This window comes from Aestuariibius sp. HNIBRBA575 (assembly GCF_040932005.1).
In the GTDB taxonomy this organism is placed as follows: domain Bacteria; phylum Pseudomonadota; class Alphaproteobacteria; order Rhodobacterales; family Rhodobacteraceae; genus CANLNM01.
In genome coordinates this window covers 2387530-2842227 of sequence record NZ_CP162414.1, presented here as the reverse complement: position 1 = coordinate 2842227, position 454698 = coordinate 2387530, and the positions used below count along the sequence as shown (strand labels likewise).

The 454698-nt window shown below is 55.0% G+C and carries 447 protein-coding genes, 4 tRNA genes, 1 other RNA gene, 2 pseudogenes and 2 riboswitches (2 of these 456 cut by a window edge); of the genes and pseudogenes, 237 read left to right on the top strand and 217 right to left on the bottom strand.

All coding sequences use genetic code 11. The features are described from left to right. The 9 genes from AB1F12_RS14315 to AB1F12_RS14275 form a co-directional block, all read right to left on the bottom strand. Positions 1-565, bottom strand: the 5' portion of a protein-coding gene (locus AB1F12_RS14315) for an endonuclease/exonuclease/phosphatase family protein (RefSeq protein WP_368185042.1). The gene continues 446 nt to the left of window position 1, outside the view; 565 of the gene's 1011 nt are visible here — the first part of the coding sequence; its start codon is at positions 563-565; its stop codon lies beyond the left edge, outside the window. Then, positions 562-1623 (bottom strand): sn-glycerol-3-phosphate ABC transporter ATP-binding protein UgpC, encoded by a 1062-nt coding sequence (gene ugpC / locus AB1F12_RS14310; RefSeq protein WP_368185041.1) that lies wholly within the window; start codon positions 1621-1623, stop codon positions 562-564. Before ugpC ends, AB1F12_RS14315 begins: the two co-directional genes overlap by 4 nt. 8 nt (positions 1624-1631) lie before the next feature. Then, positions 1632-2492: a sn-glycerol-3-phosphate ABC transporter permease UgpE gene (ugpE, locus tag AB1F12_RS14305; protein ID WP_368185040.1), complete on the bottom strand. Its 861-nt coding sequence runs from the start codon at positions 2490-2492 to the stop codon at positions 1632-1634. A gap of 10 nt (positions 2493-2502) precedes the next feature. Next, positions 2503-3384 (bottom strand): ABC transporter permease subunit, encoded by an 882-nt coding sequence (locus AB1F12_RS14300; RefSeq protein ID WP_368185039.1) that lies wholly within the window; start codon positions 3382-3384, stop codon positions 2503-2505. A 65-nt stretch (positions 3385-3449) separates the two neighbouring features. Next, positions 3450-4748 carry an extracellular solute-binding protein gene (locus AB1F12_RS14295; RefSeq protein WP_368185038.1) on the bottom strand — a complete coding sequence of 433 codons (1299 nt, stop codon included), beginning with the start codon at positions 4746-4748 and terminating at the stop codon, positions 3450-3452. 219 nt (positions 4749-4967) lie between these two features. After that, positions 4968-5993, bottom strand: coding sequence for a ribosome small subunit-dependent GTPase A (gene rsgA / locus AB1F12_RS14290; RefSeq protein WP_368185037.1), 1026 nt, complete (start codon positions 5991-5993; stop codon positions 4968-4970). A 143-nt stretch (positions 5994-6136) separates the two neighbouring features. Continuing rightward, positions 6137-6235: signal recognition particle sRNA small type (gene ffs / locus AB1F12_RS14285), an RNA gene on the bottom strand. Positions 6236-6288: 53 nt separating this feature from the next. After that, positions 6289-6621, bottom strand: coding sequence for a hypothetical protein (locus tag AB1F12_RS14280; RefSeq protein WP_368185036.1), 333 nt, complete (start codon positions 6619-6621; stop codon positions 6289-6291). A 40-nt stretch (positions 6622-6661) separates the two neighbouring features. Next, positions 6662-8584 carry a bifunctional 2',3'-cyclic-nucleotide 2'-phosphodiesterase/3'-nucleotidase gene (locus AB1F12_RS14275; RefSeq protein WP_368185035.1) on the bottom strand — a complete coding sequence of 641 codons (1923 nt, stop codon included), beginning with the start codon at positions 8582-8584 and terminating at the stop codon, positions 6662-6664. A gap of 103 nt (positions 8585-8687) precedes the next feature. On the opposite strand from AB1F12_RS14275, the gene nudC reads away from it, so the two are divergent. Both nudC and AB1F12_RS14265 read left to right on the top strand, forming a co-directional pair. Beyond that, complete coding sequence (gene nudC / locus AB1F12_RS14270) at positions 8688-9644, top strand: NAD(+) diphosphatase (RefSeq protein WP_368185034.1); 957 nt, start codon at positions 8688-8690, stop codon at positions 9642-9644. A gap of 37 nt (positions 9645-9681) precedes the next feature. After that, positions 9682-10140, top strand: a complete 459-nt coding sequence (locus AB1F12_RS14265) for an SRPBCC family protein (protein ID WP_368185033.1) — start codon at positions 9682-9684, stop codon at positions 10138-10140. Positions 10141-10657: 517 nt separating this feature from the next. On the opposite strand, the gene AB1F12_RS14260 is transcribed toward AB1F12_RS14265, so the two are convergent. After that, the gene (locus AB1F12_RS14260; protein WP_368185032.1) at positions 10658-11494 is read right to left on the bottom strand and encodes a prephenate dehydratase; all 837 of its coding nucleotides are present in this window, start codon (positions 11492-11494) and stop codon (positions 10658-10660) included. Positions 11495-11604: 110 nt separating this feature from the next. On the opposite strand from AB1F12_RS14260, the gene AB1F12_RS14255 reads away from it, so the two are divergent. The 5 genes from AB1F12_RS14255 to AB1F12_RS14235 all read left to right on the top strand — a co-directional run bounded on the left by AB1F12_RS14255 (position 11605) and on the right by AB1F12_RS14235 (position 18023). Next, the gene (locus AB1F12_RS14255; protein WP_368185031.1) at positions 11605-12117 is read left to right on the top strand and encodes a cytochrome c family protein; all 513 of its coding nucleotides are present in this window, start codon (positions 11605-11607) and stop codon (positions 12115-12117) included. Between the two features lie 255 nt (positions 12118-12372). Further along, positions 12373-14232, top strand: a complete 1860-nt coding sequence (locus AB1F12_RS14250; protein ID WP_368188381.1) for an extracellular solute-binding protein — start codon at positions 12373-12375, stop codon at positions 14230-14232. 13 nt (positions 14233-14245) lie between these two features. Then, complete coding sequence (locus tag AB1F12_RS14245) at positions 14246-15322, top strand: microcin C ABC transporter permease YejB (RefSeq protein WP_368185030.1); 1077 nt, start codon at positions 14246-14248, stop codon at positions 15320-15322. A 2-nt stretch (positions 15323-15324) separates the two neighbouring features. Further along, on the top strand, positions 15325-16428 hold the full coding sequence (locus AB1F12_RS14240; RefSeq protein WP_368185029.1) for an ABC transporter permease: 1104 nt from the start codon (positions 15325-15327) through the stop codon (positions 16426-16428). Continuing rightward, positions 16425-18023 (top strand): ABC transporter ATP-binding protein, encoded by a 1599-nt coding sequence (locus AB1F12_RS14235; RefSeq protein WP_368185028.1) that lies wholly within the window; start codon positions 16425-16427, stop codon positions 18021-18023. Before AB1F12_RS14240 ends, AB1F12_RS14235 begins: the two co-directional genes overlap by 4 nt. Here AB1F12_RS14235 and AB1F12_RS14230 read toward each other — a convergent pair. Next, positions 18010-18696 carry a fumarylacetoacetate hydrolase family protein gene (locus AB1F12_RS14230; protein ID WP_368185027.1) on the bottom strand — a complete coding sequence of 229 codons (687 nt, stop codon included), beginning with the start codon at positions 18694-18696 and terminating at the stop codon, positions 18010-18012. The two genes, AB1F12_RS14235 and AB1F12_RS14230, sit on opposite strands and share 14 nt — an antisense overlap. Before the next feature lie 14 nt (positions 18697-18710). Continuing rightward, positions 18711-20063: a serine hydrolase gene (locus AB1F12_RS14225; RefSeq protein ID WP_368188380.1), complete on the bottom strand. Its 1353-nt coding sequence runs from the start codon at positions 20061-20063 to the stop codon at positions 18711-18713. Between the two features lie 446 nt (positions 20064-20509). On the opposite strand from AB1F12_RS14225, the gene clpS reads away from it, so the two are divergent. From clpS to AB1F12_RS14170, 11 genes are all read left to right on the top strand, one after another. Then, positions 20510-20851: an ATP-dependent Clp protease adapter ClpS gene (gene clpS, locus AB1F12_RS14220; protein ID WP_368185026.1), complete on the top strand. Its 342-nt coding sequence runs from the start codon at positions 20510-20512 to the stop codon at positions 20849-20851. A 16-nt stretch (positions 20852-20867) separates the two neighbouring features. Continuing rightward, positions 20868-21848: a class I SAM-dependent methyltransferase gene (locus tag AB1F12_RS14215; RefSeq protein WP_368185025.1), complete on the top strand. Its 981-nt coding sequence runs from the start codon at positions 20868-20870 to the stop codon at positions 21846-21848. 38 nt (positions 21849-21886) lie between these two features. After that, positions 21887-22690, top strand: coding sequence for an SDR family NAD(P)-dependent oxidoreductase (locus AB1F12_RS14210; RefSeq protein WP_368185024.1), 804 nt, complete (start codon positions 21887-21889; stop codon positions 22688-22690). Positions 22691-22841: 151 nt separating this feature from the next. Beyond that, a complete protein-coding gene (locus tag AB1F12_RS14205) occupies positions 22842-23762 on the top strand; it encodes an ABC transporter ATP-binding protein (RefSeq protein ID WP_368185023.1) in 921 nt (306 codons plus the stop codon). Between the two features lie 2 nt (positions 23763-23764). After that, positions 23765-24526 (top strand): ABC transporter permease, encoded by a 762-nt coding sequence (locus AB1F12_RS14200; protein WP_368185022.1) that lies wholly within the window; start codon positions 23765-23767, stop codon positions 24524-24526. Between the two features lie 90 nt (positions 24527-24616). Beyond that, on the top strand, positions 24617-25408 hold the full coding sequence (locus AB1F12_RS14195; RefSeq protein WP_368185021.1) for a S49 family peptidase: 792 nt from the start codon (positions 24617-24619) through the stop codon (positions 25406-25408). Between the two features lie 179 nt (positions 25409-25587). Next, the gene (locus AB1F12_RS14190) at positions 25588-26541 is read left to right on the top strand and encodes a calcium/sodium antiporter (protein WP_368188379.1); all 954 of its coding nucleotides are present in this window, start codon (positions 25588-25590) and stop codon (positions 26539-26541) included. Between the two features lie 470 nt (positions 26542-27011). After that, positions 27012-28892: an excinuclease ABC subunit UvrC gene (uvrC, locus tag AB1F12_RS14185; protein WP_368185020.1), complete on the top strand. Its 1881-nt coding sequence runs from the start codon at positions 27012-27014 to the stop codon at positions 28890-28892. A 90-nt stretch (positions 28893-28982) separates the two neighbouring features. Continuing rightward, entirely contained in the window at positions 28983-29648 is a 666-nt protein-coding gene (gene pgsA / locus AB1F12_RS14180; RefSeq protein ID WP_368185019.1) for a CDP-diacylglycerol--glycerol-3-phosphate 3-phosphatidyltransferase, read from the top strand. Then, the gene (moaD, locus tag AB1F12_RS14175) at positions 29648-29893 is read left to right on the top strand and encodes a molybdopterin converting factor subunit 1 (RefSeq protein WP_368188378.1); all 246 of its coding nucleotides are present in this window, start codon (positions 29648-29650) and stop codon (positions 29891-29893) included. Before pgsA ends, moaD begins: the two co-directional genes overlap by 1 nt. Beyond that, on the top strand, positions 29893-30336 hold the full coding sequence (locus AB1F12_RS14170; RefSeq protein ID WP_368185018.1) for a molybdenum cofactor biosynthesis protein MoaE: 444 nt from the start codon (positions 29893-29895) through the stop codon (positions 30334-30336). The genes moaD and AB1F12_RS14170 overlap by 1 nt, the downstream gene beginning before the upstream one ends. On the opposite strand, the gene AB1F12_RS14165 is transcribed toward AB1F12_RS14170, so the two are convergent. Continuing rightward, a complete protein-coding gene (locus tag AB1F12_RS14165) occupies positions 30333-30905 on the bottom strand; it encodes a DNA-3-methyladenine glycosylase I (RefSeq protein WP_368185017.1) in 573 nt (190 codons plus the stop codon). The genes AB1F12_RS14170 and AB1F12_RS14165 overlap by 4 nt on opposite strands. Before the next feature lie 96 nt (positions 30906-31001). Here AB1F12_RS14165 and AB1F12_RS14160 point away from each other — a divergent pair, with 96 nt between their 5' ends. The 3 genes from AB1F12_RS14160 to phbB all read left to right on the top strand — a co-directional run bounded on the left by AB1F12_RS14160 (position 31002) and on the right by phbB (position 33953). Beyond that, the gene (locus AB1F12_RS14160) at positions 31002-31790 is read left to right on the top strand and encodes an EAL domain-containing protein (protein WP_368185016.1); all 789 of its coding nucleotides are present in this window, start codon (positions 31002-31004) and stop codon (positions 31788-31790) included. A gap of 171 nt (positions 31791-31961) precedes the next feature. Further along, on the top strand, positions 31962-33140 hold the full coding sequence (locus AB1F12_RS14155; RefSeq protein WP_368185015.1) for an acetyl-CoA C-acetyltransferase: 1179 nt from the start codon (positions 31962-31964) through the stop codon (positions 33138-33140). Between the two features lie 90 nt (positions 33141-33230). Then, positions 33231-33953 (top strand): acetoacetyl-CoA reductase, encoded by a 723-nt coding sequence (gene phbB, locus AB1F12_RS14150; RefSeq protein ID WP_368185014.1) that lies wholly within the window; start codon positions 33231-33233, stop codon positions 33951-33953. An 87-nt stretch (positions 33954-34040) separates the two neighbouring features. Here phbB and AB1F12_RS14145 read toward each other — a convergent pair whose 3' ends face one another. Then, positions 34041-34178, bottom strand: coding sequence for a hypothetical protein (locus AB1F12_RS14145; RefSeq protein WP_368185013.1), 138 nt, complete (start codon positions 34176-34178; stop codon positions 34041-34043). 106 nt (positions 34179-34284) lie between these two features. On the opposite strand from AB1F12_RS14145, the gene gcvA reads away from it, so the two are divergent. Next, the gene (gene gcvA / locus AB1F12_RS14140; protein WP_368185012.1) at positions 34285-35229 is read left to right on the top strand and encodes a transcriptional regulator GcvA; all 945 of its coding nucleotides are present in this window, start codon (positions 34285-34287) and stop codon (positions 35227-35229) included. Further along, positions 35226-36089, top strand: a complete 864-nt coding sequence (locus AB1F12_RS14135) for a DMT family transporter (RefSeq protein ID WP_368185011.1) — start codon at positions 35226-35228, stop codon at positions 36087-36089. The genes gcvA and AB1F12_RS14135 overlap by 4 nt, the downstream gene beginning before the upstream one ends. Before the next feature lie 3 nt (positions 36090-36092). Here the strand turns inward: AB1F12_RS14135 and AB1F12_RS14130 are convergent, their stop codons facing one another. The 3 genes from AB1F12_RS14130 to AB1F12_RS14120 form a co-directional block, all read right to left on the bottom strand. Beyond that, entirely contained in the window at positions 36093-36260 is a 168-nt protein-coding gene (locus tag AB1F12_RS14130; RefSeq protein ID WP_368185010.1) for a YdcH family protein, read from the bottom strand. A gap of 119 nt (positions 36261-36379) precedes the next feature. Beyond that, complete coding sequence (locus AB1F12_RS14125) at positions 36380-37147, bottom strand: tRNA1(Val) (adenine(37)-N6)-methyltransferase (RefSeq protein WP_368185009.1); 768 nt, start codon at positions 37145-37147, stop codon at positions 36380-36382. Further along, a complete protein-coding gene (locus AB1F12_RS14120) occupies positions 37125-37340 on the bottom strand; it encodes a DUF2007 domain-containing protein (protein ID WP_368185008.1) in 216 nt (71 codons plus the stop codon). The genes AB1F12_RS14125 and AB1F12_RS14120 overlap by 23 nt, the downstream gene beginning before the upstream one ends. Positions 37341-37394: 54 nt before the next feature. On the opposite strand from AB1F12_RS14120, the gene AB1F12_RS14115 reads away from it, so the two are divergent. Continuing rightward, on the top strand, positions 37395-38393 hold the full coding sequence (locus tag AB1F12_RS14115; RefSeq protein ID WP_368185007.1) for a polyprenyl synthetase family protein: 999 nt from the start codon (positions 37395-37397) through the stop codon (positions 38391-38393). Here the strand turns inward: AB1F12_RS14115 and AB1F12_RS14110 are convergent. Together AB1F12_RS14110 and AB1F12_RS14105 are read right to left on the bottom strand one after the other, a co-directional pair. Beyond that, a complete protein-coding gene (locus tag AB1F12_RS14110) occupies positions 38386-39261 on the bottom strand; it encodes a 4-(cytidine 5'-diphospho)-2-C-methyl-D-erythritol kinase (protein WP_368185006.1) in 876 nt (291 codons plus the stop codon). The two genes, AB1F12_RS14115 and AB1F12_RS14110, sit on opposite strands and share 8 nt — an antisense overlap. Next, a complete protein-coding gene (locus AB1F12_RS14105) occupies positions 39245-40960 on the bottom strand; it encodes a tetratricopeptide repeat protein (RefSeq protein ID WP_368185005.1) in 1716 nt (571 codons plus the stop codon). Before AB1F12_RS14105 ends, AB1F12_RS14110 begins: the two co-directional genes overlap by 17 nt. A 237-nt stretch (positions 40961-41197) precedes the next feature. Here AB1F12_RS14105 and AB1F12_RS14100 point away from each other — a divergent pair, with 237 nt between their 5' ends. After that, positions 41198-42076 carry a hypothetical protein gene (locus tag AB1F12_RS14100; protein WP_368185004.1) on the top strand — a complete coding sequence of 293 codons (879 nt, stop codon included), beginning with the start codon at positions 41198-41200 and terminating at the stop codon, positions 42074-42076. An 84-nt stretch (positions 42077-42160) separates the two neighbouring features. Here the strand turns inward: AB1F12_RS14100 and AB1F12_RS14095 are convergent, their stop codons facing one another. Beyond that, complete coding sequence (locus AB1F12_RS14095) at positions 42161-43810, bottom strand: 4Fe-4S dicluster domain-containing protein (RefSeq protein ID WP_368185003.1); 1650 nt, start codon at positions 43808-43810, stop codon at positions 42161-42163. Between the two features lie 273 nt (positions 43811-44083). On the opposite strand from AB1F12_RS14095, the gene greA reads away from it, so the two are divergent. Beyond that, positions 44084-44554, top strand: coding sequence for a transcription elongation factor GreA (gene greA, locus AB1F12_RS14090; RefSeq protein WP_368185002.1), 471 nt, complete (start codon positions 44084-44086; stop codon positions 44552-44554). Positions 44555-44582: 28 nt separating this feature from the next. After that, on the top strand, positions 44583-45617 hold the full coding sequence (locus tag AB1F12_RS14085) for a hypothetical protein (protein ID WP_368185001.1): 1035 nt from the start codon (positions 44583-44585) through the stop codon (positions 45615-45617). On the opposite strand, the gene AB1F12_RS14080 is transcribed toward AB1F12_RS14085, so the two are convergent. From AB1F12_RS14080 to AB1F12_RS14060, 5 genes are read right to left on the bottom strand one after another with little or no spacing between them, the layout of a single operon-like run. After that, the gene (locus tag AB1F12_RS14080; protein WP_368185000.1) at positions 45614-46192 is read right to left on the bottom strand and encodes a GNAT family N-acetyltransferase; all 579 of its coding nucleotides are present in this window, start codon (positions 46190-46192) and stop codon (positions 45614-45616) included. The genes AB1F12_RS14085 and AB1F12_RS14080 overlap by 4 nt on opposite strands. Then, entirely contained in the window at positions 46189-47460 is a 1272-nt protein-coding gene (gene glp, locus AB1F12_RS14075) for a gephyrin-like molybdotransferase Glp (protein ID WP_368184999.1), read from the bottom strand. The genes AB1F12_RS14080 and glp overlap by 4 nt, the downstream gene beginning before the upstream one ends. Beyond that, positions 47457-47951 carry a molybdopterin-guanine dinucleotide biosynthesis protein B gene (gene mobB, locus AB1F12_RS14070; RefSeq protein ID WP_368184998.1) on the bottom strand — a complete coding sequence of 165 codons (495 nt, stop codon included), beginning with the start codon at positions 47949-47951 and terminating at the stop codon, positions 47457-47459. Before mobB ends, glp begins: the two co-directional genes overlap by 4 nt. Then, positions 47948-48535, bottom strand: a complete 588-nt coding sequence (gene mobA, locus AB1F12_RS14065; RefSeq protein WP_368184997.1) for a molybdenum cofactor guanylyltransferase MobA — start codon at positions 48533-48535, stop codon at positions 47948-47950. The genes mobB and mobA overlap by 4 nt, the downstream gene beginning before the upstream one ends. Then, entirely contained in the window at positions 48532-49413 is an 882-nt protein-coding gene (locus AB1F12_RS14060; RefSeq protein WP_368184996.1) for a formate dehydrogenase accessory sulfurtransferase FdhD, read from the bottom strand. The genes mobA and AB1F12_RS14060 overlap by 4 nt, the downstream gene beginning before the upstream one ends. 55 nt (positions 49414-49468) lie before the next feature. Here AB1F12_RS14060 and AB1F12_RS14055 point away from each other — a divergent pair, with 55 nt between their 5' ends. Both AB1F12_RS14055 and AB1F12_RS14050 read left to right on the top strand, forming a co-directional pair. Then, positions 49469-50212 carry an AzlC family ABC transporter permease gene (locus AB1F12_RS14055; protein WP_368184995.1) on the top strand — a complete coding sequence of 248 codons (744 nt, stop codon included), beginning with the start codon at positions 49469-49471 and terminating at the stop codon, positions 50210-50212. Further along, positions 50209-50541, top strand: coding sequence for an AzlD domain-containing protein (locus AB1F12_RS14050; RefSeq protein ID WP_368184994.1), 333 nt, complete (start codon positions 50209-50211; stop codon positions 50539-50541). The genes AB1F12_RS14055 and AB1F12_RS14050 overlap by 4 nt, the downstream gene beginning before the upstream one ends. A 50-nt stretch (positions 50542-50591) precedes the next feature. Here the strand turns inward: AB1F12_RS14050 and AB1F12_RS14045 are convergent, their stop codons facing one another. The 5 genes from AB1F12_RS14045 to AB1F12_RS14025 form a co-directional block, all read right to left on the bottom strand. Further along, complete coding sequence (locus AB1F12_RS14045; protein ID WP_368184993.1) at positions 50592-51230, bottom strand: hypothetical protein; 639 nt, start codon at positions 51228-51230, stop codon at positions 50592-50594. A 15-nt stretch (positions 51231-51245) separates the two neighbouring features. Further along, positions 51246-51380, bottom strand: a complete 135-nt coding sequence (locus AB1F12_RS14040; RefSeq protein ID WP_368184992.1) for an aa3-type cytochrome c oxidase subunit IV — start codon at positions 51378-51380, stop codon at positions 51246-51248. Between the two features lie 54 nt (positions 51381-51434). Beyond that, positions 51435-51923, bottom strand: a complete 489-nt coding sequence (locus tag AB1F12_RS14035) for a DUF6173 family protein (RefSeq protein ID WP_368184991.1) — start codon at positions 51921-51923, stop codon at positions 51435-51437. A 109-nt stretch (positions 51924-52032) separates the two neighbouring features. Further along, entirely contained in the window at positions 52033-53070 is a 1038-nt protein-coding gene (locus tag AB1F12_RS14030; protein WP_368184990.1) for an MBL fold metallo-hydrolase, read from the bottom strand. Beyond that, positions 53070-54773, bottom strand: coding sequence for an acyl-CoA dehydrogenase (locus AB1F12_RS14025; protein WP_368184989.1), 1704 nt, complete (start codon positions 54771-54773; stop codon positions 53070-53072). The genes AB1F12_RS14030 and AB1F12_RS14025 overlap by 1 nt, the downstream gene beginning before the upstream one ends. Positions 54774-54884: 111 nt before the next feature. Between AB1F12_RS14025 and AB1F12_RS14020 the strand changes: the two genes are divergently transcribed. Next, entirely contained in the window at positions 54885-55847 is a 963-nt protein-coding gene (locus tag AB1F12_RS14020) for an L-threonylcarbamoyladenylate synthase (protein WP_368184988.1), read from the top strand. 15 nt (positions 55848-55862) lie between these two features. Here AB1F12_RS14020 and AB1F12_RS14015 read toward each other — a convergent pair whose 3' ends face one another. Further along, positions 55863-57554, bottom strand: coding sequence for an acyl-CoA dehydrogenase family protein (locus AB1F12_RS14015; RefSeq protein WP_368184987.1), 1692 nt, complete (start codon positions 57552-57554; stop codon positions 55863-55865). 146 nt (positions 57555-57700) lie between these two features. On the opposite strand from AB1F12_RS14015, the gene AB1F12_RS14010 reads away from it, so the two are divergent. The 3 genes from AB1F12_RS14010 (at position 57701) to AB1F12_RS14000 (ending at position 60116) form a co-directional block, all read left to right on the top strand. Further along, positions 57701-58468, top strand: a complete 768-nt coding sequence (locus tag AB1F12_RS14010) for a sulfite exporter TauE/SafE family protein (protein WP_368184986.1) — start codon at positions 57701-57703, stop codon at positions 58466-58468. A 139-nt stretch (positions 58469-58607) separates the two neighbouring features. Beyond that, entirely contained in the window at positions 58608-59081 is a 474-nt protein-coding gene (locus AB1F12_RS14005; RefSeq protein WP_368184985.1) for a GNAT family N-acetyltransferase, read from the top strand. An 810-nt stretch (positions 59082-59891) separates the two neighbouring features. Next, positions 59892-60116, top strand: coding sequence for a hypothetical protein (locus AB1F12_RS14000; protein ID WP_368184984.1), 225 nt, complete (start codon positions 59892-59894; stop codon positions 60114-60116). A gap of 34 nt (positions 60117-60150) precedes the next feature. On the opposite strand, the gene AB1F12_RS13995 is transcribed toward AB1F12_RS14000, so the two are convergent. Both AB1F12_RS13995 and AB1F12_RS13990 read right to left on the bottom strand, forming a co-directional pair. After that, on the bottom strand, positions 60151-60702 hold the full coding sequence (locus AB1F12_RS13995; RefSeq protein WP_368184983.1) for a DUF3859 domain-containing protein: 552 nt from the start codon (positions 60700-60702) through the stop codon (positions 60151-60153). Positions 60703-60816: 114 nt separating this feature from the next. After that, on the bottom strand, positions 60817-62412 hold the full coding sequence (locus AB1F12_RS13990) for a phosphoenolpyruvate carboxykinase (protein ID WP_368184982.1): 1596 nt from the start codon (positions 62410-62412) through the stop codon (positions 60817-60819). Between the two features lie 313 nt (positions 62413-62725). On the opposite strand from AB1F12_RS13990, the gene AB1F12_RS13985 reads away from it, so the two are divergent. From AB1F12_RS13985 to AB1F12_RS13955, 7 genes are read left to right on the top strand one after another with little or no spacing between them, the layout of a single operon-like run. Then, on the top strand, positions 62726-63427 hold the full coding sequence (locus AB1F12_RS13985; protein ID WP_368184981.1) for a response regulator transcription factor: 702 nt from the start codon (positions 62726-62728) through the stop codon (positions 63425-63427). 15 nt (positions 63428-63442) lie between these two features. Beyond that, entirely contained in the window at positions 63443-65179 is a 1737-nt protein-coding gene (locus AB1F12_RS13980; protein ID WP_368184980.1) for a sensor N-terminal transmembrane domain-containing protein, read from the top strand. Further along, entirely contained in the window at positions 65157-65597 is a 441-nt protein-coding gene (locus AB1F12_RS13975; protein ID WP_368184979.1) for an HPr kinase/phosphorylase, read from the top strand. Before AB1F12_RS13980 ends, AB1F12_RS13975 begins: the two co-directional genes overlap by 23 nt. Further along, positions 65597-66553 (top strand): RNase adapter RapZ, encoded by a 957-nt coding sequence (gene rapZ / locus AB1F12_RS13970; protein ID WP_368184978.1) that lies wholly within the window; start codon positions 65597-65599, stop codon positions 66551-66553. The genes AB1F12_RS13975 and rapZ overlap by 1 nt, the downstream gene beginning before the upstream one ends. Then, positions 66550-66954, top strand: a complete 405-nt coding sequence (locus tag AB1F12_RS13965; protein ID WP_368184977.1) for a PTS sugar transporter subunit IIA — start codon at positions 66550-66552, stop codon at positions 66952-66954. Before rapZ ends, AB1F12_RS13965 begins: the two co-directional genes overlap by 4 nt. Beyond that, the gene (locus AB1F12_RS13960; protein WP_368184976.1) at positions 66951-67229 is read left to right on the top strand and encodes an HPr family phosphocarrier protein; all 279 of its coding nucleotides are present in this window, start codon (positions 66951-66953) and stop codon (positions 67227-67229) included. The genes AB1F12_RS13965 and AB1F12_RS13960 overlap by 4 nt, the downstream gene beginning before the upstream one ends. Before the next feature lie 55 nt (positions 67230-67284). Then, a complete protein-coding gene (locus AB1F12_RS13955; protein ID WP_368188377.1) occupies positions 67285-68172 on the top strand; it encodes a lysophospholipid acyltransferase family protein in 888 nt (295 codons plus the stop codon). A 23-nt stretch (positions 68173-68195) separates the two neighbouring features. Here AB1F12_RS13955 and AB1F12_RS13950 read toward each other — a convergent pair whose 3' ends face one another. Then, positions 68196-69071, bottom strand: a complete 876-nt coding sequence (locus AB1F12_RS13950; protein ID WP_368184975.1) for a 3-hydroxybutyryl-CoA dehydrogenase — start codon at positions 69069-69071, stop codon at positions 68196-68198. 174 nt (positions 69072-69245) lie between these two features. On the opposite strand from AB1F12_RS13950, the gene AB1F12_RS13945 reads away from it, so the two are divergent. Continuing rightward, positions 69246-70067 carry a DUF6473 family protein gene (locus tag AB1F12_RS13945; RefSeq protein WP_368184974.1) on the top strand — a complete coding sequence of 274 codons (822 nt, stop codon included), beginning with the start codon at positions 69246-69248 and terminating at the stop codon, positions 70065-70067. Positions 70068-70123: 56 nt separating this feature from the next. Here the strand turns inward: AB1F12_RS13945 and AB1F12_RS13940 are convergent, their stop codons facing one another. From AB1F12_RS13940 to AB1F12_RS13915, 6 genes are all read right to left on the bottom strand, one after another. Further along, complete coding sequence (locus AB1F12_RS13940) at positions 70124-71053, bottom strand: electron transfer flavoprotein subunit alpha/FixB family protein (RefSeq protein WP_368184973.1); 930 nt, start codon at positions 71051-71053, stop codon at positions 70124-70126. Further along, positions 71053-71811 (bottom strand): electron transfer flavoprotein subunit beta/FixA family protein, encoded by a 759-nt coding sequence (locus AB1F12_RS13935; RefSeq protein WP_368184972.1) that lies wholly within the window; start codon positions 71809-71811, stop codon positions 71053-71055. Before AB1F12_RS13935 ends, AB1F12_RS13940 begins: the two co-directional genes overlap by 1 nt. Before the next feature lie 238 nt (positions 71812-72049). Then, positions 72050-72622: a cob(I)yrinic acid a,c-diamide adenosyltransferase gene (locus AB1F12_RS13930; RefSeq protein ID WP_368184971.1), complete on the bottom strand. Its 573-nt coding sequence runs from the start codon at positions 72620-72622 to the stop codon at positions 72050-72052. Continuing rightward, positions 72622-72831, bottom strand: a complete 210-nt coding sequence (locus AB1F12_RS13925) for a twin transmembrane helix small protein (RefSeq protein ID WP_368184970.1) — start codon at positions 72829-72831, stop codon at positions 72622-72624. The genes AB1F12_RS13930 and AB1F12_RS13925 overlap by 1 nt, the downstream gene beginning before the upstream one ends. A 55-nt stretch (positions 72832-72886) precedes the next feature. After that, the gene (locus AB1F12_RS13920) at positions 72887-73714 is read right to left on the bottom strand and encodes an SDR family NAD(P)-dependent oxidoreductase (protein ID WP_368184969.1); all 828 of its coding nucleotides are present in this window, start codon (positions 73712-73714) and stop codon (positions 72887-72889) included. Positions 73715-73769: 55 nt separating this feature from the next. Beyond that, on the bottom strand, positions 73770-74393 hold the full coding sequence (locus tag AB1F12_RS13915; RefSeq protein WP_368184968.1) for an SH3 domain-containing protein: 624 nt from the start codon (positions 74391-74393) through the stop codon (positions 73770-73772). Between the two features lie 174 nt (positions 74394-74567). Between AB1F12_RS13915 and AB1F12_RS13910 the strand changes: the two genes are divergently transcribed. From AB1F12_RS13910 to AB1F12_RS13875, 8 genes are all read left to right on the top strand, one after another. Beyond that, positions 74568-76877 carry a DNA topoisomerase IV subunit A gene (locus AB1F12_RS13910; RefSeq protein ID WP_368188376.1) on the top strand — a complete coding sequence of 770 codons (2310 nt, stop codon included), beginning with the start codon at positions 74568-74570 and terminating at the stop codon, positions 76875-76877. After that, entirely contained in the window at positions 76858-78069 is a 1212-nt protein-coding gene (locus AB1F12_RS13905) for a DUF898 family protein (RefSeq protein WP_368184967.1), read from the top strand. The genes AB1F12_RS13910 and AB1F12_RS13905 overlap by 20 nt, the downstream gene beginning before the upstream one ends. Next, a complete protein-coding gene (locus tag AB1F12_RS13900) occupies positions 78066-79196 on the top strand; it encodes a M48 family metallopeptidase (protein WP_368184966.1) in 1131 nt (376 codons plus the stop codon). The genes AB1F12_RS13905 and AB1F12_RS13900 overlap by 4 nt, the downstream gene beginning before the upstream one ends. Before the next feature lie 124 nt (positions 79197-79320). After that, positions 79321-80496: an elongation factor Tu gene (tuf, locus tag AB1F12_RS13895; RefSeq protein WP_368184965.1), complete on the top strand. Its 1176-nt coding sequence runs from the start codon at positions 79321-79323 to the stop codon at positions 80494-80496. Between the two features lie 78 nt (positions 80497-80574). Next, the gene (locus AB1F12_RS13890) at positions 80575-81375 is read left to right on the top strand and encodes a hypothetical protein (RefSeq protein WP_368184964.1); all 801 of its coding nucleotides are present in this window, start codon (positions 80575-80577) and stop codon (positions 81373-81375) included. A 114-nt stretch (positions 81376-81489) separates the two neighbouring features. Next, positions 81490-82779 (top strand): tetratricopeptide repeat protein, encoded by a 1290-nt coding sequence (locus AB1F12_RS13885; RefSeq protein WP_368184963.1) that lies wholly within the window; start codon positions 81490-81492, stop codon positions 82777-82779. Positions 82780-82809: 30 nt separating this feature from the next. Beyond that, complete coding sequence (locus tag AB1F12_RS13880) at positions 82810-83469, top strand: CatB-related O-acetyltransferase (protein ID WP_368184962.1); 660 nt, start codon at positions 82810-82812, stop codon at positions 83467-83469. 178 nt (positions 83470-83647) lie between these two features. Continuing rightward, positions 83648-84436: a hypothetical protein gene (locus AB1F12_RS13875; RefSeq protein WP_368184961.1), complete on the top strand. Its 789-nt coding sequence runs from the start codon at positions 83648-83650 to the stop codon at positions 84434-84436. A 60-nt stretch (positions 84437-84496) separates the two neighbouring features. Here AB1F12_RS13875 and AB1F12_RS13870 read toward each other — a convergent pair whose 3' ends face one another. After that, on the bottom strand, positions 84497-85291 hold the full coding sequence (locus tag AB1F12_RS13870) for a helix-turn-helix domain-containing protein (protein WP_368184960.1): 795 nt from the start codon (positions 85289-85291) through the stop codon (positions 84497-84499). 86 nt (positions 85292-85377) lie between these two features. Between AB1F12_RS13870 and AB1F12_RS13865 the strand changes: the two genes are divergently transcribed. From AB1F12_RS13865 to rplA, 7 genes are all read left to right on the top strand, one after another. Further along, a complete protein-coding gene (locus AB1F12_RS13865; protein WP_368184959.1) occupies positions 85378-85758 on the top strand; it encodes an MAPEG family protein in 381 nt (126 codons plus the stop codon). Between the two features lie 90 nt (positions 85759-85848). Further along, positions 85849-85924: transfer RNA gene (locus tag AB1F12_RS13860), tRNA-Trp, on the top strand. Positions 85925-86040: 116 nt separating this feature from the next. Next, the gene (gene secE, locus AB1F12_RS13855) at positions 86041-86235 is read left to right on the top strand and encodes a preprotein translocase subunit SecE (RefSeq protein WP_368184958.1); all 195 of its coding nucleotides are present in this window, start codon (positions 86041-86043) and stop codon (positions 86233-86235) included. Between the two features lie 198 nt (positions 86236-86433). Then, positions 86434-86967, top strand: coding sequence for a transcription termination/antitermination protein NusG (gene nusG / locus AB1F12_RS13850; protein ID WP_368184957.1), 534 nt, complete (start codon positions 86434-86436; stop codon positions 86965-86967). Between the two features lie 138 nt (positions 86968-87105). Continuing rightward, positions 87106-87543, top strand: coding sequence for a bleomycin resistance protein (locus AB1F12_RS13845; protein WP_368184956.1), 438 nt, complete (start codon positions 87106-87108; stop codon positions 87541-87543). A gap of 263 nt (positions 87544-87806) precedes the next feature. Then, the gene (gene rplK, locus AB1F12_RS13840) at positions 87807-88232 is read left to right on the top strand and encodes a 50S ribosomal protein L11 (RefSeq protein WP_368184955.1); all 426 of its coding nucleotides are present in this window, start codon (positions 87807-87809) and stop codon (positions 88230-88232) included. A 1-nt stretch (position 88233) separates the two neighbouring features. Continuing rightward, the gene (rplA, locus tag AB1F12_RS13835) at positions 88234-88932 is read left to right on the top strand and encodes a 50S ribosomal protein L1 (protein WP_368184954.1); all 699 of its coding nucleotides are present in this window, start codon (positions 88234-88236) and stop codon (positions 88930-88932) included. A 19-nt stretch (positions 88933-88951) separates the two neighbouring features. Here the strand turns inward: rplA and AB1F12_RS13830 are convergent, their stop codons facing one another. Beyond that, entirely contained in the window at positions 88952-90784 is a 1833-nt protein-coding gene (locus AB1F12_RS13830; RefSeq protein WP_368184953.1) for a putative bifunctional diguanylate cyclase/phosphodiesterase, read from the bottom strand. Positions 90785-91211: 427 nt separating this feature from the next. Here AB1F12_RS13830 and rplJ point away from each other — a divergent pair, with 427 nt between their 5' ends. From rplJ to rpoC, 4 genes are all read left to right on the top strand, one after another. Continuing rightward, positions 91212-91730, top strand: a complete 519-nt coding sequence (rplJ, locus tag AB1F12_RS13825) for a 50S ribosomal protein L10 (protein WP_368184952.1) — start codon at positions 91212-91214, stop codon at positions 91728-91730. A 68-nt stretch (positions 91731-91798) separates the two neighbouring features. Next, entirely contained in the window at positions 91799-92170 is a 372-nt protein-coding gene (gene rplL / locus AB1F12_RS13820) for a 50S ribosomal protein L7/L12 (protein WP_368184951.1), read from the top strand. A gap of 247 nt (positions 92171-92417) precedes the next feature. Continuing rightward, positions 92418-96557, top strand: coding sequence for a DNA-directed RNA polymerase subunit beta (gene rpoB / locus AB1F12_RS13815; protein WP_368184950.1), 4140 nt, complete (start codon positions 92418-92420; stop codon positions 96555-96557). A 51-nt stretch (positions 96558-96608) separates the two neighbouring features. Further along, positions 96609-100853 carry a DNA-directed RNA polymerase subunit beta' gene (rpoC, locus tag AB1F12_RS13810; protein WP_368184949.1) on the top strand — a complete coding sequence of 1415 codons (4245 nt, stop codon included), beginning with the start codon at positions 96609-96611 and terminating at the stop codon, positions 100851-100853. Positions 100854-100949: 96 nt separating this feature from the next. Here the strand turns inward: rpoC and AB1F12_RS13805 are convergent, their stop codons facing one another. After that, positions 100950-101384 carry an organic hydroperoxide resistance protein gene (locus tag AB1F12_RS13805; RefSeq protein WP_368184948.1) on the bottom strand — a complete coding sequence of 145 codons (435 nt, stop codon included), beginning with the start codon at positions 101382-101384 and terminating at the stop codon, positions 100950-100952. A 175-nt stretch (positions 101385-101559) separates the two neighbouring features. Here AB1F12_RS13805 and AB1F12_RS13800 point away from each other — a divergent pair, with 175 nt between their 5' ends. After that, positions 101560-102033, top strand: coding sequence for a MarR family winged helix-turn-helix transcriptional regulator (locus tag AB1F12_RS13800; RefSeq protein WP_368184947.1), 474 nt, complete (start codon positions 101560-101562; stop codon positions 102031-102033). Here AB1F12_RS13800 and AB1F12_RS13795 read toward each other — a convergent pair. Further along, complete coding sequence (locus AB1F12_RS13795; protein ID WP_368184946.1) at positions 102030-102908, bottom strand: LysR family transcriptional regulator; 879 nt, start codon at positions 102906-102908, stop codon at positions 102030-102032. The two genes, AB1F12_RS13800 and AB1F12_RS13795, sit on opposite strands and share 4 nt — an antisense overlap. 117 nt (positions 102909-103025) lie before the next feature. On the opposite strand from AB1F12_RS13795, the gene AB1F12_RS13790 reads away from it, so the two are divergent. The 3 genes from AB1F12_RS13790 to AB1F12_RS13780 all read left to right on the top strand — a co-directional run bounded on the left by AB1F12_RS13790 (position 103026) and on the right by AB1F12_RS13780 (position 106270). Continuing rightward, positions 103026-103655, top strand: a complete 630-nt coding sequence (locus tag AB1F12_RS13790) for a glutathione S-transferase family protein (RefSeq protein ID WP_368184945.1) — start codon at positions 103026-103028, stop codon at positions 103653-103655. Between the two features lie 63 nt (positions 103656-103718). Beyond that, the gene (locus AB1F12_RS13785) at positions 103719-105782 is read left to right on the top strand and encodes a pyridoxamine 5'-phosphate oxidase family protein (protein WP_368184944.1); all 2064 of its coding nucleotides are present in this window, start codon (positions 103719-103721) and stop codon (positions 105780-105782) included. A 20-nt stretch (positions 105783-105802) separates the two neighbouring features. Beyond that, on the top strand, positions 105803-106270 hold the full coding sequence (locus tag AB1F12_RS13780) for a DUF1348 family protein (RefSeq protein WP_368184943.1): 468 nt from the start codon (positions 105803-105805) through the stop codon (positions 106268-106270). Positions 106271-106275: 5 nt separating this feature from the next. Here the strand turns inward: AB1F12_RS13780 and AB1F12_RS13775 are convergent, their stop codons facing one another. Then, positions 106276-106893, bottom strand: coding sequence for an exonuclease domain-containing protein (locus AB1F12_RS13775; protein ID WP_368184942.1), 618 nt, complete (start codon positions 106891-106893; stop codon positions 106276-106278). 229 nt (positions 106894-107122) lie between these two features. Here AB1F12_RS13775 and AB1F12_RS13770 point away from each other — a divergent pair, with 229 nt between their 5' ends. The 3 genes from AB1F12_RS13770 to AB1F12_RS13760 are packed head-to-tail and all read left to right on the top strand — an operon-like array spanning position 107123 to position 109556. Further along, positions 107123-107803: a cupin domain-containing protein gene (locus AB1F12_RS13770; protein WP_368184941.1), complete on the top strand. Its 681-nt coding sequence runs from the start codon at positions 107123-107125 to the stop codon at positions 107801-107803. Between the two features lie 2 nt (positions 107804-107805). Further along, on the top strand, positions 107806-108483 hold the full coding sequence (locus tag AB1F12_RS13765) for an SDR family NAD(P)-dependent oxidoreductase (RefSeq protein ID WP_368184940.1): 678 nt from the start codon (positions 107806-107808) through the stop codon (positions 108481-108483). Continuing rightward, positions 108483-109556: a flavin monoamine oxidase family protein gene (locus AB1F12_RS13760; RefSeq protein ID WP_368184939.1), complete on the top strand. Its 1074-nt coding sequence runs from the start codon at positions 108483-108485 to the stop codon at positions 109554-109556. Before AB1F12_RS13765 ends, AB1F12_RS13760 begins: the two co-directional genes overlap by 1 nt. 101 nt (positions 109557-109657) lie before the next feature. Here AB1F12_RS13760 and AB1F12_RS13755 read toward each other — a convergent pair whose 3' ends face one another. Further along, positions 109658-113185 carry a hydantoinase B/oxoprolinase family protein gene (locus tag AB1F12_RS13755; protein ID WP_368188375.1) on the bottom strand — a complete coding sequence of 1176 codons (3528 nt, stop codon included), beginning with the start codon at positions 113183-113185 and terminating at the stop codon, positions 109658-109660. Positions 113186-113374: 189 nt separating this feature from the next. Here AB1F12_RS13755 and AB1F12_RS13750 point away from each other — a divergent pair, with 189 nt between their 5' ends. From AB1F12_RS13750 to AB1F12_RS13740, 3 genes are all read left to right on the top strand, one after another. Further along, a complete protein-coding gene (locus AB1F12_RS13750; protein WP_368184938.1) occupies positions 113375-114334 on the top strand; it encodes a TRAP transporter substrate-binding protein in 960 nt (319 codons plus the stop codon). A 68-nt stretch (positions 114335-114402) separates the two neighbouring features. Beyond that, the gene (locus AB1F12_RS13745; protein WP_368184937.1) at positions 114403-114927 is read left to right on the top strand and encodes a TRAP transporter small permease; all 525 of its coding nucleotides are present in this window, start codon (positions 114403-114405) and stop codon (positions 114925-114927) included. A 2-nt stretch (positions 114928-114929) separates the two neighbouring features. Further along, positions 114930-116231 (top strand): TRAP transporter large permease, encoded by a 1302-nt coding sequence (locus AB1F12_RS13740; protein ID WP_368188374.1) that lies wholly within the window; start codon positions 114930-114932, stop codon positions 116229-116231. Here the strand turns inward: AB1F12_RS13740 and AB1F12_RS13735 are convergent. The 12 genes and pseudogenes from AB1F12_RS13735 to AB1F12_RS13680 all read right to left on the bottom strand — a co-directional run bounded on the left by AB1F12_RS13735 (position 116228) and on the right by AB1F12_RS13680 (position 126976). Further along, entirely contained in the window at positions 116228-116749 is a 522-nt protein-coding gene (locus AB1F12_RS13735; RefSeq protein WP_368184936.1) for a winged helix DNA-binding protein, read from the bottom strand. The two genes, AB1F12_RS13740 and AB1F12_RS13735, sit on opposite strands and share 4 nt — an antisense overlap. A 246-nt stretch (positions 116750-116995) precedes the next feature. Next, a pseudogene (locus tag AB1F12_RS13730) lies at positions 116996-117328 on the bottom strand (IS3 family transposase); the annotation flags it as partial. Between the two features lie 124 nt (positions 117329-117452). Beyond that, positions 117453-118406, bottom strand: a complete 954-nt coding sequence (locus AB1F12_RS13725; RefSeq protein WP_368184935.1) for an aminotransferase class IV — start codon at positions 118404-118406, stop codon at positions 117453-117455. A gap of 17 nt (positions 118407-118423) precedes the next feature. Beyond that, a complete protein-coding gene (locus tag AB1F12_RS13720) occupies positions 118424-119179 on the bottom strand; it encodes an amino acid ABC transporter ATP-binding protein (protein WP_368184934.1) in 756 nt (251 codons plus the stop codon). 11 nt (positions 119180-119190) lie between these two features. Beyond that, the gene (locus AB1F12_RS13715) at positions 119191-120129 is read right to left on the bottom strand and encodes an ornithine cyclodeaminase family protein (protein WP_368184933.1); all 939 of its coding nucleotides are present in this window, start codon (positions 120127-120129) and stop codon (positions 119191-119193) included. Then, positions 120126-120863 (bottom strand): amino acid ABC transporter ATP-binding protein, encoded by a 738-nt coding sequence (locus tag AB1F12_RS13710; RefSeq protein ID WP_368184932.1) that lies wholly within the window; start codon positions 120861-120863, stop codon positions 120126-120128. The genes AB1F12_RS13715 and AB1F12_RS13710 overlap by 4 nt, the downstream gene beginning before the upstream one ends. Continuing rightward, positions 120856-121935: an amino acid ABC transporter permease gene (locus AB1F12_RS13705; protein WP_368184931.1), complete on the bottom strand. Its 1080-nt coding sequence runs from the start codon at positions 121933-121935 to the stop codon at positions 120856-120858. Before AB1F12_RS13705 ends, AB1F12_RS13710 begins: the two co-directional genes overlap by 8 nt. 1 nt (position 121936) lies before the next feature. After that, positions 121937-123061, bottom strand: coding sequence for an amino acid ABC transporter permease (locus tag AB1F12_RS13700; RefSeq protein ID WP_368184930.1), 1125 nt, complete (start codon positions 123059-123061; stop codon positions 121937-121939). A 58-nt stretch (positions 123062-123119) separates the two neighbouring features. Then, the gene (locus AB1F12_RS13695; RefSeq protein ID WP_368184929.1) at positions 123120-124154 is read right to left on the bottom strand and encodes a transporter substrate-binding domain-containing protein; all 1035 of its coding nucleotides are present in this window, start codon (positions 124152-124154) and stop codon (positions 123120-123122) included. Positions 124155-124214: 60 nt separating this feature from the next. Beyond that, positions 124215-125339, bottom strand: a complete 1125-nt coding sequence (locus AB1F12_RS13690; protein WP_368184928.1) for an enolase C-terminal domain-like protein — start codon at positions 125337-125339, stop codon at positions 124215-124217. After that, positions 125336-126064 carry a GntR family transcriptional regulator gene (locus tag AB1F12_RS13685; RefSeq protein WP_368184927.1) on the bottom strand — a complete coding sequence of 243 codons (729 nt, stop codon included), beginning with the start codon at positions 126062-126064 and terminating at the stop codon, positions 125336-125338. Before AB1F12_RS13685 ends, AB1F12_RS13690 begins: the two co-directional genes overlap by 4 nt. Before the next feature lie 453 nt (positions 126065-126517). Then, positions 126518-126976 carry an Lrp/AsnC family transcriptional regulator gene (locus tag AB1F12_RS13680; RefSeq protein WP_368184926.1) on the bottom strand — a complete coding sequence of 153 codons (459 nt, stop codon included), beginning with the start codon at positions 126974-126976 and terminating at the stop codon, positions 126518-126520. 113 nt (positions 126977-127089) lie between these two features. On the opposite strand from AB1F12_RS13680, the gene AB1F12_RS13675 reads away from it, so the two are divergent. Continuing rightward, positions 127090-128295, top strand: coding sequence for a methionine gamma-lyase (locus AB1F12_RS13675; protein ID WP_368184925.1), 1206 nt, complete (start codon positions 127090-127092; stop codon positions 128293-128295). Positions 128296-128603: 308 nt separating this feature from the next. Here AB1F12_RS13675 and AB1F12_RS13670 read toward each other — a convergent pair whose 3' ends face one another. Then, positions 128604-130892 (bottom strand): adenosylcobalamin-dependent ribonucleoside-diphosphate reductase, encoded by a 2289-nt coding sequence (locus AB1F12_RS13670; RefSeq protein WP_368184924.1) that lies wholly within the window; start codon positions 130890-130892, stop codon positions 128604-128606. A 103-nt stretch (positions 130893-130995) separates the two neighbouring features. Here AB1F12_RS13670 and AB1F12_RS13665 point away from each other — a divergent pair, with 103 nt between their 5' ends. Further along, a complete protein-coding gene (locus tag AB1F12_RS13665) occupies positions 130996-131433 on the top strand; it encodes a DUF1489 family protein (protein ID WP_368184923.1) in 438 nt (145 codons plus the stop codon). A gap of 2 nt (positions 131434-131435) precedes the next feature. Here AB1F12_RS13665 and hisG read toward each other — a convergent pair whose 3' ends face one another. From hisG to AB1F12_RS13635, 6 genes are all read right to left on the bottom strand, one after another. Continuing rightward, a complete protein-coding gene (gene hisG / locus AB1F12_RS13660; RefSeq protein ID WP_368184922.1) occupies positions 131436-132128 on the bottom strand; it encodes an ATP phosphoribosyltransferase in 693 nt (230 codons plus the stop codon). Continuing rightward, entirely contained in the window at positions 132125-133219 is a 1095-nt protein-coding gene (locus AB1F12_RS13655) for an ATP phosphoribosyltransferase regulatory subunit (RefSeq protein ID WP_368184921.1), read from the bottom strand. The genes hisG and AB1F12_RS13655 overlap by 4 nt, the downstream gene beginning before the upstream one ends. Further along, positions 133216-134697: a histidine--tRNA ligase gene (gene hisS / locus AB1F12_RS13650; RefSeq protein WP_368184920.1), complete on the bottom strand. Its 1482-nt coding sequence runs from the start codon at positions 134695-134697 to the stop codon at positions 133216-133218. Before hisS ends, AB1F12_RS13655 begins: the two co-directional genes overlap by 4 nt. Positions 134698-134859: 162 nt before the next feature. After that, the gene (locus AB1F12_RS13645; protein WP_368184919.1) at positions 134860-136338 is read right to left on the bottom strand and encodes an NAD-dependent succinate-semialdehyde dehydrogenase; all 1479 of its coding nucleotides are present in this window, start codon (positions 136336-136338) and stop codon (positions 134860-134862) included. A gap of 66 nt (positions 136339-136404) precedes the next feature. Then, complete coding sequence (locus AB1F12_RS13640; protein WP_368184918.1) at positions 136405-137391, bottom strand: P1 family peptidase; 987 nt, start codon at positions 137389-137391, stop codon at positions 136405-136407. Then, positions 137388-137846, bottom strand: a complete 459-nt coding sequence (locus AB1F12_RS13635) for a hypothetical protein (RefSeq protein ID WP_368184917.1) — start codon at positions 137844-137846, stop codon at positions 137388-137390. The genes AB1F12_RS13640 and AB1F12_RS13635 overlap by 4 nt, the downstream gene beginning before the upstream one ends. Positions 137847-137970: 124 nt before the next feature. On the opposite strand from AB1F12_RS13635, the gene AB1F12_RS13630 reads away from it, so the two are divergent. After that, positions 137971-138780 (top strand): L,D-transpeptidase, encoded by an 810-nt coding sequence (locus tag AB1F12_RS13630; RefSeq protein ID WP_368184916.1) that lies wholly within the window; start codon positions 137971-137973, stop codon positions 138778-138780. On the opposite strand, the gene AB1F12_RS13625 is transcribed toward AB1F12_RS13630, so the two are convergent. Further along, the gene (locus AB1F12_RS13625) at positions 138777-139211 is read right to left on the bottom strand and encodes a hypothetical protein (RefSeq protein ID WP_368184915.1); all 435 of its coding nucleotides are present in this window, start codon (positions 139209-139211) and stop codon (positions 138777-138779) included. The genes AB1F12_RS13630 and AB1F12_RS13625 overlap by 4 nt on opposite strands. 249 nt (positions 139212-139460) lie before the next feature. Here AB1F12_RS13625 and AB1F12_RS13620 point away from each other — a divergent pair, with 249 nt between their 5' ends. From AB1F12_RS13620 to AB1F12_RS13580, 9 genes are all read left to right on the top strand, one after another. Then, entirely contained in the window at positions 139461-140537 is a 1077-nt protein-coding gene (locus AB1F12_RS13620; protein ID WP_368184914.1) for a hypothetical protein, read from the top strand. Beyond that, the gene (locus AB1F12_RS13615; RefSeq protein ID WP_368184913.1) at positions 140527-140796 is read left to right on the top strand and encodes a hypothetical protein; all 270 of its coding nucleotides are present in this window, start codon (positions 140527-140529) and stop codon (positions 140794-140796) included. Before AB1F12_RS13620 ends, AB1F12_RS13615 begins: the two co-directional genes overlap by 11 nt. Further along, on the top strand, positions 140789-141913 hold the full coding sequence (locus AB1F12_RS13610) for a hypothetical protein (protein WP_368184912.1): 1125 nt from the start codon (positions 140789-140791) through the stop codon (positions 141911-141913). Before AB1F12_RS13615 ends, AB1F12_RS13610 begins: the two co-directional genes overlap by 8 nt. 25 nt (positions 141914-141938) lie before the next feature. Beyond that, positions 141939-143873, top strand: coding sequence for an ATP-binding protein (locus tag AB1F12_RS13605; RefSeq protein ID WP_368184911.1), 1935 nt, complete (start codon positions 141939-141941; stop codon positions 143871-143873). After that, the gene (locus tag AB1F12_RS13600) at positions 143870-144211 is read left to right on the top strand and encodes a hypothetical protein (protein WP_368184910.1); all 342 of its coding nucleotides are present in this window, start codon (positions 143870-143872) and stop codon (positions 144209-144211) included. Before AB1F12_RS13605 ends, AB1F12_RS13600 begins: the two co-directional genes overlap by 4 nt. Next, on the top strand, positions 144211-144537 hold the full coding sequence (locus tag AB1F12_RS13595) for a hypothetical protein (protein WP_368184909.1): 327 nt from the start codon (positions 144211-144213) through the stop codon (positions 144535-144537). Before AB1F12_RS13600 ends, AB1F12_RS13595 begins: the two co-directional genes overlap by 1 nt. Next, the gene (locus AB1F12_RS13590; RefSeq protein ID WP_368184908.1) at positions 144534-145898 is read left to right on the top strand and encodes a DUF6638 family protein; all 1365 of its coding nucleotides are present in this window, start codon (positions 144534-144536) and stop codon (positions 145896-145898) included. The genes AB1F12_RS13595 and AB1F12_RS13590 overlap by 4 nt, the downstream gene beginning before the upstream one ends. Next, on the top strand, positions 145898-146170 hold the full coding sequence (locus AB1F12_RS13585) for a hypothetical protein (RefSeq protein ID WP_368184907.1): 273 nt from the start codon (positions 145898-145900) through the stop codon (positions 146168-146170). Before AB1F12_RS13590 ends, AB1F12_RS13585 begins: the two co-directional genes overlap by 1 nt. 64 nt (positions 146171-146234) lie before the next feature. Continuing rightward, on the top strand, positions 146235-146861 hold the full coding sequence (locus tag AB1F12_RS13580; RefSeq protein WP_368184906.1) for a DUF1523 family protein: 627 nt from the start codon (positions 146235-146237) through the stop codon (positions 146859-146861). 67 nt (positions 146862-146928) lie between these two features. On the opposite strand, the gene AB1F12_RS13575 is transcribed toward AB1F12_RS13580, so the two are convergent. The 3 genes from AB1F12_RS13575 to AB1F12_RS13565 form a co-directional block, all read right to left on the bottom strand. Continuing rightward, positions 146929-149256 (bottom strand): aldehyde dehydrogenase family protein, encoded by a 2328-nt coding sequence (locus AB1F12_RS13575; protein ID WP_368188373.1) that lies wholly within the window; start codon positions 149254-149256, stop codon positions 146929-146931. An 81-nt stretch (positions 149257-149337) separates the two neighbouring features. Further along, positions 149338-150261 (bottom strand): deoxyribose-phosphate aldolase, encoded by a 924-nt coding sequence (deoC, locus tag AB1F12_RS13570; protein WP_368188372.1) that lies wholly within the window; start codon positions 150259-150261, stop codon positions 149338-149340. A 154-nt stretch (positions 150262-150415) separates the two neighbouring features. Beyond that, positions 150416-151261, bottom strand: a complete 846-nt coding sequence (locus AB1F12_RS13565) for a helix-turn-helix domain-containing protein (protein ID WP_368184905.1) — start codon at positions 151259-151261, stop codon at positions 150416-150418. 144 nt (positions 151262-151405) lie between these two features. Between AB1F12_RS13565 and rpe the strand changes: the two genes are divergently transcribed. Then, positions 151406-152092, top strand: a complete 687-nt coding sequence (gene rpe, locus AB1F12_RS13560; RefSeq protein WP_368184904.1) for a ribulose-phosphate 3-epimerase — start codon at positions 151406-151408, stop codon at positions 152090-152092. A 2-nt stretch (positions 152093-152094) separates the two neighbouring features. On the opposite strand, the gene AB1F12_RS13555 is transcribed toward rpe, so the two are convergent. Further along, the gene (locus tag AB1F12_RS13555; protein ID WP_368184903.1) at positions 152095-153192 is read right to left on the bottom strand and encodes a hypothetical protein; all 1098 of its coding nucleotides are present in this window, start codon (positions 153190-153192) and stop codon (positions 152095-152097) included. Between the two features lie 279 nt (positions 153193-153471). Here AB1F12_RS13555 and AB1F12_RS13550 point away from each other — a divergent pair, with 279 nt between their 5' ends. Next, on the top strand, positions 153472-154161 hold the full coding sequence (locus AB1F12_RS13550; RefSeq protein WP_368184902.1) for a response regulator transcription factor: 690 nt from the start codon (positions 153472-153474) through the stop codon (positions 154159-154161). Continuing rightward, positions 154146-155123: a sensor histidine kinase gene (locus tag AB1F12_RS13545; protein WP_368184901.1), complete on the top strand. Its 978-nt coding sequence runs from the start codon at positions 154146-154148 to the stop codon at positions 155121-155123. The genes AB1F12_RS13550 and AB1F12_RS13545 overlap by 16 nt, the downstream gene beginning before the upstream one ends. Positions 155124-155125: 2 nt before the next feature. On the opposite strand, the gene AB1F12_RS13540 is transcribed toward AB1F12_RS13545, so the two are convergent. Next, the gene (locus AB1F12_RS13540; protein WP_368184900.1) at positions 155126-155935 is read right to left on the bottom strand and encodes a division plane positioning ATPase MipZ; all 810 of its coding nucleotides are present in this window, start codon (positions 155933-155935) and stop codon (positions 155126-155128) included. A 363-nt stretch (positions 155936-156298) separates the two neighbouring features. Here AB1F12_RS13540 and AB1F12_RS13535 point away from each other — a divergent pair, with 363 nt between their 5' ends. Next, positions 156299-157615 carry a DEAD/DEAH box helicase gene (locus tag AB1F12_RS13535; RefSeq protein ID WP_368184899.1) on the top strand — a complete coding sequence of 439 codons (1317 nt, stop codon included), beginning with the start codon at positions 156299-156301 and terminating at the stop codon, positions 157613-157615. An 8-nt stretch (positions 157616-157623) separates the two neighbouring features. Here the strand turns inward: AB1F12_RS13535 and AB1F12_RS13530 are convergent, their stop codons facing one another. From AB1F12_RS13530 to rplS, 3 genes are all read right to left on the bottom strand, one after another. Then, entirely contained in the window at positions 157624-158418 is a 795-nt protein-coding gene (locus tag AB1F12_RS13530; RefSeq protein ID WP_368184898.1) for a GGDEF domain-containing protein, read from the bottom strand. Positions 158419-158522: 104 nt separating this feature from the next. After that, positions 158523-158744 carry a 50S ribosomal protein L31 gene (rpmE, locus tag AB1F12_RS13525; protein ID WP_368184897.1) on the bottom strand — a complete coding sequence of 74 codons (222 nt, stop codon included), beginning with the start codon at positions 158742-158744 and terminating at the stop codon, positions 158523-158525. 11 nt (positions 158745-158755) lie between these two features. Next, positions 158756-159145: a 50S ribosomal protein L19 gene (rplS, locus tag AB1F12_RS13520; RefSeq protein WP_368184896.1), complete on the bottom strand. Its 390-nt coding sequence runs from the start codon at positions 159143-159145 to the stop codon at positions 158756-158758. Between the two features lie 393 nt (positions 159146-159538). Between rplS and AB1F12_RS13515 the strand changes: the two genes are divergently transcribed. Both AB1F12_RS13515 and AB1F12_RS13510 read left to right on the top strand, forming a co-directional pair. Further along, on the top strand, positions 159539-159802 hold the full coding sequence (locus tag AB1F12_RS13515) for a hypothetical protein (protein WP_368184895.1): 264 nt from the start codon (positions 159539-159541) through the stop codon (positions 159800-159802). An 8-nt stretch (positions 159803-159810) separates the two neighbouring features. After that, positions 159811-160263 carry a hypothetical protein gene (locus AB1F12_RS13510; RefSeq protein WP_368184894.1) on the top strand — a complete coding sequence of 151 codons (453 nt, stop codon included), beginning with the start codon at positions 159811-159813 and terminating at the stop codon, positions 160261-160263. Positions 160264-160285: 22 nt separating this feature from the next. On the opposite strand, the gene trmD is transcribed toward AB1F12_RS13510, so the two are convergent. Genes trmD through ffh form a run of 8 tightly spaced genes read right to left on the bottom strand, consistent with a single transcriptional unit; the run spans position 160286 to position 165917 of the window. Next, entirely contained in the window at positions 160286-161116 is an 831-nt protein-coding gene (trmD, locus tag AB1F12_RS13505; protein ID WP_368184893.1) for a tRNA (guanosine(37)-N1)-methyltransferase TrmD, read from the bottom strand. Next, a complete protein-coding gene (locus AB1F12_RS13500; RefSeq protein ID WP_368184892.1) occupies positions 161106-161918 on the bottom strand; it encodes a hypothetical protein in 813 nt (270 codons plus the stop codon). Before AB1F12_RS13500 ends, trmD begins: the two co-directional genes overlap by 11 nt. A gap of 36 nt (positions 161919-161954) precedes the next feature. Further along, on the bottom strand, positions 161955-162470 hold the full coding sequence (gene rimM, locus AB1F12_RS13495; RefSeq protein WP_368184891.1) for a ribosome maturation factor RimM: 516 nt from the start codon (positions 162468-162470) through the stop codon (positions 161955-161957). Positions 162471-162479: 9 nt separating this feature from the next. Continuing rightward, on the bottom strand, positions 162480-163109 hold the full coding sequence (bluB, locus tag AB1F12_RS13490) for a 5,6-dimethylbenzimidazole synthase (RefSeq protein WP_368184890.1): 630 nt from the start codon (positions 163107-163109) through the stop codon (positions 162480-162482). Between the two features lie 29 nt (positions 163110-163138). Then, positions 163139-163528, bottom strand: coding sequence for a 30S ribosomal protein S16 (gene rpsP, locus AB1F12_RS13485; protein ID WP_368184889.1), 390 nt, complete (start codon positions 163526-163528; stop codon positions 163139-163141). 48 nt (positions 163529-163576) lie between these two features. Then, complete coding sequence (locus AB1F12_RS13480; RefSeq protein WP_368184888.1) at positions 163577-163873, bottom strand: chorismate mutase; 297 nt, start codon at positions 163871-163873, stop codon at positions 163577-163579. Further along, positions 163866-164387 (bottom strand): GNAT family N-acetyltransferase, encoded by a 522-nt coding sequence (locus tag AB1F12_RS13475; RefSeq protein WP_368184887.1) that lies wholly within the window; start codon positions 164385-164387, stop codon positions 163866-163868. The genes AB1F12_RS13480 and AB1F12_RS13475 overlap by 8 nt, the downstream gene beginning before the upstream one ends. Further along, positions 164388-165917 (bottom strand): signal recognition particle protein, encoded by a 1530-nt coding sequence (ffh, locus tag AB1F12_RS13470; protein ID WP_368184886.1) that lies wholly within the window; start codon positions 165915-165917, stop codon positions 164388-164390. It abuts the gene before it with no gap. A 372-nt stretch (positions 165918-166289) separates the two neighbouring features. On the opposite strand from ffh, the gene AB1F12_RS13465 reads away from it, so the two are divergent. The 3 genes from AB1F12_RS13465 (at position 166290) to rpsD (ending at position 169255) form a co-directional block, all read left to right on the top strand. Then, positions 166290-167222 (top strand): lipid A-modifier LpxR family protein, encoded by a 933-nt coding sequence (locus AB1F12_RS13465; protein WP_368184885.1) that lies wholly within the window; start codon positions 166290-166292, stop codon positions 167220-167222. Positions 167223-167344: 122 nt separating this feature from the next. Further along, on the top strand, positions 167345-168421 hold the full coding sequence (locus AB1F12_RS13460; protein WP_368184884.1) for a Hint domain-containing protein: 1077 nt from the start codon (positions 167345-167347) through the stop codon (positions 168419-168421). A gap of 213 nt (positions 168422-168634) precedes the next feature. Continuing rightward, positions 168635-169255, top strand: a complete 621-nt coding sequence (gene rpsD, locus AB1F12_RS13455; RefSeq protein WP_368184883.1) for a 30S ribosomal protein S4 — start codon at positions 168635-168637, stop codon at positions 169253-169255. Between the two features lie 81 nt (positions 169256-169336). Here the strand turns inward: rpsD and AB1F12_RS13450 are convergent, their stop codons facing one another. Then, positions 169337-171460: a methyl-accepting chemotaxis protein gene (locus tag AB1F12_RS13450; protein WP_368184882.1), complete on the bottom strand. Its 2124-nt coding sequence runs from the start codon at positions 171458-171460 to the stop codon at positions 169337-169339. Positions 171461-171604: 144 nt separating this feature from the next. On the opposite strand from AB1F12_RS13450, the gene hisC reads away from it, so the two are divergent. From hisC to AB1F12_RS13420, 6 genes are all read left to right on the top strand, one after another. Beyond that, entirely contained in the window at positions 171605-172690 is a 1086-nt protein-coding gene (hisC, locus tag AB1F12_RS13445) for a histidinol-phosphate transaminase (protein WP_368184881.1), read from the top strand. After that, positions 172687-173610: a prephenate/arogenate dehydrogenase family protein gene (locus AB1F12_RS13440; RefSeq protein WP_368184880.1), complete on the top strand. Its 924-nt coding sequence runs from the start codon at positions 172687-172689 to the stop codon at positions 173608-173610. The genes hisC and AB1F12_RS13440 overlap by 4 nt, the downstream gene beginning before the upstream one ends. Further along, on the top strand, positions 173607-174374 hold the full coding sequence (locus tag AB1F12_RS13435; protein WP_368184879.1) for an extensin family protein: 768 nt from the start codon (positions 173607-173609) through the stop codon (positions 174372-174374). The genes AB1F12_RS13440 and AB1F12_RS13435 overlap by 4 nt, the downstream gene beginning before the upstream one ends. A 5-nt stretch (positions 174375-174379) precedes the next feature. Continuing rightward, entirely contained in the window at positions 174380-174922 is a 543-nt protein-coding gene (locus AB1F12_RS13430; RefSeq protein ID WP_368184878.1) for a gamma-glutamylcyclotransferase, read from the top strand. A 93-nt stretch (positions 174923-175015) separates the two neighbouring features. After that, entirely contained in the window at positions 175016-176167 is a 1152-nt protein-coding gene (locus AB1F12_RS13425; RefSeq protein WP_368184877.1) for a biopolymer transporter ExbB, read from the top strand. Between the two features lies 1 nt (position 176168). After that, positions 176169-178349 carry a peptidoglycan -binding protein gene (locus AB1F12_RS13420; protein ID WP_368184876.1) on the top strand — a complete coding sequence of 727 codons (2181 nt, stop codon included), beginning with the start codon at positions 176169-176171 and terminating at the stop codon, positions 178347-178349. Position 178350: 1 nt separating this feature from the next. Here AB1F12_RS13420 and AB1F12_RS13415 read toward each other — a convergent pair whose 3' ends face one another. The 3 genes from AB1F12_RS13415 to gloB form a co-directional block, all read right to left on the bottom strand. Then, positions 178351-179217, bottom strand: a complete 867-nt coding sequence (locus AB1F12_RS13415) for a M23 family metallopeptidase (protein WP_368184875.1) — start codon at positions 179215-179217, stop codon at positions 178351-178353. Between the two features lie 123 nt (positions 179218-179340). Then, positions 179341-181662, bottom strand: a complete 2322-nt coding sequence (gene clpA / locus AB1F12_RS13410; RefSeq protein ID WP_368184874.1) for an ATP-dependent Clp protease ATP-binding subunit ClpA — start codon at positions 181660-181662, stop codon at positions 179341-179343. Positions 181663-181954: 292 nt separating this feature from the next. Further along, positions 181955-182722, bottom strand: a complete 768-nt coding sequence (gene gloB / locus AB1F12_RS13405; RefSeq protein ID WP_368184873.1) for a hydroxyacylglutathione hydrolase — start codon at positions 182720-182722, stop codon at positions 181955-181957. Positions 182723-182783: 61 nt separating this feature from the next. Here gloB and AB1F12_RS13400 point away from each other — a divergent pair, with 61 nt between their 5' ends. The 8 genes from AB1F12_RS13400 (at position 182784) to AB1F12_RS13365 (ending at position 190098) form a co-directional block, all read left to right on the top strand. Further along, entirely contained in the window at positions 182784-183542 is a 759-nt protein-coding gene (locus AB1F12_RS13400; protein WP_368184872.1) for a class I SAM-dependent methyltransferase, read from the top strand. 502 nt (positions 183543-184044) lie between these two features. Beyond that, positions 184045-184605, top strand: a complete 561-nt coding sequence (locus AB1F12_RS13395; protein WP_368184871.1) for a F0F1 ATP synthase subunit delta — start codon at positions 184045-184047, stop codon at positions 184603-184605. Further along, the gene (atpA, locus tag AB1F12_RS13390) at positions 184605-186143 is read left to right on the top strand and encodes a F0F1 ATP synthase subunit alpha (protein ID WP_368184870.1); all 1539 of its coding nucleotides are present in this window, start codon (positions 184605-184607) and stop codon (positions 186141-186143) included. The genes AB1F12_RS13395 and atpA overlap by 1 nt, the downstream gene beginning before the upstream one ends. 14 nt (positions 186144-186157) lie before the next feature. Beyond that, positions 186158-187033 (top strand): F0F1 ATP synthase subunit gamma, encoded by an 876-nt coding sequence (locus AB1F12_RS13385; protein WP_368184869.1) that lies wholly within the window; start codon positions 186158-186160, stop codon positions 187031-187033. 19 nt (positions 187034-187052) lie between these two features. Beyond that, positions 187053-188477 (top strand): F0F1 ATP synthase subunit beta, encoded by a 1425-nt coding sequence (gene atpD / locus AB1F12_RS13380; RefSeq protein WP_368184868.1) that lies wholly within the window; start codon positions 187053-187055, stop codon positions 188475-188477. A gap of 9 nt (positions 188478-188486) precedes the next feature. Then, positions 188487-188909 (top strand): F0F1 ATP synthase subunit epsilon, encoded by a 423-nt coding sequence (locus AB1F12_RS13375; protein WP_368184867.1) that lies wholly within the window; start codon positions 188487-188489, stop codon positions 188907-188909. A 139-nt stretch (positions 188910-189048) separates the two neighbouring features. Beyond that, positions 189049-189399 carry an H-type lectin domain-containing protein gene (locus tag AB1F12_RS13370; RefSeq protein ID WP_368184866.1) on the top strand — a complete coding sequence of 117 codons (351 nt, stop codon included), beginning with the start codon at positions 189049-189051 and terminating at the stop codon, positions 189397-189399. 93 nt (positions 189400-189492) lie between these two features. After that, positions 189493-190098, top strand: a complete 606-nt coding sequence (locus tag AB1F12_RS13365) for a VPLPA-CTERM sorting domain-containing protein (RefSeq protein ID WP_368184865.1) — start codon at positions 189493-189495, stop codon at positions 190096-190098. 92 nt (positions 190099-190190) lie between these two features. Here AB1F12_RS13365 and AB1F12_RS13360 read toward each other — a convergent pair whose 3' ends face one another. Next, a complete protein-coding gene (locus AB1F12_RS13360) occupies positions 190191-191207 on the bottom strand; it encodes a ribose-phosphate pyrophosphokinase (RefSeq protein WP_368188371.1) in 1017 nt (338 codons plus the stop codon). A gap of 111 nt (positions 191208-191318) precedes the next feature. On the opposite strand from AB1F12_RS13360, the gene AB1F12_RS13355 reads away from it, so the two are divergent. Beyond that, positions 191319-191918, top strand: coding sequence for a 2-hydroxychromene-2-carboxylate isomerase (locus tag AB1F12_RS13355; RefSeq protein ID WP_368184864.1), 600 nt, complete (start codon positions 191319-191321; stop codon positions 191916-191918). Beyond that, entirely contained in the window at positions 191919-192722 is an 804-nt protein-coding gene (locus AB1F12_RS13350; RefSeq protein WP_368184863.1) for an alpha/beta fold hydrolase, read from the top strand. Here AB1F12_RS13350 and AB1F12_RS13345 read toward each other — a convergent pair. From AB1F12_RS13345 to AB1F12_RS13305, 9 genes are all read right to left on the bottom strand, one after another. Continuing rightward, entirely contained in the window at positions 192690-193727 is a 1038-nt protein-coding gene (locus AB1F12_RS13345; protein WP_368184862.1) for a low specificity L-threonine aldolase, read from the bottom strand. The genes AB1F12_RS13350 and AB1F12_RS13345 overlap by 33 nt on opposite strands. Then, on the bottom strand, positions 193727-194197 hold the full coding sequence (locus tag AB1F12_RS13340) for a YcgN family cysteine cluster protein (protein ID WP_368184861.1): 471 nt from the start codon (positions 194195-194197) through the stop codon (positions 193727-193729). Before AB1F12_RS13340 ends, AB1F12_RS13345 begins: the two co-directional genes overlap by 1 nt. Next, positions 194190-195128 (bottom strand): bifunctional riboflavin kinase/FAD synthetase, encoded by a 939-nt coding sequence (locus AB1F12_RS13335; RefSeq protein WP_368184860.1) that lies wholly within the window; start codon positions 195126-195128, stop codon positions 194190-194192. Before AB1F12_RS13335 ends, AB1F12_RS13340 begins: the two co-directional genes overlap by 8 nt. A gap of 115 nt (positions 195129-195243) precedes the next feature. Then, complete coding sequence (locus tag AB1F12_RS13330) at positions 195244-195687, bottom strand: MaoC family dehydratase (protein WP_368184859.1); 444 nt, start codon at positions 195685-195687, stop codon at positions 195244-195246. Positions 195688-195780: 93 nt separating this feature from the next. After that, a complete protein-coding gene (locus AB1F12_RS13325) occupies positions 195781-196653 on the bottom strand; it encodes a TIGR01459 family HAD-type hydrolase (protein ID WP_368184858.1) in 873 nt (290 codons plus the stop codon). An 81-nt stretch (positions 196654-196734) separates the two neighbouring features. After that, the gene (locus AB1F12_RS13320; RefSeq protein ID WP_368184857.1) at positions 196735-198036 is read right to left on the bottom strand and encodes an NAD(P)/FAD-dependent oxidoreductase; all 1302 of its coding nucleotides are present in this window, start codon (positions 198034-198036) and stop codon (positions 196735-196737) included. 11 nt (positions 198037-198047) lie between these two features. Further along, entirely contained in the window at positions 198048-199442 is a 1395-nt protein-coding gene (locus AB1F12_RS13315; RefSeq protein WP_368184856.1) for an aspartate aminotransferase family protein, read from the bottom strand. A 19-nt stretch (positions 199443-199461) separates the two neighbouring features. Then, positions 199462-200850, bottom strand: coding sequence for a glutamine synthetase family protein (locus AB1F12_RS13310; protein WP_368184855.1), 1389 nt, complete (start codon positions 200848-200850; stop codon positions 199462-199464). A gap of 118 nt (positions 200851-200968) precedes the next feature. Further along, positions 200969-201604, bottom strand: coding sequence for a GntR family transcriptional regulator (locus AB1F12_RS13305; protein WP_368184854.1), 636 nt, complete (start codon positions 201602-201604; stop codon positions 200969-200971). 158 nt (positions 201605-201762) lie between these two features. Between AB1F12_RS13305 and AB1F12_RS13300 the strand changes: the two genes are divergently transcribed. The 5 genes from AB1F12_RS13300 (at position 201763) to AB1F12_RS13280 (ending at position 207125) form a co-directional block, all read left to right on the top strand. Next, on the top strand, positions 201763-202848 hold the full coding sequence (locus AB1F12_RS13300; protein ID WP_368184853.1) for a polyamine ABC transporter substrate-binding protein: 1086 nt from the start codon (positions 201763-201765) through the stop codon (positions 202846-202848). 75 nt (positions 202849-202923) lie between these two features. Beyond that, the gene (locus AB1F12_RS13295; protein ID WP_368184852.1) at positions 202924-204075 is read left to right on the top strand and encodes an ABC transporter ATP-binding protein; all 1152 of its coding nucleotides are present in this window, start codon (positions 202924-202926) and stop codon (positions 204073-204075) included. A gap of 10 nt (positions 204076-204085) precedes the next feature. Then, a complete protein-coding gene (locus AB1F12_RS13290; protein ID WP_368184851.1) occupies positions 204086-204979 on the top strand; it encodes an ABC transporter permease subunit in 894 nt (297 codons plus the stop codon). Further along, the gene (locus AB1F12_RS13285; protein WP_368184850.1) at positions 204976-205791 is read left to right on the top strand and encodes an ABC transporter permease; all 816 of its coding nucleotides are present in this window, start codon (positions 204976-204978) and stop codon (positions 205789-205791) included. Before AB1F12_RS13290 ends, AB1F12_RS13285 begins: the two co-directional genes overlap by 4 nt. Beyond that, complete coding sequence (locus AB1F12_RS13280; protein WP_368184849.1) at positions 205788-207125, top strand: glutamine synthetase family protein; 1338 nt, start codon at positions 205788-205790, stop codon at positions 207123-207125. Before AB1F12_RS13285 ends, AB1F12_RS13280 begins: the two co-directional genes overlap by 4 nt. 9 nt (positions 207126-207134) lie before the next feature. On the opposite strand, the gene AB1F12_RS13275 is transcribed toward AB1F12_RS13280, so the two are convergent. Beyond that, positions 207135-207797, bottom strand: a complete 663-nt coding sequence (locus AB1F12_RS13275) for an NnrU family protein (RefSeq protein WP_368184848.1) — start codon at positions 207795-207797, stop codon at positions 207135-207137. Positions 207798-207888: 91 nt separating this feature from the next. On the opposite strand from AB1F12_RS13275, the gene AB1F12_RS13270 reads away from it, so the two are divergent. After that, entirely contained in the window at positions 207889-208275 is a 387-nt protein-coding gene (locus AB1F12_RS13270; RefSeq protein ID WP_368184847.1) for a YbaN family protein, read from the top strand. A gap of 4 nt (positions 208276-208279) precedes the next feature. Here the strand turns inward: AB1F12_RS13270 and AB1F12_RS13265 are convergent, their stop codons facing one another. After that, positions 208280-208663 (bottom strand): hypothetical protein, encoded by a 384-nt coding sequence (locus AB1F12_RS13265; RefSeq protein WP_368184846.1) that lies wholly within the window; start codon positions 208661-208663, stop codon positions 208280-208282. Between the two features lie 83 nt (positions 208664-208746). On the opposite strand from AB1F12_RS13265, the gene hemF reads away from it, so the two are divergent. Then, positions 208747-209652, top strand: a complete 906-nt coding sequence (gene hemF, locus AB1F12_RS13260; protein ID WP_368184845.1) for an oxygen-dependent coproporphyrinogen oxidase — start codon at positions 208747-208749, stop codon at positions 209650-209652. Positions 209653-209705: 53 nt separating this feature from the next. Here the strand turns inward: hemF and hemE are convergent, their stop codons facing one another. Next, the gene (gene hemE, locus AB1F12_RS13255) at positions 209706-210761 is read right to left on the bottom strand and encodes a uroporphyrinogen decarboxylase (RefSeq protein ID WP_368184844.1); all 1056 of its coding nucleotides are present in this window, start codon (positions 210759-210761) and stop codon (positions 209706-209708) included. A 90-nt stretch (positions 210762-210851) separates the two neighbouring features. On the opposite strand from hemE, the gene hemC reads away from it, so the two are divergent. Then, a complete protein-coding gene (gene hemC, locus AB1F12_RS13250) occupies positions 210852-211805 on the top strand; it encodes a hydroxymethylbilane synthase (protein WP_368184843.1) in 954 nt (317 codons plus the stop codon). On the opposite strand, the gene AB1F12_RS13245 is transcribed toward hemC, so the two are convergent. Beyond that, positions 211802-212998 (bottom strand): MFS transporter, encoded by a 1197-nt coding sequence (locus tag AB1F12_RS13245; RefSeq protein WP_368184842.1) that lies wholly within the window; start codon positions 212996-212998, stop codon positions 211802-211804. The genes hemC and AB1F12_RS13245 overlap by 4 nt on opposite strands. Beyond that, positions 212991-214409 carry an FAD-binding oxidoreductase gene (locus AB1F12_RS13240; protein WP_368184841.1) on the bottom strand — a complete coding sequence of 473 codons (1419 nt, stop codon included), beginning with the start codon at positions 214407-214409 and terminating at the stop codon, positions 212991-212993. Before AB1F12_RS13240 ends, AB1F12_RS13245 begins: the two co-directional genes overlap by 8 nt. Positions 214410-214598: 189 nt before the next feature. On the opposite strand from AB1F12_RS13240, the gene AB1F12_RS13235 reads away from it, so the two are divergent. The 9 genes from AB1F12_RS13235 (at position 214599) to AB1F12_RS13195 (ending at position 224205) form a co-directional block, all read left to right on the top strand. Continuing rightward, positions 214599-214675 (top strand) — tRNA-Met (locus AB1F12_RS13235). A gap of 104 nt (positions 214676-214779) precedes the next feature. Next, entirely contained in the window at positions 214780-215292 is a 513-nt protein-coding gene (locus AB1F12_RS13230; RefSeq protein ID WP_368184840.1) for a hypothetical protein, read from the top strand. 115 nt (positions 215293-215407) lie between these two features. Beyond that, positions 215408-216445 carry an AbrB family transcriptional regulator gene (locus AB1F12_RS13225; RefSeq protein WP_368184839.1) on the top strand — a complete coding sequence of 346 codons (1038 nt, stop codon included), beginning with the start codon at positions 215408-215410 and terminating at the stop codon, positions 216443-216445. A gap of 354 nt (positions 216446-216799) precedes the next feature. Continuing rightward, positions 216800-218083 (top strand): urea ABC transporter substrate-binding protein, encoded by a 1284-nt coding sequence (urtA, locus tag AB1F12_RS13220; protein ID WP_368184838.1) that lies wholly within the window; start codon positions 216800-216802, stop codon positions 218081-218083. A gap of 118 nt (positions 218084-218201) precedes the next feature. Beyond that, the gene (gene urtB / locus AB1F12_RS13215) at positions 218202-220160 is read left to right on the top strand and encodes an urea ABC transporter permease subunit UrtB (protein WP_368184837.1); all 1959 of its coding nucleotides are present in this window, start codon (positions 218202-218204) and stop codon (positions 220158-220160) included. A gap of 4 nt (positions 220161-220164) precedes the next feature. Next, the gene (gene urtC / locus AB1F12_RS13210) at positions 220165-221331 is read left to right on the top strand and encodes an urea ABC transporter permease subunit UrtC (RefSeq protein WP_368184836.1); all 1167 of its coding nucleotides are present in this window, start codon (positions 220165-220167) and stop codon (positions 221329-221331) included. Next, on the top strand, positions 221328-222068 hold the full coding sequence (gene urtD, locus AB1F12_RS13205) for an urea ABC transporter ATP-binding protein UrtD (protein ID WP_368184835.1): 741 nt from the start codon (positions 221328-221330) through the stop codon (positions 222066-222068). The genes urtC and urtD overlap by 4 nt, the downstream gene beginning before the upstream one ends. Positions 222069-222071: 3 nt before the next feature. Then, positions 222072-222767, top strand: coding sequence for an urea ABC transporter ATP-binding subunit UrtE (urtE, locus tag AB1F12_RS13200; protein WP_368184834.1), 696 nt, complete (start codon positions 222072-222074; stop codon positions 222765-222767). A 169-nt stretch (positions 222768-222936) separates the two neighbouring features. Further along, complete coding sequence (locus AB1F12_RS13195; RefSeq protein WP_368184833.1) at positions 222937-224205, top strand: glycerate kinase; 1269 nt, start codon at positions 222937-222939, stop codon at positions 224203-224205. A gap of 32 nt (positions 224206-224237) precedes the next feature. Here the strand turns inward: AB1F12_RS13195 and AB1F12_RS13190 are convergent, their stop codons facing one another. From AB1F12_RS13190 to AB1F12_RS13160, 7 genes are all read right to left on the bottom strand, one after another. After that, positions 224238-225968 carry a methyl-accepting chemotaxis protein gene (locus AB1F12_RS13190; protein WP_368184832.1) on the bottom strand — a complete coding sequence of 577 codons (1731 nt, stop codon included), beginning with the start codon at positions 225966-225968 and terminating at the stop codon, positions 224238-224240. 77 nt (positions 225969-226045) lie between these two features. Beyond that, on the bottom strand, positions 226046-226819 hold the full coding sequence (locus tag AB1F12_RS13185; protein WP_368184831.1) for a substrate-binding periplasmic protein: 774 nt from the start codon (positions 226817-226819) through the stop codon (positions 226046-226048). Between the two features lie 410 nt (positions 226820-227229). Continuing rightward, positions 227230-228753, bottom strand: coding sequence for an aldehyde dehydrogenase (gene adh / locus AB1F12_RS13180; protein WP_368184830.1), 1524 nt, complete (start codon positions 228751-228753; stop codon positions 227230-227232). Between the two features lie 126 nt (positions 228754-228879). Continuing rightward, complete coding sequence (locus tag AB1F12_RS13175; RefSeq protein ID WP_368184829.1) at positions 228880-229839, bottom strand: GAF domain-containing protein; 960 nt, start codon at positions 229837-229839, stop codon at positions 228880-228882. A gap of 176 nt (positions 229840-230015) precedes the next feature. After that, on the bottom strand, positions 230016-230966 hold the full coding sequence (locus tag AB1F12_RS13170; RefSeq protein ID WP_368184828.1) for a DMT family transporter: 951 nt from the start codon (positions 230964-230966) through the stop codon (positions 230016-230018). Positions 230967-231044: 78 nt separating this feature from the next. Next, on the bottom strand, positions 231045-231392 hold the full coding sequence (locus tag AB1F12_RS13165; RefSeq protein WP_368184827.1) for an antibiotic biosynthesis monooxygenase: 348 nt from the start codon (positions 231390-231392) through the stop codon (positions 231045-231047). Continuing rightward, a complete protein-coding gene (locus AB1F12_RS13160) occupies positions 231389-231712 on the bottom strand; it encodes an NIPSNAP family protein (RefSeq protein WP_368184826.1) in 324 nt (107 codons plus the stop codon). Before AB1F12_RS13160 ends, AB1F12_RS13165 begins: the two co-directional genes overlap by 4 nt. A gap of 43 nt (positions 231713-231755) precedes the next feature. Here AB1F12_RS13160 and AB1F12_RS13155 point away from each other — a divergent pair, with 43 nt between their 5' ends. Next, positions 231756-232502, top strand: coding sequence for an ArsR/SmtB family transcription factor (locus AB1F12_RS13155; RefSeq protein WP_368184825.1), 747 nt, complete (start codon positions 231756-231758; stop codon positions 232500-232502). Here AB1F12_RS13155 and leuB read toward each other — a convergent pair. Both leuB and AB1F12_RS13145 read right to left on the bottom strand, forming a co-directional pair. After that, positions 232499-233602 carry a 3-isopropylmalate dehydrogenase gene (leuB, locus tag AB1F12_RS13150; RefSeq protein WP_368184824.1) on the bottom strand — a complete coding sequence of 368 codons (1104 nt, stop codon included), beginning with the start codon at positions 233600-233602 and terminating at the stop codon, positions 232499-232501. The two genes, AB1F12_RS13155 and leuB, sit on opposite strands and share 4 nt — an antisense overlap. Before the next feature lie 56 nt (positions 233603-233658). Beyond that, positions 233659-234555, bottom strand: coding sequence for a LysR family transcriptional regulator (locus AB1F12_RS13145; RefSeq protein ID WP_368184823.1), 897 nt, complete (start codon positions 234553-234555; stop codon positions 233659-233661). Between the two features lie 93 nt (positions 234556-234648). Between AB1F12_RS13145 and AB1F12_RS13140 the strand changes: the two genes are divergently transcribed. Continuing rightward, positions 234649-235557: an epimerase gene (locus tag AB1F12_RS13140; RefSeq protein ID WP_368184822.1), complete on the top strand. Its 909-nt coding sequence runs from the start codon at positions 234649-234651 to the stop codon at positions 235555-235557. Here the strand turns inward: AB1F12_RS13140 and AB1F12_RS13135 are convergent. The 4 genes from AB1F12_RS13135 to leuC all read right to left on the bottom strand — a co-directional run bounded on the left by AB1F12_RS13135 (position 235492) and on the right by leuC (position 239829). Continuing rightward, positions 235492-236541 (bottom strand): endonuclease/exonuclease/phosphatase family protein, encoded by a 1050-nt coding sequence (locus AB1F12_RS13135; RefSeq protein ID WP_368184821.1) that lies wholly within the window; start codon positions 236539-236541, stop codon positions 235492-235494. The two genes, AB1F12_RS13140 and AB1F12_RS13135, sit on opposite strands and share 66 nt — an antisense overlap. 41 nt (positions 236542-236582) lie before the next feature. Next, positions 236583-237431, bottom strand: coding sequence for a hypothetical protein (locus AB1F12_RS13130; RefSeq protein WP_368184820.1), 849 nt, complete (start codon positions 237429-237431; stop codon positions 236583-236585). Positions 237432-237817: 386 nt separating this feature from the next. Beyond that, the gene (gene leuD / locus AB1F12_RS13125) at positions 237818-238423 is read right to left on the bottom strand and encodes a 3-isopropylmalate dehydratase small subunit (RefSeq protein ID WP_368184819.1); all 606 of its coding nucleotides are present in this window, start codon (positions 238421-238423) and stop codon (positions 237818-237820) included. Beyond that, a complete protein-coding gene (leuC, locus tag AB1F12_RS13120) occupies positions 238423-239829 on the bottom strand; it encodes a 3-isopropylmalate dehydratase large subunit (RefSeq protein ID WP_368184818.1) in 1407 nt (468 codons plus the stop codon). Before leuC ends, leuD begins: the two co-directional genes overlap by 1 nt. Before the next feature lie 268 nt (positions 239830-240097). Between leuC and AB1F12_RS13115 the strand changes: the two genes are divergently transcribed. Next, positions 240098-241417, top strand: a complete 1320-nt coding sequence (locus AB1F12_RS13115; protein ID WP_368184817.1) for a mechanosensitive ion channel family protein — start codon at positions 240098-240100, stop codon at positions 241415-241417. A 201-nt stretch (positions 241418-241618) separates the two neighbouring features. On the opposite strand, the gene AB1F12_RS13110 is transcribed toward AB1F12_RS13115, so the two are convergent. Both AB1F12_RS13110 and AB1F12_RS13105 read right to left on the bottom strand, forming a co-directional pair. Beyond that, a complete protein-coding gene (locus AB1F12_RS13110; RefSeq protein WP_368184816.1) occupies positions 241619-241840 on the bottom strand; it encodes a helix-turn-helix domain-containing protein in 222 nt (73 codons plus the stop codon). Then, positions 241840-242373: a DUF2975 domain-containing protein gene (locus AB1F12_RS13105; RefSeq protein ID WP_368184815.1), complete on the bottom strand. Its 534-nt coding sequence runs from the start codon at positions 242371-242373 to the stop codon at positions 241840-241842. Before AB1F12_RS13105 ends, AB1F12_RS13110 begins: the two co-directional genes overlap by 1 nt. A gap of 121 nt (positions 242374-242494) precedes the next feature. Here AB1F12_RS13105 and AB1F12_RS13100 point away from each other — a divergent pair, with 121 nt between their 5' ends. The 9 genes from AB1F12_RS13100 to AB1F12_RS13060 all read left to right on the top strand — a co-directional run bounded on the left by AB1F12_RS13100 (position 242495) and on the right by AB1F12_RS13060 (position 250123). Further along, positions 242495-242965 carry a hypothetical protein gene (locus AB1F12_RS13100; RefSeq protein ID WP_368184814.1) on the top strand — a complete coding sequence of 157 codons (471 nt, stop codon included), beginning with the start codon at positions 242495-242497 and terminating at the stop codon, positions 242963-242965. A 173-nt stretch (positions 242966-243138) separates the two neighbouring features. Next, positions 243139-243552, top strand: coding sequence for a ribosome silencing factor (gene rsfS / locus AB1F12_RS13095; protein WP_368188370.1), 414 nt, complete (start codon positions 243139-243141; stop codon positions 243550-243552). Positions 243553-243555: 3 nt separating this feature from the next. Next, positions 243556-244026, top strand: a complete 471-nt coding sequence (gene rlmH / locus AB1F12_RS13090; protein WP_368184813.1) for a 23S rRNA (pseudouridine(1915)-N(3))-methyltransferase RlmH — start codon at positions 243556-243558, stop codon at positions 244024-244026. A gap of 109 nt (positions 244027-244135) precedes the next feature. Continuing rightward, positions 244136-245653, top strand: coding sequence for a 2,3-bisphosphoglycerate-independent phosphoglycerate mutase (gpmI, locus tag AB1F12_RS13085; RefSeq protein WP_368184812.1), 1518 nt, complete (start codon positions 244136-244138; stop codon positions 245651-245653). Then, on the top strand, positions 245653-246777 hold the full coding sequence (locus AB1F12_RS13080) for a murein hydrolase activator EnvC (protein ID WP_368184811.1): 1125 nt from the start codon (positions 245653-245655) through the stop codon (positions 246775-246777). The genes gpmI and AB1F12_RS13080 overlap by 1 nt, the downstream gene beginning before the upstream one ends. A 19-nt stretch (positions 246778-246796) precedes the next feature. Continuing rightward, positions 246797-248128, top strand: a complete 1332-nt coding sequence (locus AB1F12_RS13075) for a S41 family peptidase (protein WP_368188369.1) — start codon at positions 246797-246799, stop codon at positions 248126-248128. 61 nt (positions 248129-248189) lie between these two features. Continuing rightward, positions 248190-248681, top strand: a complete 492-nt coding sequence (locus AB1F12_RS13070; protein ID WP_368184810.1) for an RNA pyrophosphohydrolase — start codon at positions 248190-248192, stop codon at positions 248679-248681. A gap of 48 nt (positions 248682-248729) precedes the next feature. Beyond that, on the top strand, positions 248730-249221 hold the full coding sequence (locus tag AB1F12_RS13065; RefSeq protein WP_368184809.1) for a hypothetical protein: 492 nt from the start codon (positions 248730-248732) through the stop codon (positions 249219-249221). A 44-nt stretch (positions 249222-249265) separates the two neighbouring features. Continuing rightward, entirely contained in the window at positions 249266-250123 is an 858-nt protein-coding gene (locus tag AB1F12_RS13060; protein WP_368184808.1) for a class I SAM-dependent methyltransferase, read from the top strand. A 4-nt stretch (positions 250124-250127) separates the two neighbouring features. Here the strand turns inward: AB1F12_RS13060 and AB1F12_RS13055 are convergent, their stop codons facing one another. The 4 genes from AB1F12_RS13055 to dapE form a co-directional block, all read right to left on the bottom strand. Next, positions 250128-251417 (bottom strand): lytic murein transglycosylase, encoded by a 1290-nt coding sequence (locus AB1F12_RS13055; RefSeq protein ID WP_368184807.1) that lies wholly within the window; start codon positions 251415-251417, stop codon positions 250128-250130. A 96-nt stretch (positions 251418-251513) separates the two neighbouring features. Beyond that, positions 251514-253769, bottom strand: coding sequence for a ribonuclease R (gene rnr, locus AB1F12_RS13050; protein ID WP_368184806.1), 2256 nt, complete (start codon positions 253767-253769; stop codon positions 251514-251516). Positions 253770-253799: 30 nt separating this feature from the next. After that, positions 253800-254222, bottom strand: coding sequence for a GNAT family N-acetyltransferase (locus AB1F12_RS13045; RefSeq protein WP_368188368.1), 423 nt, complete (start codon positions 254220-254222; stop codon positions 253800-253802). 2 nt (positions 254223-254224) lie between these two features. Continuing rightward, the gene (gene dapE / locus AB1F12_RS13040; protein ID WP_368184805.1) at positions 254225-255367 is read right to left on the bottom strand and encodes a succinyl-diaminopimelate desuccinylase; all 1143 of its coding nucleotides are present in this window, start codon (positions 255365-255367) and stop codon (positions 254225-254227) included. A gap of 297 nt (positions 255368-255664) precedes the next feature. Here dapE and AB1F12_RS13035 point away from each other — a divergent pair, with 297 nt between their 5' ends. Continuing rightward, positions 255665-257257 (top strand): Hint domain-containing protein, encoded by a 1593-nt coding sequence (locus tag AB1F12_RS13035; protein ID WP_368184804.1) that lies wholly within the window; start codon positions 255665-255667, stop codon positions 257255-257257. Then, positions 257254-258336, top strand: a complete 1083-nt coding sequence (locus AB1F12_RS13030; protein ID WP_368184803.1) for a Hint domain-containing protein — start codon at positions 257254-257256, stop codon at positions 258334-258336. The genes AB1F12_RS13035 and AB1F12_RS13030 overlap by 4 nt, the downstream gene beginning before the upstream one ends. Positions 258337-258347: 11 nt before the next feature. Here AB1F12_RS13030 and AB1F12_RS13025 read toward each other — a convergent pair whose 3' ends face one another. Beyond that, on the bottom strand, positions 258348-258677 hold the full coding sequence (locus tag AB1F12_RS13025) for a hypothetical protein (RefSeq protein ID WP_368184802.1): 330 nt from the start codon (positions 258675-258677) through the stop codon (positions 258348-258350). Between the two features lie 131 nt (positions 258678-258808). Here AB1F12_RS13025 and AB1F12_RS13020 point away from each other — a divergent pair, with 131 nt between their 5' ends. Beyond that, positions 258809-259909 (top strand): transporter substrate-binding domain-containing protein, encoded by a 1101-nt coding sequence (locus AB1F12_RS13020; RefSeq protein ID WP_368184801.1) that lies wholly within the window; start codon positions 258809-258811, stop codon positions 259907-259909. Between the two features lie 69 nt (positions 259910-259978). On the opposite strand, the gene dapD is transcribed toward AB1F12_RS13020, so the two are convergent. Beyond that, the gene (dapD, locus tag AB1F12_RS13015) at positions 259979-260806 is read right to left on the bottom strand and encodes a 2,3,4,5-tetrahydropyridine-2,6-dicarboxylate N-succinyltransferase (RefSeq protein ID WP_368184800.1); all 828 of its coding nucleotides are present in this window, start codon (positions 260804-260806) and stop codon (positions 259979-259981) included. A gap of 198 nt (positions 260807-261004) precedes the next feature. On the opposite strand from dapD, the gene AB1F12_RS13010 reads away from it, so the two are divergent. Further along, a complete protein-coding gene (locus tag AB1F12_RS13010) occupies positions 261005-261853 on the top strand; it encodes a TIGR00730 family Rossman fold protein (protein ID WP_368184799.1) in 849 nt (282 codons plus the stop codon). A 144-nt stretch (positions 261854-261997) separates the two neighbouring features. Here AB1F12_RS13010 and AB1F12_RS13005 read toward each other — a convergent pair whose 3' ends face one another. From AB1F12_RS13005 to AB1F12_RS12995, 3 genes are all read right to left on the bottom strand, one after another. Continuing rightward, a complete protein-coding gene (locus AB1F12_RS13005) occupies positions 261998-262186 on the bottom strand; it encodes a hypothetical protein (RefSeq protein ID WP_368184798.1) in 189 nt (62 codons plus the stop codon). A 64-nt stretch (positions 262187-262250) separates the two neighbouring features. Next, on the bottom strand, positions 262251-263435 hold the full coding sequence (rlmN, locus tag AB1F12_RS13000) for a 23S rRNA (adenine(2503)-C(2))-methyltransferase RlmN (RefSeq protein WP_368184797.1): 1185 nt from the start codon (positions 263433-263435) through the stop codon (positions 262251-262253). 133 nt (positions 263436-263568) lie between these two features. Next, a complete protein-coding gene (locus AB1F12_RS12995) occupies positions 263569-264105 on the bottom strand; it encodes an invasion associated locus B family protein (protein WP_368184796.1) in 537 nt (178 codons plus the stop codon). Between the two features lie 182 nt (positions 264106-264287). On the opposite strand from AB1F12_RS12995, the gene AB1F12_RS12990 reads away from it, so the two are divergent. Beyond that, positions 264288-265283, top strand: coding sequence for an asparaginase (locus AB1F12_RS12990; protein WP_368184795.1), 996 nt, complete (start codon positions 264288-264290; stop codon positions 265281-265283). A 59-nt stretch (positions 265284-265342) separates the two neighbouring features. On the opposite strand, the gene AB1F12_RS12985 is transcribed toward AB1F12_RS12990, so the two are convergent. From AB1F12_RS12985 to cobN, 4 genes are all read right to left on the bottom strand, one after another. Further along, positions 265343-265873 (bottom strand): NADPH-dependent FMN reductase, encoded by a 531-nt coding sequence (locus AB1F12_RS12985; protein WP_368184794.1) that lies wholly within the window; start codon positions 265871-265873, stop codon positions 265343-265345. Between the two features lie 182 nt (positions 265874-266055). Then, on the bottom strand, positions 266056-266664 hold the full coding sequence (cobO, locus tag AB1F12_RS12980) for a cob(I)yrinic acid a,c-diamide adenosyltransferase (RefSeq protein ID WP_368184793.1): 609 nt from the start codon (positions 266662-266664) through the stop codon (positions 266056-266058). Between the two features lie 112 nt (positions 266665-266776). Further along, complete coding sequence (locus AB1F12_RS12975) at positions 266777-267988, bottom strand: hypothetical protein (protein ID WP_368184792.1); 1212 nt, start codon at positions 267986-267988, stop codon at positions 266777-266779. Positions 267989-268154: 166 nt separating this feature from the next. Then, positions 268155-271883 (bottom strand): cobaltochelatase subunit CobN, encoded by a 3729-nt coding sequence (gene cobN, locus AB1F12_RS12970; protein ID WP_368184791.1) that lies wholly within the window; start codon positions 271881-271883, stop codon positions 268155-268157. Between the two features lie 77 nt (positions 271884-271960). Between cobN and AB1F12_RS12965 the strand changes: the two genes are divergently transcribed. Next, positions 271961-272104 carry a hypothetical protein gene (locus AB1F12_RS12965; RefSeq protein ID WP_368188402.1) on the top strand — a complete coding sequence of 48 codons (144 nt, stop codon included), beginning with the start codon at positions 271961-271963 and terminating at the stop codon, positions 272102-272104. A 14-nt stretch (positions 272105-272118) separates the two neighbouring features. Here AB1F12_RS12965 and AB1F12_RS12960 read toward each other — a convergent pair whose 3' ends face one another. The 3 genes from AB1F12_RS12960 to AB1F12_RS12950 all read right to left on the bottom strand — a co-directional run bounded on the left by AB1F12_RS12960 (position 272119) and on the right by AB1F12_RS12950 (position 274419). Next, entirely contained in the window at positions 272119-272568 is a 450-nt protein-coding gene (locus AB1F12_RS12960; protein WP_368184790.1) for a GNAT family N-acetyltransferase, read from the bottom strand. Continuing rightward, entirely contained in the window at positions 272565-273668 is a 1104-nt protein-coding gene (cobW, locus tag AB1F12_RS12955) for a cobalamin biosynthesis protein CobW (RefSeq protein ID WP_368184789.1), read from the bottom strand. The genes AB1F12_RS12960 and cobW overlap by 4 nt, the downstream gene beginning before the upstream one ends. Positions 273669-273741: 73 nt before the next feature. Next, a complete protein-coding gene (locus AB1F12_RS12950; protein WP_368184788.1) occupies positions 273742-274419 on the bottom strand; it encodes an energy-coupling factor ABC transporter permease in 678 nt (225 codons plus the stop codon). A 29-nt stretch (positions 274420-274448) separates the two neighbouring features. Beyond that, positions 274449-274673, bottom strand: a riboswitch (cobalamin riboswitch). Positions 274674-274872: 199 nt separating this feature from the next. Here AB1F12_RS12950 and smc point away from each other — a divergent pair. Continuing rightward, positions 274873-278328 carry a chromosome segregation protein SMC gene (gene smc / locus AB1F12_RS12945; protein ID WP_368184787.1) on the top strand — a complete coding sequence of 1152 codons (3456 nt, stop codon included), beginning with the start codon at positions 274873-274875 and terminating at the stop codon, positions 278326-278328. A 68-nt stretch (positions 278329-278396) separates the two neighbouring features. Then, complete coding sequence (locus AB1F12_RS12940; RefSeq protein WP_368184786.1) at positions 278397-278771, top strand: hypothetical protein; 375 nt, start codon at positions 278397-278399, stop codon at positions 278769-278771. Positions 278772-278820: 49 nt separating this feature from the next. Here AB1F12_RS12940 and AB1F12_RS12935 read toward each other — a convergent pair whose 3' ends face one another. The 4 genes from AB1F12_RS12935 to AB1F12_RS12920 all read right to left on the bottom strand — a co-directional run bounded on the left by AB1F12_RS12935 (position 278821) and on the right by AB1F12_RS12920 (position 282330). After that, positions 278821-279990 (bottom strand): lytic murein transglycosylase, encoded by a 1170-nt coding sequence (locus tag AB1F12_RS12935; protein WP_368184785.1) that lies wholly within the window; start codon positions 279988-279990, stop codon positions 278821-278823. A gap of 58 nt (positions 279991-280048) precedes the next feature. Continuing rightward, positions 280049-280960 carry an adenosylcobinamide-phosphate synthase CbiB gene (gene cbiB, locus AB1F12_RS12930; protein WP_368184784.1) on the bottom strand — a complete coding sequence of 304 codons (912 nt, stop codon included), beginning with the start codon at positions 280958-280960 and terminating at the stop codon, positions 280049-280051. A 63-nt stretch (positions 280961-281023) separates the two neighbouring features. After that, positions 281024-281959 carry a threonine-phosphate decarboxylase gene (locus tag AB1F12_RS12925; protein WP_368184783.1) on the bottom strand — a complete coding sequence of 312 codons (936 nt, stop codon included), beginning with the start codon at positions 281957-281959 and terminating at the stop codon, positions 281024-281026. Then, positions 281956-282330, bottom strand: coding sequence for a DUF1636 family protein (locus AB1F12_RS12920; protein WP_368184782.1), 375 nt, complete (start codon positions 282328-282330; stop codon positions 281956-281958). The genes AB1F12_RS12925 and AB1F12_RS12920 overlap by 4 nt, the downstream gene beginning before the upstream one ends. 205 nt (positions 282331-282535) lie before the next feature. Here AB1F12_RS12920 and AB1F12_RS12915 point away from each other — a divergent pair, with 205 nt between their 5' ends. Next, complete coding sequence (locus AB1F12_RS12915) at positions 282536-282898, top strand: response regulator (RefSeq protein WP_368184781.1); 363 nt, start codon at positions 282536-282538, stop codon at positions 282896-282898. Between the two features lie 20 nt (positions 282899-282918). Here AB1F12_RS12915 and AB1F12_RS12910 read toward each other — a convergent pair whose 3' ends face one another. After that, the gene (locus tag AB1F12_RS12910) at positions 282919-283152 is read right to left on the bottom strand and encodes a hypothetical protein (protein ID WP_368184780.1); all 234 of its coding nucleotides are present in this window, start codon (positions 283150-283152) and stop codon (positions 282919-282921) included. Positions 283153-283220: 68 nt separating this feature from the next. Continuing rightward, positions 283221-284195, bottom strand: coding sequence for a glutathione S-transferase family protein (locus AB1F12_RS12905; protein WP_368184779.1), 975 nt, complete (start codon positions 284193-284195; stop codon positions 283221-283223). Positions 284196-284508: 313 nt separating this feature from the next. On the opposite strand from AB1F12_RS12905, the gene AB1F12_RS12900 reads away from it, so the two are divergent. The 9 genes from AB1F12_RS12900 (at position 284509) to AB1F12_RS12860 (ending at position 292110) form a co-directional block, all read left to right on the top strand. Next, a complete protein-coding gene (locus AB1F12_RS12900; protein ID WP_368184778.1) occupies positions 284509-284739 on the top strand; it encodes a DUF6732 family protein in 231 nt (76 codons plus the stop codon). Next, positions 284736-286022: a sirohydrochlorin chelatase gene (locus AB1F12_RS12895; protein WP_368184777.1), complete on the top strand. Its 1287-nt coding sequence runs from the start codon at positions 284736-284738 to the stop codon at positions 286020-286022. Before AB1F12_RS12900 ends, AB1F12_RS12895 begins: the two co-directional genes overlap by 4 nt. Positions 286023-286045: 23 nt before the next feature. Further along, complete coding sequence (locus AB1F12_RS12890; RefSeq protein WP_368188367.1) at positions 286046-286660, top strand: precorrin-8X methylmutase; 615 nt, start codon at positions 286046-286048, stop codon at positions 286658-286660. Then, positions 286657-287058 carry a hypothetical protein gene (locus AB1F12_RS12885; protein WP_368184776.1) on the top strand — a complete coding sequence of 134 codons (402 nt, stop codon included), beginning with the start codon at positions 286657-286659 and terminating at the stop codon, positions 287056-287058. The genes AB1F12_RS12890 and AB1F12_RS12885 overlap by 4 nt, the downstream gene beginning before the upstream one ends. Next, on the top strand, positions 287055-288275 hold the full coding sequence (gene cbiE / locus AB1F12_RS12880) for a precorrin-6y C5,15-methyltransferase (decarboxylating) subunit CbiE (protein ID WP_368184775.1): 1221 nt from the start codon (positions 287055-287057) through the stop codon (positions 288273-288275). Before AB1F12_RS12885 ends, cbiE begins: the two co-directional genes overlap by 4 nt. Beyond that, positions 288272-288973, top strand: a complete 702-nt coding sequence (gene cobI, locus AB1F12_RS12875) for a precorrin-2 C(20)-methyltransferase (RefSeq protein ID WP_368184774.1) — start codon at positions 288272-288274, stop codon at positions 288971-288973. Before cbiE ends, cobI begins: the two co-directional genes overlap by 4 nt. Next, complete coding sequence (cobJ, locus tag AB1F12_RS12870; protein ID WP_368184773.1) at positions 288964-290775, top strand: precorrin-3B C(17)-methyltransferase; 1812 nt, start codon at positions 288964-288966, stop codon at positions 290773-290775. The genes cobI and cobJ overlap by 10 nt, the downstream gene beginning before the upstream one ends. Before the next feature lie 95 nt (positions 290776-290870). After that, positions 290871-291662 (top strand): precorrin-4 C(11)-methyltransferase, encoded by a 792-nt coding sequence (gene cobM / locus AB1F12_RS12865; protein WP_368184772.1) that lies wholly within the window; start codon positions 290871-290873, stop codon positions 291660-291662. Positions 291663-291759: 97 nt separating this feature from the next. Beyond that, entirely contained in the window at positions 291760-292110 is a 351-nt protein-coding gene (locus AB1F12_RS12860) for a hypothetical protein (RefSeq protein WP_368184771.1), read from the top strand. A 61-nt stretch (positions 292111-292171) separates the two neighbouring features. On the opposite strand, the gene AB1F12_RS12855 is transcribed toward AB1F12_RS12860, so the two are convergent. Then, positions 292172-293341 carry a MalY/PatB family protein gene (locus tag AB1F12_RS12855; protein ID WP_368184770.1) on the bottom strand — a complete coding sequence of 390 codons (1170 nt, stop codon included), beginning with the start codon at positions 293339-293341 and terminating at the stop codon, positions 292172-292174. Positions 293342-293429: 88 nt separating this feature from the next. On the opposite strand from AB1F12_RS12855, the gene def (AB1F12_RS12850) reads away from it, so the two are divergent. Genes def (AB1F12_RS12850) through fmt form a run of 3 tightly spaced genes read left to right on the top strand, consistent with a single transcriptional unit; the run spans position 293430 to position 295348 of the window. Continuing rightward, complete coding sequence (gene def, locus AB1F12_RS12850) at positions 293430-293951, top strand: peptide deformylase (RefSeq protein WP_368188366.1); 522 nt, start codon at positions 293430-293432, stop codon at positions 293949-293951. Next, positions 293951-294445 (top strand): peptide deformylase, encoded by a 495-nt coding sequence (gene def / locus AB1F12_RS12845; protein ID WP_368184769.1) that lies wholly within the window; start codon positions 293951-293953, stop codon positions 294443-294445. The genes def (AB1F12_RS12850) and def (AB1F12_RS12845) overlap by 1 nt, the downstream gene beginning before the upstream one ends. A 3-nt stretch (positions 294446-294448) precedes the next feature. Next, the gene (fmt, locus tag AB1F12_RS12840) at positions 294449-295348 is read left to right on the top strand and encodes a methionyl-tRNA formyltransferase (protein ID WP_368184768.1); all 900 of its coding nucleotides are present in this window, start codon (positions 294449-294451) and stop codon (positions 295346-295348) included. A gap of 40 nt (positions 295349-295388) precedes the next feature. On the opposite strand, the gene rnhA is transcribed toward fmt, so the two are convergent. The 5 genes from rnhA to AB1F12_RS12815 form a co-directional block, all read right to left on the bottom strand. Further along, on the bottom strand, positions 295389-295844 hold the full coding sequence (gene rnhA, locus AB1F12_RS12835; protein WP_368184767.1) for a ribonuclease HI: 456 nt from the start codon (positions 295842-295844) through the stop codon (positions 295389-295391). Next, positions 295844-296437, bottom strand: coding sequence for a methyltransferase domain-containing protein (locus AB1F12_RS12830; RefSeq protein WP_368184766.1), 594 nt, complete (start codon positions 296435-296437; stop codon positions 295844-295846). The genes rnhA and AB1F12_RS12830 overlap by 1 nt, the downstream gene beginning before the upstream one ends. After that, positions 296434-297048, bottom strand: coding sequence for a LysE family translocator (locus AB1F12_RS12825; RefSeq protein ID WP_368184765.1), 615 nt, complete (start codon positions 297046-297048; stop codon positions 296434-296436). Before AB1F12_RS12825 ends, AB1F12_RS12830 begins: the two co-directional genes overlap by 4 nt. Beyond that, positions 297045-297995 (bottom strand): 4-hydroxy-3-methylbut-2-enyl diphosphate reductase, encoded by a 951-nt coding sequence (gene ispH / locus AB1F12_RS12820; protein WP_368184764.1) that lies wholly within the window; start codon positions 297993-297995, stop codon positions 297045-297047. The genes AB1F12_RS12825 and ispH overlap by 4 nt, the downstream gene beginning before the upstream one ends. Positions 297996-298184: 189 nt before the next feature. Next, positions 298185-298760, bottom strand: coding sequence for an NYN domain-containing protein (locus tag AB1F12_RS12815; RefSeq protein ID WP_368184763.1), 576 nt, complete (start codon positions 298758-298760; stop codon positions 298185-298187). Positions 298761-298890: 130 nt separating this feature from the next. On the opposite strand from AB1F12_RS12815, the gene folK reads away from it, so the two are divergent. From folK to recO, 13 genes are all read left to right on the top strand, one after another. Then, positions 298891-299445, top strand: coding sequence for a 2-amino-4-hydroxy-6-hydroxymethyldihydropteridine diphosphokinase (gene folK / locus AB1F12_RS12810; RefSeq protein WP_368184762.1), 555 nt, complete (start codon positions 298891-298893; stop codon positions 299443-299445). Between the two features lie 103 nt (positions 299446-299548). Then, complete coding sequence (gene rpoZ, locus AB1F12_RS12805; RefSeq protein WP_368184761.1) at positions 299549-299905, top strand: DNA-directed RNA polymerase subunit omega; 357 nt, start codon at positions 299549-299551, stop codon at positions 299903-299905. A gap of 44 nt (positions 299906-299949) precedes the next feature. After that, positions 299950-302091, top strand: a complete 2142-nt coding sequence (locus AB1F12_RS12800) for a bifunctional (p)ppGpp synthetase/guanosine-3',5'-bis(diphosphate) 3'-pyrophosphohydrolase (RefSeq protein ID WP_368184760.1) — start codon at positions 299950-299952, stop codon at positions 302089-302091. Positions 302092-302106: 15 nt separating this feature from the next. After that, positions 302107-302742 (top strand): DUF2062 domain-containing protein, encoded by a 636-nt coding sequence (locus tag AB1F12_RS12795; protein ID WP_368184759.1) that lies wholly within the window; start codon positions 302107-302109, stop codon positions 302740-302742. A gap of 51 nt (positions 302743-302793) precedes the next feature. Then, a complete protein-coding gene (locus tag AB1F12_RS12790; RefSeq protein ID WP_368184758.1) occupies positions 302794-303540 on the top strand; it encodes a pyridoxine 5'-phosphate synthase in 747 nt (248 codons plus the stop codon). A gap of 1 nt (position 303541) precedes the next feature. Continuing rightward, positions 303542-304159: a LysE family translocator gene (locus AB1F12_RS12785; protein WP_368184757.1), complete on the top strand. Its 618-nt coding sequence runs from the start codon at positions 303542-303544 to the stop codon at positions 304157-304159. After that, positions 304159-304602 carry a hypothetical protein gene (locus AB1F12_RS12780; protein WP_368184756.1) on the top strand — a complete coding sequence of 148 codons (444 nt, stop codon included), beginning with the start codon at positions 304159-304161 and terminating at the stop codon, positions 304600-304602. Before AB1F12_RS12785 ends, AB1F12_RS12780 begins: the two co-directional genes overlap by 1 nt. After that, complete coding sequence (gene acpS, locus AB1F12_RS12775) at positions 304599-305033, top strand: holo-ACP synthase (RefSeq protein ID WP_368184755.1); 435 nt, start codon at positions 304599-304601, stop codon at positions 305031-305033. Before AB1F12_RS12780 ends, acpS begins: the two co-directional genes overlap by 4 nt. 94 nt (positions 305034-305127) lie before the next feature. After that, positions 305128-305976: a signal peptidase I gene (gene lepB, locus AB1F12_RS12770; protein WP_368184754.1), complete on the top strand. Its 849-nt coding sequence runs from the start codon at positions 305128-305130 to the stop codon at positions 305974-305976. Beyond that, entirely contained in the window at positions 305973-306653 is a 681-nt protein-coding gene (gene rnc / locus AB1F12_RS12765) for a ribonuclease III (protein WP_368184753.1), read from the top strand. The genes lepB and rnc overlap by 4 nt, the downstream gene beginning before the upstream one ends. Beyond that, complete coding sequence (gene era, locus AB1F12_RS12760) at positions 306650-307600, top strand: GTPase Era (protein WP_368184752.1); 951 nt, start codon at positions 306650-306652, stop codon at positions 307598-307600. Before rnc ends, era begins: the two co-directional genes overlap by 4 nt. 69 nt (positions 307601-307669) lie before the next feature. Further along, a complete protein-coding gene (locus AB1F12_RS12755) occupies positions 307670-307996 on the top strand; it encodes a DUF1491 family protein (RefSeq protein ID WP_368188365.1) in 327 nt (108 codons plus the stop codon). Next, positions 307996-308724 carry a DNA repair protein RecO gene (recO, locus tag AB1F12_RS12750; RefSeq protein ID WP_368188364.1) on the top strand — a complete coding sequence of 243 codons (729 nt, stop codon included), beginning with the start codon at positions 307996-307998 and terminating at the stop codon, positions 308722-308724. Before AB1F12_RS12755 ends, recO begins: the two co-directional genes overlap by 1 nt. Here recO and AB1F12_RS12745 read toward each other — a convergent pair. Further along, positions 308721-309119 carry an META domain-containing protein gene (locus AB1F12_RS12745; RefSeq protein ID WP_368184751.1) on the bottom strand — a complete coding sequence of 133 codons (399 nt, stop codon included), beginning with the start codon at positions 309117-309119 and terminating at the stop codon, positions 308721-308723. The genes recO and AB1F12_RS12745 overlap by 4 nt on opposite strands. Positions 309120-309322: 203 nt before the next feature. On the opposite strand from AB1F12_RS12745, the gene AB1F12_RS12740 reads away from it, so the two are divergent. The 4 genes from AB1F12_RS12740 (at position 309323) to AB1F12_RS12725 (ending at position 314846) form a co-directional block, all read left to right on the top strand. Continuing rightward, entirely contained in the window at positions 309323-311839 is a 2517-nt protein-coding gene (locus tag AB1F12_RS12740) for a heavy metal translocating P-type ATPase (protein ID WP_368184750.1), read from the top strand. Positions 311840-311853: 14 nt separating this feature from the next. Then, positions 311854-312249, top strand: a complete 396-nt coding sequence (gene cueR / locus AB1F12_RS12735) for a Cu(I)-responsive transcriptional regulator (RefSeq protein WP_368184749.1) — start codon at positions 311854-311856, stop codon at positions 312247-312249. A gap of 185 nt (positions 312250-312434) precedes the next feature. Further along, the gene (locus tag AB1F12_RS12730) at positions 312435-314066 is read left to right on the top strand and encodes an alpha-D-glucose phosphate-specific phosphoglucomutase (protein ID WP_368184748.1); all 1632 of its coding nucleotides are present in this window, start codon (positions 312435-312437) and stop codon (positions 314064-314066) included. A gap of 75 nt (positions 314067-314141) precedes the next feature. Further along, the gene (locus AB1F12_RS12725) at positions 314142-314846 is read left to right on the top strand and encodes a hypothetical protein (protein ID WP_368184747.1); all 705 of its coding nucleotides are present in this window, start codon (positions 314142-314144) and stop codon (positions 314844-314846) included. A 209-nt stretch (positions 314847-315055) separates the two neighbouring features. On the opposite strand, the gene AB1F12_RS12720 is transcribed toward AB1F12_RS12725, so the two are convergent. Continuing rightward, positions 315056-315130: transfer RNA gene (locus tag AB1F12_RS12720), tRNA-Thr, on the bottom strand. A gap of 253 nt (positions 315131-315383) precedes the next feature. Between AB1F12_RS12720 and murA the strand changes: the two genes are divergently transcribed. From murA to hisD (AB1F12_RS12705), 3 genes are all read left to right on the top strand, one after another. Next, the gene (murA, locus tag AB1F12_RS12715; RefSeq protein WP_368184746.1) at positions 315384-316652 is read left to right on the top strand and encodes a UDP-N-acetylglucosamine 1-carboxyvinyltransferase; all 1269 of its coding nucleotides are present in this window, start codon (positions 315384-315386) and stop codon (positions 316650-316652) included. Then, positions 316649-317125, top strand: a complete 477-nt coding sequence (locus tag AB1F12_RS12710; protein WP_368184745.1) for a DUF2948 family protein — start codon at positions 316649-316651, stop codon at positions 317123-317125. Before murA ends, AB1F12_RS12710 begins: the two co-directional genes overlap by 4 nt. 74 nt (positions 317126-317199) lie before the next feature. Beyond that, complete coding sequence (hisD, locus tag AB1F12_RS12705) at positions 317200-318501, top strand: histidinol dehydrogenase (protein WP_368184744.1); 1302 nt, start codon at positions 317200-317202, stop codon at positions 318499-318501. On the opposite strand, the gene AB1F12_RS12700 is transcribed toward hisD (AB1F12_RS12705), so the two are convergent. Then, positions 318498-319727, bottom strand: a complete 1230-nt coding sequence (locus AB1F12_RS12700) for an MFS transporter (protein WP_368184743.1) — start codon at positions 319725-319727, stop codon at positions 318498-318500. The two genes, hisD (AB1F12_RS12705) and AB1F12_RS12700, sit on opposite strands and share 4 nt — an antisense overlap. Positions 319728-319829: 102 nt before the next feature. Here AB1F12_RS12700 and AB1F12_RS12695 point away from each other — a divergent pair, with 102 nt between their 5' ends. From AB1F12_RS12695 to AB1F12_RS12665, 7 genes are all read left to right on the top strand, one after another. Continuing rightward, on the top strand, positions 319830-320309 hold the full coding sequence (locus AB1F12_RS12695; RefSeq protein ID WP_368184742.1) for a UPF0262 family protein: 480 nt from the start codon (positions 319830-319832) through the stop codon (positions 320307-320309). 73 nt (positions 320310-320382) lie between these two features. Next, positions 320383-320769 (top strand): low molecular weight phosphatase family protein, encoded by a 387-nt coding sequence (locus tag AB1F12_RS12690; protein WP_368184741.1) that lies wholly within the window; start codon positions 320383-320385, stop codon positions 320767-320769. A 31-nt stretch (positions 320770-320800) separates the two neighbouring features. Further along, positions 320801-321682: a carbon-nitrogen hydrolase family protein gene (locus tag AB1F12_RS12685; RefSeq protein WP_368184740.1), complete on the top strand. Its 882-nt coding sequence runs from the start codon at positions 320801-320803 to the stop codon at positions 321680-321682. Between the two features lie 71 nt (positions 321683-321753). After that, positions 321754-321972 (top strand): translation initiation factor IF-1, encoded by a 219-nt coding sequence (gene infA, locus AB1F12_RS12680; RefSeq protein WP_005978431.1) that lies wholly within the window; start codon positions 321754-321756, stop codon positions 321970-321972. 3 nt (positions 321973-321975) lie between these two features. Further along, positions 321976-322581 carry a nucleoside triphosphate pyrophosphatase gene (locus AB1F12_RS12675; RefSeq protein WP_368184739.1) on the top strand — a complete coding sequence of 202 codons (606 nt, stop codon included), beginning with the start codon at positions 321976-321978 and terminating at the stop codon, positions 322579-322581. Beyond that, positions 322578-323612, top strand: a complete 1035-nt coding sequence (locus AB1F12_RS12670) for a ribonuclease E/G (protein WP_368184738.1) — start codon at positions 322578-322580, stop codon at positions 323610-323612. The genes AB1F12_RS12675 and AB1F12_RS12670 overlap by 4 nt, the downstream gene beginning before the upstream one ends. Next, the gene (locus AB1F12_RS12665) at positions 323612-323794 is read left to right on the top strand and encodes a DNA gyrase inhibitor YacG (protein ID WP_368184737.1); all 183 of its coding nucleotides are present in this window, start codon (positions 323612-323614) and stop codon (positions 323792-323794) included. The genes AB1F12_RS12670 and AB1F12_RS12665 overlap by 1 nt, the downstream gene beginning before the upstream one ends. On the opposite strand, the gene AB1F12_RS12660 is transcribed toward AB1F12_RS12665, so the two are convergent. Then, on the bottom strand, positions 323791-324150 hold the full coding sequence (locus tag AB1F12_RS12660; RefSeq protein ID WP_368184736.1) for a MerR family transcriptional regulator: 360 nt from the start codon (positions 324148-324150) through the stop codon (positions 323791-323793). The genes AB1F12_RS12665 and AB1F12_RS12660 overlap by 4 nt on opposite strands. A 133-nt stretch (positions 324151-324283) precedes the next feature. On the opposite strand from AB1F12_RS12660, the gene AB1F12_RS12655 reads away from it, so the two are divergent. Then, positions 324284-324640, top strand: a complete 357-nt coding sequence (locus AB1F12_RS12655; RefSeq protein ID WP_368184735.1) for a hypothetical protein — start codon at positions 324284-324286, stop codon at positions 324638-324640. 33 nt (positions 324641-324673) lie between these two features. Here the strand turns inward: AB1F12_RS12655 and AB1F12_RS12650 are convergent, their stop codons facing one another. The 8 genes from AB1F12_RS12650 to puuE all read right to left on the bottom strand — a co-directional run bounded on the left by AB1F12_RS12650 (position 324674) and on the right by puuE (position 335465). Next, the gene (locus AB1F12_RS12650; RefSeq protein ID WP_368184734.1) at positions 324674-328018 is read right to left on the bottom strand and encodes an error-prone DNA polymerase; all 3345 of its coding nucleotides are present in this window, start codon (positions 328016-328018) and stop codon (positions 324674-324676) included. Continuing rightward, a complete protein-coding gene (locus tag AB1F12_RS12645) occupies positions 328015-329493 on the bottom strand; it encodes a DNA polymerase Y family protein (RefSeq protein ID WP_368184733.1) in 1479 nt (492 codons plus the stop codon). Before AB1F12_RS12645 ends, AB1F12_RS12650 begins: the two co-directional genes overlap by 4 nt. Beyond that, positions 329468-330022, bottom strand: coding sequence for an ImuA family protein (locus AB1F12_RS12640; RefSeq protein ID WP_368184732.1), 555 nt, complete (start codon positions 330020-330022; stop codon positions 329468-329470). The genes AB1F12_RS12645 and AB1F12_RS12640 overlap by 26 nt, the downstream gene beginning before the upstream one ends. Positions 330023-330093: 71 nt before the next feature. Further along, entirely contained in the window at positions 330094-331248 is a 1155-nt protein-coding gene (locus AB1F12_RS12635) for an acetate/propionate family kinase (protein ID WP_368184731.1), read from the bottom strand. Next, on the bottom strand, positions 331245-332624 hold the full coding sequence (locus tag AB1F12_RS12630; protein ID WP_368184730.1) for a bifunctional enoyl-CoA hydratase/phosphate acetyltransferase: 1380 nt from the start codon (positions 332622-332624) through the stop codon (positions 331245-331247). Before AB1F12_RS12630 ends, AB1F12_RS12635 begins: the two co-directional genes overlap by 4 nt. Positions 332625-332731: 107 nt before the next feature. Further along, on the bottom strand, positions 332732-333223 hold the full coding sequence (locus AB1F12_RS12625; RefSeq protein ID WP_368184729.1) for an ureidoglycolate lyase: 492 nt from the start codon (positions 333221-333223) through the stop codon (positions 332732-332734). After that, entirely contained in the window at positions 333220-334038 is an 819-nt protein-coding gene (locus AB1F12_RS12620) for a bifunctional allantoicase/(S)-ureidoglycine aminohydrolase (RefSeq protein ID WP_368184728.1), read from the bottom strand. The genes AB1F12_RS12625 and AB1F12_RS12620 overlap by 4 nt, the downstream gene beginning before the upstream one ends. After that, positions 334035-335465 carry an allantoinase PuuE gene (puuE, locus tag AB1F12_RS12615; RefSeq protein ID WP_368184727.1) on the bottom strand — a complete coding sequence of 477 codons (1431 nt, stop codon included), beginning with the start codon at positions 335463-335465 and terminating at the stop codon, positions 334035-334037. Before puuE ends, AB1F12_RS12620 begins: the two co-directional genes overlap by 4 nt. Before the next feature lie 168 nt (positions 335466-335633). Here puuE and uraH point away from each other — a divergent pair, with 168 nt between their 5' ends. Next, positions 335634-335978 (top strand): hydroxyisourate hydrolase, encoded by a 345-nt coding sequence (uraH, locus tag AB1F12_RS12610; RefSeq protein ID WP_368184726.1) that lies wholly within the window; start codon positions 335634-335636, stop codon positions 335976-335978. After that, positions 335978-337201 carry a urate hydroxylase PuuD gene (locus tag AB1F12_RS12605; RefSeq protein ID WP_368188363.1) on the top strand — a complete coding sequence of 408 codons (1224 nt, stop codon included), beginning with the start codon at positions 335978-335980 and terminating at the stop codon, positions 337199-337201. The genes uraH and AB1F12_RS12605 overlap by 1 nt, the downstream gene beginning before the upstream one ends. A 55-nt stretch (positions 337202-337256) precedes the next feature. Here the strand turns inward: AB1F12_RS12605 and AB1F12_RS12600 are convergent, their stop codons facing one another. The 8 genes from AB1F12_RS12600 to AB1F12_RS12565 all read right to left on the bottom strand — a co-directional run bounded on the left by AB1F12_RS12600 (position 337257) and on the right by AB1F12_RS12565 (position 346747). Then, positions 337257-339158: a beta-galactosidase gene (locus AB1F12_RS12600; protein WP_368184725.1), complete on the bottom strand. Its 1902-nt coding sequence runs from the start codon at positions 339156-339158 to the stop codon at positions 337257-337259. Positions 339159-339167: 9 nt separating this feature from the next. After that, on the bottom strand, positions 339168-339998 hold the full coding sequence (locus tag AB1F12_RS12595; RefSeq protein WP_368184724.1) for an SMP-30/gluconolactonase/LRE family protein: 831 nt from the start codon (positions 339996-339998) through the stop codon (positions 339168-339170). Beyond that, the gene (locus AB1F12_RS12590; protein WP_368184723.1) at positions 339995-340600 is read right to left on the bottom strand and encodes a 2-dehydro-3-deoxy-6-phosphogalactonate aldolase; all 606 of its coding nucleotides are present in this window, start codon (positions 340598-340600) and stop codon (positions 339995-339997) included. Before AB1F12_RS12590 ends, AB1F12_RS12595 begins: the two co-directional genes overlap by 4 nt. Beyond that, positions 340597-341484 (bottom strand): 2-dehydro-3-deoxygalactonokinase, encoded by an 888-nt coding sequence (locus tag AB1F12_RS12585; RefSeq protein ID WP_368184722.1) that lies wholly within the window; start codon positions 341482-341484, stop codon positions 340597-340599. Before AB1F12_RS12585 ends, AB1F12_RS12590 begins: the two co-directional genes overlap by 4 nt. Then, entirely contained in the window at positions 341481-343565 is a 2085-nt protein-coding gene (locus tag AB1F12_RS12580; RefSeq protein ID WP_368184721.1) for an alpha-galactosidase, read from the bottom strand. Before AB1F12_RS12580 ends, AB1F12_RS12585 begins: the two co-directional genes overlap by 4 nt. After that, a complete protein-coding gene (locus tag AB1F12_RS12575) occupies positions 343565-344413 on the bottom strand; it encodes a carbohydrate ABC transporter permease (protein ID WP_368184720.1) in 849 nt (282 codons plus the stop codon). The genes AB1F12_RS12580 and AB1F12_RS12575 overlap by 1 nt, the downstream gene beginning before the upstream one ends. Positions 344414-344416: 3 nt before the next feature. Beyond that, positions 344417-345331, bottom strand: a complete 915-nt coding sequence (locus AB1F12_RS12570; protein WP_368184719.1) for a carbohydrate ABC transporter permease — start codon at positions 345329-345331, stop codon at positions 344417-344419. Between the two features lie 159 nt (positions 345332-345490). Further along, positions 345491-346747 carry an ABC transporter substrate-binding protein gene (locus AB1F12_RS12565; protein ID WP_368184718.1) on the bottom strand — a complete coding sequence of 419 codons (1257 nt, stop codon included), beginning with the start codon at positions 346745-346747 and terminating at the stop codon, positions 345491-345493. Positions 346748-346895: 148 nt separating this feature from the next. Between AB1F12_RS12565 and AB1F12_RS12560 the strand changes: the two genes are divergently transcribed. Both AB1F12_RS12560 and AB1F12_RS12555 read left to right on the top strand, forming a co-directional pair. Then, positions 346896-347684, top strand: coding sequence for an IclR family transcriptional regulator (locus AB1F12_RS12560; RefSeq protein ID WP_368184717.1), 789 nt, complete (start codon positions 346896-346898; stop codon positions 347682-347684). A gap of 11 nt (positions 347685-347695) precedes the next feature. After that, entirely contained in the window at positions 347696-348748 is a 1053-nt protein-coding gene (locus AB1F12_RS12555) for an ABC transporter ATP-binding protein (protein ID WP_368184716.1), read from the top strand. A 140-nt stretch (positions 348749-348888) separates the two neighbouring features. Here the strand turns inward: AB1F12_RS12555 and AB1F12_RS12550 are convergent, their stop codons facing one another. The 7 genes from AB1F12_RS12550 to AB1F12_RS12520 form a co-directional block, all read right to left on the bottom strand. After that, positions 348889-349767 (bottom strand): dimethyl sulfoxide reductase anchor subunit family protein, encoded by an 879-nt coding sequence (locus AB1F12_RS12550; protein ID WP_368184715.1) that lies wholly within the window; start codon positions 349765-349767, stop codon positions 348889-348891. Continuing rightward, positions 349767-350537: a 4Fe-4S dicluster domain-containing protein gene (locus tag AB1F12_RS12545; protein ID WP_368184714.1), complete on the bottom strand. Its 771-nt coding sequence runs from the start codon at positions 350535-350537 to the stop codon at positions 349767-349769. The genes AB1F12_RS12550 and AB1F12_RS12545 overlap by 1 nt, the downstream gene beginning before the upstream one ends. Then, complete coding sequence (locus tag AB1F12_RS12540) at positions 350534-353365, bottom strand: molybdopterin oxidoreductase family protein (RefSeq protein ID WP_368184713.1); 2832 nt, start codon at positions 353363-353365, stop codon at positions 350534-350536. Before AB1F12_RS12540 ends, AB1F12_RS12545 begins: the two co-directional genes overlap by 4 nt. 72 nt (positions 353366-353437) lie before the next feature. Continuing rightward, positions 353438-354451, bottom strand: a complete 1014-nt coding sequence (gene pta / locus AB1F12_RS12535; RefSeq protein ID WP_368184712.1) for a phosphate acetyltransferase — start codon at positions 354449-354451, stop codon at positions 353438-353440. A gap of 19 nt (positions 354452-354470) precedes the next feature. Further along, the gene (gene xsc, locus AB1F12_RS12530; RefSeq protein ID WP_368184711.1) at positions 354471-356243 is read right to left on the bottom strand and encodes a sulfoacetaldehyde acetyltransferase; all 1773 of its coding nucleotides are present in this window, start codon (positions 356241-356243) and stop codon (positions 354471-354473) included. A 284-nt stretch (positions 356244-356527) separates the two neighbouring features. Next, positions 356528-357982: a PLP-dependent aminotransferase family protein gene (locus AB1F12_RS12525; protein WP_368184710.1), complete on the bottom strand. Its 1455-nt coding sequence runs from the start codon at positions 357980-357982 to the stop codon at positions 356528-356530. 42 nt (positions 357983-358024) lie between these two features. Further along, positions 358025-358792 carry a DeoR/GlpR family DNA-binding transcription regulator gene (locus AB1F12_RS12520; RefSeq protein ID WP_368184709.1) on the bottom strand — a complete coding sequence of 256 codons (768 nt, stop codon included), beginning with the start codon at positions 358790-358792 and terminating at the stop codon, positions 358025-358027. Between the two features lie 149 nt (positions 358793-358941). Here AB1F12_RS12520 and glpD point away from each other — a divergent pair, with 149 nt between their 5' ends. Beyond that, positions 358942-360486: a glycerol-3-phosphate dehydrogenase gene (gene glpD / locus AB1F12_RS12515; RefSeq protein WP_368184708.1), complete on the top strand. Its 1545-nt coding sequence runs from the start codon at positions 358942-358944 to the stop codon at positions 360484-360486. Positions 360487-360545: 59 nt separating this feature from the next. On the opposite strand, the gene AB1F12_RS12510 is transcribed toward glpD, so the two are convergent. Further along, positions 360546-361937: an aspartate aminotransferase family protein gene (locus tag AB1F12_RS12510; RefSeq protein ID WP_368184707.1), complete on the bottom strand. Its 1392-nt coding sequence runs from the start codon at positions 361935-361937 to the stop codon at positions 360546-360548. Between the two features lie 404 nt (positions 361938-362341). On the opposite strand from AB1F12_RS12510, the gene AB1F12_RS12505 reads away from it, so the two are divergent. From AB1F12_RS12505 to hisD (AB1F12_RS12490), 4 genes are all read left to right on the top strand, one after another. Next, positions 362342-363346: an ABC transporter substrate-binding protein gene (locus AB1F12_RS12505; protein WP_368184706.1), complete on the top strand. Its 1005-nt coding sequence runs from the start codon at positions 362342-362344 to the stop codon at positions 363344-363346. 85 nt (positions 363347-363431) lie between these two features. Beyond that, the gene (locus tag AB1F12_RS12500; RefSeq protein WP_368184705.1) at positions 363432-364235 is read left to right on the top strand and encodes a taurine ABC transporter ATP-binding protein; all 804 of its coding nucleotides are present in this window, start codon (positions 363432-363434) and stop codon (positions 364233-364235) included. Beyond that, entirely contained in the window at positions 364235-365569 is a 1335-nt protein-coding gene (locus tag AB1F12_RS12495; RefSeq protein ID WP_368184704.1) for an ABC transporter permease, read from the top strand. The genes AB1F12_RS12500 and AB1F12_RS12495 overlap by 1 nt, the downstream gene beginning before the upstream one ends. 128 nt (positions 365570-365697) lie before the next feature. After that, on the top strand, positions 365698-367005 hold the full coding sequence (gene hisD, locus AB1F12_RS12490) for a histidinol dehydrogenase (RefSeq protein ID WP_368184703.1): 1308 nt from the start codon (positions 365698-365700) through the stop codon (positions 367003-367005). An 81-nt stretch (positions 367006-367086) separates the two neighbouring features. On the opposite strand, the gene AB1F12_RS12485 is transcribed toward hisD (AB1F12_RS12490), so the two are convergent. Both AB1F12_RS12485 and AB1F12_RS12480 read right to left on the bottom strand, forming a co-directional pair. Beyond that, a complete protein-coding gene (locus AB1F12_RS12485) occupies positions 367087-368007 on the bottom strand; it encodes a manganese-dependent inorganic pyrophosphatase (protein WP_368184702.1) in 921 nt (306 codons plus the stop codon). A gap of 120 nt (positions 368008-368127) precedes the next feature. Then, positions 368128-368496 (bottom strand): MmcQ/YjbR family DNA-binding protein, encoded by a 369-nt coding sequence (locus AB1F12_RS12480; protein WP_368184701.1) that lies wholly within the window; start codon positions 368494-368496, stop codon positions 368128-368130. Positions 368497-368550: 54 nt separating this feature from the next. Between AB1F12_RS12480 and AB1F12_RS12475 the strand changes: the two genes are divergently transcribed. Beyond that, positions 368551-369222, top strand: a complete 672-nt coding sequence (locus AB1F12_RS12475; protein WP_368184700.1) for a DUF2161 domain-containing phosphodiesterase — start codon at positions 368551-368553, stop codon at positions 369220-369222. Here AB1F12_RS12475 and AB1F12_RS12470 read toward each other — a convergent pair. Both AB1F12_RS12470 and AB1F12_RS12465 read right to left on the bottom strand, forming a co-directional pair. Continuing rightward, positions 369206-370207 (bottom strand): TraB/GumN family protein, encoded by a 1002-nt coding sequence (locus AB1F12_RS12470; RefSeq protein WP_368184699.1) that lies wholly within the window; start codon positions 370205-370207, stop codon positions 369206-369208. The genes AB1F12_RS12475 and AB1F12_RS12470 overlap by 17 nt on opposite strands. An 80-nt stretch (positions 370208-370287) precedes the next feature. Further along, positions 370288-370575: a hypothetical protein gene (locus AB1F12_RS12465; RefSeq protein ID WP_368184698.1), complete on the bottom strand. Its 288-nt coding sequence runs from the start codon at positions 370573-370575 to the stop codon at positions 370288-370290. Positions 370576-371114: 539 nt separating this feature from the next. Between AB1F12_RS12465 and AB1F12_RS12460 the strand changes: the two genes are divergently transcribed. From AB1F12_RS12460 to AB1F12_RS12435, 6 genes are all read left to right on the top strand, one after another. After that, positions 371115-371402, top strand: a complete 288-nt coding sequence (locus tag AB1F12_RS12460; RefSeq protein WP_368184697.1) for a co-chaperone GroES — start codon at positions 371115-371117, stop codon at positions 371400-371402. Between the two features lie 51 nt (positions 371403-371453). After that, positions 371454-373097 (top strand): chaperonin GroEL, encoded by a 1644-nt coding sequence (gene groL / locus AB1F12_RS12455; protein WP_368184696.1) that lies wholly within the window; start codon positions 371454-371456, stop codon positions 373095-373097. A 281-nt stretch (positions 373098-373378) separates the two neighbouring features. Then, positions 373379-373816, top strand: a complete 438-nt coding sequence (locus AB1F12_RS12450; protein WP_368184695.1) for a GFA family protein — start codon at positions 373379-373381, stop codon at positions 373814-373816. Positions 373817-373920: 104 nt separating this feature from the next. Further along, on the top strand, positions 373921-374769 hold the full coding sequence (locus AB1F12_RS12445) for a DMT family transporter (RefSeq protein WP_368184694.1): 849 nt from the start codon (positions 373921-373923) through the stop codon (positions 374767-374769). Positions 374770-374839: 70 nt separating this feature from the next. Beyond that, positions 374840-375682, top strand: coding sequence for a GGDEF domain-containing protein (locus tag AB1F12_RS12440; RefSeq protein ID WP_368184693.1), 843 nt, complete (start codon positions 374840-374842; stop codon positions 375680-375682). A 104-nt stretch (positions 375683-375786) separates the two neighbouring features. Beyond that, positions 375787-376584 (top strand): esterase/lipase family protein, encoded by a 798-nt coding sequence (locus AB1F12_RS12435; protein WP_368184692.1) that lies wholly within the window; start codon positions 375787-375789, stop codon positions 376582-376584. Here AB1F12_RS12435 and AB1F12_RS12430 read toward each other — a convergent pair. From AB1F12_RS12430 to AB1F12_RS12420, 3 genes are all read right to left on the bottom strand, one after another. Further along, complete coding sequence (locus AB1F12_RS12430; RefSeq protein ID WP_368184691.1) at positions 376581-377651, bottom strand: 5-(carboxyamino)imidazole ribonucleotide synthase; 1071 nt, start codon at positions 377649-377651, stop codon at positions 376581-376583. The two genes, AB1F12_RS12435 and AB1F12_RS12430, sit on opposite strands and share 4 nt — an antisense overlap. After that, positions 377644-378132, bottom strand: a complete 489-nt coding sequence (purE, locus tag AB1F12_RS12425) for a 5-(carboxyamino)imidazole ribonucleotide mutase (protein WP_368184690.1) — start codon at positions 378130-378132, stop codon at positions 377644-377646. Before purE ends, AB1F12_RS12430 begins: the two co-directional genes overlap by 8 nt. Positions 378133-378213: 81 nt before the next feature. Further along, on the bottom strand, positions 378214-378432 hold the full coding sequence (locus AB1F12_RS12420; protein ID WP_368184689.1) for a YdcH family protein: 219 nt from the start codon (positions 378430-378432) through the stop codon (positions 378214-378216). Between the two features lie 168 nt (positions 378433-378600). On the opposite strand from AB1F12_RS12420, the gene AB1F12_RS12415 reads away from it, so the two are divergent. Both AB1F12_RS12415 and AB1F12_RS12410 read left to right on the top strand, forming a co-directional pair. Further along, positions 378601-379014 carry an Hsp20 family protein gene (locus AB1F12_RS12415; protein ID WP_368184688.1) on the top strand — a complete coding sequence of 138 codons (414 nt, stop codon included), beginning with the start codon at positions 378601-378603 and terminating at the stop codon, positions 379012-379014. A gap of 5 nt (positions 379015-379019) precedes the next feature. Continuing rightward, on the top strand, positions 379020-379244 hold the full coding sequence (locus tag AB1F12_RS12410) for a DUF1150 family protein (protein ID WP_368184687.1): 225 nt from the start codon (positions 379020-379022) through the stop codon (positions 379242-379244). A 149-nt stretch (positions 379245-379393) separates the two neighbouring features. Here AB1F12_RS12410 and AB1F12_RS12405 read toward each other — a convergent pair whose 3' ends face one another. Together AB1F12_RS12405 and trxB are read right to left on the bottom strand one after the other, a co-directional pair. Further along, a complete protein-coding gene (locus tag AB1F12_RS12405) occupies positions 379394-381484 on the bottom strand; it encodes a bifunctional sulfate adenylyltransferase/adenylylsulfate kinase (RefSeq protein ID WP_368184686.1) in 2091 nt (696 codons plus the stop codon). 208 nt (positions 381485-381692) lie between these two features. Beyond that, positions 381693-382634: a thioredoxin-disulfide reductase gene (gene trxB / locus AB1F12_RS12400; RefSeq protein WP_368184685.1), complete on the bottom strand. Its 942-nt coding sequence runs from the start codon at positions 382632-382634 to the stop codon at positions 381693-381695. 191 nt (positions 382635-382825) lie between these two features. Between trxB and AB1F12_RS12395 the strand changes: the two genes are divergently transcribed. Continuing rightward, on the top strand, positions 382826-383326 hold the full coding sequence (locus AB1F12_RS12395) for an Lrp/AsnC family transcriptional regulator (protein WP_368184684.1): 501 nt from the start codon (positions 382826-382828) through the stop codon (positions 383324-383326). Between the two features lie 18 nt (positions 383327-383344). On the opposite strand, the gene AB1F12_RS12390 is transcribed toward AB1F12_RS12395, so the two are convergent. From AB1F12_RS12390 to lgt, 5 genes are all read right to left on the bottom strand, one after another. Continuing rightward, a complete protein-coding gene (locus AB1F12_RS12390; RefSeq protein WP_368184683.1) occupies positions 383345-384043 on the bottom strand; it encodes a Hint domain-containing protein in 699 nt (232 codons plus the stop codon). Between the two features lie 393 nt (positions 384044-384436). Beyond that, complete coding sequence (locus AB1F12_RS12385) at positions 384437-384589, bottom strand: hypothetical protein (RefSeq protein WP_368184682.1); 153 nt, start codon at positions 384587-384589, stop codon at positions 384437-384439. Positions 384590-384856: 267 nt separating this feature from the next. After that, positions 384857-385612, bottom strand: coding sequence for a peptidoglycan editing factor PgeF (pgeF, locus tag AB1F12_RS12380; protein WP_368184681.1), 756 nt, complete (start codon positions 385610-385612; stop codon positions 384857-384859). Next, positions 385609-386667 (bottom strand): class I SAM-dependent methyltransferase, encoded by a 1059-nt coding sequence (locus AB1F12_RS12375; RefSeq protein ID WP_368184680.1) that lies wholly within the window; start codon positions 386665-386667, stop codon positions 385609-385611. The genes pgeF and AB1F12_RS12375 overlap by 4 nt, the downstream gene beginning before the upstream one ends. After that, entirely contained in the window at positions 386664-387557 is an 894-nt protein-coding gene (gene lgt, locus AB1F12_RS12370; protein WP_368184679.1) for a prolipoprotein diacylglyceryl transferase, read from the bottom strand. Before lgt ends, AB1F12_RS12375 begins: the two co-directional genes overlap by 4 nt. A 141-nt stretch (positions 387558-387698) precedes the next feature. Between lgt and AB1F12_RS12365 the strand changes: the two genes are divergently transcribed. Beyond that, positions 387699-387941 (top strand): accessory factor UbiK family protein, encoded by a 243-nt coding sequence (locus tag AB1F12_RS12365; RefSeq protein ID WP_368184678.1) that lies wholly within the window; start codon positions 387699-387701, stop codon positions 387939-387941. Between the two features lie 120 nt (positions 387942-388061). On the opposite strand, the gene AB1F12_RS12360 is transcribed toward AB1F12_RS12365, so the two are convergent. From AB1F12_RS12360 to AB1F12_RS12345, 4 genes are all read right to left on the bottom strand, one after another. Continuing rightward, positions 388062-388619 (bottom strand): hypothetical protein, encoded by a 558-nt coding sequence (locus AB1F12_RS12360; RefSeq protein WP_368184677.1) that lies wholly within the window; start codon positions 388617-388619, stop codon positions 388062-388064. A 187-nt stretch (positions 388620-388806) separates the two neighbouring features. Then, complete coding sequence (locus tag AB1F12_RS12355) at positions 388807-389016, bottom strand: hypothetical protein (RefSeq protein WP_368184676.1); 210 nt, start codon at positions 389014-389016, stop codon at positions 388807-388809. A gap of 69 nt (positions 389017-389085) precedes the next feature. Continuing rightward, positions 389086-389232, bottom strand: a complete 147-nt coding sequence (locus AB1F12_RS12350; RefSeq protein WP_368184675.1) for a hypothetical protein — start codon at positions 389230-389232, stop codon at positions 389086-389088. A 334-nt stretch (positions 389233-389566) separates the two neighbouring features. Next, positions 389567-390598: a M42 family metallopeptidase gene (locus AB1F12_RS12345; RefSeq protein ID WP_368184674.1), complete on the bottom strand. Its 1032-nt coding sequence runs from the start codon at positions 390596-390598 to the stop codon at positions 389567-389569. A 304-nt stretch (positions 390599-390902) separates the two neighbouring features. Between AB1F12_RS12345 and AB1F12_RS12340 the strand changes: the two genes are divergently transcribed. The 5 genes from AB1F12_RS12340 to AB1F12_RS12320 all read left to right on the top strand — a co-directional run bounded on the left by AB1F12_RS12340 (position 390903) and on the right by AB1F12_RS12320 (position 394722). Next, the gene (locus AB1F12_RS12340; RefSeq protein ID WP_368184673.1) at positions 390903-391406 is read left to right on the top strand and encodes a YbjN domain-containing protein; all 504 of its coding nucleotides are present in this window, start codon (positions 390903-390905) and stop codon (positions 391404-391406) included. Between the two features lie 106 nt (positions 391407-391512). Then, on the top strand, positions 391513-392298 hold the full coding sequence (locus AB1F12_RS12335) for a hypothetical protein (protein WP_368184672.1): 786 nt from the start codon (positions 391513-391515) through the stop codon (positions 392296-392298). 324 nt (positions 392299-392622) lie between these two features. Next, complete coding sequence (proC, locus tag AB1F12_RS12330; protein ID WP_368184671.1) at positions 392623-393438, top strand: pyrroline-5-carboxylate reductase; 816 nt, start codon at positions 392623-392625, stop codon at positions 393436-393438. After that, on the top strand, positions 393431-393769 hold the full coding sequence (locus AB1F12_RS12325; RefSeq protein ID WP_368184670.1) for a tRNA-binding protein: 339 nt from the start codon (positions 393431-393433) through the stop codon (positions 393767-393769). Before proC ends, AB1F12_RS12325 begins: the two co-directional genes overlap by 8 nt. Beyond that, positions 393769-394722, top strand: a complete 954-nt coding sequence (locus AB1F12_RS12320) for a 2-hydroxyacid dehydrogenase (protein ID WP_368184669.1) — start codon at positions 393769-393771, stop codon at positions 394720-394722. Before AB1F12_RS12325 ends, AB1F12_RS12320 begins: the two co-directional genes overlap by 1 nt. A gap of 36 nt (positions 394723-394758) precedes the next feature. Here AB1F12_RS12320 and AB1F12_RS12315 read toward each other — a convergent pair whose 3' ends face one another. Continuing rightward, complete coding sequence (locus tag AB1F12_RS12315) at positions 394759-395340, bottom strand: thymidine kinase (RefSeq protein WP_368184668.1); 582 nt, start codon at positions 395338-395340, stop codon at positions 394759-394761. 321 nt (positions 395341-395661) lie between these two features. On the opposite strand from AB1F12_RS12315, the gene AB1F12_RS12310 reads away from it, so the two are divergent. Beyond that, positions 395662-396114 carry a hypothetical protein gene (locus AB1F12_RS12310; RefSeq protein WP_368184667.1) on the top strand — a complete coding sequence of 151 codons (453 nt, stop codon included), beginning with the start codon at positions 395662-395664 and terminating at the stop codon, positions 396112-396114. A gap of 340 nt (positions 396115-396454) precedes the next feature. Here the strand turns inward: AB1F12_RS12310 and AB1F12_RS12305 are convergent, their stop codons facing one another. Next, positions 396455-397573, bottom strand: coding sequence for a beta-ketoacyl-ACP synthase III (locus tag AB1F12_RS12305; RefSeq protein ID WP_368184666.1), 1119 nt, complete (start codon positions 397571-397573; stop codon positions 396455-396457). A 138-nt stretch (positions 397574-397711) separates the two neighbouring features. Here AB1F12_RS12305 and AB1F12_RS12300 point away from each other — a divergent pair, with 138 nt between their 5' ends. The 4 genes from AB1F12_RS12300 to AB1F12_RS12285 all read left to right on the top strand — a co-directional run bounded on the left by AB1F12_RS12300 (position 397712) and on the right by AB1F12_RS12285 (position 401074). Further along, positions 397712-398614 carry a BadF/BadG/BcrA/BcrD ATPase family protein gene (locus AB1F12_RS12300; protein ID WP_368184665.1) on the top strand — a complete coding sequence of 301 codons (903 nt, stop codon included), beginning with the start codon at positions 397712-397714 and terminating at the stop codon, positions 398612-398614. Next, positions 398604-399770, top strand: coding sequence for an N-acetylglucosamine-6-phosphate deacetylase (gene nagA / locus AB1F12_RS12295; RefSeq protein WP_368184664.1), 1167 nt, complete (start codon positions 398604-398606; stop codon positions 399768-399770). Before AB1F12_RS12300 ends, nagA begins: the two co-directional genes overlap by 11 nt. Before the next feature lie 119 nt (positions 399771-399889). Continuing rightward, positions 399890-400720, top strand: a complete 831-nt coding sequence (locus tag AB1F12_RS12290; protein WP_368184663.1) for an amidohydrolase — start codon at positions 399890-399892, stop codon at positions 400718-400720. A gap of 21 nt (positions 400721-400741) precedes the next feature. Continuing rightward, positions 400742-401074, top strand: coding sequence for an L-rhamnose mutarotase (locus AB1F12_RS12285; RefSeq protein WP_368184662.1), 333 nt, complete (start codon positions 400742-400744; stop codon positions 401072-401074). A gap of 44 nt (positions 401075-401118) precedes the next feature. Here the strand turns inward: AB1F12_RS12285 and AB1F12_RS12280 are convergent, their stop codons facing one another. The 5 genes from AB1F12_RS12280 to AB1F12_RS12260 are packed head-to-tail and all read right to left on the bottom strand — an operon-like array spanning position 401119 to position 405688. After that, positions 401119-401418: a DUF4387 family protein gene (locus AB1F12_RS12280; protein ID WP_368184661.1), complete on the bottom strand. Its 300-nt coding sequence runs from the start codon at positions 401416-401418 to the stop codon at positions 401119-401121. Beyond that, a complete protein-coding gene (locus tag AB1F12_RS12275; RefSeq protein WP_368184660.1) occupies positions 401415-402764 on the bottom strand; it encodes an acyclic terpene utilization AtuA family protein in 1350 nt (449 codons plus the stop codon). The genes AB1F12_RS12280 and AB1F12_RS12275 overlap by 4 nt, the downstream gene beginning before the upstream one ends. Beyond that, a complete protein-coding gene (locus AB1F12_RS12270; protein WP_368184659.1) occupies positions 402764-404269 on the bottom strand; it encodes a tripartite tricarboxylate transporter permease in 1506 nt (501 codons plus the stop codon). Before AB1F12_RS12270 ends, AB1F12_RS12275 begins: the two co-directional genes overlap by 1 nt. 10 nt (positions 404270-404279) lie before the next feature. After that, the gene (locus AB1F12_RS12265) at positions 404280-404720 is read right to left on the bottom strand and encodes a tripartite tricarboxylate transporter TctB family protein (RefSeq protein ID WP_368184658.1); all 441 of its coding nucleotides are present in this window, start codon (positions 404718-404720) and stop codon (positions 404280-404282) included. After that, positions 404720-405688, bottom strand: a complete 969-nt coding sequence (locus tag AB1F12_RS12260) for a Bug family tripartite tricarboxylate transporter substrate binding protein (protein ID WP_368184657.1) — start codon at positions 405686-405688, stop codon at positions 404720-404722. The genes AB1F12_RS12265 and AB1F12_RS12260 overlap by 1 nt, the downstream gene beginning before the upstream one ends. A gap of 119 nt (positions 405689-405807) precedes the next feature. Here AB1F12_RS12260 and AB1F12_RS12255 point away from each other — a divergent pair, with 119 nt between their 5' ends. The 3 genes from AB1F12_RS12255 to AB1F12_RS12245 are packed head-to-tail and all read left to right on the top strand — an operon-like array spanning position 405808 to position 408844. Next, on the top strand, positions 405808-406473 hold the full coding sequence (locus AB1F12_RS12255; protein ID WP_368188362.1) for a response regulator transcription factor: 666 nt from the start codon (positions 405808-405810) through the stop codon (positions 406471-406473). Further along, on the top strand, positions 406470-407840 hold the full coding sequence (locus tag AB1F12_RS12250; RefSeq protein ID WP_368184656.1) for a sensor histidine kinase N-terminal domain-containing protein: 1371 nt from the start codon (positions 406470-406472) through the stop codon (positions 407838-407840). The genes AB1F12_RS12255 and AB1F12_RS12250 overlap by 4 nt, the downstream gene beginning before the upstream one ends. Then, positions 407813-408844 (top strand): ABC transporter substrate-binding protein, encoded by a 1032-nt coding sequence (locus AB1F12_RS12245; protein ID WP_368184655.1) that lies wholly within the window; start codon positions 407813-407815, stop codon positions 408842-408844. Before AB1F12_RS12250 ends, AB1F12_RS12245 begins: the two co-directional genes overlap by 28 nt. Before the next feature lie 38 nt (positions 408845-408882). On the opposite strand, the gene AB1F12_RS12240 is transcribed toward AB1F12_RS12245, so the two are convergent. Further along, positions 408883-409995, bottom strand: a complete 1113-nt coding sequence (locus AB1F12_RS12240; protein ID WP_368184654.1) for an S-(hydroxymethyl)glutathione dehydrogenase/class III alcohol dehydrogenase — start codon at positions 409993-409995, stop codon at positions 408883-408885. A 209-nt stretch (positions 409996-410204) separates the two neighbouring features. Next, positions 410205-411197, bottom strand: a complete 993-nt coding sequence (locus AB1F12_RS12235; protein WP_368184653.1) for a DUF3616 domain-containing protein — start codon at positions 411195-411197, stop codon at positions 410205-410207. 246 nt (positions 411198-411443) lie between these two features. On the opposite strand from AB1F12_RS12235, the gene AB1F12_RS12230 reads away from it, so the two are divergent. The 12 genes from AB1F12_RS12230 (at position 411444) to AB1F12_RS12175 (ending at position 425550) form a co-directional block, all read left to right on the top strand. Continuing rightward, positions 411444-412220, top strand: coding sequence for a phosphate/phosphite/phosphonate ABC transporter substrate-binding protein (locus AB1F12_RS12230; RefSeq protein ID WP_368184652.1), 777 nt, complete (start codon positions 411444-411446; stop codon positions 412218-412220). Positions 412221-412234: 14 nt separating this feature from the next. Next, positions 412235-414355 carry a putative bifunctional diguanylate cyclase/phosphodiesterase gene (locus tag AB1F12_RS12225; protein ID WP_368184651.1) on the top strand — a complete coding sequence of 707 codons (2121 nt, stop codon included), beginning with the start codon at positions 412235-412237 and terminating at the stop codon, positions 414353-414355. Between the two features lie 261 nt (positions 414356-414616). Then, positions 414617-416929, top strand: a complete 2313-nt coding sequence (locus AB1F12_RS12220) for a putative bifunctional diguanylate cyclase/phosphodiesterase (RefSeq protein WP_368184650.1) — start codon at positions 414617-414619, stop codon at positions 416927-416929. Between the two features lie 170 nt (positions 416930-417099). Beyond that, positions 417100-417567 (top strand): NUDIX hydrolase, encoded by a 468-nt coding sequence (locus AB1F12_RS12215; RefSeq protein WP_368184649.1) that lies wholly within the window; start codon positions 417100-417102, stop codon positions 417565-417567. A 78-nt stretch (positions 417568-417645) separates the two neighbouring features. Beyond that, positions 417646-419139, top strand: a complete 1494-nt coding sequence (locus AB1F12_RS12210) for an inorganic phosphate transporter (protein ID WP_368184648.1) — start codon at positions 417646-417648, stop codon at positions 419137-419139. 156 nt (positions 419140-419295) lie between these two features. Then, positions 419296-419417, top strand: a riboswitch (TPP riboswitch). 105 nt (positions 419418-419522) lie between these two features. Then, positions 419523-421334 carry a phosphomethylpyrimidine synthase ThiC gene (gene thiC, locus AB1F12_RS12205; RefSeq protein ID WP_368184647.1) on the top strand — a complete coding sequence of 604 codons (1812 nt, stop codon included), beginning with the start codon at positions 419523-419525 and terminating at the stop codon, positions 421332-421334. Continuing rightward, positions 421331-422299: an FAD-dependent oxidoreductase gene (locus tag AB1F12_RS12200; protein WP_368184646.1), complete on the top strand. Its 969-nt coding sequence runs from the start codon at positions 421331-421333 to the stop codon at positions 422297-422299. Before thiC ends, AB1F12_RS12200 begins: the two co-directional genes overlap by 4 nt. Next, positions 422268-422465: a sulfur carrier protein ThiS gene (thiS, locus tag AB1F12_RS12195; RefSeq protein WP_368184645.1), complete on the top strand. Its 198-nt coding sequence runs from the start codon at positions 422268-422270 to the stop codon at positions 422463-422465. The genes AB1F12_RS12200 and thiS overlap by 32 nt, the downstream gene beginning before the upstream one ends. Before the next feature lie 2 nt (positions 422466-422467). Then, positions 422468-423235 carry a thiazole synthase gene (locus tag AB1F12_RS12190; RefSeq protein ID WP_368184644.1) on the top strand — a complete coding sequence of 256 codons (768 nt, stop codon included), beginning with the start codon at positions 422468-422470 and terminating at the stop codon, positions 423233-423235. 13 nt (positions 423236-423248) lie between these two features. Continuing rightward, entirely contained in the window at positions 423249-423842 is a 594-nt protein-coding gene (locus AB1F12_RS12185) for a thiamine phosphate synthase (protein WP_368184643.1), read from the top strand. Continuing rightward, a complete protein-coding gene (locus AB1F12_RS12180; RefSeq protein WP_368184642.1) occupies positions 423839-424807 on the top strand; it encodes a ThiF family adenylyltransferase in 969 nt (322 codons plus the stop codon). The genes AB1F12_RS12185 and AB1F12_RS12180 overlap by 4 nt, the downstream gene beginning before the upstream one ends. Continuing rightward, a complete protein-coding gene (locus AB1F12_RS12175) occupies positions 424804-425550 on the top strand; it encodes a hydroxymethylpyrimidine/phosphomethylpyrimidine kinase (RefSeq protein ID WP_368184641.1) in 747 nt (248 codons plus the stop codon). Before AB1F12_RS12180 ends, AB1F12_RS12175 begins: the two co-directional genes overlap by 4 nt. Positions 425551-425552: 2 nt before the next feature. Here AB1F12_RS12175 and AB1F12_RS12170 read toward each other — a convergent pair whose 3' ends face one another. After that, positions 425553-426461, bottom strand: coding sequence for a LysR substrate-binding domain-containing protein (locus tag AB1F12_RS12170; protein ID WP_368184640.1), 909 nt, complete (start codon positions 426459-426461; stop codon positions 425553-425555). A 134-nt stretch (positions 426462-426595) separates the two neighbouring features. Here AB1F12_RS12170 and AB1F12_RS12165 point away from each other — a divergent pair, with 134 nt between their 5' ends. After that, positions 426596-427384, top strand: a complete 789-nt coding sequence (locus AB1F12_RS12165; protein ID WP_368184639.1) for an SDR family NAD(P)-dependent oxidoreductase — start codon at positions 426596-426598, stop codon at positions 427382-427384. Between the two features lie 139 nt (positions 427385-427523). Further along, on the top strand, positions 427524-428510 hold the full coding sequence (locus tag AB1F12_RS12160) for a zinc-dependent alcohol dehydrogenase family protein (protein ID WP_368184638.1): 987 nt from the start codon (positions 427524-427526) through the stop codon (positions 428508-428510). Between the two features lie 129 nt (positions 428511-428639). On the opposite strand, the gene AB1F12_RS12155 is transcribed toward AB1F12_RS12160, so the two are convergent. Continuing rightward, the gene (locus AB1F12_RS12155) at positions 428640-428984 is read right to left on the bottom strand and encodes an ArsR/SmtB family transcription factor (RefSeq protein WP_368184637.1); all 345 of its coding nucleotides are present in this window, start codon (positions 428982-428984) and stop codon (positions 428640-428642) included. Between the two features lie 136 nt (positions 428985-429120). On the opposite strand from AB1F12_RS12155, the gene AB1F12_RS12150 reads away from it, so the two are divergent. The 3 genes from AB1F12_RS12150 to AB1F12_RS12140 all read left to right on the top strand — a co-directional run bounded on the left by AB1F12_RS12150 (position 429121) and on the right by AB1F12_RS12140 (position 431749). Further along, complete coding sequence (locus AB1F12_RS12150; protein ID WP_368184636.1) at positions 429121-429786, top strand: aquaporin; 666 nt, start codon at positions 429121-429123, stop codon at positions 429784-429786. Between the two features lie 35 nt (positions 429787-429821). After that, positions 429822-430529, top strand: coding sequence for an arsenical resistance protein ArsH (gene arsH, locus AB1F12_RS12145; RefSeq protein WP_368184635.1), 708 nt, complete (start codon positions 429822-429824; stop codon positions 430527-430529). 77 nt (positions 430530-430606) lie between these two features. Then, positions 430607-431749, top strand: a complete 1143-nt coding sequence (locus AB1F12_RS12140) for an amidohydrolase (protein ID WP_368184634.1) — start codon at positions 430607-430609, stop codon at positions 431747-431749. A 329-nt stretch (positions 431750-432078) separates the two neighbouring features. Here AB1F12_RS12140 and AB1F12_RS12135 read toward each other — a convergent pair whose 3' ends face one another. Beyond that, on the bottom strand, positions 432079-433866 hold the full coding sequence (locus tag AB1F12_RS12135) for a type I restriction endonuclease subunit R (RefSeq protein WP_368184633.1): 1788 nt from the start codon (positions 433864-433866) through the stop codon (positions 432079-432081). Continuing rightward, positions 433757-434757, bottom strand: a pseudogene (locus AB1F12_RS12130) (DEAD/DEAH box helicase family protein). Before AB1F12_RS12130 ends, AB1F12_RS12135 begins: the two are co-directional and overlap by 110 nt. 83 nt (positions 434758-434840) lie before the next feature. On the opposite strand from AB1F12_RS12130, the gene AB1F12_RS12125 reads away from it, so the two are divergent. Beyond that, complete coding sequence (locus tag AB1F12_RS12125) at positions 434841-435008, top strand: hypothetical protein (protein ID WP_368184632.1); 168 nt, start codon at positions 434841-434843, stop codon at positions 435006-435008. Positions 435009-435441: 433 nt separating this feature from the next. Here the strand turns inward: AB1F12_RS12125 and AB1F12_RS12120 are convergent, their stop codons facing one another. Then, entirely contained in the window at positions 435442-435939 is a 498-nt protein-coding gene (locus AB1F12_RS12120) for a hypothetical protein (protein ID WP_368184631.1), read from the bottom strand. A gap of 91 nt (positions 435940-436030) precedes the next feature. On the opposite strand from AB1F12_RS12120, the gene AB1F12_RS12115 reads away from it, so the two are divergent. Beyond that, a complete protein-coding gene (locus tag AB1F12_RS12115; protein ID WP_368184630.1) occupies positions 436031-436396 on the top strand; it encodes a helix-turn-helix domain-containing protein in 366 nt (121 codons plus the stop codon). A 49-nt stretch (positions 436397-436445) separates the two neighbouring features. On the opposite strand, the gene AB1F12_RS12110 is transcribed toward AB1F12_RS12115, so the two are convergent. The 13 genes from AB1F12_RS12110 to AB1F12_RS12050 form a co-directional block, all read right to left on the bottom strand. Beyond that, entirely contained in the window at positions 436446-437324 is an 879-nt protein-coding gene (locus AB1F12_RS12110) for a hypothetical protein (RefSeq protein ID WP_368184629.1), read from the bottom strand. Beyond that, on the bottom strand, positions 437321-438826 hold the full coding sequence (locus AB1F12_RS12105; protein ID WP_368184628.1) for a helix-turn-helix domain-containing protein: 1506 nt from the start codon (positions 438824-438826) through the stop codon (positions 437321-437323). Before AB1F12_RS12105 ends, AB1F12_RS12110 begins: the two co-directional genes overlap by 4 nt. A gap of 18 nt (positions 438827-438844) precedes the next feature. After that, positions 438845-442681, bottom strand: a complete 3837-nt coding sequence (locus AB1F12_RS12100) for a DNA methyltransferase (protein ID WP_368184627.1) — start codon at positions 442679-442681, stop codon at positions 438845-438847. A gap of 119 nt (positions 442682-442800) precedes the next feature. Continuing rightward, entirely contained in the window at positions 442801-443769 is a 969-nt protein-coding gene (locus AB1F12_RS12095) for a site-specific integrase (protein ID WP_368184626.1), read from the bottom strand. Further along, positions 443766-444719 (bottom strand): hypothetical protein, encoded by a 954-nt coding sequence (locus AB1F12_RS12090; RefSeq protein WP_368184625.1) that lies wholly within the window; start codon positions 444717-444719, stop codon positions 443766-443768. The genes AB1F12_RS12095 and AB1F12_RS12090 overlap by 4 nt, the downstream gene beginning before the upstream one ends. Before the next feature lie 1258 nt (positions 444720-445977). Further along, positions 445978-446802, bottom strand: a complete 825-nt coding sequence (locus AB1F12_RS12085) for a hypothetical protein (RefSeq protein ID WP_368184624.1) — start codon at positions 446800-446802, stop codon at positions 445978-445980. A 15-nt stretch (positions 446803-446817) separates the two neighbouring features. Next, positions 446818-448575 (bottom strand): DUF6538 domain-containing protein, encoded by a 1758-nt coding sequence (locus tag AB1F12_RS12080; RefSeq protein ID WP_368184623.1) that lies wholly within the window; start codon positions 448573-448575, stop codon positions 446818-446820. A gap of 96 nt (positions 448576-448671) precedes the next feature. Continuing rightward, positions 448672-448761, bottom strand: a tRNA-Ser gene (locus AB1F12_RS12075). A 132-nt stretch (positions 448762-448893) separates the two neighbouring features. Next, positions 448894-450201 carry an aminotransferase class III-fold pyridoxal phosphate-dependent enzyme gene (locus tag AB1F12_RS12070; protein ID WP_368184622.1) on the bottom strand — a complete coding sequence of 436 codons (1308 nt, stop codon included), beginning with the start codon at positions 450199-450201 and terminating at the stop codon, positions 448894-448896. An 81-nt stretch (positions 450202-450282) separates the two neighbouring features. After that, positions 450283-451347, bottom strand: coding sequence for an ABC transporter ATP-binding protein (locus AB1F12_RS12065; RefSeq protein WP_368184621.1), 1065 nt, complete (start codon positions 451345-451347; stop codon positions 450283-450285). Further along, positions 451347-452612, bottom strand: coding sequence for a hypothetical protein (locus tag AB1F12_RS12060; protein ID WP_368184620.1), 1266 nt, complete (start codon positions 452610-452612; stop codon positions 451347-451349). The genes AB1F12_RS12065 and AB1F12_RS12060 overlap by 1 nt, the downstream gene beginning before the upstream one ends. Positions 452613-452642: 30 nt before the next feature. After that, positions 452643-453851, bottom strand: a complete 1209-nt coding sequence (locus tag AB1F12_RS12055) for a carbohydrate ABC transporter permease (protein WP_368184619.1) — start codon at positions 453849-453851, stop codon at positions 452643-452645. Then, positions 453848-454698 carry the 3' portion of an ABC transporter permease subunit gene (locus AB1F12_RS12050; RefSeq protein ID WP_368184618.1) on the bottom strand. 394 nt of this gene lie beyond the right edge of the window, so 851 of the gene's 1245 nt are visible here — the last part of the coding sequence; its start codon lies off the right edge, out of view; its stop codon occupies positions 453848-453850. Before AB1F12_RS12050 ends, AB1F12_RS12055 begins: the two co-directional genes overlap by 4 nt.

Genomic DNA, 454698 nt, shown 5'->3' with positions numbered 1-454698 from the left:
GTCCGCCAATGCGCGGTTGATCCAGGTCCGCACCGGTATCTGAGCAAAACCAATGACCGTGATCGTCAAGTCGGATTAACGCCACTGCGTCCGGGGCCACGCGGGATAATATCCCGTTTCCGTGAAATCCCAGCGCGTTGAAATCGTCAGCACAATAAGGGCGCTCGGTCGGTCCGCCCAAACCCATTTCGAAAAACTCAACGCCGTAGGTGTATTGCATGCCCAATGCGTCGGCGACCTCGGCGATTGTGTTGCGTTGACCGGTGCGGGCCATGCCGTTGTCCATTTCTGACAACAAGACAACATCTGGGTTTTGAGCGCGCAACAGGTCCGCGGTTCCCAATGGGTTGAGGCACCTTTCAACATTCCATGCGGCGATGTTCAGGCTGTTTGGCAATACCACTTTGTCGGCACGCCCACCGGTTTCCAGACAGTTCAACGCCTTGACACGATTGAACAGGGATCGGTGAATTTCGGCTGTGCGGTCGGCGGCCAGAATGTCGGCCTTTTGTGTCGCAGTGACGGGGGGTAATTGGGGGCAGGTGGCCGTTTCGTAAAGCTTCATGCTGTCACCCGTTGACCTGTTTCTGCATCAAAGAAATGCAAATCGCGTTCTGACAATTGAACAAAGAGTTCACCCGAGGGCAGGGCCGCATCATGGGGCATCAACACGGTGAAATTCGCACCGGCCATCTGGCCATGGATCAGACGCATTGCGCCCAATTCTTCGACGTAGTCCAAGGTAAAGGGCACGCAAAGCGGATTGGTTTCGTTGGTCAATTGGACCGTTTCCGCACGCACGCCCAGCGTGAATTTTCCAGATAAGTCAGGGCGTTGTAGCCCGGTTATGGGGGTGTCCTGCAATGTGACGTGGCCGTTGGTGACAGCGCAATCCAGCAGGTTCATGGGGGGGGCACCCATAAAGTTGGCAACAAAGGTGGTGGCCGGGGAATGATAGATTTCCTGGGGCGTGCCGATCTGTTCGATGCGGCCTTTGGACAGAACCACAATCCGGTCGGCCATGGTCATCGCCTCGACTTGGTCATGGGTGACATACACGGATGTGGTGCCCAATTCGCGCTGCAGGCGGCGGATTTCGATCCGCATCTGGTTGCGCAATTTGGCGTCCAAATTCGACAGGGGTTCATCAAACAGAAACAGGGCGGGCGAGCGCACGATGGCGCGCCCCATGGCGACACGCTGACGCTGGCCACCGGACAATTGCGACGGCTTGCGATCCAGAAATTCGTCCAAGTTCAACAGATCAGCGGCCTTGCGCACGGCCGCGTCGATGTCAGATTTGGATGTGCCACGATTGCGCAGGCCATAGGCCATGTTTTTATAGACGCTCATATGCGGATAAAGCGCGTAATTCTGGAACACCATCGCGATGTTGCGGTCCGCCGGATCGACGCCGTTCATTTCGCGATCTGCGATGCGCAATGTGCCTTCGGTGATGTCTTCTAGGCCGGCGATCATGCGCAGCAACGTGGATTTGCCACAGCCGGACGGGCCGACCAGCACGACAAATTCGCCATCGGCGATGTCAAAACTGGACGGGGTCAGGGCTTCGGCGCCATTGGGATAGATTTTGCGGATTTCGGATAAGGATACGTTGGCCATCAGAGCCTCTATTTGTCGGAATCGACCAGGCCCTTTACGAACCAGGACTGGAAAAAGATGACGATCAACACCGGGGGCAGCATTGCCAAAATGGCCAAGGCCATGGCGACGCCAAATTCCGGGATGGTGTTGCCATCTGTGAATGAGAACATGATTTGTTTGATCCCACGGACCAGTGTGAACAGGCCTTCTTCGGTGGTGATCAGGGTCGGCCAAAGGTATTGGTTCCAGCCGTAAACAAACATGATGATGAAAATCGCCGCAATCATGGTGCGCGACAGCGGCACGATGATGTCGATGAAAAATTTCACCGGACCTGCGCCATCAATCCGGGCCGCTTCGACCAGCTCTTCTGGGATAGAACGGAAAAACTGACGAAAGAAAAACGTGCCGGTGGCCGAGGCGATCAAAGGGATGATCAGGCCGGTATAGGTGTTCACCAGACCCATTTGTTGGGTGATTTCATAGGATGGCAGGATGCGTACCTCTAGCGGTAGCAGCAGCGTGGTAAAGATCACCCAAAACGCTGGCACGGCAAACCGGAACCGGAAATACACGATGGCATAGGCGGCCATCATTGAAATCACGATTTTACCCAGCGCAAAGCCGATGCCTAAAATGAACGAATTTTTCAGCATCACCCAGCCATTGATCGTGCCGGTAAAGCCAGAGGTTTCGTTCAGGGCGTTGTTCCAGTTTTGCACGAATTTGTCGCCCCAGCCAAATTGCAGGCCGGTTTTGGCGATCTCAATGTCGTCATAGCTTGAGGTCAGAAAAACCAGCAGCACCGGTCCGACCATGAATATTGCGCCCAAAATCAGGATCGTGTGATCCATGGCGACGCTCCATTTGAAAGGTTTGCGTGTCATTTGGACGCCCTTATGTATAGTGAATTCGCCGGTCGATCAGGCGGAATTGGAAAATGGTCAGCGCCAGAACCAGCACCATCAGGATCACGGATTGCGCCGAAGAACCGCCCAGATCGCTGCCACGGAACCCGTCCACATATACCTTATAAACAAGGGTCATGGGGTTGTTTCCGGGTTCACCACGCACGATCGTGTCGACAATGCCAAATGTGTCAAACAGTGCGTAGGTGATGTTGGTGATCAGCAGGAAAAAACCGGTTGGGGCCAGCAGCGGAAAGGTCACGGTCCAGAACCGGCTGGCGCTGGAACGGTTGTCGATCATCGCGGCTTCTTGGACGGCTCTGGGCACGCTTTGCAGGCCTGACAGGAAAAAGATGAAATTCACCGGCACCTGTTTCCAAACGGCGGTTAGGATCATCGCAAAGGCCGTGTCGTTGAAATTCACACCAACCACGTAATCATAGCCAAAAAACGCAGCTAAATCCGTGAATTGGCCAAATCGCTGATGGGTGAACATCACGCCCAGAAATCCCGCAACAGGGGGGGCGATGGCATAGACCCACATCAACAGCGTTTTATAGGTGCTGGCGCCGCGAATGACTTTGTCGGCTTTGGCGGCCAGCAACAGGGCCAGACCCAGCGACAGGAACGTGACAAGCACCGTAAAGACCAAAGTGAACCGCGCCACGCGCATATATTCAGAGGATGAAAACAGCTGCCAATAGTTTTCCCAACCCACAAAGGTTGAGCCGAACCCAAACGGGTCCTCTAGGTAAAACGACGTTCTAATCGCCTCAAGTGCGGGCCAGTAGAAAAAGACGACGATGATAGAAAGTTGAGGCAGCAGCAGAAGGAACGGCATCCAAGGGCTGGCAAATCCGGCGCGCTTCATTTTGGTCTCCTAAAATAAAAACTGGCGACCGTTTGGGCGGCCGCCAGTTCCGGATGTTTCAGATCTTAGTTTTGTGTCTGAGCGAAACGGGCCAACAGGGCGTTAGCTTCGGTTTCGATGTTGGCGAATGCATCCTCAACCGAGGTTTCACCGGTCATGATGCGGCCGTATTCACGGTTCATCACGTCGCGGATTTGCACGTAGAACCCCATGCGATATCCGCGGGTCCATTCGCCTGCTTCCAAAGAAAGCTGCTGAATGCCCACTTCGGCAGCGGGGAAACGGTCATAGTGGCCGTCTGCCTTGGCTGTGTCATAGGCGGCGTTGGTGATTGGCACGTAACCTGTGGACTGGTGCCACTGATACTGAACATCCTCGGATGTCAGAAAGCTAAAGAAAGCAGCGGTTGCGGCGTTTTCTTCGGCAGATTTACCGGACATCGCAAACAGAGCCGCGCCACCGATAAATGTTTGGGTTGGTTGCGTTGTCACACCTTCCCAATAGGGCAGAAGCGTCGCTGAGAATGGGAAGTCGACCTTTTGTACCAGGCCACCAAAAGACCCAGAAGAGCCAAGCCACATAGCAACTTCACCGTTTTCAAATGGTGTCGCATTGTCGCCCCAGCCGGTGCCGTAATAGCCTGCCAGACCCGTGTCGACCCAGCCTTTGAACGCTGTGAAATGGTCGCGGATTTCTGGCTGGTTGATCAGGATTTGTGCGTCTGCACCATCATAACCGTTATTGTTGGTCGCAAATTGCAGGTTGTGACGCGAAAAGAAGTTTTCGGTGAAAATCCAAGGCATGTGCGACTGAGACAAGGGGGTATATCCCGCGTCTTTCAGGGCTGGCGCCGTGACAGTTTGGAATTCTTCCCATGTGACGGGCGCTGTGACGCCGGCCGCATCCAATGCGTCCTGGTTGTAGTACAGGATCGGCGTGGACGAGTTGAACGGCATGCCGATCATTTTGCCATCAGCGTCTGCGTAGAAATAACGCACGCCGGCAATGTAGTCATTGATGTCAAAGTCATAGCCGTTGTCAGACAGCAGGTCCTGAACCGGGACAGTTGCGCCTTGGGCTGCGATCACAGTGGCCGCGCCTGCATCAAAAACCTGCATGATGTTTGGCTGTTCACCGGCGCGGAACGCCGCGATGCCAGCTGTCAGGGTTTCTTCGTATGTGCCTTTGAACACAGGAACGATCGAATATTCGTCTTGTGATGCGTTAAAATCGGCAGCGATCTGGTTTACGGTTTCACCCAGCTGGCCGGACATTGCGTGCCACCAAGTGATTTCAGTTTCCGCAAATGCAGCGCCAGCCACAAAAGACAGGGCAGCGCCAAGGGCGAAGGTACGAGCAGTCATGCTATGTTTCCTTGTTGATTTGTCACAGGCCCTGCTTGAAGCAGCGCCAATGGCAGCCGATTAATGAAGGAAGACGACACATTTGCTACATGCGCTTGAAGTGTTTGTAACCGCGGTGAAACGGAATTGTGACGGGTGGTCGGTAAGTGGTTGTGAAATAACAAAAAACGGCCACGCATTTCTGCGCAGCCGTTCTGTTCTGCCGTTAAGGAAGGTTAATCAGTTCCCGCGTTTCTGGCGCCCTTTGGCACGTCCCTGATCGTATTTTTTCTCAGTTTGACGGGCGCGGGCGTGTTTTTGGGCGATTGTTGCGCTGTTATGGCGGTCTTCTGCCTCTAGCTTTTGCCACCGTTCTAATCGATCCGGGTCCAAGTCCCCGGATGCGATGGCCGCGCGAATGGCACAGCCCGGTTCGCTTTCATGAGCGCAATCGTTGAATTTGCATTCGGTGGCCAGTTCGGCCAGATCGGAAAACACCTGATCGATGCCCTCCGACGCGTCCGTCAGACGCAATTCGCGCATGCCGGGCGTGTCAATCAGCCACCCCCCGGTTTGGGTTTTACGCAAAAACCGCGCGGTGGTGGTGTGGCGGCCTTTGGCGTCATCCTGTCGAATGTCCGCCGTGGCATGAACCACCCCGGTCAGGCGGTTTTGCAACGTGGTTTTTCCCACACCGGATGACCCAACCAAAGCCAGCGTTTTGCCGTTTGAACACCACGGAGCCAATCGTTCGGCATCCTCAACGTCTTTGGCATTCAGCGCGATGGCGGTGATCAGCGGTGACAGGCGTTCGGCCTGACGCACAAAGGAAGTTGGATCGTCGCATTGATCGGCCTTGGTCAGGATAATCAACGGCAAACAGCCGCCGGTTTCTGCCAAAGCCAGATATCGTTCCAGCCGGGCGATGTTGAAATCCGCATTGCAGCTGGTGACGATCCCCAATGTGTCGACATTGGCGGCGATCAATTGCGTATAGGCCACTTCTCCGGCGGCCCGGCGTGACAATTCGGTCAACCGGTCCAATCTGCGTGTCGCAGCGCCCGCATCAGCCAAAACCCAATCGCCAACGGCGTAGTTTCCGGCTGATTCTGGCATGGATAGTTTGAGGGTCCCGCGCGGGGTGATGGCCTCGATGATGGATCTATGCACGGCGGATACGCGTGCAGGTTCACCAATGTCGTCATCCGTCAATTGGCGTGAAAAATGGGGCGACCATCCAAGGTCGTCTAAAGTCGTGTCAGTCAATGTTCTAAATCCCGATACACGTGGAAATGTCCTGTTTTCGCAGGAAAACAGCGTTCATCACGGTCGGGCGTCGGATGGCTCAGGCCAAACGCGCCCGGAAGGATACTACAATCTTCATGTATGACCTCCTCGGGGCAAGTGTTAGGTGAGAGGCTGGACATCGACCCAAGCGGGGCTCGTTGTGGCTGCTTCCTTCCGGACCTGACCAGGTTGGCGAGGCGCTCGCCCGCGCCAACCTCTCACCGCTCATATAGGCCCCATCGTGCTGTGGTGCAAGCCTAGTTGCGAATGATATCTAAGGGCCGCCGGGGCAAATCAGTTTGGTATAGACGCCATAACAGGTCATTTCGCGGCCAAATCCGGATGCATCAACCTGCAAAAACACATGGCGATCCTGATAGGTCACATCCATCGCAGAGCGCGCCAACCGGGCGCAGGCATTTGCATCCGATTTACAGGCAGCCAATAGCAGCAGCGCCGCGGGGTCAGACACTTGATCCAATTGACCGTCTTGGACCGCCTTTTGCAGCAGCGTACCGATTTGCGCCTCCAGGTTTTCCTCAGAAGGTTTGGTGAGATAGGCCGCGAGAAGGGCGAATATGATCAGTGACAACAATAAGCGAAACATGGCGGGTCCGGTTTGGTTAAAAATCGCGCTATGCTTGGCATTATGAGGGATCGAAATCCAGTTCAAACATCTCAAACCCATTTAGCCCAGTGCCCAGATGGCGTGAATGGGCTGGATAGGTATGGGCACAGGCGCCGGGACCCGTGCGGAAAATCGCCTTGGTGTTGGGGAGGGTGGCGAACCGCCAGATCTGCGGCGCATGAGGGGTGATCGACGGGCGGTCGCGGATATAGTCGATCAGGATGTCCCGGCTATTGGTTGGGATATTCCCGATCAACTTTGCGCTGATCGCTGACTGAAATTTGCCACCGCCACCCGCACGATAAGAATTGCTGACAACCAAGAAATGTTGGTCCGGCTCAATCAAGGTGCCGTGATACCGAATATCAGAAACGCGTTGGGCCTGCGGATTCATCAATTCGCCATCCACGTTATAACGGGGGGGCTGTGTTGGATCGATTTGATAGGTCAACCCTTGTAGCACATCAAAACAATAGCTCGGGGCGCGGAAATCCAAAAGGTTTTGGGTCACTTCACCGGGCTCAATTTTGCAAAATGCGGCGGCAGATCGTTCCAGCCAATCGATCACCTGCAGGCCCGAAATATCGAGTATGCACAATGTGTTCGGGAAAGGATAAAGCTCTGCTGCGCTGCGCAATGTCAAAGGACCGGCCGGAATATCAATGTAGTTTTCCGGCCCGGCGCGGCCCCCGGCCTTAAACGGGGCCATGGCGGACAATATCGGGCGATCGTCAAATTCGGTCCCCCGCAATTGTTTGATAGCAAATTCACGCTGAGCATCGGCCAGAATTTGCAAACAAGCATCAGGCGCAACCATGGAAAAGTAACTGTGCAGATCACCAGTGGTGACGCCAATGGGGCGGCGAATATGGGACAGCGTTGCCTGATGCGCATGGTTGATTTTGCTGAGCAACTGATCGTCCGGGGCGGTCCGCAAGGCGGTTGCTTTGCCCTCAGCTTTGACCAGAACCGGTTCTGCGCGGCTGGTATGCCCCATGATTTGCCATGTGTCATTGTCATGCAACATCGTCAGGTCGATCACGCCCAGATGCGAACCATAGAACCCGGCCATGACGGTTGGTTTGCCATGTAGGGTGCCAGCTTGGGGGTCGATCACGCTGGATGCGGCGATTTCGGGACCCGGAAAAACCATATGGGTATGACCCGCCAGAACCACGTCGATCCCTTCGATGGCAGCCAGAGGAACGGCGGCGTTTTCCATGCCAATTGTGTGACTTTCGGGGCCAATTCCGGAATGGCACAGCGCAATTACAATATCCGCGCCGGCTTCTTTTAGCTTGGGGACATATTTCAGCGCCGAAATCACGATATCGGTGGTCTCAACCCGTCCATGCAGCAGATGTCGGTCCCATTGGGTCAATTGCGGCGGGGCAAATCCGATGACGCCAATGCGCAATTTTTGCAACGACCCGTCATTCATCACCATTTCGCGTTCGATCAAGGCAAATGGCGGCACCAAAGGTTCGTCTTCTGCCTCGTTGTTGTGACCACGACGGGTGACGTTGCACGACACCAAAGGAAAATCAGCCTCACTGAGGGCGAGGTCCAAAAAATCGAGCCCATAGTTAAATTCGTGATTGCCCAATGTGCCCGCGTCGTAACGCAGCGTGTTCATGGCTGAAATGGCTGGATGCGGTTTGCCTTTGCCGAACAGTTTATGGGCAGCGATCACATCAGAGAGCGGGTTGCCCTGTAGAAAATCACCATTGTCGAGCAACACTGAATTTGCCACCTCAGCCCGCATTTCGCGCAACAGGCCTGCGGTTTGGGTCAGCCCGACCCGTTGGGATGGGCGATCTCGAAAATAATCATAGGGGATCAGATGCACATGCAGATCGGTCGTCGCGAATATCCGCAACTGGCTCTGTTGGCGTTCAACCGACGTTTTATGAGGCCCGAGTTGGAGCAATTGGCAGTTCATCCCTCCTGAAAGCGCCATTCAACCTTAGCGAGTATCGCCTTGAATTTCAATTTCTTCTGCATCACTGATGAGCCAAACGAAAGCTTTAGTTTTTGGGTGACCCATGAAAATTGCCGAAACTGTGACTTTTGGGGGCGTCGGATATGATCGCGCTGCCCATATCCGCGATGATGATGCTGCGCTTGCGCAGGTACAGAAATCCGGCGATTCGCGGGCGATTGTGCTTTGGCGGGGCAAATTGTTGATGGATGAAACCGGATTGGTGCGCGTAAAGCTGGACCATCCCGCCCTGACCGATTGCCGTCATGCCCCGTTGTTTTTGGGAAACACCCCGGTGCCAATGTTTGCAATGGACATATCCGATTGGACGCCTGACACCGTGGACGAAACCGAACTGGCTGCCTTTCTTGATCTGTCCGAACAGGTGCATCCCTTGTTTCCCGACGGGTCCGGGTTTCGGGAATTGCGCGCCAACATGACGGCGTTGTCCCCGCTTGATGGCGAACTTGCCGCGACATCAAAGGCGGTGCTGAGTTGGCACAAAAGCCACCGGTTCTGTTCAAATTGCGGTGTCGAAAGTGTGATGGCCAAAGGCGGGTGGCAACGCAATTGCCCGTCCTGTGATACCCCCCATTTCCCACGCACGGACCCGGTTGTTATCATGCTGATAACGAACGGTAATTCTGTTCTGATGGGGCGATCCCCCGGCTGGCCAGAGGGCATGTTTTCCCTGTTGGCCGGATTTGTGGAACCCGGTGAAACCATCGAGGCCGCCGTGCGCCGCGAAGTGTTTGAAGAGGTCGGCGTTCGGGTCGGCGCGGTGGAATATTTGGCCAGTCAGCCCTGGGCCTTTCCGTCATCCCTGATGATCGGCTGCGCGGGTGTCGCCACCAGCACAGAGATCACGATCGACCCCAAAGAAATCGAAACCGCATTCTGGGCCAGCCGAGAACGGGTTATGGATGCGATGGCGGGCAATGATCCGGAAATGCTTCCGGCCAGAGAAGGTGCAATTGCACATTTTCTGTTGCTGAACTGGCTTGCAGATCGGCTGGATTGAAGCGACATTGGGCTGAGGCATCAAAAAGGCAAAAAACATGAAATTCTCTTCTCGTGAAGATATTGAGGCACCGATTGAATATGTTTTTGATCAGGTGACCGATTTCCCCACATTTGAGAGAGCCGCGATGCGCCGTGGTGCAGATGTTACACAAGTCGCCGGCAAAGGCGCCGCTGCGGTTGGGTCTGTTTGGGATGTTTCGTTTGAATTTCGCGGTAAGCCGCGCAAAATTAAGGCAGAAATCACAGAAATGGATCACCCAAACGGATATAAGGCGCACAGCACTTACACCGGATTGGTTGGCACGTTTGAGCTGGAATTGGTGCCACTGTCGCCCAATCGCACACGTCTGGCCGTATCGCTAGAGCTGGAACCCCAAGGGCTGTCTGCACGTCTGATGTTGCAATCCCTGAAACTGGCCAAGGCGTCCCTGACACGTCGTTTCAAACTGCGCATTGCTGATTTCGCCGAAACGATCCAGTCCCGATATTCTTAAGTGGTGCCTGTCAGGGCTGAATGAAATTGCTGGTTTTCAGACTGGAACCAGCAGGGCAAATAAAAGTGCAACGATCCATTGACCGTTATGCGACTTTTCCCCCGTTCATGGTGCGGGAAAAAAGGTTAAAGTCGTAAACCAAACAGCGCCAAGTGCGCTCAGCGAAAATAACATGAGAGATATGATAAACGAAGCCCATCTTGCTGCTTTTGAGCGCTGTAATGTCGCCCACTCCCCCATCTCCATTGACTCAGCTATATCCCTTTGAAGCTTGAAGTACGCATCTTTTTCCGGTTCGGGCAATTTCAGCTGAGCGTGACTGAAGCCGACTAACGTTCCGAAAAACAGGGCCCCTAAAAGGCAAAGGCACAAAGCAAGGGCGGGGGGCATTACAATTCCTACTTGACCAGCTGTACTGCCTTCGGAAGCTACGTTACCAAGCCGTATCAGGTCAAGTTTGGTCCCAAATCGGACATCTGGGGAGCGTTACGTTGGGATGCCCAGGGTGGCCCGAATATTATTCGTGCCGTCGGCGTGCTGCGGGGAAAACACCCAAAAGCTTGATATGATCGGTGAAATAATCCAGCTCTTCCATCGCCAATTGCACGTTGCGATCGTCGGGGTGGCCTTCGATTTCTGCGTAAAACTGCGTTGCGGAAAAATGGCCGCCGACCATGTAGCTTTCTAGTTTGGTCATGTTGATGCCATTTGTGGCGAATCCACCCATCGCTTTGTACAGCGCGGCCGGAATGTTGCGCACGCGGAACACAAAGGCGGTCATCATGCCAGCTTTGCCGCGACGGGTCAGATCTGGATCCCGTGCCATGATCAGGAAACGGGTGGTGTTGCGATCGTGGTCTTCGATGTGACGTGCCAGAATGGACAGGCCGTAAATATCGGCCGCCAATTCAGACGCCAGCGCGGCGCGGGTTGGATCGCCACCCTGGGCCACTTCGCGGGCGGCGCGGGCATTGTCAGATGTCGACACCCCAGAAATCGCGTTTTCGCGCAAAAAATCAGCGCATTGCGGCAGGATGACCGGGTGACCATGGGCCTCTTTGATTTGGTCCAGACGCGATCCGGGGATGCCCAGCAGGTTGATATGCACGCGGATGAACACTTCGTCGATGATGTTCAGCCCACTGCCCGGCAACAGGGAATGCACATCCGCCACGCGCCCATAAGTGGAGTTTTCGACCGCGATCATCCCCAGATCAGCATCCCCGCGGCGCACAGATTCGATGGCATCATCAAAGGACGCACAGGGCAAAGGCTCAAAATTTGGACGGGCTTCGACACAGGCCTGATGTCCGTAGGCCCCCATTTCACCTTGAAAAGCTATCTTTCCAGTCATCTTTTTTCCCCTTCACGCCAAAATGGGCATTTGGTCGCGCTGCTACACCTTGCAAGAGCAGTGGGGAAGCGGATACACACCCCTCAACACTGATCTAAATGGAACGCGACATGTTCGACACAATGACCCTGACTAAGGCATCTGCCGGTATTATTGCCACGTTTCTGGTATTTCTTCTCGGCAAATGGGCCGCAGAAAGCATTTATCACACAGCTGGCCATGGTGATCACCCCGGATACGTAATTGAAGTTGCTCAAGCGGGTGGCGAAGATGTTGTCGTCGACGAAGGCCCCGCCTTTGAAGAAGTATACGCATCCGCCGATGCAGCCGCCGGCGAAGGCCAATGGCGCAGCTGCCGGTCATGCCATTCGATTGAAGAAGGCGTAAACGGTACTGGTCCTTCGCTGTACGGTGTCGTTGGCCGACAAGCAGGCGGCGTAGCAGAATTCAGCTACAAAGGCACATTTGACGGAATCGTTGATGTCTGGACCCCAGAATTGTTGAATGCATTCCTAGAAAGCCCCAAAGGTCTGATCCCAGATACAGGCATGTCCTTTAACGGTATGCGCAAAATCGAAGACCGGGCGAACCTGATCGCCTATCTCGACAGCCTTGACGACTAAGCCGTTCTAATCGAATTAAAACAGGCCGTTCCATTGGAGCGGCCTTTTTTGTTGCGCAACACCCACCGAACGGTGCGATCACGCCGTGTTCACGGATTCTCAACTTGAATGTTGCGGCCAGCGGCCTTTAGCTAGACGTTAACGAAATTCGGACAATTTGAAGTAATTCTTCGAAATCAGGAGTGCGCCATGACGACGACCATGCCCCGACGATCCCCCAAAGCCGCTATTGCCGCGACCACGGCACCTATTTCCATGCTGAAATATGGATTGTTGGGGGGCGGTTTGATTGCAGGCGCTATCTGGGCCGGGCAGGGTTTGGCAGATAGCCACGAAAACATCACCATCAGCCACGGGTTTTCGAATTTTGGGGAATTGAAATACGACCAAGGTTTCACCCATCTGGATTACGTCAATGTTGATGCACCCAAAGGGGGCGAAATCAGCATTTGGGCGCAGGGCACATTCGACAGCTTTAACCCATATGCACGCCAAGGTGTGGCCGCCGCTCAGGTGACGCTGTTATTCGAAAGCATTCTGGTCGGCACCGCGGATGATCCCTATGGCAGCTACTGCTATCTGTGCACCACCATGGAATATCCTGACAGCTTGGATTGGGTGATCTTCAATCTGCGCGATGATGTGACGTTTTCCGATGGTCGGCCTTTTTCTGCAGAAGATGTCAAATTCACCTTTGATCTGTTCATGGAACAAGGCATCGCCGAATATCGCAACGCCTATGGTGGGTTTATCGAATCCGTTGATGTGCTGGACACGCACCGGATCAAGTTTACGTTTACAGAACAGGCGTCACGCCGCGACGTGATTGGTTTCGCCGGGGGCACGCAGGCGTTTTCAAAGTCTTGGTTCGAAGAAACCGGCGCGCGGATTGATGAAAGTGCTGACACGCCATATCTGGGGACCGGGCCATATGTTCTGGAAAGCTTTGATATCAATCGGCAATTGATCTATCGCGCGAACCCGGATTTCTGGGGTGCGGACCACCCGATGAATGTGGGGCAAAACAATTTTGATGCGATCCGCGTGGAATATTACGCTGATAGCGATGCTGCATTTCAGGGGTTCACGGGGGGCGATTACACGTTCCGCAGTGAAAATTCGTCCAAGAAATGGGCAACTGCCTATGAATTTCCAGCCGTTGAAAATGAATGGGTAAATGTCGAAGAATTGCCAGATGGCACGATTGGATATGCACAGGCCTTTGTGTTTAATCTGCGCGATGAACGCTGGCAGGATCCAAATGTCCGCGAAGCGATCCGGCTTGGCTTTAACTTTGAATGGTCCAATGAAACCTTGTTTTATGGGCTTTATTCACGGGTAAATTCGTTCTGGGAAAATTCCGAACTAGAAGCGACAGGCACACCGTCTGAGAGCGAAGTGGCGCTGTTGCAGCCTTTGGTCGATGATGGCCTGTTGGATGCGTCCATCCTGACGGATGAGGCCGTGATGTCGCCCACATCCGGCACATCACTGGCGGATCGGCGTAATCTGCGCCGCGCCGCGCAATTGCTGGACGAAGCCGGTTGGATTTCAGGTGATGACGGCATTCGTCGCAAAGATGGCGAAGAACTGACCGTGGTGATCCTGCAACGCAGCCCTGCATTCGACCGGATCGTGAATCCATATGTGGAAAACCTGCAACGTCTTGGCGTTCAGGCAACGTTGGAACGGGTTGATAATTCGGAATATATCGAACGCCGCCGGTCGGCTGATTACGACTTGGTCAATCACGGGTTTTCCATGGGCTATGAACCGGGCAATGGCCTGCGCCAATGGTACGGATCAGAAACAGCCGAGGATAGCAGCCGCAATCTGATGGGTCTGCGCAGCGAAGCCGTGGATCGATTGATCAATGTGGTGATCGAGGCCGAGAATTTGGAAGATATGACCACGGCCACCCATGCTTTGGACCGGGTTTTGCGTGCCGAAGGGTTCTGGGTGCCGCAATGGTTCAAAGAGGTGCATACCGTCGCCTATTATGACCAATACCGTTATCCTGATCCGTTGCCACCCTTGTCACGGGGCGAGCTGAGCTTTTGGTGGTATGACGCAGAGGCGGGCGCTGCGCTGCAGGCCGCTGGCGCGCTGCGCTAAGGGGATCTGAACCGTGGGAGCCTATATTCTTCGCCGCCTATTGCTGGTCATTCCGACCTTGCTGGGCATCATGATTGTCAACTTTGCGTTGATCCAATTTGTGCCCGGCGGGCCGATCGAACAGATCATTGCCCGCCTAGAAGGCGGCGGCGACGTGTTTGAAAGCATTTCAGGCAGCGGGTCTGAATTGGCAGAGACCGGTGACAGCGATAATTATCTTGGATCGCGCGGCCTGCCGGATGATTTCATCGAACAGCTAGAAAAAGAGTTCGGCTTTGACAAACCACCGGTCGAACGGTTCCTGAATATGATGTGGGATTACATTCGGTTTGATTTTGGTGACAGCTATTTCCGCAATATTTCCGTTGTAGAACTGGTGGTTGAAAAAATGCCGGTATCGATCACATTGGGGCTTTGGTCGACTTTGCTGGCCTATATGATTTCGATCCCCTTGGGCATCAAAAAGGCGATCCGCGATGGGTCCCGGTTTGACACTTGGACAAGCGGTGCGATCATTGTCGGTTATGCGATCCCCGGCTTTTTGTTCGCAGTGCTGTTGATCGTGCTGTTCGCGGGCGGGTCCTATTGGCGGCTCTTTCCGCTGCGCGGCCTCACGTCTGACAATTTCGCTGATCTCAGTCTCATCGGCAAAGTGCTCGATTATTTCTGGCACATCGCATTGCCCGTGCTGGCGTCGACGATTTCGGCCTTTGCCACATTGACGCTGCTGACCAAAAATTCGTTTCTGGACGAGATCAAAAAACAATACGTTACCACCGCCAAGGCCAAAGGCCTGTCAGAACAAAAAGTGCTGTATGGCCACGTGTTTCGCAATGCGATGCTGATCGTGATTTCGGGATTTCCGGCGCTGTTTATCGGGGTGTTTTTTGGCGGGTCCTTGATCATCGAAACCTTGTTCAGCCTTGATGGATTGGGCCGATTGGGGTTTGAGGCCGCCGTCGCGCGGGACTATCCGGTGGTGTTTGGCACCTTGTTTACGTTTTCGTTGATCGGGTTGGTTGTCGGGATCATCACTGATCTGACCTATGTGATGATCGATCCGCGAATTGATTTCGAAGGGAGGGGCTGATCATGCGTTTATCCCCCCTTAACCAACGTCGTCTGAGCAATTTCAAACGCAACCGCCGCGCTGTTTGGTCACTGTGGATATTCATCGTGCTGTTCGGGCTTAGCCTGTTTGCCGAATTTATCGCCAATGACAAACCTATACTTGTGTCCTATCGCGGCGAATTGCGGATGCCGATTTTCAACTTCTATTCAGAACGTGATTTCGGCGGGGACTTCCCGTCCGAGGCCGCCTATCAAGACATCGAAGTCCAATGCCTGATCGCCACCGGTGGCTTGGTCGATTGTTTTGATGCACCAGAAGAGTTCATCGCCATGGCCGAGCAGGGCATAGATGATCCTGATTTCCACAAAGGCTGGTCCATCTGGCCCATTATTCCCTATTCATTCAACACGATTGTGGATGTCGGTGGCGTGGCACCATCGCCCCCGACCAATCAAAACTGGTTGGGCACAGATGACACCAAACGCGATGTGACCGCGCGAGTGATTTATGGCTTTCGCCTGTCGATCTTCTTTGCATTGACTGTGACGTTTTTCGCGTCATTGATTGGGATCGTCGCAGGGGCGGTGCAGGGCTATTTTGGCGGTTGGGTCGATCTGGTGTTCCAACGCGTGATCGAAGTCTGGACCGGCATTCCGTCGCTATATGTCATCATCATCGTCTTTGCCATTTTGGGGCGAAGTTACGGATTGCTGGTGTTTTTGACCGTTCTGTTCGGCTGGCCAGCATTGGTTGGGCTTGTGCGGGCTGAATTTTTGCGGGCGCGCAACTTTGAATATATCCGCGCCGCCAAGGCGCTGGGGGTCAGTGACCGCACCATCATGATCCGTCATATGCTGCCCAACGCGATGGTTGCGACGGTGACCATGTTACCGTTTCTGATCACGGGCGGGATTTCGACCCTCGCGGGACTTGATTTTCTGGGCTACGGATTGCCGTCATCGGCCCCGTCGTTGGGGGAAATGTCGTTGCAGGCCAAACAGAACCTTCAGGCCCCATGGCTGGGTTTTACGGCCTTCTTTACCTTTGCTGTCATGCTGTCGCTGCTGGTCTTTATCTTCGAAGGTGTGCGCGATGCATTTGATCCAAGAAAGACCTTCTCATGAGCCTGTTGAAGGTGAAAAACCTGAACGTTCGGTTCCGCCAAGACGGCGAAACCACCCATGCTGTGCGCGGTTTGTCCTTTGACGTGGCCAAAGGCGAAACCGTCGCGCTGGTCGGCGAAAGCGGGTCGGGCAAATCGGTCACTGCCTTGTCGACGGTAAACCTGTTGGGTGACAGCGCATATATCGACGGGTCCATCACCTATGGTGGGCGTGAAATGGTCGGCGCCCGCGAAACAGAATTGCAGGCCGTGCGCGGCAATGACATCAGCTTTATCTTTCAAGAACCGATGACGTCGCTGAACCCGCTGCACACGCTGGAAAAACAGCTGTCGGAATCGATTGAGCTGCATCAGGGCCTGCGCGGCGAAGCTGTGCGGACCCGGATCGTTGAATTGCTGACCAAAGTGGGCATTCGCGACCCCGAAAGTCGCCTGAATTCCTATCCGCACCAATTGTCGGGGGGGCAGCGTCAGCGGGTCATGATCGCGATGGCGCTGGCCAATGGTCCCGAATTGCTGGTGGCGGATGAACCGACCACAGCGCTGGATGTGACCATTCAGGCGCAAATTCTGGATCTGTTGGCGGATCTGAAAACCTCCGAAGGCATGAGCCTGCTGTTCATCACCCATGATCTGACCATTGTGCGCAAAATCGCGGATCGGGTCTGTGTGATGAAGGATGGAGAAATCGTCGAAACCGGGAAAACGTCGGAAATTTTTGACAATCCGCGCCATCCATACACGCAGATGTTGTTGGCCGCCGAAAGCACGGGAACACCTGCACCTGTGCCTGGCGGTGCCGCCGAAATCGTGTCGACTGAAAACTTGAAAATCTGGTTCCCAATCCATCGCGGATTGCTGCGGCGGACCGTTGGATATGTCAAAGCGGTGAATGACGCCACACTGTCGGTGCGGGCCGGGGAAACGCTGGGCGTGGTGGGCGAAAGCGGGTCGGGCAAAACCACATTGGCGTTGGCGATCATGCGTTTGATCCACTCAGAAGGCGGGATCGAATTTCAGGATCAACAGATCAAAGATCTGACACCCCGCCAAATGCGGCCGCTGCGTGGTGATATGCAAATCGTGTTTCAGGACCCGTTTGGATCGTTGTCGCCGCGCATGACCGTTGCCGAAATCATCGCCGAAGGTTTGGCCGTGCATGGCATTGCCGATAAGGCGGACAAACGTGTTCTGGTGTCGGAAATCATGACCGAAGTTGGGTTGGACCCCGCCGTGATGGATCGCTATCCGCATGAATTTTCAGGCGGGCAACGGCAACGGATCGCGATTGCACGGGCGATGATCTTGCGCCCGAAATTGCTGGTTCTGGATGAACCGACATCGGCGTTGGATATGACAGTGCAGGTTCAGATTGTGGAATTGCTGCGTGAATTGCAGCAGAAACACCAGCTAGCCTATCTGTTTATTTCCCATGACCTAAAGGTCGTGCGCGCCCTGAGCCACAAAGTGATGGTGATGAAACAGGGTGATGTCGTCGAAGCGGGGCCCGTGGATCAGATTTTTGATGCGCCTCAGACCGAATATACACGGCAATTGATGGCCGCAGCGTTTGAAGGGCGGTCTAGCGAAACGTAACCGATGCAGGGGCAAGCCCGTCGATGTCCACATCACAGGTTTGCCCTGACTGGATCGGTCCAACGCCAGCGGGTGTGCCGGTCATGATCAGATCACCGGGCGCCAGGTCGACCAATCCCGACAGATAGCTGATCACATCCGCAGTCGGCCAAATCATCCGTGACAGGTCGCTGTCCTGACGCAATTCATTGTCGACATGACATGTGATGCGCCCCGCATTTAAATGCCCAACCTGAGAAACAGGGGCCGCAGTTCCGATCACGGCGGAACGGTCAAACCCCTTGGCCATGTCCCATGGACGGCGCTGCTCTTTTGCTTTGGATTGAATGTCACGGCGGGTCAGATCATTGCCCGCCGCATAGCCCCAAACATGGCTTAGCGCGTTTTCCACAGCGATATCGCTGCCAGATTTCCCAATGATCACAACCAATTCCGCCTCGTGATGCAGGTTTTGCGTGGCCTTGGGAAACGGGATTTCTGATCCGGATCGCACAATGGCATCGCCCGGTTTGGTAAAGAAGAACGGCGGCTCGGCTGGGTCATTGCCCATTTCAATCGCATGTTCAGAATAGTTTCGCCCGACGCAAAAAATGCGCCGGACGGGGAGGTAAACATCAGATTGTGTGGTCGGCAAAACGGGTGCCGAAGGCGTGTGAAATGCAAGTTGTGCCATGATCTGGCCTTTGATTATGAATCAGGTCCGATCATAAAGCATGTCGTTCCACGGGCTTGCAATCGACGGCACGCTAGTTCAGCAGTTTCGCGGTTTAGCCCCATGAAATTTGCATCATGTCCACGTGCAGATGACGACACGCGGCGCAGTGATCCGTCTAGTGTGCTCATTTCATTTAGGGCAACACGCAGCAAAACCCGTTCCGCCTGATAGCGGGTGGTGTAGCGCCCGACATTGATGCCCCAATGGCGTCCACCAGAGGATGAAACGCGGGTGACAATTTCTGGCGCAACCTCTGCAGGTGGCGGCGGCGTGGCGACGGCGGCCATCACCAGATTTTCGGGCCGCGCCTGCGGTTGAATCTGGGCGGGTGCCTGTGCCTGTGTGGGGACCTGTGCGGGGGCTTCTGCCAATGGTGTTTCCATCGCTTCTTGGAGGATATCGGCCGATACCATGACCACAGGCGGCTGTGTCGGCGTTCGCATTTGTGGTCGCAATGATCGGCTAACGGCGCCGCTGACCCTGACGACACGCGGTCCGGCTCCGGGTTCATTGCCGCGATAGGCCGGTCTGGATGGAGGGCGGAACGCGACGCGGGTGGGGGCGCGGCTAAACCCCATATCCAATAGTTCCGCAACGCGGGCGTTGCGGTTGGCGGTGGAGGAGCCGCCAAAAACGGTTGCAATAATGCGTTCTGATCCACGTTCGGCAGAGGCAACCAAATTGAAACCAGCGGCGCGTGTATAGCCTGTCTTGATCCCGTCAGCGCCTTGATATGCATTCAGAAAACGGCGGTTGGTGTTGTTGACGGTGCGGATACCCGCATCGGCAGAACGACGCGAAAAGATGTTATAATATTGCGGCCAGTCATAAATCATGTGCCGCCCCAAAATGGACATATCGCGGGCCGTGGACATATGGCCAACTTCGGTCAAACCGTGGGCGTTTTTGAATTGGGTGCGTGTCATCCCCATCGCGGCCGCGGTACGATTCATGCGGCGGGCAAAGGCGGCTTCGGACCCGGAAATCGTAATGCCAATCGCGGTGGCTGCGTCATTGGCGGATTTCACGGCCGCCGCGCGGATCAAATAGCGGAACCGGATTTGTTGCCCTGCCTGAAGCCCCAGCTTGGACGGAGGTTCAGCCGCGGCGGCACGGGGAATGGTCACCATCGTGTCCAGTCCGATTTCGCCACGTTCCACCGCTTCGAATGCAATGTAGAGCGTCATCATTTTGGTCAATGACGCGGGATGCAATTGTGTGTCTGCATTGCGAGAATGCAAAACCTCGCCGCTGCGGGCATCCATGACCAATGCCGCATATGGTGCGGCACGGCTGGCCAATGGCGCAAGCGCGGCCAATAGCATTACGCATAGCAATAGCATCCCGGTTCGGGCGGGATTCCCTAAACGACTGTACACGTCGTGAGCCTCTCGATGTTCTGCCTCATGGGTGCCGGTTTTTTTGGTGGCACCTCAAATTATGAAATCACCCTAGCACGGGTATGGGCATCTTAAAAATACCTTATTTTCAATGGTATGAAGTGTGTCTTTCATGCAAGGCAATCCAGATATAGCGGCGTATTCCAAAATTGTCGCTAGATAGAGGGGCAGGGCAATCTGATTGCCCCAATTGATTAAGAAAGGTTTAAGGAAATTGTGGGACTTAGACGGTCAGAAAAGGCAGTGTCGCACGTGGCGGTGATATCAAATGTGTGACTTTTACCATGATAACGCGCGGTTGGGGTTTTCATAATCCTGAACTCTCTTATATTACAGACCCGGTGGCAGAATGACAAAAGGTCAGAATCCAGATGTTGGCTGATTTCTATATGATGGCAGATCGCGAAGATGACGGGATTGATGAACCGGGTCTGGCGCTGAAAACACGCCCCAAGACCAAACGTCCGCCAATGTACAAGGTTATGATATTAAACGACGATTTCACACCGATGGAATTCGTCGTCATGGTGTTGGAACGGTTTTTTGGCCTGACACATGCGCAATCGTTCGAACTGATGCTGACGGTTCACAAAAAAGGCGTTGCCGTTGTCGGGGTGTTCAGCCATGAGATTGCAGAAACCAAAGTCGCGCAAGTGATGGGTTTCGCACAGCGTCACCAGCACCCGCTGCAATGCACCATGGAAAAGGAATAGGCGCCAGACGCCGCTCATGTCCAAAAATTCACGTCTACAAACAGCGCTCGATCAGGGCGCTTTCGAGTTTTCAGGCCCCATTGCGGTGCTGCGTCCCCCTGCGGATTATGACCTGCCGGTCGCGCCAGATCAGGTGTTGATCGAACATACGTTCAAACCCGATTGCGATGCATGGGACCGGCGTGGATATCAGGTGATGCCCAAAGCGTCACCTGCCGAGGCGATGATTGTGGTGCTGCCACGGGCCAAAGCGTTGGCACGTGATATGGTGGCACGGGCCTGCAACCTGTCCAGTGGGATCGTGATCATTGATGGTCAAAAAACCGACGGCGCTGATGCGGTATTCAAGGAATGTCGCAAACGGCTGGGCGATTTGCCATCCATTCCCAAGGCACATGGGCGGCTGTTCTGGTTTGACGCGGATGCCGCCAAAGGCAAGTTTGACGACTGGCTGGTCCCTGACCCGGCGCGTGGCGATCATGGCTATTACACGACGGCTGGGGTATTTTCGGATGGTCAGGTTGATCGCGGGTCGGCTTTGTTGGTGGATGCGTTGCCGCCCAAATTGTTCGGCCGTGTCGCAGATCTGGGTGCGGGCTGGGGCTATCTTAGCCTTGCTGCGCTGAAGTATGAAAAGGTAAAATCCGTTGATCTGGTCGAAGCAGAAGCGCTGGCCCTGGATTGCGCGCGTTTGAACGTGACCGATGAACGGGCGCATTTTCATTGGGCGGATGCCACCACATTTGCCCCGTCTGACCCCTACGATACGATCATCTGTAACCCGCCGTTTCACACATCCCGCGCGGCTGATCCGGCGTTAGGTCGGGCGTTTATTGCGGCGGCGGCTCGGATGTTGAAACCGTCTGGGCATCTGTGGCTGGTTGCCAATCGGCATCTGCCTTACGAACGTCATCTCAAAGATACTTTCCGCAACGGAGAAGAACTTTATGGGGATAATTCCTTTAAGCTTTTCCATGCCTCTCGCCCCAAACGCTAGAATCGCATAGCGTCTGATCTGGGTCACAGGAGAAACACATGTCCTTTTCCATCGCAGGTAAAACCGCCATCGTCACTGGGGCTGCAAATGGCGTGGGGCTGGCCATCGGACGGCATTTTGTTCGGGCTGGGGCCAATGTGGTGTTTGCCGATATGGACGAACCCAACCTGCAAAAAGAAGTGGGCGAAGATGCCGCCGCAGAGGCGCGTATGCAAGTTTTCGCAGGGGATTTGCGGGAAAAGCTGACATTGGCGAACCTGTTATCCGCGACGATTGACGCGTTTGAACGGGTGGATATTCTGGTGAATGCGTCACGTCAGGTGGTTATGTCTGATCCGTTGAATGCGGATGATGACGCGGTCACAACCCTGCTGAACCAAAACCTGATCACATCCTTGCGGCTGTCGCAATTGGTGGCAAAACGCATGATCAAACAAGCCGAAGGTCAGACCGAAGGACAGGTCGGGTCGATTATCAATCTCAGCTCTATTGCGGCGCGGCGCACCCATCCTGAATTGTTGGCATATTCCGTCTCAACCGCCGCATTGGATCAAATGACCCGGTCCTTGGCGGTGGCTTTGGCTCCGCATCGGATTCGGGTCAACGCCGTTGCGTTTGGGTCCGTCATGAGCGCCAGCCTAAAAGGCGCGTTGCGCGAAACTGAAGGGCTGCGGGAATGCATCATTGAATCCACGCCTTTGTCTCGGATCGCCAAACCCACCGAAGTGTCTGATGCCGTGCAATATCTGGCCAGCGACGCGTCCAGCTTTGTGACGGGGCAGATCGTAACCGTGGATGGCGGGCGCAGCTTGATCGATCCGGTATCCCGTCCAGCCCACTAATCTGGCTCACTAATCGGGGCCCCAAATTGATCGGCAGATCGCGGTCAGTGGCGTCAATCTATACAATTTAGCATGGCTTGTGTGCATTGGTGTTGATGGACAATCCCAAGGTGAACGCTAATGTGCCCTGACCATTTTTCAGGGAATTAACATGGCACCCATTGTATCGGTCCGTAATCTGACCAAACGTTATCCGGGCGGGTTTGAGGCGCTCAAATCTGTGAACCTCGACATCGAAGAAGGTGAAATTATTGCGTTGCTCGGGCCAAATGGTGCGGGGAAAACAACCCTGATTTCAACGATTTGCGGTATTACCAAGGCCACAGATGGCACAATCAGCGTCGGCGGGCATGACACCGAAACCGATTTTCGCGCTGCACGTGACTTGATTGGGCTGGTGCCACAGGAAATCAATCTGGAGCCGTTCGAAACCGTGATCAACACCGTGCGGTTTTCGCGAGGGTTGTTCGGGAAAAAACGCGACGATGCGTTTTTGGATCAGGTTCTGGGGCAGCTGTCGTTGGGCGATAAACGCACAGCCAAAATCATGATGCTGTCGGGCGGAATGAAACGCCGTGTGCTGATCGCCAAGGCGCTGTCGCATTCGCCGCGCGTTCTGTTTTTGGACGAACCCAGTGCCGGTGTGGATGTCGAGTTGCGCAAAAGCATGTGGGAAACCGTGGCCGAGCTTAAAAAGCAGGGGGTCACGATCATCCTGACGACGCATTACATCGAAGAAGCCGAAGCCATGGCCGACCGGATTGCCGTGATCAACAACGGTGAAATCCTGTTGGTTGAGGAAAAAGACGCGTTGATGCGCCGGATGGGGCAAAAACAGCTGTCGATTGAACTGACCGAACGTTTGGACGCCCTGCCAGAGAGTTTGTCAGAGTATAATCTGGCGCTGGGGGATCAGGGAAATCAGTTGATTTACACCTATGACACCACGGCAGAACGCACCGGGATTACCGCGTTGTTGTCTGATCTGCAAAAGGCCGGATTACATCTGCGCGACCTCAGCACAGAACAAAGTTCGCTCGAAGAAATCTTTGTTGGACTTGTAGGAGAATGAGTATGAACACGCAGGCGATTGCATCTATCTACCGGTTTGAAATGGCACGGTTTTTCCGCACCCTTATGCAAAGCTTTCTGTCGCCGGTGATTTCGACCGCGCTCTATTTTGTGGTGTTTGGGGCGGCGATTGGGTCGCGCATCGACCAAGTGGACGGCATCCCCTATGGGGCGTTTATTGTGCCCGGTTTGATCATGTTGTCATCCATGACGCAGGCCACATCAAACGCCTCTTTTGGGATTTATTTCCCGAAATTCATCGGCACGTTTTCAGAATTGCTATCTGCGCCGGTGAATTTTCTGGAAATCACCATTGGATATGTGGGCGCGGCGGCCACCAAAGCATTGTTCATCGGAGTGATCATTCTGGCGACGGCGTTTTTGTTCGTGGATTTGCAAATCCAGCACCCGTTTGCGATGCTCGCCTTCTTGGTTCTGACCTGTCTCAGCTTTTCACTGCTTGGGTTTATCATCGGTATTTGGGCTGGCAATTTTGAACAATTGCAGCTGATCCCATTGCTGGTGATCACGCCGCTCGTGTTTTTGGGCGGGTCGTTTTATTCGATCTCAATGTTGCCGCCCATCTGGCAGACAATCACGCTGTTTAACCCGGTTGTGTACCTTGTTTCCGGGTTCCGCTGGTCGTTTTTTGGGCAGGCAGATGTGCCAATCGCGCTTAGCCTGGGGGCGATTGGATTGTTCACACTCATCTGTCTTGGCGTGATCTGGTGGATTTTCCGAACCGGCTGGCGCGTCCGCCAATAAGCGCGACAAACAGGCCACAGGCGCAGGACAGGGGAAAAGCGTTGGCTTCGCTCCCTTGTCCCGCGACGAACTGCCGCCTACATGAAGGGCATGAAACGTTTCATTCCTTTTATCAAATCCGACCCGCGCGTCGCTGTCATCCGTCTGAACGGCGTTATTGCGTCCGGCGGACGTGGGCTGAACGACGCGACATTGGCACCAATCGTTGAAAAAGCATTCCGATCCAAACCGGATGCCGTCGCTTTGGTGATCAATTCGCCGGGCGGTTCCCCGGTGCAATCTTCGCTGATCGGTGCGCGAATCCGGCGTTTGGCGGACGAAAAAGACATTCCCGTTTACGCCTTTGTCGAAGATGTCGCCGCGTCAGGTGGCTATTGGCTGGCGGCGGCTGCCGATGAAATCATCGTGGATGCGTCTTCTGTGATCGGATCCATCGGGGTGATTTCCTCTGGCTTTGGGCTTCAGGATTTTATTGCAAAACATGGCGTGGAACGGCGGGTTTACACGGCGGGCACGTCCAAATCGCAACTGGACCCGTTCAAGGCGGAAAACCCCGAAGATATTGAACGCCTAAAGGTCCTGCTGGAACAGATCCACGCGACGTTTAAGGAACATGTGCAATCCAGACGCGGTGACAAATTGGCGGATGCGGATTTGTTTAACGGCGAAATTTGGGTCGGCCACAAAGGCGTCGAAATGGGCTTGGCCGATCATGTGGGGCATTTGGTGCCTTTCATGAAGGAAAAATTCGGCGACAAAGTTCAATTCCGTGTTCTGTCGCCCAGTCGGCGATCCCTGTTGTCGCGTTTGTCGATGGGAATCGTTCGTGACGCTGTGTCTACGGTTGAAGAACGCGCCGCCTATGCCCAGTTTGGGTTGTAAGAAAGTTGTAAAATGGTTGTGAAAATTGTTTTTCTCTTTCTGATCTTCATGGTGGTACTTGCCATGTTCGGGAAATTGCGCTTTCCGGGGCAGCAACGATTGGCGGATGCCAAATGCGCCAGATGTGGGCGTTTTAGAATTGGGAAGGGGCCGTGCCCCTGCAGGGGGACGCGCTGAACATGGCAATGGATTGGATCTATGTGGGGCTGGGTCTCGTGATCTTGCTGCTCGCAGGGGATGCATTGGTGCGGGGCGCTGTTAATTTGTCGCTGCGTCTGGGCGTACCTGCGTTGATTGTGTCCCTGACGATTGTCGCCTTTGGGACCTCTGCGCCAGAATTGTTGATTTCGATCCAAGCGATCATGGATGGTGTCCCCGGATTGGCTTTGGGCAATGTTGTGGGATCAAACACCGCCAATATCCTGTTGGTGCTGGGCGTGCCGGCGCTGTTGGCCACCATGCATACATCCGAATGCAGCACCCGCGGCAATTTCCTGCAAATGATCGGGGCGACATTGCTGTTTATCGTGCTGTGTTTCTGCGGAACCATCACTTGGGTGGATGGTTTGATCCTGCTGACGGCTTTGTTTGCGATGCTGGCCTATGCGGCCCGGTCCGCGATGCAGCACCGGTCAGCCTGTGCTATGCTGGACCCAGACGAAGACATCGAAGGTGCGGATCCATCGATGAGCTGGCCCAAGATCCTGTTATTCCTGGGTCTGGGCATGGTCGGTCTGCCACTGGGCGCTAGCCTGTTGGTGGATGGCGCGGTCAATATTGCGCGTGATTTCGGTGTGTCTGAAACGGCGATTGGTTTGACCTTGGTTGCGTTGGGGACATCATTGCCGGAATTGGCGACGACGGTTATGGCCGCATTGCGTCGCCAAGCAGAAGTCGCATTGGGCAATGTGATCGGGTCAAATATGTTCAACCTGTTGGCCATTATCGGCATCGCAAGCTTGGTTGGTCCGATCCCTGTCGAACCTTCGGTTCTGAGCTTTGATCTGTGGATCATGCTGGGTGCATCGCTGATGTTGGTGCCGTTTGTGTTCTTTAAACAGGACATCACCCGGATTTGGGGCATTGGGCTGAGCGCACTCTATGTTGTGTATGTGGCGATTGTGTTGGGGTAACCCGATGCGTCGCGCCACAGGGCGGGAAAACCGGGCTGACTGCGATCTGTAAACCCTTTGTCGAAACCTGAATACTGCGCACAGCTTTCTCAAGTGGGACGTGGCAGATCACGCGCTTTTGATTGTCGGACAATTGCGGCGATTTGGTCTCAATAATCGTCGGTTTTATGGGGGTTTGGCCGGCATCGTGCAAAGTTGTGCACGGGGGCAGTTTGGGTGTCACATTTTGTTTACGATTTGGTAATGTTTTCAAGCGCTTACAATTGATACACTTTTTTGCGCATGAAAATCAATGACTTATGGGTTTGCCTATTTTTTAGGCAGTACGTCGAAATGGGCCGAAAACAAGGGAAATATCGATTTGACCGCAGGATGTCCCCGGACTTATCCACAGTTTCAGTGGAAACCTTACCTCTTGCCTCAATCGCTGTATCATTGCAGCAATACCGCAGAATCACGAAAGCGTGTCCATGTCAGAGCAGCCCACAAACACCCCCGCCGAACCGCCGCTAAAAGGGCATGATTGCATACATGCTTATTTGCGGACATTGGACGGATCGCCGGGCGTTTATCGGATGCTCGATGATCAGGCGCGGGTTCTATATGTAGGGAAGGCGCGCAACCTAAAGGCGCGTGTCAGCAACTACGCCCGCCCCAATGGTCATTCAGCCCGGATTGCGCGGATGATTTCAGAAACATCATCGATGATGTTCCTGACCACACGCACCGAAACCGAAGCTTTGTTGCTAGAGCAAAACCTGATCAAGCAGCTAAAACCGCGCTACAACGTGCTGTTGCGCGACGATAAAAGCTTCCCCAACATTCTAATCAGCAAGTCACATGATTATCCGCAGCTGAAAAAACATCGTGGCGCAAAGAAAGAAAAGGGCAGCTATTACGGCCCCTTTGCCAGTGCGGGCGCGGTCAATCGGACGTTGAACCAATTGCAAAAGGTGTTTTTGCTGCGCAATTGCACCGACGCCACGTTTGAGGCCCGCACGCGCCCCTGTCTGCAATATCAAATCAAACGCTGCTCTGCGCCCTGTGTGGGGTATGTCAGCACGCAGGATTACGATGTGCAGGTGCGGGATGCGCATCAGTTTCTATCTGGCAAAACCACGCAAATTCAGGAATCGCTGGCCAAGGAAATGCAAGTCGCGTCTGACGCGCTGGAATTTGAACGCGCCGCGGCCCTGCGGGATCGGATCAATTCCCTGACGCAGGTGCAGGCTTCCCAAGGGATCAATCCGCAAAACACCGCCGAAGCTGACGTGATCGCGTTGCATCAACATTCCGGTCAGGCCTGTGTGCAGGTGTTTTTCATTCGGTCGCATCAGAATTGGGGCAACCATGATTATTATCCCAAACTGAACGGCGAAGAGGACAGCGCTGAAATCATGCAAGCCTTTGTCGGGCAGTTTTACTCCAACCGCGAACCGCCACGCATGGTGCTGTTGTCACATGGGTTGGACGCCCCCGATCTGATGACCCAGGCCCTGACCGATAAGGCCGAGCGCAAGGTTGAAATCATCGTTCCCCAACGGGGCGAAAAGTCAGAGCTGGTGTCAGGCGCGTTGCGCAATGCCCGCGAAAGTCTGGCGCGCAAAATGTCAGAAACGGCCACGCAGGGTAAATTGCTGCGTGGTTTGGCAGAAGCCTTTGATTTGCCAGAGGTGCCCCAGCGGGTGGAAGTCTATGACAACTCGCATATTCAGGGCGCCCATGCGGTTGGGGCGATGATCTGTGCGGGTCCCGAAGGGTTCATGAAAAACCAGTACCGCAAGTTTAACATCAAAGGCGAAGACCTGACGCCCGGCGATGATTTCGGCATGATGAAAGAGGTGCTGACGCGCCGTTTCAAACGGTTGCTGAAAGAAGACCCAGATCGACAAGAAGGCCACTGGCCCGGTTTGCTACTGATCGATGGGGGTGCAGGTCAGGTCAGTGCCGTGCGTGAAATCATGCGCGAATTGGGCGTGAATGACGTGCCGATGGTCGGGGTTGCTAAAGGCGTTGATCGCGACCACGGCAAAGAGGAATTTCACCGCACAGGCAAACCCGTGATGGCCCTGCAACGCAATGATCCTGTGCTGTATTTCATCCAACGCATGCGCGACGAGGCGCACCGATTTGCCATCGGCACACACCGCGCCAAACGCACCAAAGCCATCGGCGCAACCCCGCTGGATGACGTGCCCGGCGTGGGTGCCACCCGCAAACGGGCATTGCTGGCGCATTTCGGATCGGCCAAGGCCGTCAGCCGCGCCAATCTGGCCGACCTAAAGGCCGTGCCGGGCGTGTCTGAAAAGCTGGCGGAAACGATCTATGGCTTCTTTCACGAAGGGACCTAGGCGTTTGTTGGTCCAAATGCTCACGTTATTGCGACATCAACGCCGCATGATCCGCTTCCCCCCAAGAACCAGACAGGTTAACAACAGACTATGACTTGGAACCTACCCAATCTTTTGACGTTGCTGCGCCTTTTGGCGGCCCCCGGCGTTGCGATCATGTTTTTGTACTTTGCCCGCCCACATGCGGATTGGTTTGCGCTGATCCTGTTTGTTGTGGCTGCGGTGACCGATTTTCTGGACGGCTATCTGGCGCGTGCATGGAAACAGGAATCAAAATTCGGGGCCATGTTGGATCCAATCGCGGACAAGGCAATGGTGGTGATTGCTCTGCTGGTGATCACCGGATTTTCAGGCATGAACCCATGGATTTTGATGCCTGCCACATTGATCATGTTCCGCGAAGTGTTCGTATCAGGTTTGCGCGAATTTCTGGGCGACACGGCTGGCACTCTCAAAGTGACCAACTTGGCCAAGTGGAAAACCACGTTTCAGATGGTCGCGATTGCGGTTTTGTTCGCCAAAGGTGCGTTTGAACATTACCTGATCGCACATACCGTCGGCATGGATTACACGCTGGTCCAAGCGATCCTTGACGGGGATGTCGTGGACGAAGTTGGCCTGCGTTGGAAACAGCTAGGCTGGGATATGTGTTTTTATGGTGGGATCGCGCTGTTATGGGTGGCGGCGGCGCTGACCGTGTTGACCGGCTGGGATTACCTGCGCAAAGCCATGCCTTATCTAAGGGAACACCCATGATTGATGTGATGTATTTTGCCTGGGTTCGTGAACGGATCGGCCTGCCCAAGGAACGTGTGGAAACCGACGCAAAAACCGTCATGGATTTGGTCAACGAACTGCGCGAGCGCGAAGATCGCTATGCCGCTGCATTCGAAGATATCACCGCGCTAAAGGTCGCCATCGATCAGGAATTGACCGATTTTGACGCCCCACTGGCCGGGGCCCGCGAGGTGGCGTTTTTCCCGCCCATGACAGGTGGCTGATGCGGCTGGTGGTCGACACAGCCCCGTTTGATGCGGGGGCGGAACTGAATGCGTTTTCCGCCGATGTGGCCGGGGCGGGCGCAATCGTCAGCTTTACGGGGATTGTGCGTGACGTGGCCGGTGGGCTTGATCTGATGCGGATCGAACATTACCCCGGCATGACCGAAAAGGCCATTTCATCGATGATGGAAGATGCTAAATCCCGGTTTTCCCTGACAAATGTTCTGGTCATCCATCGCCACGGTGATCTGCATGCGGATGACCCGATCATGATGGTCGCAACTGCGTCACGCCATCGGGTTGACGCGTTTCAAGCCGCTGAATTCCTGATGGATTACCTGAAATCACGTGCGCCATTTTGGAAAAAAGAAATGACCGCCGACGGGTCGGATTGGGTCGCCTCTAAGGAAGAAGACGAAGACGCGCTGGATCGCTGGACCTAACGCGACGCCAATTCGGCACAATCTTTGTGACGCGGGCAATCGATGACATGATCATTGACCATCCCCACGGCCTGCATAAAGGCATAGACGATCACGGGGCCGCAAAACTTAAACCCTTCGCGTTTCAGATCCTTTGATATCTGTTCGGATAACGGCGTTTTTGCAGGAATATCGGCCAGGGTTGCCCAATGGTTTTGCAACGGTTTGCCATCCATATAGTTCCACAAAAACTGATCAAACCCTTCGCGTTGCTCAATTTTCTGCCAAACGCGTGCGTTTTTAATCGTGGCTTCGATTTTTGCGCGCGACCGAACGATGCCCGCATTTTGCAGCAAACGTTCGACGTCTTCTTCGCCCCAACCTGCGATCACATTTGGGTCAAACCCTTCGAATGCGTCGCGAAAATTTTCCCGTTTCTTCAGGATCGTGATCCAGCTTAATCCAGCCTGAAACCCATCCAAAATCAGCTTTTCCCACAGGGCACGACTGTCCCATTCCGGCACACCCCAATCGGTGTCATGATAATCAAAATAAATCTGTTCCGGACCGGCCCAACCACAACGCGTCATTACATTCCCCAAATGGTTCAAATTTGAACTCTTAACCCGACATTAGCGGCGGATGAGGCAAGGTGCCAGCATTGCAATCTGTTGATGGTCCAGAAAATGAGCGAAACCGCCAGACAAAAAGAGGCGTCAAATCCGCTGGATTATGCCATGGCCAGCCGTGACAAAGATGTGATGTCTTTGGTGCGCAACGCCTTGGCGGCCGAACGGTGCAAACTGGCGTTTCAACCGGTGGTGCGGTCCGATCAACGCGATCAGGTCGCGTTTTATGAGGGGCTGATCCGTGTGCTGGACGAAGGCGGCCGGATCATTCCCGCCCATCAGTTCATGGGATCGATTGAAGAAACGGAAATTGGCCGCGAAATCGACACGGCCAGCCTAAAGGCCGGGTTTCAAATGCTGCGGGAAAATCCGCATATTCGATTGTCAGTGAATATTTCTGCGCGATCCCTAGCCGATGGAAAATGGCGCCGGACGTTGGAATCCAACCTGTTGCAGGATGAAACGGTGGGCGAACGTTTGATTGTTGAAATCAACGAAAGCTCAGCGATGAACCTGCATGAGGTGGTCGTGCGGTTCATGGATGAATTACAGCCGCGTGGCGTGGCCTTTGCGCTGGATGATTTCGGGGCGGGGGCGACTTCGTTTCGCCACCTAAAGGATTTCTTCTTTGATATGGTCAAAATTGACCGGTGTTTTGCCCGAGGCGTCGAAGATTCCCCCGACAATCAGGTTCTGGCAGAGGCGTTGATGACCGTCGCCCATCAATTCGAAATGTTTGCGGTCTCTGGCGGGATCGAATCAGAAGCCGCCGCACAATTCATGATGAAAATCGGCATGGATTGTTTGCAGGGATTCCACATTGGAATTCCAAAAATGACCCTATAGGTCAAATTTATTTACAAAAGTTTCGCGAATATGCGCATTGGTCACACCCAAATGGCGTTGCCCATAGGGCATGCACGTCCTAGAAGTAGAGTGAATGGCGGCAAACGGGGTCCGCGCTTTCGCGCGTAGCGCCGGTTCCGTCGTCGGAACTGAACGCTATAGGAGTCTCCCATGACCAACGTCGTTATCGCCTCTGCTGCCCGGACTGCTGTCGGCAGCTTTGGTGGCTCACTTGCCAGCACACCTGCACATGATCTGGGGGCCGCCGTATTGGAAGCCGTCGTCGAACGTGCCGGCATTGCCAAAGAAGAAGTCAGCGAAACCATTCTGGGTCAGGTTCTGACAGCGGCGCAGGGTCAAAACCCGGCGCGTCAGGCCCATATCAATGCCGGTCTGTCCCAAGAGGCAGCCGCTTGGGGGATCAATCAGGTATGTGGATCTGGTCTGCGCGCTGTTGCGCTGGGGGCCCAGCACATCATGCTTGGTGATGCGTCGATTGTCGCCGCCGGTGGCCAAGAAAACATGTCGCTGTCGACCCATGCGGCCCATATGCGCAATGGTCAGAAAATGGGTGATATGAAATATATCGACACCATGATCCGCGATGGTCTGTGGGATGCGTTTAACGGTTATCACATGGGGCAAACGGCTGAAAACGTTGCCAATCAGTGGCAAATTTCCCGTGAAATGCAGGACGAATTTGCGGTGTCTTCGCAAAACAAAGCTGAAGCCGCACAAAAGGCCGGTAAATTCGCCGATGAAATCGCTGCGTTCACAGTGAAAACCCGCAAAGGTGACATTGTTGTCGACAGCGACGAATATATCCGCCACGGCGCCACCATGGAAGCGATGCAAAAACTGCGCCCAGCCTTTGTGCGTGACGGTGGTACGGTCACTGCGGCCAACGCATCCGGCCTGAATGACGGTGCGGCGGCGACTTTGTTGATGTCTGCGGACGACGCCGAAAAACGCGGGATCGAGCCGTTGGCCCGTATCGCATCTTATGCCACTGCGGGTCTGGACCCATCGATCATGGGCGTCGGCCCGATCTATGCATCGCGCAAAGCACTGGACAAAGCGGGCTGGTCTGTTGGCGATCTGGATCTGGTCGAAGCCAACGAAGCCTTTGCAGCGCAGGCCTGCGCGGTGAACAAAGACATGGGTTGGGACCCTGCAATTGTGAACGTCAACGGCGGCGCAATCGCAATCGGCCACCCCATCGGTGCGTCCGGTTGTCGCGTTCTGAACACGCTGTTGTTCGAAATGAAACGCCGCGACGCGAAAAAAGGCCTTGCGACGTTGTGCATTGGCGGTGGCATGGGTGTCGCTGTTTGTGTTGAGCGCCCATAATTAAGTTGAATTTGGATGCGCAACATTCTTGCGCATCCATAGCTCCAATACTAATAAGATTACTCAAAGAAATTCTTGAAGGAGAATCATATGTCTCGCGTTGCACTCGTCACAGGCGGATCCCGCGGTATCGGCGCCGCCATTTCCAAACAGCTTCAGGCTTCTGGTTGCACAGTTGCTGCGACCTATGCGGGCAATGATGAAGCTGCCGCAAAGTTTACGGCAGAAACAGGTATCAAGACCTACAAATGGAACGTCGCTGACTATGACGAATCCAAAGAGGGTATCGCCAAGGTCGAAGCAGAAGTGGGCCCGATCGACATCGTCGTGGCCAATGCTGGCATCACCCGGGACGCGCCTTTTCACAAAATGACGCCGGATCAGTGGAAACAGGTGATCGACACCAACCTGACCGGTGTTTTCAACACAGTTCACCCGATTTGGCCCGGTATGCGGGAACGCAAATTCGGCCGTGTGATCGTGATTTCGTCGATCAATGGTCAAAAAGGTCAGTTCGCTCAGGTGAACTATGCCGCGACCAAAGCGGGCGATCTGGGGATTGTTAAATCCTTGGCCCAAGAAGGCGCGCGCGCTGGCATCACCGCCAACGCCATCTGCCCGGGCTATATCGCAACTGAAATGGTGATGGCCGTCCCTGAAAAAGTGCGCGAATCCATCATAGGTCAAATCCCCGCAGGTCGCTTGGGTGAGCCAGAAGAAATTGCACGTTGTGTGGCGTTCCTCGCTGCAGATGACAGCGGTTTCATCAATGGTTCAACGATCTCTGCAAATGGGGCACAGTTTTTCGTCTAAGACGTTTAGCTGCGACCATCATCATACTGAAAAGGGCCGATCATGTGATCGGCCCTTTGTTTTGACGCTCGGTGAAACGGGCAGAACCTAAGCCCACCGGAACGACGAAAATTTTGGACGACGGCGGCCGACCCATGCAAAAAAATCTGACAGGACCTGACCGCGCAGCGCATGGGCATTCTGATATGCGTCACGTGTGCGACGATGTGTTGTGGCTTCGTACATGAGAACCTCCAAAGCGTTGGCTGTGTGTTGTCCTGAATATTGGGAAGTTGAGGCGTTTTGACAAACGAGACTTTTCAAAGGTTCAGTTAAGTAATACTTGTGTGAGATGGATGATCGTTTGCCCCCTCTCACCGCATTGCGCGCCTTTGATGCCGCCGCGCGCCACATGTCATTTTCCAAGGCGGCTGACGAATTGAATGTCACGCCAGCCGCGCTCAGCTTTCAAATTAAATCTCTCGAAGAGCATCTGGGTCAGCCGGTTTTCCGACGATTAAACCGGGCTGTTGAACTGACCGATGCCGGCAAAGCGCTGGTGCCGGGGGTCGAAAGTGGGTTTTCGGCGCTAACCGCAGCCTGGCGCGCAGCGCGTCGGATCGGTGATACCAGCGTTTTGACCGTCACGGCCGGGCCTGCGATCACATCAAAATGGCTGGCGCCCCGCATGTTTGAATTTGCCAGCGCCCATCCTGAAATCGAGTTGCGATTTTCAGCGACGTTGCGGCGGATGGATTTTGAACGCGACGACATCGATGTTGCGATCCGATTCGGAGAAGGAAAAGACCAAGGGCTTCATTCCACGGATCTGATTGATGAATGGATCACGCCGATGATGACCCCCGATTTGGCATCTGTCATCACGACCCCAGACAAGCTGGGACAGGCGACACTTTTGCATCAGGATTTGTACCCGTTTGATGACCGTTCTCTGGATTGGGGCACTTGGTTTCGGTTCCAAGGGTTAGATGCGCCGCCCAAAGGGGGCCCGCGTTTTTCTCAAGCGGATCATGCAATTGATGCGGCGATCGCCGGAACCGGGGTGATCTGTGGGCGCTATTCCTTGGCTGAACATGCATTGCGCACGGGCAGTTTGGTGGCGCCGTTTGCGTTGTCGATCCGGTTGCCGCATCGCTATCGTTTTTTGTGCCAAAAGGGCCATGAAACACGCCCCCATGTGGCGGCTTTTGAACGTTGGGTACTGGAACAGGTGGGCCATATGAAGTCGTTTGAGGAATGCCGCACCTTTGTGGACATGGATGGGAACGCGCTATGACCCGATCACAGGCAACGTTTGTTGGCTTTGGGGCGATCCTGTTATGGTCGTTTTTGGCCCTGTTTGCGGTCGGAGCAACCGAAGTGCCAGCATTGCAGCTAAACGCGATGTGTTTTTCGATTGGTGGTGCGATCGGGCTGATTTGGGGGGCCAAAACCGGGGGGATCCGAACGCTTCGAACCATTTCGTGGAAAGTGTATGCCTTTGGGGCGACGGGGTTGTTTGGATACCATTTGCTGTACTTTTCCGCGTTGCGATTGGCCCCCGCAGCCGAGGCCGGTTTGATCGCCTATTTATGGCCGCTGTTGATCGTCTTGTTTTCGGGATTTTTGCCGGGTGAACAATTGCGACGCGGCCATATTATCGGAGGGCTGATTGCATTCACCGGAGCGGCCGTTTTGATCACAGGCGGGGATGCCGGGTATGATCCCGACAACCTGCCGGGCTATGGGCTGGCGTTGCTGTGTGCCATAACTTGGGCTGGCTATTCTGTATTGTCCCGCCGATTGGGCGCGGTGCCGACCGACAGCGTCACGGTGTTTTGTTTGTTGGCGGCTTGCATGTCAGTGGGCGCCCATTTTCTATTGGAAACAACAGTTTGGCCATCCAGTTCATTGGCATGGGCCGCGGTAATTGCGTTGGGCACTGGTCCTGTTGGGCTGGCGTTTTTTATCTGGGATATCGGGGTGAAACGCGGCGACATCCAATTACTGGGCGTGCTGTCATACGCAGCGCCCGTCCTGTCAACGATTGTACTGATTTTGGCAGGTGTTGCGCCGGCGACAATCGCATTGCTGGTCGCAGCGACGTTGATTGCGGGCGGGGCAGCGCTGGCCGCACGGGCCAGCGCAAAGAATTAGAAATCAGGTCGCCACGAGGCGTGAAATTTCTTCTTTAAGTTGGAGTTTTTGCTTTTTCATCTTGGCAATTTCAAGATCATCAGAGCCTGCGCTGCGTTGTGCGGCTTCTACGGCTGTGGATAAGTTTTGGTGCTTCTTCCTTAGTTCTTCAATATGTGAAGTTAGGGCCATGTGTGTCCTCCTCTAAGGGTTGTTGATGTAACGATTGCATCACAGATTTTTGACCATGTCACGCCGCACGGCAGCATGTCGGCGGAGATCAGCGTCGCATTAAAAGTGTTGATGAATAGTTAATCATTCAAAGGCAAAGATTTGCCGTGCCGAAAGATATCTGAAAAATCTTCTGAATAATCATCGCCATCGGTCAAATGCTGCGGGCCGCGATGCACAACCAGCGGGAAATTGAGCCTGAAATCGGCGCGCCCACCTTTGCGGGCTTGCAGCAAAAACAGATGGGCTGCGCGGTCTTGTCGCGCCGCCAAGGGCTGTAAAACGGCCGACCCTAACCGGCCATGCAAGGCGCTCATCGCTTCTGGTAGACGGTCAATTCGCTGGATCATCGTAAACACGCCTTTGGGGGCCAATCGGCGGGCGGCCATGTTGATCCAGTCGGTCAAAGGCGTGTCGCCGCCCAATGCGGTTTCCCGTCCCGGATTGTCGGCGGAAATGCCTTTGTCCCTTAGAAAATAGGGGGGATTCGCGATAACGTGGTCAAATTGGGCTTGCTTTACATCCATGGGCAGGGCGCGCAAATCCGCGTTGATGATGTTGATGTCGACGCCGTTCTCAGACGCGTTCCGACGCGCCAAATCTGCGTAATCGGGCTGAATTTCGATCCCCGTCAGGGACAGTCCAGAAACCCGCGCGCCCAAGCAAAACGAAGCGACCCCAACCCCGCATCCCAGTTCCAGGACGCTCTGACCGGCCTGTGCGGGTGTTGCGGCTGCCAGCAAAACGGGATCGACCCCGGCGCGATAGCCTTTGCGCGGCTGCCAGATCGACAACCGCCCGCCCAAAAAGGCATCACATGTCAGTTCAGCGTCCAATGTCGATCTCATTGTCGCGCATCACCGACATCGCCAGAAAATGATCGCGATCTGCGACCATAATCCGGCGCGGCATTATGCCGATGCTGCCTTCTAGGATGCTCATATTTACGTCCAGTTCAAACCAGTCTATACCTTCGCCGCTGAGGAGCGTTGTCGCGAAGGCGATCACTGTCGGGTCGTTTGTGCGCAAAAGCTCTTTCATATCCTATAGCTAAGGCGAATCTTACGCCTTTGTCCATGAGCAGACGGAGCAGTTATGAGCCTTGATGTTGCGGCGACGAAACCACACGAAAAACTGGCCGAGGTTTTGGCCGGTGAAATGGCTGAGGTAAACACGCTCATTCGGGCGCGTATGGCGTCTGAACATGCGCCTCGGATCCCAGAGGTGACGGCGCATTTGGTTGAGGCAGGCGGTAAACGTTTGCGTCCAATGCTGACCCTGGCGGCGGCGAATATGTGTGGCTATGACGGCCCCTATCATGTGCATCTGGCCGCCACGGTGGAATTCATTCACACGGCGACCTTGCTGCATGATGATGTGGTCGATGAAAGCGCCCAGCGGCGTGGGCGTCCGACGGCTAACCTGTTGTGGGATAACACATCTTCTGTTTTGGTTGGCGATTATCTGTTTGCGCGGTCGTTCCAGTTGATGGTCGAAACCGGCAATATGCGGGTGCTGGATATTCTGGCAAATGCCTCTGCCACCATCGCCGAAGGCGAAGTGTTGCAGCTGACGGCGGCGCAGGATTTGGGCACCTCCGAAGAGATCTATCTAAAGGTTGTGCGCGGCAAAACAGCGGCGCTGTTTTCTGCTGCAATGGAGGTCGGCGGAGTGATCGCCGCGGCCGATGAAACGCTGGTCAAAGCTCTGTTTGATTATGGGGATGCGTTGGGCGTGTCGTTCCAGATTGTGGACGATTTGCTGGATTATTGGGGCTCAGACGCGACTGGTAAAAATATCGGCGATGATTTTCGCGAACGCAAACTGACCTTGCCCGTGATCAAAGCGGTGGCCCGCGCGAACGAAGAAGAGCGCGCATTTTGGGTGCGCACCATTCAAAAAGGCAAACAAGAAGACGGCGATTTACAAACGGCGCTGGACCTGCTGGCCAAACACGGCGCCATGGAAGAAACCCGCGTTGAAGCCGTTGCTTGGGCTGATCAGGCCAAGGCAGCGCTGGCGCCATTGCCCGATCACGACATCAAACAGATGCTGATTGATCTGGCCGATTACGTGGTGGCCCGCGTCAGCTGATTGCGGTTGTTTTGATCCAATAGTCCGGAAATTCCTGACGCAGCGTTTTCGCTGCGTTTTCCGCATCTTGCTGGGTTTCAAACAGGCCCCAACAGGTGCTGCCTGACCCGGACATGTCGCAATCCACGTAATCGTCGATCGCCCAGAATTCAGACATGATCCGCACGATTTCCGGGGCGATTTCCGCTGCGGGGCGGGTCAGGTCGTTGCGTTGTTCCAGCTGCCAAATGGCATAAGAGTCGATATCCATAGGATCGGGCAGGGCATCCATGGGCGGATTATCAGTGCCAAAGGCCTCTGATAACAGGTCAAATATGTCACCAGTTGCGATGTGGATGTTTGGATTGACCAGCACCAACCACATGTTCGGCAATGCCGGCGCAGGTTGAAGGATCTCGCCGATGCCCGACATCAATGTAGGGGCAGGGGCGCAGAGGCAGACCGGTAAATCCGCGCCTAACGTTAGCGCCTCTGCGCTGGTTAGTGGCGCAACATTCCATAGCTGCGCCAGTGACTTAAGCGTTGTGGCCGCATCTGAGGACCCGCCGCCAATGCCCCCGCCATGTGGCAGATGTTTGTCGAGTGTGATCGCCGCGCCCCTTGTGACATCACGCAGGTTTCGCAGCAATTCTGCGGCCTTTAGGATCAGGTTTTGACCATCCGTTGGCACACCATCCCCCAAGGGACCAGTGACGGTCAGAGACAGGTCGGATGCGGGCGCAAACGTCATATGATCCCCGACATCACGGGCAAACACGACCAGCGATTCAAGCAAATGATATCCGTCGTCACGTTTTCCAGTGATGTGAACCGTCAGATTGATTTTGGCGGGGGCAAAGGCCCGGATCACCTCAGCCGCCATTGCCATTGGCCACTTGCAAAGGGTCGCTGCCTTCTTCTGCCAGAACCACGTCCAGTCCGACGTCAATTTTGCGGCGAATGCGGGCGGCGTCTTCTTCGGTTGGATCAAAGGATAGAGCGCGGTTCCACTGGAATTGCGCCTCTGTGTAGCGGCCCACGGCCCAATATGTGTCGCCCAAATGGTCATTAACCACCGCGTCGGACGGCATCAGGGATGCGGCACGTTCCATATGGCCCACGGCTTCGTCATAGCGGCCCATACGGTACAAAACCCAGCCCAAACTATCGACAATTGCACCGCTATCGGGGCGGGATGCGACGGCGCGTTCGATCATATCCAACGCTTCGTCCATTTTTTCCTGACGTTCCACCAGTGAATAGCCCAGATAGTTCAGCACGCGGGCCTCGTCCGGGTTCAGGGCCAATGATGCGCGAAAATCGGCCTCGGCGGCGGGCCAATTGTCCAGATCATGATGGGTAATCGCCCGAGAATAGAGCACAAACCAACGGACATTTGAATCCGCAGGGAACAGGTCCAGCGCCTGCGTGTAGGCGTCATTGGCATCCCGCATGCGGTCCAATTGGCGCAATGTATCACCCAATGTGGCATGAACCATGGCCTGTTCAGGATTGCGGCGGATCAATGCCTGAAGCACTTCGACCGCGGCTTCGCGGCGATCTGCGTGAATCAACGCTTTGGCGCGGCCCAACTCGGCCTCGCTATAGGCGGGGTCGGTGGGGGCAATTTGGCGATAGGTGGCATCGGCCAGTTCAAACCGTCCCATCTGTTCCAGCAACCGCGCCGTCAGCAGGGTCGCGTCGGTGTGGGTCGGGTCCAGATCAATGGCCAGTCGCGCATAGATCAAGGTGTTGAAATCGTCGGTTTCGCCATCCAGAATTTGCGCCACAGAATACAGCGTTTCAGCAAAGCCTTCGGCGGGGGAATTCACATAAGTGAACGGCACGGTTTCCCCATTGCTGAGGCGGGTGCGCATGTCGGCGACTTTGGCGTCCACACGTTCACCAAATACGGCATCGATCAATGCAACCGCGTCTGCGTTGCGTTCCAGTTGTGACAGAACCTGCGCATGGGCCAATGTGGATCGGCGGGTACGCTGCATGCCTTGCATTGGGGACATGCCCAGAATCGCATCCGCGCCTTCGTAATCCCCTACCGACGCCAGCGCCAAAGATTTGAAATACAGCGCAAAGCTGCGCGATCCGTCTTCTGCTTCGATCATTTCGTCAAAGGCTTCGATGCCGGCGGTCATCTGACCACGACCAATATGCGCCCATGCGCGCGCCATACCGTCGACCAATGGGCCGATGGATTGACCGGCCTCTTGGGCGTTTAGCAATGCGTCCCAATCGCCCTGTTTGGCCTGTTGTGACATCGACGCCATATAGGCCAATTGTGACCCCAACCCCAAATCTATCATATTATCAGCGATATAGGCCGCCCGTGACATATCGCCGGTGCCCACATAGGATGCCAGCGCGCCCTCTAGCAGGGCGGGGTTCGTGGGATCGGCCATCAAAGATCGGGCAAAGAACCCAGCGGCTGTTTCGAAATCATTGGCATTGCTGGCGGATCGTCCGGCTAGATAGGCACCCGCGTCTTCTTGGGCCGCAACAGGGGCAGACCAGAACGGAACCGATATGGCCATTCCAGTACAGAGTAAGACAGCGCGCAGGGATCGTATCATGCAGCAAATGCTCCTTGGTCGTTTCGCTCAGACCGGAGCCTAGCCAAGCAGCGCGCAAGGAACAATCAAACATTTGTGATCCGTCACGTCATGATCCGGTTTTTGCGCAACCATCGGCCAGGTCGCTGCATGTGACGCGCAACAGATTGAGCGCGGTACAACCTTAATTTCGTCACGATGCGGGAATATCCAAATCACGATTGTTACTGTTTAAAGAGGAGGCCACAGGTATTTCCGATGGCACTTATTTATAAATCATTTGTTTTGTCTTTTTCAGTGTTGGGGCGGATGATTTGGCCGCTTTTAGGGGTTTTTGTTGTCGCCACCGTCATTTGGGGCATTCTGAGCATGCTCTCGCTTGGCTATTCTGATGTCATAAGCGGGCCGATCACGGCGACGTTCATTGCCTTAATGGGGATGCGCGCGGCGTTTTCTGTGTTGGGGGACAACAGCAAAACCAGCTATGACATCTTGGCACTTTATGCGGTGCTTTATGGCTTGGTTTTGATGATCGCCAAGGCCGGGGCAGTGCTTGTTTCTAATTTCAGCGCCGTCATTTTTGCCGATTGGCAATTAGGAACCGCAGTCTCAGTGCAAAATCTGGTGAATGCCGAACGCGCATTGCAGTCGGGTTTCGCGCTTTATGCGATCAGCGCAAATATCGTGTTCACCTTTGTGCTTTATACGTTGGTTCACGTGGCGATGGCGGTCCCGCTGGCCAGTGCGGCGCGTCGCGCCGGGCATCGATCAAAGCATACGGGGTTTTTCCACGGGTTTGGCCGTAAATTTATCCCCCTATTCTGCGTCTTTACACTGACGTTTTTCCTGCAGTTTTTCTTTAACCTTATCAGCGCTTTCTTTGCCCTTTTGCTGTTGTTTGGATCCTTTGTGGCGATGATCTTTTTCCAAACGGTTCCCGATTTTGATCCGGAATTCATCATCACAGGCGTGTTGGCGGGTTTGGGGTTGATTTGGCTGCATGCATGGGGCTGGACCGCGTCGGCAATGGCCTTGATCGACAGTGATCAGGCGATGTCGGAAAAACAGACCAAGGTGCAGGCGTTCAATCCGACACCTGAATTGGATTTACGGGCCTTGCGAAAATCACGTGAATGACGTGGTTTTTTGCGCGAACAATCCGCACCTGACGAAAAAGGGCCCCAAAACGGGGCCCTAATTCGGTGATTATGTCGTGATAAATCACATGTTTGGATAGTTTGGCCCGTCGCCGCCCTGTGGCACTGTCCATGTGATGTTTTCGGACGGATCCTTGATGTCACAGGTTTTGCAATGCACGCAGTTCTGGAAATTCACCACAAAGCGCGGGTCTTTGCCTTCTTCGGTGACCACTTCGTAGACGCCCGCCGGGCAATAGCGCTGTGCGGGTTCTGCGAATTTCGGCAAGTTGACCGAAATGGGCGTGTCTTCGTTGGCCAGCTGCAGATGGCAGGGCTGGCTTTCTTCGTGGTTGGTCATCGCAAAAGACACGTTGGTCAACCGATCAAAGGACAGTTTGCCATCGGGTTTTGGATAATCGATCGGCTTGTGTTTGCTGGCTTCTTCGGTGGATTGTGCGTCGTTTTTGCCGTGTTTGACGGTGCCAAACAGCGAAAAGCCGAACGTGTTGGTCCACATGTCCAACCCGCCTGCAACCAGCGATGCCAACAGGCCGTATTTGGACCAGATCGGTTTGACGTTGCGCACACGTTTCAGGTCTTGGCCGATGGGGCCGGTGCGCACTTCTGTGTCGTAATCTTCCAGCGTATCGCCTGACCGGCCCGCCTGAATGGCCGCATAAGCGGATTCAGCCGCCGCTTTGCCTGACAGCATTGCGTTGTGGTTGCCTTTGATGCGGGGCACATTGACCATGCCCGCCGCACAGCCCAACAGCGCCCCACCTGGGAACACGGTTTTTGGCAGTGACTGATAGCCGCCTTCGGTGATTGCGCGCGCGCCGTAAGCCACGCGTTTGCCACCCTCTAGCAGGTCCGCAATCATCGGGTGATGTTTGAACCGCTGGAATTCCATGTATGGGAACAAATGTGGGTTTTTATAGTTCAGGTGAACCACAAAGCCGACATAGACTTGATTGTTTTCAAGGTGATAGACAAAAGACCCACCACCTGCGTTTGAATTCAGTGGCCAGCCCATTGTGTGGGTGACGGTGCCTTCTTTGTGTTTGGCGGGGTCGATTTCCCAAATTTCTTTCATGCCGACGCCGTATTTCTGAACGTCTGCATCTTTGGCCAGATCATATTTGCCGATCACTTCTTTGGACAGGGACCCGCGCACACCTTCGGACAGGAACACGTATTTGCCCAACAGCTCCATGCCCGGCTCATAGGAATCGCCCGGGGTCCCGTCTGGGTTTTTGCCAAACTCACCAGCGACCACACCTTTGACCGCGCCTTTGTCGTCATAGATCAGTTCGGAACAGGCCATGCCGGGGTAAATTTCGACCCCCATCGCTTCGGCTTGTTCGGCCATCCAACGACAGACATTGCCCATCGATACGATGTAATTGCCGTGGTTGTTCATCAAAGGCGGCATTGGGAAGTTAGGGATGCGCAGTTTGCCCGCTTCGCCCAGCATATAGAAATTGTCTTCTTTGACTTCCGTGTTCAGCGGTGCGCCTTTTTCTTTCCAATCCGGAATCAAAGCATCCAGACCCGAGGGGTCCAAAACCGCGCCCGACAGGATGTGCGCGCCAACTTCGGACCCTTTTTCCAGCACGACAACCATCAGGTCTTCGTCCAGTTGTTTCAGACGGATCGCGGCCGATAGACCTGCGGGGCCTGCCCCAACGATGACTACGTCAACTTCCATCGCTTCGCGTTCGATATCGGCCATGTGGCTCTCCTTGCATGTCGTAACTGGCCCGATTTGGGGCTCAGTTGTAATATTGTTGCGCGAAGGATTATCCCGACTTGGCGTCTAGGGCAATCGCGACACGACGACAATTGCGCCCCTCGCGACACTGAATCCTATTTTTTTGGCTCGAAAGGAAAGGAATTGCGCACAAACGCGTCGTTGAACGACCACGGCACTTGACTTCACCGGCCCAGACCGCGTTATGAACGTTCGATTATTAGGTAGCCCCGCTAAAGTGAGAGCGCACGACATATGGATAAAATTCCGCTGACCCAAGCCGGTTTCGACAAACTGGACGCCGAGTTGAAGCACCTCAAAAGTGTGGAACGCCCAACGATCATTCGCGCCATTGCAGAAGCACGCGAACTTGGGGATTTGTCAGAAAACGCGGAATACCATTCGGCCAAGGAAAAACAATCCTTCATCGAAGGCCGCATCAAAGAGCTGGAAGCCGTGATTTCATTGGCGGATGTGATTGATCCCAAGAAATTGTCAGGTGGGATCAAGTTCGGCGCGACCATCGAAATCGTCGACGAAGATACGGACGAAGAGAAAAAGTTTCAGATTGTTGGCGAATATGAGGCCGATATTGAAGCCGGTCTGTTGAATTTGAAATCACCGCTGGCCCGGTCCATGATCGGCAAAGAAGCGGGCGATTCCGTTGAAGTTCGCACGCCCGGCGGGCTAAAATCCTACGAGATTCTGACCGTTTCCTTTATCTGATGCGCCACATGCCAAGCGGGAGCCAAACATGGTAGACCGACCCGTTTCCAAAGCCACCGAAATCGCCCGACGTGCCAGCGGCGATCCCGGATTGGGTGCAACCGAGGTGATCGGGATCGGTCTGTCGGTCGTCTGGCTGGTCGCGGTTGGGCTGTTTTTCCTGATCCTGCCCAGCGGGCCAGAGGGAAATGGCATCGATTCACTGCGATTCCTGCTGACATTGATCGCCATTTTTATGCCGGTTGCGATGATCTGGGTTGCGGTGATGGCCGCCAAATCCAGCCGGGTCATGCGCGAAGAATCAGAGCGGCTTCAGGCGGCTGTGGATGGGATGCGCAAAACCTATCTGGAACAGAACAAATTTGCCGGATCAGCGTCGGCGCAATCCAACATGGAACGCAAGCTGAACGAAATCGCCCAAGCGACCCGGCAGACGGAATCGGCGCTGGCGACATTCACGACCATGCGCAAAGACGTGGCCGCGACGCCCACTGCCGTTGCGGCTCCGGCCCGCGACAACGAAGCGCCCATTGATGCCCAAAGTGATCAGCCGCGTTTGGCGCTGGGCACGCAGGTCGAAGAAATCACGCCGCCTTTGGACAACAAAGACATGATCCGGGCGCTGAATTTCCCGGATACCGAAAAGGATGAAGCCGGTTTTGCAGCACTGCGCCGCGCGCTAAAGGATCGGCAGGCCCGCCAATTGGTTCAGGCCAGTCAGGATGTTTTGACGCTGTTGTCCCAAGATGGGATCTATATGGACGATTTGCGCCCTGATCGTGCGCGGCCCGAAATCTGGCGCCGCTTTGCCCAAGGTGAACGGGGCGGGGTCATTGCGGGTATGGGCGGTGTGCGCGATCGATCCAGCCTTGCATTGACGGCGGGCCGCATGCGCGAAGACACGATTTTTCGCGATGCAACGCATCATTTTTTGCGTCGGTTTGATCAGATGCTGGTCGCCTTCGAAGAACGCGCCAGCGACGAAGACCTGTCCGAATTGGGCGAAACCCGCACAGCGCGCGCCTTTATGCTGTTGGGGCGGGTGACCGGGACGTTCGACTAGCTCAGGTTGCGCACCATCATGGTCGCCTGTTTGAACCGAAAAACATGTCGCAATGGGCCAGTGCCGGACGTGTGCACGGCGCGAAACCCTTTGCGTTCATATAAGGCCCGTGCGCGGGTGTTTTTATCGATCACATCCAATCGCATTTCATTGTAGCCCCGGCGCAGTGCCTCTGCCCCCAAAGCGTCCAGCAAGGTGGAACCCACCCCACGTCCGCGGGCCTCGGCGGACACAAAAATCCCGTCCATCAGGAACCGTTTATTGTCGACATCCCGTTCCAGCGCGGCCAGCAGCGCGATGCGCCACAAACATCCGATCCAGCCATAAATCGCAGCCATATCTGCAATTCCGCCATCCACAAAGGCACCATCAGCGGTTTTAAACCCGGCAACGCCCAGCAAATCGTCGCCGTCATAGGCGCAAATCGCATGATCAGGCCGCGCGACCCGCTCAATAAAGGCAATCCCTTTGGTGTCAGGCCCCATCACCCGCCCTAGTTTTTCGCCAAACGCATCCCAATACAGATGCGCCACACGCTGTCGGTCCACCTCGTTGAACCCTTGGGTTATTCTCACAGATCAAAGCTCCTGAATGGAATGAAACGCACAAGTTGACCCTGTTCTATGTGTTGTGCCTCATCACCCAATTCAACCAGCCCTTCGGCCCAAGACAGGCCAGAGACGCGCCCTGACCCTTCCGAAGGAAAGGTTTCCACGCGGCCATTGCGGATGCGCGCGCGTAGATATTCGCGGCGGCCTTGCTTTTTGGTTTTGGTAAAAGCGGCTGGAACATCAAACCCTTGCGGGGAAATCCACGCTGCACCTGACAGAACCGACAGGGCCGGGCGGGCAAAGATCAGCGCGCAGACTATCGCCGCCACCGGATTACCCGGCAAACCGAAAACCGGCACATTATCCCATAATCCCAACGCCAAGGGGCGACCGGGTTTCATGGCAATGCGCCACAATTGCATCGATCCGGTTTCACGCAACAAACGTGACATGTGGTCTTCGTCCCCTGCGGATGCGCCGCCCGATGTCAGGATCACGTCGCATTGTGCCGCCCCATCATTCAGGATCGCGCGCAGGTGTGTGTTGTCGTCCGGCGCAATCCCCAGATCGCAAACATCATAACCCCATTGCATCACCAAGGCCTGTAGCATGGGCCGATTGGCATCATACACATGCCCCAGATCCGCCATTTCACCGGGTTTTCGAAGCTCATCCCCCGTTGACAAAACCCCAACGCGCAGCCGTTTTTGCACGGTGACATCAGCGATACCAACGGCGGTCAATGTGCCCAAATCGCCGGGTGTTAACACGCGACCTGGCGCTAGAATGTGCTGCCCTTGGGTGATGTCTTCGCCCGCGTCACGACAATTCGCGCCCTTTTTCAGGGGGCCTTGGAATGCGATTTGGGTGCCGTCGGTGTTTACGTCCTCTTCTAGGATGACGGTGTCAACGCCTGCGGGCAAAATCGCACCGGTCAATATGCGCAGGGCATGCCCGGCCGGGACAGAGCCATCAAACGGCACCCCCGCTGCGGATCGCCCCGGATGTAGGGGCAGAATGGTAGCCCCGTTTTGATCAGGTGAATGGGCAAAGCCATAGCCATCCACAGCAGAATTCGCAGCGGGCGGATGGGACCGAATGGCTGTTGGCGCAACAGCCAGAACCCGGCCCAATGCGTCACTGGTCGCGATGGTTTCTGTTGCGGTCACGCCATGCAGGTTCTGACGCAGGTGGTCTAATGCGTCATCCACAGGCGTCCAATGGGTGCCGCGCGGCATGGCGAAACAATCATTTGTCAGGGGCGGGGGCGTCAGAGCTGGACCTTGCGTCATGATAAATGGGTTTCCGCCAGAATAAAGTCAGCGATCCCGACCGTGTCATTCAGATCAAACCGGGGGCAGGGCGTGGGGATGTCACAATCCGCAGCCACAGCGCGAATAGACGGATCACCGGGGGCCATCAGATCGTGACCTGCCTCTTTGCGAAAGGTTTCGATTTTCGGGTGAGGTTCGCGTTTTAACCCTTCGATCAGAACCAGGTCAACCGGGCTAAGCTGAGCGAGCAATGTATCCAGCGTCGCCTCGGGCGCGTCGCGCAATTCCGTCATCAGCGCCCAACGCTGACCAGACGATAGCAGCACCTGCTGCGCGCCCGCATCCCGGTGGCGATAGGAATCTCGGCCCTTTTGGTCGACGTCAAAACTGTGATGGGCGTGTTTGATGGTTGAAACCCGCAATCCGCGTGTCGTGATGTCGGTCACCAGCCGTTCCATCAGGCCAGTTTTGCCCGCGTTTTTATACCCCGCAACGCCGTAAATTTTCATAGCATCGCCTCTGCTTGGGCCAGATCATCCGGGGTGTTTACATTGAAAAACGCGTCTGAATCGTCGAATTCGGCCATGGCGCAATCATGGCGCTGGGTCCACAGCACCACCTTGCGCAGCCCCCCGTCCAAGGCATCCCGCAGATCATCCCGTAAATCCAGTGGCCATAGGCCAAATGTCGGCTGTCGCCCGTCCGGTGTGGCGGCCATGGCCAGCCCGGTGCGGCTGTTTTCTGCGGCCATCAGCAATCTAGGCACCAGATCACAGGGCAGAAAAGGCGTGTCAGCGGCGGCGCTGACCACATGGGTCGCCCCCTGTTTGGCCGCCCAATCCATACCCGCCAGCACCCCAGCCAAAGGCCCGGCATATCCAACGATAGAATCGATGATGATGGGCAGGTTTAGATCCTCAAATCGGGAAATGTCGCCATTTGCATTCAACGCAAGCCCCGCCACCTGAGGTTCAAACCGGTCGATCACATGGGACAGGATCGTGCCATGGCCTAGCCGCAGCCGACCTTTGTCACCGCCGCCCATCCGGGTGGCCAACCCACCGGCTAGGATGACGCCTAAGGGTTGGATCATAGCGCACCTTTTCGGGCTGATTTTTGGGGCTCATCAGGGATTTGATCCTGATCTGCATCGCGAATCAGCCGGGTTTCACCAGAGAGACAGATAAACCGTTTGCCTTTCATCCGCCCAATAAGCGTGAGGCCGATTTGCTGTGCGATTTCTACGCCCCATGCCGTAAATCCCGACCGTGACACCAGTATGGGAATGCCCATCAAGGCGGTTTTGATCACCATTTCTGACGTCAATCGCCCGGTTGTATATAGAATTTTATCCGCAGCAGCGACGTTTTCAGACAGCATCCAGCCCGCGATTTTATCGACCGCATTGTGGCGACCGACGTCTTCCATATAGACCAGCGGACGATCCTGTTGGCACAAAACCGTGCCGTGGATCGCGCCTGCATCCAGATACAGTGACGGGGTGCGGTTGATCTGATGGCTCAGCGCATAAAGCCACGACGTGCGCAGCGGCGCATCAGGTAGGGTCACGCCATCAAGTCCCTCCATCATGTCTCCAAATACGGTGCCCACCGCGCAGCCCGACGTGCGGGTTTTCTTTTTCAGTTTGTCTTCGAATGTGGTTTTGGACGCGGTGCGCACCACAACCACATCCAATTCTTCGTCAAATTGGACGGCTGTTACGTCGTCACCATCGGCCAGCATGCCCTGATTGCGCAAAAATCCAAGTGCCAGATATTCGGGATAATCCCCAATGGTCATGGCGGTCACAATTTCCTGTGAATTCAGATAGATCGTCAGGGGTCGCTCTTCGACGACATTGATGTCGATGGCGTCCCCATTATGGTCTTTGCCGGTGACTTTGCGGGTCAGACGCGGGGCATCCGGATCGGGGGCGATCAGGTAATTGCTTGTAACGTCCAACTGGGCCAAGTACCTCTCCTTATGAACCATTTTCGGGTCGTTTCACAAAACTTAGGCTATGCGTATGAGCTCCGCCACCATGAAATCATTTTTGAAGGGCGTCCGCCACGGATCGCCGTTTTTATTGGTCGCCGCCCCATTTTCGATGCTGTTTGGGGTCGTTGCCACGGATGCCGGGCTGGATATTGCGCAGGTCATGGCCTTTACCACATTGGTGATTGCAGGGGCGGCGCAATTTGCGGCTGTGCAATTGATGATCGACGATGCCGGGGTTGCGATGGTGCTGTTGGGGGCCTTGGCCGTCAATGTGCGTATGGCGATGTATTCGGCGGCGTTGGTGCCGCATTTGGGGGCCGCGCCGTTGTGGAAACGGGCCATGGTGGCCTATCTGTTATTTGATCAAACCTATACCGTGTCACAGAACGAATATGATGCGTTTCCGCAGAATTCGACTGCTCAGAAATTTGCGTATTTCATTGGTTCTGCCACCTTGATGGTGCCGACATGGATCGGCATGGCCTATGTAGGCGCAGTGATTGGCGCGTCAATTCCGCCTGAATATGCCTTGGATTTTGCCCTGCCGATCACGTTTCTGGCGATGATGGGCCCGGCATTGCGCACGATCGCGCATGTTGCAGCGGCGCTGGTTTCTATAGTTGTGGCGCTGTTATTGTCAGGTTTGCCATCTGGTGCCGGGCTTTTGATTGCGGCGGTTCTGGCGATGATGACCGGGGCATTTGTCGAAACACGCATGGAAAAACGCGCAAAACCCGATCAGGTTGAAACGGATACAGAGGTGCCATCATGACGACGCTATCTGATGGTCAGGTCTGGTTTATCGTGGCTGTCCTTGGACTTGGAACCTATCTGATCCGGTTTTCGTTTCTGGGCATTATCGGCAACCGGACCATGCCGGATTGGGTGCTGCGCATGTTGCGGTACACGCCTGTGGCGGTCATCCCGGGCATGGTGGCGCCATTGGTGATCTGGCCGGCGGCAACCGATGGTCAGCCAGACCCAGTCCGGATGAGCGCCGCCGCCGCTGCGCTGATTGTTGGCTATTTCAGCAAGAGCTTGCTTTGGGCGATTTTTGCGGGTGCAGCGGTTTTATATACCGGGCTGTGGATCACCGGATAACAGAACAATTTCGCGGGTGGCGCCCTGTGATTGCGCGGCTCAATCGCGAATTACTGCTGGGCCTGCGCGCGTGCGGCGGCTTCTTCTTGTAGTTGGATGTCATAGGCCTGGCGGGCCAGATCTTTGTTGTCGTCATCTGTTTCAAAACGCGTGGTTTCGACAACGCCAGGAATAGCCCCAAAGCTGTTGGCCAGATTTTCGGGGAACCATGTGACATTCACACGTTCAAAACCGGACAATTGGCTTAGGATTGTGGAAACGGATCGCGTGCACATGGCCTGTGAAACCGGGCCAAAATTCAGCGCCGCCTGCAACGCCTGTTCGGCCACGTCTGCGGGCACTTCGAGGTGCTGGATTTGCGTGTAATAGGTGATGCGCGAATGGTACGAGACATAGAAATCTTCGACCCGAGGATCGACGCCAAACACCACATCATTGCGTTCCGGGATCGACGCATGACTAAAGCTACCGGCGGGGTCAAAAATCACCCGCTGGCTGGCATTGATCAGCAGACTGGAATGCGCGCCATTGTCCGACGTCGTGTTGCGCATCGTATAAAGCGTCAACGACCGCGGCCCCGGATGGGAATAGCGCACCCGCGCAATATGATCGTCAGGGGCCCAAACGGATTTCGCGCCGCAGCCCGCTAAGGCCACGGGCGCACCCAACATAAACGCGCGGCGGTTCATCCGATATCTACCTGATTAACCGTTGATCAGGTATAGCAGGATCAGCGCAACAATGATCGCAATCGACGTGCGTGTCGCTGCGGTTGCAAAGCCAGCAAAGGTTTTTTCCTGAACGCTGATGTCCATTTCGCCATGCTTGTGGTCGGCCATGATTTTCTCTCCGATTTTCTCTTTGGGCTCAGATAGAGGATTTAGACGCCGCTGTCAGCCCGTTTTCCCTGCGTCATTTTTTGTCGATGCGGTTTCACCGCCTTTGGTCAAATCCGACGCCAGACGAAACCCGATACGATTGGGTTCTGGTTGATCGATGTTTTTGGGCAGGGCACGCAGCATCACGTTTAGCTGCGTAACATGCTGAATGAGCTGAGTTTTGGTGCCGCCGGGGTCAGATCCGTAAAACGTGACGATATCAGGGTCAAAATACCCCATGCCTTCGATTTTGATCACGCCCGCGTCGCCGCCGGTGAACCCCATGGCCACTTCGTGTTCGTTATCCAGCTGCTTTTCAAAGTTCTGAATATACAGAATCAGCCGTTCATAGGCCCAGCGGGCCGGGCTTTTGGGTTGGTCTTGGGTCTGTAATTCTGCCGGAACATCCACTTGGGTCTGTTCGGGGTTTGTATGCACTTCGTGTGCTTTGGGCAGAATGCTGTTTTCAACGGCTTCTGCGGATGTGGCGATCATTTTGTCCAACGGGCTCTCCCTTGCCTTTGGGATAGGGGAACATGCGATGAGGCGCTGCGCAAGGGGAGCTCACGCAGATGTTTGTCAGAAATCGACGCGGGCGGCGATTTGCAGAACGTTACGATGGGTTTGGTTTGGCGTGCCAGACCCAAGCATCCCCGTCCAACGCCCGATCAACCCGGCCCGCATGCCATAGATGCAGACAATGCGACAATGCTTCGACCAAGGCCAAACCATATTCCCCACCCGAAATTTCACGTTTAAACAGAGGCATAAAACACTGCGCGGCGGTTTTGGGTTCTGACAGGAACGTCTCTAACCGGTTGAGGGCCCCATGGTGGTTGTCGATCAATTGCCGCATTCGGGTTGGCAGGCCGGTAAAAGGCAATTTATGCCCGCCCAGCACCAGATGATCTTCGCGTGCAAAGGGGGCTAATCGTTCGCAGGCCTCTAGCCAATCTGTCACGGGATCAGCCTCTGGCTCGGTTGGGTAAACGCCGATATTGGGGCTGATCGATGGCAGGATTTGATCGCCACTGATCACCAAATTGTCGTCCCGGCTCCAGAATGTGGCGTGTTCTGGGGCGTGGCCTGCGCCCATGCGGATATCCCAGTCACGCCCGCCCATCCGGATCACGCCACCCTCAACAATGCGGGTATAGCCCAGTGGCAAAGGATAAACCGTGTCAGAAAAATTAAAGGGACGGTCCGCTTTGCGGGCATTGTAAACCTCTGGGATCATGCCTGCACGACGATAAAATAGCAGGCTTTCTTCGGGCCAGGTTTCTTGTACGTCCAAGGTCAGCATGCGCGCCATCAGATAGGCCGTGCGCGGCATGACCAATTGCGCGCCGCGTTCCATCAGCCAGCCAGCATTGCCGATGTGATCGGGGTGATGATGGGTGACCACCACCCGCCCGACAGGTTTGCCAGCCAGCACCCCGTCCAGCAATCCCTGCCAGATCGCACGAGACCGCCGTGAAGTCATGCCCGTGTCGATGATGGTCCAACTGTCGCCGTCATCCAGCGCATAAATGTTGACGTGATCCAGTTTCATCGGCAGGGGCAGACGCAGCCATAACACACCGGGCGCGACTTCGATCGCGTCGCCCTCGGCTGGGGGCGTGTCCCAAGGATAGCGGATAGGTTCAGACATCAGGCGCGCAACTCATCAGGTGTAATGGCCAGCAAATCCTCTGCGCCCTGACGGACATGGACCAACAGGCCGACATGTTCCGGCAGCAACCGTTTGATATAGAACCGGGCCAGTTTCACCCGTGCTACGTCGCCATTGATCGCGGCGGCCAGATGATAATGTGCGCCCAGAACCCGCGCAAACGCATTCAGATAGGGCACAGCCCCGGCAAAGCGATCCTGTAGATTGTCCTGCGCGACCAGCCAATCGGTGGCTTCGCGTAGGTTTTCGGCCGCCTGCCAGACCGCTTCGGCCATGACAGGGCGGGTGGGGCGCGCTGCCTCTGCCCCGGCTTCGATTTCATCCAGCAGACGGGACGCCGCGTCGCCGCCATCCATCATTTTGCGCGCCACCAGATCCATCGCCTGAATGCCATTTGTGCCCTCATAGATCGCCGTCACGCGCACATCGCGCGACCATTGCGCCGCGCCGGATTCTTCGATGAAGCCCATGCCGCCATGCACCTGAACCCCTAATTCGGCCACGCGAATACCCGTATCGGTGCCAAAGGATTTGGCAATGGGCGTCAGGAATGCAGCGCGGGCTTTCCATGCGTCATCCCCGGTGGCGGTGGACATATCTATCGCCACAGCACAGGCCATGGCGATGGCGCGGGCGGCAAATGTGTCGGCCTTCATCGTGGCCAACATGCGGCGCACATCGGCGTGTTCGATAATGGCGCCGCTGCCATCGGCACGACCCTGTTTGCGTTCGGACGCGTAATCCAGCGCCTGTTGCAGCGCGCCTTCGGCACTGCCGATGCCCTGCGTGCCAACGCCCAAACGGGCATTGTTCATCATGGTGAACATCGCCGCCATGCCGCCAAATTCAGGCCCCACCAGCCAGCCTTTGGCACCGGAATATTCCATCACGGCGGTGGGCGATCCGTGCAGCCCCATTTTATGTTCCAAACTCACAACCCGCAGATCATTGCGTTCACCGGGATTGCCATCCGCATCGGGGATAAATTTGGGCACCATAAACAGGCTGATGCCTTTGGTGCCGGGTTTGCCATCCGGGGTGCGGGCCAGTACCAAATGACAAATGTTTTCCGCAAAATCATTATCCCCCCAAGAGATAAAGATTTTCGACCCGGTGACAGACCAACTGCCATCACCGTTGGGTTCTGCTTTGGAACGCAGCGCGCCCACATCCGACCCGGCTTGGGGCTCGGTCAGGTTCATGGTGCCGCACCATTTGCCGGAAATCAGTTTAGGCAGGTAAATCGCTTTGATTTCATCGCTGGCGTGATGTTCCAGCGCTTCGATTTGGCCCTGACTCATCAAAGGGTTCAATTGCAGCGACAGACAGGCGCCCGACATCATGTCGTTTACCGCCGTCGTCAACGTCATCGGCAGCCCCATGCCGCCGTTTTCAGGATCAGCGGAAATGCCCAGCCAGCCGCCTTCGGCGATGGCATGAAAGGCGTCGCCAAATCCGGGTGACGTGCGCACGACCCCATTTTCCAGAACCGCCGGATGCAAATCGCCGTTGCGTTGCAAAGGCGCCATGATTTCATCGCTCAGCTTGCCCGCCTCACTGAGGATCGCATTGGTCAAATCTGGCGTGGCTTCTGCAAAACGGTCCGTATCAGCGACGGATTTGAAACCGACAACATGGTCCATCAGAAAACGGTAATCCGCAACGGGTGCGCGATATGGCATATGTCTCTCCCAAGGTCACAATGCTTGGCACCGGTGCAATCAATCGGTATGCAACCGGAACCCTCTAAACGTAGCCCGACAGGGGCGCTGCTGAAACCGGAACGCCACGTCATGAAAACCGCCCCAACCCAAAGCCAGACAGAAAAACTGACCAACGATCCGGTTGGCATCCGTCGTGCGGTAGAATTGTTGAAATCCGGTGCACAAGTCGCCTTTCCAACCGAAACAGTATACGGGCTGGGCGCAGATGCCTGCAACGACACTGCCATTGCCGGGATTTACGCAGCCAAAGGCCGCCCCAGTTTCAATCCGTTGATCGCCCATGTCGCAGACGAAGCCATGGCGCGCAAATTGGTGGATTTCACCCCCGGCGCTGGGCGTTTGGCAGCCGCGTTCTGGCCCGGCGCGTTGACAATGGTGTTGCCCCTCAATCCGGATGCAGGCGTGTCTAAATTGGTCACCGCAGGGATGGATACGTTGGCGGTGCGTGTGCCGGACCATCCGCTGGCGCACCCATTGCTGCGCGATTTTGGCGGGCCGGTTGCTGCGCCATCGGCCAACCCGTCCGGGCGCATCAGCCCGACCCATTCGGATCACGTCATGGCGGGGCTGGACGGAAAAATCGCCGCTGTGGTGCTGGGCGGCGCATGCGGTGTCGGCGTCGAAAGCACGATCATCGGGTTTGACCCCGATCCTGTACTGCTGCGCGCCGGTGGCCTTCCGGTTGAGGCGATCGAGGCCTGTCTTGGTCAGCCTTTGCGGCACATAGTCAATGCCGACATGCCCACCGCCCCCGGACAGCTTAGTTCGCATTACGCGCCGCGTGGGGATGTGCGGCTGAACGCGGATGCTGCACAGTCGGGCGAGGTGTTGTTGGGGTTTGGCTATGTGGACGCCACGTTGAACCTGTCCCCGACCGGGGATCTGATCGAAGCGGCGGCCAATCTGTTTGAAATGCTGCATCAATTGGATGCGATGGGTGCAGATAAAATCGCCATTTCCCCCATCCCTAATACTGGCCTTGGCCTTGCGATTAATGACCGGTTGCGCCGTGCCGCAGCACCGCGCCCCTGATCAATTCACGTCTGATTAGCCCAGCAAACGCCGCGCGATCACCTGCGCCTGAATTTCGGCCGCCCCTTCAAAGATGTTCAAAATCCGGGCGTCACACAGGATGCGGCTGACCTTGTATTCTGTGGCAAAGCCGTTGCCACCGTGGATTTGCAACGCATTATCCGCCGCAGCCCAAGCCACGCGCGCGCCCAGCAATTTCGCCATGCCCGCCTCTAGATCGCAGCGATGACCGTGATCCTTTTCCCAAGCGGAAAAATAGGTCAGCTGACGCGCAACCATGATTTCCACGGCCATCATCGCCAATTTGCTGGCCACACGTGGGAATTCGATCAGGCTTTTGCCGAATTGTTTGCGGTCGATGCCGTATTGCATGCCCACATCTAACGCCGATTGCGCCACGCCAATGGCACGCGCGGCGGTTTGAATGCGTGCGCTTTCAAAGGTTTCCATCAGCTGCTTAAAGCCTTTGCCTTCTTCACCGCCCAGCAGGTTTTCGGCCTTTACTTTGAAATTATCAAAGCCCAGCTCGTATTCCTTCATGCCACGATAACCCAGCACTTCGATTTCGCCGCCAGTCATGCCCTCGGTCGGGAATGGATTTGCATCATCGCCCGGCGTTTTTTCGGCCAGAAACATCGACAGACCTTTGTGGTTGGTCGTGTCAGGATCGGTGCGGGCCAGCAGGGTCATCACATGGGTGCGCGCCGCATGGGTGATCCAAGTTTTATTGCCGGTGACGCAGTATTCGTCGCCATCCTTGACGGCGCGGGTGCGCAGGCTGCCCAGATCGGACCCAGTGTTGGGTTCGGTGAACACAGCCGTTGGCAGGATTTCGGCACTGGCCAATTTGGGCAGCCAATGTTCCTTTTGCGCGTCGGTGCCGCCACATAGGATCAGTTCCGCTGCGATTTCGGACCGGGTGCCCAGTGATCCGACACCGATATAGCCGCGCGACAATTCCTCAGAAACGACAACCATCGACGCTTTGGACAGGCCGAAACCGCCGAATTCTTCGGGGATGGTTAGGCCGAAAACGCCCATTTCGGCCAGATCTTCGATGATTTCCATCGGGATCAATTCGTCCTTTAGGTGCCAATCATGGGCATGGGGTTCGACCTTTTCCACCGCATAGCGGCGGAACTGTTCGCGGATCATTTCCAGCTCTTCGTCCAGCCCCGATGCCCCCACCGTGATATTGGCGGATTGTTCCTGCATCAAAACCACCAACCGCAACCGCGCGGCTTGGGAATTGCCATTATCGCAGAGCTGCATCACCTCGGGGGTCATCAAAACCCGCGCGTCATCTTGGGTCAGCCCCATATCCTGTAGGCGCACCACTTCGCCTTGGTTCATGGGGATGCCGCCGTAGATCTGCCACAGATATTCACCAAAGGCGATCTGATGCAGCAATTGTTCGATTTCGCCGAATTTGCCGTCAGCTTGCAATCGCGTGGCCCAAGCCTGCATCTGACGCAGAGATTCCACATATGTGGCCAACCACGCCAGCCCATGCGCTGCACCTTGGTGTTGTTCGATCAATCCGCCGGATACACGCCCGTCCTGTTCACATAGGGCGCGCACGCTGGCTTTGGCTTTGTCCAACACGGCCTCTGCCGGGGCAATCGCCGCACCGGTCAGGGTCAACACATCCGGTAGGATCGGGGAATGGGGCGTGGTCTGGGTCATATCCTGTCCGTCATGGGGCATTGTGAACATCCTTTATTTCGCAGGTGCAGAGATACCCACTTTGCAGTCGCAGCGCAATAATAATACGCAGTTAAGTATCTTTATGTTCATTAATGTCGCGCGTAAATATTGCTGCGCTGCAATGTCAGACCGGGTAAACACATTAAATGACATGGCTTCCTGACGTTTTAACCTATGACCTATTGGCGTTTTGTTTTGCGGTTACGGTTTGCGCCGGGATCGTCAAAGGCGCTGTTGGCTTTGCCATGCCGCTGATTATGGTGGTCGGAATGGGCATGGTTCTGGACCCCAAATTGGTAGTCGCGGGAATCATCCTGCCTACGGTTTTAACCAATGTGATGCAAATCATGCGCGGGGGGATGGAAACCGCGCGGCAGGCTTTGCGCGACTTTGGTCTGTATATTGCGATTGTTTGCGTGATGATTTTCATCACTGCGCAATTTGTCACCGTGATCCCCACCCAAGTTATGTATTTGGTTTTGGGCATTCCAGTGACGTTGTTATGTGCCATGCAATTGGCCGGGTTCAGATTGCAGGTCGGCCCGGACAAACACCGGATCGCGTCGGTGATCATTGGGGTGATTTCAGGCGTGCTCGGCGGGCTGGCTGGCACGTGGGGGCCGACAACCGTGTTATATCTGGTGGCGCTGGACACGCCCAAAGCCCGACAGATCGCCGTCCAGGGCGTGGTCTATGGTATCGGCGCCATTGTGCTGCTGTTTGGGCATCTGAATTCGGGCATCTTGAGCCGTGAAACCATACCGTTCTCGGTGTTTTTGTTGCTGCCGGCCATTCTGGGCATCCGGATCGGCTTTATGCTGCATGACCGAATCGATCAGGCGACGTTCCGTAAATTGACGTTGTTTGTGTTGTTGATCGCCGGGCTGAACCTAATCCGGCGCGGGCTGATTTAAGGTATGTTTCAGGGTCGACCCGTCCATCGAATTGAGCCGTTCAAATGCCAGTGACTAAACGCGGTTTATGCCAATTGTTATTGTTTGGGATCAGGCGTTCGAGTATTGAAATATCCGATCCATATCGTTGGTAGGGCCTTTGAAACACAGCATTACATTCGCCAGATTGACCGAGGTCGATCCAGCCGAAATCATCGCTCATATGTCCGATCCCCGCGTAGGCGAGCATATGCCGCTGCTGACTTTTGAGTGGGATGAAGCGGCCGTTGCCAGTTTTGTCGCCGCCAAAGAAGAGTGCTGGCGTCGCGATGGGCTTGGCCATTGGGCTATATTTCTGAACGGAAAATACGTCGGTTGGGGTGGATTTCAAAAGGAAGGAGATGAGTGGGATTTTGGTCTGGTTCTTAAGCCCAATTCTTTTGGGTTGGGTACTCGCATCTCTAAAAAAGCGATCGAATTTGCGACCACTGATAAGCGCATCCCCTTCGTTACTTTCCTGCTTCCACCGTCGCGTAAAAATCTTGGGGCGCTCAAAAGACTTGGCGCAATATTCGTCGCGGAAATTGACTATGGCGGGGCAACCTTTCTTAAATATCGCTTGAATACTGAATGAGCACCAAGTTCGCTTGGCGGATATCGGTTTAAACTGCTGAGAAGGTCGGCTTAGAGCCTAAACTGAAGGATGCTGCGCGGAACTTAAGTGACCGCTTTGAAAAGCTGCTTAGACCCCAAGTGCCCTAAGTCTGTCACATAATTCGCGTACAGGGCCATTGGTCAGCCCGGTACAAGACAAAATTCGTGCGCTCTGCCGGTGAGGATAGTTCACCAAATTGTTAAGTACATCAAATACCAAACGCCTCGTCATGAAGTGACTTTCAACTGTAGCCTCAGAATTATTCAAGAGATGTGAGACTTCTTCGGGGGTTATACCTGCCAACGTGTGAAATAGTTCGGGTGAGAACATCGGATCGTTCAGGAGTGATATTTCCAGTAGGCTGTCCACAGCTTTCTGCTCTTGCTGGCTAAAAATCATGGCAACTTGGCCTCCACAAAGGGGGTCGTTCAAAGTGTTATAGTACGATGAAAAGGTCGCCAAAGACCATCGTTCATTGTCTAGTTTGCCAAACGCCGACGCTAGAATAGTATTCGGCAGACGGCAGCTTTGTCCCGCGCATCGGACGTTGAAAAACCCATTTGTTTGGTCGTAACTGCCACAAGTTTTGTGATCGCCGGGCTGAACCTATTGTGACGTTCCCATCTTGAAAATTGTGGTGGACCGGTGTTTATAGATTGGTATGGAAAATGATATTCAAACTGTGACGCTCTGGCGGCCGATAGGGCCAGAGGAGCTTGTGCTTATTGAGCAAACCGATATGCGAGTATTTCCGCCTCGTTTGCCCGAACAACCTATTTTTATCCCGTTTTGACCGAAGATTACGCCATCAAGATCGCTCGGGATTGGAATGTGAAGGCAAGCGGTTCAGGGTTTGTCACGCGCTTTGAAGTGCTAAAGTCTTATTTGGACGCCTATGACGTTCAGGAAGCGGGTGGTCGAGCACATTTAGAGTATTGGATTCCCGCCGAAGAAATGGATGCATTCAACAACGCCATTGTGGGTCAGATCATCATCACTCAGACGTTTCGCTGAGTTGCAACAAAGGTTGCTCAGAGGACGTCAGCACCTAAGAAAACAAATCGGAATAATTGCACGCCTCGGCCAGTTCCGGCACCAACGTTGGGTCCACCAGTTCGAACGCCACCCGGTACAGGGTAAACCCTTCAAACTCGGCCTCAAACACCCAAGTGCCGGTGACCACTTCGTAATCGAAATCCAAACCGTAATAGCTGCCGCTGGGCGGGCCAGAACCCGCAAGGGATGTCTGGTATTGCTGATGGGTCAGGCCTGTATCCTTGAACGGCGGGTGGTAGGTGTGGATGGTGATCCCGTCTAAATCCGCATCCCCCATGATGCTGGCTTTGATCCCGAAATGGATGCCGGGCACGGCGGGCACAACGCGGCTGTTGGATATAAAATCGGGCGACCCTTCGATCACGTCGATATAGCCGATGGCGGTATCCGGTGCGACGCGGGTGCCCGTGGACGGCGTTTCACAGACAATCCCTGCCTCAAGAAATGCGATCTGTGGCGCGATGTAATCCTCGGCCACTTGGGCAAATGCGAAATGGGCGAAGGTGGCGATGAAACCTGCGGCAGGGACGGCAAAACGAAACATAATAGGGCCTAGATCATTGGAATGACCTCAGGATCAGAAACTTCGGGATCGAAGTCAATGTGCCACAAAAAAGGCCGCCCAAATGGACGGCCTTTTGAGGATTTGTAAGCTGACTTAGATCGCGGCTGCGCGCACATCTTCGTCGATAAAGGGCAGGTATTGTTCGAAATTGTCCGAGAACATTTCGACGAGTTTCTGCGCCTGCGCATCATAGGCCGCCGCATCCCCCCAAGTCGCGCGAGGGTCCAGCAATTTGCTGTCTACGCCATCAACCGTGACGGGCACTTCGAAGCCAAAGTTCGGGTCCTTGCGGAACGTTGCCTCTGATAGGGACCCGTCCAGCGCGGCGGTCAATAGGGCACGTGTGGCCTTGATCGGCATGCGTGATCCTGTGCCATAGGCACCGCCGGTCCAGCCGGTGTTGACCAGCCAGCAGGTTGCGCCATGGGACGCAATTTTCTGACGCAGCAGGTTGCCGTAGGCTTCTGGGCGGCGGGGCATGAATGGCGCGCCGAAACAGGTCGAAAATGTTGGCTCTGGTTCGGTTACGCCGCGCTCTGTGCCTGCGACCTTGGAGGTAAAGCCAGACAAGAAGTGATACATCGCTTGGGCCGGTGTCAGGCGCGCGATGGGGGGCAGAACACCAAAAGCATCGCAGGTCAGCATGATGATGTTTTTGGGGTGGCCACCCAGTGCGGATTCCGACGCGTTGGAAATGTATTCCAGCGGGTAGGCGCAACGCATGTTGGCGGTCAGGCTGTCATCCTCAAAGTCCAGTTCCTTGGTCTCTGGGTCAAACACCATGTTTTCGATCACAGTGCCAAATTTGGACGTGGTCGCAAAGATTTCAGGCTCGGCTTCGGCGTTCAGATTGATGGTTTTGGCATAGCAGCCACCCTCAAAGTTGAACGTACCGCGATCGGACCAACCATGTTCGTCGTCACCGATCAACACGCGGCCAGGATCAGCGGATAATGTGGTTTTACCCGTGCCGGACAGACCAAAGAATACGGCCGTATCAACCGGGTTGCCAATGGCGTGGTTGGCCGAACAATGCATCGCCATCACGCCTTTGCCGGGCAGGATGTAGTTCAGCAATGTGAACACCGATTTCTTGTTTTCACCGGCATATTCCGTGCCACCGATCAGGATCATTTTGCGGTCAAAGTTGATCGCGATCACTGTGTCAGACCGGCAGCCATGTTTTTCCGGGTCCGCCTTAAAGGTTGGGCAGTTGATGATGGTGAAGTCGGGCGCAAAGCTCATCAGGTCTTCGCGGGCCGGACGGCGCAGCATGTGACGGATGAACAGGGAATGCCACGCCAGTTCGGTGACCATCCGCACGTCCAGTTGCAGCTGCGGGTCCGCGCCGCCCACCAGATCCTGAACGAAATATTCACGACCCTTCATGTGCTCGGTCATGTCGTCATAAAGACGATCAAATGCATCGGGCTCCATGGCGGTGTTGTTTTCCCACCAGATGGTGCTTTCGGTGCTGGCGGAACGCACGACATGTTTGTCTTTGGGGGAGCGACCGGTGAATTTCCCGGTGGTGACCAGCATGGCGCCGCCTTTGCCCAATGTACCCTCGCCCCGTTTGATCGCCTCAGCGATCAGGTCAGGTTCAAGATAGTTGTAATAGACCTGACCTAGCCCGCTGATGCCTTGATCTTCGAGTTTCATGGTCGGATTCACGCGTCCGTGGTCCATAAGTCTTGCTCCTGATTATGGGGCGTTGCTGCCCAAGTAGGTCTTTCCCTTAACATGCTGAAATTGGAACTGAATAGGCCCGTCCGGGGCAGTTAGCGCAACCAAGTTCCGGTTAGCGCAAACGGTAGCGACAACGTTTGGGGGCAGCTTGGTTAATGGGCGGAATTTAGCCGTTCGTAAGGCTTTTAAGTCACAACATAGAGTCAGATTACGACGTGATTCGCACATTTGCTTGATTCGCTCGGTGTTTGCGGGGCATTAATGTTGAAAAAGCAGGCAAAAAATAGAACTTGAGAGCAGTAAGGGTAAACCCATGTCGAAAATTGCATTGGTGGACGATGACAGGAACATCCTGACATCTGTGTCCATGACGCTCGAAGCAGAAGGCTTTGAGGTCGAAACCTATAATGATGGTCAATCTGCGCTGGACGCTTTCAACAAGCGGATGCCGGATATGGCTGTTTTGGATATTAAAATGCCACGGATGGATGGCATGGATCTGCTACAGCGTTTGCGCCAAAAAACGTCGATGCCGGTGATTTTCCTGACATCCAAAGACGACGAAATTGACGAAGTTCTGGGCCTGCGTATGGGCGCCGATGACTACGTCAAAAAGCCATTTTCCCAACGTTTGCTGGTGGAACGCATCCGCGCATTGCTGCGCCGTCAGGATGCGATTTCTGGCGAAGTGGTTGCTGATACAGAAGAAAACAAAGTGATGAACCGCGGCGATCTGGTGATGGATCCCCTGCGCCATGCCGTGAAATGGAAAGGCCGTGACGTGTCGCTGACTGTCACGGAATTTCTGTTGCTGCAGGCGCTTGCGCAGCGTCCGGGCTTTGTGAAATCCCGCGACCAGCTGATGGATGTGGCCTATGACGATCAGGTCTATGTGGATGACCGCACCATCGACAGCCACATCAAACGGCTGCGCAAAAAAATGCGGATGGCGGATGGTGAATTCTCGGCGATCGAGACGCTTTATGGTATCGGCTACCGTTACAACGAAGAATAGGCGATAATACCGGCGATGACATCTGCGCCCGAAATTGACATTCGTGACCTAAACTCTGTCCGCCGCGCGGCGGCAGAGGCTGATGTCGTTTTGGGCGACGATTGGGTTGTTCCGACCAATTCCGATGACCGCGAATATCGCCAGATCCGCCGCAAACGTGGGTGGCTGACCCTAAAACGGTCGCCTTTGGCGCGCAAAATCATCACGTTTAATCTGTTGGCGTTGATCCTTTTGGTTGCGGGGGTGCTGTATCTGAACCCGTCTCGTGGCAGTTTGGTGTCGCAGCGCGCAGCGTCATTGGTGGCCGAAACTGAACTGATTGCTGACGCGTTTGAGGCGCAATTGCCGGCCGGTGCGCCGGTCAATTTGGTGTCCGGCGACGGGGTCGATGCGGTTTTAACCCTCGAAGGTCTTGACCTGCGGGGTGGCATTGAGGTGTTCGTATTTGACCCCAGCCTGACATTGGTCGCATCGAAATCCGCTGCAGAGGACGTGCCGGTTGCCGGGCTGGAAATCGAAGAGGAACGGGTTCCGGTTGTCTCCAACTTTTTGGCGGCAATCTGGTTGGGTATCGAGAGCATTTTTCCCGGTGGGGAAGAGGTTGACCAGACCTTTCATGTCCTTGAATCTATTGATGATCTGTTAGAGCCAAGCCTGACAGGTGACACTATTGCAAAAACCATTCTGACCCCGCTAGGGGAAACAGTGTTTACGGTCGCAAGCCCGATTTTGCATGAAGGAACGCCGGTTGGCACCATCGCATTGGTAAGCCCAGCCGGCGAAATCGACGCGTTGGTACGGCAACAGCGCGAATTGGTTTTGCAGATGTTCATTCTGGGTGCGATTGTGTCCATTGGTCTGGGGCTGATGTTGGCATCGACCATTGCCAATCCTCTCTCCGATTTGGCCGATGCCGCAGAGCTGGGACGGGATCGAAATGCCCGCAAAATGGCCCCAACACGCATTCGAATTCCTGATCTGACGGGGCGTCCCGATGAAATTGGCCGCCTGTCCGGCGCGTTGCGCGGGATGGTTGCGGCGCTCTACGACCGCATTGAGGGCAACGAACAATTTGCCGCGGATGTGGCGCATGAAATCAAGAACCCGCTGGCGTCCTTGCAATCGGCCGTTGGCACGATGCGGGTGGCCAAACGGGACGATCAACGCAATCAATTGCTGGATGTGATTGATCACGATGTGCGCCGTTTGGATCGATTGGTCAGCGATATTTCCAACGCCTCGCGGTTGGATTCCGAACTGGTACGCGAAGAAGAGCAAGCCTTTGATCTGTTGGTTGTTTTGAAAAACATCAACCAGTTTTTGGGCGAACAAGCCAAGGCCAACGGGGTTGAGTTTATTTCCGACCTGCCAGACGGCCCGATAGAAGTGCATGGGCTGGAAGGCCGATTGGCACAGGTGTTTGTCAACCTGATCACCAATGCGATTTCGTTTTGTGAAGACGGGGATGCGATCCGGGTTTGGGCGCGACGCCGCGAAAATCGGGTTTTGATCGTCGTCGAAGATACTGGCCCCGGTATTCCGGACGGCGCGTTGACCAAGGTGTTCACGCGGTTCTATTCAGAACGCCCCGAACAGCAATTTGGCAACAATTCCGGGCTTGGGCTTGCGATTTCTAAACAAATTGTAGAGGCGCATGGCGGCGTGATCTGGGCCGAAAACATCCGCCCCACCGAAGCCGATATCACCTCTGACCCCCTGGGAGCACGCTTTGTCGTTGGTCTGCCCATCTGATCACACGATATGTGTGCATGCATCCGCGATCGCGTTCCAAGAGCGCGCAGTGCTGATAATGGGGGGATCTGGAACCGGGAAATCAACATTGGCGTTGCAGTTGATGGCGTTGAATTGCGCGCTGATTGCGGATGACAAAACCATTCTCAACCGTTTGGATGACCGCATCATCGCCTCGGTTCCATCGCAACTGTCCGGCAAAATAGAAGCACGACATGTCGGCATTTTGAACGCCAATCCAGCAGACCCCACCGCGCTCGCGCTTTGTGTTGATTTGGACCATGTTGAACCCGACCGCCTGCCACCTCATCGGAATGTGACATTCCTTGATGTGCAATTGCCCTTGATTTGGGGCAAGGGAAGGGATCATCTGGCCTATATGATCCTGCAATATTTGAAACGGGGACGTTCCGCCTGATGCCTGCTTTGACGCCTTCTGACCAAACAAAAGAGACATCCGAAACGGATATCGACGATGCCTCACAGCATGTTTTGTTTGTCACAGGTCCTTCGGGGGCAGGGCGGTCCACAGCGATCAAAACACTAGAGGATCTGGGTTATGAAGTGATCGACAATTTGCCGATCAGCCTTCTGCCGCATCTGCTGGACGCGCCACCAATTGGCCGTCCATTGGCGTTGGGGCTGGACGTGCGAAACCGGGATTTCCAAACGGATACAGTGATTTCGTTGATTGATCGTCTGTCAGCGGGATCGGGCGTGGATGCGCAGGTGTTATATCTGGATTGTTCGGTCGAGGTTCTGGTGCGGCGGTATTCAGAAACCCGCCGCCGCCATCCATTGGCCCCTGCCGATCCGCCATTGTCCGGGATCACCAAGGAAATCGAATTATTGGTTCCCATTCGGGCGCGTGCGGATTTCTTGATCGATACATCCAACCTGTCGCCCCATGATCTAAAGGCCGATATCGAAGCTTGGTTTGCACCTGACGGCGCGCAGGGCTTCGGTGTGTCGGTGCAGTCGTTTTCATATAAACGGGGATTGCCGCGCGGGATCGACATTGTTTTGGATTGCCGGTTTTTGCGCAATCCCTACTGGGACCCCTCATTGCGGCAAATGGACGGGCGCAGCAAAGACGTGGATGCCTATGTCGCCGCGGATGAGCGATTCGATGAATTCTACCATCGCGTGTTTGAATTGATTTCATTTCTACTGCCATCCTACAAGGCTGAGGGCAAATCACACCTGTCTATCGGTTTTGGGTGTACCGGAGGGCAACACAGATCGGTTGCAGTGACGGAAAGAATGGCCAAATCCCTTGCGCGTGCTGATTGGCGGGTGTCTATACGGCATCGGGAATTGGAACGGCGCGCCGATGTTTTGGCGCCTGCAAAATCGGGGAAAACCGGTCAATGATCGGCATTGTCATAGTGGCCCATGGGGGTCTTGCTACGGAATATCTGAATGCCGTCGAACATGTTGTCGGCAAGCAAAAAGGTGTGCGCGCAATTCCGATCCAGGCCGAAGAAGACCGAGGCGCAAAGCAAATCGAAATTTGCGAAGCGGCCGATGCGGTTGATAGCGGCCAAGGCGTGGTGATCGTCACGGATATGTTTGGTGGATCGCCGTCAAATTTGTCTTTGTTGGCCTGTAATTGCGACAATCGGCGCATTTTATATGGCGCAAATTTACCTATGTTGGTCAAATTGGCAAAAAGTCGTAAAAAGACAGTACCAGAAGCTGTGAACGCAGCACTGGAAGCCGGGCGAAAATATATCAATGCTCATATGATGACAGGGGGCGATGCGGGTTCATGACACAGGCAGTTATGCGTAAATTGGAAATCGTGAACATCAAAGGTTTGCATGCGCGCGCCTCGGCCAAATTGGTCGAAGTGGTCGAACAGCATGACGCGAACGCCACTGTTTTTAAGGACGGGATGGATGCGTCGGGCGATTCGATCATGGGGCTTTTGATGTTGGCAGCGTCAATCGGAACCTTTATTGAGGTTGAAACCAGTGGGCCTGAGGCGGAAAAGCTTGCAGGTGCAATCGAAGCGCTGGTTGCCGATAAATTCGGCGAAGGTAACTGAGGCCCAAAGGCCCAAATCCAAGAATGATGAGTCAGGGACGGGCCGTTTGACAGATATGACAAGCCGTAATGCGACCACACCGAAAGGCAAAGATGCACCCCGCATCTATGATCGGCGGGCGCTCACGTATTCTGACACCTTTGACAATCCGGCCAAACGGCTGTTGATCAAAGCAATCGAATGGGCCACCGGTAAAATTCAGGTCATTCGGCGCATCCGTGCCTTTGAGAAAAGCGGCGTTCCCGCAGGCCAAGAATTCTGGCCAGCGACGATGCGGATCATGGGGATCGACATTCAAACGCCCCAATCGCAATTGGATCGCATTCCCGCCGAAGGTCCGGTTATTTTGGTGTCAAACCACCCACATGGGATGATCGACGGCATGGTTTTGGCGGATGTCATTGGACGTCGGCGCAATGATTACCGGATTTTGACCCGCGCCATGCTGACAGGTATTGATGAAAGCGCGGCCAGTTACATGATCCCGGTGCCATTCCCCCATGAGGATGACGCGCAGCGCAAGATGATCGAAATGCGCGCTAAGGCGATGGATCATCTGGATAAAAACGGCATGATCGCCTTGTTTCCGTCTGGGGTCGTCGCACAGGCGAAATCCATGTTTGGCCCCGCAGAAGAGGCCGAGTGGAATGTTTTCACTGCGAAAATGATCCGCAGATCCGGGGCGACTGTTGTGCCTTGCTTCTTTCAGGGATCAAACTCGCGGGCCTATCAAATGGCGGCGAATATTTCGCCATCATTGCGTCAGGGCCTGCTGATCCATGAGGTTGTGCACGCCTTTGATAAACCTCAGGCACCCATTATTGGCAAACCGATCACACCGGAATTGGCCAATGAACTGGGCAAAGATCCACGTGGATTTATGACCTATCTGCGCGAACATACGCTGGCCTTGGGTAAGAACCCGGATATTGATCCAGCCTGATTGGGGCTGAAACTGGATGTGCCCTATCGGGTCGGAACCGGTGTTTCCCCGGAATAATCATAAAACCCACGATTGGTTTTACGGCCTAGCCAGCCTGCTTCGACATATTTGGTCAGCAGGGGGCATGGGCGGTATTTAGTGTCCGCTAGCCCGTCATGCAGCACGTTCATGATCGCAAGGCACGTATCCAGCCCAATAAAATCCGCCAATTCCAGCGGTCCCATGGGGTGATTTGCCCCCAATTTTAACGAAGTATCAATGCTGCGCACATTTCCGACGCCTTCATAAAGGGTGTAAATCGCTTCGTTGATCATCGGCATTAGGATGCGGTTAACGATGAAGGCAGGGAAATCTTCGGCTGTTGCGGATGTTTTGCCCAGCTTTTCGACCACGGCATGCAGCGTATCAAATGTATCTTTGTCGGTGGCAATGCCGCGGATCAATTCAACCAATTGCATGATCGGCACAGGGTTCATGAAATGAAATCCCATGAATTTCTCGGGGCGATCGGTGCGGCTTGCCAGTCGTGTGATCGAGATTGACGATGTGTTGGACGTCAGAATTGTGTTGGGTTTTAGATGAGGCACCAATTCTTCGAAAATGGCCTGTTTGACGGTTTCGCGTTCGGTTGCGGCCTCAATAATCAGGTCCGTTTGCCCCAAATCGGTCAACGTCAAAGTAGAGTTGATCCGCGCCATTGCTGCGTCTTTGGCGGCTTGGCTGATTTTTTCCCGTGCGACCTGACGATCCAGATTTTTGGAGATCAGTGCACGTCCAGCATCCAGGGAATCCTGCGAAATGTCCGTCATCAAGACGTCATACCCGGCCAAAGCAAACACGTGTGCGATGCCGTTGCCCATTTGGCCTGCGCCAACGATCCCTACGCGTTCGATATCCATGTCTCAGATCCCTTATGTGCTGTTCTGGGTGGCGTCTGCGCAAGATAGGCACGGGGATGGGGCAGGGACAAGGTGAGAAGGTCATTAAACTTTGTTTCAACGCCGCGATTTAGCAATTTGGCAAGACCTGTGCGCGAAACTTGACCGTGGTGAGTAAAAAATGTGGTGGGAACCATGAAACTAGAAACATTAGGCCAGTTTGGTCTTGATTACGCCCCGTGTCAGTACGGGCTTAGTCGCTTGTACTTTCGTGGGCCGCGCAAATCCCTGGATGGGGATTATGTGGCTTGTATCGGTGGTAATGAAACATATGGCCGTTTCCTTGCGACGACGTTTACAGATTTAATGCAGATCCAACTGGGGCGGACTTGTGTGAATTTCGGCTGTGTGAATGCTGGGATTGATGCCTATATTCGTGACAGCGCCATGATGGCGGCCTGTCATGATGCGGCTGCGGTGGTGGTTCAGGTGATGGGCGCACAAAACCAGTCAAATCGGTTCTACACGGTGCATCCGCGTCGCAATGATCGGTTTCTGCGCCCGACGGCGGCTCTTGTCACGTTATATCCGGATGTGGATTTTGCCAATTTCACGTTCACACGGCATATGCTGGCGGTTTTGCTGCTGACATCGCCTGAACGGTTTGAATTGGTCCGCGAGGAATTGCAGGCCCAATGGTTGCATTCGATGCAGAGCTTATTGGCAGAAATTCGGGGTCCGGCTTTGTTGCTGTGGATGGCAGAACATGCGCCGGATGACGAAGAAACAATTATGCGGTCTGATCCGTTATTTGTTTCGCGCAATATGCTGGATGAAATTTCTGCCCTTACCCAAGGATATGTTGAAATCGTACCCAGCCAAGCCGATTTGGCCAGCGGGGCAGAGGCACTGATTTACGGCCCGGCTGAGGCGCATTCAGCGGCGCAAATGCTGGGGCTTACGGCCCATGAAACCGCGGCGGAACAAATGTGTGCTGTGTTGAATACGATGATCTGATCCAAACAAAAAAGGCCCACACAAAGTGGGCCTTTTGGAAGTTTTGCAAGCTGAGCTTAGCCCAGTTTTTCAGTCAATTCTGGTACGGCATCAAACAGATCCGCGACCAGACCGAAGTCGGCGACTTGGAAGATCGGAGCTTCTTCGTCTTTGTTGATGGCGACGATGATCTTACTGTCTTTCATCCCGGCAAGGTGCTGAATAGCCCCGGAAATACCGACCGCAATGTACAGATCAGGTGCCACAACTTTGCCGGTTTGACCAACCTGCCAATCGTTTGGCGCATAGCCTGAATCAACCGCAGCACGGGACGCGCCAACGGCAGCGTTCAGTTTGTCTGCCAGTTTTTCGATCAGTGCAAAATCGTCTTCTGAGCCAACACCACGGCCACCGGACACAACCACACCCGCAGATGTCAGTTCTGGACGGTCAGACGCAGCAACTTTGTCTTCGACCCAAGAGGACAGGCCGGGGTTTTCAGCGGCAGCGATGGTTTCAACCGCAGCGGATCCACCTGTGGCAGCGGCGTCAAATGTGGATGTGCGGAAGGTGATGACCTTTTTCGCATCCGAGGATCTGACGGTCTGGTTGGCATTGCCCGCATAGATCGGACGTTCGAATGTGTTGCCGTCCACAACGGCTGTCACATCAGAAATCACCATCGCATCCAGCAACGCAGCCACGCGGGGCATGACGTTTTTGGCGTCTGTGGTGGCTGGGGCGACGATATGTTCGTAATCGCCAGCCAAGCCTGCGATCAATGCCGCAGTTGGTTCGGCCAAACGGTGACCCAGTGATGCGTCTTCGGCGACCAGAACTTTGGCCACGCCTGCGATTGTTGCAGCCTCATTGCCTGCAGCGGCAGCGGATGCGCCACAGCACAGAACCGTCACGTCACCCAAAGATGTCGCTGCGGAAATCGCTTTGGCGGTGGCGTCCATCGCCAAGGCGCCGTCGGTCACTTCTGCCAATAGAAGAACAGCCATTACACAGCCCCCGCTTCTTTGAGTTTCTCAACCAGTTCGTCCACGGACCCAACAACGATCCCTGCGGCACGTGCCTCTGGTTCGCTGGTTGTGACGATTTCCAGACGTGGTGTGACGTCAACGCCGTAATCAGCTGCGGTTTTTTCATCCAGCGGCTTTTTCTTGGCCTTCATGATGTTTGGCAGCGATGCATATCGTGGTTCGTTCAGACGCAGATCCACCGTGATGATCGCAGGCATGTTGACCTTGATGGTCTGCAGGCCGCCATCCACTTCGCGGGTCACAACGGCGCTGTCGCCATCAATGTCCAGCTCGGATGCAAATGTACCCTGTGACCAGCCCAGCAATGCCGACAGCATTTGACCCGTGGCGTTCATGTCGTTGTCGATGGCTTGTTTGCCGGCCAGAACGATGCCTGGCTGCTCTTCGTCAACGATGGCTTTCAGGATTTTAGCAACAGCCAATGGTTCGATGTCGGTGTGCACGTCGTCCGCAGCTACAACCAGGATCGCGCGATCTGCGCCCATCGCCAAGGCGGTGCGCAATGTTTCCTGCGCCTGCTTGACGCCGATGGAAACGGCAATCACTTCGTCCGCTTTGCCCGCTTCTTTTAGGCGAATGGCCTCTTCGACGGCAATTTCGTCGAACGGGTTCATGGACATTTTAACGTTGGCAAGATCGACACCGCTTCCGTCCGCTTTCACACGAACTTTCACGTTATAATCAATCACGCGCTTTACAGGCACGAGTACCTTCATCTGGCGTTGTCTCCCAATTTGGACAGAGGGGCCGAACGGGCGCCTCCTTTTCGTTTCCCGCTTTTGATAGCCGGACAACGCCCATCACAACAGAGCAAAATCGTCACGTTAGTTGATTGAAACGTCGCGTTTTTGCAGCGCATTGGAAATGTTTGCGATAACAATTCCTAGTTTTCATAGGGATGAAAAGATCGGCCAATTTTCGGCAGAATCAGCGCACCGCAAAAACCACGTATTTTTACGTATTCGCCCCGGGCACCCAAAGCACGTCATTTTCGCCCTGATCGTTGGCCATACGCGCCGCAACAAAGCACCAATCGGACAATCGATTGAGGTATTTCACCGCCGCCGGGTTGATCGATTCGAGGGTTGAGAGTTCGACAGCAAGCCGTTCGGCACGCCGCGACACGGTCCGGCAAATGTGCAAATGCGCGGCCAAAGCGGACCCGCCGGGAAGGATGAAACTGCGCAGTGGCGTCAGCGATTTGTTCATCACATCGATTTCAGATTCCAGCCGATCCACCAGCGATTGGGTGACGCGCAGGGGCGGGTATTCTGCCTCGGCGTCTTTGTCCATTTCGGGGCGGCACAGGTCAGCCCCCAGATCAAACAGGTCATTCTGGATCGCGGCCAATTGGGTGTCGATTTCGCCGCTGGCATGCAGACGTGCCATGCCGATGGTCGCATTGGTTTCATCCACGGTGCCATAGGCGTTGACGCGGGCGGAATGTTTGGCGACCCGGTCGCCATTGCCCAATGCAGTTTCACCGGAATCGCCTGTGCGGGTGTAAATCTTGTTTAGGACAACCATTAACTTGCTCCGTTTCCGCGCAGCCAAACCATCACGACGACCAAAACCACGGCCAGAAATTGCAGCCCCAGCCGCCAGCGCATCAGTTTGTTGGCATGTTTCTTGTTAAATTCACCACCTTTGCCAAAGCTGCCCAGCCCAAGGGACAAAACAACGACAACAGCCGCACAAGCGATCAATGCGATGGTAAAGAGAGGGTCCGAAGCCATGGCGTTTCCTTTCAGGGTCACCAGAGATGTAGCAGGCATATTGGTATTTCCAAGGCTAACCTTTGGAAATGAGCCAATCCAGCGCAGCTGTGGGCAGTAAACGGCGCGCCGCACCCATCAAATAGGTGGGGGTTGTGACGTAATAGCGTGGCTTTGGGCGCCGGGATTCCAATGCATGGGCCAGTTTTCGTGTCACGGCGGATGCGGGCAGCTCAAACTGATCAGGGCCCTTGGATTCATATAGACGTTTTAGCAGGGTCGCGCGGTATTCATCGGCGCGTGGCGAATGTTCCCAATCTACCCAGCGTTCGAAATGTGGGATCGAGTTGGCCCGGATGCGCGATGTGATGGGGCCGGGTTCGATCAGGATCACCTTGATCCCGGTTCCGGCCATTTCCAATCGCAACACATCTGTCAAACCTTCCAGCGCGTATTTCGTCGCGACATAAGCCCCGCGCCATTTCATCGGGACCAGCCCCAAAACAGAGGAACAATTGACGATCCGCCCGTGACCTTGGGCACGCATCATGGGAATCACTTGGCGGGTCAGGTCGTGATAGCCAAATACATTGGCCTCAAAGATCGCGTTCAACGCCCCACGTGGCAGATCTTCGACAGCGCCGGGAATGGCATAAGCGCCGTTGTTAAACAGGGCATCCAGCGTCCCGCCGGTCTGTTGTTTCACCAGCGCGACGCAATCTGCAATCGTATCAGGTTTTTCATAGTCCAGAATAAGCGTGGTCAGCCCCATTTCGGTCAAACGTGCCTGATCTGCTGAATTGCGCACGGTGGCAAAGACGCGCCAGCCGCGCGCCTGCAGTCCCAGCGCCGCATCATAGCCAATACCTGAGGAACAGCCGGTGATTAAAACTGATTTTGTCATGCCCCGTCTATGCGTTGGACGGGGCAATCTGGCAACATTTGTTTCGAGGGATCATTCAGCCCGCAGGTGTCAGCAACCGTTCGGCCATCCAGCCAACTGCGCCTGTTTCCAGAACCCGAACCTGCGCCCAGCCGTCAATGCCCACTTCTAGAATGTCCAGCTCTGTGCCTTGTGTCAGGGTAACAATCACGCCGTGGCCTGTGCTGGGACCTGCGCGCATATTCACGCGTCGTCCTGCCACTTCCCACAAATTGTGGGTTTCTTCGGCGCGGGTTTCGGCAATCGCATCCGCTTCGCTGGCTTGTGCTGCGCCCAACAGATCCTCGGCCGTTGGGGCACCTTCGACCAGGCTCTCAAACAAGAACACTTCTTCTTTTGGGGCGGCTTCGGGTTCGACATTCAAACTGGCCTGAACCAAGCCTTCGACAGCGTGTGTCGCAGCCTGAGGGGCCGTGCGAAAATTGGTTTCGCGCACAGTATTCGGTTCGGCAGAAACCGAAATCAGTGAAATATTGGCGTTTCGCGTCGGTATCTCAATCGCCGGAGCCTCTTGTGCGGCAGCTTGCACAATCCGGGCTTCAACCTCAGAGCGGGTCTGCGGTTTGAAATCCGCCCCACCTGAAAACTCATAAAAACCCCAACCCAAAAACCCAAAAGTAAGTACTATAAAGCGCGTCACCAGCGCATCCCCCAAATAACAACGTAGCAGGATTTTACCTTAGCGTGTTTTGTCCAATTTGGGCAGGGGAAAAATTAACAAAATGGCCTCATTTTTGAAAATAACCGCAACCTATGGTGGTTTGTTTGCAGAATGCCACTAGACCATGCCGCGGGCTGGGTTTATCCCATTCATATGTCAGATACGATTGATCCAGATAAATCCGCCGCCACGGCTGTTGAACCCCTGCGTCGCGCCATTGGCGACCGGTACCTGACCTATGCGCTGAGCACGATCATGCATCGCGCCCTGCCTGACGCGCGGGACGGGTTGAAACCGGTGCATCGGCGTATTCTGTACGCAATGCGCGAATTGCGTCTGTCCAGCACCGGTGGGTTCCGCAAATCGGCGAAAATTTCTGGCGACGTGATGGGCAATTATCACCCGCATGGGGATGCTGCGATTTACGATGCTATGGCACGTTTGGCGCAGGATTTTGCCGTGCGCTATCCGTTGGTCGACGGGCAGGGCAACTTTGGCAACATCGACGGCGATAACCCCGCCGCCAGCCGGTATACCGAGGCGCGCATGACCGCCGCCGCCGAAGCGTTGCTGGAAGGGTTGACCGAAAACGCCGTTGATTACCGGGACAATTATGACGGCACGCTGAGCGAACCTGCCGTGTTGCCCGCCGCGTTCCCAAACCTGCTGGCCAACGGGTCCAGCGGGATCGCCGTGGGCATGGCAACCAACATTCCGCCCCACAACATAGAAGAATTGTGCAACGCCTGCCTGCATCTGATCAAAACCCCGGATGCACGCGACGAAACCCTGCTGAAATACATTCCCGGTCCGGATTTCCCGACCGGCGGCGTGATTGTCGAACCCGCAGACAGCATCGCGCGCACCTATGCGACCGGACGCGGTGGGTTCCGACTGCGGTCACGCTGGGAAGTCGAAGATCTGGGTCGTGGCCAATGGCAGATCGTTGTGACGGAAATTCCGTATCAGGTGCAGAAATCTCGGCTGATCGAAAAGCTGGCTGAGGTGATCCAAACCAAAAAGGTGCCGATTCTGGGCGATGTGCGCGACGAATCCGCCGATGATATCCGCCTGATTCTGGAACCCAAGTCGCGCAATGTGGACCCGGATGTTCTGATGAACATGCTGTTCCGCCATTCCGACCTAGAGGTCCGGTTCAGCCTGAACATGAACGTGCTGATTGACGGCGTGACCCCCAGGGTCTGCAGCCTGAAAGAAGTGTTGCGCGCGTTTTTGGATCACCGTCGCGACGTTTTGATCCGTCGGTCCCAACACCGGATGGATAAAATTGACCATCGGTTAGAAGTGCTCGAAGGGTTTATCATTGCCTTTCTGAACTTGGACCGTGTGATCGACATCATCCGCTATGATGACGAACCCAAAGCCGCGTTGATGCGCGAAGATTGGGGCAAGGACCATCCACGCGCCTTTGATGAGGCCGATTATATCAGCCCTGCGGCCGCCACCGAAATGGGCCTGACAGAAGTGCAGGCCGAAGCCATTTTGAACATGCGCTTGCGGTCGTTGCGCCGGTTAGAAGAGCTGGAGCTGATCACCGAACGGGACGCGTTGATGAAAGAACGTGCCGAACTAGAAGATTTGCTGGACAGCGAAGACCTGCAATGGGCGCGGATCGCCGAACAGGTGCGCGAAGTGCGCAAAACCTTTGGCGCCACCTACGAAGGCGGCGCGCGCCGGACCACATTTGCCGAAGCCGGCGTGATCGAAGATGTGCCGATCGAAGCGATGATCGAGCGCGAACCGATCACTGTGGTCTGTTCGCAGATGGGCTGGATCCGGGCGATGACTGGCCATATCGATCTAACGCGCGAGTTGAAATTCAAAGACGGCGACGGGTCGCGATTTGTGTTCCACGCCGAAACCACGGATCGGCTGCTGGCCTTTGGCAGCAATGGGCGGTTCTACACGATCAGCGCGTCCAATCTGCCCGGTGGGCGGGGCATGGGCGAACCGTTGCGATTGATGGTCGATTTGCCCAACGAAGTGCAGATCGTCGATTTGTTCATCCACAAACCAGATGCCAAATTGCTGGTCGCGTCATCCGCCGGGGACGGGTTTGTCGTGGCGGAAAACGACGTGGTCGCCCAGACCCGCACCGGCAAACAGGTGTTGAACGTGCGCGGGGATGTGACCGCGCTGGTCTGTACATCTGTGGTTGGGGATCACGTGGCCGTGGTCGGTGAAAACCGCAAAGTTCTGGTGTTCCCGATTGATGAACTGCCTGAAATGGGGCGCGGCAAAGGGGTGCGGTTGCAGAAATACAAAGATGGTGGATTGTCAGATGCGCACACCTTTGTGCTGGAGAATGGCCTGTCATGGCTGGACCCGGCGGGACGCACACGCACTGTGATTGGCGATGAATTGTCCGAATGGATGGCCAAACGCGCCGCGGCGGGTCGTATGGCCCCTAGGGGATTCCCCCGTGACAATCGGTTCACCTGATCCCAACGTTTCCCTGATAGAAACCGGGCCTCAGCGGCTCGGGACCAGTTTTGTTGGTCAACGTAAGCCTTTGTTCTGGATGGCAATCCGCATGGGAATGTTGACCATTCTCACGTTAGGTTTGTACCGGTTCTGGATGAAAACCCGATTGCGTCGGTGGTATTGGTCCGCCATTCGCCCGGGCGGATTGCCATTGGAATATACCGGCACCCCCAGCGAAAAGCTGCTTGGGTTTTTGATGGTGGTGGTGTTGCTGTCCTTCTATGTTGGCGTGGTGAACCTGCTGCTGTTTTTTGTCAGCTTTTCACTGATCGCTAACAATAGCGCCGCCTATGCATTGTCGTTTGCTGGGGTGATCCCGTTGTGGTTTTTCGCTCGTTACCGTGCGCGCCAATATGTGCTGGGGCGCACCCGCTGGCGTGGCATTCGGTTTGGGTTGGATGCGGGGGCTTGGGCCTTTGCGTGGTTGGCGATCCGGCGCTGGGTGGCGACGCTGCTGACGCTGGGGCTTTTGTGGCCGCGGATGACGTTTGATTTAGAGAAATTCAAAACCGACCGCACGTGGTTCGGGGATCAAAAGCTGGAACAAACCGGGGATTGGCGCATGTTGTGGCCCGCCTTTGCCCATGTGGTCATCGGCGTTGTGTTCACGCTGGGATGCATTGGGTTTGCGCTGTTGGGCGTGTGGCTAATGGCGTGGTGTTTGCTGATTTCGGTGCCATGGCTGATCTATGGGATTTTTGTCTATCTGGTGGATGCCAAACGGCTGATGGCAAATGCCAAACGCGCAGGCGATTTGTGGCTCACTGCTACGCCCCGCCCAACCAGAATTCTGCGGATCACCGGATTTGGCTATGTGACGGCTTTGATCCTGATTTTGTTGCCGCTTTTGCCGGCGATGATCTATTTCAGCTTTATGGAGATGGAAGAGGTTGCACCGGGCATGACCGCGTTGTCAGGCCTGCCATCCTGGCTGATCTGGACGATTGGCACAGGGCTTTATTTCTTCTTGTTTCTCAGCTGGGCGAGTTTGCGCCACGTGATGGTGACATTGCCTGTTTGGCGGCATTATGCGGAAACATTGGTGATCCATGGCACCCAGACGCTGCCTGACATTGCACAGCGGGACCGCGCCCATCTAAGCCAAGCCGAAGGGTTCGCTGAGGCGCTTGATTTGGGGGCCGCGATATGAGTGTGATTCATGTCGGTGCCGCCGCAGAACCTGCCATCGCTGTTGGCATGTGGTTGCCGGGCGACAGCGCCGAACCGATATCGGTCCGGTTGGAAATGGATGACACAGCAGGGCAGATGTCCCTGACGCCTGACGGGCGGGATGGCACCAAATGGGCCTATGCAAACATCCGTAGATTGGCGGATCAGGCCGGTGGGGATCACACGATTTTGCATCTGGCGGATGATCCTGTTCAGCGATTGATCATCACATCCAAAGACGACATGGACTTGATCGCCGGACGCGCGCGTCAGTTGGGAAAACGCCCCCGATTGCAACGGCCGTTTGCGATGATGGGGTGGGGGCTGGCTGCGGTTGGCTCGGTTGTGTTGATCATCACGGTGCTGATTCCGCTGCTGGCAAATCAATTGGCGGACTGGCTGCCGGCTGAGGGCGAAAAAGCGTTAGGTGACGTGACCTTGGAACAAATACGCGGGGCGCTTGATGCGGATGGATTTGGCGGGTTGCGTATCTGTGACGATCCAGACGGGATCGCGGCGTTGACGCAGATACAGGACCGGTTGGCGCCCCATGCTGACCTGCCATATCCGTTGCAGGTCACAGTGTTGGATCACCCGATGGTCAACGCCTTTGCGCTGCCCGGTGGGCATGTCGTGTTCTTTGACGGGTTGCTACAGCGGACCCAATCCCCAGAAGAGGTCGCCGCAGTGTTTGCCCATGAAATGGGCCATGTGGAACATCGTGATGCGACGCGTGTTGCACTGCGATCGGCAGGGTCGGTTGGGGTGCTGGGCCTGCTGTTTGGCGACTTTGCCGGGGGGGCGCTGTTGCTGTTTGCATCCGAACGTTTGATCCAGGCCGATTACAATCGCACCGTAGAAGCAGATGCAGATTCTTATGCCTATCGGGTGTTGCTGGCCGCAGATTTGCCACCCTCGGCGATTGCCACGTTTTTTGAACGTATGCAGGGCAACGAGTTAAATCTCGGAATTGCACAACATTTTATGTCGCATCCCGAACTGGGTGATCGAATACAGGCCGCGCGGGATGCAACGCCAGAAGATGCTGTTTTCAATGAACTTTTGACACCTGACCAATGGGCATCATTGCAGCAGATTTGCCGCTAAGAAAAACAGGGTTTTTGCTGGGTTCAACTCCTGCTTGATTTTCTGTCCACAAGTCAATAAATGCCCCGCCATATAGATCCGGGTCCACGCGTGGTGCAGGGCCCCCGAATGACGAGGCGCCATCATGGCTAAGGAAAAGTTTGAACGTAGCAAACCGCACGTAAACATCGGCACAATCGGTCACGTTGACCACGGTAAGACAACGCTGACAGCTGCGATCACCAAGCAGTTTGGCGACTTCAAAGCGTATGACGAAATTGACGGCGCGCCCGAAGAGAAAGCCCGCGGCATCACCATCTCAACAGCCCACGTTGAGTATGAGACAGAAAACCGTCACTACGCCCACGTTGACTGCCCCGGCCACGCCGACTACGTCAAAAACATGATCACCGGTGCGGCGCAAATGGACGGCGCGATCCTGGTTGTGAACGCGGCTGACGGCCCAATGCCACAAACCCGTGAGCACATCCTGCTGGGTCGCCAGGTTGGCATCCCCTACATGGTTGTTTACATGAACAAAGTTGACCAGGTTGACGACGAAGAGTTGTTGGAACTGGTTGAAATGGAAATCCGTGAGCTGTTGGATTCATACGAATATCCTGGCGACGACATCCCAGTGATCCCTGGTTCGGCTCTGGCCGCTCTGGAAGACCGCGACGATGCGATCGGCAAAGATTCCATCAACAAACTGATGGCCGCTGTTGACGAATATATCCCAACACCTGCTCGTGCTGTTGACCAGCCGTTCCTGATGCCAATCGAGGACGTGTTCTCGATCTCTGGCCGTGGTACAGTTGTAACTGGCCGTGTTGAGCGTGGCGTGATCAACGTTGGCGACGAAATCGAAATCGTTGGCATCAAAGACACATCCAAAACCACATGTACGGGTGTTGAAATGTTCCGCAAGCTGCTGGATTCCGGCGAAGCTGGCGACAACATCGGCGCATTGCTGCGCGGCGTTGACCGTGAAGGCGTTGAGCGTGGTCAGATCCTGTGTAAGCCGGGTTCTGTAACACCGCACACCAAGTTCGAAGCAGAAGCCTATATCCTGACCAAGGATGAAGGCGGTCGTCACACACCTTTCTTCGCGAACTACCGTCCACAGTTCTACTTCCGGACCACAGACGTGACCGGCACAGTTGAACTGCCAGCGGGCACAGAAATGGTGATGCCCGGCGATAACCTGAAGTTCAACGTTGAACTGATCGCCCCAATCGCCATGGAAAACGGCCTGCGCTTCGCCATCCGCGAAGGCGGCCGCACCGTCGGCGCCGGCGTCGTGTCAAAAATCATCGAGTAATCGACAAACATAGATCAATTTGATCTAATCCAAAGGGACGCGTTTGATCGCGTCCCTTTTTCGTTTTGGAATTGCTTTATGTTTAGATTGATAATCCGGTTTGTCCCTTGGTGGCTTTTTATCTGCATTGGGGGTCTGATCTGTTTTCTGGCGGCGGACACGTTCGAAGATACACTGACCAAACAGACCGAATTGGCGACGGCATCCTATCAGCACCCTCCTGCATCGGTGCGTCCTGAAAATTGGCAGGCCACCCCGGTTTTTGGCACCTTGAACGAGGTGTCATTGTTGTTGAACGCTGATTTGACCTATCCGGTTATTGAAACGTCTGTTGCCAATTTATTGTCCCACTATGTGATCATTCCGGGGCAGGATGTGTTGTTTGCGGTTCAGGCGGAATCGATGACCGCGCCTGCGTTTCATCACAATTTAAACCTTACCACTGGTTCGCCGGGCGGGCCGGTTTTGAAGGCTTTTTGGCTGCGTTCCGAAACAGAAACCCGGGTTGTGGCGCGCCATCTTGCAGAGCTTGGGGCGCCCAGCGACATGGAGGTTGTGGTGCTGTCCCCCTATTGGGGCACGCGCGCGGATGCGCTTCAGGACCTCAGGTTTGAAAATTGGTTCGATTTGTTGTTCTTGCCCGTCATCGCATTGGTCTTTTCCTTGATGGGGGTGGTGAAACTGCGACGCTGGCGCACCCGTCGCCCCACCCGCAAGGCGATTGCCGCCCGACCCAGCCCAGAACAGACGCAGGTGGCCATGCCCGGATTGCAAGGGCAAAGCCTGTCAGAACTGACCAAGACCCGGCCGGGAAAATCGCAAGACCCGTTTGCCGAAGGCCCGATCAAATCCCGACGGCGCGAACGGAATGTGATTTGATGGATTACCATTTAAGTTGCGCCCCCATTTCTTTCGGCATTCCAGCATGATCAGGCTTTTCTAACCAAATTTGCAGGTCTAACGTTGCAATAGTCCAATCCTTTAGGGGTCAGAGTGTTTTCGAAAATTCCAAGTGTTTTCCTAGCGTGCTGTTTGGCGATGCCCGTTGCCGCCAAGCCCCCGATCACAAGTTCAGAGGAAACCGCCGCGCAGCTCTGCCTCGATTATATCGGGGATACATGGGAAGACATCGCAACAATCTGCGAATTAGCGTCCCAAAGCATAGGTCTAAGCGCGTCAGAGCAGGCGCGGATATACAGCAATTGGGGCACTGCGGTCGGGAATTATGATGCGGATGCAGCGCGGGGCATCTATCTGAAAGGATTAGAGTTTTCCCCCAATTCTGTCGTGCTGTTGAACGGATTGGCCTGGACGGATTGGTCTGTGGCTGAATATCAAGCGGCCGCAGCCGGTTTTGAGCGGACGCTCAATTTGCACCCCACCCAAGAAGCGCTGGCCGGATTGGCGAGCGCCCAATATCGGTTGGGCGACATCAGCGGTTCCGATGCGGTTGCTTTGTTGGAAACGGCCACGGCTTTGGACCCGAATTATGCTTGGGGATATCGCGAAGCGGGGTCCATCCAGTACGACTTGAGCGATTATTCCGCAGCGAGGGCCGCCTATCAATCGGCGCTTGATATTGATGAATTTGACGTTTCTGCACTTTATGGTGTGGCGCAGGCATTGTCTGAACTGGGCCAGTCGGCAGAGGCACTGATTTATGCCAATCAGGCCGCGGATCTGAGCCCGGATTGGTATTTGGTTTATTCCCTGCGCAGTTTCATTCTGCGGGGGCTGGGGCGAAATCGGGCCGCTTTGAATGATGCTGATCTGGCGATTTCCATGGCACCTGATTTTTCGGATGGATTTGTGCAGCGGGCCAGATCGCTAGAGGCGCTTGGGCGGCGCGGGGATGCAATTGCGCTGTTAGAGGAAAAGCTAAGCCAGTTTTCAGATGACAGTTTCTTTTTGATTTGGATGGTTGATGTGGTCGCAAATGAGGGCGATTTTGACCGCGCCTATGAAATCACAGATATGCTGGCATCCCTGACCACAGCCGCTCAGGATTACCGGACCCTTGCGTTTTATGCGATCGAGGCAGAACGATTTGAAGATGCAGATGCGGCCAATGCGATCTGTCTGAATACGTTGCCCAACGATCCGTATTGTCTGCTTTATGATGCGATCTTGACGGTGCAGGGCGGGGATGTGAGCGCCGGGGTGAACAGGTTTCACCATGCGATGGGCAACGGGCTTGCACCCGAGGATGTTGGTTATTTTGCCCGCAAATTGATCGCGCTGGGGCATTTTGTCGAAGCAGGCAAAGTGATGCGCCGCTATTGATGGCCTGTGAGGGGGCGAAACGAGGATACGATGACGACAAACTTTCCCAATCCAGGCACCCGTCACCCAATTACGTTGCCGGATGGTCAAGGCCATGTCGGGACGGTCTTTCTGAAACCCGCCATTGACCATCCACGGTTTCACGTGGGCGATTACACCTATGCCAGTGCCTTTGCCCCGCCAGAGGATTGGGCCGCCTGTTTGGCACCATATCTGTTTGCGTTTTCACCCGAAAAACTGGTGATCGGTCGCTTTTGTCAAATTGCGGATGGGGCGATGTTTATCACGTCATCTGCCAATCATCGATATGATGGGTTCAGCACCTATCCGTTTGCGATTTTTGACGGGGGGGCGATGGATGGGCGACCTTCGATGCCGGAACCGGGGCGTGACACGGTGATCGGGAATGATGTCTGGATCGGTCAGGGCGCGCGGATCATGCCCGGCGCGCAGATTGCCGATGGCTGTATTGTGGGGGCAGGGGCTGTGGTTTCAGGGAATGTTGCCCCCTATTCCAGTGTGGCGGGCAATCCGGCCCAGACAATCCGGTCCAGATTTGACCCGGAAACGATTGCGGCGCTGCTGGACATCCAATGGTGGCATTGGCCGATTGAGGTGATTTTGAAAAACGAAGCGGCCATTTGTGGTGCTGATCTGGCCGCATTGCAGCACATCGCCAACGCCGTTTGAAACACTGGCTGGCCCAATCTACAAACGCAAACGCCCTAGTGACATTTAATCGCGACGCAGAAAAACCGTCATGTTCAGTGACGCTTCTGACGTGCCAAACTATGGCCTTAAATATTCTGTACTCGAGTGGTTGTTAGCTAAAAACCATTGACCATTTCCAGAAACAGGAGTTTTCTCCTTGCTCGATTTTATCAAACCAGCGCTGTTGTTCACCCTTTTGTTCTGTGGGCAGGCATCCTTGGCGACCCCCCGAGAAGATGCCCTATTCATTGTGCAACGCAGCTCGAGCCCGGCATGGGACGATCGCGTGAATCTGATGCTAAGAGAAGCGTTTGTCGCCACATATTTCAGGCCAATTTCAGGACAAAGTGTTGAAATTGCCGATTTCGACCGGTTTATCGAATTGATCCCGGACCAAGATATTGCACCATATGTCGAGCGCATGAATTCTGAGATGGTTGAGGTCGTTCTGTCCATCTATCGACCGGATCAACTGGCGCGGTATGCAGCTGCTTTGCGGGCTGATGAAAGCGCCACGCTACAAGACATTTTTGAGGCAGAGACCCAAAGGCGATCTGCCGCTGAGCTTGAGCGTGCTCGTATAAACAGGCAACGTTCCGGGGCCGATGATCCGAACGTAATTGCGCTCGAAGAGTTGGTTGTAGAACTGGATGCAACAACAGCCCTTCTTCAAGGCGAAACCGGAGAAAACCTTGCTCAGAGTATGGCTGGGAGCATGAAAACGTTATCCATGCTCATGGGGTTTACGCGCGAAATACGCCAGATTGAACAGCCCCCCAACAATCCTGTTACGATAGCGGCTCTCAAGGCTGACGGGATACTTAGCTTTGCAAACCCCGTGCAGCGTCAAAGTCTGCTTCGACAATTTTCCACGTCTGAAAATTCAGGCGGCTCAAGTAGCATATTCTTTGTGCGACCACCGACCAGGGCGGCACATTCAAACTAAGGATGCTCATGGCGGGCAAAAATACATCGGACAAAGGCTGTGAAAACTGACCTATCAAAACTACCCGGCTGACATCTGACGCAGCAATGCCTCTGATTGGGCATCTGTGGGGATCATCAGTTCGATTTCAAACCCTTCGACCAATGCATCTTGGACCGAGGCAAGCTGCCCCAGCAGCGATGTCATTTGCAGCTCGCCTCCGCCGGGCAAGGCGATGCGGATCGGCACATAGACGGGTACATCTGCATCGGTTTTGAACAGGTTTTCCAAATTGTCGAACACGCCTTGCGACTTTGCCGTGGCAAAGATGTCGGCGACATGCGGGTCGGATGCGGCCGCCGATTGCAGACGGAAATACAGGATATGCACGGCCTCATCCCAATTGGCGATCATGTCGCGCATTGTTGGGCTGAGCATGACCGACAACAGGTTGGGGCTGGCATTCTCTGACGGGATCAGAGCGCCGAACATGTTCGAAAACGCCTGATTTTGGCGCAGAATGTTCCAGCTGGGGTCCAGCACCAACGCCGGAAACGGCCAATTGTTCAACACCCGCGCTTCGATCATATCCAAGGCTTGGGTGACCTCAACCGATTGAAAATCGCGGCGGATATAGGGGTTGCGCAGGCCAGAGGCCTCAAACAGGTTGGCGCGCTGGCCGACGCTTAGCTCTAGTTCACGGCATATACGGGACAGGAAATGAACCGATGGGTGCGATCGCCCGGTTTCTAAAAACGAAACATGCCGCTGCGTTGATCGAAGTCGCCCGGCCAAATCCGCCTGCGACAGTCCAAGCTGCGCGCGCAAATCCCTCAGCACATGCCCAAATTCAGAAACGGTTGCGATTTGCGTCATTATTCCCTCCAAGGGAATTGGGATCATTCCCCTTAATGTGCAAATTGACCCCAACAATTGCAACCACCGTCACAAAGGACGTCGCTATGTTATCTTGGATTTTTCTGGCCCTAATCCTGTATTATGTGGGGCTGTTCCTGCCATCGCTGTTTTTGATCCCACAGATCGGTGTTCCGGCCTACATGGGCAGCCGTGATTCTGTGCCAGAGCCAAGCCCAATGCACAGTCGCGCCCAGCGGGCCACGCGCAATATGTTGGAAAACTTGGTGCCGTTTCTGGCATTGGCGGTATTGGCGATGGTTTTGCCAGAGGCCGATATGGACGGGGCCATTCAGGGGGCGGCGCTGTTTGTTCTGGCCCGTGCCGCCTATTTGCCGCTGTATTTGTTGGCTGTGCCGTGGGTGCGATCCCTGGCTTGGACGGTCGCGTGGATCGGTTTGATCCTGATGGCGCTGGCTTTGATCTAAGGCCGCCCCCTAAAACCAGAAAATAATGCGGGAAGTGAGATTGGCGTCTTGATTCCCGCTCATAATCGGCTTAGTCAGTCCCCCGGCCTTAGGGGTATAGCTCAGCTGGTAGAGCGACGGTCTCCAAAACCGTAGGTCGCGGGTTCGAACCCTGCTGCCCCTGCCAAATCATTCGGCCAAATGCCGACCCAATTCTACCAGACATCGCGACCGGTATTGTAATGGCCTTGATAAAGGGTCGCTGATTCCGTATGTGGCGTGAAGCGATCAAAAGGACGGCACATGGCTATCAATCCAGCAAAGTTTATTCAGGAAACCCGCGTTGAGATTTCCAAGGTTGTGTGGCCCACACGCCGTGAGGTGATCCTGACAACGATCATGGTGTTCATCATGGCGGCATTGACGGCGGTGTTCTTCTCTTTGGTTGATCTGGGCATTCGTTCGGGCCTGGACACGATCCTAAACGGCTTTAGCTGATTGGGCTGGAACGGCCTGTTACCCCTTGAATCCTTTGGGTCTTGGCGGTATCTGCACGACACTTCCCTGTCTGGCGCGCCGCGAATCGAGTTGCGCGCCGATTTTTATTGGCAGGGCGATGCGGGGTAAGGCCCCGTAATTATTGGAATTTTTGCCTGACCCAACGCGGCAGGCAACCACGGCAAGGGTTCGGATCAAATGGCCAAAAGATGGTACACAGTCAGCGTTCTCTCTAACTTTGAGAAAAAGATTGCTGAATCGATCAGAACCTCGGTCGAGGAAAAAGGCATCGAAGACCAGATCGACGAAGTGCTGGTCCCCACCGAAGAAGTGATCGAAGTGCGTCGCGGCAAGAAAGTGACCACCGAGCGCCGGTTCATGCCGGGCTACGTTCTGGTGCATATGGAAATGTCCGACGAAGGCTATCACCTGATCAATTCCATCAACCGCGTCACCGGGTTTTTGGGGCCGCAGGGCCGCCCAATGCCGATGCGCGATGCCGAAGTGAACCAGATCCTGAACCGCGTACAAGAAGGCGAAGAATCGCCACGTACCCTGATCAACTATGAGATCGGCGAAAAGGTGAAAGTGAACGAAGGCCCCTTCGAAGATTTCGACGGCATGGTCGAAGAAGTCGACGAAGAGAACCAGCGCCTCAAGGTTATGGTGTCGATCTTTGGTCGCGCCACCCCGGTCGAGCTGGAATTCACACAGGTTTCAAAGCAGGTCTAAGCCCCCTGACATCCCAGATTTCAAACGCCGTGCAGACAACCTGCGCGGCGTTTTTGTTTAAGGAAAAGGTCTGCGATATTGGGGAACGACTGGCCGTTTGAGTCGTCCCTGACCGAGGTCGCGATGGCAGCGTAATTCTTGATCCTGGAGTTTTTTATGGCGAACGCACTTGTCCCCGAATTTGCTGTTACCAATTGGATTGCCTCTAAGGCGTTCTATTGTGACGTTCTGGGTTTTACCTGCTGTTATGAAAGACCTGATGAAGGATTTTGTTACCTAAGCCTTGGCAATGCTGAGTTGATGATCGACCAAATTGGCGCTGGAAGAACCTTTGATGATGGGCATTTGCCCGCCACTTATCCGTTTGGAAAGGGGTTAAACGTCCAAATCGCGGTTGAAGACATTACCCTTTTAACGTCGTCGTTAGAATCCGCCGGCATCCCGCTTTATCTTGATGTCGAAGATAAATGGTATGTTACGGATGATATGGAGATGGGGCATCGTCAATTCGTCGTGGCTGATCCTGACGGGTACTTGCTGCGTTTCTATCAGTCCCTCGGGTCACGGCAAATTTAAGAGCGGCCCTGACTGCGTTGCAGGCCATTGTTCTGGCGATTTCACTGGCGTGGCATGGCGCATCTTAAACACTCACCAAAACCCTTACACGTTCTCTCTACCTTTCCCTTGCCAATTCGCCCTGTTGGGCCTAAACGGCACCCTTATCGTCTTCGGGCGAGATTCTCTCGTGGGAGGGGCGGTGATCGCGATCATCAATCTGAACCACGTCAACTACGGCCCCGCGGACGCGTCCAAGGGGTGTTGATAAAAGGAAATGCCAAATGGCTAAGAAAATTGCTGGCACGATGAAACTGCAGGTTGCTGCAGGTCAAGCCAACCCATCCCCACCTGTTGGCCCCGCACTGGGTCAGCGCGGGATCAACATCATGGAATTCTGTAAAGCGTTTAACGCCAAAACAGCAGACCTGGAGCCCGGTGCGCCGTGCCCAACCGTGATCACGTATTATCAGGACAAGTCCTTTACCATGGACATCAAGACGCCACCTGCGTCCTATTTCCTGAAAAAAGCGGCCAAGCTGAAATCCGGCGCAAAACTGCCCGGCAAAGAAACCGTTGGTTCCGTGACACCGGCTCAGGTGAAAGAAATCGCCGAAGCCAAGATGAAAGATCTGAACGCGAACGACATCGACGCCGCGATGCAGATTATCCTGGGCTCTGCCCGTTCTATGGGCATCGAGGTTAAGTAATATGGCTAAACTTGGAAAACGCACCCGCGCCGCACGCGAAGCATTCGCCGGCAAAGTGGACGTCACCGTTGCAGAAGCTGTTGAGCTACTGAAAACTGGTGCGACTGCGAAATTCGACGAAACCATCGAAATCGCGTTGTGCTTGGGCGTTGACCCACGTCACGCTGACCAAATGGTTCGCGGCACTGTATCCCTGCCAAATGGCACTGGTAAATCTGTTCGCGTCGCTGTGTTCGCACGTGGCGACAAAGCAGACGAAGCCAAAGCAGCGGGCGCAGATATCGTTGGCGCAGAAGACCTGATGGAAGCCATTCAGGGCGGCAAGATCGACTTTGATCGTTGCATCGCGACACCTGACATGATGCCAATCGTTGGTCGTCTGGGTAAAATCCTGGGCCCACGCAACCTGATGCCAAACCCGAAAATCGGCACAGTGACACCTGACGTCAAAACCGCTGTAGAAGCGGCCAAAGGCGGCGAAGTTCAGTTCAAAGCTGAAAAAGCAGGTGTTGTTCACGCTGGTATCGGCAAAGCATCCTTTGACGCCAAAGCACTGGAAGAAAACATCCTTGCTTTCGTCAATGCGGTTCAAAAAGCCAAGCCAACAGGGGCCAAAGGCGCATACATGCAAAAAGTTGCTGTATCGTCCACAATGGGCCCTGGCGTTTCGATTGCAATCGATTCCGCGACAGGCAACTAATCAACGTCGCCGGGTGTTATTACCGGCGAAAGTTGTGCACAGATCCAAGTCCGGCAGCGCCTTTTGGCCTGCCGGATTTTTTTGTGTCCTGATCGGGCAGAGTCAAAAAATCTGCGGTCAGGAAATGTTCCAGATCCCGTTCGCAAAGCGGATGGGAAATGGCAAAACCTTGAAAACAATGACAGCCCAAGGCGCGGATCGTGTTGATGTCCGCCTGAGTTTCGACGCCTTCGGCGATGGTATCGATCCCCAGCGATTGCGCCATGTCCAAGATCGCTGATACCAAGGCGTGTTGGACCGGCGCCCGGGCCGCGGCCTGCACCAGCCGTCGGTCGATTTTCAGCCGGTCCGGGGAATAGCGCAGCAAGCCGGTGATCGACGCGCGCCCGCTGCCAAAATCATCGGTTTCCAGTCGAACGCCAAGATTGCGCAATTGCGTTAGATTGTCTGAAAATTGATCGCTGATGCTGGTATCGTCGAAATAAATGGTTTCGACGAGTTCCACGGACAAAGTGCAGCTGCGGTTGGTCCACAGGCGCGCAATATCAGTGGGCAAGCTTGGGTCCATCAGTCTGGCTTCGCTGATATTGACGGATAAAGATGGCAGATTGATCCCTTTTTGCGACAGTCGGTCGGCCGTTTCCAATGCCTTTACTAGAACCAGTTGGTCGATTTTGTCGATCAGCCCCATTCCGGTTGCCGCTTTCAGGAACCGGCCGGGCAATAAGGTGCCCAATTCAGGGTGGTGCCACCGGACCAAGGCTTCGGCCCCGATGATTTGATTGCTGCTACAGTCAAATTGCGGCTGAAAATAGGGGACAAATTCGCCGCGTTCGATTGCGCCGGGTATTTGGGTGGACAGGCGCAGGAAATCTTCGGTTTCGTTGCGCAAGTCGTCCGAAATTTTGCAAACGCTGCTGCGCCCGTTATGTTTGGCCTGATACAAGGCGGCATCGGCATGGGATATCAACTGATGCGCATCCAGCTGTCCTGACAGCCCAATTGAGACACCCACACTGGCGCCCACTGTTGCGCGTTGTTGCCCCAGCTGCATCGGTTCCAGCATGGCCTCAACAATGGAATCGCCGATGAAACCGGCGTGATCCAGATCGCGACAGCCCACCAGCAGTACCATGAATTCATCGCCGCCCACCCGGTATAGCGGGTTCTCAGCGCCGATCAGATTTTGCATGCGACGGGCCGCAGCGACCAACACTTCGTCCCCCACGGGATGCCCCAACGTGTCATTGACCCATTTGAATTTGTCCAAATCGATATGCAGCAACGACAGGTCCGATTTGGGGTTGGATAAAACCTGTTGCAGGTCCCGTTCAAAGGCGCGCCGGTTGGGCAGCCCGGTCAGGATATCCTCAAAGGCGGCGCGTTCCAGCGCCGTGCGCGCTTCGCCCAGCTCTTTGTTGCGTTTTTCCAGCTCTTTCAGGGACGCCATGAGATCGCGTTTGGCGACCACTTCTTTGGTGACGTCATGGCCTGTGCCGCGATACCCAACAAAGGTGCCGTCCTCATCAAAGAGAGGGTCACCAGAGACCCGAACCCACAATTCTGAGGCGTCTTCGGTGCGTAGGAATTGGTATTCGAAATTTCGAAAGGACCGGTGGGCATCCAGATCTTCGCGGTGGGCTTTCCAGCCTTCCGGGCTGACCCCCGCATAGCGGACCTCATAACGGCTCCGCCCGAGCAGGATATTGGTGTCAACCTTGGTGACTTCTTGCATGCGCCGCGAAAAATATTGGAATCGATGATTGGCATCGGTTTCCCAAAACCAATCCGATGCAATCCCTGCATAATCTTCTAAGTCCCGAATAACTTTCTTGGGCGTGTCACTGGTCATGTGTTCTGGACTACTGAATGCGTGTTAATTGTTTGCTACTGAAAGCGAAGATCACCATAATGGAAATCAGCATGAGGCGATTTTTGTAGCCTGTAAACTGTTTCCCCGATTTCGGCAGGAAACGGCACCAAATTGACCTATTCCCCCGATTGCACATAACAGACGCATTCTGGCTCTTGTGCTTATGGTTCAGAGCGATTATTTCACCTCTTGCAACCAGCGTGCGATTCGTCGTGCGCTGTTTGCGTTTCGTCCAAGACGGTGGGTGGGTCATCTGATCCCATAATTCCTGCCTGAGACGGGAAAGACAAGATTGGCCGGGGTGTTACCTCGGGCGACTTTGGCAGCCCCGTAGCGGACTTTAACGCCGGTCTGACCGGTAAATAAGAGCCGGGGGGCGTGAGCCTCCCTAATTTGGAGTAAAACTGTGGATAGAGCCCAGAAAGAGAAATTGGTCGACGAACTCGGCCAGATCTTCGAAAGCTCTGGCGTCGTAGTGGTAGCCCATTACGAAGGTCTGACAGTTGCTGAAATGCAAGATCTGCGTGCGCAAATGCGTGAAGCAGGTGGTGCAGTTCGCGTTGCAAAGAACAAGCTCGCCAAAATCGCCCTTGAAGGTAAGCCTTGCGCAAGCATTGCTGACTACCTGACGGGCATGACCGTCATCTCCTATTCTGAAGATCCTGTCGCTGCGGCGAAGGTTGTTCAGGGCTATGCCAAGACCAACGACAAGCTCGTTATTCTTGGTGGTGCCATGGGTGAGACGGCTCTGGACGTCGCTGGTGTGAAAGCCGTGTCCGAAATGCCATCACGTGAAGAGCTTATTGCTTCGATCGTTGGTTGCATCGGCGCACCCGGTTCCAACATCGCGGGGGCCATTGGCGCGCCTGCTTCAAACATCGCAAGCATCCTTTCGACGATCGAAGAGAAAGCGGAAGCTGCTTAAGCAACTTGATTACCTATGTGGGGCATCTGCCCTGACGTTGGAACACATCTAATAGAACGGAAAGCAAAATGGCTGATCTGAAAAAACTTGCAGAAGAGATCGTAGGTCTGACTCTTCTTGAAGCACAAGAACTGAAAACCATCCTCAAAGACGAGTATGGCATCGAACCCGCAGCTGGCGGCGCTGTAATGGTTGCAGCTGGTGGCGACGCCGGTGCAGCAGCAGAAGAAAAAACTGAGTTCGACGTTGTTCTGAAGAACGCCGGCGCTCAGAAAATCAACGTGATCAAAGAAGTTCGCGGCATCACCGGTCTGGGCCTGAAAGAAGCCAAGACATTGGTTGAAGCTGGCGGCAAGATCAAAGAAGGCGTTGACAAAGCTGAAGCTGAAGACATCAAAGGCAAGCTGGAAGCAGCTGGCGCAGAAGTCGAGCTGGCCTAAGTCAGGCGCTTTTGGGGCGGCTTTTAGCCCCTATATTTTAGGCTGGGTCCGTGTTTTGCGGGCCCAGCCGAACCTGTCTTAGCGAAGGGTTTTATTGCAAACCCTTTACTTGGAAAGGTTCAATGGTCGGGAGGCATCCTTTGGGACGGATGCCATGAATAGGCCGAACTGTATCCGCTCTCAGATGGACGCGCGCCGAGGCCCAACGGCATCGCGTACTGCACGAGATTGAAAGGTGACGACGCACATGGCTCAGTCCTTCCTAGGCCAAAAACGCTTGCGCAAGTATTACGGTAAAATCCGCGAAGTACTTGAAATGCCGAACCTCATTGAGGTTCAGAAATCTTCTTATGACCTGTTCTTGGCGTCTGGCGATCAGCCCGAGCCCATGGACGGCGAAGGCATCAAAGGCGTTTTCCAATCGGTATTCCCGATCAAAGATTTCAACGAAACCTCCGTTTTGGAATTCGTTCGCTATAATCTTGAAAAACCCAAATACGACGTTGAAGAATGTATGCAACGTGACATGACCTACAGCGCGCCGCTGAAGGTGACATTGCGTTTGATCGTGTTTGATGTCGACGAAGATACCGGTGCGAAATCGGTCAAAGACATCAAAGAACAAGACGTGTTCATGGGCGATATGCCTTTGATGACGCCAAACGGGACGTTTGTTGTGAACGGCACCGAACGTGTGATCGTGTCGCAAATGCACCGCTCACCCGGTGTGTTCTTTGACCATGACAAAGGCAAAACCCATTCTTCGGGCAAATTGCTGTTTGCATGCCGGATCATTCCATACCGTGGCTCTTGGCTTGATTTCGAATTCGATGCCAAAGATCTGGTATTCTGCCGGATTGACCGTCGTCGTAAATTGCCTGTCACCACGCTGCTTTATGCGCTGGGTCTGGACCAAGAAGGCATCATGGATGCCTATTACAACACGGTGAATTACACACTGGAAGGTAAGAGCAAAGGTTGGGTCACCAAGTTCTTCCCGCAGCGGGTTCGTGGCACACGTCCGATCTATGATCTGGTCGACGCGAAAACCGGCGAAGTGATCGGCAAGGCCGGCGAAAAAGTGACGCCGCGCACTGTGAAAAAACTGATCGACGAAGGTGAAGTCACCGATCTGTTGATCCCGTTCGAACAGATCCTGGGCAAATTTGTTGCCAAGGACATCATCAACGAAGAAACCGGTGCGATCTACGTCGAAGCTGGTGACGAGTTGACGTTTGAGCGCGACAAAGAAGGTGAAGTGATCGGCGGTTCCTTGAAAGAACTGATCGACGCGGGCATCACCGAAATCCCTGTGCTGGACATCGACAACGTCAATGTTGGCCCCTACATGCGCAACACAATGGCGTCGGATAAAAACCTGGGTCGCGATACTGCGCTTATGGATATTTACCGCGTTATGCGTCCGGGTGAACCACCCACCGTCGAAGCGGCGTCAAACCTGTTTGACAGCCTGTTCTTTGACAGCGAGCGTTACGATCTGTCCGCTGTGGGTCGCGTGAAAATGAACATGCGTCTGGCTTTGGATGCAGAAGACACCGAACGCACCCTGCGCAAAGAAGACATCATTTCCTGCATCAAAGCGCTGGTTGATCTGCGCGACGGCCGTGGCGATATCGACGATATTGACCACCTTGGGAACCGTCGTGTGCGTTCGGTTGGCGAATTGATGGAAAACCAGTACCGTGTTGGCCTGCTGCGCATGGAGCGTGCCATCAAGGAACGTATGTCCAGCGTCGAAATCGACACCGTCATGCCACAGGATCTGATCAACGCGAAACCGGCGGCTGCCGCTGTGCGTGAATTCTTTGGCTCTTCGCAGCTGTCGCAATTCATGGACCAAACCAACCCCTTGTCAGAAGTCACGCATAAGCGTCGTCTGTCTGCGCTTGGGCCCGGCGGTTTGACCCGTGAACGTGCTGGCTTTGAGGTGCGCGACGTGCACCCGACCCACTATGGTCGGATGTGCCCGATTGAAACACCAGAAGGGCCAAACATTGGTCTGATCAACAGCCTTGCCACATTCGCACGTGTGAACAAATACGGCTTCATCGAAACACCTTATCGCGTTGTCAAAGACGCTGAGGTCACGGATGAAGTCCACTATATGTCCGCAACCGAAGAAATGCGTCACACCGTGGCGCAGGCCAACGCGACATTGGACGATAGCGGTAAATTCATCAACGATCTGGTGTCCACTCGTCAGTCCGGTGAATACACGCTGTCCCCACGCGAAAGCATCGATTTGATCGACGTTTCGCCCAAACAGCTGGTCTCGGTCGCTGCGTCCTTGATCCCATTCCTTGAAAACGACGATGCGAACCGGGCCCTGATGGGATCGAACATGCAACGTCAGGCTGTTCCTTTGCTACAAGCAGAGGCACCGCTGGTCGGAACGGGCATCGAAGAAGTTGTTGCACGGGATTCTGGCGCGGCCATCATGGCCAAACGCGGCGGGATCATTGACCAAGTTGACGCAACACGGATCGTTGTGCGCGCAACCGAGGATCTGATCCTTGGCGATGCGGGCGTTGACATCTATCGTCTGCGCAAATTCCAGCGTTCGAACCAAAACACCTGTATCAACCAGCGTCCGCTGGTCAAAGTGGGTGACCGGGTTCGCGGTGGCGAAGTGCTGGCCGATGGTCCATCCACTGACATGGGTGAATTGGCCCTTGGTAAAAACGTCGTTGTCGCGTTTATGCCGTGGAATGGCTACAACTACGAAGATTCGATCCTGATCTCTGAGCGCATCGTAAAAGACGACGTGTTTACATCGGTTCACATCGAAGAATTCGAAGTTGCCGCACGTGACACCAAGCTTGGGCCAGAGGAAATCACCCGTGATATTCCAAACGTAGGCGAAGAAGCCCTGCGTAATCTGGACGAAGCTGGCATTGTCTACATTGGTGCCGAAGTGGGCCCAGCGGACATTCTGGTTGGTAAGATCACACCAAAAGGCGAAAGCCCGATGACACCAGAGGAAAAGCTTCTGCGCGCCATCTTTGGTGAAAAAGCATCCGATGTGCGTGACACATCCCTGCGTTTGCCACCCGGCGACTACGGTACAATCGTAGAAGTTCGCGTGTTCAATCGCCACGGCGTCGAAAAAGACGAACGTGCGCTTCAGATCGAACGCGAAGAGGTCGAAAGCCTGGCGCGTGACCGTGACGATGAACTCGTTATTCTGGATCGCAACATCTATGCCCGTCTAAAGAGCATGGTGTTGGGCAAAGTGGCTGTGAAAGGCCCCAAAGGTCTGCGTCCAAACGAAGTTGTCACCGAAGAATTGCTGGACAGCCTGACCCGTGGTCAGTGGTGGATGATCGCCCTTGAGGACGAAACAGACGCATCCCATGTCGAAGCGCTGAACGAGCAATACGAAGCTCAGAAGCGGACATTGGACGCCCGTTTTGAAGACAAGGTCGAAAAAGTCCGTCGCGGCGACGATCTGCCACCCGGCGTGATGAAAATGGTCAAAGTGTTCGTCGCGGTGAAGCGCAAGCTGCAGCCCGGTGATAAAATGGCCGGTCGTCACGGCAACAAAGGTGTTATTTCCAAGGTTGTTCCGATCGAAGACATGCCATTCCTGCAAGACGGGACACCGGTTGACTTCGTTCTGAACCCGCTCGGCGTGCCGTCGCGGATGAACGTTGGTCAGATCCTTGAAACGCATATGGGCTGGGCGTCCCGTGGTCTGGGTATCCAGATCGACGAGGCTGTTCAGGAATACCGCCGGTCCGGCGATATGACCCCTGTGCGCGATGCCATGAAAATCGCCTATGGGGCCGACGTCTATGACGAAGGTCTGGCAGATATGGATCAGGAACAGTTGCTAGAAGCAGCGGGTAACGTGACCCGTGGTGTTCCAATCGCGACGCCGGTCTTTGATGGCGCCAAAGAAGCGGATGTAAACGATGCATTGACCCGTGCCGGGTTTGATACATCGGGTCAGTCCACTTTGTATGATGGCCGCACAGGCGAACAATTCGCCCGTAAAGTCACCGTCGGCATCAAGTATCTGCTGAAACTGCACCACCTGGTGGATGACAAAATCCACGCGCGTTCGACCGGTCCATACTCGCTTGTTACTCAGCAGCCGCTGGGTGGTAAGGCGCAGTTTGGTGGCCAGCGCTTTGGGGAAATGGAAGTCTGGGCTCTGGAAGCTTATGGCGCTGCATATACCCTGCAGGAAATGCTGACTGTTAAATCCGATGACGTGGCTGGACGGACGAAAGTCTATGAAAGCATCGTTAAGGGCGAAGACAACTTTGAAGCGGGCATTCCGGAATCGTTTAACGTTCTGGTGAAAGAAGTCCGTGGTCTTGGCCTGAATATGGAACTCCTGGATGCGGAGATTGAGGAGTAAGGGCGTTTTGCCCTTCTCCTTTCCCCTTCCGCACGAATTTGAGGTATCAAAATGAACCAGGAACTGACGAACAACCCGTTTAACCCGCTGACACCAGCCAAGGTTTTCGACGAAATCAAGGTCTCTTTGGCCTCACCAGAACGGATCCTGTCGTGGTCGTTCGGTGAGATCAAGAAACCAGAAACCATCAACTACCGGACGTTCAAACCTGAACGTGACGGTCTGTTCTGCGCGCGTATCTTTGGCCCAATCAAAGATTACGAATGCCTGTGTGGTAAATATAAACGCATGAAGTATCGCGGCGTTGTCTGCGAGAAATGTGGTGTTGAAGTTACCCTGCAAAAGGTGCGCCGCGAACGTATGGGCCATATCGAACTGGCATCCCCAGTTGCGCATATCTGGTTCCTGAAATCGCTGCCGTCCCGGATCGGGCTCATGCTGGACATGACCCTGCGTGATCTGGAACGCATCCTGTATTTCGAAAACTACGTTGTGATCGAACCGGGTCTGACCGACCTGCAATTCGGGGCCCTGATGACCGAAGAGGAATTCCTCGACGCGCAGGACGCCTATGGCATGGACGCTTTTACCGCCAATATCGGCGCCGAAGCGATCCGCGAAATGCTGTCGATGATCGACCTTGAGGCCGAAGCAGAGACCCTGCGCGCGGACCTGAAGGAAGCCACCGGCGAGCTGAAGCCTAAAAAGATCATCAAACGTCTGAAGATCGTGGAAAGCTTCATTGAATCCGGCAACCGTCCGGAATGGATGATCATGACCGTGATCCCAGTGATCCCACCAGAATTGCGCCCATTGGTGCCTCTGGATGGCGGGCGTTTCGCGACATCCGATTTGAACGATCTGTATCGTCGGGTGATCAACCGGAACAACCGTCTGAAACGTCTGATCGAATTGCGCGCACCTGATATCATCGTGCGCAACGAAAAGCGGATGTTGCAGGAATCTGTGGATGCGTTGTTTGACAATGGCCGTCGTGGTCGTGTCATCACCGGTGCCAACAAACGTCCTCTGAAATCCCTCAGCGATATGCTGAAAGGGAAGCAAGGCCGGTTCCGTCAAAACCTTTTGGGTAAACGCGTCGACTTCTCTGGTCGGTCGGTCATTGTGACTGGTCCCGAACTGAAGCTGCATCAATGTGGTTTGCCCAAAAAGATGGCGTTGGAGCTGTTTAAACCGTTCATCTATTCACGTCTGGAGGCCAAAGGCCTGTCCAGCACCGTGAAACAGGCGAAAAAGCTGGTCGAAAAAGAGCGTCCCGAAGTGTGGGATATCTTGGACGAAGTGATCCGCGAACACCCTGTTATGTTGAACCGTGCGCCAACATTGCACCGTTTGGGCATCCAAGCGTTTGAACCCACGCTGATCGAAGGCAAGGCTATTCAGCTGCACCCGCTGGTCTGTTCTGCGTTTAACGCTGACTTTGATGGGGACCAAATGGCGGTTCACGTTCCTCTGAGCCTCGAAGCTCAGCTGGAAGCCCGTGTTCTGATGATGTCGACCAACAACGTTCTGTCGCCTGCCAACGGCGCGCCGATCATCGTTCCGTCGCAGGATATGATCTTGGGTCTGTATTACACGACCATCGAACGCGAAGGTCAAAAAGGCGAAGGCATGGTCTTTGGCGATGTTCAAGAAGTTGAGCACGCGCTGAATTCGGGTGAAGTTCACCTGCATTCCAAGATCGAATGCCGGATCCCGCAGATCGACGAAGAAGGCAACGAAGTCATGGTGCGGTTCGAAACCACACCGGGCCGCGTGCGTTTGGGTGCGTTGTTGCCTCGCAATAACAAAGCGCCGTTCAGCCTGGTCAACCGTCTGCTGCGTAAGAAAGAAGTGCAGCAGATCATTGATACCGTTTACCGGTATTGTGGCCAGAAAGAATCCGTCATTTTCTGTGATCAGATCATGACCATGGGTTTCCGCGAAGCGTTTAAAGCCGGGATTTCCTTCGGCAAGGACGACATGGTTATCCCTGACACCAAATGGACGTTGGTTGATGAAACCCGCGATCAGGTGAAGGATTTTGAACAGCAATACATGGACGGTCTGATCACCCAAGGTGAGAAGTACAACAAAGTTGTCGACGCCTGGTCAAAAGCCAACGACAAAGTCACCGACGCGATGATGAACACCATCTCGGCGAACAAACGTGACGATCAGGGTGCCGAAATGGAGCCGAACTCGGTTTACATGATGGCCCATTCTGGTGCGCGTGGCTCGGTCACACAGATGAAACAGCTGGGCGGGATGCGCGGCTTGATGGCCAAGCCGGATGGCTCGATCATTGAGACACCGATTATCTCGAACTTTAAAGAAGGTCTGACCGTTCTGGAGTACTTTAACTCCACCCACGGTGCCCGTAAGGGTCTGTCAGATACGGCTTTGAAAACAGCGAACTCGGGGTATCTGACTCGTCGTCTGGTGGATGTTGCGCAGGATTGTATCGTGCGTGTCATCGATTGCGGCACCGATCAGGCGATCACCGCCGAAGCGGCTGTCAATGACGGTGAAGTGGTTGCGTCGCTTGGCGAACGTGTGCTGGGCCGTGTGTCCGCAGACGACGTCATGGTCCCCGGCACAGACGAAGTGCTGGTCGCCCAAGGCGAATTGATCGACGAACGCAAGGCAGACCTGATCGAAGAATCCGATGTGGTTTCCATGCGTATTCGTTCGCCGCTAACCTGTGAAGCCGAAGACGGCGTTTGCGCAACCTGCTACGGCCGTGATTTGGCCCGTGGTACACGCGTGAACATCGGCGAAGCAGTCGGCATCATCGCAGCCCAATCCATTGGGGAACCCGGCACACAGCTAACAATGCGGACATTCCACATTGGCGGCGTTGCGCAGGGTGGTCAGCAATCCTTCCTTGAGGCATCTCAGGACGGTAAGGTTGAATTCCGCGATGCACGGACCCTGACCAATGCAGCGGGTGAAATCGTTGTCATCGGTCGGAACATGGTTCTGGCGATTGTGGGCGACGACGGCGAAGAGCGCGCCAGCCATAAGGTTGGATACGGTTCCAAAGTGTTTGTCAAAGACGGTGCAAAAATTGCCCGTGGTGACAAAATGTTCGAATGGGATCCATACACTCTGCCGATCATTGCTGAGAAATCCGGTACTGCGAAATACGTTGATCTGACCGCCGGTATTGCCGTGCGCGAAGTCACCGATGACGCAACTGGCATGACCCAGAAAATCGTGACCGACTGGCGTTCTGCGCCAAAGGGCAACGAGCTGAAGCCGGAAATCTTTGTGGTTGGCGCCGATGGCGAACCCATGCGCAACGATGCCGGTAACCCAGTGACCTACCAAATGTCTGTTGACGCAATTCTGTCGGTCGAAGATGGCCAACAGGTCGAAGCCGGGGACGTGGTTGCACGTATTCCGCGTGAAGGCGCCAAAACCAAGGACATTACCGGTGGTCTGCCACGTGTGGCCGAGTTGTTCGAAGCACGTCGTCCGAAAGACAACGCGATCATTTCCGAAATTGACGGTTATGTGCGCTTTGGCAAGGACTACAAGAACAAGCGCCGCATCGCGATTGAGCCAGCTGACGAGAGCATGGAAAAAGTCGAGTACATGGTGCCCAAAGGCAAACACATTCCTGTTCAGGAAGGTGATTTTGTCCAGAAGGGCGATTACATCATGGACGGTAACCCAGCGCCGCACGATATTCTTGCGGTTATGGGGGTCGAAGCTTTGGCTGACTACATGATCGACGAAGTTCAGGACGTTTACCGTCTGCAAGGTGTGAAGATCAACGATAAGCATATCGAAGTGATCGTGCGCCAGATGCTGCAGAAATGGGAAATTTCTGACTCGGGTGAAACCACATTGCTGAAAGGCGAAACTGTGGACAAAGCCGAGTTTGACGAAGCCAACGAAAAGGCGATTTCCAAAGGGGGCCGCCCAGCCAAAGGCGAACCAATCCTGCTTGGGATCACCAAGGCGTCGTTGCAGACACGGTCGTTCATCTCAGCCGCGTCGTTCCAGGAAACCACACGCGTTCTGACCGAAGCTTCGGTTCAGGGCAAACGCGACAAACTGGTTGGCCTGAAAGAAAACGTCATCGTGGGCCGTCTGATCCCAGCCGGGACAGGTGGCGCGACACAGCTGATGCGGTCTATCGCGGCCCAGCGTGACAAGGTTGTCCTGTCCGCCCGCCGCGAAGAAGCCGAAGCAGCCGTGGCCTTGGCCGCCCCAATGGAAGACGACGTCATCGGTGGTGACGAGTTTGACACATTGGTTGTGGACACACCCGAAAGCCGCGAATAAGCGACCCCTTTTCTAAACAACAAAGAGCCCCGATTATTCGGGGCTCTTTTTATTTGTAGGGGTGGTTGATGGCCGGATCGTGGGCCATCAATCGGATCACGCCAATGTTGGGGTGATGTTCAAACCGTTCCGGGTGGCGTTGGAATACGGGCATACCTCATGGGCAATCCCGATCAGTTTCTCGGCGTGATCCCTGTCCAAGCCGGGGATAGCGACGCTGATCTGCACATCCAGACCAAACCCACCCTCGGAACGTGGACCAATGCCAACCGTTGTGGTCACGGTCAGATCTTCGGGCAGTTTGGTTTTCACGTTGTCATCATGCGCGGCGACATGTTTGATCGCCCCTAAAAAACACGCCGCATAACCTGCCGCAAATAATTGCTCTGGGTTATTGCCTTCGCGTCCGTCACCGCCAAGTTCCTTTGGGGTGGAAAGCGCGATTTTGAACGATCCGTCCTGAGTTTCAGCAACGCCATCGCGGCCGCCTGTGGCACGTGCTTGGGTGGAATAGAGTACTTCTGTTGTCATGGTGTGGCCCCTGAGGTTTTGGTGTGCATTATTGCATAGTGCATTATTTATTTTTAGCATGGCAATCACAAAGTCAACTCACAGCCCCGTGAAAGCCCTGTCTCAGCCTAAGGCCACTTGAAAGAGGTGCAGATGAAATTTACTTTGGGCACAAACCAATAGGGGCATATGCCTGATGCAACCCACAGAAAAAACAGACAGCCGCCTGCGGATTGAGGATCAATTGTGTTTTGCGCTTTATTCAGCGTCGCGCGCAATTACCAAGGAATACAGGACGTTACTGGCACCGATGGGCATAACCTATCCACAATATCTGGCTCTGATGGCGCTGTGGCAGCAGGACGGTCTGATGGTTCAACAGATCGCTACACAGTTGCAGGTGGATCAGGCGACCGTGACGCCGCTGGTGAAACGATTGGAAAAACTCGGCATCGTTGACCGCATCAGAAGCAAAGACGACGAACGCCGGGTTGAGGTTTTCCTGACGGCCAAAGGGCGCGGGCTATATCACGACGCAGTGCAGGTGCCCGGCGCGATTGGCTGCGCAATCGGGGTTGATCCCACACAGGCGCAGGACCTGATTGCCCAAATGAACGCGATCAAATCTTTCATTGAAGGCCGCAGCGCCCCGACGGACATCGCAGATTAAAACTGGCTGGCCAGATGATCAATGAGTGCGCGAATTCTGGCGGTCAGATGTCGGCTTGGCGGATAGACCGCAAAGAGGCCGATGACCCTTGCCTCTTGGTCCTCAAAGATCAATTTCAGGCGTTGATCGTCCAGAAACGGGCGGGCGGTGTATAACGGCACGCGACCGATCCCCAAACCGTCCGCCGCCATATTGGCCACGGCAAGCGGCGAATTGGCCCTAAAATTGCCCGTCACAGGGACCGTGTAAGGGCCTGACTTGCCTTTGAATTCCCAACTGTCAGTTGTCGTGAGCGTGCTTTGCAACAGACAATTATGGGTCGTCAATGCGGCGGGGTCTTTGGGTTCACCATGGGCGGCCAAATAGCTGGGCGCGGCACATAGCACGATCCGCATGTCCATCAGCTTGCGGGCTATCAGGCTGGAATCCTTTAACACCCCAAACCGGATCGCCAGATCAAACCCTTCTTCGACAATCGAAACATGGTGATCTGACAGGCGCAATTCGATCGACACTTTGGGATGGGCGACTTGAAATGGCTTTAGCATATGAACCAATTGCCCGGACCCAAATCCTGTGGGCGCAGTGATCCTGATCCGACCGGCAAGCTCGGTTTGCCGATCCTGAACCAGACCTTCGAGTTCATCAAATTGTTCCAGCAAAGGTTGGCAGCGTTTGAAATAGGCCGCGCCGGTTTCCGTCATGGCCACGCGACGGGTGGTGCGGTGAAACAGCTGTGCGTTCAGGCGCTCTTCGAGTTGGCCAACGTATTTGCTGGCAAGTTTGGTGCTGATGCCAACCTGTTTTGCGCCTTCGGTAAAGGAGCCATGTGTTGCAACCGCCGCAAAGGTGCGCATCCCGATGATCGTGTCCATTGTCGCCGCTATGTTCATAAACATTCAACGCATAGGTATATTATCGCCCTGACCGTCGCAAGCTATTCACTGTGCATCGCCGGGACCAAGCCCGGTTCAAACAAAAGGATGACACAGATGTCTAACGCCGTTCGTATCCACAGTTTTCCACTATCTGGTCATGCGCACCGGGTTGTCCTGTTTGCCAATCTGGCTGGGATCAACCACGAAGTCGTCAATGTTGACCTGGCTGGGGGCGCGCATAAACAGGACAGTTTCCTAGCGCTCAATCCTGTGGGTCAGGTGCCCGTGATCGAAGATGGCGACGCCGTCATTTCCGACAGCAATGCCATTTTGGTTTATCTCGCCCGCAAATATGCCCCAACCTACATTCCCAGCGATCCCATCGGCGAAGCGCAAGTGCAGAAATTTCTGACATTGGCAGCGGGTGAATTGGCGTTTGGCCCAGCGGCAGCGCGATTGATCACCGTGTTCAACGCCCCATTTGACCCAGATTTTTGCAAAGCCACAGCGGCCAAAGTTTTGACCAAACTCGACGCGCATCTGGACGGTCGCGACTTCTTGGTTGGGGACACGGTGACCATCGCGGATGTGGCGATCTATAGCTACACAGCGCATGCTCCCGAAGGCGGCGTTTCGTTGGACCCATACCCAAATGTGCGCCGTTTGCTGAGCAATATCGAAGCGTTAGACGGCTTCGTTGCCATGCCGTCAACGCCCGCCGGTCTACTGGCAGAGCCTGCATAATCCAGATCCAAGGCTTGGTCCCGGACCATCTGGGCCAAGCCAACCCAATCCCTGAGGTGCGACATGAATGATCCAGTTTCCACGCCATCGTTTCATTTGGGCGAACAGCAGGCTCAGGCCCGTGCCGGTCGTCTGGAGGCGATGAAACCCATTGGCAAAATCGCAATCCGTCCCTTTATGCCGGATCAGCATCGAGCGTTTTTTGAACAATTGCCCTTTGTTGTCATGGGCAGTGTGGATGATCACGGCTGGCCTTGGGCTTCGATTTTGACCGGGGGTAAGGGGTTCATTGACTCCCCCACCAACAAACGATTGTCGATCACTGCACAGCCCTTGCCGGATGATCCGTTGGCCGCATCTTTGACGGCAGGCGCGCCAGTGGGGCTGTTGGGGATCGAATTGGCCACACGTCGCCGCAACCGGATGAACGCGCAGATCACCAGCCAAACGGCGGATAACGTGCAGTTGGATGTGGTGCAATCCTTTGGCAATTGCCCGCAATATATACAAACCCGCGCCCTTAGATTTGTCCGTGCGCCGGCTGCGCAAATCGAACGGCAAGCCACGGATAAATTCAGAGAACTTGACGCCGCCGCCCGGGATTTCATTGCGAACAGCAACACGTTTTTTGTGTCCAGCTACGTTCAACCTGATCGCAATCCGGTGGCCGAAGGCGTGGATGTTTCGCATCGCGGTGGCCGCAGCGGTTTTGTCAAAGTCGACGGCAACACGCTGACCATCCCGGATTATTCGGGCAATAATTTCTTTAACACGATCGGGAATTTTCTGGTGAATCCCAAGGCGGGACTGATGTTCCCGGATTTTGAAACCGGTGATGTTTTGATGTTGACTGGGCGTGTTGAAATGCTTTGGGACGATCACCCAGAGGTACAGGCCTTTCACGGCGCAGAACGTGGGTGGCGGTTTCATCTGGATCACGGTCTGCGCATCTATGATGCCCTGCCGTTCCGGGCGCAATTTGGGGACTATTCCCCAAATGCCTTGATGGCGGATAACTGGGACATGTCGCAGGCCCGCCAACAGGCCGAACAGCACCGAAATACATGGCGCCCTTTGCGTGTCGCCGCGATCAAAGACGAAAGCGACGTCATCCGATCCTTCACCTTGGAACCGGTGGATGACACGCCGCTTTTGCCGTTTGAACCGGGGCAGTTTCTGACGATGCGGGCCGATTTGGGGGCTGGCAAACCCGTTACGCGGACCTATTCGATGTCCTCAGCCCCCGGTGATCTGCGGTATCGTATTTCGGTGAAGCGCGAACCTAATGGCGCGATGTCAAATTATCTGCATGATGCCGTTCGGGTGGGGGATGTCATCGAAACCAAGGCCCCAAAAGGCGCGTTTTACATGGATGCCTTAGATCAGCGGCCCGTCGTCTTGATCGCAGGTGGCGTTGGGATTACGCCGATGATGTCGATGACCCGGCATGTGCTGAACGAAGGCATTCGCAAACGGCATTTGCGTCCGACAACGATCCTTCATGCGGCCCAAACCACCAAAGACCGCGCGTTTTTTGACGATTTTCGCGCGGCTGAGGCCCAATCAAACGGCAAGTTGCGCTATTTTTCCATCATTGAAAAACCCAGCCAAGATGAACAGCAAGGTGTCGATTTTCACGCCAGCGGTTTCATCGACGCGCCGTTGATACAGGCCGCTTTGCCTTATGATGATTATGACTTTTACCTCTGCGGCCCACCGCGGTTTATGCAGGCGATCTATGATGCATTGCGCGCGTTGGGCGCACAGGATGCCCGGATTTTCGCTGAGGCCTTTGGACCCGCATCACTGGTGCGCCACCCCGACGACACGGCAAATCCGCCCGCCATCCTTGCCCAAGCAGAGCTGAGCACAATCAAATTCGAACGGTCTGGCTTTGAGCATCATTGGGTCAAAGGCGATGCGACGATCCTTGAAACTGCAGAGGCACATGGGCTGGCGCCGGCGTTTTCCTGTCGCAGCGGCAGCTGTGGCAGCTGCGCGACCAAAAAACTGTCCGGCGAGGTGGCGTATCGCATACCGGTGACGGCGGATCACGCCCCGGACGAGGTTCTGATCTGCTGTGCTGTTCCGGCTGAAAACACCCAAGAACTAATTTTAGACCTGTAATCCCATCGAAAGGACATCCTATGGAAACGCGCCCGCCTTTGCCCCCGTTTAGTCGTGAAACCGCGATACAAAAGATTCGATTGGCCGAAGATGGCTGGAACAGCCGGGACGCCGCCAAAGTCGCGACGGCCTATTCGCTGGATACAAAATGGCGCAACCGCGCGCTGTTTGCCACCAATCGCAACGAAGCAGAGGCGTTTTTGACCAGCAAGTGGATCCGGGAAAATGAATACCGGCTGATCAAGGAATTATGGGCCTTTACCGAAAACAGAATTGCCGTGCGCTATGCCTATGAATGGCGGGATGATAGCGGCAATTGGTTTCGCTCTTATGGCAATGAAAACTGGGAATTTGCCGAAAACGGTCTGATGCAAAACCGCCATGCCAGCATCAATGATCTGCCCATTGACGAAAAAGACCGCCTGTTTCACTGGCCATTGGGGCGGCGTCCGGATGATCACCCCGGTTTGTCTGATCTGGGGTTGTGATCCAATCAGCCAAAGTTAAACGCCAGCTGCTGCGCGGCGTTTAACCAATGGATTTTGCGCCCCATAGCCGCCTCTGCCTTTAGCACAACTTGGGCGGCGGCGCGGGCGTCTTCTCCGGCGTCGTGGTGTTTGAATTGCAGGTTCAGAACCTGTTTGAGATTGGCCAATCCATGACCGCCATTACCTTTCAATTCGGGCCAGGCCTGACGGGCGATCGCAACGCTATCCGACCAGCGCGATTTCAAAATCGGTAAATCTGCCTGCCGACAGGCGGCATCAAACGCTTTTTCATCAAAGCGGCTGTGCTGCACCAGCGGAATGGCCTCTAGGACGGGGCGAAGATCGGGCAGTATGTCAGCAAAACTAGGGGCGTTTTGCACGGTTGTGGCGCTGATCCCATGCAACCGGGTGTTGCCCGCCGCAAAGGGCATTTGCGGGTCAATATAGGCGCTGTGGGTGGTAATTGCGCCGTCAAATCCAACAAAAGCCAGACCAATTTGGCAGATGCTTGCCACATCATAGGCTGCGGTTTCCACGTCCAAGGCGATGAACCTTAGGTTGGTGGGCAACGGGTCGGTTTGGCCAAAACAAGATGGAAGTGAGTAGAGCGCAACTTCGTTCATAAACGAGAGTGTCCCACTTTCTACCCAAGAGGCAAAGCGGAAAACCGGGTTGAGGAAATATGTTGGGGGGGCGTTGACAGGGTAGGGCGCGGTTCCTATCTTTCAGTCTACCTGTAGGTAGGTAAGTGGAGGTGATCCAAGCGTAGCCTCATCAACCCGGCCGTTCAGGAATTATGTCCGCGATTACGCAACTCGCCCGATTTCAATCCAGACCCGAAAAGGCAAAGACATGGACAAGAACGCAAATTTCGACCAGCGCGCTGCGGTGCATTCCGACCAAGAGCCATGGATCGCATCCCCGATGAAAGGTGTGGATCGCCGCCCTTTGGACCGGATCGGCGCAGAGGTCGCACGCGCCACGTCAATTGTGCGCTATGAACCTGGCAGTGCGTTTTCGGCACATACCCATACCGGCGGAGAAGAGTTTTTGGTGTTGGAGGGGGTGTTTCAGGATGAACATGGTGATTTCCCAGCGGGCACATACGTGCGCAATCCGCCGACCACGTCGCACACGCCAAGCGCGGCGGATGGGGCGATCATATTTGTGAAACTCTGGCAGTTTGATCCCGAGGATCGCAACCAGATGGTTATCGACACACATGCCCAAACGCCCCAGCCGGTTGCAGATGGGGTTTGTGAAATCCCATTGTTCAAGGATGCGCGCGAATGCGTGCGTATCGAAATCTGGGACCCGTCGGTGACGGTGCAGAATGCAGATCACAAAGGGTTTGAAGCATTGGTTCTGGAAGGGAGCATTGAGGAAAGTGGCGAAGTTTTTGAGGCCAATTCCTGGTTGCGCCTGCCTGCGGGCGCACTGCTAAGCGCAACATCAGGGCCAAAGGGCGCACGGCTTTGGATCAAATCCGACCATCTTGCCTTGCCGCAAACAGCCCCAAACGGAGGAGTTTAACCATGTCCCGTCCCCTTGCGATTGTTGCGGGTGCTGGTGCCGGTTTGGGGCAGGCATTGCTGCACAGTTTTGATCAAAGCGGCTATAACGCCTATGGGCTGAACCGGTCCCTGCCAAAGGGGGCAGGGCCGAATACGCTGAGGGTTGATTTGACCGACGCGCCCCAAACCGAACAGCAGATACTTGATCTGATCGCGGCCCATGGCGCGCCGCAGCTGGTTGTGCATAACGCGGCCAAGTTGGTGATTTCAGAGTTTGAAAACACGTCGAATGCCGAATTTGAGGAAACCTGGCGGTCCATGGTGATTTCGGCGGTGAATTTGGCGCGAACGGTGTTGCCCAGCATGGCGGCGGCAGGTGGGGGGACATTTATTGTCTCTGGCGCAACGGCCAGTCTGCGGGGGGGCAAAAACTTTGCGGCCTTTGCCACTGCCAAAGCGGGGCTGCGGGCGTTGACCCAATCGCTTGCACGGGAATATGGCCCCAAAGGCGTGCATGTGGCGCATGTCATTCTAGATGGCATTGTCGACACTCAGGCCAGCCGCGCATTGGTGGCGATGGACCCGTCCCGGATGATGGCGCCGGATGATATTGCCCAAACCTATTTGGCATTGGCCGCACAACCGGTTTCGACTTGGACGCATGAATTAGACATCAGACCCATGGGCGAGGCGTTTTGATGGAAACGGATATCCTCGTTGTTGGTGGCGGGCTGGCTGGGCTATCTTTGGCATCGCAATTGCACCAATCCGGATCAGATTATCGGTTGATTGAAATGCAGGATCGGCTGGGCGGGCGCATCCTGACGGCTGAACTGTCTGGTGGTTCCTTTGATCTGGGGCCTGCATGGTTCTGGCCGGGGCAGCCGCGGATGGCCGCATTGGTCAAACGGTTTGGGATACAGGTTTTTGAACAATATGCCGCCGGTGATCTGGTTTTTCAGGATCAGACGGGGGCGGTGCAACGCGGGCGCGGCTTTGCGTCGATGCAGGGGTCCTATCGTGTCGCCGGGGGGATGGAGATGCTGACCCGCGCACTGGCCCAATCCCTGACGGCGGATGCATTGATCGTTGGGGCGGGGCTGACAACTTTGGTACAGACCCAAGACGGCGTTTTGGCGACGCTGTCAGATGGCAGAACCCTTCGGGCTAGCAAGGTTGTGCTGGCGATACCGCCCCGCGTTGTTGCCCAAACCATTGCGTTTGACCCGCCGCTGAGCAGTGCCCAAATGCGCAGGATGCAGGATATCCCAACCTGGATGGCAGGGCAGGCCAAAATCATCGCAACCTATGACAAACCCTATTGGCGGAATGCCGGATTGTCGGGCGACGCCATGAGCCAGCACGGCCCGATGGTGGAAATCCACGATGCGTCCTTGGTGTCGGGTGGGCCTTATGCGCTGTTTGGGTTTGTGGGCGTGCCCGCTGATATTCGCGAAACGCGCAAAAGCGATGTGATGCAAATGGCAGTCGATCAACTGGTTGCGTTGTTTGGAAATGATCTGAAGTCGCCGCTTGATGTGGTGCTTCAGGATTGGGCGACGCTGCCTATGATTGCCAGACCGGCGGATCGGGCGGCATTGCGCAGCCATCCCAGCTATGGATTGCCGGCCAGTTTGAGAAACCTGTGGGAAGGGGCGTTACATTTGTCTTCGACAGAAACAGCCGCTGGTTTTGGGGGCTACCTAGAAGGCGCATTGGAAGCTGCCGAACAGACGGCCAATCTGTTGGTTCAGCCAGCAGCAGCGCCCTAAGGGGGGATGTGCCCCCCAGTCAGGGGGGCAACAAAGTGATGTGTTGCGACCAAAGGCGGGCCTGTCAGGTCGCGCACGCGCCGAGGGTCAGATATGTATGGCTATGATTTAACCGTTCCATATCCGCCGCCACCCGGGGATTTCAGCACAAACACATCACCTGCATTCATGTGGGCGACATCGTTTCCTTTCATGTGTTCAACATGTCCATCCAGCCGCACAACCGCGTTTTCACCGGTTGCGCCCGCCATTCCACCTGCGGTGCCATGGGGCGCGGTCTGACGATGCGATGTCAGGGTTGTCACCGTCATTGGTTCATTGAAACGCAACTTGCGCACAATCCCATCCCCCCCGCGATAGGCCCCAGCCCCGCCAGAGCCGCGCCGAATGGAAAATTCTTCTATGCGCACGGGAAACCGGGTTTCCAACACTTCGGGATCGGTCATGCGGGTATTGGTCATGTGGCTGTGAACGGCGCTGGCTCCGTTAAATCCATCCCCCGCGCCGGTCCCGCCACAGATGGTTTCGTAGTTTTGGTAAGTGTCGTTGCCATAAACAAAATTGTTCATCGTCCCCTGACTGCCCGCAATGACACCCAGCGCACCATACAGCGTATCTGCAATGGCCTGTGACACCTCGGTATTCCCTGAAATGACCGCAGCGGGTGCATCGGGGTTGATCATTGATCCCTGCGGAACGGTCAGGTGCAGGGGTTTCATACAGCCTTCGTTCATGGGGATGTTTGACCCTACCAATGTGCGAAACACATAAAGCACAACAGCGCGGCAAATCGAAAGGGGCGCATTATAGTTCAGGTCGTCCTGATCAGAGGTCCCGGTAAAGTCGATTTTGGCGGAACGGGTCGCCTTGTCGACGGTTATCTGCACCTTGATCTGCGCGCCGCTGTCCAACGGATAGGTAAACTGGCAATCATGGAGGACATCCAGAACCCGACGCACGCTTTCTTCGGCGTTGTCCTGAACGTGACCCATATAGGCTTGCACCGTTTCTAATCCGAATTGACGGGTGATTTTTTGCAACTCACGCGCGCCGGTTGCGTTGGCGGCGATTTGGGCCGAGAGATCCGCCATGTTTTGATCGACATTGCGGCAGGGGTATTTGGCCGACGACAACAGATCACGGGTTTGCTGTTCCTGCAGATCGCCTTCTTTGACCAATAGGAAATTGTCGATCAGCACGCCTTCTTCTTCTATGTGGCGGCTGTCGGGGGGCGCAGAGCCGGGCGTCGTTCCGCCAATATCTGCATGATGCCCGCGTGACGCGACGGTGTAGATGATGTTTTCCTGAGCATCATCAAAAACGGGCGTGATCACGGTGACATCAGGCAAATGGGTGCCACCATTAAACGGGTTGTTCATCATGAACACGTCACCGGGGCGAATGTTGCCTGCATTTGCGCTTAGGATCGACCGAACGCTGCCCGACATTGATCCAAGATGGACCGGAACGTGCGGCGCATTGGCCACCAGATCGCCGTTTTGGTCAAAAATGGCACAAGAAAAGTCGAGCCGTTCCTTGATGTTCACCGAATAGGCCGTGTTGGCCAAAGTGGCGCCCATTTGCTCGGCGATGGACATATATAGGTTGTTAAACACCTCTAGCATGACCGGATCAACGGATGTTCCGATCGCTTCGGTTCGTGCAAGAGGCACGATGCGCCGCAGCACCAGATTGCCCCCCGCCGCGCATTCGGCCTGCCAGCCATCTTCGATGATGTTGGTGCCGGTGGGTTCGGTCAAAATCGCAGGGCCCGTCACCGTTTCACCGTTTGCCAGACTGGCGCGATTGACCAATGGCACCTCTGTCCAGCCACCGTCTGAAAACATCTGCGCGGTTTGGGTGGTTTCGTCTATATGCACCGTGTCGGGCAGGGTTACCTCTTCGCCCGTTGACCCGATGGCCTCTGCGGTGAGCAAATCAATGATCAATTCCGCCGAATGGGGCACAAATCCAAACCGGGTTTTATGGGCCGCATTAAAGCTGTCGGTCATTTCTTTGGGGGTGCCAAAAGGAACGTCCAGGGTTTGATGCGCACCGTCGGTGCGAATATGTGCGGATACAATGGTGGTGATATCTGCATCTGCGATCCCTTGGGCGCGCACGTCAGATTGGGCGGCATTGATCAAACGACCGAGCGCCGTTTGAGCGCGGGTAATGTCGTCAATTGACCCAGCGAACTGGTGTTCATGAATAGACCGCACATCCGCAAGCCCCATTCCAAAGGCCGATAAAACGCCCGCAAAGGGATGAATGAAAATGCTTTCCATTCCCAGTGTATCCGCCACCAGACAGGCATGCTGACCACCTGCACCCCCAAAGCAGTTCATCGTGTATTGTGTCACGTCATAGCCACGTTGCACGCTGATCTGTTTGATGGCGTTGGCCATGTTTTCAACGGCGATGCGCAGGAACCCTTCGGCGATTTCTTCGACGGATTTGTCCGTGCCGATGTCCGCCTTTAGCGTTGCGAACTTTTCTCTGACGGCGTTTATGTCCAACGGTTGATCGGCATTGGGGCCAAACACCGATGGAAACTGATCCGGTTGCAATTTGCCCAGCAGCACGTTGCAATCTGTTACCGTCAACGGCCCGCCACGTCGATAGGCGGCGGGGCCGGGATTTGCGCCCGCGCTTTCTGGGCCGACCTGCATGCGACCATCGCGATAGGACAGAATAGACCCGCCACCCGCAGCGACCGTGTGGATCGACATCATCGGGGCACGCATCCGCACCCCGGCGACTTCGGTTTCAAAGGAACGTTCGTATTCGCCTGCGTAATGGCAAACATCTGTGGATGTGCCGCCCATATCAAAGCCGATTAAGCGATCAAATCCCAGATCCGCCGCGGTGCGCACCATGCCAACAACGCCGCCCGCAGGTCCCGATAGAATCGCGTCTTTGCCCTGAAAACGTCCCGCATCCGTTAGCCCGCCATTTGACTGCATGAACATCAGACTGTCGCAGCCGCCGTTTCCGGCGTTCAGCGCAGATGCGACCTGGTCAATATATCGGCGCAAAATCGGAGAAAGATAGGCGTCGACAACCGCCGTGTCTCCGCGCGACACCAGTTTGATCAGGGGGCTGGCTTCGTGGCTCAAGGATATTTGCTGAAAGCCGGTTTGGCGCGCCATGTCGCCCAATCGTTTTTCATGATCGGTGTATTTGTAGCCGTGCATCAATGCGATGGCGACCGAACGGAACCCTTTGCCATAGGCCTGTGACAATGCGGTTCGGGCCTTTGTTGTGTCCAGCGCTTGGATGATTGTGCCGTCCGCTGCAACACGTTCATCGATCTCGATCACCTCTTCGTATAACAGTTCGGGCAGTTGAATATTCAGCGCAAACAGGTCCGGCCGATTCTGATAACCGATACGTAGCAGGTCCCGCAGACCTTTGGTTATCAGCAAAATTGTGCGTTCACCTTTGCGTTCCAGCAGAGCATTGGTCGCAACCGTTGTGCCCATTTTGACCGCTGCGATTTGGCCGGGTGTGATTTCGGTGTTAGCATCTTGGCCAAGCAATGACTTGATTCCATGGACCGCCGCATCGGGGTAAACTTCTGGATTTTCAGACAAAAGTTTATGCGTCTTTAGCGCCCCGTTGGGCATACGTGCGACGATATCTGTAAACGTACCGCCACGATCGACCCAAAACTGCCATTTTCCTGTTTGCACGTTGTCCACATCCGCCTCCTAGAATCAATTTGTTGTTGCTTTATGGATATAACGCTGACAAATTGTCAACGTAATGGATTCGAGTTAAATCAGTCCACATTGAATTTGATAGGGAGAAACCTCATGAAACACTTCATCTTTGGTGCCGCTGCTCTTTTGTGTGCACAGGTCGCCACGGCGCAAAACTGGGACATGCCAACACCCTATGGTGACAGCACATTCCACACTCAGAACATTGCGCAATTCGCCGATGATGTCCGCGCAGCCACGGATGGGGGGCTGGATATTACGCTTCACTCTGCTGGATCGCTGTTCCCACATGCGGAAATCAAAGGCGCCATTCGCAACCGTTCGGTTCCGCTAGGCGAATTTTTCCTGTCCCGTTTGTCAAACGAAGATCTCGCCTTTGGTGTGGACAGCCAACCGTTTGTCGCCACCAGCTATGACGATGCTGCACGTCTGTGGGCCGCACAAAAACCTGTCATCACTGACCTGTTGGCTGAACAAGGTCTGATGCCGCTGTTTTCCGTGCCATGGCCGGCACAGGGGCTTTATACGAATGGTGAAATCGCAACGGTGGACGATCTGAACGGCCTGCGTTTCCGGGCCTATAACGCCGCATTGGAAGAATTCGCAACCCTTGCAGGGGCCGCGCCCGTGCAGATCGAAGCCTCAAACATCCCACAGGCCTTTGCCACGGGTCAGGTCGAAGCGATGATTACATCCCCGTCAACCGGGGTGAATTCAACTGCATGGGATTTTGTGACGCATTATACGCCGATCAATGCCTGGGTTCCCAAAAACATCGTGGTCGTCAACAAACGTATGTTTGACGGTCTGGATGCCGACACCCAAGCCGCCGTTTTGGCCGCCGCAGAGGCCGCTGAAACCCGCGGTTGGGACATGTCCGCCGCCGAAGCTGAGAGCATGACAGCCGCGCTCGCTGAAAATGGCATCATTGTTTACGAACCCAGCGCGGGTCTGATCGAAGGCCTGCAAGGCATCGGTGAAACAATGTTGGGCACTTGGGACGCTGCGGCATCAGATGGCGCCCGGACCGTTTTGAACGCATACCAAAACTAAAACTCCCTGAACTGGCCGCTATCATTTACGGTAGCGGCCAGTTTTTTGACCAAAAGGACGCCGGTGCGATGTCTCGCTTACTTCAAAAATTATACGACATTTGTGGCATGATCGCGGGTGGGTTGATCTTGTGTATTTGCTTGCTGATCTCTGCACAAATCTGCCTGAACGCCTTTGGCCGCTTCGCCCCCGGCGTTCTTCCTTCGACGATCCCCTCTTATGCTGACTTCTCTGGCTTTATGCTCGCGGGTGCTACGTTCCTTGCGATGGCGCATACGCTGCGTGCTGGCGGCCACATCCGGGTCAATCTGGTGGTGTCACGACTGTCCCAACGGGCCCAGTTTGTTGCAGAATTGTTTGTGTTGCTCATCACAACTGCCATCATTGGTTACGCGGCTTTTTTCATGGCGTCACTGGTCGCAGAGAGCATTCACTATGGGGATGTTTCGAATGGCATCATACCCGTACCGCTTTGGCTACCTCAGAGCGTGGCTGCGTTTGGTATCGCACTTTTGCTGATTGCCATACTCCATACATTGGTTGAACTGCTGGCCGCACGCGCGCCCATTTTGTCGACACCGGGCGAGGTATAATGATGTCTGATCCAATAATCGGCGCGGTTCTGCTTGGGCTTCTGATTGCATTGCTGGCCAGTGGCGTCTGGGTGGCCATATCACTGTCGCTTGTCGGCCTGACGGGGCTGGTGTTTTTCTCAAATGCGCCGTCGGGTTTGGTGTTGGCATCCACTTTTTGGGGCCATTCCCATAGCTGGGCGCTGACCGCGTTGCCATTGTTTATCCTGATGGGGGAAATATTGCTGCGATCGCGTATGAGCGATGACATGTTCACGGGGCTTGTCCCGTGGCTAAGTCGCGCGCCGGGGCGGTTGTTGCATGTGAATGTGTTTGGCTGCGCCATTTTCGCGGCGGTTTCGGGGTCTTCGGCGGCAACAGCGGCGACGATTGGCCGGATGTCTGTGCCAGAGCTGACAAAGCGCGGCTATCCTGAAAGCTTGATTTTGGGCACGTTGGCCGGGTCAGCGACGCTGGGATTGTTAATCCCGCCATCAATCATCCTGATCGTTTACGGCGTGGCAACAGAGCAATCCATTGCCCGGTTGTTTATTGCGGCGATCCTGCCGGGGATCATGCTGATGACGCTGTTTGCCAGCTATGTTGCGGTGCGTGCGTGGATGAATCCCGGCCTGATCCCAACGATCGACGAAACATTTACGCTGCGCGAAAAATTCAAAGCCTCGCGGCGCCTGATCCCTGTTGCGCTTCTTATTGGGGGGGTCATTGGGTCCATTTACGGCGGGTTGGCATCGCCAACGGATGCGGCTGCGCTGGGCGTTGTGTTGGCGACGATCCTTGCCTGGACGTCGGGCGCGTTTAGTTGGAAACTGTTTGGCGACGCCGTTATGTCGGCAACGCGGACATCCTGTATGATCGCCCTGATCCTGCTTGGCGCGGCGTTTTTATCCGTTTCGATGGGGTTCACCGGTCTGCCGCGTAATCTAGCGGCATGGATCGCTGACATGAACCTATCCGTGTCCGCGCTGCTTGTGGCTTTGACGATTTTCTTTATCATTCTGGGCTGTTTTCTGGATGGAATTTCCGTCATCGTCCTAACAACATCGATCATCATGCCCATGGTACAAGCCGTCGGAATTGATCCCATTTGGTTCGGGATTTACCTCGTGATTGTGGTTGAGATGAGCCAGATCACCCCACCCGTTGGGTTCAACCTATTCGTGATCCAAGGCCTGACGGGCATCGACATCTTACGCATCGCAAAAGCCGCATTTCCGTTCTTTTTGCTGCTTTTGCTCGGTGTTTTTCTGATCTGCTTCTTCCCGCAGATCGTCACCTTTTTGCCGACATTTATGTCGAGCTAAAGCGACGCTGCCGCCCTGCTGGCCTGATCATATTGGCCGGACAGGGCGCGCAGGCTTGCTGCGATTTCGCGCATTTCGTCGCCATTCATACCCAACCGGGACAGCCCATCAATGAAACAGCGATCCCGCATTTCGCGGTAAGCTTCGCATAATGTTTCGCCGCTGGGTGAGGTGCTGTAAAAGACTTCTTTGCCCCGTTTTTGTGAAACAAGAAGCTCCATCTTTAGCAATTTGCGCAGGGCATAATTCACGGTGTGCGTATCCTCAATGTTGAGGAGAAAACAAATGTCGGTCAGCCGTTTGTCGCGCCCGCGGTGATTGGTGTTATGCAGCACCAGAATTTCCAACGGTGTCAGATCCGTATTGCCGGCGGCCGACATGCAACGGGTCATCCAACGCGAAAACGCATTATAGGCAATGATCATGCCATATTCGATTTCAGACGCTTCCCAGTTTTCCCCATCTGCCAAATGACGGGAAGACACGATTCGTCTTTGGGGGAAGTTTTGATCGCTCATACCTGTAATTCCTCAGCGTTTTATTCACATTTAATGTACATATCGCCACTGGGAAGTTCAATTTTTGTTTGCACCGTCTCTTTTTTAGGCAGAGAAAATACAAAGCCCGACAGATTAAGGGCGGTTATGTGATCGAACAAAACGGTCTGTACATGGTCTCAGCTATGAGTGTTTTGCTAGTGGTCATTGTGCCGAGACAGCGCAAATGTTTGGTCGGCAACCCGTTGCGTCCTGCGCTGTCAGAGTTAGGTTCAGGATCACAGCCAAGTATATCCAATCTTCGGGCGACCAGACATGATTGATGTCTCCTGCCAGATTCTGGTTTTGTTGATCAGTGCTGCAGTCACGATCCAGTTGGTTGGAAACTGTGTTGAACTTGTGATCGGGTGCAGTGGTTACATTGTGTTTGTGGGTGCTAACCACAGATATGTCGTTCTGTAGTATCAGACCACCAACACTAAGATGGCCAACATTCAGGCCGGTCTCGTTCAACTTAACAGTCATTTTTGGCCGACCATAGCTGCCTAGACCTAGGCGTGACTGTGCTTTGCTATGTGTCAGCATAACCAGATCAATTCTGCTTAAAGGAGCGAGGAAAGATGACAGTGCGTTTAGCGCGGCACGAACCCGTTTCAATCCGCCCGCGCAACAACATCCTGTCTATTTTGCATTGCCCTATCGCCTACCACCATTCCCGCTCAGATCATGCTTGAGCAGTCTTTTGAGATGCAACATTTGCTGCGACCAATTCTTTGTATAGGTCGCGAATTTTCAATGTTATCGGCCCGGCGCCAACTTTGGTGCCAATTGGTTTGCCGTCAATTTCTGCGACAGGTGTCTGCGCGCCGAACGTTCCGGTCAAAAACGCTTCGTCCGCGCCATAGGCTTCGTACAAAGAATAATTCTTTTCTTTGAGTGGGATACCGTTTGCGTGGCACAAATCGATGACTTTTTGGCGGGTCACACCGTTCATGCAATAATCCCCGGTAGAGGTCCAAACCTCGCCACGGCGCACGATAAAGAAATTGCAGGCATTTGTCGTGTTTACGAACCCATGCGGATCCAGCATCAGAGCTTCGTCCGCGCCGGCCTGTTCGGCCTGCAAACTGCCGATGACGCAGTTTAGCTTGGAATGGCTGTTGTATTTGGCGTCCTGACTCATGGGCAGACCGCGCACCTGTGAGACGGTTGCCAAACGAATGCCGCTCTTTAGCAGCGTTTCTGCGGGTTTTGAATGTTCGATGATTGCCACAACGGTAGGGCCGAACTTACTAAGCCCCGGATGCTGAAACGGTTTGGATTTACGGCCACGGGTGATCATCAGGCGGCAATGTGCGTCCGACGTCATTTCATTGGCCGCCGCGGTGCGATTGAGCACATCCTTAATGTCGTCGGGGGTCATATCCAGCTGGATCGACACTGATTTCAGCGAATTAAACAGCCGGTCCATGTGTTCATCAAAAAACGCCCATTGCCCATCATAAAGTCGCATGCCTTCCCACATGCCATCACCCAGCATAAAGCCGCTATCATACACAGAAACAACGGCGTCGGCCTTGGGCACAATTTGCCCGTTCACATAGATTTTTATGGTGTCATTTCGCGTGTCACGTTCGGCGTCATGGGTTGAATGGCTCGGGGCTTGATCAGTTATCATGGCTCTCTCTGGATTGATTAATGCCCAATGACCTGCTCAAGAAACGCCTTAGCGCGGTCATGTTGGGGGCTGTCAAAAAACGTATCTGGTTTGGCTTCTTCTAGGATTTGCCCATCCGCCATAAAGATGACGCGATCGGCGACCTCTCGGGCAAAGCCCATTTCATGGGTCACACAAAGCATGGTGATCCCTTCTTTTGCGAGGCTGACCATCACGTCCAGAACCTCTGCGATCATTTCGGGGTCAAGGGCGGATGTGGGTTCGTCAAACAATAGGATTTCCGGGTCCATGCACAGTGCACGCGCGATGGCAACGCGCTGTTGCTGCCCCCCCGACAATTCCCCCGGATATTTCTGCGCTTGGTCCAGAATTCGTACTTTTTCCAAATGCTTAAGCGCGGTTTTCTCTGCTTGTGGGCGCGGGATACTGCGCACGATCATCGGCGCTAGAACGCAATTTTCAAGGATCGTCATATGGGGGAACAGATTGAAATGTTGGAACACCATCCCAGCCTCGCGGCGGATCGCTTCGATATGGTCCAGATCATCATCAAGTTCTGTCCCCAGAACATTGACGGACCCAATTTGAAAGTCTTCAAGCGCATTGATGCATCGGATCAACGTGGATTTGCCCGAACCTGACGGCCCGCAAATCACCAAGCGTTCCCCTTTGGCGACATTCAGGTTGATGTCTTTGAGCGCGTGAAATGTGCCATAGAATTTGTGCATTCTTACGATTTTTACGGCTGGTTCCTGTTGTGAATGTTCAGGCATATTTCCCCCCATTATATGGCGTCCAGAATGGCGTCGGCCGTCATGACATCCAGATGCGCCCCACCGCCGTTCTTAAAGATGGTAATGTCCTGCGCAGAGGTTCGACCGGCGTAACCATCAGCAAAGTCGTAAAAGTCGGCCAGAACATCGGCGCGGGAAATAACCCCTGCGGCAATCGGGATTTTGAGTTCCCCGATATGGTGGATGGTGGTGTCGCGGCTATCCACAAAGATGCGCCCCTTTTGCAGCAATGCATCATCTGCTTCGCGCATTTCCGCGCGGAATGCGCCGATCAGGTCGACATGTGTGCCCGGCTGCACCCAATCGCCCAATAAAATTGGGGTGATCGACATGGTCGCGGTGACGATGATGTCAGAATGCGATGCCGCCTGTGGCAGATCCTGGATCGCAGTCACGCGCAGCTGATCGCTGGTCACAGATTGGGCCAACGCCTCGGCTTTGGCATGGGTGCGGTTCCAAATCGAAATGTGCCGCAGGGATGGGAACAATTGCGCATAGGCCGAAATCACATTGCCTGCCACAGCACCCGCCCCGATCACCAACATCGTTTCGCTGTCTGGTCGCGCCAGATAACGCGCCCCAAGCGCACTGTCAGCGGCGGTTTTCAGATCCGTGACCAGACCGCTATCAATCACGGCGCGCAGACCGCCATGGGCCGGGTCAAATAGCAACATGGCCCCTTGGACGGATGGCAAACCTTGCGCCGGGTTTTGTGCAAAAACCGTCACGCTTTTGACACCAAATCCAAGCCCGTCGATCCATGCGGACCGGCTCAGCAAAGAGCTGCCTTGTTCGCCCAAAAACACATCCTCGACCCGCGCTTTTGGCAAGCGATGCCCAGCCTTTAAGGCTTCGGTCAAGCTTAGCCAGTCGATTGGCCTGTCGAAATCCGCGCGCGAAATATAGCGGGGCTGGTCAGGGGCGGTCATTTCTTGACCACATCCATGAACTGACGGGTGATCGCGTGCTGGGGGCTGTTAAACATCTGATCCGGCGTGCCCTGTTCGACGATTTCGCCATCCGCCATCAACAAAACAGAATCCGCCACGGCTTGGGCAAAACCCATTTCGTGGGTCACACAGACGATGGTCATGTTTTCTTTGGCCAGATCCTGCATCACATCCAACACCTCTGAAATCATTTCAGGGTCCAGTGCAGATGTGGGTTCGTCAAACAGCATCACCTCTGGTTTCAGACAAAGCGCACGCGCGAGGGCCACGCGTTGCTTTTGGCCACCGGACAATTGATCGGGATATTTGTCCGCATGGATGTCGACATGCATCTTTTTCAGCTGATCCATTGCCTCATCCATTGCGGCCGCGCGGTCACGGCCCACAGACCGGATTTGCGGCAGGGTGCAGTTTTCCAGAATTGTCAGATGCGGAAATAGGTTGAAGTTCTGAAACACCATGCCAACCTTTTTGCGCACGGCATCCAGATTTCTGGCGTCATCGGCGATATCCATGCCCAACACCCTAAGCTGACCCGACGCGATGGTTTCAAGCCCGTTCATGGTGCGGATCAACGTGGATTTTCCGGACCCAGAAGGCCCGCAAATCACCAGCGTTTGCCCCTGTGGCACATCCAGATCGATCCCTTTTAGGGCATGATGTGTGCCATAATATTTGTTTACGGATTTAACCGAAATTGCAGCCTCAAGCATGCCCAACCCTCATTCTGTTTTCCAGCCATGCGCCATAGCGCGACAGGCCAAAGACAAAGACGAAATAGACCAAGGCCAAGAAGACGTAGACTTCGACAAATTGTTCGGTCCATTCGCCACCGCCAATGGCCGCATTGCCCGATGCCATGACCTCAAAAAAACCGATGATGGTGACGATCGACGTTTCCTTAAAGGTGATGACCGCTTGGTTGATGGTAGAGGGCAGGGTGTTGCGAAACGCTTGGGGCAATAGGATATCCACCACCAGTGACCAATAGGGCATGCCCAGGGCGACGGCGGCTTCTTCTTGACCTTGGGATGTGGATTGCAAACCTGCGCGGATAATTTCGGCTTGGTAAACGGCAAAGAACACCGCAAAGGCAATCACCACACGACCCAGTTTGTTGCCCTCAAGCCAATCGGGCACAAGCAACGGCACAACAACTGCTGCTGCAAAAAGGATGGTCAACAGCGGCAGAGACCGGACCAGATCGATGAACAGCCCCGTGCCTTTTGCGATCACAGGCAGGCTAGACCGCCGCGCCAAAGCAAAGATCACAGCGAGGGGCATGCCAATCACAAAAACCGCAGAGAAGATAAAGATCGTGAGCGACAATCCCCCCCATTGTTCCGAAGTCACCAGCGGCAAACCCGCAAAACCGCCGCGCATCAACAAAACAAAAGCGCCAAAACCAATCACCCAGAGGGCCGGCAGTTTTTTGATCGACCAAAAAGAGGGCAAACAAGACAGGCCAATCGTCAGGATCACAACCAAGCAAGCGAGGGTGGATCGCCACTGTTCTTCGTAAGGGTAAAGGCCAAACATGATCAACCGACCGCGGTCTTGGATCACGGCCCAACAGGCCCCTGCGCCGTGGCCGCAATGCTCTTTGTTATCGACGGTCCAGATGGCGTCTAGGACCGCCCAGTTTGTGAGCTTTGCGAAAATCCAAATGATCAGAGCGCCAAAAAGGATGGTGAACCCTGTGTTCAGCCAAGTGGAAAAGAAGTTTTTCTTTAACCAGCTGCTCAAACCCTGTTTGGGCAATGGCGGGGTGACAGACGTAGCCATGCTAGCTTCTCCCTTTGAGTTTCAGGCGTGAATTCAACAGGTTCATCGCAAAACCGATGGAATAATTCACGACGATGAATCCCCCCATCAGCAGCGCCAACAGTTCCATCGTCTGGCCAGATTGGTTGATGGATGTGGACACAATGGCAAAATAGTCGGGATATCCGATGGCGATCCCAACGGTTGTCCCCTTCATCAGCCAGATATATTGGTTGGACAGCGACGGCAGCATCGCGCGAAACGCCAAAGGAATGCGGATATAGCGGTTGATCTGGAACGATGACATTCCCAATGCAGACCCGGCTTCCAGCTTGCCTTTGTCGACCGAAATCAGCCCGCCGCGGATGATTTCACCAATGTAGGAAGCGCCAAACAGGGTCAGGCCGATCAACAGCGCCGAAAATTCGGGTTTCAGGGTGACGCCGCCAACAAATCGCAGCCCTTTTAGTTCTGGAACAGACCAGAGCGGCACATCTGGGGCGCGCCCAGTTAACAGCAGGGCCGCAAACAGAACCACCATCGCAAACACTGCAAAGGGAACCCGCAGTTTGGTTTTTGTTGCCTTCACCCCGATGATGATGGCAACGCAGCCCCCCAAGAAAAGCACGATATCCAGTCCCGACAGACTTGGCGCCGGTAGCATCAAGCCCCGGTTTGAAAAGAACGCGATATCGGCAAGAGAATAGGCCTGTCGTGGTCCGGGCATATGCGTCAGGATCGCATACCAGAAAAACACTTGTAGGATGACGGGCACGTTGCGGAAAATTTCGACATAGGTTGTGCCGGCGAGCTTCATCAAACCGTTGTTTGAAATACGCATCAACGCCAAAAACAACCCCAACAGCGTTGCGAAAAACAGGGTCATGAACCCCACAAGCATCGTGTTCAGCAGGCCGGCAAACAAGACCTGTAAATAGGTCGACCGTGGCCCGACTTCGATGATAGAAAAACTAACGGGCCAGCCTGTGGTCTGGCTCAGAAAACCAAATCCGGTTGCGATCCCCTGATCTGCGATATTCGTGCGCCCGACAAGGATGACCGCCAGAATAGTCGCAACGACCACGGCAATGAATAATACTTGCGTGGCGGTTCTTCGGAATTTTTGTGAGGTAAAGAGCGTGGTCATTTTGACCCCCCTTTTGTTTTAAAAAAGGGCGCGCACAAAGGCGCGCCCAGTCAGGGAATTAATCCAGAACCAGCGGATAAAGCAGACCGCCATTGTTCCACAGATTGTTCAGGCCACGGGGCAGCTGGTAACGCGACCCTTCGCCGACAGTCCGGTCGTAAATTTGACCATAATTGCCGACGGTTTTGATCACGTTGTAGGCCCAGTCATCCTGCAGCCCCAGACGCGCGCCAACACCCGGCGTCACACCCAGCAGGCGTTCGACCGTGGCCGATGGGGGATTTGCACGCATTTCATCAACGTTTTCTGAGGTGATGCCGTTTTCTTCGGCCAGCAACAGCGCGGACACCATCCAGTTGATGACATCTAGGAAGTCATCTTCGCCTTGGCGCACAACGATGCCTTCTGGTTCCAGTTTGATCACGTCCCCAATGATGGTGAAATCATCTGGGTTGGGCGCGTTCACCCGTGTTGAGGACAAAAAGGGACCAAAGCCTGCAATCGCATCACACCGTCCCGCGTATAGAGCGGCGCGCAGCTCTTCGCCTTTTTCGAACGACAGGGGCTCATATTCGATTGCGTTGGTTTCCATGTAATCGGCCAGAACCCGTTCAACGGTTGTGCCTGCATTCACGCAAAACACGCCGCCTTCTAGATCAGAGATGTTTTCTGCGCCCAAATCTGTCCGCGACATCACATAAAAGGGGCCGATGAAATAGGGGCGTGAATATTGCAGACCCAGTTCCGTATCGCGGGTCATGGTCCAGCCGGTCACTTTGATGATGACATCAATGTCACCGGATTGAATGGCCGGGAAACGCTGTGCCCAACTGATTGGAATGATCTGAACTTTGTCCGGGCTGCCCAGAATGGCCGTGGCCAATGCGCGGCACATTTCGATGTCGAACCCCTGCCATTCGCCCTGTGCGTCAACTTCGGCAAAGCCAAGATAGCTGCCGTTATGTCCGGTACATAGCAGGCTGTCGCGCGCGATGATTTCGCCCAACAGGCCCTCTTCTTGGGCCTGAGCAGAGGTTGCACCGGCAAATGCCAGCGATGCAACCGTTGCAAATTTCATAAGTTTAGTAAGCATGTCGCTCTCCGTTGGAAGGGATGAAGTTTTGGTGGCCTTGTTGGCTCTTGGACAAATTTGTCAGTGGGTGTTTGTGGAATGCACCGTCACCTGATCCTTAGGCAGGAAGCACCCAAGACCGGGTTTTTCCGGGAGAAAAAACTGACCGGGACTGTCAGGTGACGATGCAAGGTTAAGCTGCTCGAAGAACACTTGATGAACGTAATGACGTTCAACATGTGCAATGTCCTTGCTCGCGGCGGCCAAATGGCAAGCGGCGATCAAAGCAACCGAAGTGGACGAAACCTCAAGTGTGATACGGGTTTCGCTATGAGAAATGAGGCGCTGCAATTGTTGCAGACGGGAAATGCCGCCAACCGCAACCGGGGCCGTCTGAAGGAACGGCACCCTGACCTCTTGGACCAATTTTTGATGAAGCTCGTCGCGGTATTCTGCCTCGGTTGCCATAACCGGAACGCCATTTTTGACCAGTTCGGCCATCCCGGCATAATCATGCGCAGCAATAGGGGACTGGAACGCCTCGATGCGATCACGCGGCAATGCCTCAAAGAGCTGCATGGCGGTGGTTGCGGTATATTTATAGACCCCATCCACAATCAGTTTGTGTGGGGCGGGCAGCATGTCCAACGCCGCCTTGACCCGCGCAACATCCTGTTCAACGGACAGCGCCCCGACCTTCATTTTCAGGATGTGAAAACCGTCATCGCGCATTGACGCCATTTCAGTTTGCAAATCTTGCAGCGTCTTGTTCTGGCCATATAAGCCGCCACTGCCATAGAGCTGAAAATCACCAGCTGCGTTTGGATTGATCACCCGCCACAGCGGCAGATCCGCGCGCTGCGCCTTAAGATCCCAAATCGCGATATCAATGCCTGACAATGCAGACATCAACATGCCATGCCGTGCCGTCAACGTGGCACGTTCGATCTGGCGCTGCGCAACCTCAAAGGCATCGTCGATTTGGACGCCAATGAAATGCGGAATAACTTCGGTGCGCAAAAAGGCCAAAAGCGGGTCAGGTGCGGTATCAAAACACCAGCATTCGCCCAAGCCAACCTGGCCGTTGCTATCAATGACCTCAACAAATACGGCGTATTTCTGGGTCCAGCGGATCGCCGGGTTCCAGATTTTTCCGCCCAGATCATTGCAATGAGAGGACAATCTTATGTGGCTGATGGTGGTCACGCGCGGGCCCCCGCACCGGTCAGGTCGATCAATTCAAGCTCAAACCCATCGTCTGATTTATATTGTAGCGCTTTCAGGAACCGGTCGTGGAATTGAAGGGTGTGTTCATGCGCAATGCGATCCGCCAAGGCCACGTCTTGGGCTTCGATCGCATCCACAAAATCGTCGTGCTGATCATCCAGAACATCCCAGCGCCCCTGCGCATCCAAAAACTTAATATGGATGTGCAGCAACCGGCGTGCTTCTGATAATAATTCGCCATATTGGCGCACCACATAGGGGTTTTTGCCGGCAACAGCGACGGCATGGTGGAACTCAAAATTCGCCTGCAGTGTTTCAAACGCTTTGGCGGAATGCACAGCATCACGATATTGGTCCGACAGTTTTCGCAAATTGGCCACGTCATCAGCACTGCGATTGCGTGCCGCGAGCCGCGTTGCATATCGCTGCTGCAAATCAAGCGCCTCGATGAAATTGGAAAAGTTCATCAGGTCAACAGGCGCGACAATCGTGGTACGGTTTGGCAAGGCTTCGACCAAACGTTCGGCCAGCAACCGATTGAGCACTTCGCGAATGGGGGATCGAGATACGTTGAAACGTTTAGAAAGCCCCGTTTCATCCAAAGGTGTGCCGGGTTCCAATGTCAGTGTTAGAATTTCACGACGCAGCACATTGCAAATCTCAGTCGCGGCAGACCCTCGTTGATAGGACTTTGTTTCCGTCATGCGATTTCCACTTCAAGGGGGTCAATAAACAAACACTCGAATCATTGCATACAACTTGCATGCAATATGACAAGGCCGCGTGATTGTGTCCACAAATTTCCAAATGTGGAAATTTAATTAATGTTAACAGTATATTATAGATTTCAGGTTTAACGTGCCAAATAGATGTTCTGCGTTTTGTCAGGCGGTCAATTTGATGGATTTGGCGATTCTGTAAGAGAACGTTGCCACTTTAACGTGGACTGCATGCCCCTTAAGCATGCGAGTTACGACAACAGGTTGATCAGCGGCGGCGGGTTCAGGATCCCGATTATCGCCCCATTGATGTTTCTGCTTTCAATGGAGCTTCAATCGCAACACATGTCTCACACCACGGATGAACCGACGTTGCCAAGCGCCCTTTGAAAAGGTGTTTTTTGCAATCTTCAACCGTGCAACCGGTCGCACCTTACGTCAATCGAGCATTGGGAAAACGCCTGTTTTCTTCACCACTCCGTACACAAAGCTGCTGTCGATTGACCCTATGCCACCAATCGGATGCAGGCGCCTGCGTACAAAATCCTCATAATCTGACAGGTCCGCAACAACCACGCGCAACAGATAATCAGATGTGCCGGTCATCACAAAACATTCCAGAACCTGATCCACGCGACTGATTTGTTTCTCAAACTGCTGGACAACTTTTGCGGTATGACCGGTCAGGCTGACACGGACAAAAACCGTCACCGGGAGACCATAAGCCTTTGCGTCAACCTCAGCAGTGTAGCCTTTGAGCGCGCCGCTCTGTTCTAGCAGCTTCACGCGACGCAGACATGGCGATGGAGACAAGTTCACCTCGGCAGCGAGGTCTTGATTCGTCATTCGACTATTGCGTTGCAGGGCGCGAATGATCTGGCGATCTTTGTGGTCCACTTACATCCCCATTGGCATAATATGCTAACAGAGTACCAAAATGGGGCATAATTGGCAATCTATTGACCGTATAACTGCTCTATTGTGCTGAAAACCAGTCACGGAGCCACCCAATGCGTAATCGCCCCGACAGCTTTGCCACACGTGCCATTCACCACGGTTATGATCCGATGGAAAATGAAGGCGCATTGACACCTCCGTTGCATCTGACATCAACGTTTGCCTTTGAATCGGCCGAAGCTGGTGGCGAAATGTTTGCCGGCGACCGCGCAGGGCATATTTATTCGCGCATCTCGAACCCGACATGTGATTTGCTTGAAAGACGTATCGCGGTGCTTGAAGGTGCCGAGGCAGGGCTGGCGCTCGCGTCTGGCATGGGCGCGATCACCGCAACGATGTGGACGTTGCTGGCACCGGGCGATGAGGTCATTCTCGATAAAACGCTTTACGGCTGTACGTTTTCGTTCATGCAACACGGGCTGGCCAAATTCGGAGTAACCGTCACCCATGTTGACCTGACGACCCCTGAAAACCTGTCTGCGGCGATCAGTCAAAAAACCAAAGTGGTGTATTTTGAAACGCCAGCAAACCCGAACATGCGGCTTGTTGATATTCAGGCTGTGTCCGACATCGCACATGCAAATCAAGCACTTGTTGTGGTTGATAACACATATTCGACCCCTTACCTGACTCAACCCATAAAACACGGGGCGGATATCGTCCTGCATTCAGCAACCAAATACCTTGGTGGTCACGGCGATGTTGTTGCAGGCTTGCTGGTCGGATCAGAAGAGCTTGTGACCCAAATCCGGCTTTATGGGATGAAGGATATGACAGGTGCCGTTATGGCCCCCTTTAATGCCATGTTGATCTTGCGCGGACTAAAGACGCTTGAATTGCGCATGGATCGCCATTGTGGAAGCGCGACGACTATTGCTGAGATGTTAGAATATGCCGAAGGCGTCCAAAAGGTCTGGTATCCCGGATTAGAGAGTTTTGAGCAGCACGACATTGCCAAACGTCAGATGTCGCAATTTGGTGGCATGATTGCATTTGAGCTGAAAGGTGGTTTGGATGCAGGCCGGGCGATGATGAACAAGCTACAGCTCATAACCCGTGCTGTGTCACTGGGGGATGCCGAAACATTGGTTCAACACCCGGCCAGCATGACCCATTCAACCTATTCCCCCGAAGAACGTGCATTGCACGGTATCAGCGAAGGATTGGTGCGCCTTTCCATCGGGCTCGAAGGGATTGATGACGTGATCTATGACCTCGAACAAGCTTTGCCAAAACCACCAATTCGCTCTGCAGCGTGAACAAGATCGAAATACCATTTGGGTCATTAAGCGATCAATGGATATCAGGCTATTCGATATGAAAAATCCCTGAATCTGCGGGACTTTAGGGAACAAACAAGCGAGCAAAGTTTGCCCGCGACAGCGCAGCGCATGTGGCACTGACGTGATGGGCTGAAGAAAGCTACCAATCCAGTAAGTTGCTGGAAAAATAAAACCACCGCCCTTTGAAAGGTCGGTGGTCATTTATCTGTGCGGAGTGGACAAAAACACCCCTAAGTGGCCAAGTTATGCGGGCCCCAACACATCCACAAATTGCCCACACCGGCCTAGCCGCATTTAGAATGGCCGCAATCGGCGCAGGTCATGCAGCCTTCGACCATTCTTAGGGAATAGGATCCACAAGATGGGCAGGATTTGCCGCGTGGGGCGCTTAGGTTGACCACTTCGGCCTGTGGGTCGGATTTCAGGGCCTGACCTTCGCCAGCCAAGAACCCAATTGCGATCAGGTGTTGTTCGATCACGCCGCCAATGGCCGCCAAAATGGATGGCACATATTTGCCTTTGACCCAAGCACCGCCGCGCGGATCAAACACCGCCTTCAGCTCTTCGACCACAAAGGACACATCCCCGCCGCGACGGAACACAGCGCTGATCATCCGGGTCAGGGCGACGGTCCAGGCGAAATGCTCCATGTTTTTGGAATTGATAAAGATTTCAAACGGACGGCGCTGACCGGCAATCGTGAAGTCGTTCACGGTGATATAAAGCGCATGTTCGCTGTCAGGCCATTTGACTTTGTAGGTCGCGCCTTCCAATTCGGTGGGGCGGTCAAACGGTTCGGACATATAGACAACTTCGGCCCCGGTTTCATCGGATTGAAGCGCCTCTGGATGTTCCGCAGGGTTGGCCGTTTCGGATGTTTCAGAGACGGACAAAACCGATCCTGTGACATCGTTCGGGCGATAGGTTGTGCAGCCTTTGCAGCCCGTGTCCCAGGCTTCCATGTAGACTTCTTTGAAGCTTTCAAAGCTGATGTCTTCTGGGCAGTTGATGGTTTTGGAAATCGAGCTATCAACCCATTTCTGTGCGGCGGCCTGCATTTTCACATGGTCCAGCGGCGGCAATGTCTGGGCGTTGACGAAATAGTCGGGCAGGGGGGTATCCCCATGTTTTTCGCGCCACATTTGCACGGCGTAATCGACCACTTCTTCTTCGGTGCGCGATCCGTCCTTTTGCAGGACTTTGCGGGTATAGGCATAGGCAAACACGGGCTCGATTCCCGAGGAAACGTTGCCCGCGTAAAGGCTGATTGTGCCGGTTGGCGCGACGGATGTCAGCAATGCGTTGCGGATGCCGTGGGTGCGGATGGCGTCGCGCACATCGTCGTCCATCTGCATCATAGCACCAGATGCCAGATATTGTTCAGCGTCAAAGAGTGGGAACGCGCCTTTGTCTTTGGCCAGCTCAACCGAGGCCAGATAGGCGGCGCGGGCGATCTGTTTCATCCAGGCTTCGCATTGGGCGGCGGCTTCGTCTGATCCATAGCGCAGGCCAACCATCAGCAATGCGTCGGCCAGACCCGTCACACCCAAGCCAATGCGGCGCTTGGCTTCGGCTTCGCGCGCTTGTGCTTCGAGGGGGAATTTCGACACGTCCACAACATTGTCCATCATGCGCACGGCAGTTGCGACCAGATCGTCCAGCGCGTCCGCATCCATAGCCGCATCGGGGCCAAACGGGTCGCTGATCATCCGGGCCAAGTTGACCGAGCCCAGCAAACACGCGCCATAGGGCGGCAGTGGCTGTTCGCCGCAAGGGTTGGTTGCGGCGATGGATTCGCAATAGGCCAGATTGTTCATGTTGTTGATGCGATCGATGAAAATCACGCCGGGTTCGGCGAATTCATAGGTCGATTGCATGATCTGATCCCACAGGGCCCGGGCATCGACGGTTTTATAAACCTTGCCGTCAAACACCAATTCCCATGGGCCGTCGGCTTTGACAGCCTCCATGAAAGCGTCGGTGATCAGCACGGACATGTTGAACATGCGCAAACGTGCTGGGTCGGATTTGGCGGTGATAAAGTCCTGCACATCAGGGTGGTCACAGCGCATGGTGGCCATCATCGCGCCACGGCGGGACCCGGCGGACATGATCGTGCGGCACATGGCGTCCCAGACATCCATAAAGGACAGCGGACCGGACGCATCGGCGGCCACACCTTTGACAATCGCGCCTTTGGGACGGATGGGGCTGAAATCATAGCCAATGCCACCGCCCTGCTGCATGGTCAGCGCGGCCTCTTTGAGCATGTCAAAAATGCCGCCCATGCTGTCAGGAACGGTGCCCATCACAAAACAGTTGAACAAAGTCACAGACCGGTCTGTGCCCGCACCAGCGGTGATGCGGCCGGCGGGCAGATATTTGAAATCTTCCAGTGCGTGGTAAAACTTGTCTTCCCACTGATCGGGGTTGGCTTCGCTTGCGGCCAATGACCGGGCGATCCGGCGCCAGCTGTCTTCGACGGTGCCATCAATGGCGGTGCCATCGGCCTCTTTGAGGCGGTATTTCATATCCCAAATTTGTTCGGCAATTGGCGCAGCAAAGCGGGTCATGGCAGCGGTCCCGTATCTAGTGTTATTGTTTTGTTAGCATCCGGCCATGGTGGCTGGAAGAATCGGTTTCAGATCGATACCCTACCATATCTAGGGGGTCCATATGGATAAAAGCATACATCTGGTAAAACTTTCAGTTGGCACCGAAAGCGTCGAGAATTTAGCAGCATGGCAAGCGACCGGTGTGTCGGCAGGCCCGGACGGATTGCCGAGACATGTAACCCGGATGTGGCCCAAAAGAGAACAGGAAATATTGAATAATAAAGAGGGCTCTATCTACTGGGTGATTCAAGGAAAAATTCAATGCCGTCAACGGGTGGTGCGGCTGGACGAAGTCATAGGCGAAGACGGGATACGGCGCTGCGCAATTGTCCTGGACCCAGACCTGATCCGTGTGGCGCCAACCCTGAAACGCCCGTTCCAAGGCTGGCGGTATTTGCAGATCGCAGACGCGCCGGTGGACCTGACGGAAACCCGCCCCAACGAAGACGTTTTGCCCCCCGAATTATCCGCCATGCTGGCCGAAATCGGGGTGCGTTAGTTTTAGATATCCAAACGTTTTTCCAGCTCACGCAGGATGTCTTTGTTGCCATTGCCCCAGACGGCGTTTGCCGATTTGAACAATGTGGCCTGACTGGCATGGACCAATGAATCGCTCAGGATTTTTAGGCCATTGGCGCGCAGGGTTTCCCCCGTCGACGTGATGTCTGCGATCGCTTCTGCGGTTTCGTTTTTCACTGTGCCTTCTGTGGCGCCCTGACTGTCGACCAATTGGTAATCGGCCACGCCGTTTTCGCGCAAAAAGTCCCGCACCAGTCGGTGGTATTTCGTCGCGATGCGCAAACGGAACCCATGTTTGCTGCGAAACGCAGCCGCAACCGCGTCCAGATCATCCAGGGTTTCCACATCAATCCACGTATTTGGCACGGCGATGATCAAATCTGCCCCACCAAAGCCCATTTTGGCCAGCTCGCGCACCTGTTGTTCCCAATTGGCCAGCTTTTCGCGGACCAGATCGGACCCGGTGACACCTAGATGGATGCGGCCCGCGGACAATTCACGTGGAATTTCGCCGGCTGACAGCAGCACCAATTCGATGCCATCGATCCCATCAACCGCGCCGGTATATTCCCGTTCTGACCCGGTTTTGCGCAGGGTGATGCCCCGCGCTGCAAACCAATCAAAGGTCTTTTCCATCAGCCGACCTTTGGACGGCACACCTAGTTTGATGCTCATGATGTGCTCTCCAACTCGACCAGCAATTCAGGGCGAATGACGCCGCCAACAGCCGGAATTTCGCGGCCTTTGCCCAGGAATCTGGTCAAAGCATCATAGCGCCCGCCTGTGGCGACCGGGGGTAAATCCGGGCGGCCGGGGGCGTAGAACCCAAACACAAACCCATCGTAATATTCCATGGATGTGCGGCCATAGGACCCTTCGAAGATTAGGTTTTCGACATCCACACCTTGGGCGGCCATGGCATCACTGCGCGCCGAAATACGATCAACCGCCGCGCTGATGCTGGGCAGATCGACCGAAATATCGCGCAATGCGATCAGAATGTTGGGCACCGTTTCCCTCAGGTCCAGCAGGGCATCCAGCAGGTCAATCTGTTCGCCAGAAATCGGTTTAGCGGCGGCGTCTTCGCGCAACGCTTGGATACGGGTTGCGATTTCATCCTCGCGGCGTAGCCCCGCGACAGGGCCAATATTGGCCAGCGGATCAGGGTTTTCCAGCAGCGCCGCCCGGCCTGTGGGGGCGGGTGTGCGACCGCCGAACCGATCCAACAAGGCGCGAAACCGACGTGGACGCCATAAATGACGCAGCAGCGCGGATTTGCGGGCATCGGTGGTGTCCAACCCCTGAACGGCGGCGGTCAGAATGCCGATATCACCGGTCGAAACCCGCAGGTTCAACGGTGACAATTCCTTGGAAAACAGGGCGAATACCTCTGCATCGGCAGTGGCAGGGTTTGATCCGTCAAACACCTCATAGCCCACTTGCAGATATTCAATCGGGCGGCTTTCCAGCATTTCCTGTTTGCGGAACACTTCGCCGGAATAGGTGTAGCGCGCCGGTTCTGCCTGATCGCGCATATGCATCTGAACGACGGGCACGGTGAAATCGGGCCGCATCATCATTTCGCCGCGCAGCGGGTCTGATGTCACATAGGCGCGCGCGCGGATGTCTTCGCCGTATAGGTCCAGCAACGTGTCCGCAGGCAGCAACATATCCGCATCAACAGGGACCGCGCCCTGCGATTGAAACGTTTCCATCAAACGCGCGGCGCGCCCGCGTGCCATGGATCGAGAGGAGGAACCGATCATTTATCCGCGTCCTGACTGGCCAGAATTTCCCGCACTTTCGCCACCAATTCCCCACGTGGGATTTCGTATTGGCTGGGGCGTTCTTTCCACTCTTCCAATGTGGCGTTTTGTGCGATTTTCGCGCCCAAGATCAAATCCTTGATCTGAACCACGCCGTTGGATTTTTCGTCGCCACCTTCGATTACAGCGATGGGCGAATGGCGTTTGTCGGCGTATTTCAACTGGTTGCCAAAGTTCTTGGGATTGCCAAGGTAGACCTCGGCGCGGATGCCGGCATTGCGCAATTCGGCCACCATCGTTTGGTAATCCGCCATGCGGTCGCGATCCATGACCGTCACCACAACAGGGCCGTTTGCCACGCTGCCGATGCGACCTTTTTCGCGCAAAGCCGCCAACAGGCGATCAACGCCAATTGATACGCCGGTTGCGGGCACTTCTTGGCCGGTGAACCGTTTGACCAGATCGTCATAACGTCCGCCGCCTGATACCGATCCGAATTGACGCGGACGCCCCTTTTCATCAAGGATTTCAAAGGTGAGCTCGGCCTCAAAAACCGGCCCGGTATAATAGCCCAGACCGCGCACAATCGACGGATCGATCAGGATTTGATCCGGGCCGTAATTCTGGGCATCCAGCAGGGCGGCGATGTTTTCAAGTTCATCTACACCCTTGGCGCCCGTGTCGGACCCACCAATGGCGTCGCGCAGATTGGCCAGCGTTTTGGCGGTGTCATCGGCGCGCGACGTCAGAAACGCCAGCACAGGTTCGGCCTGATCGTCGCTTAACCCTACGCCGTCAATGAACGCACCGGACCCATCCAGACGTCCTTTGGTCAGCAATTGACGCACGCCATCAACGCCAACTTTGTCGAACTTATCGATGGTGCGCAAAACGGCGTCGCGTTTGGCGTCTTCGCCCAGACCCATGGTTTCCAAAATGCCGTTCAGCACTTTGCGGTTATTGACCCGCACCAAATAGTCACCGCGTGGGATGCCGACGGTTTCCAGGGTGTCCGACAGCATAGCGCAGATTTCTGCATCCGCAGCCACCGATGCCGTGCCAACCGTGTCCGCATCGCATTGATAAAACTGGCGATACCGCCCCGGTCCCGGCTTTTCGTTGCGCCAAACAGGACCCATCGCGTAGCGGCGATAGGGGGTGGGCAAATCATTGCGGTGTTGGGCATAGACCCGCGCCAGCGGAGCCGTCAGATCATAGCGCAGCGCGACCCAATCGGTTTCGTCCTCTTGCCAGGCGAAAACGCCTTCGTTGGGGCGATCCACATCGGGCAGAAATTTCCCCAGCGCTTCGACGGTTTCCACAGCCGAGCTTTCTAGCGCGTCAAACCCATAGCGATGATAGACCCCGGCGATCTGATGCAGCATTTCGGTGCGTTCTGTCACGTCATTGCCGAAATAGTCGCGGAATCCCTTGGGCGTCACTGCCTTAGGGCGGGGGGCTTTTTTCACTTTGGCCATGGTCAATCCAGTCTGGCTTGGTTTCGGCCAAGGCTTTAGCGTGCAGGGCCGTTGGGGGCAACCTTGCGTGACCGGATCGCGGGCGTTGAATGTGATTTGTTTGGGGATTTGGTCGAACAAAGGCGACATTGGCCGCCTTTGTCAGGTCGTCATGCGGATCGGTTAAACGGACACGCAGACATATTTCATTTCCAGGTAATCTTCGATGCCGTGATGGCTGCCTTCGCGGCCAAGGCCGGATTGTTTGACGCCGCCAAACGGGGCGACCTCGGTGGAAATGATGCCCGTGTTGACGCCAACGATGCCGTATTCCAACGCTTCGGACACTTTGATCACGCGGGCCATGTCTTTGGCGTAGAAATAGGATGCCAGACCAAAAATCGTGTCATTGGCTTGGGCGATCACGTCGTCTTCGTCCTCAAACTTGAACAGCGGCGCAAACGGGCCAAAGGTTTCATCCGTGGCCACGATCATGTCTTTGGTCGCGCCGGTGACGATGGTGGGTTCAAAGAACATCCCGCCCAGCCCATGCGCTGCACCGCCAGTTAACACGGTGGCCCCTTTGGATACGGCGTCATCCAGATGTTCCTGCACTTTGGTCACCGCAGCCGGGGCAATCAGCGGGCCCAATTCGGTTCCGTCTGACAGGCCGTCGCCTACTTTCAACGCCTCAACTGCGATCTTTAGTTTTTCGGCGAATGCATCATAAACACCGGCCTGCACATAGATGCGATTGGCGCAGACACATGTCTGGCCGTTATTGCGGAATTTACAGGCGATGGCCCCAATCACGGCGTCATCCAGATCGGCGTCATCAAACACAATAAACGGCGCGTTGCCGCCCAGTTCCATGGAACATTTTTTGACCTGATCGGCCGCTTGACGCAACAAGATGCGCCCCACACGGGTGGACCCGGTAAAGGTCAGTTTTTTAACCGTATCGTTTTCGCAGAACTCTTTGCCGATTTCGGAATCAGCAGAGGATGTCACGACAGAAAACAGCCCAGCCGGGATGCCGGCCTGTTCGCCCAACTTGGCCGCAGCCAGAGCGGATAGCGGGGTTTGCGTGGCCGGGCGCACCACAAAACCACAGCCTGCGGCCAGTGCGGGGGCCACTTTGCGGGTGATCATCGCCAGCGGGAAATTCCAAGGCGTGATGCCAGCAGCAACCCCAATCGGCTGTTTGATCACGGTGATGCGTTTGTCGGGCATGTGGCCGGGAATGGTTTCGCCGTAGACGCGTTTTGCCTCTTCTGCGAACCATTCGATGAAACTGGCGCCATAGCCCACTTCGCCGCGCGCTTCGGCCAGGGGTTTGCCCTGTTCAGAGGTCATGATGATCGCCAGGTCTTCTTGGTTGGCCATGATCAGTTCGTACCATTTGCGCAGGATATTGGCGCGGGCCTTGGCGGTCAGGGCGGCCCAATCGCGACGGGCGACATCGGAGGCGGCAATTGCGTCAGCGGCTTCGGCGCGGGACAAATCGGGCACTTTTGCGATGACATCGCCACGCGCCGGGTTGGTCACGTCGATTGTTGCGCCGCTGGCGGCATCCACCCATTTGCCTGCGATATAGGCTTTGTCACAGACCAAAGTCGGGTCAGACAAAAGGGACTTTAGGTTGGTCTGGGAATCAAGCATGGGGTTCTCCGATATTTTGATCAAATTATAGGACCTGCGTTGCGCTGGTAAAGTGGGATTTGGTGGTTAGGGCATGTGTTTCTGCCGCCAAGTTGGCATTGGATCATCTGATGCGGGGCTGGCGTGGAAAATGGCGCGTGCAATCGCGCGGGCCAGACAGGTCGCGGCCCCATGTCCCAACATCAATGTATCGGCGATTGGGTCCTGTAGCGGCCGGGCTCCGGAACTGGCGGCAAAAATCAGGTCCCCATCCAACGGCGTATGGCTGGGCACCAAGGCGCGCGCCATGCCGTCATGAGCCGCAACCGCCAACCGGGTGCATTGCGCTTGGCTTAGGTCGGCATCGGTTGCAACGATTGCGATGGTGGTGTTTTGGGGCGCGTCTAATTTGGTCGCAGGCGCCCCGGTTGGAAAATCACCGGGCCAGCCTTGATCGCCAAATTCGCCGTTCTGTTCAAACGGGGCGGCCCAAAAATGTGGACCCTCATCAATTGTTGCTGATCCCAACGCATTAACGGCCACCACGGCGCCCACCATGTATTCGCCAATCTTTGCAGATGCAGACCCAAGCCCCCCTTTGAGCACCGCAGTTGTCGCACCGCACCCCGCGCCCACGCTGCCAAGGTCAAAGTCCCGGGACACATCGTCTAACGCATTTTGTCCTAGGGTTTTGTAGGGGTTTTGGCCCCAGTTTTTGTCGCCGCCATTGATCAGATCGAACAAAATGGCCGAGGGCACAATGGGCACACGGTGATCCCCAACGGCAAAACCACACCCCCGCGCTGCTAGTGCATCCGCCACCCCAGACGCCGCATCCAATCCAAAAGCCGACCCGCCCGACAAAACCAGCGCATCCACCTGTTGCACGGTTTTATCAGGGGCCAGTAAATCAGTTTCACGGGTTCCGGGTGCGCCGCCCATCACATGAATCCCCGCGGTAAACGGCGCATCTGAGGTGAAAACGGTCACCCCGGATTTGATGCTTTCGTCACTGGCATTGCCAATCACAAACCCGTCCACATCCGTGATCAAATTGCGGGGGCCCGGGATCATTTGCGTTTCCGGATCAACCATGCGGCCGCATATGCGACGCGATCCGTATAGCCCAAACGATACGGCAATCCGCCAAAGGCGTCTTCGTAGATCAGGATCAACGTGTTGCCCATTGCGCTTGCATCCACATTTGTTTCGACTTTGCCGTCGCGATCCAGCCATTGCAGCACGGATTTGATATCAGCGTCGCGGTTTATTTCTACGAATGTGGGATCGATAAAGGCATCAGGCATGTCCCGCGTCAGTGGGGCGGGATTGTTTTCCTGTCCGGTGCCGTGACAATAGGCCAGCGCGTCATTTTCGCTGTCAAAATCCCCCCAAAACACATGGACACGCGCATATCCGTTCGGGATGGGGTGCAATTCAGGCAATGCGGGTTGGGAAAACATTGCCGAATCCGGGTCTGCCCGGGATCCGGTCAATCGAAAGGCCAGTGATTTTAAGATGCTCAACATGTGTGATCTTTAACAGAACCCATCACAGCCGGGAACGCAGAAAATGGGGGGGCCACCTCGCAAAAAATTTGCGCTTGGGATGCGCCATGGTATCAATAATGAAACCATTAAGGATGCTGTGCCCGTGCTCTTTTCATCTTCGCTTCGAGTTGTGATGTTCGCTGGTTTGTTGGCCGGACTAAACGCCTGTGCCACGTTGGACAGCGATGATGCCCCCCAAAATGGTGACAGCCCTGCGGAATATGGCTTGATCGAGGATGGCGGTTATACAATTCCCGCCGTACCTGCGCAGTTTTTACAGGGTGTGAACCGCCGCGCCTTGGTCGACTATCCCGGTGATCTGGGTCCCGGTGTGATTGAAATCGACCCTCATGCCAAGTTTTTGTATTTGATTCAGGATGATGGCATGGCGATGCGCTATCCAATTGCGGTGGGTCGTGCGGGACGGGGATTGCGGTTTCCGACGGTGATCCGGATCAAACGCGAATGGCCATCCTGGACCCCGACCGCCAATATGTTGCGCACTCAGCCCGAACAATACGGGGATTTCGCCGCCGGCATTCCGGGCGGACCTGTTAGCCCGCTGGGCGCGCGGGCGCTCTATCTGTTTAGCGGTTCGCGCGACACCCATTTCCGCATCCACGGCACCAATGATCTGCGGGTGATTGGAAATTCCGGATCGGCGGGCTGTATCCGGCTGTTTAATCAGGACGTGATTGATCTGTATGATCGGGTGGAAAACGGCACACGCGTGGTGATCCGCAGCTACGAAGACAGCGTGCGCATTGAGGGCGAAGAACTGGCCAATCGGGGCGAAGAATTACCGCCATTGGATGTGGATAGCGACGTGATCTTCGCCGCGATCGAGGCGCAATTGGCATCGTCAGAAACCACCGAAAGCGCGGCGGATTCTGACGATGAGGCCGAGGGTTAAATCCGAAACTCCTGATAGCCCCATATAATCATAATCAGGCTATAGGCGGAAAAATACATCAGGCAAAATAATCCCACGCGAATGATGTGGCGGTTTTTGGTGTGCCTGATGATCATCGCGCAAATCGGGAACCAAAACGACATCGCGATGATGTAAACGCCTGAAAACCCAAAAAACAAAGCAGGTTCGGAGACAATAAAAAAGCTAAAGCCCCCTAAAATCCAGGGGATCCAACTGAGCACTGCAATGGGTGTCACGAAGGCCATGATGAACGGGGCAATGATGCGCGCACGTGTGATCTGAAACACTTCGCGCGGAACATCCATGCGGGTCAGTTGGATCAGCCAAACCAAAGTTGCCAATCCAGCGGCCAAAGTCGCGCTGAACCCCAAGGCCACAGGCGTCCAAAGGACAGCGCGGTGTTCCAGCATGGGGCGAATCCCAAAATGATGGAAAGCCAAAATCACCAGTGTAAGGGCAGCCCAAATAAGGGCTGAGGGGCGGGTACGTTTGTGAACGCTGTTCATAACATTTCAATGCCATACTTGTGTCACGATGCGAAAGTAAGGAAACCCCTACCGATTGGCGCGGCTTTACACGATTTCCGACTACTCTGGACGTGAAATTCGCGGTAAACGTACCTATATACACGACAAGTGATTGAGACAGGGGACATCTAAATGAGTGATTTCGAAAGCCAAATTCGTGACAGCCAAGCACAAGTTCAGCAGGCGCAGTCCAAAATCCAAGACCTGACCAGCCGGATTGAAACCGCGCGCGAAAAGATGAAATCAGGCACGGACATTTCGGTCGATATCGAAAACGCCACACTTGAGGATGTGCATTCCCATACCGAAGCGATGAACGCCAATATCGCAGAGCTGATTATGGGGCTGGATGACGTCACGGCCGGGTTCCAGCAGGATTTCAACGAAATGCGTACCAAAACCGGCTGGGAAAGTCTGGTTGGGTTTTTCTCAAAAGGTAAATCCGAAAGCATGCGTCAGGAACGGATGCGCACGGCGTCTGTGGATGACAAATTGCAGGACTTGATTTCCAAGTCTGACGTGATCACCAAATTGCTCGAAGGGCAATTGGCGGTGCTGAACGAACAGAAAGAAAAGGTCGACGCGAACCTTCAGACCACATTGGCTGAACGCGAAACCGTTGTCGCCGAATTAGAAAGCCTGCAGTCTGAAATTCAGGGCATGGACCCCAAAATTATCACGCTGGAAAACAAAATTTCGGTGGAACAGGACGCGGCGATCCGCACCCAGCTGGAAACTGAACTGGCGCAATTGAACAGTGAATATAACGAACTGGTCAAAACCGAGCAGGTTAAGATCGCCAATTCGCAAACATTGGAACGCTATATCGAAAAGGGTAAAACCTGGGTCGATAGCCTTCAGAACCAAGCGGCGACGCAGATGGTGCTGATCAACAAGCTGGAAACAGACACCAAACAGCGTGTGGTTCTGTACGACGCCCTGACCAAATCGTTGAAAACCGCGCAGCAACAGGACGTTGCCCACCGGATCAACGAAATTGGCGTAAAAACCGACCAAGAGGCCCAGACCGCCATGGCCGCCATCGGGTCTGCAACCAATTCCCGGATGGCCGACATGTTAGAAGCCCACGAAGACCACATGGTGTTCGCGCGTGATGTTCTGGAACAGAAAGCCAAAGCGGATGAGCGGTTTATGCGTCGGTTTTCCAAGATCGTAGAGAAGCACGACAGCAACCAGTATGGCGGCTAAGTGGGGCGGAATTGGTGACATAAACAAATCGTTTGTGTTCTGGCCAAATAACTGGCCCAGCTTGTTTGCTAACACCCTGTTGGGTGTCGGCCTCGTCGTTGGTATCTTGAAATGGTGGCCAGAACACATGGCTATCGCGATGGTCGCGTTAGCTGGATTTCCCTACAGTTTCTTACGCAGCGTGCGAAGAATAAGGGCGAAACAAGAAGCATCGCCAACGGCAGATAACAGCACCTATCCAAAGGATGAAAATGTCTGACACCCCGAACGATCATCACAAGCTCGAAGATACCCGTGTCACGCGGCGCTATTTTTCGAAGTTTGATAAGATCACAAATCACATGAACCGCGTCGCTGCCACGATGGAGGCAGAGGGGCGGATGTCTCGGCAAGATCTAGAAATCTTGGGCCGGTACATGGTGGGGTTGTCCCTGACGTTTCGCGCATTGGCGCATAAATACCATTTCGCCGGGCGGTATACCCATGCCGGGCATCTGGAATTTGACCGCAAAGAATCCGGGTTTCCGGTGTTTTCCGAACTGATGACCATGTCCAATGATGCGCTTCAGGCGGAACGGCATCTGCGGGGCATGCCGTCGGTGGATCATCTAAAGGATGAAATGATCCGCACCATTGTTGGGGATCAGGACATTCCAACCAAGCTACAATATGCGTTGTCACAGCGGCTTTATTACGAAGAGCTGCAAAAAGGCGCGTTGTTCTGGGCGCGCAATGATCCGATCGCCATCTGGCAGGGCAACAGCGGACATTCGGGCGCGACCCGGAAATTTCTGATTCACTGGGCGGTCTATGACAGCCAGATCAACCTGCCGCAGATTTACCTGATGGAGGTCGAAGATACCGGTCGCACAGGCCTGCCCAAAGATGAACGCCGCTGGCCAGAAGCGCAGGCCCATCTGATGGCGCAATCCGTGGCCGGGCTGAAATTGCTGACCATCGCCAAAGGGTTCGACGAAGATTTTGACGATCTGCACCCCAAACGCCTGCGTCGGTTCCATGTGGGGCCGATGTATTCGCATTCGTTCACCCGGCAGGACGGGCCATTGCGCAATGTCCTGCAAAGGGCCAAAGCCCCCGTGGGCGAAGACTGGGCCATGGTCTGGACCGAAGAAGAGCTAATTTCGGATCGCGCAGAACACGTCAAATCCGGCTGGTTTGGCACTGTGCAGCGCGAAATCTATGCGCTGGACCCTTTCGCTGGCCAAGGCGGAGAAAGCGGCGCTACACGCCTGGAGCGATCGATCATTTTGCCCGAACGCCCATTTCAAGCACTGGCCGAAGAAAACCCACCCGGATTTCAGGACGTGCGAAAATTTGTCGTCAGCCCCGCAGGGCGTGTGCTGAGCTACCGCTAAGTTATTAAGAACCAGAGAGAATTTCATGACCCAATCTGCTGATCAAATGGAACTTCGCGAGGATGACATCCGCAAACATTACGATGCGGCCCTATCTATGTTGTCCGGGTTTGACCATGCGCCCCGAATTGCCAAAGGCAGCGAAGCCACTGCGCCGGAACGGTCATCGGGCATCGGAACACGGCGCGCGTTTCGATCAACCACACCGGGGCTGGTGACACGGCGCACCGCGCGGTCCGAAGGCGTTCAAATATTGACCCGCATCGAAGAAGCCGACGAAGGCGACGGGCTGATTTCACCGCTTCAGGCAGCGATGCAAAATGCGTTGCGCCGGTCACTGGCCATCGCACTGGCGCTGGGCGAACAATATGGCGAACGCACCGGACTGAGCGACCTGAAACGCAACAATTTGCAGGGCGCCATGCCCGCTGGCAAGAAATCTGAGTTCACCGAACTCTTAACTGCCGAGGCGTTGGCGGTGCTCTATACATTTGCTTCCTCGCTGGCGTTTCATCTGGCCGATCACACCCCCGAGGACACAATCGAAGTCGGCGATGTCGAAGAAATCCTGACCGAAAATGCGCAGCTGGCCTTGCATGGTGTTCTCTGGGAAATGGACCAAGATATTGAGGCCCACGGCAATACCGAAACCCGCACTTTGGCGACGTTGCTGGCCTTTGCGGAACAGGTCATGGACAAAGTCGCCGCGCGCGCCAGCACAACCGGCCGGTTAGAGCCGTTTACAAATGCAAGCTGGCGGGTCGAAGAAAAAGGGTTTGTAATTCGAGGGTTTACGCCCGCACGTGCGGCAAAATCCAGCAGTCTGACGATGACCTTTAAGAAACCCAATGAGGTCGTCGGCAACCATATCGCCAAATATCAGGCCCTGCGTTTGTCGAAAATGCTGATGGCCTATGACTTTGATCGCAAGCTGAACCCGTTTGCGGAACTGGGCGGTTTCATCTTTACGTTTATGGGGGATGGCAAACCGGGCACCGGGAAAACCACCCTCATTCAGATGATGGCCGGGCTGATCAATGATTATTGCGGCGTGGCGGGATATGCGTTTCGCTATCAGAACCTGAGCACCGACAATATCGACAGCTATCAGGGGAAATCCGGCCAAAACGCCAAGGCATTTATTAACAATATCATCGATCCCAATGCGATTGGCTTTGGCACAATTGACGACATCGACCAACTGGCCGGGAAACGGGGGGATCGCCAATCCAGCGCCGGGCAATTGGAAATCACAGCCGTCCTGATGGAAAGTTTTGCCGGGGCCAACACGGTGGTGCGCGGCAATTGCACGTTTGGGATGTTTTCGAATTATCCTGAAAATGTCGACGATGCGCTGCGCCAACGGGCCGGGGCGCGGTTTTTGGTCGATGGGCCGCAAACACGTGACGATTACATCGATATTCTGAACCTGTTGATGGGCAAAAACCACGACATTCCTCTGGGCGATCATACGCCATTTGCCGCCCAAGAAATCAAAACCGCCGTCGCGCGCAGCTTTGAGGCGCATGCAAAACCCCATGAAGAGGGGCTGATGAAAGTGTTTGATCAGGTGCAGGATCAAATCGGGGATTTGGACACAATCGCCAAAATGGGCACCTATCTGAAAGGCATCCAAGAAGCGGATGAAAGGTTCACCGGTCGCGCGATCAAAAACATCACCGACGCGGTTAAAGTGCGGGCGATGGATTTTGAATTGCCCGATGAATGGATGGAAAACCCGGAACTGTTTTTGTTCAAGGATTACAACACCAAGCTGGCAATGATTTCTGACCTACGGGTGCCGATCACCACTGATATGGTGCTGCAAGAAATCAACCGATATGCGGATAGCGAATTCCGTTATGCGGACAAATCTGACGAAGTTGCGATTGAAAATATGGTGCGCGACTTTGGCCGCCAAGAGGTTGCAAAACGCCGTTACCTGGAGCGCAATAAGTGAGCTTTTTCGCCGACAATTTGATTTTTCCGGCACTCACGCTGGCCTTTTTGGGCTGGTTGGTGCCGCGATTGTTGGCGCGATTTTTCCCCGAAGGTCTGCGCCCGTTGCTGATGCTGGCCTTTTGCGCGACGGTCATTATGTTCCTGTTAGGAATAGGTTTTTTCCTAATGCTTTATCGTGCGCAGGGCATCCCATTTGCCACGATATTTGAACCGGGCTTAGCCGTTGGGTTATACCATTTCATGCGTTTGGCCCTTATCTCGGCGTTGCTTTGGGCGCCTGTGATGATCCTGTCGGTGGCGGGCCTGCCTAAAAATTGGACCAAGGAGGTCTGGTGATGGAGTTTGCGTTAACCACTTTTTTCATCCCCGGAGCGATCCTGATTTTTCCAATCCTGATTGGCATTTTCATCGGTTACCGCCGGGGGCGTGTTGAAATGACCAATCGCGCCGATGCGCTAAAGTCTATGGGATTCACGGTGTTGATCGCATTTGGATGGATCACGGTGATGCAGATCGCGGTGTTGGGCGTTTTTGCGGATGCGGCTGATCTGGCCATGTCTGTTCCTGATCTGGGGGCGATTTTTGCCACATCCGCGTTGTTTTGGCTGCCCATCACGATCATCACATTCTTAATTCGCGCCCTAAGGAGCAGAGCCCAATGAAACGTTTGATCGAGCGCGGGTTGATGTTTGGCAACCTGATCCATGTGAATTCGCCGGTATTGGTCGAACGCTATAACCGTGCGCTGAAACATCTGACAGGCAAGGTAACAGGCCTGAGCGATTTCCACGTCGATATTTCGGGATACTCGCCTGAAATTGGGGCGGAACTTGGGGATGAATTGTACCTGAACCATGCGGGGGTGAACCGCCAGTTTATCCTGCTGACCACAGATCAAAAAACCGCCCCGTTGTTGAATGCCAAATTTTCAACCAACCGCAGTATTCTGCGCCAATTCATCGTCGAAAACGAAGCGCAGCTCTTTGCTTTGACGGCCCGTGACGCCGTGGCGGGGGAATTGGTCAATTCCATTTTCACCGCTGAAAAACCGGCCAATCTGTTCGATATCCGCCGCATTCGGGTCGAGGCAGACACAACCAATGGCGCGGTCGCCACCGCGTCGGAATTGGGTAAAATGATCACCCGATTTAAGGCCGAGGACGGCGCGTGGTATGATGATGTTTTAATCGCCAAGATGATTTCACTGGCCAAGCGCACAGGCGACGTCACCCGCAATCCGGTGGCGTTGACATCGATGAATTTCGCGCAGAGCAATTTTTGGTCGGCTCATTTCGGCGGGCTTTATCTGTTTCGTGATGTGGATCACCCCGCCGTGATTACATCGGCTGATAAATCCACGCTGGGGGCTGTGCCCATGGATCATGTCTTTGATCTATCGGACCGGGCTCAGATTGCTAAGTTCCTGAAAATCAACAACTTGGTCGAACCGATCGTCAAGGCGCGCGGCATTGATGGGGCTGCGATCCTGCACCAAAAGATGGAATTCATCGTTGCAGAAATGGCCGCTATTTTGGGCGAAGACCTGACCGGTGCCACCCGTCGCGATCTGCGCAATATCGGACGGCGGCATGCGGATCTATTGCCGCAGGAATACCAGGGTCTTGCGGCATTGGCGCGTTGGGCCGAAGAGGATGGGCCGTGGCCCCATATCGACAGCGCCCACCCGGCTTACTTCTATTCGTTGCGGGCTGCGGACGTGCCGGATGCGGATTTGGTCAATATGTTGCTAGCCGAACTTGCACCGCTGGATATCCGGCAATTGTTTATCTGCCACAAAGAAGCGTTTTATCGGTCTTATTCCAAATGGCCGGATGAAAAACGCGCCTATGTGGTCGATTTTCTAGACCGCGAATACCAAGTCGACAAGGCAGGAACCCGCGAAGCGCTGTTTGGCCATGACGCCCCGATGGAGGAACCTCAGGTCGTGAAAAAGACCCAAGCCCGAAAACCTGATATTATTGATCTGGTTGGTCCTTGGGGCGCAGTCAAAAGGAGGAAATAATGGCATTGGTTCGATTGGTTCTGGTTGGGGCAATTGTCCTGACGATCTGTTATTTCGCTATTTCCGCCTATTCCCGATCTGTGCGCCGCGAAAAGCTGGAAAACCGCTGGGATGAGGAACATCCAGATGATCTGGATATGGCGGCGCGCGACACCTATATAGCGCAAGGCATGGATCAATACGAAAATGGCCTGCGCAAACGGTTGATCCTGTTGGTCTACGTGATACCCGTCATCGCCGTTGGGTTGATCATCTGGTTTACCAATTACTGAAAGGAAACGCTCAATGCGTAACATCAGAAGAGCTTTTCGCATTACCTTGGTATTGGTGATAGGCATGTTCCTATATTACGCCCTGCCACAAAAGGACGTGGTGCGCGTGACCTCAACCGAAGTGATCCGCACTGATTTCACCAGTTTTAACCGGTTGTTTTATGCGCAGGCGGATAGCGGCGCGTCTGAATTGGCGACCCGTGATTTGCGTCTGATCAACACGGAGCGTCGCAAAACATATCTGTTTGGGCTGATCCGCGGCGGCTATGGGACGATGGTGTATCGTAACGAAGATACCGGTTGGATCTGGCCCCCCTATTTCAAGTTTGACAGCTCTGACTTGCAAGCGGAATCCGCAGCGCAAATTTCGACAACGGAACCCTATCAATGGGTGCAAATTACCCATTACGGGTGGCGTGTTCGGTTCCTGTCAATCTATCCAAACGCGATTTCCGTGACCCCCGTGGATGGTCCAGATCACCGTCCGATGCCGTGGTTTAACATCTTGTTCTTTATCGCTTTGTTTGCGGCTTTGCTGTTTTTGCGGGCAGCATGGTATCAGTTCCGCGAACGCACATTGGACCCGATGACTGACAAAGCCGGGGATCGAATGGACGAAGTTGGCGCTGATCTGGCCGAACGTCGCGGCCGGTTGAAACGCTGGCTGGATACGTGGCGCAGCAAGAAATAGCGCATGAGATAGACAACGAAAAAGGGCCCTGAGTGAGGGCCCTTTTTGTATGCGCATGTGGCGGGACTTATTCGCCGTAGGGAATCCAGATGTTTTTCACCTCGGTCGCCGCGGCCAGATATTCGCCGGTGCTTGGGGTGGTCTCTTTGCCGTTATTGACCCAGCTACGTTTCAGATTGCCTGCGGCGCGGCGTTCGATGTCCGCACTGACATCGCTGCTGGAAAAGCTCCAGATCGCGTCGATATTCAAATGATCAGCAAGGGTGGGCGCCAGGTCGCGATGCGATCCGGTCAGGATGTTGACCACGCCCGCAGGCACGTCTGATGTGTCGAGGATTTGATAGAAATCCGTGGCGGCCAGCGGGAAAGGTTCTGACGTGACCAACACCACCCGGTTGCCCATGGCGATGGCAGGGGCCATGGCCTGAACCAGTCCCAACAACGGTTTGTCATCTGCACACAGCGCGGCGATTGTGCCCACGGGTTCCTTCATCGCAAGTGCGACGCCCCGGATCGGCACGGAATGGACCTGACCATCATATTTGTCCGCCCAAGACGCGGCTGCGAACAGCGTGTCAATGGCGTCGTCCACTTCGGTGGCGCCAGTGCGTTTGCCTGTCATCGCATTGATCCGGCTGGCAAATTCATCCGCCCGTGCGGATAGGTTTTCCGCGATGTAATACAGGATTTGTGCCCGCAAATGCCCGGTGGTTTTCGACCAGTTTTTGGCACCTGCGGCGGCTTCCACGGCGTTGCGGATATCCTTGCGGTTTGCGCCGCCCACATGGCCCAGCAACCCGCCTTTGGGGCCGTAGATCGGTGTGGAATAGCCGCTATCGGGGCGGGCTTGTTTGCCGCCCACATAGAGTTTGGCCGTGCGGTCCAACGGATCGGCAGGGGCACCGTCACCGTTAAAGGGCACGATTTGGGATAGGGCCTTGGCCTTGGATTTGGGGCGGGTATAGGCGCTTAGACCTTCCCAACCGCCTTCGCGTCCAAAGCCGCTTTCGCGCACGCCGCCAAATCCGGCAGAGGCGTCAAACATGTTGGTGCCGTTCACCCAGACCACACCGGCGGCCAGTTTGGGCGCAATATCCAGCGCCAGATTGATGTTTTCGGACCAGACCGACGCGGCCAAGCCATAGCGGGTGTTATTGGCGATCTCGACTGCTTCGGTGGGGGTGCGGAACGTGGTTGCGACCAAAACCGGGCCAAAGATTTCTTCTTGCATCAGGGTCGATGCTGTGGACAGGCCCGTGATCAAAGTTGGCGGATAGAAACAGCCGTTTTCTGGGATTTCGCAAGGGGCGTGAAATGTCTGCCCTTCGGTATTTGTGTCCACCAAACGGGTGATCTGCGCCAATTGGCTGGGATCAACGATGGCGCCAATGTCGATGCATTTATCCATCGGATCACCCAAGCGCAGCGTGTCCATGCGGGCGCGCAACTTGGCGTAAAACGTATCGGCGATGCCTTCTTGGACCAACAGACGTGATCCGGCACAGCAGACCTGACCTTGATTGAACCAAATCGCATCGACCAGACCTTCGACGGCGCTGTCGATATCGGCGTCCGAAAACACGATATAGGGGGATTTCCCGCCCAGTTCCAATGTCAGTTTTTTGCCCGTGCCTGCCGTGGCTTCGCGGATGCGACGCCCTACGGATGTTGACCCGGTAAAGGCGATTTTGTCGACATCCGCATCGACCAGGGCCGCACCCGTGGACCCGTCGCCTGTGATGATGTTGACGACTCCGTTTGGCACCCCGGCTTGGCTGCACAATTCGGCAAACACCATCGCCGAAAGCGACGTAAATTCAGCCGGTTTCAACACCACCGTGTTGCCCATGGCCAAGGCAGGCGCGATTTTCCATGACAGCATCAGCAACGGGAAATTCCACGGGATGATCTGACCGCACACGCCCAAGGCTTCTTGGTCGGGCAGTTCTTCATCCATCAGTTGGGCCATGCCCGCGTGGTAATAAAAATGGCGGATGGCTTGGGGGATGTCGATGTCGCGGCTTTCGCGGATCGGTTTGCCGTTGTCCAAACTTTCCATCACGGCCAATAGGCGTGCATTTTTCTGCATCAAACGGGCCAACGCATATAGGATGCGGGCGCGTTTGTGGCCCGACAGGGCGGCCCATTTGGGCTGTGCTTTGCGTGCGGCTTTGACGGCGGTTGCGACCTCTTCGGGGGTGCCGATGGTCAATCCAGCCAGACGTTCGCCGGTGGCGGGGTTTTGGATCGCCATGTCGTCGCGCAACGGGCCCCATTTGCCATCGATGTAATGCCCGGCCAAGCCGCCGCGATCCGATAGCCAGGTTTTTGCTTCGGTCACGCTTTCGGGGGCGGGGCCGTATTCCATAGTCTCGAAAATCTCTTTGATCGTCATGATGACCTCGGTGATCGTGGTGCCGAATTTATGCAAAATTCGGACCGGAATATTTCTAACAGTCCGACGCCGCTGCGCCGGTTATCCAATCGGGTGACGCCAACCTGCGGAATAGGCCCCGGTGACGTGATGTTCCAGCTGGCGTTCGATATCACCCAACAGGCTGGATGCGCCAAAACGGAACAGGTCAGGTTGCAACCAGCGATCGCCCAATTCCTCTTTGATCATCGATAGATAGACGATCGCATCTTTGGCTTTGCTGATCCCGCCTGCGGGTTTATAGCCAATCCGAAAACCGGTCCGGGTGTGATAGTCGCGGATGGCGCGGATCATCGTCAGGGTGACGGGCAAGGTTGCGTTCACGCTCTCTTTGCCGGTGGAGGTTTTGATGAAATCAGCACCAGCCATCATGCACACCAGTGATGCCTTGGCCACGTTGCGCAATGTTTCCAATTCGCCGGTCGCTAGGATCGCTTTGACATGGGCATCGCCGCAGGCTTCGCGCATCTCTTTCATTTCATCATATAGAGCCTGCCAGTTTCCGGTCAAAACGTGGCGGCGTGAAATCACGATGTCGATTTCTTTGGCGCCTGCTTTGACGCTTTCGCGGATTTCCTGGATGCGCAGGTGATAGGGCGACAGACCGGCCGGAAACCCCGTGGACACCACCGCCACCGGAATACCTGACCCATCCAACGCGTCTAGCGCGGCGGGGATCATGTCGTGATAGACGCAGACCGCACCTGTGGTCAGACCGGTCATGCCCAATTGATCCAACATCGGGGCCGCAACCGGCTGACGCGCCTTGGCACAGAGCCGCCGCACACGTCCCGCCGTGTCATCGCCTGACAATGTGGTCAGATCGATGCAAGACACGGCTTTGCACAGCCATGCGGCTTGGTAATCTTTTTTAACGCTACGCCGACCCGGTAGGGTTTTGGCGCGGCGTTCAATCGCGGATGTATTGGCCTGAACTGAGGCAACCCAGTCCAAATCCAACGGCATTCCTTCGTTGCGGGCTTCGTGAACGGACGGCAATTGTGGTGTTGCCGTGTTCAAGGATGTCAGTGTTTCATTCTGCAAGAGAACCTCCGGGGGCTTGCGTGAAAGCGTCGCATGTCGTGTCTTCTTTGGCAAGGATTGACCGGATGGTCAAATATTACGTCGCGGGCTGAACCACATCTTTCTGATGGGCGCGCCGATACCGTTGGGGCGTTTGGCCAAAATGGGCGCGGAACAGTTTGTGAAAATGGGACATATTAGACAGCCCACATTCCGTTGCAATTTCCGCCAATGTATCGGATGTGCCGGACAGTTTTTTCGCCGCATATTCCATGCGGCAGGTGTTTATGTATTCCGATGGGCTTTGTTGTAGAAAACGGCGCATCGTGCGGCTGACATGGGGGTGGGCCCGCCCTGTTAGTCGCACCAATCCGGCGGCACCATTGCGAAACACATCCGGGTGCTGCGCGGCCAGACAGGCTTGGTTCAGCCAATCAGGCATTTGCGATGGATGATCTGTACCGGTCAGCAATTCCACCAGCAGCGGCAATAGAAAAGCCTCTAATTCCAATTGGGTAGGTTGAACCCGTTCCAACCTAAGCGCCGCATGGTTCAACGTGGCAAGTTGGCGCATTTCGCGATGTTTCGTTTCCGGTTCAGGTGCATCGGACCAAAACAGCGCATCCTGCAATTCGGGGTATCGCTGCGCCATGTCTATCATGATGTGCGGGGTCAACGTCACGGAAACGACCAGGGTTTCATCCGCTTTGGCCTGCAATCCGTGGATGTCGTTGGGGCGGATAAACACCAGCGTGCCTTCGGGAAAATCATGATGGCCAGAACGGGTATGATGGCGCATGATGCCATTTTGCACCCACAACAATTCATAGAAATCATGACCATGCAATTGCCGCGGTCGTTTGTTTTCCAATGGGGTGCGCGTTAAATGATAGGTCGCTCCGTCCCGCAAAATTTCCGAGTATGACAAACAAACTGATTCCATAATCTGATTTTATCAGGTTGTGATTGGCGTGAAATGCGCCAAAGGCCGCATGCCGTTCGATCTGGGCTTTTTCGGCTTATATCTAGGGTGACCTGATTGGATTTTTGGGCTAAAGCAGCGGCAAATCATAAAGGAAAGCGCCAGATGTCCTTCGACCGTTCAATTAAAATTGCCCCTTCGATCCTTGCTGCTGATTTTGCCAATTTTGGAGCGGAATGTGCCGCGATTGAGGCAGAAGGCGCCGATTGGGTCCATGTGGACGTTATGGACGGTCATTTTGTACCCAACATCACCTTTGGTCCGGCGACCTGCGCGGCCATTCGCCCGCATATTAAGGGCGTTATGGATGTGCATTTGATGATTTCCCCGGTTGATTCGTACATTGATGCCTTTGCAGATGCGGGGGCTGATGTAATCACCGCCCATGTCGAAGCCGGTCCCCATATTCACCGCACATTGCAGGCAATTCGGGGTGCGGGTGCCAAGGCGGGGGTTGCTTTGAACCCCGGAACGCCAGCGGAATCGGTAGAACATCTGCTGGATATGACCGATTTGATTTGTGTGATGACCGTGAACCCCGGATTTGGCGGGCAGAAATTTATCGACATGACCACCAAAATTGAAAAACTGCGCCAGATGATCGGGGATCGCCCCATTCACATCGAAATTGACGGGGGTGTTGATCCTAAAACCGCGCCAATTGTCGCCGCCGCAGGTGCAGATGTTTTGGTTGCAGGATCCGCTGTGTTCCGTGGCGGATCCGTGCAAAACCCAGCCCCTTATGGCGAAAACATCCGGGCGATCCGCGCCGCCGCTCAATCTGTTCTGTGACCCTAATCTGACCGCTGGGCCCAGTGGGTCGCAGCCAACAAAGCGGCACTTTCTGGGTCCCGTTCACGATGTTCAAACGGCGCATTCCGCCCTGCTTTCCAGCCGTTGGAAATGTTCAGGCAATGCATGTGTTTGGCTTGTTTACTGGTCCAAAGCTGGGTCAATGGCATGTTTTCCAAAGCGTGAATATCCCAGCTAAATCGCCCCAAAGGCCCGCGTGGGTTAATGCAATATTTGGGCGCAGCTTTGGGGGCGTCGGTGCGTTTGGCGATGTGATCCATATGCCGCGGGATACGATCGGACAGGGTGTCAGCGGAATACCAAACCCCGGGAAATCGCACAAAGCCCAGCCTGCTGTTGACCGTCAGATCAAAGATTGACCGACCGTCGCAGACAACCAATTCGTCCAAATCAGAATTTAGAACGGCGCGTGCCTGTTTGCAAAACCTAAGCCGAACCCCATTATAAACAGCGGTTTGCAGGAATTTACTGCGCCAGGTGAACGGTTTTATGGCGCGTTCGCCATAGGGGAAAGGACACGGGATAACCAGCCAATCCTCTAGGCCACTGCGTTCCAACGCATCGGACAATTCCTGCATGGTTTGTTCGGTGGATTGATTGTCTAGCAGGATCATCGCCTGCAGCCCATGATGCTGAATGTGATAGCGGGCAAAGTCTTCGATCCAGATCGGATCATTGTTTTGCGACATGGTGATGTGGATGTTTTTACCGGAAAATCGCGCAGAAGAATCCGGCGAAATGCCCGACGACACATCGATATGATCCCCATGACATCTAAGCGTCTGCCCCGTGCCCGTTAGGTGGATCAGATCATGACGCCCGAATTTCTGGATGCGACGAATGCGCGTTGTGTGACCATCAATATCAAGCGACGCGTTGCACAGCAGATCCTCAAAATTATGGAGCTTGGGACAGATCAATACGGTTTCGGACCCATTTTGCACCGCATCATACCACAACGTGTGAAAGTCATATTGCGTACCAAATCCGTCAGGAATGCATTCAGGTTTAATCCGAATGTCACGTTTCCATTTGGTGTCTGTCAAAATGGCGCTAGCCAGCGCGGAAATATGAGCCATGCCCCCCAGTAACATGGCCGAAGTCTTTGAAACAATGACCAATCGTTCTGTGCAAAAACTGCACATCCTGATCGGATCGGTTGCACAATCGGCGTCTAAAACCGGGGCAACAAAGCGAGGGACGATTATGCAGGTTTTAACAATTCCGGGATTGCCGAGGCGTTTGAAACAGGATGCTTGGTGGTTGGACGATGGAAAACTGGGTGCATTTGCGTCACCAAAAACGTTAGAAATCCCACATCAGGGGTGCAACAATGTCAACGAGTCAGGAAAAGCAACATGTCACAAACCATCTTGATCGTCGATGATGACCCGCAAATCCGCGATGTGTTGCGGATCGCGCTGACCACCTCTGGTTTCACAGTGTCCGAGGCCGTGGATGGTCAGGATGCGTTGCGCCAAGTGGGGAATGTGGTGCCTGATTTGATTGTTTTGGACATCGGATTGCCCGAAATGGATGGTCTGGCCGTTTGTCGCGAAATACGCAAAGAGCGCGACGTTCCGATTTTATTTCTGACGGCGCGCGCGGATGAGGTGGACCGAATTGTCGGGCTGGAATTGGGTGGGGACGACTATGTTGCAAAGCCGTTTTCACCACGGGAATTGGTGGCCCGGATCAAGGCGATCCTAAAGAGAACCACCCCAAGCCCAGTAGCCCGGAACGTGCAGCAACATGGTGTGCTGGAACTGGACGAAACCCGTCACGTATGTCGGGTGCGCGGTGCACAGGTGGCTCTGACATCGCGCGAAATGGACATCCTGTCACGTTTGATTGCACGCCCGGATCACGTGGTGCCGCGTCCTCGATTGGTCGATGCGGTTTACGGCGTGAACATCCATGTCAGTGATCGCACATTGGACAGTCATTTGCGCAATCTGCGCGCCAAATTGACCGAAGCAGGATGTGGCGACGCGATTGAAACCGTCCATGGCGTTGGCATTCGGATGGGCGCATGCAGGGGCGTATAAGCCGCAAATGGAGGCCGTCGCTGGCCTTGGTTTTGGGCATGACCTTGCTTGCGGTTCTGTGTCTGCCTCTTAGCGGGATTTTTGCGGTTCAAGCGATTTGTCTGCCTGCCAAAGGCGCCGCAATGAGCTGTGGTCAGGCGGTTTTGTGGGTGTCGATGGGGATATTGTCGATCACGGCGATCCTTGGATATGTCTTATGGCGGATCCTGCTTAGCCCCATTCGTGCATTGACCGACCGCGCGACCCGGATCAAAGCGGGCGAGGCGCAGGCGCTGGACCCTTTGGCGCATTACGGCACCCAGGAAATGCGCGAAATGGGGCAAACCATTTTGGATATGGGCCATGTTTTACAGGGACGCGAAGCGGTTCTGCGGTCTTATGCCGATCATGTCACACATGAATTAAAATCCCCGCTAACGGTGCTGCGGGGGGCGGCAGAATTGCTGGATACGCCCGATTTGCCGCCGTTAGAGCGGCGCAAATTGCTGACCCGGATCGACGAAGCCGCCGACCGGATGACCGCATTGCTGGATGCGCAGCGCGCCTTGGCACAAGCGCAGGAACCGTTTGCGGCGGGGTCCTGTCGCGTGTCAGAATTGATCGATCCATTGCGCCATGAATATGCGGATTTGGACATTGTGATTGATTTAGATGATGCCATTCCACTGGCGCCCGACGGGGTGCGGCTGGTGCTGGATCATTTGATCGGCAACGCGTCTGATCATGGGGCAACCCGGCTGCACATCAGCGCAACCCATGACCGGTTAGAGGTCAGTGACAATGGCCCCGGCATTTCAGATGGGAACAAGAAACAGATTTTCGATCCCTATTTCACCACCCGGCGTGACCATGGTGGCACGGGGATGGGGCTGCCGATTGTGCGGCGCATGTTGGCCGCACATGGCGCTGAGATCAGCCTTGCGACATCCCAAACAGGGGCGCGATTTGTGATCCTGTTCTAGGATTAAAAATCGACCGTCACACCGGGCAGGTTCAACGCTTTGATCAGGTCGCGCAATTCCTGACGGGCGGCAACGTTGGAAATGTTCAGGCTCTTGATGCCGATGTCACGCAGGTCCAAAAGGGTCAAACCACGTGGGAACAATTCTCGGAAAATCACCCGTTCATTGAAACCGGGCGCGACCCGAAATCCAATCCGCTTAGACAGGGTTTCAATCGCGCGTTCCATCTTTTGTTTGTTGATCATGTTCTGCGCACCCAACCGATTGCGCACAACAACCCAGTCGATCGGTGTCAAACCGGCTTGCGCCCGTAATTGCCGCGCGTTCCAGACCATTTCGGAATAAATCGACGGGCCAGTGATGTTTTCACCATCGCTGTCGATATGGGCCAACAGGTCAAAATCAATAAAGCTGTCATTCAATGGCGTGATCAATGTGTCGGCCAGTGAATGCGCCACCTGTGACAGACGCGTATGGGATCCAGGGCAATCGATCAGGATAAAATCGTTATCAGGTTCAAGCCCCGCCACCGCCATCGACAACCGCCGGTCATACAGGTTTTCACCCGGTTGCAGGTCAGATTGGTCAATCTCGGGCAGATCATAATAGGTGGGGGACGGCAAATTTAACCCGGCTGTTTCCATGAAGGTCGACCGATTATGGGCGTAACGGCCCATGGTTTTTTGACGTAAATCCAAATCCAACGTGCCCACTTTGTGGCCCATTCGCGCCAATGCGGTTGCAACATGCATGGACACGGTGGATTTCCCGGCCCCGCCTTTTTCGTTTCCAACAACGATAATATGCGCCATCTGTCTGCCCTTTGCCCTACGGCCTTTGCCCCTCGGCCTTTGGGGGATACTATATGTTGCGTCCGCCCAAGTGGGAAGCGTGGTCTGCAATCTGTGGTCTGTTTACCGCATAAAACTGCGAGGGCTTGACATGTAAGGCACAGACGCGCATGTGACCCTCAGTATCGCAGCCTGCCGCGTGAGCAGCGCGCCACCCAGCATCTGGGTTGGCTGCATGGCGATACGATGATTGGTTCCCCCATCACGCAGGGTCCCGTGCCTGACGGCCGTTTTGCTATGTTGGCAACGGTCAGGCAGGTACACCCTTTTGGCCCACGGATGTGGGTCTTTGTCGTGCGGGCAGGACCTGCCGAATAGGATGATATGAATTTTGAAGAAATGGGCCTCGCGCCCCGCCTCGTGGCGAAACTGTCTGAACAAGGCATCGTTGACCCAACCCCGATCCAACTAAAAGCGATCCCACAAGCCCTAGAGGGACGTGACGTGATGGGGTTGGCGCAGACTGGCACCGGCAAAACGGCCGCCTTTGGTCTGCCGATGATTGAAAAACTGAACCGGGCAGGGGTTAAACCCAGCCCAAAAACCGCGCGCGGCCTGATTTTGGCGCCGACCCGTGAATTGGCCAAACAAATTTCGGACAATCTGCGGTCTTATACGGATGGCAGCCACCTAAAGGTGATGTTGGTTGTTGGCGGCGCGGGCATTGTCGCCCAGATGAAGCGTCTGGAACGCGGCTGTGATCTGTTGGTGGCCACACCCGGCCGTTTGATGGATTTGCAGGAACGCGGCGCGGTACGTTTGAACGAAACTCAGTTCTTGGTTCTGGACGAAGCGGACCAAATGCTGGACCTCGGCTTTATTCATGCGCTGCGCAAAATTGCGACCATGCTGCCTGAGGATCGTCAGACCATGCTGTTTTCGGCCACAATGCCCAAACAGATGGAAGAGCTGTCCAAATCCTATCTGCGCGACCCAATTAAGGTGCAGGTAAACCCACCGGGCAAAGCCGCCGATAAGATCGCGCAATCCGTGCATTTTGTGGTCAAAGGCGAAAAATCTTCGCTGTTGGTCAAACTGATCGGTGAACACCGTGAAGAACGCGCAATTGTGTTTGGACGCACCAAACACGGTTGCGAAAAACTGTTTAAGTTTTTGGAATCGCGCGGCTTTGCGGCTGCGTCTATTCACGGCAACAAAAGCCAAGGCCAGCGGGACCGCGCCATTCGGGCGTTCAAATCCGGTGAAATCAAGGTGCTGGTGGCCACGGATGTTGCGGCGCGCGGGATCGATATTCCCGACGTAAAACACGTCTATAATTACGATCTGCCAAATGTTGCTGAAAACTATGTTCACCGGATTGGCCGGACAGCGCGGGCCGGTGCAGATGGCGCGGCAATCGCGTTTTGCGCCCCTGATGAAATGGGTGAATTGAAGGATATCCAAAAGGCGATGAAGGCCGATATTCCGGTTGCATCTGGCAACCCTTGGGCCTTTGAGGATCAACCAGCCAAGAAACCCCAGCGTCGCGGTGGACGTCGTCCCGGTGGCAACAAAGGTGGTGGTTTTGGCGGCGGTAAACCCCGCAGCCAAGGTGGGGGTGGCAAACCCGGCGGCGGTAAGCCCGGCGGGGGTCGCCCCGGAAATGGGCGCCGTAGCAAACCACGTCGTTCAGCCGCGTAATATTGTGATCAGGCCGCGCTTTCGGGGGTGGCCTGATCATTTTCCGCCCGTGTGGACCCCGACTGTGTCACCGGAAAATCCACATCTTCGAATTGCACCTCTAAACGTGCGCGCCCATTTTTCTTGGCCTTATAAAGCGCAATATCTGCGCGGCGCATCAAGTGATCCAAATCATCCCCAATCAGCGCTGGGGTTGCGCCGATGGACATCGTGACGGTCAGGATTTGGCCGTCATCCCCTGCAAATTCCAATGGTTTTAGAAACGGGTCACATACTTTTTGTAACCGCGTCACATCTGTATTCACCAGGAACACGCCGAATTCCTCGCCACCGATCCGGCCTACAATGTCATCTGTGCGCAAATTTCCCTTTAGCCAGAACCCGATTTGTTTCAAACAGGCATCCCCAATGTGATGGCCAAATGTGTCATTGATCAGCTTGAAATGGTCCGCATCCATAATGAGCAACACACCGGAATTTCCTCTTTCCAATGCGGCGCGGGTTTTTTTTAGAAACCATTGTCGGTTTGCAAGGCTGGTCAGTGAATCATATCGGGCCTGAATTGCCATTTCTGTCAGCAATCCCAGCTGGGTATGCAGCATAAAGAAACACAACGACACAAAAGGCAGGCCCACAAAGACACCACTGAGGAAAACGTAGTGAAACGGTAGGTCAAGTTTTGGGTAAAAAACCGATGCGAATACAGAATTGACACCGCCAATCGCAATCAAGAACAGGCCAACCTTAAGAATTGAATCCCAAAGGTTTTTCGGAGCCAGCAGCTTGAAAATTTGATGCACCATGGCAAAACAATGATCCGAATTCGTTTAGAAATCCATACCACTTTGCAAAACAAAAAAACGCCGCCCGTTTGGGCGACGTTTTAAAACATAAAACTGGAATTGGTTTAGAAGCCAAGACCTGCATATTTGTTTTTGAATTTGGAAACACGTCCACCTGTATCCATCAAGCGGGACGAACCGCCATTCCATGCAGGGTGCACGGATGGGTCGATGTCCAGCGCCATTTGGTCGCCTTCTTTGCCCCATGTGGATTTCATTTGAACAATCGTGCCATCGGTCATTTTGACGTTGATGATGTGGTAGTCGGGATGGATATCCTTTTTCATCTCGTCTCTCCTTAGGCTTGAGCGTCAGCGCTTTTGGGCGCTTTGTAATTGGTGACTTCGGCGATACGTGCGGATTTACCACGACGTGTGCGCAGATAGTACAATTTGGCGCGACGAACGCGGCCACGACGGACAACTGTGATGCTGTCGATGTTGGTGGAATGCAGCGGGAACACACGTTCTACGCCTTCACCAAACGAAATTTTGCGAACTGTGAATGAACCAGCAATGCCTTTGCCGTTTTTACGGCTGATGCAAACGCCTTCGTAGTTCTGAACCCGGCTGCGTGAGCCTTCGGTCACTTTATAGCCGACGCGAATGGTATCGCCCGCTTTGAAATCAGGAATGTCTTTCCCCAGAGCGGCGATTTGTTCCGCTTCGATTTGTGCAATCAGATCCATCTGATGCTCCTTTAATGGCTCGTGGTTGTTCCACGAAGTTTGATGCCGCCTCAGAGCTCTTGGTCTTCTTCCGGGTCCGCATTGCGCCCGCCAGAGTTTCAGGTCGTCGTTCCTTGCGTTTCTGTCCGATTTGACGCCCAGATGCCGAAGAAAGCCGGGCCATGCCAATACAAAACAGGTCCAGCCGACTCAAGTAGAGTCCCGGACAGGCGGGGTATAGGTCGGATTCCCCAACAGAGCAAGCGTTTTGGGGGGTGATATAGGTACTGAGTGCTGCTTGGGCGGGCACTTTCAAGGTTTGGTTTGGAACGTTCTGATCTTATCTAGGCATCAACGCTAACATTGATTAGGTTTCTCACTAAGGTTTAAGTCAAATCCAACTGGAGAAAGATTATGCCCACCTTGGAAGGTTTGTATAAACAACGAAAGGCGGCATACGAACATCATTTGCAGCAAATTAATGAATTTGAGTTTGTGACACAAGTTCGGATTAGCGCTGTTCAAGACAACAATACGTGCGAGTTTTGTCTCGCGAAAAGTGGTCAAGTATTTGAAAAATCCGAAGCTCCGAAATTACCTCACACTGAAGAAGGAGGATGTTCTTGTGTCATCGGCTGCAGATGTCAACTTTTGGTGTTAATAGCTGACGATTTTTAAGCGCAAAGGTGGATTTGCAATTGAAATTAACTCAGTTTGAGATGGTTCAAAGAGTCTGCGTTGTCTTGCGCGGATGTGAAACATTTGAGCATTGGCAAAACGTCGCCACGAAACTTCCAGAGCAGACCAAGGCAGACTGGGGCCGAACGAGCCCCTACTATGTTATGCGCGGATCTATATACTTTAGTTTGATTAGCCTTCGATCTCTCGATGACTTTCTCTCAAACAGACGCCCAAATTCTGACGACTTGATTGCTAAGGATTTAGCTATCGACGTTGGGAAAGTTTTATCAGGGGCTGATCGTTTGTTGTCAACATCTGAGAGAAGGAAGATTAATAAGGGGATGGCTCACTTAACCAAGAATGTGATTATTCGTGATGATGAGCTGGGAGCAGCTTTAGAAATACTATCGAAATCGAAGCCAACGCGTTTGAGATTGTCCAATGAACTTGGTGAATAGGACGAACTGGCAATTGTGCTGATCAAACATCCTTACTCTTAAACTTTTCCCACATATCCGGCCGGCGTTCTTGGGTGATCTTTTCGCTCATTTCGCGGCGCCATTCAGCGATTTTACCGTGGTGGCCGGATGTCAGGACTTCGGGGATTTTGCGGCCATTCCAGTCGGCGGGCTTGGTATATTGTGGATGTTCCAACAACCCGTTTGAATGGCTTTCATCCTCAATACTTTCGGCATTGCCCAGCACACCGGGCAGCAGGCGCACCGTGGCGTCGATCATGGCCTGTGCGGCGATTTCCCCCCCGGTCAGGACAAAATCCCCCAGCGACACCTCTTGGATGTTGTAATGTTCCAGCACCCGTTCATCGACGCCTTCAAAACGGCCGCATAACATGGTGATCCCGTCGCATTGCGCCCAGTTCTGCGCCATCGCCTGATCAAACCGGCGCCCACGTGGGGACAGGTACACAATCGGCATCACGCCGCGGGCCTGACGGCGGGTAAATTCAATCGCTTTGCCAAGCACATCCGGGCGCAGAACCATCCCCGCACCGCCCCCCGCTGGCGTGTCATCCACATTGCGATGGCGACCCTCGCCAAAAATGCGCAAATCGGTCATTTGGGTCTGCCAAATCCCGTCCTTTAATGCCTTGCCTGTCAGGCTTTCGCCCAATAACCCGGGAAAGGCCTGCGGAAACAAAGTGATGATCTGTGCGGTCCAGGCGCGGGCCAAATCAGGGCGATCAGTGACCAATTCACGCGGCTGTAGCGTGGCTTGGATCGATTTGCGGCCATGTGATTTGTTGTCATCAGGCTTGGTCGCGGCGTTTTTTTCAGGCGTATCAGTGGGCATTGTTTAGCTTTCTGCGGAATGCGACCAGCATCGCAACCTTTTGGTCGTTAATGTCTTTGTCGTCCAGCGTCGTGCGGTTCAGTTCAAGGCAACGCATCAAAATATCATCCGTCACGCTGATATTCGCACTTGGCACCGGTTGCAGCTGCGCGCCTTTTTTAGCGGGCAATGATAATAAATCAACAATCGGGCTGGCAGGGCCAAAGGGCATTTTGGCCAGATCAGCCAAATCAAAGGCATGGACATTTTGCGCACCCAGATGTTCCTTTAATCCCTCAACCAGTGGGGCCAAATCGGCATAGGGGCGCAGCGTTGCGTCAAATTCATCATAGTTTTGGGTTAGGCGACCCCGGGTGACATTGTGCTGATATAGCGATTGCAGCCACGCATCCCGGTCGCGTGTCGTGAACACATAATGGATATCCAGATCCGGGCCAAAGCTGTCCAACACAGCGTCGCGCAAACACAGGATTAAATCGGTGATTTTAGGATACCCCAACTGCCCGTCGCGTCCGGGCATCCGTCCAATCAGGTTTTCGTCGCTGATCAAAACAGACCGTTTGCCAACGCTGATGTTTGACATCATTTCGCGCAGCTCTTCACCAAAAGACGTGGCATAAACCGCCCGGCCCGTGGAGGAATAGCGCAATGCCATCGCCGCAGCGGCGGATCGCAATTTTCCCGGCAACAACATGGCAGAATGGGGGTAAATCAGTTTGCCGTTGTGACGCAAAAAATTCTGGATCGTTGTCGTCCCGGTTTTATGAAACCCAGCATGGATAATGATACGGCGCGCCGTCATGATCTGATCGCAACCCGTTTGAGCGGCGATATCATTTTAGAAAATGCCTTCTGGTGGGTCTGCGACCAACCGGCCTGCCGCCAAATCAACCGTGGGAATGGCGGCCTTGGTGAATGGCAGCAACACCGTAGATTTCAGCCCCGGCCCGTGGATTTCCAACAGGTCATCTGCCCCATTGTTTTGCACTGTTTTCACCTTGCCCAAATGCTGGCCGCCTGTGTCCACGACCTCTAGGCCGATCAGATCGGAATGGTAAAACTCATCATCAGGCAAAGACGGCAACCGGGCGCGCTGCGTGAACAGATCCGTGCCTTTCAGAGCGTCGGCCTGTTCTTTGGTTGTGATACCATCGACCCGCGCAATGAGGCCGTTTTTGGTGTGTCCTTCGACGACGATCTGGGCAAAAACCTGACCGTCTTGGGTGGTCAGTGGCGCGTATTCGGCAATGGCATGTGGAATCGCGCAATAGCTTTTCAGGCGCACTTCGCCACGCACCCCAAAGGCACCTGCAATGGTTCCGACGATGATTTGGTCTGTGTTTTCTTCTGTCATGTCAGCCTCTTACGCATTGACGATGGTCAATCCATCGGCGCGGGTTTCCCAACCGGCCTGTTGCAATTCAGGCAAATCAGTATGTCGTTCTGGCCAGCCGATACACAAATATGCGACCAAGGTCCAATTTTTGGGGGCGTTTAGGTCCTCGGACAGTTTATCCGGATCAATGATTGACACCCAGCCCATGCCCACACCTTCGGCCGCCAGCGCCAGCCACATTTGCATGATCGCACAGATCACCGAATAACGCCGCATTTCCGGCATGGTTTCGGCGCCCAAACCGTGGCCTTTGGGTGTGGTATCGTCACAATAGATCGCCAATTGAATGGGGGCATCTCGCATCCCGGACAATTTTAGCCCGGCATATAGTTCTGCTTTATCCCCTTCAAACCCGGCCAATGCCCTCTGGTTTGCAGCTTCAAAATTCGACAGCGCCTTTTGACGGGCTGCGTCACTTTGGATGCGGACCAAACGCCAGGGTTCTGACAGGCCCACAGATGGGCCAAGCGCAAATGCAGAGAGGCCGCGCGCAAGCACGGCCTCGTCCACTGGATCGGTTCGGAAACGCCGGACATCCCGGCGCCAGGTGAACAGCCGGTCAAGCTCTGAACGGAACGTGTCCGATAATGGCTCCATGACGGGCTGCTCCCTTTATGTTCCGACGATTATTCCTCAGCGGCTGCTTCTTCAGCAGGTGCCGCAGCAGCTTCTGCCGCTTCAGCAGCCTTAGCAGCTTTTTCTTCAGCACGGTCAGTTGCTTTTTTGCCGGGAACAGCTTTTTTCGGGTTGGAACGCTCTTTCTTGGTCAGAACGCCAGCCGCTTCGAGCATACGTGCGATACGGTCAGTTGGCTGTGCGCCTTGGTCCAACCAGTACTGAACACGTTCCATGTCCATTTTCACGCGCTCTTCGCTGTCTTTGGCCAGCAATGGGTTATATGTGCCCAGTTTTTCGATGAAACGGCCATCACGTGGCATGCGGCTGTCGGCAGCAACGATGCGGTAAAAAGGACGTTTTTTGGAACCGCCGCGGGCGAGCCGGATTTTCATAGCCATTGTGTTTCTCCTTATAAATGGCGGGTTCGGAAGGGCCAGAGGCCGATCCTAAGATTGGTGTTTCTTGTGGTGTTGGATGACTTCCTGAATGATGAAGTTCAGGAATTTCTTAGCGAATTCGGGGTCCAGATCGGCATCTGCCGCCAGACGTTGCAACCGTTCGATCTGTGCGGCTTCGCGCATGGGATCAGACGGGGGCAGGGTATGGGTTGCCTTTAGAACGCCCACCGATTGGGTGTGTTTGAACCGCTCGGCCAGCGTAAATACCAGCACTGCATCCAGCCGGTCGATGCTTTCGCGGTGCTCTTTGAGCAGCTCAGCGGCGCGTGTCACTTGATCACTCATGGTGGGCTCCTGCGGAAATGCGATAGATAACAACGGGGTCGTCGTCCGGGGCTTTGGCGTTGGGGTCAACCACACCGCCCAGACGTTCCGCCAGACGTTTTGATGCGTCATTGGCCGGGTCGATATAAGCCACCAGCGATGTCAGATCAGTGTTGGCAAAGGTCCAGTCGCGGATCGCGGTCATGGCTTCGGATGCGTAGCCCTGTCCGTCATATTCTTCCGCCCACAAGCACCAGCCAAACTCAGGTTCGGGCCATGGGCGCGGGAACCAGGGACCGGCATGGCCGATAGTGGTTCCGTCTGGCAAACAGATGGTAAAGGGGCCGTAGCCGTGGAACATCCACGATGCCGCCGCATGGCCCCAAGCCCGGCACGACGCCATAAAGTCAAATCCCGGACCCCCAACAAACTTGGAACGATCTAGTTTTAGGAACGCGGCAAAGGCGTCGCTATCCCCAATTTCAGGGACACGCAGGGCCAAACGATCCGTTTTTATGACAGGGCGGTTGATCACTTATTTCTTTTTCCCGAAACCAGACAGGCCGGGGGGCAAGCCGCCACCACCCAATCCGGGCAGACCGCCCATGCCGCCGGGCAGTTTGCCACCGGCACCCAGCGCTTTGGCGGCTTCTTGCATGGCTTTGGGATCCATCTGCGACGGGTCCATTCCGGCCATATCAGGCATACCGCCGCCTTTGCCGAACATGCCTTTCATGGCTTGTTTCAGCATACCGCCTTTGCCCATTTTACCCAGTTTTTTCATCATGTCAGACATCTGACGATGCTGTTTCAGCAGCTTGTTCAGTTCCGACACTTCCAGCCCGGCGCCTTTGGCGATCCGTTTTTTACGGCTGGCTTGTAGCAGGGCAGGATTGGCGCGTTCGCGTTTGGTCATGGAATTGATCAGCGCAATCTGACGTTTCAGAATGCTGTCATCCATGCCCGCCGCAGCCATTTGTTTGGCGGCTTTGCCCATGCCGGGCATCATGCCCATCATGGATTCCATACCGCCCATTTTCATCATCTGTTCCAGCTGCATGCGCAGGTCGTTCATGTTGAACTGACCTTTTTGGAACCGGCGCATCATCCGTTCGGCTTGTTCGGCCTCGATGGTTTCCTGGGCCTTTTCGACCAGCGCAACAATGTCGCCCATGCCCAGAATGCGGCCCGCCACACGTTCGGCGTGGAATTCTTCGATGGCGTCCATTTTTTCGCCAAGACCTACAAACCGGATCGGTTTGCCTGTCACAGCGCGCATCGACAGGGCCGCACCGCCGCGTCCATCGCCGTCCATCCGGGTCAGAACCACGCCGCTGACGCCGATTTTGTCGTCAAATTCCTGCGCCACATTCACGGCGTCCTGACCGGTCAGGCCATCGACCACCAGCAAGGTTTCGCGCGGATTGGCCACGTCACGCACATCCGCGGCCTGTTGGATCAGTTCGGCATCAATGTGCAAACGACCGGCCGTATCCAGCATGTAGACGTCATAACCACCAAGGCTGGCTTGGGTTTTGGCGCGTTTTGCGATCTGAACCGGGTCTTCGCCTTTGACGATGGGCAGGGTGTCTACGCCGATCTGCGTGCCCAGAATCGCCAATTGTTCCATCGCAGCGGGGCGATTCACATCCAGCGACGCCATCAAAACACGTTTGCCTTCGCGTTCGGTCAGACGTTTTGCCAGTTTGGCGGTCGTTGTGGTTTTACCGGACCCTTGCAGACCAACCATCAGGATCGGCGCAGGCGGATTGTCGATTTTCAGATCACCTGCATCGTCTTCTCCGGCCAATACATGCACCAATTCGTCATGGACGATTTTGACGACTTGTTGACCGGGGGTGATGGATTTGGTGACGGCTTGGCCGGTGGCCTTTTCGGTGACCGCTTTGACGAAATCACGCGCAACGGGCAATGAAACATCGGCTTCTAGCAGGGCAACACGCACTTCGCGCAGCGCGGTTTTCACGTCGTCTTCGGACAGCGCGCCCTGTTTTGTCAGCCGATCAAAGACGCCAGAGAGACGTTCGGATAGATTTTCAAACATGCCTCGGCCCTCCTTGGCCATTTCGGGGTCTGGTCCCTAGATAGGAACCGGCTCATTAAACTCCAAGCGCCACACGACAAAGGCCCCCGTGGGCGAAACTCGCTGACGGGGGTCGATCCTGGCAGGGCGCAGGACCGGAAGGTTTTGCACTTCCGGATTTGGGGTGGTTTTGTGGGATTACACCGTCAGAGTCAAGACCAGAGTCAGGGTCATATAGGCCCACAGATACTGACCCGTTCGGGCGTGGCATTGATGTAACCCATGCGACATACATGTTGGGTGTTTTCAATCCACAACTGGCCAATTCACAGGGTCGCAGTTTATAGAACCTAAAGGTGGGGCGCCGATTACGGTTTAGGAACGGAACAAAGCATGCGCATTATTTCAATCATTTTGGCCGGTATTATTGCGGTTTCTTCTGGTTTGGCTGCGGATACCGCCGCTGCAGAGGATCGCAAAACGCTGGGCTTTGGCCGTTTGTTCACCAATGACTTTTTCGGGGATGGTGACGATCGCTGGCGGTCTGGGTCATATTCATGGTCGCTGGTGCGTGGCTATGAATGGAATGGCCGCCCACCCGAAGCCGCGTTTGAACTGATGGAATACCGGGTGCGCACCGAAATCATCGCACCCCGGCGTCTAAACGGGGTTGGATCGGATGACCGTCCTTATGTCGGCGCGCTGACCTTTGGGGCGCACACACATTTTGCCCGCGGGGCCTATGATATAGCGGCGGGTGCAGAAATCACCGCCGTGGGGCCGCAGACGGGATTGGGCGAATTGCAGGAATGGTTCCACGTTTTGGTGGATGCGCCGACGCCACGGGTTCTGGATGACCAATTGGAAAACGCGGTTCATTTTGGGATTGGCGCCGAGGTGTCGCGCCCTGTGCGCCTGAATGATCGCACAACGATCCGTCCCTTTGCCGAGGTGAAAACCGGGCCAGAGGATTTCGCGCGGGTTGGATTTGACGTGATGTATGGACGGATTGGCCAGTCGGATCTGTTGATCCGCGATGTGCCGACCGGCCAGCTTTATCGCGGCGTTGAAGGCGTTGAAGGCGTTGATGGGGGTTTGGCCTTTACGTTTGGGGCGGATTACACCCATGTGGCGGACAGCGCTTGGTTGCCTGATGACCGAGGGGTGACCGCCCTGAACAATCGCACCCGCCTGCGCGCCGGGGCCCATTGGCAATTCGCTGAGGATGTTTCGTTTTTCTACGGGCTGACCTATCTGTCCGAAGAATTCGAAGGCCAACCCGAAGGCCAATTGCTGGGCTCACTGAAGCTCAATCTCAACTTCTGAACAAATAGTTAACGCGCCCTTGTATTAACGCTTGCCTGCCGTTGATTGCGGCTGATACCTTATCCATGTGATCGGCCCAAAGAGGCGGACGCATTGAGGAAACGAAAAGGCAGGTAACAGGCATGAAAACGGGCTTTCGTGGCACGTTTGTCGTCCCCTGGTCGCAAACCGAAATTGACGGACTTGGGTCCGCACCGCTTCAATCGTTGCGCGTTGGCGTCGCTTGGAGATGGACAGGTGAGGCGATGCGCGTTGATGGGCCCAAGGGCATTTTGCCCCTTGGCGACGCAAAAGGCGAGGCAAACCTACGCAAACGCGCCGCACTTAGTGTGCGCCGTTTGTTAAATTCAGTCGAGGCGGACACATCCAAACTTGATGAGCTCCCGGTCGAAGGGCCCTTGTTTGACGAAGCGTTTACCGTGACGGATGGGCGTGACACCTGGACGGTGACGTTGATCGACGCCGGAATGGGAAAAACCCCACTTTGTATGTTTCACGCCGAAATTCCCCCACGCGCGGCGGATTTGTGGGTGGTCAGTCACAATGTTGACCTGAACGCCCGCCAACAGGCCCGTGGGATGCCGGGCGATCCGGCCGGCGGCGTGATTTGTTTTACGCCGGGGACGCTGATCCAGACTGAACAGGGGCCTTTGCCCGTGGAACAGGTTGGCATCGGCACCCGGCTTCAGACCAAAGATAACGGCCTACAAGCAGTGATCTGGCAGGGGCAACGTCACGTCAGCGGCGCGCGCCTATATGCAATGCCCCATCTGGCGCCGGTGCGTTTGAACCGATCCTCGCTTGGGGTGGATATCCCGGATAACAGTCTGCTGGTTTCGCCCGATCATCGCATTGTGCTGCGCGGCGAACGTGCGCGGATTTTGTTTAATTGCCAAGAGGTGCTGGTGGCCGCCCGAGATCTGGTAAACGATCGCGAAATCATCGTCGATCGTCAGGTGCGCGGCGTTCAGTATATCCATCTGATGCTGCCACAACATGAAATCGTGTTCGCCAATGGGGTCGAAACCGAAAGTTTCCATCCCTTGAGCGCAGATTTGGCGTCGATGGCGTCTGATGACCTGACGCGGCTAAATGCGGTGTTGCCTGATTTCAGCAGTGACGCCCAAAGTTATGGCGGCTATGCACGTCGCGTTTTAGCGGGATCAGAAGCAGCGATTTTGCGACACCAAGCCGCCTGATTGGCAACTTGATCATCGTAGGACGTGATCGGTCGCATTCGCATTCTTTGATAGGGGTCTAATTGCTGATTTAGGGTTGTTGACTCTGATGATCAAAGGCGTATAAGCCGCGCTTCATTGGTGTTGGTGGCCCTCGCAAGAGGAACCCTGTCGACCTGGCAAAATCCAGGGAGAGGACAACGCCCTTCGAAACCTGAACGAAGGAGATCAGCCGTGACTAAACGTACGTCTGCCAAGTATAAAATTGACCGCCGGATGGGTGAAAACATCTGGGGTCGTCCAAAATCCCCCGTCAATCGTCGTGATTACGGCCCCGGCCAGCACGGTCAGCGCCGCAAAGGCAAATTGTCTGACTTTGGTCTGCAATTGCGCGCCAAGCAGAAGCTGAAAGGCTACTACGGCGATCTGACTGAAAAACAGTTCCGTCGCATCTTTACCGAAGCTGAGCGTGTAAAAGGCGACACAGGTGAAAACCTGATCGGTCTGCTGGAACGCCGTTTGGACGCAGTTGTTTACCGCGCCAAATTCGTACCAACCGTGTTTGCGGCACGTCAGTTTGTGAACCACGGCCACGTTCTGGTGAACGGCAAGCGCGTCAACATTCCTTCGTATCGCGTAAAAGAAGGTGACGTTGTTGAGGTTCGTGATCGTTCCAAGCAATTGGCTGTTCTGTTGGAAGCTGTTCAACTGCCAGAGCGCGATGTGCCTGACTATGTTGAAGCTGACCACAACAAAATGACAGCAACATTCGTACGGACCCCCGGTCTGGGCGACGTGCCTTATGCGGTTCAAATGGAACCAAATCTGGTGATCGAATACTACGCTCAGAACTAAGGTTCTAAGCATAAGAAATAGAGGGATCGCACAGAATTGTGCGGTCCCTTTTTTTGTTTGGGCAAAGCTTTACATTGACAGTTACGACGCCGCTCGGACCGGGCTTTCTTGGTCTTGGTCTTGGTCTTGGTCTTGGTCTTGGTCTTGGTCTTGGTCTTGGTCTTGAGTGATTTTAAATGTTTGTGTCAGCTCTGCCAAAATTTGGGATTCCTGACTTAACATTTCGCTCAGGCTTGAAGTTTCCTGCGCCATATTCGCATTTTCCTGCGTGACCAGATCAAGAGAGGTCATGGATGCGTTCATGCCTTGGATCGTTTCGGTTTGGTCGTCAGAGCCTGATGCGATTTGGCCCGCCATATCCGTGACCGAATTCACCTTTTCGACAATTCCATCAAACAAGCTTCCGGTTTGATCGACGAGCTCAACACCCTCTTCGATCCGTTCAACTGTCGCGTTGATCCGGGATTGAATTTCCCCGACGGAATCGGCGGCTCGTTGGGCCAGTTCACGGATTTCCCCAGCAACGACGGCAAATCCGCGCCCGGCTTCGCCCGCGCGGGCGGCTTCGACCCCTGCGTTCAGCGCGAGCAAGTTGGTTCGGAATGCAATTTCTTGGATTGTGTCAGTGATGCTGGTCATTTCTTCAGCGGCAGTGTTGATTTGGTTCATCGCATCAATGGCGTGCGCAACCGTGCTGCCCCCTTTTTCGGCTTCTACACGTGCAGCACTCGCCGATTTGTTCATGTGGTGCACTTCGGTCGCGGAATTTTCGATCGATTCCGTGATTTGGTGAACCGCGGCTGTCGATTCTTCGAGTGACGCGGCACCTGTTTCCGATCGCCGGGCTAGTTTTGTCGACGCAGAGGTAAGTTCGCGCGATTTAAACTGAATAGTTTGCACGGTTTCGGTGACCTGAATAATCATGTTGCCAAGCCCGTCAACAGCGCGGTTAAAATCATGCCTTAGGGGTTCATATTTGTCGATAAACGGATCGGGGATCTGACAATTGAGGTTGCTTTCAGCAAGCTGGCCCAAACTGTTGGCCAAAGTGGTCACGACATAATTGCTGTCATTACGGGATTTTTCGAGCTGTTGATCTGCGGCCATCAAATCCAGACGGGTTTTGTTCAACGCCTTGGCAAGGTCACCAATTTCAGAATTTTGATCCAGATTTTCAACTTCGTGTTCAAACTCTTTATGGGCAATTCGATCCATGGATTTTTGCAGGGATTTGATTTGGCGTTCAAACCCACGCATGAGTTTCAGACCAATTGCAAGGCTCGCAATTGTGGATAAAACGACCACCCCCATGAGGATCAGGCAGACGACAAGTGCACTTTGCTCAGCGGATTGGCGCAAGGATTGCACCAAGGCTCGGGTTTGGGTTTGTTGATTGCGGATAATATCAATCCAACCCGTTGAAATATCGAACCATTGTGGCGCAGTCCAAGTGCCCAATGTGCCGCCATATGCCAGCCCACGCATCCGATTAAGTTCAAGCGCCTCGGGCAGATCTGTGAGTTCGGTCATATCCAGGTGGCCATGTAGCAAGGTGGCGGCCTGCGCCATAAACGCCCTTTGAACGGCGACCTCGGCGACAAAAAATTTGAACACAAAGGGGCTAAAGCGCCGGTTGCTAAAGCCTAAAATCCCAGCGGTTCGTTCCAGATCGGCCGCGTCTTTGGCCTGTTCCAGCGCGATATAGCCCACATTGACAGAGGTCAGGCTTGGGATATTCACTTCGACGAAATGTGCGTCTTCGATCGCGATGACTGCCTGGATCAGATTGTTGAAATAGACCCGCGCCTGGGGAACCGATAGGCCCGTTTCATCGATATCCGCCCGTTTCTGAGGCAAATCCACCAGCACATCTTGAAAAGTTTGAACCAGATCGGCGTCGTATTCGGGCAAATCCAGTCCCGACAACAGCATTTGATCCATTAGCGCGTCAACACGTGGGCGCGTTTGCTGCAATTGATCGAAAAATTCTGCATTCTGGGAATTAACCGCGCCAACGGAATAGCTGCGTTCCAATTGCAATTCGTGGATCAAATCACTGATCATAAAGGCAGATTGAATGGATTCAGATGTTTTGCGCGCATTGAAATAGGTCGACGACGCGTTCCACAGCCCGATCGACGCCACAATCAACAACCCAATAAGCGGTACAAGAACAATAGAGAGAATTTGGTTCCGGAGTTTCATGTGTTCGACATTTCCTTGCAACCGCAGTTTCCACATGCCTACCCCCGAAACTCTAACAATTGCTTTCTTGCCGCCAAATCAGCGGAAATCGCTTTTGTTGTGGGGCCGACGTCATTAGAACGACGGGGCAATAAAGGATGGAACATGACCAAAATCGAGCCTCAGCCACGGATTATGGACATAAAGCTCTATCAAGGTGGCGCATCTGCGATACCGGGTTTGTCCAACGTGGTGAAATTGTCCTCAAACGAAAATCCGGCGGGTCCGTCATCTGCCGCCAAAGAGGCGATCACCCGGTCTATCCATGAAATGCATCGATATCCATCGACCGATCACGCCAGCCTGCGCAATGCCATCGCAGAGGTGCACGGGCTTGAGAGTGAGCGCATCATTTGCGGCGTCGGATCGGACGAAGTCATCACCTTTTTGTGCCAGGCCTATGCCGGTCCAGATACCGAAGTGATTTATACGGAACATGGTTTTGCCATGTACAAAATTTCAGCTCTGGCAGCAGGCGCTGACCCGGTCGAAGTGCCCGAACGTGATCGTGTGGTCGATGTGGATGCCATTTTGGCTGCGTGCACGGACAAAACCCGACTGGTGTTTATCGCCAACCCGGCCAACCCCACCGGAACGATGATTTCCGGCGCCGAAGCGAAACGGCTAGCCGAAGGGTTGCCGGAAAAGTGTTTGTTGGTGCTGGACGGGGCTTATGCCGAATATGTCGAAGATTATGATGGCGGTGCAGCCCTGATCGATAGTCATAGCAATATCGTCATGACGCGCACCTTTTCCAAGATTTATGGATTGGGTGGCTTGCGCGTCGGCTGGGGCTACGCGACCCAAGACGTGATTGATGTGTTGAACCGTGTGCGCGGCCCCTTCAACCTGTCAAACGCCGCATTGGCCGGGGCCGAAGCCGCCGTGCGTGATCAGTCTTATGTGGATAAATGCCGGGCCGACAACACCCGCATGCGCGATTGGATGGCCGGGGCGCTGGCGGCGTTGGGCGTGCCGTCGGACACGTCTACGGCCAACTTCATTTTGGCGCGCTTTGCTGATCAGGCAGAGGCAGAGGCCTGCGAGGACTATTTGCGCAGTCAGGGGCTCTTGGTGCGCAAAGTGGCGGGGTATAAATTGCCAAACGGATTGCGGATCACCATCGGCGACGAACCCAGCTGCCGTCAGGTGGTTCATGCTATCGGTCAATTCAAAGAGAAACGCGCATGAGTCAGGTTTATGATCGCGTCGCCCTAATCGGTTTGGGCCTGATTGCATCATCCATGTTTTGGGCGATCAAACGATCCGGCTTGGCCGGAGAAGTGACAGGGTACGCCCGGTCCCAGGAAACCCGCGACATCGCCCGCCAAATTGGACTATGCGACCGGGTCTGTGACAGCGCCGCAGACGCTGCCAAAGGTGCCGATCTGGTGGTGCTATGTGTGCCCGTCGGAGCCATGGGGGTGGTTGCCGCTGAAATTGCCCCAGTTCTAAAGCCGGGGGCGACAATCAGCGATGTTGGGTCCGTCAAACGCGATGTCATTGACGCTGTCGCGCCTTACGTGCCCCAAGGCGTGCATTTTGTCCCAGCGCACCCTTTGGCAGGGACCGAACATTCCGGGCCAAAATCCGGTTTTGCAGAATTGTTCGACAATCGCTGGTGCCTGTTGGTGCCCACCCAAGGCAGCGATCCAGATTCCGTGGCAACATTGCGTAAATTCTGGGAAGCCATGGGCGCAAATGTCAATGAAATGGATGCCGAGCATCATGATCTGGTGCTGGCTGTGACGTCTCATGCACCGCATTTGATCGCCTATACGATGGTGGGGGTCGCGGATGATTTGCGCCGGGTCACCGACAGCGAAGTGATCGAATATTCCGCGGCAGGGTTCCGCGATTTCACCCGGATTGCGGCATCGGATCCCACCATGTGGCGCGACGTGTTTTTGTCCAACAAAGAGGCAACACTGGAAATTCTGGGCCGATTTACCGAGGAATTATTTGCGTTGCAGCGGGCCATTCGCACCGGTGACGGTGATCACCTGTTTGATTATTTCACCCGCACACGCGCCATTCGACGCAGCATTATTGATGCAGGCCAAGATACCGAAGCGCCGAACTTTGGCCGTGATCCAGGGCACAAAGAATGATCCGATTGGGTGTCATCGCCGCGCTGGCTTGGGCAGGGATGGCGGCGGCCAATGCGCCGGATCAATCCCTGCGTCCACAGATGCGCACCCTGTTTGACGCCACATTATCCACCCGCGGCGATTACCGCGCAGAATCCGAAATGACCGTCATGAGCGCCCAAGCCGTGGCCTTTTCGGCCCGCCCGAATGAACGCCCTGACGTCATTCTGGCACTGGGGCGTCGCGCCCAAGAAGAACGCCGTCGCGGAGCCATTTGCGGCGACATGGACATTCAGGGCGACGTGATTGGCGATGTGCCGGGGAACGGGGCCTGTGGTGTTGAAAACGCGGTGCGGGTGCGTGCCGTGGCCGGATTGCGGCTGTCGACCCCGGCGACATTGGATTGCCGGACGGCTTCGGCGTTAAAAACATGGGTGGAACGGGGCGTTTTACCTGCTGTCGGAAACGAAGGCGGCGGGGCGACAAGCCTGCGGGTGATGGCCCATTATGCCTGTCGCACACGCAACAATCAGCCCGGCGCGCGTCTGTCGGAACATTCCTTTGGTCATGCGATTGATGTGGGCGGGATCGGGTTGGCGGACGGGTCCGAAATTTCGGTGCTTAACGGCTGGGGGACCCATGCGGATGGGCGGCAATTGCGGGATATGCACACCGCAGCCTGTGGGCCATTTGGCACGGTTTTGGGCCCGGATGCGGACCGTCACCACCGGGATCATTTTCACTTTGACACCGCGCGCTATCGCAGCGGGTCATATTGCAGGTAGACGCGATGTCGCTTTGGGTATTTGGATACGGATCCCTGCTATGGGATCCCGGGTTTGAGCCCGCAGAATCCCGCCGGGGTGTTTTGCACGGCTATCACCGGTCATTTTGTATGTTATCAATCCACTATCGCGGAACCGAAGCCCAGCCCGGTCTGGTTCTGGCGCTGGACAACGCCGATCATGCGACCTGTACCGGATTGGCATTGCGGGCCAAAGACGGCCAAGAGGACCAAGTGCTGGCGAATTTACGCGCGCGCGAATTGATTTCGGACGCTTATCTGGAAAAATTCGTTGATGTGGAAACCGAAGCCGGACCAATCAACGCAGTGACCTATGTGATCAATCACAACAATCATCAATATTGTGATTTTGACCTTGAGAAACAGGCGCAAATGATTGCGTCGGCCACGGGCGCGCGTGGCGCAAATTCTGAGTATCTGAAAAATACCGCGGATCATTTGGACAAAATGAACATCCGGGATGACGAAATGGCATGGCTGGTGCAGCGCGTGTCGCAATTGTTGGACCCGGACGGGCCGCCTGCATAAAACATTTGGGTTTTTCGCAGGCGCGTCTTATGGTCGACCGCACGATAAGAGCAAAGAAAACACCTAAGAAAACCAACAAAGGACCCGGCCCACATGGACATTCGGGAACCCGAGGCAGAGCCGCATTTCACGCAGCCCATCCGTCAAATCACATCAATGCTCATTGTGTTGGCATTGGTTGGAGCCGGCGGGTATTTGGCCTTTCCCAGTGTGGCGCCTGTGTTTTTGGCAAATCCCTATTTGAACGGGTTCATTGCCTTGGTTTTTGCCTATGGTGTTTTGTCGTGCTTTTTGCAGGTCGGGCAATTGGTGCGGTCTGTGGGCTGGATCGCCGGTTTCACCCGCAACACCGAAGAGCAAGGCCTGGTCGCACCGCAATTATTGGCCCCCCTGGCCACGCTGTTGCGTTCGCGCGGCGCCCGGATGCAATTGTCGTCGACATCCAGCCGGTCGATTTTGGATTCTGTGGCACAGCGGATTGACGAAGAACGCGAAATCACCCGTTATATCGTCAACACATTGATTTTTCTGGGACTATTGGGCACGTTTTACGGCTTGGCCACAACAGTTCCGGCGTTGGTGGAAACCATCCAATCCCTCACCCCAAAAGAGGGCGAAAGCAGCGGCGAAATCTTTGGCCGGTTGCAATCGGGACTAGAAAGCCAGTTGGGGGGCATGGGCGTCGCCTTTGCATCCTCATTGCTTGGATTGGCCGGGTCATTGGTTGTTGGCCTGTTGGAACTGTTCGCCGGTCATGGTCAAAACCGGTTTTACCGTGAACTAGAAGAATGGCTATCCACCATTACCCGAGTCGGGTTTGCCAGCGGCGAAGAAGGTGGGGAAACCGGGGTGATGGGCCATGTGATAGACAATCTGGCCGAACAGATGGAAGCCCTGCAAACCATGTTTACCCAGACCGACATTGGTCGATCTCAGGTGGATGAACGATTGTCCGAATTGGCGGGCAGTATCGACAAATTGGCCGGGCGGATCGAAACCGGTGCTGATATGTCCGGGCTGCTGCAACAAGTGGCCGAAGGGCAGACCGCGCTGATCAACAAAATCAGTGAAAACGGCATGGATGGCATCGATGCTGAAAGCCGGATGCGCCTGCGGTCCATCGATGTGCAAATGCTGCGGATACTAGAAGAAATGAGCGCAGGGCGCGCCGAAGTGATGGCCGATTTGCGCACGGATATTGCCGCACTAAGCCGGGCTGTGCGACAGGCGCAGGGCGGGTCCTGACATGGCCCTAAGCCGCAGAACCGGGGCGCGGTTTCAGGCGTCCATCTGGCCGGGTTTTGTGGATGCGATGACCGGTCTGTTGCTGGTCCTGATGTTTGTGCTGACCATTTTTATGGTCATTCAATTTGTTCTGCAGGAAACAATTACAGGCCAAGAAAGCCAGCTTAATGAGCTAACCCAAGAGGTCGCCGCGCTGGCCGATGCGCTGGGGCTGGAACAGGACCGGTCCGCTGGATTGGCGACGCGGGTTGGAACATTGACCACCAACCTATCCGAAGCAAATGCCACGGCGCGTGCCCAAACAGCCTTGATTACGTCGTTAACTCAGGAACGCGACACAACGGCCCGCGCGCTGGCCGATGCGCAATCCCGCATCACCGGATTTGAGGCCCAAGTCGCCGGGCTATTGGCGCAGCGGACTGAAGCTCAGGCGCAGATTGCGCAACTGGATCAGGAACGCGCCACGTTGATGTCAGAGCAAGAGGCGCTCAACCTTGCCTTAGCGCAGGCGCGGGATGAAATTGACCAAGGCGTTGAACAAGCCCGTCTGGCGGCGGCACGCCGAGAAGCGCTTGAGGCGATGGTGGCGCAACTTGAATCCGATGGCCGTGATGCACAGGCCGAAATTTCTGACCTAGAAGCGGCGCGTTTGGTTGATGCCGCCGCCGCCCAGACATTGCGGGACCGGTTGGAAAATGCCGATACCGAACTGACCGCGTTGACGCTATCGTTAGAAGAGCAGCGTCGCGAGGCCGAACAAACGCTGACATTGTTAGCCGCCGCAGATGCGGCGCGGGCGGATTTGGACCTTAGATTGGCGCAGGCTTTGTTGTTGCAGCAACAGGCGGAAACGTCATTGGCTCAATCTCTGTCTCAAAGTTCGGATCTGGATACGCGATTGGCTGCGGCGCTGTCTTTGCAGCAATCCACCCAAGGCGAATTGGCGCAAGCGCGCGCCGCACTGGAAGAGGCGCAAACCAGCTCGGCGGATCTGACGGCCCGTTTGGCGGCAGTGATTGCGGCGCGGGATCTGGCCGAGGGCGATTTGGACGCCGCCCGTCAGGCGTTAGAATTGGCCCTGTCAGACGGGGCCGCTGCGCAGGCGGACATTCAGGAACGATTGGCCAGCGCGGTTTTGGCGCGCGATGCGTTGCGCGTTGAACTCGAAGCGGCCCAAACCGCCGGGCAAGACGCCGATGCCCAACGGGCAACATTGGAACAGAAATTGACCGAAGCGCTGTTGGCGCAGCAGGTTTTACAAGCTGAAATTACGTCGCTGGCAGGGACATCCGCAGATGCGCAAGCCGCCCGTGCCACATTAGAGGCGCGGCTGGCAGAGGCATTGGCGGCCGGATCTGCAGCACAAGAATTGGCCGGGGAACGGCTGACTGAAGCGGACCGTCAGGCGGCTTTGTTGGCGCAGGCCAATGCCACATTGTCACAAGAGCAGGCTCTGTCTGCGCAGGCCCGACGCGAGGTGGCTGTGTTAAACGAACAGGTCGCCGCGTTGCGTCAACAGATCGGGACGTTGCAATCCTTGTTGAATGTCGCCTCTGAGGCCGACGAAGTGTCACAAGTGCAGATTGAAACCTTGGGGAACCAGCTGAACACGGCCCTTGCACGTGCTGCCGCCGAGGAACGTCGCCGTCGGATGCTAGAAGAAGCCGAAACCGCCCGTCTGGAAGAAGAACGCGCGCAATTGGAAGCCGAAGCTCAAAACCTTGAAAGGTTCCGGTCGGATTTCTTTGGCCAGTTGCGGGACGTCGTCGAGGGCCAAGAAGGTGTGCGTATCGAAGGCGACAGGTTTGTGTTTTCGTCCGAGGTTTTGTTCCAGCAGGGTCAGGCAGAATTGTCCGCCGAAGGACGGGATGAAATCGCCAAAATTGCCGCCATTCTACGGACAATTGCAAGCGACATACCCGAAGGAATTGATTGGGTCATCCGCGTAGATGGCCATACGGATAACGTGCCGCTCTCTGGTTTGGGGCAATATTCTGACAATTGGGAGCTGAGCCAAGCGCGGGCATTGTCGGTTGTACGTTTCATGGTCGACTTTTTGGGTATTCCCCCAAACCGGTTGGCCGCAAACGGGTTTGGGCAATATCAACCCTTGAATCCGGATGATACGGATGCAGCACGCGCCCAAAATCGGCGGATTGAGTTAAAACTGACCGAACGTTGATCTATTCAACCGACACATTTGCCGTTGTCCGATCGATCACAACGCCAGCCCGTATCAGAACGATTTCACCCAAATAGGTGCCACTGGGCCACCCAAGAGCCGGAGCCCGGCGGCCACTTGCGCGGAAATATTGGGCCTGTTGGCGATCAAGGGTCATATTCTGTTGGTGGATGATATCCCCATCCGGGTTTTGAATGGTAAACGTAATCTGATCTTCAGATTGGCCACCAAATGCGAGCCCAAACAAAACAATCGGATCGGATGCGGCCAAAATGGTGTTATGGGCGTCGCCCGCTTTGATCGCGGCATATTCAGGTACAAAACTGGAAAAGCCCACATCGATGAATGCAGTCGGCGACCAGTGCAGGGGCGTGGTCCACAAAGAATTGGTTGAGGGGGCTGCGCAGGTGATATTGCCGTCGGGATCAAAGGGATCGATGACGGCCCCGTCTTTGCGAACCGAAAGGTGCAGATGCGGAAACTCTGTTTGGCCAGACAATCCGATGCGCCCCAGAACCTGCCCAGCCGCGACGGCCTGCCCGGGTTGGACGGAAACCGACCCCTGTGCCAGATGGCAATATTGCGTTTCCCAGCCATCGCCATGTGAAATGACGACGCCATTGCCGCATTCCCGGCCTGTGACATCGGGGGCGTCCGGGCTGTCTTGTAGAATATCGGACATGTCATTGCGCACCCCAAGCACAGTGCCCGGTGCGGCGGCCAACACATCCACCCCGGCATGTTGGGCGGCCAAAGTTGGCAGGCCGAAATCGGTTCCCTTATGTCCGTCGTAGCTTAGGCTTCCGCAGGTGAAATCCGACGCGTCAGTGCTGGGATCATGATCCACGAATTGTTGAATATAGCACATATCCCCAAGGTCACAGTCCACAGGGGATGCAAGCAGGATGTCGCGCGCAAAAACGGGGGATGCAAACAGAAAAAGGGCAACAATGAGCTGCCCTTTCCTTAAAAACTTGTACAACACGGTTGGTTACTCAGCCGTGAGCAAAGGTGGCTTATCGCCGGATATCCGAGCTTTTTCAGGCTCTTCTATGCGCAGATCGATATTTCCATCTTTAACACCGACTTTGACCAACCCACCTTTTGCCAATTTGCCGAATAACAGCTCTTCGGCCAGTGGTTTTTTGATGAATTCCTGAATAACCCGTCCAAGCGGCCGTGCGCCCATCCGATCATCATATCCTTTGTTGGCCAGCCATTCGGCCGCTGGGCGTGTCAATTCGATGGCGACGTTGCGATCCATCAATTGCGCTTCCAGCTGCAGAACAAACTTCTCAACCACTTGCAGAATGACTTCTTTGGGTAGCGCACCAAAGCTGATCACAGCATCCAGTCGGTTGCGGAATTCAGGCGTAAACGTGCGTTCGATCGCGGCAGTGTCTTCGCCGGTCCGGCGATCTCGGCCAAAGCCAATGGCAGATTTGGCCTGTTCGGCTGCACCCGCATTCGACGTCATGATCAGGATCACATTGCGGAAATCAACCGAACGCCCATTGTGATCGGTAAGTGTCCCGTGATCCATCACTTGCAACAGAATGTTGAACACATCTGGATGGGCTTTTTCGATTTCATCGAGCAAGAGCACGCAATGGGGATGTTGATCGATCCCATCGGTCAGCAGACCGCCCTGATCAAACCCAACATAACCCGGAGGCGCCCCGATCAAACGCGAAACGGCGTGTTTTTCCATGTATTCCGACATGTCAAACCGCAGCAATTCCACGCCAAGGGTGGACGCCAATTGATTGGCAACCTCCGTTTTACCGACCCCTGTTGGGCCAGCAAACAGGTAGTTCCCGATCGGTTTCTCAGGTTCCCGCAACCCGGCCCGTGCAAGCTTGATCGCCGAAGACAATGCAACGATGGCATCATCCTGACCAAAGACCACGCGTTTCAGAGATTTCTCTAGATCTTTCAGGACCTCGGCGTCGTTCTTGGACACGTTTTTCGGAGGAATCCGAGCGATCTTGGCGATGACGGCCTCAATCTCTTTGGTGCCGATGGTTTTGCGGCGTTTGGATTCCGGGATCAGATGTTGGGCCGCGCCGGCTTCGTCGATCACGTCGATCGCTTTGTCGGGCAGTTTGCGGTCATTGATATAGCGCGCTGCCAGTTCTACGGCGGTTTTGATCGCATCGGCCGTGTATTTGATCTGATGATGTTCCTCAAAATAGGGCTTCAACCCTTTGAGGATTTTCACAGAATCAGTGACGGATGGCTCCGCAACGTCGATTTTCTGGAACCGGCGTGACAGGGCGCGGTCTTTTTCGAAATGCTGGCGGAATTCTTTGTAAGTGGTTGATCCCATGCAGCGCAATTTACCGCCTTGCAATGCTGGCTTCAGCAAGTTGGAGGCGTCCATGGCACCGCCGGATGTTGCGCCTGCGCCAATCACGGTGTGAATTTCGTCGATGAACAGCACCGCATCGGGATGTTCCTCAAGCTCGTTCATCACCGCTTTCAAGCGCTCTTCAAAATCACCGCGATACCGGGTGCCTGCCAGCAAGGCGCCCATATCCAAGGAATAAATCGTCGTTCCTGCAAGGACGTTTGGCACTTCGGATTTGACAATTTTATAGGCCAAACCTTCGGCAATGGCGGTTTTGCCCACACCGGGATCGCCCACCAGCAATGGGTTATTTTTGCGACGGCGACATAGAACCTGCACGCAGCGTTCAACCTCGTGATCGCGCCCAATCAGCGGATCAACATCGCCTTTGGCGGCTTTGACGTTCAAATCCACGCAATATTTGGCAAGCGCGCTTTCTTTTTCATCGCCTTCCATGGAAACGTTCACGGTTTCCTCTTCGTCAGGGGCACCAGTGACCGGGCGGCTTTCACCGAATGCCGGGTCCTTGGCAACGCCATGGGCAATGAAATTAACCGCGTCATAACGCGTCATGTCCTGGGCTTGCAGGAAATAAGCGGCGTTTGATTCGCGCTCGGCAAAGATCGCAACCAGAACGTTGGCACCGGTTACCTCAGTGCGGCCCGATGATTGCACATGGATCGCGGCGCGTTGAATAACCCGCTGAAAGGCGGCTGTGGGAACGGCTTCGGACCCTTCAACATCGGTGACCAACGTGGAGAGATCATCTTCGATGAACTCCTCCAACGCTTTGCGCAATTCGTCCAGATCCACCGAACATGCCTTCATTACACGGGCCGCGTCTGGCTCATCAATGAGGGCAAGCAGGAGGTGTTCCAGCGTTGCAAGTTCGTGTCGCCGCGCATTGGCAAGCGCCAGGGCGGAATGAATGGACTGCTCAAGTGTTGTCGAGAAAGACGGCACGTGCGTGCTCCTCTGATCGGGGTCGGGAAGGGCCGGATTGGCTACAGGCCCCGTCCTGACCGTGGCCTCTTAAGATTAAAGTTCGCTTTCGAAGCCGAACCTTCAAGGGCTTTTTTATTTATTTGTCGTCATGGGGGGGGCGAAAAAACCATCTTTTCCCTTATAATTAAGGGGTTTTGATGGGGGAATAAAAATATTCAACTAATCGTGGTTTTTCGCAAGATTTAGGGTCTGAGCCTCGAAATACCCCATTTGGTCGTGGGGTATTTCGGGAAAACGCTCTTGGACTGGCTCAAAAATTATCTTTGCGGGCCCGAATTTCGGTGAACACTTCGACGTCAGATGCTGTGTCCATGCCAATCGCTGCTTTCATGTCGTTGGCGTCAGCGCGCAGGAATGGATTGGTTGCCTGTTCCAACTGCAATGTTGATGGCACGGTAAATTCCCCTGCGGCGCGTTTGGCCGTGATGTCTGCGACCCGTTCGATCAGGGCTGTATTGTTCGGGTCAATCGACAGGGCAAATTTGGCGTTGGATGCGGTATATTCATGCCCAGAGCAAATCAACGTTTCAGCGGGCAGGGCGCGCAGTTTTTGCAGGCTTTCCCACATTTGGGCGGGCGTTCCTTCGAACAATCGCCCACATCCCAATGCCATCAGGCTGTCAGCGGTAAAGGCCAGGGATGAGTCGGGAAAATGAAACGCGATATGGCCGATTGTATGCCCAGAGACATCAAATATATGCACCGCTTCGCCACAAACGGTGATTGTGTGGCCCTCTGTGACGGCCAAATCCAGCGGCGGCAGGCGTTCTGCATCCGCAGCCGCGCCGATCACGCGGGCGCCCGTCGCGTTACGAATCGCCCCAAGCCCATCCACATGGTCCCAATGGTGGTGTGTCAGCAAAATATCCGTAAGCGTCCAATTCCGGTCCGCCAGCGCCGCTAAGATCGGTTCGGATTCAGGCGCATCCACCAGGGCTGTTTCGCCTGTGGCGTCGTTGTGAACGAGAAAAGCGTAATTATCTGACAAACATGGGATGGTTAACAGCGTTAGGGGCATGGATTTCGCGATCTTCATTGTTATGTTGTGGTTAGCCTGACGCGAAGGGACGCTGGTTGCAATGCATCTTGATGTACTGGTTCTGAGGAATTTCTACTATCGCAGTGCGCTGGGGCGTGCTGTTCAAAAGGTAATTCGAGATGAATTGACACGCATTTGGCCAGAGGCCAAAGGCCAGACCGTCGCCGGTTTTGGCTTTGCCGTGCCATTGTTACGCCCCTATCTAAATGATGCACGGCGCGTGATTGGCCTGATGCCGGGGCCCCAAGGCGTCATGCCGTGGCCGCCGGGGCGCAAAAACGTATCTGTTTTATGCGAAGACACATTATGGCCGCTGCAAACGGGGCAGGTCGACAAATTGGTTGTGATGCATGGGTTGGAAACCTCTGAACAGCCGACCGCCGTTCTAGAGGAATGCTATCGGGTTCTCGGGCCGGGGGGCCGTGCGGTGTTTGTTTTGCCCAATCGGACCGGGCTTTGGTCGCGATCTGACAAAACGCCGTTTGGGTTTGGGCGCCCATATTCACTGTCTCAGCTGGAAATACAGCTGCGCCAGCACGGATTTAAAACCGAAAAGGCCCTATCGACATTGTATCAACCTCCTTCGGCCTCTCGGGGTTGGCGGAGGTCTGCGGGAGTTGTGGAAAATCTGGGGCGGCATCTGCCGATTCTGCGCGCCGGTGGGGTGCTGATGGTTGAGGTCAGCAAACAAGTCCCAGCCCCAACGCGCCCCAGCCTGCCCGAAGCGGTGCGCCGGCCGCTGAAAATTCTGGAAGGCATGTCCGCACCTGAACCTGCGCGCCGCGAACAGCCTGATTAAGGTGTCGGATCGGGCAGGTCCTTTGTTTGATCAACAGAATCAAACCAGCGATTGGTAAATTTGCCCCAATCTGAGGGGTAAAAATCACAATTTTACGGGGTTTTGGGTAGGTAAAGTCGGCTTCAAATCCGTGCCAAACCCGTCAATCTTTAGTTTTGATACTCTTGGTCTCATTAATCGAAGCGGTCGGGGCGATTTTTTTACTGCGGCAAAGGGTGGCAATTCGGATGAATTTTTCAGGTGAAAATTGAGCGGTCGACCGAAAATCCCTTGATCTATTAGGGGGTTGTTCATGTTTTGGCGAAACGAAACGGATTTGAGTTTTGGGAAACCATTAACACTAGGTCACATTCCCAGCCCAAGCCTGTTGCCCCAGTGAAATTGCTCTGTTACATCCCCCCTGATTTTGACGCCCCAGCCAATGCTGAGGCCAATACTAGCTGCCTATCTGACATTCGGGATCCCCCGAGTGAAGGGTTGGCCAAGAATCGGAAGGGTGGACGTGTCCGAACCAGCTTCGATCTCCTCAGGCATTGCCGCGCGCTATGCCACCGCTGTCTTTGATTTATCCAAAGACGGCAATGAACTCGCTTCTCTCGCAAAAGATATCGACGCCATCGATGCCGCATTGGCAGATAGCGCCGAATTGCGGGATTTGATCGCATCGCCGATCTTTTCGCGGGACGAACAAGCAGCCGTTATCGGGGCCGTGGCCCAGAAAATGAAGCTGTCTGCAACGATGTCTAACACTCTTAGCCTTTTGGCTCAGAAACGTCGTTTGTTCGTGCTGCCACAGCTGACCGTATCTTTGCGGACCATGCTGGCCGACGAAAACGGCGAAGTAACCGCTGAGGTTGCTTCTGCTAAGGCGCTGACAAAGGCGCAATCAGAGAAGCTCTCTAAAACACTGAAGGCCCAACTTGGGTCGGATGTGGTTATCAAAGCGACCGTTGATGAAAGCCTCATTGGCGGTCTTGTCGTTAAGGTGGGTTCGAAAATGATCGATACGTCGATCCGCTCGAAGCTCTCCGCACTCCAGAACACTATGAAAGAGGTCGGATAATGGCGATCCAAGCTGCAGAAATTTCTGCGATCCTTAAGGACCAGATCAAAAACTTCGGTCAGGATGCCGAAGTTGCCGAGGTGGGCCGTGTGCTCTCCGTTGGTGACGGTATTGCGCGCGTCTTTGGTCTGGACAACATCCAGGCCGGTGAAATGGTCGAATTCCCTGGTGGTATCCAGGGGATGGCTCTGAACCTCGAAGCGGACAACGTTGGTGTTGTTATCTTTGGGTCTGACCAAGACATTAAAGAAGGTGACGTTGTAAAACGGACCAAGTCCATCGTGGACGTTCCAGCCGGTGATGAACTGCTGGGTCGCGTTGTCGACGGTCTGGGTAACCCACTGGACGGCAAAGGCCCGATCAACACAACCAAACGTTTGGTTGCTGATGTTAAGGCCCCCGGCATTATCCCACGTAAATCGGTTCACGAACCGATGGCGACAGGTCTGAAATCTGTGGATGCGATGATCCCGATTGGCCGTGGCCAGCGTGAATTGATCATTGGTGACCGTCAGACTGGTAAAACAGCTGTGGCACTGGATGCGATCCTGAACCAGAAAGCGTATAATGACGCGGCTGGCGACGACGAATCCAAAAAACTGTACTGCGTTTATGTGGCTGTTGGCCAAAAACGTTCCACAGTTGCACAGCTGGTTAAAAAGCTCGAAGAAAACGGCGCTCTGGAATATTCCATCGTTGTTGCTGCGACCGCTTCTGACCCAGCGCCAATGCAGTTCCTGGCACCTTATGCCGCGACTGCGATGGCCGAACATTTCCGTGACAATGGCCGCCACGCTCTGATCATCTATGATGATCTGTCCAAGCAGGCTGTGTCTTATCGCCAGATGTCCCTGCTGCTGCGTCGTCCACCAGGGCGCGAAGCTTATCCAGGTGACGTTTTCTATCTTCACTCCCGTCTGTTGGAACGTTCTGCGAAACTGAACGAAGACAATGGCGCTGGTTCTTTGACCGCTCTGCCGATCATTGAAACGCAGGGTGGTGACGTTTCCGCGTTTATTCCAACCAACGTGATTTCGATCACCGACGGTCAGATCTTCTTGGAAACTGAATTGTTCTATCAGGGTATTCGCCCTGCTGTGAACACCGGTCTGTCGGTGTCTCGTGTGGGCTCTGCTGCTCAGACGAACGCGATGAAATCGGTTGCTGGTCCAGTGAAACTGGAACTGGCGCAGTATCGCGAAATGGCTGCGTTTGCGCAGTTCGGGTCCGATCTGGATGCCGCCACTCAGCAATTGCTGAACCGGGGTGCCCGTTTGACCGAGCTGATGAAACAGCCACAATATTCGCCCCTGACCAACGCTGAAATCGTCTGCGTGATCTACGCGGGTACCAAAGGCTACCTCGACAAAGTTGGCGTCAAAGACGTTGGCCGTTTCGAAGCTGGTCTGTTGAACCACCTGCGCAGCAAGCACAAAGATCTGATGGACTTCATCACCAATGAGGATCCCAAGATCAAAGGCGACGCTGAAGCACGGATCAAAGCTGCGCTGGACGAATTCGCCGCTGACTTCGCTTAAGGGAGGACGAGGCGATGCCAAGTCTTAAGGACCTTAAAAACAGGATCGAGTCGGTCAAATCGACCCGCAAGATCACCAAGGCCATGCAGATGGTGGCCGCTGCAAAATTGCGGCGGGCACAGGAAGCTGCCGAACAGTCCCGTCCATATACCGAGCGTTTCAACGCGGTTATGGCCGGTCTGGCGGCATCGGTGGGCGGTAGCGATAGCGCCCCCAAGCTTCTGTCGGGCACGGGCAGCGATCAAACCCATCTTTTGGTGGTGATGACCTCTGAACGTGGCCTCTGTGGTGGCTTCAATGGCAACATCTCAAAGCTCGCCCGTGCGCGCGCCGAAGAACTGACCGCCCAAGGCAAAACAGTGAAAATCATCACTGTTGGCAAAAAAGGCCGGGATGCTCTGAAACGTGAACTTGGCGATCATTTTATTGCGCATGTTGATCTGACTGACGTGAAACGCGTTGGCTATGAAAATGCACAGGACATCGCCCGCGATATCCTGTCGCGTTTTGATGCCGCCGAATTTGACGTTGCCACGATCTTCTACGCGAAATTCCAGAACGTGGTCACACAGATCCCGACTGCCCAGCAAATCATCCCCGCTGCCTTTGAGGCATCCGAGGATGAGGGCGACGCGACCCTGTATGATTACGAACCCAGCGAAGAAGCCATTTTGGCCGACTTGCTGCCGCGGGGCGTGGCGACTGCCATCTTCTCGGCTTTGCTGGAAAATGGTGCGTCCGAACAAGGCGCCCGTATGAGCGCCATGGACAACGCCACACGCAATGCGGGTGACATGATCGACAAACTGACAATCGAGTTTAACCGCTCACGTCAGGCTGTGATCACCAACGAGCTGATTGAAATTATTTCGGGCGCGGAAGCGCTCTAAGAGAACCGGAGAAACGACAATGGCAAACGCAAAAGGCAAAATCACCCAGGTGATTGGCGCCGTTGTGGACGTGCAGTTCGAGGATCAACTGCCGGCGATTTTGAACGCGCTGACAACGGACAACAATGGTAAAAAACTGGTTCTTGAGGTTGCGCAGCACCTTGGCGAGAACACAGTTCGTGCCATCGCTATGGACGCGACCGAAGGTCTGGTCCGCGGTCAAGAAGTGACCGATAGTGCCCTTCCAATTTCCGTACCTGTTGGGGATGCAACCCTGGGTCGGATCATGAACGTCGTTGGCGACCCCGTCGACGAAAAAGGCCCAATCGGCGCGGCTGAAACGCGCTCGATCCACGCCGACGCTCCTCCTTTTGAGGCTCAGTCCACTGCGTCTGAAATCCTCGTAACAGGGATCAAAGTTATCGACCTTTTGGCGCCCTATGCCAAAGGTGGTAAAATTGGCCTGTTCGGTGGTGCGGGTGTGGGTAAGACAGTTCTTATTCAAGAGCTGATCAACAACATCGCGAAAGTGCACTCTGGCTACTCCGTATTCGCGGGTGTGGGCGAACGGACCCGTGAAGGGAACGATCTGTACTACGAATTCATCGAATCCGGTGTTATCGACGCCGAAGACCTGACCAAGTCCAAAGTGGCGTTGGTTTACGGTCAGATGAACGAGCCTCCAGGTGCGCGTATGCGGGTTGCTCTGTCCGGCCTGACAATGGCTGAACAGTTCCGTGACCAATCTGGTACCGACGTTCTGTTCTTTGTCGACAACATCTTCCGCTTTACACAAGCGGGTTCCGAGGTGTCCGCGCTGTTGGGTCGTATTCCTTCTGCGGTGGGTTACCAGCCAACTCTGGCCACCGACATGGGTGCGATGCAGGAACGGATTACATCGACCACAAACGGTTCGATTACATCGGTTCAGGCGATTTACGTACCTGCGGATGACTTGACTGACCCTGCACCTGCGACTTCGTTTGCGCACTTGGATGCGACCACGGTTCTGAACCGTGCGATTTCCGAGCTGGGCATCTATCCTGCGGTTGACCCGCTCGATTCAACGTCACGTCTGCTGGATCCAGCCGTCGTGGGCGAAGAGCACTACAGCGTTGCAACTGACGTTCAGCAGATCCTTCAGCGTTACAAATCGCTGCAAGACATCATCGCCATCCTTGGCATGGACGAACTGAGCGAAGAAGATAAGCTGACAGTGGCACGGGCGCGTAAAATTCAGCGCTTCCTGTCTCAGCCCTTCGACGTTGCGAAAGTGTTCACAGGTTCTGACGGTGTTCAGGTGCCTCTGGAAGACACAATCGCGTCGTTCAAAGCCGTTGTGGCTGGCGAATATGACCACCTGCCCGAAGGCGCGTTCTACATGGTAGGCGGCATCGGTGAAGTGATCGCAAAAGCCGAGAAAATGGCTGCGGAAGCAGCTTAAGGAGGCGATATGGCTGAGAACCTGCAATTCGACCTTGTGAGCCCCGAAGCGCGCTTGGCGCAAATCGAGGCAACCGAGGTTCAGATCCCTGGTGCGGATGGCGACATGACAGCAATGGCTGACCATGCCCCAACCATCACCACACTGCGCCCCGGCGTCCTGAAAGTCACCCATGCGGGTGGCGTGGACGAATTCGTGGTTTCCGGCGGTTTCGCCGAAATCACCGCCGGTGCGGTATCGGTTCTGGCTGAAAAAGCCCTTGCCAAGGCAGAAGTGTCCCAAGACGTGTTCGATCGTTTGATCGGCGCGGCAAAAGACGCCCTGACCAAAGCACAAGAGGGAGCCGGTGAGCCCGGCGCGGCAGATGATGCTGCGAAATTGGTGGCCGATATGGTTGCCATGGGCGAAACTATCGGCCTTTCGGCCAGCTGATCTTTGGTGACTTAGATTTGAGGAAGGCCCCGCAATCGCTGGGGCCTTTTTCGTTTTTTCAACATGATTTTGACGGATTTGGTAACTATTCATTAAGAATTAACCATTTATCCCCGAATAGAGGCAGGGGGCTAATATAATGAAACGGCTTAGAAATCACTGGATCGGGATCGATCAGGGCGAAGTTGTTCTGTTTTCCGATTTTCAGAATGATGGTGAAATGTGGTCGGGCGAAGGTCCGCGCCAAATGGTATCGCATGTGTCCTTTGGCGAAAGCTATCGTACACCTCCGACGGTACAGGCGCATCTGTCGATGTGGGATATATCCAACGGCGCCAATGGCCGTATGGATGTGCAAACCGACGACGTGACCGTCGATGGGTTCAAAATCGTGTTTCGCACATGGGGTGACACCAAAGTCGCGCGTGTGCGTGTGGGCTGGCAGGCCATCGGTGAGCTGCGCCATGCAGACGAATGGGACCTTTATTAACTCCAAAGGCCGGATATTTTGGCGCTATCACCCAAACGGGTGATGCCTGGCGCGGGGCAAATCTCTAGACAATTCATTGTGAGAGAGATTTACATGACCAGAAAATTTTCAATAACCAATTTGATTTTTGGCGCGTTGACGCTTTGCGTTTTATCCACCCAAGCTGGTGCATTTCATGTGTCCACTGGGCAGGTTTATGAAGCGACTTACAATGCGAACTTCAATGAACTTATCACCGTCCCAGACACTGAAGACCCGTTTAACTATGACGCCTACTACAGTCATTTTATTCAGGATGTTTATTTCGGCAGTGACTTACTTCATGCAGGTGAGACGCTCACGCTAACTTTTTTGGATCAACATCGAAATCTGTTGTTTAGCGAAACCCACACAAACGGATTCGATTCCGAAGTCGAGTGGTTCGCTGGTAACTTAGATTTCTTTAGCCATCAGGACTACTATGTTCAGATATCATCGGGACAAGGGGAGTTCGATGTAGAGCACGTTTGGCTCCTTGGCCAATTGATTGGGACTTTGGGGGCACAAGGAACTTATTTTGATCAAGAGTTCAGCATGACAATCACCGATTTTGCACTTGTGTCTACGCCATCGCTCCCGGCTGTGCCGCTTCCAGCGTCTGCTCTGTTGTTGCTGTCGGGGATAGCGGGATTGGCGCGAATGAAACGTCGCGCCCGATAAATCGTCAATATTTAAAGAGTGTTGCCGGGTTTGCGTGATTGCACAAACCCGGCGTTTTTTTATGGGGCTGATGGTCAGCTCAGCGCGATGGATCAGACGTTATACAGACCTTCATAGATCGGCGTCAGAGTTTCGTGATCAAACAGCGACGACACGGATGTGCCGCTCCAGATGTTCAGCGTGGCTTGGGCAAACATCGGCGCCGTAGGGACGATCCGAATGTTGGGGCAGGCTTTGGTTTCTGGCGTGGCTTCGATGCTGTCGGTGATCACCAGTGACTTCATCACCGAATTGCTGATCCGTTCAATTGCGGGCCCGGACAACACGCCGTGGGTGATATAAGAATGCACTTCGGTTGCGCCATGTTCCATCAGGATTTCGGCAGCTTTGCACAATGTGCCAGCCGTGTCGCAGATGTCATCGACGATGATACATTTCTTGCCTTCGACACTGCCGATCACGGTCATTTCAGCGATCTCGCCGGCCTTTTCGCGGCGTTTGTCCACGATCGACAGCGGCGCATTGATCCGTTTGGCCAATTCGCGCGCCCGGGCCACGCCGCCAACATCCGGTGACACGACCATCACGTCGTCCAGACCGTCTTTGAAGTGGTGTTTGATGTCCAGCGCAAAAATTGGGCTGGCATAAAGGTTGTCGACTGGAATATCAAAGAAGCCCTGAATTTGAGCCGCATGCAGATCCATGGTCAGAACCCGTTCGATCCCGGCTTCGACCAACATATTGGCCACCAGTTTTGCAGAGATCGGTGTGCGGGCCTTGGCGCGGCGATCCTGACGGGCATAGCCGAAATACGGGATCACAGCGGTGATACGGGCCGCCGATGACCGACGCAGCGCGTCTGCCATGATCAGCAGTTCCATCAGGTTGTCATTGGCCGGGTTGGATGTGGATTGAATGATAAACACATCTTCGCCGCGGACGTTTTCATACATCTCAACAAAGATTTCCTGATCGTTGAACCGTTCGACACGGGCATCAACCAATCCTACATTCATTCCGCGATGCATCGACATGCGCCGCGCGACCGCTTCGGCCAGTGGCCGGTTTGCGTTACCTGAAATCAGTTTTGGTTCGTGGATAGTCGGCATCGGCCATTCCCCTTGGCTTTCTGTCAGAGCAGGTGACAGAATCATGACGTTGACACCGCCTAGCACACCCCTACGGTGACGCAAATAATCCCAAGTGCAGGAGAGCGCAAAATGCCGCAGATTAACTACTATTTTTCCGTCTTATCGCCTTTCACGTACCTATCGGGGCTGCGGCTAGAGGAAATTGCAGCGAAACATGGCGCGGACATTCAGTACAAACCGCTGGACATTATGGCACTGTTTGCCCGCACAGGGGGCACGCCGCCCAAGGATCGTCATCCCAATCGGATCGACTATCGTATGCAGGAACTGGTGCGCGCGGCCACAAAAACCGGCCTGCCGATGAATTTCAATCCCGCCCATTGGCCGACCAATGCGGCCCCTGCATCCTATGCGATCATCGCGGCGGCCAATGCCGGTGGCGGGGATCTGGGCGCGCTGTGCCATTCGGTTTTACGCGCGGTCTGGGCCGAAGAAAAAGACATCGCGCAGGATGATGTGATCGCCCAATGTCTGGTGGCGGCCGGGTATGAGGCATCGCTGATCAACTCCGGAATGCTGACCGGGGCGGAACAATATGGGCGCAATCTAGAAGAAGCGATCGACGCTGGCGCATTTGGCGCGCCATTTTACATCACTGATGGGGATGCACGGTTCTGGGGACATGACCGGTTGGATGATCTGGATGCGCATCTGTCAGGTGATCTGTAAATGCCACTGACCCGAATATCTGGGTCAGACATATGGGTTGAACGGGGTGGGGACGGCGCGAACCCCACCTTGATGATCCATTGTTCACTGGCCAAACACGAAGCGTTGCTACCGCTGCTGGACAATTTGGTGGACGTCGATGCGACGCTGTTTGATCTGCCCGGCCATGGGCGCAGCGCGGATGCTGACCAGATTGACCCACAGGGGCAGGCGGTCAGCATCGCCGCCCAGCTGGCACAGCCGGGATCACATGTGATCGGTCATTCCTTTGGGGCGACCATCGCGTTGCGGCTTGCACTGGAACATCCGCATCTGGTGCGCCGTTTGACCTTGATCGAACCGGTGATGTTTGGAGCCGTGCAAAACAGTACAACCTACCGCGTGATGAAGCAGGATTATGTGGCCTTTGATGCCGCCTTGGCCGATCAGGATTTCGAAACGGCGGCGCGGATGTTTATGCGGTGGTGGGGCGATGGGCGTCCTTGGGCGGATCTGCCGAACCGTCAGAGGGCCGGATTGATGCGCCGCATTCCATTGATCGCTGCGGCACGTGGGGCAACAGATGACGATATCGGTGGGATGTTGGTGCCCGGCCGGCTAGAGGCGTTACAAATTCCAGTGACGCTGATCGCAGGGGCCGACACACATCCGTTGATCCCGCTGGTTCATCAGGCACTGGCGGCCCGATTGCCAAATGCCACATCCCACGTGATCCCAGAGGCCCGTCATATGGTGGCCGTGACCCATGCCGCCCAAGTCGCCCGCATTATATCAGAGCAGAGCGAGAAACTGATCGATGTCTGATTTTGCAATGGACCAGTCACAGACAAACCGCGCCTGAACCAATGTATCGGGATCCCCTGACGCAATATCTGCATCTGGGTGGTATTGGGCCCCTGCGGCGATCAGCCGTTGATGGGTGGCCCTTGGCAGGCTGGCAAACATCAGATTACCCTCAACGGGATAAGCAAGGGTTGCGCCGCCCGCGATCAGGCCTTGGGCCAGATAATCCGCGTTTTGGTTGCTCTGTTTGGCCAGAGAAAGCCACAGATCATCGGTCAGATAGGCCTGCATCTGGGCCGACAGATAGCGATGTTTCGACAACAGGTGCCCGCCACGTTTGCGGCGCAGCTCAAATTCGCGACCTTTGTCAGGGTCAAAAAACACAACGGCCTCAACCCCCATCAACCCGTTTTTCGTACCGCCAAAGCACACGGCATCTACGCCCGATTTCCACGTCATGTCAGCCGCGCTGCACCCCAGATGATCCAGCGCATTGGCAAACCGCGCCCCGTCCAGATGAACGGGCAGGTTATGGGCATGGGCGATGTCGCTGATCGCTTTGATGTCTGCGAGGGAATAACAGGTTCCGGTTTCTGTAACCTGCGTGATCGAAACAGGGCCGCGTTCTGGCCCATGGGGAAACCGGTTGCCTTCGGAGTCCAAGGCTTTGCGCAATGCCGCAGAGGTCATTTTGCCATCCACATCCGGGATCAATGTCAGCTTTGCGCCGCCAGTGTAAAACTCTGGCGCGCCGCATTCATCCATCTGGATATGGGCCAGGGAGGTGCAGAAAATCGTTTCAAACGGTTGGCACAGCGTGGCCAGTGTCAACACATTGGCCGAAGTGCCATTGATGACCAGATGAACAGAGGCATCGGGTGCCTCAAAGATCATGCGCAGCTGGTCGCGGACCTGATCCATCAACGCATCGTTGCCATAGGCCGGGGCATAACCGGTATTGGCGTCAATCATGGCCTGCATCACGTTCGGATGCACCGGACCGGCATTGTCAGATGCAAAATACATCAGGTTGGTTCCTCGATCAGGTGGTCTTCCCATTCATCTTCGTGAATGTCGAATTCAGATACGGTTAACCCTTGGGCGGACACGCCAGCCGCATGCACGCTTTGCATGTTGCCGGATATCAGCGGATGCCAGTGGAACAGATCGCGTCCCTCATGCACCAAACGATAGGCACAGGTCTGGGGCAGCCAATATAGGTGGTCCGGGATGGATTGCGGGGTCAGGCGGATGCAATCGGGCACAAATTGGTGGCGGATGTCGTATTGCGCGCAATGACACGTCGCGTCATCCAACAATCGGCAGGCGACGCGGGTCAAAACCACTTCGCCGCTCTCTTCGTCTTCCAATTTGTTCAGGCAGCATTTGCCACAGCCGTCACACAGGGCTTCCCATTCTTTGTCCGTCATTTTGGTCATCGGAACGGTGTTCCAGAACTGATCCCGCAGGCCGGTTCTGTCGATGGGATCAGACATTTTTCAGGATCTCACGCGCTTGGTCGCAATCAGCGTGCATTTTGGTGATCAGGGCATCCAACCCGTCAAACTTCAGCTCTGGACGCAGATATTCAACCAGTGCCACAGAAATGTCAGCCCCGTATAGATCGCCTTTGAAATCAAAGATGTAGGTTTCGCAATTGGGGTGATTTATCCCAAATGTCGGGCGTTCCCCAATGGATGCGGCCCCATGGTAATTGCCCGCATGTGGCCCGGTCAGCACGTCGATCAGCACGGCATAAACGCCAAAACGCGGCGGGTGCAGGTCATCGATGGACATGTTCGCGGTCGGAAACCCCAATTCGCGCCCCCGTTGATCGCCTTGAATGACGACGCCGTCAATGCGGTGCCAATGGCCCAACATATCCGCAGCATCATGTGGGCGGCCTTCGCCCAACGCTTTGCGGATCGCTGTCGAAGAGGCCTCTTCGTCGCCAATCGAAACCAGCGGCACAACCGTCACGCCAAATCCCATTTCAGCGCCGAATTCCTGCAAATCCGCCGCTTTTCCGGCGCGTTTCGCCCCAAAGAAGAAGTCTTCGCCGACAACCACATGCGCCAGGCCTAGCCGTTTGACGATGATCTCTTGGGCAAATTCCCGAGGGCTCAACGAAGAGAGCGCAGGCGTGAACGGCAGTTCATAAAGGTGATCCACTTTCAGTTTTTCCAGACGATGCGCCTTGGCTGCAGCATTCATTAACCGAAAGGCCGGACCGTTGGGTTGAAACACCTGTCGCGGATGCGGCTCAAACGTCATGATCCCCAGCGGTGCCTGCAAAGCATCAGCCGTTTTCCGGGTGGTTTCAATCACGGCGATATGGCCCAGATGCACACCATCGAAATTGCCGATGGCTGCAACAGCTCCGCGGATGTCAGCGGGCACGAATTCGGTGTCTCGGATGATGCGCATTCTCATGCCCTATCTGTCCTGCAAACCACTTGCAAGCATTCGCAGACGTCGCCGTTTTCTGTTGTTAGAAAACGTCCCGGAAACGTTCAGATTTTCCGGGACCGGTTGGCGTGGATCAATCGAATTTACGCGACGGCGCCAGAACGTTTGCCTCGCCCATCAGAACCTTTTTGCCATTCACCAGACACCGTGTGTCCAATTTGACCCGGCGTTTGGAATGGTCGATATCCATCACTTCGACTTCGGCCAGAACCATGTCGCCGGGGCGTACAGGGGCCAGAAATTTCAGGTTTTGACCTAGATAAACGGTCCCATGGCCGGGCAATTGTTCGCCAATGACCGCAGACACCAACCCGGCGGTCAGCATCCCATGGGCGATCCGCCCCTCAAAGATCGTGTCCTGCGCGTAATCATCGTCCAGATGCACAGGATTGCGGTCGGTGGACACCTCGGCGAACATTTCAATGTCTTGATCGGTGATGACCTTTGACAGGCTGCGCACCATGCCAATTTCCAGATCTTCGATACAGATCGTGCCGCGGGGCTGATTATCCAGCATTTTGCGCTCCATGAGTAACAAATGGTCCAATAATGGGTGTCATTGGCAACATAATTACTTTGCAGTTGCAGAAAAATCAAGCCCCTTCTTTGACTATCTTAACTGGCCAATCGCATAGGTTGGCGTAATTTTTTCGTTTTCAATGAATGCATTAAGCGCATTTTCATCAGGTTGGTGGGTGGTTTTGGTTTCTTTGGCTGCCAGCCCGCCGGTGATAAACAAGCTATCAATGTCATCCCCAAGCGCCCCAAGGATGTCTGTGCGAATCCCATCGCCGATGGCCAGAATCCGTGGGTTGGCGGGTGCCAAACCGGTGGCCATTAGGCGGCGCGCGGCCAGATCGTAAATGGGCGGATGCGGTTTGCCAAAATACAGGCTTTCGCCCCCCATTTCCGTGTAAAGCGCGGCCAATGCGCCGGCGCACCATTCACGTGTTTCACCGCGATCCACAACAATATCCGGATTGGCGCAGAGCAGTTTCAGCCCTTTTTGTTTGGCGTATAAAAACTGTGCACGATATTCAGCGGGGTCGGCTTCTGGATTTTCAGGGCCGCAGCACACGATGCCTTCGGCCTCTTCCAACGGAACCGTTTGCACGTTCAGTGGTTGGTCCAACAGGTTCAACGGTTCAAAAAACGCGGCCTCATGTGGTTGCCCGACAAACCAGACTTTTTGGCCAACCGCCCCCTGAAACATCGCCGACCGCGCGCTGTCGCCGGAGGTGGCGATGGTGTCCCAGCAATCTTCGGGAACCTGAAATTCACGCAATTGCGGTTCCACATTGGCGCGGGGGCGGGGTGAATTGGTCACCAGCACCACAACTTTGCCAGCCGCACGAAAGGCGCGCAGGGCCTCGACGGCGTCTTGGTGGGCGATGATGCCATTATGCACGCAGCCCCAAAGATCCACATAAGCGGCGTCATATTGGTCGGTAACTTCGGCGAGGGACGAAATAATGCGGGTCATGGGGGCTCCGATTGGCTGTCTGTGGCCCCCGTGTAGCGCAACATTGTGCCGCGTGACAGGTGTTCTAGGGGCGGGCAGGCCTCACAGCCGGTCGCGCAGAGAATACCAAAGCATGGCCAACACCAACAAAGGCGATCGCAAATGCCGTCCGCCGGGGAACCGATGGGTGGGCACATCTGCCATCAGATCAAACCGTTCGGCCTGACCGGCAATTGTTTCAGCAGCGATCTGGCCTGCAAGGGTCGCCATGGCCACGCCATGCCCGGAATAGCCGGACAGGCTTAGGATATTGCCAGCGATCCGTTCAAAATGCGGCATGCGGTTCATGGTGATGCCCAACGTGCCACCCCAAGCATGGGTGATGTCTGCATCAGCCAATTGCGGAAAAATCTCGGCCAAAGGTTTGCGGACATTTTTTGCGATGTCATGCGGGAATTTGTAGCCGTAACTTTCGGTGCCGCCAAAGATCAGACGATGATCGATAGAGAACCGGAAATAATTCACCACAAATTTGCTGTCTGCGACGGCGTAATTGTGTTTGATAATCTGTTCTTGTTGATCGGGATGCATGGGGGCTGTGGCCACGACAAAGTTGTTGATCGGCATGACCCGGGCCGCGACGCGCGGCATGAGATCCCCCAGATATCCATTGCACCCCAGAACCACATGATCGGATGTGATATCAGCGTTTTGGGTGATGATTTTGGCGGGGGTGCCTTCGACGATCTGGGTCACGCGCGTATTTTCAAACAGACGCACGCCTGCTTGTTGTGCCATCCGCGCCAATCCAAGTGCAAATTGCAACGGATCAATATGCCCTGCACCCAAATCCAATGTGCCGCCATAATAGGACGGTGAATTGACGAATTCCCGTAATTCATGGCGGTTTAGTGTGCTAATTTGATTGTATCCGTAGTCGCGGTGCAGCTTTTCTACATAAGCGTGATAATCAGGAACATAACGTTCGCGGTGGGCGGCGTGAATGATGCCGGGGTGAAAATCCGCGTGGACCAGTTCTGATTTCGATAAATCACGCACCAGATCAACGGATTGATTGGCGATGGTCCACAGCGCGCGGGCGTGATCACGCCCCAGCATGTCCTCTAATACGTCCTGTTCCTGTCGCTGGCCCTGACCGACCTGACCGCCATTGCGCCCGGATGCGCCGGACCCGATACGGGAGGCTTCGACTAGAATGACGTCATAGCCACGTTGGGCCAGATGCAGCGCCGAGGAAAGCCCGGTAAACCCCCCGCCGATGACGCAGACATCACACCGCAACGCCCCAGTCGCCGTCGGGAACGGGGGCAAAGTTGTGGCATTGGCGGCGTAGTAGGACGGGGGATATTCCCCCGGCACATCATTGGCGGTTAACAGATCCATTGGATCATCCTTTAGGCCGACACGAACAATCCGGCGTCTTTAACGGCTTTGTGGGCTTCGTCCAGTGATTGAACCGCGCGGTCCATCATCACGTCGATTTCGTCGGGCGTGATCACCAATGGCGGCGCAATCACCATCCGATCGCCGACATGGCGCATGATCAGATTATTGGCAAAGCTGCGTTCGCGACACATGAACCCAACGGTGCCTGTCTCAGAGGCGAACGCCGCGCGGTTGGCTTTGTCAGGGGTCAATGCGACGGACGCCATGAGCCCGACGATTTTGGCCTCTCCTACCATTGGGTGATCGGCCAACGCTTCCCATTTTTCTTTTAGATAAGGTGCGGCCACATCACGTGCATGTTCGACGATGTTTTCTTCTTGCATGATGCGCAGGTTTTCCATGGCCACGGCACAGGCCACGGGGTGACCCGAATAGGTGTAACCGTGGTTAAATTCGCCTTGGGCAATCACACTGGCAATGTCGTCCGACACAATCGACCCGCCGATCGGCGCATAGCCCGATGACAGGCCTTTGGCGATGGTCATGATGTCAGGACGGATGCCCATGGTCTGCGATCCAAACCAATTGCCCGTGCGCCCAAAGCCGCAGATCACTTCGTCGGCGATCAACAGGATGTCATATTTATCGCAAATCCGTTGAATTTCGGGCCAATAGGTGTCCGGTGCAACGATCACGCCGCCCGCGCCCTGAACGGGTTCAGCAATAAAGGCCGCAACCCGGTTTTCACCCAATTCCAGAATGGCTTGCTCCAATTCTTGGGCACGCGCCAACCCGAATTCCTCGGGGGACATGTCGCCGCCTTCGGACCACCAATTGGGTTGGTTGATATGGTGAATGCCACCGACCATCGGGCCGCCCTGTGCATGCATGCCAGACATCCCGCCCAGGCTGGTCCCCCCCAAAGTAGACCCATGATAGGCGTTGTGACGTGAAATGATGACGTTCTTTTCTGTATGGCCTTTCATCGCCCAATAATGGCGCACCAGCCGGATATTTGTGTCGTTGGCCTCTGATCCGGACCCGGCGTAAAACACGTTGTTCAGATCACCGGGCGTCAGTTCCGCAATCTGCGCAGATAGGGCGATGACCGGCACATGAGTGGTCTGAAAGAACGTGTTGTAATAGGGCAATTCACGCATTTGACGCGCGGCCACATCGGCCAGTTCATCGCGGCCATAGCCGATATTAACGCACCACAATCCTGACATCCCGTCCAAGATTTGATTGCCTTGGCTGTCGGTCAGATGCACGCCATTGGCACGGGTGATCACGCGCGCACCTTTGGTTGCCAATTCGCCATTGGCCGTGAAGGGATGCATGTGATGGGCTGCATCCAGCGCTTGCAATTCTTCTGTTGGCATGTGGTTTGAAATCATATTCATTGGTTTATCCTTTGCGCGATCAGGCGTTCAGCAGCAGGTGCTGACGTTCCCATGGCGAAATTTCGCGTTGGTATTCTTCGTTTTCGGCCCATTTGATGTCCGAATAGAGCTGGCAGAATTCTTCGCCCAGAATGGCGCGAATTTCGGTGGCATTGTCGAACAGGTCCAGCGCTTCGCGCAACGAACCGGGCAGGCCATCTGCGGTTTCCCAGACCTCCACCGTGACGGCGGGGCGGGGCTGGATTTTGTTGATCATGCCCAGATACCCGCAGGCCAACGACGCCGCGATGGCCAGATAAGGGTTGCAATCCATGCCGATGACGCGGTTTTCGACGCGCAGGGATTCCGCCGTAGAATGTGGAATGCGCAGGCCGGTGGTGCGATTATCACGCGCCCATTCCAGATTGGACGGCGCGGACTGACCTTCGGGGGTCAGACGGCGATAAGAATTCACATATGGGGCCAACAAGGGCACAGTCTGCATGGTGTATTTCTGCGAGCCACCAATGAAATGGTGGAATGTGTCCGTGGGGTTTCCGTCCGCATCTGAAAAGATGTTTTTGCCGGTTTCCACATCCACAATGGATTGGTGCAGATGCATGGCGCTGCCGGGTTCGTCGCGGATGGGTTTGGCCATAAAGGTCGCAAACACCCCGTTTGCCAGCGCCGCTTCGCGAATGGTGCGTTTGAAATAAAACACCTGATCCGCCAGTTTTAGCGGGTCACTGTGCAGCAAGTTGATCTCAATCTGTCCAGCACCGCCTTCTTGAATCACTGTGTCGATCTGCAGGCCTTGGGCCTCGGCGTAATCGTAAATCGTATCAATCACAGAGCCGTATTCGTCGACCGCAGCCATGGAATAAACCTGGCGAGACGCGCCTTTGCGCCCCGTGCGGCCCAATGGCGGCTCAATCGGGTCTTTGGGGTCTGTGTTGGGTTTGGTCAGGTAGAATTCCAATTCAGGCGCGACAATCGGTTTCCAGCCTTTTTCCGCATAAAGCGCCAGCACCTTGCGTAATACGTTGCGCGGCGCGATTGCCAAGGGGGCGCCATCGCGGGTTTGCATGTCACAGATGATCTGAACCGTGGCGTCATCCGCCCAAGGTACAGCCGTAGCGGTGGACATATCCGGCACCAAAACCACGTCTTTTTCCAACCATTGGTTTTCGATATCCATGTCCACATATTCACCCGACACGGTTTGATAGAACAGTGAGATCGGCAAATAGAACGTTTCGTCGGGCTGGAATTTATAGGCCGGCATTGCCTTGCCGCGTGACATGCCAACCAGATCGGGAATGATGGTTTCGACCTCTTCCAGACGCCGGCCTTCGATATGATCCAGAAACGCTTCGGGTAGGGTTTCGGCCCAATTGCCGCGGACTTTGGGTTTCTTGGCCTGTGCCATAGGATTGTTCCACATCGCGACAAACGCATCCTCCGCATCGGGGGAATCCCGGGGAAGGGTCGTCGTTGATGTCAGAATATGATCAAATATTTAAGCCAGTCAACAACCAGTATTCTTATCACCGCATTAGGGACAGGCCTTGGCGAATATCGGCTTCGATGGCGCGTGCGACGCCTGCGCCGTCTTTGGCCTTTAGCGCGGAAAGGGCGTCTTTGTGTTCATCAGGCAGGTTTTGCGTGCCGTATCGCCCTGAAACCACACGCAAAGACGGTCCCAATTGCAGCCAAAGAGAGCTGGCAATATTGCGCAAAACAGGGGCGTTTGCCGCGTCATACAAGGTAAAATGAAACCGATAATTGCCTGCGAGATAGCCATTAATATCGCCTGCAGAAATCGCTGCATCCACCTGTTCGTCCAGTTTGGCGAGGGTTTTCAGCTGGTCTTTGGTGATGTTGGCCACGGCCAATTCGCCCAGACGTGGTTCAATCGCCAAGCGTGCAAAATAAATCTGATTGAGCGTTTCCTGGGTCACGTTGGGCACGCAAATGCGGCGATTCCCCAGCGCTTCTAACGCGCCTTCTGCGGTCAGCCGGCGGATTGCTTCGCGCACAGGGGTCATGCCCGCCCCCAGCATTGTTTTTAGCCCAAGGATCGTAAGTGCCTGACCCGGAAGCACTTCTCCGAACAAGATCATGTGACGCAACCGGTCATATATGGCCTGATGCTCTGGTGTCTTTGAGCTTTGTTCATTCACTGATCGTTTCTCCTTTGGCGCTGTCTAATCTGTAGGCATTATTGGGAATAATCATAGCCCACTTTGTCCTGATATTAGAAATGTCTTGCGACGAATCAAGATTTGATCAAATATTTCGGCAATAATACAAGATAAAACCACTCAGGGAGAATACGACTATGTTGACCCGCGTTCCTGCCATCGCGCTTGCGACTTCGCTTGCTGCCGTGGCCGTATCCGCCGAAGAAGTCCGTGTTTACAATTGGTCGGATTATATCGACGAAGAGTTGTTGGAAAAGTTTGAGCAAGAAACCGGCTATGAGCTGATTTATGATGTGTTTGACAGCAATGAAGTGCTGGAAACCAAATTGCTGGCCGGGTCATCGGGCTATGATGTGGTTGTCCCGACAGGATCGTTTTTACAGCGGCAAATTCAGGCTGGCGTATTCATGCCGCTGCAAACGGATAAATTGTCCAACTCGGGCAATCTGTGGGACGTGATCCAAGCCCGCACCGAAGCCTATGACCCCGGCAACGCCTATTCTATTAACTATATGTGGGGCACGACGGGGCTTGGCATTAACGAAACTATGGTCACCGACATCCTGGGACAAGATGCGCCCGTTGACAGTCTGGCGCTGATTTTTGATCCGGCAAATGCGGAAAAATTGGCCGAATGCGGCATTTATGTTTTGGACGCGCCAACCGAACTGATCCCAGCGGCGTTGGCCTATTTGGGGGAAAACCCAGACAGCCACGACCCGGATGTGATCGCGTTAGCGGAACCGGTTCTGGCAGGGCTGGCCCCACACGTGGCGAAATTCCACAGCTCTGAATATATCACGGCTCTGGCCAATGGCGATATTTGTGTCGCGGTGGGGTGGTCCGGTGATGTGCTGCAGGCCCGTGACCGCGCATGGGAAGCAGATAATGGCGTCGAAATCGCCTATTACGCCCCGTCCGAAGGCGCGCTGATGTGGTTTGACCAAATGGCCATCCCCGCAGATTCCCCGAACCCAGAGGGCGCGCATGCCTTTCTGAACTTTATTCTGGATGCCCAGAACATGGCGGCAGCGTCAAACTATGTTTATTACGCCAACGGGAACCTCGCGAGCCAAGAGTTTCTGGTCGAAGATGTGATTGGTGACACAGCCATCTATCCAGATGAGACAACGATTGAAAACCTATACATTACAACGCCATACCCGCCTCGTGTGCAGCGTGTTGTAACCCGTATGTGGACGGCGATTAAATCTGGCATCTGATCCGACAGACCCAGCAACCGGTGGTTTTCGACCGGTTGCTGGCCCCCACATTGCCCCACATCAAAGGACAGCTTTATGACGACGTCCATTGCCCCGGCCGAACTTGTGTCGGAATTTGAACCATGGAATGATGTTCAGGCCGAACCCCTTATCCGGTTTGACAACGTCACCAAGCGGTTCGGAACGTTCACCGCCATCGACCATATCGATCTGTCGATTTATCCCAAGGAATTCTTTGCGCTGCTGGGGCCATCGGGATGCGGAAAAACCACGTTGATGCGGATTCTGGCGGGGTTTGAAACCGCGACAGAAGGCACCATTACAATTGACGGTCAGAATATGGCTGGGATTGCGCCCAACAAACGGGCGGTGAATATGATGTTTCAATCCTATGCTTTGTTCCCGCATCTGAACATCTGGGACAATATCGCCTTTGGTCTGCACCGGTCTGACATGCCCAAAGATCAGATCGGTGAGCGCGTCGAAGAAATGCTGCGTCTGGTGCAATTGGGGAAGTTTGCCAAACGCAAACCACATCAAATTTCCGGGGGGCAACGCCAGCGGGTTGCCTTGGCGCGGTCCTTGGCCAAGGCGCCGAAACTCTTGCTGTTGGACGAACCTTTGGGGGCGTTGGACAAAAAGCTGCGTCAGGAAACCCAGTTTGAACTGATGGACATCCAGGAACGTACCGGCACCACCTTTGTGATCGTGACCCATGACCAAGAAGAGGCGATGACAGTCGCGTCTCGGGTTGCGGTGATGGATCATGGGCGATTGGTACAGGTGGACACCCCGCAAAGCATCTATGAAACACCCAACTCAGTCTATGTCGCTGATTTCATCGGCGAGGTGAACCTGATCGAAGGCAATGTAGACAAAATTGGCGATGACAGCGCGACGATCGCTTGGGCCGAAGGTCAGCCCAGCATTTGCGGGACCGCCTTGGGGGGGATCGGGCAGGGCGCGCGCGCCACGTTTGCGATCCGTCCAGAAAAGGTCGCGATTTCAAAATCCCGTCCCAGTGATCGCAACAATGTTGTGCAGGGAAAAGTCCTGGACATCGCCTATTTGGGCAATCTGTCGACCTATGTGGTGCAACTGGCAAACGGCCAAACCATCAAGGCCCAAGCCGCCAACAATAGGCGGGTCAGTCGACGTGAATTCACATGGCATGACGACGTCTATCTGTCATGGACGGACACGGCTGGCATCGTGTTAACAGCATGAGGGGCAAGCCATGAAAATCGCGCGTCGCTTCTTAATTGGCATCCCCTTTTTGTGGTTGCTGGTATTATTCCTGATCCCGTTTGGAATTGTTTTCAAAATTTCGCTGTCTGATTACGCGATCTCTATTCCACCTTATACGCCGCAACTGGATGGCATGAGCTGGGACAGTTTTCGCACCTTTTTCGGGCAGATCGACTTTGAAAATTATGTCTTTTTGACCACCGATCACCTCTATTGGAAGGCCTACCTATCCAGTTTGCAGATCGCGACATTGTCGATGATTTTCACGCTTTTGGTCGGTTTTCCAATTGCTTATGGGATGGCCAATGCGCCGGATCATTGGCGCGCAACCCTGATGATGCTGATCATCCTGCCGTTCTGGACCAGCTTTCTGATCCGGGTCTATGCATGGCAGGGCATCCTCAGCACCGAAGGCGTGTTAAACCAGTTTTTGCTGTGGACGGGGATCATTTCAGAGCCGTTAAAAATGCTGAACACCAATTTCGCGGTCTATATCGGCATCGTTTACACCTATCTGCCATTCATGATCCTGCCGATTTATGCGACGCTGGAAAAACTGGATGCATCCCTGTTAGAAGCCGCCGAAGATCTGGGCTGTTCACGTGCCAAAGCGTTCTGGTTGGTGACCGTACCCCTGTCTAAATCCGGGGTGATCGCCGGGTGTTTTCTGGTCTTTATTCCGGCGCTTGGCGAATTTGTGATCCCATCATTATTGGGCGGCTCGCGCACGTTGATGATCGGCAAAGTCCTGTTCGAAGAGTTCTTTAACAACCGCGATTGGCCCGTGGCCAGCACGGTCGCCGTCATATTGTTGCTGATCCTGATCATTCCGATTGTGCTGTTTCAGCGTAATCAGGAAAAACAACAGGAGGCCGAAAAATGAGACGTTTAACGTGGTTCAACGCGGTGTCCCTGACGATCGGATTTGCGTTTTTATACGTGCCGATGCTGATCCTGATCATCTATTCGTTCAACGAAAGCCGGCTGGTCACTGTTTGGGCGGGATTTTCGACCAAATGGTACGGTGAATTGTTTCAAAACGAAGCCTTCTTAGACGCGGCTTGGGTGACCCTAAAGGTTGCCGTTATATCCTCGACCATTGCCACAATTCTGGGGACCATGGCGGCGCAAGTTCTGGTTCGGGGGGGGCGTTTTAAGGGGCGCACGCTGTTTTCGGGCATGATCTATGCACCATTGGTGATGCCCGAAGTGATCACAGGTCTGTCCTTGATGCTGTTGTTCATTTCGCTTGGTCTGGATCGCGGCACGTTCACTATTGTTCTGGCACATGCAACGTTTTCAATGTGTTACGTGTCGGTTGTGGTGTCATCACGTTTGGTGTCGTTCGACAAATCATTAGAAGAGGCGGCATTGGATCTGGGCTGTACCCCGTTTGACGCGTTCAAATCGGTGACGTTGCCGATCATCGCCCCTGCCGTGATTTCCGGCTGGTTGTTGGCCTTTACTTTGTCGCTGGATGATCTGGTGATTGCGTCCTTTACATCGGGGCCATCTGCCACAACATTGCCGATGAAAATCTGGTCCTCTGTGCGAATGGGCGTTAGTCCTCAGATCAATGCCTTGTCGACAATCCTGATCTCCATGGTCACAATTGGGGTCATCGCGGCATCAATTACAACAAAACGCAGGGTCATTCAGGCCAAACGCGACGAACAAATGGCAGAGGCGCAATGAGCTTTACCCACGAATATAACCTGTATTGCGAAACCCACGGCATTCCCGACCGGATCGAACTGATGCTGTGTGATCTAAACAGTATTTTGCGCGGCAAATGGCTGCCCGGTGACGCATGGGAAAAGCTGGAAAAAGGGCAGGTGCGTTTGCCATTGTCGACCTATGCGCCCAACATTATGGGCCAAGAGGTCGAAGAGACCGGCATGGGCATTGTGGTGGGCGACCCGGACGGTATTTTGAAACCGGTTTTGGGGTCGCTGGCACCGGTGCCATGGGCCGAGGGCAATGTAGCGCAGGTTCTGGTGGAAATGTCCGATATGGACGGGGTGCTGAGCCCTTATTCACCGCGGGGCGTTCTGCAAAACGTGCTGGATCGCTTTGCGGCACATGGCTGGACGCCTATTGTGGCCACCGAACTGGAATTCTACATTTTCCAGAAACGTGACAGCCCGGATGATGCACCCATCCCGCCGCAACGCGCACCATCGGCGCAGAATTTCGACCTAGAGGTTCTCAGTCGCAAAGATGCGATCCTGTCAGAAATCATGTCTGCTTCTGCGGCGCAAAATCTGGCGACTGACACGTTGATTGCTGAATTTGGCCCCGGCCAATTCGAAATCAACTTTCACCACACGGGCGACGTGCAGCGGGCGGCGGAAACCGCTTTGCTGTTTCGTCGATTGGTGCGCCAAGTGGTCGCCAAACATGGGATGGAGGCGACGTTTATTGCCAAACCTTATGCGGATGATCCCGGCAATGGCATGCATGCGCATATTTCCGTTGTGGATCAGGACGGTAATAACATTTTCGACGCCGGTGGCCCTGTTTCAGGCCGGTTGAAAAACGCGGTTGGTGGCACATTGGATACGATGCGGGATCTTCAGGCGATTTTTGCCCCGCATATGAATTCTTATCGACGGTTTCAGCCCAACTCCTTTGCTCCCACAGCCCCCAATTGGGGGTTGGACAACCGCCAAGCGGGGGTGCGTCTGCCCGAAATTTCTGGCCCCGCCGCCCGGTTGGAACACCGGATTTGCGGCGCGGATGTGAACCCTTATCTGGCCCTCGCGGCGATTTTGGGGGGCATGCTCTTTGGGCTTGAAAACAAATCTGATGTGCCGCTGCCATTGGACGATACAAATGCGAAACCGGCAGAGAATTTGGGGCATGATTGGTTGACCGCGGTGGAACGATTTGCCCAGTCAGACGCGGCAAAACAGATTTTTGGACCCGCCTATCAAAAGGTCTATGCGGATGTGCGGCGCGATGAAATTGCGCAACTGACCCGCATCCTGACCGCAGTGGAATACCGCGCCTATTTGTCCCGCCTATAGGGTGCAATTTCAGAAAAACCGCACATCTATCCCCCAAAAGGGGTGGATGAGTATCAACGCCAGATATAGCCCAATTGCGATGAGGATCCGCAGTAAAAAGCGCCCTGTGCCAAAGGCAGGGACCCGCGGCGTCGATGCGATTTGGTCGACCAATATCTGCCATTGATCCCCCATGTCGCGACGTTTCCGACGATCCATCAACCGCCCACCCAGTAGGGCGAATGTCGCAAACACGCCAAACAGGATCACATGGGCCAGATCGCCATTAGGCACCAAATGAGCAAGCGACCAAAGGGCCAGAGCCGCCAAAATAGGATGGCGCACCCAGCGTACGATGCCCGGATTATCAGGGTCAAACACCCCAGGGCGCCCGCCAAAGGATAGTGGGTTGGGCTGTGACATGCCCAGCGCAACAATCACACAGACCACCGCCATCGCGATCTGCGGCACCGCGCGTTGCCATGGCGCGTAGGGCCAAATTTCAACAAAGGGTGCGCGCCCTGCGGCGATGATCAACCAGACCAAAACACTGAGGGAAAGAATGGAATAAAACAGGCTGAATCCGCGCGGGCCCAGAACCTGAACCAGTTTGGGGCGCAATGGGGGGCGGATCGGCACAGTATGCGTGATGAAAAACACACCAAATGCTGCGATAAATTCAACCCAACCCATTTTGAACCTCCTGAATTCTGGTGTCTGTGCTGACGGATTTGTTGCGCCTTCGCAATCCCACCCTATATGTGACGGACACATCGGAGGCACAATGAGCGAAACCCCAAACAGCCATAGCGCAACCACCCGTGCGATTTGGTGGGTGATCGGGTGGGCTGCTCTGATCCTTGGTGGGATTGGGGTGCTGCTGCCGGTGCTGCCTACCACGCCGTTTATGATCCTCGCGGCATTTGCCTTTGCCAAAGGATCGCCGCGCATGCGCCAATGGTTGCTGGATCATCATATGTTTGGCGACCCGATCCGCGATTGGGAACAATCCGGATCGATTGCCCCGCGCTACAAAGCAATTGCTACCGGGCTGATGGCGGTCACGTTTGTGACCAGCGCCGCGCTGGGTTTGCCCGGTTTTGTGTTGATCATTCAGGCAGTCTGCATGGGATCAGCGGCATTATTTGTGCTGAGCAGACCCAATTCCTAGAACGTTATTCAGGGTGAATGGCCACACATTGCTGAACCGCTGCATTGGCGCGACGTTGTTCTTGTGCCAGCCGCGTTTCTAGATCCCGCAATTTGACACGTTCCTCGGCCAGATTGATGGTCACAGGCCGGGTACGATTGCGCACCTGCGTTTCATCGCAAAATGTCGCGCGCATTGTCCCGTCTTCTTGTAACACATTGCAGGCCACGCGCACCTCTACGAATTCTTGGTATTCTTCGATGCCATAGCCGCGTTCCACATTGCCACGGGTGACATTGGCCAATCGCGTTAGGACGCGGACTTCGGAATTGGCGCTGGAAATACATTGTTCGCGCGGCGTGGCGCAGGCGGCGACGATCAGGGGCAGCAGGAAAAGAACGCGTTTCATTAAACTTCCTTTGAACGGGGGGTGCTGGTGACAATTGATAAAGGATGCTATCGCGTTATTCGATAACAAACCGGGAAATGACGATGAATACGACGCCTGACGCCAATATTATGCAATCGGAAAAAGACCGCGCGTCCAAATGGTTTCGCGATTTGCGCGATCAGATCGTCGCGGCGTTCGAAGCAATAGAGGACAGTCAGACTTCTGGCCCAACAGCATCCCTGCCAGCGGGGCGGTTTGAGGTCACCAACACCAAACGCGCCAGCGACGACGGATCGGATGCGGGCGGCGGGCTGATGTCGGTGATGCGCGGCGGGCGTGTCTTTGAAAAGGTCGGCGTGAACGTGTCCACCGTACATGGTGTGCTGGGGGAAGCGGCGCAAAAATCCATGGCCGCACGCGGCGTTCCCGGCGTGGCCGAAGATCCGCGGTTTTGGGCGTCGGGGATTTCACTGGTGGCGCATATGCAAAACCCCCATTGTCCGGCGGTGCATATGAACACCCGCATGTTCTGGACGCCATCTGCGTGGTGGTTTGGCGGCGGGTCAGACCTGAACCCTTGTCTGGAATATGACGAAGATACTGCACATTTCCACGCGGTTCAGAAATCCCATTGTGACCCACATGGCGAAGATATCTATCCGGCGTTGAAATCATGGGCGGATGAGTATTTTTTCATTCCGCACCGGGGCCGGGCGCGTGGTGTTGGCGGGATATTCATGGATGACCGCAACACCGGCAACTGGGAGGCTGATTTTGCCCTGACCCAAGACATCGGCCGCGCTTTTTTACCAGCGTTTTTGCCGGTAACGGAACGGCGGCGTAACACGGTTTGGTCGGATGCGGACAAAGATGCCCAGCTGGTGCATCGCGGGCTCTATGCGGAATATAATCTGGTCTATGATCGGGGAACCAAATTTGGTCTGGCCACAGGACATGACGCCAATGCCGTATTGATGTCGCTGCCGCCCATGGCGAAATGGGTGTGATGTAGGTGACACGCGTGGCCGATGGCCACGACGTCCCACCCACCATCCCATAATTAGGCGCTGCGGACCGCGTCGATCATGATCTGAACATTTTCGGGATCAGCGTCGGGTGTGATCCCGTGGCCTAGGTTGAAAATATAGGGACCTTTGGCAAAGGCGCAGGTGATGGCTTGGGCTTCGTCGATCAATTCCTGACCACCCGTGACCAATAGATCAGGGCGCATATTGCCCTGAACGCACCCCCCCGGTTGAACGGATGTGGCGGCAAAGTCGGCGGTGACGCCATTGTCAATTGCCACGCAATCTGCACCGATTTTGGCATGCATATCCACGTAACGTTCGCCCGCACCACGAGGAAAAGCGATGATCGGCAGGCCGGGGTGGCGTTTTTTCAGCTCTGCTGTGATTTTGCGGGCCGGCTCAATGGCATATTTTTCAAAATCGTCCCCTTGTAGTGATCCTGCCCAGCTGTCGAAAATCTTGATGACTTCGGCGCCGGCCTGAACCTGCGCGGATAGATATTCGATGGTCGATGCGGTCAGCAGGTCGATCAGCCCCTCGAACACGGCGCGGTTTTCAGCCTTTAGGGCATGGGCCGGGCCCTGATCCGGGGTGCCACGACCTGCGATCATATAGGTGGCCACGGTCCATGGCGCGCCCGCAAACCCGATCAACGTGGTTTCGCGGGGCAATTCACGCGACAGGATGCGCACGGTTTCATAGACCGGAGCCAGATGGTCATGGATGGCATCAAACGGGTTCAGAGCGGCCAGTTGATCCGCGGTTGTGGTGGTGGACAGGCGCGGGCCTTCGCCGGTGACAAACCACAGATCCGCCCCCAACGCCTGAGGCAGCAATAGGATGTCGGCAAACAGGATTGATGCGTCAAATCCGTAGCGGCGGATCGGCTGCAAGGTGACTTCGGCGGCCAGTTCTGAATTGTAGCACAGCGACAGGAAATCCCCGGCTTGGGCGCGTGTGGCACGGTATTCCGGCAAATAGCGCCCGGCCTGACGCATCATCCAGATGGGGGGCGTCGGCAAGGTTTCCCCGGCAAGCGCGCGCAGGATCAGTTTATCGGATTTGGGGGCGATCAATTTCTCAGACATGGGAACTCCGGTTCGGCTAATGGGGTGGTCCCAAGTGTCGCAGGGGATGTCAACCATTGTCCTTGTCGCAGGGCCTGCCTAAAAGGCAGTATGACGTTGATTTTACCGACCCCCGACACTCCGCTGAAAATCGGCACACGTGGTTCGCCGCTGGCGCTGGCGCAGGCCTATGAAACCCGCAGCCTGCTGGCGGCGGCCTTTGATTTACCTCAAGAGGCGTTTGACATCGTGGTGATCAAAACCACAGGGGACAATCGCCAGATGATTGATGCGGATCGCCCGCTCAAGGAAATTGGCAACAAAGGTCTGTTTACCAAAGAAATAGAAGAGGCGATGCTGGATGGGCGCGTGGATATTTCCGTGCATTCGTCCAAAGATATGCCCGTTGAACAGCCGGATGGGTTGGTTCTGGATACGTTCCTGCCGCGCGAAGACGTGCGTGATGCCTTTGTGTCGTTGAAATATGCGGGGATCGCTGATCTGCCGCAGGGCGCAATTGTCGGCACGTCGAGTTTGCGCCGCAAATCACAATTGCTGAACAAACGCCCGGACCTGAACGTGGTGGAATTTCGCGGCAATGTGCAAACCCGGTTGCAAAAATTGCACGATGGCGTGGCAACGGCGACGTTTTTGGCGCAGGCCGGGTTGAACCGGTTGGGCATGTCGGATGTGCCCCATGCGTCGATTGACGTTGACGATATGTTGCCTGCGATTGCGCAGGGGGCGATTGGGATTGAACGGCGCGCGGATGATGATCGCGCAGCGCAGATGCTGGCGGCAATCCATCACGGTGAAACCGCACAACGCATCACATGTGAACGGGCGTTTTTGGCGGCGTTGGACGGCTCCTGTGAAACCCCCATCGGTGGGCTGGCCTTGATCACAGGTGATCAGATCACGTTGCGGGGGGAAATCCTGCGCCTTGATGGATCAGAAAAAGTGTCCGGCCAGATCAGCGGTGCCGTTGCAGATGGCGCAGATTTAGGGCGTCAATTGGCGGATGATTTGCTGGGACAGGCGGGGCCGGATTTCTTAGGTCACTAACGGGATTGTTTTGCATCCAGCCAAATCAGGCTGAGCGCGCCCAAAATTGTCGCCCCCCCGGCCAATGCGGCGGCCAAACCGTATCCAGCCAGCCAAGTTGCAGCTGCAAAAAGCGCGGCGCTGATGCCATCGGCGGCGACTTTTTGAAGGGATATTAGCGCTCCTCCCGCACCGGCGCGCGCGCCCATCAAATCCTGTAAATAGGCCAAGGGCAGGGTCAGGATGATCCCGTGGCCCAGCGCCAAAGGGATGGTCATGATCCAAACGCTGGGGCTGGCGGCGGCAAATGGGAAACTGATCATGAACCCGCCATGTATCGCTGCCCCCAACATTATCGCCTGCAACCGGGTGATATGACGCAATATCAGACCCATCGACAGCATCACCGGCACTTCTAATCCGGCGACAATACCGGCAAACAGCGCCACGTCCCCTAGATCGCGATTGGGCAATTGTTCAAAGGAAAGACCCAGCACAATCATATACATGATCGAACCTGCGTTGATTGCACCAGTGGCCGCCAGCCGGGTCAAAACCTTTGGGTTCACCACTTCGCCCAGCGAGGCACCAAAGCCCTGACCTGATTTGCCTTCGTTCCAGCCTGCGCCATCTGGCCAGAAAAACAGGAATAACAGCAGCATCGCCAGACAGCATAGAATGATCACAAAATACACATGCAGCAGATCGATTCCCTGTCGCAACGCCACAGCCCAGAGCGGCAGGATCACCACAAAAGGCACCGCAAACAGCGCCCGCACGGCCGATAAAATCCCGTCCCGGTGGGCAGGTTCAAACCGTTGCGACGCCAGACGCGCCAGCACAAACACCTGTCCAAACAACGTGCTGGCCAGAGGAATGATAAACCCATGGGCGGCGATGAACGTCCCCTTTGACGGCCAACACCATACCAAAATATTGCCAAACAACGCCAATCCGATGGTGAATTGGATGATTTTGCGGCGGGCTGCGGTTTGATCCGTGAGGATACCGATCCCGATTGATCCCAATACCGCGACCACCGACGAAACCAACAGCAACGCGCCATATCCGGCATCCGACAGGCCGAAACGTTCAATGGCCAGCACAGACATGAACGGCGCAATCGACGCCACAAGGCAGCCAAATAAAAACACCGCAGCAGATGCAATACGCAGGGCCGGGTCCCCCCACAGCAGGGTCAGAGTTTTAAACATTTTTGGGGGGTAACACCTTGCCGGGGTTCAAAATTCCCTTTGGATCAAGAGCGGCCTTAAGGGATCGCATCACGTCTAGGGCGACGGGATCTTTGTATCGGGCCATCGAAGACAGCTTTGACAGGCCGACGCCATGTTCGGCCGAAAAAGAGCCGCCCAAATCCTGAACAATGTCTTCGATTGCGATTTTGATCTGCGATTTAAGAGCGGGATCATCCCGCGACGGATAGACGTTGTAATGCACGTTGCCATCGCCCAGATGGGCCACGCAGATATCGGTAGCACGGGCATCCAATTCGGCCAACCGCGATTGGATACGGTCAAAAAACGGGGCGATCTGATCCAGTGGCAGGGCAATGTCGGTATCCACAATCACCGGATTATGAAATGTAATTTCCGCCGATGCTTCGCGACGTTCCCACATTTCGCGGCGCTGGGCTTCGGATTGGGCGACAACCGCGTCCAGCAACGTGCCATCCTCTAACATGGGGACCAGCGCATTTTCCAGCAATGTGACTATCGGCAGGCTGCCATCTGGCCCCGGCGTGGCATCCGCGGGCGACGTTGCGGCCAATTCAACCATGATGTTGATGTCGTAACTTTGATCAAAGGCGGGGCGGGCCCCGTCGATCAACCGCAAATGCCCGTCCATATGGGCGCGGGGCATGAATTCAAACGCCTCAACCGCGCCGCCTGACATATCCTGCAACCGATTTAACAGCCCCAGCGCATCGTCCAATGCGGGCAGGGCCAGCATGGCAGTGGCATAAGCTCGGGGTTTCGGCGCAAGTTTCAGCACAGCTGCCGTGATCACGCCCAATGTGCCCTCTGCTCCGATCATCAGATGCCTTAAATCATAGCCGGAATTGTTTTTATGAAGCGCGCTCATCAAATCCATGACGCGCCCATCGGCCAGAACCACCTCTAGGCCCAGACACAGATCGCGCATATTGCCGTATCGCAATACGTTTGAACCACCAGCATTGGTGGACAACATCCCGCCAATCCGCGCAGACCCTTTGGCGCCAAAGCTCATCGGGAAAATCAGGTCCTGTTCAGCGGTTGCGTCATGCAAGTTCTGCAAAATGACCCCAGCCTCAACGATTGCAACGCGACCCTCTGGGCGGATTTCGCGAACTGCGTTCATCCGATCCAATGACAGGGCCAGCTTGTTGTCACAGACCGCGCTGCCCGTGACGCTGGTATTGCCAGACACGGGAACGACCCCTGTTCCGGTGTCGTGGGCGATTTTCATGATGGCGGCGACGTCTTGGGTATTTGCGGGACGCAAAACGGCGATCGGGGTGCCAGAATAGGTTTTGGTCCAATCGTGGGTCCAGGGTGCCATATCTGACCCAGTTAAAACAAAAGACGCACCAATCGCATCAGTCAGGCGTTTAAGCAGGGGCATGAAATATCCGTACACAATAAGAGTCTATCATGGGCTGAGAATGCGGGTTGGTCCAGTTTGTTTCATGAAATCCGTTTATCATTTATAAAATATGTAGGGTCCTGCAGCACGCGAACGCGACTTGGGATACATTTGTTGTGTTTTCCCTATTGACGCCCATCGGACTTAGCCTTAATTCGGCGCTGGTCTGGCGGTATAGCTCAGTTGGTTAGAGCAGCGGAATCATAATCCGCGTGTCCGGGGTTCAAGTCCCTGTACCGCCACCACTTCCCCCCTTTTGGAAACCCAGATTGCCTCGACCTTTGGGCGCGTTTTTCCTAACATTGCCGCAGGTCTGATATTCGTCAATTCATCAGCAAACGGGGGGGCCATGATCGAAACCGCGTTGAAAACCGATTGCAGCCAATGTCAGGGCCTGTGTTGCGCGGCCTATTCGTTTGATGACCCCGATAGGTTTGCGATTGCAAAACCGGTTGATACAGCCTGTCCTCATTTGCAAAATCACGGTTGTTCGATCCACAACACACGGGTGGAACAGGGGTTTTCGGGGTGTCTGAGCTATGATTGTCATGGGGCCGGTCAGCGCGTGGTGCAGGACTTGTTTCCCGGTTTGGACTGGCGGGATGATCCGGCGTTGCTGCCGAAAATGACCGCGGCCTTGCGCGATCTGCAAAAAGCCCACGAAGCCGCGGCCATGTTATTTGCCGCAGCCGATCTGCCATTGCCGGATCACGTCCATAAACAGCGTCAGGATTTGATGGCGCAGATCATTCCGGACAAAGGGTGGACCCTGTCAGCATTGCAAACCTATACCCAAGGCCCGCTGCCCAGTCAGATCCGAAATTTTCTGCGCGCGTTGAAATCACATCTGCCGCGGCCTTGAATGTTTCTGAAATGTATGCCATGGCATGCCGTAGTATACATTTACGCATGCTGTGTTTTCTTAAACCACATTTGACCGTTCAATGCGTCGCATGCCTTTGGTTTTGGATCACCTTATGACGTCAACATATACAAAACGCGCCGCGACGATTGGGATTGGCGCCATTGGCGTATTCGCGTTCTGGGCGCTTGGCTTGCCGCTGCCGTTTTTGTTGGGGCCGATGTTTTTCTGTCTGTTGGCCGCGCTGGGCGGCGCCAAAATGCAAGATTTCGGCAAGCTTGGTTTCGCGTTTCGCACCATTCTGGGGGTGGCGGCGGGATCGTCAATCACACCTGACGTGGTGCAGGCTTTGCCGGGAATGGCGTTGTCATTATTGACGGTGCCAGTGTTCATTTTGGCCACAGCAGTCACATCCTATCCATTGTTGAGACGACTATTTCGATTTGATCCGGTCACCAGCTATTATTCAGCGATGCCCGGCGGTTTGCAGGATCTGATCGTTTTCGGAGAAGCCGCAGGGGCCAATTTGCGTGTCTTATCCTTGATCCATGCGACCCGCGTCCTGTGCATCGTCAGTATCGCGCCATTGGTGCTGAACCTGTGGTGGGACGTGGATTTGACCGCACCGCCGGGCATGCCGGGGATTGAAACGCCACCTTTGCAGATCGCTTTGATGGTTTTTGCCGGGTTAGCCGGCTGGTGGGGGGCGAACCGACTAAACATTCTGGGCGCGTCGATCATCGGCCCCATGATCCTGACTGCCGCTTTGTCGATTTCCGGGATCATCACACAGCGCCCTCCTGCGGAAATGATCTGGGCCAGCCAATTTGTGATCGGCATCGGTGTGGGGGCAAAATATGTGGGTGTCACTTGGTCCGAATTGCAGCGCGTTGTGGTTGCCGGCGTTTTAAATGCGGGTTTGTTGGCCGGGGTCAGCGCCGTGTTTATCGCCGCCGCTGTTGCGATGTCGCTGAGCCCCGTGTTGGATGCGTTTTTAGCGTTCCTGCCGGGCGGGCAGGGGGAAATGGTAGTGCTGGCCATTATCGCCGGTGCCGATTTGACCTATGTGGTGTTACATCACGTTTTGCGGATCGCATTGGTGGTGGTCGGGGCACCACTCTTTCTGCAGGTGTTTCACAAACCCCAAAAATAGCGCACCGATTCCAACATAGGCATACACCCTCTGGGTGAGTGGAAATTAGGCGGTTTCGTTAACAAGTCCCTTTTGACCTGCCCATTTAATGGGCGGATCAGCCGGAATCTGCGCGTTTTTTCAACATATGCCCCAAATTCCATCGGAAAAACCGCCTAGGAATTGATCACTTGCTGCGATGCAGCTTGGCTATGGCTGCCCACGTTTGGAACCTGATCCAATGCGGGGTGTGTGACGGCCAAACGAATTGGACCTCGATCCGGCCGCCACACGATGTGCAACCGAAGTTGCGGGGACAGTGCTATTCTCTTGTGTGTCGCAACGCAATGAGGCCGCCCCCGCGGGAGAGAAAAAATGATCCGCACTACCAAAACCCTGACCGCTGCTGCTGCCCTGACAGCGTTCGCTGGTATCGCCTCTGCTGACTGTGCTGACCCGATCAAAGTGGGTGTTCTACATTCCCTATCCGGCACCATGGCAATTTCTGAGACCACCCTAAAGGACACGATGCTGATGCTGGTTGAACAGCAAAACGCGGCTGGTGGCCTGCTGGGATGTGACATCGAAGCGGTGGTTGTTGACCCTGCATCCGATTGGCCACTTTTTGCTGAAAAAGCCCGTGAATTGCTGTCCGTCCATGATGTGGACGTGATCTTTGGCAACTGGACCTCCGTGTCGCGTAAATCCGTGCTGCCCGTCATCGAAGAGCTGAACGGCCTGCTGTTCTATCCTGTGCAATATGAGGGCGAAGAAAGTTCACGCAACGTGTTTTACACGGGTGCGGCCCCGAACCAACAGGCGATCCCTGCGGTGGATTACTATTTAGAAGAGCTGGGCGTTGAGAAGTTTGCCTTGCTGGGGACAGACTATGTTTACCCGCGCACAACCAACAATATTCTTGAGCAATATCTGCAGGATAACGGCATTGCCGCCGAAGATATCTTTGTGAACTACACCCCATTTGGTCATTCCGATTGGGCAACGATTGTCGCTGATGTGGTTGCGCTGGGCGAAGATGGCAAACAGGTTGGCGTGATTTCCACAATCAACGGCGACGCCAACATTGGGTTCTACAAAGAACTGGCCGCTGCCGGTATTTCCGCGGATGACATCCCGGTTGTCGCGTTTTCCGTGGGCGAAGAAGAGCTGTCCGGTCTGGACACATCCAACCTGGTGGGTCACCTGGCCGCGTGGAACTATTTCATGTCCGCTGAAACAGATGCCAACACAGATTTCATCGCCGCATGGCAGGAATTTGCTGGCACAGATCGCGTCACCAATGACCCAATGGAGGCCCATTATATCGGGTTCAACATGTGGGTGAACGCGGTCGAAGCCGCACAAACCACAGATGTCGATGCCGTGCGCACCGCCATGTATGGTCAGGAATTTCCGAACCTGACAGGCGGGACCGCAGTGATGTTGCCAAACCACCACTTGGCCAAACCGGTTCTGATCGGTGAAATCACCGCAGACGGTCAATTCGACATCATCAGCCAAACCGCTGAGGTTCCCGGTGATGCATGGACGGATTTCTTGCCAGAATCGGCGATTTTGAAATCCGATTGGCAGGGGCTGGAATGCGGCATGTACAATGTTGAAACTGAAACCTGTGTTCAGCTGACGTCGAATTACTAAGCCGAACCTCGTTAAACTTTGTCGGGTGCGGCTTTGGTCGCACCCACGTCTACGGCCCAATCGGGGTCGTCATTCAGGCCCGAATTTCACAAATTCAGACCGCACGGGAAATCCAACTATGATCCGCTTCGTTTTTGCCATCGCTCTGGCTTGTCTTTTTGCGGCGTCGTTTCAGCCGAACCGCGCACAGGCCCAAGACCTGCAATCGCTTTTGCAAACCCACCACGATGAAGTCGAACGCCCCGGACGGCGCAGTGTTGGCGTTGTGTTGGATGATTTGGTGGCGTCGGGTTTTCCTGAAACCGCAACTTTTCTGGAAAATTGGCAGGGCAAACAGGTCTATTTGCGCGATGCGGATGGGCTGTTTTTTTATGTCACCGATGACGGGGCTGACGGGTTCACCCTGACGGATATTTCCACGGGCCAAACGCTTGGCACCGAAGCACAAAACGCGATGTCACAGATCAAACCCAATGGTGGTGTGCGGCGCGCGATTGGTACAGCTTTGGTTCAGTTTCAACTGTCCGACCCTGATATAGCCCGCCGCACCGCTGCTGTTGATGCCATTGCCCGCACCATGTCGGCCGATCAATTGGCCCCGTTGCGTGGGGCGATTGAAAATGAACCAGATGCTGAATTAAAGAAGATTAAACAACGGCTTGCGAATATGTTGGCTGCTGGTTTTGGGGAAACACCTGAGGAACGCATCGCTGCAATTGATGGTTTGTCTGGCGATGTTTCCGTCGATATCCGCGCGGTTCTGAACCAGATCCTAACAGTCGAGCGGACCGCAGCAACCAGCCGTCCAGATGGGGCCAATGTCGCACAAACCCTAACCGTCGGTGATCAATTATCAGAGTCCGAAGCCTATCAATTGCTGGTCGATCTGGAATTAGCGCCTGCCCTTATCCCACAAGACACCCTCAAACAAACGCTGGCCCAGCATATCGAAGGCGGCTTTGTTGGTGGGCTGCCTGTTGCGCAAATGTTCACAGATGACGCCCGTGCAGCGGCCTATTCCGCGCTGGCGGCTGATGGGTTGGTCACGCCTTTGGTGACGGCACAGGATCAGAAACGGGCTTTGGAAACACACGTGTTTCTCGACGTTTACACCGAACCAAATGCCGCCATCACCAATGCGGCCCGCGCAGCCCTGACCAAAATAGAAACGCGCGTAAAGTTCAGCCAAATGGCGGATTTGACGCTGGACGGGTTGTCGCTTGCTTCGATCTATTTCTTGGCTGCGATTGGGTTGGCGATCACCTTTGGCGTGATGGGCGTGATCAATATGGCCCACGGCGAATTCATCATGATGGGCGCCTATACGGGCTATGTGGTTCAGCAGATCATCCCCAATTACACCGCTAGTTTGATTGTGGCCTTGCCGCTGGCCTTTGTTGTGACATTTGCAGCGGGGGTAGCCATGGAACGTCTGGTGATCCGGCATCTGTATCACCGCCCTCTGGAAACGCTGCTGGCCACGTTTGGTATTTCAGTCGCATTGCAGCAATTGGCAAAAAACATCTTTGGCACCCAAGCCCGTCCCCTGACATCACCCGGCTGGCTGGATGGGGCATTGGTGTTTAACGATGTGATCCAAATATCCTATATTCGGATCGCGATTTTTGTGCTGGCGCTGCTGTTTTTGGGGCTGTTGCTGTTCATCCTAAAACGCACCCGCCTGGGGCTAGAGGTCCGCGCTGTCACCCAAAACCCACGCATGGCGTCGTCGATGGGGATCAACCCGGATCGGATCAACATGTTAACCTTTGGGCTGGGATCCGGCATCGCGGGCATCGCCGGGGTGGCCATCGGTCTATACGCCAAAGTCACGTCCGAAATGGGGGCGGATTACATCGTTCAAAGCTTTATGACCGTCGTTGTTGGCGGGGTTGGCAATGTCTGGGGCACCTTGGCAGGTGCGGGTATGATCGGTGGCCTGCAAAAGGTGATCGAATGGCTCAACCCGTCTAACACCTTGGCCGCACAGACTTATATGATCCTTTTCATCATCCTGTTCATCCAATTCCGCCCCAAAGGCATCGTCGCCCTAAAGGGCCGCGCAGCAGGAGACTGAGCCCATGAGAAACACATTTATCGCCAAAAACCCCTCGGTTCTGATTTTCCTCACTTGTCTGGGTCTGTTCGCATTGGGCGTCACAATTTTCGCAGAAGCCACGGGCACAGGCCTGATTGGGACCTCGTTTGTTAAAACTTTGGGCAAAACCCTATGCCTGTGTTTGATCGCGATCGCGATGGACGTTGTCTGGGGCTATTGCGGCATCCTGTCCCTTGGCCATGTCGCGTTTTTTGGGATCGGTGGCTACGCCGTGGGCATGTGGCTGATGTATGCGCGCACCGAAACCATCGTGATGCAAAACCTTGCCTCTAACGTCATCCCCCCGACATCGACCGAAGTCACCGACGCAATCGGAAACCAGATTTTTGGTGTTGTCGGCAGTTCGGATTTCCCACTGATCTGGGCGTTTTCCGCCAGTCTGCCATTGCAATTGCTGATGGTGGTTTTGGTACCCGGATTGCTGGCGTTGGTGTTTGGTTGGTTGGCGTTTCGCTCACGTGTCACGGGCGTTTATCTGTCCATCCTGACCCAAGCGATGACCCTCGCTTTGTCGTTGTACCTGTTTCAAAACGACAGCGGGCTGCGCGGCAATAACGGCCTATCAGGATTGCAAAACATCCCCGGGTTCGAAACCACCCCCCAGGCAACGATTTCGATCGTGTTCTTTTGGATGTCGGCCGTTGCACTGGGATTGGGATATATCCTGTTTGCGTGGGTGACCTCTGGCAAAATGGGGTCGGTGATCCGGGCCATTCGTGACGACGAAGCACGTGTGCGGTTTTTGGGCTATCACGTTGAAAGTTATAAGCTCTTTGTCTTTACGTTGTCCGCAATTGTCGCCGGAATCGCCGGGGCGCTGTATTACCCTCAGGCTGGCATCATCAACCCAACCGAAATTGCCCCGATTGCGTCGATCTATCTGGCCGTTTGGGTGGCAATTGGCGGGCGCGGGCGGCTTTATGGCGCGGTGATTGGTGCGGCGTCGGTGTCGCTCTTGTCCAGCTGGTTCACAGGGGGGGGCGCCCCCGACATCAACCTTGGGTTTTACACGATCCAATGGACCGATTGGTGGCTGGTGCTGCTGGGCTTGTCCTTTGTTGCGGTGACGTTGTTTTTCCCCGGCGGAATTGGGGCGCTCTTTGACAAATTGGTAAGGAAACCAGAATGAACACCCTTCTCGAAGTGTCAGGCATTTCAGTCAGTTTTGACGGATTTCGCGCCATCAACAACCTGTCGATCCAGATCGGAGAACCGGAATTGCGGGCGGTGATTGGCCCCAATGGCGCGGGCAAAACCACGTTTATGGATATCATCACGGGCAAAACCAAACCCGATGAAGGCCGGGTAAGTTGGGGTGAAAAAGGCATATCCCTTTTGGGCATGAACGAAGCCAGCATCGCCAATCAGGGGATAGGCCGGAAATTCCAAAAACCAACGGTTTTTGAGGCGCAAACTGTGCGTGAAAACTTGGCCATGGCTCTAAAAAACAAACGTCGCCCATTTGATGTTTTGTTCTACCGAAAGTCCAAAGAAGGCGCGGACAAAATCGAAGCATTGGCCCAAGAAATCGGCCTACTCGATGAATTGCCACGCGTCGCCGGTGAATTGTCGCATGGCCAAAAACAATGGTTGGAAATCGGGATGTTGCTGGCGCAGGATCCTCGGTTGTTGTTGGTGGACGAACCCGCGGCGGGCATGACCCCGGCGGAACGTGAACACACAACCGACCTGTTAAAACGGGCCGCCCAAACCCGCGCGGTGGTCGTTGTCGAACATGATATGGAATTTGTCCGACGGTTGGATTGCCGCGTGACCGTGCTTCACGAAGGGTCGGTCCTGGCAGAAGGATCCCTGGATCATGTCACGGCCAATCCACAGGTTATCGAAGTCTATTTGGGGCGCTAAATCATGCTGAACATTGAAAATCTGACGCTCCATTACGGGCATTCGCAAATCTTAAACGGGATATCGATGCAGGCAGAGGCCGGGCAGGTCACCTGTGTTATGGGGACCAATGGCGTCGGCAAAACCAGCCTTCTCAAGGCAATTTCCGGGACGCATCCTCGATCTGGGGGGGATCTGTCATTGGATGGGCAATCGATTGGGGCTGTCGCTTCGCATCAACTTGCGCGTTTGGGCATCGGGTATGTGCCGCAGGGGCGGGATGTATTTCCATTGATGACAGTCACCGAAAATCTGGAAACCGGATTTGCCTGCTTGGATAAATCCGATCATATGATTCCGGATGAGATCTATGAATTGTTTCCTGTTCTCAAAGACATGCAGAACCGGCGCGGGGGCGATTTGTCCGGGGGACAACAGCAACAACTGGCCATCGCACGCGCCCTGATTACAAAGCCAAAGCTGCTTTTGCTTGATGAACCAACAGAAGGCATCCAGCCCAATATCATCCAACATATTGGGGATGTGATCGGATATTTACGCGACAAAGGCAGCATGGCCATTGTTCTGGTCGAGCAATTTTTTGACTTTGCATATGAACTTGGTGATCAATTTGTTGTCTTGAAACGGGGGGAAGTCGTTTATCAAAATGCCGCACAACACACAGAACGGGACGATTTGCTAAGCCAAGTGTCTGTGTGAATATACTGGTCAATTCAGATAAGCAATTGAAAAGGTTTCGTTTTTGGCGAAACTTTTTCGATAAGCCTGATTGGGATTGTTGGGCTCGTATTTTTGGAGGACATTCGGGCAAGCGTTTGCAAATGCGATGATGCATGCACAAAACGCATCTGAGAAGAGAGAAAGCCTGATGGTAGACCACACAATTCTAACTCGGATGTTTGACATCGCCGTAAAGGCGGCCGACCCGATGGAAACGATCCCAGCAGCATTGCCACCCAAACCCAATGGCAGGGTCATTGTGATAGGCGCGGGCAAAGCATCAGCGCGAATGGCGGAGGCGGTCGAGGCAGAGTGGGGCCCATGCGAGGGATTGGTCATCACGCGTTACGGCTATGCCCGCCCGACGCAAGGTATTGAAATTGTTGAAGCATCGCACCCGGTTTCTGATCTTGCCGGAGTGGAGGCTACAAAACGCATCATAACGTTGCTAGAGGGTTTGGGCAAAAACGATTTTGTATTGTCGCTCATTTCGGGGGGGGGATCGGCGTTGTTATGTGCCCCCGGCGGGATGATGACATTAGAAGACAAGCAAGCCACACATCGGGCGTTGCTCGAATCTGGAGCCCCAATCGGGCAAATGAATGTCGTTCGAAAACACCTTAGTCGTGTAAAGGGGGGGCAGCTCGCCGCAGCGGCATATCCGGCCAAAATGCTGACGCTGATGATTTCAGATGTTCCCGGCGATGATCCCGCAGATATCGCGTCTGGCCCAACCGTCGGTGAAGTTTCAACATCATCTGATGCAATGGATATCATTGCAAAGTGTCAGCTGAATTTGCCTAGATCCGCGATTGCTGCTCTTTCGGATTCTGGTGTGCTGAAACCTGACGATCCACGATTGGCCAATGTGGAAAACACGATAATCTCGGCCCCTTCTCAATCTTTGGCGGCTGCTCAAAAACTGGCACAGGGCGAAGGGTTTGACGTGAAAGTACTGGGGGATTCAATCGAAGGTGAAGCAAGGCAAGAGGCGAAGCGGCAAGTTGATCTGGCCCTCAAGGTTCAGCAGGAAATGTTTGAAACTGCACCGCCCATCATATTGCTATCAGGTGGAGAATGTACCGTATCTGGATGGGGTGGTGGAATTGGTGGACCCAATGCTGAGTTTTGTTTGGCAGCGGCCATTTCTTTGCAGAAAACCCCTGGAATACATGTCATCGCTTGCGACACAGATGGGGTGGATGGCGCTGCTGACGTTGCCGGGGCTCTGGTATTTCCGGACACTTTAGATCGCGCACAGGTCGACCCTTTGGAAGCGTTGAGACGATCAGATAGCCACACTTTCTTTGGCAAACTGAACGACCAAGTTGTGACAGGGCCAACTTTGACGAACGTGAATGATTTTCGGGCAATTCTGATTTCTAATCCCGTGGGTCATGTGCCGCCGTCTGAATGAAGCGCCTTCGTGTTGCTTGCTAATATCCAAGTTTAGCCCGTTTTTAGAACTGGAGAAGAAGGTACATCCTCGGCGATAAGGTCATCAATAGCTTTCTCGTCAAGTTGAAACTTTGAAAGCGAATTTGTCAGCTCACGAGTTTCGTTACGTAAAAACTGGGACGTTGCCAAAGTTTCTTCAGCAAGTGCTGCATTCTGTTGCGTTGCTGAATCCAAATTTGAGATGGACAAGTTGATTTCAGAGATGCCATCGGACTGATCCAACGAAGTAGATGAGACATTTGATAGGAATCCCGAAACATCTTGGATCGAGGCCTGAATGCTTTCAAGTGCGGTTTCAGCATCACTCACTGAGTGAACACCCTGTTGAACTTTTTCTGAGCTGACCTGAATGATCTCGGTTACATTTTGAGCTGCTTCCGCAGTGCGTTGAGATAGGTTTCTGACTTCCGTTGCCACAACGGCAAATCCTTGACCAGCTTCCCCAGCGCGAGATGCCTCAACGCTAGCGTTCAGGGCTAACAGATTGATTTGAAAGGAAACATCCTCAATTACACTGATCACTTCGGCGATTTGATCGGATGAACTTTTAATCTCTGCCATTGTTTTTACAGCATCCCGAACCACACTGCCTGTATGTTCAGAACGTTCCCGAATTTGATCAACAATTTGATCCGCTTTCTGTGCTCCTTTCGCGCTCTCTCCAGCGGCTGTTTTTAATTGCGACAACGCTTCGGCCGTTTCGGCAAGGGTGGCGGCTGTTTTTTCAGTCCTTGTGGCCAAGTCTTCAGCGGCAGAGCTTAGCTCAGCTGAATTAAGATCAATTTCCGCGCCGTTGTGAGATATCCCTGAAATGGTGCTTTGTAGTGTGTTGATACTGTTGTTGAAATCTGTACACAAAATCTCATAGCTGTTGGGCAGATCCGCAGCCAGCCGGCAATTTAGGGCTCCTTTAGACAGCGCTTTGAGCTCTACTGCCAAGGCATCAACGATACGTTTCTGGTCGTGCTGTTGTTCGGCATTTTCTGCCCCCAAACGCTCGGATTCAATCCTAGCATTGCGAAAATCATCAACAGCCTGGCCCAATCGACCGTATTCGTCGAACCGTTTGGCCATCGGAATGTCAAAGTTGGTTTCGCCTAAGCTGAGTCGATCCAGAAATCCAATGACAACCTCAAGTGGACGCATAAAGTACCTTATGGTTTGCCAAATGCTTAGCCCCAGAAGACAAATCGCGATTGCCCCCAAAACGCTTGCCTCTACATAGGCCGCACTAATTTCTGCGTTGATGGCATCAGTCGTAAAGCCCAGAATGAACAATCCGACAAAATTTCCATTCCCCTGAATGATTGGGGTGGCGTGTATCACCATCGAACCGAAGGTGTCGCGTTGCGCCTCAAGCAGTTGCGGATCGAACTCTTGGATTATTGCATCCCATTCGGCATTCCATTCGATGTCAGGCTGAAGTTCTGCAAAAACTTGGCCGTCTGAAATGATCTGCGCAAATTGGAAATCGCCGATTTGGGTTAAGCCGTCCAATGCGGTTTCAGCAGCTTGTTGATCGAAATCCCATACCGCACCCGCCAGTGCCGGTGCAATAAATGCCGAAGCCAACGCGATTTCAGTTTCGAACTTTTGTTGCAGCTTTTCTTCGAGTTTGTTTACCCAGACCAGAGTGTAGATTGATCCAAACAACAGCACTGCGGACAAAATCGGTAGAACAATTTTTTGCTTAACGCTCATCTTGGAATACAGTCTAAGCATTGTGGGTCCTATCTGTGGTTTTGGTCATCCACTACGTGGCTTGCAGTTCATCAATTCGATCTGGTCTGGGCGATGGGTCAGTAGCCCATGTATTCTTGGCCAAGCGTGTCGCGATATTGCTCAACCCATTTCACATTGATCGCCTGGATCGTGCCATCTGCGGTGAGTTCGGCAAAACATCGGTTAAAATCAGCTGTATGCGCAGGGTTGCGAAACGCCATTGCATAATTGCTGGGCGCGAATGTTGCGTTAAACACGGTTGCCTGAGATGGGTTAAAGCCGTGATCATCCGCGCTTTCAGCAAGGTGGCGGTTATATTCAGCAAAGATCATTCCATCACCAATCACCGCATCAATTCGACCAGAGAAGAGCAGACGACTATGCACAATTTGGTCAGTGATTTCACGATAATCGCCAAATTCAGCAATGTGATCCGCCAGACCAGGTAAAATGGATTCTGCACCACGGAATGTGACGACATTCATACCATGCAGCCCATTCAAATCCTCAATCGGGGCTGCGCGATCTGCCAAAAATGACACACCGTTTTGATAGGCAATGTAGGAATCGGATTCTGTGCCTGCTGTGGGCATCCCTACGGGCACGGTGGTGACGGCGTCGCCTTGGCCTGCATCAAACGATGACCAATGGCGGGTAAAAGGCTGAATGGTGAATGTCACATCATGCCCGCAATGTTCCAGTGTGGTGCGGATAATTTCGGCTTCTCGTCCTGACCCATCAGGCATGATCATCGGTGGTAGATCCGGCCCGATAATTTCGATTGAATCTGCGTAGGCCATTGGGGCCACAAATGTAAAAAGAGCAGCAACGGCTGTGATATGTTTCAACATTGAGTTTCCTTTGGATTCCGGTTTCGGTCACTCTAGGCAGCTTTTTCCTAAGGAATGCTGAACTCAAATGCAGGGCTTTAACCTACATTTTGCGCTTATCTTTTTTGCGTTAAATTTGATCTCTACATTCAAGCAACTACAACGATGTGCAAGGAAACAGAAATTGGAAATACATAGAAATCTTCATCAAAACAAAGCTGAAACGGATCTTTGATTTTGAGTTTCCACCGATGGCGTGTCGCTATGTGCGCTCAATTTCCTTGCGTTCTCTTAGATCAAAAGAGTGGCGACAATAGTTGAAATCATACCGATTTCTGGATTTCTGCTGAGGGGATGATGGCAAGTTTCCCCAAAGGTTACGCCCCGCAAAACAAACTGCGGGGCGACGATATTGGTGTCAAAAGGGGGCTTTAGAAAAAGCCCAACTTGTTGGGGTTATAGCTGACCAACAGGTTTTTGGTCTGCTGGTAGTGATCCAACATCATTTTGTGGTTTTCGCGGCCAATCCCGGATTGTTTGTAGCCACCAAAGGCAGCATGGGCAGGGTAAGCGTGATAATTGTTCACCCAAACACGACCCGCTTCGATTGCGCGACCAAACCGGTAGCAGGTGTTCATGTCGCGCGACCAAACGCCAGCGCCCAGCCCGTACATTGTGTCATTTGCAATCGCCAAGGCTTCGGCTTCGTCTTTGAACGTGGTCACGGACACAACCGGGCCAAAGATTTCCTCTTGGAACACGCGCATTTTATTGTGCCCCTTCAGGATGGTTGGCTGGATGTAATTCCCCCCGGCCAATTCACCGTTAAACCGCGCCTCGTCACCGCCAACCAACACTTCGGCGCCTTCTTCGCGGCCGATGGTCAGGTAGGACAGGATTTTTTCCTGCTGTTCGGTGCTGGCCTGCGCGCCCACCATGGTGTTGATATCGCGAGGATCCCCTTGTTTGATGGCTTTGACCCGTTCAATACAGCGGGCGATGAATTCATCATAGATGTCCTCTTGGATCAGGGCGCGCGACGGGCATGTGCAGACTTCGCCTTGGTTAAAGGCAAACAAAACAAAGCCTTCGACTGCTTTGTCTAGAAATTCGTCGTCTTGGCGCATCACGTCAGAGAAGAAGATGTTGGGGGATTTCCCGCCCAGTTCCAACGTCACAGGGATCAGGTTTGCGGTGGCGGCCTCCATGATTTTGCGGCCCGTTGCGGTCGATCCGGTAAAGGCGATTTTGGCAATCCGGTTTGAGCTGGCCAAAGGCGCTCCGACCTCAACACCCAAGCCGTTGATGATGTTCAGCGCACCGGCAGGCAGCAGATCATTGATCAATTCAGCGAAAACCATGATGGCCGCAGGGGTCTGTTCGGCGGGTTTCATCACGATGCAATTGCCCGCTGCCAGTGCAGGCGCCAGTTTCCATGCGGCCATCAGGATTGAAAAATTCCAAGGAATGATCTGACCAACAACGCCCAGAGGTTCGTGATAGTGATACGCAATTGTATCATTGTCGATCTCGCTCATGTTGCCTTCTTGGCCGCGCAGAACCCCGGCGAAATAACGGAAATGATCGGCAGAGAGCGGGATATCGGCCGCCATCGTTTCACGGATCGGTTTGCCGTTGTCCCATGTTTCACACTGGGCCAGCAGTTCCAGATTTTCGTCGATGCGATCTGCGATTTTTAGCAGGATGTTGGACCGTTCAGCGGCTGACGTGGTGCCCCAGGCGGATTTTGCCGCGTGGGCGGCATCCAGCGCCAGTTCCACATCCGCGGCGTCGGACCGCGCGATTTCATTGATTTTTTCACCTGTGATCGGTGTGACATTGTCAAAGTATTTGCCATTCACAGGCGGGACAAAGACGCCGCCAATATAGTTGTCGTACTTTGTTTTAAAGGGCGACACATATGTGCCTGCCTCTGTGTGCGTCATATCGTTCATGTTGTTCCTCCAGATATCCGGGTCCTCCACCCGGATTGATCTGGACGATGACGATCTGGTCGGCGCAGGTCACCCGCCGCACATCGGTTGCGCGCTGCATGTGTCTCAGGTCTGAGACAGTTCTGGTCAGGATTGATCCAATTCTAGTCGTTTGATCCGCCGATACAGCGTGGCGCGGCCAATGCCCAGCTGTCTTGCGGCTTGGGATACATTGCCATTGGCGCGGGCCAAGGCGCGGATCACGGCGGCGCGTTCTGCCTTTTGGAACCCGGTAGGGCCATTTTCGCGCCCCAAGATGTCAGCGGCCGGACGGGGGGGTAGCGTGCCTGATTTGTCCATGCCAAACACACGCCGCGCTTCGCGGGTGGCTCCAATAACCAAGTCATCGTCATTAATGGCCAGCAATGTGGCCGCATCGGTGTCATCGCTATCGGCCACGATGATCCGCGCAGTGGTAAAGGCCGCCCGAAAGTTCGCCTCTTCGATGGCGCGGGCGGTCTGGGCCACTTGGGCGCCGATCAGGCGATTGAACGCTTCGGTTTGATCCGCGCGCGCTGACGACACATCCAGCGCGGCGACGATTTGGCCATCGCTGCCATAAATCGGCGCATCCATGCAGGACATGGCGGTGTTGCGGGCATAGAAATGTTCGTCTTGGTGGATGATCACCCGGCGCTGTTCGGTCAGGCAGGTGCCGATCCCGTTGGTGCCTTCGCGTTCTTCGCTCCAATCAGCGCCAGCGCATAGGCCCCATTCGTCAAAAACCGGCGCGTCGGCGTCGGACAGGCGCTGATCCAGCACCACGCCGTCCACATCCGTTAGGAACACCGCACAGCCCGACAGACCCACCAAAGTGAACAGGTTATCCAGCCGGGGCGACGCCACTGTCATGAATTTTTCCAACGCAGCGCGGCGGTGATGCAGGGCGGATTGTGCGATGCGATCAGGGCCACGCCGTTCGTCCGGATCAAGCCCGTGTTTGACCACGGAACGATGCCAGCTGGCCGCCAATCTGGACCGCGCCGCAGCCGAAGAAGACGACGCCGTTTCCAAGACGCGATCGGCGTGCGAAAGTCTGCGTTGCATGGGCACCTCGTCGAAAATGACTTTGTACTTATTACAAATCTGAGCGTCATTTCGCAAGAAATTGCCGATACCGGTCAAGGTGTCACAGGGGGCAGGACACACCAAAGAAGTGTGAACCTGCTATTAAATCAGCAGGTTAGTTGTGCAAAGCCTGTTCCGATATTTGGGACCTGAGACTAGCTTTTGCGGCGCATCACTTGGGATATGCGAAACCCGCCGGGGGCATAAGACCGGGACCGGGTGCGCAAAACTGGCGTGTTGGAAGAGGTGCCGCTCATGGATTCGCGGATCACGATATAGATGCCGCTGCCGATAATGATCCCCGCGCCCAGCAACGTGGATTTGCCGGGACTCTCGTTGAAAATGACCGCGCCGTAAAACGTCGCCCAGATGATCTGGGAATACTGCATTGGCGCGACGATTGCGGCCTCGCCGATGGCATAGGCACCAACCAGACAGAGCGCTGCGCCAAACCCCATAATCGCAACCAGCCCCATGGCCGCCAAATCTGTCAGCGGCATGGGTTCATAGACAAACCCCATGCCCGCGCCCATGATCACAAACGTGACCGCCAACGGATAGAGCATCATCACAACGCGGCGCTCTTCGCGGCCGATTTTGCGGGCGATCACCGATTGCAACGCAGAACTGAACGCCGCCCCAAACGCGGCCAAATGGCCCAGTTCCAGCGTGGCTTGGCCCGGTTGCACAACGATGACCACACCGACCAATCCCATGATCACGGCGGCGGCGCGATGAAACCCGACCTTTTCGCCCAAAACGGGGATGGCCAGTAGGGTGACCAGCAATGGAATGGTAAAGAAAATCGCATAGGCTTGGGCGATGGGTAACACCGAAAACGCATAAAATGCACACAGCCCGCCGGTCGCCATCGACAGAGACCGCGCCGCCAACCACCACGGGTGGATTGGGCGCAAATTGCCCGCAGTGGGATCGCGCACCAACATCAAAGTAACCAATGGGAACGACATCAAAGACGTGAAAAACAACGTCTGAACAGGGGAATAATGCCCCCCCAGATAGCGAATGATCACGTCATGGGTCGAAAAAATGCCAAAGGCCAACAGCGACAGCATGACCGCCTTGAGGGTGCTTGATTGGGACATGATCATTTCCAGTGTGCAACGTGTTTGCACCTACCGTTTGCGCAAACATAACTTGCTTTAGCACAGTGAGAAATGATCTCAAGGGGTGTGGTGGGCCTGACTGTCGTCCGGGGCCTGATCGCGATCCGTCAGGGTGTAGTCGCGTAAAACTTGGGCAACACGCAGACGATACCCGGCAAAAACACCATTGCGACCCGCCGCTTGGGCCTGTCTGTGGCTGTTTAGGTTGCGCCATTCAGCCACGGCATTTTCATCCCTGAAAAACGAAAGCGACAGAATTTTGCCGGGATGTGTCAGGCTTTCGAACCGTTCAACCGAGATGAACCCATCGATGGTTTCCAGATCACCGCGCAGCGTGGCGGCGATGTCCAGATAAGGGGCCATCTGGCCCTCGGCGGGGTCTACTTCGAATATGACTGCGATCATCGATCCCTCCCATGTGGGGCAGAGGCAAGTTTCAGGAATGTGCGATCTTCGCGGCGGATAAACCCGTTGTCCATGGCAAATTCATAGTTTTTCTGCCCCAGCGGATCGGCAGCCAATCGGGCGCGATAGGTTTCATAATCCGCAAGGGATGGCAGGGAATACACCCCATAAGCCAATGTGGTGGACCCTTCGTGAGGGGCAAAATATCCAATCAAATCAGCGCCACAACGTGGAATGCATTGCCCCCAATTGCGGGCATAGGTTTCAAAGTTGGATTTTTGAGCTGGGTCGATGTGATAACGAATAATACAGGTGATCATGTGGGGCTCCTTTGGGTGTCTTGTGCCATAGGGATTGTGCGTGATGTTTTGGTCGCGACCAAAGTGTCAGGGCTTGACCTTTGTGGGGGTGGTCCGTGATCATCTGGACATGAAAGAAGGACCAGATATCACCCGGATCGGAGCCATGATTGGCGATCCGACACGTGCCAATATGTTGATGGCGTTGATGTCTGGGCGTGCGCTGACAGCAGGTGAGTTGGCCGAGGCATCCGGGGTGACGGCCCCCACGGCATCAGGGCATTTGAAACAGATGGTTGATGCCGGGCTTTTGTGGCCACGCGCCCAAGGGCGGCATCGCTATTATGTGCTTGCGGATGATGATGTGGGCCATGCGCTTGAGGCGTTGATGGGGTTGGCCGCGGCCAAGGGCCATTTGCGCACGCGCACAGGTCCCAAAGACCCGCAATTGCGGGCGGCACGTATGTGTTATGACCATTTGGCGGGGGCCGCCGGGGTGCAGATGTTTGACGCATTGGCGGCAAAAAACGTGCTGGGTGGGGCGCGTGACGATATTGCGGTGACGGCGATCGGGGACCAATGGATCACGGATTTTGGCATGGATGCCAATCGGTTACGACAGGCGAAACGCCCCTTATGTCGAACGTGTCTGGATTGGAGCGAACGTCGATCCCATTTAGCAGGTGCCTTTGGGGCCGCGTTGGTGGATCGGATGTTTGATCTGGGTTGGATCACACGAGAGGAAAATTCCCGTGTGATCCGATTTTCAAAGACCGGGCAGGCGGCGTTTAACGCGGCCTTTCCAGCTTAGACAGATGCGTCCAGCGCGGCGATGATCGCAGCGCCCATTTCTGTGGTGGACACAGGTGTGACGCCTTCGCCAGCCAGCAAATCGCCGGTGCGTACGCCGTCGGCCAGCACCTTTTCAACCGCGGCTTCTAGGCGGTCTGCTTCGACGCCTTGGTCAAAGGAATAGCGCAGCGCCATCGCAAAGCTGAGGATACAGGCGATTGGGTTGGCTTTGCCCTGACCGGTGATGTCTGGCGCAGAGCCATGTACGGGTTCGTACATCGCCTTGGGGCGGCCATTTTCCATCGGCGCACCCAGCGACGCAGAGGGCAACATGCCCAACGATCCGGTCAGCATTGCGGCGCAATCGGACAGGATGTCGCCAAACAGGTTGTCGGTCAGGATGACGTCAAATTGCTTGGGCGCGCGCACCAGTTGCATGGCGCCATTGTCGGCATACATGTGGGACAGTTCGACTTCGGGATAGTCTTTGTGCACTTCGGTCACAACGTCACGCCACAGGATACCGGATTCCATCACGTTGGCTTTTTCCATGGAACACACGCGATTGTTGCGGCGTTTGGCCAGTTCAAACGCAGAAATCGCCACGCGGCGGATTTCGCTTTCGGTGTAGCGCTGGGTGTTGATGCCCACACGTTCGCCATTCTGTTCGCTGATGCCGCGCGGTTCACCGAAATAAACGCCCGACGTCAATTCGCGCACGATCATGATGTCCAGACCAGCAACGATGTCCTTTTTCAGGGATGAAAAATCAGCCAGCGCATCAAAACACTGCGCAGGACGCAGGTTGGAAAACAAATCCATTTCTTTGCGCAGACGCAGCAGGCCGCGTTCTGGTTTGACGCTGAAATCCAGATCGTCATAGGCCGGGCCACCCACGGCACCCAACAAAACGGCGTCCACCTCTTGGGCTTTGGCCATCGTGTCGTCATGCAGCGGCACGCCATGCGCGTCATGGGCCGCGCCGCCCACCAGGTCCTCAGACACGTCAAATGTCAGGTCACGTTTATCGCCAAACCAAGTGATGATCTTTTTGACTTCGGACATCACTTCGGGGCCAATGCCGTCGCCGGGCAGGATCAGAATGGATGGGTTCGACATGGGGGATTCCTCATTTTCAAATGTTGCGTTCCGGGTATCGAAAACGCAGCAAAGGTTCAACCCATGAGGGGTTTAAGCGACTCTGCCAAAACGTCCCAGACCCGGCGGATGCGGGGCGTGTGGCGCATGGCTTCGTGGGCGGTGAGCCAAACGGGCAATCCCGGTATTGTCAGGCCAAAGTCCAACTCGGTCATCCCCGGTGTGGCATTGCCCACACAGCGCTGGGCGAATCCAATGCCGCATCCTGCCTTGATCAGTTCCCAATAGGCTGCATTGTCGTCGCAGCGCACCGGAAACATGTCGCGCGTGGCAGGAATGCCGGCCTGCGCCATGCCGTCGATTATTGCGGTGTTGTGGTCGTATCCCACGATGTCGTGACTGGCCAATTCTGACAGGGTCTGAGGGGCGCCGCGCCGTTGTAGATAAGAGTGCGACGCAAAAATCCCCAGCTCAAGTTCACCCAAATATTGCGTGATCAAATCCAGTTGCTGCGGCTTAAACATCCGCACCGCAATATCGGCCTCACGATAGAGCAGGTTGGTGCTTTCATCGCTGGGCACCAGATCGATCTGAATACGCGGCTCTTCTTGGCGCAGGCGCGATATGATGTCGGGCATATGATAAATCGACGTGGCCACAGAGGCGGTGATGCGCACGCTGCCTTCTAGGCGATCGACCTGACCGGCGGCTTTCAGGTCGATCTGATGGGCCGCGTCCCGCATGATTTGGGCGGGCGGCAACATGGATTGGCCCAGTGGCGTCAACTCGAACCCTTTGGAATGGCGATGAAAAAGGTCAGCCCCCAATTGGGCTTCTATGGCTTTGATTTGCCGTCCCAGCGTGGGTTGTGATGCCCCTAGATGCCGGGCCGCGGCAGACAGGCTGCCGTGTTCAGCGACGGCTAAAAAGGCGCGGATCAGCGACCAGTCGAGGCTAGAGAGCGGATTATTCATACAGAATTGAATATCATATATGCGTTTTTCCGCAATCCTCATACCGATCTGAATGGGTTAGGGTCAGGTTAAGTTCGCAATCAGGAGGCGACCATGACCGACAGTGTTTTGATTTTAGGGGCCAATGGCAAAATTGGCAGTCGCGCCGCCGAGGCGTTTTGGAATGCGGGTTGGACCGTGCGCCGGTATGAACGTGGCACTGATATGGTTACCGCCGCCAAAGGCTGTGATGTGATCGTCAATGGGCTGAACCCGCCCGCCTATCACAATTGGGCCACGCTGATCCCGCAGATCACCCAGCAGGTGATTGCCGCCGCCAAAGCCAATGGCGCAACCGTAATTGTGCCCGGCAATGTTTATAATCTGGACGGGCAGGGCGGGGAATGGAGCGAACACACGCCCCACGCGCCGGTGACACGCAAAGGCAAAATCCGCGAGGATATGGAACGCGCCTATCAAGCGTCTGGCGTGCAGACCATTGTATTGCGGGCCGGTGATTTTATCGATCCGGATGGCAATGGCGATATGATGCAGATGGTGCATCTTCGCAATATCAACAAAGGACGGGTTGTCAGCCCGGGCGACCCGGATGCGCTGCACTGCTATTGTTATGTGCCTGATTGGGCGCAAGCGGCGCAAATGCTGGCTGCGAAACGTCATCTGCTTGCGCAATTTGAGGATGTTCCATTTGCGGGCATCACCATGACGACCCGTGAGTTGGCCCATAAACTGGGCGACATTTCCGAGCGTGACCTAACATTGAGCGGCTTTCCGTGGGCGATCATGCGATTGCTGTCACCGTTCTGGGAATTGGCACGCGAATTGATGGAAATGCGCTATTTGTGGAACATTCCCCACCGGTTAAACGGGGGAAAACTGACCGAATTGTTGCCAGATTTCCGGCCAACCCATTTGGACGATGTCCTAAGTCACGCCCTAGCGGCGCAGGTCCACCCAGACCAGACGATGCGACCCAGCAGCAAGCCCGTCATCGCCCAATAGGCCCGGATCATCAGGCCAGAACACACCGCTATCCTCAACCACCCAATCGGCTGAGGGCAGCACATAAGACACCCGCAAATTGCCGGGGCCATCTTCTGGCCAGTCAACCGTATCAAGGCTGGGATCCCCGGAATGATCGGGGCTTTGGGACGATTGTCCGCCCTCACTACGGGGTTCTGGATCCTGCAAACGCGGATCGTTTAACAAGGACTGGATGGTTTCCGTCCGGCCTTCGGCGTCATGTGGGTCCAGATTGGCATTGCCAAGCAGCACAAAATGCGATTGCGGAACGGGCCCCAATTCACCGTCTAAAAAGTGTTGCCAAAACCGGATTTCATCGCGATTGCGCAATCCGTTTCGATCCTCGGGTCCATCAAAAACAGGCGGAGTGGCTGAAAAAGCCAATAACGTTATGGGGCCATCTTTGGTGTCGATCGGCACAACCCAATGGGCGGTGCTGGACAATCGTTGCAGGGACAGGGCCATGGCCGACGGAAAGGGGCTATCGTGCATAACGGGCATTTCGGCCCAGTCATAGCTCTGCCACAGACGATCGGTGTAATCCTGCACCTGATCCGTGAGGATTGGCGCGCGCGACAGGATCGCCAGCCCGCCATCGCCTGCAAAACGGCCATATCCTTGGGCATCGCGCGCTTCGCCCAGTCGGCCATTGCCATCCATATCCACGCCGGTTGGCGTCCCAGAATTGGGCCGGGTGGCAAAGAGATAGGGATAAGACGCACCAAGCCCGGCCAGATGATCGGCAAAGGTGCGCAAAGTTACGCCGTCATAATCATAGTCAAAATTGGTGAGCAGCAGAATGTCAGGCGACGTTTGGGCAATGATTGCGGCAATGGCATCGATCTGCGCGTCGCCCTTGGTAAGATCCCGCAGCAACAAACCCGGACCGTCGCGACTAAGCGGGGCGGCAAAGGTGGCAACGCGCAGGGTGTCTGCGTGGGCGATGGCTGTGGATAGAACCACGGCCCACAGGCCTGCGATACAGTGTTGAATAAACGGCCGAATTACGCGTGCACCGCGCCGTGCACATCTTCGCCATGGGCCGCTGCATAGGCGCGGCGGCGTTGATTGACGATCATCTGTGCCACGCGGTTCATTGCAATGCCGCGCATCAAAAGGCTGGCTGGCAAAAACGCCCATGCGGTCATCATCCAAATCAAGGTATGTTGATTTTCAAGACTCACAGGATTGATATAGTCAGACGCCAATTTCACAAAGGCCGGAATGATGAAAGGCAGCAAAAAGCCCAAAATCAGGTTGCCTGTTGCATCCCGGTTCAGGCGGTCCACGACGTCACCACCAGAGGTAGGATCAAAAGTCGGAAGGTTGGTCCAGACGTTAAATCCGCCGGTTTGGCTGGGCCAGCCTTTGAACCGCAGGATCAGTACAAACAGGCCCAGCGACAGGATCGAAACGAAATAAGACAGACCAGCAGCGATGCGCACATCAGCGATCAACGCCGCGTTTGTGTCGGTTGGCATCATCAGCACAACCAAACGAACAGGCGAATACGGGAAGTCCAGAAGTTCAGACACACGTCCGCCGATCAGTTCAAACAGCAAAGTGATCGTGGTCGGGTTGGCCTTGCCAGATGCAATTGCCGAGAGGACAAAAACGGATGCAAACAACGCCAGAAACCGGACACGGTTAAACGGCGGTGCGTCCCGGAATTCGACCAGGCTTGGATAATTGGAATTATATTCTACAAACGTGAACCCCGCCGCAAGTAGCCCCAAAAGGACCACGATCTGCGAAGTGTCCGCGTGAATTGCAGGTAACATGATCGACGGTGTTGCAATCAGCAACACAACCATCAGCGCCCGCAGGATAGCTCCTGTCAGCTTAGATATCACAGCCCTATTTCCCTCGCCCCGGTCGACCACGATACGATGCCGCGCTCTTTTCCCAGTTTGATCCTCGCCTTCATCTGCGAGGTGCCTCAGTTTTGCCATAATCTTGCCCAGTTTTACTTCGCCCTACAAGTCACTGATTGAGTTGGCAAAAAAATAGGGGCGGTTTTGCGAAGGAACTGGTGCGCGATTGCAACCATTTTGTGGCGGAACCGGGACAGGGTAAATATTGCCCCCCAGATCGGTTAGGTGAACGCTGAGTTAGCCACAAAATGTAGTGTGATTGGCAACCCGTCGGGGGTTAATTTTTGTTAACCGCTAAGGGGATGATTTTGCAGGAAAGAAAAAAGGCCGGACAAATGCCCGGCCTTTATCAGAATATCTGTGCTTTAAACCCAAGGGCGGTCTTGGCTGGCCTTGGCTTCGAATGCTTCGATGCTGGACACTTTGGCCATGGTTTGGCCGATATCGTCCAGACCTTCGAGCAAGCAATGCTTTTTGTGAGCGTCGACTTCGAACGAAATGACTTCGCCATCCGAAGAGGTGATGGTTTGCTCAACCAGATCGACTTCGATCCGGGCATTGGCGCCTTTTTCCGCGTCTTTCATCAACAGATCGACCTGTTCCTGTGGCAGAACCACAGGCAAGATGCCGTTTTTAAAGCAATTGTTGAAGAAAATGTCGGCAAACGAGGTTGAGATCACGCATTTAATGCCGAAATCCGCGATGGCCCAAGGGGCGTGTTCCCGCGACGAGCCACAGCCGAAATTATCGCCGGCGACCAGAATGGATGCTTCGCGATATTGCGGTTTGTTCAGCACAAAATCAGGGATTTCGCTGCCGTCGCGGTTATAGCGCATTTCGTCAAACAGGTTCTTGCCAAACCCGGTGCGGGCGATGGATTTCAAGAACACTTTGGGGATGATCATATCGGTGTCGATATTCACCAGCGGCATAGGTGCCGCAATTCCGGACAGTTTTTCAAACTTTTCCATTACATCAGCTCCCGGATGTCAGTCAGTTTCCCGGTCAATGCAGCCGCGGCTGCCATGGCGGGGGACACAAGGTGCGTGCGGCCTTTGTAGCCTTGGCGACCTTCGAAGTTGCGGTTGGATGTGGCCGCGCAGCGTTCGCCTTCGCTCAGCTGATCGGGGTTCATCGCCAGACACATGGAACAGCCCGCCAAACGCCATTCAAAGCCGGCCTCTTGGAAAATATCCGCCAGACCCTCTTCTTCGGCTTGGGCGCGCACCAGACCAGAGCCGGGCACGATCATGGCACGCATGCCGTCTTTGATCTTTTTGCCTTTGACCACATCAGCCACGGCACGCAGATCTTCGATACGGCCATTGGTGCAGGACCCGATAAACACGGTGTCGATTTCGATGTCGGTCAGTTTCTGGCCCGGAGTCAGCCCCATATATTCAATGGAACGTGCCGCCGCGTCGACTTTGCCACCTTCGAAGTCGGACGGGTGTGGGACGGTTGCGGTGATCGGCAGAACATCCTCAGGCGAGGTGCCCCAAGTCACAACCGGCTGAATGTCTTCGCCTTTCAGGGTCACAACTTTGTCGAAATGCGCGCCTTCGTCGGTGTAAAGCGTTTTCCACCAGTTTAGCGCGGCTTCCCATTGTGCGCCTTTGGGGGCGTGTGGGCGGCCTTTGACATAGTCAAATGTGGTTTGATCCGGCGCGATCATGCCAGCGCGTGCGCCGCCTTCGATGGCCATGTTACAGACCGTCATGCGGCCTTCCATGGACAGATCGCGAATGGCTTCACCGCAATATTCGATCACATAGCCTGTGCCGCCACCGGTGCCGGTTTCGCCGATCACAGCCAGCGTGATGTCCTTGGCGGTGACGCCCGGGTTCAGCTTGCCGGTGATTTCGACCTTCATGTTTTTGCCCTTGCGCTGGATCAGCGTCTGGGTGGCCAACACATGTTCGACCTCGGATGTGCCGATGCCGTGTGCCAAAGCACCAAAGGCCCCGTGGGTCGCGGTGTGGCTGTCGCCGCACACAACGGTCATACCGGGCAATGTCCAGCCCTGTTCGGGGCCAACGATATGCACGATGCCCTGCCGCACGTCGGACACGGGATAGTAATGGATGCCAAATTCCTTGGCGTTTTTGTCCAAGGCTTCGACCTGAATGCGGGATTCTTCGTTGTCGATGCCTTTGGCGCGGTCCAGCGTGGTCGGCACATTGTGATCCGGCACAGCAATGGTCTTGTCGGGCGCATGCACGCCGCGACCTGCCATACGCAACCCTTCAAAGGCTTGCGGGCTGGTCACTTCGTGGACCAGATGGCGGTCGATATAGAGCAAACAGGTGCCGTCTTCTGCCTCGTGGGCAACATGGGCATCCCAGATTTTATCATAAAGTGTCTTCGGGGCGGTCATGGTGTTCCTCTCCCGTGGATTTGTCTGAATTTAGGTTAGGCGACAGGGATGGTTCGCCCTAAAGGCGGGACACAATGGTCAGCGTCGCCCTAAAAAACCGCCAAGGCAGCCGGGCACGATCATCCATATCAATAATCCGAGTCATGCGTTCCAGATACACCCGCGCGGCGCGCGCTTCAAGTCACGGTCTATATAGGTTTGTCTGCAATCGTGCATTTGCTTGCCTTGGGCGAATATGCGCGACACATTGGGGGCAAGGGCAGGGCAAATGGAAAACGAAGAAACACCAAACCTAGAAGACCAAGCCGCAACGTTGCTGGAAACCGTGCGTGGGTTGTTGGACCAAGGGGTCAGCGTTTTTGAGAGCCTGTTGCGTCCGATCACGGCCTATCAATTGCTGGGTGCACTGGCGCTGTTTTTGATCGCGCATTTTGCGGCGCGGTTGTTGCAGCCCAAACTGACCGATTGGATGCGTGCCCGCGAAGGCTGGCCCAAATGGCGGCTGCGCGCTTTGATCGTTATCCGCAAACGCATGCGGATGATTGTGTTTGTGATCCTGATATGGATCACCGTTGCAATTTTACGAGAAATAACATGGCCTTCCCGGTCGTACTTGTTGGCGATCATTGCAAATCTGGCGCTGGCTTGGCTGATTGTCGCCTTTGCGACGCGGCTGATTGGTAACACTGCATTGCGTGCGATTGTGCGCTATGGCGCCTGGGCTTGGGTAACGCTGCGCATTCTGGGTCTGACCGCTGAAACCGAAGTGTTACTGGACGGTCTGGCGCTAGAGCTGGGCGATATGCGGATTTCGATCTGGATGGTGCTGCAGGCGGTGTTCATCCTTGGATTGTTCTTCTTTATTGCGCGTTTTCTGGCGCAAACGGCCACGTCTCAGATCCGATCCAACGCCGAAATCAGCCCGTCTATGCAGGTGTTGGCAGTTAAATTTCTGCAACTGATACTCTATGGCGTGGCGTTTTTTGTTGGGCTCCGCGCCGTGGGGTTGGATTTGACCGGGCTGGCGGTGTTTTCTGGCGCGATTGGCGTCGGGCTTGGCTTTGGTTTGCAAAAAGTGGTGTCCAATCTGGTATCGGGCGTCATCATTTTGCTGGATAAATCGATCAAGCCGGGGGATGTGATTTCGCTGGGCGAAACCTTTGGTTGGATCAACACGCTGGGCGCGCGGTATACATCCGTGGTGACACGCAATGGCAAAGAATACCTGATCCCGAACGAAGACTTGATCACGGGGCAGGTGGTCAACTGGTCCCATTCCAATGATTATGTGCGGCTCGATATTCATTTTGGCACCGCCTATGACAACAGCCCCCATGATGTGCGTCGCATTGCGATCGAAGCCGCCAAAAGCGTCGATCGGGTTCTGGAATTTCGCCCACCTGTTTGTCACATCGTTGGGTTTGGTGACAGTTCCGTCGACTACATTCTGCGGTTCTGGATCGAAGACCCAACCGGTGGCCTGACCAATATTCGCGGCAATGTCTATCTGGCACTCTGGGATGCGTTCACAGAAAACGACATCGCCATTCCGTTCCCACAAAGAGAGGTGCGTGTCCTCAAAGAGTGAGGTTTTGTTAACGCTTTGGCCTGCACCCTAAGCGGGAGATTCCATCGGATTTGATCAGCGAGGTAGGGCAGAATGTTCTCATTTGTTGCACGTGCGGTTTTCTATGTATTTATGATGTCGCTGTTGGCATTGCCGGGATTGGCGCTGTCCTAGGCGGGGCAGTTTTAACGTCAGGGTCGCGGGCAGCATGCGCTTTTGGGCTTACTGCTTTGGGTCTGACGTTGGCACGGCCTCTAGTAAATCCCCGGGCTGGCAATTCAGCACCTGACAGATTTTCGCCAATGTTTCGAACCGGATACCGCGCACTTTCCCGGATTTCAGCAGGCTTAGATTTTGTTCGGTGATGCCGATCTCTTGGGCCAGTGTTTTGCCTTTCATTTTATGAAGGGCCAGCATCACATCCAGCCGGACGACAATCTCCATTACACGAAACCTTTGTTTTCTTCTGCGATATGTGCCGCGTCGTGCATGGCCCAGCCGATCAACGTGATCAAGCCTCCGGCCAATAAAAACCCGATTTCTGAATCCCCCAGCGCCACTGACAATTCGCGGCTATTTTCAGGATTGGACATGGTTAACAGCACAGATGTAATCGGCAACGTGAACAGTCGCAAAATCGCGAGGGCCAATAGCCCAGACCCGATCTGTCGAATGTGGCCCGCTGCCCGCAATGTCAGCGCGTTTCCTTTGCGATATTGATCAAACAATTTGCGCATCTGCGACAAGATCCAGATCAGCACGCATATCCCGAGCAAGTTAAACGCGAACACCGCATAAAGCGCGAGCTTTGGGGGCGGGGCAAGGATGTTGATGTCGGGAAAAACCATCGCTGCCGTTTCAGGAGAGAGCGGATTTTGGATCACCATAAACAGGATCAAAACCGGAAGAGCGAACATAAAAATGCTGGTGATGTAGAACAGGACCTGCGCCAGAAACGTTGATTTAGCCGATTGCATGAAATTTCCTTTGCATTGATAAAAATTATTGTAAAACGATAATTAATACATGTCAATTATGGGAATCATTATGCGTTTAATATTTGGATTGTTTGTTTTGCAGGGGTGCAGCAGCGTGGTTATGTCCACGCTTGACCAGTTGGATCAGGTTGATCCGTTAACGGCGGATCCTGCCGGTTTTGAGGTGGCGCTGGACATGCCAGATGGGGTGGATGTCATCCCAAATTCAGCAATGGTGCAGTTTGCAGCGCAACGCGTTGATACGGGGGACAAAATTGGCGGTGACTTTGTTTTGCAGCGGCGCAATGAAGGTGCTGCAATTTTCTATATTGCGCATGAGGATTTGCCGGAAATGCGCAATATTCAACGCGTTGCGCAAATCTGGGAGGCAAACCATGCCGATCAATCAGAAGGATCGCTTTCCGTTGATATGAAACTGTGCCAGCGCCAAGATTTGCTGGATATGGACGATACGGTGTCTGCCTCAATCCGGTTGATTCCCGATGGCGCTTTTTTGCCATTGGTCCGCAATGCGCGCCTGTCTGATTTCCTAGCCGAGGCAGATGTCGAAATGCTGCCGAGGTGCGAATAACCCAATGAAACAAGCCAGATCGTTGGGTTGTGGTGTTGCGGGCACAGTTTGGCGCTATGTCGCGTTAACGTGACATTGAGGTTTTCGTGATCCGGTGTTAGCATCACCATATGCCCAGCGTCGGGGCCTCAGGCGGCGCGTATCAGGAGGACAATGAACTGTCTGCGATGCATATGGCGGGTGAACCTGCCAAGTCAGAGGGGCCTTTGATGGCCGGGTCTGACAGAACAGCAAGTGATGCACTTTTGGCTGCTATCCTTGCGTCACTTAATGAAAACAAGGCCGAAGATGTGGTGCAGATCGATCTGCGCGGGCGCTCTGAAATGGGTGACTGGATGGTGATTGCCTCTGGTCGGTCCACGCGTCAGGTGACCGCATTGGCCGAAAAGTTGACCGATCAGATCAAAACGGATCTGGGCGTCTATTCCAAGCTGGAAGGCAAGGAAACCGGCGATTGGGTGCTGATTGATACGGGCGACGTGATTGTTCACATTTTCCGTCCAGAGGTTCGCGAATTCTACCAGCTGGAAAAAATGTGGATGCCGGCCGCTGACGTCGCCGAGCAGGCGCGACCCAAGATTTCCTAACCCATGCGGGTTCGGATTTGCGCGGTGGGTCGGCTTAGATCCGGCCCCGAGCGTGACTTGATTGATGATTACCTGAAACGGTTTGATCGAACCGGGCGGGCCTTAGGGCTTGGCCCGGCCGAATTGTTTGAGGTTGAGGACAAAAAAGGCGGTGGCATGCGTGCCGAAGCCCCGTTGTTGGAAAAGGCAATTGGGCAAAACGCATTGATCTGCACCTTGGATGAACGCGGTAAATTGATGACATCGCCTGATTTCGCGCAAATGCTGGCCGGGTGGCGGGATCAAGGGCGCGGAAACGTGTCCTTTGTGATTGGCGGTGCGGACGGTATTGACCCAAACCTGCGTGCCAAGGCAGATGCGTCGTTGAGTTTCGGAAAAATGGTCTGGCCGCATATGCTAGCGCGGGTGATGCTCTGTGAACAATTGTATCGCGGCGCGTCTATTCTGGCAGGATCGCCCTATCATCGGGTGTGACAGGCGTCGAAACGGCGGATTTCAAGTATTTTTGCCGACAAAAAATCCAAAGTATTCCCCTCTGTGCGGGGCTGAGGTAGAAGGTCGGTGACCAATTTGGAGAGCTGTCATGACCATTCCTAAACCCGTTGTTCTTTGTATCCTGGATGGGTGGGGGAAACGTAGCGATCCCGTTGGAAATGCACCGGTTTTGGCGTCCACTCCGGCGTTTGATCGGATCATGAAAACCTGCCCAAATGCCGAATTGATCACCCATGGTCCCGATGTCGGTTTGCCGCGTGGGCAAATGGGCAATTCCGAAGTGGGCCATACCAATATTGGGGCCGGGCGCGTGGTTGCGATGGATCTGGGTCAGATTGACCTATCGATCGAGGATGGCAGTTTCGCCAAGACGGACGCGCTGGTTGCCTTTGTCGAGAAACTAAAGGCCAGCGGCGGCACAGCCCATCTGATGGGCGTTGTGTCGGATGGCGGCGTGCATGGGCATATCAATCACATTGTTGCGGCGGCGGATGCGATCACGGCGGCAGGGGTGCCTGTTGTGATCCATGCGATCACCGACGGGCGCGATGTTGCCCCTCGCTCTGCGGATGCGTTTTTGCCCGAATTACAGTCACGTATGCCGAAAAACGCCACAATCGGCAGTGTCATTGGCCGATACTGGGCGCTGGATCGGGACAATCGCTGGGATCGGGTGAAAACGGCCTATGATGTGATGGTGTATGGCACGGGGCCTGTGGCTGTCGCCCCTGAGCAAGTTATATCAAACGCCTATGCCGCAGATGTCAGTGACGAATTTATCCCGGCCACTGTGATTGAGGGATATGCTGGGTTTGCGCCTGCGGATGGGCTGTTTTGTTTGAATTTCCGCGCCGATCGCGCGCGTGAGATTTTGGCGGCGATTGCGGATCCGGATTTTGACGGTTTCGCCCGCGACGCGCAGCCAAAACTGGCCGCCACTTTGGGAATGGTTCAATATTCGGATGCACATAATGCGTGGTTTGATACGGTTTTTCCGAAACGCAATATCGTGAACACGTTGGGCGCTTGGGTGGCGCAAAAGGGGCTGACGCAATTCCGGTTGGCAGAAACGGAAAAATATCCGCATGTTACATTTTTCTTAAATGGTGGCAAAGAGATACCAGAACAGGGCGAAGATCGGTTTATGCCGAAATCCCCCAAAGTGGCGACCTATGATTTGCAGCCAGAAATGTCCGCAGGCGAAGTAACGGACGCGTTTGTGGGGGCCATTGAAAAGGGCTATGATCTGATTGTGACCAATTTCGCGAACCCAGATATGGTTGGACATACCGGGGATATTGACGCCGCGATCAAGGCCTGCGAAGCCGTGGATCAGGGGCTGTCAAAGGTTCTGGATGCCTTGGAAAAAGCTGGCGGTGCGATGATTGTCACGGCGGATCACGGCAATTGCGAATTGATGATTGATCCTGAAACCGGCGGTCCGCATACGGCGCACACGATTAACCCGGTTCCTGTTGCGCTGTTTGGGGGGCCGGATGGCGCGACGCTGCGGGATGGTCGCTTGGCGGATCTGGCACCAACATTGCTGGAACTAATGGGGCTGGATCAACCTGCCGAAATGACCGGGAAAAGCTTGATCAAGTAATGAAACACCTGATTGCGGCCATTTTGATCCTGTGCGCTGGGGGCGGATTTGCCCAATCCAGCGACACGGCCGCGACAGCGCAGGCCGCTGCGGATCGGTTAGAAGCCGCGTCAATTGCACTGGGACAGGCCGACGGTGCACGTGATCAGGTTGCGGCGTTGACCCTGACCGTACAAGCCTACGAAGAAGGGCTTGCGTCGTTTCGAGAAGGATTGCGGCGGGCCGCCATTCGCGAACGCACGCTGAGCGCGGAATTGAACGCCAAAAGCGATGAGGTTGCGCGTCTGTTGGGGGTGCTGCAAACCATGGAACGGGCCCCGGCACCGTTGCTATTGCTGCATCCAACCGGACCGGTGGGGACGGCGCGATCCGGCATGATGCTGTCCGAAGTGACACCCGCCCTGCAATCGCAAGTCGAAGAATTGCGTGCCCAAATGCAAGAAATCCGTGAATTGCGCGCATTGCAGGACGGGGCCGCAGAGACGCTTCAACAGGGGTTGCAAGGCGCACAATCGGCCCGCACCTTGTTGAGCAACGCCATATCTGAACGCACAGAATTACCGCGCCGGTTTACCGAAGATGCGGTGGCCACGGCGCTGTTGATCGCCAGCACTGAAACATTGTCGGCCTTTGCCAGCGGTTTGGCGACGACAATTGATCAGGATCTGAACATCACCGCCCCCAATGCCCGCGAAGCCAAAGGCCAGTTGTCGTTGCCCGCCCCGGGTCAGGTATTGCGCCGGTTCAATGAACCTGACGCGGCTGGCATCGTGCGCCCCGGCATTGTTGTCGCCACGCGCCCACGTGTTTTGGTGACCGCGCCCAGTGCGGCGACCCTGCGGTATCGTGGCCCCTTGCTGGATTATGGCAATGTTGTCATTCTGGAACCTGCCCCTGATCTGCTATTTGTGATTGCCGGTCTTCAAGAAGTGTTTGGAGAAGCGGGACAAGTGCTGGAACAGGGAGCGCCAATAGGCTTGATGGGCGGAGAGACGCCCGCAGCACAAGAGATTTTGACCGAAAGTGTGTCGGGTGCTGGCGCATCTCGCTCGGAAACGCTTTATATTGAAGTCAGAGACGGGGATGCCCCTGTTGACCCGGCCGATTGGTTTGCGCCGGGGTGATCTGCTGGATGGAGAGAACATGAAGAAATTTGCCATGGCCGCCTTGGGTGGATCGCTGCTTGGGCTGGTTGTCACAACTCAAATTGCGGGCCCTCTGATTGCCCAAGAGGCCGACCGGAATGTGAACGTCTATGAACAGCTGGATATGTTCGGCGACATCTTTGAACGCATCCGCAGCCAATATGTCGAAGAAGTGGACGAAGCTGACCTGATCGAGGCCGCGATTGACGGCATGCTCAGCTCGCTTGATCCGCATTCCAGTTATCTGTCGCCTGACGATGCGGCCGATATGCGTGTGCAGACCCGTGGTGAATTTGGCGGACTTGGGATCGAAGTCACCCAAGAAGAGGGCTTTGTCAAAGTTGTCTCCCCCATGAGCGGCACCCCAGCGGATGCGGCTGGCGTGATGTCCGGCGACTTTATCACGGCGGTGGATGGCGAAACATTGCTAGGCCTGACGCTGGATGATGCGGTTGAAATGATGCGCGGGCCGGTTGGGTCTGAAATCATCATCACCATCGTGCGCGAAGGCGAAACCGAACCGTTCGAAGTGTCCATCATCCGCGACACAATCAAATTGACCGCAGTGCGCGCGCGCACCGAAGGCGAAGTGGTCGTGCTGCGGATCAACACGTTTAACGATCAAACCTATCCCAATCTGGCCGAAGGATTGGCAGAACAGGTCGAAGCAGCCGGTGGGATCGACAATGTCACCGGGTTTGTGGTCGATCTGCGCAACAATCCGGGCGGTTTGCTGAACCAGGCCATTCTGGTGTCGGATGCCTTTTTGAACGCTGGTGAAATCGTGTCGACCCGGGGGCGTTCTGTCACAGATGGCGAACGTTACAACGCCCGAGAAGGCGATCTGGCTGAGGGTAAGCCATTGGTTGTGTTGATCAATGGCGGCTCCGCTTCGGCATCCGAAATCGTCGCCGGTGCCTTGCAGGATCATCGTCGTGCGATTGTGGTTGGCACAGAAAGCTTTGGCAAAGGGTCGGTTCAGACAGTGATGCCGCTGCGTGGAAATGGCGCGATGCGTTTGACCACTGCGCGGTATTACACACCTTCTGGGCGGTCGATCCAATCGCTGGGTATTTCGCCCGATATCTTTGTCGAACAGCCACGCCCGCGGGATGAGGATGCCGAAGCCGAGGAAGAAGGCTTTGTTTTCCGGTCCGAGGCGGATTTGCGCGGGTCCCTGAACAATGACAGCCTGACCGAAGACGAAATTCGCCAGATCGAGGTCGATCGCGCCCGCGCAGAAGAGGCAGCCGCCCTGCGTGAGCAAGATTATCAACTGGCTTATGCCATTGATATCCTGACCGGTTTGTCCGCTCTGGGCTCTCAGTAATCCAATATGGGGGCGTGGATTGCGCCCCCATATCCACACTATTTTAAATCCGGACATCCCCATGACCCCCGAACAGATTGCCGCCCTTCCTTATCGTCCTTGTGTTGGGGTGATGTTGATCAACGCCCAGGGGCATGTGTTTGTCGGGCAGCGCAATGATCGCGATCAGGACGCGTGGCAAATGCCCCAAGGCGGGATCGATCCCGGCGAAGACGCCCAAACTGCCGCATTGCGTGAATTGTGGGAAGAAACCGGTGTCGTGGCTGATCTGGTCACGGTTGAGGCTGAAACCAGCGATTGGTTTGCCTATGATCTGCCCCATGAGATTGTCCCGAAAATCTGGAAAGGCCAGTTTCGCGGGCAAAAACAGAAATGGGTGCTGATGCGGTTTCACGGGGCGGATGCGCAGGTGAACATTCAGACTGAACATCCCGAATTTACCAATTGGCGCTGGCTGCCTGCATCAGATTTGATCGACAACATCGTGCCGTTTAAACGCGAAGTGTATCAGCAGGTGCTTGCGGCCTTTGGCGATCGGATTGATATCGCATAACAGGTGCACATCTGGTAGTTTGGCGTTGTCAGTTAGATGAGGTCGCCAATGTTTCTGCGTGTTTTGCTTGCGTTTATTTTGTCGCTAAATGTGGTGCTTGCAGGGCCCGCGGTGGCACTTTCTTGTATCGTCTCTGATCCTGTGCAAACATTTCAGATTGCTGCGAATTCCAGCCAGAATTACAGTGTCCTGTTGGGGCAGTTTGATTTTAATAAACAGCTTTTGCCGGATCGGGAACATGGGCCAGAACAAGCTGCTGTCCGCATTCCGGCTCAGTTTCAGGGCTTGATCCTGTCACGTAATGGGTTCGTGACCCCTGTGACTCAGCAGGTTATTTTGCAACCGAGTTGCTTATCGATCTGGTGTGGCGCGATTATACCAGACCGCCGAGTTTTGGCCTTTGTTCACCAAGAACCTGATGGGTCATGGCAACTCAACTTAAATGAATGTGGCGGGACCTTTTACTATGATCCGTCGCGTGAAACGCTCGAAAAAATCGTGACATGTATGCAGGGTGGGCCCTGTTCTCCGGATCAATAAAAATCTTACTTTCACAAACACGTGAAAGCCGCTACCAAATCCCCATGGGAAAAAAACGTATTGATAGTCAGGCTGTTGGCCTGGATGTGGGGTTGGTTTTTGCCAAATGGCTGACCGGGGCGGAAAATCTGCATTACGGGCTGTGGGACGGGTTAGAGGTGAACGCCGCCAATGCGGGCGCGGCTCAGGTTGCCTATACCGATAAGCTGTTTGAGCTGTTGCCAGATCGCCCCTGCCGGATTCTGGATATTGGTGGCGGTGCTGGTGAAACGGCACGCAAGCTTTGCGCGTTGGGCCATCAGGTCGAAATTGTCATTCCCTCTGAATTTCTGGCGCAGCGATGTCGCGAAAACGCGCCCGAGGCCATCGTACATCACATGAAATTCGAAGATTTTCAGAGCGAAGCCAAGTTCGACATCTGTATGTTTTCGGAATCCTATCAATATATTCCATTGGATCAGGGATTATCTAAGTGCCTGAAATTGTTGGCCGAAGATGGTGAAATCATCCTTGCTGACTGCTTTCGTCCAGAGGGGTTCGTCGTCGACAAAGACAAACCCAAAGTTGGCGGTGGTCATCGGATCAACCTGTTTCGTGAAACGCTGGCCAATTTGCCAATTGATGTCATCAGCGAAGAGGACATCACCCAGTCCGCCGCGCCTTCTGTTGAGATTGAACAGGGTTTTTTCAATTTGATTGGCCATGGGCTTAGCCGTGTGGACGAAGAATTGCAGGCCAAAAAACCCGGATTGCGTTGGGTGTTTCATCGGGTCATTGCGATGCTGATGAACGAACGCAAACGCCGCCGTCTGGGGCAGCGTTTGATGGAAAGTGAACGCAATCGCGAAATGTTTTCGACCTACAATATCTATCTGATGATGAAATTGCGGCCCAAAGGTTAACGCCTTATCGCAACCGTTCCAGCAACCGAAGCGACGCGTAACCGTCAGGCGTTAGCCCGTTGGCTTGTTGATATCTGCGGATGGCGTTGATCGTGTTTGGGCCAATTTTTCCGTCCACACCCTGGGTGCTAAACCCGGCATTGGTCAGCAATTGCTGCAGCTCAATCCGTTCCGCAGATCGCAGCCCACGATCCCCACGAGGCCAGCCAGATTGAAAGTCATCCGCCCCGCCAATCCGATCGGCCAGATGGCCCACACCGATCACATAGGCATCGGCTGTGTTATACCGCTCAATGACACTGAAATTCTTAAAGATCATCATCGCGACACCATCAGAACCAGCGGGCAACAGGATTGATGCCGTCCCATGATCCGGCACGGGGCGCCCATCCATTCCGGTGATGCCGATCTGTGCCCATTGGCTGGGCATACGACGGTTGCTGCGGTTGGCCAGGGTATAGTCAAACCCGTCGGGCAGTTGCACCTCAACCCCCCAAGGTTGGTTGGGCACCCATCCAAACCGCGACAGATAGGCCGCTGTCGAGGCCAGCGCATCTGCTGGATCGTCATCCCAAATATCACGCCGCCCATCCCCGGTCCAATCCACGGCATATGCCAGATAAGACGTTGGAATAAATTGGGTATGTCCCATTGCGCCTGCCCAAGAGCCGCGCATGTTCGCCGGGGTTGTGTCTCCGTTTTGCAGAATTTTGAGCGCTGCAATCAGCTGACTTTCAAAAAAGGACCCGCGCCGACCATCATAGGCCAGTGTCGCAAGCGCTTCGATAATATGGGTATCGCCACGCACGGCTCCATAGGCGCTTTCCAACCCCCAAACCGCCACAACGATTTCTTTGTCGACGCCGTATCGCGCTTCGATTTGGTCCAGCAAACGGCGGTTTTGGCGCAATGCCTGGCGGCCATTGCGGATGCGGGAATCAGACACGGCCGTATCCAGATATTCCCAAATCGGTTTAACGAATTCGGACTGATTTCGATCGCGTTCAATGACGTCAGAATTGTAATCAATGCCACGAAACGCCTGATCAAATGTGCGCGCGCTGATCCCTTGGCCCAAAGCCCGTCGGCGAAAACTTGAAATCCAGCGATTAAACCGAACGTGGTCTGTATATTGGGCCTGCACGATTTGCGCCTCGTTGTGATTGTTGTTCTGCCCAAGATGCATCGGCAACGTCGCTAAGGGCAAGTCAATGGCCGCAGGCACAGGCGCAGGGGTGGCCTGCACAACACAAGGGGCAACAAAAACACAAAGCGCAAGAACCGATAACCGCATGAAAAGACCTGACACTGTTAAGATACGTAACCGTAGATTAACCTTGTCAGACCATCGGGCAAGACCGCAGATCAATCGCGCCCAGTACTCGGCGGATTATTTCCGGGTGCGTTTGACCTTGCGCTGCGTTTTGGTGGCCTTTTTACGGGCGCTTCCTTGTTTGCGGCGGGGTGGTTTTCCGGATCGATGTGGCGGTCCTTTGGGCAGGGTTTTGCCATCCAGATCAACCAAATCCAAAAGTAAGCCACCGGTAACCGGAGCGGCCTCAATCAGCTTGACGGTGACCTTTTGTCCGATCCCAATTTGAATACCTGAATCAGATCCCATCAGGGTCTGCGTTTCCGCATCATAATGGAAAAACTCACGCCCCAGATTGCGCATCGGCAGCATCCCGTCTGCGCCTGTTTCGTCCAGCCGGACAAACACGCCAAAATTGGCAATGCCACTGATCCGTCCCTTAAGTTCGAGCCCAACGCGGTCGGACATAAACGCCGCCAAATAGCGGTCGGTTGTGTCGCGTTCAGCCATCATCGACCGGCGTTCCGTGTCCGAAATATGCTGTGCGGTATCTTGCAGACGTTCGATTTCATGGGGATCGAGACCGTCTTTGCCAAAGCCATGCGAAGACACAAGCGCGCGATGCACGATCAGGTCAGAGTAGCGCCGAATGGGCGATGTGAAATGCGCGTAGTTGCGCAAGGCCAGCCCAAAATGCCCAAAGTTTTCAGGGCTGTAATAGGCCTGTGTCATGGATCGCAGCGTGGCCATGTTGATCAGCGTGTCGTGATCTGTATCGGCGGCCTGGCTCAATAGATGGTTCAAATGCGCGGTTTTCAACACCTGCCCTTTGGCCAGCACCATGCCGGCGGATTGGGCCGTTTCGCGCAACGCTTCTAATTTCTGCGGGTTTGGCTCTTCGTGGACGCGGAACAAAAGCGGGGATTTCTTGGCGATCAATGTTTCGGCGGCCGCGACATTGGCAAGCACCATGAACTCTTCGATCAAGCGATGCGCATCCAGCCGGTCGCGGAAATCGACACTGGTCACTTCGCCTTCGTCGTTGAGCGTGATTTTGCGTTCGGGCAGGTCCAGTTCCAACGGTTGGCGGACCGACCGCGCTTTGCGCAACGCTTCGTAGCAGGCGTAAAGGGGGCGAATCACATCGTCCAGCAGCGGCGCAACTTTGTCATTTGGCGCGCCGTCCATGGCGGCCTGCACTTCTTCGTAGTTCAGCGAGGCCGGGGATTTCATCAATCCGCGGACAAATTCGTGGCTGATTTTGTTGCCAGAGGCATCGATTTTCATCCGCACCGCCAGACAGGCACGGGGGACGCCTTCGTGCAAGGAACACAAATCCCCGGACAATCGATCCGGCAACATTGGCACCACACGATCAGGGAAGTAGCTGGAATTACCGCGTTTTTTCGCTTCTCGATCCAATTCAGAACCGGGGGTGACGTAGTGGGCGACATCCGCAATCGCGACCCAAAGGATGAACCCATCCGCGTTTTGCGGATCGTCATCGGCCTGCACAAAACAGGCATCGTCGTGATCGCGCGCATCCCATGGATCAATGGTGATCAATGGCAGTTCACGCAGGTCAGTGCGGCCTTTTAGGCCCGCGGGCTTCTTGGCGTCGGCTTCGGCAATGACCTGATCGGGGAATTGATCGGGAATGCCGTGTTGATGAATGGCGATCAGCGATACGGCGCGGGGTTGGGTCGGATCGCCCAGCCGTGCAATGATCCGCGCTTTGGGCAGGCCAAGGCGGCCTTTGGGGCCGGCCTGTTCTGCTTCGACCAGTTCACCGTCTTTGGCCCCGTGATCCGCGCCTGCAGCCACAAGCCATTGTTTATCCGCGCCTTTGTCGATGGGCAGGATGCGCCCGCCTTCGGATTGTTTGCGGAAAATTCCCAAAACTTTGAGCGGGTTACTGCCAATTTTGCGGATCAAACGCGCCGTGTATTGGTGGTCGTCTTCTTTGACTTCGGTCAGTCGCCCAAGGATGCGATCCCCTGCGCCCAGTGCAGGATCGCTGGCGCGTGGGACAAACAAAATGCGCGGTTCCACACCTTCGCCATGCCATTCCAGCGGTTTGGCGAACAGGTCACCATCCCCATCGGGCCCGATGATTTGCAGCACCGAAACCGGAGGCAGCTTTTCCGGATCGCGATAGGTCTTGTGGCGTTTTTGCAGGTGGCCCTCGGCCTCCAACTCTTTGAGAACGCGTTTCAGATCGATCCGCTGCGCACCTTTGATGCCAAAAGCTTTGGCGATGTCACGTTTTGCAGTCAGGGTGGGGTTATCGGAAATCCATTGTAGGATTTCGTCCTTAGACGGAATTCTGTTCATATCCCCAACTAGCACGCCAACGCGACGGCGTCATGACGAAAGTGGCATGACCATCAAACGGTGCGGAATATTGGCATCCATAAATTCGGGCCCCTGCGCGATAAAGCCCAGCTTTTCGTAGAATTTGAGCGCAGAGATTTGTGCGTCCAGTTTGGCATGGGTCACGCCGTCTTGGGCACGTAAAACATCCAGAACAACCTGCATGATTTTGGCACCCAATCCGGTGCCGCGCATGTCTTTGGTGACAGCCACACGCCCGATTTTTCCATAGGCGTCATGGATCAGCAGCCGGGCTGTGCCCACGGGGGTTCCATCCTTGGTGGCCAGAATATGCAGGGCCTGCGCGTCCAAATCGTCCAGCTCTTCGGCTTCTGATACGTTTTGCTCGTTGATGAACACGGCGCGGCGAACGGCGTGACATCCAGCAAGGTTATCGGTCAATTCGATCGTCAGCGTCACGCGAAATAGTCCTTTAAAATCCGAGAGTAGACTGATTTTAGCTGATTGATCTGGTCAACCTTAACCCGTTCATCCACCGCATGCATCGTTTTGCCGACCAACCCAAATTCCACGACAGGACAATGGTTTTTGACAAACCGGGCGTCAGATGTGCCGCCGGATGTGGACAATTCTGGTGTGACCCCTGTTTCGGCGGTGACCGCGCGGGCAACCAGATCGGACAATGACCCCGGAGGGGTTAAGAAGCTTTCGCCGGACACCTTAACATTCATGCTGAAATCCATGTCAAAGGCGTGGGCCACATCGTCCATTTGTGTCTGCAACCACTGGGTCAGGCTGTCGCCGGAATGCAGGTCCGTGAACCGGATATTCACCGCAGCGGTGCATTCAGCGGGGATGACATTGGTGGCGGCATTGCCCGTGTCAAACGTGACCACCGCCAATGTTGATGGATCAAAGTGGTCGGTGCCCTGATCAATCTGGTGACTGGCCAGCGTGTCGATCAAGCGCGCCATGGCCGGGACCGGGTTTTTGGCGCGATGCGGATAGGCGGCATGGCCCTGAACACCACGCGCGGTGAACCAAGCCGTCATCGAGCCGCGGCGTCCGACCTTCATCATTTCGCCCATTTCATTGGGGCAGGTGGGTTCGCCGACCAGACAATCGGTCATGGCTTCGTTGTTTTGGGCCATCCAATCCAACAGGGCCGTGGTGCCATCGGTTGCGGGGCCTTCTTCGTCGCCGGTGATGGTCATGATCACGGCGCCATCGGGCGGGGTTTGGGTGACAAAATCGATGGCAGCTGCGGCAAATGCGGCCACGCCAGATTTCATATCGGTTGCGCCGCGTCCGTATAAATAGCCGTCTTTCATGATCGCGCCAAAGGGGGGGACGCTCCAGGCGGCTTCGTCCCCGACGGGGACCACATCTGTGTGTCCATTGAATCCAAACGATTTATTGGCCCCACGATTGCCCCAACGCGCAAACAGATTTGGGGTGCCGTTGCGGTCCACGCGGGTGCATTCAAACCCTGCATCGCCCAATATATCCGCCAATAAACGCAATGCGCCGCCTTCTTTTGGGGTTACTGATGGGCAACGGATCAGGTCTGCGGTCAATTGGACGGGGTCGATTGTCATGGCGGGCTCCTTTGGGCAAATGGCTATCGTCAAAGGGGGGCGTTTGCAATCACGCTGCCGGTTTTGGGGCTGTGGCGCGTTGGTAACACATCAAGGCCAACAAAACAGAAAAGTGGCATTAATCATTCTTAACGAAGGTTTTTTCGCGTTAACCTTTTGGTAATAAATGACCCGAGGCAGGGCGTATATCAAAGAGACCCAAGATGGTCCGTGGCGAGCAGAAAAAGCCACAACATATAGATTTCCGGGACGCCGGAGCACGGTATATGCATGCCTCCCTGAGGGATAGGCACGAACATGGTTGCAGCATCAGAGCTGAACTACAATACGGGCGCTTCGGCCACGCAGATGGCCAACACGATTTTTGGGGATGGTGTCACGGTTGTGGGCGCCAGCTATACCGGATCGAGCTATTCATCGGCGATCTATACCGGCGGCGATAGCATTTCCCCCGGCGTCGTTCCCGGCGATACAGGTGTGATTTTTTCGACCGGCGCGGCGAGCTATTTCACCAACTCATCCGGGTCGTCCAACCAATCCAACAGCCGCGGCTACAACAGTTCGGGGCCAAATAATCAATCCGATTTCAACGCGATTGCCGGCACCAACACCTATGATGCGTCGTATATGGATGTGGATTTTATCCCCACCGGCGACGTGATGACGATGCAGTTTGTCTTCGCCTCAGAGGAATATCCCGAATATTCCAACTCGGTTTACAACGACGTTGTGGGGGTCTGGATTAACGGTCAGCACGTGCCATTATCGGTGACAAACAGCGCCACATCCGTGACCGGTGTGAACCAGAACAACAACGAAAACCTGTTTGTTGACAACACCCAAGACGATTTCAACACGGAAATGGACGGGTTTACGATCACGATGACCCTGACCATTCCGGTGAATGCTGGACAGGTCAATTCGATCCGGATCGGGATCGCGGACACATCCGATAACCGCTATGATTCCAACCTGTTGATCGCCGGGGATTCCGTGCAGACCACTTTGGTTGCCCATGATGACCATTTCACCATTGGCGAAGATTACACCAAAGATAACCTCGATATTCTGGGCAATGATGACAACAACACGTCGGGGTCGTTGGTCATCACTCATATCAATGGTCAGGCGATTGTGCCGGGCGGGTCGGTTACGCTGGCATCCGGCCACACAATCGAACTGAACGCAGATGGCACCATCAATGTCACCACGGATTCCGACCATGACACGGCCAGTTTCACCTACGAAGTGGCATCCCTTGATGGATCCGGAACACCCATTCAGACCGATGTGGGGTTTGTCACCGTTGAAACCATCCCTTGTTTTGTGACCGGGACGCGGGTTTTAACCCCCAAAGGCGACGTCAAAGTTGAGGACCTGCAAATCGGCGATCTGGTCATGACGCAGGATGACGGACCGCAGCCTTTGCGCTGGATTGGGCGGCGTCAGGTGCAGGCCACGGGCAAAATGGCCCCGATCCGCATTGAAAAAAACACCTTTGGCCGGCATCGCACATTAATGGTGTCGCCGCTGCACCGGGTTTTGATCGAAGATTACAAAGCTGAGCTGCTGTTTGGTGAACCCGAAATTCTGATCGCCGCTCGCGATTTGGTAAATGACCAATCCGTGCGCCGCATCGAAGGCGGCGACGTCGAATATGTGCACATCATGTTCGATAAACATCAGGTGGTGTTTTCCGAAGGATTGCCCACCGAAAGTTTCCTGCCGGGGCCGCAGACAGTCAAAGCGTTTGAGCAAGAGATCATCGAAGAAATCTGCACGATTTTCCCCGAGTTGGATCCAATGACCGGGCAGGGCTATTCGCCAGCGGTACGGCGTACGTTGCGCCGGTTTGAGGCAGAATTGCTGATGGCAAAGGCCGCTGCATGACCTGGATCGGGCTGCGCGACACACATGAGGCGGTGTTTTCCCCGCAAGGGCTGGATCAAACCCCAGTTGCCGCTTACGACCCGGATCAGGTGTTGGCCTGTGGCACCATTCAGATGGAATGCACCTATGATCGCGGTCATGGGCGCACGATTTTGGCCGGTTTTGCGACGCAGACGCCGTGGGTCAGCGAATTGGCCATCGGATTCGAAGAAAACGGACAAGTGTTTTTCGCTCAGCGTCAGGGGCATGTGCTGTGCCAAGCGGTGTTGCCCAATGATCTGATCAGCCCGGCCCATCGATTGATCCTGACCTATTCATGGAATGGGCCCGCGCGCCGCGGATCATTAAGTTTGCATGACACGGATCGCAATCTGATCTGGCAGGCGGATGTCGCCAATCCGATCCCGCTGACGCTGCGCGATGTGGATTTGCTGATCTCCCCGTCAAACGCGTTGCCTTTGGGGGCTGATGTGGCGTGGATCGGCGTGTCTGATCAGATAGAACCCATCGGGCCGATGCCCAGCATGGATGGCCGGATCCGGCTATCCACCACCGAAGGCCATATTGCACTACAGGATTTGCGTCCCGGGCAGGTTGTTCACACGGCGGATGGGGACATCGCCCAGATCCGTTGGGCGGGCTATGTGGATGTGATCGCTCGGGGGCGGTTTGCCCCCATCACCATGCGCGCGCCATATCATGGGTTGCATAAACACGTGATTGTCGGCCCAGAACAACGTGTACGATTGACCGGATCAGAGGTGGAATATCTGTTTGGCGAAGAAGAGGTGAGCGCCTGCGCGTCGCATCTGCGCGATGGGCGATCGGTCATTCCGGCCCCGCAGATGTATGTGATGCGCTATTATCAGGTGGTGTTGGATCGCCAAACCGCCATGGATGCCGAAGGCGCACCCCTAGAAAGTTTGGATGCGTCGGCTATTTTGGCGGATGGCGGTTTGTTGCCCCATTCCATATTGCGCGATGTCCCCCGCGAAGTTCTGCCAAAACACACTACATCTGAAACCGCATTGCTGGAACGGTTCGAAGCCATGACCGTCGCACATTCGAGAAACGGTTAACCGCGGCGCGGTCAGTTTTTTTCGAAAAACGGGGTCATTTGCGCGACCACAACGCTGTTTTCGGCCAAAGCTCGCGCCATCAATGCCTTTTCCTCGTCGGAAATGTCATGCCCTTCGGCTTCGCGTTCGGCCAGGGTGCCGTACCCTGACACATCCAAAGGCGCTAAATCCGCCTGTTTCAGGATCGCCACCGTTTCGCGCACGGCTTCGGCTTCGTCGATCCCAGAGGCATAACACATCAGCGCGGCCCCGGTGCTGCCTTTGGGCAGGCCGTCATCTTCGTGGCGGCCCACTTCGACCAAAAGCGTGTAAACCTGCTGTTTTGAGATTTTCTTGTTCATGGCGCACCTGCAATTTCACCTGTCTCATGGCACAAATCCTGCACTAAGGTCCAGATGTGGTCTGCCATGGCTTTGCACTCTGTGCGTGACCCGTCACATGGGTATACTAACACAATGAGTCGGGGGACGGGATGACATTCAAATTGCAAAGCGGCCTTCGGGCTATCGTGGGGGCGATTGTGTTCGCATGGGCGTCGTTGGTCTGTGCGGTTGGGGTTTTGGCGCAATCTGACCCGAATTCCACGCTGACATTCGCCACCGTGGATCGCCCGCCTTTTTCTATGGAAATCAACGGGGTGCGCACCGGGTTTAGCATCGATTTGATCCGCGAAATCGCCAAAGAGCTGAACGCAGATGTGCAGTTTGAACCTATGGACAGCTTTGCACAGATGTTTGATGCGGTTCAGCAGGGGCGTGTGGATGGGGCTGTGGCCAATATTTCGATCACCTCTGAACGCGAAACGGTGATGGATTTTAGCCAACCGATATTCGAAAGCGGCCTTCAGATTCTGGCCGCCGCCGATTCCGGTGGCTCGCCCAGTTTGTTCAAAGCGGTGTTCACCATGGACATCGCGTTTACGATCCTTGTGGCCTTTGCCATTCTGTTTTTGGGGGGCATGGTCATGTGGAGCTTTGAGCGACGCAGTCAGCCCTATTTTGATCGCCCGATGAAAGACGCGCTGTTTCCCAGTTTCTGGTGGGCGTTGAACCTGATCGTCAACGGTGGCTTTGAGGAACGGATCCCGCGATCCCGGCCGGGGCGCGTTTTGGCGGTGATCATGGTGGCCGCGTCGCTGTTTATCGTGTCGGCATTTGTGGCTCAAATCACATCAGCCATGACGGTTCAGGCCATTTCAGGGCCCATCGATTCCATCAACGACCTAGAAGATCGCCGTGTGGGCACCACCAGCGGATCAACCGCTGCATCGTTTCTGGATGTGCGCGACATCAAATATGCGGGGTTTACAACCTTTGAGACATTGATGGACGCCTATGAAAACGAGGAATTAGAAGCGGTCGTATTTGATGGCCCGATTTTGGCCTATCATTTGCGCAAACACGGGGACGGAACCGACAGATTGGTCGAACGTGTGTTTAAACGTGAATTTTACGGGATCGCATTGTCCCAAGGCAACGATCTGACCGAAGCCCTCAATCTGGCTGTTCTAACGGTCCAAGAGGATGGTCGCTATAACCAGATCTTTGAAAACTGGTTTGGCCCAGAACATTGATATTGGGCGGATATTTTCGACAAAAAAAGGGCGCCTGATTCCAATGCAATCAGACGCCCAATCGTTTAATTAATCGCGTAGCAATTCGTTGATCCCGGTTTTGGACCGGGTTTTTGCGTCAACGCGTTTGACGATCACGGCGCAATACAGGTTGATGCCGTTTTTACTGGGCATGGACCCGGACACAACCACCGAATAGGGCGGCACTTCGCCATACATCACTTCGCCGGTTTCGCGATCGACGATCTTGGTGGATTGGCCGATATAGACGCCCATGCCCAAAACTGCGCCTTCGCGCACGATGCAACCTTCGACGACTTCGGACCGCGCGCCGATGAAACAATTGTCTTCGATAATGGTTGGCCCGGCCTGCATGGGTTCCAATACGCCGCCAATGCCCACGCCACCAGACAGGTGAACGTTTTTACCGATTTGGGCACAGCTGCCGACGGTCGCCCATGTGTCAACCATGGTGCCTTCGTCCACATGCGCGCCAAGGTTCACAAAAGAAGGCATCAACACAACGCCCGGCGCAATAAAGGCCGATTTGCGCACAATTGCATTTGGAACAGCGCGGAAACCGGCAGATTTCCACTGGTTTTCACCCCAGCCGGCAAATTTGCTGTCCACTTTGTCCCACCAGCCGCCGCCTTGGGGACCGCCAGATTGTTGTTCCATATCTTTGATCCGGAACCCCAACAGGACCGCCTTTTTGGCCCATTGGTTCACGTGCCAATTGCCGTCATCCTGACGTTCTGCAACGCGCAATGTGCCAGAATCCAACGCATTCAGCGTGTCCTCGATGGCTTCGCGGGTTTCGCCTGTTGTGGCGGGCGTGATGGTGTCACGGGCCTCCCAGGCGGCTTCGATGGCGGATTCAAGCTGAGCATTTGACATTGGAAACTCCGGGTTGTGGTTGCACGGGCTATAGCGAAGCCTGACGCTCGGCTCAATCAGCAATCCGTCCTATTGATCTGTCAAACCGACGTGACCCCAACGAAAAGACGTTTATCCCCGTCGCTTTGCACGGTAGCGTGGGGTTAAATCCCGCAATGACGGGGCAGATACAGGTTTGTAACCATAAGGGTTTTACACATGAAAGACGACAATCGCCGCCATCCATTCCGCGACAGCCACGAAGATCGCGAAGCGGCCGAACATATTCCGTCGACGCCGCAAACCGAAGCGCCGACCTATCGGTTGGCCTTTGCTGACCCTGATTTCATGTGCCGCGATGAATTGCGTCCGGTGCGGTTGCAGCTGGAATTGCTAAAGCCAGAAATGGCCATGGACGAGGCTGGGATCAACTCAACCATTGTGATGTTTGGCGGCGCGCGCATCCCCGAACCATCCAAGGCAGACACGGCGCGCACCAAAACTTTGGCTGATCTTTCAAAGTTTTACGAAGAGGCCCGCCATTTTGCGGAAATCATGACCAAACGGTCGATGGAAACCAACGGCGCAGAGGATGTGATCGTCACCGGCGGCGGCCCCGGCGTGATGGAAGCCGGAAATCGCGGCGCAATTGATGCCGGCGGGGCATCGATCGGTCTGAACATCGTGCTGCCGTTCGAACAGGCCCCCAACGAATACGTGACGCCGGATTTGTGTTTCAATTTCCACTATTTTGCCATTCGCAAAATGCATTTCCTGATGCGCGCAAAAGCGATCTGTGTGTTCCCCGGTGGCTTTGGCACCTTGGATGAATTGTTCGAAGCATTGACCCTGATCCAAACCGGCCGCATGGAAAAAGTACCGTTTTTGCTGTTTGGCCGCGATTTCTGGCAAAAGATCATCAATTGGGACGCGCTGTCGGATGCCGGCACAATTTCCGCGGATGATCTGGACCTGTTCCGGTTTGTTGATTCTGCCCAAGAAGCGGTCGATGCGTTGGACAATTGGGTGGGCGCTGGCGAAAAACGCGGGACCATACCGGGGCGCTGACCGCAGCGTCACGCTGTCTGTTGGGTCATTTGGCATTCGGTTGGACCAACCCCAAAATGGCGCGCGGCCGGTGGTTTTACCCCCGGCCGCAGCAATTGACCTACTGGTCCCGAGCAACAAGGGACTTTGTCCCTCAGCCTCGTTTTAGCCCGCCAATTCAGGCAGGCGCGCAGCAATGCGATTTCGGCGCATTGCCTTTTTGCGTTCGCTTCGACGACGCAATTCCCTCTCTAATGCCACCTGCATAATGGCACTAACGGAGGTTTCATCATCCCAAGCCGCCAGGCGCAGGGCCTGTTCCATGGGCGAAGAAAGCGTGATCTCTAGGGTCATGTTTTCCATGCCCCTGTTTATCGCGCAGACCTCTAAAATTACGGTTAATACGCGTTAGCCGTGTTTATTCGGGTTTCATGCCTGCTTCGGCTTCGATCTGTTTGCGGCTTTTGCGGGCGCGTTCCGTGGCGGATTTCAACTGACCACACGCGGCCATGATGTCTTCTCCGCGGGGTTTGCGCACGGGCGATGAATAGCCCGCTTTGAACACGATATCCGCGAATGCGCGAATGCGATTGTTTGAGCTGCGTTTATACGGCGCACCGGGCCATTCGTTAAATGGGATTAAGTTGATCTTGGCCGGGATGTTGTATTGTTTGATCAATGAAACCAAACGTTTGGCGTCTTCGTCCGTATCGTTGACCCCGTCCAGCATCACATATTCAAACGTGATGCGTTCAGAATTCGACGCCTTGGGATAGGCGGCCAGCGACTGCATTAATTCTTCGATGTTCCAGCGTTTATTGATCGGTACCAATTTATCACGCACCGGGTCGGTTGTGGCGTGGAATGACACCGCCAGCAAACAGCCGATTTCGGTCGCGGTGCGCGCAATTTCAGGCACCACACCGGATGTGGATAGGGTGATGCGCCGCCGCGACAGGCAGATGCCTTCTGGGTCCATGGCGATATTCATCGCATCGCGCACGTTTTCGAAATTATAAAGCGGCTCACCCATGCCCATCAAAACGATGTTGGACAGCAGCCGGGAATCATAGGTGCGTGTGCCCGGTTCGGGCCATTCGCCCAGATCATCGCGCGCCAGCATCACCTGACCGATGATTTCCCCTGCCGTCAGATTGCGCACCAGTTTCTGTGTCCCGGTGTGGCAAAACGAACAGGTCAACGTGCATCCAACCTGAGACGAAATGCACAGCGTCCCACGGTCGGTTTCGGGGATATAAACCACCTCTACTTCGTGACCACCCGCGATGCGCACCAGATATTTGCGTGTGCCATCCGTGCTGACGTTTTTTGTCACGATTTCAGGCAGTTCAATGACAAAGTTTTCGGCCAATGTGACCCGAAACGCCTTTGACAGATTGGTCATCAGGTCAAAGTCGCGCACCCCCCAATTATACAGCCATTGCCAGATCTGATTGACCCGCATTTTGGCCTGCTTTTCCGGGGTGCCCACAGCAATCAACGCGTCGCGCAATTGCGGACGGGTGAGGCCGATAATGTTGGTCGGTCCCTCGGGCAATTTGCGGGGAATGGTGACCAGATCTTGGGTAATGGGCGCGGACATTTGGCAGGACTCCGAAAGCTAAGACGGGACCAATAGGGGGGAACAGACCAAAAAGCAACGTTTGTAGGGGGGCGGTTCTGCATCCGCCACAGACCTTTGCGCAAACAGGTCGCGCAAAGGTGAGATAGGCGATTTAGCCTGCGCAGCGGCGCGCGGCGTCTTCGGTTGCGGCCGTAAAGCCAAGCAGTGAAAAGCTGTCGATGGTTTGGTTGCCACGACCGGATCGGCCCCGCGCCACGGCATTGGCGCCGCGTTTCATCGCAGCAACGATCTGCGCATCCGCATCAGGCGTCGCAGGCCAAGCCCATTCACCATCGGTATAAAGCTCAAAGTTGCTATCCCCAATGCTGAGCGTCACTGTCGAGCCACCCGCAAATGGATACCCGCCGGTAAAAACAACCTGTTCGACGACATTGCTGCCCGGACGGTTGAACACCATCAACAGGATTTCGCCGCGCCGACCTTCGGTTGGGTTGCCGTTGCGATCCACCAGACTGGAATCCTTGGGCGCGGAAACGGCCCAGCATTCACGTGGATTGTCTTCTTCAAAGACGCTCCAATCGGTATTGGTCGCAACGCGATTTGTTGTTGTGTCCTGTGCCTGGGCGCTAAACCCAACCAACGTCATGCAGGCGGCTAAGCCCAGCCCACGCAAAAGATTCGAATTCATATTTACAGCCTCCAAGCTGTCCTTGCCTCTCAACGACTCCCCAGTCGGTACATTCTATGGCACCTTTTTGGACTGGATTGACCCGTTTCAACTCGATACCCACAGATTTAGCAGGAATCTGCCGGTCGGGGAAACCCCCCAAACAGGTGGAAATCCAAGGAATTGAAGGTGAGGAGCGGGAAATGGCTGGTGATACGACGTTGGTCGAACTGTGGCGTGGCGGCATTTTAGAAAGCGTACACCGTGGTCATGCTGTGATCTGTGACGCAAAGGGCGACGTAATTGCGTCCCTTGGCGATCCTAATGCGGTGATTTTTCCACGCTCGTCTTGCAAAATGATCCAAGCATTGCCGTTGGTAGAAAGCGGTCTCACGCTCAGTGACGAACAATTGGCCCTGTCTTGTGCGTCTCACCAAGGGGCGGCGATCCATACTGACCGAGTGACTGCATGGTTGAACGAATTGGGGCTGGCTGAGGCCGATCTGCGATGCGGTGCACAGGTCCCCGCCGACAAAGACGCCAAATTCGGCCTGATCCGCGCCCATCAGGAACCGTGCCAAATTCACAACAATTGTTCCGGGAAACATGCGGGATTTCTGACGCTGAACCAACATATCGGGGGCGGCGCTGACTATGTGGACGTGGATCACCCGCTTCAGCAAATGGTGCGGGATGCCTTTGAAGGCGTCACCGGCGAAACCAGCCCCGGTTTTGGGATCGATGGGTGTTCTGCCCCTAATTTTGCCACATCGGTCACTGGATTGGCCCGCGCGATGGCGCAATTTGCCAGTGCCGGTCAGCGATCCGATGCGCGGGCCGAGGCCCAGCAGCGATTGACGGCGGCCATGATGAAACATCCTGATTTGGTCGCCGGGGAAACCCGCGCCTGTACCGAATTGATGCGGGCGATGAATGGGCTGGCGGCGATCAAAACCGGCGCCGAGGCGGTGTTTGTCGCGATTGTGCCGGGCCGTGGATTTGGGATCGCGCTCAAGGTCACCGATGGTGGCACCCGCGGCGCCGAAGCCGCAATCGCGGCGTTGTTGTCCAAAATCGGCGTGTTGGATGAAAATCACCCAATGGCCCTAAAACGCAGCCACGGTCCGTTGCGCAATTGGCGTGGCATCGAAGTGGGTGAAATGCGGCTGGCCGCACCGTTGGCGGAACTGACGATTTAATGCCCACCCATGCGGATGACGGGTGGGGATTTGAGTATTATTGCCAACAAAAATGGCTGTTACAGTTGGGATTTTAGGGCGGTCATCAGACCCGTGACGGCCTTGATATAGCGTTCATTTGTCAGGGTGCCGGTTTCGTCAAATTGCTTGCTGGTCTCGCCCACCAGCACTTCGTTGCCGGGGATCAGGTTGGGGCGAAACGGACGCATGGCATGGCGTAGCACGTCTTGGGCACGTTCACCGCCGCTGCGGCCAGCGGTTGCCGACATCACAGCGACGGGTTTGTCGGCCCATGGATTGCCATCCACCCGGCTGACCCAATCGAGCGCGTTTTTAAGCACGCCAGATATGGATTTATTATATTCCGGGGTCGCGATGATCACCGCATCAGCGGCTGCGATCTGGTCGGCCAATCGCTGAACGCTGGCGGGGATGCCAATGTCGGATTCGATGTCCCCTGAATAAAGCGGGACATTGAGATCGGCGAAGTCAAAATGATCCGCATCAAAAATTCTGGCGGCCTCTTTGACCAACAAAGAATTGGTAGAGGCGGCGCGCAGTGATCCGGAAATGCCTAGCAATCGTGTCATTGTAACTCTCCTATTTGTTGACACAGACCTAATGGTTTCAGGCGGGGGTGCAACAAAAGTTGGGTCTGAATAGGCACAGATTACATGTGCGGATGCGCACATCAGTGGTTAAATTGTCGATATATGTGGAGAAATGTTGTAAAAATTGCCCCGCAGGATCAACCCGCAGGGCAGGGCTATGCTTAGTATTCAACGCCGATCTGCGCCTTGATGCCGGAACGGAACGGATGTTTGACCAGCTCCATTTCCGTGACCAGATCGGCGGCTTCGATCAACTCTTCTTTGGCGTTGCGGCCGGTCAGAACCACATGGGTCAGCTCTGGCTTTTCGGTTTTCAAAAATGCGACCACTTCGGCGACGTCCACGTAATCATAGCGCATTGCGATGTTGATTTCATCGAGCAAAACCATCGTGTTAGATGGATCACGGATCAGGTCCTTGGCCTTGGCCCATGCGGCCTGCGCCATTTCAATATCGCGGGTTTTATCTTGGGTTTCCCAAGTGAACCCTTCGCCCATTGTGTGGAATTCACATGTGTCGCTGAATTTATCGAGGATCAGATTGCGTTCGCCGCATTCCATGCCGCCTTTGATGAATTGCACCACGGCGCATTTCATATCATGGGCGATGCAGCGGAAAATCATTCCAAACGCAGCAGAAGATTTGCCTTTGCCTTTGCCGGTATGGACCATGATCAGACCCTTTTTGTCGGTCTTGGTGGCCATGATTTTATCGCGTGCGGCCTTCTTCTTGACCATCTTCATCGCGTGGCGGTCTGCGTCTTCAGTCATGATCTCTCTCCGATTTAGTTATCTGATCTAGGATCACCTCAGACGCATGTGCAAGCATAAAACAAAGGGCGCCGCAAAATGTGACGCCCTTTGGGGTATGTGTTGGCCCGGATTATTCTGCGGGCACGGCATAGCCTGATTTTGCACGGCCAAAATGGCGACGGTTCAGGTACAGAACCAGCAGGACCATGGCGACCTGAAACCCGACAGCGATGGCGGTCAGCGTCCAGTAGGCAATGCCAAATTTCGCGATCACAGCTGCGCCGACCAGACCTTTGTTGATCCAGAAATGGCCCAACACAGACAGGGCAACCCCCGGGCAGACCAAGGCATAGGAACCGGGCGAGTTGCCGTCGCCGGTCAGGAACGCCTGCGCATATCCTTGGCGTGCGAGCACCAGCAGACCCAATAGACCAAAGGTGATTTGGATGGACAGGAACCGGGTCAGAAACATCAGGTTATCCGCAGCGCCTGAATGGGCCTCAAACGTTGTGTGCAGCCCGTGATTTTGACGCAGAAACATGATGCCAAGGATGGTCAGGATCGGGATGATCACCATCAGGGTTGGGCCTGCCTCTTTGGCGGTGCCGTGTTGCAGCATCGAACTGAACGCGGTGATGCCTGCAACCACCGTATAAAGCAGCGCGATGGTGCCAAAGAACGTCGACAGGATCAGCGACACCCCAACAACGGTTGCGTTGCCTGACATGGCGGCCGGGGCGGACAGACCAACGGCCACCATGGACAGGGCAAAGGCGGGCAAAAGCTGGGCAAAGGAATTGTGCGCAGTGACGTCAAACACGCCACCTTGGGCCAGCACCCGCCCTAAAAAATGGCCAATCATTCGAAAGGCCAGATAGCCAATGGTCAGAAACGCGATCATGGCCGCCGGAAACAGGTATTCGACGATGGACCACAGGCCGGGCACAAAAACCAGACCGACGATAAACAGGCCATTGACCGACATGGCCAAGGCCAGCGGCATGGCCAGCAACGTGGTTTCACCATTGGTTTGACGCAGTTTGGAATAGGCATCCGTTTTTGACCATTTGGCATAGGCGCCAAGGTTCCAGAACAGCATTTTCAGGTTCAAAAAGGCCATCGCCGCAATGCCCAAACCGGCGATCGCGATCGACAATTGCATCAAGGGCGCACCGGTGGACCACGCGGCCATGATATCTTCGAAAACGGGGACGGGTTTGCCGGGATGGGGCACCCAGAACATCAGATACATGAAAAACGTGACCGACAGGCCACCTGCGCCGAGCGAGGCGAGGAAATATAGCGGCGAATATGTGTCCGCCGGGCGGGTTTGGGTTTGCATGGCTCTCTCCTTTGGCCGGGGGGCCGAAATTAAAACATTAGGAAAGTGTTATGTGTTATCGAAAGGTAGTGCTTTGACATATGTCAAAAGCGAAATGTATTAACCCAAAGTGGGGTCTGACACGGTTTGCAGCGTCTCAAACGTCGCTTTGCGCCTGTTTGGGGGCTTATCCGTCCAACAGACCCGCAATCCGGGCGCGGGCCGAATTTGACTTGGGTTGCCAGAGGTCGCGATCAATCGCTTCTTGTAATCGCTGTGCAATGTCACGCAGGGCAGGTGCGTTGTGATCCCCGATAAAGTCGCGGGTTTCGTCATCCTCAAGAAAGGCGGCTTCGACCATGTCGAAATGGTGGTTGCGCACCGTGCCGGTGGTGGCGGCAAAGGCAAACAGATAATCCACTGTGGCGGCGATTTCGAATGCGCCTTTGTAACCATGGCGTTTGACGCCATCGATCCATTTTGGATTCACCACGCGAGACCGGACAACGCGGGCGATTTCATCGTCTAGCGTGCGAATGACGGGCCGTTCTGGGCGCGAATGGTCGTTATGATAAATCGGACGATCTTGGCCTTGCAATGTGGCCACGGCGGCGGCGGCCCCGCCTTCGAATTGGTAATAATCGTCGCTGTCCAAAACGTCATGTTCGCGGTTGTCCTGGTTTTGCACAATGGCATCAACCTGGGTCAATCGCTGTTCCAGCCCGGCGCGATCCGCGGCCCCGTCCTGACCGGCGCCATAGGCATAGCTGCCCCATTCCAGATAGGCATCGCCAAAGTCGGATTTTTGCGACCAGATACGTTCATCGATCAACGCCTGAAGCCCAGCCCCATAAGCGCCCGGTTTTGAACCATAAACCCGCGATGTCGCTTCGCCGGATTTGGCGCGGGCGGCGGCGGGGTTTTGATCCGGGGTTTCGTCGAGTTGCTGAATGGCGCGGGCGGCGGAATCCACCAAGGCGATCAATTGCGGGAACGCATCGCGAAAGAAGCCAGAGACACGCAACGTGACATCGACACGCGGGCGGCCCAGCGTGTTGATCGGTAAGATGTCAAAGCCCGTGACGCGCCGATTGGCAGCGTCCCATTTGGGCTTTACCCCCATCAGGGCCAAGGCCTGTGCGATGTCATCACCACCCGTGCGCATGTTGGCCGTGCCCCATGCGGTCAGCAACAGGCTGCGCGGCCAGTCGCCATGATCCTGAAGGTGCTTTTCGATCAGCAGATTGGCGGATTTCCATCCCAGCGCCCATGCGGTTGGTGTCGGCACGGCGCGACTGTCCACAGAATAGAAGTTTTTGCCGGTGGGCAGCACGTCCAGACGGCCACGTGTCGGCGCGCCAGAGGGGCCCGCGGGTGTGGCCTGCCCTGATAGGGCATTCAGCACAGCGGCGCCTTCGTTGGGGCCGCAGGATTGCAGGATCGGCAGGATATTGGATTGGATTTCTTTCAGAACTGCGGTTGAGGCCGGACCCGGTGGTGTCGCGCGTTGGTCTGCTTGGGCGACGCCCCACCCCCCGTCCCGCAATAGGGATTGGGACAAAAGTTCAAGCCGTTCAACGCTGTCGCCATTGGTGCGCCACGTCTGTGGTGTCAGCGGGGCGAGCAGGTCTGGTTTGTGCCCGGCAGGCGCGGCCAAATCACAATCCAGCGGATCAATTTGCAGATCCAGATCCAGCGCCAAAGCCCGCAGCAAAGACGCATCAGCCCCGGTGCCATCGCCGCGCGGCACACGGGCCAGCGCAATCGCCAGATCGCGTTCCTGTTGGTCCGTTGGACTTTGACCGAACACGTGTAAACCGTCGCGAATTTGGGCTTCCTTTAGTTCACATAAATAGGCGTCAAGTTTGGCCAGATCGCCATCCTCATCGCCGTCAAACCCTACATCTGCGGCCAATCCAGTTACATCAGACAGGGATAGGATTTCGCGGCGCAGATGGGTGATGCGGCGTGGGTCCACGCCGGCGGCTTCGTAATATTCGTCTACCAATGCCTCTAGATCACGCAACGGGCCATAGCTTTCGGCGCGGGTCAGGGGCGGGGTTAGGTGGTCGATAATCACAGCGCTGGCGCGGCGTTTGGCTTGGGTGCCTTCGCCCGGATCATTGACGATAAACGGATAGATATGCGGCGTTGTGCCCTGCGTGATTTCGGGCCAGCAGGTTTGCGACAGGGCGATGGCTTTGCCCGGCAACCATTCCAGATTGCCGTGTTTGCCCATATGCACAATCGCGTCCGCACCCCAGTGGTGACGCAGCCAGAAATAAAACGCGAGGTAATTATGCGGCGGGACCAGATCGGGCGAATGATAGGTATCGGTCGGATCGATGTTATAGCCACGCGCCGGTTGCAGGCCGATAACGGCATTGCCAAATCGGTGAATGGACAGGGCAAAGCCGGGGGTGCTGGTGTCATCTGAGGGGGCAAAAAACGGGTCGGTTTCGGGCGCGCCCCAACGATCAATGATTTGCTGTTTGGACGCGTAGGGCAGCGCGTCAAAATGTGTTTTATAAACATCCATTGGCAGGATTTCCCCGCCCTGTTTATCCGCACGATCCGTCAGCCAATTGGTTGGCCCGGCCATGATTTGATCCATCAACGCCTGGGCATTTTCGGGGGGCTGGGTCGTGTAACCGGCCTGTTGCATCAGGGTCAGCACATGCACCGTGCCTGCGGGGGTATCCAGCCCAACGCCATTGGCCAAACGCCCGTCTTTGTTGGGGTAATTGGCTAGGATCAGTGCGGCTTTGCGGTCGGCCACGTTGTTGTCACGCAAACGCGCCCAGTTTTTGGCCAAGTCGGTGACAAAATCGATGCGATCACCGCGCGCTTGATAGGTGGCAATCGGGCATTCGGTGGCATCGTCAAAAAACGCCTCGCCCTTAAAACTGATGGCGCGGGTCAGAATGCGCCCGTCCACTTCGGGCAGGGCGACGTTCATGGCGATGTCGCGCGCGGATAGACCGTTTAGGCCTTCTTCCCAAACCTGTTCTGATGACGCGGCTAGCACAACCTGAAACACCGGCGCGGCGTTGGCGGCCTCAGTTGTGAGGGGGTTAACGGGGCTGTCATCGCCCGCATGGGGGGACCCAACCGCAAAGGATGTGCAGTTCAGGATCACGCTGGGCGGCGCGGCGCGAAATAGGGTGTCCAAGGTCGCTTGGCTGACCGGATCTTTGAGAGAGGCGACAAAGATCGGCAGCGGATTTAGCCCGGCGCGCAACAGGGTTTTGGTCAACCGGTTCATCGGATTGAGCCCAGCACCCTGCACCAAGGCGCGGTAGAAAATGATCGGCACGACGGGCGCGTCTTTGGTCCAATCAGCCTGCGCGGTGGCGATGTCGGCCAGACCGGGGCCGGGCCAATAGATGCCAGCGCGCAGCAGCGGCTTGGCGGGCGGGGGTGTTTCGCCGCCCTCTAGCATGGTGGTGGTGTAATCTAGGAAATGGCGGGCATTTTGTGGGCCGCCTTCGACCAGATAGGACCATAGCGCGTCATAATCCGCGCCCGAAACGGTGGAAAATTCACGCAGTTCCGGGTCGGGTTTGTCGTCGCCGGGCAGGGCGGCAAAGGGAATGCCTGCCTCATGCAGGCACGCAGCATATTGTTCAAATCCGTATTTCCAATAGCCCGCACCGCCCAGAACCCGCGCCACAACCAACCGGGATTTGGTGGCGCATTGGTCCAGATGCAAATCCACCGACATCGGATGGATCAAATGCATCATCGAAGCCAATCGCAATGTCTGATCCCCGCCGCGATTCGCATGGGCCTGTGACAGCGCCGCCAATTCCGTATCGGCGGCTGAAATCACCACCACATCCGCAGGGGTTTGGCCCAAATCGACCGGTTCTTTGCCGTCGTCAATGGATCCGGGGGTCGCAGCAAGCAGGTGCATCAGGAAACCTTGCGTGTTAGAGGGGCGCCAAGTGAGAGGACGACATTATGGATTACAAAGCCGCAGGAGCGCCGAAAATGGGTAAAAACACCCCCAGACACCAAGAACATAACGCACATGGGTCCAAGAAAAAGCCGTTTGGTCAGCAAGACAGCAAAGCCGAATTGCTGGCGCGGATGAAGGCCGCGCAATCTGCTAAGTCGGACAAAACCGACACCTAAGGCAATGGGCGGGGTCACAGTGTTTTTTCCATAAAGACGGAAAATTCGCTGGCTTCGTAATCGCCAAAGGGATCACAATAGGTGAACCCAAAACGTTCATAAAGCCGGTGCGCGGCGTCAAGCCCCGTGCCGGTTTCCAGTTTCAACATAGTGATGTTTTCAGCGCGGGCGGCGTCTTCGATTTGGCGGATCAGGGCGGCGCCGACACCTTTGCCGCGGGCGTCGGGCGTGGTGAACATGGATTTCACCTCTGCGTAGCCATCTTTCAATGCAATCGCGCAAGTGCCCAATTGCGTCTGCCCCTGACGCGCCACAAAGAACCGGATATGATCGGCACAAAGCGCATCAATGGGCAGAAACAGGCAAGCATCGGCCGGGAACAGGGATTGCATCAAGGCGTGGCTTTGTTTCAGCAGCGCCGTGGTTTGCGGATCCCGTGGATTTCCCGGCTCGATCAAAATCATGCTTGTAGGGCCTGCGTGATTTTGGCGTGATCCAGCCCAGCCTGACCGATCACAACCAGCCGCGTTTCGCGGGGCTGATCGCCAAAGGGCTGATCGAAGTAAGTGTCCACTCGTGGACCAACAGCCTGCAAGGTCAGGCGCATCGGTTTACCCGCCACAGCGGCGAACCCTTTGAGGCGCAGGATGTCATTGGCCCGGATCACGTCGGCCACTTGCTGGGCAAATGCGGCCGCATCTGTGACTTCGCCGCAGGTGACAACAAAGCTTTCAAAGGCGTCATGATCGTGGTCGTGATGATGGTGGTGGTGATGATCGCCATCGTGATCGTCATGGTGATGGTCGTCATGATGATCGTCGTGGTGGCCATCATGGTGGTGGTGATGCACCTCGCCGCGTGCATCCATGTCCGCCTCGGCACCGATGCCTTGGCCCAGCAACACGTCGACGGGCAGCGCGCCCATCGTGGCGCGCACCACCTGCACGCCATCGCGACTGTCGGTTTTCAGTTTGGACGTCAGCGCATCAGCCTGATCCGCCTCTAGCAGGTCGGATTTGTTGACCACAATCATGTCCGCACAGGCGATCTGATCTTCGAACAACTCAGACAGCGGCGTTTCATGATCCAGATTTTCATCCATAGCGCGCTGGGCGTCCACGGCGGCGATGTTATGGGCGAATTGTCCGTCATGCACGGCTTTGCCATCGACCACGGTGACCACGCCGTCCACGGTGACCTTGGTGGAAATACCCGGCCAGTTAAACGCACGCACCAACGGTTGCGGCAGGGCCAGACCGGATGTTTCAATCACGATATGATCGGGGGCGTTTTCACGCTCTAGCAGCTTTTCCATCGTTGGGATAAAATCATCGGCGACAGTGCAACAGATGCACCCATTGGACAATTCCATGATGTCGTCTTCGGTGCAGGTTTCGTCCCCGCACCCCTTTAGGATGTCCCCATCCACGCCCAGATCGCCAAATTCATTGATGATCAGCGCAATCCGTTTGCCATTGGCGTTTTGCAACATATGGCGGATCAATGTGGTTTTCCCTGCTCCGAGGAAACCGGTGACAACAGTGGCGGGTATTTTGGCTGGCATGACAGACCTCTAAAATCAGAAAAAGCCGGCGACAAAAGGGCCGCCGGCGTAAGAATGTCGTGATCAGATAGGGTTAGGCCGCGTTATATAGACGCGTAGAAACCAATCCGGATCCATTCATGTTGTTCAGTTTTTTGGCGGCTGCCAAAACCGCGAGATCGACAATTGGTTCGATCAACAAAACCGATGCATAGGCCAAGCCAAAAGAGGCAACCGATGCCAGATTGTCTGCGCCAAAACCCTGACCATAAATCGCCCAGAATGCGACCCATGCGATCACGCCACCCTGATAGGCGGCTGATAGTTTCAACGCCTGTCCATAAGACAGATCAACATAGGCCATGTCAGAGGGTACGATTTTTTTGGCGACAAAATGGATGGCAAACAACGGCATCAGCAATGTTGTGACGTTCACTGTAAACATCGGTACATCAGATGGGGCAAATAGCATGCCCTGCAGCGCCAGACCTGCGGCCAGACCAATCGCAGCCGGGGCTGTGCCCAGAACCAGCAACAATGTGGTGCCCAAAATAAAGTGCACTTCGGAAATACCGACCGCAAAATGGGGCAACACTTCGAAGAAAATGAACACACAGATTGTGGCGATGGCACTGCGCGCGATCAGGGAAATCGGCCCCTTATCCTTCAGGCTGTCCCAGATCAATTTTGCGGCGATTGTGGCCGAGCCAGCTGCGGTTGCGACGCTCAGTGCCATTTTGGCGCCGTGTACGACGCCAGGTTCGATATGCATATCTCTCTCCTTTACCGTCATCCCCGACGGTGGTTATGTCTACACATGGCAGGTCTCCTGACTTGCGGTCGTGGCCTCCGTCGCCTTCCCAAGGATGTGTTCCTCAGTGGCCTATGACGGACGCGCACCGCTTACAGTCGCGGGGGCGGTTGTGGCATTGAACCTCCTGATTGGATCGGTCCGCACCATATTCCCTTTTGATCCCTCAAGGTGCTTTGCACCCCTCATCGGGAACCATGTCGGGCCTTTGTGGGTTAACGTCCCATTTGGGTCAAGCCGGATTCCGACGCGATGGGGGGCAATAACGTCGCATTTTGAGGGCGGATATCGGCGATTATCCGCAATATCTTGTGGATAAGTGGGCAGGTTATCCCAGATACGGGGGTCTTTCATTGACACAGATGCCTGCCCTGATCAGACTTTTACGATCAACCAGAATCACACGAGGCCCCATTGCGGTTCACCAAACTCAGGCTCAACGGCTTCAAAAGCTTTGTCGATCCGACCGATCTGATCATCACCGATGGTCTGACCGGGGTGGTGGGTCCAAATGGCTGTGGCAAATCCAATCTGCTCGAAGCGTTGCGTTGGGTGATGGGCGAAAACCGCCCCACCGCCATGCGCGGGGGCGGCATGGAAGACGTGATTTTTGCGGGCGCATCATCGCGTCCCGCGCGCAATTTCGCCGAAGTGGTTTTGCAGATCGACAACACCGAACGGCTGGCCCCGGCAGGGTTCAACGACAATGACCTGTTGGAAATCACCCGCCGCATCACCCGCGATGTGGGGTCCGCCTACAAAGTCGGGGCCAAAGATGTACGCGCGCGCGATGTTCAGATGCTGTTTGCGGATGCGTCCACCGGGGCGCATTCCCCGGCTTTGGTGCGGCAGGGGCAGATTTCTGAACTGATCAACGCCAAACCCAAAGCCCGCCGTCGCATCCTAGAAGAGGCGGCCGGGATTTCAGGCCTGTATCAACGTCGCCACGAAGCAGAGCTGAAGCTAAAAGGCGCGGAGCAAAACCTGACCCGTGTCGATGACGTGATCGAACAGCTGGCCGGGCAATTGGGGCAATTGGCCCGCCAGGCACGACAGGCCGCCCGGTATCGCGAAATTGGTGGCAATCTGCGTCTGGCCGAAGGATTGCTGCTGTATCGCCGATGGAAAGAAGCCGACGAAGCCCGCGCCGCCGCCCAAGCCTATCTGAAGGAACGCACTGTTGCGGCCGCCACCGCCGAAGGGGCCGCGCGTCAAGCCAGCAAAGCCCGCACCGCCCAAGAAGACGTGCTGCCACCGTTGCGCGAAGAAGAAGCAATTGCCGCCGCAGTGCTGCAACGCTTGCAAGTGCAGCGTGACACCTTGGCGGATCAGGAAAAACGCGCCCAAGATACAATCGAAACGCTGACATCCCGCATTGCGCAATTGACCCGTGACATCGACCGCGAAGCCGGGCTGAACAAAGATGCAGGCGAAACGATTGAACGGCTGGATTGGGAGGCCGATCAATTGGCCAAAGCCAGCGAAGGCCACGACGAAAAGCTAAGTGAGGCCGACAAACAGGCCCAAGACGCCGCGCAATTGCTGCAAGAACGCGAAAGCGACATGACCCGGCGCACCGAAGATATGGCACGTCTGTCAGCGCGGCACCAATCGGCCAAACGTCTGTTGGATGACAGTCAGAAAACACTGACCCGCAACGAAAGCGACGCCGAACGCGCCCGCATTGCCAGCACCGAAGCCAAGGCCGCGCTGGCCAAATCCGCCGAGGATCTGAACGCCGCCCAAGCCAAATCCGAAGCCGCCGCCACCACCGTGGCGGCCGCCGAAGAAACACTACTGCAAACCGAAGCCGCCCGCGCCGAAGCGCAAAGCCGCGAAAGCGATGCGCGCGTGGCCCGCTCCGAGGCTGAGGGCGAGGCGAACGCTTTGATGGCAGAGGTGAACGCGCTGGCCAAACTGGTGGATCGCGACGCCCCCGAAGGCAGCCAGATCATGGATCAGCTGACCGTTGAGGGCGGCTATGAAAAGGCGCTGGGCGCGGCTTTGGCCGATGATCTGCGCGCCCCTGCAATCAATATGGACGCGGTGACCGGCTGGGTTGCGTTGCCCACCTATCTGTCGCAACAACCCCTGCCAGATGGCGTGCAGGCGATGACCAATTTCGTCAAGGTTCCAGATGTTCTGGAACGCCGCATGGGGCAGGTGGGGCTGGTCAATCGGGTTGAGGGCGCGCAATTACAGGGCACGCTGAAACCCGGCCAGCGCTTGGTCAGCCTAGAGGGCGATCTGTGGCGCTGGGACGGGTTCCGCGCCGGGGCCGAGGATGCGCCATCTGCGGCAGCGTTGCGATTGCAGCAATTGAACCGGTTGGTGGAATTGAAACGCGACCTAGAAGACGCCAAATCCCGCGCGGATGGCACTAAATTGGCCCATTCCGAACTGACCCGCCGCCTGACGGCCCTAACCGAAGCCGACCAAGCCGCGCGCCAAGCCCGACGGGATGCGGATCGGTTGATGGCCGACGCCGCGCGTGAGCTTAGCCGTGCAGATGCTGATAAAAACATGGCCGAAGGCAAGTTGGAAACCTTTGGCCTGACGTTGCGCCGCCACGAAGAAGATGCATCCGCCGCGCGGGTGCAGTTGAAAGAAGCCGAAGCGGCGGTGGCGCAGCTGGGTGATCTGGATGATGCGCGTGACGAGGTGGAACAGGTCAAAATGGCCGTAGAAGCCGCGCGGATCACCATGATGACCCGCCGTGCGGCCCATGACGAATTGCGCCGCGAAGGCGATGCGCGCACCAAACGCAGCCAACAGATCACCAAAGACGTGTCGGGTTGGCGTCACCGATTGGAAACCGCCAATAAACGCACCGCTGAACTGGCGGATCGCAAAGCCGAAAACGAAGCGGAATTAGAAGGGGCCAGTGCAGCGCCGGGCGAAATTGCGGCCAAACGCGCCGAGCTGGCCACGGGGATCGAAGAGGCAGAAACACGGCGCAAGGCCAGTGCGGATAAGTTGGCACAGGCGGAAACTGATCTGCGCGAAATGACCGTGACCGAACGCGAGGCAGAGCGTCAGGCATCTGAGGCCCGCGAAGCCCGCGCCGCCGCCGAAGCCCGCGCAGACGGGGCGCGTGAAACCGTGGATGCCGCCGCAGAACGGATCATGGAAACGCTGGAAACCACGCCCCAAGATTTGCTGGAAGGTCTGGATGCTGACCCCGAAAAAATGCCCAGCTCTGAGGCCATTGAGGCAGATGTGAATCGGTTGAAACGGCAGCGCGACGCGTTGGGGGCGGTGAATTTGCGCGCCGAAGAAGACGCCAAAGAGGTCCAGGATGAGCATGATTTGCTGGTCAAAGAAAAGCTGGATCTGGAAGAGGCGATCAAAGCGTTGCGCACTGGGATTGCGGGCCTGAACAAAGAAGGCCGTGAACGGCTTTTGACCGCATTCGAAGAAGTGAATCGCAGCTTTTCGGTGCTGTTCACCCATCTGTTTGGCGGCGGAGAGGCGAACTTGGTTCTGGTCGAAAGCGATGACCCGCTGGAAGCCGGGCTGGAAATCATGTGCCAACCACCGGGCAAAAAACTGAGCACTTTGAGCCTGTTGTCGGGGGGGGAACAGACCCTGACGGCGATGGCGCTGATCTTTGCGGTGTTTTTGGCCAATCCCGCGCCGATTTGTGTGCTGGATGAGGTCGACGCGCCGCTGGATGACGCCAATGTGGGGCGGTTCTGTGATCTGCTGGATGAAATGACGCGGCGCACCGATACGCGGTTTTTGATCATCACCCACCACGCAGTCACCATGAGCCGTATGGACCGGTTGTTTGGGGTGACGATGGGCGAACAGGGTGTCAGCCAATTGGTGTCTGTGGATCTGAAAAAAGCCGAACAATTGGTGGCCTAAATGGCGGCATCATTCTGCCTGACACAAATGTGAAAGGTCAGACCGCGCGGATGCGGTATGTCTGGGATATGAAAAATTTTATTTGGGCCAGTTTGCTGGCCGCGACCCCCGTTTTAGCATCCCCAGCTTTGGCACAGGACTGGGCCGTTCATGGGACTGATCAGCGCCTGGACAGAGCCACGCTGGAGGCGGCCATAATGCCCGGACCTTTGGTGTTTTATGATGATGGGCAAGCGCAGTTTTCCCCCGATGGCGGCTATGCCTATACATTGTCGGATATCAATGGTGGGGCAACGTCGTTTGGGACCTATCAATTGTCAGATGACGGCGTGGTGTGCGTTACCTATGAAAATGGGCTGTCGCGGTGTGATCTATACGTGAAATCAGGGGACCGATTGGTGGTGATCACCCAAGAAGGTGGGCGGTTTCCAGTGCGCCCTTAGCGGGTGGCAAGAGACGCGCGGCTTTGCCGACGCCCCTCCCGCCAGCCCGTTATAGACGGTTGAGGAGAGCAGGCGTGGGCCATGCATCTGCGGGCAGGCCAAGGCGGGCCTGTTCGGCCTGAACCGCGCTACGGGTTTTCGCACCAAGGATGCCATCAACCCCGCCCACATCGTAACCACGCGCCTGCAATTTGCGTTGTAGCTCTTTCATTTGATCGCCGTTTAGTCCGGTTTCGGCATTGCCCGCGTCATAAACCGGCGCGCCCATCAAACGGGTGGCAAAATAGGCGGCTGTGGTGACGTAAACAAAGCTTTGGTTCCATTCAAAATAGACCCGGTAATTGGGATAGGCGAGGAAGGCGGGGCCGTTGCGCCCCATGGGCAATAGGACAGATGCCTGCATGCTGGCCGGTGCCAATGATCCGGTGCGCGCATTCACGCCAAGCGCCTGCCATTGGCCGACGGACATTTCGGTATCAAGCCCGGTCATGCGCCAGTCCAGATCCGAGGGCACGGTGATTTCTTGTAGCCATGGTTCACCGGCGCGCCAACCCAGATCGTGCAACATAGCAGCGCCTGACAGTAGGGCATCGGGTGACGACCGTTTCAGGTCAACCTGACCGTCCCCATCGCCATCGCGACCATTTTTTAGGATATCGGCGGGCAGCATTTGCACTTGGCCGATTTCGCCAGCCCATGCGCCGGTTGTCGTGGCGGGATTGAAGTCACCGCGGTCGAACAATTGCAGGGCCGCAAAGACCTGAGGGCGGAACAATTCTGGACGCCGGCAATCATGGGCCAAAGTGACCAGAGCGTTTAACGTGTTAAAATCACCCTGCACCTGACCAAAGTCGGTTTCAAACGCCCAAAAGGCCAGCAAAACTCCGCGGGGAACGCCGTATTCGGTGTCGATCCGATCAAATATCGCATCATAGCGCTGCCCATAAGACGCACCGTTTTGCACCCGGTTCGAAGAAATAAGGCGGCGGGAAAAGTCGACGAAATCGCGCTGAAACACGCCTTGGGACCGGTCCGCGCGAATGACGGCGGGGTCATGGCGCACGGATGCAAAAAACGCATCCACATTGGACGCAGAATGGCCGCGACTTGTGGCCTCAGATTTCAGGTCTTGGACAAAGGCACCAAAGGTGCCGCCGCATGTCTGAGCGGAAACAGCGCCTGCCAGAAAAGTGGCGGCAAGGGATAGGGCGAGGCGCATAAAGCTTCCTTTCAGAGGGTTTTGGGCAAGGTAACAGGATCATCCAAGCCGACAAAGGTCAGAAAATCATGACCATAAGAACCACGCCAAAGGCCACGGCCCATGATCGCCACAGGGTCTGAACCGCCGCGTCTATCGCATCTGGGCCGATATCATGCTGGCCTGTTGTGTTGACATAAGGATAGTTGCGCAGGCGGCCGTGATAGGTGCGCGGGCCGGATAATGCGACATTCAGGACGCGCGCCATGGCTGATTCTGGCCAGCCCGCATTGGGGGATCGATGCAATGCCGCATCGTCGCGGATCGCAACATATCCACCGCAATGGGGGGCGGTGATCCAGATGAACAACGCGGTTAGGCGGGCCGGGATCAGGTTGAGCAAGTCGTCAAACCGGGCTGCGGCCCAGCCGAATTCCAGATGGCGACCGGTTTTGTAGCCGATCATACTGTCCGCGGTGTTGGTGATTTTGTAGATCAACAGACCGGGCAGGCCGCCCACCAAAAACCAAAATGCAGGGGCGATGACCCCGTCGGATTGATTTTCGGCGGCGGATTCAATGGCGGAACGGGCAATGGCTGGGGCGGGCATGCCGTCTGTGTCACGACCCACAATCATCGCAACCGTGCGACGACCATCCCCAACCGACAGGCGCAACGCATCGGCGACAGCGCGGACATGTGTAGTCAAGGATTTTTGAGCCAAAAGCACCGCGCAAATCACGATATCAATCCAGCGACCGGGGACATATGCCAGCAATAGCCCCCCCAAAAAGGCGGCCATAATGAGGTTGATGAACACCAATGTGCCGCGCATGCGACGCCCTGTGCCGCGATTGAAGCGTTTGTCCATGTAATCGATGACACGGCCCATCAGGATTGCGGGATGCGGAATGCGTGACCATAGCCATTCGGGTTCGCCAAATAGCGCATCAAGGATCATGGCAAGAAGGAGGGCGGTCGCGAGGCTCATGGGGAAAGCTATAAGATGGGAGGGACGTTCGCCGCAAGCGGCATCACCCCGCCCCCCATCCCTTTAGAGGGCGGCGGAGATGCGGGTGTGTTGATCTGGATGTGGCAGACCCAAACGCAGCCACGTTTTGGAATAGGGGAAAACCCGCGACCAGATTTTCTGTTCGGCCAAGCGGGTTTGAAAGGCAACGGCGTCTGGCACTTGGTACAGACGAAACAGCGATGTCCCACCAACCAGAGCACCATGCGGGGCCATGGCCTGATCCAGAAACGCGGCGTCTTTGGCCAGACGTGCGCGGGTGGCAATTGCCCAATTGTAATCCGCCAATGCGGTGGCCCCGGTTTGCAAGGCCGGGCCAGATACCTGCCAAGGGCCAATGGCCTCTCGCAGTGGAGCAAGCGTTTCCGGGCGTCCAATGGCAAATCCAAGCCGCATTCCGGCCAGCCCCCAAAATTTCCCAAAGCTTTTGAGCACAATTGTGTTGGGGGTTTGGGCACAGGCCATCAAAGAGGTGTCGGGCGCAACGTCGCCAAAGCTTTCGTCGATGATGCAGAAATCCGCCTGTGCATCGGCGGCCGTCCAAACCCGCCCATCTGGGTTGTTGGGGTTCACGATGACGCGCGCTTTGGCGGGGCCGTTAGGGTGCACCTGCCAGCCATTGGCAACAAATGCGGCGGCATGTTCATTATAGGTCGGGGCCGGGATCGTGACATCGGCGGCCTTGGCCAGTGCCGGGATCCGCGCAATCAAAGCGGATGCGCCGGGGGCGATGATCACATCCAAATCAACCGGCACATTCCATAGATTGCGCGCGGCCTGTTCCAGTTGATCAAACGCCGCGCGATCAGGCAATGCCGTCCATGCATCCGGGGCAAACGACCCTACAGGATAAGCGACGGGATTGATACCGGTGGAAAGATCGACCCAATCGGCACGTGTCCCACCCCATTTGGCAATCGCCGCGTCCAGCCCGCCGCCATGATCGCGGGGCGTGTTCATTCGGATGTCGGCAATGGGGGGTGGCGGGTGATAAAATGCCCCTTAACGCCCTGTGGCCATTCCCGATATGGAACCTGGCCGGACGTGGATTGCGCGTGTTTTTCGGCATAGTCTACGATGGCTTGGGCGCTATCTGTGTCAGGTTCAAATTTACCCAATGTATAGGCCAGTTTGGCATCCGCCTGAATGGCGATGTTACAGCCATGCCCACAGCCCATCAGGCAGGAAACACGACGGGTTTTGACGTCGGTTTTTTGCGCCGCTGCGGCTTCGATCAGGTCAGCCAATGTTTCGCCATCGGTCTGTGACGCGGTGTCGGCGTCCCAATCTTCGCGTTTGCAAGTATCGCAAATTGTAATCCATGTGCTCATGAGCGTGATTTGTCCTATCTTTCGTCATTTGTGAAGCGAAAACACGCCAATGTGACATAACCTTTTGGTCACTTTTAGGTTTTGTTAACACTTTGGGCGGAATTAAGGGGTAAATTTTTAGCGTGTAAGTTTCTGGCTTATCTAGTGGTTGATCGCGTTAAGACAACATCTTGTAGTGAGAAAGCAACATTGCATGGGAGAAAACATGAATGTTTTGATTGTCGAAAGCAAAGCCCATCTGGCCCAGATCTGGCGCGCCCATCTGCAAAGATACGGGGCTGAGGTGGACTTGGTTTATGACGGGGATCTGGCATTAGAATGCCTGGCCGAAAAGGCATATGAAGCGATCGTTCTGGACCTGTTTCTGGACAATGGCAGCGCCATGGCTGTCGCGGATTATGCCCAATACCGCCATCCGGATTCAAAAATCATCTTTGTGACCGATACAACGTTTTTTTCCGATGGGTCCATTTTTCGCCATATCCCTAACGCGGCGGGGTTTCTAAGAACGCAAACCCCGCCGGAAGATTTAGCCGCGATCGTCGATCACCACGGCCGCGCGGCGTGAAATTCGCGTTCTGTACTCTGTCATGATTTGTTGCGCGGGTGGTCCTTAGCTTTGCGTTCGTTTCCGCGTTTATAATTGCCGGTCAGGCGCGCCATATCCTGCTGTTGGTCCTGTAAATCGCTGTCTTGCATATCTTCGATGAACCAAGACGCCTTTTCGCCCCGCAGCGTTGTGGCTTTGGCACCGCGATGGAAAATTTCCACGTCGCCATTGCGTTTGCGTTTATAGGTAAACCCCAGATCCTCGTCTTTCACACTGCACCTCTTTGCACTTTTGCCAAAGGCAAGATTGGCTGGTGAAAGACAAAAATCAAGGTCTGGTGTCAGCCGCGCCCATGCGGGGCGTTGAAATCCAGATCAGGATTGATGGGTATGATACGGCTGGGGTTAATTGTTTCGTGGCTAAAATGATAATGCCGCACGATGTGGTCGAAATTCACCGTCTCGGCCACGCCCGGAATTTGGTATAACTCACGCGTATAGGCCCACAGGTTGGGATAATCGATGATCCGGCGGCGGTTGCATTTGAAATGCAAGTGATAGACCAGATCAAACCGCACCAATGTGGTGAACAGACGCCAATCGGCTTCGGTCAGGGTATCCCCCATCAGATAGCGATTGTCCGACAGGCGTTCTTCGAGCCAATCAAGCGTGTCAAACAGCGGATAAATCGCGGCATCATAGGCGGTTTGAGTGGTGGCAAAGCCCGCTTTGTAGACCCCATTGTTCAGCGTGTCATAGATGCGTTCATTGACCTTTTCGATGGCGGCATGTTGGGATGCGGGCCAGTAGTCAATGTGATTTCCCGTGATGTCATCAAAGGCAGAATTGAACATACGGATGATTTCCGAACTTTCGTTCGACACGATGGTTTTCAAACATTTGTCCCACAAAATTGGCACGGTTACGCGCCCGGAAATCTGCGGATCTGCGCGGATGTAAACATCACGCGCAAAGGCGGACCCAAACAGACGGTCGCCCGTCGCGCCGGGATAGCCCGCATCAAAGCTCCAACCGTCGCCCATCATATCTGGATGCACAACTGACACGCCAATATGGTCGTTTAACCCTTTGAGCGCACGAAAGATCAACGTCCGATGCGCCCAGGGGCAGGCCAGTGACACATAAAGATGATAACGACCGCTTTCGGCCTCAAACCCTTTTTCGCCACTGGGACCCGCATCGCCATTGGGCGTGATCCAATTGCGGAATTTTGCGGTTGTGCGTTGAAACGATCCCCCGGTGGATTTCGTATCGTACCAGACGTCATGCCAAACGCCATCAACAAGCTGACCCATCTGGGGCTCCTTCAATTTGTGTTACGGGCAACCTAAGCAGCAATCTACGCACAGAATACCGGTAAGAAGGCGCAATGAGCGTGCGTGAATGCACATCAACCGGTCAGAAGGCGGAAAACGTCGGTATTCGTATCTGTGTTGACGCTAAACCATTTGCGACTCTGAAATGGGCTGCTTATACCCACCCCCACGACGACGCCCACTTGGGCCAGAGAGGTTGTTGCGATCAAGAGGTCGACCCAAACAGGGGGCCGCTGCGCAAATCGTCCAAACCGCCGTGGCGGGTCTCTGGCCGTGCATGCAGGAGGACCCTATGCGGTACGCACTCACGGTACTATTCACCACCCTCGCCGGGGGCGCATATGCGCATCCGGGACATTTGATCGAACTGGCAGGCCATGACCATTGGGTTGCAGGCGGTGCCATTGGTGCTGCGATTTTGGCCGGGCTTTGGGGGGCGCTGAAAGGCAAAAAACCCGAAGAGTCCGAAGAAATCGACGCCGAAGCAGAAGAGATTGAAGAGCTGGAAGGGGCCGAAGCATGAGCCCTGCTAATACAGGCCCCAAAACCGGTGTCATGATTTGTGGCCATGGGTCACGATCCCAGGATGCGGTTGATGAATTTGCGGTTCTGGCGGAAAAACTGCCCGCCTATCTGCCCGAAGATTGGCTGTGCGAATACGGCTATCTGGAATTTGCCAACCCGGTGATCCGGGACGGGTTGGACAAACTGCGCGCGGCTGGATGTGACCGCATTCTGGCCGTGCCGGGCATGTTGTTTGCCGCGATGCATGCCAAAAATGACATCCCAACCGTGCTGAACACCTATGCCGCCAAACACGGGATTTCCGTATCTTATGGTCGCGAATTGGGCGTGGATCCCAAAATGATCGCCGCCGCCGGGGATCGCATTCAACAAGCCGTGGATACGGCCAATGCCGAACATGGCGACGTGGCCCTGCATGACACTTGTCTGGTTGTGATCGGGCGCGGCGCGTCTGATCCCGATGCCAATGGCAACGTCGCTAAAATCGCCCGGATGCTGCACGAAGGCATGGGCTTTGGCTGGTGCGAAGTGGGCTATTCCGGTGTGACATTCCCACTGGTCGAACCCACCCTCAGCCATGCCGCCAAACTGGGGTATAAACGGATCATTGTGTTCCCGTATTTCCTGTTTGCGGGGATTCTGATCGACAGGATTTATGGGTTCACGGATCAGGTGGCCGCCCAACATCCCGACCTGCAAGTCGTCAAGGCAGGCTATCTAAACGACCACGCTAAGGTGCTGGAAACATTCGCGGAACGCATCAAGGAACAAGTCAGCGCCACTCCGCCCCCCAATTGTGGAACCTGCCAATATCGCACCCAAGTATTGGCCCTGGATGATGTGGATGCCCCGCAGGTGTCTCACGCGGATCGTTTGGCGATTGCGCGCGCTGAGGCGGGGGATCACCCGGCCTTTGGTCTGGTGCCACCGCCCACATGTGTGCTGTGCAAATACCGCACCGAAGTGCTGGGTTTTGAGGACGAAGTTGGTTCTGTCCAAGAAAGCCACCACCACCACGTCGAAGGGCAGGGGGCATCTGCACCCGGTTCCAACGTGGCCGATTGTGCGATGTGTGACACATTCTGCACCGGCATGTGCCGGTTGGTTGGCGATGCCGGACATCATCATCACCACCATCACGACCACCACCACGGCCATGATAACCATCATGACCATCATCACCACGATCACGTACATGCAGAATACCCCCATGCAGATCACCCGCATGGCCCTGAATCCGCACGCAAATCACCCAATCCATCCGGGGAAACAACCGAGTGAGCCTGCGCTACGAACGTGACCCGATGGCGATCTATGCGGCCAGCTTTGCCACGGTGCGCGCCGAGGCCAAGCTCGACCGGTTCGCCCCGGCCATGCAGCCGGTGGTCACGCGGTTGATCCATTCCTGCGGGATGGTTGAAATCGCGGATCGGTTGGCGTTTTCGCCCAATGCTGCGCAGGTCGGCCATGCCGCATTGGCCGCAGGCGCGCCGATCCTGTGTGATTGCGAAATGGTCGGGGCCGGGATCATTCGTCGGTATCTGCCCCGCGACAATCAGGTGATTGTGACCCTGAACGATCCCAGCGTGCCTGACCGCGCCAAAACGATTGGCAACACGCGATCCGCCGCCGCAGTCGAACTGTGGCGCAGCCACATAGAAGGCGCGGTTGTGGCGGTTGGAAATGCGCCCACGGCCCTGTTTCGACTGCTAGAATTGCTGGACGAAGGCTGGCCCAAACCGGCCGTGATCCTTGGCTTTCCGGTTGGGTTCATCGGGGCGGCCGAATCCAAGGCGGAACTGGCCAACAATGCGCGCGGCTGCGATTTTATCGCGCTGCGGGGCCGCAAAGGCGGCTCTGCCATGGCGTCGTCGGCGGTCAATGCACTGGCAGCTGGTCTGCCAGAGGATCGGACATGACTTTTCTGATGCAACGCGCTGCCGTGATCGGGCTTGGAACCGGGCTGGCGATTGGGTTCGGGTTGCATCGGATTTTTGACGCCGCGATTGTTGGGTTTGCCATTGGATTGGCCGTGGTAGGCGCAATTTATCTAGGGGCATTGCTGACAGAGCCTGCCCCATCACGTCGTGCAATTTGGCAGGAATCGACCGTTTCCGCGCTGACATTCGGGCTGGTTGCGCTGGGTGTTTTGATCAATCCGCATTGGCTGGTTCTGGGTTATTTCGGCCATGCCGCATGGGATTGGGCCCATCACGGCCACCGATGCGGCGCCCGTATCGTGACCTGGTATCCGCCATTCTGCGCCGTGGTCGACATCGTCTTAGGGCTTATTTTATTGGGGATGATCCACCTATGACATCTGAATTGGCATCCACGACACCTTGGTTACATGTGGTCGGAATAGGCGAAGACGGCTTGACCGGGTTGACGCCTGTGACCCGCGCCGTTCTGGACGCCGCAGACGTGATCATCGGCGCGGAACGCCACCATGGTTTGGTTTTGTCCAACAAAGCCGAACGCCTGTCCTGGCCGTCGCCGTTTTCACATATGTTAGACGTCGTAACCGGGCTGCGTGGACGGCTGGTGGTTGTGCTGGTCACGGGCGATCCGTTGTGGTTTTCCGCCGGGGCCCGGATCGGGCGCAGCGTAGAGCCGTCCGAAATCGTGTTTCACCCCCAAGTGGGCGCATTTCAATTGGCCGCCGCGCGCATGGGCTGGTCGATGGCGGATCTGGAAACACTGACCGTGCATGGCCGTCCGGTTGAACAGATGATCGCGTTTATTCAGCCCGATGCACGGCTGTTGGTTTTGACAACAGGGGCGGAAACACCGGCCCAGATTGCGGCCTTTTTGACGGAACGTGGTTTTGGCAAATCCAAAATGACCGTACTGGCCGCCATGGGGGGCGACCGAGAAGAACGCTATGACGGGCTGGCCGAAGATTGGGATCACATTGTCCCTGATTTCAATACCTTGGCCGTAGACTGTATCGCCGCGCCCAATGCGGCCTTGTTGCCGCGTGTGCCGGGATTGGCGGACAATTTGTTTCAGTCCGACGGCACCATGACCAAGCAAGAAGTGCGCGCCGCGACCTTGGCCAAATTGATGCCCATGCGTGGCGCATTGTTGTGGGACATTGGCGCGGGCAGCGGATCGGTGGCGATCGAATGGATGCGCGCGGCCCATTACGCACGCGCCATCGGGATCGAACCGCGCGCCGATCGTCGGGCCATGGCCGCCGCCAATGCGCTGGCACTGGGCACGCCCCGTTTGCAATTGGTCGAAGGAACCGCGCCGGATGCATTGACCGGATTAGAAGCCCCTGACGCGATTTTCATCGGCGGGGGATTGTCGATGGACGCGTTTGATGCGGCATGGGCGGCGCTGAAACCATTGGGGCGGCTGGTGGCCAACGCCGTCACCCTAGAAAGCGAAGCGGTGATGATCGCCTTGCATGCAAAATACGGCGGCGAGCTGGTCAAAGTCAGCGTGCAACGGGCGCAACCTGTGGGCCGCTTAACCGGATGGAAACCTTCTATGACCGTCACACAACTCAGCTTGGTGAAGCGATGACAGGTGTATTATACGGCGTTGGGCTTGGACCCGGCGCGGCAGATTTGATGACATTGCGCGCCGCCCGTTTGATCGAAACGGCGAATGTGGTGGCCTATCCAAGCCTTGAAGGTGGGGACAGCTTTGCCCGTGCCATCGCAGCGGAATTGATCCCGGCGGATGCGCAGGAAATTGTCATGGACATCCCTATGACCGTTGAACGCGGCCCGGCGCAGGCAGCCTATGACGCAGGCGCGGCGTCTATTGCTGACGCGTTGGATGCAGGCCATGACGTGGTGTGCCTGTGCGAAGGGGATCCGTTTTTCTATGGCTCGTTCATGTACCTGTTTGCGCGTCTGTCAGATAAATATGACGTCGAAATTGTGCCCGGCGTGACCTCGATCACCGCCTGTGCCGCCTCGGCGAAAACACCGCTTGTGGCGCGCAACGAACGTCTGACGGTTTTGCCCGGCCCATTGCCCGAACCCGAATTGCGGGCCCGCATTGAAGGCGCAGAAAGCGTCGCAATCATGAAGGTCGGCCGCCATCTGGCGAAAATTCGCGCGGTGATCGACGATCTGGGTCTGACCGACAATGCCTCTTATATCGAACGGGCCAGCTTGCCCAATCAGGTGGTGTTGCCTTTGGCGCAAGCCCCTGAAAAAGCACCTTATTTCTCTATGATCCTCCTTGTGAAAGGGACCGACCCATGGCTGTAACGCCCATCGTTTTAGCGCTGTCAAAATCCGGCGAACCCACCGCCCACAAAGTTGCGGCCCTGCTGGGCGCGCAAGTGCATGGCCGTCAAGGACGTGTCACCAAGGCGGATGCGTTTTTTGACAATGCGCTGGACCACACCCGCGATTTGTTTGCCGCTGGCGTGCCGATTGTTGGCGTTTGTGCATCGGGCATTCTGGTGCGCGCCGTGGCGCCGTTGCTGGCGGATAAACGCAGTGAACCGCCCGTGGTGGCGGTGGCCGATGATGGCAGCGTGGTTGTGCCTTTGCTGGGCGGTCATCGCGGTGCGAACCGGATTGCCAGCACTGTGGCCAAGGGGCTGAACGCCGTGTCTGCGGTCACAACTGCTGGCGATGTGGCGTTGGGTGTCGCACTGGACGAACCCCCGGCAGGCTATCGGTTGCAAAACCCCGAAGCCGCCAAAGGTGCGATGGCGATTTTGCTAAACGGCGGCGGCGTGGTCTGGAGCGACGAAGAAATGTTCGGCGTCGATCTGCCCGAAGGCGATGATCTGGAATTGCTGGTCACCGAGGCCGAAGGCGAAGGCAATGACACACGGCTGGTCTATCACCCGCAACGTTTTGCGCTGGGGCTGGGCTGTGCAAGGGGGGCCGACCCAGAAGAAATGTGGAACCATGTGCAAGGCGCGCTTCATGCGGCGGACGTGGCCCAAGGTGCCGTCGCCTGTGTGGCGTCAATTGACCTAAAGGCGGATGAACCCGCCATCATCGAAGTGGCCAACCGTTTGGGCGTGCCGCTGCGCCTGTTCACTGCCGCTGAACTGGAATCTGAGGCAAGCCGTTTGGCCAACCCATCCAAAGTGGTGTTCGAAGAAGTCGGCTGTCACGGGGTTAGCGAAGGCGCCGCGCTGGCCGCATCAGGTGCGGATGGTGAATTGTCCGTGGAGAAAAGCAAAACCGCGAACACTACCTGCGCCTTGGCGCGATCCGAAGATCCGATTGTGGACATGCCTGGGCGCGCACGCGGGCGTTTGTCTGTGGTGGGCATTGGTCCGGGGCAGGCGGCTTGGCGTACACCAGAAGTGTCCAAATTGGTCGCTGAGGCCGAAGAATTGGTGGGATATGGATTGTATATTGATCTGCTGGGCCCCTTGGCTGGAGGCAAAGAACGGTCCGATTTCCCATTGGGCGGCGAAGAGGCGCGGTGTCGCTATGCGCTGGAACAAGCGGCAAAAGGCAAAAACGTCGCGCTGGTTTGTTCCGGGGATGCCGGGATTTATGCGATGGGCGCGCTGGTGTTTGAACTGCTGGATCGGGGCGTGGATGAACATGGCGTATCCGATGCAGCGCACCGGGTCGAAGTGGTCTGTTCGCCGGGCGTTTCCGCACTGCAAGGAGCGGCTGCCCGGGCCGGGGCGCCGCTGGGGCATGATTTCTGCACGATTTCCCTGTCAGATTTGCTGACACCGCGGGATGATATTGTGCGCCGTCTAAAGGCCGCCGCGGAAGGTGACTTTGTCATCGCGTTCTACAATCCCGTGTCAAAAACCCGCCGCACATTGCTGGCCGAAGCGCGCGACATCCTGTTGCAACATCGCCCAGCTGACACGCCGGTGATGCTGGCCAGTTCGCTGGGCCGTCCAGAGGAAAACGTGCGCTATCGCCGGTTGGATGAATTGGAAGTGGACGAAGTTGACATGCTGACGGTTGTGCTGATCGGATCGTCCAATTCACGTCTGGCTGAGCTGGGCGAAGGACCACGCATGTTCACCCCGCGGGGCTATGCCCGCAAAATCGATGGGGATCTGGCCAAGCCCGCATAAGGCAGGCGTGATCCAAAGGAATGGGCTTTGCCCATGCAGGTTTATTGGTGCGTGTCGCCATGTGAGCCCGAAACGCGGGCTGAGGAGAGATTGAGATGAAGGTTTATTTCATTGGCGCAGGCCCCGGCGATCCGGAATTGCTGACGCTGAAAGCGCAGCGGATCATTGGGGAATGTCCGGTTTGTCTATATGCTGGATCATTGGTGCCAGAACAGGTGGTGGCCGGAGCGCCAGATGGGGCGCGTGTGATGGACACGGCGGTGATGACGCTGGACGACACCCATGGCGAAATCCTGGCGGCCAAGGCGCGCGGCGAAGACGTGGCGCGGGTGCATTCCGGTGATCCGTCGCTATATGGGGCGATTGCCGAACAAATCCGCCGGTTGCGCGCTGATGATATCGACTATGAAATTATCCCCGGCGTGCCCGCCTATGCGGCGGCGGCGGCGGCGATCGGTCAGGAACTGACGATCCCGGAAATTGCGCAATCCATCGTGCTGACGCGGATGTCGATGCAATCCACATCCATGCCTGACGGTGAAACGCTTGATAATTTTGGCCGCACGGGGGCTACGCTGGCGATCCATCTGGCGGTGCGCAATATGCGTGAAATCGAACGTCAGCTGGTGCCGCATTACGGGATCGATTGTCCGGTTGTGGTGGCCTATCGCGTCGGTTGGCCGGATCAGATGATCATTCGCGGCACTTTGGCCGATATCCGCAAAAAGGTGCGCGCCGAAAAAATCACCCGCACCGCGTTGATCCTGTTGGGCCCTGCGCTGGCCGAAGCCCGTGAATTCCGCGATTCGGCTTTGTATGACCCGAAAATGCCCCATGTGCTGCGTCCGGTGACCGGAATCGATCTGGTTGAGGACCACAATACCTGACCTTTTGGCTAATTTGGGCGCTCTATCCGACTGACATCCAATGTTTACTTGATCTTTGTAAGTCTCAGTTCATGGTAAATGCAGGATGGAGATCACTATGTCGGATATTTTGCCCGAAGCCGTATTGCAGGGACTGAAAGAAGCGCGTCGCAAGGCGGAGCGCAAAGCCAGTCGACTTTATGTCGAAGTGGGCGAAGTGCGCCTGCGGGTTCTGCGCAAATGGGATACGGGGTTTGCGGTTGATGCTGCGGAAGCGCCGCAATTACGGGGGCTGGTGGATCTGTTTGATGGCGGCAAACATCTGTATCAATGCCTGATCATCGCCACATCCGAAGTGGACGGTGAATGGCATTATGAATTCAAACGCAGCACATTGGCAATGGATCAGGCACCACTGGATTATGTGCGCGCCACAGATGCGCCGATTGCGTTTCTACCGCGCCACTAGGTGTAAAACCGGTACCCGCCGGGGTGTTTCAGGACCATATCGGCCCTGAAACGGCGTTCTGTCATTGAAGATCAGCAAAGGCTTTTTGCATCCGTTCCACGGCCTCAATCACTTGGGCGCGGGGGGCGGCAATGTTGAAACGCAGAAAATCCTCGCCGCCTTTGCCAAAGGTTGGGCCGTGATTGACCGCGATTTTTGCTGATTGTTCAACGCGCTGGGTGAATTCAGGGCGGGCCATGCCGGTGCCCGAAAAATCAACCCATGACAGATAGGTTGACGCCAAATTCATCGAAGACAGGCCGGGGATCGCGTTAATGCCTTCGTCAAAAACCTTGCGGTTGCCATCCAGATAGGCGCGCAGATCATCCACCCAAGCCGCACCTTCTGGGGAATAGGCGGCGGTGGTCATGAACAGGCCAAACGAATTGGGCGACATCCCCAGCGCGGCCATACGCCCGGCGAATTTGCGGCGCAGGTCAGGGTCGGCGATGATCACATTGCCTGTGTGGCTGCCAGCGATGTTAAACGTCTTGGTCGTGGCGGTCATCATGACCAACCGGTCCTCGATCCCGTCGATTTTGGTCATCGGGATATGGCTGTGGCCGGGCATCACCAGATCGTGGTGGATTTCATCCGACACCAACACCAGATCATGGCGTTTGGCGAAATCGGCGACGCCTTGCAATTCTGCGCGGGTCCAGACACGCCCACCGGGATTGTGCGGCGAACACAGGATCACCATGCGTTCATTGCCGGTCATTTGCGCGTCATAGGCGTCGAAATCCATTTCGTAACGCCCGTTATTGTTGACCAATTCGCATTCCACCAGCGTCCGATCCGACGCCGCAATCACCCGTGCAAAGGCGTGATAAACTGGGGTAAACAGAACCACACCGTCGCCCGGCTTGGTAAACGCATCAACGCACAGCGCGGTGCCATTAACCAACCCATGCGTGGTAAAGATCGAGGCAGTATCCACGTCCCAATCATGCCGTTCCTTCATCCACCATTGGATCGCAGACAGATATTTGCCGTCATCGCCAAAATACCCATAAACCCCATGATCCAGTAGCTTTTGCAGCGCGTCCTGCACAACACTGGGCGGGCGGAATTCCATGTCAGCCACCCACATTGCCAAACCACCATCGGCAGGAACGCCGTAAATCTGCCCCATCATGTCCCATTTTACGCAATGGGTGTCACGGCGGTCGATCGGGGTGTCAAAACTCATGGTGTTCTCCTTTGGGCGCACGGTATCCATTGCAACGGCAGGCGCAAGCCCCGTTGCGAATTGTCCTGTCATGGCCTACATGAACGCCATGACTTTGCGCCCGATCCTGATCCATCCCGACCCTCGCCTGAAAAAGGTCTGTGACCCCGTGACTGAAATTACGGATGCGTTGCGCCGTCAGGCTGATGATATGCTTGAAACCATGTATGATGCGCCCGGTGTTGGGCTGGCTGCGCCGCAAATTGGCGTGATGAATCGCATGTTTGTGATGGATTGCGTCAAAGACGAAAACGAAGCCCCCAATCCAATGGTGATGATCAACCCAACGATCACATGGGAATCAGACGAACTAAACGTCTACGAAGAGGGCTGTTTGTCGATCCCGGAACAATATGGCGAAGTCGAACGCCCCGCCGAAGTTGAAATGCAATGGCTGGGTTTGGACGGAGAAACCCATAGTCAGAAATTCGACGGGCTGTGGGCGACCTGTGCGCAGCATGAATTGGACCATTTGCGCGGCAAGCTGTTTATCGACTACCTCAAACCGCTGCGCCGCCAGATGATCACGCGTAAAATGCAGAAACTTAAACGCGAATTGGCGCGCGGCTGATGGCGCGTCCTTTTGTGATGTACCCGCACAAAGTGCTGCGTTCGATTGCAGCGCCCGTGGCCGAAATCACCGATGAAACCCGCGCGATTTGGGATGAAATGATCGACGCAATGGAGACCATGCCGGGCTATGGACTGGCCGCGCCGCAATTGGGCATCGGGCTGCGCTTGGCCGTGGTGGATTGCAGCAAAGATCGCGGTCAGGTCGTGCGTCTGGCCAATCCCGAAATTTTGCATGCCAGCGTGGAGCCGCGCGATCACGAAGAAGCCTCGCCTAATTTGCCGGGCGTGTCGGGCGCTGTGACCCGGCCACGCGCCGTTACGGTGCGGTTTTTGAACGCCGATGGCGTGTCAGAAGACAAAGATTTTGTCGGGCTGTGGGCCACATCCGTGCAGCACCAAATCGACCACTTGAACGGCAAAATGTATTTTGATCGGATGAGCCGTATGAAACGGAATATGCTGATCAAAAAGGCCGCAAAAATAAGGGGATAACCCATGCGCGTGATCTTTATGGGAACGCCGGATTTTTCGGTTCCGGTGCTGGATGCGTTGGTTGATGCAGGTCACGAAATTGCCTGTGTTTACTGTCAGCCGCCCCGTCCGGCGGGACGCGGCAAAAAGGATCGCCCAACCCCGGTTCATGCCCGCGCTGACGCGCTTGGGCTGCCTGTGCGCCACCCGATTTCGTTGAAAAATGCGGATGAACAGGATGCATTTGCCGCGCTGAACGCGGATATCGCCGTGGTTGTGGCCTATGGTTTGATCCTGCCGCAAAATGTGCTGGACGCGCCCAAACAGGGCTGCCTGAACATTCACGCATCCCTATTGCCACGTTGGCGCGGCGCGGCACCGATCCATCGCGCGATTATGGCAGGTGATGCCCAAACCGGGGTTTGCATCATGCAAATGGAGGCCGGATTGGACACTGGGCCGGTTTTGTTGCGCGAAACCATCGATATCGCACCTGATGACACAACCGGATCGCTGCATGACCGCCTGTCGGCCTTGGGCGCAACCGCGATCCTTGACGCGCTGGCCACATTGGAAACCCTGACGCCTGAAAGGCAGCCTGAAACCGGCGTGACCTATGCGGCCAAAATCGACAAGTCCGAGGCGCGGATCGATTGGACCAAACCCGCCATTGAAATTGACCGCCAAATTCGCGGCCTGTCGCCGTTTCCCGGCGCGTGGTGCATGGTCAATGACGAACGGATCAAGCTGTTAAACGCAAAGGTCGCAGACGGCCAAGGCACGCCCGGGCAGGTCCTGTCGGATTTCACCATCGCCTGTGGCAGCGGTGCAATCACCGTCACCAGCGCCCAGCGACCGGGCAAAAAACCAATGCCAGCCGATGTGATCCTGCGCGGTCTAGATCTGGGAACGCAAGTAACCTAATTTCGACAACCAGATGGTCGAAAACTCAGTCGTCAAAGGCTCACTTGCCCTTAAACGGCACCATTCCAGCGCGCGCCAGTTCATCGGCCCGTTCGTTTTCGGGATGCCCTGCATGGCCTTTGACCCATTCCCACGTGACATTGTGGCGTTTGGTGGCTTCGTCCAGCCGTTTCCACAGCTCTTCGTTTTTGACCGGTTTTTTGGCAGCCGTTTTCCAGCCCTTTGCCTTCCAGCCGTGGATCCATTTGGTGATCCCGTCTTTGACATAGGAACTGTCGGTCACAATGGTGATGGTGCTGGGGCGTTCCAGCGCGTCCAATGCCGAAATCGCGGCCAGCAATTCCATCTGATTGTTGGTGGTTTCAGCGGCGCCACCTTTTAGCATTTTTTCTTTGATCACGGCCTCGCCTTCATAGGCGATTAGCAACGCGCCCCATCCACCGGGGCCGGGATTGCCCGAACAGGCCCCGTCTGTGTAGGCGTATAATGTCGGCATTACTTCTCCGCTCGTAGAATGACCCAAGGCGCAATTTCGCCGGACAGGCCTTTGTCCAATCCGGTGTCGCGAAAATTCACGCGAAATCCGGCATGGTTTAGCAATGTTTCCAACTCAACCTCGGTCACATAAGTGTAGCGCCGGTCGATGCCGTCGCGTGACTGACCCGTGCCGGTTTTCATCCCGATATGCAAGGTGCCGCCGGGGGTAAGTGACTGAAAAATGGCGTCTAAATGCACAGGCAGGTCTGCGCGCTGTGCATGAAGCAGGCTAAAGTTGGCCCAAACACCCGCATAGACATTTTCGCCGGTGATGTCGTGAAAGGTGCCCAGACGGGCGGGCAAATCATAGGACGTTTGCGCCAGTTCAACCATGCTGGTCGAGGCATCCAACGGGTCCGGTTTTAACCCTGCCTGCGTCATGAAATACGACGCCCGACCGGGCCCACAGCCCAGATCCAGAACCCGCCCTGCGGCGGGGATCAGCGCCATAAAATCACGCAGATGTCGGTCGGGCTGATCAGTTTGCACCAGATCGGCATAATCCGCGGCCTTGGCGTTATAAACGGCGATGGTGCGTGGATCGCTGGTCATGCTTTTTCAAACGCGAGCCGCGCGGCGAGGGCGGCAAACACCCCGGCAAAGCCACGGTTTAACCAGCGTAGCACGGCGGTTTTGGACAATAGGTGATCGCGGGTTGCAGCGGCAAAGGCGCCATATCCGGCAAACACAACAAAAGTTAGCGCCATGAAAACACTGCCTAAAACCAGCATTTCAAACTGGGCCGAGGCGGCGTTGCCAGACAGAAATGGCGGCAGCAACGCCAAGAAAAAGATCGACAATTTGGGGTTCAAAATGTTGATCAACGCCGCGCGTCTGGCGATGGCCCAGCTGGGTTCAGGGTTTGCACGCGCGGACACGGACAGCGCCCCGTCGGATTTCAACATCTGCCATGCCAGATACAGCAGATAGCCGACCCCGGCGAATTTAACGACCTGAAATGCAACAGCGCTGGTGTGCAAAATCGCGGCCAAACCCAGACTGGCGGCCAACAAATGCGGGACAATCCCAATGGTACAGCCAAGCGCGGCCAGAATGGCGGCGCGACGACCCTGACCAAGCCCAACCGCCAATGTGTAAATCACCCCAGTGCCCGGCGCGATCACCACAACCAATGCTGTCAGCAGAAACTGCAGGCTGATCATGCGGGGACCCGCAAGACACGCGGCACTTTGAATTCGATGTTTTCTTCGGCGGTGACGACCTGTTCCGTAGTGACATCAAATTTGTCGCGGAATGCGTCGATCACTTCGTTGATCAGCACTTCGGGTGCGGATGCCCCGGCGGTGATGCCCAGCGTTTTCACGCCGCCCAGGGCGCGCCAATCGATGTCGGTGCTGCGCTGAACCAGTTGCGAATAAGAACAGCCTGCTTTGCGGCCAACCTCGACCAAGCGGCGGGAATTGGACGAATTGGGCGCGCCGACCACCAGCATGGCTTCGACCTTGGGGGCCATGGCTTTGACCGCTTCTTGGCGGTTGGTTGTGGCGTAACAGATGTCTTCTTTGTGGGGGCCGACGATGGCGGGGAACCGGGCGTTCAGCGCGGCGATAATATCGACCGTGTCATCCACGGATAGGGTGGTTTGCGTGACAAAGGCCAGCTGCGATGGATCACGCACATCAACCGTTGCGACGTCTTCGACGGTTTCGACCAGCAACACTTCGCCGTCGGGCAATTGCCCCATTGTGCCGATGGTTTCAGGATGGCCCGCATGGCCGATCATGATCATCTGAAGCCCGGCCTCGGCGTGGCGCTGTGCTTCGATATGGACCTTAGAAACCAGCGGGCAGGTCGCATCCACAAACACCATTTCGCGGCGTGTGGCTTCGGCGGGGACGGATTTTGGCACGCCATGGGCGGAAAAAATCACCGGGCGATCATCGGGGCATTCTTCTAACTCTTCGACGAAAACCGCCCCTTTGGCGCGCAGATCGTCGACCACATATTTGTTATGCACAATTTCGTGGCGCACATAGACCGGGGCACCCCATTTTTCGATCGCCATTTCGACGATTTTGATGGCGCGATCCACGCCCGCGCAAAACCCGCGCGGGGCGGCCAGAAACAAGGTCAAAGAAGGTTTGGTCATAGGTCCACTCTGCGTCCGTTTAGGGCATTGGCCGGGTTTGGCCACCCGCAGGGGCCGCGTCGTCCTGAATGCCCTAGAGGTAAGTGGTGTAGCGCCGAGCGTCCAGTGGTTTTGACCCCAGCACGGTGCGCGATTGCAGGTATCCTGCTGTGTCAGCGCATAGAAAAGGGCGCCTGAAGCGCCCTGATCTTAGTTTTCTTCGGAAACGTATGCTTGTTCCGCTTCGGGATGTGTTTCCCGGGGCGGACGTCCGACAATATCGCGCAATTCATCAAGCTCGATAAAGTTATCGGCCTGACGGCGCAGCTCATCCGAAATCATCGGTGGCTGGCTGCGGATGGTGGACACAACAGAAACCCGAACGCCTTTGCGCTGCAACGCGGCGACCAAGGGGCGAAAATCGCCATCGCCCGAAAACAGAACGATGTGATCCACACTTGGAGCTAGTTCCATAGCATCGACACTGAGTTCGATATCCATGTTTCCTTTGACCTTGCGCCGTCCTTGGCTGTCGATGTATTCTTTGGCCGGTTTCGTGACCATGTTGAAGCCGTTGTAATGAAGCCAGTCAACCAAAGGGCGAATCGGAGAATATTCATCGCTCTCGAGCAAGGCTGTATAGTAAAAGGCACGCAGCAGTTTACCGCGGCGGGCAAATTCCTGTCTGAGTAACTTGTAGTCAATGTCAAACCCCAATGCCTTTGCAGCGGCATAGAGATTAGATCCGTCAATAAAGAGCGCGAGACGCTCATCGCGGTAAAACATCTAAATATGTCCTTCCAACAAGTTTCGCCGGATTGTTCCATGAGTGTGAGTGAGTATATGGCGAAACAAGACCGTTATGTAAGGAAATCATGACATGCCGCAAGCCCCACTACACCAAAGGATAGGTCAGTTGGCCCTGATCGCCCTGGGCAGCAATGAAACAATGCTGGAAACCGGTCCAGAAGCCACGATTTCCAGTGCAATCGACGAAATTGGCCGCAAACTGGGAAAAATTGACGCAACGTCATGGTTGTATCGCACGCCCTGCTTTCCGGCCGGGTCGGGGCCGGATTTTGTAAATGCGGCGGTGGCTGTGACCACAGAAATGTCCGCGCGGCAGGTTTTAACATTGCTCCATCAGATCGAGGCAGATTTTGGTCGGGTGCGCCGCAAACGGTGGGGCCAGCGGGTGCTGGATCTGGATCTGCTTGCGTTGGGGGATCAGGTTTTGCCCGATCATGCCAAATATCAGCAATGGCGAGATTTGGATTTGGCGACCCAAATGGAACAGGCCCCGGATGAATTGATCCTGCCACATCCCCGGATTCAGGACCGGTCATTTGTGTTGCGTCCATTGGCGGATGTTGCCCCGGAATGGCGCCATCCTGTGCTGGGGCAATCGGTCGTTCAGATGCTGGCGGCGCGCCCGGCTGAGGAACAGGATGAAATCGTGCAAATTGGTTGAAAACAACGCAGTGGGCCGCATAGAATCACCTTGTCAATTCCTTTGAAACCCCTTACTAAGCACTTTCTGATCTGCCCCGAATTTTGAGAGATGGAGAGCCCCAATGGCCCGCGTTACCGTAGAAGATTGCGTAGATAAGGTTCCTAACCGCTTCGAGCTGGTTCTTCTTGCCTCTCATCGTGCCCGTGAAATCGCGGCCGGTGCGCCGATCACAATCGAACGTGACAATGATAAAAACCCTGTTGTGTCGCTGCGTGAAATCGCCGACGAAACCCAGCAGGCGGATGATCTGCGCGAACGGATGATTGAATCCAATCAGACCCAGATCGAAGTTGACGAGCCAGAAGAAGATGCAATGGCATTGTTGATGGGTGCAGAACCTGCTGACAAACCTGCTGTGGATGACATGCCAGACGAACAGCTGTTGCGTGAATTGATGGCCGCTCAGGGGCCGCGCTAGGTTTGGGCCCACGCTCAAACGCCTAACGAGGATGCAGGGCATAAATGATCGACGCTGACGACCTGATTGCCCGCATCCGTGTCTACAATCCCAATACAAATGAGGATCTGATCAGGCGTGCCTTTGCCTTTGGCGCTGAAATGCATGACGGTCAGACCCGCCATTCCGGCGAACCTTATTTCACCCATCCGATTGCTGTGGCTGGTATTCTGGCCGAACAACAAATGGATGACGCGACCATCATCACCGCCCTGTTGCATGACACAATCGAAGACACCAAAGCGGCGTTTTCCGATGTCGAAGAGCTGTTTGGTCGCGAAATTGCTGAATTGGTTGATGGCGTTACCAAGCTGACGAACCTGCAGCTGAACTCTACCGAAACCAAGCAGGCCGAAAATTTTCGCAAATTGTTCATGGCTACGTCCCGCGATCTGCGGGTGACATTGGTCAAACTGGCCGACCGGCTGCACAATATGCGCACGATTAAATCCATGCGCCCCGAAAAACAGGCCCAAAAGGCCCGAGAAACCATGGATATCTACGCGCCCCTCGGTGGTCGGATGGGGATGCAATGGATGCGCGAAGAGCTGGAGGATCTGGCCTTTCGCGTGTTGAATCCCGAAGGGCGCAATTCGATCATCCGACGGTTCATCACCTTGCAGCGTGAAACCGGGGATGTGATTGAAAAAATCACCGCCGATATGCGCCACGTACTGGCAGAGGCAAATATCAGCGCCGACGTTTATGGCCGCGCCAAAAAACCCTATTCGATCTGGCGGAAAATGCAGGAAAAAGAGCTGGGATTTTCCCGCTTGTCCGACATTTATGGGTTCCGGGTCATCACCCAGTCAGAGGCAGATTGTTACCGCACATTGGGCGCTATCCATCAGCGTTGGCGCGCCGTGCCCGGCCGGTTCAAAGACTACATTTCGCAGCCAAAATCAAACGGTTACCGTTCGATCCACACAACTGTTTCGGGCCGTGATGGCAAACGCGTAGAGGTGCAGATCCGCACCCATGAAATGCACGAAGTTGCCGAAACCGGGGTGGCGGCGCATTGGTCCTATCGTCAGGGCGAACGGGTTGAAAACCGGTTTGCGGTTGATCCGGCGCGGTGGATTGCTTCGATTTCGGAACGGCTGGGCGAAGGCCAAGAGGACAGTGAATTCCTCGAGGCGGTAAAGCTGGAAATGTATCAGGATCAGGTGTTCTGTTTTACCCCCAAAGGCGAGGTGATCAAGCTGCCGCGCGGGGGGACACCGATTGATTTTGCCTATGCGATCCACACCCGGATTGGCCATGCTTGTGTCGGCGCCAAGGTGGACCATCTGCGCGTGCCATTGTGGACGCGGCTGAAAAACGGTCAGTCGATTGAAATCATCACCGCCGAAGGTCAAACGCCGCAAGCCACCTGGATCGACATTGCCGTCACCGGCAAAGCCAAGGCCGCAATTCGGCGGGCGTTAAGAGAAGAAGATCGCGAACGCTATATTCGGCTGGGTCGGGAATTGGCGCGGGTTGCGTTCGAAAACGTGGGTAAAAAATCAACCGACAAGGCGTTGAAAACTGCGGCCAAGGCCCTGGTTTTAAACGGTATGGATGATCTTTTGGCGCGTCTTGGCAGCGCAGAGCTAACGTCACGCGAAGTGGTGCGCGCGATTTATCCGGATCTGGCCGAACGCGAAGGTGACGAGGTCGATCAACGCCGCGCGGTGGTTGGTCTGGATGCGGGCTGGACCCATCGGCGCGCCAATTGCTGTCAGCCGGTGCCGGGCGAACGGATCGTCGGCATCACCTATCGCGGCGAAGGCGTGGTTGTGCATGCCATCGATTGCGAAGTTTTAGCCGATTACGAAGGTCAGCCCGAACGCTGGGTCGATCTGCATTGGCAAGAGGGCAACCACAAATCCGTCAACACAATCACGTTTGATCTGGCCATTACCAACGACGCGGGCGTGCTGGGACGAATTTGCACATTGATTGGCGAACAAAGCGCCAATATCTCGAACCTGACATTTATCGATCGTAAACCAGATTATTACCGTCTTCTGGTTGATGTAGATCTGCGGGACACACAGCACCTGCACAGAATCATGACCGCGCTTGAGGCTGACAGCAATGTCGCCACGATCGCGCGTCACAGGAATCCAGCCCGCGCACCGCGTGGTCCGGGCGGGGGCGAATAGAAAGGAACGGGGCCTTTGGTCTTCAAACGCAGGGATCCACGGCCGCTTTGGAAAATTCTGGTCGAGGTGTTCTGGCCGCGCGGCGGCTGGGGCCGGGCGTTTGAATATGTCAAACATCGCGTGCGCCGTTTGCCTGACACACCCCAAAAAATCAGCCGCGGCATCTGGGCCGGGGTTTTTACCACTTTTACGCCGTTTTACATGTTACATTTTGTGGTTGCTGCCCTTATTGCGCGCGTGATGCGGGGCAATATTTTGGCGGCTTTGATGGCGACGTTTTTCGGCAATCCTCTGACCTATGTGCCCATTGGCGTGATTTCCCTGAACACGGGGCATTTCCTGTTGGGGTCACGCCCTGCAGAACAATTCGACGAAAGCCTGATCGCCAAATTTACGGGGGCGGGTCATGATTTGTGGCATAATTTCAAGGCGATATTCACACCAGCCAAGGCGGATTGGCAGCATTTGCACATCTTTTACGATGAGGTGTTTTTCCCTTATATGGTCGGGGGCATTATCCCCGGCGTGGTGGCGGCGACCATCTGTTATTACCTTTCGGTGCCGCTGATCAGCGCCTACCAAAACCGACGTCGCAAAGCGCTGAGGGCGAAATTGGATCAGCTTAAAAACTCTGCTGAAAAAGACGGCTGACGAAGCGATCACAACAGACTAGTCTTTCGGTAAAATAACAGGAGAATTGCCATGAATTTGGGCAAGCTGCGCCTTGGCGTGAATATCGATCACGTGGCAACCGTGCGCAATGCGCGCGGCGGGATGTACCCTGATCCGTTACGCGCGGCCAAAATGGCGGAACAGGCGGGCGCGGATGGGATCACTGCGCATCTGCGCGAAGATCGGCGTCACATTTCGGACGCGGATATCGATGGCCTGATGGAGGTTCTGACCGTTCCGTTGAACTTTGAAATGGCTGCGACGGATGAAATGCAGGCGATTGCCCTGCGTCACAAACCCCACGCGGTCTGCATCGTTCCTGAAAAACGCGAAGAGCGCACCACCGAAGGCGGGCTGGAAGTGGCGCGCGAAGAAAACAAATTGGCGCATTTTATCGCCCCGTTGCGCGAAGCGGGCTGTCGCGTGTCGATTTTTATCGCGGCGGATAAACGCCAGATTGATGCCGCGCACCGCATTGGCGCGCAGGTGATCGAACTGCATACGGGCGCTTATTGCGATGCGTTTGCGGATGGTGATTTTGCCAAACGTGACGCGGAATTGGACGCGTTGCGTGATATGGCGACCTATGCGCATTCCTTGGGGCTAGAGGTTCATGCCGGACATGGTTTGACCTATGAAACCGTCGCGCCGATCGCCGCCTTTCCTGAGGTCCAAGAGCTGAATATCGGGCATTTCATCATCGGAGAGAGCATTTTTCTGGGGCTGGAACCAGCAATCCGTGAAATGCGCCGTCTGATGGATGAGGCGCGCGCCTAATATGGGTCCTGATATCGTCCTGATCCTGATCGGCTGGGCCATTGCGGGGGGATCGCCGGGGCCTGCGACCTTGGCCATTTCGGGCACATCGATGGGCATGGGGCGACAGGCCGGATTGACCATTGCGGGTGGCATCGTCGCTGGATCGGTCACATGGGGCATCGCGGCGGGCATGGGCATGAGCGCGATCATGCTGGCCAACGCCTGGGTCTTTGAGGTCGTGCGCTATATCGGCGCGCTTTATCTGATGTATTTGGCGGTCAAATCTTTGCGCAGCGCCATGCGGCCCACTGCGTCCCGCCCGGTAGAAATGCGCCGTACCAAACTGTTTGCCAAAGGCATGTTGCTGCATTTGACCAACCCCAAAGCCATCCTCAGCTGGGGTGCGATTTACGCGATTGCTCTGCCTGTTGGGGCGGGATCGACGCAGGTGTGGCAATTATTTGCCATGCTTAGCACCGTGTCCTGTAGCGTGTTTTTTGGCTATGCGATTTTGTTTTCCCATGCGGCGATTGCCCGTGGGTATCAGCGGGCGCGACGTGGGTTTGATCTGGCCTTTGCGGCGTTGTTTGGTGGGGCGTCGTTAAAAATCCTGACCGCAGATTTGGAGCTTTCGTAATGTTCAAACCTTTGGGGATGCTGATCGTAATACTGGCCCCGCAGATCGCAACCGCCCAGCAGGCCCAGCCCTGTGATTGGGAGGCATCCGTGCAATCCTTGGCCGAACCATGGGCGGAAAACACGCGTTTGTTTGCCAATGGGGATGTACGGCTGGCGTTGTTGGACACGTTAGAACCTGCCGCGGCGGCGTTTCGCCTGCTGATCCTGTCGCCCCCGTTTGACGAATTGGGGGATCGGCAATGCATCACAGTGGGCCACGGTTCAGCCGGGTTTTCGGGTATGATGTTTGATCAATTAACCTCGGATTATGACCCGGCGCGCGGGCTGATTTTTGACATTCCAGTTCAGGTGATGGGAACGGGCGATGTGCTATTTGAGGACCGGCATTTGCAGGTGACCCTGAACCAAGCCAATGGCGACGTGAGCGCAGCGTTCAAATGATTTTGGGCATCGGGACGGATTTAGCCAATATTGACCGCATTCAAGGCACGTTGGATCGGTTTGGCGAGCGGTTCAAAAACCGCGTCTTCACTGAAATTGAACAACAAAAAGCCGAACGTCGCAAAGATATCGCCGGCACTTATGCCAAACGCTGGGCCGCCAAAGAAGCCTGTTCAAAGGCGCTTGGAACCGGGCTTGCGATGGGGATTTCGTGGAAAGATATGGCCGTGCAAAATATGCGCACAGGTCAGCCCACGATGTCCGTGACCGGATGGGCCGCGGATCGGTTGGCGGACATGACCCCACCGGGGCATGAGGCGCATATTCACGTCACTTTGACCGACGATCACCCATGGGCGCAGGCCTTTGTTGTGATCGAAGCCCGCCCCGTCATGCAATCGAACAATCAGAAACCCGCCCAAGGCGGTTGACTCGGGGCTTTGACAGCCTCATTTACCCCTTCAACACATGTGCCTTTTGGGCCTAATTTCATTGGCCTGCGCCACAACATCAAAGGAAGTCTGAATGTCAGAGGAAAAGGGCCTGTTGCACGGCGTCTGGGAAACGGTGAAAACCGTGGTTTATGCCCTGTTGATCGCTGGCGCCTTTCGCACATTCCTGTTTCAGCCGTTCTGGATCCCGTCAGGGTCCATGAAGGACACATTGCTGATCGGTGATTTCCTGTTCGTCAATAAAATGGCCTATGGCTATTCCTATGCGTCCTGCCCGTCGATCCGCATTCCGGCCGTGGGCATTGACATTTCTGCCGAAGATTTCTGTGGCGTCTTTAAGGGCAGCGACAGTCGTCTGTTTGGGTCCGAGCCAGAACGCGGCGACGTTGTCGTGTTCCGCCACCCCACACGCGGTGACGATTTCATCAAACGGATGATCGGCCTGCCGGGGGATCGCATTCAGATGATCGACGGTGTTTTGCAGATCAACGGCGAAGCGGTGATCATCGAAGAAGACGGATTTTTCATCGAAACCTATGAACAACAGGGACCGCTGGGCAATACGCCGATGTGTATGAACGGGTCCGTGGGCATTGGCGGTGATTGCATGAAGGAACGCATGTACGAAACCCTGCCCAATGGGGTGCGCCATGCGATTTTGAACGCGCGGGATGACAATCCGCGTCCGTTCACCGATAATAGCGGCGTCTATGTTGTTCCCGAAGGCGAATATTTCCTGATGGGTGACAACCGTGACAATTCGGGGGATTCCCGGGTGCCTGCCACACAGCGCGGCGTTGGCTTTGTCCCACTAGAGGATATTGTCGGGCGCGCCGATCGCATCATGTTCTCGTCCGCGGGGCGGTCTATGTTTGCGTTCTGGACATGGCGGTCTGACCGGTTCTTTAAGGCGATCGAGTGAAGTTAAGCGCAGATTTAGAAGCCTTTAGCGGGCGGTTGGGCCATACGTTTACCCGGTCGGAACTGTTGGTGCGCGCGGTGACACATTCATCCATGTCGTCGCCCCATCGTGACGACAATCAGCGGCTTGAATTCCTTGGGGATCGGGTGCTGGGATTGGTGATGTCTGACGCACTGTTAAAGGCAGATGTCGCTGCATCCGAAGGCATGTTGGCCCCGCGCTATAACGCCTTGGTGCGCAAAGAAACTTGCGCCGATGTGGCCCGCCAGATTGATCTGGGCGCGGTGATGAAACTGGGCCGGTCCGAAATGAAATCGGGCGGGCGACGCAAAGAGGCGTTGCTGGCCGACGCCATGGAGGCGGTGATCGCCGCCGTTTATCTCGATGCCGGATTTCAGGCCGCCGAAGCGTTGGTTCTGCGGCTCTGGGGGGATCGCATTCAGAACGTCGAACAGGATGCGCGCGACGCCAAAACCAGTCTGCAGGAATGGGCCCAAGCCCGTGGCCAGACCCCGCCTGTTTACCGCGAGGTTGGCCGATCCGGTCCTGACCACGCTCCGATTTTTACCATCGAGGTGACGCTTGCCTCGGGGGAACATGAAAACGCCAGTGCAGGTGCAAAACGGCAGGCCGAACAGGCCGCCGCGAAATCCCTGCTTGAAAAGGTATCTCAATGAACGACGCCACAGAACATTCTGACGCGACACCCGATTTTGACGGCCCAACCCGATCCGGTTTTGTCGCGCTGATTGGCGAACCCAATGCAGGCAAATCGACCCTGACCAACCACATGGTTGGCGCCAAGGTCAGCATCGTCACCCACAAAGTGCAAACCACCCGCGCCCGTATTCGCGGCGTTGCCATCGAAGGCGCGTCTCAGATCGTGTTTGTCGACACGCCGGGCCTGTTTAACCCCAAACGCCGCCTTGATCGCGCCATGGTCGCGGCCGCTTGGGGCGGGGCGTCGGATGCGGATGTGATCGTGCTGTTGATTGAGGCGCATCGCGGCATCACCGATGGGGTGAAAAACATCCTCAAACGTCTGAATGACATTGGTGAACACCGCAAAATCGCGTTGGCGATCAACAAAATCGACCGGGTCGAAGCGCCGGTGCTGCTGGCCCTGACCAAGGACATGAACGAACGCTATAATTTCGTCGATACGTTCCTGATTTCCGCCGAAAAAGGCCATGGCTGCGATGCGCTGCGTGCATGGCTGGCCAAAGAACTGCCCGAAGGTCCGTGGCTTTATCCAGAAGATCAGATCGCCGATCTGCCGGTTCGGATGATTGCCGCTGAAATGACCCGCGAAAAACTGACCCTGCGTCTGCATCAGGAATTGCCCTATCAATTGACGGTCGAAACCGAACATTGGGAGGAACGCAAAGACGGGTCCTGTCGGGTGGATCAGCTGATCTATGTGATGCGCGACGGGCATAAAGGCATTGTTTTGGGGCATCGTGGCGACACGATCAAAGCCGTGTCCAAAGCGTCGCGCGAAGAGCTAGAGGAATTTCTGGGCCGCAAGGTGCATCTGTTTTTACAGGTTAAAGTACGCCCCAACTGGCTCGAAGAATCCGAACGTTACTCAGAAATGGGACTTGATTTTCGCGATGGCAACTAACCCTTTTTGTTGGGGGAAATACGCCGGTGGTGCGGGGGCGTGCCCCCGCAATTCTATGACGGCGATGACATGCGCCTGACCGCTGATATGTGGGTTTCGGCCTACCTGACCCGTTTGCGTCTGTCCGATATTCCGGCCTTTGTGGTACGCAAGGGCGATCTGACGGCGGGGAATATTCTGATCAAACTCAATACGTTGGATGGTCAGGCGACGTTGTTTCAACGTATGCATGATCTGATGACAGATACGCGGAAATGGGATGTTCTGGCGCAGGGCGATGACCGCGATGTTGAGGTGTCGATCGTCAAACAATCAGGGTTCGATCCCGACCTTTGGGTGATAGAGGTCGAAGATCGCGCCGGGCGCACATTGCTGGACGAGCCGGGTTTCGCATGATCGAGTGGCGCGCAGAAGGGACATTGATCAGCCTGCGCAAACACGGCGAAAATGCTGCGATCATCGAAGTTTTAACTGCGGAACACGGGCTTCATGCGGGGGTTGTGCGTGGGGCCAGCAGCCGGAAAATGACCCCGATTTTACAGCCCGGTTCGCAGATCGATGTTACATGGAAGGCCCGCCTAGAGGACCACCTCGGCAGTTTTACCGTTGAACCGATCCGTGGCCGTTCGGCGCTGATTATGAACGACCGGCTGGCGCTGGCGGGGTTAAATGCCATCTGTGGGCTGCTGTCGTTTGTGTTGGCCGAACGCGAACCACATGCGGATCTGTACCTGCGCACCCAAGAATTGCTGGACCTTTTGGGCCGCACAGACGCCTGGCCGTTGGCCTATCTGCGTTGGGAAGTGGCGTTGTTGGACGAAATGGGATTTGGCATGGATTTGACCGCCTGCGCGGTCACGGGCCACAATGATGCGCTGATTTATGTGTCGCCCCGGTCAGGACGCGCGGTCAGTGCCTCGGCGGCGGGGGAATGGGCGGATCGGTTGCTGCCGTTGCCGCCGGTTTTGCTGGGCGAAGGGTTTGCGCCGAATTACGAAATCTTGCAGGGGCTTCAAACCACTGGGTATTTTCTGGCCAATCAATTGGCAAAATCGCTGGGCAACAAACCTTTGCCTGCTGCGCGTCAACGATTGATCGACGCCTTGACCAAAGCGATGAATTAGGACCCTTGGATGGCCTCAAAGACCATGGTCGCGCCCTGTTCATTGGACAGGATCAACGCATCGCCAGACACTTCGGAAATGGTCATGGATTGCAGCGCGTCAAAATACGTGGCCTCGGTCGTCAGTTCTGTACAGGCCATTTCGGTTGATCCGACCCCATCCAGACTGAACCAAGGATAAGGGGCGGTTTGCACACCAAAATAGTAGTTGCAGGGGCCTTGGCCTTCGATGCGGCCTTGGGCGTGAAAACTGATCGTGGCGCTGGCCGTGAACGCCACGTCATCCATCGATACCAATGCAAATGTCCGCCCACCTGCGCCATAGGCGGAAATGGTTTCGTCTGCGCATCCGGTTAACCCCAGAGTGCCGATTAAGAATAGAACTGCCTGTTTCATGTTTTGAATCTGGAGCTTACCCCGGCGGCATTCAAGGGGAATTAGGTTAACATTCTCGTCAAAGTCAGGATTTCCATAGGTTTTAGGCCGTTGATTTGTCGCAATTTATGTTGCGGGCACCTCTTGACCTTCTAGCTACTGGAACCTGTATATGCGGGGTGTTCCGCCCATTTGCGGCCCCTTTTTCGTACTCGGAGATATCCATGAACACCCAAAATGTCGCAGCTCAGACTGAGGTCACATTGTCGGTTGGCAACCTGTCATGCGCGTCCTGCGTGGGGCGGGTTGACCGGATGTTGAACGATTTGGACGGGCTGCAGGATGTCAGCGTCAACTTGGCCACGGAAACGGCGCAAATGACCCTGACCGACGGCGTCAACGTGGCGGATGTAGTGCAGGCCTTGGACACGTTGGGCTATCCTGCACAACAGGGCGAGGTGACGTTGAATGTGGGCGCGATGTCCTGTGCATCATGTGTCGGTCGGGTAGAGCGCGCCTTGGCTGCGGCCCCCGGTGTGATCGACGTGTCTGTGAACCTTGCGTTGGAAACGGCGCATGTCACCTATGCCATAGGGGCAACCAGCCCGGATATGTTGGCTCAGGTGGCAACGCAGGCTGGATACCCTGCACAAATCGCCGATCAATCCGCAGCAATTGACCGTACCGCCCGCAAAGAAGAAGAATCCGCCGAACAATTGCGCCGGGTTATTCTGGCCAGCGCGCTGGTTTTGCCCGTGTTTCTGATGGAAATGGGCGCGCATATCTTTCCTGCGGTGCATCACGCCATTCATGCCACAATCGGCCAACAGGCCAGTTGGTTGATCCAGTTTGTGCTCACAACTGCTATTCTGTTGGGGCCGGGGCGTTTGTTTTACACCAAAGGCGTGCCGGCCTTGATCAAGGGCGCGCCGGATATGAACAGCCTTGTCGCGGTTGGCACGGGCGCGGCCTATTTCTATTCGGTGGTGGCCACATTTCTACCGCAGCTTTTGCCGGATCAGGTGCGCGCCGTCTATTTTGAATCCGCCGGTGTGATTGTGGTGCTGATCCTCATTGGTCGCTGGCTAGAGGCCCGCGCAAAAGGCCGCACCGGGGCGGCGATCCAAACATTGCTAGGGCTTCAGACCCGGGTGGCCCATGTGCAGGTTGGCACCGAAATCAAAGATGTCGACGTTGACCAATTGCAGGTTGGTGACGTGGTTATTGTGCGTCCGGGGGAACGGGTTGCCGTGGATGGAACCGTGATTGACGGTCAGAGCTATGTTGACGAAAGCATGATCACCGGCGAACCCATTCCAGTGGCCAAACACGCGCAGGATCATGTGACAGGCGGTACTGTGAACGGCACCGGCAGCCTGACGGTTGCGGCCACTCATGTGGGTGCGGACACAACATTGTCCCAGATCATTTGCATGGTTGAACAGGCACAAGGCGCCAAGCTTCCTATTCAGGGATTGGTGGACCGGATTACGTTGTGGTTCGTTCCGGCGGTGATGGGCCTGGCGGGGCTAAGCATGCTGTTTTGGTTGCTCTTGGGGCCTGAACCCGCGCTGACCTATGCGATTGTGGTGGGCGTATCGGTGTTGATCATTGCATGTCCCTGCGCGATGGGGCTGGCGACGCCCACGTCGATCATGGTCGGCACCGGTCGCGCCGCCGAACTGGGGGTGCTGTTTCGAAAAGGGGACGCATTGCAAGGCCTGGGACAAGTGGGGGTCGTGGCGCTGGATAAAACCGGCACAATCACGGCCGGGCGTCCGGAATTGACCGACTTGGTTTTGGCCGATGGCATGACGCGCGAACATGTGTTGGCCTTGGCCGCCGCCGCAGAGGCGCGATCAGAGCACCCGATCGCCACTGCGATCCAGCGCGCCGCGCAATCCCAAGGGGGGACCATCCCACAAGCCACCGGATTTGCCTCTGTCACCGGGCAGGGCGTGCGCGCCGTTGTGGACGGCCAAGACGTGATCGTGGGGGCGGACCGTTTTATGATCCGCGAAAACGTGGATATCGCACCGCTGGTTGAGGCAGAGCTTAGGCTGGCGCAAATGGGAAATACCGCGCTGTTTGTGGCGATTGACGGACAGGTAGCCGCCGTGATCGGCGTGTCTGATCCGATCAAAGCCACCAGCCAAGCGGCGATTTCTGCCTTGCAGGGCATGGGGTTGGCGGTTGCGATGATCACCGGTGACAAACACGAAACCGCACAGGCCATCGCCGCGCAAGTCGGGGTTGATCATGTGGTGGCGGGCGTGATGCCAGAGGGCAAAGTCGCCGCACTTGATACGTTGCGCCAAAACCATGGAAACGTCGCATTTGTGGGGGATGGCATCAATGATGCACCCGCATTGGCCCATGCGGATGTGGGGATCGCGATTGGTACTGGCACGGATGTGGCGATTGAATCGGCTGATGTTGTGTTAATGTCGGGCGATCTGCGTGGGGTTGCCAATGCGATGATCCTGTCGCGGCGCACGATGACCAATATCAAACAGAACCTTGGCTGGGCCTTTGCCTATAATGTGGCGCTGATCCCGGTTGCCGCTGGGGTGTTATACCCCGTCTTTGGCCTGTTGTTATCCCCGGTGCTGGCGGCAGGGGCCATGGCGTTTTCTTCTGTTTTTGTGCTGAGCAACGCCCTAAGGCTGCGCCGGGTTAAATCCGCATTTACAGATCGTGACATGCCAGTGACCACACCAGAAATAATCCAAGCCCAGTAACCAAAGGAAATGTGATGAATATCGGAGACGTATCCAAACAATCCGGCTTGCCGACAAAAACCATCCGATATTACGAGGAAATTGGGTTGGTCACCCCGTTGAGGTCTGAAAATGGCTATCGGGATTTTCGTGAAACTGACCTGCATAAACTGACATTTCTGGGCCGGGCGCGAACGCTGGGCTTTACGATCGAAGCGTGCCGGACCTTGTTGGCGCTGTACGAAGATGACACACGCGAAAGCGCACATGTCAAAGCATTGGCACAGGACCATTTGCGTGAGATCGACGAAAAAATTGCACAGCTTCAATCCATGCGATCAACCCTGTCCCATCTCGTGACATCCTGTGCAGGGGATAACCGCCCGGATTGTCCGATATTACAGGATCTAGCGACTTTTAAGCCGCAATAACGACATGTGTCATACCCATGTCGTGGCCGCACGGCATGTGAGGGCGGAAAAATGCCTGTCTTCTCAATCATCCGGTTTCGAATGCGCGCATAAATGGTATTGCAGGGCGGTATATACGGCCATTCCGGGTGCAGCCCACCGGATGCGCGTCGAAAAGCAGCTTTATTGACGAATAGGATGCCCAGATGAACATTGAAACACGCCGCACCAAAGCGATTGCCGGTCAAAAACCCGGAACCTCTGGGCTTCGGAAAAAAACCCGCGTGTTCATGGAACCAAACTATCTGGAAAACTTTGTTCAGGCCACGTTTGACGGCATCGGCGGTGGTGCTGGGAAAATCTTTGTTGTTGGGGGCGATGGGCGGTTCTTTAACAAGGCGGCAATCCAGACGATCCTGAAAATGGCCGCGGCCAATGGCGCCACCACCGCCATCGTCGGCCAAGACGGCATTTTATCCACCCCGGCTGCGTCGCATTTGATCCGCCAGAACGCTGCGGATGGTGGTTTTATTTTGTCCGCCAGCCACAATCCTGGGGGCATAGACGAAGATTTTGGGGTGAAATTTAACGCTGAAAATGGCGGCCCAGCACCGGAAAAACTAACCGCCAAAATCTATGATGCAACGCTGGCGATCACAGAATACAAAACCATCGACGCTGCTGATGTCGACCTGAATGTGATTGGGTCGACCCAAGTTGGGGACATGGTTGTTCATGTGGTTGATCCGGTCGACAGCTATCAAAAACTGATGGAAAGCATGTTTGACTTCAACGCGATACGCGCGTTGTTTGCAGATGGGTTCACCATGAAGTTTGACGCGATGCACGCCGTGACCGGCCCCTATGCGACCGCAATTCTAGAAGGGGCGCTGGGCGCCAAACCCGGAACCGTTATCAACGGCATTCCTCTAGAGGATTTTGGCAAAGGCCACCCGGACCCCAACCCGATCTGGGCCAAACCGCTGGTCGATTTGATGATGTCTGACGTCGCCCCAGATCTGGGTGCGGCATCGGACGGGGACGGGGATCGCAACATGATCGTTGGGCGCGGCGCCTATGTAACACCGTCCGATAGTCTGGCGATTTTGGCCGCGAACGCCCATCTGGCGCCAGCATATCGCGATGGTTTAGCCGGGATCGCACGGTCTATGCCCACCAGCGCCGCATCAGACCGCGTGGCGAAAAAACTGGGGATCGACGCATTCGAAACCCCCACCGGCTGGAAATTCTTTGGCAATTTGCTGGATGTGGGCAAGGTCACAATCTGCGGCGAAGAAAGCGCCGGCACCGGGTCCAGCCATGTCCGTGAAAAAGACGGGCTTTGGGCAGTTTTACTGTGGCTGAATATCCTGGCGGTGCGCAAACAATCGGTCGCGGACATCGTGACAGATCATTGGCAGGCCTATGGGCGCGACTATTATTCACGTTTTGACTACGAAGATGTGGCAACCGACAAGGCCAACCAATTGATGGATGGTCTGCGGGCGCAATTGACGGATTTGGCCGGGCGGAATGAAGCTGGGCTGACGGTCAAAGCGGCAGATGAATTTTCCTATCTTGATCCGGTTGATGGATCCCAGAGCCATAACCAAGGCGTGCGGATCATGTTTGACGGTGGCGGACGGGCTGTGTTCCGCCTGTCTGGCACCGGTACCCAAGGCGCGACGATCCGGCTATATCTGGAACAGTTTTCCGGGGTAAATGGCGACATCAGCCAAGACACCCAAGACGCGTTGAAAAACGTCCGCGATGCCGCCCATATTATCAGCGACATGGAAGGTTTGATTGGCCGGATCACGCCGGATGTCGTGACTTAATGCATTTTTTGCGGTTAGCTGATTTATCAGGCGAGGCCCACGCGCTGGTTCACATTATGTAGAAGAAAGTGATTGATGGTTAGAAATTTGATTTTGGTTTTGAGTACTGTCGGGCTTTCAGGCTGTTCGTTAAATGAAGTGAAGCCGGCAGTAGAATGCAGCGCGAATTGCAACCTGCCGCATTCCAGTAATTCAGAGGCGATACGAGTAGACGGTATTGAAATCGGAATGACACGCGAGCAAGTTCTTGGAGTGTTAGGTGATGATTTTGTCTCTCACACTCCTCTATCGATGCAGCCTCTGATTGATTCATTTCGTTACGTTGATGAGAATGGTGCGACAAAATGGATTTGGGTTCACTATTCTGATGGATTGGTCGTTAAGGCTGATGATGATCATGACGAAGTATATCGTATAGATTTTAGACCTACTCCACCTTCGTTAACTGAAGGAAATGCGGAGGTGGACGGGTTTGCAGGTTGCACCTTAAATGACACAGAAACACGTACCGAATGTGACGGAGGATGTGATTTGCGGACAATGTCTGCGTCGCAACGCATTCAGGTGGACGGCATCGAAGATGGCATGACACGGGACCAAGTTGCAGCAGTACTTGGCGATCAATATTTTGATCACATCCCCCCTGGTTTTAGACCTTCGATAGACTCTTTTCCGTACGTCGATGAAAATGGTCAAACCAAGTTTATTTGGATTCGTTATCGCCAAGGTCGCGTAATCGAAGCGGTCGATAACAGGGATGAACGTTATATCGTCGATTAGGGGACGACACCTGTGTTACCGGTCGCGCCGAGTGGCTAACACTTTCCCGTTGAAATTTTGAACCCGATTTTGGCCTTGGTGAGGGAAAAACTGGGCTGTCGTTTTATGATATCGCGATCCCGCGGCCCTTTCCGTACACAGGGAGTAGGCTTTGGGTCACTTTATGTTTAAGCAACCGCAAGGGTTTTAGCCAAATTCATGGGATCAAATGGTGCTGCTGGAGAGAATCGAACTCTCGACCTCTCCCTTACCAAGGGAGTGCTCTACCTCTGAGCTACAGCAGCGCCGTGGGCGGGGAATTAGCGGCAATTCTCGAACTGTGCAAGCCCTCTCTGGACGCTTTTTGAACAATTGGGTATCCCCGTGTATATGGAGCGCAAATCAGACCCGAAAAACAAAGAAAAATCAGCCCAAACCCGAGAAGATCGGTTAAAGGCTGCATTGAAAGCAAATATGCAGAGGCGTAAAGCCCAAGCGCGTGCCCGATCTGCCGGGTCGGATGCGCCAAGCAGTGACACAGAGAAAGAGTAGGCAGGCATGGATTCGATTATTGTGAAAGGCGGCAAGGAACTGAAGGGTCAGATCCACATTGCCGGTGCGAAAAACGCGGCGCTGACATTGATGCCCGCCACTTTGCTCAGCGAAGAACCCCTGACATTGACCAATGCGCCGCGTTTGTCGGACATCAAAACCATGACCGCGCTGTTGCAAAGTCTGGGCACCGAAGTGACCAGCATGCAGGACGGCAAAGTTATCGCGCTGTCGTCTCATAACCTGACGACCACCAAGGCGGATTACGAAATCGTGCGCAAAATGCGGGCGTCCAATCTGGTGCTGGGGCCGTTGTTGGCGCGCGAAGGCAACGCCATTGTGTCGCTGCCCGGTGGCTGTGCCATTGGCGCACGTCCCATGGACATCCACACATCCGCGCTGGAACTGATGGGCGCTGAGATTGAGCTGAAAGACGGCTATCTGCACGCTGTGGCCCCCGGCGGCCTGAAAGGCAACGTTGTGCCGCTGCGGTTTGCCTCCGTGGGCGCGACGGAAAACATCCTGATGGCGGCGACGCTGGCCAAAGGCACAACCGTGATCGAAAACGCCGCGCGGGAACCCGAAATCGTTGATCTGGCCAAATGCCTGAAGGCCATGGGCGCGCAGATCGAAGGCGAAGGCACCAGCCGCATTGAAATTCAAGGCGTGGATCGTCTGGGCGCGGCCACCCATGCTGTGGTGACCGACCGGATCGAATTGGGCACCTATATGCTGGCGCCTGTGATTGCTGGCGGCGAGGTGGAATGCCTTGGCGGTAAAATGGAGCTGGTCAAAAGCTTTGTTGAGAAACTGGATGCCTGCGGGGTGGATGTCACCGAAACGGCCAATGGTCTGTTGGTGAAAAATCGCAACGGACGCCACACGGCAACGGATGTGATCACCCAGCCATTCCCCGGCTTTCCAACCGATCTGCAGGCTCAGATGATGGCGATGCTATGCACCGCCGACGGCACCAGCGTGCTGGAAGAAACGATTTTTGAAAATCGGTTCATGCATGCCCCCGAACTGATCCGCATGGGCGCCGATATCGAAGTGCATGGCGGGTCTGCCACGGTGCGCGGCGTGGATCGTCTAAAGGGTGCGCCTGTGATGGCAACCGATCTGCGGGCGTCGGTTTCGCTGATTCTGGCCGGTTTGGCGGCAGAGGGGGAAACGCGGGTGAACCGGGTTTATCATCTGGATCGCGGCTATGAACATGTGGAACAGAAATTGGGCGCGGTTGGCGCGATGATTGAACGGGTTCAGGGCGAATGACCGAAGATGCAAAATTCGAAGACGGCGGCGAAGAGCCCCTGCGCCTGAAAGCCATGGATGGGGATGACCTAAAGGTCATGTCCGCCTTGGTGCAGGATGCGGTATTTCCGGGATCGGAAATGCAATGGGACAAGGCGCAGCGCCGGTTTGGCCTGTTGCTAAACCGGTTCCGCTGGGAAGATGCCGAAAATGCCAAAACCCGTGGCCGCGCCGTGGAACGGGTGCAATCTGTACTGGCCTTTGAGGATGTGGCGCGTGTTCAGACTCAGGGTGTTTTGCGCGATGCAGATACGATTCTGTCGCTGCTGTCGGTTGAATTTGAACCCGCTGATGATGGCGCGGGTCGGGTGATCCTGACATTGGCTGGGGATGGCGCAATCGCGCTGGACGTCGAAACATTAGAAGCCGTGCTGCGCGATGTGACACGGCCCTATATTGCGCCGTCGCGCACCGTGCCTGAACATCGCGACTGATCCGACGGATTTTTGAATAATTAGACTGACTAACAGCACAAAACAGCGCCCCATCCGGGTTGCAGGAGATCGACATGCCAGTGTTTTTGAACAGCGCAGATGCGGGGTTTGAGGCGGATTTTGCTAAGTTGCTTAACGCCAAACGCGAAGACAGCCCGGATGTGGATGCTGTGGTGGCCGATATCATTGCGGATGTGCGCGCGCGCGGTGATGCCGCCGTGTTGGACCTGACGGCCAAGTTTGACCGACTGGATATGAAAGCGGTGGATATGCGGTTTTCTGCGGATGAAATCGCTGCGCAATGCGCCAAGGTTTCCGACGAGGATCGCGCCGCGCTGGAATTGGCCGCGACCCGTATTCGCGACTATCACGCCCGCCAAATGCCCCAAGATGAAAGCTGGACCGACGCGGCCGGGGCGACGCTGGGCTGGCGCTGGTCTGCGGTGTCGGCGGCCGGTTTATATGTGCCGGGCGGTCTGGCCAGTTATCCGTCATCGGTGTTGATGAACGCGATCCCCGCCAAGGTGGCTGGGGTTGACCGGTTGGCCATTGTGGTGCCAACGCCGGACGGGGTCTGTAACCCGTTGGTTTTGCTGGCAGCACAGATTGCGGGCGTGGACGAGATTTACCGCATTGGCGGGGCACAGGCCGTGGCGGCATTGGCGTATGGCACCGATTCGATTGCGCCGGTCGATAAAATCACCGGGCCGGGCAATGCGTTTGTCGCGGCGGCCAAACGACGGGTTTTTGGCAAGGTTGGCATTGATATGATCGCCGGGCCCAGCGAAATTTTGGTCATTGCGGATGGCACGGGTGATCCGGATTGGATCGCGCTGGATTTGATGAGCCAAGCCGAACATGATGCAAGCGCGCAGGCGCTATTGATCACAACGGACGCCACACATGGTCGTGCCGTCGCCGAGGCGGTTGAGGCACGGTTAAAAACGTTGGAACGTCGCGACATTGCGGGCGCCAGCTGGCGTGACTTTGGCGCGGTGATCACGGTTTCTGATCTGGATCAGGCGGCGGACTTGTCGAACCGGATCGCGCCCGAACATCTGGAACTCTGCGTGGATGAGGCCGAAAAGCTGGCCGATAAATGTATCCATGCCGGGGCGATTTTTATCGGCCATTGGACACCAGAAGCCATCGGGGATTACGTAGGTGGCCCCAACCACGTGCTTCCCACGGCGCGGTCTGCGCGGTTCAGTTCTGGCCTGTCGGTGATGGATTTCCTGAAACGGACGACGCTGTCGCAAATGACCCCCGAAGCGTTGCGCGCCATTGGTCCGGCGGCCGAACGGTTGGCCCAATCAGAGAGCCTTGAGGCGCATGGGTTAAGCGTGCGCGCCCGGTTGGATGGGCTGAATTCCTAAAACCGCAATCGCCGGAGGCCATAGATCAGCATCCCCAGCGATCCAAATGCGGCAATCCAATAGGGCAGGCGCAGGGCTCCGTCGCGCCCCAATGTGGGTTCGAACCACGACACCAGAAATCCGGCAAACAGAATGCCCAATGGGATGCCGCCCCAGCCCAGAAACCGATAGATGGCATTGACCCGGCCCAAAATGGCATCCGGGATCAGGCGTTGGCGATAGGACACGGTCACGATGTTCCAGATCAACCCAGCAAAGGTTTCTGCAAACAGCGCAAACGCCACCACCCAAGGGCTATGGGTCAGCGCAATCAACATCAATGCAATCGGCCACGTGCACATGGCGGCGATCACCGCGTTTCGACTGCCCAGCCGGGTGATAATTGCCGGGCCGATCAACCCGCCCAGCACCCCACCCAGTGCCCCCGCGGTCAGCAACACACCATAGCCAACCGATGTCAGCCCAAGGATATCTTGGGCAAAGAGAACCAATATCGTCACGCTCATGACGGTCAGGAAATTGAGCAATCCCAGCATAATGCCAAGGCGCATCAATGTTTTATGGTCCCATAGCCACCTGATGCCATCGCGCATGTCGTCCCAGATCGGGGCGTGGGTGATCGCCGTGCGCAGGGGCAGGACCATCGACCACAACAGATAGGCCGACAGCGCCATGCACAGCGCCACAAAGCTGAACGGAACCGGCAGGGCAAAGGCAATCAGCACCCCCGCCAGTGGGGGGCCGACAAAGGATCCCATGACTTGTTCGACGCTCCAGATCTGGCCATTGGCCTGTTCCAGCTGGGATTTGTCGACAATCGAGGGCAGGGCGGTTTGGGCGGCATTGTCGCGGATGACTTCGGCCAGTCCCAGGCAAAACGCCAGACCCGCCAAGATCAGGATCGCGCCCATAGGCGACGCCAACGGCAACGCATCCAGCGACAGAATCAACCCGATGACGGCCCCGATCAGCACCAGCCGCAACAAATCCGCTTGTATCATCAGCCGCCGTCGATCTGCACGGTCGATGATCACCCCGGCAGGGATCGAAAACAGCAACCAAGGCAGGCGCGCGGCAAAAGGCACAATAGCAATCAAGGCCGCATCGCGGGTGATCAGGGAGGCCAGCCAAGGAAAAGCCAATAACGCAATTCCATCCCCCAAATTGGACATGGCAGAGGCGGACATCAGGAAACGGTAATTTCTATTTGCAAATAAAGTGGTCATTCGGCCATCTGATGGCGCTATCAATCGCGGGTCAAGGGGCCAAGTTGATTGTGCTGCCGCGCGGCCTGCGCTAATTCTGAGGTGAAATGTATAGGTAGCCTTATGTCCCGCATCACTCATATCGACCTGGATGATAGCAATCTGCCCGCGCCCACGCCCGAAATCGAGCAAGAGCGCAAAGTGGCGATGTTTGATTTGATGGAAGAAAATTCATTCACTTTGCCTGCGCGCGAAGGCCGCGATGTGCCGGCTGGCCCATACCGTCTGGGCCTGTCTATCCGCGAAAAACGGCTGGTGTTTGATGTGATCACCGAAGATGGCAAAGCCGCCGGTGAATTTCACCTGTCACTGGGGCCTTTTCGTCAGGTGGTGAAGGACTATTTCCAGATCTGCAAAAGCTATTTTGATGCCGTGAAAAACCTGCCCCCCAGCCAGATCGAAACCATCGATATGGCCCGGCGCGGCATTCACAACGAAGGTGCGCGTGTGTTGCAGGAACGCCTAGAAGGCAAAGCCGACGTGGATACCGACACGGCCCGCCGTTTGTTCACTTTGATTTGTGTGCTGCATTTTGGGGGCTGATGGGGTGCGCAAAAGCCGGGACTTGCCCAGCTCGATCTTGTTTTGCTGCGATCACAATGCAGTGCGGTCCCCCATGGCCGAAGGCATCATGAAGAAACTGCACGGTTTGGATGTTTATGTGCAATCCGCCGGGGTCAAAAGCGATCTGGAAATTGATGGCTTTACCATTGCCGCCTGTCAGGAAATGGATGTGGAATTGTCGCGGCACCGGTCGCGCAGTTTTGACCAAATGCAGGAATGGGGCGATGACCTGACGGGGTTTGATTTGATCATCGCGCTGTCCCCGGCCAGCCAACGTCATGTGTTGGAATTGACGCGGTTGTTCCACCTAGAGGTCGAATATTGGCCGATCATGGATCCCACAGGGTTGGGCACGCGCCGGGACGAAAAGCTGGACGCCTATCGACAGACACGCGATCAGATCGTTGCCAAATTGACAGAACGGTTTGGCTCGCCCTGATCCCTTTTTGGCATAACCACTGGGGTTACATATGAAAATTGCAGCCATCGCCTATCAAATCGAACGCCTTGCGGATTGGGCGGCCCATTCGGAAAAGCTGGATAAGCTGATCACAGACGCGGATGCGGATTTGATCGTGTTGCCGGAATATGCCGCCATCGAAGCTGCGTTGATTGACGGGCCTGTTGGGGGCAGTGCGCAGGATTGGCGGGATCGCGCGTCAGATGTGGCCCATGATTGGGTCAATCAATTTCGCACCGCTGCGCAACGCCATAACGTGCATATCGTGGCCGGGTCCGGGCCGGTGAAAACGCGCCGGGGGGTGGTGAACCGGTCTTGGTTGATCGCGCCATCGGGTAATGTGCTGCATCAGGATAAAATGATCCTGACCCCGTTTGAACGCGACGATATGGGCATGATTGCGGGGGATAATCTGCGGGTGTTTCACACGGCGCTGGGCGTTATGGGCATCCTGATCTGTTATGACAGTGAATTTCCGCTGCTGGCACGGGCGCTGACCGCCGCCGGAGCCGAGGTGCTGCTGGTGCCCGCGGCCACGGATTTTGCCGCCGGTCAAACCCGCGTGCGCCAATCCTGTCGCGCTCGGGCGATTGAAAACCAATGTCTGGTGGTCCATGCGCCGCTGGTCGGAAACGTCGCCGATTGTGACGTCGTCGCCCAAAGCAATGGCCGCGCAGCACTGTTTTGCCCGCCCGACACAGGTCTGCCTGAGGATGGAATCATCGCACAGGGACCGGCGCAACAGGCCGGGGCCGTTGTGGCGGATGTGGACCCAAATGCCATCGCCGCCGCGCGTTACAATGGCCAAGTTGGCAATTTTACCCACTGGCAAGAGCAGGATTCACGGCTATATCCGGTCACTTTGCAACAAATGGACCCGATTAACCCTTGAAAAATGCCCGTTTCAGGCGCATTTAGTCCCCCGTCTGCCATGTTGGGCAGAGGATTGAGATAGGAGATCACATGGCCAAGGAAGATACGCTCGAATTTCCCGGTGTCGTGAAAGAACTATTGCCTAATGCGACGTTTCGGGTCGAGCTGGAAAACGGCCATGAGATCATCGCACATACGGCAGGCAAGATGCGCAAAAACCGCATCCGGGTTCTGGCTGGCGACAAAGTACAGGTCGAAATGACCCCATATGATCTGACCAAGGGTCGGATCAACTACCGCTTTAAATAAGCAATGTCCGCCTATGCGCCCGAGGATGGGTTGAAACTGGTCCTCGGCTCGGGTTCGCCCCGGCGGTTGGAACTGCTGGCGCAAATCGGTATTGCACCTGATGCGGTGCGGCCCCCAGACATTGATGAAACGCCCCATGCGGGCGAACATCCGCGCGACTATGTGAAACGCATGGCGCTGCAAAAGGCGCAGGCGTCTATCGCTGCGCCGGGTGAAATTGTTCTATGTGCGGACACCACCGTGGCGTTGGGGCGGCGTATTCTGGGCAAACCTGCGGATGCGGGCGAAGCGGCCGAATTTCTGTATGCGCTGTCGGGGCGTCGTCACAAAGTGATCACCGCCATTTCCGTGCGCCGCGGCGATGACATCCGGGTGCGCGATGTGCAAACGGACGTGAAGCTGAAACAACTGACCAATGCCGAAGTGAACGCCTATCTGGCGACCGGGGATTGGCAGGGCAAGGCGGGTGGCTATGCCATCCAAGGCCCGGCCGGTGCGTTTGTGCCCTGGATCCAGGGCAGCTTTACTGGTGTGGTCGGACTACCCGTGGCCGAAACCGCCAACCTGTTGGTAACAATGGGATATCCCCTATATAGGAGCGCGCCATGAAAGGCCGTATGATCGTTCTGGACCATCTGGGTGACGTCGAAGTGGCGGCCATGTTGGTGGATGGCAAGCTGGATGATCTGCTGATCGACATGCCTGACGCCCCGCGTCCCGGCGCGATCTATCGCGGTGTGTGTGACCGCCCCCTAAAGGGGCAGGGTGGTATGATCCTGCGCCTGCCCGACGGGCCGGGTTTTTTACGCCAAGGCAAAGGGTTAGCCCCCGGCGATACGATGCTGGTGCAGGTCACCGGCCATGCCGAAGACGGCAAAGCGCTGCCGGTTACGCCCAAGGTTTTGTTCAAATCCCGTTATGCGATCGTCACCCCGGATGCGCCGGGCTGGAATGTCAGCCGGTCGATCAAAGATGACGATGAACGCGAACGGCTGATGGCGATTGCCCATGAAACCATGGACGAAGATATGGGGCTGATCCTGCGGTCGTCTTGTTTTGGCGCATCTGACGATGCGATTGCCGATGATATCGCGGCAATGGCGGATCTGGCCCGCGCCGTAATGGCGGATCGCGAAGGCAAGGACGCCGAAACCCTGACCGATGGCGACGGGCCACATGCGATGGCATGGCGCGAATGGGACGACAAAGCGGTGATCGAAACCGAACCGGGCGGGTTTGAACATCACGGCGTGTTGGACCAGATCGAGATGCTGAAATCCGCGCGCGAAAATCTAGGCGGTGGCGCGTTTATGTATGTCGAACCGACCCGCGCTTTGGTGGCGGTGGATGTGAATACCGGTGGGGACATGTCCCCGGCCGCAACGCTAAAGGCCAATCTGGCAACCGCGGCGGCGTTGCCCCGCGCGCTGCGGCTTCGGGGTCTGGGGGGGCAAATTACAGTGGATTTCGCCCCTATGTCCAAAGCGCATCGCCGCCAAGTCGAAGGTGCGCTGCGTGCAGCGTTCCGCGCCGATCCCATTGAAACATCGCTGGTGGGCTGGACAACGCTGGGCCATTTTGAGCTGCAGCGCAAACGCGAACGCCTGCCACTGTCTGAAACATTGCCCAAAGGTGTGTGATGACCTGTCCGATTTGTGAAAAAGACGCGGATGAAAAATACCGCCCGTTTTGTTCAAAACGCTGTGCGGATATTGATTTGGGAAAATGGCTGACCGGGTCTTATGCGGTGCCGTCTCAACGCGAAGATGACGGCGAAGATTTGTTGCGCGAGTTGGATGAAAGCACGCAAAAACCGCATTAAGGCTGTGGGTTTTGCAATGGGCAGATCTGTGTCAGCATGTCCGCCAGCAAGGCCCTGAGTTGGGACAATTCCGCGATCTTTGTATCAACCTCGGTTAGTTTTCCCTGCAACAGATCAGCGGTTTCATCTGTGCTAAGTCCCTGATCGGACAGTGCTTTGGCGATCCCGTCCATTTCGCGCAGCTTAAACCCCAGCTTTTGTCCGGTTTTGATCAAGGTGACCAAACCGACCATTGCAGGGTCAAAATCCCGATAGCCATTGTCGCGCCGTACAGATCGGATCAGCCCGCGTTTTTCATAAAGCCGGATCGTATCTGTACTGACATTTGCCCGCTGGGACAATTCACCGATGCGCATCAAAGAATTCCTTGACCTTGGACCATAGTCCTAGGTTTATGCGCGTTCCTGACCGATACGGAAAGGAAAATCTATGTTTTCGGAAACAACAAATAATAGAATTTTTAGAATTTCTGCCTGGTACGATCTGATTGTGACCTGGCCATTTGCATTGCCGGTAACGTTGGCGCTGTTTTGGACGTCTGGCTTGGCCCCTTTGAACGGCGCGCTTGGATTTGCGCAATTGCCCAGCCTAGAGCCACACACGGTGTTGTTTGGCAATTTCTTTGGCAGTGTTGTGGTGATTTGGGCTGTGGTGCGGTTGTGGTCAAATGACACGCGATTGGGGGTTTTTGACGGAATTGGGCGGGTGATGTTTTCGATCGCCATGATCAATGCATTGATGTCTGGGATTACGCCGTTGATCTGGTTGTTTTTGGTGCCCGAAGCCCTGTTTGGCGTGGCGCAATTGCTGGCTTTGGTGCCGCGTTCTGATCGGGTGCGGGCGTAAACACAGACCTGTCCGCAGGATGCGTTTTCCAACTTAGTGAAAGTCCCGGCTGGGAAACAGGCGTTTGGCCTGATCGCGCGGATGCATGGCGCGAGCTGGTTGGGCGCGAGCGGGTTGGGCGCGGGCCGGTTTGGGGCGCGGGGCGTCATCGGCGGGTGGGTTGGTGATGCCCACCGCCCCATCCATCGGATGGCCCAGATCGGACAGGCGCGGCGACATGTCGTCGATATGCTGGGCGATCAGATGCACAACGATGCCCTCGCGTTGCAAATATCCGGTCACTTTCAGCAGGCGCCCGCCCATGACAATGCGCCGGAATTGTTCGTAAACTTTGGGCCAAACCACCACATTGCTGACGCCGGTTTCATCCTCAAGCGTGATGAAAATCACGCCCGATGCGGTGCCGGGCCGCTGGCGCGTGATCACCAGACCACAGACCGAATGGCGGCCCAACGGGGCATTGGCCAGCGCGGAATGGGGGGTCAGCCCGGGTAGGTTGGGGCGCAGCAATTCCATTGGATGGGCCTTTAGGCTTAGGCGCATGGCGACGTAATCTTCGACCACCTCTTCGCCCAGATGCATCGGGGATAGGGCCACGTCAGGTTCGCGGATGCCTTCGCCGTCCAGCGGGTCGTTGAACAGGGGCAGGGGGGCCTGACCGCGGATGGCTTTGACCTCCCACAATGCGGCGCGCCGACCCAACCCCATGTCGCAAAACGCGTCCGCCTCGGCCAGACGTTCCAGTGCGGCGGGCGTCAGACCCGCGCGCAGCCACAACGCTTCGGGATCGGGATAGCCATTGCCCCGCGCGGCGGTGATCCAACCGGCATCTTCTTCTTTGAAACCTTTGATCTGACGAAAACCCAGCCGCAGCGCCAGCCCCCCATCACCGCGCCGTTCCAAACTGTTATCCCAATCGCTGTGATTGACGCAGATCGGACGGATTTCGATCCCATGTTCGCGCGCATCCCGCACGATCTGGGCCGGGGCATAAAACCCCATCGGTTGGGAATTGAGCAAAGCGCAGGCAAAAATCGCCGGATGGTGACATTTGATCCAAGCAGACACATAGGCCAGCATTGCAAAGGCGGCGGCGTGGCTTTCGGGAAAGCCGTATTCGCCAAACCCTTCGATTTGGCCGAAACATTGTTCCGCAAAACCGGGGTCATAGCCCCGCGACAGCATTCCGTTGATGAAGCGATCCTTAAAGGTGCTGATCGTTCCCATACGGCGAAACGTCGCCAGTGAACGGCGCAAACGGTCGGCTTCTTCTGGGGTGAACCCGGCGGCGACCACGGCGATCTGCATCGCCTGTTCCTGAAACAGCGGCACGCCCAGCGTTTTGCCCAGCACCTGTTCCAGTGCTTTGGACGGATAGCGCACCGGTTCTTTGCCTTGGCGGCGGTTGATATAGGGATGCACCATGCCGCCCTGAATGGGGCCGGGGCGCACGATGGCCACTTCGATCACCAGATCATAGAATTCACGCGGCAACATACGTGGCAGAAAATTCATCTGCGCGCGGCTTTCGACCTGAAACACCCCCACCGCATCCGCCACACAGAGCATGTCATAGGTGGGCATATCGGCCTGCGGCACCGTGGCGATCGACATGTCCTGACCGTGAAATTCCTTCAATAAATCAAAGCTTTTGCGGATGCATGTCAGCATCCCAAGGCTCAGAACATCGACCTTTAAGATCCCCAGCGCGTCAATGTCATCCTTGTCCCATTCGATGACGGTGCGATCCTCCATTGCGGCATTTTCAATCGGGCAGAGTTCATCCAGCCGTCCCTTGGTGACGATAAATCCGCCCACATGTTGGGACAGATGGCGTGGAAATCCGATGATTTCCCCGATCAGGCGAATGGTCTGGGACAGGCGGCGATCGTCGGGGTCCAACCCCAATTCGCGGATGCGGTCCGGGTCCGCGCCGCCATTGGACATGCCCCAGATTTGCCCCGACAACCCACTGGTCACATCTTGGGACAGGCCCATGACTTTGCCGACCTCGCGAATGGCGGCGCGGCTGCGAAAATGGATCACCGTCGCACAAAGCCCGGCGCGATGACGACCGTATTTTTCATAGATGTGCTGGATCACCTCTTCGCGGCGTTCATGTTCAAAATCCACATCAATATCAGGCGGTTCACCCCGATGTTCGGACACAAACCGTTCAAAGACCATGGTGATGGTTTCGGGGCTGACATCGGTGATACCCAACAGAAAACATAGGATCGAATTGGCGGCCGACCCGCGCCCCTGACACAGGATGTCGCGGCTGCGGGCGAATTGCACAATGTCATGCACGGTCAGGAAATAGGCGGCAAAGCCCAGTTTTTGGACCAGGTTCAATTCCTTGCGGATGATATCCATGTTTTTCTGACTAGCGCCATAGGGATAGCGGGTTTTCACGCCTTCATAGACCAACCGTTCCAGACGGGCCTGCGGGGTTTCGCCATCGGCGATTTCATCCGGGTATTCATAGCTCAGCTCACTGAGGCAGAAACTGCACCGATCGGCGATTTCAACCGTGCGACGCAGGGCGGCGGGATAGAGGGCAAACATCCGCGCCATGTCGGGCGCAGCTTTGAGGCGGCGTTCGGCATTGGGCTGGGCGCGGGTGCCGATCTGATCAATCCTAAGCCCGTGGCGCATGCAGGTCAGCACATCCGCCAATTGCCGCCGATTGGCGCGGTGCATCAACACATCGCCAACGGCCACCATCGGGGCATTGCTGCGATGGGCCAACTGCGCACAGGTCGCCAGATAGGCCTGATCTGCCCCATTATAGCGCGGCGCGGCCCCCAGAAACACATGGCCCGGATAGGCGCGCACGACCTGTTTTAGCTGGGTTTCCATCTGATGGGCTGTGGTGGATTGGGCCGGATCGGATTGCGGCAGCGCAATCAGGATCATACCGGCGCAATGATCCCGCAGATCAGCCATATCCAGATGGCATTCGCCTTTGGTGGCGCGGCGTTTTCCAAGCGTCAGCAGGCGCGACAGGCGGGCATAGGCCACACGATCCCGGGGCAGGGCCAGCCAATGCAGGGGGCTGTCGCGCAGGATCAAGCGGGTGCCGACAATCAGCCGGGGCAGGCGGGCGGCATCGGTGGTCATCTGCGGCGTGGTGGCGGCGGCCTCATCGGATTGACGGCGCAATTCCTTGAGCGCGGAATAGGCGCGCACCACCCCGGCCAGCGAATTGTGATCGGTGATCGCTAGCGCAGGCAGGCCCAGCTCTGTGGCGCGGATCATCAATTCTTCGGGGTGGGAGGCCCCGGTCAGAAAGGTGAAATTGCTGGTGACGCAAAGTTCGACATATGGCAGGGGCGCTGTGGATGAACCGGCCGCAGGGGGGGCAGGGCGCGTCATGCAAATTCCCCCTGCACAAACCAGCCGGGCGATTGGGGCGTGTGATACATCCACAATCGGCGGCCTTGCTGGGTCTCGACCTTCCAGTAATCACGCACGCCACTGCGCCAGGCATCATCCGCCATCCACCATTCGGGCGCCAGCCGTTCGGGGCCCGTGGCCCGCGCCGTTTGCAGGGCCATGCGTCGCCAGCGAAACCGCCCCGGCGGGGTGCGGCCCGTTGCGGCCACATGTTCGGGTGCAAACAATCGCAGCGGGCGATGCCGCATGACAGGCCAGCTGGGGGCGGGGCTGGAATAGGCGGCTTGGGCGATGATGTGGCTGCGTTCGGGGATATGGCTGTCGGCGGGCAGAAAGCGCTGCACATTGTCCAGCCCAATCCGGTTGCCGACCTTGGTGATCAGATCCTCAAGCCCGGTCGTGTCGCCCATATCCGGCCCGGCCTGCGCATAGGCAACATGGCTGACCTGTTGCACCGGCAGAGCTTCGACCTGCACGGCCTCTAGCCGGATCTGATCAATGCCAAATCCCGCATCAATCCCATCCACACCGCGTTGAAACAGCGGTAAAATCCGGTGTGGATCGCGCAAAGGGCGGGCCAGCCGCAATTCGACCTGCTGGCTGGCCTGATCGACCCGGCGCAAATCCAGCCGCAACACCCGCGCGCCTTGTTCGTGATCCTTTAGTTTGTCGCAGAGCCGATCCAGCAGACGCGCCGTGCCCGCCATCACATCCCCGGCCAAACCAATCGGGTCCGGCAGGGTCATGCGCACGGAAAATTGTGGCGGATCGGGCAGGGGCGACAGGTGTTCGGGCTGATCCCCCAGCGCCTGTGCCAACCGCATCAACACATGTGGCCCAAACCGGCGGGTGATTGTGGCCCGCGGCAGGTCCGCCAGATCGGAAATGGTGCGAACGCCCAGCCGCAACAGGGCTGTGTTGGCTTTGTCCTCAAGCCGCAGCGCCGTGACAGGCAGCCCGCCCAGCCGATCCATGGGCCGGCCCGCTGCGGCCACATTGGCGCGCGCGTCGGTGCCATATCGCGCCAGCGCCCAGGCCGCGCCGCGTGTGTCGCCCAGCCCCATCTGCACCTGCAATCCGGCCCGCGCCAATCGGGCGTTCATGTCGTCCAGCATCGGGGTTTCGCCGCCAAACAAATGTGGCGTGCCGCTGATATCCATCACCAGCCCATCGCGCCCTTCCAGCCCAACCCACGGGCAATAGCGTCCGGCCCACCGCGCCAGCATCCGCTGAAACCGACCGTCGGCTTTGGTATTGGCGGGCTGGCTGGTTAAATCCGGGCAAAATGCCCGCGCATCAGAATAGCCCATGCCCCGTTCCAGCCCGGCCTGTTGGGCGGCGGCGTTCAGGCAATAAATCCGGTCCGCATTGCGTTCATGCAGCGTTAAAACAAACGGTCCATCCATCGGGCGCGCCCGCAGAACCCGGTCACTGGCCAGACGGGGAAACCACATGGAGACGACGCGTTTCTGCATCCCAAGATAAATCCCAGCTCGTTAATGTTCCTGATTTGTTCTTTTTAAGGGACCAGCGAAACAGAGTCGAGTCCTGAGGTCCTAAAACCGGGTCACACTGCCAGCGGGTTTCGGCGGCATTGCTGCCCATACCGTCCTGGATCACAAACAAACCGGTGGATCGCCCGGCTTCGGCGGCCAGTTGCAACCGGCGGCCCTGGGTCAGGCCCAGCGGCTGGCTCAGTTCGGCCACGGTCAGCTTAACCGCCCCGGATCGCAGGGATTCTTCGGCGACGGCCAACATGTCGGGCTGGTCTTTGCATTGGCTGATCAACAATTGGTGGGGGGCAAAAAACGGCGCAAACCCTTCGGGGTTCAGGTTTTCTGGGCGCCAAGCTTCGCGGATCCACATCACCGGTCCGTTTAATCGCCCGGCCAGAATTGCGGCAAAGGTGATGGCGCCCGCGCCGAACACTTCGTGGGCGCGGTTGGGTTTGGGTGGAAAATGATCAGAGAATCCCAGTGACATGGAAAAAATATGCAGAACGTTTCGCGAACATTCAAGATGTTCAAAAGGACGGCAAACCGCGCTGGTCGGGCCTAGGTCGCAATATGCGCCTTGGCGGCGCGCGCGATAACGCGTTCTTCGTCGGTGGGAATGACAAAAACACGGGTGGGGCCGTCGCTGATTTCGCGTTCATGCCATGCATTGGCATTGAGGTTCAGTTTGATCCCCAGATAACCAAGGTTTTGCGTGGCCCGCGCCCGGATATGGGCCGAATTTTCGCCAATCCCGCCGCAAAATACCAGCGCATCAATCCCGCCCAGAACCGCGCTCATGGCGCCGATTTCACGCGCAACGCGAAAGGTGTAGTAATCCAGCGCCTGCGCGGCCTCGGGCGCGTCAGAGGCTTGCAGCGTGCGCATGTCGCCGCTGATGCCTGACAGGCCTAACATGCCGCTTTCTTTGTATAAAATATTGGTGATTTCCGTCGCGGATAGCTGTTTTTGATCCATCAGATACAGCAACACACCCGGGTCAATCTGACCACAGCGCGTGCCCATAGGCAGGCCATCCAGCGCGGAAAACCCCATGGTCGAACCGACCGATTGTCCCTGACGGATTGCGCACATGGATGCGCCGTTGCCCAAATGGGCGATAACCACCTTTTTGTCATGCAATTCCGGGTAATCCCGTTCCAGAACACTGGTGATATAATCATAACTCAGCCCATGAAACCCGTAGCGGCGCACGCCTTCGTCGTAGAACCGGCGCGGCAGGGCAAAGGTGTCATTGACCCAAGGATGGTCACGGTGAAACGCCGTGTCAAAACAGCCAATTTGGATCGCACCCGGAAAGGACGCGATCGCCGCCTGCACACAATTCAGGTTATGGGGCTGATGCAGCGGGGCAAAGGGAATATAGGTTTCCAGTTCGGCGATCACATCGGGCGTCAGGATTTGCGGCGCGCTGAAATTCACGCCGCCATGCACAATCCGGTGGCCCACCGCATGGATCACCCGCCCAGCCAGCCGTTTGCGCAGCACTTTCAGCACCGCCGCCATCGCCCCGTGATGATCGATTGCGCCCAGGTTTTTGATCTTGCGATTGTCACCATGATCGACGATCAGGCGTGCCTTTTTGCCAATGTTTTCAATCTGTCCGTCCATCACAACAGTCAGGTCGTTTTCCACATCATAGGCCGCAAATTTCAGCGACGACGATCCGGCATTGATGGTCAGAACGGTTTTCATGATTGCGCCGCCGCATAAAGCGCGGCCACGGCGCAAGAGGCCAATCGCGCCTTGTCGTCATCGGCGCGGCTGGTCAGGATCACCGGCACCTGCGCGCCGATCACGATCCCGCCTGCTTCGGCATGGGCGATAAACGTCAGCTGTTTGGCGATCATATTGCCGCTTTCCAGATTGGGCGCGACCAAGATTTCTGCGCGTCCCGCCACCAGCGATTTGATACCTTTGGTCATGGCGGCCTCTAGGTCAACCGCGTTGTCCATGGCCAGTGGCCCATCCACCAACCCGCCGGTGATTTGCCCGCGATCCGCCATTTTCGACAGGGCTGCGGCATCCAATGTGGACGGGATGTTGGGGTTGACGGTTTCCACGGCGGACAGGATGCCCACTTTGGGCTGTTCCACCCCCAATGATATGGCCAGATCGATGGCATTTTGGGTGATGTCGACCTTGGTTTTCAGATCAGGGGCGATGTTGATGGCCGCATCGGTGATGAACAACAAATGCGACAGGCCCGGCACATCCATCACAAAAACATGGGACAGGCGACGCCCGGTGCGCAGGCCGGTTTCTTTGTTGATCACGGCGCGCAACAAATCGTCGGTGTGCAAATGCCCTTTCATGACGGCACGCGCGCGGCCTTCGTGGACCAGAGCCACCGCACGGGTCGCGGCCCGCGCATGATCGGGTTCGTGGATCAGCTCAAACGCGGAGATATCAATGTTTAATTCATCCGCAGCGGCCTGAATTTTGGCGCGATCCCCGATCAGGATTGGGGTGATCAATGTGTGATCCGACCCCAGCAATGCACCCGCCAAGGCATCTGCCTTTTCGGGGGCAACGACAGCGGTGGGCAGGGGCGGCAAATGTTCGGCGCGTTCCAGCAGGCGATCAAAATGCACATGACGTTGCACCGTCAGGCCGGGCACGTCATCTGCTTCAAAACTTTGAGAAGTTTTGGGCGCGACCACCACGGCGTCGCCTTGGGCAATCACAGTGCCATCGTCGCGTTCAACCCAAGTGTCGAAATGCACATCGCCATTGTCGGATTTTGCGGTCACGCGGACCTTGGCGATCAATGTGTCGCCGGCATGGGCGCGGCCAAGAAACCGCAGGTTCTGGGATTTATACAGCGTGCCGGGACCGGGCAGAGTATTGCCCAGAACGGATGAAATCAGGGTGCCGATCCATGCAGAGGGGGCGATTGCCTCAGGCTTGCCATCCCCATCGCCATCCTCATTGGGCAAATGCAGCGGGTTCAGATTGCCGGATGCATGCGCAAAGACAAACAGATCATCCGCCACGCAAAGCCGGGTATTTTCGGCGCTCATGCCAATTTCGAGGGCATCAAAAGGGGTGTTTTTAAAAATGGGCTGCATGGGGAAGCTCCTTTTGGCGGGAAACGCGGGGCAGCTTTGCAATATAAAGTGGATTTATCGAATTTGTGACGGGGAGAAAACGAGTATTTGCGCCAGCAAAAAGCAACCTAGCGTGACGTGGGCGCGTTGGTGACGAAATAGGCGGTTTCGAACCAATGTTCCTGAAGGTTGGGCGTGTCGCCGATGCGGTCAATCACCGCAAACAAACCGGGATCAGACAGGGGGGTCAGAACCCCATGCCAGATATTGCGGTGCAGATTGATGCCTTGGCTGGGCGCGGTGCAAAAGGCGCGCGGCGTGCCGGGCTGGCCGTTTTGATCCGGGGCGACAATGACCAGAAACGGGTTCTGGTGCAGGGGCAAGAATGCCTGTGATCCGTCGGGATGCCGTTCCATCATGTCAAGCCGATACGGCAGATCGCGTGGCTGGGCGTTAAAGATGGAAATACCGGCCCGCGCATCGCCCATATCCAACGCGGCGCGGTCATGATGACGTCCGCACAGCCCTTGGTTGATGAGTAGATCCGGATCGCCAGAGGCATCCAGAACATCCCCAAACGGGGCAAAAGCAGCAGCGGAAAGGGGTTCTATCTGGATCATGTCAGGCTGAGCTTGGGGTGGCGGTTCACGTCTTTGTAGAGAAGATAGCGAAACGGTTCGTCCCCGGTTGCGATACAGGCCTGCGGGCAAAACGCACGCAGCCACATGAAATCGCCGGGGCCAACATCAACCCAATCGGTGTTCAACAGATAACGGGCAGTGCCCTGCAGCACATAAAGCCCGTGTTCCATCACATGGGTTTCAGCAAAGGGAATACGCCCGCCGGGCTGAAAGGTGACGATATTGGCGTGAAAATCATAGCGCAGATCGCTTGGATCCAGAAACCGCTGGGTGCCCCATTTTCCATTTGTGTCAGGCATCATGGTGATGGGCACATCATTGTCATGCAGAACCACCGGGTCAGGGGCGTCCAAACCGGGGGCGGCTTGGTATTGTTTGCGCAGCCAATGCAGGCCACATGGCGTTTGGCCGGTATTTTGGATCGACCATGTGATCCCGGCTGGCAAATAGGCGAAACTGCCCGGTTTCAGGCTGTGTTTTTGCCCGTCGATATTCAGTTGGGCATGACCTTTGGCAACAAACAGCACGGCTTGGGCTGTGGCGTCAGGTTCGGGCGTGTCGCTGCCACCGCCGGGGGATAATTCGATCGCATATTGCGCAAATGTTTCGGCGAAACCTGTCATGGGACGCGCCAATATCCAGGCGCGCGTATCCTGCCAGCCCGGCAACAAAGACGTCACAATATCGCGCATGGTCAGGGCGGGGATCACCGCATAGGCATCGGTGAAAATGGCGCTGCCTTCGGGGTTTACGTCCTGCGCAGGCAGGCCACCAAGTGGGAAAGCATAGGTCATAACAAATCCATCAATCGAAGGCGGGCAATGCGTTCAACCTGTTTACAGGCATGGGAAAACTCCGTTTCAGTGTCGTTGTTCACGCGCAGTTCAAAAGCGGACAGAATACTGGATTTTCGGTGATCACGAACGGCGATGATAAATGGAAATCCGTGTTTTTCGACATAAGCTTGATTGAGCTGCGTGAATTTTTCGCGCTCATCATCGGTCAACAGATCCAATCCTGCACTGGCCTGTTCTGAGGTGCTTTCATCGGTGAGACGTTTGGCGGTGGCCAGTTTGCCAGCCAGATCGGGATGGGCGGTCAGAACACCCAACCGTTCCTCATAAGAGGCGGCGCGGAACACACGGCAAAGGGCGTTATGCAGGCCAATAGCACTGTTATGGGCTGGGCCCAGTTCCAGATCAAATGCACGATCCGCAACCCAAGGGGAATGTTCAAAAACGCCCCCAAACGCTTTGACAAAGGCGGTGCGATCCATGTCAATCGGGGCGATAGCACTGGGTCGGGTGCTGCGCGGGCTGGGATGATGGCGGGCCCAGTGCGCGGCAATGTCAGCGCGGGTTGCGAGCCACGCCCCGCCGCGATGTTTTATGTGATCCAAAAACTGTATCAGACCGGCAATTTTACCGGGCCGCCCAATCAAACGGCAATGCAGGCCAATCGACATCATTTTGGGCGCGCCGGCCTGACCTTCGGCCAAAAGAACGTCATAGGCGTCACACAGATAGTCGCCAAATTGGCGCCCAGTCACATAGCCGGGGGCGGTTGCAAAACGCATATCATTGGCTTCGAGCGTGTAGGGGATGATCAATTGGTCGCGATCCGGAAAGGACATCCAATGGGGCAGATCATCATCGTAAGTGTCTGATATATAGTCAAATTGTCCCGTCTCGGCGGCCAGTCGCACGGTGTTTTCCGAGCAACGCCCAGTATACCAGCCCCGTGGCGGCGTGCCGACCACTTCGGTGTGAAGCTTAATCGCGGCGGCGATGGCGGCGCGTTCTTCGTCCTCGGGCATGTCTTTGTGTTCGACCCATTTCAGGCCATGTGACGCGATTTCCCATTTTGCAGAGACCATGGCTTCGACCTGTTCTGGGCTGCGTGCCAATGCAGTGGCCACCCCATAAACAGTGATCGGGATATTGCGGCGTTTGAACAGATTATGCAGCCGCCAGAACCCGGCCCGCGCCCCATAATCATAGATCGATTCCATGTTCCAATGCCGCTGGTCCGGCCATTGAGCCGCGCCGGGAATATCAGACAAAAACGCCTCAGAGGCGGCGTCGCCATGCAACACACAATTTTCGCCACCCTCTTCGTAATTCAGAACAAACTGAACCGCGATTTTGGCCTGTTTGGGCCACGCCACTTTGGGGGGCGTTGCGCCATAACCGGTCATATTGCGTGGGTAACGCTGGGGCATCTTTGGCTCCTGGTTGATCTATTTGACTATGCAGTCAAATTTCAGTCTTGCAAGCGCAACCGATGCGCCCGAACATGGGCTGACCATTCTGGCCAACCACCTTAATGACATAACGCATCTCGCGGACCACGCAAGAGATGCAACCTAGATGCAAACACGGAGGCCCACATGTCGAACGGATATCTGACCACTCATGTGCTGGACACAGCGCGGGGTATGCCTGCCCAAGCGCTGCGGATTGAACTTTATCGTTTGACGGGCGGACGTGAAAAACGGGCCGATGTGATGACCAATGCAGATGGGCGCACGGGCGCACCGATCATTGACATCGCAGATTTTGAACTGGGCGATTACGAACTGGTTTTTCATGCCGGGGATTATCTGCGTGGCACGGGCCAGCCCCACGGGTTTTTGGATGAAATCCCGATCAAATTCACCATGGATCAGCACGATCATTACCATGTGCCGCTGTTGCTATCGCCGTTTGGCTATTCAACCTATCGGGGGTCATGATGTACGATTTTGCATTGTTGATGCATTGGCTGGAATTCGCCGTGCGCTGGCTGCATGTCATCACCGCGATCGCGTGGATTGGGTCGTCGTTCTATTTCATCGCGCTGGATCTGGGCCTGCACCGGGATCGCAATCTGGCCTCTGGTGCGGATGGCGAAGAATGGCAGGTTCATGGGGGCGGGTTTTACCACATCCAAAAATATCTGGTGGCCCCTGATCAAATGCCCGGCGGGCTGATCTGGCATAAATGGCAGAGCTATTGGACATGGATCAGCGGCTTTATCATGCTGACGCTGGTCTATTATCTGGGCGGCGAGTTGTTTTTGATCGACCCTGACGTGCTGGATATCGCGGTTTGGCAGGGGGTGTTGATATCGCTTGGATCACTGGGATTTGGCTGGCTGGCCTATAATTTCCTGTGTGACCGGTTTGTGAATGTCAATCAAACCACGCTGATGGTGGCATTGTTTGGGCTGCTGGTGGGCATGGCACTGTTTTATACCAACGTGTTTTCAGGCCGCGCCGCCCTGCTGCATCTGGGCGCGTTTACCGCCACAATCATGAGCGCAAATGTGTTTATGGTCATCATTCCCAACCAGAAAATTGTGGTTGCGGATCTGATGGCGGGCCGCACGCCGGATGCCAAATACGGTAAAATTGCCAAACAGAGATCGACCCATAACAACTATCTGACTTTGCCGGTGTTGTTTATGATGTTGTCCAATCATTACCCGCTGTCATTTGCCAGTGATTACAATTGGTTGATTGCCGCTCTGGTGTTTCTGATGGGGGTAACGATCCGCCATTATTTCAATTCCATCCATGCCCGCAAAGGCAATCCGCATTGGACATGGGGGGTGACGATCATTCTGTTTGTGGTGGTGGCGTGGCTGTCTTCGCCACGCGCCTATGTCTATTCCGAGGAAGAGGCAGAATTGACCGGAATGGCGGCGCACTATGCGGCGGCTGATGGGTTTGAAGAGGTTGCAAACATCGTTTTGGGGCGTTGTTCGATGTGTCATGCGGCCGAACCAGCCTGGGGAAATATCCTGTGGCCCCCCAAAGGCGTGATGCTGGAAAACCGGGCGCAAATCGCGGGCATGGCGCGGGAAATTTACCTGCATGCGGGTGCGTCTGACGCAATGCCCCCAGCCAATGTCAGTTGGATGGAGCCCGAAGAGCGCGCCGCAATAGTACGCTGGTTTCGGGATGCCCAAAGCTAAACGGCGCGCCCGAAGCACGCCGTTTTGTTTGAATATGTGACCCCGAAAAACCCGATCAGAGCGGTTGCCAATGCACCCCTGCGGCAGGGATGGTGACGCCGTTCCACGTGACGGGTTCGGGGCCGTAATTGAACAGGAACCGATGGGTATCCGTGTCGCGCAGGCGCAAATCGCGGGGCAAATCATGGGTTTGCACACCAATTTCTGCGCACAATTCGGCAAAAATCCGATCCAATGTGTCATCTGACAGCCATCCCGCCAGATAGCGCAGTTTTTGCGTGCCTTGGATCACGGCCTGCCCGGATTGCGTGGTTTCCAGCACCTGCGCGTCGCCTTCTAGCTGTTCGCACCAGTGCAGCACCGCGCCGCCACCGGTCAGTGGGATGGATGCGTTGGGTGGCAGGCTCTCGGTGAGGGTCACGGTCACGTCCAGCCCAGACAGGTTGGGCCCCATCGGGGTTGGGATCGCCATGTCGGCAGATTTTGTATCCGTGCGCGGGCCAAGCAGGGCCAAACCGTCAAAGGTTTCAAACGCATGGCGCAATCCGTCCGACAACGACATCACGCCGGGGGCCAGAACCAGTTTGTAGGCGGATAGATCAGCGGCGTCCGGTGGCAGAATGTCCACGTTCAGACCCAACCGACGCAACGCGCGATAAAAGGCAAAGCCAAGGCGGAACATGTCAAAATCAGCGCCCTGAGGCTGAGCCTGCCAGGCCCATGCGCTTTCATAATCAAACACCAATGCCACATCGGCACGGGCGGTTCCGACATCCGGCAGCGCTGCGAATTCGTCAGCAACCTGGCGGGCTTCGGCCAAGGCGGGGGCGTCTGCACTGTCGGGGCGCAGCAGGCCGGCATGGTTTTGTTCCTGCGCAAACGGCGCCTGACGCCAGCGGAAATAACACACGGTTTCTGCCCCATGGGCGAACGCTTCCCATGCCCACAGGCGGGCCATGCCGGGCAGGGGGGCGGCATTGTAAGGCGCCCAATTGACCGGTCCGGGTTGCTGTTCCATCACCCACATACGCCCGCGGCCAACGGCGCGGTAAATGTCGTGATGAAACGCTTGGTTGTCCGGATCGCCCTGACGCAGATAGCGCAGTTTGTGCTCTTCTGTGCCTTCCAGCCGATCTGACAGGAACCCAATTGGATAGCTGTCCCAAGATGCAATATCCAGATCCGCGCCGACTTTGTAATGATCAAAGCTGACCTCGCGGCCCATGTAATTATGGATCAACGGTGCGCTGGAATGGGCACGGATTTCATCGGCTTGAATGCGATTAAATTCAACCACCATGTCCGATGAATACCGATAAAAATCAAGCACATGCGACGGGTTTGGTTCTGTCACTGTCAGGTTGGGCAAATCCACCTTTTCAAAGGCATCATATTCCATAGACCAGAAAATATTGCCCCAAGCGCGGTTCAGGGCGTCGGTGCTTTGATATTTTTGGGCCAGCCAGTTTTGGAAGCCCAAACGCGCCGCATCAGAATAGGATCGGGTGGTGTCATGACAGGCATATTCATTGTCGGTTTGCCATGCGACCACATGCGGATTGCTGCCATAGCGCTGGGCAAAAAGCCGGGTGATGCGACGGGATTCTTCGCGATATCCAAGATGGGAAAAACAATAATGGCGACGCGATCCGAATTTGCGTGGGCGGCCCTGTTCATCCAACGGAATCATGTCGGGGTGTTTTTCCAGCATCCATAACGGCGGCGTGGCGGTGGGCGTGCCAAGGATCACCTTTAGTCCGGCGCGGCCCAGCACATCGATCGCGCGGTCCAGCCAATCAAATTGCAAATCACCGGGGCTGGGTTCCAAACGGGACCAGGCAAATTCGCCAATGCGCACCCAAGTCAGACCCGCTGCGACCATCCGTTTGGCGTCAAGCGCCCATATATCCTCGGGCCAATGCTCGGGATAATAACAAACACCTAATGTGCGTTTCATGTTGAACCTCTAGAGAATGACGCGATGTTCGGCTTGGCCTATGGCATCAACGTCGACGGCAAATGTTTTACCGTTATGGGGGTTTAGGCTATTTTCGATGCCTTCTGCGGCGGATGTGCAGAACAGGGTTTTTAGATCATTTCCGCCAAAGGCCGGACAGGATGTCTGGGTGGCAGGAAAACCAACAGCTTCGATAAATTGGGCGTTCTGGTCATAACAGGCCACGCGGTTGGCACCCCATTGGGCATTCCAGAACCGGCCCTGTGCATCGATCACAGCCCCATCAACCCCCCAAGTTTCGCCGCGCGCATCCAGCCAGACAACAGCGTCGCCCACAGGCCATCCGTCGCCATCCAGTGCCACACGCATCACACGTCGATCCAACGTGTCGACGTAATAGGCAAAATCACCATCCGGGGCAAAACAGATCGCGTTTGTGATGGTGATGTCGGGGATGATTTTACGAACTTCGCCGCGATAATAGCGATAGATCGCACCGGCTTTGTCCTCAGCGTTGAACCCCATCGTCCCGATCCAGAACCCACCATAGGGGTCGGCGCGGCCATCATTGGACCGGGTGATCGGATTGTCCGCCTCTAGCGGGGCAATGAGATCGGATTGACCCGTGGAAATCGTGAACAGCGACAGCGCAGATTGCGAGGCAATCATCATCTGATCGTCATTGACCCAACCTGCCGCACTGACACATTCGTCAAACTGCCAGTGCTGCCCTTTGCGGTGCAGGCATTTGGACAGAATGTCGAACCAGAAAAATTCCTGCCGTTCTGGGTGCCATAACGGGCCTTCGCCCAATGAGCAGATTGTGTCGTCGTAGATCATCCAAGCGCCTCGTCATAGGCGGCGACGATTGTTGCCGCGCGTTCGGCGATATCTGATATGGACATCCCGGATTTGTAAATGGCCGATCCAATGCCAAACCCATCCGCAGAAGCTTTGATCCAAGTGTCAAAATTATCCGGACCTGCGCCGCCAACGGCGTAAACTTGGGTGCCTTTGGGCAGGATGGCGCGAATGGCCTGAACGCCAGATGGGCCGATGATGGATCCCGGAAAGATTTTAAGCCCATCCGCACCGGCCTTCAGCGCCGCAAAACATTCGGTTGGGGTCAAAACGCCGGGCCAGCTTTGCATGCCCAATTCTTTGGTTTTGGCAATGACATCTGTGTCGCAATTGGGGGACACGATCAATTTGCCACCGGCGTCATACACGTTTTGCACATCCTCGACGGTCAGAACGGTGCCCGCGCCGATCAGGGCCTGATCGCCATAGGTATCCGCCATCAATTTGATCGAAGTCAGCGGGTCTGGCGAATTCAATGGCACTTCGATCCGGTCGATCCCAGCCTTGATCAGCACATCGGCCGCGGCCAGCGCGTCATCCGGGGTGATACCACGCAGAATGGCAATAATATTGCGGGTCATAATGTGTCCTTTAGGGTTTGATAGGCGGCAGTCAGGCCTGCCAAAGTCATGGCGTCGCCACAGGCGCGGGTCACGGACAACCCTTGCGCGCTCAGGGCTTGTTCATAGGCGTTCGAAATACCGGATGCGCCGATCACAACCACCTGTTGGCCCAGCCAATAAGGCTTGGTTGCCGCCAGTTCGGCACCAATCAGCATGCCGGACAATTGCGCCCGTGTTTCGGCTCCGTCTTTGCCGAATAACAGATCATTGGCACGCAGCCCAAACAGCCGACTAGCCAACCGATCAGGGCGCGAAATGGTGTCAGAAACGGCATCGGCAAATGCCGCGTCGTCCCATCCTTCGCCGACCGAATGGCGCAGCACGGATTTGTTGGCCAGCAACGAAAACAATTCCCCCGTGACCAAAGTCTGAAAGCTGACGATTTCGCCCGCGCTGATATGAGCCCATTTGGAATGGGTGCCCGGCAGGCATAAAACCCCATCAAAATCAGGGTTTTCCAACAGATATCCTGCGATCTGGGTTTCCTCGCCCCGCATCACATCCGCGGGTTTGTTTTGCTTGATCCCGGGGATAACCCGCACCGATAAATTGGCGGCAGGGGCGGTCACCATATTGGGGCTCAGAGGGGGGCAAGGGACCGCCTGATAGGGGGCCTCGACCCAGCCCTGACGTGAGCCAACCATGCCACAGGCAATCATGGGGCAGCTGATATCCCAGCCGTCACACAAGCTTTCTAATGTGACTTCGAATTCGTCCTGCGCCAATTTGCCCATGCCGCGATCGGATTGCCGATGATCCAACACATTATGGGTGTCAGACATGGCCCAAACGCGCAAATGCGTCGTGCCCCAATCAACGGCGATCCATGCGGGCTGGGTCATATCAGCTCTCCTTCGATGACCCACATTCGGTCAGGAAACGACCAAGGCAATGTGAGCCCGTGATTCATCAGGTATCGCCCCGACAAAATCACATCATTGGTTTTGAGGATTTGATCCCCGCGCGACAGGCGCGGTGCGTCATCCCGGTTTTTCAGCGTAATCTTGTATTTTGCATCTGGCGTCAAACGGGTCAGCGGCAAGGGACGTGGCGCGATTTGGCGGGATGTTTCCGCTTTGCCGGCAAACACCACAAACCGATCCCCATTTTCTGACAATTGCTGTTCGGCAATCACTGCGTCATCCGCAGAATCAAGGCGCAGAATATCGGCCTTTTCCATCCAGTGACGGTTGGCCTTCCACCATGCGGTGACGTCCTGTAGGACGCTGACTTCGTGGTCGGTCAATTCACGCGGGTCCATTTCGAACCCCATATGACGTTGCGCGGCCACCCATGCGCGGAATGAAATATCTAGAACCCGGCCCGATGTGTGGCATTCGCGTGGACCCACATGGGACCCGGTGACCGATAGGGGCAGAAACAGCGCGGCATTGTGCTGAATTTTCAGACGTTCCAGCGCGTCATTGCTATCAGACAGCCAAACCCGTTGGGTGCGTTCCATAATGCCAAAATCAATCCGTCCCCCCCCAGAGGCACAGCTTTCGATTTCCACGTTTGGATAGGCGGCCCGCAGGCGATCGATCAATGCATAAGAGCCACGTGTCTGGGATGCTTCGGGCATCGGCAACACGCGGTTATGGTCCCATTTGATATAATCGATGTCATATTCGGACAGGATCGCGCCGATATGTTCAAACAGGAAATCCCGCACTTCGGGCAGGGCCATGTTGATGGCTTTTTGCTGGCGGCCAAGGATTTGATCTTCGCTGCCCAAGGCCCAATCGGGATGGGCGCGATAAACGTCACTGTCCGGGTTGATCATTTCGGGTTCAAACCAGATGCCAAATGTCATGCCTTGGGCATGGACGTGATCGATCAATGGCTGCAACCCGTCGGGATATTTGCGCGGGTCGACCTTCCAATCGGACAGGGCGACGGTGTCATCGTCGCGCATGCCAAACCAGCCATCATCCAGCACAAACCGTTCTGCCCCCAATTGGGCAGCGCGGGTTGCGATGTCGCGCAATTCGGGAATGTTGTGATCGAAATAGACCGCTTCCCAGCAATTGTAATGCACCGGGCGCGGGCGATCCGGATGGGGCCACGTGATAACACGGTCGCGCAGGTGCCGCTGATAGGCCACAGCGCACCCATTCAGACCGTCATCGGAAAACACCGCATATAGCGGGGCAGAGCTGAATTCAGTCTGCGCGGCCATTTCGGACCGAGCGGCATGGCCAAACTGAATTTGGCGACGCCCATCGGGCAGTTCTTCGGCAACCATACGGTGGCCACCAGACCAGCCATAATGGAAGGCATAGGCATGGCCGCTGGCATTTGTCGCGCCACGGCAGGGCACAATAAGGCCGGGGAAATGTTCATGCCCCGTGCGACCAGTGCGGTTTTCGCGGTAACGAATACCGGCGGACCAAGCCGTGCGGTTCATCTGAAATTCGCCACACCAACGACCGGCAAAATCGATCATATCGTCGGATTGTTGCGGGGCGGGCAAAACCGGGGCGGCCAACCAATGCAGATGCACTGGATCGGCGCTGCGCAGGTGGGTCTGCGCGGTGATCATATGGGTGTCCTGATCAATCTGAAACGCAAATTCCAGCGTCAGATCGTTGGACTCATCGCGATAAATCAGGGTCAGGGCGTCACCGCCTGTTTCTTCGCCTAAATAACAGAATTTGGGCAGGATCGGCGTGCCGTTTGCCGCGCGCAGGATCAGGCCGGGCTGCCCGGGAAATGTCCGGGTGGATTCTGGGCATAGGGAAATCTCTGGATTTTCGTCCAGCATCCCGCCTGTCACATCAATCGCATGGGACAGGAACAGGGTATCGAGGTCTTCGTCGTCCGGAAGCCTCGGCCCCCAATAGACCACCTCTGGGAGGCGAGTCCGTTTGGAACCGAGGACAAGAGTTTGACGGCCATCATCAAGGCGCCAGGTTTGGATCATTATTTGACTGCTCCGAGGGTTAGTCCGGCAATGAAATGCCGTTGCATGAGGAAAAACATCGCCACAGGCGGCAGGGCTGCGATGATCGAGCCTGCAGAGAGCATGTGATATGCGACGCCGAATTGCGCGTTAAAGCTGGTGATACCGGCCGTTACGGGTTGTGCAGAAGGACCTTGGGTCAGAACTACGGCCCAGAAAAAGTCGTTCCAGATGAAGGTAAAGATCAGCACCGACAAGGCGGCGATCGCAGGTTTCATCAAAGGCAGTACGATGTACCAGAAAATGCGCCATTCTGCGATGCCTTCGACGCGGGCCGCTTCGATCAATTCGACCGGCAATGCCCGGATAAAGTTACGCATGAACAAGGTACAGAACCCGGTTTGAAACGCGATGTGGAACAGAACCAGCCCGGTTTTGGTATTATACAGCCCCATATCAATCGTCAGATCGCGCACAGGTACCATCAGGATCTGAAACGGGACAAAGTTCCCAGCGATGAACAAAAAGAACACGGCCAGATTGAACCGGAATTTATACACGCCAAGCGCAAATCCGGTCATGCAGGACAGGGCCACCGCACCGATCACCGTCGGAATGGTGATCATGAACGAGTTTAGCACATAACGGGGCATGGGGCTGTCGGTGAACACCCGCATATAGTTTTCAAAACCGGCAAATTCAGACGGCCAGTTCCAGTATTCGCCACCGGCAAAATCCGCCGCGGGTTTGACAGAAAAGATCGCAACCGCCAGCAAAGGCAACAGCCACAGGATGACAGCAACAGGAAGCAGACCTTGGTAGGTGATCTGCCATGTGCGGGATGTTTTTTCGAGAGGTGTCGGAAACATGGATCAGCGCCCCTTTTCGTCTTGGTACATGGACCACAGGAAATAGCCGATAAAGCACAGCATGATGAGGAACAGGACCACAGCAATGGCCGCGCCATAGCCCATCCGGAACCCGTATTCTGACAGGGCCTTTTCGAACATGTAGAAACTGAGAACCCGGGTCGACCCAAACGGCCCCCCGTTGGTCATGATCGAAATCAGATCAAACGACCGCAGCGCGCCAATGATGGTCACAACAAAGGCAATGAACGTCGCCGGTTTCAGTTGGGGAATAATTACATGCCACAACATGCGCGATCCTTTGGCGCCGTCCAAACGCGCGGCTTCGATCTGTTCAGGATCCACCGAATTCAACCCGGTGAGGTACAAGATCATGCAATAGGCCGTCTGCGGCCACAGACCCGCAGCGATAATGCCGTAGGTCGCCAATTTGGGATCGCCAAGTACGTTGATTTTGCCCATGCCAAACACGGCCAAAACTTCGTTCAACAGACCACCATTGGGCAGATAGAACCAGCTGAACACCAGACCAACCACCACTTGGGATATCACAAACGGAAAGAAAAACAGTGATTTATAAAGCCGAATGCCCCGCACGTTCTGGTTCAGAAACAGCGAAATCAGCAGACCTGCGGGGATCGCCAGCAGATATAGGATCAACCATTTAAAGTTGTTGATCAGCGAAATTTCAAACGCGCGATCCTTAAATAGGTCGGAATAGTTTTTCAGCCCGACATATTCGGGAACGCCCAGACCGTCCCACTTGTAAAACGAAACCCGAAAACTTTCTGCGATCGGATAAACCACGTAAATCACAAAGAAAATGATCCCCGGCAGCAAAAACAGCCACGGGGTGATGATCATTCGGTTGCGATGCAACCAGTTGTCCTTTTGATAATCGAGAGATGCGTTTGCCATCTGGTCCTCCTCAAACGGTCGCAAATAGAAGCCACAGGGATGCGTCGTCCGGTGGTGGCTTTTAGCTGAGGCCGTGATGTTCGAAAGGGTCAACCGGTGCCGTGCTGCGGTTGAAAGAAAGGGCGGAACGGCGCTTGGCCGCTCCGCCCAATGACGTGATTATTCGTAAACAGACTGACGTGTCTGTTCCAGACGTTCCAGGATGTCGTCCAGGTTATCTGGGAACACCATGAATTCTTGCAGACCTTCCATGCCAGCCGCAGCCATTTCAGCCGGGAAGTCACGGTCAAAGAACTGAGCAACACCACCGGTGGCGTTGTTGGACAGCATATCAAAGCCAGCGTTCAGGAATTCGTCATCATCCACACCGGATGCTGCGTTAACAGGCAATTGACCCAGGTTTTCACCGTTGTTGATCAATGTCTGGTTTTCCGCAGACACAACAAAGCGCAGGAATTCACGTGCGGCTTCTTTGTTGGATGCGTTTGCAGGGATGTGGAACGTATCTGTTGGTGCGTCCTCAGCCGGTGCAATCGACGCGTCGATTGTTGGGAACTGATAGAAACCCAGTTGATCGTCTGTCAGGCCACCTTCGCGGAAATGCGGCACCGAGAAGTTCCCCATCAGATAGGCTGTTGCTTCGCCGTTGACCATGAATGGCAGGGCTTCTTGCCAGCTATAGGTCTGGTGATCCGCAATAAAGCCGCCCATGTCGATCAGCTGACGCCAGTTGGCGAAAGTTGCGCGAACGCGGTCATCGGTCCATGCGACTTCACCCTGAGCAAGCTGCATGTGGAAGTCAAAACCGTTGGTCCGCATGTTCAGGTAGTCAAACCAGCCGCCAGCAGTCCACAGGAACTTGGACCCGATTGTGTAGCAGGCGCGACCAGAATCAACGATCACCTGACAGTTGGCCAGCTCTTCTTCCCAGGTTGATGGTGCGCTCAGGCCCAGCTCTGCAAAGATATCTTCGCGGTAGTAAACACCCCACTGGTAGTATGTGTAGGGTACGCCCCACTGCGCGCCGTCGATGGTCATCGCACCTTTGGTGGATGCCAGGGCTTCTGCGATCTCAGGCTCGGCCCACAGATCAGAGATGTCTTCGAACAGGCCAGCCTCAACGTATGGGCCCATACGGTTGGCCGCGTACCAGTTGGCAACATCAGGCGCATCCGCAGTCAAGAAGTTCCGGATCTGCGTTTTATACGCTTCCCGGTCGATCACTGTCAGCTCGATGTTCAGGTCTGGGTGCAGTTCGCCGAAACGCTCTACCATGCCTTCGATCACAGCGCGTGGCGCTGGATTTGACATGTCTGAGAAAATTTTCAGATCGCCGGACAGATCTGCAAATGCTGGCCCTGACAGAGCGGCAATCGTCGCGCCCGCAGCTACGGACGTTTTAAGAATGGAATGCATGGTATCCTCCCTTTTGCTTCCACCGAACAAGTTCCAAATAATGAAACTTGGTTTTGGATATTGAAATCATAATGCCCTTTCGCCTAAGGTTGTCAACAGGCAAGCGGTCAATGCAGAGGGATTTGATCGCCTTGAGGGAGGGAAATTTATGGCTGGATCCAGCGACGGAACCGTAGGGAAGGCACTGGAAGTGCTTGATCAGGTGGCAGATTTTGGCCGCCCCGTCCGTTTCGGTGAATTATTAGAAGGCTCGGCATTCCCAAAAGCGACGCTTTATCGATTTGTCCAAACCTTAACGAATCAGCGGATGCTTTCGTATGACGAAGATCGGCAAACCTATACGCCGGGGCTGCGATTGGTGCGTCTTGCGCATACGGCTTGGGCGCAGGCATCGCTTGCGCCGATTGCGCGTCCCTATTTGGATTCCCTGAGCGAAGCGGTTGGCGAAACCGTGCATCTGGCCCAGTTGGATCACGCACATGTCTTATATGTCGACAAACGCAACCCCGCCGAACCGGTTCAGATGTATTCCTCGGCTGGCAAAGTTGGCCCGGCCTATTGTACGGGCGTTGGCAAAGTCATGCTGGCCTATCTGCCCGAAGAAGAGCTGAGCACCGTTTTAGACCAACAAAGCTATCACCGATTTACGTCGGCCACATTGGCCAATCGCGACAGCCTGATGCAGGATGTGCAGGCGATCCGTGAAAGTGGCTATGGGTTTGACCGAGAAGAACATGAACCCGGCATTATATGTGTCGCCGTTCCAATCCTAACCGAACAAGGCCGTGCGCTGGGTGCTTTGTCGGTGACATCAACGATGCGGCGCACGAATCTCGCAGGGCTAGAACGCCTGGTTCCGCAAATTCGGGAAACGGCGCAAAAAATCGCCACAGATGCCGCCAATTGGCATTTCCCCGACACTCAAAAAACTAACTGAAAGGTCCAAACATGTCTGGCGTCGTCTTAAAGAATGTTGTCAAGAAATACGGTGACGTGGAAGTGATCCATGGCATCGACCTGCAAATCGAAGATGGGGAATTCTGCGTTTTTGTTGGGCCGTCGGGCTGTGGTAAATCCACATTGCTGCGCATGGTTGCCGGGCTCGAAGAAACCACCGGCGGGGCCGTTTCGATTGGGGAACGGGATGTGACCCATATGGATCCAGCGCGCCGCGGCGTGTCCATGGTGTTCCAGACTTATGCGCTTTATCCGCATATGACGGTCAAGGAAAACATGGGGTTTGGCCTGCGCATGAATGGCGTCGCCAAAGATGAGATCGAAGCCAAAGTGGCTGAGGCCAGCCGCATCCTGAAACTGGACGATTATCTGAAACGCAAACCCGCCGCTTTGTCGGGTGGTCAGCGTCAGCGGGTATCGATTGGTCGGGCGATTGTTCGCGGCCCCGAAGTGTTCCTGTTTGATGAACCATTGTCGAACCTGGACGCTGAATTGCGGGTGGAAATGCGGGTCGAAATCGCGCGTCTGCACAAAGAAATCGGCGCAACCATGATCTATGTGACCCATGATCAGGTCGAAGCCATGACCTTGGCCGACAAAATCGTTGTGCTGCGGGCTGGGAATATCGAACAGGTTGGCGCGCCGATGGATCTGTATCGTGATCCCGACAACCGGTTTGTTGCGGGCTTTATCGGGTCGCCGTCGATGAATTTCGTCAACGGCACCGTCAAAGGCGACCAAGTCGATGTGCCTGGCTATGGCGGTGCATTGCCGTCTGTGGGCGAAGCGATTGAGGGTCAGTCGGTGCTGGTTGGCCTACGTCCCGAACATTTGGTGCTGGCCGCTGGCGACACCCACACTGTTGAGCTGACCGAAAGTCTTGGCGGAGTGTCCTATGCCTATCTGACGGCTGCAACCGGTGAAAAACTGGTGGTCGAAGAGCGGGGCGATAAACGCAGCTCTATCGGCGACAAAGTGGGCCTGAGCATCGAACCATCGCGCATCTTCTTGTTTGATGCGCAATCCGAACAGCGTCTGCGCTGATCGAGATTTAGAATGCAAAAAGGGCGCTGGAACCAAGATGGTCCAGCGCCCTTTCTTAATCGTTTGGTTTAATCGTCAGGTTTAATCGTTTGGGCGACGTTCGCTGCGCCCTATGATCTGCGTATTTGGACCAACTAAAATCAGGCGGGCTTTGCACCATAATAAAGCCCAACCACATGTTCCGCCTGCGCAAAGAATAGCCAGCGACTGGCCAGAATGCCAGCAATGTGGCTGATCGCTGCCAATGCACCAATCCAATGGCCAACCGGCAGCAATAACAGCGCAATCGGCAGGCCAAATCCGAGGAACAGCGCGATGATCCGCAATTGTGCCGCGCGCTTGCGCGCCACCCGATAGACCATTTCGTTCATCAGATAGTTAGTGCCTGTATGGGGCGGTTCAAACGCCCGCACGGACCCGATATTGCCCAGCCCCGTGGCGGTGGCGATGGTCGATCCAGAGGCTTGCAACGCCTTGTCGCCAGCGATCCAGTTCAGCAATTGCACCGTGCCGGAAATGGCCAGCAGCGGCAATGCCAGTTTGATCTGGCCTGCAAATAGCGCGCCGCCTGCTAGGGAAAATGTCAGGAACATCAAAGGGGTAGACCAGTGGTGCCATCGCGGGATGGTTTTCAACTGATTATAGATCATCGACGTTGTAAAAATCGTGCCAAGCGACAGGATCGCGCCGATTATGCCGATCGCAACCCATTGTGTGCCCGCAAAGACCAGACCGGCGCCATAGATCGCCATAACGATCAACGCGGCAACCGAACAGACCCCTTCGCGTGACAACCAGGAACTGCGCCACTGGGTAAACGCCTTTAGCGCGCGTTCAGGATGGCCCAGATGAAACGCAGAAGCCAGCAAGCCGCCGACAGACATCAGGTAAGCCAGCGCAAAGAACACAAAGGCGACGCCGCCAGTTGGCGCAGGCAGGCCAAGGCCCAGCCAGAATAACAGGCCAAAACCGATGCCCGAAAATGTGGTAAAGAGGATGACGGAACGTGCGGGATGCATTAGTTTTCTCCCTCTTTTGGGGTGGCACCGGGCAGGGCGCCCAATTTGCGATCAAGCCATCCAAGGAAGCCTTGGGGTTCTTCTGCAACGGGATCAAGGAACGGTGCGAGGATATCAATCGCTTCGTCCTTGGGGCGCGGCGGCAGGTATTTATTGACCGGTTTCGTGCCCATTTCAGGCATCAAATCCATGCCGCCACGTTCGCGCGACAGGGTCGATACATTGCTGTCGGGATCGTTGAAATCCCCGAAATGGCGGGCACCAGCGGGGCAGGTGCGCACACAGGCCGGTTCACGGTCAATTTCGGGCAGGTTTTCGTTGTAAATCCGATCCACACACAGGGTGCATTTCTTCATCACGTTTTCGGTCATGTCCATTTCGCGCGCACCGTAGGGGCAGGACCACGCACATAGACCACAGCCGATGCAATTGTCTTCGTTGACCAGAACAATGCCGTCTTCGACTCGTTTATAGCTGGCCCCGGTGGGGCAGACGGTCACACAGGGCGCGTCTTCGCAATGCAGGCAGGATTTGGGGAAATGCACCAGTTTGGCGGTGCCTTCTTTGGGGGTGATTTCAAAGGAATGCACCCGGTTCAGGAACGTGCCCTGCGGATTGGCCCCATACGGGTCCTGATCTGACAGCGGCGCGCCGTAGTTTTCGGTGTTCCAGCCTTTGCAGGAAATCACGCAGGCATGACAGCCCACGCACGTGTCCAGATCGATCACAAGACCAAGTTTGCGGGTTGTGGTTGCAGGAAGTTGGGTCATTTTTTGCCTCCGACGTTCCAAGCCAGTTGATCCGGGCCTTTGCCGACCGGGGATTTGATCGGGGCGTGATCCGGGATCGCGACCTCTGGGGCGTCGACCTTTTCGATTTTGACCTTCAGATCAAACCACGCGGCCTGACCGGTGATCGGATCGGAATTGGACCAGCGCAACCCATCGCCTTTGGGGGGCAACAATTCATGGATCACGTGATTGAGCAAGAACCCTTTGGTGGCTTCGGGGGCGTTTTCATCCAGCGCCCAAGCGCCGCGACGTTTACCGATCGCGTTCCATGTCCAGACCGTGTTGGGGTTCAGCGCGGCCATATGCGCGACTGGGATGGTGATGGACCCATGCGGGGATGTGACCCGTGCCCATTCGCCTTCTGTCTTAAATCCGTGCTTTTCCCAGATATTTGTGGGCAAATACAGCGGGTTGCGGCCGTGTAGCTGGCGCAGCCACGCGTTTTGTGACCCCCAGCTGTGATACATCGCCATCGGGCGCTGTGTCAGGGCATGCACGTCATATTCGGTGGACCCGGCATCTGACAACGGTTCATACCAGATCGGCAAAGGCGCCATGACCTTTTTGATCTGGGGACGCAGATGATCGGGTGGCTGCACACGGCCATGGCCTTCGGCGGCCAATTGGAACCGGCGCATCGGTTCGGAATAAAGATCAAAGATATAAGGCTGAGGGCTGTCAAAGAAGCCCATTTTCACCGCCCAATCCTGATAGGCCATGTTGAAAGGTTTGAAAAACGCCGCCTCTTCGGGGACGTGTTCCATCCAGAAGCCGCCGTTTTCAATATAAGCGTCCAGCTGGTCGGGATTCACGTCGCCGCGTCCATGGGATGCCTCGCCATCGCTGCCTTTGCGCCAGCCCGCCAGCGGACCAATGCCCGGACGACGGATGTGATTGGTGATGTAATCCGCGTAGTCGGCGTATTTCTGTTCACCATCCTCAGTCACAAAGCCCGGCAGGTTCAAACGCGCACCCAGATCACACAACATGGATTGGAACCCACGCACATCACGATCTGGTTCGACAACGGGCCAGCGGATGGCGTCGGCCACGGCGTCCGCTTCGCAGATCGGGCGATCTAGCAGACTGATGCAATCGTGGCGTTCCAGATAGGTGGTGTCGGGCAGGATCAGATCGGCATAAGCGACCATTTCGGACGAATAAGCATCGGAATAGATGATCCGGGGAATGACGTAGTCACCGTTTTCATCCTTGTCGGTCAGCATGTCCATCACGCCGGTCGTGTTCATCGACGAATTCCACGACATGTTCGCCATATACATAAACAGCGTGTCGATTTTATAGGGATCGCCCGCATGAGCGTTGGAAATCACCATATGCATCAAGCCGTGCGACGACATGGGGTTTTCCCAGGTAAACGCTTTGTCGATACGTTTTGGATTGCCGTCATCGTCCAGCAACAGGTCCTCTGGACCATGCACAAAGCCCAGATGAGGACCGTTCAGCGGTGATCCGGGTTCGGATTTGCCGTGCGGTTTAGGATGGGCGGTGAACGGTTTGGGATAGGGCGGTTTGAACCGCATCCCGCCGGGGGTTTCCACGGTGCCCAGCACGATTTGCAGCATGTGCAGCGCACGACAGGTCTGGAACCCGTTGGAATGGGCGGAAATACCGCGCATGGCGTGCATTGCCACCGGACGCCCCACCATTTTGGCGTGTTTTTTGCCGCGGAAATCGGTCCATTCCTGATCGATTTCAATCGCTTCATCAAACGCCACACGGGCCAGTTCGGCGGCCAAAGCCTTGATCCGGTTGGCGGGAATACCGGTTTTGTCCGCCACATTTTCTGGGGCATGATCTGGGTTCATGAAATGCTCGGCCATGTGTTGGAACACGGACCGATGGGTGACGCCGCCATGACGCCACGACCCTTTCAGATAGGGTTCAACGCCTTGGCCATTCCAATCCGCCAGTTGACCGTTGCGCGCATCGACAACCTGCGGCACGCCTTCGTCATTGCGAATGGCCAGACCGTAATCGGGGCTGTCCGGGTCCGCATTCAACAGAACCGGCGCATTGGAGAACCGCGCGAGGTATTCCAGATCCAGTTTGCCCGCCCGGAACAATTCATAAATCAACGCAAGGATCATCAACCCATCCGTGCCGGGTGTGATGCCAAACCAGTCATCTGCAACCGCGTTATAGCCCGACCGCACCGGGTTCACGCCGATGATCTTGGCGCCGCGCCCTTTGGCGTTGCCGATGCCCATTTTGATCGGGTTGCTGTCGTGATCTTCGGCCACACCAAAGATCATCACCATTTTGGTGCGGTCCCAATCCGGCTGACCAAATTCCCAGAACGCGCCGCCCATCGTATAGATGCCAGCGGCGGCCATGTTCACCGAACAAAACCCGCCATGGGCCGCATAATTGGGCGTGCCAAAGCTTTGGGCCCAAAAGGATGTGAAGGATTGCGATTGATCCCGCCCGGTGAAAAACGCCAGCTTTTCCGGGGCATTGTCACGCAGCGGTTCCAGCCAACCGGACGCAATGGTCAGGGCTTCGTCCCAGCTGATTTCTTCGAATTCACCCGATCCGCGTTCGCCAACCCGTTTCAGGGGCGCACGCAGACGGGACGGGGCGTTATGCTGCATGATCCCGGCGCTGCCTTTGGCACAAAGCACACCTTTGTTGACCGGATGATCGCGGTTGCCCTCGATATAGGCAACTTTGCCTTCTTTCATGTGGACGTTGATGCCACATCGGCAGGCACACATATAGCAGGTGGTTTTGCGCACTTCGTCTGAAACGACGGGCGACAGGTTCACCTTCGGTTGATGCGTCATGGTCGGTCTCCCCTCCGGCCTTTGTATCAATTGTGTATCAATACTCGGGGCCGGTCCGCCGAGTAAAGTGTATCAATTCTTGTTATTTGCCTGCCGAACGGTGACCGCGATCATCATGGTCACATCATCTGCGCTGCACCCGCGCGACAGATCATTGGCAGGTTTGGCCAGACCCTGAAGGATCGGACCGATGGCGGCATATCCGCCAATGCGTTGGGTAATTTTGTAGGCAATGTTGCCCGCATCCAGCGATGGGAAAATCATCACATTGGCCTGTCCAGCCGTTGCGGAACCCGGTGCCTTTTTGCTGCCAACAGCGGGCATAAACGCCGCGTCAAACTGCAACTCACCATCGGATGCGATGTCTGGGTTTTGCGCCGCAAAGGTCTGCGCTGCGGTGGCCACTTTGTCCACGGCAGGGTGGCGGGCGCTGCCCTTGGTGGAAAAGGATAGAAACGCAACTTTGGGTTCGCCCAGCGACAATGCGCGCAAGGATGTACAGGACGCCGCAGCAATGGCGGCCTGATCGTCCGAAGATGGATCAATAACCAAGCCACAATCCGCATAGATCATCGGGCGGGCCGGTTCCGCGGCACCCGCAGGTGGGGCCATCAGGAAAAACGATGATACGATGGGGCTGTCTTTGGCTTTGCCAATCACTTGTAATGCGGCCCGGACCACATCGGATGTGGTGGCCACTGCGCCGCCAACGGTGCCTGCCGCGTGATCCAGACGGACCAGCAAAGACGCAAACACCAGAGGATCACGAACGACCGCTGCGGCCTTTTCGCGATCAACCCCTTTATGTTGACGCAATTGGAAAAATGTTTCGGCCATTTCGTCGTGCAAATCAGACGTGGCCGGGTCCTGGATCATCAGATCCGCAGAAACCTGCGCGCCAATGGCGGACAGACCTGCTTCGATTTCGGCCTTGGGGCCGACCAGAATAATACGTGCGATACCAGCCTGTTGCGCCGCAACAGCCCCGGCAATAACGCGTGGATCACCGCCCTCAGAAAGGGCGATGATCGCAGGGTTAGAGGCCACGTTTGACCGTAACTCTTCCAGTGTTGGAAATGTTGTCATCTGTGGCCTCCTTTCAATCTCAAACCTGTTCTTTTTGCATGTCGTCTGGGTTAATCCCTGCGACTTGGACGGGTTTTTTCATTGCGTCGCGGCGGAATGGGTCGCCGAGTTCTTGGTTGATCATGGCTTCGATCAGGGTTGTGATGCCGTTTTTCTGGTCAATCACAGCCTGGTTCAGGGCCGCGGTCAGTTCGTCCTGAGTGCGCGCTTGCACGCCTTTCAGGCCGCAGGCGGACGCGATGCCGGCATAGGACACTTGTTGGTCCAGCTCGGTGCCAACAAAGTTGTCGTCAAACCACAGCGTCGAGTTGCGCTTTTCAGCGCCCCATTGGTAGTTGCGGAACACGATCTGGGTCACGGCGGGCCATTCTTCGCGGCCAATCGCGGTCAGTTCGTTCACCGCGATGCCAAAGGCGCCATCGCCAGAAAAGCCGATCACAGGCACGTCTGGGCACCCGATTTTCGCACCGATCACCGCAGGCAGACCATAGCCACAAGGACCAAACAGGCCGGGGGCCAGATATTTGCGGCCTTCGTTGAACGATGGATAGGCGTTCCCGATCGCGCAGTTATTGCCGATATCCGAGCTGATGATCGCATCGCTGGGCATTGCCGCCTGAATCGCGCGCCATGCCATACGTGGGGACATCCAATCCGGTTTGTCCGCCCGCGCACGTTCGTTCCAGGTGGTGCCCGGATCGTCGTTTTCGTGGGTCAGAGATGACAATTCCTGCGCCCAAGCGGATTTGGTTGTGCCGATCAGGTTTTTGCGATCTTCGCGGCCTGCATCGCCTGCTGCGTCACCCAAACGGGCCAAGATGCCTTCGGCCACCTTTTTCGCGTCACCAACGATGCCAACAGTCACGTCTTTGGTCAGGCCAATGCGATCCGGGTTCATATCAACCTGAATGATTTTCGCATCGGTCGGCCAGTAATTAATGCCATAGCCGGGCAGGGTTGAGAACGGGTTCAACCGGGTGCCAAGCGCCAGAACAACGTCGGCCTTGCTGATCAATTCCATGCCCGCTTTGGACCCGTTATAGCCCAGAGGACCCGCAAACAAAGGATGCGAACCGGGGAACGCGTCATTGTGCTGATAGCCCACACAAACCGGGGCAGTCAGACGTTCGGCCAGCTCTTTGGATGCGTCGATGCCACCGGCCAGAACCACGCCAGCGCCGTTCAGGATCACAGGGAATTTCGCATCTGTCAGCAGATCCGCAGCGGCCTGCAGGGATTCGTCGCCACCAGAGGGACGTTCAAACGACACGATTTTAGGCAGATCGATGTCGATGACCTGGGTCCACATGTCACGCGGGATGTTCAGCTGAGCCGGTGCACTTGCGCGTTTGGCGTTCATGATCACACGGTTCAGAACCTCGGCCACACGGGTCGGGTCGCGCACTTCTTCTTGGTAGCAGACGCAATCGGCGAACATGCGCATCTGTTCCATTTCCTGGAACCCGCCCTGACCGATGGTTTTGTTGGCCGCCTGAGGCGTGACCAACAGCAACGGTGTGTGGTTCCAATAGGCGGTCTTAACAGCCGTCACAAAGTTGGTGATGCCGGGACCGTTTTGCGCGATCATCATCGACATTTTGCCGGTCGCGCGGGTGTAGCCATCCGCCATCATCCCGCCAGACCCTTCGTGGGCGCAATCCCAGAACGTGATCCCAGCCTTCGGAAAAATGTCCGAAATCGGCATCATCGCAGAACCAATAATCCCAAATGCATGCCCAATCCCATGCATCTGCAAAGTCTTAACAAACGCTTCTTCTGTCGTCATCTTCATGGCCAGAGATCCCCTTTTAGCTTTCAGCGATTGTAGGGATTGGCAGTGGTTCAAAATAGGGCCAGATTATGGTTCTGGATAAGTCCAGAATTTTGCTCCCTAAAATTTCGAAATTATCACGTAATTTGTTGTACATTAACAAAAATACTGATTGTCAGCCGCTTTACGGCTTCTCAATTCTGTTCAAAATTGAGACTTTCATTCTCACTGGGCGGGCATTGGTTTCGAATTTGTCGTCAAAATTGACCTGTGTCATAGAATCTGTTTTTCGCCAGATTCTCCACTTATCCGCGGTTAAGGGTTTGGGAAATCAAAGACAGGCCATCATGGATTTTGGTTTGGGGTATGGACGAATAGGCAAGCCGGTAAAAATCGGTTGGTGGCGTGTCACCTGCAAAGAACGGAGCGCCGGGTTCGATCAGCACGCTTTGGCTGCGTAACTTTTCGGCGGCCTCGTCCATATTGACGCCTTCTGCGCGCATCCAAAGGGACGATCCACCGTAACTGCCTTCTCCTGCAACGGTCAGGCCCAGTTCACCAATGGCTTGGTCCATTACCCGCCGGCGATCGTGATACGCCGTCTGCATACGTTTGATCAGGGCATCATAATGTCCCAATGACAGGAAATATGACGTTGTGCGCTGCAATAGGCCGGGGGGGTGGCGCAAAACCGATGCCCTCAATGCGCGTGCTTCTCGGATAAACGGGGCAGGGCCCACCAAATAGCCCAGCCGAAGTCCCGGAAACAGGGATTTGGAAAAGGATCCGACATAGATAACCCGCCCCCCTTCGTCCAAAGATTTGAGCGCAGCCGAGGCCGGTTTCAGAAAGGCCATTTCGAATTCGTAATCGTCCTCAACAATCAGAAAATCATCCCGCTCGGCTTTTTCCAGCAATTCTTTGCGTCGGGATAATGGCATGGTTGCCGTTGTCGGGCATTGATGGGCTGGTGTGGTGAACACAACATCTGTGTCATCTGGAATCAAATCCGGGGGCAGGCCATCGTCATCCACTGGCACATGGGACACATGGCAGCGCGACCCATGCAAAATATCGCGCAAGGACGGGTAACCCGGGGTTTCGATGGCAGCACGACGACGTTGATTCAGCAGAACCTGAACCGTCAGCCAAAGTGCGTTTTGCGCGCCCATCGTGATCAGCACTTCGTCAGAAGAGGCAAGGATACCGCGGCGAGGTAGCGTTTGACGGGTGATGAATTCAACAAGGTTGGGATCATCCGCGTCAAAGTGATCCGCAGAAAGTGATTTAAAATCTTTACGCCCCAAGGCCTGCAACGCGCAGAGCCGCCAATTGGCGCTGTCAAACAATTCGGGATCCATCTGGCCGTAAATGAATTGATATTTATACGTCGCCCAATCGGCCGGTTTCTGAAGCCAGTAGGGTGTTGGCCGATGCCCCAGGACGCGGGTCCAGTCTACATTACCTTTGCCCGGTGCGCGGGCTGGGAAACTGGGCGGCTCGGGGGCGTTGTCGGACACATAATAGCCTGAACGCCCCATCGATGTGATGTAATTATCGGCCTGCAATTCGGTATAAGCGAGGGTCACCGTAATCCGGCTGACCCCCAAATGACGCGCCAATGCGCGCGACGACGGTAGCTTTTCTTTGGATTGGAAACGGCCGGACAGGACCCCTTCGGCGACGATCTGACGGATCTGGCTTTGAAGTGTGTGTTCGCTGTCTGGCGACAAGAAGAATGTGTTGACGGAAATGGCCATAACCGCAAAATAGACTGGACTTAGATCAGAGGCAATCTGGACTTAGCTGCAATCGGTCAAATAAATGTCAGTTCCCCAGGAAATACATGCGCTAGACAGGTCGCTGGGCGGGGGGGCGTCACTGATAAATCCGGTCAAATCCTTTAGGTTGGCCACGCGAATGGGGGCTTTTCTGAGGAATTTGGACTGGTCGCTGGCCAGATAGACCTGCCGGGATTGTTTCAAAATGGTCTGGCTGACGGCCACTTCTTGGATGTCGAAATCCAACACATCGCCATCGTCATCCAGCGCGGAACACCCGATAAAGGCAACGTCAAATTTAAACTGTTCAATGATGCGCGTGGCCACATTGCCAACCAAGCCACCATCGGTTTTGCGCAGGGTGCCGCCTGTGACGATGATTTCCGCCTGACGATGCCCCGATAACAGGTTGGCGACGTTCATGTTATTGGTGATCACCAGCAGGTTCTCGTGCTGGGTGAGCGCACCGGCAATTGCTTCGCAGGTGGTTCCGATGCCCAGAAACAAGCATGAACCGTTTGGAATAAGAGTTGCACAAATATCGGCAATTTCAGCCTTAGAGCTGCGTTGTAAATTGCGGCGCTCTTGGTAGTCGATATTGGTTGTGCCGGATGGCAAAACCGCGCCGCCATGAACCCGTTCCAGCCGACCAGATTCCGCCAGATCGGTCAAATCTCGGCGAATGGTTTGCAACGTGACGCCAAAATGTGCGGCCAAGCCGTCCACGGTGACTTTGCCGTCACGGCGCGCCAAATCCAGAATTGCGGGATGTCTAAGTGCTTGGGTCATGTTGGCCTGTTTGTTTCATGCGATCATGGGATGCAATCTGGGCCAATGCAAGCGCGATTGCGACAAAACGAAAAAATACGAACATATTGGTGTTCGTTTCGCGCGTGACGTGCTAAGTCAAGGCAACATTTATCGACTCGGATGATCCCATGACCCAGACTTATGATCTTTTTGTTATTGGTGGCGGCATTAATGGCTGCGGCATCGCGCGCGACGCCTCTGGGCGGGGGCTTAGGGTTGGGCTGGCGGAAATGAACGATCTTGCGTCGGCTACGTCATCCGCATCGACCAAACTGTTTCACGGTGGATTGCGCTATCTGGAATATTTTGAGGTGCGGTTGGTGCGCGAAGCCCTGATCGAGCGGGAAAATCTGCTGCGCGCCATGCCGCATATTTCCTGGCCGATGCGGTTTGTGCTGCCCTATCACAAAGACATGCGATTTGAGGGAAACACCCCCACATCCAAGCTGTTGGGCGTGGTGATGCCTTGGATGAAGGGGCGCCGCCCGGCTTGGCTGATCCGGATGGGGCTGTTTATGTATGACCATCTGGGGGGGCGCAAAATCCTGCCTGCCACATCAACCGTTGATTTGCGAGTTGAGGCCGAAGGTGCCCCCCTGAATGATCGGTTTGAAAAGGCCTATGAATATTCTGATTGCTGGGTTCAGGACGCGCGGTTGGTTGTGCTGAATGCGCGGGATGCGGAAATGCGTGGCGCGGATATTCTGGTGCGCACCAAGGTTGTTTCCGCAGAACGCGACGGCAAAGAATGGGCCATCACATTAGAGGATGCACAAGGTCAGCGCGTGGTGCGGGCCAAGATGCTGGTCAACGCGGCCGGGCCTTGGGTTGGGGATGTCATTCAGCAAAAGGTGCGGATTAATTCACAAGAAAACGTGCGGTTGGTGCGCGGGTCCCATATCGTCACCAAACGTTTGTTTGATCACGATAAATGCTACTTCTTCCAGGGCGAAGATGGACGTATCATTTTCGCAATTCCTTATGAACAGGATTATACGCTGATTGGCACCACCGATCAGGATCATCCTGATGCCAGCCAACGCCCGGAATGCACAATCGAAGAACAGGATTACCTGTGTGCGTTCATTTCAAATTACGTCAAAAATCCGGTGACACGGGATGATGTGGTATGGACCTATTCCGGTGTGCGCCCGCTTTATGATGATGGGGCCAGTTCTGCGCAGGCGGCAACTCGGGAATATGTTTTGACGGTGGATGACGCTGGCGCGCCGATTTTGAATGTGTTTGGCGGTAAAATCACCACCTATCGGCGTTTGGCGGAAAATGCGTTGGAAAAAATTGGCCAACATTTACCGCTGAAAACCGCGCCTTGGACCAAAGGCATGCCATTGCCCGGCGGGAATTTCCCGGTTGATGGCGTGGAGGCGTTGCAGGATCGTTTGGCTGCGGATTACCCGTTTTTATCAGCCAGTTGGGCGCAGCGTTTGATCCGGTGTTATGGCACCGAAACATGGGATGTGCTGCGGGACGCGAAAACGGTGGCGGATTTGGGCACTGACTTTGGCAACACCCTGAGTGAGGCCGAACTGATCTGGATGCGCGACAAAGAATTTGCTCGCACCGCCGAGGATGCGATCTGGCGCCGCACCAAGCTGGGGCTGGGGATGGATGCAGATCAAATCGCTAAAGTCGAAGCGTGGTTTGACGCCTGAAATTAACATTCGTGAATGACAAAGGGCGGCGTTATTCAACGCCGCCCTTTGATGTTCGTTTAGCCAAAAACGCGCGTCAATGCGACGTCAACAGCATTGGTGATTTGGTCGATATCATCGGCCGTCGCAATCAAAGCAGGGCTAAAGCACAGGGTGTTGTTGCGACCGGGGATGGACCGGTTAGTCGCACCGATGATCACACCTTGGGCGTTGCATTCTGCGACCACTTTTTGAACCAGCGCTTCTGCGACGGGTTCTTTGGTGTCGCGATCGGCGACCAGTTCCGCACCCAGGAACAGACCTTTGCCACGCACATCGCCGATGACGCTGTGTTTTTCCATCAACGCTTCTAGGTTGGCCAACATGCGATCGCCCATTGCGACACAGTTTTCCAGCAGACCTTCTTCTTCGATGATCTTCATGTTTTCGATCGCCGCAGCTGGGCCAGCGGTACAGCCGCCAAAGGTGGAAATATCGCGGAAATAGTTCATCGGATCGGCGGAATTGTCTTTGAACTGGTCAAAGATTTCTTCGGTTGTGACCAGCACGGCGATGGCCGCATAGCCAGAGGCCACACCCTTGGCCATTGTGACCATATCGGGTTTGATCCCGTATTGCTGATAGCCAAACCATTTGCCGGTGCGGCCAACGCCACAAACCACTTCGTCGATGTGCAGCAGGATATCGTATTGCTTACAGATTTCCTGAACGCGTTCCCAGTATCCTTCTGGTGGGGTGATCACACCACCGCCAGCGGTCACGGGTTCCAGACATAATGCACCAACGGTTTCGGGACCTTCACGCAGGATCACTTCTTCGATCTGGTTGGCCGCCCAAACGCCATAACCCTCTTCTGGGGCGCCATCCTGTTCGTGCTTGCGATATTCCATGCAGTGAGGAACTTTGATGAAATCAGGTGCAAACGGACCGTATTGCGCGTTGCGTTCGTCCTGACCACCGGCCGACATCGTGGCCAAAGTAGAGCCGTGATAGTCGCGGTCGCGGTACAGAATTTTGGTTTTCTTGCCACCGTATTTTTTATGGGCGATCTGACGCACGATTTTAAAGGCTTTCTCATTCGCCTCAGAACCGGAATTCATGTAATAAACCCGGGACATGCCGGGCATTTTGTCGATCAGCATTTCGGCAAAAATGGACCCCGGAATAGACCCGGCGGTTTGCGCGAAATAGCACAGCTTCATCAGCTGTTCATGGACGGCATCCGCAATCTGTTTGCGGCCATAGCCAACGTTTACGGTCCAGACACCACCGGATACGGCATCCAGATGTTCTTTGCCATTTTGGTCCCAGACCCGCATCCCTTTGCCTTCGACGATGATCCGGGGATCATTTTCTTCAAGGGGTTTGTGTTGCAACAGGTGATGCCAGACATGCGCTTTGTCTGCGGCAACGACCTTGCTTAGATCATTTTCTTTGAACGTGCCGTCCATCGTAAGGCCCTTTCCATAAAACAAGAGTTGATCAGTTATGACGTCAGAGAATCTGGCGTTTGATGATTATACCTTCATCGTTTGTAACATGTCTGTAATAGGGCCAGATTGGGCACTGTCATATATCCAAATATTTTTTTCAACCTGCCTGTTTATGGGGCTTCTTGTTGTTAGTGGATTGAAAATAAACAAATAATTTTTGCAGGTCATTTTGTTATGCGGGGTGTGATGTCTGTTTCACACAAATGAAAACCGAGAAAAACATTGATTGAAACGAGGTTTTAAGCTCGGATCAATGTTGATCGGGGCCAAACGGCTTGGTCGAACTTGAATTTGAGGCGGAAACCGCCCGAGGCGTCATCGCCTAAAACCTAAAGTTCAACACGGGAGACTATCTTATGACAATGAAACAAAAACTTGCAGGTGCCGTTGCATCCATTGCTCTGCTGACGGGTGCACAGGCCGCATTGGCCGAAGGTCATCTGGAAGAGATCACAGTTGCGTATTTCCTCGAATGGCCCATGCCATTTGAATTCGCCAAAGTGAACGGCACTTATGACGAAGCACTGGGCCTGAAAGTTAACTGGGTAAGCTTTGACACAGGGACCGCCATGAGCGCGGCGATGGCATCTGGTGATGTGCATCTTGCCTTCTCGCAGGGGGTTCCTCCTTTTGTTGTGGCGGCGTCTGCTGGTCAGAATCTGCAGGTTCTGGATGTTGCGGTCTCTTATTCCGAAAATGACAACTGCGTCGTGCGCGAAGATCTGGAAATTGATGCATCCACTGCGGCTGATCTGGCCGGATCCAAAGTGGCCGTGCCATTGGGAACCGCTGCGCATTACGGTTTCCTGTCGCAGATGAACCACTTTGGCGTTGATATCTCGACGTTGGATATCGTGGACATGGCCCCGGTAGAAGGCGCAGCAGCGCTGGGTCAGAGCCAGGTTGACATGGCCTGTGGCTACGGTGGCGGTCTGCGTCGCATGATGGAATACGGCAACGTATTGCTGACAGGTGCAGAAAAAGAAGAGCTGGGCATTCTGGTGTTTGATGTCACCTCTGCTTCTGCTTCTTTTGTTGCCGAAGAGCCTGAATTGGTTGCAAAATTCCTGGGTGTGACTGCTGCGGCAAACGCCATGTGGAATTCGGGTGAGCACACTGACGAAATGCTGGCCGTTATCGCACAAGACGCGGGTATGGATATCGAAGCCGCTGCATCTTCGCTGGCGACCTTCACATTCCCAAGTGTCGAAGACCAATTGTCAGAAAAATGGCTGGGCGGAAACGCGCAAACCTTCATGAAAGGTGTCGCTGACGTCTTTGTAGGTGCGGGATCCATTGACGCCGCATTGGACAGCTATGATGGCAACGTAAATGTTGGCCCGCTGACCGCTGCGTCTGAAATGTAATCTAACGAGGGCGGGAAATATCCCGCCCTTATTCCATCTGGCGCCCCGTTGGGGTGATGGATGACGCTCATCTGAAAGGCACTTTATGTCTGGACTTAAAATAGAAAATCTTTCGATGCGTTTTGATTTGCCGAACGGGTCATCAGTTCAGGCGCTCCAGAATGTGTCGCTTGATCTGGCCGAAGGCGATTTGTTGTCGGTTTTGGGGCCATCCGGCTGTGGGAAAACCACGCTTTTGAATATCTTGGCGGGCTTTTTGGCCCCCACGGATGGTGTGATTTCAATGAACGGGCATAATGTGACTGGCCCGGATGCGGAACGCGGCATGGTGTTTCAGGCAGGGGCGCTGTTTGAATGGATGTCGGTGCGCGAAAACGTCGGATTTGGCCCGTCCATGAAAGGGATGCCAAAAGGCGAAAAGGCGGAAATCGTTGACCACCTGCTAGAAGTTGTGGGTTTGCAGGATTTCAAAGAAAAAGCGGTTTATGAATTGTCGGGCGGGATGCAGCAGCGTGTGGCGCTGGCGCGGTGTCTGGCCAATGACCCGGATGTGATCCTGATGGATGAACCGCTGGGCGCGCTTGATGCGCTGACCCGCGAAAAGATGCAGTCGCTGGTTTTAAAGCTTTGGAAAGAAACCGGTAAAACCATTATTCTGATCACCCACTCGGTCGAAGAGGCCCTGTTGCTGGGGGAGCGGCTGATTGTTATGGCGCCGCGGCCGGGACGTATTCACACGGAATACCGTTTGCCGTTTGCAGAAATGGGCGTCGGCGCGGACCTGCGAGAAGTTAAGAAACACCCCGATTTTGGCCCCAAACGTGATGAGATCCTCAACATGATCTGGGATATGGAAGAAGAAATCATGGGCCGTTCGGAGGACGCATAATGGAATTGTTTTCTGCACTAGGGGCCGAATTGCTGGCCATCATGGGAACGGTGATCAAGGCGCTGCCATTTATTGTGGGCTATGTGGTCCTGATTCTGGCTTGTTTGCTGATCTGGAATGCGGTGCGCAAATTTTTGACACCCAAAAAGGACTACGGATCGCTGAAAACCGTAACCTTTGGCGATGAAAGCGCGGTTAGTTCCAATTTAGTTGCGTCCGTCGTTTCGATCGTGTTGATTTTTGTGCTTTGGGGCGCGTTCACCGGGTCCAAATTACTGCCGTCGTTTCTGCATGCGCCGGGGCCGTTTACGGGCGACACCGAATTTTCGATCACGGTCGAGGATGGCAACGGCAACCAGAATGACAGCAGTGTTTACGTTGCTGTTCGTCCGGCGGGCGCTGATGATGTTGAACCCAACATCGAAGCCGGGGATGGGTTTGCTAAGAACGACTTTATCCTGATTGAGGCCTATCGCAGTGAATTGCTGCGCACGGATCGCAATGATGAGGTCAGCCGCGAAGATGGCAACGTCGTGGTCGCCATCAACGGAGAGGCCGTCGTTCCGGGAAGCGAAGTTTCGACCTCTGATCTGAACGTGTCGTTGACGCGACGCGGAACGCTAAACATCACGCCAAATCCGGGTTGGCAAATGGAGCCAATCTGGCTTCCGGCACCGGAACGCGTCTGGCAACGGATGGGCGAAATCGCAACCGAAGGGTTCCGCAATTCGACATTGGCTGAACATCTTGGATTTTCACTGTTCCGTGTGATTGTTGGCTTTGCGCTTGGGGCGTTGGTGGGCATTCCATTGGGCTATGCGATGGGTCTGTCGGATTGGTTCCGTGGTTGGTTTGATCCAATCGTTGAATTCATGCGCCCAGTGCCGCCATTGGCCTTGATTCCATTGGTGATCCTTTGGGCCGGCATTGGGGAAAGCGGCAAAATCATTCTGCTGTTCCTTGCGGCTTTGTGGATCATGGCCATTGGCGCGCGATCCGGTGTTTCAGGGGTGCGCATCACCAAAGTGCACGCGGCCTATTCCCTGGGGGCAAGCAAACGCCAGATCATGCAATATGTGATCATTCCCAATTCCCTACCGGAAATCTTTACCGCAGCCCGGGTTGCGATGGGGGTCTGCTGGGGCACGGTTGTGGCCGCAGAATTGGTCGCGGCGGAAAAGGGGGCTGGTATGATGATCATGACAGCGTCCAAATTCCAAAACACCGATATCGTGATCATGGGGATTATCCTGATTGGTGTCATCGGCTTTGGCATCGATATGTTGATGCGCTGGGTTGAACGGATCTTGGTGCCATGGAAAGGCAAAGGCTGATCAACTTTCAGCTTTTCTAAAGAGGCATTTCGCCCCAACAAAACAAGGGCCCGCGCGATCTGAAAAAGGTAGCGCGGGCCCTTTCTCTTTGGTTACGTGATCGCAATCACAGCCAAAGGACATCGATCATGCGCTACCTGAAACGCAAAAATGCAGCCGCGGAACAATCTGCCTCAGATGTGTCTGATGTGGTGCAAGGGCTGCTTGATCAGATGGAAACCGGTGGCGAACAGGTTGCGCGGGATTTGTGCCGTCAGTTTGACGGTTGGGCGGGCGATGTTTTGGTGTCTGAGGCGCAGCTTGCGCAGGCGGCCGAAAAACTGACCGCCCAAGAACGTGCTGACATCGAATTTGCCCATGACAATGTGCGCCGCTTTGCGCAGGCGCAGCGGGCCACGATCCAAGACACACAGATAGAAATCCTGCCGGGTTTTGTGGCAGGCCAGCGCCAAATTCCGGTGCAATCCGCCGGGTGTTATGTGCCGGGTGGTCGATATGCCCATATCGCCAGCGCCATTATGACCATCACCACCGCCAAAGTGGCGGGGGTTGGGTATATCTGCGCCTGTTCCCCGCCCAGCGGCCCTGACGGTATTCCTGCGGAAATCCTCTATGCGATGCAGGTTTGTGGGGCGGATCAGGTGTTGAATATGGGCGGCGTTCAGGCGGTTGCGTCGATGGCGCATGGGTTTTTTGGTCTGCCAAAGGTCGATGTTCTGGCGGGGCCGGGCAATCAATATGTGGCGGATGCCAAACGCATTTTGTTTGGCCAAGTGGGCATTGATATGGTCGCAGGCCCCACGGATTTGCTGGTGTTGGCGGATGGGCAGGCGGATCCGTTTGTTGTGGCTTGGGATCTGGTCGGGCAGGCGGAACATGGGGCCAATTCCCCGGTCTGGCTGGTGACGGATGACGTCGGGCTGGCAGAACAGGTTTTGAAGCAGGTGCCCGATATGATCGCGTCATTGCCCGAACCAAACCGGTCCAGCGCGCAAACCGCATGGGATGATTTGGCCGAGATTGTGATTTGTGAGGATCGCGATGAAATGGTGCAGGTCTCTGATCGCTATGCGCCGGAACATTTGCAGGTGCAATGCGCGGATCAGGATTGGTGGCTGTCCAATTTGAACGCCTATGGTTCCCTGTTTTTGGGCGAAGAAACCACCGTTGCCTTTGGGGACAAGGCAGCCGGTCCAAACCACGTTTTGCCAACATCCGGCGCGGCGCGGTACACGGGGGGATTATCGGTGGCAAAGTTCATGAAAACCGTGACATGGCAGGCCTCTAGCCGTGATGCGATGCGCCCCATCGCCGAAGCCACAGCACGGATTTCACGGATGGAAGGCATGGAAGGCCACGCCCGCACCGCCGATATCCGCTTGGCGAAATACTTTCCAGATGAGGTGTTTTCGCTGGGGACCAACAAAGTCAGATAGTTGAAATATCAAAGGCCGGATGATTTCCAATCCGGCCTTTGTTTTAAACATACCGGCCAAAGCCAGCCATTCCAAACGGGCTTAGACAGCCAGGTTTGGAATGATCTGTTTTTTGCGGCTCATGATGCCGGGCAGAACAACAGCATCGCCGGAAACAGACGCGCCAAAGCTTTTCTCAGCGACCGTTTTCACCAGATCGTTGGGAACCAGCAGGGTGGCTTCTTCGTTCAGGATGTCGACCACAAACAGCAGGACCTGATCAACGCCATCTTCGGACGCGACGGTTGTCATTGTGTCCATCAAGGACGCTTTGCGGTCCAGCACAATGGCAGGTGCGGTGGTTTCCAGAACGGAAACGCGGAATTTGGTGTCTGACACGGTGAATTCTTTGGAATCCATGCGCAGCAATTCAGCATCCGAAAACGCGGAAACGTCGGATTTGGCTGCAAACATTTCAGCTGCATAATCGGCAATGTTGATGTTCAACTCTGCCGCCAGTTTTTCCGCCAGAGCTTTGTCTGTGGCTGTGGTGGTCGGGGACCGGAATTCCAGCGTGTCCGACAGGATGCAGGACAGCATCAAACCTTTGATGGCGTCGGGCATTTTGGCCGCATCGTCGCCCATCAGGTCGTGCATAACGGTGACGGTGCAGGCCAGCGGGCGGATGGTGATATCAATCGGGCCTTTGGTTTCCAGGCCGCCAACCAATTTGTGGTGGTCGATGATCGCCTGAATATCGGCATTGTTGATGTTGGCAGGCAATTCCGCAGGGTTGTTAGTGTCAACAATGACACAGGCCTGATCGTCAGCCACATCGTCCAGCAATGCAGGCAGGTCATAGCCCCAACGCTGCGCAACAAACGCGGCTTCGGTGTTTGGTGCACCCAACAGGCGGGCCTCTGCGGCCCGGCCTTTGATGTCATTCAAATACCATGCCCAGATGATCGGAGCGCCGGTGGAATCAGTATCGGGGGCTTTGTGGCCAAAAACGAGAGTTGTCATGTGTTCTGTCCTGAATATAGCGGATTTTCGCGCTCTTATAGGGGGGGGATATCGTGTTGTCACGATGCAGTCTGCACAGCCCAGCTATGCGAGCGGAAATGCCGCGATTGGGCGGTGGGTTTAAGTCAGGCCCAGTTCTGTGCGCAGCTTTTTGGTCAACTTGGCAACCACCATGTCATGGGAGGCCCGCAAATGGTCGCGCAATGCCTCATCCGAAAGCCCATATCCATGACCGGGCTGATCATAAACCTGCAGCCATTTCATGCCCCGCGATGCCAGATAAGGGGCAGGGCGGATGCCGGGCCCATCCCCCAGAACGTTAAACGCCATATCTGACGCTTTGAATGTGAATGCGGGTTGGTCATTTGCCCAACCACAAAGCGCGAAGACCTTGCCACCGATTTTCCAGACATCGGAATTGCCCCATTGCACGACATGGGTCGCATGGGGGTAGGTTGCGCAATAGGTGTTAAATTCGTCACGGGTCATGGGCCTATCTGACGGGCTTGGCGACAGGGTGTAAAGATTGCTAGGACTAAGCCTATGAAAAAAATCCGCGAAACTGACTTATATGATCCGGTGAAATCCTGGCTAGAAGCGTTGGGCTATGAGGTCAAAGCCGAGATCGGCGCGGTGGATGTGATGGCAGTGCGCGAGGATGGTGCACCGATTGTGGTCGAGCTAAAGACCGGGTTTTCGCTGACGTTGTTGCAACAGGCCGTGGCGCGACAGGCGGTCACCGACAATGTCTATATTGCAGTGCCGCGTTGGTCGGGCAAAGCAGGCTGGCGCGCGTTCAAAGGCAATGTGGGCCTGTGCAAACGGCTGGGCGTTGGGGTCGTGTCTGTGCAGCTAAAGGATGGATCGGTGCAGGTGCATTCCGATCCGGTGCCGTTTGTGCCGCGCAAATCCAACATCAAAAAATTGGCGTTGCTGCGCGAATTTTCGGCCCGCACGGGGGATCCAAACAAAGGCGGCACCAATGGCGGCATCGTGACGTCCTATCGTCAGGATGCGGAACGTTGTGCGATGTTTTTGGCGCAAAACGGCCCCAGCAAAGGCGCCGCTATCGCCAAAAAGGCGGATGTGAGCCGCGCCACACGGATCATGGCGGACAATCACTACGGATGGTTTGAACGTGTATCGCGCGGCGTTTATCGCCTGACGGAACCCGGCCAGAAAGCCGCGACAGACATCGTTAATTCACAGGCGTGATGGTCCAGCCCTGCTGTTCAAGTAGGCGCAGCACACCCGTTTCACCGGGCAGATGCGCGGCCCCAACGGCCACAACCATTGTGTCGTTTTGGGCGCTGGCAGCAGTGATCACGGGGATCCAGTTGGCATTGCGTGTGTCCAGCAGATCCGTCTGCATGTCCTGCATCAACATCGCCGCATCAACCACACTGATCCCGGGGGTATTTTCAACCGAATATCGCGATAATTCCCAAATCAGCGCCGGTTTTTCAGCGAAATATTCGTTGAGCAGCGACATCATCAGCGGGGGCTGGTCGCTGATGGTTTGCAGGGTCAGTTGCAAATTGGTCAACTGATCTTCAAAACTGTCTGCGGACATGATCGTAAACAGAGTGTCCCACGGTTCCAGCGCCTGCATGTCGACGGAATGGGTGGTGGCCCAGTCCATAATCATATGATCCAGCCCGCGTTTGCCTGATGCAATATCCGCCATCGCGCAGGTCGGAATGGCCAGCGACATCGCGATATACCATGGCTGTGATTTGGCGGCTAAAATGCTGGGAATACCGCGCTTTGAAATTTCTGAAGCAAGCATGTCCCAGTCCTCAGCAGGAAGTAATTCCGGCAAGGTTGGGCTGTCGAGCGGCAAAAATAGCATTTCGGGGTTGGACAACATGCCAGACTGGGCCTGGGCTTCGACTTCGGGGGTCATTTCCAGCAGAATCAGATCGGATTCTTGCAGGAAAGGTGTAACGCGGATCATCAAATCCTGATGACGATCGTCATAAAGATGCATCGTGCCCAGAAGGGTGATTTTGGCGTCGCCACGGGTGGCCTGCCAGATCAGACCTTGGCCAAAGGGCACCGCATCTGCGCGCGCAGTGATCGCCGCCACAGTGTCGGGTTCCAATGACGATAGATAATCCGGCCCACTGCATTGCGCCCATGATGAGATCGGGAAAAACGCAGCACAGAATGTTGCAAAAACTTTGGACTTAAATCGCATAAACACACCTTTTCTTTGCAACAAGCGTAGTTTGTCGGGATCAGAATGCAAACCATCTGATCCCGATTTATTGGATGTATTTATCCTGCAACGTGGACCCGCGCCAACCGCTGACCGGCCCGGATCAAGGCAAACCCAAACCGTTCACGCAATGAAGGGCGCGGCGCAAGTCTTTGATCTTTGGCGCGTTTGAACTCTTCTATTGCTTTGTCGGTTTTCGCATCAAACAGCAGGGGTGGAAAACCCTGAGATGGCAGGCCCAGATTCAAACGTTCCGGGGCATGGCGTTTTTTAACTGACTTTGCCGGCCTATATGCGGATTGAGACGGATCATGTTTGTGATCGATGTGAATATAAAACGGATGCATGGCACACCTATAATTTTGGCTCCGATGGGATCGGAAATTTGGATAATTTTAGAGTCCGGGGAACAGAATGGGGGAACGCAGACAGACGACCACAGATTATGCGGGCGAGGGTGGGTTCAGTGCTGTTCGAGAAAGGCGCGCGCGGCGCCACTTGGACAAAAGAGTGCGACGCAGCCTTATCGGCAGATAAATGTTACCTCGAGGGTCATGATCGCATCCTTTTATGGGCCCCGTGGGGCGGTGAATGGCGGTTTGGTAACCGGGCCAACAGATTCTGTGAACCGGAAATTTGGGGCGCTTTTGAAACAACTTTAAAGTGTGGCCTTTTTGTCGAGCGGACCTCGTGGCGGCATGATTGCGCCTGAGGCCTTGAAAACATTAATTATTTGGTAACCAGATGGCGGTGCAGCCCAATGTCAGATTGTCCAAATCGCCGTTGACAGCCCGGAAATGACTCCCTAGCTATACGCCGTTAGCACTCAAACCGAGTGAGTGATAAAGCCCCTCGCGGGGCGTTAAATGCAAGAGGAGTTGCATAGATGGCATTTACACCGCTGCATGACCGCGTTCTGGTCCGCCGTGTTGAATCCGAAGAAAAGACCTCTGGTGGTCTGATCATTCCTGAAAGCGCAAAAGAAAAACCCGCTGAAGGCGAAGTTATTTCTGTTGGCGCTGGCGCACGCAAAGATAACGGCGAACTGATCGCACCTGCTGTGAATGCAGGCGACAAAGTTCTGTTCGGCAAATGGTCTGGCACAGAAGTCACCATTGACGGTGAAGAGCTGCTGATCATGAAAGAGTCCGACATCATGGGCATTCTGGCCTAAGTCGTTCGACCCTGAACCCTTTCAAGAATTCTAAGTATTAGGAGCAAGCCAATGGCTGCTAAGGAAGTCAAATTTGACACCGATGCCCGCAATGCAATGCTGCGCGGCGTTAACGTTCTCGCAGATGCGGTAAAAGTAACACTGGGTCCAAAAGGCCGGAACGTTATTCTGGACAAATCTTTTGGTGCGCCACGCATCACCAAAGATGGTGTTTCCGTTGCCAAAGAGATCGAGCTGGAAGACAAGTTCGAAAACATGGGCGCGCAGATGGTCAAAGAAGTGGCATCGCGCACCAACGACGAAGCTGGCGACGGTACAACAACCGCAACAGTTCTGGCCCAAGCCATCGTTCGTGAAGGTCTCAAGCAGGTTGCTGCTGGCCTGAACCCAATGGATCTGAAGCGCGGCATCGATCTGGCGACTGCCAAAGTTGTTGAATCCATCGTTTCGTCCGCACGTGAAGTCAAAGACACTGACGAAGTTGCACAAGTTGGCACAATCTCTGCCAATGGCGAAGCTGAAATCGGCCGTCAAATTGCGGATGCGATGCAGAAAGTCGGCAACGAAGGCGTGATCACTGTTGAAGAGAACAAAGGTCTGGAAACAGAAACCGATGTTGTTGAAGGCATGCAGTTCGACCGTGGCTACCTGTCCCCATATTTTGTCACCAATGCTGACAAAATGACAACCGAGCTGGAAGACTGCATCGTGCTGCTGCACGAGAAAAAACTGTCTTCTTTGCAGCCAATGGTTCCTCTGCTGGAGCAAGTGATCCAGTCGCAAAAACCATTGTTGATCATTGCAGAAGATGTTGAAGGCGAAGCCCTGGCAACTTTGGTTGTGAACAAACTGCGCGGTGGTCTGAAAATCGCAGCTGTCAAAGCACCTGGTTTCGGCGATCGTCGTAAATCCATGCTGCAAGACATCGCCATCCTGACTGGCGGCCAAGTGATTGCCGAAGATCTGGGCATGAAGCTGGAATCAGTCACCATGGACATGCTGGGTTCTGCCAAGCGCGTGAACATCACCAAAGACGAAACCACAATCGTGGACGGCGCTGGTGACAAAGCTGAGATCGCTGCACGTGTGACACAAATCCGTGGTCAGATCGAAGAAACAACATCTGATTACGACCGTGAAAAGCTGCAGGAACGTGTTGCGAAACTGGCTGGCGGCGTTGCCGTTATCCGCGTTGGCGGCATGACCGAAGTCGAAGTGAAAGAACGCAAAGACCGCGTTGACGATGCGCTGAACGCGACCCGCGCTGCGGTTCAAGAAGGCGTTATCGTTGGTGGTGGTGTTGCACTGGTACAGGGCGGCAAAGCTCTGGAAGGTCTGGAAGGCGCAAACGCCGATCAGAACGCTGGTATCAACATCGTTCGCAAAGCCATCGAAGCACCTCTGCGCCAGATTGCTGAAAACTCTGGCGTCGACGGCGCTGTTGTTGCTGGCAAAATCCGCGAGAGCGAAGATGCAGCATTCGGCTTTAACGCTCAGACCGAAGAATATGGCGACATGTTCTCTTTCGGTGTGATCGATCCTGCCAAAGTGACACGCACAGCGTTGGAAGACGCAGCCTCCATCGCGGGCCTGTTGATCACAACAGAAGCCATGGTTGCAGACAAGCCATCCAAAGACGGCGGCGCGCCTGCAGGCGGCATGCCAGACATGGGCGGCATGGGCGGCATGATGTAATCTGAATTCCATTTTGGAAATTGGGTTGCTGATTGGCAGCTGACAGAATTGAGGGTCCGCTATTTGGCGGGCCCTTTTTTGTTGCGGATTTGGGGTAGTTAACCGGCCAATGTGTCCGATCAAAATTGAAGGTTCTATGAGGCGCCCTTGATTGGCATGGCGCGCGCATTCATGAACGAACCCAGGGGCAGTGTGCCTGTTGGGGGTAAGTTCAATTCATCAAAACCGACGCTTGATTGAATTGGGATTGTCACGCCGCATTTGCGCGTTAGGGTGCCAACATGAGCAATCCTATTACCGGTCAATGCCTGTGCGGTCAGGTCACGTATTCTGTTAGCGGTTCACCAAAGATCGTTGCGCAATGCCATTGCGATGAATGCCGCAAGCTGAGCGGGACCGGGCATGCCGTCGGGGCGATGTTCGCAGTGCAGGACGTTGATATATTGGGCGAAACTCAGAGTTTTCAATATACTTCAGCACATGGATCTCAGGTGACCAAGGTGTTTTGCCCGACCTGTAGCAGTCCGATTTATGGCAAAAACTCTAATTTATCGGATCACATGACACTTACGTTGGGCACAATGAATGAACCGGTGGATTTGAATGTGCAGGTGGTTATTTTTGGTCGCGATAAACCGCATTGGGATCAGGTTGACCCTGACGTAATGTCATTTGACACGCAGCCAGATTGGACCCCACCGGATCAGAACGCGGAATAAACGGCGTGGTCGATGCGGCGCAAACTGACAATGTAAAACCGTAATTTCACAAGATCACAGAATTGAGAATTCCAATTCCAGTTGCACTGCTCTAGCTCAGGGTTATGCGCCTGTTTTTCTTGACCGCCCTCACCATGATCGCTTTTGCGGCGAATTCTCTGCTGAACCGGGGGGCTGTTGATCTATTCGGGATGGCGCCGCTGACGTTTTCGGGGCTCAGGGTCCTGTTTGGCGTGATCACCCTGGTGTTGCTCGTGCGGCTGCGCAGCGGCGGAATGACGATGGATCTGGGATCGACGGCACGATGGGCCGGGGGATTGTCCCTGACCGTCTATATGGTCGGATTTTCGATGTCCTACCAAACGCTGGATGCCGGACTTGGGGCGTTGGTTCTGTTTGGGATTGTTCAACTCACCATGTTCTCTTGGGCGGTGATGAAGGGACCGGCCCCATCCAAGCGGCGTGTCATTGGGGCCGTGATTGCCTTTGTCGGGTTGATCATTTTGCTGGCCCCAGCGGGGGGGCAACCGCCTGATTTCACCGGATTATTATACATGTGCGCCGCCGGTTTCGGCTGGGGCGTTTATTCTTTGTTGGGTCAACGGGAAACTGATCCACTAAACGCGAGCGCCGCAAATTTTGTCATTTCATTGCCGCTGGTTGGGGTGCCTTTGTTGCTGGCAACCCCGGTTCTTGTACCTCAGGCCGTGCTGTTGGCGGCCTTGTCTGGGGCCATAACATCCGGGCTTGGATATGCGCTCTGGTATCATATTCTGCCTCAACTCGGCGCGACACGTGCCGCCATGGCGCAACTGACTGTGCCGTTGATCGCAGTGGCTGGTGGCACGCTTGCCTTTTCAGAGCCGCTGTCACTGCAATTGTTCCTGTCGGCTGGGCTGGTTCTGGGCGGGCTGGCCATTGGAATTGAACGCAAAAGGGCGGCCAAAGGTTAAAGTTTTAGCTTTAACCCGCCCTTAAACAGCAATGCATGATGCTGCGACAAAGTAGTAATTGGGCGTCGTCATGAACTTGTATGATCTTCTTGCGCGGGTATTTCCGCATAGCTACCTCATGAAATTCACCTCTGTGTTGGTGGTCAGTTCGGTTTTGCCTCTGGTCGCTGTCGCATTGATTGTGCCGGATCTCTTTGCGCAGGTTGCCATGGCTTTGGCCGCGGGTGCAGTGGCGTCGTTTGTGATGTCGGTTTTCGCGGTGCGATCTCTGCTGAAACCTGTGGGTCGATTGGCATTTACCATGCGCGAATGGGGGCGTACGGGCCGGGTTTTACCCCTGCCAGAAGGGTATACAGACGACATTGGCACCTTGCTGGCACGCACCAACCGGCTGCTTGCACGGGCACAGCGGTCATTGGACAGATCCTGGACCGAAGAAGACAGTGATCCGCTAACCGGGGCGTTGAACCTGCAAGGGGCTGAACGGCTCTTGGTGGATGCACCTGCTGGCTGGCTGATTGCGATGGATCTGGATAAATTTGACTTGATCAATGTGGATTTAGGCCGCCGAGAGGGCGATCGAATTCTGTGTGATGTTGTTCAAATCTGCTCTGATGTTTTGCGCCAGGACGACATGCTCGCACGAATCGACAGCGATATGTTCCTTGTTTTCCTTCCCGGAGCGAGCCGCGAAGTTGCGGGTCGCATTTCCGCACGTTTGGGCCGCGCCATTTCCGAAGATATCTTTAAAGGGGACCTCACCCTGACGGCGTCCTTCGGGCTGGCAAATTATCAGGGCGGGGGCGAAGTGTCTGCATTGCTGACCGAAGTGGAAGAGCAATTGCAACGGGCCAAAAACGCAGGCGGCAATATTATCGCTGGGGCAAATTCAGAAGGTGCGGCCGCTGCTTAATCACCATCAGATGGCGAGGGCTGACAAGTGGCACTAATCTGCCGCTAAAGCTTGGCAGAAATGTTAGACCTTACTTTTTCACGCAGATCACCTATGTGTGCCGCATGATAAAGTTGTTCACGATTATTGCCGCATTATCGATCCTGTTTCCGTCTTCGTCCAAGGCGGATCAGGATTGTGTGATTTTGCTACATGGTCTGGCGCGCAGCGAAAATTCGTTTGCTGCACTCGAAGAGATGCTGACCTTAAACGGCTATCAAGTTGTAAATAACGGCTATCCGTCAACCGCCGCAGACATCCCCACCTTGGCCGCAAACGCCCTGCCAGCGGATGTCGCGTCTTGTGCAGAACGGCGAACCCATTTTGTAACCCATTCAATGGGCGGCATTTTGGTTCGATACTGGCTTAGCCAAAACCGTCCGCAGAATATGGGACGTGTTGTGATGTTGTCACCACCCAACCATGGGTCCGAACTCGTTGATATTATGGGGGAATGGGAACCATTCCAGTGGGTCAACGGCCCGGCCGGTATGCAGTTGGGCACGCAGGTGGACAGCCTACCCAATGTTATTCAGCTGCCGGGATATGAACTGGGGATTATTGCGGGGGATCGGTCGCTCAACCCGATTTATTCACGTTTGATTGAGGGCCCGGATGACGGCAAAGTTTCCGTGGCATCAACAAAATTATCAGGAATGTCCGACCATATCACTCTGCCAGTGACCCACACATTTATGATGAACAATCCATTGGTTATGGCACAAACAATCACGTTCCTAGAACTGGGCCAGTTTGACCACGCCCTGACCTTGTCAGAGGTGCTGTTTACAGGCCAGGGATTGTGGACACCCCAAGCCCCAAGCGATCTGACCGAAATTTGGGGCCGTATTATCGCGCCTTAGCTGGGCTTACGGACCCGATTCACATGCCCCATTTTGCGCCCATCGCGCGTTTCGGCTTTGCCATATAGGTGCAATGCACAGCCTTCGCGTGCCAGGTCCGAAACGCGATCCATGTCGTCGCCAATGAGGTTTTCCATGATCACATCAGAATGACGTTGCCCATCCCCCAGAGGCCAGCCAGCCACTGCGCGAATGTGCTGTTCAAACTGATCTGTTGCACAGCCATTTTGGGTCCAGTGACCCGAATTGTGCACGCGTGGGGCAAATTCATTGACGATCAAACCCGCATTCGTAACAAACAGCTCAACGCCGATCACACCGACATAGTCCAATGCGTTCAGGATGTTAGCCGTCAACAAAACGGCATCCGTGCGTTGAGATGGCGTTAGCTTTGCCGGAATGGTGGTGGTGTGCAGGATACCGTCGCGATGCACATTTTCGCCGGGATCAAAACAAGCAACAGACCGATCAACGCCGCGCGCGCCAATGACTGACACTTCGTGGCTGAAATCAACGAAGCCTTCCAAAACGCAGGGTGCGCCGGCCATTTCCGCAAGGGCCGCGCCCGCCTGATCAGGGGACATGATCCGTGCCTGACCTTTGCCGTCATACCCAAAACGACGGGTTTTCAGGATCGAAGGTGTTCCGATTTGCTCTAGTGCGGCGGTCAGTTCATCCGCGGTTTCAACGGCTGCAAAGGGGGCCGTTTTTAACCCCAATCCTTGCAAAAAATTCTTTTCTGTCAAACGGTCTTGGGAGGTGGCCAATGCGACCCGACCGGGGCGGATAGGGCGCAACGATTCCAAAACGTCCAACGCAGATGTTGGAATGTTTTCAAACTCATAGGTGATGACATCCACCTGATCGGCAAAGCGGCGCAGCGCATCCAGATCATCATATCCGGCGGTTGTCACCTGATGGGCAACATCGGCCGCAGGCGGGTTGGCGCTTGGCTCAAAAATGTGGGTTTTAAACCCCAATCGCGACGCCGCCACAGACAGCATGCGGCCCAATTGACCACCGCCTAAAATTCCAATTGTTGATCCAGTTGCCAGCATATCAGTCATCCACAGGTTCATCCGCGATCGAGGCCGACAAAGCGGCGCGCCAATTGTCCAAGCGTTCTGCCAATTCAGCATCCTGAAGCGACAGAATTTGCGCGGCCATCAGCCCGCCGTTTTTGGCACCCGCCGCGCCAATAGCCATCGTGGCCACCGGAAATCCGCGCGGCATTTGCAAAATCGAATAAAGGGAATCAACGCCAGACAATGCGCGTGTCTGAACCGGAATTCCCACAACGGGCACGCGGGTTTTAGACGCCATCATGCCGGGCAAATGTGCCGCGCCCCCTGCGCCAGCGATAATTACCTGCAATCCGCGATCAACAGCCGTTTTGCCGTAGTCCCACAAACGATCCGGGGTGCGATGGGCGGATACGATTTTCTTTTCGTAAGGCACGCCCAGTTCATCCAGCACATCTGCTGCTTCTTTCATGGTCGGCCAATCTGATTGGCTGCCCATAATGATTCCGACTTTAATCTGGGTCATGATGCCCCCATCCGTTTCAGGAAGCGGCACTATAGCCAAGCCGCAGCGCCGCGCAATCATTGATCAGGAAAAGAACGGGTTTCAGGCGATGATATCGGGGGTTATGCGATCTTCGAGCGCAGCAATCTGATCCTTAAGCCCCAATTTCTGCTTTTTGAGCCGTTTGATCGTCAACATGTCGGACGTGCCACGTTCCTGAAGCGCGGTAATCGCTTCGTCTAGATCACGGTGTTCTCGTTTCAGAACTTCTACTTCGACGCGCAAAACGTCTTTTTCGTTCATCCGATTGGATGTGTTCATTGTTTGCCCAACTTTGTATCCAAGCATGGTTGCGGTCAGTTTAGACCTGTCGCGCGCGCAATCATAGCCCCTGCCTCTTGCGATTTGGTTCGAATGTTCCCATATTTTAGATGTGGCTGCCAGAACGGGGTCACGCGTTGACTGTCGCTTGACCTAAGGACGTGTCGTATGACCAAATTGACTCTGGGGACTCATCCCTTTCTGCTCGGCTTTGAACAGCTGGAACGGCTTGTGGAACGGACCGCGAAATCCGGCAATGACGGATATCCCCCCTATAATATCGAACAAACTTCTGAAACGTCTTACCGCATCACCTTGGCTGTGGCCGGGTTTGGCGACGATGACCTTGCCATCACGGTTGAGGACAGTTCGCTGGTGATCCGTGGCCGGCAGCGCGACGATAGCGAAGGGCGCATTTTCCTGCATCGCGGAATTGCCGCACGTCAATTCCAACGGTCCTTTGTTTTGGCCGAAGGGGTGGATGTGGGCGAAGCGCAGTTGGAAAATGGATTGCTGCATGTCGACCTGACCCGCAGCGTGCCTGAATCCATCGTACAAACCATCAAGATCAAGAGGAGCTGAGACCTATGGAAATGAAGTTGGATCTGGGTCCCGATGGGGAACGTATCGCTTATATGAAACCGGTGAATGTATCTGATTTACCTGAGGAATTGCAGGATCAGGCCGGCACGTTGGATATCATCTATTCCGTGCATAACGCCGTTGGCGCGCAGATTGCACTGATCGCAGATCGACAGCTGGCGTTGGATTTAGCCGATGAATATGACGTGTCGCTGCTGACGTTGCACTAAAGCGAAAAACACTAATAGGTTGGTCCATTGACTAACCTATTTTGAATTCAGCTCTGGATTGAGCGGCTAAGCTAAGCCTTTTCGCAGGCACAATAAAAATGGCCGGACAAATTGCCCGGCCATTTAATTTGGTAATTTCTAATTGGGAATTAACCCGCAATCAAACCCATGCTTTCCAATTTCAGGATCACCTGATGGGCGCAATTGTCGACGTCCACGTTTTCGGTTTCCACGGACAGCTCTGGATTAACAGGCACGTCGTAAGGGTCAGAAATCCCTGTGAATTCCTTGATCTTGCCTTCGCGCGCCAGTTTATACAGGCCTTTGCGATCACGGCGTTCGCATTCTTCGATGGATGTCGCGACGTGCACTTCGATAAAGGCACCAAAGGCTTCGACGTCTTCACGCACAGCGCGACGGGTCGTGGCATAAGGCGCGATTGGCGCACAGATGGCGATACCACCGTTTTTGGTGATCTCAGACGCGACATAGCCGATGCGGCGGATGTTCAGATCGCGGTGCTCTTTGCTAAAGCCCAGCTCGGAGGATAGGTTTTTACGAACGATATCCCCATCCAGCAACGTCACAGGGCGACCGCCCATTTCCATCAGTTTAACCATCAACGCATTGGCGATGGTGGATTTGCCAGAGCCAGAGAAACCCGTAAAGAACACGGTGAACCCTTGCTTGGACCGCGGCGGCTTGGTGCGGCGCAGCTCTTTGACAACTTCGGGGAAGCTGAACCATTCTGGAATTTCCAGACCTTCGGCCAGACGGCGACGCAATTCGGTGCCGGAAATGTTCAGGATGGTGACGTTGTCGCGATCTGCGATTTCGTCATTTGGTTCGTATTGGGCGCGTTCCTGAACGTAAACCATGTGTTTGAAATCAACCATTTCACAGCCGATTTCGGATTGGTTGGCACGGTACAGTTCCTGCGCGTCATAAGGACCGTAGAAATCTTCTCCGGCAGAGTTTTTACCGGGGCCAGCGTGATCGCGACCAACGATAAAGTGGGTGCAGCCATGGTTTGCGCGGATCAGACCGTGCCAAACGGCTTCGCGTGGGCCTGCCATGCGCATGGCCAGGTTCAGCAGCGACATGGATGTGGTGGATGCTGGGTATTTGTCCAGCACCGCTTCGTAGCAGCGCACGCGGGTAAAGTGGTCAACGTCGCCGGGTTTGGTCAGGCCAACAACCGGGTGGATCAACAGGTTGGCTTGGGCTTCTTTGGCGGCGCGGAATGTCAGTTCCTGATGCGCGCGGTGCAGCGGGTTACGTGTTTGGAACGCAACGACTTTGCGCCAGCCCATTTTGCGGAAATAGGCGCGCAATTCGTTTGGCGTGTCGCGACGGGCGCGGAAATCATAATGTACGGGCTGTTGGATGCCGGTGATCGGACCGCCCAGATAGATTTTGCCAGCTTGGTTATGAAGATAGTTTACGGCAGGGTGGGCGTCGTCATCGGCGCCGAATACTTTTTCAGCTTCCAGCGCTTTGTTTGGCTCCCAACGGTCAGTGACCGTCATAGTGCCCAAAATCACGCCTTCTTGGTCGCGCAGCGCGATGTCTTGGCCCAGCTCCAAAGAGGCGGCAAAATCCTCGGACACATCCAAGTTGATCGGCATTGGCCACAATGTGCCGTCCGCCAGACGCATGTTTTCAACTACGCCGTTGTAATCTTCTTCGGTCAAGAAACCTTTGAGCGGGTTAAACCCACCATTCATCAGCAATTCCAGATCGCAAATCTGACGAGGGGTCAGATCAAGGCTGACTAGATTGCCGGCGTCCACTTTCAATTTCTGGGCGCTTTCATATGAAACATAAAGCTCGGGGATCGGAGCCAGATTGTTTTCCATGGGATGGGTCCTATGTTTGATTGGTGTTAAGCCACTGGCGTTACCGGTTAATTCCGCATGCAGGGCGTCGTATTCCGCAAATTTCCGGGCGAGGAAATCGTCCGTCAATCGTCGTTTTTCAGCGGCCCCACGTGCGGTCAGCGTATAGGCAAAACGCGCGCGTTTATCGGGGCCGTTGCGATCTTTGATATGAACAAGGCCGGTATCTGTGGCTTGTTTGAGCAACGCATTCAAGCGCCCCAAAGAGACACCGATCGCTTCGGCTGTTACCCGCTGGGACGCGTCAGGCGCGATGTCCAGCTGTCGTAACAGGCGGAACAATTGATCCTCCTGTTCGCCCTTCACTTTGGGCGGGGTGATTTTGGCGGGCGACAGGGCCATACTCGGCGACTCACTGGTTTGTTCATGCGTGAACATAGTGACGGTATTTGTTCACGCAAGAACAAACATAGTGAATAGGCGGAAACAGAGTGTTGCTGTGTGTCCCATCGGTAACGTCAAACGAGAATGGGCATATGACGGCGCAGGCGGGATGACCCCGCCCGCGCCGCTGACCCGCCGCAAAGCGGGTCAATCGTTGGTATCAGATTTAGGATTCGCCGGCCAAAAACCGTTCCGCTTCTAGTGCGGCCATGCAGCCCATGCCGGCGCTGGTCACCGCTTGGCGGTATTTATGGTCGGTCAGATCGCCAGCAGCGAAAATGCCGGGCACGGATGTGGCGGTGCTGTCGGGTTGGGTCACGACATAGCCGCCCATATGGGTTTCCAGCGTGTCTTTGACCAATTCATTTGCGGGCGCATGGCCGATTGCGATGAACACACCTTTGCAGGGCAGGTCGGTGATTTCGCCGGTTTTGGTGTGTTTCACTTTCACCCCTTCGACGCCCAGCGGGTTTTCAGTACCGTAAATCTCTTCGATTTCGTGGAACCACAGGGTTTCGATTTTCTCGTTTTTCATCAACCGATCTTCGAGGATTTTCTCGCTGCGCAATTCATCACGGCGATGCACCAGCGTCACCTTGGAGGCAAAGTTGGTCAGGAACAGCGCTTCTTCGACGGCGGTGTTGCCGCCACCAACCACGACGATTTCCATGCCACGATAGAAAAATCCGTCACAAGTGGCACAGGCAGACACGCCAAAGCCTTTGAATTTTTCCTCTGATGGCAGGCCCAGCCATTTGGCGCGCGCGCCTGTGGCCAGAATAACCGCGTCGGCTGTGTAGGTCGTGCCGCTGTCACCTTTGGCGACAAAGGGACGTTTGGACATGTCCAGATCGGTGATGATGTCGCCGATGATTTCGGTCCCCATTGCACGGGCATGGGTTTCCATATTGACCATCAAATCCGGACCTTGAATTTCGGAATGTCCGGGCCAGTTTTCGACTTCGGTGGTTGTGGTCAGCTGGCCGCCCGGTTCGATCCCCTGGACCAAAATCGGCGACAGCATCGCGCGGCTGGCATAAACGCCAGCCGTATATCCGGCAGGCCCAGAGCCGATGATCAAAACTTTGGTGTGGCGTGTATCAGACATGACTTCAGTTCCCCAGCGATCTGTGTTCCCCGCCATATAAGCGTCCAGCGGCCGGGTTGAAACCCCCGAGCGTTTTCGGATAGTCACTGCGTCCTGACCGTTGGTTTTATAATGATATTGCGCAATCGCGAAATATTATTGCGCAACGGTCGTGTCTCGCATAGTGTTCGCAAAAATCTCAGGAGTTTTACATGCCCGGCACCCGGCTCGATGACATTGATCGAATGATTCTGACTGAGCTCCAGGCGGATGGTCGAATGACAAACGTTGAATTGGCCAAGCGGGTAGGGATTTCTGCGCCTCCATGTCTGCGTCGTGTGCGCACCCTAGAAGAGCAAGGGTTTATTCGCGGATATCATGCTGATGTTGATCCGCGCGAACTGGGATTTGAGGTGCAGGTTTTTGCGATGGTCGGGCTTGTCAGCCAAGCAGAGGTTGATCTGAGCGCGTTTGAAGACCGTTGTCAGGATTGGCCGCTGGTGCGCGAATGTCATATGTTGAACGGAGAGGTGGATTTTGTTCTGAAATGTGTGGCCCCGGATTTGCGGACTTTCCAGACCTTTTTGACCGAAAAACTGACCGCCGCAGACAATGTCGCAAGCGTGAAAACATCACTGGTGATCCGCGGTGCAAAAGACCAGCCCGGTGTGCCATTTGAAGTGTTAGAAGAACGATTGGCCCGCGAAGCCTAATTGGTCGCAGGCCATGTGTTAGGCGACCACCCCAGACAATTCATTCAACATGTCCAGATCCGATTTGCGCAACCGCGGGTAACGCAGCGCACCAAAATCAGAAAATTGCTGAACATGTGGGAACAGTGACATGTAAAGCGTCAGCATATCACCGCGCAGCCCCAATTCATGCAGGGTTCCGGGATGCTGTGTTTCGACTTCAACGCCATTGGCCACAACGCGGTGTTGATGGGCAAAGCCCAGATGGAACACCTGAACCGGGCTGGGCGGAGCCAGTTCGATCACATTATTCCCGTCGATATAATCGCGGGCAGGGATATACGCACCGTCAGTGCGCGACAAAACCTGAGCGTTATGGCTGCCGTTGAACAGGCGCGCCTTTGGGCCAAGGATTAGGTCAAACATCGGTCGTGCAATGCCCAGACTGTCGGCGGACACGCGGATCAGCGTACCCATGTCAGGTGATTGGCCGACAGCGCCGGGGATAATGGTCATCCCGCCACGCCAAATCAGCGGCTGAAACCCGGCATCAACCGTTTGGATTTCATCACCGGGCAGGATGTCTTCGATGGCCATTTGACCATGATTGGTTTGAAACAATGTCCCACGCGCAAAGGCGGCAAAGCTTTCTTCGAAGGCAGCAGTGGCAGGTGCAATGCGGGAAAATTCGGCGATATCGCCGTTGTTGGCCAGATGGGCGACTTCGTATTTCCGCATGAGAGGCTTTATGCGAGGAAGTCGCCCTTCTGTCCGAGCGAACCGATCCCGAGGGACCGAAGGTAATTTCTGTGTTGCCGCACCATGTGCAGCATTGGGGGTCATAGACATGTTTACACCAACACTGTTGGTCACATCATCTGCCGGCCCCCACCGACAACATCTGACTGACGTTTAATTTCCCTGAATGTGACGAATTCGGGGTCGACCTGTCAAAATTCAGGGCCAAAAACACGGTTAACGCGATCAATATCTAAATCTAGGTTGGAATTGTTGCGAAGTCGTAAACGAAACTGCCACATTCTGATTCTGATCAGGGTTTTATTGCACCGTAGAAACGCAAAAAGCCGCGCAAATTTGCGCGGCCTTTCACGGGGGAAAAATGTGGTGGTGTTAGCCGTTGGCCGTTTTTCGTGCCGGGGCAGGTGCTGTGTTTCGGCGTGCGATCATCGCTTGGCGCGGCAAACCACGTTCCCATGGCAGGCGGGTTGTGTCTTTGGCTGCCTCAGCTTTGATGCCTTCGATCCAACGGGTTTTGATTTTCATTCTGCTCGCTCCTTGGTTCTGGTGCCGGTTGATGACGGTCAACGCGGCGTTGGGATTAATATGGCGGTGCAAAGCGGCGCTATTTGGGCGTTGTGAAAAGTTTTTCTAAAATTTTCCCGATGAAATGTGACGCAAGCAGATGACCGCAACGACCGTCGCGATGCCCTTGTTTTGCAGGAATTGTTGATCAGTTGGGATCAAAGAGCGGGTATTGTTTCTGGAATTGTGACCAATCAAGGGCTGTGGATTGCCCCAAATCCGCCCAGATCACAGCCGGATCGTAGCGATCAATCGACCGTAATCGGCCTCTTTCTGATGCACACAGCGACGATAGCTAAAGAAACGGTCGGGATCGCTATAGGTGCAGTGGCGGGTCCATTCAGCCTGCCCGACACCCGCCTCGCGCAGGCAATGAAGCCCAAAAGCAGGCAGATCAAACTGCATCCGGTCGCCCTGACCCCCGGCAAAGAACCGCACATAGGTCGGATCTTCGATCATGAAATCATCCATAAAGTCAGGCCCCACTTCGTAGGCGCGCTGGGAAATGGTTGGGCCGATGACCGCGCAAATGTTGCCGCGTTTCGCGCCTAGGTTTTCCATGGCGGCGATGGTGTTTTGCAAAACACCCGCCAACGCGCCCTTTGATCCCGCATGGGCCGCGCCGATTACGCCGGCCTCTGGGTCGGAAAACAGCACGGGCTGGCAATCAGCGGTCAGTACGCTGAGCACGATACCGGGCTGATTGGTCACCATCCCGTCGGCTTTGGGCGCTTCAGGTGAGGGGGTCGTAACGGTCACAACATCGGCGGAATGGATCTGATGCATTCGTGCCAATTGGCTGGGGTCGGCCTGCATGGCCTCTGCGACGCGGGTCCGGTTCATGGTCACGGCTTCGGCCTGATCGGAACTGCCTATGCCGCAGTTCAAACCCTTGAAAACGCCAGAGGATGCGCCACCAAGGCGGGTGAAAAACCCATGACGAACAGGGGTCAAAAGCTCAGAGGTGATGATTTCCAGGGTCATGTCTCAAGTCCGGGCGGTGGGGTGGCAGCGGTCGGGAAAATTCCGATGACCTTAAAAAGGTGGCCCATTTGTTCGGGATGCGTCAAGCGGTGATGCGCGGCGATATGGTTTTCTAAGGCCTGCCCCGACAGCGGGGTGGCCAGTGTTTTGGCGCGCTCGGTGATGCCGAGCCGTTCCAGAAACACGCCCTGCGGGGTGACACGTGTAAACGCGGCCGGGGATGCATGTTGGGCGATCGCTTCGAAATCGACGTGACTGGTGAGGTCGGCGTCACCGGGATGGTGCAGGGGATCGATGGTTTGATGGTCCTGTAGGGCCTGCAACGTGTCGCCCAATGAATGCCAATCACCATAATCGATGATCAGGGCCGCACCGCCAAAGGTTTCTATTCGTGTGCTGATCTGGCGCATGATGCCGGGCAGGGCGGGGCAGGTTTCCACCAGATCGCCATCCTGTGTGTCGTCCAGTCGATGGGCCAGATCGCTGAGCGGGGCGGCGCCGCTAAGACCAAAGGTCAGAACGTTTTGTTCAGCGCCGATCACCCGTTCGCGCCAGCCTGCGCCGTCACGGACAAATTGCCGGATCGGCAGGGCGTCAAAGAATTCGTTGGCCACCAGAAACAGCGGCAATTGGGGCAATGTGTCGATGTTGTCATGCCAAGTGGCGTTTGGGATCAGCTTGGATTGGCTGGCGCGCAGGGTCGGCGATGCCTCAACCAGATGGACCTGAACGGCGTCGCTAAATCCCGGCACTTTGGCTGTGGTGCGTAAAATATCGGCCATCAACGTGCCGCGACCGGGGCCAAGTTCGGCTAGAACAAACGGGCTGGGCTGGCCTTGGTCGATCCAGCTTTGTGCCAGACAAAGCCCGATCAATTCCCCAAACATCTGGCTAATTTCCGGCGCGGTGATGAAATCGCCCGCACGGCCCAGCGGATCGCGGGTGGTGTAATAGCCGTGTTCAGGATGCAGCAGGCAGGTCGTCATATAATCCGACACCGGCATGGGCCCGGTGGTTGCGATCTGACGCAGCAGGATATCACGCAGTGCGGTCATGTGGTGGTTGGGGCTTTCTTGTGGGCATAGATGATCAGGGCCACGCCAATGACGACCATCGGCAGGGACAGGGTTTGGCCCATGGTCACACCAAATCCATTGATATGATAGGCCAGCCCCAGCGGGTTGCCTTCGGATATAAATTGCGCGTCAGGCTGGCGGACAAATTCCACCAGAAACCGGCTGATCCCATAAAAGGCAAAGAACGTGCCCGTGGCACGCCAAGGGGTTTTCAACCAGCCGCGCCGAAACGCCATGACCAGCAAAAAGGCACCAAGGATCAAACCTTCTAGGGTGGCCTCATAGAGTTGTGATGGATGGCGGGCGCAGGCCCCGACCACATCCGGGCAGGCCTGGGCCGCCTGGCCGGGGAAAATCACCCCCCAAGGCAAGGTTGTGGCGCGGCCCCATAATTCGGCGTTGATGAAATTGGCAATCCGGCCCAGCAGCAAGCCAACCGGCGCGGTCATGGCCAGAATATCTGCCATTTGCCCCACAGGTGCTGCGTATTTGCGCGCGGTCAGCCAAACAGCAACGATTACCCCGACAAATCCGCCATGAAAGGACATGCCGCCTTCCCAGATTTTCAGCGCCGACAAGGGATCGGTGCGAAACTGGCCTTCGCCGTAAAACAGCACATAGCCAATGCGCCCACCCAGAATGACGCCAATGATGATCCACGTTAGCAAATCTTCGACCTGTTCGCGGTTCAAGGGCGCTGTGTTATTTGGCCAAAGCGCGGGGCGTTTGATCGCCGCCAACGCAATGCGCCAGCCGATCAGGATGCCAATGATATAAGCCAGCGCATACCAGCGCAGCGCCATTTCAAACCCAAACAAATGGATCGAAAAGATTTCGGGTGAAAGATTTGGAAATGGGATACCGGTCATGGGGTTTTTCTGGGCAAGGGGGGGCAGGAAGTCAACCAAGTCACGGGGGGCCAAGGCGGGCATTTGCGCCCAGACCCAGACAGTGACTTGAGATTGCCGGATCGGCGGCCCATATAGGGACAAACCCGATCGGAGGCTGAGATGCAGACCAAAGGTAAAATTTTTGACGACCTGTCCCAATTGATGACCAACGCCATGGGCGTGGCGCAAGGGGCCAAAGACGAAGCGGAAACAGCCGTGAAATCCGTGATGGATCGTTGGCTGGCGGATCGTGATTTTGTCACACGCGAAGAATTCGACGCTGTGCGCGCGATGGCTCAAAAGGCGCGCGAAGAAAACGAAGCGCTAAAAGCGCGGTTGGATGCGCTAGAAGCCAAAGATTGATCGCTGGCAAGCAGGCTGAATCAGAGGGTACGGCTTTGAACAAATCAAAGCCTTGGTTTTTGATGACCTGCAATTTGAAATTAGAAAGCCCTCACAAATCGAATTGTGAGGGCTTTTGATTTAGCGTTGCTTACGGCGCGCGATCCCAAACAATCCGATCCCAGCAGCAAGCATCGGCAATGCAGGTGGCAGCGGAACAGCAGGCAATCCCGGATCTGCCAAACGAGTTACGACAATTGTTGAATCGATAAATGCACTGCTGCCAGAACCGGCCGCGATTTCAATTCCGGTGACACCCAAAAAATCAGTCGCGCCAATGGCCAAGCCGGGCATGACGGTCTGAAAGCCGCCGATGTCAAATCTGAGCAAGCTCAAATGAGATGCATCGGAATAGAGCTCGATACTCGTGAAATCAAACGGGGCAGGGTCCGTACCATCGCGGATCAGAGACGCTTCTGCGGTCAGCGATGAATCATATCCGATCAACCCGAATCCGCTGCCCCCGATCACATTGATATCCGTTATGGATTGGGTGGAAGTATCAAACAGAAAACTCCCCCCCAAAGACCCGGCACTAGAAAACACACCGCTTACATCAAATTCCAGAATTGCAGCTTTTGCTGTTCCGGATACCAAAGTGCCGACTGATAAAACCGCCGCCAGTAATAGATTTTTCATCCCAAACCCTTTGAATATTGTAATTATTTGCTCTGTAACGCAGGCCAAGCAGGTCTATCTGACCGCGATGTGTCAATGTTTATGTTAAGGATTTTGCCATTTGAAAATGATCCTGAATGCGCGTTTTCATAACAATTCGGTCAATTTCAATGTTTACGATGGTTAAAATTTCCAAAATGAAAAACCGCTAGGTTTCCCAGACGCGCACATGTCCCAGTTTTTCCAGATCTTGATGGACATAGGATGCGATGATTCTATCGATGGACCTGCGCGCAATCAGTTTGTGATCCTCAGCGACGCCCAAAGACCCGACCAGTTTCCAATGCCCATACATTACGCAGACAAAGAGATAGCTGATCTCTGCACAATCTTCGAGGCTGAGATCGGGATATTGCATTTTGATCTCTAGTTGCAAAACCTGACCCAACAGCGTGTATTGCGCCCTAAGATTTGCACGAATCCGGGTTTATCCAGCGGCAAATGCCATGGCTGCATCATAGCTTTGGTCGTCACGTGGCTTGGGCACGTCGTCCACCAGATCAAAATAGAAATCAAAAATGAATTGTAGCCGTTTGGGGCCTTTTAGGGTGTCCACGCCGCTGACCAAAGCCATGCGATAGGCTTGCGCCAGCTTCGCACATTAAATCTTCGGGTTCGTCGAAGTAATATTTGATTAATTGGCGCGACAGGTCACAGGAATCCGCAACCTGCCCATAAGATGGAAATGGGGGCCCCTGACGTTGCAAAAGATCGACCACACCTTCGACGATCTGCGATTTTTGAGCTTTGCGGTTATCCATTTTCCGCCCCTTTTCCACTGATGCATGATGGAGCGAAGTTTATTTCTGTCGCAACCTTTAGTTTTTGAGGAGCGTAACTGTCAGACTTTAAATGAAAAATGGGTTGGCAATTGGGGCGTTATACACCCCAATTGTTATTCAGTGTGTTTAAAATTTGGAAAGATAGGCCACCAGAATATCGCGGGCTGCATATAAATCTGTGGTATCGATCATTTCCGTCACAGTATGGATATAACGTGTGCCCACGGTGATGCCGATGGCGCGCGCACCGGCTGCGGCCTGTTGGGCAGCGGCGCCGTCTTGGCCCCCGGTGGCCAGAATGGTGCGTTGAAATGGGATGTCCTTTTCGCGGGCCAAGGCGTCAAATTCGCGGACCAATTCTTTGTCAGCGATAAAGGACCCATCGCGGACATGCAGGCCGAACCCTTTGCCTTGGGTTGTGGTGTAATCTTTTTCGGGAACGCCGGGCGTGTCGCAGGCCAATGTTACGTCAATGCCCAGCCCGATGTCGGGTTTGATCGCATAGGACGCCGTGCGCGCACCGCGCAGGCCGACCTCTTCTTGGGTGGTAAAGGCCACGTGGATTTCTGCGCCCCGGCCTAGTTTACCCAGCCCTTTGATGGCTTCGATCCCCAGCCAACAGGCAATGCGATTGTCCAACGCCTTTGACACAACTTTGTCGCCGATTTCCATAAACGGTTCGTCCATGACTACATAATCCCCGACCTGCACCAGATCAGCCGCCTTTTCCCCCATGCCGATATCAACAAAGAAATCCGTCACGGCGGGCACTTTTTTACGATCCTCGGGGGACGAAATGTGGATCGGTTTGCCGCCCGGATTCATCACGCCGCGATAATCGCCGTTATCGGTGCAGACCAGCACACGCCGCGAAAACAGATTGCGCGGATCAAAACCGCCAACCGGGGTCAGATGCAGATAGCCTTCTTTGCTGATATGGCTGACTAGAAACCCGATTTCATCCATGTGGCACAACAACATAATGCGCGGCGCGTCCGGTTTGTCAGCGTTGCGTTTGCACAAAAGCGACCCCATCGGATCAACGCGCACCTCATCAAACAGCCCGTCAATTTGGGACGTGATCAGATCACGCACGCGGTCTTCGTTGCCGGGTACACCGGGGGTTTCACAAAGCGTTTTTAACAGGTCCAGCGACATCAGGGGGCTCCGATTTGGGGATACATTTGCGGCAGAGTGGACCGGGCTGAACGTGATCGCAAGGGGCAAATCAGAGGGGGGATTTGCCAACTGAAATCAACTTTATCGACATGCCTTATTTAGTGGCTGTGGATCGTTCACCCACAAGAATTATGACTTATCCACAAAAAATAGCTTTACAGGTCGCCTCTTGCACAGCACCATATCTAGTAAGGAGGCTGACTATGTATCGCCTCCCTAGAGCAGGTATCTAGCATTTGGGGTGCTGCCAATTCCCCAATGTTGGAAGACAGGAGGCCGAGATATGGCACTTTCCGAGCAGTTCATTACCAATGATGACGTGCATCCCATTGACCTTGTGGAATATATTGCAGAACACCACGACTGGGAATTCGACCGGATCACCGATGATCAGATCGCCATGGCAGTTGAGGGTCAGTGGCGGACATATTCGATCACGTTGGCTTGGTCGGCCTATGACGAAACGCTGCGATTGATTTGCACGTTCGAAATGGAACCCCCAGAGGACCGGATCCCAGCCCTTTATGAAGCGTTGAATAAGATTAACGATCAATGCTGGGCCGGCGGGTTCACCTATTGGGCCGAACAGAAATTGATGGTCTATCGCTATGGTTTGCTGCTGAATGGCGACCAGGGCGTCAGCCCCGATCAGGTCGACACCATGATCAACGCCGCCGTGACCAGCGCGGAACGCTATTATCCTGCATTGCAATTGGTGACATGGGCCGAACGTCCGGCGAGTGAGGCAATCCAGATCGCCATAGGCGAGGCCTACGGGAGGGCCTAATGTCCCGTTAAACGTCACTCGGTTTTGATGTCTACATCATCATCCGGCCCAACCTAGGAAATCTGCCAATCAAACCTTTGGTCAGCACGCAGCGAGGGGCTGGTTGGTGGCCAAAGTTCTGGTTGCCGTGACTTCCGCAAGAGGCGTTATGAAGATTGCTTTTTCAGATGGGATTTGGAGTCGTTTATACGGCCCCTACGGTAATCGGTCTGTTAATATTCAGCTAAAAGCACTTTGCGAAAAATGGGACGATGCAGCTGCCAAAGAGCTTTTCTGGGAAGAGCTGCATCATCAAGATGATATCTACCCTGCGACCTTTGCGTCTTTGCCCTGGTTGGTTGAACTCAGACATCCTAATGATGAAGCGTTTGAACAAACGTATCTTTTTCTGTCCCACGTTATCCATTGTGCATGTTCCGAGGGTGGCACAGGATGCGACGGAACCGGGCCGAGAGGAAGATATAGAGGTTTATCGACAACAATCGCCGATCATCAGCATGCATGGATACCGAACAGTGAATGGTTAACGATTGACGACAGGCCCATTCTCATCAATCTCGAACAATGGTTTTCCGACAATTGTTTGATGATTGCAGAACGATGCCTCAGCTTGGTTAACTCTGACCCGGTGGTCTCGGCTGATGCAATTGCAGGGTTTGCTTCTGCATGTGGCAGCTCAAGGGTTGCTTGGTCCACGCAAATGTTCGCGAGTGGCGAGGACGAAGGCTTTATCTGTCGGGAACTAGGATCCTATGATGAACGCGATACCTTGGCTGTGGCAAAGCTGTTTGCGCACGTCCACGAAAAGAACCCTGATCTGGCGTCGTTCATGCTGAACTACCCCGGCTGCACCTTTGTTCCGGATGATCCCAAACAAGACGACTTGCTCTGACAACAAAGCGGACCTAGGTCTGGCCAAGACGAAAACGCAGTTAACCAACGCGCCTTCATTGGTCCGGGTGTCGATTGGGGCCAATCTAGGTTCAGAACATGCGATGCGGGGCAGTATTGTCTGGTGCGAATGCTGATAAGAACCTTAAATCGTGCCCCGTTAGCGTTGCGTGTGCACGAAACAACAGGAAAGTGGGGCAGACGTTTCCTTGTCTTGCGTGTTTCTAAGCGGGGCCGTAACACAACAACAGACATGGTATAATCAAATTAGGGTTGTCGCCAACAGACGCCCTTGGATGGCCAGACAGATTTGGGGGGATTTCAGATGCAGATGGATGATGTGGCGCAGCGCGGGCTGGTTCTGTTGGGGTGTGGCAAAATGGGGTCGGCGATGTTGCAAGGCTGGTTGGCCGGTGGATTGCCTGCGTCATCTGTCTGGGTTTTGGACCCCTATCCGTCGGATTGGTTGAAACAGCAAGGGGTCGCGATCAACGTGGATCTGCCTGCCAATCCGGCGATAGTGCTGGTGGCTGTGAAACCGCAAATGATGGGCGACGCATTGCCAGCGTTGCAGGCGCTGGGCAATGGCGACACGTTGTTTGTGTCAGTGGCGGCGGGCACGCCGATCCATGCGTTTGAACAGGCCTTGGGGGAACAGACCCCGATTGTGCGCGCGATGCCAAACACTCCGGCTGCGATTGGCCGCGGGATCACGGCGATTGTGGGCAATGCACATACAAATGCAGCGCAACTGGACCTGGCCGAAGCCCTGCTTCTGGCCGTGGGCCAAGTGGTGCGGCTGGACGGTGAGGATCAGATGGATGCAGTCACCGCCGTTTCCGGGTCCGGCCCGGCCTATGTGTTCCATCTGATCGAAGCGCTGGCCGCCGCAGGGCAGGCCGAAGGATTGCCTGCCGAACTGGCGATGGCCTTGGCCAAGGCCACAGTGGGCGGTGCGGGGCAATTGGCCGAAGATGCCGCTGAGGGGCCGGATCAATTGCGCATCAACGTCACATCCCCCAACGGCACAACCCAAGCCGCGCTTGAGGTGTTGATGGATGGTGAAACCGGGTTTGGCCCGCTGGTTGGTCGCGCTGTCAAAGCGGCGGCTGATCGGTCCAAGGAACTGGCAAATGGCTGAGATTTCGTTTGATGATTTCCTGAAAGTGGACGTGCGTGTGGGCCGGGTTATCCGCGCGGAACCTTTCCCAGAGGCGCGTAAACCCGCAATCAAGATGTGGATTGATTTCGGCGATGAGATCGGCGAACGCAAAACGTCGGCCCAAATCACGGCGCATTACACGCCGGATATGTTGGTGGGAAAACAAGTCATGGCCGTGGTGAATTTTCCACCACGCCAAATCGGGCCGTTCATGTCCGAAGTTCTGGTGTTGGGATTGCCCGACGAAACCGGAGAAATTGTTCTGATTGGCCCGGACCAAGACGTGCCAACAGGGGGGAGATTACATTGATGAAATTGTTGATTACACGGGATTTACCCAACAAGGTCCTGAATGCAGCGCGTGAAAAATTTGACGTGACTTACCGTCAGGAACCCACAGGGTTAACCCCCCAAGAAGCCACATGGGCGCTACAGGATTTTGACGCGGTGCTGCCCACATTAGGGGATGCGTTTTCTGCCCAAGTGTTTGGAAATGCGGATAAAATCCGGTGCAAGGTTCTGGCCAATTTTGGCGTTGGATATAACCATATCGACATTGAAGCCGCGCGCAAAGCAGGCGTCAAAGTCACCAACACCCCAGATGCGGTAACCAATGCCACAGCCGATATCGGCATGACGTTGCTGCTGTCTGTGGCGCGCCGCGCAGGCGAAGGCGAACGGATCGTGCGGGCCGGGCAATGGCATGGCTGGGCGCCAACCCAGATGTTGGGCACCCATGTGACCGGCAAAACGGTTGGGATCGTGGGCATGGGCCGTATCGGACAGGCCGTGGCGCGGCGTTGTCATTATGGCTTTGACATGCCAGTGCTGTTTTATAACCGGTCGAAAAAGCATTCCAATGTGCCGGCGAAACAGGTGAAAACCCTGACGGATCTGATGGCGCAATCCGATTTTGTGGTTGTGACTGTTCCGGGCGGTGCGCAAACCCATCATCTGATCGATGCACAGGCGATTGCCGCGATGAAATCGACCGGGTTCCTGATCAATATTGCGCGCGGCGATGTCATCGACGAAGAGGTGCTGATTGCCGCGTTGCAGACGGGGCAAATCGCCGGGGCTGGTCTGGATGTTTATGCGCAGGAACCGCATGTGCCAGAGGCGCTTCGGGCTTTGGAAAACGCGGTGTTGTTGCCGCATTTGGGAACCGCTGCGATGGATGTCCGCGAAGAGATGGGCATGATGGCGCTGGGCAATGTCATTGCGATGTCCGAAGGGCGCCCTTTGCCTCAGGATTTGGGGTAGGGCATTCCAGTGATGAAATCTGCCAGCCGCGACGGATCAGTTGCGGCCGGTCGCCAATCTGAAATGCCGCCGGCATAGGCTGACATAGCTGTCATTGCCGCCGATCTGGACCTGTGCCCCGTCAGTGACGACGTTTCCTTCGGCGTCCTGTCGGATCACCATGGTGGCCTTTTTCCCGCAATGACAGATCGTGCGCACTTCGCGCATTTCATCGGCCAAGGCCAGTAAGGCGGCCGATCCAGGGAACAATTTGCCCTGAAAATCCACCCGCAGCCCATAACACATCACCGGCACGCCCAGATCGTCCACGGCACGCGCCAATTGCCAAACCTGTTCTTCGGACAGGAACTGCGCCTCGTCGATGAACACACAGGCGCAGGGACCAGAATTGAGGCGCGCTTCGATCTTGGCAAACAGATCTTCGTCTGGGGCAAATGTATCCGCCTTTGCCGCGATCCCGATTCGGCTGGCGATTTGCCCCTGACCGGCCCGATCATCAAACTGGGCGGTCAACAGATAGGTCTGCATACCGCGTTCGATATAGTTATAAGACGCCTGCAGCAAAACGGTCGATTTGCCGGCATTCATGGTCGAAAAATGAAAATATAGTTTTGCCATGCGCGCTTGGTAGCGCTGCCTGCCGGGGCTTTGCAACCCCGACAAACAACTATGCAACCATGATGGGTTCCCGTGAGTGGTCGATCCCAAAAGACCAAGAACAGCGGGTCAGGTTGGGCGTTGCCACTCTCTCCTAAAGCCAGCAAGGAGACAGTGGCAGGATGGGGTGCCCAACCCAACCCTACGGCACCGCGCATGGCGCCGATCACTGGTTACTTGTCCTCGTGAGGACGCTTTACCAATGACAAATGCGCGCCAAGTCATTAATGGGAAAAGCATTCGGGCTTTCCCCGAATAGTTAAGATCGGAATAGGTGGACATATGGCTGGGGTTGGGAATTACCTAAAAAAGCACACTGAGGCGCTGGTTAAGGATGTGGGTGTTGAACCTGCATGTAAATTGACAGGCAAATCCAAAGCGACGTTGGGGCGCTATTATTCTGACGCAGAAGAACATGCAGATCGGTTTATGCCGGTGGATGCTGTTGCCGCGTTGGAAGCTGCGTCATCATATCCGCATGTAACATCTGCACTGGCGGAATTGCGTGGGATTACATTGTCTTATGATGAATCTCCAAAGAATTCGGTTGGCGGCGTCAATTCAGATGTGATCGCATTATCGCAGCGTTTTGCGATGTTGATGGGTGAGTATAATCAATCCATCGAAGACGGGATCATCACTGTAAACGAAGCCAAACGCCTGCTGCGCGAAACGCTTGAATTGCAGAAAGTGTTGTTGGACATGAAGATGCATCTGGAAGAAGAAACCGTCTGACGTCAGCGTTTTAGGGGGGCCGAATCTGATGTACCCAAAGGTGCGCCAGAACAAGGTTAACCTTATAACCCAACAACTTTCGGTTTCACGTTTTGTAATGGAAGCCAAATGGAACTGACCTTGGGGCAACGTTCCCAAAGTAGATTTGCGCAAAAATAACCGTCGGTTTAGGTCCATCAAACGCGGCGGTTATAGCGCAAAATGGGTACGATGCTGGCTGAGTTAATCCGCTCCTCAACTCGCCGGATTGGATCACCCCACTGAAGGGGACCAAAGACACATTTCCCAAGACCGATTAAGCCGCGCGAAACGGTGACATAAACGTCAAGATAGCAGAGCTTTAGGCGCGCTGCACAATCACGGACCCCACGGAATATCCCGCGCCAAAGGAACAGATTAACCCCGTGTCGCCGGGCGATAAATCTGCTGAATGTTTGGCAAACGCGATGATTGATCCGGCGGATGACGTGTTGGCGTAATCTTGCAAAATGTTGGGTTGCTCATTGGGGGCAGGGGCGCGGCCCAACACTTTTTTACCGATGTAATCGTTCATGGTTTTGTTGGCCTGATGTAGCCAAAGCCGTTTTAGATCGTCCGGTTGCACCTGTTCGGCGCACATATGGTCGCTGATATGGCGGCTGACCATGGGCAGAACTTCTTTGAACACTTTTCGCCCGTTCTGCATAAACTGCATATCGCGGCGGTCGTCCATCTGATCATGGGTGCGCCGCAAAAAACCGTTATTGTTGCGAATGTTGTTGCTGAACTGAGTGGCCAGCCGGGTGGATTTTATTTTGAAATGATCGCCAGCCAGCGCTTCGTCACGTTCAATCAACACAGCCGTCGCCACGTCGCCAAAAATGAAATGGCAATCGCGATCCCGCCATTCCAGATGCGCCGAACAAATTTCGGGGCAGACAACCAATGCCGCCCGAATGGAGCCTGATTTGATCATGTCTGTGGCCGTCTGAATGCCAAAAGTCGCGCTGGAACAGGCCACATTCATGTCAAATGCGAACCCGGAAGTTCCCAGAAGTGACTGTATTTCCACAGCAATTGCCGGATAGGCCCGTTCGTGATTGGACGCGGCACAAATCACCGCATCCACATCCAAAGGCGTTTTGCCGGCCTGTTTCAACGCCTGATTTGCGGCATCCACCGCCATTTCTGCCATGATCGACGGCGCGTCATCTGAGCGAGAAGGCAGTTTTGGAAACATCCGATCGGGATCCAGTATGCCAGATTTGTCCATGACATATCGGTTCTCGATCCCCGAGGCCGCATAGATAAAGTCAGCCGAGGAATGGGCGATTTCCGACACGGTTCCGGCTGCAATTTCGTCTTTGTTTGCGGTGTTTTGTTTGTCCGCAAACGCGTTAAAGGCAACCACCAATTCGTCATTTGTGATCATTTCGGTTGGGGTAAACACCCCGGTTCCGGTTATGGCTGCTTGGTACATCACGGTTCCCCTGTCACGGTCTGATGACCGTGCCGCGCCTGCACCTGTTTTGCAATAGCGGCCCCCGCTTGACGTAGGGGGATCGCGGCGCAGTCAAACCCCATGTCATCCGCATTAAAGGTGACCTATAGATAGAGAATGGAACATGTGACGTCTCAGAATTTAATTGCGGTTGATGGCGGCGGAACGCGTTGTCGGATTGTGTTGATCCATAAGGGCCAGCGCCACCAACTGAATGTGGGATCGGCGAATGTTTATTCCGATTTTGACGGCGCATTGCGAACCATCCGCAACGGATTGCAATCCGTGGCGCATCTGGCGGGCCTCAGCTTTGATCAAATTGCCCATTACCCGGCCCATTTGGGGCTGGCGGGGGTGCTGGATGTTGAGATTGGTCAGCGTGTTTCTCAGTCCTTGGCGTTTACAAATGCAACGGTTACGGATGACCGGATCACAACATTGGCAGGCGCATTGGGGCGGTCAGATGGATGTGTGGCCGGGATCGGAACAGGATCGTTTTTTGCGCGTCAATGCGGGCAGAAATCCAAACTGATTGGGGGCTATGGTCTGCAATTGGGGGATGATGCATCCGGCGCATGGCTTGGGGTTAAATTATTGCAATATTGTTTGCTGGTTTTGGATGGGTTTTACCCGCGCAGTCCGCTGAGCGATCAGGTTTGGGATGAGTTTTCGAATATGCCAAAGCGGATGATATCCTTTGCTAAAATCGCAACAGCCAGCCAATTTGGCGCTTTTTCTCCTCGCATTTTTGAGGCGGCTCAGGCAGGGGATAAAACGGGGCTGGCATTGGTACAAATGGGGGCAAAGTCCATAACATCCGCCTGTTCTGCCTTAGGGCGCACGCAGGATGAACCATTGGTTTTGATGGGCGGGGTTGGGCCGCATTACACCCCGTTTCTGCCATCCGAAATTTCGGCCCAATGCGTCGACCCCAAAGGTTCGGCCTTAGACGGGGCAATCTATTTGGCAACACAGCATGCGCTGGCCCAAGCGAAAGACGGTACATCCAATGAACTCTGATTTGACGGCATTTTCTGGCGCGGACATATTTGATGGCACAGATATGATCAAAGATCATGTTTTGGTGATCAAAAAGCATTGTGTCATGGGGATTGTCGCACCGGAAAATATCCCGCTGGATGCTAAGCTGGTGATGCTAAATGGCGGCATATTGGCACCCGGATTGGTTGACTTGCAGGTTAATGGCGGCGGCGGGCATATGTTTAACGACGCGCCGAATGTTGAAACGCTGCGGATCATGGCTTGTGCGCATGCGGCCCTTGGCGTGACATCTTTCTTGCCGACTTTGATCACGGATCGTGCCGAAAAAACGCAGGCGGCGATTGATGCTGTGGATCAGGCCATATCCCAAAATGTGCCGGGTATCATGGGCTTACATCTGGAAGGGCCGCATTTATCCCTCGCGCGAAAAGGGGCGCATGACGGTGAATTGATCCGACCCATGACCCCCGACGATTTGGACATGTTGCTGGATGCCGCCGCGCGCCTTCCATTTCTAAAAGTCACCTTAGCCCCTGAAAATGTTACGTTTTCACAGATGAAAACCCTCGCGGATGCGGGCGTGTTTTTGTCGATCGGCCATAGCGATACATCATATGATGTGGTCCTGCAGAGCGTTGAAAATGGCGTGCGCTGTGTGACGCATTTGTTTAACGCCATGAGCCAAATTCAAAATCGCGAACCCGGTTTGGTTGGCGCGGCGATCGCTACTGGGGCTTTGTCAGCGGGTTTGATCGCCGATTTTGTTCATGTGCACCCCACAAGTATTGAGATCGCGCTGAAGGCAAAGGTCGGACCCGGACAGATATTTTTGGTCAGCGACGCGATGGCGACGGCGGGGTCGGATATCGATCACTTTTATCTTAACTCTCGCCGGATCAACCGTGACAAAACCCACGGAAAACCAAGGTTAACCCTTGCCGATGGGACGCTGGCGGGTGCTGATCTGGATTTGGTGACGGCCATTGGCAATGTGGCGTCCCTATCGGATGTCTCCCTGTCGCAGGCGATCGCGATGGCCAGTTCGATCCCCGCGCGCGTGATCGGAAAAGCAGACCAAATCGGACATTTACTGCCCGGGAGGCAAGCAGATTTTATGCATCTGAAGGCGGGTAAATTACAGTCAGTTTGGCAGGCTGGAACGCAGTTAACCTGACGTGAAAAGAGGGTGAATTTGCTCTGCTTTTTGGTTGTTACAACCATAGGGCTTGAGTTGAGGGTGTTTTTAATAATAAAGTTCAGATTACACATGCCTAAAACGGGTCTGAACTGATCATGATTGTCGATTCCCATCAGCATTTTTGGACGTTATCGCGCGGGGATTATCCGTGGCCAAATCAGGATGTTGCCCCTATTTTTAGGGATTTTGGCCCCGATAATTTGATCCCATTGCTAGACGCGGCCAATGTTCACAAAACGGTTCTGGTCCAAGCCACCGACACGGTCGCAGAAACGCGTTTCTTGCTCGACATCGCGGCGCAAACGGATCCTGTTGCCGGTGTGGTCGGGTGGGTCGATTTTATAGCGTCCGATGCTGTGGAAACGCTGCAGACCTTGCAACTAAACCCGTGGCTCAAAGGGGTGCGGCCGATGTTGCAAAACATCGCTGATACGGATTGGATTTTGCAACCATCTGCCGCGCCGGTATTACACCAAATGCAAGAAACAGGTCTGTGTTTTGATGCGTTGATTCAGCCACGTCATTTGCCGGTCATGGATCAATTGGCGGCGCGGTATCCTGCATTGCCCATCGTTGTTGATCATGTGGCAAAGCCGCAGATGGGACCGGGAATTATGCCTTCTGGTCAATGGCTTGCTGGGATCAAAGCCTTGGCAAAACATCCCAATGTGCTGTGCAAGCTATCGGGAATGGTCACTGAAATTGGCCCCGATTGGCAATCTGATCATATCCGGCCCTTTGCGCAGGTTGTGTTGGGCACATTTGGCCCAGATCGGGTGATGTTTGGGTCGGACTGGCCGGTTGTGAATCTGGCCAGTGCATATGCGGACTGGATCGCGTTTGTGACGGATTTGATCACGGATTTGCCCGATACAGAACAAGCCCAGATCATGGGGCAAAACGCGGTTGAGTTTTATAATCTTTGACCGAATAAAAAGGAGCCAGATTTGGCACAACGAATGGGGATGATGATCGGCCTAAAGCCAGAGGCGATCGCTGAATATAAACGTTTGCACGCGGATGTCTGGCCCGAAATATTGGCGCGATTGAAAGCGTCAAATATCACCAATTATTCGATTTTCCTGCGCGAACCAGAAAATGTGATGTTCGGCTATTGGGAATATGTCGGCCACGATTTTGAAGCGGATATGGCGGCAATCGCTGCGGATGCGAAAACTCAGAAATGGTGGGACATTTGTGGCCCGATGCAGGCGGCCTTGGACAGTCGTGCTGATGGGGAATGGTGGGCGTCGATGGAGCAGGTTTTTTACATGAAATAGGGCGGCCTCAGGAATAGAAACCGCCCTATGAAACCAGCGCGCGATTAGATTTCTAACGTGGTCAAAATCTGCGCAAACGACGCGCCATGCATGTCACGATCCAGCCGAATCCCCTGTATTTCAGGACGGGGCAGGCTGAATTTTACGATGTTCAGGTCCTTGATATCAAACCGTTTTAACGTACTCACCGGGATGCCGAACACTTGTGCGACCACGGCCGTATCCAAACCATTTGACACTGTGTCATAGGCATCCGCAGACCCGCAAAAAATGTCGATTGTCAGCCAAAATGGCCCAGCATTTTTGGACCGGATTTTGGTGACGATGTCTGATAGGGCCGTCATGCGCCAATGTCCTCTACGCTTAGGTGAAATGCATCCATCGGATTGTCCAAGGTCAGCACGTGGTTCAGGCAAAATTCATGCACCGCACCCCGTGGCATTTCCGGGGGTGAAAACGGAAAGGCAAAGGTCGGCATTTCCTCTTGTTCCGTTAAGGGGTGGTGCAACAGGTAGGGGTTCAGCATTTTGGCGACTTCGCGGCTCAGGGCTTCGGTTTGGGCGGTGACGATGCCCATCACGCCCACCTCGGTGCCGGTTTTGCCGCTTGTGTCCAGCGCGCCCAGCGTGGCGTCCACGCCAATCAGCCGCAGTTCGATGGTGAACTCTCCGTCGACGCGTTCCTTGGCTTTGGCAGTGCATTTGGTCTGAATGTCATCGCACCATTCCCGGATATGCGCCACATATCGTGGGTCGCGCACCAATGTGATGGACACGGTTTGGTATCCGGCCAAACGCGCGCCTTCCAGTTTGACCGTATAGCGGTCTGACGGGATCCATTCACTGCCAATGACACGCACAACTCGGTCATCCAGCGCCGTATATGTGGCCCCGGTGACGTCCAAATGCCCGCCCGGTTCAAACAGGATCCAAGGGTCCGAATTTTCATACAGCATATGCGCTGACACGGTGTGGGGTGTGGCGCGGGCCTCGGTCCCCATGGGGGTCATGGTGAAACCGTCGGCGTCAAATTCGATCAGGATCGTGCCGGAATTGGGGCTGGTGGTGGCCAGCGCGCCGCATTCGCCGATCTTGGCGCCGTGCCACGCGCCGCCTGCATGGCACCCCCGCGCCAATGGCAGGGCAGAAATGATGGCCGTGTCCGTGGTGCGCCCGGCGATGACGATGTCCGCGCCCGTGTCCAGCGCGGCTTGAATTTGTTCCGCGCCAGCAAGGGCAACGATATTGGTACAGGTGGCAAATGTGTCCGCATCCACATCCGGTGCCGCGGGCAGGGGGGTGATGCGGCCCGCGTCAAAGGCCGTGGCCATATCGGCGGCGCTTTGGCCGGATTTCAGCACGGCCAGTTTCAGGTTTGCCCCGGTTTCAGCGGCGATTTCACGGGTGATGTCCACCAGCCAATCCACGGCGGAATCCGCGCCGCAGGTTCCTGCAGTGCCGATGACTAATGGCACGCCCGCCTCGGCGCGGGCCTGCATCAATTCACGCCATTCTGCTTTGGTTGAATTGCGCGAATATTTGGACGTGCCGGTGCCCAGATAATGGGGCCCACTATCCGTGGATCCCCCATCAATTGCGATAATATCCGGTTTCTGGGTAATCCCGCGCGCCAAGGCCGCGCGGTCATATCCAAGCCCAAGGGCCCCGGACGGAATAAGGACTTTGACCATCAATCAGTGACCCTTTGTGGTTTTTTTAAAACGTTGCGCAGGAACATGGGCGCGACAAAGCCGATCACGGCAACCGCCCACAGACCAATCGAAATGCCAGAGCTGAACAGATAAGTCCAATCGCCGTCGGACAGGACCATGGCACGGCGCAGGGCGTCTTCCATGTTGCCGCCCAGCAGGATGCCCAGAATGATCGGCACTGTTGGCACGTCAATTTTGCGCAACACATATCCCAATGCGCCAAAGGCGACCATCAGCAACAGATCAAAGTAAGACCCGGACAGCGAGAAAATCCCGACAAAGCTGATCATGGTCACGCCCGGCAACAGGATCCAGGGTGGCACGGACAGGATATGCACAAATACGCGCACCATCGGGACGTTTATCAACAACAGCACCACGTTGGCGATCAACAGGCTGGCGATCAGGCCCCAGACCACTTCGGGTTGGTCCGTGAATAGGGTGGGACCGGGGGTGATGTTCAGCGTCATCAACAGCGCCAATAACACAGCCGTCGTGCCCGACCCGGGAACCCCAAGCGTCAGCATCGGAACCAAAGCGCCCCCCGCAGCGGCGTTGTTTCCGGCCTCTGGCGCGGCGACGCCTTTGGCGACCCCGGTGCCAAAGCCCCCTTTTTCGCCGGCGATGGATTTTTCCGACATATAGGCCATAAAACTGCCCAAGGACGCGCCTGCACCGGGCAAAATACCCGCGACGAATCCGACAAGAGACGCGCGCAGTTGGGTCCAGCGTGTGTGCCACAAATCCTTCCATGGAACGCGAACTTTGCCCAATTTCACGCCGATAGACGTGTTTTTACCGTGGCTTTCGATGAAAAAGAACACTTCGGAAATCGCAAACAGTCCGACGATTGCCACAAGGAAATCAATGCCGTCAAACAGATGTAGATTGCCACCGGTCAGCCGGGGCAGGCCTGAATTGTTGTCCACGCCAATCATCGCAATGCCCAACCCGATACAGGATGCAATGGCGGCTTTGGCTTGGTTATTGGACGCCATGCCGCCCAATGTGGCAAAGGCCAGTAAATACAGGGCGAAATATTCCGCAGGGCCAAACAGAAACGCCACGCCTGCCAGCAATGGTGCCAGCAGCATCAGGCCCACGGTGGCCAAAAACGCACCGGTGAACGATGCGACGCCCGAAATCACCAAGGCGTCGCCTGCACGGCCGGCTTTGGCCATTGGATAGCCGTCTAACGTGGTCATCAGCGCGGGTTCATCACCGGGGATGTTCAGCAGGATCGAACTGATCCGCCCGCCATACATCGCGCCGTAATAAACAGCCGTCATCAGGACCAGCGCGCTGGTTGCATCCAGCCCCATCGAAAAGGTCAGCGGGATCAGGATCGCCACACCATTTGACGGACCAAGCCCGGGCAATGCGCCGATAATGGTGCCGATGAAACAGCCAAACACGGCCAGCAGCAGGGTGAACGGGGACAGGGCGATGCCGAAACCCATCACCAGATTTGAAAGTAATTCCATGTGATTGACCTCAGCCGATCAGGCCCTTGGGAAAGGCAACAAGCCCAAGTCCAAGCGCGAATTTGAAGATCAGAAACAACCCGGCAGATAGGCCAATCCCAGCGGCGATTGAACGCCCGGCATGGGGGTTGATCTGATATGAAAGGATAGCGGCGGTGATGGCTGTGGGAAAAAGAAAACCCAGCGGTTTGAGCGAATAGGCATAGGCAATCAGCACAACCACCGCCACCAACAGCGACCCAAAGGTGCGCATCGCAGGCCAATCCGGGTTCGGATCAGGGCGAACCATCACCACAACACCACAAATGACCGCAACACACCCTATCAGCATCGGAAACATTCGCGGCCCAACCGGGTCCGTCAAAAAGCTCGTCTGAATTTGGGTCGCGCTGGCAATATATGCCAGCGCTGTCAGTGTTACGACCAGTCCAAATGTCCGGTCGGTTCCCATTACTGGATCACTCCGATTTCTTTGGACAGGTCACGGATTTCTTCAACAACGCCATCGACGTAGCTTTGGAAATCACCACCAACCAATGTGAACGGAGCCAGACCATTTGCGGCCATGGCCTCTTGCCATTCTGCGCTGTCAGCAACCGCCTGCAGGCGGTCGGCCCACATGTTGAAATCTTCGTCGCTGATGTCTTTGGGTACGTACAGGCCACGCCAGTTCACTGCCACAACATCCAGGCCTTGCTCTTTGGCGGTGGGGATGTCCTCAAAGCCGGGAACGCGTTCTTCGGTCAGAACCGCCAGCGCACGCACGTCGCCGGAATTCAGGAAACCGACCACTTCGGACATGTCACCCGACATGGCAGCGGTGAAACCACCAACGGTTTGGGTGATCGCATCCGCGCCGCCATCAACGCCGATATATTTGATCGCGGTGACGTCGGCGATGCCCGCACGTTGCAGGATCATCAACGGTTTCAGATGATCAAACCCACCCACCGCAGAACCACCCGCAAAGGCGATGTCGCCGGGAGCTGCCTGAATGGCGTCAACCAGATCGGTCAGGGTTTGATAGGGGCTGTCAGCACCCACAACAATCACACCGGGATCGGCACCAATGGCCCCGACAAAGCGCACTTGGTCAGCTGTCATGCCCGCATAGGCGTTTTGCGCCAGACGTGTGGTGGTCGCAGAGGACGCCGCGATGATCAGATCCGCGTCATCGCCACGTTCCGCAACAACGTGCCCAAAGGCAAGTCCGCCACCAGCGCCAGCCATATTGGTGACCTGAATAGGCTGATCCACAGTGCCGATATCGAACATGATTTTGCCGATCTGACGGCATGTGAAATCCCAACCGCCGCCGGGGTTGGCTGGGGCAATACATTCAGCAGCACTGGCAGCGCCGGTTGCGCCCATACCCAATACCGCACTCGTTACGAGCGCCTTAAAAAGACGTTTTGTCATGGTTTCCTCCCGTTTGACATGGCGGATTTCGCCGCCCATGCTTTGATCAGAACGATCAAACCTGACATCCACCTGACACGGCATCCGACATGGATGACGTCCCATCCCAAAGGCCATTCATGCGGTTCCTGTTGATTGAGGATAATCTAAAGCTTGCCCAAGCGGTGGTCGAACGACTGCAGTTGGACGGGCATGCTGTGGATCACGCCGACACGCTTGATACCGCAGAGGCCTGTATATCCGTGGCGGATTACGATTTGATATTGTTGGATATTATGCTGCCAGATGGGGATGGTCGCGATTTTTTGGTTCAACAAAGACGCGCCAAAAAACGAACGCCCGTGATTGTGATCACAGCCCGATCTGCCGTGTCGGATCGGGTTGGATTGCTGGATCTCGGGGCGGATGATTACATCACCAAACCGTTCGATTTTTCCGAGCTCGAAGCCCGGTGTCGTGCGGTGCTAAGACGTCAGGGAGGCGAAGCCAATAACGCCAAAACCTTTTCTAATACCGAGCTTGATTCGACGGCTGGTGAGTTGCGATTCGGGGCCCAAACGCTGACATTGCGCAACCGTGAATTGCGTTTGCTAGAGGTGTTTTATAATGCGCCGGGGCAGGTTTTTTCGAAATCGTATTTGATGGATCGGTTATTTTCCCTATCGGATGAGGCCAGCGAAAATGCCATCGAAGTCTATGTTGGCCGGTTGCGAAAACGGCTCGAAGGGTCGGATGCAAAAATCGAAACCGTACGTGGACTTGGATATCGGTTGGTGGTGGCATGACGTCCCATGGCTCCATTCGCCAGCGATTGTTTTTCCAACTGGCAGGCGTGGCGGCGGTGCTGTCGGTGGCATTTTTCCTGGTGGTGCGCGGGGTCGCTGAACGCGCAGCAGAGGGCACGCAGGACGACATCCTAGCCGCATCGGCCACAGCGATTGCTGACAGTTTGCGCAGCGAAGTGGACGGCGTGTCGTTAGAATTACCTTATTCCGCGCTGTCGATGTTGGGCACGGTGGGGCAGGACCGGGTGTTTTATCGCATCGTCACGGATGGCGAAACCCTGACCGGTTACGACGATCTGCCCGTGCCGCGCACGGTGCCCAATCCAAATGCGCCGGATTTTGTGACCTTGTTCTATCGCGGTGACGAGGTGCGGTCCGTCTCCGTGTTGCGGCAGGTCGGTTCGGCGGCGCAATCCACCGATGTGATCGTGACAGTGGCCCAAACCCGGCAAGGATTAGAAGCGATTTCACGGCGCATCACGAACACAGCGATGGGGGTTGGGGTTGGGTTTTTCCTGTTGGCAACCGCGTTGTCATTGTGGGCGGCGCGGTCCGCATTAGCGCCAATTGATCGCATGACCCTGTCTGTGACACGGCGCGGCCCACAGGATTTGCGCCCTGTGCGCGCCCAAACCCCGGCGGAATTAATCCCTTTGGTCGAGGCACTTAACAGCTTTATGGCCCGTTTGCGCACGTCGCTGTCACGTACCGAAGATTTCATCACCGAAGCTGCGCATCGCGTGCGCACGCCGCTTGCCACGGTGCGCGCCCAAGCAGAAGTCACCCATCGAAAACTGAACAAACCCGAACACAAACAGGCGATCCGTGAAATGATCCGCGCCATCGATGAAAGCTCTCGGTCGGCGGGACAAATGCTGGATCACGCGATGGTCACGTTTCGCGCAGACAGTCTGACGCAACAGGATTTGGAATTGGGCGCATTGGTAGGCGAAACCTGTGATCGGCTGACCCCGACCGCAGATTTGAGGGACATTTTGATAAATCGCGATCTGCCCAATGACCCGGTGCCCTTTAATGGCGACGGGATTTTGTTGCAGGCGGCGCTGATGAATATTTTGGACAACGCCATCAAATACTCGCCCGATGACAGTGCAATCACGGTGACATTGCAGGTCGCTGACCAGCTGACCATTTCGATTTCTGATCAGGGATATGGGTTTGCCGATATGGACCTGTCGCAATTAACCAACCGTTATCAACGCGGGGCGAACGTTGGCAATATTGTGGGCTCTGGGCTGGGTCTGACGATCGCCGATGACGTGGCCAATGCCCATTGTGGACGGCTTGATATTTCTTCAAACACACAAGGAGCAGGCGCATGCGTTTCACTAATTTTGCCGCGTTAGGCCTGATCGTTGCGGGGTCCGTTGCAGCTAGTTTTGAGATCGAAGATCAGGTTGTGTATCCGGCGCAGGAAACCGGTCAGGTTTTGCGCGTCATATCCACGGCGGATCGCGGCGCGTTTGAACCAATAATCCTCGCCTTTCAGTCGGAAAATCAAAATATTACAGTGGATTACACAATCACCAGCACATCGGAACTGATGCAGGCCATCCATGACGAAGGGGCGGTTTTTGATCTGGCCATTTCATCGGCAATGGATCTGCAAACTAAGCTGGCAAATGACGGGTTTGCACAGACCTTTGGGGCTGCGGAAATGGGGGATTTGCCGGCATGGGCGCATTGGCGAAATCAACTATTTGCCTTTACTCAGGAACCGGCGGTTTTGGTGGTGTCGGATGCGTTTTTTTCCGGCTCAGACGTACCAAGGACGCGGGACGAATTGATTAATATTCTACGCGAAAACCCGGAACGATTTCGAAACCGGGTGGGCACGTATGACATTCGCAGGTCGGGGTTTGGGTATCTCATGGCGACGCAGGACAGTCGAAACAGCGAAGCATTCTGGCGTTTGATGGAAGTCATGGGACGATTGGAAGCGCGGTTATATTGCTGTTCCGGCGACATGATCCGCGATGTCGCGAGCGGGGAATTGGCCCTCGCATACAATGTGCTAGGCAGTTATGCCGCATCCCAAAGCGAGGTGATTGACGGGTTCCAAATCATCGAGCTAGAGGATTACGTCAGTGTGATGTTACGCACCGCTTTGATCCCGACCAGCGCCGAAAATGAAGCGGATGCTCAAAAAATGATAAACTTTTTGCTGAGCTTGGATCAACGGCCCGAGCTGAGCCAATCCTCTGGTTTGCCCGCAATCGACACTACAAGTTTTCAGGAAAATTCAGCGTTGCGGCCCATTCGTTTTGGTCCGGGACTGCTGGTGTTTTTGGACAGAATGCGGCGGGTGACATTTCTGCGAAATTGGGAAAGCTCACTGGTGCAGGAATAGGTATGCGGACGGGACCCCGCCGCATACCTGATCGTAAATTAGAATTCGACGACGGCGCGGATGCTTTCACCTTTGTGCATTAAATCAAACCCTTCGTTGATCTGATCCAGCGTCAATTTGTGAGTGATCATCGGGTCGATTTCGATTTTACCATCCATATACCAATCGACAATTTTTGGCACGTCGGTCCGCCCTTTGGCGCCACCAAACGCGGTGCCACGCCAAACGCGCCCTGTGACCAACTGGAACGGGCGCGTTGAAATTTCGGCGCCAGCAGGGGCAACACCGATGATAATGCTTTCCCCCCAACCTTTATGCGCGGCCTCTAGGGCGGTGCGCATGACGGCGGTGTTGCCGGTCGCATCAAAGGTATAGTCCGCGCCGCCACCGGTCAGTTCAACCAAATGCGCCACCAGATCGCCTTCGACGTTGGACGGGTTCACAAAGTCGGTCATGCCGAAATATTTGCCGATTTCAGCTTTGTTGTCGTTCAAATCGACGCCAACAATCTGATCCGCACCGGCCATTTTCAAACCTTGGATGACGTTCAACCCAATGCCACCCAAACCAAAGACCGCACAGCGCGATCCGATTTCGACCTTGGCGGTGTTGATGACGGCGCCGATCCCTGTGGTGACCCCGCATCCGATATAGCAAATTTTGTCGAATGGCGCGTCTTTGCGCACTTTGGCCAGCGCGATTTCGGGCACAACCGTGTGGTTGGCAAAGGTCGAACAGCCCATGTAGTGGTGGATCGGCGTGCCATCCAACATCGAAAACCGCGTTGTTCCGTCAGGCAGCAATCCAGCGCCTTGGGTCAGGCGAATTTTCTGGCAAAGGTTGGTTTTACCCGACAGGCAATATTCGCATTCACGGCATTCCGGCGTATAAAGCGGGATCACGTGATCACCGGGTTCCAACGTGGTGACGCCTTCGCCCACTTCTAAAACGATGCCCGCACCCTCGTGGCCCAAAATGGCGGGAAAAATACCCTCTGGATCGTCACCAGACCGGGTGAATTCATCTGTATGGCACAGTCCCGTCGCCTTTATTTCTACCAAAACCTCGCCCGCACGTGGGCCATCAAGGTTCACTTCCATGATCTCAAGCGGCTTTCCTGCTTGGACAGCAACTGCAGCACGGGTTCTCATATCGATTCTCTCTTTGTTGGTTGCCAAAAGGCCAGAGAATTATGTTCTCATTGGTGGCGGTTAAGATCAATAATAAGTGTGGTTGAAAATGCTGCGTGAATTCAGTCGATTGCGGAAATGGTAGGGGACTATCAGCATCGTAATGGTGCGCCCAGTACGGCAAAGCCACCCCAATTTACCCCAGTCACACGGCTGAGCAGATTCAGATGTCAACGCGGCAAAAGCAGTCCTTGGGTAAAAATTGCGCCTGTGTCGTCTGGGTTTTCGTTTCGTTGCAATGTTTTGCATTTTTCGAACCCTCCGTCGTGGGAATGACGAATTGCAGAGCTGTCATCGCTAAGCACCAGAAGCCCATTTGGCAGCGAAACCAACGTTTCAGGGTTCAGGTTCGCGATGTTTTGCCCGGAAACGGCAATGGGGGTTTGCCCCGGAATCCAGTGAAACAACTCACTGTGACCAACGCCCGTAGATGCCCCAGCAATGATCAAAAAACCCGTATCCAGCGCTGTCATCCCCCGTAATCCCCGGTTGGAAAGGTCCAGCAATGCCACATCGATCACAGAGACCGAGGGTGTCAGGTTGAGCTTGATCAAAATCGCCGGCCCATTCACCCCGTCAGTCCCCGCAAGGGGGGATCGCAGGCCGATCATTAGGTGCCCCTGCGGGGTCAACGCGGCGGCTTCTATATTGAGACCGCCATTTTTGGGGTCCTCAACAAAGGTCAGCGGATGCAGAACCTCTGCCAGTTGTTCTGAGCTTTGAAGGGCTTGTGTCAAGTTAAAGGGCGGTACTTCGATTGTTAGATCGTGTAGAGAAGGGGCCGGAATGTTTGTTGCAAACACCATTTGACGGTTGGGTTTGAACGCTTGATGTGACCCGATCCACCAAATCCGATCCGCCCCAATTGCAGCGGCTTCGATGTCTATTTCTGAACTGCCAAACGCCAGATCCAAGGGATTGTTCAGATCAAAAATCGCGATCGGGGCACCGGCTTGGACCGAAAATGTAAACAACTTGTTTTCTTCATCACTCGCCGCGATGAGGGTTCCATCCCCTAAAGACGCGGCTGCGGAAATGTCGCAAAGTCCGTTAAACCTTTGGGTTTCTGCCTGGGCTTGCGGTGCAAAAACCAATAACAGCACCGGTCCGAAAAATGCGAATGCACGCCACTTCAATTGATCGCTCCGAATAGGGGTGCGCATATTGTTCCCACAACAGACAAATTTTCGGTAAAAATCGCCGGATTTTCTAGGCGGCAACATTAGCGGTGAATTAACGCATGATTGATACCGATATTGAAATGCTTTCAAATGAGGACATCGAACATGAACATCCTTCGACAGGTATTAACTTTTGTTTTCAGTGTTCTGTGTGTTTCAACTTTTGCAAATGCAGATGTCTTGGTGCTGGGCAGTGTCAATGACAACGTTCGCAAACATGTTGATCGAATGACCCCGATGGCACGGTATCTGGAAACAGAGCTGGCAGATTTTGGAATTACCGAAGTACAAATCAGAGTTGAGACAAGCTCTGTTGGGATGATTTCGGCACTGCAATCCAACGAGGTCGATCTCTATTTTGACAGCCCATTGGTCGCCGCGCACGTCGCGCGTAGTGCTGGTGCCGTGCCATTTCTGCGGCGGTGGAAACGGGGCGAGGCCAGTTATCACTCGCTGATTATCGTGCCGACAGATAGTGATATACACGACCTTCGGGATTTGGTGGGGCAGAGAATTGGCTTTCAAGAGCCGGATTCTACCTCGGGTTTTCTGTTGCCGGTTGATATGTTGCTTGATGCGCGCCTACCTCTCAGGGAACTCGTTGATCGGACGGAAAATCCCGATGAGGATGAAATTGGGTACGTGTTTACCGAAGATGACAAGAATACCCTACTTTGGCTGGCCAGAGGATGGATCGCAGCCGGGGCGACGGACCCACGGCGTTGGGCACAATTGAACGAAGCCCGTCCAGGGGCGTTCCGTATCATCGCCACAAGTGTTGAGGTGCCGCGCCAAGTCGTGGTCCGACGTGGCGGATTGGACGCGGCCCTGTCGCTGCGTATTTCGGATGTGTTGCAAGACATGTCCGAAAACGAAGAAACCTCAGAAATACTGGAACAGTTTCATAAAACCTCTCGGTTTGATGAATTTCCGCGGGGGGTCGCGGGAACATTTGACCCCATTTATACATTGCTTGACCGGCTTGCGGCGGCGGATTTGATCTAAGCTTTGGGTCGGACATGAAGGTCAAACCTACCAAATCGGAACTTAAATTGTCCCTGTTGGGCTACGGTCTGGCGCGCAAGCTTGCGGCTATATTTGGCGTGATGATCAGCGTCTTTGTCATAGCGGTCATTTTTTTCAATGTGCAAACCCAAGTGGAACTGGTCCGTGAACGGCTGGATCTACGGTCACAACAATTGTTGCGATTGGGGTTAGAAGTGTCCATGCCCTACCTGATCGAAGGGAGGCCGGGAGAGCTTGAAGCCATATTCGAAGAAATCAGCAATCAGCCCGACGTTGAAAGGTTCTATTTGCTGGACGAATACGGGACTTTATTGGTGGATGGGTCCGATGTGGAAATCGGTGGATTTCTAGCGGAAATTGATGACCCGTTGGCACGTCAGGCCTTTGATCAGAAAGAGCAAATTCGCATTGTCGCAGATAATATCGAGAGTATCGCCCATCCCATCGTCTTGGGCCATAACACGTATGGTACCATGCGGCTTGATGTGCGGCTGGACACGCTGCGCAATGAAATCAGAACGGTTTGGGTTCGAAACGCCATTCTTGGCGGTGTGTTCATTTTCTTAGGTATGACAATCAGCATCATATTGGCGCGCAGGTTGACCGAACCGTTGATCCATTTGACCCAAGTTACCGAACGCGCCGCTGCCGGGGATTTGAACCAAACCATTGATGTTCAAACCAATGACGAAATCGAAAGTTTGGCACATTCTTTTGAAACGATGCTTGTAACGATGCGGGGCTCAATCCAGCAAATTCATAGGCTTGCCTATATAGATAAGCTGACGGAAATCCCTAACCGGGCTTGGTTTAGTGATCAGCTTGAACGCGTCACGGTGGCAGCCGCGATGCGAGGTGAACGTTTCGCGATCATGTTCCTTGATGTCGACAACTTCAAAACGATCAATGATCGACACGGGCATCATGTGGGGGATGCGTTGTTGGTTGCCTTATCAAAACGGTTAACCCACTGCGTGACCGATTTGGGGCTAGAGGCTGCGACGATAGACCAACCACGCGGGTTAACCCAAACATCGGCGTTAATCGCCCGTCTCGGCGGGGATGAATTTACACTGATTTTGCCCGAACGCTATGCCGAACGTGTGGCCATAGGGATCGTTAATTCAATGAAAGTTCCAGTGGATACAAAGCAAGTGTCCATTACCGTGACGACCAGTATCGGGGTTGGCGTTTTCCCGGTGCACGCCCGATCTGCGAATGACCTGCTAAAGGTTGCGGATGCCGCAATGTATCAAGCGAAACAAGCCGGTCAGAATTGCTATCAATATTACGATGAGAAACTGCACGAAGAGCTTCTGAGCGTTAGTCAAATCCAAAACGAGTTGCGGACCGCGATCGAAGAAGAGCAGTTTGTTTTGTATTTGCAACCTCAGTTTGATGTCAAAACCGGGGATGTTTCTGGCGCAGAAGCGTTGGTACGTTGGAACCACCCGGAAAAGGGGCTTCTTACGCCGGATGTATTCCTACCGGTTGCGGCCAGTTCTGGCCTGTTGCCGTTTATCGGTCGGGAAATTACCCGACTTGCCATTTCCATCGCCAAGGATATCCAGGCTATTGCGCACAAAGACTTTGTTCTTGCGATAAACCTTTCTGTTGAGGAGTTGTTGGAACCCGATTTTGTTTCTGATTTGGTTGATCTCATTCATCAAACTGGGGTCGATCCAAGTGGTCTAGAGATTGAGATTACCGAAAACACTGCGATGTTTGATAACGATGCGGCTGTGTTTAACATCGATCTTTTGCGTTCGATCGGGGTGCGGCTTGCCATTGATGATTTTGGTGTCGGGTTTTCGAATTTGGCGCGTCTTAAAAACCTCGCTTTTGATACATTAAAAATCGACAAAAGCCTGTTGCCGGGAATGAACGGGCGCAGTGACGCCAAAAAGCTGTTTAACACGATCCTCGAATTGTCACGTGTCGTTGACGCAAATGTGGTTGCTGAGGGGATAGAAACGCAGGAACAGCTCGCATTTCTACGCACAACGCATTGTCAAAACTTTCAAGGATACCTTGGTGGTCGTCCGGTGACGGCAGGTGATTTCATTGTTTGGTTAAACAGACAATCAAACTGTAGTTTCACGAATGTCGTCTGATCTGTGGTCGCAAAACCAACACGCCACAAACCTGTTTTGCGCACACAAAACCAGTTGTGAAAATTTTTATCCTTTTACACGCCAAGCCATTTGAAAAAAACTGGATAGTTTCCAGTTGATTGAACGCATACTTAATCAAATTCTGCGCACTCTGAGGTGGAAATACCTCATTGTTCTTTGTTGTGCCACGATCTGGAAAAGTAAGCTCAAATGTTAGCGCGGGTGCGATCCTCTTTTCGAATACGCTTGTTGCTTGGAGTCTTGGCTCCGATTTTTGTGTTGCTATGTGCGGGCTTCGTTTTCGACATCCTTAAACTACGCAATCAATATGAACAGGTATTGCAGCGACAGGCCAACTTGTCCGCCCAATTGATTGGGCATTCGGTCATCGCACCGCTTAAAAATGCTCAGCTTACTCAGGTCGATGAACTTGTGCGGGAGGTGTTGCACGGCGGATCAATCGCTAGAATTGAGATTATCCGCCCTGATGCATCTGTTGTCACCAGCCAGTCAGCAGAGGGGATAGTTCCCGATGCCACGCATCTAACAGTTTCACATGTTCTGACCGCTGACGAAATCGGGCAAATAGTCCCCTTGGGGGAATTATTTGTCACCTTGAATGCGCATGAAAATCACTCGAATTTTGTCGAAGCAATGTATCAAAAGGCATTGATTTGGCTTGCTTTTCTGATCTCCATTGCTGCTATTTTGTTTGCGATATTATCAAAACTTTCTCAGCCATTGGTGTCTTTGACAGAGGTGATTTCCCGAATAGGATGCGAAGATATCAATGACCCGATCCCTGGTTTGGGCCGCAGAGATGAAATTGGGATGGTTGCGCTTGCGATTGATCAGTGGCGCAAAAATGAGGCAGAGGTAACAAGTCTCAGGGCACAGGATAACGAATATGCCCGTCGCGACCGGCAACGAATTGGGCGGGCGCTGGCCTCTACGCGGGACGCGGTTTTGCTTATGGATGAAACCGGGCTCGTGGTTTTTTGCAATGACAATGCAACCGAATATTTCCGCGGTGCCTATGTCGGGGAATTGTTAGACGCAAAACAATGGCTTGATACAAATGCTGCGCGCAAAGTCACCGCTGCCATCAACACAAAGTCCAACCTTCAATTTGAAACCAAAGTGAACCCAAAACACGAGTCTGGCGATTTGAATATGTATTTGCGTTGTGGACCTATTCAGGACGAAAACGGGGGGTTCTTGGGGACAGTTATTCTGGCGACAGATTATACCGAACAGGCGCGTCAAACCAAACGGGCGAAATATCTGTCAGAACATGACAGTCTGACCGGCTTAGCAAATCGTCGGCTAATGGAAGAGACCCTTAATGAATGGGTGCATGTCGAAGAGCAGGACACGTCGATTCTGTTGGCGGATTTAGACGATTTCAAGCTGATTAACGATACGCTTGGGCATTTTGTCGGGGATTCACTGTTACAGCATATTGCAAAGATTTTTTGTTCCCGCATTGGCGATCAGGATCTGGCGGTGCGTTTAGGGGGGGATGAATTTGCAATCTTAGCAAAAGGGAAAAACAGCGAGGAACGTTTGGTCGAGATTGCTAGACAATTGATCGAAGAATTGAGCCATCCACAGCAGGTGGATTGGCGAACTTTGCACACCGGGTTAAGCATTGGAATTTCTCATGTTGAGGCGTCAGAATTGAGTGCACTGGATGGGGTGCGCCGCGCGGATTTGGCTCTCTATGAGGCGAAAAATAGTGGGCGAGGCAGGTTCAATGTGTTCCACACAGATCTAGAAGCGGTCGTGAATCGTAAATCATTGCTTGACGCAGAGTTAAGAAATGCATTGAAAAACAACAGTATTTCTGTGGTCTATCAAATGCAAACGGATTTGCGGACCAAACAAATCATTGGGTTTGAAACGTTGGCACGGTGGGTTCATCCAACGATGGGCCCGATTTCCCCGCAAGAGTTTATCCCCATCGCCGAGGAATCTGGATTGATCGCGGATTTAACCTATCAGGTCATGATTCAGGCGTGTCAAACGGCCGTAGAATGGCAAGAAATGGGATTTGAAGGGCGTATCGCAGTGAACATGTCACCCAAATTGTTCGGGGCGCAAATTGATGAGTTTGTGAGTGATTGCCTATTGATCACAAATTGCCCTGCTTCTGCGATCGAAGCGGAGATAACGGAAACCGTGGTTCTGTCAAATGGATCCTCCGCGTTGCAAGAAATTGAAGCTTTACAACGGCTTGGGGTCACAATTGCGCTGGATGATTTCGGGATGGGGTATTCGTCGTTGAGCTATCTGCAGAAATTTCCGGTGGATAAAATTAAGGTTGATCGGGCCTTTGTTTCCAAGATGCCAGAATCCGCTGAAACCCGTGCAATTGTAACGGCGATCACTGATTTGGGCCATGCGTTGAATATGCAAGTCACCGGCGAAGGGGCCGAAACCGAGGAACATCGCGATTGTCTGCGTGCGTGCCATGTTGATTTCCTGCAGGGATATGTGGATGGCAAACCCCTGCCTAAGGAACAGGCGACGGAATTGCTGCAGAAAAGTTTGTGGCAGCGAAAAGTGTCTTAGCACTTGGCCCATGCAACAGTAACAAAGTCAGATTTCAGCCGACCAGACATTCGGGTTTTTGTCCGTCATTTAGAGATTGGATAAAGCAAATGTGAGGCTCATTTGAGTTTTGTAAAACATTTCCATATATTTAGAACAGCAGACAAAGAAAAAAATCAGGCGGAACGAAAATGAAAGCTGTTTTGAGTGACCTGTGGACAGAGTTCGTCCACCCGATGTTACAGCGGCCCAAACGTATTCAGTTTGCGGCGCTGTGTTATCGCACAGAGAAGTCTGGACGCAAAATCTTGTTGATCACCAGCCGGGATACGGGGCGGTGGATCATCCCCAAAGGCTGGCCAATTGCCGGTACGACATCTACCGAAACCGCGCTGCAAGAGGCGTGGGAAGAAGCGGGTGTAAAATCTGGCGATCCAGAAAAGCGTGCATTGGGGTCTTATACCTATGACAAAGGGATGAAAGCCGGTTGGACCCAGCCGGTTAAAACCATGGTGTATTCCGTTGCGGTCACCCAAATGAGTGATGTTTTTCCAGAAGATAGCCAACGTCACCGTGAATGGTTCAGCCCCTCAGAGGCGGCTAATCTGGTGCAAGAGCCTGAGCTGAAAGAGCTGCTTATCAACTTTGGTCAAAGCTAGAATGCGGCGCCCGTTTATTGAGTAAACGCGGGTAATCTGTTAACGGCGTTCCCAGACATATTTGGGCAGGGGACCGCAATGACGAAAAACGACTATGAGCCGAGCCATTTGGACACACTAGATCGTGATCTTGGGCGCTTTTCGAATTTAGAAACGGCCACAACCTATGTCTCACGCCCCCTGGTTGGGCTGGGCGTGTCGCTTGTTTTCATCGTCATTGCGGGTTTGCTGGCGTTGATCCTGTTTGGCAAATCCAGTGATACGTTCATTGTTGTCATTGCCGCCGGTTTTGGGGCCTATATGGCGCTGAATATCGGTGCAAATGATGTGGCCAACAATATGGGCCCGGCCGTTGGGGCCAACGCATTGACTATGGGTGGCGCCATCGCCATCGCCGCAATATTTGAAAGCGCGGGCGCCTTGCTTGCTGGGGGGGATGTTGTTTCGACCATCGCCAAAGGCATTATCGCACCAGAAAGCATGCAAACCGCAAATGTGTTCATTTGGGCCATGTTGGCGGCGCTTTTGTCGGCGGCTTTGTGGGTGAACTTGGCGACGTGGATTGGTGCGCCGGTTTCCACCACCCATTCCGTCGTCGGCGGCGTGATGGGGGCCGGGATCGCAGCGGCAGGGTTCGCTGCGGTGAACTGGCCAACGATGTACAAAATTGCCGCCAGTTGGGTGATTTCCCCGGTTCTAGGGGGCGTCGTTGCAGCCCTGTTTTTGTGGTTCATCAAGGCCCGCATCGTGTACCAGGACGATAAAATTGCCGCCGCTCGCAAGTGGGTGCCGGTTCTGGTGGGCATCATGGGGGGCGCGTTTGCCGCTTACCTCGCGCTCAAAGGGCTCAAAAAGATCATCAAAATTGACATCCAATTGGCGTTGTTGATCGGGCTTGGGATGGGGATTGCGATTTGGCTGGTGATGATCCCGGTCATTAAAAAGCAATCGATCGGGCTGGAAAACCGCAACAAATCATTGAAGGTTTTGTTTGGGATCCCGCTGGTTGTGTCCGCGGCACTGCTCAGCTTTGCTCATGGGGCAAACGATGTTGCAAACGCCGTTGGCCCCTTGGCGGCGATTGTTCAGGCTTCTAAATCGGGCAACTTTACCGACGCGATTTCCATCCCGTTATGGATCATGGTAATCGGGGCAATCGGGATTTCGTTTGGTTTGTTCCTGTTTGGGCCAAAACTGATCCGGATGGTGGGCAACCAAATCACCAAATTGAACCCAATGCGGGCCTATTGTGTGGCCTTGTCAGCGGCGATCACGGTGATTGTGGCCAGTTGGTTGGGCCTGCCTGTTAGCTCTACGCATATTGCTGTGGGCGGCGTGTTTGGGGTCGGTTTTTTCCGTGAATGGCATACGTCCCGGCAGATGAAAAAGCGCCGGATCGCCATGCCTGATGTGCCGCAACAGCCCAAAGAGGAACGTCGCCGCAGAAAGCTGGTGCGCCGGTCGCATTTCATGACAATTATTGCGGCTTGGGTCATTACGGTCCCGGCGGCGGCGTTGCTGTCGGCCCTGATTTTTCTGGTTATCAAAACCATGATGGGCGGCGCTGCATAAACGTCTAAACCACATCATTACAATCAAAGACCCCGTCACATTCCTGTCGGGGTCTTTTTATTTCGTTATATTTCATATGCTTGTGGTCCGAATTGCGCGGGCATCATAGGCCGTTTGGAAATTTCCCTTGCGTCAATTCCGCAGAATGTCTAGCCAATAAGCACGCGGGGGAGTCCCAACTGAGGGACTGAGAGGCGGATAGCAGCGTAGCTGTAGTGTCGCGACCCTTTGAACCTGACCCAGTTGATACTGGCGTAGGAAGCTAAGGGCGCATCCCACTGAAATTGGGCCTGCATCCTGACAAAGGTGATGTGTGGCATCGCCCGTTTCCCAAGCCGAAATTCATCTGGTGTCTTTTTGAGTTACGCTTGAGGAGCACCAAAATGAACGTCCCTAATCCTAAAATCACCACGGGTGAAATGCCCGCTTCGCGCAAGATTTACGTCAAAGGCACAATCCACCCGGATTTGCGTGTACCGTTGCGCGAAATTTCGGTGCATCCCACCGCAGGCGAGGCGCCGTTGCCGGTATATGACGCCTCTGGCCCCTATACCGATCCTGCAATTTTGACCGACATTCAGCAGGGGCTGGCCCCGTTGCGGCGGGACTGGATCATCGCGCGCGGGGATGTCGAAGAATACGAAGGCCGCGACATTATCCCTGCAGATAATGGGTTTGTCGAAGGCAGCCATCTGACCCCGGAATACCCGGTAAAACCCACGCCGCTGCGCGCCAAGGATGGGCAGGCCGTGACGCAATTGGCCTATGCCCGCGCCGGTATCATTACGCCAGAAATGGAATTTATCGCCATTCGCGAAAACCAAATGCGCGACGCAGCTGTTGAGCCGCGCGATGGCAACGATTGGGGGGCCAACATTCCCGATTACGTGACGCCCGAATTTGTCCGCTCAGAAGTGGCCGCCGGCCGCGCGATTATCCCTGCCAACATCAACCACCCCGAAATTGAGCCGATGATCATTGGCCGCAACTTCTTGGTGAAAATCAACGCCAATATGGGCACGTCTGCGGTGTCGTCTTCGATGGAAGAAGAGGTCGACAAAATGGTCTGGTCGATCCGTTGGGGCGCCGACACGGTGATGGATCTGTCCACGGGGCGCAACATTCACAACACCCGTGAATGGATCATCCGCAACAGCCCCGTGCCGATCGGGACCGTCCCGATCTATCAGGCGCTGGAAAAGGTGAACGGCATCGCCGAAGACCTGACATGGGATGTGTTCCGCGACACCTTGATCGAACAGGCCGAACAAGGCGTGGATTATTTCACCATCCATGCCGGTGTGCGTCTACATATGGTGCCGATGACGGTGGACCGCGTCACTGGGATCGTGTCGCGCGGCGGGTCGATCATGGCCAAATGGTGCCTGCATCATCACAAAGAAAGCTTCCTCTATGAGCATTTCGAAGAGATCTGCGACATCTGCCGTAAATACGACGTGTCGTTCAGTCTTGGGGATGGGCTGCGTCCGGGGTCGATTGCGGATGCCAATGACGATGCGCAATTTGCCGAATTGGAAACGCTGGGCGAATTGACCAAAATCGCGTGGGCCAAGGATTGTCAGGTCATGATCGAAGGCCCCGGCCACGTGGCCATGCATAAGATCAAGGAAAACATGGACAAACAGCTGGAATGCTGTGACGAGGCACCGTTTTACACGCTTGGGCCGCTGACCACGGATATCGCGCCGGGTTATGACCACATCACCAGCGGTATCGGGGCTGCGATGATTGGCTGGTTCGGCTGCGCGATGCTGTGCTACGTGACCCCCAAGGAACATCTGGGTCTGCCGGATCGGGATGATGTAAAAACCGGGGTGATCACCTATAAAATCGCGGCTCATGCGGCGGATTTGGCCAAAGGATTGCCGGGTGCGCAACGCCGTGACGATGCGCTGTCACGGGCGCGGTTCGAATTCCGTTGGGAGGATCAGTTCAACCTGTCCCTTGATCCCGACACGGCCCGTGAATTCCACGATCAGACCCTGCCCAAAGAGGCGCACAAAGTCGCGCATTTCTGTTCCATGTGTGGGCCGAAATTCTGTTCGATGCGGATCAGTCACGACATCCGTGCCGAAGCACAAAAAGAGGGCATGGAGGCCATGACGCAGAAATACCGCGAGGGCGGTGACCTGTATATGCCGGTGTCTGATGTGCAATCCGAGCCAGCGGAATGATCACCATCGCCGGGGCCGGTGTGGCCGGGTTGGCTTGCGCTTTGGAATTGGCAAAACGCGGCCGGTCCGTCACGATCTATGAAACCGGCAATGGGCCATCGGACAACAAATGTTCATGGTTCGCCGGTGGCATGCTGGCCCCATATTGCGAAGGTGAATCCGCCGAAGATGTCGTCGTGCAACTGGGGATGGGGGCCGTTGATTGGTGGGATGACATCACACCGGTCAATCGGTCTGGGTCGCTGGCCGTCGCCCAACCCCGGGACCGCGCGGATCTGTCCCGGTTTGCGCGGCGCACTACAAAACATCAGTTGATAAACGCGGATCAACTGGCTGAACTGGAACCGGCCTTAACGGGGCGGTTCACAAATGGCTTGTTTTTCAAAGACGAGGCGCATCTTAATCCACGTCGCGCGTTGATTGATTTGACCGATCGAGTTTTGGCGCTGGGCGTTGATATTCGGTATGGCACACCCGCCCCGGATCACGTTGATGTTGATTGTCGGGGGCTGGCGGCGGATCAGCCGGATATGCGTCCGGTGCGCGGCGAAATGGCCATTCTTTATGCGCCAGACGTGACGATCACACGCACGGTTCGTCTGCTGCATCCACGTATTCCGCTCTACCTCGTGCCGCGCGCGGGGGGGCAATATATGGTGGGGGCAACCATGATCGAAAGTGACCGCACTGGGGCCATTACAGTGCGATCATTGTTGGAATTGTTGGGGGCGGCATTTGCCTTGCATCCCGGTCTGGGCGAGGCAGAGGTGATCGAAACCGGGGTCGGATTGCGGCCCGCATATCGCGATAACATCCCGCGTGTCACCCGCCATGGCGATACCTTCCATGTGAACGGGCTTTATCGACATGGGTTTTTATTAGCCCCGGCTTTGGCTGCGCAGCTTGCGGCGCATTTTATTCAGGAAAACGCAGATGAACATCACAGTGAACGCTGTTCCGCATAACGTGACAGCCACAATATTGGCCGAAATTCTGGTTGAGCTTGGCTATGCAAACCCGGCTACGGCCACCGCCCTAAATGGGCAATTTGTGCCCCGCACTGCGCGCGATACCGTGCGCGTTAGCGACGGCGATCAGCTCGAAATTCTTGCCCCAATGCAAGGAGGCTAGTCATGCAGATTTACGGCACCGAAATTCAATCTCGGCTTTTGTTGGGGACCGCGCAATACCCATCCCCGGCCATTTTGTTGCAAGCGATCGAGGCCAGCGAAACCGACATCGTCACAGTATCCCTGCGCCGTGAAACCGCGGATGGATCCGGGCGTGGCTTCTTTGCGGAATTGCAAAAATCCAACTGCCGAATTTTGCCAAACACCGCCGGATGTCACACCGCCCAAGAGGCCATCACAACCGCGCAAATGGCGCGTGACGTGTTTGAAACCAACTGGATCAAACTCGAAGTGATCGGCCATTCCGACACATTGCAACCCGATGTGTTTGAACTGGTCAAAGCGGCGACGGAACTGGCCGCTGATGGGTTCCAAGTGTTTCCCTATACGACAGATGATTTGGTGGTAGGCGAAAAACTGATCGATGCGGGCTGCGAGGTTTTGATGCCTTGGGGGGCTCCGATCGGATCAGGGCAGGGGTTGCGCAACCCGGATGCGCTGCGCGCGATGCGGGCCCATTTCGTGGATGTTCCGCTGATCGTGGATGCCGGAATAGGCCGCCCATCTGACGCTGCCATGGCGATGGAATTGGGGATGGATGCGGTGCTGCTGAACACGGCCGTCGCCAAGGCGGGCAACCCGGTAGACATGGCCGCAGCGATGGCGATGGCGATCAAGGCAGGACAGTTGGGGTATCAGGCCGATCCAATGGAACCACGCGACATGGCTGTGCCGTCCACTCCGATTTTGGGAATGGCCGTTCTGGCCTAAAGGGAATTTCTATATGGAAAAGTTCTACCTGATTGTTGGGCATGTAAACCGGCTGGAATTGCTGATCCCGCATGGGGTGAAATTGGTGCAATTGCGGATCAAAGATCAGCCAGAGGATGAAATTCGCCGTCAAATCATCCGGGCACGCGATCTATGCGCCGTTTACGGAACGCAGTTGGTGATCAATGATTATTGGCAGGCCGCATTGGATTTGCGATGCCAATTTATTCATTTGGGCCAAGAGGATATGGACAATGTCGACTTTGCCGCCTTGCGTCGGGCGGGGGTCAGATTTGGCCTATCAACCCATGACGAAGCAGAGCTGGACCGCGCGATGTCATATGATCCGGCATATGTGGCATTGGGGCCGGTTTATCCAACCTTGTTAAAGGAAATGAAGTGGGCACCGCAGGGGCTGGACCGGGTGCGGCGCTGGAAATCCATGGTTGGAAACACGTCCTTGGTTGCGATTGGCGGGCTGACGCTTGACCGGTTGCCGGGGGTTTTTGCCGCTGGGGCCGACAGTGCCGCCGTGGTGACCGACATTCAACAATCCCCAACCCCAGAAGCGCAAACTCAGGCTTGGGTTCAGGCCTGCGCGTCATGAACCGATATGCACGTCAGATGATTTTGCCCGAGATTGGGCAAGCAGGGCAGGATCGGCTGCGCGATGCCCGTGTTTTGGTTGTCGGCGCGGGCGGGCTTGGCTGTCCGGCGCTGCAATATCTGGTTGGGGCCGGTGTGGGGCAGATCACGATCATAGATCCCGATCATGTCGAAGAAACCAATTTGCACCGCCAGCCATTGTTTAAAATGTCCGATCTCGGAACGCCCAAGGCAGAGGCAGCGGCGGCCCATTTGCAGGCGGCCAATCCCGATGTTCACCTTCGGGCTTTCGTCGCGTCCCTCAATCCGGGAAACGCATCTGATTTGGTGCGCAACTCGGATGTGGTTGTTGATGCTGCGGACAGTTTTGCAGTGTCGTATATCTTATCTGATACCTGCCAAGATTTGGGCGTGCCTTTTGTGTCGGCCAGTGCGTTGGGGTTCACCGGATATGTCGGCGCATTTTGCGCGACGGCCCCTTCATTGCGCGCCGTGTTCCCGGATTTGCCCAGCCGCAGCGCAACCTGTGCCAGCGTTGGGGTTTTAGGGCCGGTTGTCGGCACCATCGGCGCAATTCAGGCGCAAATTACGTTGCAGATATTGCTGAAACTTGATCCAAGCCCGCTGGGGCAGATGACCCGCATTGACCTGCAAAACCTGCGGTTCGGGGGATTTGATTTCCGTTCAGCCCCAGAGCCAGAAACACAAATCCCGTTCATATCAACATCTGCAATTACCGCCTCAGATCAGGTGGTTGAGCTGCGGGATATGTCAGAGTTCTCCGATAAAATCGCCCCCCAGGCACAGCGCATTGACGTGGCCGATATCGACAGGTTTCAGCCGGAACAGGATCGCCGGGTCGTTTTGGTCTGTGCCACGGGATTGCGGGCATGGCGTGCTGCAAATATGTTGATCCAGGCCAATCATACGAACCTTGCTCTGCTCGCCGCGCGGGCCAATTCATGACCTCCGTTTTATGTATCGGGGGCACCGATAGCAGCGGCGGCGCAGGGCTTTTGCGTGATGCTGGTGTCGCGCAGGATTTGGGATTTGTGGCCAAACCCGTAGTGACCTGCGTGACGGCGCAATCCAATTTTGCAGTGCATCAAATATTGCCGATGCCAACAGATCTGATCACAGCGCAAATAGACGCGGCGTTTGATGACACGCCCCCAAAAGCGGTCAAAATAGGGATGGTTGGCGGGGCTGACATGGCCGGTGCAATTGTGTCCGCGTTGCGGGGCCGGGACATTCCGATTGTGTTTGACCCGGTGTTAAAGGCCAGCTCTGGGGGGGAACTCTCTGATCAAAATGGCCTGCATTCTCTGATCGCGATCAGCACGTTGGTCACGCCCAACGCGATCGAAGCAGCGCACTTAACCGGGATAAAAGCCGAGGCAGACCTCGCGGGTCCCACAGCCCAAGCTGAGGTTTTGATGAAAATGGGTGCGCATGCGGTGATGATCAAAGGCGGGCATATTCAGGGGGACATTTGCAGTGATCGCTTGTTTTTCCGCGATAAATCCACGTCATTTGATGCGCCGCGCCTGTCACAAAACCGTCGAGGGACCGGATGCACCCTGGCCAGCGCGATTGCGTGTAATCTGGCCGCGGGTTACCCCTTAACCCAGGCATGCGCGCGCGCCAAAACATATGTGCACAGATGGATTGCCAGTGCGGAGCCCAACTTTGGGTCTGGCGCGACCTGAGATCACTCTTGATCCCAGACCGGGTTTTTCCCGATGTTTTCCAACAGAAAGTCGATCAATACCCGCACTTTGGCGGATAAAACATTGGCCTTGGGATAGACCAACCACAGTTTCGATGAATCCGACATCACATATTCCGGCAAAACGCGGATAAGCGATCCGTCGCGCAATTCCTGATGCACACTCCAGAGAGAATTTATCGAAATTCCGGCACCTGCCATCGTAACCAGTTTCTGGCATTGCCCATCATCAATGGTCATGCGCCCGGACGCCGCGCGTGGATCAAACACCGCAATCTGTCCGTCGTCGCGCGCCAATGGGCGCGGGGTCTGATTGGCAAATGCGATCAGGTGATGGGTGTTCAAATCATCCGCGCATTCTGGCACTCCAAGTTCGGCCAGATATCCCGGGGACGCGCACAGAACCCGAACATCATCGGCCAATTTACGTCCCTTTAGGCTGGTATCTTCCATCGCAGCATTTCGGATCGCCAGATCAAAACTGCCTTCGATCAGATCAAAGCGGCTGTCTGACAGGCGCAAATCAAGCATAATGTCCGGATATTTGGCTAGAAATTCCGGTAGGATCGGCGCGATATATTGCTGTGCAAAGGTGCTGGGGGCGGTGAAGCGCAAGGTCCCGGTAGGGGTTGCCTGACCTTGCCCCAATGCGGCGCGGGCGGCCTGTTCCTGGGCCAACATTTCGCGTGCAAAGGGCAGAAATTCGGACCCTTCCAGCGACAGGGCCACCTTGCGAGTTGATCGATGCAGCAGGTCCGCGCCCAATGTGTGTTCCAGCTTGGCCAGCCGGGCACTGGCAACCGCAGGGGCAAGCCCAAGTTCACGCCCCGCCGCACTGATATTAAGCTTTTCCGCCGCTAAAACGAACAGGCGCAGGCCATCTGTGTCCATCGATTATATCCAAATTCAGAATTATCTTTCGTAAATTGGGTGGTTTTTATTGAAATATCAATGGTTAGTTTGGCGATGTGGGTGGGTGTTTGCGGCATGCGTCCAGCCAAAATCCAACCCCAAAAGGAAATCACATGACCAAAACGATACTAATCACCGGATCGACGGATGGGATTGGCCTGCTGACAGCGCAAAAACTATCCAATCTGGGGCATCTGGTTCTGTTGCATGGGCGCAATCAGGCGAAATTGGACGCGGCGGCGGCGACTATGACTGGGCCTTGTGAGAAATACGTCGCTGATTTGTCGAACCCACAGGACGTGACGGACTTGGCTCGTGCGATCCGCGAAAATCATGCGCGATTGGATGTGGTGATCAACAATGCCGGGGTGTTCAAAACGCCCGCGCCGCGCCTGTCGCAGGGGGTGGATCTGCGGTTTATGGTGAATACGTTTGCGCCTTGGGTGCTGACGCAGGATTTGTTGGCGATAATGCCCCGTGACGGTCGGGTGGTGAACCTGTCCTCGGCGGCGCAAGCGCCAATTGATGTGGATGCGATGAACGGGCAGGGCAGGCTGGACGATTTCGCCGCATATGCCCAAAGCAAATTGGCCATCACAATCTGGACGCAGGAATTGGCCCGAACCTTGGTCGATGGTCCGATGGTGGTTGCGGTCAATCCGGGGTCGTTATTGGCCTCAAAAATGGTCAAAGACGGGTTTGGGGTCGCAGGGAATGACCTAAGTATTGGGGCTGATATCCTGTCTGTGGCGGCATTGGATGCCTCATTTGAAAATGCCAACGGAGCGTATTTTGATAATGATTCCGGCCGTTTCGTCGACCCACATGCGGCAGCGCAGGATGTAATCCACGTGCGGGCGGTAATGGATGCAATTCAGGAAAACGTCGCGCGTTTGTTCTGATTGGGCCCCCCATATCCCAAGCGGGCTATGGGTCGGTTATTATATGCAATACCCGAATTTTGAACTTAGATTCTGCCGGATTTACCTGAAAAACAATCGGGATAAATAGAGCTCAGGATTTACTTTCAGGAGCTAAAAAATGAAATCTATGAGCTTGAACGCCTATGGCGCGGATGCAGAATTTGTCGCCACAGAGGTTGAAATGCCAGTTGCCGGGCCGGGTCAGGTGATCGTGCAAATCGCGGCTACCAGCGTGAACACCGTTGATACGATGATCAAAACTATGGGTCAGGATTTGCCTTTGTCGCCAGAATTGCCCGCGATTTTGGGGATGGATTTTGCCGGAACCATCACGGAAATGGCGCAGGACGTTGCCGGGTTCGCCATTGGCGACGCGGTTTTTGGCTGTGCCGGGGGGCTGGCGGATCTGCAGGGGGCGTTGGCTCAGTTTATGGTGGTCGATGCACAGCTTATCGCGCATAAACCCAAATCCCTGTCGATGAAGCAAGCCGCGGCGTTGCCGTTGGTTGGCATTACCGCCTTTGAGGGATTGCAACGCGCCGGTGTCGCGCCCGGCCAAAAAGTGTTGGTCCAAGGCGGAACCGGCGGCGTCGGTCATGTTGTCGTCCAGCTCGCTAAACATCTGGGCGCGGATGTATATGCAACCGTGCGTGGCGAGAAAGCCTTTGATGTGATCAAATCTTATGGGGCGACGCCCATCGATTATACCGCTGAAAAGATAGAAGACTTTGTCGCCAAACACACAGACGGCGCGGGATTTGATGTGGTGTATGACACTGTGGGCGGGGCCAATATGGTCAATTCGTTTGAAGCCTCCAGTCTAAATGCCAATGTGGTCACGACGGTTTCGATGCTGGAATTGGACCTGACCTTGGCGCATTTCAAAGGCCTGTCATTGCATGTGGTCTTTATGCTGATCCCGATGTTGCATAACCACAAACGGCACGTGCATGGGGAAATTCTGTCGCAACTGGCGGATATCGCCGATGCGGGTGCGCTTGTGCCTTTGTTGGATGCGCAGGACTTTGACCTAGGCAACGTTGGGGTCGCATATGATAGGCTGAGCAGCGGGCAAGCCATGGGGAAAGTGATCATAACCGTTTAGCATTTTGTCGCGCTACAACCGAAAGGAGCGGGCAAGCCCCGCTTCTTTTGGTGATCAACCGAGTGGGAGCCAGCCAGTGTTTTCACGTCTGACCTGTGAGCTGGCTTTTATATTCTGCGCGGTTGCGATTTAGACCTGACCTGTGGGTTTGCAGGTGAACAAAGCTGTGATTTCCCCACAGTTTTCGATCTGTCCCCCACAGCAATCAGCGATCAGAAATTGCACCAGTTCCCCGATACAAGTGAGATCCACAGCGTAATAGATTTCACGCTGCTGGCGGGTCGCGGTCAGGACGCCAGCCCGTTTTAGGATGGCCAAATGGCCCGACAATGTCGACGGCTTGGTCCCAAGTTTTCGCGAAATTTCGAGTGCTGGTAACCCTTTAGGGCCAGCTGTCACCAACAGACGAAAGGCAGCGATACGGGACGGTTGCGCCAGGGCGGCCAGCGCGTCGATAGCGGTTTCTTGTTTCATAATTCGTTATTACCCGAAATAACGAATCTTGACAAGAATCTGGGGGTGAATTAGGTCAAACTGAATTCGGTAATCGCCGAAATGACGCGCGTGGCCTTATGTGTTTACGCCAAAAAGGCAAGGCAAAGGGACAGCAATGACGCTTGAACGACGATTGATGGCCGAATGGTTGGGTACGTTTTCACTGTTGGCCACGGTGATCGGGTCAGGCATCATGGCGGAACGATTGGCGGATGGGAATGTGGCCATCGCGCTATTGGGCAATACCATCCCAACCGGGGCCATTCTGGTGGTTTTGATTACCATTTTTGGGCCAATTTCAGGTGCACATTTTAACCCTGCGGTTACGCTTAGCTTTGTGCTGCGCAAAGAAATTGACCGCAAAGTTGCCGTTTTTTACGTGATTTCACAGGTGTTTGGCGCGATTTCAGGGGTTATTGCCGCGCATGTGATGTTTGAACATCCCCTGATCGATCCATCCACCACCATGCGCAGTGGGATCGGGCAATGGGCCGGTGAATTTGTCGCCACTTTTGGTTTGGTCGGCACAATTCTGGCCTGTATCAAGGCGCGCCCCGCCGCGGTTCCGATGGCCGTGGGGCTGTATATCACCGCGGCTTATTGGTTCACATCGTCCACGTCATTTGCCAACCCGGCCGTCACAATCGCGCGTGGGTTTTCCGACACGTTTGCCGGGATCGCACCGACGGATGTGATGGCCTTTCTTGGGGTGCAATGCATCGCCGCAATTCTGGCCACTTGGTTTTTTGGCTGGTTGTTGTTGGAAGAAAACGATGCCTGACCTGTTCGCAACGATATGAAAAGATTGGAATGTTCATGACTGACACCCCCAACATCACTGATGATCATTTCCGTGAAATCGATGAAACGCTCTTGTTCCCGAAACAGCACAGCACACATCGACCCAAAGTTTTGCTGCTTTACGGGTCGCTGCGGGATCGGTCGTTTAGCCGGCTCATGACCCAAGAGGCCGCCCGAATTCTGCATCGTCTTGGGGCGGAAACACAGACCTTTGACCCCAGCGGACTGCCATTGCCGGATGATCAGGACGCCTCTCATCCCAAGGTTCAGGAACTGCGCGACCTCGTCAGTTGGAGCGAAGGGATGGTTTGGTGTTCACCAGAGCGACATGGCGCGATGACCGCGATTATGAAGGCCCAGATAGATTGGATTCCACTGTCTCTTGGGGCGGTGCGCCCGACCCAAGGCAAAACCTTGGCTGTGATGCAGGTCAATGGCGGTTCTCAGAGTTTTAACGTCGTGAACCAGCTGCGCATTCTGGGGCGCTGGATGCGTTTGATCACCATCCCCAATCAATCCTCCACCCCCAAGGCATTTTTGGAATTCGACAGTCAGGACCGCATGAAACCGTCGCCAAATTACGATCGCATGGTCGATGTCATGGAAGAACTGGTAAAATTCACACTTCTGACGCGCGATCAGTCCAATTATCTGGTGGATCGCTATAGTGAACGCAAAGAAACCGGTGCAGATTTGATCAAACGGGTGAATTCCGGGTCCTAAATGGGGCCGGAGAGGGCGCGCTTTGACGGGATGCTCTGTCGTCACCTAAATTGGCGGCTCATGATATGGGGACTGGGATGACTGATCTTTCTGATGCGCAACTGCGCTATTTGACGGCGCTGCGGCATGATCTGCATCGCCGCCCAGAAATTTCTGGGCAAGAGACGCAAACGGCAAATCGGATTGCATTAGAGCTTCGTCAAATTGGGGCAGATCGGATTTGGCAAAATCTGGGTGGACATGGCGTCGCTGCTGAATTTAAGGGCCAAAACCCCGGCCCAACGATCCTTTTTCGCGCAGAGCTGGACGGCCTGCCAATCCAAGAGATTTCTGAGCTGAGTTACCGCTCTGAAGTTGGTGGCAAGGGGCATCTTTGTGGACATGATGGGCATATGTGCATGGTTCTAGGGCTTGGCATGACGTTACAGAAACGGCCAAAATCCGGGCGTGTGATCCTGCTTTTCCAACCTGCCGAGGAAACCGGATTTGGTGCGCAAGCCGTGATTGACGACCCGCGGTGGGGGCAAATCTGCCCTGATTATGCGTTTGCGTTTCATAATGTTCCGGGGCGCCCAATAGGTGAAATTGGCCTCAGGAATGGGGTCGCCAATTGCGCCTCGCGCGGGATGAAAATCCGGCTTCAAGGCAAAAGCTCTCATGCGGCGGCACCTGAGGATGGGGTATCGCCCGCCACGGCCATGGCCCAGTTGATGCAGCAATTGCCCGCACTGGGGCAGGGGAACATCAAGGATGCAGACTTTGCCCTGTCGACATTGACCCATGTCCAGTTGGGGGAACCCACATTTGGCATTGCGCCGGGGCAGGGTGAAATACGTGTCACATTGCGCAGTCGAACAGATGAAATGATGCAGGAAATGTCATCTAGAGCATTGAATTTATTAAATGAAGCTCAGACGGGATTGCGGTCCGACGTGGACTGGTGTGATGTTTTTTACGCGGTCAATAACCATTCCGAAGGCTGTGACATTGCACGAAAAGCGGCGGCTTCACTGGGGTATTCGATCTTTGAAATGCCCCACCCTATGCGCTGGTCAGAGGATTTCGGCCGGTTCGAAAATGCGGGAGCTTGCACCAATTTGATGTTCATGGGGTCTGGCGAAACGCAGCCGCAATTGCACAACCCCGACTTCGATTTTCCAGATGCGCTGCTGCCGATTGGAATTGACCTTTATGAACGGATTGTTGCACAGGTTCTGTAGGGCGATTTTACGCGAGTTCGTACTCTCAACTAATTCAGTCGCTTCTTTCCCTGTAGTCCCAATTATCAGGCGTACCACTACGGTGGCCAAAAGCGCAGAAAGACTCAAGATTATCAGGATGGATATTATATCATATAGAAAATCGGTGCTATTAAACGTCAACCAGCCCAATAAAACTGCTGCCAGTGCTCCGACCGCAATCAGAAGCAACGAGTTTGGATTTACGAGAAAGAGAAGAGTTTTTTGACTAGTGAAGAGCTCGTCTTGTTTTTTCTGGGCTTTAGCATCCACCAATCCTAATAAATAAGCTTTTCACTTAAGACGCAAAACTACCTCTGCCAACGCAACAGTGTTTCAGCTTGACTGAGAACCGTACTGATTGCGATTGGAGCGAGGTCTGGCGGATAGCCGTATCTCTTCAGAATCCGCCGAACAAGAATGCGCAGTTTTGCTCGTGCGCTTTCTTTTAGGTACCAATCCACAGTCACATTCTTACGCAGTTGCTCGACTAACTCATGTGCGATTACGCGGAGCTCATCGTTACCCATGGCTTCGACGGCACTATCATTCAATGCAAGTGCATCATAAAAAGCCAATTCTTCATTGCTCATTCCCAGTTCTTCACCGTGCTGAGCAGAAGCGCTTAGTTCTTTCGCCATGTCCACCAGCTCCTGGATTATCTCCAGACTAGTAATTGCGTTCGCATGATAACGGGCAACGACGGCTTCAAGTCGTTCAGAAAATGCTTTGGCTTCAACGACATTTTGCTTTTGGCGAGATTTGATCTCTCCGGCCAGAAGTTTACGTAATGCCTCTAAAGCAAGGTTCTTTTGTTTCATGCCCTGAATTTCCGAAAGGAATTCGTCGGAAAGGACCGATATTTCAGGGCTCTTGATCCCGGCAGCGGAGAGTACGTCAACAATACTTGCATCGGCTATCGCTTCAGACATGAGTTGCGCGACTGCAAATTCTGTGTCCTTTGCGCTCATCTTGGATTTCGGCGCTGTTTTTGTAAGGCCAGCTTTGACCGCTTGGAAGAAACCCACCTCTTCTTTGATTTCCTGCGCGTAGTCACTGGCTGAAGCCAAAGCAAATGCCTTGGTCAGTTGCGAAACCAATTCTTGAAAACGATTAAGTTCCTTTCGTTTTGCAGCAGGGTCACTTACTTGATCGGCTTTGGATTTTTGCCGGTCCAGCGCCCATTCCATAGCCTCCGCTAATGCAAAGAGCCGTTCGGAAGGCGTGCCAGAAACTCCTAGACTGTAATCATGGCTGAAAAAGAACTCGCGGCACTGCTCTACAAACTCTTGCAATGCGGCAACTGCTTCATCTTCACTGATGCCGGTTTGGTCACGATCTGTCGCCGTGTAGTTTTGAAGAGCGGTTTTCAGATTCTGACCGATACCGATGTAGTCAACAACCAGACCGCCGGGCTTATCCTTGAAAGCCCGGTTCACGCGCGCAATGGCCTGCATCAAACCGTGGCCGCGCATTGGCTTGTCTATATACATCGTGTGCATGGAGGGTGCGTTAAACCCAGTGAGCCACATGTCGCGTACCAACACGAGCTTCAACGGATCTTTGGTGTCGCGTGCACGTTTTGCTAGAAGATCGCGGCGAGATTTGTTGCCAATGTGTTTCTGCCACTCAAGCGGATCAGAAGCTGAACCAGTCATGACGACCTTAATCGCTCCTTCCGTGTCATCTTCAGAATGCCAATCTGGCCGCTGCGCCACGATCTGATCATACAGAACCACACAGATCTTGCGGCTCATACAGACAACCATGCCTTTACCGCCCATAGCCTCCAAACGGTCTTCGAAATGTTTGACGATGTCAGCAGCCACTATTTCAAGACGCGGTGGAGCCCCGACTAGACGCTCAACACTACTCCAACTTGATTTAGCTTTTTCCTGTTCTGACAAGCTTTCATCGTCGAACAAAGCATCAACGGCCGCATCAATTTCAGGAAGTTTTTCTTGCTCAAGTTCAACGCGTGCAAGTCGGCTATTCATAATAGATCGGAACTGTGGCCTTGTCTTCGACAGCACGGCTAATGTCATAAATATCGACATATTCGCCAAACACTGCAGGCGTGTTAACGTCTGCTGCCTCAATTGGAGTTCCTGTAAAGCCAGCAAACGAAGCGTTCGGGATCGCCTGCCGGACATAGTGCGCGTAGCCATACGTACGCTCACCAGTTGAACCACTGAGCTTTGCATCAAATCCATACTGGCTTCGGTGTGCTTCATCAGCCAATACAAGATATTGCGTCGATCGGAGAGTAATGGAAATTCTTCTTCACCAGAAAGCGGTGAAAACTTTTGAAGAGTTGAGAAGATCACACCGCCGGATTGACGATCCAATTTGTTACGAAGATCATTCCTGTCTTCAATTTGCTCGGGTGTTTGTCGGATCAGATCTTTGCACATCGAGAAAGTCGCAAAGAGCGGATCGTCCAGATCATTGCGGTCGGTCAAGACAACCACAGTCGGGTTCCCCAACGCCTCTGAGCGCACCAAGAGACCTGCAAAGAAAGCCATTAGGAAGCTCTTACCCGAACCTTGGGTGTGCCAAATCACACCAACCTTTCGGTCACCATCTTCACTGACTGCATCTATCGCACTGGCGAGCGCTTTACGTGCGCCGTGGGATTGGTGGTAACCACCAACAATCTTGAAGGGACCATCTCCCTTGTCACCAAAAACGGTGAAGTCTCGTATCAACTGCAAAAGGTACTTAGGCTCAAATACACCACGCAAAAGCGTGTCCATTTCCTTCGGGCCTTCAAGTGTAAAATCACTTTGTGCACCAGTAACAGTCCGCCAAGGCATAAAGCTGTCTTCGCCAGCACTCAAAGTGCCTATACGTGCATGCAATCCATCTGAAGTGATCAGCACTGCGTTTGTGCGGAACAAGGATGGAATCTGCTCTTTGTAGGTCTGTAACTGGTTGAACGCATCGCGAATAGTTGCGTTCTCACTAGCAGCGTTCTTCAGCTCAGTCACCGCGACGGGTACAGGTTGTCATTTGAAGAGGCCGCTATGCTGATCCGCAGCTTTGCCATCCTGCGTATAACGGACCCCACAGAATGAGCGCGGCCAGAAACCAGAAACACACATCCTTCTACATTAGTGCGGAAGGTCACAAGGCGCTGCGTATCGAGGCGCTGAAACGCGGGCTGACCATGAGCCAGCTCATTATGCGGGCTTTGGCCGATGCGGGCGTCGACATTCCAGCAGAGGATCTAAACAAATGAAGCACCTACTTGCCGCTGCGTTGAGCGCCAGATGGTTCAACAACAAGGTACAACCCGCTTCCATCACCGTGGCGACCTGGGCCGAGGGTTCGGACCAAATTCTTTGTCAGCTCTCCACTTAGTGCAGCCATTAATATACCACGATTTCTACCATGCAATGAATGGAAACGAGTCTAATCGAAGATAAATGAAAAGCAACAATGAATGCAGTTAAATCAACAAAAACAGCCCCATAAGGGGTTGAATGAGTGCCAACTGAATTGAATAAAAATGGTGGGTGGCGGAGACGAAGGGATTTCCTACTAGCTCCTGCGATATGAACGATACCAGTGGGTTAGCTGACGCTCTGCCTTGGTGTTCTGCCTTACTGTACCAGATAACTGACCCATAGGAAGAGGAATGTCACTTGCTCCATAAGGCATCACGTATTCAGCTATAGGCCCCCGGCTTGCCTCGGTTCCGAAAGTGACATGTAGCGAATTTGGCATGCCCCAATCTCGGAGTAGATAACCACGTTGCCACTTTCCCTGTGCCACCATTTCAGTAAGCCGAAGGAACCACGTTGATCTGGTCGACCATACGAATTCATCAAAGCAAGGCGAATTTCGTTGCAGTTTTCAGGATGGAGCGGCGCGAGATCGACATAGCGTAACTGTTCTGCCGGGTCGAAGATGAAATACACATCAAAATTGAAACCCAATCCATTATAAGGCGCAGTTAGAACAGCAACTAGGGGGAGAGGGTCTTTGCCTCGATCCTCGTTAAGCTCAGCAGCCCCGCCTGAGGCTTCCATCACAACTGCCGGACTGTTACCCCACTGTGTGTACTGCCAATCTGCGCAAGCCACAGATGGCATGAAAACAGCAGTCAGCGTTGCAACGATCCATTTGCAAAGTGCAGCCAAAAGTGTGCCCCGTTCTTTCGATTTCATTCCACAATCTCCACTTAAGAACATTTTGTTCTGTATAATAACCTCAAAACATACATAGCGGTAAGGAATAAATCGGAACAAACCGTTCCAGATGAAGATTTTTGCCAAACGATTGAAAGAGCGAGCCTCCCAGCTTGGTATTTCCAACTCACAAGCGGCTCGGCTGTGTGATTTGGATGAAAGACGCTATTCAAACTACGCCAATGATCAGCGTGAACCCGACCTTATGACGCTCGCCAAGATTGCCCGCGTCCTCGACACATCTGTAGATCACTTACTCGGCCTGACAGACGATAAACCTACAGATCGGCGATCCTTGCTTATTGAACGACTGACGGTGTCAGCAACCAGCTTGCCAGAAGACCAGTTAGAAACCGTTGTTATGCAAACGGAGGCTCTGGCAATTCCGCGCCCAAAGAAACCCGGCAAGAAATCCCCACCAATTTCGGGCGTATAGACGTTCCGTTACCGCGACCAAACCGTCAGGACGCCAGAATTCATGCAGTTTAACTGGTAGACTGGTCCCGCCTGGCAGTTGCAATTGCAGCCTGCACCATCATCGGATCGACCTCGGCAAGTATCTCCCCATTGCTTTCTAACTTGTGGTTAGCGTAACGCCCCAGAACGATTTGTTCGACCTCCCGCGCCGCGTCTTCACTGGCCGTAGGCTGTTTGAACTCGGCTTTCCATTGCAGGCCCGTAACCTCAGTTGCCATTGGCCGATTGAGCGCGGTTTCGCGATCCTCGGGAGCACTGGAGTATCCCACCTTGACCGCCAATGCCCTCTTTTGGGCATCGCGCAGGACCAGTGTATAAACGTACCAAATATCATGAGTGCCAAACATTCCAGTGAAACTACCCTCATGTTTTGGGGCAAGCTTGCTGTTCTTCTGCGCAACAAGACCTTTTCCGAATTCGGTTTCGGGCAGGGCTGGCTGCATCTCCCGCGTCTCCAACTCCAAAAGGGGTGCAGCGGTTATGTCGTCTAGCTCAACAATCTTGGATTGCGCTTGCAAGTGATGGTTTGGCGTCAGCGACCCAACCAGCTCTGCGAAGATGTTGCCGGGTGATGTGATTTCCCAGACCGCGATGGGATGCAGCGCGAACGGAAATCGTGTCACACTGTCGAATTCGGAGTTGTCGTGCTTGCGAGGCAGCCCGTAGTCCTGCGTGTTGACCTCCAGATCAGATACGCGGAACACCCCCAAAACGCGACCCTTGTGGGCTTCCTGTGTTGGTTCGCCCTTGGTGCCTACGGTAAACACCAGATCGCCCTCCGTCAGTTCTTTGCGGGCATGGGACCGGGCGGATTTGGTCGCAAAGGTGAGCGGCCAAGCCGGGTTGCCGGGTGCGCCCCAAACATAAGTGAAAAAAGTTTTGGTCATTCGGGCTCGTCAATATTTTCGAGTTCATCGAGCCGCCCAGCAGCGCTAAAAACACCGCTTCGAACATTCGCATCTTCCCCAGCATCTTGATAGATGTCGCGAAGCAACTCAAACAAGGCCGCACTGGGCAGGAACCCATCTGGCAGTCCTCGAATGCCGCGTACGATTTGGAAATCGGTAAATTGCTCTCGCAGATCAACTGCCGGGTCAGTTTGTAGCGCTGCTACGACATCAACGATGGCTCCAGTCGGACGCTCAAAGGCAAACCGCCGCCTGCGCAGGCGTTCAAGAGCGTTTTCTTTCGATACGCGGTAGACCGCGTTTGTGGCCTCAAGCTCTACAATTGCTGCGTCTCGGTCATTCCCAGCTAACCGTACGAAATAAAAAATTGGCAACCACTGGCGCTGAACCTTGGCCGAAACGCAGATGTATTGCATCGGTGAGCGCACCTTTTCGCGGCCCAGATACGCCAACAGCACAGTTTCCGCATCCAGTGCTTGGCCCTCAATGCGTTCTACCACCTGTCCCTCTTGATCAACTGAGTGGACATTTCCCAAAAGACGTAGGGCCGGAGCACCAGTTTGTTCGTCAAACTCTCCCTCTCGAATGAACTCAAGTTGATCCACCAGCGTACGATCAATCACAATACGTTTCGCCCCAGCGTCCAGCTCACCTTTGTCGGGGTCCACGATCAACGCACGATCTGCCCCGATCTCACTAAGCCGAGATGCACTGGCCAGAAGGGATTGGGTCGCAGCCCTGTCGCGCTCGCGCAGCATCACATGTAGATCACCAAACTTGATTTTGCCTGACTGTCCCGGATAACGAAACAGGATTGTTCCGTCCACAAGACCGTTTGCATCACGACACACGATCACAGGCGGAGTTGGATATTTTTCGACATGGATCACGCCCACAGCGTGGCCGCCAATCTCGATGGTATCTTTGGAGAAAACTGGTGTTGGTGTTAGAAGGGCTTTCGTTTTGTCAGTGATGCGCACGATATCAGTATCTTGGAATGCGGTATCGGGCATCCCAGTCACGCGACATTCTGCGTCTTGGACGCCAATGAAAACGAAACCGCCACGGTTGTTGGCAAGTGCCGCAATCGCACGAATAATCGGTTCCATGCGACGAGGTTCAAACTGCGCCTTGCACTCTTGATCAGAGGTTTCCCCATCGGCGAGATACCAATTGTCATCGCGTTGGGTAAAGCGGCTAAGCGCACGCTGGGCCAATGTTTGTTCGGGCGGCGGTCCACCCTCAATGACAACTCCGATTTCGGCAGGTGCAAAACCAGCAAGAAATGTATCCAGTGCGGCGTCGGTTGCCACTGGCACATCGGGTCCGTAGTCGCGTGAATTGATGCCAGTGATCCGACCTGAATTCACCGGACGATCCTGTCGGTTGAAGTAGAATTGAATGTCGCGGTTACGCATCCCACGACCCAGCATGGCCTTAATCAGGCCGATTTCTTCGTCCGTTATACTTCTACGCGCCATAGTCGACCTTGCAACCGTTCAACGTGCCGCCTCGATCATAGCTATCTCGTCGGGTTTCAGCTTGTGAAGGCGATAGATCGTTTCATTAATTCGCGCTTCAAGTTTTGTGATTTCTGCCTCATCCGTTGCGATGCTCGTCTGCAAGCGGATCACCTCATCCATGATATGCGGTTCTGCGCTCGGGCTTACCTTTCGTAACAGATCCGCCAATTTCTTTCCTGTCGTAGTGGCTTTCACCTCGGTCCGGCTTGCCAACACGAGCCATTGCGCCAACAAGAAAGGAGCCTCTGCCGGAGGCGGGAATATTCCAGTGATTGCGGGTATGCCATCTATCATGAAGCGTAATTCGCCCCGGACTAGCTCTGCTGTGAGCGAGACCCCCGGCTTCAGGTGTTCAGCCAAAGCCGCGTGGCGTGCCTCAACCTCTTTTGCCAAGCGTTCCTTCGCCCACGTACGGCGCTCAGTACCTATCAAACGCTTGGGGGCTTGGTCTTTCAGGTCATCAAGGTCAGGCAGGTCTTTGAACAACCACTCATTTGGCTGTGGGCGGATACGCATAGCCCCCATGCGGCCAGCAATGTCTGCAAGTGCTTGCCTGCGTTGATCATAGAGTTCCTGCAATCGTTTGGCATCTTGTGCCAGAGCGGCTTGATCAGCAGGCTTGGCTTTAGGGATGGGGAGTGGCGCAATAAACTGCTTGTTTGCAGACCTGAAATCGCCTCGGAATGGTTTGGAAATACGGCGGAATGCAAAATCGGCGGTTTGGGCGTTTAGCACGGCAGCCAGGAACCATGGCGATACTTTACGTGCAGAACTCACGGCTCCAACATCTACGTTGTCGAGATAGAATGACCCGTTTGGATCTACCGAACATGAAATATTTGTCACAAGCCTCGGAACAATTACCTTTGCAGTCTCCTGTTTGGTTAAGTTCTTAGGATAGTTATACGCCCACCATCCATCATCGACATCCATCTTGCGGCTTTCGCGGGATCGAAGCGCTTCTTCGTGTCCTTTCAAGTAAGACCAAGCATCGGGAAACCTGTTTGACAGCTTGGACGAGGAAAGGAGCTGAGAACGCTCCTCTGTTACTTCATACGGGAAAAGTAGGCATATTTCTGGTTCGGGTGTTTTATAGCGTTTTGCATCTGAACCAGAAACTAGCGGCTTCATAATGCCGTCTTCGATCTCGACCACGCGGCCCTTCTTTGATCCCTTAGGTGGTTTCTCCTCATACCTGTTCGGGCCAAGGCGTTTCAGATGATAGATGTGGTCGGCACTTGTTTGGATGCCAACAAAGATATTGCGCGAAACCGCAGGATCATCCAGCCGCCGCCCATTCTTGGAGAGTTTATTGATCAACTTGCGTTCTTTTCCAGTGACCAACAACCAACGGTCTCCAAAGGAAAGATCACCATATGGGAGGTGAATATCTTTCGCTTCCCATGGGCTTTCCGCGACAACGCCATTTGGGGCCTGTACAACGGCCACATGGGTGTTTGGCTGTTTAGAAAAGAACATCAGCGCAGTATAAACTGTCGCCTCATCAAAAATCTGGTGTGATCCAAAGTCGATCCAGCCCCATAGGTGGCGACCCTGTTCTACAAAGTTACGCAATCCTGATCCGTATTCATTCATTTGCCAGACTGACGGGGCGATATAACCTAACCGCCCTTCACCGTTCAAAAGCTGGATACCCTTTTCAACAAAGGGCAGATACAGATCAAAATTGCCCGTTTGGGTGCTTTGGTACACACCACCTTGTGCAGGATCGCGTTTCAGAAACTCGGACATATCCGCGTGAACCTTGCGGAAATTTTGAAGCTTCACATAGGGTGGGTTGCCTACAACACAGTCAAAACCACCGCGCTCAAATACGCCCGGAAAGGCCTGTTCCCAATCAAAGGCGTTGATGCGTTCGCTTTCATCCGCGCTATATGGGGCAAGGCCGCTGTAAAACTCCGGCCCGATCAGGCTGTTTCCGTCTCGGATATGATCATCCAACGACGACAGTGGTTTGTCGGACCGCGCGGTATGTAACCAAAGCGCAAGTTTTGTGATTTCAACCGAGGCAGGGTTGATGTCCACACCATAAAGGTTGCGGCGCAGGATGTCGCGGATGGCATCATCAGTCCAGTCGGCGTCAACCATCGTCTGGCCATTCTGGCGGCGTAGATCGCGAAGTATTTTCCACTCATCCAGCAGGTAGGCCAAAGTTGTGATTAGGAATGCACCAGAGCCACAGGCGGGATCAACAATACGAATATCGCGTAGCTCTACCTCATATGCGTCGATGGCCGCAATAGATGGTAGTTTGTCCTGTTTGTCGGACGGCCAGCCACAGGCGGTTTTAAGGTCAGCTAAGCGGCGACCCACAGTTTCATCAACGATCCGTTCGACAATCCATTCGGGGGTATAGAAAACCCCATCGCGTTTGCGCTTGCCTTCCTTGTTGATAGACGCGCGACCATCAACCTCAGCTTCGAGAATTTCTAGTTCCGTGATCGACTGCTCAAAGATGCGCCCAAGCGTGTAGAGGCCAATGTTTCTATCTGGGTCACGTTTGGCGTTTGAGGTGTGATCACTATCGACCCCCGCAGACCAGCCGGACGCATAATTGTAGTTTGCTGATAGATACAGCAGCGTCAGCTTGTTGCCTGCAAGGCTGGCATCGTTCTGGCCTTGACCACGTTCACAGAACACGCTGTTGGGTATTTGCAGTTTTTCCAATTCGGGATCGGGCGCAAACAGCCCACCATTGAACTGATTAATTTGATGGTCCCCAAATGAGGTCGCACCCGAGTTCATTGCAGAGAACAGCCGCCGTAGCCATTGCCAGATTTCACCCCCAGCCGGATCGAAATAGCTGTCATCAGCTTCGCGAATTAGATAATCTCGCAGAAGTTGCGGCGGAAAACTAAGTGCGCGGCCCATGTCTTCACAAAAGAACACGAAAATTGCCCGGTCGAGAAGTTTTTGTGCGAGGCGAACTAATCGCCCCTTTGTGCCGGGGAAACGGTCGGTTTTTGGTCCATTATGCTCTAGCAACGCGCGATAAAGGTGTTCGCGGTACGCTCGGTATTCTTGGTAGAAGCGGTTTTCGAGCTCATTTTGCTTAAAGCGCTGGCGCTTAATCAGGGACAGTAGTTCGGACTGACCAGTGGTTCCCCGAACGATTAATTGGTCACGATGGAATAGGCGCGAAAACAAGAAACGGTCGAACCGTCCTTTTTCATTTTCATCAAGCAGAGTAGCATTCTGAAACAGCTCTTTTTGGTCGATTGCAAAGCTAATGAATTGCCGCTCGCCTCGATCCGACCAATAGAGGCGGAATTCGTTCATATCTGTTACGATGGCCCAAGTCGGAATGATCGGCTCATAACCGAACATCCCTTTGCGTGCCGCATAAAGGTAATCAAGCCCCTGCTTTACAGGTGAGCGAGTGTTACCCTTCCGTTTTTGCGGGGCATCCAGAGCGCTTTTGATATCTTTAAATTCAACCAACACCTGTGGGATTGGTGATTTCTCATTCGGCGTGAAATGACCTAATCCAGCATCAGCTTCACCTGTGCCTCCACGTTGGCCAGCGCCAGCAACAGGGAATGCTGGATAAAGTGAATAATTTTGCTCTCCGCCCTCCTGACCATCTTGAACATATCCCCAAGTTGTGCCGAAGAACTCTTGTAACAACGCCGACTGCGCCGTGGTTTCTTTCTGGACCCCACGTGCAGCCCAGCGCTTCAATCTTTCAAAAAGATCGGCCTCTTCTTGGCTGTCTTTGAAAGTTTCATATTCGTGCGCCCAAATAGATCGAAGAAATGATTTTGAAATAAATGAATTCTGAAGGTCGCTCATTACAAACGAAACCCTTCGGAAATGCGGAAGAATTGATTGGACACTGAAAGCCTCCTTGCTTTTGGGAGGCAGTATCTCGGGCATCTGGTCCGAAAGCAAGACAATCGACGGGGTTGTTGTCAAAGAAGCGCACCAGCCGCGTTCCCATCAAACAGACCAGCGTCCCGCACGTAACGCCCTAACATCGCGTCTGACGCGTGGCCTGTTTGGGCGCGGACTTTGTAGGTTGGCACACCCGCTTTGATGGCGCTTGTCGCGAGACCTGCGCGGAGGCTGTGGCCGCTGTAGCCGACAGGGTCAATTCCTGCGGCTGTGAGGCGGTTGCGAAGGATGGTTGATACTGCGTCCGCACGTAGAGTGTCGCCCCTCAAATTGCCGTGACGGTCTACAGGGCGGAAAATCTTGGCTTCAGGCTGATTGAGGGTGCCCAGCCAAGCTATAAGAGCCCCGACAGGGCAGTGTCGGGTTCTTCCGTGGGGAATACCCAGCTTTCGCCCTTGTCCCGTCTGGTCGGTCTTGGATCGGCGCAAGTGTAGCACAAGACCTTCGCGAACCTCCTCGACATCTGCCACGTCCAGCCCCGTAAGTTCCGATGATCTGAAACCACCCGCCCAGCCGATCAATAGCAGGGCGCGGTCACGTTTGGCGCGAGTGTCCTCACCGAGTGCATCAAGGACTAAAAACAGATCTTCGCGCAGCAGTGGCTTGGCCTGTTCTTGTGCTGTGCCTTTGACGCGTTTGATACCTCGCATCGTTGCCCGAACGATTTCGGCGCGACACGGATTCTCCCAACCGTTGGCCGAATGGACTTTGCTCAGAGTTGCCACCCGCCGTGCGAGGCTGGCAGGGGCTAACGCCTCGGCATGATCTGCGAGGTATTGGGCGACCAGTTCCGGTGACGCTGGCAATACGCCGCCCCAACCCATGAAGTGGGCAAGGTCGGAGCGGTAGGCTTGGCGGGTGTTCTCGGAGAGGCTTTCACGGATAAAATGCTCGACCGCTTCAGAGCTGGTCAGTTCGTTTCCATCTGCCGCCTTTGTGGGGCGGGATAAGAAAGGATTATGCCGGTTTAGGACGAGATCGCTCATACTGCGCCCTCCGCAACAACCTCGGCCCGTATCGTATTCAGCTCTGGCATTGCATCCCGAAGAGCGGCCAATCCGAAGCCAAGCGCGTCATCGGATAGACCAGAACATTCAAGCTCCCACCGTTTTTGCAATTCAATTGCAACAGGACCAACCGCACGGCGATGTAGGCATTGCCCTTCGATCTGAAACAGCAGCTCTCCCGCGACCTGTATCCGGCCTGTGCGGGGAAGGAAGGCCCCAGCCCAAGCGGCCATGCCTGCATTCCGCAAGAGGAGCCGCCCGAGGGCTGCGCGACCGGGGCGGGTGTACATATCAAACGCCCATGACGGCACACCATTGATCCGCGTTTCAACCGGGGTTGGATCATCGCGCAACCCGGTTGCGACCGCGCCGTTCTCAAGGGACAGTAGAGCGACAAATGGGGCCAGCATGTTCGCGGTCTTTGTGAAGTTCTCTTTGACGATCTGCAATTTGGTCGGGGCCACGCCCATTTCTGCCATCGTTTCAAAGGCAAGATTGGGATTGCCGACCCGCGATGGCAGATATGAACTCGGGCAGCGTCTTGTGCCAATTAGATACCAAAGCGCCAGTGCCTTGCGATCCAGCGATGGGCAGCCCAGAACGATCTGGCGCAAACGGTCATCTGTCATCGCGGCGAAACGGGCGCGGTCGTCGTTCAATCCCGACCAGCGTTCAACCGCCATAAGCAGATCATCGGCTGCACGGGATTTGCGGGCATCCACCATACGGCGGATCAGATAGTCTGTGACCACGGCATCCCCGCCCAGATCACGGCGCACCTTTGCGCTGGTCAGACAGGCCGCTGTGATCGCCATGGTTTGAATATCACCAAGGCCAATGTCTTCGGCAGCGATGGCATTGAGGCGGCGGAATAAGTGTTCCCTTTTTACCTCCAGCAAAAACCGCCCGGCTTGACGCGCAGCAGTCAAGGTTCCTCTGCGGATTGCCTTCTGCAAAAGCGAGCTTGCTACCCACTGTGTGCTGGTAAACGGAGCGATAGGGGTTCCCCCCAATTGTCCCGCAATCTCTTGTGCAGCTATCGTCTGAAATCTGGTGAGTGCAGTCTTGTCGTTCATGTCCGATCCTCCTTGATCTGGGAGGGGTCGAAAACGTCTGACCTTCTTTAGCGTAACCCACGACACCGACAGGGGAAGGGAAATCGGCCTTCCGAGGCACTAAATCTTGATTGCAATTGATTGCAATTACACAGATTTAGACACATGCGCAGCATGATGTTATTTTGTATGTCCCTGACACAAAACAGGGCTAAATTTCCACTTTTGATATGTGCGAATGGCTGAACCGGGTTTGGCCAAACTGGTGTTTTGCAAATGTCGCCATTGGTGTCCCTGAGACAACGAGGGACACAATGCGAATAGCTGCTAAACTTAGACGTTTGTCCTTACATAACTCTCCATCACTTCGAGAAATTCAGGGTCATAGGGTTCCCCAACATGGTTATTGTTCCAAAGCCCCGACATCCTCACTTTTTGTCGTGTGCAATGCCGACCAAGCCACCCATCGGACGGGGCATCAAATTGCGGTTTCCCGTATTCGCTAAGGAGGGAAATCGCTCCCCGTTCAATGATCCCACGCGCACTCTGGGGGTGAGGATCATCGTCGACGGGCAAGCAAACGAAGGGCATATTCCCAATCACGCGGCTCACCTCCTGCTCCATGGGCAATTCTGCCGCTCTGACGGCCCTCGTTACGCTCGACCTATCCATTCCCCACGTTTGGCATTGATGCGCACCACAGGCGATTACAGCGTCTCCCACGAGCAATCTAAAGATTGATCCGCGATGATTGCCACCTCCAGTCCTAGCTGGACCACGATGCTGCGCCAGCCGTCCCCACAATTTTGTGTTGGAACCGCGCCGGAGAGCGTGGGTGCCGACGCGCGTGACACGCAGCCCGTTGCCCGAACCTGACCGCTGCTCACCATCTTCAAAAAAGAAGTACACACCGCGACGCGGCCACATTTGCCGACCAGTGCAATCAGCAAGCTTTCGCAGTCCGTCCTGACTTTGTACCAAGACCTCAATCAGCTCATAAAAATACTCTAGATGGCTCGCCCGAAAACTCAGATCAAAATCCTTCCCGAAGGAGGTTACTCTCCGTGCGAAGCAGGGGGAGTAACTACCATCATGTCTCTTTCTTTATGTCTACTGACCATAATGATGTTAGTTATTTACTTAATAATATACTACTTATTTGGGTATAAACATTTGGACCTTTCCCGATCTTACCTTGAACTGCAATCAAGTAATGCTCCTTCGCAACAGGCCAAAATCGCCGAGTGACAGAAATGCTTGGGTGGTGGAAAAACTTTTTCTCGAAGTTGTTGGGGTTGGTATCAAATTCATCTCCAAAGCTCATACCGCTTGAAATTGCCAGATGCACGCCAGCCATGAAACCGGACCAGTTTTCGATCACAGTGCAGAAAATGTCTGGGGCAAGACCGCTTGGCGTGTCCTTAGCCATACCCACCAGCAAACCAAATTCCTTTGATGTTTCCATTCGGTCCGTTTTCTTTCGCCAAATCTTCACCATCATTCGCGCAAAATCCTCGTTGGTCAGGTCCCCCGGCTCTCCTATCCGTAGCAGCTTCATTTTAACCCCTTCGATACGCTTAGTGGCATGACGGAAAGGGTTTTTTCCAGTGTATCTGTGAACTTGCTTCGTGCTGATCCCAACCGCCAATGCGAGCTCAGCGACTGTTTTTCCAGCCCAAACCCGCCCCTCCTGATGAATAGGTTTCTTCTTTGTCCACTTGCTGACTTCGTGATACAGCTTGCGTCCGTTGGCAGTCATATCATTAGGCTGGACCAAGACCTGTTTTTTCAATTTGCTGTATTCTTGAAACCCAGAAATGGAAACATAACCGCTATCAATCGGCGGAGGGACAAACGGTGTCGGCGGAGCACCTTCAAGAATTTCAGCCTTATACTCGATCTTTAGCTTAGTGGTAATATTCGCCAGCCAATTCTTGGAAACCTGTTCATCGGACATGCACGCCATCCGATCTCAAATCTTCCAACCGGGGCCAGTGGCATGGCCAAGGTGCAATCCCGGATAGTCAATCTTCTCAATTTCCTCCTTGAGACGGGATATTGAGGCCCCTTTGCCATACCCCCAATGTGCATCGTCGCTGGTGTGCCCACAGAGTTGCATGGCAATTGCATCCGTTACATTCGCTTCGTGAAGTGCATCTACAAAATTGTGCCTGAACGAATGGAACACATGCAACTTGCTACGAAATTTCCATTTGTTGCCAAGGTTATACCAAAACTTCGACCATGGCTGACTGTAGGTGCCATCACTGCCCATTTTCAGTTCTGCGAACAGTCGTCCTGTTTTGCGTGCGGCAACGTATTCCAGAAAACCTAATTCTAGGATCGCCGAATGTACGGGAACTTTACGATAGCTTGATCCTGTCTTGAGATGCTTGATTTCTTCGTCGGGATCATCTTCCAGCTTCGTGATGTCGAAGAAGAAAATCCCGTCCTCTTCTTTGATATCCTTGCAAGTCAGCTGGATGATTTCCCCAGCTCGCATCCCAGCATATAGGGCGATCAACGGCACCCAATAGCGTCCGTCCTTCAACCGCAGCTTACCGGGTGTCCCTGATCTGTTGATGCTTTGGCGTCCGGTGTAGATCGGGCAGTCGAATATCAATTTCAGTTGGCTTGGCTCATACGGAAGTCGTTTGGGTTTGCCCTTTGGTGGCTTCTTGACCAGCAGTTTTAGCTCGTTACCCGGAACTTTCGTCAGGTGTTCTTCCGCGACCATCCACGCAACAAATCGTTTGAAGAAATCAAAGCGTTTCTTTTGGGTTTCATACCCAAGCTTCGGTAAGTCCTTGCCTGCTTGGACAGCCGTAATCGGATCAAGATCACGTGTCTCGGGCTTCTTTTGATGATGGGCGGGCATGTGGCCGATTAGATCGCGCAGCGCTTTCATGTCGTTCAGGTCGAGAAGTGTCGCAGGCTTGTCAAAGTCAATTACCGCACGGGCAAGCTCAAACGACAGCCTTAGGTCGCCAATGGTTTTGTCTTTTATCTTCTGATCCTTGAGCACCTGCACATAGGATTTGGCCAATGCGTTTAGTGACGGCGCATCTGGGCCCAGTACTTTTGGGACAGTCTTGACCGCATCATTCGGGCGCAGCGCTAGACGGGGGATGGTCCCATCGGGTTCCAATTCCACACCTTTGAACAGCGGGTCGGCAATCTCCGACTGCGCATAGTCACCATTCAGCTTTGCAAGCAGCAGGCGGTCGGCCTCGATGTTGGCCCGTAAAAGCCCCGTCTGGACCCGCTGGAGCGCCTGATAACGGCTTGTTAGGACATCTTTGGATAAGCCCCCCACAATCGCATCTGCTTCGCTCTGCACCTCACTGGGGAAATCCCTGACTGCAAGGCGGCGGCGCAGCATGGCCAGACGAGTTTCAACGTGGGTGATACTGTCTTCGACATTCACTTCTGCGTCAGGGGCGAAGATATCCACGAACTCTTGCCCCCAATCGAGGGCATCACGGAAATAGTCCCGAATTGATTGATCTAATGCTGTGTCTTGTGCTGTCGCCATTTGCCTCGCCTTCCCAACCACGAGGTCGAAATGGTTGCTAATCACTCGACATCTCATTGACGCCAATGATTGATTAAAGGTTCTTAATGAAATCTTAACTTCACTGCGCTGCGTAAATGAACGCAAATCCTTGGGAACTGCTGCGCGAAAGTAGAATGTTCTTCCTCGTGTAACGAGCCGTGTATGAATAGCCATCTTCTGTCCTCACCGTACCAGCGAACTGACCCAGAGGCAGGAAATCGGCCTTCCCGAAAAACTATATCGTTATATATCAGAAAGTTATGAGCTTTCTGGCGGAGACGAAGGGATTCGAACCCTCGAGACCCTTTCGGGCCTACTCCCTTAGCAGGGGAGCGCCTTCGACCACTCGGCCACGTCTCCGTCGACCCGTATATGTGCGTAAAACCCGAGAAACAAGGCCAAAAAAACGGCGTTGCAAAAAATTTTCAGCACCGAAATTTGCCCCTAATTCATGTCGTTTCTGGTGAAAACAGACACTTGTTCAGCGACAGATTAGCAAAGCACCTTTGATAGAATGTCACCGATTTTCGCGATATCCGGTGCGGTGATTGTCAATGGCGGGGACATGGCCAAGGTGTCGCCGATGGGGCGAACGCTAAGACCTTTTTCCCATAATTTTTCGTAGGTTGCGCGCCCATTTGCCCCAACATCCCCTGATTTTTGCAACCCGATCGCCCCCATCAATCCGATATTTCGCACGTCAATGACGCCCGGCGCATCGGCAAATTGATGCAACATGTCCTGCCAAATTTGGGCCATTGCTGCCGCGTTTTCAAAAATCGCCTCGTCCCGGTACAAATCTAAAGTTGCAATTGCCGCAGCGCTGGCCAACGGGTGACCAGAATAGGTGTATCCATGAAACAGATCAGGCATCGTTTCCGGACCATTTAAAAACGCCTGCCGCACATTGGCGGTTGTGAAAACACCGCCCATGGGAACGGTTGCGTTGGTCATGCCTTTGGCGACGGTCATCAGATCCGGTTGAACGCCAAAATATGAGGCGGCAAATGGCGTTCCCAGCCGGCCAAACCCTGTGATCACTTCGTCAAAGATCAGCAAAATGCCATGTTCGTCGCAAATGTCCCGCAGGCGTTTTAGATAGCCAACAGGTGGGGGAAAAACACCGCCAGCACCGGCGACGGGTTCGACAATAACCGCTGCAATATTATGGCCGCCATGGGTTTCGCACAATGCTGTCAGGTCATCCGCCAGATGGGCGCCGTGTTCGGGTTGGCCTTTGGCAAAGGCGTTTTCGGGCAGCAATGTGTGCCGCATATGCAGGGCTGCGGGGTAGAGGGTTCCAAATTGGGCCTTATTGGGTCCAAGCCCACCAACAGACAGGCCACCAAAGTTGATCCCGTGATATGCCTTTTGGCGACCCACTAAAATCCGTCGATGTCCTTGGCCATTTGCCATGTGATAGGCCAATGCGATTTTAAGGGCGGTGTCGACGGATTCAGAGCCGCTATTGGTGAAGAATATATGATCAAAACCGTCGGCCAATGCCACCATTCGGCTGGCCGCCTGAAAGGCAATTGGGTGGCCCTGGTTGAATGAATGCGCAAAATCAAGTGTAGCTGCCTGATGTTGGATCGCGTCCACAATGGGTTTGCGATTATGCCCGGCATTGCAGCACCAAAGCCCGCCCGTACCGTCGATAACCTTGTGGCCTGACTGATCGGTGTAGTGGATCCCATCTGCGCCCGTGATCATGCGCGGGTTTGAATTGAACGCACGCGATGCCGTAAATGGCATCCAATAGCTGTCTAGGTCGTTTGGGTTTGGGCTGTGATCGGGCATGAAAATTCTCTCAGAAAGGATTCTGAAAGAATTTGATCATATTGATGTGACGCAATCAAGGGATCACGTCCGATTGTTGGGCTATACCGCTGTGCCGGTGAACGGGATGGCCAAGCCATCAGTATCAAAGAAATGCATGCTCGTTGGGGCAAATGACAACCCCACCGTTTCACCGGGTTTGAGCGTGGTTTCACCGTTGACGCGGACATTTACCTGACCTGCTTCGCCGCAATCGAAAATCACAAACGTATCCGCACCGAGATATTCCAGCACATCCACAACGCCATCCATGGCACCTTGGCCCGGGTTAACCAGCGTGATGTGTTCCGGGCGAATGCCCAAATGCACCGCTGGTTGCTGGGGGCCTTGGATAGGGCGACCCCCGATGGCGACGGCCTGATTGTTGGCGGCCGTGCAGGGGATGACATTCATTTTGGGCGAACCGATAAATTGCGCTACAAATAGGTTTGCCGGGTTTTCGTATAGGTCGCGTGGCGTGCCCACCTGAGCGATTTTTCCAAATTCCAACACAACAATCCGGTCGGCCAATGTCATGGCTTCGACCTGATCGTGAGTGACGTAAATCATTGTCGTATCAAGCGTTTGGTGCAGTTTCGCGATTTCATATCGCATTTCCACACGCAGCGACGCATCCAGATTTGACAGAGGTTCGTCAAACAAAAACGCTGTGGGATCGCGCACGATGGACCGCCCAATCGCAACCCGTTGGCGTTGCCCCCCCGACAGGTCCTTGGGGCGGCGATCCAGATAGGGACCCAGTTTAAGCACCTCTGCGGCATGGTCCACTTTGGCCTGAATGTCGGCCTTGGATTTGCCCGCAGCCTTTAGCGGAAACCCGACATTATCCCGCACGCTCATGTGTGGATAAAGCGCGTAAGACTGAAAAACCATCGCCAGCCCACGGCGGCTGGGCGGCTCGGCGGTGGCATCGCGGCCATCAATGTTGATTTCGCCGCGGCTGGTTTCTTCTAGACCGGCAATCATCCGCAACAACGTTGATTTCCCACAGCCCGAGGGGCCGACAAAGATCACGAATTCCCCCTTTTTGATCGACAGGTCCACACCTTTGATGACCTGCACGTCGCCGAACCATTTTTCGACACCTCTGAGTTCAATCGATGACATTAATCTGCCTCCTCTTGGAAATCCCGCCCGGCCCAAGTGAGCCAGATTGCAGCTGTCCAGGTAAAATCATTGCCGCCACATGGGGTTGCATCTTTGGGGTCGAAATATTCAAAAAACCCATGTTTGCTAATCAGTTGGGCAGTTTCACGACGCAGTCTGGCTTCGTCTTCGAAACGCCCAGCACGGCGCAGACCCAAGGCGATCAGGGAATTGACAACCGGCCAGGTTGGCCCGCGCCAATATCGACGTGGATCAAACAGAACCGCATCCGGGTCAAAGGACGGAATGCCGTACGCCACCGCATCCCATATCCGCTGAAGATGTGTGTCCAGCTCTGGGGTGCTTTCATCTGCGAGAAGAGACAAAAACGCACCCGACCCAATATTCCCGCTAAAGGTGCCCGTGCGCAGATCACGCGCATCATAAGCCCCGATGTCAGCGTTCCAGATCATCGGCAATGACGATCTGAGGGCGGCGGCCCAGGTTTCTATTTCCTGTACGTCTTCGCCCAGTTGGCGGCCAATTTCGATCAGATCAACATGGGCGCGCAACAGGATGAATGTGATGCCGGGATCGGCCATCAGAAATGGGCCATTGGCAACAATTTCTGACTGGTTCCAACCCGTGTCACGCCCAAAATAAAGGATCGCCAGATAGCGGTCGTAATCTTCTTTGCCGGGGCGCATTGATGCGTCCACATGGCCGGTGTCCCGGCGTTGGTAATCGCCGACATTGGACCCGTCGACATTGGCCATGCCGATATCCCAATCCGGGCAATTGTCACGCCCAGATTCCCATGGATGGGTGATCGCGACAGGGCCTTGGCTACATCGCTGTTCAGCCCACCAGCGATGCCATGCTTTGATTTTGGGAAACAGCGCGCGGACGCGGTCCAATCCATCGGGATCCATGGCCAGAATTTCACGCGCTAATGTGGCAGCAACGGGTGGCTGGGAAATGCCGGATGTGGCGGGGTTGCGGTTGACCTGCCACATATCTGGGCCGGGGAAATAGCCCGGATCGTCCTGATGGAAAATGATATGCGGCACCATGCCATCATCCCATTGCGACGCAAACAACGTGTCCAATTCATCCCATGCGCGCGGTTTATCAAAGGTCGCAAACCCCCAAGCCGCAAACACAGAATCCCAGTTCCACTGATACGGATACAGCCCCGAAGTGGGCACAGTATACCCCCCCCGATCATTGCTTTGCAGGATGGCGACGGCTTTTTCATTGAGGGTTAAATATTTCATATCATTCATTTTCTTCATCTCGTTACCCGTTTTGGGTGATTAACCTTTGACCGACCCGGCGGTCAGGCCTTTGGTCATGAATTTTTCCAGCCCTAAAAACAGCGCCATGATTGGGACGGTCGCGATGACCGACCCGGCCATCAGATGCTGTCGGGGAATTTCAGAGGAATTGAGGCTGGCGATGCCCCGTGTGAGGGTGAATTTCGATGGGTCATCCAGCAGCATGAATGCCAGCAGGAATTCGTTCCAAGCGATCATAAACACATAGAGAGACACCGACGCCAAAGCGGGCAGGGATAGGGGCAGGGTGATTTTCCAGATGACAGCCAGTCGCGACAAACCATCCATCAATCCGGCCTCTTCGACTTCGCCGGGCAGGCCGCGGAAATAGCCCTGTAGCATGTACAATGCGACGGGAATGGTGGTGACCGGATAGATCAGCACAATCCCAAAGATCGAGTTGCGCAAGCCCGTCATCGAAAACGCGATGTAAATCGGCAGCGCCAGAACGATCATCGGCACCATATAGATCAGCAGGATGGACCGGCCAAAGGCAGCGCGCCCCTTAAATCTAAGGCGGGCGATGGCATAGGCACCCGGCACGGCAAAGGCCAGCGTGATGAACACGGTCAGCACAGAAATAAAGAATGAGGTCCACAAATAAGTGCCAAAATCGAACTGACCGAACAATTCGCTATAGGATCGGAACAAATCCCAGCCTTTGGAAAAATCGATCGAAAAATCGAGCGGGTTTTGGATCAGTTCGGATTGGTTTTTCAGGCTGGTCATGACCATCACGTAAAACGGGATCAGGACAATTGCGGTGAAAAAGATATAGCCAAATCCGGTCAGAAACCGGATCACGGCCTCTTCGAATTCATGGCGGGTCAGTGCGGCTGGCTGGCATTCGCGCAGCATGATCCACAGGCCGAGGGCCGAAAATCCCGCCATTGATAACGCCCCGAGGAGGCTGGAAAATCCAGAAACATTTGCACCTGAAATGATCGGCCCAAAGCCGAGCAAGCTGAGGACGCTGATCGCCACACCTGCTCCGACTGGTTTGCCCCAATGTCCGGGCAGGCAGGCAAATCCAAGTGCGGCGCCCCAGATCAGCGACATCCACAAGGACGGTCGAAACGCGTCACCTGTGCCAAATGACATGGCCACGGCGACGGTTGTGGCAATGATAAACGTCCACATCGCCCCCAAAAGCGGGCCGGTGACATAGCCGTAACGCAGCAGGCTCATAGCCCTTCCTCCTGGCTGATGAATTTGAAGAAGAAGACCGAAAACAGCAGCAAACAGCAGAAAATCACCACAGCCACAGCCGCACCTGCACCGATATTGCTGACCGCAAAGGCCTGTTCATAGACGTTCACCGTCAATGTTCGTGTGCCCGCATTGCCGCCGGTCAGCAGGAAAATGTCGTCGAATTTGTTAAAGGTCCAGATGAACCGCAACAGGAACAAAACGGACAGAATGCCCAGCAATTGCGGCATGCTGAGATACCAGAATTTCTGAAACGGCGATGCGCCATCCATATCGGCGGCTTCGTACATGTCTGTGTCGATGCTTTGCATCCGGGCCAGAATGAACAGGAAAGACAGCGGGAAATACCGCCAGATTTCAAACACTGTGACCATGATCAAGGCTAGTGGTTTTTCACCGAAGAAATTGATCGTTTCTGTGGTCACGCCCATCTGTACCAACAGGGCATTGGCGGATCCGGAAAACGGATCAAACAGCAGAATCCACGCAAACGCCACCGCGATGACCGGGGCCACATAGGGAAACAGATAAAGCCCGCGTAAAATCCCCTGACCTCGAAAGCTTTTGTTCAGCAACATGGCCGCAAATAGCCCGAAAACCAGCGCGCCGATTGTGCCGACAATTGTGTAGAACAGCGTCACATAAAGGACCGACCAAAATTCACCACCGTCGAATACTTTGACAAAGTTGGTGGCCGTAAAGTCGAAGTTTGTCAGGATGTTATCCGCGTCACCTGTTAGGATTGGCGCGCTGTCTTTGATGTCGATCCCCGCATCAAAGAAATCCTGGCTGACCGTGACTTCTAGTTCCAACCGTTCGCGGGTTC

What these genes read in the sequence shown, in the direction of transcription:
- ugpC (WP_368185041.1), bottom strand. Translation starts at nt 1,623, where the DNA reads ATGGCCAACGTATCCTTATCCGAAATCCGCAAAATCTATCCCAATGGC.
- ugpE (WP_368185040.1), bottom strand. Translation starts at nt 2,492, where the DNA reads ATGACACGCAAACCTTTCAAATGGAGCGTCGCCATGGATCACACGATC.
- AB1F12_RS14300 (WP_368185039.1), bottom strand. Translation starts at nt 3,384, where the DNA reads ATGAAGCGCGCCGGATTTGCCAGCCCTTGGATGCCGTTCCTTCTGCTG.
- AB1F12_RS14295 (WP_368185038.1), bottom strand. Translation starts at nt 4,748, where the DNA reads ATGACTGCTCGTACCTTCGCCCTTGGCGCTGCCCTGTCTTTTGTGGCT.
- AB1F12_RS14280 (WP_368185036.1), bottom strand. Translation starts at nt 6,621, where the DNA reads ATGTTTCGCTTATTGTTGTCACTGATCATATTCGCCCTTCTCGCGGCC.
- AB1F12_RS14275 (WP_368185035.1), bottom strand. Translation starts at nt 8,584, where the DNA reads ATGAACTGCCAATTGCTCCAACTCGGGCCTCATAAAACGTCGGTTGAA.
- nudC (WP_368185034.1), top strand. Translation starts at nt 8,688, where the DNA reads ATGAAAATTGCCGAAACTGTGACTTTTGGGGGCGTCGGATATGATCGC.
- AB1F12_RS14265 (WP_368185033.1), top strand. Translation starts at nt 9,682, where the DNA reads ATGAAATTCTCTTCTCGTGAAGATATTGAGGCACCGATTGAATATGTT.
- AB1F12_RS14260 (WP_368185032.1), bottom strand. Translation starts at nt 11,494, where the DNA reads ATGACTGGAAAGATAGCTTTTCAAGGTGAAATGGGGGCCTACGGACAT.
- AB1F12_RS14255 (WP_368185031.1), top strand. Translation starts at nt 11,605, where the DNA reads ATGTTCGACACAATGACCCTGACTAAGGCATCTGCCGGTATTATTGCC.
- AB1F12_RS14250 (WP_368188381.1), top strand. Translation starts at nt 12,373, where the DNA reads ATGCTGAAATATGGATTGTTGGGGGGCGGTTTGATTGCAGGCGCTATC.
- AB1F12_RS14240 (WP_368185029.1), top strand. Translation starts at nt 15,325, where the DNA reads ATGCGTTTATCCCCCCTTAACCAACGTCGTCTGAGCAATTTCAAACGC.
- AB1F12_RS14235 (WP_368185028.1), top strand. Translation starts at nt 16,425, where the DNA reads ATGAGCCTGTTGAAGGTGAAAAACCTGAACGTTCGGTTCCGCCAAGAC.
- AB1F12_RS14230 (WP_368185027.1), bottom strand. Translation starts at nt 18,696, where the DNA reads ATGGCACAACTTGCATTTCACACGCCTTCGGCACCCGTTTTGCCGACC.
- AB1F12_RS14225 (WP_368188380.1), bottom strand. Translation starts at nt 20,063, where the DNA reads ATGCTATTGGCCGCGCTTGCGCCATTGGCCAGCCGTGCCGCACCATAT.
- clpS (WP_368185026.1), top strand. Translation starts at nt 20,510, where the DNA reads ATGTTGGCTGATTTCTATATGATGGCAGATCGCGAAGATGACGGGATT.
- AB1F12_RS14215 (WP_368185025.1), top strand. Translation starts at nt 20,868, where the DNA reads ATGTCCAAAAATTCACGTCTACAAACAGCGCTCGATCAGGGCGCTTTC.
- AB1F12_RS14210 (WP_368185024.1), top strand. Translation starts at nt 21,887, where the DNA reads ATGTCCTTTTCCATCGCAGGTAAAACCGCCATCGTCACTGGGGCTGCA.
- AB1F12_RS14205 (WP_368185023.1), top strand. Translation starts at nt 22,842, where the DNA reads ATGGCACCCATTGTATCGGTCCGTAATCTGACCAAACGTTATCCGGGC.
- AB1F12_RS14200 (WP_368185022.1), top strand. Translation starts at nt 23,765, where the DNA reads ATGAACACGCAGGCGATTGCATCTATCTACCGGTTTGAAATGGCACGG.
- AB1F12_RS14195 (WP_368185021.1), top strand. Translation starts at nt 24,617, where the DNA reads ATGAAACGTTTCATTCCTTTTATCAAATCCGACCCGCGCGTCGCTGTC.
- AB1F12_RS14190 (WP_368188379.1), top strand. Translation starts at nt 25,588, where the DNA reads ATGGCAATGGATTGGATCTATGTGGGGCTGGGTCTCGTGATCTTGCTG.
- uvrC (WP_368185020.1), top strand. Translation starts at nt 27,012, where the DNA reads ATGTCAGAGCAGCCCACAAACACCCCCGCCGAACCGCCGCTAAAAGGG.
- pgsA (WP_368185019.1), top strand. Translation starts at nt 28,983, where the DNA reads ATGACTTGGAACCTACCCAATCTTTTGACGTTGCTGCGCCTTTTGGCG.
- AB1F12_RS14170 (WP_368185018.1), top strand. Translation starts at nt 29,893, where the DNA reads ATGCGGCTGGTGGTCGACACAGCCCCGTTTGATGCGGGGGCGGAACTG.
- AB1F12_RS14165 (WP_368185017.1), bottom strand. Translation starts at nt 30,905, where the DNA reads ATGACGCGTTGTGGTTGGGCCGGTCCGGAACAGATTTATTTTGATTAT.
- AB1F12_RS14160 (WP_368185016.1), top strand. Translation starts at nt 31,002, where the DNA reads ATGAGCGAAACCGCCAGACAAAAAGAGGCGTCAAATCCGCTGGATTAT.
- AB1F12_RS14155 (WP_368185015.1), top strand. Translation starts at nt 31,962, where the DNA reads ATGACCAACGTCGTTATCGCCTCTGCTGCCCGGACTGCTGTCGGCAGC.
- phbB (WP_368185014.1), top strand. Translation starts at nt 33,231, where the DNA reads ATGTCTCGCGTTGCACTCGTCACAGGCGGATCCCGCGGTATCGGCGCC.
- AB1F12_RS14145 (WP_368185013.1), bottom strand. Translation starts at nt 34,178, where the DNA reads ATGTACGAAGCCACAACACATCGTCGCACACGTGACGCATATCAGAAT.
- gcvA (WP_368185012.1), top strand. Translation starts at nt 34,285, where the DNA reads ATGGATGATCGTTTGCCCCCTCTCACCGCATTGCGCGCCTTTGATGCC.
- AB1F12_RS14135 (WP_368185011.1), top strand. Translation starts at nt 35,226, where the DNA reads ATGACCCGATCACAGGCAACGTTTGTTGGCTTTGGGGCGATCCTGTTA.
- AB1F12_RS14130 (WP_368185010.1), bottom strand. Translation starts at nt 36,260, where the DNA reads ATGGCCCTAACTTCACATATTGAAGAACTAAGGAAGAAGCACCAAAAC.
- AB1F12_RS14125 (WP_368185009.1), bottom strand. Translation starts at nt 37,147, where the DNA reads ATGAGATCGACATTGGACGCTGAACTGACATGTGATGCCTTTTTGGGC.
- AB1F12_RS14120 (WP_368185008.1), bottom strand. Translation starts at nt 37,340, where the DNA reads ATGAAAGAGCTTTTGCGCACAAACGACCCGACAGTGATCGCCTTCGCG.
- AB1F12_RS14115 (WP_368185007.1), top strand. Translation starts at nt 37,395, where the DNA reads ATGAGCCTTGATGTTGCGGCGACGAAACCACACGAAAAACTGGCCGAG.
- AB1F12_RS14110 (WP_368185006.1), bottom strand. Translation starts at nt 39,261, where the DNA reads ATGGCAATGGCGGCTGAGGTGATCCGGGCCTTTGCCCCCGCCAAAATC.
- AB1F12_RS14105 (WP_368185005.1), bottom strand. Translation starts at nt 40,960, where the DNA reads ATGATACGATCCCTGCGCGCTGTCTTACTCTGTACTGGAATGGCCATA.
- AB1F12_RS14100 (WP_368185004.1), top strand. Translation starts at nt 41,198, where the DNA reads ATGGCACTTATTTATAAATCATTTGTTTTGTCTTTTTCAGTGTTGGGG.
- AB1F12_RS14095 (WP_368185003.1), bottom strand. Translation starts at nt 43,810, where the DNA reads ATGGCCGATATCGAACGCGAAGCGATGGAAGTTGACGTAGTCATCGTT.
- greA (WP_368185002.1), top strand. Translation starts at nt 44,084, where the DNA reads ATGGATAAAATTCCGCTGACCCAAGCCGGTTTCGACAAACTGGACGCC.
- AB1F12_RS14085 (WP_368185001.1), top strand. Translation starts at nt 44,583, where the DNA reads ATGGTAGACCGACCCGTTTCCAAAGCCACCGAAATCGCCCGACGTGCC.
- glp (WP_368184999.1), bottom strand. Translation starts at nt 47,460, where the DNA reads ATGACGCAAGGTCCAGCTCTGACGCCCCCGCCCCTGACAAATGATTGT.
- mobB (WP_368184998.1), bottom strand. Translation starts at nt 47,951, where the DNA reads ATGAAAATTTACGGCGTTGCGGGGTATAAAAACGCGGGCAAAACTGGC.
- mobA (WP_368184997.1), bottom strand. Translation starts at nt 48,535, where the DNA reads ATGATCCAACCCTTAGGCGTCATCCTAGCCGGTGGGTTGGCCACCCGG.
- AB1F12_RS14055 (WP_368184995.1), top strand. Translation starts at nt 49,469, where the DNA reads ATGAGCTCCGCCACCATGAAATCATTTTTGAAGGGCGTCCGCCACGGA.
- AB1F12_RS14050 (WP_368184994.1), top strand. Translation starts at nt 50,209, where the DNA reads ATGACGACGCTATCTGATGGTCAGGTCTGGTTTATCGTGGCTGTCCTT.
- AB1F12_RS14045 (WP_368184993.1), bottom strand. Translation starts at nt 51,230, where the DNA reads ATGAACCGCCGCGCGTTTATGTTGGGTGCGCCCGTGGCCTTAGCGGGC.
- AB1F12_RS14040 (WP_368184992.1), bottom strand. Translation starts at nt 51,380, where the DNA reads ATGGCCGACCACAAGCATGGCGAAATGGACATCAGCGTTCAGGAAAAA.
- AB1F12_RS14030 (WP_368184990.1), bottom strand. Translation starts at nt 53,070, where the DNA reads ATGTCTGAACCTATCCGCTATCCTTGGGACACGCCCCCAGCCGAGGGC.
- AB1F12_RS14025 (WP_368184989.1), bottom strand. Translation starts at nt 54,773, where the DNA reads ATGCCATATCGCGCACCCGTTGCGGATTACCGTTTTCTGATGGACCAT.
- AB1F12_RS14020 (WP_368184988.1), top strand. Translation starts at nt 54,885, where the DNA reads ATGAAAACCGCCCCAACCCAAAGCCAGACAGAAAAACTGACCAACGAT.
- AB1F12_RS14015 (WP_368184987.1), bottom strand. Translation starts at nt 57,554, where the DNA reads ATGCCCCATGACGGACAGGATATGACCCAGACCACGCCCCATTCCCCG.
- AB1F12_RS14010 (WP_368184986.1), top strand. Translation starts at nt 57,701, where the DNA reads ATGACATGGCTTCCTGACGTTTTAACCTATGACCTATTGGCGTTTTGT.
- AB1F12_RS13995 (WP_368184983.1), bottom strand. Translation starts at nt 60,702, where the DNA reads ATGTTTCGTTTTGCCGTCCCTGCCGCAGGTTTCATCGCCACCTTCGCC.
- AB1F12_RS13990 (WP_368184982.1), bottom strand. Translation starts at nt 62,412, where the DNA reads ATGGACCACGGACGCGTGAATCCGACCATGAAACTCGAAGATCAAGGC.
- AB1F12_RS13985 (WP_368184981.1), top strand. Translation starts at nt 62,726, where the DNA reads ATGTCGAAAATTGCATTGGTGGACGATGACAGGAACATCCTGACATCT.
- AB1F12_RS13980 (WP_368184980.1), top strand. Translation starts at nt 63,443, where the DNA reads ATGACATCTGCGCCCGAAATTGACATTCGTGACCTAAACTCTGTCCGC.
- rapZ (WP_368184978.1), top strand. Translation starts at nt 65,597, where the DNA reads ATGCCTGCTTTGACGCCTTCTGACCAAACAAAAGAGACATCCGAAACG.
- AB1F12_RS13965 (WP_368184977.1), top strand. Translation starts at nt 66,550, where the DNA reads ATGATCGGCATTGTCATAGTGGCCCATGGGGGTCTTGCTACGGAATAT.
- AB1F12_RS13960 (WP_368184976.1), top strand. Translation starts at nt 66,951, where the DNA reads ATGACACAGGCAGTTATGCGTAAATTGGAAATCGTGAACATCAAAGGT.
- AB1F12_RS13955 (WP_368188377.1), top strand. Translation starts at nt 67,285, where the DNA reads ATGACAAGCCGTAATGCGACCACACCGAAAGGCAAAGATGCACCCCGC.
- AB1F12_RS13950 (WP_368184975.1), bottom strand. Translation starts at nt 69,071, where the DNA reads ATGGATATCGAACGCGTAGGGATCGTTGGCGCAGGCCAAATGGGCAAC.
- AB1F12_RS13945 (WP_368184974.1), top strand. Translation starts at nt 69,246, where the DNA reads ATGAAACTAGAAACATTAGGCCAGTTTGGTCTTGATTACGCCCCGTGT.
- AB1F12_RS13940 (WP_368184973.1), bottom strand. Translation starts at nt 71,053, where the DNA reads ATGGCTGTTCTTCTATTGGCAGAAGTGACCGACGGCGCCTTGGCGATG.
- AB1F12_RS13935 (WP_368184972.1), bottom strand. Translation starts at nt 71,811, where the DNA reads ATGAAGGTACTCGTGCCTGTAAAGCGCGTGATTGATTATAACGTGAAA.
- AB1F12_RS13930 (WP_368184971.1), bottom strand. Translation starts at nt 72,622, where the DNA reads ATGGTTGTCCTAAACAAGATTTACACCCGCACAGGCGATTCCGGTGAA.
- AB1F12_RS13925 (WP_368184970.1), bottom strand. Translation starts at nt 72,831, where the DNA reads ATGGCTTCGGACCCTCTCTTTACCATCGCATTGATCGCTTGTGCGGCT.
- AB1F12_RS13920 (WP_368184969.1), bottom strand. Translation starts at nt 73,714, where the DNA reads ATGACAAAATCAGTTTTAATCACCGGCTGTTCCTCAGGTATTGGCTAT.
- AB1F12_RS13910 (WP_368188376.1), top strand. Translation starts at nt 74,568, where the DNA reads ATGTCAGATACGATTGATCCAGATAAATCCGCCGCCACGGCTGTTGAA.
- AB1F12_RS13900 (WP_368184966.1), top strand. Translation starts at nt 78,066, where the DNA reads ATGAGTGTGATTCATGTCGGTGCCGCCGCAGAACCTGCCATCGCTGTT.
- tuf (WP_368184965.1), top strand. Translation starts at nt 79,321, where the DNA reads ATGGCTAAGGAAAAGTTTGAACGTAGCAAACCGCACGTAAACATCGGC.
- AB1F12_RS13890 (WP_368184964.1), top strand. Translation starts at nt 80,575, where the DNA reads ATGTTTAGATTGATAATCCGGTTTGTCCCTTGGTGGCTTTTTATCTGC.
- AB1F12_RS13880 (WP_368184962.1), top strand. Translation starts at nt 82,810, where the DNA reads ATGACGACAAACTTTCCCAATCCAGGCACCCGTCACCCAATTACGTTG.
- AB1F12_RS13870 (WP_368184960.1), bottom strand. Translation starts at nt 85,291, where the DNA reads ATGACGCAAATCGCAACCGTTTCTGAATTTGGGCATGTGCTGAGGGAT.
- AB1F12_RS13865 (WP_368184959.1), top strand. Translation starts at nt 85,378, where the DNA reads ATGTTATCTTGGATTTTTCTGGCCCTAATCCTGTATTATGTGGGGCTG.
- secE (WP_368184958.1), top strand. Translation starts at nt 86,041, where the DNA reads ATGGCTATCAATCCAGCAAAGTTTATTCAGGAAACCCGCGTTGAGATT.
- nusG (WP_368184957.1), top strand. Translation starts at nt 86,434, where the DNA reads ATGGCCAAAAGATGGTACACAGTCAGCGTTCTCTCTAACTTTGAGAAA.
- rplK (WP_368184955.1), top strand. Translation starts at nt 87,807, where the DNA reads ATGGCTAAGAAAATTGCTGGCACGATGAAACTGCAGGTTGCTGCAGGT.
- rplA (WP_368184954.1), top strand. Translation starts at nt 88,234, where the DNA reads ATGGCTAAACTTGGAAAACGCACCCGCGCCGCACGCGAAGCATTCGCC.
- AB1F12_RS13830 (WP_368184953.1), bottom strand. Translation starts at nt 90,784, where the DNA reads ATGACCAGTGACACGCCCAAGAAAGTTATTCGGGACTTAGAAGATTAT.
- rplL (WP_368184951.1), top strand. Translation starts at nt 91,799, where the DNA reads ATGGCTGATCTGAAAAAACTTGCAGAAGAGATCGTAGGTCTGACTCTT.
- rpoB (WP_368184950.1), top strand. Translation starts at nt 92,418, where the DNA reads ATGGCTCAGTCCTTCCTAGGCCAAAAACGCTTGCGCAAGTATTACGGT.
- rpoC (WP_368184949.1), top strand. Translation starts at nt 96,609, where the DNA reads ATGAACCAGGAACTGACGAACAACCCGTTTAACCCGCTGACACCAGCC.
- AB1F12_RS13805 (WP_368184948.1), bottom strand. Translation starts at nt 101,384, where the DNA reads ATGACAACAGAAGTACTCTATTCCACCCAAGCACGTGCCACAGGCGGC.
- AB1F12_RS13800 (WP_368184947.1), top strand. Translation starts at nt 101,560, where the DNA reads ATGCAACCCACAGAAAAAACAGACAGCCGCCTGCGGATTGAGGATCAA.
- AB1F12_RS13795 (WP_368184946.1), bottom strand. Translation starts at nt 102,908, where the DNA reads ATGGACACGATCATCGGGATGCGCACCTTTGCGGCGGTTGCAACACAT.
- AB1F12_RS13790 (WP_368184945.1), top strand. Translation starts at nt 103,026, where the DNA reads ATGTCTAACGCCGTTCGTATCCACAGTTTTCCACTATCTGGTCATGCG.
- AB1F12_RS13785 (WP_368184944.1), top strand. Translation starts at nt 103,719, where the DNA reads ATGAATGATCCAGTTTCCACGCCATCGTTTCATTTGGGCGAACAGCAG.
- AB1F12_RS13780 (WP_368184943.1), top strand. Translation starts at nt 105,803, where the DNA reads ATGGAAACGCGCCCGCCTTTGCCCCCGTTTAGTCGTGAAACCGCGATA.
- AB1F12_RS13775 (WP_368184942.1), bottom strand. Translation starts at nt 106,893, where the DNA reads ATGAACGAAGTTGCGCTCTACTCACTTCCATCTTGTTTTGGCCAAACC.
- AB1F12_RS13770 (WP_368184941.1), top strand. Translation starts at nt 107,123, where the DNA reads ATGGACAAGAACGCAAATTTCGACCAGCGCGCTGCGGTGCATTCCGAC.
- AB1F12_RS13765 (WP_368184940.1), top strand. Translation starts at nt 107,806, where the DNA reads ATGTCCCGTCCCCTTGCGATTGTTGCGGGTGCTGGTGCCGGTTTGGGG.
- AB1F12_RS13760 (WP_368184939.1), top strand. Translation starts at nt 108,483, where the DNA reads ATGGAAACGGATATCCTCGTTGTTGGTGGCGGGCTGGCTGGGCTATCT.
- AB1F12_RS13755 (WP_368188375.1), bottom strand. Translation starts at nt 113,185, where the DNA reads ATGCCCAACGGGGCGCTAAAGACGCATAAACTTTTGTCTGAAAATCCA.
- AB1F12_RS13750 (WP_368184938.1), top strand. Translation starts at nt 113,375, where the DNA reads ATGAAACACTTCATCTTTGGTGCCGCTGCTCTTTTGTGTGCACAGGTC.
- AB1F12_RS13745 (WP_368184937.1), top strand. Translation starts at nt 114,403, where the DNA reads ATGTCTCGCTTACTTCAAAAATTATACGACATTTGTGGCATGATCGCG.
- AB1F12_RS13740 (WP_368188374.1), top strand. Translation starts at nt 114,930, where the DNA reads ATGTCTGATCCAATAATCGGCGCGGTTCTGCTTGGGCTTCTGATTGCA.
- AB1F12_RS13735 (WP_368184936.1), bottom strand. Translation starts at nt 116,749, where the DNA reads ATGAGCGATCAAAACTTCCCCCAAAGACGAATCGTGTCTTCCCGTCAT.
- AB1F12_RS13725 (WP_368184935.1), bottom strand. Translation starts at nt 118,406, where the DNA reads ATGATAACTGATCAAGCCCCGAGCCATTCAACCCATGACGCCGAACGT.
- AB1F12_RS13720 (WP_368184934.1), bottom strand. Translation starts at nt 119,179, where the DNA reads ATGCCTGAACATTCACAACAGGAACCAGCCGTAAAAATCGTAAGAATG.
- AB1F12_RS13715 (WP_368184933.1), bottom strand. Translation starts at nt 120,129, where the DNA reads ATGACCGCCCCTGACCAGCCCCGCTATATTTCGCGCGCGGATTTCGAC.
- AB1F12_RS13710 (WP_368184932.1), bottom strand. Translation starts at nt 120,863, where the DNA reads ATGCTTGAGGCTGCAATTTCGGTTAAATCCGTAAACAAATATTATGGC.
- AB1F12_RS13705 (WP_368184931.1), bottom strand. Translation starts at nt 121,935, where the DNA reads ATGGCTACGTCTGTCACCCCGCCATTGCCCAAACAGGGTTTGAGCAGC.
- AB1F12_RS13700 (WP_368184930.1), bottom strand. Translation starts at nt 123,061, where the DNA reads ATGACCACGCTCTTTACCTCACAAAAATTCCGAAGAACCGCCACGCAA.
- AB1F12_RS13695 (WP_368184929.1), bottom strand. Translation starts at nt 124,154, where the DNA reads ATGCTTACTAAACTTATGAAATTTGCAACGGTTGCATCGCTGGCATTT.
- AB1F12_RS13685 (WP_368184927.1), bottom strand. Translation starts at nt 126,064, where the DNA reads ATGACGGAAACAAAGTCCTATCAACGAGGGTCTGCCGCGACTGAGATT.
- AB1F12_RS13675 (WP_368184925.1), top strand. Translation starts at nt 127,090, where the DNA reads ATGCGTAATCGCCCCGACAGCTTTGCCACACGTGCCATTCACCACGGT.
- AB1F12_RS13670 (WP_368184924.1), bottom strand. Translation starts at nt 130,892, where the DNA reads ATGACCCGCTTTGCTGCGCCAATTGCCGAACAAATTTGGGATATGAAA.
- AB1F12_RS13665 (WP_368184923.1), top strand. Translation starts at nt 130,996, where the DNA reads ATGGATAAAAGCATACATCTGGTAAAACTTTCAGTTGGCACCGAAAGC.
- hisG (WP_368184922.1), bottom strand. Translation starts at nt 132,128, where the DNA reads ATGAGCATCAAACTAGGTGTGCCGTCCAAAGGTCGGCTGATGGAAAAG.
- AB1F12_RS13655 (WP_368184921.1), bottom strand. Translation starts at nt 133,219, where the DNA reads ATGATCGGTTCCTCCTCTCGATCCATGGCACGCGGGCGCGCCGCGCGT.
- hisS (WP_368184920.1), bottom strand. Translation starts at nt 134,697, where the DNA reads ATGGCCAAAGTGAAAAAAGCCCCCCGCCCTAAGGCAGTGACGCCCAAG.
- AB1F12_RS13645 (WP_368184919.1), bottom strand. Translation starts at nt 136,338, where the DNA reads ATGCTTGATTCCCAGACCAACCTAAAGTCCCTTTTGTCTGACCCGACT.
- AB1F12_RS13640 (WP_368184918.1), bottom strand. Translation starts at nt 137,391, where the DNA reads ATGATCCCGGGCCCCCGCAATTTGATCACGGATGTGGACGGGTTTGTG.
- AB1F12_RS13635 (WP_368184917.1), bottom strand. Translation starts at nt 137,846, where the DNA reads ATGTTGAGCATCTTAAAATCACTGGCCTTTCGATTGACCGGATCCCGG.
- AB1F12_RS13625 (WP_368184915.1), bottom strand. Translation starts at nt 139,211, where the DNA reads ATGCTGGAACACCGCGCTGTCCTTTGGACGCCTGTGGCCTTGGGGTTC.
- AB1F12_RS13620 (WP_368184914.1), top strand. Translation starts at nt 139,461, where the DNA reads ATGAGTGATTTCGAAAGCCAAATTCGTGACAGCCAAGCACAAGTTCAG.
- AB1F12_RS13615 (WP_368184913.1), top strand. Translation starts at nt 140,527, where the DNA reads ATGGCGGCTAAGTGGGGCGGAATTGGTGACATAAACAAATCGTTTGTG.
- AB1F12_RS13610 (WP_368184912.1), top strand. Translation starts at nt 140,789, where the DNA reads ATGTCTGACACCCCGAACGATCATCACAAGCTCGAAGATACCCGTGTC.
- AB1F12_RS13605 (WP_368184911.1), top strand. Translation starts at nt 141,939, where the DNA reads ATGACCCAATCTGCTGATCAAATGGAACTTCGCGAGGATGACATCCGC.
- AB1F12_RS13595 (WP_368184909.1), top strand. Translation starts at nt 144,211, where the DNA reads ATGGAGTTTGCGTTAACCACTTTTTTCATCCCCGGAGCGATCCTGATT.
- AB1F12_RS13590 (WP_368184908.1), top strand. Translation starts at nt 144,534, where the DNA reads ATGAAACGTTTGATCGAGCGCGGGTTGATGTTTGGCAACCTGATCCAT.
- AB1F12_RS13585 (WP_368184907.1), top strand. Translation starts at nt 145,898, where the DNA reads ATGGCATTGGTTCGATTGGTTCTGGTTGGGGCAATTGTCCTGACGATC.
- AB1F12_RS13580 (WP_368184906.1), top strand. Translation starts at nt 146,235, where the DNA reads ATGTTCCTATATTACGCCCTGCCACAAAAGGACGTGGTGCGCGTGACC.
- AB1F12_RS13575 (WP_368188373.1), bottom strand. Translation starts at nt 149,256, where the DNA reads ATGACGATCAAAGAGATTTTCGAGACTATGGAATACGGCCCCGCCCCC.
- deoC (WP_368188372.1), bottom strand. Translation starts at nt 150,261, where the DNA reads ATGCCGTTGGATTTGGACTGGGTTGCCTCAGTTCAGGCCAATACATCC.
- AB1F12_RS13565 (WP_368184905.1), bottom strand. Translation starts at nt 151,261, where the DNA reads ATGGAATCAGTTTGTTTGTCATACTCGGAAATTTTGCGGGACGGAGCG.
- rpe (WP_368184904.1), top strand. Translation starts at nt 151,406, where the DNA reads ATGTCCTTCGACCGTTCAATTAAAATTGCCCCTTCGATCCTTGCTGCT.
- AB1F12_RS13555 (WP_368184903.1), bottom strand. Translation starts at nt 153,192, where the DNA reads ATGGCTCATATTTCCGCGCTGGCTAGCGCCATTTTGACAGACACCAAA.
- AB1F12_RS13550 (WP_368184902.1), top strand. Translation starts at nt 153,472, where the DNA reads ATGTCACAAACCATCTTGATCGTCGATGATGACCCGCAAATCCGCGAT.
- AB1F12_RS13545 (WP_368184901.1), top strand. Translation starts at nt 154,146, where the DNA reads ATGCAGGGGCGTATAAGCCGCAAATGGAGGCCGTCGCTGGCCTTGGTT.
- AB1F12_RS13540 (WP_368184900.1), bottom strand. Translation starts at nt 155,935, where the DNA reads ATGGCGCATATTATCGTTGTTGGAAACGAAAAAGGCGGGGCCGGGAAA.
- AB1F12_RS13535 (WP_368184899.1), top strand. Translation starts at nt 156,299, where the DNA reads ATGAATTTTGAAGAAATGGGCCTCGCGCCCCGCCTCGTGGCGAAACTG.
- AB1F12_RS13530 (WP_368184898.1), bottom strand. Translation starts at nt 158,418, where the DNA reads ATGGTGCATCAAATTTTCAAGCTGCTGGCTCCGAAAAACCTTTGGGAT.
- rpmE (WP_368184897.1), bottom strand. Translation starts at nt 158,744, where the DNA reads ATGAAAAAGGATATCCATCCCGACTACCACATCATCAACGTCAAAATG.
- rplS (WP_368184896.1), bottom strand. Translation starts at nt 159,145, where the DNA reads ATGGATCTGATTGCACAAATCGAAGCGGAACAAATCGCCGCTCTGGGG.
- AB1F12_RS13515 (WP_368184895.1), top strand. Translation starts at nt 159,539, where the DNA reads ATGCCCACCTTGGAAGGTTTGTATAAACAACGAAAGGCGGCATACGAA.
- trmD (WP_368184893.1), bottom strand. Translation starts at nt 161,116, where the DNA reads ATGCCCACTGATACGCCTGAAAAAAACGCCGCGACCAAGCCTGATGAC.
- AB1F12_RS13500 (WP_368184892.1), bottom strand. Translation starts at nt 161,918, where the DNA reads ATGACGGCGCGCCGTATCATTATCCATGCTGGGTTTCATAAAACCGGG.
- rimM (WP_368184891.1), bottom strand. Translation starts at nt 162,470, where the DNA reads ATGACAGAAGAAAACACAGACCAAATCATCGTCGGAACCATTGCAGGT.
- bluB (WP_368184890.1), bottom strand. Translation starts at nt 163,109, where the DNA reads ATGGAGCCATTATCGGACACGTTCCGTTCAGAGCTTGACCGGCTGTTC.
- rpsP (WP_368184889.1), bottom strand. Translation starts at nt 163,528, where the DNA reads ATGGCTATGAAAATCCGGCTCGCCCGCGGCGGTTCCAAAAAACGTCCT.
- AB1F12_RS13480 (WP_368184888.1), bottom strand. Translation starts at nt 163,873, where the DNA reads ATGAGTGATCAAGTGACACGCGCCGCTGAGCTGCTCAAAGAGCACCGC.
- ffh (WP_368184886.1), bottom strand. Translation starts at nt 165,917, where the DNA reads ATGTTTGAAAATCTATCCGAACGTCTCTCTGGCGTCTTTGATCGGCTG.
- AB1F12_RS13465 (WP_368184885.1), top strand. Translation starts at nt 166,290, where the DNA reads ATGCGCATTATTTCAATCATTTTGGCCGGTATTATTGCGGTTTCTTCT.
- AB1F12_RS13460 (WP_368184884.1), top strand. Translation starts at nt 167,345, where the DNA reads ATGAAAACGGGCTTTCGTGGCACGTTTGTCGTCCCCTGGTCGCAAACC.
- AB1F12_RS13450 (WP_368184882.1), bottom strand. Translation starts at nt 171,460, where the DNA reads ATGAAACTCCGGAACCAAATTCTCTCTATTGTTCTTGTACCGCTTATT.
- hisC (WP_368184881.1), top strand. Translation starts at nt 171,605, where the DNA reads ATGACCAAAATCGAGCCTCAGCCACGGATTATGGACATAAAGCTCTAT.
- AB1F12_RS13440 (WP_368184880.1), top strand. Translation starts at nt 172,687, where the DNA reads ATGAGTCAGGTTTATGATCGCGTCGCCCTAATCGGTTTGGGCCTGATT.
- AB1F12_RS13435 (WP_368184879.1), top strand. Translation starts at nt 173,607, where the DNA reads ATGATCCGATTGGGTGTCATCGCCGCGCTGGCTTGGGCAGGGATGGCG.
- AB1F12_RS13430 (WP_368184878.1), top strand. Translation starts at nt 174,380, where the DNA reads ATGTCGCTTTGGGTATTTGGATACGGATCCCTGCTATGGGATCCCGGG.
- AB1F12_RS13425 (WP_368184877.1), top strand. Translation starts at nt 175,016, where the DNA reads ATGGACATTCGGGAACCCGAGGCAGAGCCGCATTTCACGCAGCCCATC.
- AB1F12_RS13420 (WP_368184876.1), top strand. Translation starts at nt 176,169, where the DNA reads ATGGCCCTAAGCCGCAGAACCGGGGCGCGGTTTCAGGCGTCCATCTGG.
- AB1F12_RS13415 (WP_368184875.1), bottom strand. Translation starts at nt 179,217, where the DNA reads ATGTGCTATATTCAACAATTCGTGGATCATGATCCCAGCACTGACGCG.
- gloB (WP_368184873.1), bottom strand. Translation starts at nt 182,722, where the DNA reads ATGCCCCTAACGCTGTTAACCATCCCATGTTTGTCAGATAATTACGCT.
- AB1F12_RS13400 (WP_368184872.1), top strand. Translation starts at nt 182,784, where the DNA reads ATGCATCTTGATGTACTGGTTCTGAGGAATTTCTACTATCGCAGTGCG.
- atpA (WP_368184870.1), top strand. Translation starts at nt 184,605, where the DNA reads ATGGCGATCCAAGCTGCAGAAATTTCTGCGATCCTTAAGGACCAGATC.
- AB1F12_RS13385 (WP_368184869.1), top strand. Translation starts at nt 186,158, where the DNA reads ATGCCAAGTCTTAAGGACCTTAAAAACAGGATCGAGTCGGTCAAATCG.
- atpD (WP_368184868.1), top strand. Translation starts at nt 187,053, where the DNA reads ATGGCAAACGCAAAAGGCAAAATCACCCAGGTGATTGGCGCCGTTGTG.
- AB1F12_RS13375 (WP_368184867.1), top strand. Translation starts at nt 188,487, where the DNA reads ATGGCTGAGAACCTGCAATTCGACCTTGTGAGCCCCGAAGCGCGCTTG.
- AB1F12_RS13370 (WP_368184866.1), top strand. Translation starts at nt 189,049, where the DNA reads ATGAAACGGCTTAGAAATCACTGGATCGGGATCGATCAGGGCGAAGTT.
- AB1F12_RS13365 (WP_368184865.1), top strand. Translation starts at nt 189,493, where the DNA reads ATGACCAGAAAATTTTCAATAACCAATTTGATTTTTGGCGCGTTGACG.
- AB1F12_RS13360 (WP_368188371.1), bottom strand. Translation starts at nt 191,207, where the DNA reads ATGCCGACTATCCACGAACCAAAACTGATTTCAGGTAACGCAAACCGG.
- AB1F12_RS13355 (WP_368184864.1), top strand. Translation starts at nt 191,319, where the DNA reads ATGCCGCAGATTAACTACTATTTTTCCGTCTTATCGCCTTTCACGTAC.
- AB1F12_RS13350 (WP_368184863.1), top strand. Translation starts at nt 191,919, where the DNA reads ATGCCACTGACCCGAATATCTGGGTCAGACATATGGGTTGAACGGGGT.
- AB1F12_RS13345 (WP_368184862.1), bottom strand. Translation starts at nt 193,727, where the DNA reads ATGTATTTTGCATCTGACAATGCCGGTCCGGTGCATCCGAACGTGATG.
- AB1F12_RS13340 (WP_368184861.1), bottom strand. Translation starts at nt 194,197, where the DNA reads ATGTCTGATCCCATCGACAGAACCGGCCTGCGGGATCAGTTCTGGAAC.
- AB1F12_RS13335 (WP_368184860.1), bottom strand. Translation starts at nt 195,128, where the DNA reads ATGCGCATCATCCGAGACACCGAATTCGTGCCCGCTGACATCCGCGGA.
- AB1F12_RS13330 (WP_368184859.1), bottom strand. Translation starts at nt 195,687, where the DNA reads ATGCTGGATAATCAGCCCCGCGGCACGATCTGTATCGAAGATCTGGAA.
- AB1F12_RS13325 (WP_368184858.1), bottom strand. Translation starts at nt 196,653, where the DNA reads ATGACCCGCATTATTTCGTCCCTCGCCGAAGTTACCGACCAATATGAC.
- AB1F12_RS13320 (WP_368184857.1), bottom strand. Translation starts at nt 198,036, where the DNA reads ATGGATCTGTTAACCGCCAATGATGTGCCGGGGGAATATCCCCCGTCC.
- AB1F12_RS13315 (WP_368184856.1), bottom strand. Translation starts at nt 199,442, where the DNA reads ATGAATATGATTTCAAACCACATGCCAACAGAAGAATTGCAAGCGCTG.
- AB1F12_RS13310 (WP_368184855.1), bottom strand. Translation starts at nt 200,850, where the DNA reads ATGGCACAGGCCAAGAAACCCAAAGTCCGCGGCAATTGGGCCGAAACC.
- AB1F12_RS13300 (WP_368184853.1), top strand. Translation starts at nt 201,763, where the DNA reads ATGTTGACCCGCGTTCCTGCCATCGCGCTTGCGACTTCGCTTGCTGCC.
- AB1F12_RS13295 (WP_368184852.1), top strand. Translation starts at nt 202,924, where the DNA reads ATGACGACGTCCATTGCCCCGGCCGAACTTGTGTCGGAATTTGAACCA.
- AB1F12_RS13290 (WP_368184851.1), top strand. Translation starts at nt 204,086, where the DNA reads ATGAAAATCGCGCGTCGCTTCTTAATTGGCATCCCCTTTTTGTGGTTG.
- AB1F12_RS13285 (WP_368184850.1), top strand. Translation starts at nt 204,976, where the DNA reads ATGAGACGTTTAACGTGGTTCAACGCGGTGTCCCTGACGATCGGATTT.
- AB1F12_RS13280 (WP_368184849.1), top strand. Translation starts at nt 205,788, where the DNA reads ATGAGCTTTACCCACGAATATAACCTGTATTGCGAAACCCACGGCATT.
- AB1F12_RS13275 (WP_368184848.1), bottom strand. Translation starts at nt 207,797, where the DNA reads ATGGGTTGGGTTGAATTTATCGCAGCATTTGGTGTGTTTTTCATCACG.
- AB1F12_RS13270 (WP_368184847.1), top strand. Translation starts at nt 207,889, where the DNA reads ATGAGCGAAACCCCAAACAGCCATAGCGCAACCACCCGTGCGATTTGG.
- AB1F12_RS13265 (WP_368184846.1), bottom strand. Translation starts at nt 208,663, where the DNA reads ATGAAACGCGTTCTTTTCCTGCTGCCCCTGATCGTCGCCGCCTGCGCC.
- hemF (WP_368184845.1), top strand. Translation starts at nt 208,747, where the DNA reads ATGAATACGACGCCTGACGCCAATATTATGCAATCGGAAAAAGACCGC.
- hemE (WP_368184844.1), bottom strand. Translation starts at nt 210,761, where the DNA reads ATGTCTGAGAAATTGATCGCCCCCAAATCCGATAAACTGATCCTGCGC.
- hemC (WP_368184843.1), top strand. Translation starts at nt 210,852, where the DNA reads ATGACGTTGATTTTACCGACCCCCGACACTCCGCTGAAAATCGGCACA.
- AB1F12_RS13245 (WP_368184842.1), bottom strand. Translation starts at nt 212,998, where the DNA reads ATGTTTAAAACTCTGACCCTGCTGTGGGGGGACCCGGCCCTGCGTATT.
- AB1F12_RS13240 (WP_368184841.1), bottom strand. Translation starts at nt 214,409, where the DNA reads ATGCCCCTGCTTAAACGCCTGACTGATGCGATTGGTGCGTCTTTTGTT.
- AB1F12_RS13230 (WP_368184840.1), top strand. Translation starts at nt 214,780, where the DNA reads ATGATCGAAACCGCGTTGAAAACCGATTGCAGCCAATGTCAGGGCCTG.
- AB1F12_RS13225 (WP_368184839.1), top strand. Translation starts at nt 215,408, where the DNA reads ATGACGTCAACATATACAAAACGCGCCGCGACGATTGGGATTGGCGCC.
- urtA (WP_368184838.1), top strand. Translation starts at nt 216,800, where the DNA reads ATGATCCGCACTACCAAAACCCTGACCGCTGCTGCTGCCCTGACAGCG.
- urtB (WP_368184837.1), top strand. Translation starts at nt 218,202, where the DNA reads ATGATCCGCTTCGTTTTTGCCATCGCTCTGGCTTGTCTTTTTGCGGCG.
- urtC (WP_368184836.1), top strand. Translation starts at nt 220,165, where the DNA reads ATGAGAAACACATTTATCGCCAAAAACCCCTCGGTTCTGATTTTCCTC.
- urtD (WP_368184835.1), top strand. Translation starts at nt 221,328, where the DNA reads ATGAACACCCTTCTCGAAGTGTCAGGCATTTCAGTCAGTTTTGACGGA.
- urtE (WP_368184834.1), top strand. Translation starts at nt 222,072, where the DNA reads ATGCTGAACATTGAAAATCTGACGCTCCATTACGGGCATTCGCAAATC.
- AB1F12_RS13195 (WP_368184833.1), top strand. Translation starts at nt 222,937, where the DNA reads ATGGTAGACCACACAATTCTAACTCGGATGTTTGACATCGCCGTAAAG.
- AB1F12_RS13190 (WP_368184832.1), bottom strand. Translation starts at nt 225,968, where the DNA reads ATGCTTAGACTGTATTCCAAGATGAGCGTTAAGCAAAAAATTGTTCTA.
- AB1F12_RS13185 (WP_368184831.1), bottom strand. Translation starts at nt 226,819, where the DNA reads ATGTTGAAACATATCACAGCCGTTGCTGCTCTTTTTACATTTGTGGCC.
- adh (WP_368184830.1), bottom strand. Translation starts at nt 228,753, where the DNA reads ATGAACGATATGACGCACACAGAGGCAGGCACATATGTGTCGCCCTTT.
- AB1F12_RS13175 (WP_368184829.1), bottom strand. Translation starts at nt 229,839, where the DNA reads ATGCAACGCAGACTTTCGCACGCCGATCGCGTCTTGGAAACGGCGTCG.
- AB1F12_RS13170 (WP_368184828.1), bottom strand. Translation starts at nt 230,966, where the DNA reads ATGTCCCAATCAAGCACCCTCAAGGCGGTCATGCTGTCGCTGTTGGCC.
- AB1F12_RS13165 (WP_368184827.1), bottom strand. Translation starts at nt 231,392, where the DNA reads ATGATCGCAGTCATATTCGAAGTAGACCCCGCCGAGGGCCAGATGGCC.
- AB1F12_RS13160 (WP_368184826.1), bottom strand. Translation starts at nt 231,712, where the DNA reads ATGATCACCTGTATTATTCGTTATCACATCGACCCAGCTCAAAAATCC.
- AB1F12_RS13155 (WP_368184825.1), top strand. Translation starts at nt 231,756, where the DNA reads ATGTTTTGGTCGCGACCAAAGTGTCAGGGCTTGACCTTTGTGGGGGTG.
- leuB (WP_368184824.1), bottom strand. Translation starts at nt 233,602, where the DNA reads ATGTCGAACCCATCCATTCTGATCCTGCCCGGCGACGGCATTGGCCCC.
- AB1F12_RS13145 (WP_368184823.1), bottom strand. Translation starts at nt 234,555, where the DNA reads ATGAATAATCCGCTCTCTAGCCTCGACTGGTCGCTGATCCGCGCCTTT.
- AB1F12_RS13140 (WP_368184822.1), top strand. Translation starts at nt 234,649, where the DNA reads ATGACCGACAGTGTTTTGATTTTAGGGGCCAATGGCAAAATTGGCAGT.
- leuD (WP_368184819.1), bottom strand. Translation starts at nt 238,423, where the DNA reads ATGGAAAAGTTTGAAAAACTGTCCGGAATTGCGGCACCTATGCCGCTG.
- leuC (WP_368184818.1), bottom strand. Translation starts at nt 239,829, where the DNA reads ATGACCGCCCCGAAGACACTTTATGATAAAATCTGGGATGCCCATGTT.
- AB1F12_RS13115 (WP_368184817.1), top strand. Translation starts at nt 240,098, where the DNA reads ATGGAAAACGAAGAAACACCAAACCTAGAAGACCAAGCCGCAACGTTG.
- AB1F12_RS13110 (WP_368184816.1), bottom strand. Translation starts at nt 241,840, where the DNA reads ATGGAGATTGTCGTCCGGCTGGATGTGATGCTGGCCCTTCATAAAATG.
- AB1F12_RS13105 (WP_368184815.1), bottom strand. Translation starts at nt 242,373, where the DNA reads ATGCAATCGGCTAAATCAACGTTTCTGGCGCAGGTCCTGTTCTACATC.
- AB1F12_RS13100 (WP_368184814.1), top strand. Translation starts at nt 242,495, where the DNA reads ATGTCCACGCTTGACCAGTTGGATCAGGTTGATCCGTTAACGGCGGAT.
- rsfS (WP_368188370.1), top strand. Translation starts at nt 243,139, where the DNA reads ATGGCGGGTGAACCTGCCAAGTCAGAGGGGCCTTTGATGGCCGGGTCT.
- rlmH (WP_368184813.1), top strand. Translation starts at nt 243,556, where the DNA reads ATGCGGGTTCGGATTTGCGCGGTGGGTCGGCTTAGATCCGGCCCCGAG.
- gpmI (WP_368184812.1), top strand. Translation starts at nt 244,136, where the DNA reads ATGACCATTCCTAAACCCGTTGTTCTTTGTATCCTGGATGGGTGGGGG.
- AB1F12_RS13080 (WP_368184811.1), top strand. Translation starts at nt 245,653, where the DNA reads ATGAAACACCTGATTGCGGCCATTTTGATCCTGTGCGCTGGGGGCGGA.
- AB1F12_RS13075 (WP_368188369.1), top strand. Translation starts at nt 246,797, where the DNA reads ATGAAGAAATTTGCCATGGCCGCCTTGGGTGGATCGCTGCTTGGGCTG.
- AB1F12_RS13070 (WP_368184810.1), top strand. Translation starts at nt 248,190, where the DNA reads ATGACCCCCGAACAGATTGCCGCCCTTCCTTATCGTCCTTGTGTTGGG.
- AB1F12_RS13065 (WP_368184809.1), top strand. Translation starts at nt 248,730, where the DNA reads ATGTTTCTGCGTGTTTTGCTTGCGTTTATTTTGTCGCTAAATGTGGTG.
- AB1F12_RS13060 (WP_368184808.1), top strand. Translation starts at nt 249,266, where the DNA reads ATGGGAAAAAAACGTATTGATAGTCAGGCTGTTGGCCTGGATGTGGGG.
- AB1F12_RS13055 (WP_368184807.1), bottom strand. Translation starts at nt 251,417, where the DNA reads ATGCGGTTATCGGTTCTTGCGCTTTGTGTTTTTGTTGCCCCTTGTGTT.
- rnr (WP_368184806.1), bottom strand. Translation starts at nt 253,769, where the DNA reads ATGAACAGAATTCCGTCTAAGGACGAAATCCTACAATGGATTTCCGAT.
- dapE (WP_368184805.1), bottom strand. Translation starts at nt 255,367, where the DNA reads ATGACAATCGACCCCGTCCAATTGACCGCAGACCTGATCCGTTGCCCA.
- AB1F12_RS13035 (WP_368184804.1), top strand. Translation starts at nt 255,665, where the DNA reads ATGGTTGCAGCATCAGAGCTGAACTACAATACGGGCGCTTCGGCCACG.
- AB1F12_RS13030 (WP_368184803.1), top strand. Translation starts at nt 257,254, where the DNA reads ATGACCTGGATCGGGCTGCGCGACACACATGAGGCGGTGTTTTCCCCG.
- AB1F12_RS13025 (WP_368184802.1), bottom strand. Translation starts at nt 258,677, where the DNA reads ATGAACAAGAAAATCTCAAAACAGCAGGTTTACACGCTTTTGGTCGAA.
- AB1F12_RS13020 (WP_368184801.1), top strand. Translation starts at nt 258,809, where the DNA reads ATGACATTCAAATTGCAAAGCGGCCTTCGGGCTATCGTGGGGGCGATT.
- dapD (WP_368184800.1), bottom strand. Translation starts at nt 260,806, where the DNA reads ATGTCAAATGCTCAGCTTGAATCCGCCATCGAAGCCGCCTGGGAGGCC.
- AB1F12_RS13010 (WP_368184799.1), top strand. Translation starts at nt 261,005, where the DNA reads ATGAAAGACGACAATCGCCGCCATCCATTCCGCGACAGCCACGAAGAT.
- AB1F12_RS13005 (WP_368184798.1), bottom strand. Translation starts at nt 262,186, where the DNA reads ATGACCCTAGAGATCACGCTTTCTTCGCCCATGGAACAGGCCCTGCGC.
- rlmN (WP_368184797.1), bottom strand. Translation starts at nt 263,435, where the DNA reads ATGTCCGCGCCCATTACCCAAGATCTGGTCACCATTCCCCGCAAATTG.
- AB1F12_RS12995 (WP_368184796.1), bottom strand. Translation starts at nt 264,105, where the DNA reads ATGAATTCGAATCTTTTGCGTGGGCTGGGCTTAGCCGCCTGCATGACG.
- AB1F12_RS12990 (WP_368184795.1), top strand. Translation starts at nt 264,288, where the DNA reads ATGGCTGGTGATACGACGTTGGTCGAACTGTGGCGTGGCGGCATTTTA.
- AB1F12_RS12985 (WP_368184794.1), bottom strand. Translation starts at nt 265,873, where the DNA reads ATGACACGATTGCTAGGCATTTCCGGATCACTGCGCGCCGCCTCTACC.
- cobO (WP_368184793.1), bottom strand. Translation starts at nt 266,664, where the DNA reads ATGACTGAAGACGCAGACCGCCACGCGATGAAGATGGTCAAGAAGAAG.
- AB1F12_RS12975 (WP_368184792.1), bottom strand. Translation starts at nt 267,988, where the DNA reads ATGCAAACCCAAACCCGCCCGGCGGACACATATTCGCCGCTATATTTC.
- cobN (WP_368184791.1), bottom strand. Translation starts at nt 271,883, where the DNA reads ATGCACCTGCTTGCTGCGACCCCCGGATCCATTGACGACGGCAAAGAA.
- AB1F12_RS12965 (WP_368188402.1), top strand. Translation starts at nt 271,961, where the DNA reads ATGGGTAAAAACACCCCCAGACACCAAGAACATAACGCACATGGGTCC.
- AB1F12_RS12960 (WP_368184790.1), bottom strand. Translation starts at nt 272,568, where the DNA reads ATGATTTTGATCGAGCCGGGAAATCCACGGGATCCGCAAACCACGGCG.
- cobW (WP_368184789.1), bottom strand. Translation starts at nt 273,668, where the DNA reads ATGCCAGCCAAAATACCCGCCACTGTTGTCACCGGTTTCCTCGGAGCA.
- AB1F12_RS12950 (WP_368184788.1), bottom strand. Translation starts at nt 274,419, where the DNA reads ATGCATATCGAACCTGGCGTCGTACACGGCGCCAAAATGGCACTGAGC.
- AB1F12_RS12940 (WP_368184786.1), top strand. Translation starts at nt 278,397, where the DNA reads ATGAAAAATTTTATTTGGGCCAGTTTGCTGGCCGCGACCCCCGTTTTA.
- AB1F12_RS12935 (WP_368184785.1), bottom strand. Translation starts at nt 279,990, where the DNA reads ATGCGCCTCGCCCTATCCCTTGCCGCCACTTTTCTGGCAGGCGCTGTT.
- cbiB (WP_368184784.1), bottom strand. Translation starts at nt 280,960, where the DNA reads ATGAGCCTCGCGACCGCCCTCCTTCTTGCCATGATCCTTGATGCGCTA.
- AB1F12_RS12925 (WP_368184783.1), bottom strand. Translation starts at nt 281,959, where the DNA reads ATGAACACGCCCCGCGATCATGGCGGCGGGCTGGACGCGGCGATTGCC.
- AB1F12_RS12920 (WP_368184782.1), bottom strand. Translation starts at nt 282,330, where the DNA reads ATGAGCACATGGATTACAATTTGCGATACTTGCAAACGCGAAGATTGG.
- AB1F12_RS12915 (WP_368184781.1), top strand. Translation starts at nt 282,536, where the DNA reads ATGAATGTTTTGATTGTCGAAAGCAAAGCCCATCTGGCCCAGATCTGG.
- AB1F12_RS12905 (WP_368184779.1), bottom strand. Translation starts at nt 284,195, where the DNA reads ATGGGTCAGCTTGTTGATGGCGTTTGGCATGACGTCTGGTACGATACG.
- AB1F12_RS12900 (WP_368184778.1), top strand. Translation starts at nt 284,509, where the DNA reads ATGCGGTACGCACTCACGGTACTATTCACCACCCTCGCCGGGGGCGCA.
- AB1F12_RS12895 (WP_368184777.1), top strand. Translation starts at nt 284,736, where the DNA reads ATGAGCCCTGCTAATACAGGCCCCAAAACCGGTGTCATGATTTGTGGC.
- AB1F12_RS12890 (WP_368188367.1), top strand. Translation starts at nt 286,046, where the DNA reads ATGGCGATCTATGCGGCCAGCTTTGCCACGGTGCGCGCCGAGGCCAAG.
- AB1F12_RS12885 (WP_368184776.1), top strand. Translation starts at nt 286,657, where the DNA reads ATGACTTTTCTGATGCAACGCGCTGCCGTGATCGGGCTTGGAACCGGG.
- cbiE (WP_368184775.1), top strand. Translation starts at nt 287,055, where the DNA reads ATGACATCTGAATTGGCATCCACGACACCTTGGTTACATGTGGTCGGA.
- cobI (WP_368184774.1), top strand. Translation starts at nt 288,272, where the DNA reads ATGACAGGTGTATTATACGGCGTTGGGCTTGGACCCGGCGCGGCAGAT.
- cobJ (WP_368184773.1), top strand. Translation starts at nt 288,964, where the DNA reads ATGGCTGTAACGCCCATCGTTTTAGCGCTGTCAAAATCCGGCGAACCC.
- cobM (WP_368184772.1), top strand. Translation starts at nt 290,871, where the DNA reads ATGAAGGTTTATTTCATTGGCGCAGGCCCCGGCGATCCGGAATTGCTG.
- AB1F12_RS12860 (WP_368184771.1), top strand. Translation starts at nt 291,760, where the DNA reads ATGTCGGATATTTTGCCCGAAGCCGTATTGCAGGGACTGAAAGAAGCG.
- AB1F12_RS12855 (WP_368184770.1), bottom strand. Translation starts at nt 293,341, where the DNA reads ATGAGTTTTGACACCCCGATCGACCGCCGTGACACCCATTGCGTAAAA.
- def (WP_368188366.1), top strand. Translation starts at nt 293,430, where the DNA reads ATGACTTTGCGCCCGATCCTGATCCATCCCGACCCTCGCCTGAAAAAG.
- def (WP_368184769.1), top strand. Translation starts at nt 293,951, where the DNA reads ATGGCGCGTCCTTTTGTGATGTACCCGCACAAAGTGCTGCGTTCGATT.
- fmt (WP_368184768.1), top strand. Translation starts at nt 294,449, where the DNA reads ATGCGCGTGATCTTTATGGGAACGCCGGATTTTTCGGTTCCGGTGCTG.
- rnhA (WP_368184767.1), bottom strand. Translation starts at nt 295,844, where the DNA reads ATGCCGACATTATACGCCTACACAGACGGGGCCTGTTCGGGCAATCCC.
- AB1F12_RS12830 (WP_368184766.1), bottom strand. Translation starts at nt 296,437, where the DNA reads ATGACCAGCGATCCACGCACCATCGCCGTTTATAACGCCAAGGCCGCG.
- AB1F12_RS12825 (WP_368184765.1), bottom strand. Translation starts at nt 297,048, where the DNA reads ATGATCAGCCTGCAGTTTCTGCTGACAGCATTGGTTGTGGTGATCGCG.
- ispH (WP_368184764.1), bottom strand. Translation starts at nt 297,995, where the DNA reads ATGACCAAACCTTCTTTGACCTTGTTTCTGGCCGCCCCGCGCGGGTTT.
- AB1F12_RS12815 (WP_368184763.1), bottom strand. Translation starts at nt 298,760, where the DNA reads ATGTTTTACCGCGATGAGCGTCTCGCGCTCTTTATTGACGGATCTAAT.
- rpoZ (WP_368184761.1), top strand. Translation starts at nt 299,549, where the DNA reads ATGGCCCGCGTTACCGTAGAAGATTGCGTAGATAAGGTTCCTAACCGC.
- AB1F12_RS12800 (WP_368184760.1), top strand. Translation starts at nt 299,950, where the DNA reads ATGATCGACGCTGACGACCTGATTGCCCGCATCCGTGTCTACAATCCC.
- AB1F12_RS12790 (WP_368184758.1), top strand. Translation starts at nt 302,794, where the DNA reads ATGAATTTGGGCAAGCTGCGCCTTGGCGTGAATATCGATCACGTGGCA.
- AB1F12_RS12785 (WP_368184757.1), top strand. Translation starts at nt 303,542, where the DNA reads ATGGGTCCTGATATCGTCCTGATCCTGATCGGCTGGGCCATTGCGGGG.
- AB1F12_RS12780 (WP_368184756.1), top strand. Translation starts at nt 304,159, where the DNA reads ATGTTCAAACCTTTGGGGATGCTGATCGTAATACTGGCCCCGCAGATC.
- acpS (WP_368184755.1), top strand. Translation starts at nt 304,599, where the DNA reads ATGATTTTGGGCATCGGGACGGATTTAGCCAATATTGACCGCATTCAA.
- lepB (WP_368184754.1), top strand. Translation starts at nt 305,128, where the DNA reads ATGTCAGAGGAAAAGGGCCTGTTGCACGGCGTCTGGGAAACGGTGAAA.
- era (WP_368184752.1), top strand. Translation starts at nt 306,650, where the DNA reads ATGAACGACGCCACAGAACATTCTGACGCGACACCCGATTTTGACGGC.
- AB1F12_RS12755 (WP_368188365.1), top strand. Translation starts at nt 307,670, where the DNA reads ATGCGCCTGACCGCTGATATGTGGGTTTCGGCCTACCTGACCCGTTTG.
- AB1F12_RS12745 (WP_368184751.1), bottom strand. Translation starts at nt 309,119, where the DNA reads ATGAAACAGGCAGTTCTATTCTTAATCGGCACTCTGGGGTTAACCGGA.
- AB1F12_RS12740 (WP_368184750.1), top strand. Translation starts at nt 309,323, where the DNA reads ATGAACACCCAAAATGTCGCAGCTCAGACTGAGGTCACATTGTCGGTT.
- cueR (WP_368184749.1), top strand. Translation starts at nt 311,854, where the DNA reads ATGAATATCGGAGACGTATCCAAACAATCCGGCTTGCCGACAAAAACC.
- AB1F12_RS12730 (WP_368184748.1), top strand. Translation starts at nt 312,435, where the DNA reads ATGAACATTGAAACACGCCGCACCAAAGCGATTGCCGGTCAAAAACCC.
- AB1F12_RS12725 (WP_368184747.1), top strand. Translation starts at nt 314,142, where the DNA reads ATGGTTAGAAATTTGATTTTGGTTTTGAGTACTGTCGGGCTTTCAGGC.
- murA (WP_368184746.1), top strand. Translation starts at nt 315,384, where the DNA reads ATGGATTCGATTATTGTGAAAGGCGGCAAGGAACTGAAGGGTCAGATC.
- AB1F12_RS12710 (WP_368184745.1), top strand. Translation starts at nt 316,649, where the DNA reads ATGACCGAAGATGCAAAATTCGAAGACGGCGGCGAAGAGCCCCTGCGC.
- hisD (WP_368184744.1), top strand. Translation starts at nt 317,200, where the DNA reads ATGCCAGTGTTTTTGAACAGCGCAGATGCGGGGTTTGAGGCGGATTTT.
- AB1F12_RS12700 (WP_368184743.1), bottom strand. Translation starts at nt 319,727, where the DNA reads ATGACCACTTTATTTGCAAATAGAAATTACCGTTTCCTGATGTCCGCC.
- AB1F12_RS12695 (WP_368184742.1), top strand. Translation starts at nt 319,830, where the DNA reads ATGTCCCGCATCACTCATATCGACCTGGATGATAGCAATCTGCCCGCG.
- AB1F12_RS12690 (WP_368184741.1), top strand. Translation starts at nt 320,383, where the DNA reads ATGGCCGAAGGCATCATGAAGAAACTGCACGGTTTGGATGTTTATGTG.
- AB1F12_RS12685 (WP_368184740.1), top strand. Translation starts at nt 320,801, where the DNA reads ATGAAAATTGCAGCCATCGCCTATCAAATCGAACGCCTTGCGGATTGG.
- infA (WP_005978431.1), top strand. Translation starts at nt 321,754, where the DNA reads ATGGCCAAGGAAGATACGCTCGAATTTCCCGGTGTCGTGAAAGAACTA.
- AB1F12_RS12675 (WP_368184739.1), top strand. Translation starts at nt 321,976, where the DNA reads ATGTCCGCCTATGCGCCCGAGGATGGGTTGAAACTGGTCCTCGGCTCG.
- AB1F12_RS12670 (WP_368184738.1), top strand. Translation starts at nt 322,578, where the DNA reads ATGAAAGGCCGTATGATCGTTCTGGACCATCTGGGTGACGTCGAAGTG.
- AB1F12_RS12665 (WP_368184737.1), top strand. Translation starts at nt 323,612, where the DNA reads ATGACCTGTCCGATTTGTGAAAAAGACGCGGATGAAAAATACCGCCCG.
- AB1F12_RS12660 (WP_368184736.1), bottom strand. Translation starts at nt 324,150, where the DNA reads ATGCGCATCGGTGAATTGTCCCAGCGGGCAAATGTCAGTACAGATACG.
- AB1F12_RS12650 (WP_368184734.1), bottom strand. Translation starts at nt 328,018, where the DNA reads ATGACGCGCCCTGCCCCCCCTGCGGCCGGTTCATCCACAGCGCCCCTG.
- AB1F12_RS12645 (WP_368184733.1), bottom strand. Translation starts at nt 329,493, where the DNA reads ATGTGGTTTCCCCGTCTGGCCAGTGACCGGGTTCTGCGGGCGCGCCCG.
- AB1F12_RS12640 (WP_368184732.1), bottom strand. Translation starts at nt 330,022, where the DNA reads ATGTCACTGGGATTCTCTGATCATTTTCCACCCAAACCCAACCGCGCC.
- AB1F12_RS12635 (WP_368184731.1), bottom strand. Translation starts at nt 331,248, where the DNA reads ATGAAAACCGTTCTGACCATCAATGCCGGATCGTCGTCGCTGAAATTT.
- AB1F12_RS12630 (WP_368184730.1), bottom strand. Translation starts at nt 332,624, where the DNA reads ATGCAGCCCATTTTTAAAAACACCCCTTTTGATGCCCTCGAAATTGGC.
- AB1F12_RS12625 (WP_368184729.1), bottom strand. Translation starts at nt 333,223, where the DNA reads ATGATCCAGATAGAACCCCTTTCCGCTGCTGCTTTTGCCCCGTTTGGG.
- AB1F12_RS12620 (WP_368184728.1), bottom strand. Translation starts at nt 334,038, where the DNA reads ATGACCTATGCTTTCCCACTTGGTGGCCTGCCTGCGCAGGACGTAAAC.
- puuE (WP_368184727.1), bottom strand. Translation starts at nt 335,465, where the DNA reads ATGCCCCAGCGTTACCCACGCAATATGACCGGTTATGGCGCAACGCCC.
- uraH (WP_368184726.1), top strand. Translation starts at nt 335,634, where the DNA reads ATGTCGAACGGATATCTGACCACTCATGTGCTGGACACAGCGCGGGGT.
- AB1F12_RS12605 (WP_368188363.1), top strand. Translation starts at nt 335,978, where the DNA reads ATGTACGATTTTGCATTGTTGATGCATTGGCTGGAATTCGCCGTGCGC.
- AB1F12_RS12600 (WP_368184725.1), bottom strand. Translation starts at nt 339,158, where the DNA reads ATGAAACGCACATTAGGTGTTTGTTATTATCCCGAGCATTGGCCCGAG.
- AB1F12_RS12595 (WP_368184724.1), bottom strand. Translation starts at nt 339,998, where the DNA reads ATGATCTACGACGACACAATCTGCTCATTGGGCGAAGGCCCGTTATGG.
- AB1F12_RS12590 (WP_368184723.1), bottom strand. Translation starts at nt 340,600, where the DNA reads ATGACCCGCAATATTATTGCCATTCTGCGTGGTATCACCCCGGATGAC.
- AB1F12_RS12585 (WP_368184722.1), bottom strand. Translation starts at nt 341,484, where the DNA reads ATGACCCAGCCCGCATGGATCGCCGTTGATTGGGGCACGACGCATTTG.
- AB1F12_RS12580 (WP_368184721.1), bottom strand. Translation starts at nt 343,565, where the DNA reads ATGATCCAAACCTGGCGCCTTGATGATGGCCGTCAAACTCTTGTCCTC.
- AB1F12_RS12575 (WP_368184720.1), bottom strand. Translation starts at nt 344,413, where the DNA reads ATGTTTCCGACACCTCTCGAAAAAACATCCCGCACATGGCAGATCACC.
- AB1F12_RS12570 (WP_368184719.1), bottom strand. Translation starts at nt 345,331, where the DNA reads ATGGCAAACGCATCTCTCGATTATCAAAAGGACAACTGGTTGCATCGC.
- AB1F12_RS12565 (WP_368184718.1), bottom strand. Translation starts at nt 346,747, where the DNA reads ATGCATTCCATTCTTAAAACGTCCGTAGCTGCGGGCGCGACGATTGCC.
- AB1F12_RS12560 (WP_368184717.1), top strand. Translation starts at nt 346,896, where the DNA reads ATGGCTGGATCCAGCGACGGAACCGTAGGGAAGGCACTGGAAGTGCTT.
- AB1F12_RS12555 (WP_368184716.1), top strand. Translation starts at nt 347,696, where the DNA reads ATGTCTGGCGTCGTCTTAAAGAATGTTGTCAAGAAATACGGTGACGTG.
- AB1F12_RS12550 (WP_368184715.1), bottom strand. Translation starts at nt 349,767, where the DNA reads ATGCATCCCGCACGTTCCGTCATCCTCTTTACCACATTTTCGGGCATC.
- AB1F12_RS12545 (WP_368184714.1), bottom strand. Translation starts at nt 350,537, where the DNA reads ATGACCCAACTTCCTGCAACCACAACCCGCAAACTTGGTCTTGTGATC.
- AB1F12_RS12540 (WP_368184713.1), bottom strand. Translation starts at nt 353,365, where the DNA reads ATGACGCATCAACCGAAGGTGAACCTGTCGCCCGTCGTTTCAGACGAA.
- pta (WP_368184712.1), bottom strand. Translation starts at nt 354,451, where the DNA reads ATGACAACATTTCCAACACTGGAAGAGTTACGGTCAAACGTGGCCTCT.
- xsc (WP_368184711.1), bottom strand. Translation starts at nt 356,243, where the DNA reads ATGAAGATGACGACAGAAGAAGCGTTTGTTAAGACTTTGCAGATGCAT.
- AB1F12_RS12525 (WP_368184710.1), bottom strand. Translation starts at nt 357,982, where the DNA reads ATGGCCATTTCCGTCAACACATTCTTCTTGTCGCCAGACAGCGAACAC.
- AB1F12_RS12520 (WP_368184709.1), bottom strand. Translation starts at nt 358,792, where the DNA reads ATGACCCAAGCACTTAGACATCCCGCAATTCTGGATTTGGCGCGCCGT.
- glpD (WP_368184708.1), top strand. Translation starts at nt 358,942, where the DNA reads ATGACCCAGACTTATGATCTTTTTGTTATTGGTGGCGGCATTAATGGC.
- AB1F12_RS12510 (WP_368184707.1), bottom strand. Translation starts at nt 361,937, where the DNA reads ATGGACGGCACGTTCAAAGAAAATGATCTAAGCAAGGTCGTTGCCGCA.
- AB1F12_RS12505 (WP_368184706.1), top strand. Translation starts at nt 362,342, where the DNA reads ATGAAACAAAAACTTGCAGGTGCCGTTGCATCCATTGCTCTGCTGACG.
- AB1F12_RS12500 (WP_368184705.1), top strand. Translation starts at nt 363,432, where the DNA reads ATGTCTGGACTTAAAATAGAAAATCTTTCGATGCGTTTTGATTTGCCG.
- AB1F12_RS12495 (WP_368184704.1), top strand. Translation starts at nt 364,235, where the DNA reads ATGGAATTGTTTTCTGCACTAGGGGCCGAATTGCTGGCCATCATGGGA.
- hisD (WP_368184703.1), top strand. Translation starts at nt 365,698, where the DNA reads ATGCGCTACCTGAAACGCAAAAATGCAGCCGCGGAACAATCTGCCTCA.
- AB1F12_RS12485 (WP_368184702.1), bottom strand. Translation starts at nt 368,007, where the DNA reads ATGACAACTCTCGTTTTTGGCCACAAAGCCCCCGATACTGATTCCACC.
- AB1F12_RS12480 (WP_368184701.1), bottom strand. Translation starts at nt 368,496, where the DNA reads ATGACCCGTGACGAATTTAACACCTATTGCGCAACCTACCCCCATGCG.
- AB1F12_RS12475 (WP_368184700.1), top strand. Translation starts at nt 368,551, where the DNA reads ATGAAAAAAATCCGCGAAACTGACTTATATGATCCGGTGAAATCCTGG.
- AB1F12_RS12470 (WP_368184699.1), bottom strand. Translation starts at nt 370,207, where the DNA reads ATGCGATTTAAGTCCAAAGTTTTTGCAACATTCTGTGCTGCGTTTTTC.
- AB1F12_RS12465 (WP_368184698.1), bottom strand. Translation starts at nt 370,575, where the DNA reads ATGCATCCGTTTTATATTCACATCGATCACAAACATGATCCGTCTCAA.
- AB1F12_RS12460 (WP_368184697.1), top strand. Translation starts at nt 371,115, where the DNA reads ATGGCATTTACACCGCTGCATGACCGCGTTCTGGTCCGCCGTGTTGAA.
- groL (WP_368184696.1), top strand. Translation starts at nt 371,454, where the DNA reads ATGGCTGCTAAGGAAGTCAAATTTGACACCGATGCCCGCAATGCAATG.
- AB1F12_RS12450 (WP_368184695.1), top strand. Translation starts at nt 373,379, where the DNA reads ATGAGCAATCCTATTACCGGTCAATGCCTGTGCGGTCAGGTCACGTAT.
- AB1F12_RS12445 (WP_368184694.1), top strand. Translation starts at nt 373,921, where the DNA reads ATGCGCCTGTTTTTCTTGACCGCCCTCACCATGATCGCTTTTGCGGCG.
- AB1F12_RS12440 (WP_368184693.1), top strand. Translation starts at nt 374,840, where the DNA reads ATGAACTTGTATGATCTTCTTGCGCGGGTATTTCCGCATAGCTACCTC.
- AB1F12_RS12435 (WP_368184692.1), top strand. Translation starts at nt 375,787, where the DNA reads ATGATAAAGTTGTTCACGATTATTGCCGCATTATCGATCCTGTTTCCG.
- AB1F12_RS12430 (WP_368184691.1), bottom strand. Translation starts at nt 377,651, where the DNA reads ATGACTGATATGCTGGCAACTGGATCAACAATTGGAATTTTAGGCGGT.
- purE (WP_368184690.1), bottom strand. Translation starts at nt 378,132, where the DNA reads ATGACCCAGATTAAAGTCGGAATCATTATGGGCAGCCAATCAGATTGG.
- AB1F12_RS12420 (WP_368184689.1), bottom strand. Translation starts at nt 378,432, where the DNA reads ATGAACACATCCAATCGGATGAACGAAAAAGACGTTTTGCGCGTCGAA.
- AB1F12_RS12415 (WP_368184688.1), top strand. Translation starts at nt 378,601, where the DNA reads ATGACCAAATTGACTCTGGGGACTCATCCCTTTCTGCTCGGCTTTGAA.
- AB1F12_RS12410 (WP_368184687.1), top strand. Translation starts at nt 379,020, where the DNA reads ATGGAAATGAAGTTGGATCTGGGTCCCGATGGGGAACGTATCGCTTAT.
- AB1F12_RS12405 (WP_368184686.1), bottom strand. Translation starts at nt 381,484, where the DNA reads ATGGCCCTGTCGCCCGCCAAAATCACCCCGCCCAAAGTGAAGGGCGAA.
- trxB (WP_368184685.1), bottom strand. Translation starts at nt 382,634, where the DNA reads ATGTCTGATACACGCCACACCAAAGTTTTGATCATCGGCTCTGGGCCT.
- AB1F12_RS12395 (WP_368184684.1), top strand. Translation starts at nt 382,826, where the DNA reads ATGCCCGGCACCCGGCTCGATGACATTGATCGAATGATTCTGACTGAG.
- AB1F12_RS12390 (WP_368184683.1), bottom strand. Translation starts at nt 384,043, where the DNA reads ATGCGGAAATACGAAGTCGCCCATCTGGCCAACAACGGCGATATCGCC.
- AB1F12_RS12385 (WP_368184682.1), bottom strand. Translation starts at nt 384,589, where the DNA reads ATGAAAATCAAAACCCGTTGGATCGAAGGCATCAAAGCTGAGGCAGCC.
- pgeF (WP_368184681.1), bottom strand. Translation starts at nt 385,612, where the DNA reads ATGACCCTGGAAATCATCACCTCTGAGCTTTTGACCCCTGTTCGTCAT.
- AB1F12_RS12375 (WP_368184680.1), bottom strand. Translation starts at nt 386,667, where the DNA reads ATGACCGCACTGCGTGATATCCTGCTGCGTCAGATCGCAACCACCGGG.
- lgt (WP_368184679.1), bottom strand. Translation starts at nt 387,557, where the DNA reads ATGACCGGTATCCCATTTCCAAATCTTTCACCCGAAATCTTTTCGATC.
- AB1F12_RS12365 (WP_368184678.1), top strand. Translation starts at nt 387,699, where the DNA reads ATGCAGACCAAAGGTAAAATTTTTGACGACCTGTCCCAATTGATGACC.
- AB1F12_RS12360 (WP_368184677.1), bottom strand. Translation starts at nt 388,619, where the DNA reads ATGAAAAATCTATTACTGGCGGCGGTTTTATCAGTCGGCACTTTGGTA.
- AB1F12_RS12355 (WP_368184676.1), bottom strand. Translation starts at nt 389,016, where the DNA reads ATGCAATATCCCGATCTCAGCCTCGAAGATTGTGCAGAGATCAGCTAT.
- AB1F12_RS12350 (WP_368184675.1), bottom strand. Translation starts at nt 389,232, where the DNA reads ATGGCTTTGGTCAGCGGCGTGGACACCCTAAAAGGCCCCAAACGGCTA.
- AB1F12_RS12345 (WP_368184674.1), bottom strand. Translation starts at nt 390,598, where the DNA reads ATGTCGCTGGACCTGTTAAAAACGCTTTGTGAAACCCCCGGTGTACCC.
- AB1F12_RS12340 (WP_368184673.1), top strand. Translation starts at nt 390,903, where the DNA reads ATGGCACTTTCCGAGCAGTTCATTACCAATGATGACGTGCATCCCATT.
- proC (WP_368184671.1), top strand. Translation starts at nt 392,623, where the DNA reads ATGCAGATGGATGATGTGGCGCAGCGCGGGCTGGTTCTGTTGGGGTGT.
- AB1F12_RS12325 (WP_368184670.1), top strand. Translation starts at nt 393,431, where the DNA reads ATGGCTGAGATTTCGTTTGATGATTTCCTGAAAGTGGACGTGCGTGTG.
- AB1F12_RS12320 (WP_368184669.1), top strand. Translation starts at nt 393,769, where the DNA reads ATGAAATTGTTGATTACACGGGATTTACCCAACAAGGTCCTGAATGCA.
- AB1F12_RS12315 (WP_368184668.1), bottom strand. Translation starts at nt 395,340, where the DNA reads ATGGCAAAACTATATTTTCATTTTTCGACCATGAATGCCGGCAAATCG.
- AB1F12_RS12310 (WP_368184667.1), top strand. Translation starts at nt 395,662, where the DNA reads ATGGCTGGGGTTGGGAATTACCTAAAAAAGCACACTGAGGCGCTGGTT.
- AB1F12_RS12305 (WP_368184666.1), bottom strand. Translation starts at nt 397,573, where the DNA reads ATGTACCAAGCAGCCATAACCGGAACCGGGGTGTTTACCCCAACCGAA.
- AB1F12_RS12300 (WP_368184665.1), top strand. Translation starts at nt 397,712, where the DNA reads ATGGAACATGTGACGTCTCAGAATTTAATTGCGGTTGATGGCGGCGGA.
- nagA (WP_368184664.1), top strand. Translation starts at nt 398,604, where the DNA reads ATGAACTCTGATTTGACGGCATTTTCTGGCGCGGACATATTTGATGGC.
- AB1F12_RS12290 (WP_368184663.1), top strand. Translation starts at nt 399,890, where the DNA reads ATGATTGTCGATTCCCATCAGCATTTTTGGACGTTATCGCGCGGGGAT.
- AB1F12_RS12280 (WP_368184661.1), bottom strand. Translation starts at nt 401,418, where the DNA reads ATGACGGCCCTATCAGACATCGTCACCAAAATCCGGTCCAAAAATGCT.
- AB1F12_RS12275 (WP_368184660.1), bottom strand. Translation starts at nt 402,764, where the DNA reads ATGGTCAAAGTCCTTATTCCGTCCGGGGCCCTTGGGCTTGGATATGAC.
- AB1F12_RS12270 (WP_368184659.1), bottom strand. Translation starts at nt 404,269, where the DNA reads ATGGAATTACTTTCAAATCTGGTGATGGGTTTCGGCATCGCCCTGTCC.
- AB1F12_RS12265 (WP_368184658.1), bottom strand. Translation starts at nt 404,720, where the DNA reads ATGGGAACCGACCGGACATTTGGACTGGTCGTAACACTGACAGCGCTG.
- AB1F12_RS12260 (WP_368184657.1), bottom strand. Translation starts at nt 405,688, where the DNA reads ATGACAAAACGTCTTTTTAAGGCGCTCGTAACGAGTGCGGTATTGGGT.
- AB1F12_RS12255 (WP_368188362.1), top strand. Translation starts at nt 405,808, where the DNA reads ATGCGGTTCCTGTTGATTGAGGATAATCTAAAGCTTGCCCAAGCGGTG.
- AB1F12_RS12250 (WP_368184656.1), top strand. Translation starts at nt 406,470, where the DNA reads ATGACGTCCCATGGCTCCATTCGCCAGCGATTGTTTTTCCAACTGGCA.
- AB1F12_RS12245 (WP_368184655.1), top strand. Translation starts at nt 407,813, where the DNA reads ATGCGTTTCACTAATTTTGCCGCGTTAGGCCTGATCGTTGCGGGGTCC.
- AB1F12_RS12240 (WP_368184654.1), bottom strand. Translation starts at nt 409,995, where the DNA reads ATGAGAACCCGTGCTGCAGTTGCTGTCCAAGCAGGAAAGCCGCTTGAG.
- AB1F12_RS12235 (WP_368184653.1), bottom strand. Translation starts at nt 411,197, where the DNA reads ATGCGCACCCCTATTCGGAGCGATCAATTGAAGTGGCGTGCATTCGCA.
- AB1F12_RS12230 (WP_368184652.1), top strand. Translation starts at nt 411,444, where the DNA reads ATGACCCCGATGGCACGGTATCTGGAAACAGAGCTGGCAGATTTTGGA.
- AB1F12_RS12225 (WP_368184651.1), top strand. Translation starts at nt 412,235, where the DNA reads ATGAAGGTCAAACCTACCAAATCGGAACTTAAATTGTCCCTGTTGGGC.
- AB1F12_RS12215 (WP_368184649.1), top strand. Translation starts at nt 417,100, where the DNA reads ATGAAAGCTGTTTTGAGTGACCTGTGGACAGAGTTCGTCCACCCGATG.
- AB1F12_RS12210 (WP_368184648.1), top strand. Translation starts at nt 417,646, where the DNA reads ATGACGAAAAACGACTATGAGCCGAGCCATTTGGACACACTAGATCGT.
- thiC (WP_368184647.1), top strand. Translation starts at nt 419,523, where the DNA reads ATGAACGTCCCTAATCCTAAAATCACCACGGGTGAAATGCCCGCTTCG.
- AB1F12_RS12200 (WP_368184646.1), top strand. Translation starts at nt 421,331, where the DNA reads ATGATCACCATCGCCGGGGCCGGTGTGGCCGGGTTGGCTTGCGCTTTG.
- thiS (WP_368184645.1), top strand. Translation starts at nt 422,268, where the DNA reads ATGAACATCACAGTGAACGCTGTTCCGCATAACGTGACAGCCACAATA.
- AB1F12_RS12190 (WP_368184644.1), top strand. Translation starts at nt 422,468, where the DNA reads ATGCAGATTTACGGCACCGAAATTCAATCTCGGCTTTTGTTGGGGACC.
- AB1F12_RS12185 (WP_368184643.1), top strand. Translation starts at nt 423,249, where the DNA reads ATGGAAAAGTTCTACCTGATTGTTGGGCATGTAAACCGGCTGGAATTG.
- AB1F12_RS12180 (WP_368184642.1), top strand. Translation starts at nt 423,839, where the DNA reads ATGAACCGATATGCACGTCAGATGATTTTGCCCGAGATTGGGCAAGCA.
- AB1F12_RS12175 (WP_368184641.1), top strand. Translation starts at nt 424,804, where the DNA reads ATGACCTCCGTTTTATGTATCGGGGGCACCGATAGCAGCGGCGGCGCA.
- AB1F12_RS12170 (WP_368184640.1), bottom strand. Translation starts at nt 426,461, where the DNA reads ATGGACACAGATGGCCTGCGCCTGTTCGTTTTAGCGGCGGAAAAGCTT.
- AB1F12_RS12165 (WP_368184639.1), top strand. Translation starts at nt 426,596, where the DNA reads ATGACCAAAACGATACTAATCACCGGATCGACGGATGGGATTGGCCTG.
- AB1F12_RS12160 (WP_368184638.1), top strand. Translation starts at nt 427,524, where the DNA reads ATGAAATCTATGAGCTTGAACGCCTATGGCGCGGATGCAGAATTTGTC.
- AB1F12_RS12155 (WP_368184637.1), bottom strand. Translation starts at nt 428,984, where the DNA reads ATGAAACAAGAAACCGCTATCGACGCGCTGGCCGCCCTGGCGCAACCG.
- AB1F12_RS12150 (WP_368184636.1), top strand. Translation starts at nt 429,121, where the DNA reads ATGACGCTTGAACGACGATTGATGGCCGAATGGTTGGGTACGTTTTCA.
- arsH (WP_368184635.1), top strand. Translation starts at nt 429,822, where the DNA reads ATGACTGACACCCCCAACATCACTGATGATCATTTCCGTGAAATCGAT.
- AB1F12_RS12140 (WP_368184634.1), top strand. Translation starts at nt 430,607, where the DNA reads ATGACTGATCTTTCTGATGCGCAACTGCGCTATTTGACGGCGCTGCGG.
- AB1F12_RS12125 (WP_368184632.1), top strand. Translation starts at nt 434,841, where the DNA reads ATGAGCGCGGCCAGAAACCAGAAACACACATCCTTCTACATTAGTGCG.
- AB1F12_RS12120 (WP_368184631.1), bottom strand. Translation starts at nt 435,939, where the DNA reads ATGAAATCGAAAGAACGGGGCACACTTTTGGCTGCACTTTGCAAATGG.
- AB1F12_RS12115 (WP_368184630.1), top strand. Translation starts at nt 436,031, where the DNA reads ATGAAGATTTTTGCCAAACGATTGAAAGAGCGAGCCTCCCAGCTTGGT.
- AB1F12_RS12110 (WP_368184629.1), bottom strand. Translation starts at nt 437,324, where the DNA reads ATGACCAAAACTTTTTTCACTTATGTTTGGGGCGCACCCGGCAACCCG.
- AB1F12_RS12105 (WP_368184628.1), bottom strand. Translation starts at nt 438,826, where the DNA reads ATGGCGCGTAGAAGTATAACGGACGAAGAAATCGGCCTGATTAAGGCC.
- AB1F12_RS12100 (WP_368184627.1), bottom strand. Translation starts at nt 442,681, where the DNA reads ATGAGCGACCTTCAGAATTCATTTATTTCAAAATCATTTCTTCGATCT.
- AB1F12_RS12095 (WP_368184626.1), bottom strand. Translation starts at nt 443,769, where the DNA reads ATGAGCGATCTCGTCCTAAACCGGCATAATCCTTTCTTATCCCGCCCC.
- AB1F12_RS12085 (WP_368184624.1), bottom strand. Translation starts at nt 446,802, where the DNA reads ATGTCCGATGAACAGGTTTCCAAGAATTGGCTGGCGAATATTACCACT.
- AB1F12_RS12080 (WP_368184623.1), bottom strand. Translation starts at nt 448,575, where the DNA reads ATGGCTATTCATACACGGCTCGTTACACGAGGAAGAACATTCTACTTT.
- AB1F12_RS12070 (WP_368184622.1), bottom strand. Translation starts at nt 450,201, where the DNA reads ATGCCCGATCACAGCCCAAACCCAAACGACCTAGACAGCTATTGGATG.
- AB1F12_RS12065 (WP_368184621.1), bottom strand. Translation starts at nt 451,347, where the DNA reads ATGTCATCGATTGAACTCAGAGGTGTCGAAAAATGGTTCGGCGACGTG.
- AB1F12_RS12060 (WP_368184620.1), bottom strand. Translation starts at nt 452,612, where the DNA reads ATGAATGATATGAAATATTTAACCCTCAATGAAAAAGCCGTCGCCATC.
- AB1F12_RS12055 (WP_368184619.1), bottom strand. Translation starts at nt 453,851, where the DNA reads ATGAGCCTGCTGCGTTACGGCTATGTCACCGGCCCGCTTTTGGGGGCG.